Genomic DNA, 448,449 nt, shown 5'->3' with positions numbered 1-448,449 from the left:
TCGCCCAGAACCTCCGAAAGCTCGCAAAGCTGCGGCCTCAGTGCGCCAACTCGGAGGCCACAGCATGATCTAAGTGGCCAGATAGTCGCCGCGAGGCGGCACGGCGGACGATTGTCCGAACCAAGCGTCGAGACACAAGTCTAAGCGCAGCTCAAAATGCGTTCTCAGGCCGACTTTTTCAACAAAATCCGCCATTTTTCTACAGCTTCATTTGCTCAGGCTGCCTGCTGATTGGGCGATAAGACGGCATTCGTTATGCATCTGCACTTTTGGGTAAATGTAAAATTGGATGTTCGTGTGCCGCTTGAAGGAAAGTGAGAAAGTTTACAATTTATCCCAAAACTGCCGAGCGACGGGGCTCATTTGTCGATCGGGGGCGTGAATCTTAATAAGGTGCCGTTTCGCTTGATCGTTGGCGGGGCAAAGAAACATTAAATCTGGTTCTGTGATCATCGCACTTTTGGGGAGGATCGTCGCACCAATCCTATTTCTCACAAACGCCAAGAGAGCCGTCGTGTTCTTGGCTTCTAGGTTGCACTCGAGAAGTATTGCCTGAACTTCTGGTGCTTTTACGATCGAGCAAAGTGGGTTTGCGATGAAGAGTTCAAGCGCTAGAACGTCCCAGGTCTGCCGGCCTTCTGACCATGCTGCTGAGATGGCTGACTCTTTGTGGCAAACGATTCCTAATTCGTCCGTGAGGATTATTTCGCCGTCGTGACCTGTGTCTGTTTCTGACGAGATAATCCCAATGTCAGCTTCATCTAATTGAACTCGCCTCACGACCGAAGCGGTATCAACGTCACTGATTTCCAGTCTCACATCCGGTCTGTGTTTTCTAAACGAAGTCACTACGTTCGGTAAGAGCGTTACGGTGGCTGATGGCACCGCTGCGATCCGGATCAACCCTGCGGTTGACATTGCATGACGACGAATAGCTTCGGTGCTGCGCACAAACGCCTCGTTCGCTCTTCGGCTTTCCGCTAGGACCAGTGCGCCAAGTGGGGTGAGTTTGTTTTTTCGATCGGTTTCAAAGAGACGGTCGCCAATGTTGTCTTCGAGCTGCGACAGCATTATTGAAATCGCAGAGGGCGTTCGCCCCAGCTTTGCTGCGGCCAAAGAAAGTGACCCTTGTTCTGCGACAGTTTGAAAAACGCGCAGCATCTCTAGCTTCAGTGCCATCCAGTGTTCCTGAAAAAATATTCAAAACTTCAAGATTGATTGAAGTTAATCGTGCTGCCAATTCCAACGCAAGTGGAAATAGAGGGGTTCTTTCTGTGCTATGCCTACCCACTCTGGACCACCCGAAGCTAGAGTTTTCGAGCCTTGTGTTACGCCAACTGGTGCGGGTTTGGTTATCGCACGACGCGCACGGCTTTCATTTCTCGCTTGCGATGCATCACCATCCTCAGCGCAGCCCTTAGTTGGTCAGTTAACCATGGCAGCGCCGTCCACGATCATCATCGGGCAGCCGCGCGAGCAGGCTTCTATCCGTGCGTTCACCCCATAAAGGCGGCGGATCAGGACGGGTGTCAGCACCTCAAGCGTTTGGCCGGACGCGATGATGTCTCCGTCTGCCACGGCGACGGTCTGCGTGCAGCAACGCATCACTTGGTTCAGATCGTGCAGCGCGAGTATGGCGACTGCGCTAGTCTCGGTCACGTAGTCGCGCAGCCTGGCCAGAACCTCGTGCTGGCGGAATAGATCAAGTGCCGAGGTCGGTTCGTCCATCAAGAGCACCTTTGGTCGCGTCACAAGCGTTTGCGCGATCGACACCAGTTGCCGTTGACCGCCAGACAGGTCGGTTAAGCTCTTGCTGGCAAGGTCGGCAATCCGTAAACGGGTCAGCACTTCGTCAACAGCAAGCAATTCGGCGGCGGAAAGGCTCCAACCTCCTGTGCCCTGTTTTAGCGAGAGGATGATACTTTCATATACGGTGAGCGCTGCGTCCATTCCGGTCTCCTGCGGCATATATCGCAGGTCTCGCTGTTTTGCGCCTTCGATCTGAACGCTTCCTCTGCCGCGCAGTTGTCCTGCGATCCTTCGGAACAAGGTTGATTTGCCAGCGGCATTTGGGCCGACCAGCGCAGTGAGGGCGCCGCCCCGTATCACGGGCATATTCGCGCGGGCATAGATAACTTTTGATCCATAGCGGGCTTCGACGTCCTTAAGAGCAAGCGTTACCATGAGCGGCGTCCTTGGGTCAGGATGAGGGTGGCAAAGAAGGGCACGCCGACCAATGCCGTAATAATTCCGATGGGCAGCACTGCGCCGGGCAGGATGGCTTTGGAGAGCACTGACGTCGCCGATAAGATCAGCGCGCCCGATAGGATGGAGCCTGGCAGAAAGAACCGTTGATCTTCGCCTAACAAAAGCCGCGCGATGTGAGGGCCTACAATGCCAATAAATCCGATGGTGCCAACAAAGGATACAGGAACGGCTGCGAGCAGCGAGACAAGTAATAGCGTTTCCAGCCGGATGCGGCGGACGGGCACGCCCATGGCCGCTGCGCGGGTCTCGCCCAGCCGGATTGCCGTGAGCGACCAGGCACGTCGGGCGAAGAGAGGGGTGCAGATCAGCAGAATGCATGCGGTTGCTGCGACCTTGCCCCAAGTTGCTTTGGTCAGACTGCCCATCGTCCAGAATACGACGGCCGCAAGTGTTTGCTCGGAAGCAAAGTATTGCAGTAATGCGAGCGCTGCATTGAAGGTGAACACCAGAGCGATACCCAGAAGCACGATGGTTTCGACCGTGACGCCGCGCATGCTGGACAGGACGAAAATCGATAGCGCTGCGAGCATCGCCATGGCGAAGGCATTGATCGGGACCATGATGGAAAGCGCTGCCGGAACAAGTGCGACGCCCAGCACCATCGCTACCGCCGCGCCAAAACTGGCAGCGGCGGATAGTCCCAGTGTGAAGGGGCTGGCAAGGGGGTTCGCCAGAATGGTCTGCATCTGCGCTCCGGCAAGCGACAAACATGCTCCGACAGTGACCGCCAGCAGCGCCATCGGCATGCGGATATCCCAAATGACGACGCGGATCTGTATATCGGCCTGTGACGGGAACATGAGTGTTCGGATGACGTCAGCCAGCGGATAGCGCGCTGGTCCAATCGATACGTCAATCGCAACGGACAAGAGCAGCGCTGCGCACAGGATGGACAGCACGATAGTCCGTCGAGCCACCAGTTTGCGGTAGGAAAAGCCCGTGGCGGGCACTGTTGCGGTTAGATCGGTCATGACACCCCCTGTGGGCAAGGCAGGGCGCAAAGCGCCCCGCACCGTTTTAGTTCAAAGAAACCCAGTAGCCTTCGCGATATGGCACCGGTAGGAAGCGGTCGTGCAGTTCGCGCAGGGTCGCTTCGGGGTCCAGATCGGCAAACAGCTCGGGGTGGATCCACTTGGCCAGCCGCTGCACGGCAACAAAGCTGTAGGGGTTGTTGTAGAACTGGTGCCAGATTGCGTGGACGTTGCCGGTTTCGACGGCTTTGATGCCGGTAAAGGCCGGACGATCTGTCAGCGCGGCCAGCTTGGCGCGGGCTGCGTCCATATCAGCACCCGGCGCGACACCAACCCATGCACCGCCAGGAACATAGGCTTCCCAGTTGCCGCCAGTTACGACGACGATATCGGGGTTCGAGGCGATGATCTGTTCTGCGTTCACCGTGCCGAAAGTGCCAGGAATGAACGGAGTTGCCATGTTGGTGCCGCCGGCGATCTCGACCATCTCGCCGAAGTTCGCATTGCCAAAGGACATGCAGCAATCCTCTGCATAGCCGCCCGCGCGTTCAACGAAAACTAAAGGGCGCGCCAGATCTGGCTGTGCCGCAATTACGTCTGTGACACGCGCGACCTGCTCGTTGAAAAAGGCGTTGAATTCAGCGGCACGCTCTTCTTCACCATAGAGCGCACCGATGATTTCCATTGACTGAGTTGTGTGGGCAAAGGGATCTTCGCGGAAGTCCACATAGACGATTGGAATACCGACGGCGGCAAGTTTCTCCTCGTAACCTGCTTCGTCGGTCGCGGCCTTGGATTCGAGGTTAAGGATCATCACGTCCGGGTTCAGCGACACGGCCTGTTCGATGTCAAAGGTGCCCTCTTTGAAACCACCGAATGCGGGCAGATCTTTGATTTGCGGGAACTTTTCTGCATAGGCGGCAAAGCTGTCGGGATCAGCTTTGATGAAATCGTCGCGCCAGCCAACAACACGCTGGAACGGATTTTCCGCTTCCAGAACGGCAGTAAAGAATGACTGGCGGCCTTCGCCCAGGATTACGCGCTGGACCGGCGTTTCGATTTGCACTTCGCGGCCTGCGACATCGGTGATGGTGACTGTTTCGGCGAAGGCGGGCAGGGCGATTATGGTCATTGCGCCAAGGTAAAGCGGTTTCAAGAAGGTGTTCATTTTGTCCTCGTTGGTTGATTTGGAGCGTTTTCAACAAACCATACAAAAAGAGTCAAGATTAATTCTTGACTTTTTTAGTCGGAATAAGCGACTAGAGCCTGTGCCCAAATTGGAGAACGCCATGAATCAGATCAAAAACCGCGATATCCGCGACGAAATCCGCGACTATTGGTCGGCGCGCGCGGAAACCTTTGACAACGACCCGGGGCATAAAATCGCGGACGGAGATGAGCGTCGGGCATGGATGTCTTTATTTCTCAAGCACTTAGGCGACGCACGCGGGCGGCGTTTGCTTGATCTTGCCTCTGGGACAGGTGAGATTGCGATGCTTTGCCATGACATGGGGTTTCGCGTTACAGGGCTGGACTGGGCCGAACCGATGCTGGCACGCGCAAGGGCCAAGGCAAAGGCCGCGGGCGCAGACATTACTTTTCTCCAAGCCGATGCCGAGATCATCCCCGCCCCTTCGGGGTTGCAGGACGTAATCGTCACGCGCCATCTCGTCTGGACGCTGGTAGACCCGCTGGCGGCGTTCAAGGAATGGCGCAGGTTGCTTGCGCCTAATGGAATTCTGCTGATCGTTGATGGGGATTTCGTCAGCAAAAGCCTGTTTGCTCGAGTGCTGAGCCGCGTTCTGGGTCCCGTAAACCCCGATCATGCGCAAGCGCGAAACTGGCATCAAGAGATCCTGTCCCAAGTCTACTTCGCCAATGGCGCACGCGCCGAAGCAGTAGCGGACCTGTTGCGCCAAGCGGGCTTCTCAGACGTCCGGATCGACAGCCGCCTGTCCGCAGTTCACCGCGCACAGGCACGACAGTTGGGGTGGCGGAAATCGTTGATGCGCCGGAGTGAACACCGGTATGTCATCATGGCACGTCGTTAGGGCTCTCGGCCCATAGCTGCCGCTCGCCGGCGGCAAATGCCGCAGGGCAACATGCGTCGAAGCGGTCTCTCAGTCGTACCGCGGCGAAATCCTCGGCGAGATCACAGCGATGCCGACAAGCCACCGTATCGTCAGGTGCCCCTCTACATTGCTGAATTCAGATCATCATCGGGAAGGTGGGGATTCCCTGATCAGGCTTGTGCCAGGTTACCTAAGCAGCCTTAGGTCACAAAAGCGATCCGCCTTCTGACCGTATGGCAGGCGTATAGTCGACTAGGACGCGGCTAGATTGATCACGTCCTGAGAGGGGAAGATACCCGACGCTACGATGGCGGCATGAGCTTGCGCAGGATCATCCGCAAAAAACACGACACCCAGACCCTCGCCGGCTCTTGAACAGCAAACATAGAGAAGGCGACGGGTGCGCATAATCGTCGTTTCCTTGCCGTCTCGGATGTTCTGCTCATCCGTGTCGGAGAGAGGCGTTATGCCAAAATACTTTCCGTAATTGAACTGGTTATGGCGACCCTCTTCGTCATCGAGGATCGCGAGAACTCGGCTGAACTCCGCACCCTTTACCCCCTGATGCGTATCGAACGGCGACTGCTCCTCGATGTAGCGACGATAGCCCCATAGTTGCCGGATCGGCGTGTGAAGGAGTTTCACTAAGGCGGCATAGTCGCCGCTCTCGGCAGATGGAGCCTCAGCATCGTATTCGGCCATTGCCGCGAGGATACGATCATCCAACTTAAACATGCCTCCGTCCCGCAGGTGCTCGAACGCAGCGAATACAGGAGTTGCTGAAGCCTCACCGCAGATCTGCGCGAGGGCCTTCACCCGAGTGTCCATATCTTTCAAAATGCCAGGCACAGCGTTCGCCTGCATGTACTCGCGCTGCAAAAAAGGCGCCTGGCGACGCAGAAGTCTCATAACCTCAAATTGATCGTCATCGGCATTGGCCAGCATCAAAGGGGCCAGCAGCTTCAAAAAAGGGATGACTGACCAATGTGTGCCATCATCGAAACCGTCTTTGAGGCCGTCAGACGTTTTGTCGTGGAAGGCTTCGTAAAGGGAGCCGAAGCCAAGGCGGTTGGCTGCTATCCGGTGGGCAATCACCAAGACTTTTACGTCAGCGTCATCGTCATCACTGAGCCAAAGGGCGTCGTTGTTGTGATGGGCAAGCCACTGTCGCGCATCGGCAAGGCTCTGGGTGCGGTCGTCCTTAGACACCACGAGCAGCTTCGCAGATCCGTGGATCGGAACGCGTACTCCTCCGGCCTCTTTCGTTTTGCCGCCGGTTTGAACAAGACCGTCATCGCCCGTGCGGATCTGGTTGATCACATTGAGGACAGCGACGGGACAGCGAAAATTTTCAGGCTTCTCGATAGACTTCCAACCGTCGAGAGGAGTAATGACGCCGGCACCGGACATGTAGATTTTTTGCATCGGATCACCGATGAACCCGAGGCAGAACTTATTACCTAGCAAGGCTGAGATCCCCTTGAGTGCCGCAACGACATCCGGATCGGTGTCCTGACTCTCGTCAACAAAGATGAACGGGTACTTCTGCCCAATGACCTTGGCGATAACCGGCAGGTCGCGGATAAGCTCGGTTGAAAGCTTGATAACGTCGTCGTGCCCCAGAATGCCCTTCGGGTAGTCGCTCCCGACACCGTAGGTGAAGCGCTTCACATCACCGATCGTGAGCTTTTGGGCTCGATATCGCTCTAGGTCGGCATGTTTACGTTCGCGCGTTGGTGCCCGCGTCCTGTTAGTGAAGCCTGCAATCTCAGTTTCAGTGTCTGTGATTCTCCTGTCGAGCCGGCGCCCAACCCAGCTTGTAATGTCGCTCTGAAACGGCTTCACGGCCGCCCAGAGGAAGCTGTGGATCGTGGACACGTGGAACAACGGGTTGTTGCCTACATCACCCCAAATCTCGCCGACCGCGACGTCTGTGTAAGTAATGCAGGCGATCTTTTTTGACTGCGCTCGCAGAGCGCGCCCTCGTGTTTTGAGAAGATGATCGAGCGCTTTGACGATCGAGGTCGTTTTTCCCGACCCTGCACCTGAAACCATCACGAACCCGGTAGACGCGTCATCGTCTAGCAAGGCTCTTAGTTCGATATCAGCCGGCGTATCCGGCTTTCCTGCACGGCTGTTCATTGACCCGCCTGCAAGTCTTTAGGTTGCACAGGAACTTCGTCGGCACCGGCGACTTCAGCCGGTGCGTCCGTCTCCTCTTCTGCGATTGCGACGTGCTGCGTCAACCAGTCCAAGCCCTGCTGGATGTAAGTAGGAACGACCCACGACGTGTCGCTGCTAGCAAGAAGGCCCAAGGCGAAGTTGGTTTTCTTGAAATGCTGGCCTTTGACGCGCGTATGGATCCTCGAAGCGAGATCGGCCAGCTGCATCGTGCCCGCCTTGCTCCATCTCAGCTTCAAATCATGGTGCTCCTTCTTCTGGCACCACTCAAGGTTTTCGTAGGCGAATGCCTCTTCGAGGGTTCGGCTCTTCAGCTCAGCCGATTCCATTCCCCAAGTCACGGTTACAGGGCACTGATATGTTACCATCACATGTGCACCCGAGCCATTGTGCGGCGCCTGCAGCTTGCTTTCAGGCGTGGCGGCCAGAAGGTCTTCAATCAGTATCTTGCCGGGGAGCCATTGGCGCAGGGTCTGGTTTGCCGTCACGGCTCCTGCCGTTCCGGCAGGGCATTTTGAGCTTGGCTTCGGCTCGTCCCCTTCAGCCGCAACCTCATCGTCGAGATCATCGTCCTCCTCTTCGTCTTCAACAGCGTCGCTGTCGCCCTGGGCAGAGGCGTCCTCGTTGGCCTCCGGAGCAGCGTCAGCAGCCTTCTTAGGCTTGGGCGGGTACACGCTGTCGAGGTCCGTCACGATCAGGGTCGGCAACCCTAGAAACTCAATCAGCTTCTGGAAACGAAATGCGAAAGCACCGCCTACCTCAAGAATGCTGAGGTAGGCCGCATTCAGCTTCTCTGCGCCGTGAGCGATCATCAACGGAAGCACGAGACGCTCGACGTTGCCCTCAACAAGGATTGCGCCGTCAGCGAAGAATAGGTCGCAATGCGTTAGCTTCATATATCGCTGGAGGAAGTCCCGGTCGTCCTTGTTGCACTCGTAGAAGGCTGAGAGGTTGAAAACAGAGGAGTTTTGCTTGGAGCCTATTTCGGCCGAACGCCGGAAATAGCGGATCGGCTTGAAGCCCCGCTCGTACAGTATGTGCGGGGAATGCGTCGTGATCACGAACTGCGTGGCGTAACCGTCCGCCCCTGCGGGCGGGATGAGTTCGGTAAGCTTGCGAATGAAGGCCTGCTGGAGTTGCGCATGCATATGCGCCTCCGGTTCCTCGATAAACATCAGGTGGATTGGCTGGCGCTTTTCTTCCTCACCTTCCTCCGTTACCGACCACGCAGCATGGAGATCGAGGAGCTCGACGCCCATGTAGATGAGGTTTTTAAAACCCAACCCGTTATAGCTGTCGGGGAGAGACAGGGCTTCTGCGCCATTGGACGCCTCTTCAAGCAGGTAGTGAACCTTGGCCTGCTGATCGCTCATCAGGCGTTCCAGCCGCAGGGCGGCGCGGATCTCTAGGGAAGGGTTGGAAAGGCCAGGATAACCGAGCTTGCGCAGCGATTTAAACGTGTCCTTGAACACGTCCGAAAAATGCTTCGTCAGCTGATTTTCAGAGATCGCCAACGCGCGCAGAGCGTTGTGGTCTTCTTCGCGCTTGCTTTGGTTGCGAGCGTAGAAACGGCTGAGCCGCTTGGATAAATCCTCGGTTCGAGCTTGTGCGTTACCGTCGCTCAAGTGTCGCTGAGCGCTTAAGAAATCCACCTTGATCAGCGAATTGATGACGGAGTGTCCCGTTCGCTCAGCGTCTGCTAGGATCTCTTTAGGCGTGTACGTCTGGCCAGCGTTGGCGGGGTCGAGCGACGCTGCGTCGAGAATGAAATATCGCAGGCCATATTCATTCTTCAACTCGCGCGCGAGGTAGTCGCGCATGTTTCGGGGCCAAGGTTTGTAGTCTGCGCCATGCTCAGCCTTAATCTGGGCGAACTTCGCAGCCTCGGTCGCCATCTTCCGGTAGCTGGCAAGCGTTTGGGCGGCGTCCTTCACGTCAAACTGAATCCGGACACCGACGAGCGCACCTTCCCATGCAGCTCGGGGTAGGAGATCTACGACCCGGTAAAGATTGTCCGGGTCAACGCTGATCCACACATCAAGAGTTATGGCCGGGAATTCGAAGGCTTGCTCAGTCGCATCTTCCGCCGGGAAATTTTCAAAGGCTGGCCAGCAATCTGCGCTGAAATCATTGACAGTGAACTTTTCCTTAGAGCCGGACAAAAACAGGTCCACAGCGTGTGTCGCAGACGTTTTTCCGCTGTTGTTGGCTCCAACAAATATGGTTAGGTCATTCGCAAACTCGACGCGAGCATCTTTCAATCTCCGAAAATTCTTAAACGCCAGAGAGTGAAGATGCATTTAATTTTGATCCTGCTCGATTATGCAAAGTTAAATTTTCGATAACTGACTATCGCTTAAGTTGCGTAAGGGATTCAAGTTGGAACTGTGACGTTGAAGTAAAATTAGTGCATGGCATCGACGATGCATTCTCCATGTCCAATTCCTACCCGCATCTCGACCCCAAAGAACGACGCAAAATCGCGCGCTGACGCGAAGCAAAGGTCCCGGCGACTGAGACCGCGGCGCGCCTTGGCCACCCCCGCTCGACAATCTTCCGCGAACTCTACCGCAACCGTTATCGCCCGACCTAGATCGTGAGCCCCCATTTTCCCGCTGTGTGTTGCCTGAAGAACTGCTTCCGCAGCCATACCCTGATTAGCCTTGCCGCAGTGCGGCAGGCCGCTTCCCGCCCAAAGTTGCCATACGCTCTTTGGTGATCGAATAACGCAGCAACGTGTCGTTAGATGAAAGCCGCCGCATGTTTTGCTCTATTGTCGGTTGGTTTTGTTACGCGCCGAGAAACTTCAACACTTCAAAATTGTTGCGCGATGAAAGATTTGCGGCTCGAGTGCAGCTGAAACCTAGCAAGGAAGGCGATCGCAATTGGCTGGGGTGACCCGATACCCTCAGCGTTGCTGCGACCGCAGAGCGACTGATGCAACGCGTCGCCTTATGGCCACTTGGAGCGCTCACTAGATCATGGTCCATGATGCCAATCACGCTTCTCAGCTCACTCAGATAGTGCGCCATCCCAGTCGTAGACAACAATATCACGCGTCTCTCGTGCATTGAGCCGCCGATACAATCCACGCGCTTCGACGTTATCCTTCTCGGTTGCAAGCCAAATGCCCTGACATCCTCTGTCGCGCGCCACCTTCATGAGGAGGTTGCAGAGGGAAGTGGCGATACCGCGCCGCCGAAACTCCTCAGTCACGCCGACTTCATTTATGAAGAATGCAGGCTGTTTGTCAGGATGAAGCAGCACGGAGCCCGATGCCATTCCGACGACCCTGCTTCCAATCGCTGCGAAAACAAGCTCGTGACCCGGATCTGACAAAAATGCAGCTAGCTGTTTGGGGTCCACACTATGGTCGAAGACGTCGCTACCATGCAACTGATGTGCATTTTGGGGAGTTAGAACGTGGTAAGTGATCTCGTCCTTCATGGACTTAATGTTAAAATCACAATCTGCTTGGATCAATGGCTGCGTTAAGGGGGTAGGGTAGGTATATCCTCCGATCACATTCGAAGGATTTATGCCCGATTATGAAATGGCGACACCGGCTGACGACATCCGCATTTCCGCAACGTCCGCAGGTCCTGCTGCGAGAGTTCCGTGCTTTACGACGGTGACGTCATAGCCTCTCTTCTTGGCAGCGAGTGCCGTCTTTTGCACACAATAGTTTAGGTCCAGACCAACGAGACGCAGCTGGCCGACGTTAAGGCGCTCCAAAAGAGCATCAAGCTCGCCGGTTTCGAATGAATCCTGCACGCGCTTTACGATGACGTAATCAGGATATGATGAGAATAGACCAGCAAGTTCAGTCCCTTCACTGCCTTCTATCGCCTGTCCTTTCATCGTGAGCTTTGCCAGAACTTTTGTTGAAGGGATCGACCATTCCTGTCGGACTGCGATGACGGGTTGGTTCTGCGCCCGAGCCGCTGCGACCTCCGAATGAATGATGGCTGCAGCAGATTGCTTGGAAGCCTCCGAATAGGGGCCGCGTTCCCAGAATACTGACTGAAGATCAATGAGTAAGAGGGCAGATCCATCACGTGCCCCTATAGGTTTTCCGGCACTGACGGCACCAATGCGGCGTATGCCGTCACCTAGCCATAAAATGAGGAGAAGGGCCCCTGCGCCAATACTCAACCCAAATGTCATGTTCGCTCTCCGGCCCGTTTTTTCAAACTTTCCACCACAGCAAGGACAACATTGAGTGCGGTGGTAATATTTTCTTCGCTCAGGTCTTCACTCATCTGCTCCATGATCTGCATCTCTTTGGAAAGGATGTCTTCGATCAGTGTGCGGCCTTGATCGGTCAACGCTATGATGGGTGAACGCTTGTGGCGCGGATTGGGGCGTTGCTCAATGAAACCTGAAGCCAGCGTTTCGTTGCACATGATTTGAACGTATTGCCTTTGGATTTCGAGCCTTGCCGCAAGTTCCGGCACGGTCTGATCTCCGTATTTGTCCAATATCTCCAGAACAGCGCGCATACGCACTGTAAGGTTGGTTCCAGCCAGACCCGCTTCGACGCAGCTTTCGGCGGCTTGCATCAAAGGGCGCGACATCCAAATCAGTTGGTGTAGTTGTTCTGCTTTCATATTGACATTATACATGTCATTTTGACAAGTGCAATGTCAAATTGTGGCTGGGACCGACGACAGAACTTCAAGCCGTGTGGAATAACTCTGGCGCTAGGCTCTTGCATGGTGGCATGCGCTTGAGGAAATAAGTGCCGCCGAGAGGGCCCTTTTCCAAGCCCCTGCCTTCCTAGACATCCTGAACCAAGCGCGTGTCGGGTGTTTCCTTCGGCGAGTAGATGAGTTTCTCGCTTTTACCGATGGCTATGTCACGGACTGGTCTAAGAAAATCGATATGGTTCAGTGTCAGGGCGAGCTCTAGAGCCTGATCAAACAGTCTCGACGGGAAAAACCCTAGTCGGAATGCCGTTGGGGGGGCGCAGCGGGCCTAAGTTAAGATCAAAGGAAGGTCGACTTCGGTCAATGATTGGTTTTTTGAACCAATTGTCGCCACTGTCCTGGTGAAATCCCAAAAGCTGCTTTGAATTGCCGTGTCATATGTGCCTGATCGGAAAATCCTGCACGCAGCGCCGCTTTGATAAGGGGGACTCCAGCTGCAATGTCTCCACGGGCCTGATCCAGTCGGCGCATCGTCAGATACCGATACGGACTTGTGCCAAAGGCCTTTCGAAACTGGCGCGACAGCGCATACCTGTCCAAGCCAGTGATTTTTTCAAGCTCGTCCGAGGGAACAGTCTCGCTGAGGTTGCTCTCCAAGTAGTCTTTGGCACGTCGGATTGCTTTGTAATCGATCAAAGACCGGGTAGTTCGACGAGCGGATGTATCATTTGCAAGCAACCCATCCGCCAACAATACTGTCAGTTCATCCATCGCGACTGCTTCAAGAGACCTGTCCATAACCGTAAACGCGGCATGGATTGCTCTCATCAAAAGCGGATCGGTTAGAACCGCGTCATGCAAAAACGGAAGTGCGCTTGCGCTCTCCCCTAGGGCGTCACGCACCAAAGAAGGTTCGACATAGAGCATTCGATAGTGAAAACCAGCTTCTGTCCCAGCCTCGCCAGTATGAATTTCGTCGGGATGAAGAACAATCACTTGCCCAGCGACGCTGTCGATACGCGCACCGCGATAGTTAAAGCTTTGGACACCTTTGATTGTGTAGCCAATCGAATAGGTATCATGGCGATGAGGGGCGTAGGCTTCGCCAGAGAAATAAGCCTCGATCCTTTGAATGCCAGTTTGCCATGGCGCGGTCTTGACCCAATCAGTCGCGCACGATCGTTCAAGACCCGGTGTTAGGTCTTGTGGTTTTATCTCCTTGGATCGTTGTTTGTTATGGATGGGAAGTCCCTCCAACGGCTTCGAAAGTAGATTGGAACAGCACAAAGAAGGAAATCGTCAATGAAATCAATAAATCTCTCAGAGAAACTTTCACAATTTTCTACGCATTGGGATCCGCGTGTTGTCGCTGACTACAATGAAAACGAGGTCATGGTTGTAAAGCTCAAAGGTGAGTATCCATTCCACAAACACGACAACACCGATGACTTTTTCTACGTTCTGGAAGGTGAGATGCAAATGGATATCGAAGGGGAGCCTTCGCGCACGGTCAAGGCGGGTGAATTGTTCATTGTGCCCAAAGGCGTGGTTCATCGACCGAGGGCGGAATCCGAGGTGAAGGTTCTTCTGATTGAACCAAAGGGAGAACCCAATTCGGGTGATTCAGATCGCGAAGCTGCGCCAAAGACCCGTATCTAAGACTATGTGGCGCGATGGCCGACATTCGGTTGCGCCGCAACATCAAGCACGTTTGGTTCGGAGATGTCATGTGGCGCCATGGTGTGCCACCTGACTACCCTCAAGACGCAATATTGCGCCTTGGGCCCTCGCATGCTGGGAGGTATCGACTGGCCCAAAGCTGCCTTTATGTCTAACTCCTAGGTTCTATTCGGCTTCTTAAGGCCGGCCATTCCTGCATCTATCAGCGTTTGCGAGTGGAGAAGCTCTGACGAGCGCAGGAAACAGGCGCTAGGTTCGGCAATGTAGCAACCCAATCGGATGTGGTATCGTTCCTGTAGCAGAAGCGTTGTCATTGACTTATTCGAACGGCGATAATAGCCAATCTCCTATGATGTTTATGTCGATTTTCTTTCCCCTCTTCTGAGCGATCCTCGTCGCATGCGCTCCGGCGCCTTTTGAATAGTGACGGCGTCGCAGAGCGACTGCCGCTAAGGAGGACGTGAAATGTCCATTGCCCAAGACATTGCCCTGACCCCGCTTCAGGTCGAAACCTTCATAAACGACGGCTTTATTAAGATAGATAATGCCTTCAGCAGTGACCTTGCCCAAGATTGCCGAAACGAATTGTGGGCCGATTTGGGTCTCGCCCAAGACCGGCCCGAGACATGGACCGAACCGGTCGTTCGCATCGGTTGGAAGTCATCGCCATCTTTCGTGGCTGCTGCGAATACGCCGCGCTTGCATGCGGCCTATAACACTCTTGTTGGGGAAGGCCTATGGCTGGCCCCTCAAGGGCTCGGAACTTTCCCGATCCGCTTTCCATCGAGCAAGAGCGCAGGAGATGAGGGTTGGCATATCGACGTAAGCTTCGGCACCGAGAATCCTGACTTCATGGAATGGCGCGCAAATGTTTTAAGCAGCGGAAGGGCGCTGCTGATGCTTTTCCTTTTATCGGATGTCGGACCTGACGATGCCCCAACGCTGATACGCAAGGGCTCGCACGCCACCATTGCCCGTGAACTTTTACCTTATGGCAAGGCAGGTGCGACGCTCAGGGAACTCTCGGCCGAGGGCTACGCGTCGACAAAAGACTGCGAGATCGCTCTCGCGACCGGAGCGGCAGGGACGGTCTACCTGTGCCATCCGTTCTTGGTTCATTCAGCGCAGCCGCACCATGGGACCGAGCCTCGCTTCATGGCTCAACCACCGCTGATGCCAAGCATGGAGTTTGACCCCAAGCTTCCGCCTTCGCCTGTCCAGATCGCCATTCGGAAGGCTTGCGGTCTGACGATCTAATGAGGTGGTTCCGGGCCACTAGTTGGTTCCGGAACCACGACACCATCTCTTGAAACGGTGCGAAGCGGACGTGCGGCTAGGCGGCCGTCCTCATTGATGCGAAGCGATCATCGTGCTTGTCCGGCCCTAAGCGAGCGGTCAGCACTGCAATTGAATTCTTAAGCTAAAGCCCATATCGCCGATTTTCGCCGAGGTCTTGAATTGTAAAAAAAACGGGCTTCTCATGTGCAAAGGTGGCTTGCGTTCAATATGCACCCAACTGTGCATTTTCTGGCGCAGGGTTTGAGGCGTCATCCCGGTCCATTTGCGGAAAGCACGCTGGAACGCATTGGGATCACGATAGCCCACAAGGTGCGCGAACTGTTGGTTGTTCAAGTTACTTTTCAGCAAGTAGCGGATCGCAAGAATTTTTTGCATTTCATCTAGCACCGTCTGAAAGGTTACGCCTTCATCGACCAGACGCCGCAAAGCGGCCAAAATTCTAGCGGGCAGACCGAGATAGTGAGGCCTTGGACACTCTGCGGCGATGTGACCTTGTCGTGAACCGCGAGTTGGTGCTCACTGCGTTCACGTCCTACTTTCTCCGTTCAGGCCCAGTCTTGGTGCGCCAAACTTTGGCTCTCGGACGCAGTAGTCTTTCAGCGGGCGAAGGGGCTTGTCTGAATGGCACTAGATTGATCGTGATTAGACGTAAAACTAAAGGGACCGTCGATACCCTTGCCTTCGACGCATAGGCACTCTTCAAGAGACGAAAGTGCTTTTCGGAGGACGTGAAGGATCGCATGAACCCTCAGCCCGATACGAACTTGGCTCCCAAGCCTAGTGTCTAAGAGGCCTCGGCGACCAGAACGACGAAGTCCCTCCGAGATCCTAATCCTCTGTCGAGGGGCGCTAGTCGTCCTTGTGTTCCTTGGGTATCGTCGCGCAGAGAAAAAATTCTAGCTATGTTGTTTCTGATTATGCCCTTAAGCAGTGTCAGTGTGTCGATTGAGCTTGATACATAGCTTTCGAACCGTGCGGAAAAAAATATCGTTGAACCCGCGTATTGTGACGACGTCAGCGGTTGGCAAAAAATGACCAGAAGGGCGCGCTTCGGTCCACCTTTGAGCTAATCTAAAGCCACATCCTTTGTTCAACGAACCGTTCTGTCGCGATAGGTTTGCCTGCAATGTCTTTGCCCTCCCGATGCGGGCGAGCCAACCAGAATTCATATGCCGACAAAAGTTAGTGTGCTTGAGGGTGAATAGTGGCGTCAGCGACGTCTAGGAAAAACGACCTCTGGACCCACGACGCCCAAGTCCGCTGCCCTCAGAAAGTGCTGCACGCCACACGGCAGACCCCTTGCAACGTGAACATATGCGCTCACCAAATCCCTCGCTCAAGAAACGTGACCTGCACCTCAAACAGACGCGCTCGGCGGCAACATCGGCTGCCGCGCGCAAAATTTCGAGTTCCTCATACGCAAACTTGCTCGTCATTTCCGCTCCTCGCGTTTCCTCAGTCGTTCCATGTCGCCAAGGGCCTGATTGATAAGCTTCTGAAGGCCTTCATCCTGAGCCTCCGGGGTCGATGCATAGCAAACAAGAAGAAAGCGCCATTTCTTCAAAACTTCGACCCACGTTGGCGCAGGCCCTGCTTGCAACTGATCTTTGAGACCTCTGATGCCAAGTTGCGATAGGAGCGTAGAGGGTGGCTGGCTGTTCGCAGGGCGCCGACGTATTTCTGTTTCGCGCTGGTCGGTAAGGGATCTGTGCCCATCGAGATTGATAGGTTCATCAGTCATAACCCAGCTCCTTCGATCCATTTGAATGATGCAAAAGCATGGATCGCGACGCACCGGTTCGACATCGGGGTCATTCTCCCATGCCTGGACAAGAGCTTTTAGAGATTGTGCCGGAAGTTCGAGCATCCGTGCCATCCTGGATATCTCTCGGCTCAGATGGAGCCACTTGCCCTATCTGCTTTTTGTCTGCCTCTTGTGACCCGGGCCGGGAATAAAGATTTCGCAAATGCGCCTCTGAGACACCGTCCGCCTTCATAACGAGACGGATCATCGGGTCGGCAAGCATCTCCTCAACGAAAAAATCTGTCAGTTCCTTACCAGTCAGCTTGTCCCTCGCGCGCGCTTGGTCGAGGTCCACAAGGGAAACAGTGAGGAATCTTTCCAGTCCTGGGTGCGAGATGCGGGGATGAAGCCTTACAAAGACCGAAGCTTTCCAAGCTTCGGGGTCCACCTGATCCGGTGGAGACGAAAGTTCCGTTTCGATCTCGTATTCGCCCGCCGGAAGCATCTCGGTAAAGCCCGGAACGGTGAATGGACGGGAGAAAACCGCGATAGTCTTGCTCGTCAGTTCTTCCATGGGTGCATTCCTTTCGCTTGTTTCTATTGTTGCTTTGGGTGGTCTAGGTCCTTTTGGAATGTGAGGCGCTTGGTCTGTGGACTTCCCAAATGTTTTGGGTTCCGCTGGTATGCTCAAGCGCGCAGGCTTGGAAACGGTCTCCTTGGCAGGGTACAATGCGATATCCTCAAGCTTCGGATCCATTGCAGCCAAACCTCGGGCAGGGAGATCCTTGAAGGATATGTCATCAATCTTTCAATTGTCCGATGACAGCATCTCGTCCATGTCGGACTGGAACTCTTGGCGTCGGCATTACGTATATGGGATCTTGCGGTCGGACTTACTATGTCCAGTCGCAAAAGATACCAAGATCAGGTCAACTCTTCAGTCCATACGTTGAATTGCGTCAGTGTATTGGGCCCGAACGTCTGGGTCAGAGGCACATCGGCTGCATCCCGACCCCGTGCGATCAAGATCCTTCCTATGCGCGGGCGATTGTTTCTCGGATCGAAGACCCACCAGCGATCACTTAGAAAGACCTCTATCCAAGCTGCAAAATCGTCCAGTGGGTGAGGCTTTGGTTGACCTAACTCACTCAAGTAGCCTGCGCAGTAACGCGCTGGAATGTTCATGCATCGGCAAAACGCGATGGCGAGGTGGGCAAAATCTCGACAGACGCCCTGACGCTCGGCCAGCGTCGCGGAAGCTGTTCGGGTTGCGCTTGCTTGCATATAATCAAAGCGGACATGCGAGTTCACGAAATCGCAGATCGCTTGGACGCGTAACCAGCCAGGTGGGGTATTCTCGAAGCGTCGCCATGCCTCTGCAGACAGAAGATCAGTATCGCAGTAACGACTGCCAAGAAGGTAGGCCAAGGTTTCGAAGGGCAAATCCTGAACTGCGTGCTGCTCGGCTTTGGGCAGTGTCGGATCAGGCAGTCCGGTGTCGCGGAAGATCCCATCGGTCGACAGGGTCAAGTCCCCAGACGGAGCCATCATCCGCGTGCACCAGTTGCCGAACCCATCACGATAGGTTTCTAGCGGCACGCTCGGATGTGTCACTAGGTAGTCGGCACGTTCCATATCGCCGAACCGCGAATAGTGTACATTCAGCATTGCAATGACGAGCGTCGGCTGTGTCAGCCGGTAACGAAGGCGACAGCCAATCCGTATTCGCATGCCGGCCGTCTCGGCTGGGCGAGATCTGGAGGGATTATCGTCCAAGAACGCATACTCCTCCAGAAAGTTGAAAGTTCCGGTCGCAGTGCCAGCGGTTTCCGGATCGAGCCAGATGGGTGTTGGCGGGTAGCGTGATCGGCATACGGGTGTTGTCCACCGCCTCGAAACTCCATTCGCAACGCCAACCCGGACCATCGGAGGCATCGATCAAAACTGTGAAGCCACGATCGCAAGCCCAATGGGATCCGGACTCTTTTGTGAGATAACCATGTTCCGGAATGTCGATAGGCACGCAGGTTTCTCGATCTTGACGATATCCGCGATCACACTGCCAATCATATCCCGCTGTGCGCAAATGGGCGTTCTTGGGGACTCGGGTCGCCTCGCATGACGCACCACTGATTTCCTGATACCCGCGGCTACACGCCCAGCCCGAACCAAATTTCCGCCGAGTAGCATATGCGTTATCTGGGATGTAGAGGGCCAAGCATTCGGCACCATCCTCCCGAAAACCAAGATCGCAATCCCAGCCCCCACCATAGTGCCGTGCTTCTGCGTTGTCTGGAACCGGTCCAGTGCCGTCTTGAGCGAAAACTGGGAAGGCAATAGAAGCAATTATTCCGGCTACGACAATAAGGCCGAAGGTCAGTCGAGCCAGTGCATTTTTCTTCTTTTTGCGCAGTCTTGTCGGTTCTTCCTTTGCGGGTAAAGGCACGCAACTCGCCGTCTTGTCCCTCATCGAACCAGGGCTGAGCTTTCTCGCTCGTCGCCTTGAGGAGATGGAGCTCGATGTTGTTTCTCCGAAATCGGGTCTGGATGGCATGCCCTCGTTTTCTGCCGCTTGAAGCGGGAAGACGTTAGAGACTGCTGGGCGATCGCGGTTAGTCATCTTGGGATAATTTTATTAAAGCCGCTGCGGCAAGAGCATGTTCTTTCTGGTGGTAGTCCCCGCGGAATTTGCCATCTACTTCCACTTGCCAAATGCCGTTTCGTTCACGCACTTGAACTGAACCGTGCAACGGCGGTCTGTTTATGGAAGTTTCCTGTCCACCCTTGCTTTTCGCAGAAGCGGGTTGCCTGTCGGGAATGGCCGCCTCTTTCTCAAGGGGCATGCGCTCCTCTGCTAGAAGCATCACCGCGCGAATAAATTCCTCCGCATAGTGGTCTGTTTCACGATGATCGTGTTCACGCAGGGTTAATCTCATCGGTTCTACGAACCGTTCTCGCAGGTGGTCGACGAAACGCGGCTCGGTTCGGGCCATATAGGCAATCAGGGCCTGCAAAATCCGTTCATGTGCCAGCACGCGCCGTTCAAGATCGGTCGTCTCTGAGGCTGTCTTGGCAAGATGTTTGACTGAAGTCATAGCGTGTTGTCCTCCTTGCTGAGCGATCTGACGCCGGATATCACGTCCTCGAGCGTGGGGACGGCAGAACCTTGCATCATCGCGATCCAAGTCCAGCTATTCACTTACCAGCCAAACAGAAATCTCGTGCTGACTTAGATTAGGGGCACGGAAATTATGTGGTCGAACATTGCTCAGCAGCGGCACGCAGCCTTCCTTGATGGCCTGGGTGTCCAATTGAAAGCCTCAAATCATATTTGACACCCTGCTTCATGAAACTATCGGACTGCGTCGACCTCAGTCTGTGTGCTGATCGATGTCGTGGGGTTCAGCGTTGGCTCGGTCCGTGCGGTTGACGCCACGCCAAGTGGGCCCGCAACGCTGCTGGGTGTCAGGGAAGCGTCTGGCTCGCCATGCATGCCTCGCAGGAACCGGAACAGATCGCTGTCCGTCGTCAGGACAAGTGTTGTGTCTTCGGAGATCATGTCGCCATAGGCCTGCATTGTGCGGGTGAAATTGTAGAATTCGACTGAAACTGCATCGACATTGTAGGCGTTCGCATAGATTGCTGATGCTTCGGCATCGGCGGCCCCGCGGATTTCCTCGACGGCGCGATAGGCTTCGGATTGGATCTTGTTCAGATCCCGGACCCTATTGCCTTGTATGCGGGCTGCTTCACCGTTGCCTTCGGACAGAAATCTTTCGGCTATCTGTCGGCGCTCCGAGATCATGCGGTCATAGATATTGGGTCGCACGCTCTCATTGTAGTTTATGCGCTTGAAACGAATGTCGAGAAGCTCAATTCCAAAGACGCGCACCTTTTCCGCCGCCGCCTCGAAGATCTGCTGCTCAACCAGCGCACGTCCCTTTGTTATTGGAACTAGCGCACCAATGTCTTGTGCAAGCTCCTGGTCAGTCAGAAGAGTGTCCTGAAGCGGTGTCCGGCCCCGGGTCGTGCGCACAATTTCGATAAGTTCGTGCATGGCGACGGCGTTCCGTGTCTCGCTACCAAGGATATCATCGAGGCGCGATTGGGCGCTGCGCTCGTCTCGAAGTCGCAAAAAATATTGCAGAGGATCGGTGATCTTCCAGCGCGCGAAGAGATCGACCGAAATGTAGAGCTTGTCTTTGGTGGGCATGTCCGATGGCGAGCCGTCCCACTCCAGAACTCGGCTATCGATCCGGTTAACCTCATGAACAAAGGGGAGTTTTAACTTGAGGCCAGCCTCAGTAATCGGTGCACCGACAGGCTTGCCGAACTGGGTAATGATGGCCTGTTCGACCTCGCCGACGGTGTAGACGGCGGAAGACGCAGTAAAAAACCCCGCAAGAGCGATACCCGAGGCAAGAAGCGAAAGGGACTTCATCGTTGCTCTCCTGTTTGTCGATCTAGGTTCAAAAGTGGGAGAATGCTTGCCGTGGACCCGTCAACGATGATCTTGGAGCCGATTCCCGGCAGAACATCCTGAAGGGTTTCGATGTAGATCCGGCGCCGTGTAACTTCGGGCGCCAGCCGGTATTCCGTCAGTAGAGCCGTGAACCGTGCCGCATCGCCCTCCGCTTCATTGATCCTCCTTGAGCGATACCCATCGGCTTCGCGGATCCTCTGGTCCTTTTCGCCTTCGGCCAGAGGTATAATGCGGTTATAATCGCGGCGGGCTTCGTTGATGATCCGCTCCTTCTCTTGCTGCGCCTGATTGACCTCGTTGAAGGAGGCCTGGACGGGTTGGGGCGGATTGATATTCTTCAGCTGCACCTGATCGATGCTGATGCCCATCGCGTATTTGGTCGCGAGCGCTTGCATCTTCTGGAGGGCTTCGCTTTCGATTTCTTGGCGCCCGACGGTAATTACCTCGTCGACTGTGCGGTCTCCCACCACTTCGCGCATGACAGACTCTGAGACGTAACGCAAAGTTGCGCTCGGCTCACGCACCTCGAACAGAAATTTCCGAGGTTCGGAAATCCTGTACTGCACCACCCATTCCACGAGTGCGGCGTTTAGATCGCCAGTCACCATCTCGGTCTCGCGGCGACCGTCCGTCGGACTCTGATAGGGATCAGTTGCCCCCGGAGTTGTGAACCCGAACTCTTGTTTCAGTTGGCGCTTGACCGGGACCAACGTGGTCACGTCGATGCCGAACGGGATCTTGAAGTGCAGCCCGGGAGGGACCTCCGCTGCATATTTCCCGAACCGTTGAACAATCGTAACGGAGTCGCTCGGCACCGTATAGTAGGAGGTCCACGCCCCAAACGCGGCAAGTGCAATAGCAGCACCGATAACAAGACGCTTCACCGGTGGAGGACCATCCGGAAGGATACCGTGCAGCCGATCTCGGCCCCGCCTCAAAATTGCCTCAACCTCTGGGGGAACGCGGGTCTGCTTGTTTTTCCAAGGTCCACGATCTTCCGGTCCATTGTCATCAGAAGGCATCGCAAGCTCCTACCTCGGTTTTCGCACTCGGTGTGATGTGTGGTTCGCTCGTTTGACGGTGCGACCCGTTTCGCGCGATAACTTCGTCGACCCTGAACAGTATGACCTCATAGGTTCAGTTCCTGCAGGCAGGCTTGGGCAATGCCGCGGTCCGGTACATCGGTTCCCGGCATCGTCGCCCAGCCAGCGGCTATGAGAGCATCGCGCTTTTGGTAGGCCGAGGCGGCCCGGATCGTTTCAAGCTTTTCCATCCGTGCTGGGTCGGACCGTGCCATCTCAAGACAAACCGGCACCATGGAAGCGATGACATTGTCATGCGACATCGCCATCGCCCTGTCATTCGCGGTCCCGGAAGTCACCCAGCCGCCCCAGGTAAAACCTACTACGCCGACAAGAGCGGCGCCGATCACGGTGCCATAGAAGCCGGGTTTGAGCCATTTGGGAGTATTCATTTCAAGTCCTCCTGCGCAGAAAGCGCTGTTTTTCTATGATTGTTCGTCTCGTTTGTGCGGAAATCTCGGATCAGCGCATCTTGCAGGTCGCTGGCAGAAACCGCCCGTAACTCTGTTCGTCCCGAGCCTTTCTTTCCATGCACCGTCAGAAAAGTCGTCTTCAGGCGATAGGCCTCGAAGCTCAGCTCTTGAATGAGTTCTTCTTCGACGAGAAGAAAGTAGTCGCCCGCAGGCAAACTTTCTGGAAAGCCCGGTAAGGTAAACGGATTCAAGAAAGTAACCGTCGATCTAGTCCACCGCATCGTCATATTTGATCTCCGTAAACTTCGTAGCTTCGAACTGTCTAGGGAACCTTGGAGCCCTGGCCTGACCAGCTACACGATTTAGTGTCTTTTATCTTGGGATCGTCGGACCGGCGCTGACGTATGTTAGTCCTGAGTTCAGTGACGGTTATGATCTTTTCGCGGGCAGACGCGCGCACTGACCTGTGTAAGGGCTAGGAGGTCGAACCGCGCATATCCTTTAGAAAACAGGAATGATCTGCATTCCTGCAAACGCCGAAAGGATTTACGATGGCAGCCCCAAATGTTCTCAAACCACACCCGCAAGAGTTTGATCGCTTTCTTCATGCCTCCGTAGGTGAGGACCGGAACGGCTATGCTGTGACCGTTCTTTCCATGCTCGCGAGGCTCGGCCTTGATCCATGGAAAGAAACCGATGAACTGGTCATGCTGGGGCAGGACGCCGCGCAGGCACGCTTGGGCGCGCTATTTGCCCAATTTCTGGACGTACCCTCACTCGAAAGCGATCACAGCAGTGTCGCACGAGAGCTGAGCCAGTTGCTTCCCGCAGGTCGGGCGTCTGGGAGCTTGAAGCGCGCGGCCACTACAAGGACCGGGGACCGGCCCGGGACGAGCGGAGCGTTCTGGGCGGTGCTCGCTATTATCGCCCTTCTATTCCAGTTGATTATCATTAGTGGGGCGGGGGTAGGAGAATGACTGTATCATCCGCGGCCGACAGTAGACCGTCACATGAAGCGCACAGGTCTGGTACACTTACTCCAGGTGAACAGGGAATACTGTGGGAAATGGAGGAACACTTCTGGACCAGTGGCGCCCACAACGCGCGCGCAACAACAGCGACCAACGCCGTCATGGTTTTTCCTTATCCGCCCGGTATCCTCCAAGGCGACCAGATCTGGACTCACCTTCTTGAAAGGACTGGTTGGCGCTCCGTTATCATGACCGAGCGGCGCGTGATGAGATGTGGGGACATCGCCATTCTTACCTATCGCGTTTCAGCAGAGAAACCCGATGTGTCTATTTACAAAGCCCTCTGTGCCTCAACCTATCTAAACGACGACCACCTTTGGCTGAGGATTTCTCATCAGCAAACTGTGATCACTTGAGAAGCGCAGAGGCATACGACCAGCTAAAGGCGCAAGGGCTTACCTGCGTAAGTGCAGCGAAGCGCCGACGCGGGCTAAATGAGTCGTGCCGCCGAATAATCGGTTGTGCATTTTTCTGAGAACCCGAGAAGCGCGCGGAAATGCCAAGCCCAAGCAGGTTTGAGTGTCTGCACGCTTCTTATTCTCCGACCGTCCATGAAAGGACCACCCCAATGACACCCGGACAGAACAAGACTGCCGACAAGATGAAATCCGTCAAAGCCGCCTGGGACAAAGCGCCCTCCGGCCCGAAGAAAGACGCTGCTCTGAAGCATTACCAAGCAGCCGAGAAGGCAAACACTGCCAATAACGACGCCGAGACCAACAAGGAACTCGACGCTGCCACCCACGCCCTTTCTTAAACACCATCGTATGATGGTAATACTTGGGGCCGCCTTCAGAGCATCGGAAGGCGGCCCTTCTATTTGAGGAGCGGCCCGGTCTGGTCCAGATATGTCGGGTCGAACTCGGCGAGGTCCACCAGTCTACTATAGTCGTGAAACGCGACACGGCCGTCCCGGAAGGTTACCAGTCCATTCTCGCGAAGCTGGCGCAAGATGCGGTTCACATGGACCGCACTCAACCCCAGTGCATCGGCGAGGTGATACTGCGTTAGAGGGCAGTCGAATCCTTCTTTGCTACCTATTCCAAGGAGCGTAAGCCTCGATTTTAGTTCCAGCAGGAAATGCGCTATGCGGGTCTCCGCATCACGCCGGCCTATGCCGACGAGATGTTCAACGACCATAGCCTCGTCACGCGATGCCGCCCAAAGGATGGCGGTCGCGAGGCGCGGCGTCTGTTCGAACGCATCGAGAAGGTCGCTCTCCAGCACTTCAGCCGCCTCGATGTCGACGATGGGTTCGAAACTGTGGTCTGAAGTGCGCAGCAAGACGCTGCGCAATCCTAGAAAATCTCCCGGTAACTGGAAATCCACGATCTGACGGGTTCCGTCGGCTTGGAGCTTGTAAGAACAGACCCAACCTGACGACAGAATGTAGGCAGCATGAGCCGCTTGGCCCTGATGCACCAAATCACGTCCTGCGACGAATGAGCGGCGACGCTTGTGAAGTCCTTCAAGCACAGCGAGTTCGACGTCCGAGAGAGCGACGAAGGCCGAGAGCTTGCGGGTCAATGGGTTGCGTTGGGCTGATGTCATTGAAGTTCCTAACGTGTCACTACGCATCAGCGGAAATTGACCCGGATACTGCTTTGGATCTACTCAGTATAAAGCATTTCGAGCGAGAAGTACGTATGTATTTAAACCAAGAAGTGTAGCGGCCCAAAAAACTCAGGAAGAGGGCTAGGGGGTATAGCAATCCCTATAAGTGATATTGTCACGGCGAAACGCTAGAGCTTCGGGAAGCGGTTCAGGTCCAAGGTGACGTTGCATGCTCCAGGTCTTGTCCCGTTTGACCGGACACTCAGGCGGGGCGGTTTGAGCTGTGATGAACTCGCGTGGTAAGCGCATTTTCAGCCCTGAGTGTCGATGGTTGTCGTTGTAGCCTCGATCCGCGCGCCGATCAGTCCAAGATCAGTTTGAGCGGTCTCTGATGCCAATGGGCGTGACCCTGCGAAGTATGGTCTTCAGATGATCCTTCGTCGCGAGCCAAAGTGATGGCGAGGGGCCTAGGGAAGGCCTAGGCCAATTTAGCCGCCAAGGGCGAGCGAGGAAGTATCAAGCTAGTACCCTAGAAAATCATACATTTAGACGTTAAACTGAGTATGGCATTTAGCTTGTTCTAAGTGACACAAACTAGGGTCAGGATTCATAACCAGAACATGATGACAGCAGCCAAAGCGCATACTGACAGGAAGTTCTGTTGAAGCGTGTTGTGACGCAACGCCAGTCTTTTAGCTAGACGAAGCTGTTCTCGATCTTATGGCGCTTGCGGTATCGGGCTTCTTCATGCGGGATCGGAAACTTGCGGCTCTTTCGTGAAGGGATGCACGGCGTGATCCCCTTGCCTTCAAGGGCTACGCGATAACAGTCCGCATCGTATCCAAGGTCCACGAGCATGTGTTCAGCGGGAGGAAGGCCGTCCAGCAGTGCCCGCGCGCCGATTTAATCGCTCAGCTGGCCGGCAGTAAGAAACATCCGCAGCGGGCGGCCAGCCGCGTCGGTCACCGCGTGCAGTTTCGAGTTCATCCCGCCCTTGGTGCGCTCGATCAGGTGGCCACGCCCCCTTTTTTCAACCCCAGGCTTGAGGCGGTCCGGTGTGTCTTCAGATGCGTCGCATCGATCATCAGGATGTCAGTCCTACCGCCCTGATCGGCCAGCTCCCGAAGCATCCGGGCGAAGGTGCCTTTCTCGCTCCACCGCTTCCATCGGCTATAAAGGGTCTTGTGCCGTCTATACTCTGCAGGCGCATCACGTCACCGTAAGCCATTGCGGTTGATGAATATTATGCCGCTCAACACTCTCCTGTAGTCAACCCTGGGCTTACCATGGGACTTTGGGTAAAAGGGTTCCAGCTTGGACATCTGCGCATCACTCAGCCAGTAAAGGTCACTCATTTCACCGCTCCGTGTTCGGAGCCGTGAATCACGTGGCGCAGCCGAAATCAATGCATCCTGACCCTAGCCAACATCGCAGTCCGCAGCTTCGCAGCAAGGGCCGCTGGTATATCGCTTTGGATTTACGAAATCCAACTAGCATGAGAGCGATAGAAGCGGCCAAAGAGTTTCAACAATTCAAAGGCCGCTTTTATCCGCTTTAGGCGGCCGCTGTCGCTTCAATTTCGAAGAGGAGCCCGGGGATCGCGAGACGTGTCACACCGAGAAGCGTCATCGGTGGGGCCACTTGGTGCGGGCCAAACCGCATTCCCATCAAGTCGAAGTTCTTCAGAGCCTCGTCAACATCCGTGGCGTAGACCCCGAGCTTGACGACATTGCCGAGCGTCATGCCTGCGCCCTTTAGAACTGCCTCGAGGTTGTCGAGCGCCAGATTAATCTGTGCGCGCATGTCTCCGTGGTGCTGCGGGTTCCCTCGCTCATCAACAGCGGTCTGGCCCGCACAGATCACTTGCCGTGTGGCACCATCGATGACTTCCGCCTGATTGTAACCCAGCTTGATCGACCAATCCCAAGGGTTCACTGCAGTTCGTTCCATGTCGCAATCTCCTTTTGTTTTGTTGCTGAACTCCGTATAAATCAAAATGGTGCCAGAATTTGTCACCATTCTTGCTAGGCTCATCACATGAACCAAAAACTCAGACATGACGCCATTGTGCGCAGCCTTCGCCGCAACGGGACAACCACGGTTGATGCCCTTGCCGATGAGGTTGGCGCCTCACGCCGAACCGTGCTGCGCGATATCTCTGCCTTACGCGACGAGGGATTTGTCATCCATTCCGATGTCGGCCGCGGTGGCGGGCTCCAACTCGATCCGCAGTCAGTTCAAACCAAGGCGAGGCTGACGGTGCCGGAAGTCTTCGCGCTTTTGATCGGTGTCGCGGCGATGCGGGCCGCCGGGAACCTCCCGTTTTCCGAACTCGCTGATGCGGGGCTGTCTAAAATCGAAAAATCTCTGCCTTCTGACAAAGTGAAGGATCTGCGCAACTTTCTAGATTGCCTGCATGTCGGCAAGCTATCGCCGCTTCAGGATCTGACGGATTTGGGCAGAATGGACCCAGACTTGCTCCCTGCTTTTGAAAGGTCGTTTCTCAATCGGCATTTTATTCGGTTCACCTATCGCGATGCGAAAGGGCAGGAGACCCAACGCGAGGTCGAGCCGCAAGCCATGCTGATCCTGCCGCCCCTTTGGTATCTTGTGGCTTGGGACCCTGCGCGTGCTGACTTCCGACATTTCCGCATGGACCGGATAAGCCAGCCATGTGTGATGGAAGACACGCAGTTTCGTCGCCGGCACGTGCCCTTCGAAGCCGATGTCTGCCCCTATAGCGAGTTGCAGAATTCATCGCGATCTGACGCTCTTCTAGCTTTTGAGTGATAGCGAGATGCGCGGGTTCTTTTGATCAGGGTGACGCTTATGACTTCCGCGCGAGACGGGGCATTCGCATCATCACTTGGCGGCGTCTTACGAGCGTAAGACCGAAACCCAACCAGTCATGATCAGAGAACGGTTACAGCCGACCTCTCATGCCGTGATCGTCAGGACAATTCGACACCTGCATCGCAGTCTTCAATCAAGCTCAAAGCGTTTCGAAGTTGTGCCTCCCACAGCCATCTCATGTCTTTGAGCGAACTGGGATCGCTGCCCCATTCAATTGCAGTAAACGCAGCGATACAGGCGCAAGCCCTCCAGTCTTCTTCTAGGTCGCCCAAAGTATAAGCCTCGACGCCATTTGCCAAAAGCTCTTGGTGATAGTTCAGCAGCAGGGGCCTCTGAAGCGCTCTCCGATCTTCTACGCTCCAAAAGGGCACGGCAGCATAGACGAGGTCTGACGCGCCGAGCCAAAGTCGAAGAGACCATTCGAAAGGCTGCCGATCGATCAGGTAAAGGGGCAGGGGACCTATCGGTCGCGCTATAGGGGTAAGCACATTGGTGGGGTTTGGATCGCCATGGACAAGCGTAACTCCATTCACCGTCATCGCGCGCTGCAACATGCGGTCAGCGTCTGTATCGAAGACCTTTCGCAACCTGGCCCTCGAAGGAGCATCGAGCGTATCCCCGAGCGCATCAAGGATTGGGCCCAACCCTTTTGAAACATGCGCGAGAAACCTTTCAAAATCAGTTTCCAGATCATGCGGACCCTCAGGGTCGCCGAGCAATCCCCAATGATGGGCATGCAATTTTCCGAGCGCACGGCCGAGCGCCTCTGCGTGTGCTTCATCGGGTTTGATAGGCTTGTTGTCGACAAAGCCCCTGCCCAAGTCTTCCAGAAACAGGGCATATCCCTGACCGATACTCTCCGAAGTTGCCATGTCAGCACCAACCGCATGATAACAGCGAGGAATAGGAGCGTCGGCTAGATCAACATAATCGCGTCTATAGTAGTTCACCTCAGAAGCACCCAGAAACGCATGACCGGTTGGGCAAAGTTTGAGAATGCAGGTCTTGGGGATGATCGCCGTTGGTGGAACATCCGCGAAGATCAGACGGGCGATGCTGCTGTTGTTCGCCTCAATTGGCAGGAGATCGAATGAAGGCAACTCACCGCCAACATTCAGCACTTGCTCCAACCAAGTTTGGCTTACCTCGTTGAGACTGGGAGGTATGAGGCTCGGGATCAAAATACTGGCTCCTGGTCGCGCTATGGAAGGCTGAATAAGGGGTGATTTGGTCGTTTTTTAACTGTATTGATAATAAAAGCTCCTGCATTTTACAGCGTTGAGAAAATTCGGCTTGAGCCGCTCTTGTTGCCTTGAAGTAAGTTTTTTTTACGCGCCGCTTTAGTGTTGGCGCAAATCCCTGGTCTTGCCCCCGTTTGACTGGACACTCAGGCGGTTGCGGTTTGAGCTACAATGAACTCGCGTGGTGAGCGCATTTTCAGCCCTGAAGGTGGATGGTTGTCATTGAAGTCCTCAATCCAAGCGCCGATCAATCCAAGAACTGCATGGGCGTCCGCTAGTGGCGTCACCTGGACGTAATCGCGCTTCCATGTCTTGACGAATGCCTCCGAGATGCCGTTGCTCTGCGGGCTCCGGACGGGCGTGAAGCAGGGCTTCAGGCCCAGCTGGCGGGCGAATATCTGCGTGTCCTTAGCGATATAGGGCGAGCCGTTATCAGACGGCATTTTGATGACCGACGGCGCCCAGTGATTGCCAAATCGGCGCTCCACGGTCTCGAGTATAATGTCGCGGATGTCGGAGCCACTGGTCCCTGCGCTCACAACAGCGCGCCAAGCGATGAATTCACAGTCATGCGCATCGATGATAAAGGCGCCACGGACGATGTCTCCGTTCCAGCAAGTGAACACAAAGCCATCGCTTCACCAGCGCAGGTTTGAGCGGATGACGATGACTTTGCCGTCGTGAACATGCTCAGGACGCTCCTTGTATTTCCGTGCCAGAAGTAGGTTGAGCGCCTCCATGATGCGATAAGCCCTTTTAGGGTTGACGGTCGACAACCCTTCCGAGCGCAGCTGCCGGTTCAGACTTGCTGTAATCCGCCAGTAGCCATAGGTGGGTCGGGCAGCCACCAGCGTAGTGATCAGCGGCACCAAAGCTGCGTCTTGTGCTTTATAGTAGCCCCGCCGCGGCTGCGCCCTGTTGTTCAACCTGTCAATCAAGTTCGAGCGGGCCACACCAGCGTTTCGGCAACGACCTTCACTGGAAATCTCCCCTCAGAGGCGACCGCAAGTGCAAGATCTGTTTTTTTTGAGCGTGACTTGTCTAAACCTCGCGCAGGATCTCGGCCTTAAGCGTTTTGCGGCCGAGCTGGCGTGCCAGCTCATGGATGCGCTCTTCCATCTGTCTGACCACCTTGTTGCTTGTCACGACACGTCCTCTGACACGGCAACATTTCCTCCCTACAGCATAAGCCTGCGACAACGATACATCAAATTGGGGGCAACGCCTTTTCGGCGCGCGACAACAGCAATGCTGACCCAATCGTCCAATGTTTCTTCGACAATGCGCAGCTTCACGGCCGCATTCCAGCGAAGGCGACGACCGCCATACGTGATGATTTCTATATCAGACATAAGCACGTGCTCAGGCATATGCCTAAGCCTCCATGGTTATGCCCACGTGTCCAGTTGAAAAGGGGCCAGTTCACAACCAAACATAACACGTTTACGAAATAAGCTAGAGGTTTGGTTCATTGATTGTTGGTTTAATAGTAACGCTCCGAGCCGCACGCGCTCCGATTTTAATTAAATTAGCGTTTTTGATTGTCTATTGCGACTTGAAATGATTGTAGCTGAGATTAACGCCATTAATGGAAGTTGAGCTTGGTTTTCGAACCAAGCATTCACAGAAAGTCCAAGAGCAAGAGAAATCATCAGAAACTTCAATGAGCTATCGTTTCCACTTAGGCGCGGAGCAATGAATATTTCATAAATTAGTGGGATTGTTGCTGGAATACCTAAGCGATAAGCTACGTCGAAAATTGAATGGTGATTTGAGACGCGTTGCATTTCACTGACTTGATTAAGCAAGGGGTGGTCAGAGAGATACGAAAAATTTATTGGTCGATAAGCTGGGCCAAACCCAACACCTGTAAGTAAATTATCTTTAAGGGTGAACATTGCTCCTCGAATAAAATCAGCGCGAATATATGAATTGAAATCTATAATTGATAGTGTATTGAGTTGGGAGATATCCAAATCTAGGTAGATATAAATTGGCACAAAGATTATCGATAAAGACAATATCTTAATTATGGTGTCGTGTATGCTAAAAAATGAAAGTATGATGAGGAATGTAACCGTTAATGTAGGGCTGGAGCGTGGTGATAAAATGATAAAGCATAGGAACATTGTTCCGATGAATGTAGTTCTCAAGCTTCTCCCCCGTGGTCCAATGAACATAGCAATGAGAAAGAATATAAGATTGGGGGTGTATTCAGTAAAGTAGCCATTCTTACTATAGCTTACTATACACGATATAAGGGAACCAATGCCAAATATAAATATAATAACTTTAGATCTCAGGAAGTCATTAATAGGGTCATTGTATTGCATAAGCGCAGTGAGTCCGATTAAAAGAACAGAATATTGCCATAAATGGTTGGCGTGAGATATTATAATATAACTCGGGTATTCACTGTAGAAGCTAAAGATGGTGGTGAGAAGGATTGCTCCTAGGAAAAACCATAAGGTCCTTATCCGAGGTAAACCTACGTTGAAGCAGTTCAATATGCCAAATGAGGATAAGACAAGTAGTAACAACCCTGAATGCATAGCAGAGATTGCATTGTAAGGAAAAGCAATCGCCATAATTAATGCCCATCGGTTTGACTTCGTTAAAAATGAGTCATTGCCGTTCGGGATTCGTACTGGTGAGAAGGTGTTGGTCAACTAGATTTTCTCGAAAATTATATTCGCGTTTTATTTTTTAGCATCGCAAGTGATTCTCTGTAAGCATTTTCAATAGCATCGATCCATGAGCGCCTTGATAAGTATTCAGGGATATTTTTTTTGCGATTATTTATTTCGTCAGGGTTTCTGCAGATTCTCTGAATAGTTTCGGCAGTGTGATCTAAAATTTGATTTACACTGCGTTTATTGATGGGAATTAGCCATCCCACATCGTCTGAAAGTAAAGCCCCTGGACCTCCAAGGTCGAGACTGCAAACGGGCAAGCCGCGTGAAAGCGCCTCCATAATCACATTTCCTGAAGAGTCATGAAGACTCGTGAACAAAAGCACATCATGATCATCATAAATCCTTGTAAGTTCGCTTTTAGAAACCCACTCTTTCCAATTTATTTGCCGCTCGATGTTGTGCAACTTAGCGAGTGAACGGAGCTGATTTAGTTCGTCGCCTTTTCCAACAATTGTAAATTCAAAATTCGCACCAAGGTCCTTTGCTCGCTTTAATGCAGCTAGGGAAAAATTTACACCCTTCCAATGAACTAGGCGGCCAACGTATAAAAGCCTAAGTTTGTTTTTTTCACAAAGAGTGTCTGTCGTGCAATCTCGAATATTTTCTTGATCTATCCCTATTTCTATTTTTGTTATACTTTTGTGTCGATATTTTTGGGGAATGTATGAAAGCGTTTCTGCTGTCTTACACATAATTACGTCAGCATTTTTGAGCATCTGTTGTACTGTGGGGTCGAAACGGATGAAAGCATTGGAAGCATCTCGTGCTAATTCTTTCAAATGCCCAATTCTACTGTATCCAATTCTTAATCGCCAAGGTGCGGTTTCACCGCCACCAAGTGGACCTATAATAAAGGGTTTTTTTAATTTCCAAAGCCAACTGGCAAACCTTACTGTGCCAAATGTAATGTGATGGACAAGGTCAAAGTCATGAGTAGCTTCAAGCTTTTGCGCTTCGGGTAGAACTCTAAGCTGCCAGTGTATGAAATGAAACTGTTCAAACCGTTGATAAGGCATAGTGTTGCCATGGTTTGTGCCGAAATCGAAATAGTGAGGGTGCAACCTTGCTTCCAAATCTGGGCGAGAACTCAAAAAATTTTCGATCGCACGCCTCTTAGTTTGATCATCTCGTGTAATAATCCAAACTTCGTGACCAAGTTCTGCAAGGCCCACAGCCCATTGCCAGCCAACACCATCTTCCGACCCGCGGCCAGGATAGCATGCATATGCTGAAAGTAGTATCTTCATGAAAAATGAACCCGTTATGCTGCTTAGGTTATTGAGTTTTGATATTTCACCAATTGTAATTGTCTTCGTAGCCGAGTTCGATCAACAACTCACCAGCAATGGTTTTGAATGCAGTTATGTGTTCTGGTTTGAATGTATTGCGCCATCCACCAATCGAACCTTTATTTCCTTTTCGGAAAGTATGAGAGTTTTCTGGGTTCATGTTCATCGATTGATAAGGTTTCAAGTCTTCATCGCTTATTGTTGGGATGCCAAGTTTTTCAAGCACAGCCCTGACGTGTTTGAGGCGTTCCTTTTCTCTCCCCCCTCCACGCTCGCCTACCAAATCTTCGAATTTGACTGAGTAAGTATCTGTTTGGTCTAACCAGCCACGCCAACGTTTAAAATCTTCACCAATATTGGGTTGGCTGCTGTTGTTAAAGGTCGGGTTACCGAGTGGCAACCCTCTGATTGATGCCATTAAGCAATCATCAAAATTTTCGAACGACTTATAGATTTTGTGTAAAAAAATGCGTGGTTCATTAAGTACCCAACGGGCGTGGGAAACAGCAACGTCGCGTAGGTCACGGTATATGAAGAACTTCACTGCGCCATTCCTATCCAGAATATCGTTGATTATTGGGTCACAAAAAAGGTGACTGCGAACAATAGAATTGTTGGGAGCAGATCCAATTTTCCATTTTATGTGATTGCACGAGTTCATATTCCCAGAAAGCGATTGAACAGATACTATGTCATTCCAATAATTTACAGTATTCACGGATTGAATTATCTGTGAAAGCATATGTGTGCCTGATTTAGGAAATGAATTGCATAGGAAAATTTGGCGATTTTTTCCACTAACATTTCTTATGCTTTGTCCGTAGTAATAAAGATCCCTCAACCCAAGTCGCAGCCGTTCTTTGGAGTCATAAAACATTGTGCTATTCTCTCTTTGTAGTCTTATCTCAGTTGGGTTAAAGAATTTCGACTTCGGATTAACTGTGCCGGGTTGCCGCCAATTACAGAGTAAGCAGGGAAACTCTTGGTGACAATGCTGCCAGCACCGATAATTGAATGGTCGCCTATTGATACGCCGGGAAGTATAATGGATCGGGTTCCAATCCAAACATCATTACCAATCTTCACAGGACGTTCCTCCGCTTCTCCTTGTGCTATGATCGGAATGTCAGTTCGCGTATGGCCGTGACTGGTTGCCATTATGATAACGTCTGGACCCATCAATACGTTGCATCCAATTATTATGCGCCCATTAAGCCGGCTTCCTTGGCCTAATTGTGAGTTATCACCTATTGTGAGGCGCCTTCCATCACCAAAGTAGCTTCGTGACTTCACCACGACATTTTTTCCGGAATATTCAGCTAATTTGGATAGAGCCCAACGTCTTAGTATGTAGCCGAATGTGGAGCCTGGAAACGGCCGCATAGGAATGAATTGTAGGGCTGCATAATACACAATGAGAACGATATTTCGCATCAGTTGCTTTGCCTTGAAAATAATACTGAGAGAATGCAAAAATTTATTATGAATGAAATAAAAATTCCAGTTACAGCTCCAGGTAATCCAAATTTAATGATTAGTATGTAGCTAGAGCCAATTGAGATTGCAGCGCTTATTGCATTTGCTGCAAATACTAAATTGGGTTTACTTAGGGCGTTGAGGAAAATTTTTAGGCATACTGATATGCAATTCATTGAATAGCCTATTGCGAAAAATCGGAGAACGTAACTTTGCTCGACATAGCCTTCACCAAATACACTATTCATCATAAATTGGGGCGATATCATCATTGGGGTGGTTAGAATTAGTGTTCCCATAAGAGTTATTCCTGTGACCTGTTTGAACAGGTGAAGTGCAGCTGGAAGTCCATTCGTTGAAATCATCGCAGATAGTCGCGGTAGTAGATAGCTTTCGGTAACTTGGAAGAATATATGTGCAATTCCTACAAGGTTTTGTGCTGCTTTTAAACCACCTACGGCAATTGGTCCAAGAAGAGCGCCAGTCAAAAAGAAATAGAAATCGCCGCTTAGCCATTGTGTCAATGTGTTCGCAAACATCCACCGGGAGAAGGTTAAGAACTCTTTGCTCTGTGCTAATATTCTATTTCTATGCTGATATCTGATTTTTAGAACTGGTAATGCAGGAAGTGTTCCGATTGCGGCACTCAAGGTCAACACTGCTAGATAGCCGGAAACGCTGTTAAGCGTATCAGCTAATTGAAACATTGAGATGATCAGCACGCCAGCAATCTGAGGGATGTACCTCAGTATGTCCATGAACATCGCTGTCACGAGATCAAGGTTGGTTATGTAATAGCGTCGGCCGAACTCATGCAATTGGTAGAAAATCACCATCACAATTAGCATTGGGAAATGTTTACTATATGGATCGAGAGCTCGATGCGTTGCAGGTGTTATCCAGACTGCAAGTATTAGAAACACTATAGATAAAATAAAACTTACTTGTATAAAAAGAGTGAAAGATAAGAATTCAGGGCGATCTGCCTCAGATAGCTTTGGGGTGATGCTTGCGTAAGGGGTCCCGATTGATGCCCTCTGAATATTTTGCATCAATGCGGCAAATAGTGCAAGTATAGCAAAAATACCAAAACTCTCGATTCCTAGACTGCGCGCAACAAAAATACCTGTGAGGAAGGCGCTTCCACTCGCGAAGCTCTGCCCCACTAAGAGTGGTAGAACCTTTTTCATTTGTGATCACCTGGGAGAGATATTTGATCTTTGTCATTGGCCTTAGTCCGACACGGTCTGTAACCCCAGATGACTTTTGTTAGAAATTTTGGTGCTAGAATTAGATACCTGCGCCAAAGTCGCCCTGGTTCGCGAGAAAAACGATGTAGCCATTCAAGCCCACTTTTTTGCATCCAGAGCGGTGCGCGTTTGACCGCTCCCGAGTGAAAATCGAAAGCTGCCCCTACACCTATCATTGTTAAGGGTAGCTTCTCTAGGTGTTCTGCGATCCAAATATCTTGCTTTGGCGATGAAATGCCAACCCAAACTATATCAGCTTTGCTTTCTAGGACACATTGAGTAACGTCCCTATCTTCTTTTTCGGTCAATCTACGAAAGGGCGGGCAATAAATGCCAACCACGTTGGCGCCTTCATCTCGAAATCTTTGCGCTAGCTGTGCAGCGATACCTTCTTTGCCTCCGTAGAAGAAATGTCTTAGCTCTTGATAGGACTGATCAGTTAGCAACTTTTCCATCAGGTCTGGACCGCAGGTCCTTTCGACATCATGGCCGTGCATTCTACCGAGTAAAGCTATCGGCATACCGTCGGGTGTGTTCATCGAAGCTAGATTTGCAATTTTGAGAAGAGCAGGATCTTCTGCCATAGACATCAAGCTTGCAACATCTCGACATCCTACGTACCTAGCTTTCTTATCGACGGCCCAACTAAAAATTTGATCCGCAGCAGTTTGCAGATTTACTGCCGTTATTGGTACGCCTAATACTTGATAGGTAGCATGATTTAGATTTTCATCGGACATGGCGCTGTAAACCTTCATAGGTAGTGCACACGCCTTTCTTCAGCGGGCGGTTATTGTTCCAGCCACTGGTATTCAGATGGCTACTATCCAAAAGCTTCCGCGGTGTCCCATCGGGCTTGCTCGAATCCCAAACCAATTCCCCTTCGAAGCCGACGATATCTCTGATCATCTCAGCGAGCTCTTTGATGGAAACCTCTTCGCCCGATCCCACATTTATATGCTCATACCCTGAGTAGTTCTTCAGTAAGAACACCAGCGCATCCGCCAGGTCATCGCAGTGCATGAACTCGCGCAGGGGTGAGCCTGTGCCCCAGACCACAACTTCCTTATCACCGCGCTCTTTGGCTTCGTGGAACTTGCGCAGGAGGGCGGGGAGGACGTGGCTGTTTTCGAGGTCGTAGTTATCGCCGGGACCATAAAGATTGGTTGGCATGGCCGAAATCCAATCGCGGCCGTATTGCTTGCGGTAGGCTTGGATCAGCTTGATGCCGGCGATCTTGGCGATGGCATACCACTCATTTGTGGGTTCGAGTGGTCCAGTCAGGAGGCTATCCTCGCGGATCGGCTGTTCCGCAAATTTGGGGTAGATGCAGGACGAGCCGAGGAAGAGGACGCGCTCCACATCCGCCTCATGGGCGGCATGGATGATATTCGCCTCGATCATGAGGTTTTCGTAGAGGAAATCCACAGGGTAGGTGTTGTTGGCATGAATGCCGCCGACCTTCGCTGCAGCAAGGATGATCGCGTCGGGCTTGTTCGCGGCCATCCAGTCGTGAACCGCCTTTTGGTTCACCAGATCGACAACATCACGGCCTGCGGTGATGATCTCGCAGTCTTCCTGTTGGAGACGACGGACAACAGCGCCGCCAACCATGCCACGATGGCCAGCCACCCAGATGCGTTTACCTTTGAGGTCGTAGTGCATCCTTAACCCTCTAAGCTGACGGGGAGTTCGAGCCCGTGTTCTTTAAGGAGCTTGAGACGCCGTGCGGACTTATGGTCTTCTGCGACCATCTCGGCGCACATCTCCTGAGCGGTGATTTCAGGAACCCAGCCGAGCTTTTCCTTGGCTTTGGTGGGATCACCAAGAAGTGTATCCACTTCGGCGGGTCGGAAATAACGCGGGTCGACTTTGACAACGACATCACCCACTTTGACGTTCGGGGCAAGATCCCCCTCGATCGCGGTGACGGTCCCGATTTCATCGATGCCTTCGCCGCTGAACTCGATGGTTAGACCAAGTTCTTTGCCCGTCCACCGAATGAACTCGCGCACCGAATATTGAACGCCGGTGGCAATCACGAAATCCTCCGGCGCGTCTTGCTGGAGCATCATCCATTGCATGCGGACATAGTCCTTGGCATGGCCCCAGTCGCGTAGGCTGTCGATGTTGCCCATGTAGAGGCACTGCTCAAGTCCAAGCGCGATGTTCGCAAGACCGCGCGTGATCTTGCGCGTCACAAAGGTTTCACCACGGCGCGGCGACTCGTGATTGAAGAGGATGCCGTTACAGGCATACATGCCATAGCTTTCGCGATAGTTAACGGCGATCCAATAGGCATACATCTTCGCCACAGCATATGGAGAGCGGGGATAGAAGGGGGTCGTTTCCCGCTGCGGGATCTCCTGAACCAAGCCAAAGAGTTCCGAGGTCGAAGCCTGATAAAAACGGGTCTTCTTTTCGAGGCCGAGAAAGCGAACAGCTTCGAGGATACGAAGCGTGCCAATCGCATCAACGTCAGCGGTATATTCGGGCGCCTCGAACGACACGGCCACATGGCTCTGCGCGCCGAGATTATAAATCTCGTCCGGCTCGATATCGCGGATCAAGCGTGTGAGGTTCGAAGTGTCAGTTAGATCGCCATAATGCAGTTTGAAGCGAGCATTATCGGTATGCGGGTCCTCATAAATGTGATCAACGCGCTGCGTATTGAACATCGAAGCACGCCGCTTGATGCCATGAACCTCATAGCCTTTCTCAAGGAGGAATTCCGCTAGATAGGATCCGTCTTGGCCAGTGACGCCAGTAATCAGGGCGCGTTTCTTCATTTTATTGGCTTTCATATACTCGATTGTTCTTCAAGAAATTTTTGGTTTTGCCTGTTGGGGCACATTTTTCTGAAAGACAGGTAAAATAATCTACTCCGATCGCCTCGGCCTCATCGGGGTCGGTGAATAGGACGGGAACATCCTTTTTGACCGCGCCTTCAAGGAGGAGATCGGCAAACCGGTGGGCCTCTCCGCTCTGGTCGCCGACGATGATACGGCTGGGATGGAGGTTGTCGTAGAGCGCGCGGCCCTCGCGGAGGAACTCGGGCGAAAATATCACGCGATCTGTGTCAAGCCGCTCGCGGATACCGCTGACAAAGCCCACGGGAACAGTGGATTTGACGATGATCGTCGCGCGCGGATTGAACCGCAGCACAAACCCGATCACGCTCTCGACGCTGGAGGTGTCGAAGTAGTTCGTCTCGGGGTCATAGTTCGTGGGCGTCGCCACAATCACGAAATCGGCGGCGGAATAGGCGTCCTCGGGATCGGTCGTGGCCGCAAAGTTCAGGTCCTTGTGCGCGAGGAAATCCTCGAGCTCGGGATCGATGATCGGCGAGCGCCGCGCATTCACCGCATCCACCCGCGCCTGCGAGATATCCGTCGCGACGACCTGATGGTTTTGGGCGAGAAGGACAGCGTTCGAAAGTCCGACATACCCGAGGCCCGCTACGGCGATCTTCATCCCTTAGCCCCCTGACCGCGGGCATAGATGTCTTCGTAACGAATGATGTCATCCTCGCCGAGGTAGCTGCCGGTTTGGACTTCGATCAGAACCATTGGCATTTTGCCTGGGTTTTTCATGCGGTGTTTGGCGCCGAGGGGGATGAAGACGGATTGGTTTTCGCTCACGAGCTGGACCTTGCCGTCGATCTCGACCTCTGCGGTGCCCGAGACCACGATCCAGTGCTCGGCGCGGTGGTGGTGCGACTGGAGCGACAAGGCCGCGCCGGGGTGGACGTGGATGCGCTTGACCTGAAAGCGGTCGCCGATGACGAGGCTCTCGAACCAGCCCCATGGGCGGTGGTCTTTGGGGAAGGTTGTGGCCTGTGCCGCATTCTTGGCTTTGAGCGCGTCGACCGCCTTTTTCACGTCCTGCGCGCGGGACATATCGGCCACGAGGACTGCGTCGTTCATCGCGACGGCCATGATGTTCTTGAGACCGATGCCCACGACCTCGAGGCTCTCGCTATCGGAGCGAAGAAGCGTGTCTTCGCAGTCGATTGCGGTCGCGTCGCCTGAGGTCAGAACGCCGTTCTTACCCTTGGGGCTCTCGCGCCAGACTGCATCCCAACCACCAAGATCGGACCAGCCGCCGTCAAAGGGCACGACCGAGAGGTTTGCGGCTTTCTCCATGACGGCATAGTCGATGGAGATATCGTCCACTTTGCTCCAAGCCTCGGCGCCGAGACGGCAGAAGCCGAGATCGACAGCGCCTGTTTCAACGGCCTCTTGCACGGGAGCGAGGAGGGCGGGAGCATGCGCCTCGAAGGCGTTAATGATATCTTTAGCTTTGAAGAGGAAAATGCCGGCATTCCAGAGGAAGGAGCCGGATTTGACCATCTCTTCAGCACGCTCGGCATTGGGCTTTTCGACGAACCGCTTGAGCGCGACGGGACCATCCGTCGGAGCCGAGGTTAGTTCGAGATAGCCATAGGCGGTTTCGGCATGGGTCGGAGTGATCCCGAACGTCACGAGCTGACCGCTTTCCACAGCGGTCAAACCAGTTGCCACGGCCGCTTGGAAGGCCGCGGTGTCGGGAACGACGTGATCTGAGGGCGCGACCAGCATCACAGCTTCTGGGTCCGTCTTGGCCAGATATAGCGCGGCAGCAAGGACCGCGGGGGCGGTGTTGCGCCCCTCGGGCTCGATTAAGATCGCACCGGGATCGATGCCGATAGCTTGAAGCTGCTCTGTCACGATAAAGCGGAAATCGGAGTTGGTGATCACTACGGGCGCAGCAAACTGCGCACCCGTCATCCTACGGGCAGAACCTTGAAACAGCGTCTCCTCACCGACGAGGGGGACGAACTGTTTGGGGTAGCTCTTGCGCGAGAGGGGCCAAAGTCGGGTGCCCGAGCCGCCACAGAGAATGACTGGAGTGATCATGTATTACCCAATAGGTTAATCTTTACTCCTTTCGGATACATATTGAATGTAAAGCCCGCAAGACGTTCAGGTCTCAAAAACGGCCTTTGACGCATAAAATTGAGCGATTGATGAAACTATGAGCGATATGGGTTGTGCGTGGGGCGTTTAATTTGCGCTCTGGTTAGGGGCGGTGCTTGCCACGTCTTTCCGCAAGAGCAGAATCCCGCAGGAGGAATTTGCTTCATTAGTCGTGGAAAAGACCCCTGTCTTAGCAAGTCTGCGCGCGGTTTGGAGGCCACCGCTTTACATGGCTCAACCCGCGTGCTTGGCTCACTCTACTTTGAACTCAGGAATACACAGGAGCGCCTCATGGCCCAGATCACGCGCAAGCACAGCTCGAACCGGATGTCTCAAATCGTGATCCACGGAGATACGATTTACCTTGCGGGGCAGGTTGGAACTGCAGGGGCGAGTGTGACTCAGCAAACGCAGGACTGCCTTCGCGAAATCGACGCGCTTCTGGCAGAGGCCGGTTCGGATAAAACTCATATCCTCCAGGCCATCATCTGGCTCGATGATATGGCGCATTTCGAGGAAATGAACGCTGTCTGGGATGCTTGGGTGCCCGAGGGGCACGCGCCCGCACGTGCGACGGGCGAGGCGCGGCTTGCCAGCGATGAATATCAAGTCGAGATCATCATTACTGCCGCCCGAAAGACGGCTTGACGATAGAGCCACCGCACTTGGCTCGAACAAGTGCGGCGCAGAGCTTTCGGGGTTCTCTGTTCTGACCAGTTAAGCGCCGCCTTTGGCAAATTGCCGAAGGGGATGTGTCCATTCGGGTACCTTGCTACTAACCGACGAGTCAGTTAGTAGTGGAGTATGGACACAGCAGAACCAAACACCCCCAAATTTCGTCGCCGCGCCGAAGCGCGTCCAGACGAGGTGCTCGACGCGGCCCTTGATCTCTTTATCGAGCAGGGGTTTGCACAGACAAAAGTGGAGCAGATCGCCCGCAAAGCAGGGCTTTCGAAAGGGGCGGTCTATCTCTACTTTCCCTCCAAGATGGCGATATTAGAGGGGCTGGTTGCCCGCGCCATCGGACCGATCACAGGTCAGGTGTTTTCCGCATTGAGCGCCTACAAAGGCGATCCGCGTCCGATCATTGGTCAATTCATGCGTATGATGGCCAAGGCGATGACGGACCCAAAGACCCGCGCGGTCCCGCTTCTTGTTTTGCATGAGGCACCAGGGGCGCCTGAAATCGCGGCGATGTTCCGTCGGGCCGTTCTTGATCACTCGGTTCCCGCGCTCCGCGCCTTGATCGCTCAAGGGGTTGAGGGGGGGCATATTCGTGCCGTCGATCCGGACCTGACCATCCGCACAATCATGGGTCCCTTTCTCGGGCATCTTTTGATGTCGGATCTCTTCGGGATCGAACCCGAAGGCGGCATTGCTCTCGATCAATTGGTCGAGAACCATCTTTCGATTCTTTTTGCGGGGCTTGCCCCAGAAGGCGCATCATGAGCACCCTACCTGACTGGATTATCGGCGTATTGAGCATCGTCCTTCCGAACTTTGGCGAAACAGGGACCACCGTCTATAACGGCTATGTCGAGGGCGACTATGTCTATGTCGCGCCCGCCGCGGCCGGCCGGATCGCTGAACTTTCCGTTGAAGAAGGCGAGGTCATTGCGCAGGGGGTGACGCTCTTTCGTCTCGAGGACGCCGCACAAACGGCCGCGCTTAAGTCTGCCGAGGCCCAAGTTGCGGTTGCAAAGGCAAATCTCGAGAACCTCCAGACAGGAGGCCGCAGCGCCGAGATCGACGTCATCCGCGCCAATCTTGATCAGGCACGTGCGGATCAACATCTTGCTGAAACGACGCTCGAACGGACGCGGCAACTCTTTGCGACGGGCAATGTGTCGAAAGCCAGCGTCGATGCGAATGTCGCCAAACTCGAGAGCGCGAACGCTCGGATTGCGCAACTCGAAGCACAGCTTCAAGTCGCGGAGCTTCCCGCTCGCGACGCGCAGCGTATCGCCGCCGAAGCGAGTGTCGAGGCCGCTCTCGCGGTTCTTGATGGGGCGCAGACCGCGCTGGATGATCGCGCTATTGACGCGCCCTTAGCCGGTCTCGTCGACAAAGTTTTCTATGACATCGGCGAAGTCGCAGGGGCAGGCGCCCCTGTGGTTGCGATCCTGCCTCCCGACACGCTCAAAGCGCTCTTCTTCGTGCGCGAGGCAGATCGGATGAATGTCCAGATCGGGAGCCTTTTTGACGTGAGTTGTAACGGCTGCGCTCCAGACACCTATGCACGGGTGACGCGGCTTGCGTCCTCGCCGCAATTCACGCCGCCAATTCTTTACAGCAAAGACGAGGTCGCTCGGCTTGTCTTTCGTGCCGAGGCCGAGCTTGTGAATACGGATGGCATCCTTCCGGGTCAATCATTGACGCTGACGGCCCGCGAATGACCGAAGAGCTTGCCATCTCGGTCAAGGGGCTGACCAAAGTCTTTGGTGACCGCACCGTGGTCGATCATTTTGATATGGAAGTGCCAAAGGGCGCGATCTATGGCTTTCTGGGTCCAAACGGATCAGGCAAAACGACCACGATCCGCATGATGTGCGGGCTCTTGACGCCCGATGGCGGCACAGGCCAGTGCCTCGGTCTCGATATCCTGAGCCAGCAAGAGGCGATCAAGGAAAACGTCGGGTATATGACCCAAAAATTCTCGCTCTACGAGGATTTGACGATCCGAGAGAACCTTGATTTCATCGCGCGGATGTATCGCGTGCCCTCGCGGCGCGAGAGGGTGAAACACGCGCTTATTGATCTGGGCCTTGCGGATCGCGCCAATCAGCTTGCAGGGACCCTCTCAGGAGGATGGAAGCAGCGTCTCGCTCTTGCGGCCTGCATGATCCATGATCCGTCGCTCCTCCTTCTTGATGAACCGACCGCGGGCGTTGACCCCAAGGCGCGGCGCGACTTCTGGGATGAAATTCGTCGCCTCTCAGCCAAAGGCGTGACCGTTCTTGTCTCGACCCATTACATGGACGAAGCGGTGCAGTGCGATTTCATCGCCTATATCGCATACGGCAAAAAACTCATCGCAGGTCCGGCTCGGGATATTCCCAAAATGATCGGGCTCCACACATGGCAGGTCACCGGACCCGATATTGGAGACCTTGAAATGGCGCTGCGGAGCGAGCCTGACGTCGGTCAGGTGGCGCGCTTTGGTCAGGTGCTTCATGTCTCGGGCACAGATGAAAAGGCGCTCGAGGCAGTGGCAAACCGTTATAGGGCCACGCAATCGCACAAGTGGATGCTCAAAGAAGCCGAGTTGGAAGAAGCCTTCATTTATCTCATGGCCGGTGCCACGGATAACTTTCTGGGGGCTGCGAAATGAGCTGGCCGTTTTCCTTTGCCCGCTTCCTCGCGGTGCTGACCAAAGAGTTCATCCAGATGCGCCGCGACAAGGTCACCTTCGTGATGATGATCGGCGTGCCTATCATGCAGCTCTTGATCTTTGGCTATGCGATCAACTCCGATCCCCGCCATCTTCCGACGCTTGTCGAAATGGCAGACGAAGGTCCGATCAGCCGCGCGATCCTGGCTTCCATGGACACTTCGACATATTTCGATTTCGAAGGGATAGTGACAAGCCCCGAAGAGGGCGAGCGTGCGCTACGGGACGGAACCACAAGTTTCGTCGTGGTCATTCCCGATGGGTTCGAACGGGACGTTGTGCGCGGACTTCGGCCACAAATCCTCTTGGCAGCAGATGCGAGCGATCCGGCTGCCGCAGGCGGGGCGGTCGCAGCGCTCTCGGGGATCGTGGATACTGTTCTCTCCCAAACCATGACCGGCGCATTGGGCTATACCGCGCCTGCGCCGCCTCCCTTTGGTGTTGTGGTGCATAAATTCTACAATCCCGAGGGCAAGACTTCGGTCAACATCGTGCCGGGGCTTCTTGCGGTCATCCTCTCTCTTACCATGGTGATGATCACCGCTGTTGCCATCGTGCGAGAGCGCGAAAAGGGCACAATGGAGACGCTGATCGCGACGCCAGTGCGTCCCTTTGAGGTGATGACGGGCAAGATCATGCCCTATGTTCTCGTCGGCTATGTTCAGACGGGCGTTTTTCTGGTGGTCAGCCGTATTCTCTTTGGCGTTCCTTTCATCGGCTCGCCATTCGCCTTCTTTGTGGGCTTCAATCTCTATATCGTGGTGAACCTCGCGCTAGGCTTCTTGATCTCGACCGTTGCGAAAAGCCAGATGCAGGCGATGCAGGTCTCGTTCTTTACTCTGCTGCCGACGATCCTTCTTTCGGGGTTCATGTTCCCCTTTGCCGCGATGCCGAATTGGGCCCAGACCATCGGGTCGGTCATCCCCGCCACGCATTTCCTGCGTCTCATCCGCAAAGTGATGCTCAAGGGCGCGGACCTCATAGATATCGCGGGCGACCTGACCGCGATTACCTTGATCATGCTGGTGATCGTCGGGGTTGCCTTGAAGCGCTATCGTCAGACGCTTGATTGAGGCTGGCTTAAAGGCAGGGAAGGGCGCATGGCTTCGGAAACTGGGCGCACACATGGAAATAGGCTGATACAAAATCACGGAGGTGAAAACAGCTTTATTCTGTGTTAGGTCGAGCACCGAGCGCGATAATCGACCGAGCCTGAGGCGTGGCAATTGCGCCCCCAAAGTAGGAGTTCGACGTGTCCACAATCGGAGTGTTTTCCTCGTTTGGCATTTACGTCTTGGCGGCGGTGGCTGAAATCGCAGGATGCTTTGCGTTCTGGGCGTGGCTGCGTCTTGACCGATCTGTGCTTTGGCTCATGCCTGGCGGCATAGCGCTGGCGCTATTTGCCTATCTTCTGACGCGGGTCGACACGGATTTCGCGGGGCGGGCCTATGCAGCCTATGGGGGAATTTACATCGTTACATCTTTGGTTTGGCTATGGGCCGTCGAAGGGCAATTCCCGACCAGATGGGATGTGATCGGGGCCACGTTCTGCCTCGTCGGTGCGGCTATCATCCTCGCCGGCCCGCCGCTTCAAAGGTAAGGCGGCTAATGGGAGAGCCAAAGCAAACGCTCCTCCATTTTCGCGAATGAGCGCGTGGGCCATTGTCTGTCGGGGTGCGCCTGCCTAGATGCAGATCAATCGTAACGCCCAAGGCAATCGCCATCGGGGCAAACGGCTCCTATATCCCGCCGCTCCTGCGGCCCCATTCAGAGACACCAACGCAATGCGCCAAATTCTGTCCGCCAACGCCCTTCATCCCGCTATCCGTGACAAGGTTCTATCCTATCACTCCGATATCGTTGCCGAGGTTCAGGCGGAGATTGCCGCGAACCGCATCGTTGTTGTGGGGATGCGTTATAACGGCTCCGTCGGCCGCGCCCGCAAGAGTTTAGAGGCGGCAGGGCATGCGTTCAAATACCTCGAATACGGGAGCTATACCTCGGGCTGGCGCCGTAGGCTTGCTCTCAAGATGTGGACCGGTTGGCCGACTTTTCCGATGATCTTTGTCGATGGCGTTTTCGTCGGGGGTAATTCGGATTTGCAGAAGCTACTGGCCGCAAAAGCACTTTAAATCGCGCCGAAAGACGAGCCTTTTCGCGCAGTGAATCGCATCTCGAAAGGCCCGATCCAGAGTGGGTTGGGCCGCTTATCTGGTGTGATCTTCCGATGAAAGGTCCAAGGGTAGGGGAAGGGCAGCGCTTTTGGTGCCTGTTTCTGGAGGTGTGCGTATTCACCGTAAGAAGTGCAGGAATTAACTTAAGTATCTGATTTATATGTTATAAATCGACGCTTTGGTGCGTGATCCAGCATCGCCGCGCGTCTCACCAAGCCGCTTTCTCAAAAAACCGCGCAATTTTCTAACCAAAACAGCGAGAATCCGGTTGAAAATGGCTCCACTCTCTGCAACATGCGCGCAGCTTTAATTTTCTGAGAAGTAGCAATCAAATGGAAGTCAGCGTTCGCGACAATAACGTGGATCAGGCACTGCGCGTGCTCAAGAAGAAGCTCCAGCGCGAAGGTGTCTACCGTGAAATGCGTCTGAAAGAGTTCTTCGAAAAGCCCTCGATCAAGAAGGCCCGTGAGAAGAAAGAGGCCATCAGCCGTCAGCGCAAGCTTGCTCGCAAGAAGGCCCTGCGCGAAGGGTAATATCCCTTTGGCATAGCGCCGCTTGAAAGTTCAGACACTCCGTCCCGTGGAAACAGGGCGGAGTGTTTTCGTTTCGGAGGAGGGCGATCGGCAATCCCGTGTTGATCCAAGCGAAAGCTGGAAATTGGCCTGAGGCGCGCTACCTCGAGTGATAAGCGAAGGGTTCAGCGCAAGAGGCTTATCATGCTCCGATTTTTCCAAATGGTTTTGATCTCGCTCGTCTTGGCGGGGTGTGCGATCAAACCCTCGATCGATGATCCGAAACTGTCGGATCGAGAACTTGATCTCGTTGAATTCTTCGAAGGGCGCACCACCGCCCACGGTCAATTTCAGGACGTCCTCGGCAATGTCAGCCGCCGCTTTGAAGTTGACATAAAGGGAAGCTGGAACGGCTCCGAATTGGTTCTGGTCGAGGATTTCGTCTATTCCGACAATACGACCGAGCAGCGGATCTGGACCCTTACCCCCAAAGGGGATGGCGCATGGACGGGCACCGCGGCGGGCGTGATCGGAGAGGCGACAGGCCAGATCAAAGGGGATATGTTCTACTGGACCTACACGATCGACTTGCCTCTGCCTGATGGTCCGATGAGGGTGACCTTCGACGATTATATGTGGTCCCTGAGCGATAAGCGCGTGCTTAACATTGCCTATATGTCGAAATACGGGTTCCCGCTGGGGCAGGTGACGATTTTCTTCGAGAAAGAGTAACGAAGTTTCATTTTTTCAAGAGCTTGAAGAGTAATTCTTAAGTCCCGGAAGGGGCATTTGACACGACCCTGGGGTAAATATTGACATTAGGAAGAGCTGCTTATGCGTAGGCGGCTCTTTGATCGACGGGCGTTACTTTTCTGCAGGCGGAAAGGGCACACAGCCTCCGACGTAATCTGCGGCACCGGCCCCCCCATTGTGCTCGCTTCCGCATCAAGCCATATTTCAGCCAGAATACCGTCAGCCGATCCGTGCCGTCAGACCGTCAGATCTGCAGAATAGGCGCGAAGGATCCACTCCGGGAGGAGAGGCGCGGCTTGGATGAGGCGACCGGCGGCGAAGACCAACATCTGGCGTGGCGGCATGTTGAGCTGAGAGTTGTCGAAGACCATCCCGCGATCCGCTTGCAGGACCGCTTGCCGGATCAAAGGCTCACTCCGAACAAAACGCGCGCGGATCTTGTCTTCGGGCACATAGTGTCCCCCTTCAGAGCGCCGCTCGACAACCCGAGCCACTGAAAGGTCAGCGCTGTCGACACCAACATGCATAACGATAACAAGATAGCCGCGCTCTCGCGCCGCTTCTATCACCCCCAGCTTTGAGGGGTGCGAGAATACCGTCTCTGCGGCGAAACTCTGGCGCGCGTCCATCATCTCGAGCCTTCGCGCCGAAGCAATGCGTGCCGCTTCATAGGCAGCTTCCATCGACGGATCGCCCAACTCGTCGCGTTGGATGTTGTCAGCGTTAATGAAAGGACCGTCGAAGTTTGGTGCAACGCGGGTATAGTAAAGCGTGGACTTGCCGGAGCCGTTTGGTCCGGCAAGGAGGACGAGGCTTGGCCTCATGCCGCAGCGTCATCTCTTGCGTAAATAAGGTTGCCACCCGCATCGAGCCCAACGCCCCGCCCTAGTCTGCGGCGTTTGGCGTGGAAGGCTACTTCTTCTTCAGAGGCTTGCCCCATTTTCTCGGTGAATGACTCAAGCCAGGCGATCTCTTCCTCTTCTGTCAGCGCTGTGGTGTCTAACTTTCCCTCGAGCGCAGCCGTGATGCGTGCATGGTCATAAGAACCGGAATGTTCGATCGCGCGCCCAATCTTAAGCCAATGGGTAATCTGACCAGCCACTGAACGGCTGTGTAGCTCTGCTTCACACCGGACCAGGGCCATGATCTCATCGGCCAGTTTTACTGATTGCGCCATCGTCGCCTCCTTGATCTACATAGTAGGTAGCAAAATGCCACCCAAAAGTCAAGAATTTGCCCCCGGAGGTGCCATACTTGGCGATATTCCCTGCAGTCGACTTGTTTCTGCCAACATTTGCTGCGGGGGCAGGGCTTTCGGGCCCTTTTTTCTTTTGTGCGGTGCAGATTGTGCAGGGCGCCAAATTCCATACCTAAGAATTTGAATTGGCGTAGTTTTCAGGGCGCTGCCCGTTAGGCCAAACCCCGCTGGCCAATTCGCTCTCCAAAACTTGATAAATCAAACGGCTTGATTAATTGTGACATCGGTGTCATGACATCGGTGTCATGGATTCTACGCAAGACTGGGGAGGCAAGCGTTTGGCGACGATTTACGACGTAGCAAAGATAGCGGGGGTCTCGCCAAAGACTGTGAGCCGCGTCCTCAACGGGGATGCTCCGGTCGGTGAAAAGACCCGCGAGGCCGTTGAAAAGGCCATTCTCGAACTTGGCTATGTCCCGTCGAACGCTGCCCGTATGATGCGATCTTCGCGCTCAGGCCTCATCGGTTTGATCACAGGCGCCATCTCGACAACATCAGACGGCAACGAGCCTAAGGGTCTGCCTGATTTGCTCATCGTTCAGGGCATTCAGTCGGTCATGTCCGCCACCGGTATGACGCTGATGATCGCCGATACAGGCGGCAGCTCGTCCCGTGTGCCCGAACTTATCCGCACCTTTGTCGAGCACCGCGCCGAGGGCCTTATCTATGTGGCCGACTATCACCAGCGCGTCGAGCTTCCGCCTGCACCCAAGGGCACGCCCTTGGTGCTTGCCAACTGCTACGATGACCTTGGAACGCCGTCAGTGCTTCCTGATGACGAGCGGGGACAACATGATCTTGTTGCCCGTCTGATCCAAGCAGGGCACAGCCGCATCGGCTATCTGACGTTGCCCAAGGGGATGGATGCAACGCGCCTCCGTCTCGATGGATATAAGCGCGCTTTGGCAGAGGCGGGGATCGCATTCGACCCCGAGCTTGTCTCGACAGGTTTCATGCATGACAAGCTTCGCAATTCCGCTGTGCTATGGGATGCGATCGACCGCATTCTTTCGCTGCCCAATCCGCCGACCGTGCTGTGCTGCGGTAACGACGAGATGGCGATGCGCGTCTATGGTATCCTGCGCACGCGCGGCATCCGTATGCCCGAAGATATTTCGGTTGCCGGCTACGATAATTACCGCGTGATCGCGGAAACGCTTTTCCCGCCATTGACCACTGCCGAGCTGCCCTATGCAGCTATGGGCGCGCGCGCTGCCGATTGGCTGCTGTCGCTGATCAATGACGAGACCCACGAACAGATCAACCCGACGCTAGTGTCGGGTCCTGTGAATTGGCGGTCCTCTGTGACCGCTATTGCCCCGGCGGATGGCAACACGATCCGCTTTCCACTTTCGAACGGGAGGAACCCCCAATGAAACTGTTTAAACTTTCTGCAGGCGTCATGGCGCTGACCGCAGGTATGTCGGGCGCTGCCTTCGCTCAGACCGAACTCACCATGTGGTATCACGGTGCAGGCAACGAAGTCGAAAGCCAGATCATCAACCAGATCGTTGCTGACTTCAACGCAAGCCAGTCCGACTGGTCTGTCAGCCTCGAGTCGTTCCCGCAGGGTGCATATAACGACTCTGTCGTTGCAGGCGCACTTGCCGGCAACCTTCCGGACATACTCGACGTCGACGGCCCCGTTATGCCGAATTGGGCGTGGTCGGGCTACATGCAGCCGCTGCAAATCGACGAAGCCAAGATTGAAGCCTTCCTTCCTGGCCCCAAGGGCTACTGGGACGGTAAGCTCTATTCGATCGGTCTCTGGGATGCTGCCGTTGCTCTCGTGACCCGTCAGTCGTATCTCGATGAAATGGGCCTTCGGACTCCGACCCTCGAGCAGCCCTGGACCGGCGAAGAATTCCAAGCGGCTCTGGATGCTGCTAAGAATTCGGGCAAGTTCGATTATGCGCTCGATCTCGGCATGGCTTGGACCGGCGAATGGTATCCCTATGCCTTCTCGCCCTTCCTTCAGTCGTTTGGCGGTGACATCGTTGACCGCTCGACCTACAAAACTGCCGAAGGCGCTCTGAATGGCGAAGCTGCAGTTGCTTTCGGTAACTGGTGGCAGGGTCTGTTCACCGGCGGCTATGCCCAAGCAACTCAGGACGGCGCTGACCGCGACACCGGCTTTGCGAACGGCAAATACGCCTTTACCTGGAACGGTAACTGGGCGGCACTTGGTGCGCTCCAGAGCTTTGATGACACCGTCTTCCTTCCCGCACCCGATTTCGGCAATGGCCCGAAAATCGGTGCTGCCTCCTGGCAGTTCGGCGTTTCGGCAAGCTCCGAGCACCCCGAGGGCGCATCGGCCTTCATCGAGTTCGCGCTTCAGGACAAATACCTTGCCGACTTCTCGAACGGCATCGGCCTGATCCCGGCTACGGCCGCTGCGGCTGAGATGACCGAAAACTACAAGGCCGGTGGCCCGATGTCCGTGTTCTTCGGTCTGACCGAAGCACAGGCGCTCGTTCGTCCGGTAACCCCGGGCTACGTGGTTCAGGCAAAAGTATTCGAGAAGGCGCTGGCTGACATCGCCAACGGTGCCGACGTTGCCGACACCCTCGATGCTGCTGTCGACGAAATCGACGCCGACATCGAGAAGAACGGCGGCTACGGCCACTAATCCTCCCAAGCGGATGGTTCCTCCGGGCTTCGGCTCGGGGGGACTTCCTTCCAGACGTTTAAGGTCAGCATTATGGCGACTTCTTCCAAACTCACATCGTCGAACAAAGCAGGGTGGCTTTTCGCGCTCCCCGGTTTTGGGTTGATGGTTGTCTTCATCATCCTGCCCTTCTTTTTCGCGATCGGCCTGTCCTTTACCAACCAGCGACTGATCTCGCCCAACCCGACCGAGTTTGTCGGCTTGACGAACTACAAGTCGCTTCTTGGAGTGGGGATGATCACGCTCGAGCCTGAAAAGGACGAGAGCGGACAGATCCTGCGCGACGAAAGCGGCGCTCCGACCTATCCCAGACTGCGCAATTTCACACGCGGCAATCCCGATTACGCAAATCTTGACGGGATGCGCGAGCTGACAAGCTGGCAGTCGGGTGATAATCGCACCTATATCCTTGCCAAAGACGTCGTCTTTATGCGCGCTGTGCTGAACACTCTGATCTTTGTGATCGTGGTGGCTCCTGTGCAGGGCGGGCTTGCCTTGGGCCTTGCGCTCTTGATCAACCAGAGGCTTCGGGGGATCAACGTTTACCGCGCGATCTACTTTATGCCGGTTGTGGTTTCAATCGTCGTGGTCTCGCTCCTCTGGCGCTTCATTTACGACGGCAACAATGGCCTGTTGAACAATATCCTTTCCTCGCTCACCTTTGGCGCCTTCAACCCCATCGACTGGCTTGGCAACCCCGATACGGCCTTGGGTTCGATTATCGCGATGTCGATTTGGCAGGCCGTGGGCTTTCACATGGTGATCTGGCTCTCGGGTCTTCAGACCATTTCGCCGACGCTTTACGAGGCCGCGGAGATCGAAGGCTCCTCCAAGTGGCAGACCTTTCGCTATGTGACCTGGCCGGGGCTGCGCAACACGGCGGTGCTGGTGCTCATCGTGATCACCATGCAGGCCTTCGCGCTCTTTAGCCAGATCGACGTGATGACCAACGGCGGTCCGCTCGACAGCACGCAAACCATCGTCTTCCAAGCGGTCGAGCGTGGTTATGGCAAGCAGGACATTTCGGGCGGCTCGACCATCTCGGTGATCCTATTCGTGATCGTTCTGTCGATCTCTCTCATTCAACGCTGGCTCACAAGGGAGCGTCGCTGATGGCACTCGTATCTCCAGATAATCGCGGTCTGCGTCTTGTTACCCGCTACACGGTTCTTACGATCATCGCTTTGATCTTCTGTTTCCCGCTTGTCTTCATGGTGATGTCTTCGCTCAAGCCGAGCCAGCAGCTCTTGCTGGATACGGCGTCTTTGCGGGCCTTTTTGCCTGTAGGCGACATCAGCCTCGATAACTACACATCTGCGTTCAAACGTGCGCCTGTCGGGCTCTTCGTGTTCAACTCGATGCTCGTCACCGGTGTGACCGTGATCCTGTCACTTTTCATCTGCTCGATGGCGGCATTCTCGATCGTGTTCCTGAACTGGCGGGGCAGGGATATCGTGCTTTCGATCATCCTTGCGACCTTGATCGTGCCCTTTGAAACCATCGCAATTCCGATGCTGCTTCTGGCCTCCAAACTGCCTTGGATCGGGCTTGAGGGGTTCACCACGGGCTGGCTCAACACCTATCGTGTTCAGATCGTGCCCTTTATCGCCGATGGCCTGACGATCTATCTCTTCGTGCAGTATTTCAAAGACCTGCCGAGCGAATTGATAGAAGCTTCTCGCGTCGAGGGCGCAAGCTGGGGTCAGATTTATCGCCGCATCGTTATGCCGCTTGCAGGCCCCGTCCTTGCGACCGCTGCAATCCTCAAGTTTCTGGCCATGTATAACCAGTATCTCTGGCCGCTCATGGTCGTGCAGGAAGAGCAATACCGTCCCGTCATGGTCGGTCTGCAATACTTCTTCCAGCTCAATATCGTCTGGGGCGAAATCATGGCTTACCTCAGCCTGATCACAGTGCCCGTTCTCGCTTTCTATCTCTTCTTGCAACGTGCCTTCATCGCGTCGATCGCATCGACGGGTGTCAAAGGCTAACTAGGAACAAAATAATGGTTCTTGCACTCGAAAACCAATGGATCTGGGACAGCTGGTATGCCTTCGACGGCGAAAAGCATCACTGCTACTTCCTCAAGGCCGACAAATCGCTGGGCGATCCCGATCTGCGCCATTTCAACGTAACCCAAGGCCATGCGGTTTCGACCGACCTGACCAACTGGGAGCATCTTGGCACCTGCCTTACCCCGTGGCGCGATGGTCCCGCTTGGGACGACAAGACCACATGGACCGGCTCCGTGGTTCAGGACGATGATGGCCTTTGGCACCTGTTCTATACCGGCACCCGTCAGAGCGAGAAGGCTCTTTACCAGCGCGTCGGCCATGCGACCTCGACCGACATGCATTCTTGGGAGCGTGTGGGCGACGGGCAATGTCTCGACCTCACGGGCCCGAACGCCAAATACTATGAGTGTGAACATGCTATCGGCCATTGGCACGACCGCGCGATGCGCGACCCGTGGGTGATGCGTGATCCCGATGGCGACGGCTGGCTCATGTATTTCACCGCACGCGTGCCCGGCATTGAGGAGCCCAACGCAGGCGGAGCCATTGGCTTTGCCACGTCCAAGGACCTGATCCGCTGGGAGCTTCAGCCGCCCGTATTCCAAGGCGACTATGGCCAGCTCGAAGTGCCTCAGGTCTTCGAGATCAACGGTAAATGGTATTGCCTCTTCTGCACCGCAGACGAGCATTGGTCCAAGGATCGCATCGCCGCTGCAGGTGTTCCGCCTGTTACGGGCAATCATTACCTCATCGCCGACAATCCGCGCGGCCCGTGGAAAACCGCTCCCGGTTTCCTCGACGGCGCGGTGCCTTGCGAGCGCTACGCCGCCCGCATCGTGGAAAAAGACGGCGAGTATTTCATCCTCGGCTTTGCCGACTACGGCAAAGAGCAATTCGGCGGCTACATCCACGACCCGCAGCGTGTGTTGGTGGATGCCGAAGGTCTCTTGTATCTGGAGAAGGCGGACTGATCGATGGCAGATATTACACTCAATAAGATCAAAAAATCTTACGGTCCCGTTGACGTCATCAAAGGCGTCGACATCGAGATCAAGCACGGTGAGTTCGTCGTCTTCGTCGGCCCCTCGGGCTGCGGCAAATCTACCTTGCTGCGGATGATCGCAGGGCTCGAAGATATCACGGGCGGCGAGCTTTCGATTGACGGTAAGGTCGTCAACGAGCTCCAGCCCAAAGATCGTGGCGTAGCGATGGTCTTCCAATCCTATGCGATTTTCCCGCACATGACCGTGCGCGAGAACGTGGCTTTTGGCCTGACCATCTCGAAAACGCCGAAAGCGGATAAAGAAGCCAAGGTCGCTGAGGCTGCCCGCATCCTCCAGATGGAGCATCTCCTCGATCGTCGCCCGAGCCAACTTTCAGGTGGCCAGCGGCAGCGCGTTGCCATCGGCCGCGCGATCGTCCGAGATCCCAAAGTGTTCCTCTTTGACGAACCGCTCTCGAACCTTGATGCAGCGCTTCGCATGGATATGCGTATGGAAATCGGCAAGCTGCACAAGGATCTTGGCGCAACCATGATCTATGTGACCCATGATCAGGTCGAAGCGATGACGCTCGCCGACAAGATCGTTGTGCTGCGTGATGGCGAAGTTCAGCAGATCGGCGCGCCGATGGAGCTCTACCATAAGCCCGCCAACCTCTTTGTGGCCAAGTTTATCGGCAGCCCGTCGATGAACTTCCTCGAGGTCAAGGTCCAGTCGGCCGAGAACGGTAAATACGTTGTTTCGAACGCAGCCCTTGACCCTGTGGCGATTCCTTCTCAGATCGACGCCAAGGTCGGCGATACTCTCGTTCTTGGCGTGCGTCCGCAGTATCTCGAACCCGAGATCAAGGACGGCGCAGGCGTCCTTCATGGCACCGTCAATCTGACGGAACGATTGGGGAGCGAAACTGTCATGAACCTCGCGCTCGGTGATGGCAGCACCCTGATTGCAGCCCTTCCCAAGGACGCAATCTTCGAGCGCGGCACGGGTATCGAGCTGTGTTTCGATCCTGCCAAGGCGCATCTCTTCCACCCCGAGTAAGTTCGGGGTGAACGCTTCGGGGCGGCGCAATAGGGCTGGCCCAAAACAAAAAAGCGCTCGATAAAAGTCGTGCGCTTTTACTTTTTCCGACTGAAGAGAGGGTTATTCGCCGGTGCGGGCCAGAACCACTGCAAAGGTCTTGAGCACGATCAGAATGTCATTCTTGAGGCTGAGGGTGCGGGCGTAAGCATTGTCATAAACCACGCGGGTCACAAACTCAGAGCTTCCACGCGCTTTGATTTGCCAAAGACCTGTGAGACCTGGCTTGAGCTGATAATAAGCCGAGCCGCCAGCTTCCCGATAATACCGATCTTGATCGGGGGTAAAGGGGCGGGGGCCAATTATGCTCATATCGCCGAAGAGGACGTTATAGACCTGCGGCAGCTCGTCGATGCTGGTCTCCCGCATGAATTTACCGAAACGGATGATGCGCGGATCGTTCTTGAGCTTCTGGTTCTTGTGCCACTCGGCTGCAATCTCGGGGTTTTCGGCGCAAAGGGTCTTGAGACGCTCTTCAGCATCCACATGCATCGTGCGGAGTTTGTAGCATTTGAAGAGCTTGCCGTTCTTGCCCACGCGCAGTTGTGTGTAGAAGCCTGGACCGCCGTTCATGCGCACCAGAACATAGGCCGCACCGACGATAAGGCTAACCGGGATAATCGCCGACAACACGATAACGAGGTCAAGCAGGCGCTTACCAAAAAGGGTATAGACCGATTTGCGCACCATGCGGCGCGAACGCGGCGCCTCATAGCTTGCGGCATCAAACTCTAATGCACTGAAATCTTTCATCATTCCCTCCGGCAAGGGCTGAAACACACACATAGGTGCCACGATTCCACCAAGCGGCAAGTATCAAAGGCATATTCCTGCTAGCCGAATGGATACTTATTTTCAATCTAAGTTGTATGAATTTTTAGCGAATGTATGGATATTAATCATGATTTCCGCCGCTTGATTGATTTGGGGACACCGAAATGCAGGTTTTGGTGATTATTAAGGCGTAAAGTGCCTCAATCGTTGGGGCGCGAGTGCGGCTCAGAGAGCCTAAAATCCGACTCAAAACGCGCGCACTTCCGCACCGCGAATCCATGCTCCTTTAAGGTTTTACCCTCACCCTTGTCCTTGGGTTTGAGTGGTGAGGCCGATGATGGCGGTATGGCGTTTTCCCCCTGAGGTAGAGGGAGTCCTATTCTTTTCGGCTTTTGTTTGGTTCGCTTGGGGTCGGCTGACCGCTACCTTTGAAGGTGCTCTTGCACGGCTGAACCGACGGCTAGCCCTTCGCGGCCAAGATTTTCAAACCGCCATCTGGCACCAAAGTGGTGCTCACCAAGAGGCATACCTTCATTTCAAGGTGCTCTGCGCTGCGGTTCGTTTTCAAGCAGCTCCATGCCTCCACCTTCGAGCGAGATTTGAAAGTGAATGGCTATGAAGAACAAAATTTCCAAGGCGCTCGGCCTCTTTGTAATCCTGATGACTTTGAGTGCGACTGCCACGCAAGCCGCGCAAAGCGTCCGCGTCATCCGCAATGACTCCGGCGGGCAGCTTCAACAGTATCTCAACGCCCTCAGCATCGCTGCAATCGCTGGCGAGGTAATCAAAATTGACGGCTGGTGCGCCTCCGCCTGCACCGTCTATCTCGGCTCGCCCTTCACGTGCGTAACGCCCCAAGCAAAATTCGGCTTCCACGCTCCATTTGGCGGCACGGCCGAGCAAAATCGTTATGCTACTCAGGTGATGGCTTCGAACCTTCCTCCAGTTCTGGGGCGCTGGTTCCTTCAGAACGCTGCGCATTTGGGTGGACAGCAATATGTCGCTCTTTCCGGAGCCCAGATCGTTCAGATGGGTGCTTCCCGCTACTGCTGATTTCTCGCTCTGCTCGTTTTGCGCCCTTTCTCTGAGCGCATTGCGTGAAAAGAGGCACTTGAACCTCAAAAACAGTTGTTGAACCCGCGCCTAAGCCGTTGCCCTACCTCTTTGTGGTCGCTAAACGATACAAAAGGATATGGCGGATACTCTAAAGTTCGCCTGCGTTTTGAGGAACGGAGCCCGGCTTGCGGAGTTTCAGAGTTACATTAGTGGTGTTGGCGCTTGCCCTCTTAGGCTTTGTCGCCGCCGTCTTCCGTCCCGAATACAAAGTCACCTTCGATGATCAGGACGAAACGGTCGTCTTTCTCAATGCGCTTGCGGGGCAGGCGCGGTTCGAAGAGCCTTATTCCTATTTTGCCCAGACCCAAGAACTCGTCCGTTGCATCGACCTGATGGAGTCGAGCATCGGCGCATTGATGGGAAACTTTGCACAAGAGGCTGTCGCGACCGCCTGTCAGGATCTTGCGGATGCTGTGCTGACGACAGCGCCGAGTTTCAGCCTTGCGCATTTCGTCATGGCTTATGCGGATGCAAAGCTCGGCAATGTCGAAGAGGCTGGATCGGCCTTGGTTATGGCGGTCCAATTGGCGCCGAACGAAGGATGGCAAGCCGCGCGTCGGCTCAAGCTCGCCTTTGATCTTGGACCAGAGACGGTTGCCGAGGCCGCCCAGCAGGATGCGCTTCTCGTTGTGCAATCTTCGCGCTACCGCTTTGTACTTGCTGATATTTACACACAATACCCCGAGCACCGAGACTGGTTGACCGCTTCGCTCTCGGGCGCGGATGGGCGCGATCTTCGCGCCTTTCTCGGACAGATCCGCAATGCGGCGGGAAGCGGAATATTCTGATGATAGACTTCAACAGCCAGCGCCCTTCCAAGCTTCGTCGCGCAGGAGAGAAACTCCAGCCGCAAGGCAACACGCTCTTCGAGTTCGAAGAGGTCGAGATCGTCGAGCGGCGCCTAACGGAATCCCCCAAGGCGGCCAGCCGATTGAATGATCGTATGGCTTGGGCCATTGCGGTATTCGTTGCGCTCATCCCCGTGCCTTATGGCGCGAATAGACCGCTTGCGTGGTTTGTGGCCATTGCCGTCGTCGCGCTCCTGTGTCTGGTCTATTTCATCGGGATCATGATCGTGGACCGCAATCGTCCCTCGCAGCTCAAGAACTATTGGGTAATTGTGGCTTTGGGCGGTCTGGCGGTGGTTTTTGCCTCGCTCCAAGCTGCGGGCTTCGGGGTCGCGCCGAGCTTCTCGCAGAGCCATACAATGCTCGCTGTGCCTCGGATGCTCTCTTATGGGCTGATCTTTGTTCTGGTGAGCGAGGTCTGCACCAATCGGTTTCGCACCGAAAAGCTCATGCGCACGGTGTTCTACATCATCCTTTTTCATGCGGCATGGGCGCTCCTTTCGCTCTCGGTCTTCGGGGATACGCTCCTTTTGGCGGAAAAGACCGATTACCAAGGCGTTGCAACGGGCACCTTTATCAACCGGAACTCTTTCGCCACCTTCATGGGCTTCGGGGTCATCATCGGCGTGGCCATGATGGTCTTTGAAATGCGCTCGCCTGCGCATCGCTCTCCCAACCGCAAATCCAAGCGCAAGGGAATGACTGCGGATGTCGCCTTTGTCGGGGTTCTGGTGCTTGTGATCCTGGCTGCGCTCGTGGCCTCGGCCTCGCGTCTTGGTCTTTTGTCGACCCTCGTTGGGGCGTGGTTCACCATGGTCGCGCTGCTCTTGCGCACAGATGTCTCACCGGTCCGCGTCTTTGGTTTGACTTCCGCAGCGCTGTTGCTCGGCCTCGTCGGATTTGTCGCTGTCTCGGGCCAAGAGATGCTTAATCGACTGGTCTTTATCTTTGTCGACTCCGATACCCGCATCGAGCTTTTCAAGCAAAGCTGGGACATGGTGCTCTCTTACAAATGGATGGGCGTCGGGCTTGATTGCTATCAAATCGCCTTTGAGCAGTTCCACAGAGAAGGGCTGTCCTCTGATGTGGTTTGGGACAAGCCGCATAACACCTACCTCACGCTCTGGTCCGAGATGGGGCTCATTGCGGGGTCGCTGCCGATGCTGGCCGTTCTTGTTGCCTTTGTCATGCTGGTGCGCTCGGTCGCAACGCGTGAGCGCAGCTATTTCCCTGCCGCCGCCGCTGCGGGTGTGATCGTGCAGGGTGCAATCCACTCCATGGGCGATTTCAGCCTCGAGATTGCGGCCAACACCTATGTCTTCGTCATCATCGTCGCGCTCGGTCTTGCCCGCCGAAGCCGCGCTCGGGAGGTTTAGGATGCTCTTTGGTCGCAAGAAACCAGCCGAGGCGACGAATACTCGTCGGATACTGAAGCTCGCGACCTTTCCGGCCGCCATCTATGCGGTGGGCGACATCCACGGGTCTTTGCGTCTCTATAACGAGATCGAGCGCCAGATTGTCGAGGATGGAGCCTTTGTGCCTGGCCCCAAGTTGATCCTCTGCCTTGGTGACGTGGTCGACCGAGGGGCCGAAACTGCGGGGCTATTGGATCGCCTCATGGGACCAGCGCCAGTAGGATTTCAGCGGATGGTTCTGCGCGGCAACCATGAAGACATGATGCTCGAGTTTATCAAGACACCTGAGCGACATATGAACTGGGTGGAGTTCGGCGGCGAGGAGACCCTTGCCTCCTATGGTATTCGCCCAGATACCCCGCAAGGGTTCCGCGGCGAAAGCAGAACGCTCAAGCGCAAGCTCGATGCAGGTATTCCGGATACGCATATTTCGTTTCTCGAGAACCTTCCCATTGCGTTGGTTGTAGGAAAATATCGTTTCGCACACGCGGGCTACTCTCTCGGAAAAGTGGAAGATCAGCAGTCGTCCGAGCTGCTTCTGTGGGGGCCGCCCGAAGCCGCTGACAGTTATCAGGGCGACGAAATTCTCGTGCATGGTCATACGATTGTCGAAGATGTCGATGTAAGACCGAACCGAATTAATTTGGATATCGGTGCCTATAAGACTGGACGTTTGGCCGCGATGCGGTTTACCGGCACAACTATGGATAGACAGATTTTTATTGCAAACGGGCGAAGCGCCGCAACGAATGTAGTGTAGGAAGAGGTAGGAATGGAAAACGGGCAGGATTTTATTGATCTGAGAGATATCGTCTCGGTTCTTCGCCGGCAGATCAAACTCATCGCTGTGACGCTTGTTGTCATTCTCGCTGTGGCTTTTGTCTATTTGACGCGGGCGACGCCGCTTTATACTGCGACTGCGTTGGTCAAGATTGATCCGCAGGAAACGAACCTTCTTGATCCGACACAGGTTTCGGGGACGAACTCTTCGGTGGAAAGCACCCGCATCGAGACCGAGGTCGAAATCCTCAAGTCCGACAGCCTTGCCATCCAGACGATCCAGCTTCTCGATCTACAGAGCACGCCTGAATTCGGTCCTTCGCTCTCGATCACCGAGAAGTTCAAGGCGGCTTTTGGCTTCGAGCTTTCTGCTGCGCCTTCGGGAACCGAGCTGATGACCGGCACCATTCGGGCGTTCAAGGACTCGCTTTCGGTGCGTCGTCGCGGTCTGACCTATATCGTTGCGGTCGAGGTGACGACACCGAACCCCGATCAATCGGCCCTGATTGCCAACACCCATGCTCAGGCCTATATCCAAGACCAGATCACCAGCCGCAGCAGCACCTCGATGGCTTCGCGCGATGTGCTTCAAGGCCAGCTTGAAACCGCCCGTTTGCGTCTTGCCAACAGCAATGATGCGCTTCGCAACTACATCGAAGTGAACGTCATCCGTTTGGCCGAAGAAACGGGTAATATCGAGCTTGCCGATATCGGCCGTCAACTTCAGGATACCTCGGCCCAACTTGGCCAGTTTCAAACGCAACTGGACAGCGCGCGTCTCGCCTATACCGCCGCGGACTGGTCGAGCTTCGCCGACCAGATCGGCAACGAAGCCCTCGCATCGCTCGAACGTCAGCGCCAGACCCTCCAGCGCCGTCTTGCCGATGCGGGCGAAGGAACTGCTGAAGCCTTTGATCTTGCACAAGGTTTGGCGCGTCTGGAAGAGCAGCTTGCCGCAGAAGGCACGCTTGCTTTGGGCGCGCTCGAAACCCAAATGCTCGAGGTGCAGGACAATCGCATTGCTCTGATCGACGAGGCGCAGAACGCTGTTCTGGAAAGTGAACTTTCCGCCTCGACCCTCGCTGATATCTACAGCCTCCAGCAAGAAGCAGGGATTGCGCAGCGCCAGTATGACCAGCTTCTCGGCCGTATTCGCGACCTTGAAACGCAAGCGGTGCTTCAGGTCGCCAACAGCCGCGTTGTCTCCGAAGCTTTGGAGCCCTCCCGCCCGTCTTATCCCAACAAGAAGCTCGTGCTTGCTTTGGCGCTTGTTGCGGGGCTCGGCATCGGGGTCGGCCTTGCGCTCCTTAAAGAGTTCTACTTCGGGGGCGTAACGTCCTCCAATCAGCTCCAGAATATTCTGCCGATCCGTCTTGGCGGCGTCATTCCAAAGGTGAACTCGACCGAAGTCGGCGAGCCTTTGGCCGACCGCGTGGTCAATGATCCGATGTCACCCTTTGCCGAAAGCTATCGCAAGCTGCGTGCCAGCATCGACGAAGAGATCGGCGATGAAGGTAAGGGCAAGGTTATCCTCGTGACGTCCTCCATTCCCGCCGAAGGGAAGTCGACGACTGCTCTTGCGTTGGCCCGAACCTATGCGGCAGCCGGAAAAACCACGCTGTTGATCGATGCCGATTTGCGCAACCCGAGTATTCACGGCTTTCTTGCCGCCGAATCCGAGCTGGGCCTTCTCGAGTTCCTGCTTGAACGAATGAAACTCGCCTCGGCTGGTGGAAATGAGGCCGACCGCGGCATTCAGGACGCACCGGAAATCGAAAAGTTCTATGTTCTTGATCCTCTTACCAATGCTGGGATCATTCTAGGGCGTAAGAAGTCCAACGTTCCCACGGACGCCCCGCTTCAATCCAAGGCGTTCCTTGAACTGATCCGTGGTGCGCAGAACAGCTTTGACATTATCATCATCGATACCGCGCCACTAATCCCTGTGGTCGACACCCGATATGTCGCGCCTCACGTGGATGCGGCTTTGCTTTGTGTGCGCTTCGGTGAGGCGACTCAATCCGAAGTGCGCGGCGCTTTTGACCAACTTGCCAAGGCGACTCGCGGCAAAGCCAAGATGCTGAGCGTCCTGAGTTGCTCGGAAACAAGCAATCGCGGTTATCGATATGACGGATATTACGGCTGATTTGGGCGTAAATCGCCGTTCCAAGCTGAATTATGTGGCGCAACGACAAAGATACGACTTTCTTTTGCGATCATCCAATAGTTTAGCTTGGAAATTCTTTCGGGTAGTTGTATCCACCTAATCAGGTAAAGTTATCGCTCGATCAGAGGTTTGTTGTTCGGGCTTTTGATCAAAGAGGTTCAGGATGAAAAAGTTTCTCACAGTCGCTGCTATCGCTGCCGCATTGACCGCAGGTTCTGCAAGCGTTGTTTCCGCTCAAGCAGCTGGAAATTCTTTCGAAGCCCTGCTTCAGCAGTGTGCTGCTAACCCAGAGGCTTGCGCTTCCAACCCCGCGATCGTTCAGCGTCTCGTTGCCGCTGCACGACAGCAGGGTGGTAACGCCGCAGCTACTCAGGCTCTGATCGAGCGCGCAGTTGCGACCGTGACCGCTGCAAACGCTGCAGTCGTTCGCTCTGCTTGCGAAACCAACCCTGCTTCTTGCGCAGCTCGCACTCGTCAAGCTCTCCAAGCTGTTCGCACCGTCGCTCAATCGGCTGGCGTTTCGCCGACAGTTGTGAACAACGCGGTGGGCACCGTGGTAGCAACCGTTGTCGCCGTCGGTAACACTGGTAACAAGTCCGCAGCTGTTCTGCGTCAGATATCGCAGGCTGTTCAGCTTGCGGCTGACCCGCAAGTCGGCTTTGTGCCGAGCTCGAACGCTGCAGAGCAGGCAACCATCAATGCCCGCGTTCAGCAGGCTCTCGCCGTTCAGCAGTCGTTCAACAACGGCAACACAGTTTCGCAGCAAGTTCTTGCACAGCTTGGCAGCGCAAACTAATTTCAGCGAAGACCTTTTAAGACATGCCCCGCCTTTGTGCGGGGCATTTTTATTTTACGTGCTTCGGTTCTATTCCCGCCCATTCGTCAGTTGCCCTGATCGGTAAGGCCAAGTCCGACAAGCGGCTTGATTCCACGCCGCGCTTCCCAGGATGCATAGTTTCTGATCGCACTCAGTGGTTGTGAGTAAAATTTAATCAAGTGATTGAATATTCCCCATTTTGATAACGCCTTAAATTGTAGGCGGCGCGCAGAGGCTTCTAGATCGAACTATGGAAAAGCCGCAGATCTTCGATGAAATGAACGGCCTTGGGGGCGATGCGCTCCGCGCGCCCTATGCCGAATTCAGCACCTGGTTTGAGAGTGAAAACCCAAGCCGATTGCGCAAAAAACAAAGGGAGGCGGAGGATCTTTTCCGCCTCACTGGGATTACCTTCAACGTCTATGGACGTGCCGAAGCGTCCGAGCGTTTGATCCCTTTCGACATCGTGCCGCGTATCATATCGGGCCGTGAGTGGGCGCGGCTTTCTCGCGGGATCGAGCAGAGGGTGCGTGCGATCAATGCATTTCTCTTCGACATCTATCACCGTCAGGAAATCATCAAAGCAGGGCGTATCCCTGCGGAAATGATCGCCAAGAACGAAGCTTTCCTTCCTCAGATGATGGGCGTCAATCCTGCGGGAGGTGTCTATACCCATATCGTCGGCATCGACCTTGTGCGCACAGGACCAGACGAGTTCTTTGTGCTTGAGGACAACGCTCGAACACCCTCGGGCGTGAGCTATATGCTCGAAAACCGCGAGACGATGCTCCAGATGTTCCCGGAGCTCTTCGCCAAGACGCGGGTGATGCCGGTCTCCAACTATCCCAAGATGCTCCGTCGGTCGCTTGCGGCCTGTGCACCCGATATGGCAGGGGACAAGCCAACGGTCGCGGTCCTTACCCCCGGTATTCACAACTCGGCCTATTACGAGCACAGCTTTCTTGCCGACAAGATGGGGGTCGAACTTGTCGAAGGAAACGACCTTCGGGTGATCGACGGCCGCGTCGCGATGCGCACGACCCAAGGGTATAAGGCGATTGACGTGCTTTACCGCCGCGTCGACGACAACTTCCTTGATCCGCTGAACTTCAATCCCAACAGCCAGCTCGGTGTGCCTGGGATCATGGATGTCTACAAGGCGGGCGGGATCACCATCGCCAACGCTCCCGGAACAGGGATTGCGGACGACAAGGCGATTTATAGCTACATGCCCGATATCGTCGAGTTCTACACTGGTGAAAAGGCGATCCTTCAGAACGTGCCCACATGGCGGTGCAGCGAAGCGGACAGTCTAGCCTATGTGCTCGATAATCTCTCTGAACTCGTGGTCAAAGAGGTGCATGGATCGGGCGGTTACGGGATGCTTATCGGTCCCACCGCCACCAAGAAAGAGATCGAAGCTTTCCGCCGCAAGCTCAAGGCGCGGCCTGCGAACTATATCGCCCAGCCCACGCTGTCACTTTCGACGGTGCCGATCTTTACCAAAGCGGGTCTTGCTCCTCGACACGTCGATCTTCGCCCCTTTGTCCTTGTCAGCCCTGACCGTATCGACATCACACCGGGTGGTCTCACGCGGGTTGCGCTTAAAAAGGGCAGCCTTGTGGTCAACTCGTCTCAGGGCGGCGGGACCAAAGACACTTGGGTTCTGGAGGAGTAAGTCATGCTTGGAAAAACCGCAGGCGGTCTCTTCTGGATGTTCCGCTATCTTGAGCGATCCGAAAATACAGCGCGCTTGATCGAAGCGGGGCTTCGCATTGCCCTGACGCGGTCGGGATCGACCGACGAGGAATGGACCAGCATTCTGCAAACGACAGCCGTGCTTGAGGGCTATAACGCCGTCTATGACGGTGTTGTGACCCGCGAAACCGCGATCGACTGGATGCTGCGTGATCGGGCCAACCCGTCAAGCGTTCTCAATGCGATTGACGCGGCCCGCAGTAACGCCAAGACCGTGCGCACCGCTTTGACCCGAGAGGTCTGGGAGGCGGTCAATGATTGCTGGATGTCGCTCAAAGAGGCCCTGGCCCGCAAGGTGCAAGAGCGTGATCTTCCGCATGTCTTGCTTCTCATCCGTCAGAAGAGTGCCTTTGTGCGAGGGGCCTTGCATGGGACTATGCTGCGCAACGACATTTTCAACTTTGCACGGATCGGCACCTTTATGGAGCGAGCCGACAACACTGCGCGGATCCTCGATGTGAAGTATTACGTCCTTTTGCCCTCGGTCGCAGCGGTGGGCTCGTCTCTCGACAATGTGCAATGGCAAACGATCCTTCGGTCCGTATCAGGCGAGGGCGGTTTCCAGATGGCATATGGCCAAGAGCCGCGTGCCCGCGAGATCTGCCAGTTTCTTATCCTCGATAGCAGAATGCCGCGAAGCCTTGCATTCTGCGCGGCCAAGATTTGCTCGAACTTGGGTTATCTGGCCTCCGATTACGGGTTGCGCCATCCCTCGCACGAGATGTGCGATGCGATCACGCAAAAGGTCAACGGGCTGGGGATCGACGAGGTGCTCGACAAAGGACTTCACGAATTCATCCAAACCTTCCTCAAGGAAAATTCGGCACTCGGCCAACAAATCGAGGTCGATTATCGGTTCTATCAATGACACAGACACTCTCGATCAGACATCGGACCAGCTATCGCTATGACGCCCCTGTGCCCTATGCGCTTTTGCAACTTCGACTGAAACCCACGGACACTACGGGTCAGACGGTGCAGTCATGGAGCTTGGACATTGATGGCGGTCAGGTCGAGGCAGAATATGTCGATCATCACTGCAATCTTGTCACCTTGGTAAGCTTTGCCCCCGATGTGGCCGAGGTCACTCTTACGAGCGAGGGTGTCATCACGCTTCGCGAAACCCACGGCGTTCTTGGCCCCCATCAGGGTTTTGCGCCCATGTGGCTCTTTGAAAGGCAGACACCGCTCACCAAAGCGGGCGACGTCTGCCGCGCCTTGACGCAAGCGGCGACGGGCGCAGTGGGTAGCCTTGAGTGGCTCCATAGCCTTTCGTCCGTGATCCGCGCGGCGGTTGCCTATGAGACAGGCAAATCCGAGGTGCATTGGAGCGCGGAAGAGGCCGCCAAAGCAGGGCACGGCGTCTGTCAGGACCACACCCATATCTTTATTGCCTGCTGTCGTTTGGCACATGTGCCAGCGCGCTATATCTCGGGTTATCTTTTGATGGATGATCGCACGGAACAAGATGCCACACATGCTTGGGCCGAAGCCTTTATCGAAGGGCTTGGATGGGTGGGATTTGACGTTTCGAACGGAATTTCCCCCGATAAACGCTATGTTCGCATTGCATCGGGGCTGGACTATGCCGAGGCTGCACCTGTAACTGGAACCCGATTTGGCAATGCCGCCGAGATCATGGACGTCCAGCTCTCGGTGCAACAACAGTAGGCGTAAGAAATGACATATTGCGTTGGAATGCGGCTGAACCGTGGTTTGATCTTTATGTCGGACACTCGGACCAATGCCGGCGTCGATAATATCTCGACCTTCCGCAAGATGTTCACCTTCGAAAAGGAAGGCGAGCGCTGCATCACGCTGATGACGGCGGGCAACCTTGCCACCACGCAGGCGCTTATGTCTATCCTCGAGGAGCGGACCAAAGCCCCCGATGAACGGGCGCCATCCATCCTCGAAGTGCCATCGATGTTTCAGGTCGCGCGTCTGGTAGGTGATACGCTCCGCGAAGTGATCATGCGCAACGCTGATGTGGGGCAGAGAGCCGATGCCACCTTTAACGCCACGGTGATCGTCGGCGGGCAGATCAACGGCGGCGAGCCGCGTCTCTTCATGGTCTATCCCGAAGGCAACTTTATCGAAGCGAGCGTAGACACGCCCTTTATCCAGATCGGCGAGACCAAATACGGTCGGCCTATTCTCGTGCGGGCCTATGATCCCGACATGAGCTGGGAGCAAGCGGTCAAGCTCTTGCTTGTGAGCTTTGACTCGACGATCAAGGCCAATCTATCTGTTGGTTTGCCGCTTGATCTTCAGACCTACGAAACAGATATCCTGTCCACTGGTCTGCGCCGTAGGATCGGCGCAGATGACGCGTATTTCAAAACGATATCAGAAGGTTGGGGGCATGCCTTAAAGTCAGCCTTCGACAGCCTACCGGATATCGATTTGGGCTAAGACGCCTTAGTTACAGTCGGCCTCGTCCCACCAGCCGTCGCGGATTTTGCCCATGGTATTGTTGAGCACCATGCCCGCGATTGTGCCGAAGCCAAATTTTTCCTCATCCCCGACCACAAGGGCATATTTGCCCGAGTTCGAAGCGTTCGAAACTTTGATGTAATAGGTGCCCGCAGGATAGATACGGTCAGAGAGGAAATCCTTGCCGATTTCTGGGCCGACCCAATACCAGGTCTTGCCGTATTCCTCATACCACGCCCACCACTCGGCGCTGTTGCCTTTGCGTTCGTCGATCTTTTTGAGATCCTGATCCAGCACCTCAAGGTCAAAGGTTTCTTTGAGGCCGCAGCCCTCAAGTTTGGGCGCGGTCAGACCCGTATAAAACTTGAAGTCGACATCGGAGTCGATCCGATAGAACTGCGGCGCGCCGGTCAACTCGGAAAAGATGGCTTTGGAATGCTCGGGGTTTTCGACGACATAGGGGGCGTCGACTGTCATTGGCGCTTGGCCGTTGTTGATCACGGGCGCATGGGCCGAAGCGGTTGTTGCAAGGAGAATGGCGAGAGTGGCAGCGAGAAAGCGCATAATGCGGTCCTTTGTTCTTTCTCTCTTTACGCTGCGTCCTTGGTTCTGGATCACTTTGCGGATTCTCGCGGCTGGGGGAACAAGAGGCGATCGACGGCAATCTTTCCACCCCCAGTGACGCCGAGGACGATCAGCATCCAGACCCAAAGCAACCTTTGGTCCGCAATGACTTCATCCTGAAAGCGGTTGAAGAAGCTTCCAATCGTTTCAGCAGTCAGTCCGTGGCCATAGATATCGGTGAGCGTCATCACACCGATAAATCCGATCATTGCCAGTGAAGAAAGGCGAGTGAAGAGCCCGATCAAAATAAAGAGCGGAAGGACGAACTCGGCGATCGTGCCGAATGCGGCAATAAAGTGATAGGGCGCTGCAAGCTGGCTCGGATCATAGCCCAAAGCCTCCATCTTGCGCGGGAAAATCTGGGCATAGGCGTTGAGAGAAAGGCCGAAGCCGTCGATCTTGGTGAGCGCGGACGACCAGAAGAACCGCAAAAGCACCGAAGCAAAGACGAGGCGGGTTCCCAATCCAAGGAGACCCACGCCGCGCGGAAGTTCGGTCTCCTCGATACGGCGCAAAAGGCCAAAGACTTTTGTCAAAAGTGCTGGGTTCGGTTCATTCATGGTTCGAGGTCCTTTCGACAACTGCGCCTGATGAAAAGAGGGTGGCAAGTATGGACGGGGCGTCATCGATATCGCCCAGTGCCTCTCCAAGAGATCTGCCTTGCCCAAGGGCGCTGAGGGCGGCGATAGTGCCGCTTGGCGCTGCGTTCATAATCAGGGTCCAGTAGGGCCGCGTGATCAAAACCTCGCCCGCAGGGGCATCGATCAAATGTGCGGCCTGCGAATTGCGCGCCCAAATGGCCAAAGCGGGGTGCCGCGTTGTCACAAAGCGCACTGAGGGATGCAGACCGAAGCGCAATAGCGGCAGATCTTCGGGTGGGACCTCTGAGAGCCTCTCGATCGCAAAGGGTTGCGCGTCGGCTGCATGATAGGCTTCGCGCCGTGCCTGCTCGATCCTCGCGACCTCGCCCAGATAAGGGAGGGATGCCGCGGGGGGGAAACCCGCGATCCAATCGGGAAAGGCATCGCCATAGAAAGCCATGACAGGAGAGGCGGGGGGATGGTTCCTCACGAACTCGCGGGCCATGGCGGTAAAGAAGTTCTCGCCGACAAGTTTGGCAATGACGGGAAAGGCCTCTGTCAGGCTTTCAACCAGCGAGACGGTCACATTGTTGCGATAGACGTTGAACCGCGTGGCAACTGTCCGCTCGTCAGGCGCGGTGAGAGGGGTGGGCGTCTCGGCCTCGGGCCTTAGAACCGCCCTTGCAAAACTGGATTGAAGGCTCATGCGGCAACCCGTCTTTGCAAGATCGTATTCGCCCGCGCCGCTTCGCGCTCCAGCGTTGCGAAATCGGGCACGTCGTTGTCCCATTCGATCAGAGTTGGGCGCGGGCCGATCTTGGTGATGGTGCGCTCATACAGCGTCCAGACAGGATCGGCGACTTCGCTCCCGTGGCTGTCGATCAAAAGCGTGCCGCCCTCGATCTCTTGGGCATGATGACCAGCAAGATGTATCTCGCCCACATGTTCAATTGGATAGGCCTCGAGATAGGCTTCAGCCGAGAGGCGAAGATTGGTCGCGGAAACAAAGACATTGTTGATGTCGAGAAGCATCCCGCAGCCGGTGCGATGGGCCACTTCGCCCAGAAAATCGGTCTCGGAGAGCGTGCTTTCGGTGAACGAGAGATAACTTGAGGGGTTTTCAAGAAGCATACGCCGCCCCAAAACATCTTGAACCTCGCTGATATGCGCAGAGACGGTTTCAAGCGTGGCCTTGGTATAGGGAAGGGGCAGGAGGTCATTGAGATAGGCCCCGCCATGAGAGGACCACGCCAAATGCTCGGAAAACTGCGCGGGCTTCAGCCAGTCCATCAACGCCTTGAGCCGCTTGAGATGGTCGCGATCAAGCGGATCTTCACCGCCGATAGAGAGCCCGACGCCATGGGCGGATATCGCAAACCGTTCGGACAGCTCGGCCATCATCGCGCGGCGCGGGCCACCGTCGAGCATATAGTTCTCGGCATGCACCTCAAGCCATGTCACCGCGCCAGCCTCGGTCAGATCATCGTAATGGGCGGGTTTGAACCCGACCCCTGCGCTTTGGGGAAGCTGTGTGAAGGGCATGTGAACCTCCGGCTATTGGGTTCGCTGCGCAGGGGTATCCCCGCGCAGCAATTGCGGGATCAAGCCTGCGGGAGATCGCGGTCAAGCTCGGTGAGCGAGCCCATACGCGGGGAGCCATCCTGCATCGCGGGGAGTTCGATTTCAGCGCAGGTGCCTTCGGGGACCAGCGTCCATGCATTGCCTTGATAGTCGACTTTGGAGGTGCCTGCACAAGTGGTGCCCGGGCCTGCGGCGCAGCCATTCTCGCCCGCAAGAGCGACGCCAAAGCATTTTTCCTGACCTGCGGCATGGGCGGGAAGCGTCATTTGGGCAAGGCCCGCAGCGACAACAGCAGCAAGAGTGAGGGTTTTCTTATCAACGGTCATTCTTCAGTCTCCGGTTTTGAGGCAGATCTCATCGTCTGCATCAAGGCTTTCGCAAAGGGGGCGCGATTTGTTACGCCGCTCGCTTTAGTGTGAAAGCTCGGGCTGAAACTGAAATAATTCGAACCTTGTGTAACGCGGGCCTCCTTCCTCGCGTATAGAGAGGTATGACAACGCAAGATCACGAGATCGAAGATTTGATGCGCAAAGGGCTGGTGGGAGACCGCCGTGCCTATGCCCAATGTCTTTCGCTTCTCGCGCCTCGCATGCGTGCGATGGCGCGGCGGGACCTTGCCTTTGTTCATGCAAACCTTGTCGAGGATGTGGTGCAGGAAGCTTTGCTTTCCATCCACCTCAAACGCGGCAGCTGGGACCAGACCCGTCCTTTGCTCCCGTGGGTGCGGATCATCGTCAAGCACAAGGCGATCGATCTAGTGCGTATGGTGCGCAGTAGTGCGCCCCATGAGCCTATCGATGATCATGCAGACATCGGGGCGCAAACGAGCGACCCGCTTGCAGGCTTGCATCTGGAACAGGCCCTCGCGCGGCTTTCGGAGAAGGATGCCGCTTTGGTAAGGGGACATGCAGTCGAGGGGCTTGATGCCGAAACACTCTCGACCAAATTCGGTATGGCACCCGGAGCGATGCGCGTGGCTTTGCACCGCGCGCTCAGACGGCTGGCCGACATGGCACGAAAGGACGAAGAATGGAAACCGATGAGCTGATTGCAGCCCTTGCTGCCGATGCGACCCCTGCAAAGCGGCCTCGTTTGATCGCTCGTGCGGTGATTGGAGCGCTGTGCACGGTTGTTTTGGTGTTGGTTCTTTACGGGCTGCGCCCCGATTTGATCGATGCTTTGAAAGCAGGTCCCGTTCAGGCCAAACATTTCTTTACGTTGTTTGTCTTGGTGGGGCTTACGCGGCTTTTGACGCGTGCACCCGTCGGAGAGCGGGCAAATATGCGCCCCCTCTGGATTACGGGCACGGCGATTGCGGTCCTGTGGGGCGGCGCTGCTGCAATGGGCGGCGATCCGATGGGGCAGACGGCGCTCGCCTGTTTCGTTTCGATCCCGCTGCTTGCGCTCCCCGTTATCGGGCTGATGTTTGCAGGCCTTCGCCATCGCGTCGAACCCTTTGCCGCCGAGCGCGGCTTTCTCACTGGGCTCTTTGCAGGGGCGGTTTCGGCCTCGATCTATGCGGTGCACTGCGTTGAAGATGCACCTGCCTTTTATCTTCTTTGGTATACGGCCGGGATTGTGGTCAGCGGCGCTATTGGTCATTTGATCGGAAAGCGGGTGCTGAGCGTCTAGGCGCTCTGGCACCATGCTTTGCGCAGATCAGAAGTCCGACAGATAATCCGCTGCGACATAGCCCGTCACCTGCGGCGCATCAGCAAGCGAGACCTTGCACCAAAGCTGGCCGACTTCGGTGGTGCAGGTGCCTTTTTGAAGGCGCGTGCCATCTGGAAGCCCAAGCACGATCCGATACCCGAGACCGGGGCCCGCCCGCAGTTTCAGAAATTCACCTTCACCTGCGCGCTCGACAGAGACAGGATTGGTCAGAATGCTGTTGCCGCATCCCGCCAGAACGGCAAGGAAGGCGAAGAGCGAGAGAGTTTTTCTGTTCATCTTTGTGCTCCGGTTTTGCCTGTTCTTTGACTATGCGCACAGAACCTTGGGGTCATGCAACCCTGAGACGGCGACAAGAGGTATCCTGAGCCAAGGATTGCCATTCCGAACCGGAATTCATGATGGGCGGAAGCTGCCTCTTGAGAGTATCTCGATGGTGATCCGCGTTGCCGATTTCATCCAGTGCTGAAACTATGACGTCCAAGTCTCTGACATATTTTACAAAAGTGTCATCTAAACGTTAACCTTAGGTCATGAAATTTACTCAAGGTCCGCTCGCAAATTCCTTCTATCAGCGAGAGTAATAGATGACCTTCAAGTCCGTTTGTTTGACTTCGATCCTTGCGTTGGCCGCCGGTCAAGCGATGGCCGAGATGAACTTCAACCGTATTTCCTCTTTTGCGACCCCGCTCAACAATGCAGACCAAACGGCTCAATCCTCTGCCGAGATCATCGCGGCCTCGGATGATGGTATGACCCTTGTCTATACCGATAGCCCGCTTGGCGTCGTCGGCCTTATCAATATCACCGATCCCAAGGCGCCCAAGGCAAAAGGCAGTGTCGCTTTGGAGGGCGAGCCGACCTCTGTCACCGTGATCGGAAATACCGCCTTTGTGGGCGTCAATACTTCGGAATCCTATACCAACCCCTCGGGCAAGCTCGTTTCGGTCAATCTGGCTGATGGTTCGATCATGGGCGAATGCGATCTTGGTGGACAGCCTGACTCGACCGCACACACCGACGCGGGCGATACGGTCGTCGTCGCCATCGAGAACGAGCGCGACGAAGATTTCGGCAACGGCCGTGTCGGGCAACAGCCTGCTGGTTATATGGTCACCGTCGGCATCGCGAATGAGGCCATGGACTGCGCCACGCTCAAGAAAATCGACGTCACGGGTCTCACCGAGATTGCTCCTGAAGATCCCGAGCCCGAGTTTGTCGACGTGAATGCCAACGGCGAGATCGCCGTAACGCTTCAGGAAAACAATGCCATTATCGTTCTGAATGCTGACGGTTCCGTCCAGAGCCAGTTCTCGGCAGGCAGTGTCGATCTTGAAGGCATAGACGCTACGGACGAGCGTGGCGCCTTGGTCTTTACCGAAAGCCAGCCCGCACGTCTTCGTGAGCCCGATGGGCTTCAGTGGATCGACAACGACCAAGTGATGATCGCCAACGAAGGCGACATGGACGGCGGGTCGCGTTCGATCACTGTCTTCCACAAAGACGGCACGCTGGTTTGGGAGTCGGGCAATGCCTTTGAAACTCCGATCATTCAGGCAGGCCACTATCCCGACAAACGTTCGGACGCCAAAGGCGTAGAGCCTGAGGGCATGGAAATCGCCAAATTCGGAGAAGTGACCTATGCCTTCATCCTCTCTGAGCGCGCTTCAACCATTTCGGTTTACGATGTGACCGATGCTGCAAACCCAGTGTTTAAACAGGTGCTGCCTTCGGGAATTTCGCCCGAGGGTGCGATTGCCATTCCCAAGCGCGGGCTTCTGGCTACCGCGAACGAGGTTGATCTTGGCGAAGATGGGGGCGCGCGCGCCCATGTCATGATCTACGAGCTTCAGGATGCTCCCGCCGCCTATCCGCAACTGACCTCGGAAGGGGCAGACGAGCTCATCGGCTGGGGGGCGATCTCTGGCATGGTCGCCGATGAAAACGGTATGATCTATGCGGTTAACGATAGCTTCTACGGCTTCCAACCGCGTATCTTCACCATCGATCCGTCGCAAACGCCCGCCCGCATCATCGCGGCGACCGATGTCACCCGCGCAGGTCATGCGGCACAAAAACTCGATATGGAAGGCATCACCCTTGATGGCGAGGGCGGCTACTGGATCGCCTCCGAAGGCCGCACCGACCGCCTTGTCCCCCATGCACTCCTGCATGTGAATTCAAAAGGTGAGATCAAGGAAGAGATCGCGCTTCCCGCCGAGCTTCTGGCTGTCGAGACCCGTTTCGGCTTTGAGGGGATCACCAAAGTCGGCGACACCCTCTGGATGGCGGTTCAGCGCGAATGGGCAGATGACGCCGCAGGTTTCACCAAGCTCGTTGCCTATAACACCGATACGAAGGAATGGGGCGCTGTGCTCTATCCGCTCGACGCTGTTGAAGCGGGCTGGATCGGTCTGTCGGAAATTCAGGTGCACGGTGACTATGTTTACCTGATCGAGCGCGACAATCAGATCGGGGCTGCGGCCAAGATCAAGCAAGTGACTCGCGTTGCGCTCTCCGAGATGGTGCCTGCCACCCTTGGCGGCGAGCTACCCGTCGTGACCAAAGAGGTTGTTCATGACCTGATCCCCGATCTGGCGGCCCAAGGCGGCTATATCGTGGACAAGATCGAAGGCATGGCGATCATGGAGGACGGCACGATCTGGATGTCGACCGACAACGATGGCGTCGATGACAGCTCGGGCGAGACCTTCTTCTGGTCGATCGGCCAGTTCTGATCCGACTTCTACAGACAATATTTGAAAAGAGGCGCTTCGGCGCCTCTTTTGCATGGGGCGCATTTGATCCAAATCTAGGTGCTGAGCCGCAAAAGATGTTATGCTGAACCTATCGCTATGGATCACCTAGGAAAGGAGCCTGCGATGGACATCAGCACATTACTCGCGTTTTTCGGCTGGATGAGCGTTATCAACCTGGTGCTTTTTGCGGCGGGCATGCTCAAAGTTACAGTCTTGCGCAATTTGGCGGTGGGGATTGGGCGCGCCATTCTCGGAGATACGATCGACGACTGGATGGCCGATGCACCGAGGATCTTGATGAACTATTACATCCTGATCCTCGTGTTCAACGTCGTGCCCTATATCGCGCTGTGCTTGCTCTAAACGGGCGTTGCTGCGATTGGCGGCAGCTTTCTGCGGACGCGGCTTAGTGCGCTATAGGCGATCGCGACAAGCACGATAGAGCCGCCGAGAATGGTTCCGAAGCTGGCGACTTCACCAAGGATCAGCCAGACCCAGATCGGGGCGAGCAAGACTTCCGTATTCGACAAAAGCGTGAGTTCGGCAGAAGGCACCGTGCGGCTTCCCAATGTGTAGAGTATCTTCCCTCCGCTCAACGTGACGGTTCCCATCAGCACGCACCAAGCAAGGTCGGTATATGTGATCGCGAGCCCTTGATTGGTCACGATCGCGAATGCGCCGGCGATGATGACGGCAAGCACAGCGCCGATGAATGTGACGGGGAGGCTGTCTTCTGCCTTGCTCCAACGCAGCGTGACGCTGAAAAACGCAAATCCGAGGGCAGCAATAAGGCCTGCGACGTTTCCAACGAGCGCTCCCGATGAAAGTCCGTCTTTCACCATGACAAAGATCCCGAACATTGCCAGTGCGATGGCAATTTTAGTCTGGGTCGAAACTGCTTCTTTAAGGATCAGCCTGCCGATGATCGCCGCCAGGAAAGGCGACGCAGCAAGCAAAAAGGCCGCGTTCGCGACTGTGGTCGTTTGAAAGGCTACGATTGCACCGCCCATCGCGGCAACCAACCCAAGGCCGCCGAGAAAACCGATCCATCCAGAGGCGCGGAGGGCCTTGACCGGTGCGCCGTTCGATCGAAACGAGACAAGCACCCAAAGCACAGGCAGCATCGCAAGCGAGCGCCAAAAGAGGACGGTCCAGGCTTGGGCATCGTCTAGCTGGCGAATGATTGTCCCATGGAATGACCATAGAACACCCGATGCCAGCACGAAGAAGATTCCGGTTCGATAGTTCATGGCGCACTCCCTGATTTCCCGGTCATCTAACGACTGGACATCGATCCATTCAAACGAATAGATTTGATGAAAAGCATCAGGAAATCTGAACTATGTCAGACCCGCTAGATCTTGTGCTCCTCAAAAGCTTTGTGGCCGTTGTGGATTGCGGGAATATCCAGTTTGCGGCGGATCGTGTCGGACGGAGTCAATCGGCCGTCAGCATGCAGATAAAGCGCTTGGAGGAGACGGTCGGTCGCCCGCTGTTCCACAAAGAGGGACGCTCGCTGCGGCTCAATCCAGCCGGCGAGGAGCTTCTCCTTCATGCGCGGCGACTTTTGCGCCTCTCGAACGAGGCTCTGGCGAGCCTGCGCGGGGGAGAGGCGGTCGGAGCCGTGCGGCTTGGTATGCCCGAAGATTACGCCACATGGCTCCTCGCACCTGCTATTTCGCGGTTCGGGCAGGAGTATCCGCTTGTCGATGTAGAGCTCACCTTTGACAAATCCCCAAAGCTTTTGCGTCTCATTGACGAAGGCAAGCTCGACCTTGCCCTTGTGACCCGCGAGATGGGGCAAAGCTTTACGGTGTTCCGACGCGAGCGTTTCGTTTGGGCAGGGTCGCTCGAGCATAAGGCGTGGCTACGCGATCCGCTTCCCGTGGCGTTGTTCGATGCGGGCGACATCGCGCGGCGCATCGCGCTCGAGGCGCTCCAAACCGCAGATGTTTCCTATCGCGTTGTCACATCAACCCAGAGCCTGTTGGGGCTTGTGGCCGTAGCGCAAGCGGGGCTTGCCATCGTAGGCATGGTTGAATCTTCCATTACCGCTGGCCTTGTGCCCTTGGGCGAGGCCGAGGGGCTTCCACCGCTACCTGTCCTTGAACTTGCCTTGGTAACTGGACTTGGCGAGACAAGCGCGATCACCTCGCGGCTTTCCGACTATCTCGCCCGAGAGCTGCGGGGGGACGGGGCGATCCCACTTACCGTCTAGCGGCAAACTAGCGCTTGAACTCCTGCCGCGCCCGTTTACGCTCCGCTCAAATTAAGGGAGAGGCGAAATGGGTGGATCACAGTTTGTCATGCTGCTTGCTGGGATCGGCATCCCGATGCTTGCGGCTTTGAATGCCGCGCTTGGCCGCCATGTTGGATCGCCTGCAGCGGCGGCCACTGTGCTCTTTGTCGTGGCCCTCACGATTGCCTTTGTCACGGCCCTCATGACGGGCAGCGCAGGCTTCGCCAAGCTGGTGACAGCGCCCAAGCACCTCTTTCTCGGGGGCACATTCGTGGCATTCTACGTTCTTTCGGTCACATGGATTGCGCCTAAGATCGGGGTTGGGAATGCGGTTTTCTTCGTTCTAATCGGTCAGTTGATTTCGGCGGCGATCATCGACCACTTTGGTCTTTTTGGGGCGAACCAGACCCCGATCAGCCTGACCCGCGGCGTGGGTCTTGCCATCATGGCGCTGGGCGTCTTTGTCACGCAGAAGGTTTGAGCTTAGGCGGCAATTGCGTCGAGGAGCCAATCCCGAAACGCTCCTGCTGCTTTGACGTTTTCATCGATGGCTAAGAAATAGCCTTCGGGGTTCACAAGGATCGCATCCCCGATCTGGAAAAGCTCCCCTTTGGCTAGTGCGCCCGCAGCAAGAAGGGAGCTCGTCAATGCCACGCCTTGACCTTTGGATGCGAGTTCGAGCGCAAGGCCGAAGCTGTCGGTATAAAGGCTCGGCACGAGGGTTTGTTGCCTGCAATGCGCTGCGCTCCAGTTTTGCCAGGACATCGAGGTGCCGACCGTTTCGATCATTCTTTGTCCCTCAAGACCGTCCAGCGGTTCTTTGGAAATCGCGACAAGATAATCGGGACCAAGGCGCACGGCATTATGGCCGACCTGTTTTTCCGCACCGAAGCGGATCTCGACATCCGCAATCGAAGCTTTGAATTCGTCGGGCCAGACTGTGGACAGAAAGCGGACGCGAAGATCAGGGTGATTTGCTAGAAACGCGTCGATCCTCGGGGCAAGGATCCACTGGGCCACGCTGACCGAGGTTGCAATGGTCAAGAGCTGTTCCGTCGGGCCTGCATCAAAGGTTGAAGAGGCTGCACCTAGAATTTCAAGCGCTGCCCCGACCTGCGGCAAGAGCTTGCGGCCATCGTCCGTGATCGAAAGACCGCGCGCCTTGCGCTCGAAAAGCTGCACGCCGAAACGGGTTTCAAGCGACCGGACCTGTTGGCTGATCGCCGATTGCGTCAGGCCAAGTTCCGCCGCCGCAGCAGTGAAATTAAGGTGCCGCGCCGCCGCCTCGAACGAGCGGAACCAGTTGAGTGGAGGGAGTGATCGCGCCATGATGGAACCCAGCCATTAGTAACGCTAATGCCTTTGCCGCATTTTATCTCGTTTGTCAAAATCAGCGATGTGAGAGCAGATGGTCTTCCAACGTGGGAGGACCGTTTTGACCTTGGAAATTCGCAAGTTCGTCACCTATGACGAGGAAACCTTGATCGAGGGCTTTCGCCCTGCGCCGCGCCCCTGGCGCATGTTTGCCGTCGCCGCAGTGGTCAAGAACCCATGGGCAGGGCGCTATGTCGAGGACCTTGGCCCGTTGATCCGCGAGATTGCACCGCCCTTGGGCGAAGAGTTGACCCGCCGCATCATCGCCTTGGCTGGCTCGGGCGAGGCGATCGAGGCCTATGGCAAAGCCGCCGTCGTGGGGCTTGATGGCGAGGTGGAGCACGCCTCCGGCCTCATACACACCCTGCGGTTCGGGAACCATTTCCGCGAAGCCGTGCAAGCAAAGTCCTATCTCTCCTTCACAAATACGCGTGGTCCTGCGAATGCGCCCATCATGGTGCCGCTGATGGACAAGAACGATGCGGGGCGGCGGTCGCACTATCTTACTGTCCAATTCTCGATCCCCGACGCCCCATGCGCAGACGAGATCGTCGTCGTTCTTGGCGGTGCAACCACGGGCCGGCCGCATCACCGTATTGGCGACCGCTATCAGGATTTGAAAGACCTCGGGCATGATCTGGACAATCCGGCAGCGGTCTGACCTTGGGGCGCTGCGTGCGATCCGCCAAGGGCAGGGGCCGAAAATCGTGCTTTTGCATGGCGTCGGTCTTCGGGCCGAAGCGTGGGGCGCACAGATCGGCCCGCTTTCCCAAGGCTTCGAGGTGATCGCCCCCGATATGGCTGGGCACGGCGAAAGCGCGACGCTTGCGGGGGAAATCTCTCTTGGCCGCTATAGCGATCTTGTTGCCGAGGTGATTGAGGAGAGCGCTCTAGTCGTCGGACATTCGATGGGGGCGATGATCGCGCTCGATCTGGCGGCGCGCTATCCGCAAAAGGTGCGCGGCGTTGTGGCCCTCAATTCGATTTTCGAACGCAGTCCCGAGGCCGCGAAAGCCGTCCGCAAGAGGGCGGCGGGACTGAGCGAGAGCGCCGTAGGCGATCCGACTCCGACGTTGTTACGCTGGTTCGACGATCTGCAATCGCCCGAGGCACTGGCTTGCCGTGACTGGCTCATTGGTGCCGATCCCAAGGGTTACAAAGCAGCTTATGGCGTCTTTGCAACCTCTGACGGGCCTTCGCGCAGCGCATTGGCCGCGCTTGAGATGCCGGCGCTTTTCATGACGGGCGCGCTCGAGCCCAATTCCACCCCCGCGATGAGCCAAGCCATGGCCTCACTCGCCCCAAAGGGCCGCGCCGTGATCGTCGAAGGAGCCGCACATATGATGCCGATGACCCATGGAGACGAGGTGAACCGCGCCATTCTCGCGCTTGCTGCTGAGGTGCTGGGATGACCGCAATCGATCCTCGCGCCCTGCGCTCTGCTTTTGGGAGTTTTATGACGGGCGTTACAGTTGTCACCACGCGCGATGTAGCAGGCGAATGTTTCGGCTTTACGGCCAATTCCTTCACCTCGGTCTCGATGGACCCGCCCTTGCTTCTGGTTTGTCCAGGGCGGTTCCTCTCCAGCTTTGCCAAGTTCGAAAGCTGCACTCATTTTGCGGTCAGCGTTTTGGCCGAAGGGCAGGAAACCGTCTCCAACATCTTTGCCAGCTTCAAGGGCGACCGCTTTGCCCAAGTGCCGACCACACCTGATTGCCATGGCATCCCCGTGATGGAGGGCGCGGCGGCGACCTTTAGCTGCAAAACGCATCAGATCATCGATGCGGGCGATCATATCGTTCTTATGGGGCAGGTGGCCGTGTTCGAGCAGAGCGACAAGCGCGGTCTTGGATATGCGGGTGGCAAGTATTTCTCGCTCGGTCTCGAGCAAAAGGCGGCGCGTGCGCCTGCGCGGGGGCTTGCCAATATCGCCTCGGCCATTGTCGAGAGCGAGGGCAAGATCCTTTTGATCCCCGTCGAAGGCGGCTTTGCTCTTCCTCAAGTTGAGGTCGAGCGGCGCGGACTTTTGCGCGATGCGATGATCCAAAGGCTCACGGATATGGGGCTCAACGCGCGGCTCGGTCAGGTCTATTCGATCTATGACCACTCCGACAGCGCAGAGCACCACACCTGTTTTCGTGCGTCGATGATCGACGGTCAGACACCCCACGGCCAGTTCGTCCCAATCGACCAACTTGGCGCGCTCCGTTTTCCCGTGCCGGGTCAGGGCGCCACGCTGACCCGCTATGCCGGCGAATATCTGACGGGGCAGTTCGGCCTCTATGTCGGGGATGTCGACGGCGGTGATCTTCATTACAGCTAACGAAAAGGACGCCTTTTCATGGACTTCTCACTCTTTGCTCACATGGAGCGTCTGGACCCCTCGCAATCGCACGAGACGCTTTATTCCGAATTCATCGGGCTTTGCGAAATGGCCGACCAAGGCGGGATGCGGGCGATCTGGACGGGGGAACATCACGCGATGGAGTTCACCATCTCGCCCAATCCGTTCCTGTCGATCATGGACCTGTCCCATCGCACCAAAAACGTAAAGCTCGGAACCGGCACGGTTATTGCTCCCTTCTGGCATCCGATCAAACTAGCGGGTGAGGCTGCGGCGACCGACCTTATGACGGGCGGTCGGCTTGAGATCGGGATTGCGCGCGGCGCCTATAGCTATGAATACGAGCGCCTGATGCCTGGCCTTGATGCATGGGATGCAGGGCAGCGGATGCGCGAGACAGCGCCCCTGATCCGCAAGCTCTGGGAGGGGGACTGCGCCCATGAAGGCACCTATTATTCCTTCCCAGCCACCACCTCGTCGCCCAAGCCCGTGCAAAAAGACGGCCCGCCGATCTGGATCGCCGCGCGGGACCCCAATAGCCACGAATTTGCTGTCCAGAACGGCTTTAACGTTCAAGTTACGCCGCTTTGGCAGGGGATGGCCGAGGTCGAAACTCTCATGGGCCGTTTCAATGACGCTTGTGCGGCGGGGGGCAAACGGCCCAAGATCATGCTTCTTCACCATTGCTATGTCGGGGCAGACGAGGCTGATCTTGAGCAAGCTGCCAAGGATTTCAGCCGCTATTACAATTACTTCGGCGCATGGTTCCAGAATAAGCGCCCGATTTCGCAAGGTCTGATCGAAACGATCAGCCAGGAGGATATGGACGCCAACGCGATGATGGCCCCTGCGAACCTGCGCCGCGATCTGACAATGGGCACGGCGCAAGAGGTGATCGACCATATCAAACGCTACGAGGATTTGGGCTATGATGAATTCTCGTTCTGGGTGGATAGTGGCATGACAACCGAGCGCAAACGCGCCTCGCTTGCCCGCTTCATCGACGACGTCATGCCCGCATTCGGGTGAGGAGAGACTATGACCAAACAACCGCATTTTCAGCTCTTCATCGATGGCGCTTGGACCGAAGGCAGCAAAGGGCAGGTGATGGAAACCCAGAACCCTGCGACGGGGCAGACTTGGGCGACCTTTGCTTGTGCCAGCGCTGCAGACGTGGATCGTGCGGTTCGGGCCGCTGCCCGTGCGCTCGATGATCCGAAGTGGCGCGACATCACCCCCACGGCGCGGGGCAAGCTGCTCTATCGTCTTGCCGATCTGATCGAGGAACGTGCCGCCGAACTTGGGGCGATCGAAACGACGGACAGCGGCAAGCTTTTGGCCGAAACCTCAAGCCAGACGCGCTATGTCGGGGACTACTACCGTTATTTCGCAGGGCTGGCGGATAAGATCGAGGGCGCAGTCCTTCCCATCGACAAGCCCGACATGCATGTCTTTACCTCGCGCATGCCCATCGGGGTGGTCGCCGCCGTGGTGCCGTGGAATGCCCAGATGTTCCTTACTGCAACCAAACTTGGCCCAGCACTCGCAGCGGGCTGCACGGTCGTTCTCAAGGCCTCCGAGCAGGCGCCTGCGCCAATGCTTGAATTTGCAAAACTGATCGAAGAGGCGGGCTTCCCCGCTGGTGTTGTTTCGGTCATTACAGGTGACGCCCAGAACTGCGCGGCTCCTTTGACGCGGCATCCGATGGTGGACCGCATCGCCTTTACAGGCGGGCCGGAAACCGCGCGTCATGTGATCCGAAATTCGGCCGAGAACTTTGCGGTGACGACGCTGGAGCTTGGCGGCAAGTCCCCCATTCTGGTCTTCGACGATGCCGACCTCGACGGGGCGGCTAATGGGCTTATTGCTGGAAACTTTGGCGCTTCGGGGCAGTCTTGCGTGGCGGGAACCCGTGGTCTCGTGCAGCGGTCAATCCTGCCTGCACTCATCGAGAAGATCACAGAAAAGGCCAAGGGCATCGTGATCGGTGATCCACTGGACTCCACCACCCATGTCGGCCCCCTTTGCACCGAGGCGCAGGTGCGCAAGATCGAAGCGACCCTCGCCAAGGCGAAAGAGCAGGGGGCAACTGTGCATTTCGGCGGGGTAGCCGTGGAGCGGGCCGGCAATTTCGTGGCCCCGACACTGGTCGAATGCAACGGACCCGAGACTGAAACACTCCATGTCGAGATGTTCGGCCCCGTCATGTCGCTCCTTGCCTTCGATACCGAGGAAGAGGCAATCGCGCTGGCCAACAACAGCGTATATGGCCTTGGGTCTGGCATCTTTACCCAAAACCTTGCACGGGCGCATCGCGTATCCAAACGCATCCGCTCGGGGATTTGTTGGATCAACACCTATCGCGCGATTTCGCCCATCGCACCCTTTGGTGGGTTCAACGCATCGGGGTATGGACGCGAGGCAGGGCTTGAAAGCGTTCTCGACTATACCCGCACCAAGACCACCTGGATCAATACATCCGACGCACCGATGGCGAACCCCTTTGTGATGCGCTAGCGTGGGGGAACTTGCAAGAAAGGCCCGAGATGAGCGTATTTGACGAAGACCTGTTTCTTAAAGGACTAGAGCAGCGCAAAGCTACCCTTGGCGCGGACTATGTCGAAAAGAACCTTGCCGCTGCAGACGATTTTACGCGCCCCTTCCAAGAGGCGATGACGGCGTGGTGCTGGGGTTTTGGCTGGGGTGACGACGTGATCGACGCAAAGACCCGCTCGATGATGAACCTCTCGATGATCGGCGCGCTCGGCAAGATGCACGAATGGGAGCTGCATTGCCGCGGTGCGATCAACAACGGTGTAACCAAGGAAGAAATCCGCGCAATCATCCATGTGATCGGGATCTATTGCGGCGTGCCCCAAGCGCTCGAATGCTTCAGAGCCGCAAGGAAAGTGCTCGAAGAGCTGGAAGCCAAATGAAAAGGGCGCCTTGCGGCGCCCTTTGACTTATTAGAGGGGCTTGTCGTCCGGCCCGAAGAGGTGAAGATGACCTGGAAGCGGACGGAGCGAAACCGTTCCGCCAAGTCCGCGCACAAGCTTGCCGCTTTGGCGCACGACCACAGGTTCTTCTGAGCCGATGTCCACAAAGAGGAAGTGGTCCGAGCCGAGATCTTCGGCGTGAACGACTTTACCGGTCCAAGTGGCTTCGCTTTCGTCCACGATCTCGATGTGTTCTGCACGAATACCGAGCGTGGTGCAGTTGGCGGCCTCTGCGAACTTGCCTGTGAGGAAGTTCATCTTGGGCGAGCCGATGAAGCCCGCGACAAAGACCGAGTTCGGCTTTTCATAGAGCTCGGCAGGAGTGCCGACCTGCTCCACCAGACCATCGCGCAGCACGCAGATACGGTCGGCAAGGGTCATCGCTTCGACCTGATCGTGCGTCACATAGATCATCGTGACGTTGCTCATGTCGTGGTGCAGCTTGGCGATCTCGAGACGTGTTGCAACGCGCAGCGCAGCATCGAGGTTCGAGAGCGGTTCGTCAAAGAGGAACACACGCGGGTCGCGGACAATCGCACGGCCGATGGCCACACGCTGACGCTGACCGCCCGAAAGCTGACGGGGCAGACGGTCGAGAAGGTGGTCGATCTGGAGCATTTCGGCGGCCTTGCGGACGCGCTCTTCGATATCTGCCTTGGTGCTCTTAGAGAGCTTCAATCCGAACGCCATGTTCTCGTAGACGTTCATATGCGGGTAGAGCGCATAGCTCTGGAACACCATGGCGATGCCGCGCTCGGAGGGCACGACGTCGTTGACCTTTTCGTCGTCGAACAAAAGATCACCAGACGTGATTTCTTCGAGACCCGAGATCAAACGAAGGAGCGTGGATTTACCGCAGCCCGAGGGACCGACAAAGACCATGAACTCGCCTTTGCGAATTTCAAGATCGATGCCCTTGATGACTTCAATACCGCCAAAAGATTTGCGGACCGATTTGAGTGTGATGTTTGCCATTTGAAGCCTCTTATCAGCCTTTGACGCCACCAGCCGTGAGGCCAGCTACGATTTTGCGTTGGAAAATGAGCACGAGAACGATGAGCGGAATGGTCACGACCACACTCGCTGCCATAATCGGACCCCACGGGATTTCCTGCGTGCTTGCGCCCGAAAGAAGCGCGATCGCCACGGGAACGGTGCGTTGATCTGCCGAAATGGTAAAGGTCAGAGCAAAGAGGAATTCGTTCCATGCCCCGATGAAGGCCAGAAGACCGGTCGTCACAAGTGCGGGCCACAAAAGCGGCATAAACACACGGGTGATGATGATCCACGGGCTTGCACCATCCACGATCGCTGCTTCTTCGATTTCCATCGGAAGATCACGCATGAACGTGGTCAGAACCCAGACGGTGAAGGGCAGGGTGAAGATCGTATAGCTGAGCACCAGCGCCCAAGGCGTGTTGTAGAGCCCGAGGAGTTTGACCAGCTCATAAAGGCCCGACAGAACCGCGATTTGCGGGAACATCGAAACGCCGAGGATGGTCATGAGGAGCAGTCCGCGACCTTTGAAGCGGACACGCGCCAGCGCATAGGAGGCGGTGACTGCCAGAAGAAGCGCCGCGCCCACGGTGACGCCCGCAATCAGCACCGAGTTCAGGACCGAGCGGATAAAGCCCGAACGGCTGAAAATGGCCTTGTAGTTGTCCCACGAGAAGCTTTCGGGGAGAAAGTTCGGACGGAAGATCGCTGTGCCCGTCTCAAAGCTGGTCATGATCGCATAGTAGAACGGGAAAACCGCAATGATGACGATCAGAGCAACGCAAAAGTAAAAGGCGGTTGTTCTAAGTTTCGAGCGTTTCATTAGCGTGTCTCCCCACCGAGGTTCAAACGGCCCAGTTTGATATACAAGAGCACGAAGGTCGTGATGATCAGGAACAGGAGCGTCGACATTGCAGAGCCTTCACCATAGTCCCCGAACTGTTGGATCTCGCGGTAGCTGAGAACCGACATCGTCATGGTCGAGCCGGACTGCGGCGTGAGAAGATAGATCAGGTCAAAGATCCGGAGCGCGTCGAGCGCACGGAAGATCACCGCAACAAGGATCGCGGGCTTCAAGAGCGGGAGCGTAACCTTGAAGAAGACCTTGATCGGGTTGATCCCGTCGATCTTGGCCGCTTCATACATGTCGCGCGGGATCATTTGGAGACCGGCAAGGATGAGGAGCGCCATAAAGGGCGTCGTCTTCCACACATCGACGATCAGCACCGCAAGCATTGCCGTATCAGGCTGCGCGGTCCATGCAATCGGAGAGTCGATCAAACCGACGCTCAAGAGAATGTGGTTTATGATCCCGAATTGGTCATTGAGCATCCAGCCCCACATACGTGCCGACACAACGGTCGGGATCGCCCAAGGGATCAGGATCGCCGCACGCACAAGGCCGCGGCCTTTGAATTCGAGGTTGAGGACAAGAGCAACCAAAAGCCCGAGCAGCGTTTCAAGCGTGACCGAAACAATCGAGAAGCGGACGGTGTTCCATACAGCGTTCCACCAATCGGCATCGGCAAGCACACCGCGCCAGCGCACTTCGCCATTGGCGCGCACACGGCGCTCTAGGTAGTTTTCAAAGCCCACCCATTCCGACTGGCCATTGAAAATCGTGTTGGCGCTTGCGTCTGTGAAGGAAAAGCTAATCGAGCGGAAAAGGGGCCAAGCAGCGACGATCACAAGCATAATGATCATCGGCGCGAGAAAAACATAAGCCGAGCGAATGCGTTTTTGCTGAAGGTTTAGGTTCTTCCCTGAAGCGAGACCGGTAAATTTGGTGTTGGATTGAGTCATGGGGTTCCTCGTTGTCCACCATCAGGAGCAGTTCGGGGGCGCAGAGTAAACTGCGCCCCCGACCTCGTCTCTGTTTTAACTGAGTTTAACAGAGTTGGGAGGAATTACTTGTCCAGAAGGTCCTGGAGGTCGGCTTCGAGATCTGCAAGGGCGTCAGCTGCGTTGGCTTCTTTCGAAAGAACGCTGTGAACGGCCGAGAAGAACAAGGTCGAAACTTCGTTGTAGTCCTGACGGGTCGGTGCCGACGGACGCGGAACGGCTGCAAGGAAGACGTCCTTCCAACGCGGGATGATCGGCTGCTGAGCAGCGATATCTGCGTCATCATAAAGGCTCATGATGGTGGGAAGGTTCGACTCGTTGAGAGCGCGTGTTTTCTGGGCTTCGGCGCCAGCGAGGTAAACTGCGAGGCTGATCGCGGCTTCCTGATCGTCCGAATACTTCGAAACAGCTACGTTCCAGCCGCCGAGCGTTGCAGCCGATACGCCGTGGCCTTGGCCCGACGGAAGCGGAGCTACGTCGAAGAGACCGGCAACTGCCGAGTCTGCGCCGTTGCCGAGCGAGTAGGCATAGGGCCAGTTACGCATGAAGACAGCGTTACCGGTCTGCCATACGCCGCGGGCTTCTTCTTCCTGATAGGAAAGAACGCCTTCGGGCGAAATGGTGCCTGCCCACGAAGCAGCGAGCTCGAGAGCAGCTGCGGCGTTTGCGTTGTTGACCGAGATGGAGCCGTCGGCTTCAACGATCTGGCCGCCGCCCGAGGACTTGAGCCACTCGAGTGCGTTACAGGTCAGACCTTCGTAGGAGTTACCCTGCCATACGAAGCCGAAGATTTCCGAGTTGCCGGCAGCGCGCTCTGCGTCCTGAACCATCTGAGCGGTTGCGGTCAGCTCTTCCCAGGTGGTCGGAACCGAAGCGCCGTGCTTCTCGAGAAGGTCCTTGCGGTAGTAGAGTGCCGGTGCGTCGGTGAAGATCGGAAGAGCAACGAGCTTACCGTCTACGGTCTGGGATTCGATGATCGAGGGGAAGTGCTCGTTGACGAGGTCGCCAGCAGCTTCACGCAGATCAACGAAGTGCTCTGCAAGCTGCGGAGCCCAGATAACGTCGGTCTGGTAGAGGTCGATGTCACCGTTGCCGGCAGCGAGCCACAGACGATACTGGCCGAACTGGTCAGTGGTCGACGAAGGCATCGGAACGATGGTCACGGTGTGGCCGGTTGCTTCTTCCCATGGCTTAACAAGCGCAGCGAAGTTTTCGATAGCAGCGCCGGTTGCGCCCGAGACGTAGGTGATTTCAGCAGCCTGTGCCGATACACCAGCCACAGCAACGAACGCAGCAGCGGTGCCGCGAAGTGCAATGGTTTTCAGTGATTTTGCCATAGTGTTTCCTCCCAAAAAGTAATGGCAGACGCGATGTGCGTCCCAAACGGTCCGGAACTTCGAAAATTCACCGAAACGTTTCGGTTAGGTTAAGGTCCGCGCCCTTCATTTGTCAATTACTCAGATTGAAGGACGCAGTATTTTTATAAAAATGTTTTTGTATCAGTTAGATAGTCTTGATTGACCCAAGGTCAACAAAGGTGTGCGGCGCGATGGTTTGCACTTCGGAAAGCTCTGCTCCGTCCAAAAAACGGCTGAGATTCTCGGCCAGAGGTTCCCAACTGGCGCTCAGAGGTGAGGAGGTGCCCGAGACGGGGCGGGGCAAATCACCGTTCGAGTCGGCGGGAAGCTGATCGTCATGCGCCACCAGCGAAACATCGTCGGGCATAGAAAGCCCCATTGCAGAAAGAGCCATAAGAGCGCCGGTCGAGATTCGTGTATTGCCCGCAATAATCGCAGTCGGCTTTTCGCCTGAGCGTTGAAAAGCCCGAATGGTTTCAAGAAGCCCTGTCTCGGCGACCATGTTGCCGCGCACGACCATATCGGGATCGAACTTGATGCCAGCTTCTTTCAGAGCTTTTTGATAGCCTATCACACGGCGCTCCGCATAAGAGGCGGCCTGTGCGCCGTTGATAAACAAAATCCGTTTGTGCCCACGGTCGATCAGCATTTTGGTGAGGTCATACCCAACCGCGACGTTGTCGATATCGAAAAACGGATAATCCGGCGCATCCATCGTTTGCCCGTGAAGCACAAAGGGAATCTTCTTTTTTCTCAGAAAATTGACCCGTTTGTCATCAAAAGCGGGTTCGGTGACGACAAAACCGTCAATCGAGCGGGTGCGGACGAGGCGGTCATAGGCCTCGAGCTCGTCGGTGGTTTTGTCCGACATATGCAGCATGAATTGTCGATCGAATTTGGCGAAATTCTCGGAAAGCCCCGAAAGAAAGTTGGTGAAAAACGCGGATTCAGCCGAAGTCGGGATGCGTGGTTGGAGAAAGCCCACGATGCCCGAACGACCTGTCACAAGCCGCCGCGCCATAAGGTTAGGCTGGTAGTTGAGTTCGAAAGCGGCCTGACGCACGCGCTCTTTTGTGCCGTCGCTGACGTCGGAATGATCGTTGAGCGCACGACTAACTTGGGTGACCGAGAGTCCCAGATGGCGGCTGAGGTCTTTGAGTGTCGTCATCGTTTGTTCGCTTTCATAGGTCTTTGAGAAATATGCTTGCCATCCCGAAACGTTTCGGGCAACCCTCTTGATGATTCCGAAACGTTTCGGCTGCCCAAGGGAGGAAAGAATGGCTGCAACATCAGAGTGGTGGAGAGGGGCGACGATCTATCAGATCTATCCGCGCTCGTTCATGGACAGCAACGGCGACGGTATCGGCGATATTCCGGGAATTACCTCGCGTTTAGAAGCGATTGCAGATCTTGGTGTTGACGCGATTTGGCTTAGCCCGATCTTTACCTCGCCGATGCGCGACATGGGCTATGACGTCTCGGATTACCGCGACATCGACCCCACCTTCGGCACGCTTCAGGATTTCGACGATATGGTCGCCAAAGCGCATTCGCTTGGCATCAAGGTCCTGATCGATCAGGTGATTTCGCATTCCTCGAACGAGCATCCCTTCTTTCAGGAATCGCGTTCGAGCCGCACCAATCCCAAAGCTGATTGGTATGTCTGGGCCGATCCACGCCCCGATGGCACCGCCCCGAACAATTGGCAGGCGATCTTTGGCGGTATCGCATGGGAGTGGGAGCCGCGCCGCAAGCAGTATTACCTGCACAACTTCCTGCGAGAGCAACCTGACTTCAATTTCCACAATCCCGAAGTTCAGGAATATGCGCTCGATACGCTGCGGTTCTGGCTGGATCGCGGGGTCGACGGGTTCCGTCTCGATACCGTGAACTTCTACTTCCATGACAAGCTTTTGCGCGATGACGCAGCGGATTTCCGTCCCGAGGCTCGGACTGCGTGGAAGCCCTATGATATGCAGTATCACCTCTACTCCAAAAACCAGCCCGAGAACCTCGAGTTCCTCAAGAAGATGCGGGCTTTGATGGATGAATACGATGATCGCACGCTGGTTGGGGAAGTGGGCGAGACCCACCACATGACGGAAATGATGGGCCAATACACCAGCGATGGTCGTCTCCATATGGCCTATTCGTTTGAAATGCTTGGGTTTAAGTTCACGGCGGCGCATTTCCGCAAACAGATCGAAGAGTTCTTTGGCCTTGCTCCGAACGGTTGGCCCTGCTGGGCGTTCTCGAACCATGATGTGGTGCGTCACGCCACGCGCTGGATGCCTTATGCGGCAAGCCATGATGATCTTGCGAAACTTGCGGGCGGACTTTTGATGTCGCTTCAGGGCTCGATCTGCCTCTATCAGGGTGAGGAGCATGGCCAGCTTGAAACCGAGATGCTCTATGAAGAGCTGACCGATCCGCAGGGCATCATGTTCTGGCCCGAGGACAAGGGCCGTGACGGTTGCCGCACGCCGATGGTCTGGGATTCCCAGTCGGAATTCGGCGGCTTTTCAGAGGTGAAGCCGTGGCTCCCGATCAAAGCGCCCCAGTTCGAGCGCAGCTATTCAGCGCAGCAGGGCGAAGCTTCGGTTCGTGCGTTCTACAAGGACATGCTCGCCTATCGCAAAGGCAGCGAGGCGCTTAAATCGGGTGGCACCACCTTCTTTGACCTACCCGAGCCAGTGCTCGGCTTTGCGCGCGGGGGCGAGGTTTATTGCTACTTCAACCTCTCGAACGAGGCGCAGAGCGTTGCTCTGACCGATACACTGGCTGCCGATGTTTCGAACAACGCGACCGTTTCGGGCGCGACGCTTGAACTCGGACCGAACGGCGTATTTATCGGGCGCCGCGCCTAACTCGAAATGCCTCCCTAAGGCAGAACTGGCCTGCGTCTTGCGACGTGGGCCTTTTCATTTGTGAATGAGGGATCAGCTTTCGGTTTTACCTTCGAGCCGCCAGCCCGCAAAAAGCAATCCTGCACCCGCGAGTGAGAAAAACGCCAGAGCCGAGATGACGGCCGCGTAGTGCTCCTCTGTTGCGAGAAAAGCGATGAGACCTGCACTCACAAAACCAGCGATCAGCGTCATGACGTCCAAGAGAGAGGTCGAAAGACCGACGCGGCCTTTGATCGCTTCTTGGGTATAGCTGATGATCATGGTCAAAAGCCCCGAAATCGCCAAAGCGTTCAAAACCTGAAGCCAGAAAACTTGGACTACGGTCTGCGTTTGCCCGAGGGCAAAGAGATAGATCGCAAAGACAACCGCGTTTGCAACGATGATCCCTTCTTTACGCAGGCGCATTGCCGCATAGCCCCACGCGAGCATAAGCGGCACTTCGAGAAAGGCAGCAAGGCCCGAGGCAAGCCCCAGCTGTCCCAAGGTTCCGCCCGCGTCATTGACCATAAAGAGCGGAAAGACCGTCATGTGGCCAAGAACAGCGATCCGCGCACCCATAACGCCCATAAGTCCCAAAATCTTGGAGAGGGGGAGGGCGCGTTCCTTGGCGATCCCCGATGTTTGGGGTTGGGGTGCAGTCTTGGGGATAGCGCCTTCGGGGCGACCAAGAATAACGACATAGGTCAGCGCAGCCCCGATCTGGGCAATCGCCGCGATGAGGAAGATCAGGAAAACAGACTGGTTCGCGGCGATCCATCCTGCCGCGGGGGGCGCGATGATCCACGCCACAGAAAAGAGGGTCCGCAAGAGCGACATCATGAATTCGGCCTGAGGCCCGAGCGTATCGTTGAGATGGGCGCGGGCATAGGACAGGCTTTGCGACATGACCGCACCGCCAAAGGGCAGAAACACACAGACCGCGATGATGAACGAAAGCTGGGTCTGGACGAAGAAAATGAGCCCGTAAGCAATTGCCCCCGCTAGCGCTGCGCCGATGACCAGCTTGCGCCTGTCATTCACGCGATCCGACACATAGCCCATAATGACCGAGCCGATTGCAGCCGCGATGGAGCCGAAGGTCAGCACCAAGGCAAAGGTGTCGTTAGACATCCCCAGATTATCGATCGCAAGAATTCCGCGATATGGATTAACCGAGGCCGCTGTAATCCCGATCAGAAAGATCGCGACCCCGAGCAGCACCGTAATCGGTGTGAAAGAGAGCCTTCCGAGTTTGTTTTTCATCAAAGTGCGACCGTATCGTGTTCCATGAACTCGGCGACTTCGAGGAGCCATTTGTCCTGAACAAAGGTCACATGCAGCGGATGGACGTTATAGGCGTCATAGGCGCTTTGATCCGCGAAGCTCATCGACACCGCAAAGTCGAATGCATTCTTGGGGCTAATCTCGCGCGAGATGGCAAAGTCCAAAACACCCGGAATGTCGCTCAATGTGGCGAGCGCCTCGAGGAACCGTGTTTCCGCCTCAGACCCCTTGGGATGAGTCAGGCGGAACAGCGCAGCATGGCGTATCATGGGGCAAATCCAAAAAATTGATTTGCCGGACTATGCTGCCGTTGCTTGCGCTAACACAAGGGCGAAACGAGGCGGTTTTCCTGTTCTGTCCAAAAACGGGTCAGGATCTCTGCAATAACTTTTGCATGGGTATTCGCGACCATATGTCCTGCCTTTTCGATCACGGCGCTTTCGCTTTGGGGAAGGCGGCGCGCAAGGCTCTGCATGATCACCTTGATGATCTCTACCGTGCGATCTCCGTGGACGAGCAGGACTGGCATCGTCAAACGTCCCAGACGGGCGAGCGCCTCTTCATCCTTGGCACTGTTGTAGTCTCCGGGACGACAGGCGGTGATGACGGGGATTTGCGCCACAAGACCCGCACGAACGGGCTCGGGTATGTGCTCCCAACTTGCGCCGCCACCCCACATGCCGATGAACTCCTTCGCTGCGGTTTCGGTGTCTCCCGCCATCAGGCTTTCGAAATGCGGGAGCATATCGGCGAGATAGCTGTCGAGCACCTCGGGCGCATCATGTGCACAAGCAACTAGAAAGATCGGCTCGATGAGGGTCAGGCTCTTTACCAACTCGGGGCGCTCGGTCGCAAGGTGAAGCGCAACCAAAGCCCCGTAGCTGTGTCCGACAAGATCGACAGGCTCACCTCCGATGCACTCGGCCGCGATACTGATAGCTGTTTCAAGCATAAGGTCATTGCGGGTCCAAGGCACGCTTTTGCCATGGCTCGGCCAGTCGGGGGCGGTGATCGTTGCCTCCTCGAGATGACGGGACAGAGCGGACCATGTGGCGGCACGGCCGAGTGCACAATGAAGCGCCACCACACGCCGCGGCCCTGTGCCAAAGGTCTCGACATTGATGCCGTCCAGCGCTGTCATTCTGCTCTCCCACCCATTTGCTCGGGGCGCATAGCGCAGGAAAGGTCAGTCGCGCAATGTGTCACTCTGACCGCTGCCGCCCCAATTGATATTCGCGCCAGATGGTAAAGAGCCCCGAGACAATGATGATCGTCGTCCCAATGAGGGTGAGCGTATCTGGCGTTTGTCCGAAAATCAGATACCCGAGGATGCTGGTCCAGATGATCATGGTGTATTGCATCGGAGCAACCGCGACGGCGAGCGCGATTTCCAGCGCCTTGATTACCAGCAATTCTCCTACAGCAGCCAAGATACCGTAGATGACGAAAAGAAGGATATGTTCCGAAGCTATGGGCTTCCAGACAAAGATCTGCCCGATGCCAAGCACAACGGCACTCACCCCTGCGGTAAAGGCAACGGTCGAGACGGTGCTTTCGGTGGTGCTGAGATTGCGCGAAATCAGCTGGCGCGTTGCAAAAAGGAGCGCGGCGACGAGCACCAGAAGATAGGCAGGATGAAAGCCCTCGAACCCCGGTCGCATGACGATGAGCGTGCCCGTAAATCCCGCACCGACCGCGAACCAGCGGCGCGGTCCGATTGGTTCCTTTAGGAAGAGCGACCCAAGGATCGTTACGAAGAACGGAGCGACAAAGGCAATCGTGGTCGCATCGGCAAGCGGCACATAACGGAGTGCAAAGACAAAAAGAACCGCCGAGAGCGAAGCACAAAGCCCGCGGAAAATCTGGAGCTTGGGCTGCTGAGTTCTGAGATCCTTGGTCCCCTTGATCGCAATCCAGAGCAGCACCCCTGCCAAAAGCCCGAGCTGGCGCAAGCCGGCCACCTGAACCGGATGATAAGTATCGGCCATCAGCTTGGCGATGGCATCTGCGAGGGCGAAAAAGGCAAAGGATGTGCCGGCCAAAACAATGCCGAGCGTGTTCGATTGGCGGTATAATTGGGCAGTCATGGGAGCTTTCTTGAAAAGACGCAAAATGGGTGCAAACCCGTCGTCTTGGCCCACGTTACTCCCGCCGCCACCGATGGCAAGATTAGGTATACTTATAAGCGCGTTAAGCTTTGCTCTCGAAAGGTTCAAAGTAGGTCTTTGATCACTCACCTACCGCCTATTGCCGACTGCAAGAAAACATGCGTTTGGAGCAAGTTTACTGAAAAATCGCAGATGTTATGCTGTACTCGCCTTGATGCTCGGCCCGATGCCTTTGTCCTGCGGGAAAAGCGGGATCAGGCAGGCTTGGAGGGCATGATAGATGTCGGGTTTGCCTTTGAAGACCGTAGTGCGGGGGGCGCCGTTCTCGTCGACTTCGGGCCACCAGCCGCCTTTGGCGTGGTCGATGAAATCGGTTTCGAGAACTTGCCAGATTTTCGCTTCCCAGTCCTTAATCGTTTGGTCTTGGGTCAGGTTGGCAAGGACCGAAGCCGCCGCCGCGCCTTCACAGCAGGGCCACCAGAAACGGTTCCGCATCGCGGGCGTGCCGTCCCACTCAAGCGTGTAGTGAAACCCGCCGCGCGGCTCGGACCAGCCTTGGGTAACTGCGGTCTCGAAAAGAGCGAGGGCCGCTTCTTTCATCCAGTCGTGGGCGCGATCCGTCAGGTGCCAGAGCTGAACCAAAAGACGGGCCCATTCCAAGGCGTGTCCGGGTGTGGTGCCAGCAGGGCGGAACATCGGATCGCCCGCAAAATCGGGTTCGACGTTCCAGTTCTGGTCGAAATGCTCGGGCACGACCCAGCCGGCCTTGCGGGCGTTGGTGTTGATCACGCGCTCTGAGATACGGACCGCCATTTCAAGACAGCGCGCATCGCCCCAAGTTTCATAGGCGGCCATCAGCGCTTCGGTGCTATGCATATTGGAGTTCTGCCCGCGATAGTCGCTGAGCCTCTGCCAATCTGCGGTATATTCTTCGGTCATTGCGCCAGCGCTTTCGTCCCAGAAACGGGCGAGGATGACTGTCATAACATCCTCGTGGAGCGCTTTGGCTTCGGGGTGTCCCGCAAGGCCGGCGCTCGCGGCCGCCAAGAGCACAAAGGCATGGCCATAGGCTTGTTTGTCGCTGCGCAGGGGGCTGCTGTCGTCGACGCCCCAGAAATATCCGCCGTTCACAGTGTCGCGGTGGCCATGGAGAAGGAAGTCCATCGCGTGATCCATGATCTCGCGCGCGCCTTCGATCCCCATTAAGGTGCCGAGAGCATAGCAATGCGCCATGCGCGTGGTTTCATGAAGCTCGCGCAGCGTGCCGTTTTCGCCGCCTATGATCGGCGCTCCGTTCCCGTCGAGCTGATAGAAGCCGCCTTTGGGGTTCACCGAAGGTGCGCCGAAAAAGCGGAACAGGTCATGTGCGTGCGAAAGAAGTCGGTCAGCCGAGATGGTCATTTTGCGGTTCCAAGGATGCTTTGGCGGCATCTTCTAGCGCTAACACTCCAAAGTCCATGCGCAAAGTAAGAAACCGCATCCAAATCTTGGACACGGTTTCCTTGGGTGTGCAATCGGGACAGGCATCACCCGTTTGGGACGCTCTGCCGCCGTAGAGACAGAGAGGGGATAACGCCGACTATGTCGATCAAACCCGAGTTGCGTCAAATCGGCATCCGCACAGTTGAAGGTCCAAAGGACCCTGTCGGAAACCCGTCAATGGTGTCAAAAAACCGTCAATCCATCAGGCTCGACAGTCCGATCAGGCTAATCGCTTCGAGGATCGTTTTGGGGGCAGGCGGTCGCTTGGGCATCTGAAGATCGGATTTGATATGAATTTGCTTTTCGACCCGATGCAACTCGGCGAAAAGCCGATCCGTTTTGCTCTGGGTGGCGCTGTGATCATTCGATTGAAATGTCGTCATTGGTCTTCTCCCACATAATCCCGCAGGATTGCGGGCCACGGAACGACCTTAGGCCCCTGACGGATAAGAAGGCGTAAACAGATAGATTTTGATCTATTTTCAGGGAATTGATCCGCGTAACGATTGACAAGACCACAGCGAAAAGACCACCAAAAGCCATGGTAGAGCAAAGACCCCAAGACGCGCATATCCGTATATATCCGCTCGGCACGGATGGCTATGTGCTTCGCGTGTCCGACAGTCTGACCGAGGCCGCCAATGCAACGGCGATTGCGCTGGCCAAGGTGATCGCGCCGCTGGAGGGCGTGATCGAAGCTGCGCCGTCTTTGACTTCGGTCTTTGTGCGTTTTGATCCGGTTAAAGTGGCAAGGGCGGCCTTTGTCGCCTTGCTCGAGGAGAAGGTCCGTGACTTCAGGGCCGACGATGATCGCGCGCAGAGGCGTTGGACCATTCCCGTTTGCTTTGACGCCTCCGCTGCGCCGCAACTGACCGAAGTGGCGAATATGATAGGGCTTGGCCAAGAGGCCCTGATAGGGGAGCTTTGCGCAGCGCGCCTTTCGGTCTTGGCGCTTGGGTTCGCCCCCGGTCAGCCCTATCTTGGTATTTTGCCAGAGGCATGGGACATTCCCCGTCAAACCAGCCTTACCGAAGCTGTGCCTCAGGGCGCGATCACGGTCGCCGTGCGGCAGATCGTTCTTTTTGCCAATCGATCCGCAACGGGTTGGAGACAGATCGGGCAGACGGGTTTTCGTCCCTTTGATCTAGGACGCGCGGCACCTGTAGCACTGACCGCGGGGGACGAGGTGCGTTTTGTGCCCATCGGTCGGGGCGAGTTCGACGGGCTTTTGTCCGACCCCATGGGCGGCGCGAGGCTCGAAACCCTATGACCCAGATCATCATCCAATCGGGCGGCCCGCACCTTAGTCTTCAGGATTTCGGACGCTTGGGCCATTTTGCAAGCGGCATCTCGGTCGGTGGTGCGGCCGATCTTTTGGCACTCTGCGAAGCGGCGGCTCTGTTGGGTGGCGCTTGTGGGGCCTCGCTCGAAATGGCGGGGCATGGCGGGCGGTTCCGCTTTGATGAAATCTGCGATGTTGCCCTGACGGGCGCTCCGATGCGCGCAAGTGTCGACGGCAAGCCGCTTCTTTGGGGCGCGGTTCATCGCATCGAAAAGGGTGCAATGCTCGAGATCGGGGCGGCCGAACGGGGTGTCTATGGCTATCTCACCCCGCGCGGCGGTATCCTGAGCGACGAAATACTGGGGAGCCGTTCGGTCCAGAGCAGCGCGGGCATCGGCAGCGCCATCACAGGCGGCGAGAGCTTTCGCATCGGGGGCGGGACGGGCGCGCTCGTCAAACTCCGTCAACAGGATCGCTTTTCAGGCGGGCTCATCCGTTTTGTGAAAGGATCGCAATCGCATCTTTTCGACGGCGCTACTTTCGCGCGGTTCGAAGAAACCGGCTTTAAACGCGATCCTAGGGGCAATCGGCAGGGTGTCGCCTTGGCCTTTGACGGTATCGGCTTTGCCGCCGAAGGGCAGCTTAGCCGCGTGTCCGACTTTATCACGGTGGGCGATATCCAGATGACGGGTGATGGTCGGCCCTATGTGCTTTTGGCCGATTGCCAGACCATCGGGGGCTATCCGAGGATCGGGACGGTCATTCCCGCCGATCTTCCCAAAATCGCGCAGGCGGGTGTCGGGGCGCCCCTTCGGTTCGCTTCGATTTCGCTCGACGAGGCCGATAGGCTCCATGTCCCGTACGAAAAGGAAATACAGGCCATGAAGCGCACGATAGAGCCGCTCGTGCGCGATCCGCATGAAATCGCGGATCTTTTAGCCTATCAGCTAATCGACGGCATGATTACGGGGGACGAGGAATGGCTCTGAAAGTGGATCTGAATGCGGATATGGGCGAGGGCATCGGCAATGATGCAGCGCTTTTGTCGATTGTCACCTCGGCCAATGTCGCTTGCGGGTTTCATGCGGGCTCGCTGACCACTATGCGCGAGACGATGGCCGAGGCGCTGCGTTCGGGCGTCGGTCTTGGGGCGCATCCCGGATATGACGACAAGCCGAACTTCGGGCGCACGCGTATGCGCCTTTCGGCAGAGGAGCTTGGCGCGCTGACTGCCTATCAGCTTGGCGCGGCGATCGGTGTGGCGAAGTCTCTGGGCGGGCGCGTGCGGCATCTCAAACTGCATGGCGCTCTGGCCAATATGGCGAGCGAAGAGCCCGAGATTGCGCGGGCCTGTTACGAGGCCGCTCTCAAGGTCCAGCCCGATATCGTGCTGATGGTCATCGCGGCCACCGCTCAGGAGGCCGTCGCGCGTGACTTGGGCGCGGACTGGGCGGGCGAGATTTTCGCGGATCGTGCCTATAACGACGATGCGACACTCGTGGATCGCTCGCAAGAGGGCGCGGTCCTTCATGATCCCGCTCTGATCACCGAGCGCATTTTGCGGATGCTCGACGAGGGGGCCATCATCGCCCAAAGCGGCAAGCGCATTCCCTGCAAGATCGACACGATTTGCCTGCACGGAGATACAAAAGAGGCGGTCGAAATCGCCGCCTCTCTCAGGGTTGGTTTGACGGCGCAAGGCGTAAGCCTCGCTCGGCTTTGATCACTCGGCTGCTGTAGCCTTCATGGGCGTGAGCTTATGCATCGCGTCGAACTGCGAGAGGAACACTTCACCGCTCAGATCATGCAGCAGGTGCGAGCGCTTGAGGCGGTCCATGACGGGGCCTTTGACCTCGGACAGGTGAAGCATGATGTTCATGTCCTTGAGGCGCGAGTTGATTGCCTCAAGACTTTCGAGCGCCGAGAGGTCCACTTCGTTGACGGCCGAGAACATGAAGACCACGTTCTTGAGTTCGCAGTCCTTCTGGACGCGGTTGTAGACATAGTCCTCAAGGAAACGGGCATTGGCGAAGTAGAGGCTTTCGTCGATGCGGATGGTGAGAAGCGAGGGATGCGTTTCCACCGTGTGACGCTTGATGTTGCGGAAGTGCTGGGTGTTCGGAACAAGACCCACTTCAGCGATATGCGGACGCGAGGTTTTGAAGAGATAGAGCACGACCGAGAGACCGACGCCTGCCGAGACACCCGTCTCTACGCCAAGAAGCAGCGTGAGAAGGATGGTCGCGGCCACGGCGATGAAGTCGGGGCGTGAATAGCCCCAGCTGCGCTTGAGGATCGAGAGGTCGACGAGGCTTAGAACGGCAACGATGATGGTCGCGGCAAGCGTGGCTTTGGGAAGGAAGTAGACGAGCGGGGTGAGGGCAACAGCGGCGATGGCAAGACCGATCGCAGTGAATGCACCTGCCGCCGGCGTTTCTGCCCCTGCGTCAAAGTTCACGACCGAGCGGGCAAAGCCGCCGGTGACGGGATAGCCGCCTGTAAAGGCCGCACCGATGTTCGCAGCACCAAGGCCGATGAGTTCCTGATCGGGGTCGATGCGCTGACGCTTTTTTGCAGCAAGCGTCTGGGCAACCGAAATGGACTCAACAAAGCCGATGACGGTGATGAGAAGGGCAGGCACGAAGAGCTGACCGACGAGCGAGGGCGAGAGGTCGGGCATGGTCAGCGGGGGAAGGCTCTGGGGCACGTCGCCGACGACTTTGACGCCATGGTTTTCAAGGCCAAAGAGCCAAACGACAACGGTGGTGACCACAACGGCGGCAACGGGGCCTGCCTTGGTCAGAACATCGGCAAGACGCGGCGGCACGCCTTTGGATAGAAGAAGCGGCTTGAGCCCCTTGCGGACCCAGAAGAGAAAGGCCGTTGCGGCAATGCCGATGATGGCGGTGATCCAGTTCATGGTCGGAAGACCGACGACAAGGGACTCGATCATCTCGGGAAGCGTATGGCCCGTGGTTTTGACACCGAGAACATGACCGAGCTGGCTGGCCGCGATCAGGATACCCGAGGCGGTGATAAAGCCCGCGATCACAGGGTGCGAGAGGAAGTTTGCAATGAACCCGAGGCGGAAGACGCCCATCAGGAGCAGCATGACACCCGACAAAAGCGCGAGCGTCAAAGCCGCCATGGCATAGCCCATGGTGCCTGCTTCGGCGACCTGACCCACAGCGGCGGCGGTCATGAGAGAGACGACAGCCACGGGGCCCACGGCCAGAGCACGGCTCGTGCCGAAGATGGCATAGAAGATGATCGGAACGATCGAGGCATAGATACCCGCCTCGGGCGGCAGACCCGCGAGCAAAGCATAGGCGAGCGACTGGGGCACCAGCATGATCGTCACGATCACGGCGGCGATAAGGTCGTTCGAAAGAGCGTCGGAGTTATATTTCCGGCCCCATTCGAGGGCAGGAACATAGCGGGTCAGTTTGGAGAAGTTCATAAGTTGCAGCCTTGCATATCGGCACGGGGGAGGAGGCCGAGGGTGGCCCGCCCGCAAGGGCGAGCCGTTGGGGATCAGTTCGAGACGGTGACCTTTTCGGGTTTGACCATCCATTCACGGCCACGAAGCATGGCCTTCCAATAGATCGGCGGGAGCGCCGTTTCTTTCAGCCACCACGCCAGACGGGTCGGCTTGGTGCCGTCAAGCACCGCTTTGGGGAAGCTCGGGAGCAGCGCACCGCCATAGCCGAATTCGGCAAGAACGATCTTGCCGCGTTCGACGGTGAGCGGGCAGGAGCCGTAGCCGTTGTATTGGCGCGCGGCGGATTTGCCGTCGATGTCGGCGATGACGTTTTCGGCAACCACGGGGGCCTGAACACGCGCCGCCGCAGCGGTCTTGGCGTTCGGAGCGTTCATCACATCGCCCAAAGACCAGATGTTCTCGTAGGTCTTGTGACGAAGCGTTGCCTGATCGACGTCCACCCAGCCCGCCGCATCGGCGAGCGGCGAGACGCGGATAAAGTCGGGTGCGGTTTGCGGCGGCACGACGTGGAGCATATCGAACTCGACCGTGACGCGCGTTTTTTCGGTTTCGGGCTTGGCCACTTCGAAGGTCGCTGTCTTGGCCTGACCATCCACCGCCACAAGATTGTGGAAGAAGTTCAGCGTAGCATCGTATTTCTCGACGTATTTTTCGAGAGCGGGGACATATTCCTTGACCCCGAAGAGCACGCCGCCGGCGTTCATGAACTGGATATCGATGTCCTTGAGCGTGCCGTTGCGATACCAATGGTCGCCCGAAAGATAGAGCGCCTTTTGCGGCGCGCCTGCGCATTTGATTGGCATTGGAGGCTGCGAGAAGATCGCGCGGCCTTCCTTCATCTCTTGCACAAGCTTCCATGTGTAAGGCGCGAGATCATAACGATAATTCGACGTCACACCATTGCGACCAAGCGTCTCGACGAGGCCTTCGATGCGGTTCCAGTCAAGCTTGAGACCGGGGCAGACGATAAGACGCTTGTAACCCACGACGCGGCAGCCATCGAGGATGACGGCATTGTCTTTCGGCTCGAAGGCGGCAACAGCGGATTTGATCCAATGCACGCCCTTGGGGATAAGGCTTCCCATGGTCTTGGAGGTATCTTCGGGGTGGAAAACACCCGCCCCAACGAGGGTCCAGCCCGGTTGGTAATAGTGGATATCGGCCGGATCGATGATCGCGATGGTCTGATCTGTGCGACGCGCAAGGATCGAAGAGGCCACAGAGATGCCTGCCGCGCCACCGCCGACGATCACGATGTCATAGCTGGCATCGGTCGTGGTGGTGGGCGTCTTGCCGCCGTTGACGATACGGCGGACAACACCGCCCATATCATAGCCCGCAGCTTTGGCCGCTGCGAGAATGTCCGAGGTGCTCATCTTGCCCGCTTGGGACAATGCCCAGAGCGTGGTCGAGCGGGTGCCCGTGCGGCAATAGGCGAGCACAGGGCCGGGAAGGCTGTCGAGCGCTTCGCCAAAGGCAACAGCGTCTTCGTCCACAACCTTGCCCGAGATAACGGGAAGATACACCGCTTCGATGCCTGCAGCCTTGGCCGCCTTTTCCATTTCTTCAAAGGTCGGTTGGTCCGCACCCTCGCCGTCGGGACGGTTGCAGATAATCGAGCGGAAGCCGGCCTCGGCCAGTGCCTTCATATCTGCTGCCGCGATTTGCGGCGCCACCGACAGTTTCGGTGTGATCTTCTTGATATCCATTATCTTTGCTCCCCTATGGATCCGTTATTAGATGCCGTTGACCGGCACTTTGAGCATCGGGCGTCCGTCCTTGTCGGTCGGGATTTCGCCAGCGCGCATATTGACTTGCAGCGAGGGGATGATCAGGCGGGGCATATCCAGCTGGGCATCGCGCTCGGTGCGGAATTTGACGAAGTCTTCTTTGGTTTTGCCTTCGCCGACGTGGATGTTGTGCTTCTTCTCGTCGCCGACAGTGGTTTCCCACTCGATGTCGCGGCCGTTCGGGCCATAGTCGTGGCACATAAAGAGACGGGTCTCTTCCGGAAGAGCGAGCACTTTCTGGATCGAGTCAAAGAGAATACCAGCATCACCACCCGGGAAGTCGGCACGTGCCGAGCCGCCGTCAGGCATGAAAAGCGTGTCGCCCACGAAACCTGCGTTCCCGACGACATGGGTCATACAAGCGGGAGTGTGACCGGGGGTGTGCATCGCAAAAGCCTGCATATTGCCGATCATATAGGTGTCGCCATCTTCGAACAGGGCGTCGAATTGCGAGCCGTCACGCTGGAACTCGGTGCCTTCGTTAAAGACTTTGCCGAAAACGTCCTGAACGATGGTGATGTTCTTGCCGATGCCGATCTTGCCGCCCAGCTTGTTCTGGATGTAGGGCGCGGCCGAAAGGTGGTCGGCGTGCACGTGGGTTTCGATAAGCCACTCGAGCTTGAGCCCGTTGGTTTCGATATAGTTGATCAGCTCGTCGGCGTGTTCATAGGTGATACGGCCAGCGGCGTAATCGATGTCCATAACCGAGTCGATGATCGCACAAGAGGTGCTGCTCGGGTCCTTGACGATATAGCTGATCGTCCAGGTGGCGGGATCGAAGAAGGCTTTGACTTCGGGAATGAGGTCCATGTTGACGGGGTAGTTGGTCATGTCTGTCTCCTAGGTTCTCAACGAGGCCATCCATCGGGAATCGGCGTCGATACATTTTGAATTTGAAATGTATATGATGCCTATTATCGGCTCTGTCAACATCTCATATGCAAAGTTTGAAATGTGTAAACTGAAATGATGTCGCGGGCTTAACAAAACGAGCTTAACCCGATCCGCGCGGGGGCGGTGGTTTTTTTGCATGCTCTATCCGAAAGGGCGCGGGATGGGGAAAGTTCTGCAGAGCCCCTCGCGCCTTTTGCCACACCATGTTTCAACCTTGGGTTAGGTTAATGACCCGAATTTTGAGTTGCGGCGATGATTCCGGTTGGAGAACGGCGTTACCATCCTGAATTTAACCTGCGAAACTCTAATCGCCATAGGGGAGATTTGGACCAAAGAATGCGGCAATCTTCGTGCCGGTCTCTGCAAATCTTCGTTTTATATATGCGTTAGTTTGGGCTAAAATTATCGAAAGTATAGTTCATCACAAGGGCTGGACCCATGCGTAAAACGTCAATCAAAGCCTATGTAAAAAATACCGGCTTCCACTTCTTCCAGTTGCAATTGCGCAGCGCGATGAAGCCGACCATCCGCGTGATGAACTATGATATGCGTCCGAACACAGGAAAGCGTCCCTTTGAAGTCGGGCTCGTCGATGTTTCTGTGATCGCAGACGCGCTGGCCAATCCCAAGATCAGGTTTGGCGCGCGCGTCCGCTCAGAGCCCTACGCCGTCAAGTAATCACATTGGGGGCAGTGCGCCCCGTATGGGCCCGAATGCCCGCGATCTCTTCGGCTGCGGCGATGATCGGGGCAAGCGCTTCTTGGGCGTCCTGATCCATACGCGCCGGATCTGTTTCGAGCTCCTCCAGATAGACCCGCACGGTCGCGCCAACGGTTCCGGTTCCCGAAAGACGGAATACGACGCGCCCGCCCGAGCTAAAGCCGATCCTGATCCCTTGACCCGCCGAATGTGATCCGTCGACGGGATCGTCATAGGCGAATTCGTCTGCGCTGCTCACGGTCAGAGGGCCGAAGGTTTTACCCACCAGCGTTCCGAATTGGGCGCGAAGCCCGTCCATCATGGTTGCTGCGGCGCCTGCGTCCACGTCTTCATAGTCGTGACGGGAGTAGTAGTTGCGCCCGTATTCGGCCCAGTGATCGTTCATAAGCTCTTTGACCGACTTGCGTGTGACGGCAAGGATGTTGAGCCACAAAAGAACGGCCCAAAGCCCGTCTTTTTCCCGCACATGGTCCGAACCCGTGCCTGCGCTTTCTTCACCGCAGAGCGTGGCGCGGCCTGCATCCAGCAGATTGCCGAAGAATTTCCAGCCTGTGGGGGTTTCAAAGCATTCGATCCCTTTGGCTGCCGCCACGCGGTCCACCGCACCCGAGGTCGGCATAGAGCGGGCGACACCTGCAAGCCCCTTGGAATAGGCAGGGGCGAGATGGGCAAGGGCGGCCAGAACCGCAAGGCTATCCGAGGGGGTCACATATTGACTGCGCCCGACGATCATATTGCGGTCGCCGTCCCCGTCCGAGGCAGCGCCGAAATCGGGGGCGTCTTGGGCAAACATCGCGTCCATCAGGTCCTTGGCCCAGATCGGGTTGGGGTCGGGATGGCCGCCGCCGAAATCGGGGAGGGGCGTTCCGTTGACCACGGTGCCCTTGGCCGCGCCGAGTTTGCCCTCGAGGATCGCGGTTGCATAAGGCCCCGTCACCGCGTGCATGGCATCAAAGCGCATGCGAAAGCCCGAAGCAAAGAGCGCGCGGATGGCGTCAAAGTCGAAGAGTTGCTCCATCAGGTCGGCGTAATCCGCAACAGGATCGACGATCTCGACCGTCATTGCGCCGAGTGTGCTGGTGCCGATGGCGCCAAGGTCCACGTCCTGAGCATCAAGAATGTGATACTGATCGATGGTCTTGGTGCGGGCGAAAATCTTGTCCGTCACGCCTTCGTTCGCGGGGCCGCCGTTCGGACCGTTGTATTTGAGGCCGAAGTCCTCATCCTCGCCGCCCGGATTATGGCTCGCCGAAAGGATGAGCCCGCCATCGGTGCCGCGCTTGCGGATGAGATGCGACGCTGCAGGGGTCGAGAGGATACCGTTCTGGCCAACGATACAAGCCGCAGCACCGTTTGCTTCGGCCATGCGAAGAATGACCTGAATGGCGCGGTCGTTGAAGAACCGTCCATCGCCGCCGACGACCAGCGTCTTGCCCTCGACCCCGCCGATACCGTCAAAGATCGATTGGACATAGTTCTCGAGGTAATGCGCTCCCATGAACACACGGGTCTTCTTGCGCAAACCGCTTGTGCCGGGTTTCTGGCCATCAACGGGCTGGGTCTGAACGCTATGTCTGGTCATGATCAATACTCAACTTTCGGGTTTCAAGACGAAGGCGACAACGCTGTTGCCGTGAATAAGCCGCTCGGTCCCAGCGTCTTGGGGCGCAGCGGGTGAGGTATCAAAGCTTCGGCGCCAGATTTTGCCCTTGGGCGGAACGGGAAGGGCGACGCGGTCTTCCTCGCCTGCATTGAAGACCGCGATGATCGCCCCTTCGCGCGGCGCATATTCGGGTGTCCCCGAGGCCATACGCAATTCGGCCACAAGCAATCGGTGCTCGGGGTTGCTCCAATCTTCGGATTGCATCGGTTCACCGTCGGCGCGGCGCCAAAAGAGATCAGGCGCTCCGTCAATGAGCCGCGAGCGGGAATGGAGGAACCGCTTTTGCCGAAGGATCGGGTGGGCCTTGCGAAAGGCAATCGCCTGTTTGCAAAACTCCAGAAACTCGGTGTCGGGTTCGTCCCAATTGACCCAGCCGATTTCATTGTCCTGACAATAGGCGTTGTTGTTTCCGCCTTGGCTGTTGCCGATTTCGTCCCCCGCAAGGATCATCGGCGTGCCTTGGCTGAGCATCAGGGTCGCCATCATGTTCCGCCGCCGTTGGGCGCGGATCGCGTTGATCTTTGCGTCATCGGTCGGACCTTCGACACCGCAGTTGTCCGAGCAGTTGTTCGAATGGCCGTCGCGATTGTCCTCGCCGTTGGCTTCGTTGTGCTTTTCGTTGTAGCTCACCGTATCCATGAGCGTGAACCCGTCATGGGCGGTGATGAAATTCACCGAAGAGGTGGCGGGGCGTCCGTCATGGTCGAACCGGAGCGCAGAGCCCGCGATGCGGCTTGCCAACTTTGTGACCGTGCCTTCATCCCCGCGCCAATAGCGGCGCACCTGATCGCGGTATTTGTCGTTCCACTCGTAAAAGGGGGCGGGATAGGCACCGAGCTGATAGCCGCCTTCGCCGATATCCCAAGGTTCGGCATAGAGCTTGACCCTGTTCAGCACGGGGTCCTGACGCACAGCGCGGAAAAACGGCCCGTCACGGTCAAAGGCGCCGCGCGTGCGGCCCAAGGTCGAGCAAAGATCGAAACGGAACCCGTCCACATGCATGACCTCGACCCAATAGCGCAGGCTGTCCATCACAAGCCGAAGCGTGAAGGGATGATCGAGATTGAGAACGTTGCCGCAGCCTGAGTCGTTCGCGTAATAGCGCTTGTCGTCCATCAGGCGGTAATAGCTGGCGTTGTCGAGCCCGCGGAACGAAAGCGTCGGCCCCATCTGGTTGCCTTCGGCGGTGTGGTTGTAAACCACATCGAGGATCACCTCGATGCCTGCCGCATGGAAGCGCGCGACCATCTGCTGGAATTCTGCGATATCGTCATAGGCCAGATAACGCGGATCGGGGGCAAAGAACCCGTGGGACATGTATCCCCAATAGTTCGTCAGCCCCTTATCGGTCATGAACTTTTCATTGAGAAAGGCATGCACAGGCATCAACTCGATCGAGGTCACACCCAGATTGTTCAGGTGATCAAGGATCGGCTTAGAGGCCATCCCGAGGAACTTGCCCTTGTTCGGAACATCCTTGCGCCCCGCAGTGAGACCTTTGACATGGGCCTCGTAGAGAACGGTTTCGCTCGGGGGGATATGGAGCTGCGTGTCGCGGCCCCAGCTGAAAGCAGGATCGACCACAACGCAGCGCGGCATGAAAGGTGCGGAATTGCGGTCGTCGAAGCTCAGATCCGCGTCCGCATGACCTGCGATATAGCCGAAAACCTCGTCCGACAGGATAGGGTGCCCCGTGAGCCTCTTGGCATAGGGATCAAGGAGAAGTTTGTGCGGGTTGAAGCGATGCCCGTTCGCGGGATCATAGGGACCGCTGGCCCGATAGCCATAGCGCTGCCCCGGACGCATTCCGGGGAAATAGCCATGCCAGACATGGCCCGAACGCTCGGGAAGATCGATGTTGAGAACTTCGTTGTCGTCGTCATCGAAAAGACAAAGTGTCATCCGCGTGGCATTTTGCGAGAAGATCGCAAAGTTCACGCCATCGCCGTCAAAAGTCGCGCCGAGTTGATAAGGATGGCCTTCCGAGATCGGGATGTTACTGCTCATGACCTGCCTGCAAGTTCCTCGTAGAGCGCGGCGTAAGCCTTGGCCGAGGTTTCCCATCCAACCGCTTGCGCCATCGCGTTTTTCTGCATCTTCTGCCAGACAGGCTTGTCCGAATAAAGGGTGCAGAGCTTGGACAGCGCATTGCGCAGGCTCTCGGTTGTGATCGGGGCGAATTGGAGGCCAGTGGCCACGCCCTTGGACAGAGCCGCAGGCGAGGCGTTGATCACCGTATCGGCAAGCCCGCCCGTGAGGGCGACAACGGGGATCGTGCCGTAGCGCAGCCCGTAAAGCTGGGTCAGACCGCAAGGTTCAAACCGTGACGGCACGAGGATCGCATCCCCGCCCGCAATCAAGCGGTGCGAGAGCGCTTCGTCATAGCCGATGTGAACGGCGACATTCGGGTTCGAAGTGGCGGCGCGGAACGACGCTTCGAGCACGGCATCTCCCGCGCCCAGAACGATAAGCTGTCCCCCCTTGGCGGTCAGGGTGGGGATCGCGTTGAGCAAGAGGTCCAGCCCCTTTTGCTCGGTCAGTCGCGAGACCACAACGCAGAGCGGGCCCTCCGCATCGGGAAGGCCGAATTCCTCGCGTAGCGCCTTTTTGTTGGCGGCCTTGCCGCTCGGGGTTTTGAACGGTTTGATATTTGGATCGGTCGCAGGGTCCCAGACCCCAAGGTCGATCCCGTTCAAAATCCCCAAAAGCTCGTTGCGGCGGAACCGCATCACGCCGTCAAAGCCCATGCCGAAACTGTCGGTCATCAACTCCTCGGCATAGGTTTGCGAGACGGTCGTGAGACGGTCCGACCCCATAAGACCCGCCTTGAGCGCCGAAACGCGGCCCCAGAATTCATATCCGCCTTGGTCGAACCGCTTGGGATCAAGTCCGAGCGTCTTGATCGCCTCGGGCGGTGCGATGCCATGAAAGGCGATGTTATGGATCGTCAGCACGGTGCGCAGGTTGGGGTCGGCATTCAGAAGACGTAGGTATTCGGGAACAAAGCCCGCTTGCCAGTCATGCCCGTGAATGATCGCTGGGGACCAACCGCCGATCCCTTCGGCGCCGATTTTGGCGGCGACCCAAGAGAGCGCCGCAAAACGCTGCGGATTGTCGGGCCAGTCTTTGCCATCGGGGCCAAGGTAGATATTTCCGGGCCGATCAAAGAGATGCGGGGCATCTATCACATAAAGATCAAGCCCCGTCGCCTGGCCGAAAAGCACCCGCGCCGCGCCCCCGAAGAGATCCGCAATCTCAAGCTCGACCTTGGCCTTGCCAAGCGCCTTAAGCACTGCGGGATATCCCGGAAGCAGGGTGCGCATATCAACGCCCTCGGATCGGAGCGCGCCGGGAAGCGCGCCCGCAACATCAGCCAGCCCTCCCGTTTTCACGAGAGGCGCACATTCCGAAGTGACCGAGAGCACATTGATCATAGGCTTGCTGCCCTTCTGTCGAGCATGTCTTGGGTGATAAGCGTTGTGCCCTTGTCGGTGACACGGAACCACTTGGCGTCTTCGATCGGGTCCTCGCCGACGATGAGGCCTTCGGGGATGACGACGCCGCGGTCGATGACCACTTTGCGAAGACGCGCCGAGCGCTGGACCGTCACATAGGGCAGAACCACCGCGTGATCGAGGACGGCATAGGAATTGGTGTGCACCTCGGTAAAGAGGAGCGAGTTACGCACTTCGGTTCCCGAGATGATACAGCCCCCCGATACCATCGAGGAAATCGCCATCCCGCGGCGGTCCTTTTCATCGTGGATGAATTTGGCGGGCGGCACGCTCTCGGAATAGGTCCAGATCGGCCATTTGCTGTCCCAAAGGTTCAGTTCGGGCGTAAAGCTGGTGAGATCGATATTCGCCTCCCAAAAGGCATCGACGGTGCCGACATCTTTCCAATAGGCGGGAGCGCCTTCATCGCGCACGCAGCTTTCGTCGAAACGGTGCGCCATGGCTTTGCCGTTCTTGACGATCTCGGGGATGAGGTCATTGCCGAAGTCATGGCTCGAATTGGGGTCTTCGTTGTCCTTGAGAAGAAGCTCGCGCAGGAACTTCCAGTTGAAAACGTAGATGCCCATCGAGGCCAGCGCGAGGCTCGGGTCCTCGGGGGTTGCGGGCGGGTCTTTGGGTTTTTCAAGAAAGGACGTGATACGACCCGTTGCATCGGTGGCCATCACGCCGAAGGCGGTGGCATCCATGCGCGGCACGGTCAGGCATCCGATGGTCACATCGGCTTGGGTCTCGACGTGCTGACGGAGCATGATTTCATAGTCCATCTTGTAGATGTGGTCGCCCGCAAGGATGATCACATAGTCGACGTCATAGCTGTCGACGATGTCGATGTTCTGGGTGACGGCATCGGCGGTGCCGCGATACCAGCTGCTTTCGTCCATCCGCTGCGATGCAGGCAGGATGTCGAGGAATTCGTTGCGCTCGGCACGGAAAAAGTTCCAACCGCGCTGGCAGTGGCGGATAAGGCTGTGGGCCTTGTATTGGGTCGCAACCGCCATGCGGCGAATGCCCGAGTTCATCGCATTCGACAGGGCAAAGTCGATGATACGAGTCTTGCCGCCGAAATAGACGGCGGGTTTGACGCGGCGGTCGGTGAGTTCCTGAAGGCGGCTCCCTCTTCCGCCTGCAAGGACAAAGGCCATCGAGCGCTGTGTCAGTCTTCTGTTTTCAACCATTTCGTCTCTCCCCCCTTATGGACGCTTGACGCGGAAAATAACCGTCGCAAGCGGTGGAACTGTGATTTCGATAGAATAGGGATGCCCGTCACAGGGCACCTCTTGGGCTGTGACGCCGCCGTAGTTGCCACGGTTTCCTCCTCCGTAGCAGGCGGCATCGGTGTTGATGAGTTCTTCCCAGAGCCCGAGCGTCGGGACCCCGACGCGGTAGCTGCCGCGCTCGACAGGCGTAAAGTTGCAGACGGTCAGAACAGGCGCGTCCTTTTTGCCGCCAAAGCGCAAGAAACTGAGGGTCGAGGCTTCGGTATCGCCCCCGTTCACCCACGCAAAACCGTCATGCTCGCAGTCCTTGAGATAAAGCGCGGGCGTTCCGGCGTAGAGTTTGTTGAGATCGCGTATAAGGTCCTGCACGCCTTTGTGCGGCGCACGGTGCGAGGCGTCCCAATCGAGCTGGACGTTGTGGTTCCATTCTTCGGGCTGGCCGAACTCGCAGCCCATGAACAACAGCTTCTTGCCGGGGTGGGCCCACATGAACCCGTAATAGGCGCGAAGGTTGGCAAACTGCTCCCAGATATTGCCGGGCATCTTGTGGAGCATCGAGCCTTTGCCGTGCACCACTTCGTCATGGCTGATCGGAAGGATGAAATTCTCCGAAAACGCATAGCTGATGCCGTGGGTCATCTGGTGGTGATGGTGTTTGCGATAGATCGGATCACGCTCCATGTAGGAGAGCGTGTCGTTCATCCAGCCCATGTTCCATTTATAGCCGAAACCAAGACCGCCGTTGTGCACTGCGCCCGTGACCTGCGGGAAGGAGGTGCTTTCCTCGGCGACGGTCATGATCCCTTGGTGCGCGCCATAGCTCTCGACGTTCATCGCTTGAAGAAAGCCGATGGCCTCATAGTTCTCGCGTCCGCCGTCCTTGTTGGGGACCCATTCGCCTTCTTTGCGGGAATAGTCGCGATAGAGCATCGAGGCGACTGCATCCACGCGGATGCCATCCACATGATATTCTTCAAGCCAATAGAGCGCATTGGCCACGAGGTAGTTTTTGACCTCGGTGCGACCGTAGTTATAGATCAAGGTGTTCCAGTCCTGATGGAACCCTTCACGCGGGTCGGCATGTTCATAGAGCGCGGTTCCGTCAAAGCGGCCAAGCCCATGCGCATCGGCAGGGAAATGGCCCGGCACCCAATCCAGCAGAACCCCGAGGCCCGCATCATGGGCCGCATTCACCAGATCGCGGAACTCATGGGGAGGACCGAAGCGGGTGGTCGGCGCATACATCCCCACAGGCTGATAGCCCCAAGAGCCGTCAAAGGGGAATTCGGAGACGGGCAGAAACTCGATATGCGTAAAGCCGAGATCTTTGACATAGCCGACCAATTCGACGGCCAGCTCTTTATAGGAAAGCGGGCGTCCACCCTCGTCATAGCGGCGGCGCCATGAGCCCAGATGCACTTCGTAGATCGAAATCGGTTTATCGCGCCGGTTTGCGACCTCGCGGCGCTTCATCCATGCTTTGTCCGACCAGCCGTAGCCTTTGATGTCGCGCACGATGCTTGCCTGTTCGGGCGGATGCTGTGCGCCGAAACCGACGGGATCGGCTTTGAAATGCGCGGCCCCATCAGCGCCCAGAATGCGGTATTTATAGGCGTCGCCTTCGCCGACATCGGGGAGGAAAATTTCCCAAACGCCCGTGTGTCCGACACGGCGCATTTGCGCGCGGGCAGGGTGCCAGTTGTTGAAGGTCCCGACCACCGAGACGGCGCGGGCATTCGGCGCCCAGACCGCGAAATGCGTGCCCTTGGTTTTCTCGTGAGTGGTGACATGCGCGCCGAGCGCTTCCCAAAGCCGTTTATGCGTGCCTTCGCCGATGAGATAGGCGTCGACGTCCGTCAGAACCGGACCAAATCCATAAGGATCGACAAAGCTCCAACTATGACCCTCGGCCGTCTTCGCGGTCAAAGTCACTTTGCCCTTGGGAATTTCAGCACCAAAGACCGCACCCCCGAGACGCTCCAACTGTATCGTGCGTCTGCCCACCTTTGCCGACACCTCGGCAGCATCAGGAAGACAGAGTGTCAGCCAACGCGTGCCGTCTGCTTCGTGGCAGCCCAGAACGTCGAAGGGCGCATCATGTTCTCCCGAATTCAATCGGTCGATGTCGGAATGGCTCAGGTGCGGAGGCAAATTCACTTCGGTCATAATCCTTGATCTTACGTCGCGATTCCGCCTTCACAAGCGAATTGAGTGTTCTAGGGGCGGGGCGTTCCATCCAGAGTGATGTCACAAGGCAAAGCAGCCTCCAGAATGCGCTGGGCATTGGGGATGTCGTTGCCTTCGGCGCGGCGCACGGCGGCCGTCCGCGAGAGGTTGTGGTCGAGCCAGCGCTGGATAAGCCGCGCACGCAACTCGGGCAGGGGCACATCCCAGCGCACCGTAAGATCCCAAAGACCTGCAAGCTCGCGCCATGGGTCTTCGTCGAACATAAGGTAATTGCCTTCCGCGATGATCACTTCGGCATCTTGCGGAACGGCAATGGCTCCCGCGATCGAGAGGTCGCGATCACGGTCGAACTTGGGCGCATAGACGAGCTTGCCTTCGCGCACACGGCGGACGAGCTCGATATATCCTGGGGCGTCAAAGGTCTCGGGCGCACCTTTGCGGGCCAAAAGGCCCATCTCGGAAATCATCGCGTTGTCGAGATGGAACCCGTCCATCGGAAGAGGAAAGGCTTTGACCTTGTTGAGGTGAAGGCGGCGCACCAGTTCGGCGGTCAGTGTCGATTTTCCACTTGCGGGCGCACCGCATATCGCCACCACCACACGCGCACGCGTTGCACGAAGCTCATCGATCCTTTCGATGAGGTCATTCACCTGAGCCGTTAAATTGATCATCTGCACCTTGTCGGAATCGTTTGCGCTAACAGGAGCCTGTCCAACGGCTTATAAGGCAGTTTTTTCCTCCGTGAACTCTTTTTTTCGATGCATGGCGATCGCAATTCATGCACGATGCATTGCGATTGGGCCTTGTGTCACAAAGATGGTATATCCAAAGGTGTCGCCACCGCAGGGGCGAAAGACAACAGAAACAAGGAAATGAGCCGATATGATTGGTGAGGGCGTGGACACGAAAACTACGGACACTGGCGTTTTTCGGGGCTCCAACCAAAGTGGGCTGCGCGATTATAACGAACGCCTTGTTCTGTCCGTGATCCAGCGCTTCGGTGCGATGCCCGGGGTCGAGATTGCCCGCTTTCTCGGTATTTCGTCGCAAACGGTCTCTGTGATCTTGCGCGGGCTAGAGGCGGACGGTCTTCTCAAGCGCGGCGATCCCCAGCGCGGCAAGGTCGGTAAACCTTCGATCCCGATGGAAATCGATCCCGACGGCGTTTATTCCGTAGGGCTCAAGATCGGCAGGCGCTCGGCGGATCTTGTTCTGGTCGATTTGATCGGAACGGTCAGACAGCAGCTCCAGATCACCTATCGCTATCCGATGCCCAACACGCTTCTGGAATTCGTGCGCAATGGCCTTGATGCTTTTCGTGGCGAGATGACCGAGGACCAAGCAGCGCGGATTTCGGGTATCGGCGTGGCCAAGCCGTTCGAAATTTGGAACTGGTATGAGACAATCGGAGCGCCCGAAGCCGATCTCCAGATCTGGCGCACCTTTGATTTCGAAGCCGAGATTTCCGCCTTTTCGGGTCTTCCCGTTTTTGCCGAGAATGACGCCACCGCTGCGTGCCGCGCCGAGAATATCTATGGTCGCGGCCGCGAATATTGCGACTTTGCCTACTTTTACATCGGTGCCTTTGTCGGCGGCGGTGTTGTGCTCAACCATTCGGTCTTTGAAGGAACGCACGGGAACGCAGGGGCTTTCGGATCGCTGCCCGTTTTCGCCGCAAAGAGCGGGGGGGCGCAGCTCATCGATGCGGCCTCGCTCTATTTGCTTGAAAGCGACCTCGCGACGAGTGGGATTGATCCCTTGCGGATCTGGAATACGCCGCAGGACTGGTCCGAGTTCAGCGAGAACGTGGATCGCTGGGTCGACCAAGCCGCGCTCCATCTTGCGCGAGCGGCGCTTACCGTCTGCGCCGTCATCGATTTCGAAGCGGTGCTGATCGATGGGGCTTTCCCCGTCGATGTGCGCAATCGCCTTGTCGACAAAGTTGACGCGCTCCTGCCGACGCTCGATATGCGCGGGCTCGTTCGGCCCAAGATCGAAGCAGGCGTGATGGGGCGCAACGCGCGGGCCTTGGGAGCCGCATCGGCACCGGTTTTTGCACATTACCTGATCAACACCCACGGGGGAATGACATCGGTCTGATGCTGAACACTGCAAGAAATGTCTGGCGTGTCTTCAACAGAAGCGATTTCGACCTGATTGCCGCCTCTGTCGCCTTTTGGGGCGTGTTTTCGATCTTTCCCGCCGCCGCGGCCTTTATCGCGGTCTTCGGCCTGGTCGCGGACCCGACGGCGGTGAAGGCGCAGCTTGTCCTCCTTCAAGGGCTGATCCCCGAAGATGTCTATCTCCTCTTCGAAGCTCAGCTTGATCGGCTGCTGGGGACGGGACGTTCGGCGCTTGGATGGGCGACGGCTCTTTCGGTGCTCCTTGCGCTTTGGGCTTCCCGCTCGGGGGTTTCGGCCCTCCTGGTGGGGGTCAATGCGATTTACGACGCGCCCAAGCGGTCGGTCTTCGGTCAGCTCGCCATCGCACTCGGCATGACGGTTGCCTTGCTGGCGGTCGGGGTCGTCTCGCTTTTTAGCGTGGTGATCGCTCCTGTGATCCTTGCCTATGTGCCCGCAGTTCGCGAATGGGCGTGGCTTTTGGCGGGTCTGAGATGGGCGGCGGCGCTTTTCGTGATCTTTACGGCTGTGAGCCTTTTTTATCATTTCGGGCCGAATTTGCGCCGCTCCAAACGTCCCCCGTTCATCACGATCGGAGCGTTTGTCGCGATGACCTGCTGGTTCATCTCGTCCTATGGACTGTCCTATTACATCGCCAATTTCGGCAATTATAACCAGGTTTATGGCTCGATTGGTGCCTTTATAGCACTCATGCTCTGGCTCTATGTGTCGGCGTTTTTCATCATTTTGGGTGCCGCAATCAATAACGTGCTATATCTAGCGGGGCGCGGCGAGGATTTGTTGCGAACTAACCTTTAGTCTACATAATTGCCCGTTCGGATTAAAAAATGCTAGAAATCTGCCCACCCTTTGTCTAAAAAGGAAGCAATTACAGGCTAGAACCGCAAAGAACGGTCGGCCGGCATGAGGCGGAGTAGTGGTATGTCAGCGATTGAATTCGTTGTTCGCGATCTTGCGGGCAATATCCAGCGTGGCGCGGTGAGTGGACAGGTTGGATCTTCTGTTATTGTCGGTTCCGGCGATGATGTTTCCCTTAATCTCGATCCGAGTATGGTCTTGTCCTATGGTCGACAGGGGCAGGCGCTCGAGGTTGTTCTGATCGATGGTCGGATCGTCGTGGTCGAGGGGTTCTTCTCGCCCAATGGGGCCTCGGAGAACGAGCTTTTCCTCTCGTCCAATGGCGAGATGGTGCGCGCCGATCTCGTCGCGCTCGATAACGGTGTGCTTTATGCCGATTACGTGCCGCAGGACCCGTTTGGCAAATGGAGCCCCGATGACGCGCTCTTCTTCGTGGGAGAGCCCGAGGTCCAGCTTGCCGGCTATCAGGAAGTGGTCAGCACCGGTAATGACGTAGAAGCGGGCATGTTCGCGGCTCCCATTCTGGGCGGTATTGCGGGGCTTGGCGCGGGTGTCGGCGCAGGCGCGCTGGCCACCGGTGCGGCGGTCGTCGGTGGCGCGGTTGTCGTCGACAAGGTCACGGGCGGCGGTTCGACCACCACCACGGGCGGCGGCGGGGGCGGCGAGGCAACCGGCTCCAACCAGACCGTCAAGATCACCCAAGGCACCGAGTCCCAGAACCACGTTGTAAACGGCACCGATTATTCGGATGGCGTCACGATTTCCGGCACCGGCACGTCCGGTGCGACCATCGAAGTCACGGTCGGTGGCAAAACCGAAACCACCACCGTCGGCGGCGACGGGAAGTGGTCGGTTGTCTTTGATCCGAGCGATGTCCAGTCGGGCACCTATGAAACCGAAGTCAAAGTCACTTCGACCCTTAATGGCGAGACGATCATCACCACCGACACGCTTGTTGTCGATACGCAAACCAGCGTGTCGATCACGGGTCAAACGGGCGGTGCCGACGGGATCGTGAATGCTGTAGAGGCAGGCGGCGGTCTTACCCTGAGCGGTGCTGCCGAGGCGGGTTCGACGGTCATGGTGACGGTTGGCGGTATTGCGTATGAAGCCAATGTCAGCGGCTCGACCTGGACGCTGCATCTGCCTGCTACGGCTGTGCAAAGCGGCGAATACGATCTGGCGGTTTCTGTTCACTCCACAGATGCTTACGGCAACACGGCCGAGGCTTCTTCGGTTATTCATGTCGATACGACAACCTTTGTCACCGTGAGCACGAGCGGGATCGGCGGCAATGGCGTCCTTAACCACGATGAATGGCAGCAAGGCTTCAATGTCGGCGGCACGGCGCAAGCCTTTGCCACCGTCGACGTGTCCTTTGGCGGTGTGACCCATACGGTCACCGCGAATGGCTCGGGTGTTTGGTCTTCGCATTTCACCTCTGCCGAGATCCCGACAGGGAGCTATAACGGAACGGTTTCCGCCGTTGCCCGCGATGCTGCGGGGAATACTGCGACCGCGAGCGGCACCTTTGTGGTGGATACTGCCGTCGACAACTATGCCTTCCAGGCTGCGCCTGTCGCAGGGGATGGTGTGATTTCGGGCGGCGAGCTTTCGGGTGGCATGACCCTTACGGGAAGCGTGGAGCCGAACTCCACTGTCGTCATTACCTTCAACGGCCACACCCGCACCGTCATGGCGGACGGCAACGGCAACTGGACGGCCTCTTGGGCACAGAGCGAAATTCCGACGGGCGAGGGCACCCATGCCATCACCGCGATTGCGACCGATCCGAACGGCAACGTCGAAACGCTCAATTCTTCGGTCTATGTCGATACCTTTGTGAACCGTCTTACAGGGGCTGAAAGCGTGACCGCCGACGATACCGTCAACGCAAACGAGCTCGCAAACGGCGTCACCGTCACAGGCACCGTCGAGCCGGGGTCGCGCGTTTTCGTCAAGTATCTCGGCACCGAATATGAAGCGACCGTAAGCCCGAACGGCAACTGGTCGCTGCGGTTCCCGAACGGCACCTTTGCCTCTGGGGATTATACCGCGCAGCTCGATATTCGGGCGGTCGATGCCTATAATAACGTGCGCACCTCGCAGCAGTTCTTCGACGTCGATACAGTGGCGCCCGACGCCCCCTATATCGTCAGCGCGAACTTCTATCAGGGCGAGCTTGGCGACATCGGTATTCCCGACAACGATACCGCGATCCGCGTTTATGAACTCGACGGGCAGGGCGGTGTGGACCAGCTTGGTGTCACGGCTGTCGATGCACGCTTTGATACCGTTCAGCTCCAGCTTGACGAAATGATCCCCGATGGTCGCCAACTCGTCGTCACTACGCAGGATGACGCGGGCAACATGAACGCAACGCTTATGGTCTTTGACCAAGCAGACAGCGATCTTGTCGATATCGACGACAGCGGTCTTGACCAGTTCGAGATCAGCGCGATCGACCTTCAGTATGCCACGGGCAGCGAACTGACTCTGGATGAGGCCGACATCGACCGTCTTGCAGGCAACATCGGCAAGATCGTCGTCCACGGCGACGTCGATGACGAGGTCACTCTTGTTGATGCGACCAAGACAGGCACGACGCAGATCGATAACGAGAACTATGACATCTACACTGTCGGCGACGACGGCGTTCTGATCATCGACGAAGATATCCGCGTCACGTTCTAAAGTATGGTTTGCGCCGATCCTCGGCGCCAACCAAAAAGTGCCATCGTTTCGGAGCAATAGGTGAGACGTCAAAGCAAACACCTCAACACTAGCGTCGCCTTCGCGAGCTGTGTTCTGTTGTCTGCTTGCGTCTCGCTGGGCGGAAGCCCGTCCCGCATTGACGGGCAAAATGCATTTGGTTTCAGCTCTTTGGGCGCCGCGCCTCAGGCTTCGCTTCAAGATGAAAACGCGCTTGTTGCAGCGCAAGCGCTTGATGCCGACGCGCCTGTGTTCAATGATCTCTTGAACCGCAAATCCGTTCTTTCTTCGGGGCCGCTCGCCGATATTGCGGCCTCGGTTCTTGATGCCAACTCGCGCACCGCCGAAGCGGAATTGCGTGCGGCGCGTCTGCGCTCGGAGGCGGAACAGAAAAACTGGCTTCCGCGGATCGGGCCGAACATCTCGCTTTCCTCGCTCGGGGGCGCGGTGGCTGGCCTCGTGGTAGAGCAATCGCTCTTCGACAATAGCCGTAAAGCGGCCGAGCGTGATCTTGCCCGCGCCGACGTTCAGGTCGCCGCCGTCGCTCTGGCCGAGGACAGCAACGAACGCGTGCGCCAAGCGCTCGAACTCTATCTCAAGGCCGAGGCTGCCCGCGCCCGCGCCGAAGTGAATGCTGCTTCCATCTCGAAAATGGAGCACTTCGAATATGTGATGAACGAACGCGTGCGCGGCGGGGTGAGCAACCGCGCCGATCTCTTGCTCGTTCAACAAAAGCGCAACCAGATGGACAGCGATCTTGCCGCCGACCGCGAGGCTGCACGCACCGCCCGCGCCGAGCTTGATGCGATGTCTGCGGTTCCCACGTCGGGGATCACGGGGCTTTCGGCCGTGACCGCATCGGCCGCCAATGCGGTGCCGCTGTCCGTGTTACGCGCAGAGGCCGAGGCGGCGCGTTCCGTCGCCAATGCTAAGGCGCAGCGTGGCGGTATCCTTCCGGGGGTGAACCTCACAGCTTCGGTGACCAATCGCGGTAACGATGTCGGCGTCGGGAGCAGCTCGCAGGGGATCGGTTTCGGAACGGGCGCGTCCTTGGCCGCGCTCGATGCCAAGGCCGAGGCCGCGACAGCCAAGGTCGCTCAGGACCGCGAAGCCGCCAATCGCCGGATCGCATCGCTCGATGGTCAGATCTCCTCGATCCTGCGTCAGGCGGGCGAGGCCAAGGAAATCGCCGCGCAAGCTGCCCGCAATTATGACCTCTTTGCCGATCAGCTTGCGGCAGGGCAGCGTTCCGTTCCCGAAGTGGTGAGTGTGTTTGAAACCAAGGTCCGCGCCGAGCGAGAGGCGGTTAATCTCGTTTACGAGCTTGCGCGTCTTCAGATAGAGCGGGCTGCGCTTCTCGGGACGTTGGTCGATGGAGGCCGTATATGAGCGCACCTGTTGTCTCCTTTGACATCAATGCGGCACGCGGGGCGAAACCAGCGGCCCAGCCCGCAACGCCGCCGAAGGCACCGCGCGAGCCGACGCTGATCGAACGTCGCGCCGATATCGCCTCGACCTATGCGGGGCTCTTGGGTGTCGAGGTTCTGCGCTCCGATCTCGTTGAAAAGCTGAGCATGCTGACCAACGGCAATGTGACCCCCGGTGCCTTGGCCAAGGCGCTTGCGGGCTCCGGTCTTGTGTCCTCGGTGCAAACGGTTTCGGGTCCGACCAAGCGGCTTTGGCCCGCCTTGGCCGAGATGACATCGGGCCAAATCGTTCTGGTGCTCGAGCAAACGCGCGATGCGGTGTTCCTTTACGACACGACCCAGACCGACAACCGCGCCGAAGTGCCGCTCAAGGAATTCAAACCCTATTTCACGGGCCAGATCGTTCGTGCGGATGTCGAAGTGAGCGAGCTGACCCGCCGCCACGCTGCCAAGGGCAAAGCGCCGCATTGGTTCTGGGGCGAGGTTCTCAAATTCCGCCGTCACATTCTCGAAGTGGCCTTGGGTTCGTTCGTCGCCAACCTTCTGGCTGTCGGCGTCGCTCTCTTCTCGCTTCAGGTGTATGACCGCGTGATCCCGCACCAATCCGTTGCCACGCTCTGGGTGCTTGCCATCGGTGCAGGCCTTGCGATGCTCCTCGAAGCATTCCTCCGCATTGCGCGTGCGCGCCTCATGGACGGAGCAGGGCGGCAGATCGAACTTCGAGTGCAGAAGCTTCTGATCGACAAGATCCTTGGAATGCGCTCTGGCCTTCAGGGGCAGTCGCCTTCGACCGTTTTTGCTGCCGTGCGCGAATTCGGCTCGATCCGTGAATTCTTTACCGCCTCGACCATCGGCACATTGACCGACCTGCCGTTTATCGTGCTCTTTCTCGCGCTTGTGGCCTCGATCGGCCAGAACATCGTTTGGGTGCTCTTCGTGGGCGGGTTCCTCATGGTTGCACCGTCGTTCGTGATGCAGCGCAAGATGATCAAGCTCACACAGCAGACCCAAGGCGCGAATGCAAAATCCTCGCGGCTCCTGCACGAAGTGATTTACGAGGCCGACACGATAAAGGCGCATCGCGGCGAAGAGCGGTTCCGCCGTCTTTGGGGCGAACTTTCCTCGCTGTCTTCGCTGGCGACCTCCGAGCAGCGCAAGCTGGCCTCGGTTCTTACCTTCTGGAGCCAAGGCGTTCAGCAGGCGACCTATGTTTCGGCGGTTGTCGTCGGCACCTTTATGGTGTTCGCGGGCGATTTTACGGTGGGGTCCATCATTGCCGTCGGTATCCTTACCTCGCGCACCCTTGGGCCGCTCACGCAGCTTGCCGCGACAATGGCGCGTTGGTCCAACGTGAAAGCCGCGCTCGACGCGCTCGATAAAATCGCGGATGCGCCGCAAGACATGGTGGACGAGCGCACCTATCTGCGCCGCGAAACCATCGAAGGCCATTTCGAGCTTCGTGATCTGGTCTATAAATACGACCCCGAAGGCGACCGCGTGGTCGACATCAACCGTCTTGCCATTGAGCCGGGGCAGAGCATCGCGATCCTCGGAGCGAACGGGTCGGGTAAGTCCACGCTGCTCAAGATCCTTTCGGGGATTTACCAACCGACTTCTGGCCGCGTGATGATCGACGGTGTCGATATGACACAAGTCATGCCGCGCGATCTGCGCCGCGGGATCGGATACCTGAGCCAGGAAGTGCGCCTTTTCGCCGGCACTTTGCGGGACAATCTCAATCTCACGCTGCTCGAACGAGACGACAACCGTCTTTATGAAGCGCTCGATTTCGCAGGTCTCGGTCCGTTTGTGCGCAGCCACCCCAAGGGCCTCGATCTTCCGATTTCGGATGCGGGGGCAGGGCTTTCCATCGGCCAGCGCCAGTCGATCGGCTGGGCGCGGCTTTGGCTCCAGAACCCGTCTGTTTGTCTCTTGGACGAGCCGACCGCCGCGCTTGACCAGACGCTCGAGGCGACCCTTGTGTCCCGCCTGAGCCATTGGCTCCAAGGGCGCACGGCGATCATCGCGACGCACCGCGTCCCGATCCTCCAGCTGACCTCGCGCACGATCATCTTGCAAAACGGGCGTTTGGCAGTCGACGGCCCGCGCGATGAAGTCCTTGCCCATCTCAAGAACAAAAAGGCGAACGGCTGATGGCGACGGTGGATTACGAACTCGAGGATGAAGTCAAAGGATCGAGCCTGATCATCAAGCTGATCGGCGCTGCCGTGATCATCTTTATCATCTGGGCTAAATTCGCCTGGATCGACGAAATGGTGCGGGCAAACGGCGAGGTGATTTCCTCGGCCCGTCCCCAGATCATCCAGAACCTTGAAGGCGGCATTCTGTCCGAAATGCTCGTGAGCGAAGGGGATGTTGTCGAAAAGGGCCAAATCCTTGCCCGTCTCCGCGGCACCCAATTCGCGACATCTGCCGAAGACCTCGGTGACCGTATCATCGCCGCCGAAGTGCGCCGCGTGCGGCTCGAAGCGGAAATGGCGGGTGAAGCGGTCTTTGAAATCCGCGCCGACATCGAACAACACAGCCCCGAGATCGTAGCCTCCGAGCGCTCGCTCCTGATGGCGCGTCAGGCCGACTACAACAGCAAGCTCAACGGCGCGATGACGGTGATGCGCGAAACCGAGCGCGAGCTTGACTCGATGGAAGACCTCTACAAACGCGAGATCGTCTCGATGTTCGAGCTGACCGAAGCGCGCAAGGCCCATTCGGACGCCACCAACCGCTACAACGAGATTGTGACGGGTGCAGAGCTCGAACGTGCAAGCGAATATTCCGAGACTTTGGCCGAGCTTGCCTCTCTCAAGCAGGAATACAGGCTCGCTCAGGACCAGCTGAACCGCACGGTGATCACCTCGCCCATGCGCGGCGTGGTCAATAATCTCTCGGTCACGACCATCGGGGGCGTCGTGCGTCCCGGCGAAGAGATTTTCCAGATCATCCCGCTTGATGACGAGCTGTTTGTCGAAGCGCGCGTCAAACCCGAGAACATCGCCAATGTGGTGCGCGGGCAGGCGGCCACGATCAAACTCTCGGCCTATGACTACACGATCTATGGGTCCTTGATCGGCACCGTCGATTTCATTTCCGCCGATACGTTCAAGGACGATCGCAAGGCAGACGGCGATCCCCATTACCGCGTCACGGTGCGCGTCGATATGGAGAACCTCACCGACCGCCAGCGCTCGATCGAAATCCGTCCCGGTATGCAGGCCTCGGTCGAATTGCACACAGGTCAGAAGACCGTGCTGCAATATTTGACCAAACCGCTCTATCGCTCGCGCGAGGCGCTGCGAGAGCCATAAAAGCGGTGAATTCGGCCAATTGAGGCGATCTTTGCGACATATTAACGCTTTTGCCTGCAGTTTGCGGGCAATTTGCCGTTCAAGAGACCAACGACCAGATGTCCGCTAAATCACCAATTCGGCGCAGATACGTCCAACTGCCCTTGAACCCCCCTAAGCTCACCACTAAGAATCCTTTAGGAACATTTGAATGACAGACGCTCGCGTCCCCAATCGAGGCAGACCAGATGAGAGATCCGATCGAAACCTATAACAACCTCGTTCCGATGGTGGTCGAGCAGACCGCACGCGGCGAACGTGCGTATGACATTTTCTCGCGCCTCCTCAAGGAACGCATCGTCTTTGTGAACGGTCCGATCCATGACGGTATGAGCCAGCTCATCGTGGCCCAGCTTCTCCATCTCGAAGCCGAGAACCCGAAAAAAGAGATCAGCATGTATATCAACAGCCCCGGCGGCGTTGTGACGGCCGGTCTGTCGATCTATGACACGATGCAGTATATCCGTCCCAAGGTCTCGACCCTTGTGCTCGGTCAGGCTGCGTCGATGGGCTCTGTGCTTTCGATGGCAGGCGAGGCGGGTATGCGCTTTGCACTCCCCAATAGCCGCATCATGGTGCACCAGCCCTCTGGCGGATATCAGGGTCAGGCGACGGACATCATGATCCACGCCCGCGAAACCCAGAAGATCCGTGAGCAGCTTTACAAGCTTTATGTGCACCACACCGGCCAATCCTATGAAGAAGTCGAACGTGCGCTCGAGCGCGATAACTTCATGTCGCCCGAAGAGGCAAAGGCATGGGGCCATATCGACGAGATTCTCGCACGTCGTCCCGACGCTGCCGAGTAACGAACCGACACAGCGCTTACGTTTTGGCGTTGTGGACCTAGGCGGGCTGTCCTAGTCTAACTGAAAGGCACAGCCCGCAAACCGACCAAAGGCCAGCCGCCAAGGGGTATATAATGGCGAATTCGACATCCGGTGACAGCAAGAACACCCTCTATTGCAGCTTCTGCGGCAAGAGCCAGCACGAAGTGCGCAAACTCATTGCTGGACCGACCGTCTTTATCTGCGACGAATGTGTCGAGCTTTGCATGGATATCATCCGCGAAGAGACCAAGTCCTCCAGCCTCAAGACGAAAGAGGGCGTTCCGACGCCCCGCGACATCTGTCAGGTTCTCGACGACTATGTGATCGGTCAGGAACATGCCAAGCGCGTGCTCGCCGTTGCGGTGCACAACCACTACAAGCGTCTGCACCACTCGTCCAAGTCGGATATCGAGCTGGCAAAGTCCAACATCCTCCTGATCGGGCCTACTGGCTGTGGCAAGACGCTTCTTGCCCAGACCTTGGCGCGTATCCTCGATGTGCCCTTTACCATGGCCGATGCGACCACTTTGACCGAAGCGGGGTATGTGGGCGAGGACGTCGAGAACATCATTCTCAAGCTGCTTCAGGCGTCCGAATACAACGTCGAGAAAGCGCAGCGCGGGATCGTCTACATTGACGAAGTCGACAAGATCACCCGCAAGTCGGACAATCCCTCGATAACCCGTGACGTTTCGGGCGAGGGCGTTCAGCAGGCGCTTCTCAAGATCATGGAAGGAACGGTTGCTTCGGTTCCGCCGCAGGGCGGGCGCAAGCATCCGCAGCAGGAATTCCTTCAGGTCGACACCACGAACATCCTGTTCATTTGCGGCGGTGCTTTCGCAGGTCTGGACAAGATCATTGCGCAGCGCGGCAAAGGCTCGGGCATGGGCTTTGGTGCCGATGTGCGTTCCAACGACGAGCGCACCGTCGGTCAGATCTTCAAGGATCTGGAACCCGAGGATCTTCTCAAGTTCGGTCTGATCCCCGAATTCGTGGGCCGTTTGCCCGTGATCGCCACGCTGACCGACCTTGATGAAGATGCGCTGATCACCATCCTGACCCAGCCCAAGAACGCGCTGGTCAAGCAATACCAGCGTCTGTTCGAGATTGAAGGCACCGAGCTCAACTTTACCGACGATGCGCTCAAAGCCATTGCCAAGCGCGCCATCGAACGCAAGACGGGTGCACGCGGTCTTCGCTCGATTATGGAAGATATTCTTCTCGACACCATGTTCGAGCTTCCGGGCATGGAGAATGTGACCGAGGTTGTCGTAAACGAAGAGGCGGTCGGCCCCGATGCCAAACCTCTCATGATCTATGCCGACGCGCCCAAAGGCGAAAAAGCCAGCGCCAGCTAAGATACCAAAGGCCGCCCTCCGAGGCGGCCTTTTTCGTTGCCCAAGGTCCGCATGCGTTGATCCATCTTGCGCAGGAATTGCTTTGGTCGTAACGGAGCACAGACTCCAATCCGAGGATATTTTCCATGACTATGAAGCGTGTTTTCACCGGTAGCCCCTTTGAAGAAAAGATCGCCTATTGCCGTGCGATCGTTGCGGGTGGTTTTGTTCATGTAGCCGGCACCGTAGGGCAGGGCGACGACGTCGTAGAGCAGTGCAAAGCCGCTCTCACCACGATCTCCAACGCTCTCAAAGAAGCAGGCAGCGACATTTCCAAGACCGTGCGCGTGACCTATTATCTTCCCGATGCGGCCGAGTTCGAACCCTGCTGGCCGACCCTGCGCGAAACCTTCGGCGCGAACCCGCCCGTTGCAACCATGGTGGAATGCAACCTGATCGATCCGAAATACCGTATCGAAATCGAAGTCACCGCGCTTCTCTAAGGTAAACTTCGGCTGCGGCGCGCCAAAATGCGCCGCAAGCTGCACGTAGCTCTGGACCTCTGCCGCAAGGTAGGGCAAGAGAGAGACAAGCAAGGGAGCTGATTTATGGGCATTCTGAACACCGTTGTTCGCGCATTGACCTGGTGGCATGGTCAGACGTTTGGCACTCAACTCTTCACTTGGCGCAAAGGCGTCAAAGTGGGTGAGGACGATCAGGGTAACATCTATTACCGCACCAAGGACGACTCCAAGCGTTGGGTGATCTTCAACGGCGAAATCGAAGCCTCGCGGATCAATCCCGATTGGCACGGCTGGCTTCACCGCACTTGGGATCAGGCTCCGACTGAAAAGCCACTCGCCCATAAGTCGTGGGAAAAGCCGCATCAGGAAAACCTGACCGGCACCGCTCAGGCCTATGCGCCCGTCGGCTCGATCCGTCGTCCCGAGCCTGCACCGCGCGCCGACTACGAGGCATGGCAGCCTGAGTAAGGGCTGCTGTTTGCCGTGTTGATGCTCCGGTCTCTCACTCTGGCACTTTCACTTGCGGCGACGACCGTTGCCGCTCAGGAGGTCACTTCGGCCTCTGGCGGTATTGTCCGCGTGCTCGACAAGGTCACGGCGATTACGACCGATCTAGAGCTGTCAGAAGGGGCCACAGGCACCGTTGGCCATCTGACCGTTCAGCTCAATGAATGCCGCTATCCCACCGATAACCCGCTGAGCGACGCTTTCGGCGAATTGGTCATCCACTATCGCGACGAGCGCCAGCCCGTTTTCAATGGCTGGATGATTGCTTCGGCGCCCGCGCTCAACGCGATGGACCATCCGCGCTACGACGTCTGGATGCTGCGCTGTATCACGTCATAAGGGGTCGGGACCCGATCCCCCGCAGCATGAAAATCCGCCTCGAGCTCTAATGCGGCTTTGAGGCGTTTTTTATAGGTGGCCTTGGGAATTTCGATAGCGCCGAGCGAGGCGAGATGCGGCGTGATGAACTGCGTATCAAAGAGCGCAAAGCCCCCGATCCGCAGACGATCTATCAAATAGGCCAAAGCGATCTTGGAAGCATTGGTGCGCTTGGAAAACATGCTTTCGCCGAAAAACGCGCCTCCGATTGCGAGGCCGTAGACCCCGCCGACAAGTTCGCCTTGCTCCCAAATCTCGATGGAATGACCGAAGCCGAGTTCGAACAGCTCGGTATAAAGATCAAGTATGGTCTGGCTGATCCATGTTTCCGAGCGATCCGCGCATCCGATCATCACCTCACGAAAGGCGGCGTCAAAGCTGATCTGGAACGGCTCTTGGCGCATGTGTTTGGCAAGCGAACGCGAGATGTGGAAACCGTCCATTTCGAAGATCCCGCGCATGCGCGGCTCGACCCAAAAGACTTCGGTATCATGGCGCGTTTCGGCCATGGGAAAGACGCCCACTGAATAGGCGTGCAAAAGCAATTCAGGCGTCAAACTCGGAGCGTCTTTCATAGGCCCAACATAGTGAAGCCGCGCGATCATGGAAGGGCCGGAACGAAAAACGCCCGCGAGATTTTCGCGGGCGTTTCTTTGTTTGGTGGGGCCTTAGCCCTGAAGGTTCGTCGCGAGCCACTTTTCCAGCCAGTGGATGTTGTAGTTCCCCGTGTGAATGTCTTCTTCCTGCAAGAGCGCATGGAAGAGCGGCACGGTGGTGTCTACGCCATCAACGATCAATTCGCCCAAAGCACGGCTCAGACGGGCAAGCGCTTCGGGACGGTCGCGGCCATGCACGATCAGCTTGCCGATGAGGCTGTCGTAATAGGGTGGGATCGAATAGCCGTCATAAAGTGCCGAATCCATCCGAACGCCCAGACCGCCGGGGGCGTGATACTGGGTGATCTTGCCCGGGCAGGGTGAGAAGTTCGGCAGGCGCTCGGCGTTGATACGGACCTCGATGGCATGACCGTTGATCTTGAGATCGTCTTGGGTGAACGAGAGCGGCAGGCCAGAGGCCACGCGGATTTGCTCGCGCACGAGATCGACGCCAAAGATACCTTCGGTTACGGGATGTTCCACCTGAAGGCGGGTGTTCATTTCAATGAAATAGAACTCGCCGTCCTCGTAGAGGAATTCGATCGTGCCTGCGCCCGAATACCCCATCTTGCCGATGGCGTCGGCGCAGATCTTGCCGATGCGGGCGCGCTCTTCTTCGGTGATGCAGGGGCCGGGGGCCTCTTCGAACACTTTCTGGTGACGGCGCTGGAGCGAGCAATCCCGCTCGCCAAGGTGAACGCCGTTGCCCTGACCGTCGCCGAAGACCTGAATTTCGATGTGACGCGGCTTCTGGAGGTATTTCTCCATATAAACCTCGTCATTGCCGAAAGCGGCCTTGGCCTCTGAACGGGCGGTGCGGAAGGCGGTTTCGATTTCCTTTTCGGAAAGCGCAACCTTCATGCCGCGTCCACCGCCACCAGCGGTCGCCTTGATGATGACGGGATAGCCCATCTCGGCGGCGACTTTCTTGGCGGTTTCAAGGTCGGGAACGCCACCGTCAGAGCCGGGCACAACGGGGATACCGAGTGCTTTGGCGGTGTCTTTGGCGGTGATCTTGTCGCCCATCTGGCGGATGTGCTCGGCCGAGGGGCCGATAAAGGTCAGGCCGTGATCCTCGACGATCTGAACAAAGCTCGCGTTCTCGGAGAGAAAACCATAACCGGGGTGGATCGCTTGGGCGCCCGAAATTTCACAGGCCGAAATGATGGCCGGAAAGCTCAGGTAGCTGGCGCTCGAGGAGGGCGGGCCGATACAGACGGACTCGTCGGCCATGCGCACATGCATCGCATCGGCATCGGCAGTCGAATGGACCGCTACCGATTTGATGCCCATTTCGCGGCAGGCACGGACCACGCGGAGCGCGATCTCGCCGCGGTTCGCAATGAGGATTTTATCGAACATGGGCATGCCCTTATTCGATGATCAAAAGGGGAGCGCCGAACTCGACCGGCGCGCCGTCGTCGACCAGAATGCGCTTGACCGTGCCAGCTTTGGGGGCAGGGATCTGGTTCATGGTCTTCATGGCTTCGATGATGAGAACCGTGTCACCTTGGGCCACTTTGTCACCGACCTTGATGAAAGGTGCAGCGCCGGGCTCGGAGGCGAGATAGGCGGTGCCGACCATCGGCGAGGTCACAGCGCCGGGATGCGAGGCGGGATCATCGTTCGAAGCCGCTGCAGCAGCGGGTGCAGCCGAGGCTGCGGCAGGGGCGGCTGCAACCGGTGCTGCGGCTGCGGGCATGGAAACTTGGGTGACGACCTGTGTCTGACGGCTTACGCGGACGTTGAGGCTGTCGTTGTCGCCATACTCACGCTTGACCTGAAGCTCGGTCAGATCGTTTTCACGCAGAAGCTCGGCCAACGCCTTGATAAAGCTTACATCATTGTCGTGATTTTTGTTGCTCATGTGTTCCTCGGCCATTGCCTGTTACGCTTTGCTGCCCATTTGTGGAGCCAATCCAGGACAGATGTGTCCGCGCTTATACGCGAACAATATCTGGGTGAAAAGCATTGCGTGCACGCAAAATCACGCTTGGTCGAGCAAGATTCTTGCGCGGTGGGTGGCGGGTTGGCGGCGTGATCCAAAGGAAAAGGCCCGCCGAAGCGGGCCTTTGCGCTGTCTTGGCCCCCTTTGAAAGGGGGCCGAATTGGCGCCTAGCCCTTGGCGTGGAGCGAGTTGGCGATCAACTCGTCTACGACGGACGGGTCGGCGAGTGTTGATGTGTCGCCGAGGCTGCCTGTGTCGTTCTCGGCGATTTTGCGCAGGATGCGGCGCATGATTTTGCCGGAGCGGGTTTTGGGCAGGCCCGGGGCCCATTGGATGAAGTCGGGCTTGGCGATGGGGCCGATCTCGGTGCGGACCCATTTTTCAAGCTCGGCGCGCAGCGCGTCCGAAGGGTCTTCGCCGTTCATCAAGGTGACATAGGCGTAGATGCCCTGACCCTTGATGTCATGGGGGAAGCCCACGACGGCGGCTTCGGCGACCTTGGCGTGGGCGACGAGGGCGCTTTCAACCTCGGCGGTGCCCATGCGGTGGCCCGAGACGTTGATCACGTCATCGACGCGGCCGGTGATCCAGTAATAGCCGTCCGCATCGCGGCGGCAGCCGTCACCTGTGAAGTAATAGCCTTTGAAGTCGCTGAAGTAGGTCTGCATGAAGCGCTCGTGGTCGCCCCAGACGGTGCGCATCTGGCCGGGCCAGCTGTCCTTGATCGCCAGAACGCCCTCGGCTGCGGTCTCGGTGATTTCCTTGCCCGTGACGGGGTCGAGAAGCACGGGCTGCACGCCGAAGAAGGGCAGGGTGGCCGACCCCGGCTTGGTCGCGGTGGCGCCCGGAAGCGGGGTGAGCATATGGCCGCCCGTTTCGGTCTGCCACCAGGTGTCGACGATGGGGGCGCGGCCCTTGCCGACCACATCGTTATACCAGTTCCAGGCCTCGGGGTTGATCGGCTCGCCGACGGTGCCGAGCACCTTGATCGAGGAGAGATCGTATTTCTCGACCCATTCCTTGCCCTGACCCATGAGCGAGCGGATCGCGGTGGGGGCGGTGTAGAACTGGTTCACCTTGTGCTTTTCGCAGACGGCCCAGAAGCGGCCTGCGTCGGGATAGGTGGGCACGCCTTCGAACATGAGCGAGGTGCCGCCGTTGGCGAGCGGGCCGTAGACGATATAGGAGTGACCGGTGACCCAGCCCACATCGGCGGTGCACCAGTAGATGTCGCCCTCGTGGTAATCGAAGGTGTATTGATGGGTCATCGCCGCATACAGCAGATAGCCGCCCGAGGAATGGACGACGCCCTTGGGCTTGCCGGTGGAGCCCGAGGTGTAAAGGACGAAGAGCGGATCTTCGGCGTTCATCGGACGGGGCGGGCAGTCGGGCGCGGCGGTTTCCATCAGCGCCTTGACGTCGACATCGCGGCCGTCGATCCAGGTGGTCTGGTCGCCTGTGTGCTTGACCACGAGGCAGCGCACCTTGTCCGAGCAATGCAGCAATGCGGCATCGGTGTTGGCCTTGAGCGCGGTGCGGCGGCCGCCGCGCGGGGCGGTGTCGGCGGTGATGACGACCTTGGCTTCGGAATCGTTGATGCGGTTGGCCAGAGCATCGGGAGAGAAGCCTGCAAAGACGATCGAGTGGATCGCGCCGATGCGGGCACAGGCGAGCATGGCATAGGCGGCCTCGGGGATCATCGGAAGATAGATCACCACGCGGTCGCCGCGCATCACGCCTTGGGACAGAAGAACGTTGGCAAAGCGGTTCACCTTGTCCGAAAGCTCGTTGTAGGTGATGTATTGGGCGGGATCATCGGGGTTGTCGGGCTCGAAGATGATCGCCGTCTGCTCGCCGCGGGTCGCAAGATGGCGGTCGATGCAGTTGTAGGCAACGTTCAGAACGCCGTCCTCGAACCATTTGATGTCGACCTTGCCGTGCTCGAAGGTGGTGTTCTTGACCTTGGTATAGGGCTTGATCCAGTCCAGACGCTTGCCTTCGGCGCCCCAGAACCCTTCGGGATCGGACACGGAAGCCGCATACATCGCCTCATACTTCGCCTTATCGGCATGCGCCCCAGCAGAAAACGCCGCACTCGGCGCGTAGGTCTTGTCGGTCATCTTTGTCCCTTGTCTTTCCGTCACTTACTAAAGGGTCCGCCCTGACCTTGGGGGCAGGGCGGATAACTTGGCTTAGATGGCGAGATACTTGGCGCGTAAGGCCTCGTCTTCCAGCACATCCTTGGCGTCACCATCGAACACGACGGTTCCCGTATCAAGGATCACAGCGCGGTCTGCCAATTTCAAGGCCGCCACCGCGTTTTGTTCGACGATGATCGTGGTGATGCCCTGATCCCTGATGATGCCCAACGTCTTAGCAATTTCTTGCACGATAACGGGAGCGAGACCTTCGTAGGGTTCGTCAAGGAGAAGCACCTTGATATCGCGGGCCAAGGCGCGGGCGATGGCGAGCATCTGCTGTTCCCCGCCCGAAAGCGTCACGCCTTCTTGGCTGCGGCGTTCCTTGAGGCGCGGGAAGAGCTCGTAGATGCGCTCGAGCGACCAGCCGATGGGCGGGGCGATCTGGGCGAGCTTGAGGTTCTCTTCCACGGTCAGACCGGGGATGATGCGGCGATCTTCAGGCACGAGCGCGATCCCTGCCGCCGCTGCCTGATGCGACTTCATCAGGTGGAGCGGTTGGTGGTCGAGCCAGATCTCGCCATGCTTGAGCGCGGGATCATCGAGACGCGCAAGCGCGCGTAGGGTCGATGTTTTGCCCGCACCGTTGCGGCCCAGAAGGGCGAGGATCTCGCCCTCGTGGATGTCGAAGCTGACGCCCTGAACGATGTAGCTTTCGCCGTAATAGGCCTGAATATCCCAAACCGAGAGATATTTGGCGTGGGTTGCCGCGTTGTTCACGTTTCTATCAAACTTGCTCATCTGCAGCTTCCCTTAGACCTGAGCCTCGCCGAGATACGCTTCGCGCACCTTGGGATGGCCTTTGATGTTTTCCGGCGTTTCTTCAACCAGCGGTGTTCCCTGAGCGAGCACAGTGATGCGCTCGGCCAGAGAGAACACGACGTGCATGTCGTGTTCGATGATCGCCATGGTGATATCGCGCTTTTCCTTGATCTCCTTGAGAAGGTCGATCGTGTTGTTGGTATCGGCGCGCGCCATCCCTGCGGTCGGCTCGTCGAGGAGGAGCAGCTTGGGGTTCTGGACAAGGCACATGGCCATTTCCAGACGGCGTTTGTCACCACGCGACATCGAGGCCGCGTGCATGTTGCGCTTGTCGAGCATGTTGACATCGGCAAGCATCATTTCCGCCTGTTCCACGATGTCCTTTTCCTGCGCCACGGTTTCGAAGGCATGCATGCGGAATGCGCCATCACGTTTGGCAAAGCAGGGGATCATCACGTTTTCGATGACCGAAAGGTCGCCGAAAATTTCAGGGGTCTGGAACACGCGGCTGATGCCCATCTGGTTGATCTCGTGGGGTTTGCGCCCCAGCACCGACTGGCCATCGAACATGACCGAGCCGCTGTCGGGGATCAGCTTGCCCACGAGACAGTTGAGAAGCGTGGATTTGCCGGCCCCGTTCGGCCCGATGATGGCGTGCACCGTGTTCTCTTTGATCGAGAGGTTCACGTCACCCAAGGCCTGCAGACCGCCGAAGCGCTTGTTGACGCCTTTGACTTCAAGGATTCCCATTGATGTTCTCCTTATTCGGCGGGCTGTTTGGTGGCTTTGTCTTCCGACTTGCCACGGTTGCGATACCACGCTGCGATGCGCTGCCCCCCTTCGACGAGACCGCCGGGAAGGAAGATCACGATGAGCATGAACAAGACGCCAAGGGTGAGGTGCCAGCCTTCGCCGACAAAGCGGGCGAAGAACCAAACCACAACGGATTCAAGGCTATCGGGAAGGAAGCTGAACCAATCGTGAAGGATGTTCTCGTTGATCTTGGAGAAGATGTTCTCGCAGTATTTGATGAAGCCTGCGCCGATGATCGGACCGAAGAGGGTGCCGACACCGCCGAGGATGGTCATCAGAACGACTTCGCCCGATGCGGTCCACTGCATACGCTCGGCGCCTGCAAGAGGGTCCATCGCAGCCAGAAGACCACCCGCAAGACCTGCATACATGCCCGAGATCACAAAAGCGGCAAGGGTGTAGGGACGGGTGTTGAGACCGGTGTAGTTCATGCGGTTCTGGTTCGACTTGACCGCACGCAGCATCATGCCGAAAGGCGAGCGGAAGATGCGCAGCGACATGTAGAAGCCAAGAACTGCAATCACCGCACAGAAGTAGTAGCCGGCGTTGAGATCGAAGCTCCACGCGCCGAGGTCCACGGTGTAGGTCGAGTTCATCTTGAGACCGAAGAGACCCGGAACGGGGAGAGCGCCATTCATAGCAGCCCCGTCGAGCACGCGCGGATCGTCAAGCTTGATTTGAAGACCCGTCTCGCCGTTGGTGATCGGAGTGAACACCGAATAGGCCAGACGATAGGACATTTCGGCAAAGGCGAGCGTCAGGATCGAGAAGTAGATCCCCGAGCGGCGCAGAGAGATATACCCGATGACGAGAGCGAAGAGACCCGCCACGACGGTGGCAAGGATGATCGCGGGGATCACGTTCATGCTCAGAAGCTTGAACATCCAGACCGCAGCATAGGACCCCACACCTAGGAACGCGGCGTGACCGAACGACAGATACCCCGTGAGGCCAAAGAGGATGTTGAAGCCGATGGCCATCAGACCATAGATCGCAAAGCGCTGCATCAGCGCGGGATAGCCTGCGTTGAACTGGGCAAGGCCGCTATCGGTCGGGAAGGGGTTGAGGAGGAACGGTGTGAGCATCGTCAAAGCGATGACGATCCACAGGAATTTGGTATCTTTTTTGTCGAGACCGAACATGGATTAGTCCTCCATCACGCCCTTGCGACCCATAAGGCCACGCGGACGGGTAAGTAGAATGACGATGGCGACGAGGTAGATGATGATCTGGTCGATGCCGGGGATGATCGCCTTGATTTCGTTCATCGAGGCAAAGGACTGCAGAACGCCGAGCAAGAAGCCCGCAAGCACTGCGCCCGGAAGCGAGCCCATACCGCCGACGACCACCACCACGAAGGACAGCACAAGGAAGTCCATGCCCATGTGATAGTTCGGAGACAGGATCGGCGTATACATCACACCCGCAAGACCCGCGACCGCAGCCGCGATGCCGAACATGAGGGTAAAGCGCTTGTCGATGTCGATGCCGAGAAGACCCACGGTTTCGCGGTCGGCCATACCTGCACGCACAACCATCCCGAAGGTGGTGAACTGGAGGAAGGCGAAGACGGCGCCGATGATGATGAGCGAGAAGAGGAAGTAAACAAGACGCCAGTAGGGATAGATGATCACATTGGGATCAAAGCCCAGCATCACGCCGAAATCGAGCGAGCCCACATAGGCCGAAGGGGCAGGGGTCGGGATCGGGTTGGCGCCGAAGAAATACTTGATGACTTCCTGAAGCACGATCGCAAGACCGAAGGTCACGAGGATCTGGTCGGCGTGCGGACGCTTGTAGAAGTGCTTGATGAGGCCGCGCTCCATCGCATAACCGACGAACAACATGACCGGAATGGTCAGGAAGATCGCCAGTGGCACTGCCCAATCGATGATGGCCGAGCCCATTTCGGGGCCGAACCAGCTCTCGACATATGCGGTTTCAACCTTCAGCGGTTTGCCGAGGAAGTCCTTTTGGGTCTCATCGATGGTGGTGTAGCTGAGTTGCAGCAAACGCGAGAGCGATACGGCGCAAAAGGCACCGATCATGAACAACGCGCCGTGCGCAAAGTTCACCACGCCGAGCGTGCCGAAAATCAGAGTGAGGCCAAGAGCGATCAACGCGTAAGCGGATCCTTTGTCGAGGCCGTTGAGAATTTGCAGAATGATAGCGTCCATTGTCCCGCCCTGTTCTGGGAATGGCTAAACCTCCCGCAGCGCAGGAGGTGGTCGGCCGCAGATGAATGCGGCCGACGATGTAAGGTGCGATTATGCGCCCGGGTTACATGCACCCAGTTCGCCACCGGCAAACATCGGGTGGTCATCCGGATACTCGACCTGAGCACGCGGAGTGACTTCCACGATCTCGAGGGTGTCGTATTCGTTGGTCGGGTTGTCAGCGCCCTTCATGATGAGAACATCCTTGAAGCACTGGTGGTCCGAACCGCGATAGAGCGTGTTGCCGATACCCATGCCGTCGAACTCGAAGTCTTCGAGAGCTTCGACAACGCCGCAGGGGTTGAAGGTGCCTGCGCGGGTTACAGCATCTGCATAAAGGATGGTCTGGACATAGGCGGTGTGAGCCGAACCTGACGGCGGACGGCCATACTTTTCGCCGAACGACTTCACGAAGGCCTGAGTGCCGGCATCCTGAAGCTGCCAGTTCCAGTTCATCGAGCCGTAAACGCCCTGAATGTTCGAGCCAGCACCTGCTGCCATGAGTTCCGAATAGAGCGGAACGATGACTTCGAACTGCTTGCCGTTCACCATCTTGTCGCGAAGACCGAACTGAACTGCTTGGGTCAGCGAGTTCACCATGTCCCCGCCGTAGTGGTTCAGGATGAGGGTATCTGCGCCCGAGTTCAGAACAGGAGCGATATAGGACGAGAAGTCACCTGCACCAACGGGGGTGCGGACCGTCTGGACCGTTTCCCAGCCGAGAGCTTCGGTCGAAGCTTTGATCGACTCTTCCTGAGTCCAACCCCAAGTGTAGTCGGCAGTCAGGTGATAGGCGCGGCGCTCGTTGCCGTAAACGCTCGACAGAACCGGAGCCAGAGCGGCGCCCGACATGTAAGCGTTGAAGAAGTAACGGAAGCCGTTACGCTTGCGGTCCTTACCGGTCGTGTCGTTCGAGTGGGTCAGAGCGGCCATGAAGATCACGCCGGCTTCCTGACAGAGCGACTGAACAGCCACAGCCACGCCGGACGAGGAGCCGCCGGTGACCATAACAACGCCGTCTTTCTGGATCATCGACTGGGCCGAAGCACGTGCAACGTCAGACTTGGTCTGGGTGTCGCCGGTCACATATTCGACTTTCTTGCCGAGAATACCGGTGCCGTCCAGAACCTTGGACGAGAAGGTGTTCAGCATGCCGCCGTCACCGCCACCGTTGAGGTGTTCTACGGCGAGATAGTATGCGTCGAGTTCGTCGAGACCTTCCTGAGCATAGGGGCCGGTCTGGGGAACGTTGAAGCCGAGTTTCACTGTCGAGCCGGTCGGCGCGTTGGTGAATCCGGCATGGGCGTCTGCGCGAAGATAGGTCGGCAGAGTGAGGCCGGCGCCGGCAATGGCACCCGTCTTCAACACGCCGCGACGCGAGAAGTTCATTTTGGACATAAATATCCTCCCTTTGGTGAAATTCGCGCCGGATCTCCTCCATCCAGAGCGAAACGCATTTTTGCAATGCTGTAATCAGTAAGCGTCGCGACAGAAAACTTCGCAACAAAACGCTTTTACGAAACAATTTTTTTGTAAAGATTTGCACAATGCCATAGTATACATTGTAAATTGCTTTTCTTGCGCGCGCAGAAAGCCACTGGAATCACAAGGTGTTTACCGATGCCCCAAAGACAATTGACAGGCACGAGGATCAGAGAACGGCGGCTTGATCTGGGGCTTCGGCAGGCCGATCTTGCATCCAAGGCAGGAATCTCTGCCTCTTACCTCAACCTGATCGAACATAATCGGCGCAGAATCGGCGGCAAAATCCTTAATGATTTGGCGCGGGCGCTGAATGTGGACGCCTCGATGCTTTCCGAAGGCACCGAAAAAGTCGTTTTGGATCAACTTCGTTCCGCAGCGGTCGAGCAAAACGAGATCGAAGTCGAGATCGACCGCACCGAAGAATTCGCCGGACGCACCCCCGGTTGGGCGGCTCTGGTCCTTGCGCAGGCCCGCCGCATCGAAAGGCTCGAGGGGCGGGTTCAGGCCTTGACCGACCGTTTGGCCCACGATCCGCAGCTTGCGGCCTCGCTGCATGACGTGATTACGGCGGTGACGTCGATCCGCTCTACCTCGTCGATCCTTGTCGGAGAGGAGGTCATCGACCGCGATTGGCAAACGCGTTTCCATCGCAACATCTATGAAGACAGCCAACGCTTGGCCGAAAGCAGCCGCGCTTTGGTGCAATATCTCGACGCTCCGACCGAGGACGGCGGCGCGCCTCTTTCGCCGAACGAAGAGGTCGAGGCCGAGATCGAGAAGAACCCCGACCTCCTTTACACGCTTGTCTCGGGGGACAGACCCGAACTTCCACATCTGCGCAGCCGCGCGGCGCAATCCATGATGGACGGGATTTTCGATCGCTTCGCCGCGGATGTGATCAAGCTGCCGCAAGGGCTCTTTGAAAAGACCGCTCGCGAGATGGCTTATGATCCTGAAAAGCTCGCGCGGCACTTCGATGTTCAGATCGATGTCGTGCTCCGCCGTCTTGCGCTCTTGCGGGTCGAGGATGGTCATCCCGAAACCGCTTTGGCGATCTGTGACAGGGCGGGGGCCTTGACCTTTTTGCGCAATGGCGCGGCCTTCGGTCTGTCCCGCACGGGCTTTCCCTGTCCGCTTTGGCCGATCTACGAGGCGTTGACCCATCCGCTGCGCCCGCTGCGTCAGGTGGTGATGTTTCAGGGCAACGATGGACAGGAACTCCTGTGCTATGCCGTCGCAGTCCCGACCAGCCCGCCAAGTTTCGAAGCGCCTCAATTGATCGAAGGGGTGATGCTCGTCATACCGCGAAACCCCAGCGCCAAAAGGACCGAGCTGCTTGTCGGGCCGGGGTGCCGCGTCTGTCAAAGGTCGGGATGCTCGGCGCGGCGCGAGCCTTCAATTCTCTCCGAGATCGAAGAACTGCATCAGACTTTTTGACAGAGGCAATCTTCTCGGCAATAGTCGAAAAAAAGAATGCAAAGGTGTCTTGGGAGGGGCGGCCTTATGGCGAAACGGGTTCTCGTTATCGAGGATGAACCGAACATAACGGAGGCCATTAGTTTCATCCTGTCGCGTGACGGATGGACCGTGCACACGCACTCCGACGGGGAAACCGCGAACGAGCGGATCAAGGCCACGCCACCCGATCTCATTATTCTTGACGTGATGCTTCCGGGGAAAAGCGGTTTCGACATCCTGCGCGATCTTAGGGCAGAAGAGGGGACCTCCGATCTTCCGGTCCTCATGCTCACGGCACGGGGGCAGGCGCGGGACCGCGAGCTTGCCGAAAAGCTCGGTGTGACCCAGTTCATGACGAAACCCTTCTCGAACGCAGAAGTGCTTGAAAGCGTGCGCGCGCTCGCGCGGGACTGAGCCATGGCGCTCAAGCTCAAGCCGCTTCAATTTCTGGCGCGTTCAAGCTATCGCCAACGCCGCCTTCGGGATGTGGCGGGCATGTTGCCGATTATCGGGATATTGCTGCTTCAGGTGCCGCTACTCTGGCCCCGCGCCGAAGGGCAGAGCCTGACCACCTCCGCAATGATCTATGTCTTCGGCATCTGGATATTGCTCATCGCTCTGGCGCTCTATCTCTCCAAGGCGATCCGCCATGATGCGCCCGAGCTGGGTGAGGGCCAAGAGGACGTCGACTGATGTTGACCTATAACGTCCTCATCGCGGTTGCGCTTCTTTATGTGGTTTTTCTCTTCGGGATCGCCTTTTTCGCCGAAAAGCGGGCGCGGGCGGGACGTTCGGGTTGGGTCAGTAGCCCTTGGATCTATACGCTTTCCCTGTCGATCTATTGCACCGCTTGGACGTTCTATGGCGCGGTCGGCTATGCGGCGCGCTCGGGGCTGGAATATCTCACGGTCTATCTTGGGCCGACGATCGTTATGCTTGGCTGGTGGTGGATCGTGCGCAAGCTGGTCCGCATCGGCCGCAGCCAGCGCATCACCTCGATTGCCGACCTGATTTCCTCGCGTTTCGGAAAGTCGACCTCGCTGGGGGTGATCGTCACGCTGATCGCTGTGGTCGCGGCAACGCCCTATCTTGCGCTGCAACTCCAGTCGGTGACGCTGTCCTTTGCAGTTTTTGCCGAAGCGGGCGGCACCCATTGGACCCAAGCCGACCTGTCTCGGGCGGCGCTCTGGGTCGCCATCGGGCTTGTGGTCTTTACCATCGTCTTCGGCACCCGCAATCTTGATGCGAACGAGCGCCACCACGGCGTGGTCATCGCCATCGCGGTCGAAGCGGTCGTCAAGCTTTGCGCACTGATCGCCGTCGGCGTCTTTGTGGTTTGGGGCGTGGCGGGCGGTTTGGGCGAAACGCTCCAGATGATCGACGCCTCGGCCATTTCCAAATGGGAGCAACCCGCAGGGCGTTGGGTCGGGCTGACCTTTTTGGCGGGGGCGGCCTTTTTGTGCCTGCCGCGCATGTTTCAGGTGCTGGTCGTTGAAAACGTCAACGAAAACCACCTCTCGACCGCAAGTTGGGCCTTTCCGCTCTATGTGATGCTCATGAGCCTATTTGTGGTCCCGATCGCGGTGGTGGGGCTCAACCTCATGCCGAGCGGGTCCAACCCCGATCTTTTCGTCCTCACGCTGCCTCTTGCCGAAGGTTGGAATGTCCTTGCGATCTTTTCCTTCCTCGGTGGTTTCAGCTCTGCCACTTCGATGGTGATCGTGGCGACGATTGCGCTTGCGACCATGGTCTCCAACCATATCGTGGTCCCGCTCTGGCTCAGCTCGCGCGGGGCGGGGGCGGTGGTTGCGGGCGATATCCGTCTGGTCGTTCTTTTGTCGCGCCGTATCTCGATCGCGGCCGTGGTGCTTGGCGGCTATATCTATTTCCGCCTGTCGGGCGGCGGCGCTGCGCTTGCGGCCATCGGTCTGATCTCGTTTGTGGGTGTGGTGCAGGTGCTCCCCTCGCTCGTCGGCGGACTATACTGGCGCGGCGCCACCCGCTGGGGTGCTATTGCAGGGCTCGTCGTCGGCTTTTCGGTCTGGGCGTGGTGCCTTTTCCTGCCTTCCTTCGGGCAAGGCGCGATCATTCCAGTTTCCGTCTTTGAAAACGGCCCCTATGGCATCCATTGGCTGCGCCCCGAGGCGCTCTTCGGGATCGAGAAGATCGATCCGCTGCTCCATGCGCTCTTGTGGTCGATGCTGCTTAATGCTGTTGCCTTCTTTGTCGGCTCTGTCGTGACCTTCCCCGCACCCATCGAGCGGTTGCAGGGCGCGCAATTCGTGAACGTCTTCGAGCATTCGACAGGCGCACGGGCATGGACGCAAAGCGCAGCCGAGGCCGAAGACCTTCTCATCATGTCCCAGCGCATACTCGGTCCCACCGAAGCCCAACAGATCTTTGCCCGCGAGGCTACGCGGCAAGGCAAGGCAGGGTATCTGCCCGATGTGACGCCCGATTTCATCCAGACGCTGGAACGCAATCTTGCAGGCTCTGTGGGTGCGGCAACGGCGCATGCGATGATTGGACAATTCACCCAAGGCTCCAGTATTTCGGTCGAAGACCTGATCGCCGTGGCGGATGAGGCGGTCCAGATCATGGAATATTCGAACAGGCTGGAGGCAAAATCCGCCGAGCAGGAACGCACCGCGCGCCAGCTTCGCGATGCCAACGAAAAGCTGACCGCTCTTTCGATCCAGAAAGACGCCTTTCTCAGCCAGATCAGCCATGAATTGCGCACCCCTATGACCTCGATCCGCTCGTTCTCGGAAATTCTGCGCGATGGGGATGCGGACCCCGCCACAGTCGAGCGCTATTCGGGGATCATCCATGACGAGGCGCTGCGTTTGACGCGCTTGCTCGATGATCTGCTTGATCTCTCGGTGCTCGAAAACGGTCAGGTGACGCTCAACATCCAAGAAGGCTCGCTCAAGACCTTGCTCGACCGCGCAATTTCCGCGACCGAGGCGAGTGGAAGGCGGCTGTCGATCCGCCGGATCGTCGCCAACGAGAACCATCTTTTGAATACCGACCTTGATCGATTGACGCAGGTGTTCATCAACCTCATTTCGAATGCCGAGAAATACTGTGACGCCGAGGTGCCCGAGTTGAAGATCACGCTCCGCCGCATCGGGGGACGGCATGTCGTCGACTTTATCGACAACGGCAGCGGTATCGGCAAAGCAAGCCAGCGCGTCATCTTTGAGAAATTCTCGCGCTTGTCCGATCATCGCAAGGCAGGCGGCGCGGGTCTCGGACTTGCCATTTGCCGCGAGATCATGGCGCGACTGGGCGGAGAGATCGTCTATCTTCCGGGGCAGGGCGGCGCGGCATTTCGTGTCACGCTCCCCTGACATTTACCGCTGGGTAAGGGTTCGGCGCTAAGACTCGGCGCATGACCCAACTTTCCGTCAAAGAACGTATGATCAAGCGCCCTGTGCACGCTGTGCCGAAACCCGCAGGGGTATCGCCCGAACGGGCCATCCGCCTTGGGGTTTCACGCGCTTTCGAGGAAGAGTTAGGTTGGCGTATCGGCGTGATCGGGGTCGGTCTTACCATCACACCTTTCGAAGAGACCCTTGCGCAATTTGCCCCCGACTTTCTCACATATGAGCTGCGTTCCGAGGGTATTGCCGGCTTTGTCGCGATTGATGCGGATACGCGTTCGGCCATTATCGAAGTGTTGACCTGCCACAGTGCGATGGCCCGCCGCGCTTTGCCGCGCGATCTGACGGCAGTGGATGCCGCTCTTGTGCGCCCGACCTTGGAGCGGCTTCTCGGCAACCTCGCCGAACATGCTCTCGGGACGGAAATCGAAGGTTGGGTGGGGGATGTCTCGCTCGGCAGCCAGATATTGCACGAGGGGCAGCTCGAAGCGCGGCTCGCCGTTCAGGACTATCGCGTGGCGCAAGTCAGCCTTGATTTCGGGGTGGGCGAGAGGCAGGGACAGCTTGTGCTCGCCATTGCTCTGCCGCCCAAGGTGGACGCCAAGGAGCCTGACGCCGCACCGAGCGGGATCGGTGATCTACTGGCCAAGCGCCTTCGTCAGGAACCTGTCATGATCGAGGCTGTCTTGCACCGCTTTACGATGACGAATGCCGATATTTCCGCTTGGGTTGAGGGGTATGAGATTGCGCTTGATGGCGCGGACCTCGGGCGGGTGGCGATTATGGCTAAGGGGGCGGAGCGTCTTCTCGGCAATGCGCGGCTCGGCCAGATCCACGGAATGAAAGCCATTCGGCTCGAGCCTGCTGCGGCGCCTGTCCTCGGACCGCTCGGTATCGACCCCCGCAAAAGCGAAGGGCCACCGCAGGGGGTGGCCCGAACACAGAGCGAAGAGCAAGGTGATGTGATCAGCTTGCCGCAAGATCCGTAATGCGCTGGCGCAGACCCTGAAGATCATAGCCTGCACGGGCGGTTGCCTCGATGATTGCATCGACGGGCATCGACTTGGCAGAACCAAGCGACCAGACGATCGACGAGCGCGTGCCCGAAGCACAATAGGCAAGGACTGGACCGCTTGATTGCTCGATCGTGCTCATCTGCACTTTGACCATCTCGGCGTTCAGCGACTGGTGGGTCACCGGATTGAACACAAAGCGAAGTCCTGCCGCTTCAACCTCCTTGCGCATGGCGTCCGAGCCGATGTCCGAAGGCACTTCTTCGTCGGGACGGTTGCAGAGCACGGTGGTAAAGCCTGCTGCCTTGATCGCTGCAACGTCGGTCGGCAGGATCTGTGGCGAGACAGAGTAGTTCGAAGCAATATTACGAATGTCCATTTGGTCCTCAGGTCGCTGGAAGCGCGTTATCTAGCTGGTCGCGCAGGATCGGTGCAAACCACATACCTGCAAACATCGCCAAGAGGAACACTGTTCCACCGATTCCTCCATAAGAGAGTGAGGCAATCGACGGGCCCGGGCACAGACCGGCCAAGCCCCAGCCCATACCGAAGAGCGTCGAGCCGATCACGAGGTTGCGACCGATCTTGGCTTCGGGGCGGGGCGGAAAGAGACCGCCGAGCGCGGGGTTGCGCCCGATGGTAAAGCGCCAAGCGATGGCCATCGGGATGATCGCGCCGCCCATAACAAAGGCAAGCGTCGGGTCCCACTGACCGAAAACGTCGAGCCAGCCTTGCACCTTGGAGGTGTCGGTCATGCCCGAAATGAGGAGTCCGGTGCCGAAAAGCGAACCGGCGATGAAAGCAAAAAGACGACGCATCAGATCCACCCCAATGTGTGCTTGAAGACGATGACGGACAGACCGCCTGCCATGATATAGAACACCGTTGCGACAATGCCGCGCAGGCTCAGACGCGAGATACCGCAGACCCCGTGACCCGAGGTGCAGCCGTTGGCAAAGCGCGTGCCGACACCCACCAGAAGACCTGCGGCGACGATGGCCCAGAGGTTGCTGGTCAGATGTGTTTCAGGGGCGCCGAATACGATCGCGATGATCGCAGGCACCACAAATAGTCCGATGAGGAAGAAGAGGCGTTCGCTGGCCTGATCACCCTTGGCCGAGCCGTCGATCAGCCCGCCGATGATGCCGGAGGCACCCATGATGCGGCCGTTGATCAAAAGATAAACCGCACCAGCAAGTCCAATTATACCGCCTCCGATAAGGCCGTAGATCCATTCAGTCTGCATTTCAGTCTGTTCCGTTCGTTCCGTGGCGAGAAGAGGGCAGAGCCCCCGAAGTTCAAAAAGTTCTGTTTCCAGAACGGTTGCAGCCCGTTTCCTCGAACCTTTGAACGTTCACTTCAAAACCCGCTCGGCACCGCATCGGTTTTCGATGCTGGCCTTCGGCGCGTGTTTGCGTTATCCGTCGTGCAGCATAAGTGACGGAACTTGAAGTCGTATCCAAAGGTTTGATTCCTCGGTCGTCTTCTAAAATAGGCAGTGAATGAATCATTGCAAGAACGAAATATAATATTATCTTTATGCATTAAGGTAGTATCATGCACGATTTGAACGAGACAGCTAACGCTATGGATAAAGCAGCAGACGAGGCCGCAGAGGTTCTCAAAGTGCTTTCCAACCCTGCAAGGCTTAGAATTCTTTGCGCCTTGCTCCCTGGAGAGCGATGTGTAGGGGATCTCGAAGAGATGCTCGGCGCGAGCCAATCCTATGTATCGGGCCAGTTGGCACGGATGCGGTCCGAAGGGCTTGTCGCTTGCGACCGTGATGGCCGCACGATCAATTACAAGATCGCAGACCCGCGCATCGGTCCGATCCTCGAACGTCTTTACGAAGTATTTTGTCCCGACATCAAACTCGATTGACCTAGGTCATAACGTCGGGTCACTTGGCCTGTCATACTTGCACCAACCAAGAGGATTGGAAGGTGTGAGATGAAAAAGAGCCTGATTTACCACGAGTTGTTCGAGCTTCTCTCCGCGATCGAGGATGAACCCCTCAATCGTGCCCAGTTTCGGCCTGATGTCACGGATATGATCGGCAAGATGAAGTCCGAAGGCTATAACGTGCCGCTCAAACTCGGCGCCCTTGAAGAGACGCTGCGCTCTGAAGAGGAAGACTGTCTCTTCGAAAATATGCCCGTATAAGCACATATTGATCGGTTTCGACCCTATTTCACTGCTAAAGGGTTGCCCTTGGGCCCGTTAAGCGGCCAAATGCCTGAAAAGCGTTCAATTCAGGGCCGTAAGGCGCGTCAAGGCAGTGGGCATGGGTCAGCCGGTTAGTTTCAAAGTCTCTGGGCATGTTGCGGAAATCGTGCTCGATGCACCCCCCGCGAATGCGCTCAAACCTCCTGTGCGCATCGCCTTGCTCGAGGCGATCGAGCGGGTGGAGCAGGACCGCTCGCTACGGGCGCTCGTTCTGCGGGCCGAGGGCAAGATGTTCTCGGCGGGCGGTGATATCCGCGAAGCCGAGGCCGAAGCCGAACCCACTCTGCGCCAGATTTGCACGCGTTTGGAAAACCTCTCTGTGCCTGTGATCGCGGGCATTCAGGGCACTGCCCTCGGGGGCGGGGCCGAGCTTGCTCTCGCGGCGCATTTCCGGCTTTTCTCCGAAACCGCGCAGATCGGCTTTCCCGATGTGACATTGGGCCTTGTGCCTTCGGCTGGGGCGAGCCAGCGGCTCCCGCGCATCGTCGGGGCCGAGGCGAGCCTCAAGCTTCTCCTTGAAGCGCGCACCATCTCGGCGGAAACCGCACGAGAGATCAAACTCGCCAACGGGATCGTCAAAGGCGCGATGCATCAGGCCTGTATGCATCTGGCCAATATGCTGATCGAGAAAGAAGTCACAGCCATTCCCGCCAAAGATCGGCGCGAGATGATGACCGACGGCATCGGGTTCCTGAATGCGGTGAAAACCAAACGGGCCGCGGTTGAGCGCAGCCCGCTCCTTGCGCCCAAGCGGATCATCGACTGTATCGAAGCCGCGATCCTTATGCCGTTTGAGATTGCAAACGAGGTTGAGGAGGCGGCCCGAGAGGAGACCGCCAAGAGCGACCAGTCCCGTGCGCTGCGTCATATGTTCATCGCAGAGCGCCGCATCTCGCCGATGCTGTTGGGGCGCGGTGAAAACGGACGGCGTCTTCCCGGTCTTGAAGCGGGAACCGAGGTCGTAGACCGTCTGCGCCATGTTTTGCGCGCCTCGATCAATCATGCTGCGGCCCAAGGCGTGGCCTATGCCAAAATCGACGGAGCGCTCCTTAGTCTCGGATTTGCCAAAGGGCCTTTCGAGGTGGAAAAGCCTGTTCTTGCAGGCAAGGAAGTCGAAATTCTCCGCCGCAGGTTTCTGGCGGCATTGATGGCCGAAGGCGCGCGGATGGTAGAGGCGGGGCTTGTCGCGCGGGCCTCGGACATCGATGCGCTCGCGGTGCACGGCATGGGGTTCCCGCGCTGGCGCGGCGGCCCGATGAAGGCCGCGCATCTTGTGGGGCTTGTTTCCCTGCGCAACGATATGCGCAAATGGAAAGAGGAAAGCCGCATTTGGGACGTGCCGCAAATGCTTGATGAAGCAGTGAAATATTCAGGCGGCTTTGACGCGCTCTTGCGGATCGACGCCGACGCTTAGGCGAGGATCACGCCTACGATCACCATCGCAAGACCGATCATCGAGAGCATGAGCGAGCCGATGTTGACGGGCAGGATTTTGTTCAGACGCAGGCGCAGCGCTTCGTCGCCGAGGTTTTGGCGCTTGGCCTTGAGCACCATGAAAACGCTTGCGATGACGCCGACAAGCCCCAGCACCGTCACGCCCGAGCCGATCCAGACCAGATATTCCATATGTGTCCCTTTCCCTCACGTTGGCGTTGCCCTAGCGCGGCAGGGTCTCGCTTGCAATAGGCTGAGGACTTGCGGCACCCATTGCCAGTCGTTAGGGATGCAGGCAAACCCGAATTGAAGTCCTTTGTGGAGAGCAGAATGAACGACGTCACCGATACCGCAAATTCCGTCGCAGGTCAGGAACTCCGCCAGTTCATCGAGCGCTATGAGCGTCTCGAGGCCGAGAAGAAAGACATTGCCGATGCGCAAAAGGAAGTCATGGCAGAGGCCAAGGGCCGCGGCTATGACACCAAGGTGATGCGCAAGGTCATCGCGCTTCGCAAGCGCGACGCCGATGATATCGCCGAAGAAGAGGCGATTATGGACATGTATAAGGCCGCACTCGGCATGTAATCCCGCTTCGGCGTGGCCTTTACGGGCTGATGAAGGTCACGCCGGGCATTCTCTCGATACGAAAGACGTCTTCTTCGTATTGCTCGGTCAGATGGTTGACGACCTCTTCTGTCCAACCCTCAAGGTCCATTTCCTCGACAATTTCGTCTTCGATGGCATAGCGCTCCAGAAAAGCAGCAATGATGCGGCGTTTCTGGACCTCGGTCTGGGGCGGATGCGTTTTGAGGTAAGCGCCGAGCCGCGCCATCCCGTCTTCGGTCATGATGGTGGCCAAAAGGTCGAAACCGCCGCTGATCTTGGTCAGCGGGTCCACACCCGAAATCTCGCGCACGAGCTGGGCCCAGATGAGCGGGGTGTCCTCGTTGCACCAAACGGTAAGACTGGCCTGCGGGAGCACGGCGCGGATGCGCTCGACCACATGTGACCAGACAAGCTGTTCGATCTGGATACCCGACAGGAATTCGACAAAGTTTTTCGTCTTTCCCTGTTCGAAAGCCGCAGGCACAAAGGTTGCCGGATTGCGAAGCCCTAGGAACAGCTCGATATCGTCATTGGCAAAGATTTGGCCGAATGCCCCGAGTTTGGCCTCGAGTTGATCATAGAAGACGCCGTTCTCGAAAATACGGTTGGGCACACAGATAAAGGCCGAATTGCTCATCACCAGACGATTGGCGGATTCGTCGTCCAAAATCGCATCGACCAGCACGTCCCGCGTCATCGCAGAAGGGGGCGCACCGTTGAGGTTCTGGATCGTTTCGCGGATCAGTCGGCGGTATTTGCCGGGGCCGGGGATCTTGATGCCTTCGGCAGCAAAATTCTCGGTATTCTTCAGGAGCGTTTTGAGAAGACGATCCTCGTCTGTGCAGGCCGCGCCGATGTGAAGGGCAATTTGCATGTCGTCGTCCGAAATTCTTTCGTTCCTATATAAGGGCTTTTCTGGACAGGGAAACCGCTTTCGGGTATCGCACGGATTATGTCCGAGCAAAGTGGTCAGATATTCCGCCCGAGCCAACGCGCCATTCGCATCGACCCATGGTCGATGGGGGCGCTTTTCATCGCGGTTTTGGTGCTTTTACCGATCATCGCGGTGATCTGGTTTGCACTGACCCCGACCGAAAACGTCTGGGGGCATCTGATTTCGACGACTTTGCCGCGCTATCTCGCCAATACGGGTATCTTGATGTTCTCGGTCGGGCTCTTGACCTCGATGGTGGGCACGGGTGCGGCTTGGCTGATGGTGATGTATCGCTTCAAGGGACGCCGCTGGCTCCAGTGGGCGCTTTTGATGCCGCTTGCGGTGCCGGCCTATGTCGGGGCCTATGCTCTGGTCGATTTCCTTGAATACGCAGGGCCCGTGCAAACCACGCTGCGCGAGATGTTCGGCTGGGAGAATTCCCGCGATTACTGGTTCCCCGCGATCCGCAGCCATTGGGCCGCGATCCTTGTGCTCTCGGCGTCGCTTTATCCTTACGTCTATATCCTCGCACGCGCGGCTTTCCGCGAGCAAAGCGGGGCAGGGTATGAGGTCGCGCGCGCCTTGGGTGTCGGTCCGTTTGGCCGCTTTATCCGCGTCGGGCTTCCGCTCGCCCGTCCCGCAATCGCGGCAGGTGCGGCGGTCGTGATGATGGAAACCGTCAACGATTTCGGCACCGTCGATTTCTTTGCCGTCCAGACCCTGACCACAGGGATTTTCACCGTCTGGCTTCAGGGGGGCAACCTCGGCGGCGCGGCCCAGATCGCGACGCTGGTTCTGACGCTCATCGTGCTGCTTGTGACTCTTGAGAAGCTCTCGCGCCGGAGAAGTCGTTTCTATGGCTCGGCCCGTGGCGCACGGCCCGTGGTTCCGACCGAATTGAAGGGGCTGCAAAGCTGGCTTGCGGGGGCCTTGTGTTTCGTGCCGTTCTTCATGGGCTTCGTGCTGCCTGTTGCGGTGCTCTTGACCCATGCGATGGATGCGGCCGAATGGGTGGCCCCCGGTTTGCTCAAGGCGCTGTGGCATACGCTCGCCACAGGCGGGGCGGCGGCAGTCCTCACCGTGCTCGGGGGCGTGCTCATGGTTTACGGGGTGCGTTTGTCGGGCAAGGCGCTGCCGCGGCTTTTGATGCCGATCACCGCGATCGGTTATGCCTCTCCCGGCGCAGTGCTCGGGCTTGGTATCCTCATCCCGCTTGCAGCCCTTGATAACCGTATCGCCGACGGGATTCTGGCTTTGACGGGCTGGGACCCGGGCCTGATGCTGACGGGAACGGCCTTTGCCCTTGTTCTGGCCTATTGCGTGCGTTTCTTCGCCATCGCGCAAAGCTCTGCCGATGCCGCCTTTGGCCGTGTCTCGCCCAGTCTGCAAGCCGCAGCGCGCTCCTTGGGGCAGTCCGCAGGCGGCGCACTCCGCACGGTTTACGCACCCTTGATGCGGGCGTCGCTCGGCTCGACCTTGCTGCTGGTCTTTGTCGATTGCGTCAAAGAGCTTCCTGCCACGCTTTTGCTCAGACCCTTTAACTACAATACCTTGGCGACCCGAGTTCATGAGAAAGCCTCGCTCGAAAAGATCGCCGAGGCCGCGCCCGCCGCGCTTATGATCACGCTCGTGGGGCTGATTGCGGTCGCACTTCTGGCCAGAGCAAATAAGTAACTCAAAACGACTTGCAGAGCGCTCGGCTGCACGTTAAATGGCTCCCGAGTGCCCCTATAGCTCAGCTGGTAGAGCAACTGATTTGTAATCAGTGGGTCGGGAGTTCGAGTCTCTCTGGGGGCACCACTTTTCCTCCCAAGCCGATGAATGCATTGTGCCAAGACATTGTTTTGGTTCTGATCTTCCGCGTCTAACTGACTCGCCGAACCCGATCAGATGCGGTCCGTGATGGCCGTAGAGCGGCTTGCGAGCCTGAAGAAGAAGATCAGCAAAAGCATCAGGAAAAACTGGCCTGCGACATCTCCGAACAAATACCCTGCAAAGGTCAGGGGCTCGAAGGTCGAGTTGTAGAGCCAGGTCAAGCCTGTGGAATTGAGGAGCGATCCGATCGTGCCTGCGGCAAGGAGTTGTTTCCAGTTGAAGCCCAAGCCACCCTGTTTGCCATTGGTCTGGAACAGGCGTTTGCAGATCTCGACCCCGAAATGACAAGCAAAGAGCGATATGAAGATCCCGATCGAAAGGTATCCGTCATTGCTCTGACCATAGACTTCGAGCGCCCACATCACCCAGACCACAGGCGCAAGGTAGAGATAGCCCCAAAGCCCGAAGAAATAGAAGGTAAGGACGCGCACTCCGTGCGGGATGAACATCAAGCTCACATTCGAAGGGATGTTGGGGGCAAGGATATTCTCGAGCGGTGTGAAAAACCCGTTCGTCATCGAATAGGTCGCAACATAGGCAACCGTAACCGTGAGCCAGGTTGCGCCCGAGAATCCTGTCTTATGATCCCGCATCGCTGGCTTTCGTCGAAAACTTTCCGCGCAAGACGCCCTTTGGTCTGAAAAGACGTCCCGCCTCTTCAAGTGCCACCAACGCGCGGAAATAGGTCGGGCGGGGCAGGTCCTTGACGAGAGGATGCTGGCGCAGTTCAGAGCTGGAGAGGAGGCCTTGGGAGTCCTGAAGATCGACAGCCGCGAGATAAGACAGTTTCTGCGGCTCCGACAGGTCGGCAATCCCCAAATCCCGCTCCATTTCCGTGGTGAGCTTCCTCATTGCGACGAGCGCTTTCATTGCGTCGGTCATATACTCGGCCTCTTCGTCTCTTGTTTTGGGTTCGCGTTCGACACGCCTCGCGATCCCGCCCCTTATTCTTTCCCTGTGGTCGTATTGAGCGCCATGGCGATCATCAAGAACGCACGCACCAAGACCATAGCCCCCAGAACACCCATAATGTCGCCGAACAAATAGGCCCAGAAACTCAGCGTATCAAGCTGCTGCGCGTATAGGAATGTAAGGCAAAGGGAGTTGAGACAGGAGGCGAAAAGCCCTGCTGCGACAATTGGTTTCCAAGGCAGGAAACCTGCCGTTCCATTCCCGTTTCTGTCCATGAGTGCGCGGGCAATGCCGACGCCCGCATGGGTGCTTGCCAATGATACAAATCCGGTCAGGAGCAGGTAGAAATCGTTGCCGTTGCCGAAGACTTCCAGAACCCACATCAAAAAGGCGGGAGGGGTGAGATAGGCATAGCCCCAAGCGCCATAGCGATAGAACACGATCACCCTGATCCCGTGAGGAATGAAAAGAAGACTGATGTTCGGGGGGATATTCGGCGCCAGAATGGAGCGGATGGGATCGAAAAGACCTGTCGTGAACGAATGCGCGACGAGATAGGCGATTGAGATCAAAACCAGCTTTTGAAAGCTGAACGTAGTGACGTTGTTCATTCGGGTGCCATAAGTGCGGGGCGAGAGTGGATTTGGTTCAAGCGGGGCGCGCGGCTCTTTCGAAATATCTGCGCGTGGATCGTATCGTTTGCGTTTGTCGTCTTTGTGTCGGATGAGCCTATTTGCACAACGATTTCAGATAAATCAATTCTTTAGAATAACAGGCGGGATCAGATTGATATGTCTTATAAGTCCAAGACTATCCCTGGGTCCGTGGGGCACGGGGGGTGAATCGCGGAACGACTTTTTCGTTGAGGGTAAAGCCATTTATCGGCTTTACGTTGGCGCTTAAACATTATACAAATGGAATGTATTAAGGGATTTTACCATGTCAAAGAACAAACTCGACCTCGGTTCCAAGCAAATGATCATTCTGGCCATCACCACGGTCTTGATGGTGTTCGGCTTTTTGGGGATCGCGGTGAATGTCCGCACGATCATGGCGATGGAGCACCCCGGCATCGCAATCGCCATTGCCCAAATTCCCGCAGCCCTCGGGGGCCTCTGGCTTGGCCTCGAACTGATGTGGGCGGGCCGCAAAGAAGGTCTCAACAAAGACTGATCCAGAGCGCATCGCGCTCCGGACCTGTGATCTTCGGCGTGTCGGCGTAGACGGTTCCCTTTGGACTAGCGTCTGACCAACTCTCGCGCGCGACCGCTGATTGCGTCCTTGGCGAAATAGTGGCTGGGCGGGACGCCGAACTTTTCCTTGAAGCGGCGCGAGAAATTGTGGACCGAGTTGAAGCCCGACATGATTGCAACCTCGATCAAGGGCTTGTTCGTCGTGCTGAGCAGAACGCGCGCATGGTCAAGGCGTAGCTCGCGATAAAAGCTATAGGGCGAAAGCCCGAGGTTTTCCTTGAACACCCGTTCGATATGGCGGCGGGAATATCCCGTCAGATCGACCAGTTGATCGATTGTCAGAAGGTCTTCGAGATTGTCCTGCATGTATTTCACGACCTGAAGAAGAAGGATCGGATGGCGCGAGCCGAGCACATTCGACAGCGAACTGCGTTGATCATCCGAGGCGGCCTGTGATGGCTGCCGCAGGCACATCTCCGCGACCGAAAAGGCAAAGGCCTTGCCGTAGTGGCTTGAGATCAACTCGACCATCATATCGATCGAAGCAGCCCCGCCGCCACAGGTCATGACGCGGCGATCAATTTCGAAACGATGCCGCGTCGGGGCGAGGTTTTCGAAATTGCATTTGAACTCGGATTGGTTCTCCCAGTGCAGCGTAAAATTGCGGCCCGTCAGGATACCCGCCTTGGCAAGGGCAAAGGCGCCCGTGCAGATGCCGCCCACAGTCCCGCCGTGCCGATAGTGGCGGTTGACCAAAGCGACATGCGCGGGTGTGATATTGCGCGATGCCGAATTGCCGGCGCAGATCAAGACGGTTGCATGAGAGGGGATGTTCGAACAATCCCCGTCGACCGCAATCGACAGTCCCGCCGAACTTGTCACGGGCTCACCGTCGGCCGAGCGGACCTCCCAGCGATAGAGCGGTTTTTGCGCGAGCTGGTTGGCAATCCGCAGCGGCTCGATGGCAGAGCTGAAAGCCAGAAGGGTGAAATTGGAGGCAAGGCAAAAGACCAAGTCCTGAGTTTCCCGTTTTTCAAGAACAGGCACATATTCGACGCCGAAGGGGATGATGGAGCGGATCTCGTTCATGGGAAAATTATGCTTTACGCTTCAGGGATATATTCATCGCTGAGGGGGGTGACGGAGGAGGGGCCGTGAACAGGGATCTGGTCGAGGCGGCGCATAACCTGCGCTGTGGTCGTTTGCGCACCGTGCTTCAGGTGATCGTGCCCTCGGCCCGCGTCGGCATTGTGATTGCGGCTCTTTTTGCCTTTATCCTCTCGTTCGGTGACTTCGTGAGCCCGCTCTATCTTGGCGGCGGCAACCCACCGACGCTTTCCATCATGGTCACCGACATCACCAAATCGGGCCAGCAGTGGCCGCGTGCCTCCGTCGTGGCGCTGATGATGATCTCGACCCTGCTTGTGATCGCTTTTGCGGCCATCAAATTTGCCTATCGGGAGCGCGGAAAATGAAAACGAACAAGAACCCACTGATCGAGACGTCGCTGCGGCTCCGTCTCTTCGCCTGCATCGCCTTTATCTTTCTTCCGATCCTCGGCGCTTTGCTTTCTCTCTCAATTCCGATCGCTTCCCGTCGATCCCGCTCGGGGCCTTTTCGACCGAATGGTATCGTCTGATTTGGGAGGACCCCTTTGTCTGGGTCGGCTTTTTCAACACGGTCAAAGTCGGGCTCGTCGTTGCGCTTATCGCGACGATCCTCGGGTTCGGCGGGGCCTATACCGACTACCGCTTCCGCTTTTTCGGCAAGAACGTCTATCTCGCGCTTGCGCTGTTGCCGCCCACGATTCCCGTGGTGATCATGGGGCTTGCGATGCTTGCCTTTCTCTCGCGCGTCAATCTTTCGGGCCATGCGGTGTCGGTCATCATCGCCCATGGCGTGATGTGCAGCCCCTTTGCCATGGCGATCATCCGGCTACGTCTGTCGCAGATGGACCCCGATCTCGAGGCCGCCTCCTGGAACCTCGGGGGGAGCGAATGGGCGACCCTGCGGCATGTGATCATTCCCTTTTGCCGCCCCGCGCTTCTTGCTGCGCTCTTCATCACGATGGCCGTCTCGTTCGATGAATTCGCCGTGGCGTGGTTTGTCTCGGGGCTCAATGAAACGCTGCCCGTCAAGATTTTGGGCTTCCTGCAAGGACAGGTCAGCCCGCGGATCAATGCCATCGGCTCGCTCGCGTTCCTGAGCTCCATCATCCTCATTATTTTTGCGCAAATGCTGATGCGTAATCCGACAAGGACTTCGAAATGATCATGACAAGCACAATCACATCAGACACGATCGTCAAATTTGACTGCGTTATCAAAAAGTTCGGAGCCTTTGTTGCCGTCGAGGAGACCAGTTTCGACATCCGCCGCGGAGAGTTCCTTGCGATCATGGGATCTTCGAGATGCGGAAAAACGACCATGCTGCGCATGCTGGCGGGGCTAGAGGACCCGACCGAAGGCAACATCTATCTCGATGGAGAGCGCGTCAACGGCAAGGCCACATGGGACCGCGATACCCCGATGGTCTGGCAGAGCCTTGCGCTCTTTCCGTTTCTCACCGTTCAAGAGAACGTCGAATTCAGTCTCAAGATGCGCGGCGTCGGCAAGAAAGAGAGGGCGGAGCGGGCGCGCACATGGCTCGAAAAGATGCAGATCCTCGAATTCGCCGACCGCAACGTCTCGCAGCTTTCGGGCGGTCAGAGACAGCGTGTGGCCTTGGCCCGCGCGCTTGTGACCGAGCCGAAAATCCTCCTCCTTGACGAGCCGCTATCGGCGCTTGATGCCCATCTCAAGGTGCGGATGCAGGCGGTTCTGTCCAATCTCCAGAAAGACCTCGGCATCACTTTCGTCTACGTGACCCATTCCATGTCCGAGGCTTTTTCGATGGCCGACCGTGTGATCATCATGAGCCGCGGCAAGGTCGAACAGATCGGCACGCCGCAGGAAATCTATCACAAGCCCAAGAACACATTCGTGGCCGAGTTCCTCGGCTCTGCGAATATCTTCAACGGCCGCCTGAGCGATATTGCGGGCAACAATTGGACCGTCGACACCGATTACGGAAGCTACATCGTTCATCCCGAAGGCGACGATGCCAAGAAAACGGGTGATGCGCTGTCCTTTATCGTCAGCGCGGAAAACATTCGGATCGGCGATGCGTCATCGAGCACGGGCGGGATCATTGCCCGCGCCATCGGCGAAGAATTCGTCGGTGCCAGTGCGACGGTCTATTTCGAAACCGCCAACGGCCAAGAGATCAAAGTGCAAAAGAGCCATCACGAGCTTGCCGCTTTGAACTTTGCCACGGGCAAAGACTATGCTCTCACATGGGACAGCGCGGCCTGTTACGTTCTGCCCCAGAGTTGAGTTGCCAAATGCAAAGAGCGCCATTTACCCGCGCTTTTTGCACTAGTCGGCACAGATCGCAAAGAGACCCGCACGCGAGGTGATGCCGAGCTTGGCATAGGCGCGCTTGCGATAGGTCACGACGCTTGAGGGCGCAACGCCGAGATCGGCGGCAATCACTTCGGCTTTATGTCCCGACAGGATCCCGAGGCAGACCGCTTTTTCCCGCTCGCTCAGCACATTGAGCGGGGCGGGCGTTGCGCTTGCGTGCGCCGTTTCGAAATGCAGAAGCGCAAGCCGCGACGCGAGTTTCGCCAGACGGGGATCACAGGGGGTGGCCGTGCCCTCTGATGCGTAGAAGCTGACAAAAAGGCGATGGCGGGTCCCGACCGCGATCACGGTCGTTTTTGCCCGAAGACCCGGGCTTTCAAAGAATTTGGCGCGATAGGCCTCGTCCATTTCTGCGCCGTCAACTTCGACCACATTAAGTGTCTGGGGCAGGGCTTTCTCGAGAAGCGGCAAAAGCGGATCACGCAGATACCAGCCATCGAGATATTCGCTTGCCAAGGTGCCTGCGAGGACGGCGTTCGAATAATGATAGGACAACAGACAGCGCATCCTGTCCGATCCGAGATCGAACACCATGAGCTGGTCCACTCCGGGCGCTGCGCTGAAATCGACAAAGCGTTGGGCGAACCCATCGGTGCCAAGCGCGGCGAGGCACGCGTCGATCTTTTCCATCTGTTCCGTCATTCGCAGAAGCTAGCATGTCCCCCCTCAAAGAGGACAGACCCAGGTCGCCGATCTTTGCTATCAAAACCCAAATCAGAGGGAGGTATGGCATGAGACCGGCAGGACGCAGCGAGACGGACTCGCTCTATTTCACCTATCCGCATTTCGAGCCGCCGCAAGAGCGTGCCCATCTTGGGGATCGCGCACCTGTAGCAATTGTCGGGGCGGGCCCCATCGGGATGACCGCCGCGCTTACACTGGCCCGTCACGGCGTGGCCTCGGTTGTTTTTGAAAGCAAAGCGACCTTCAACGACGGCAGTCGTGCGATCTGCATCGCCCGTCCGAGTTTCCATATTCTCGAACGGATCGGCGCGGTCGATCCGTTTCTGGACAAGGCGCTCGGCTGGACCACGGGGCGGAGTTTCTATCGCGGCACTCAAATTCTCGAATTCGAGATGCCCGACAGCGCCGACGAAAAATACCGTCCGATGTATAATCTCCAACAGCAGTTCATCGAACAGTTCCTCTGGCAGGCCATCGCCGCCGAGCCCCTGATCGAATTGCGCTGGCACAGCACGGTGACGGGCATCGAGGATATTGCGGGCGGCATCATGCTCGAAGTGCAGGATCCGTGCGGTGCCTATACTATGCCCGCCGAATATGTCCTTGCCGCCGATGGGGCGCGCAGCCCGCTTCGCAAGATGCGGGGGCAGAGGCTCCACGGCGAAAACTACGAGGGCAAATATGTGATCGCGGACGTGCAAATGCCCCATGATTATCCCACGATCCGCCGCGCGCTCTTCGACCCGGAGTGCCGTCGGGGCGGCACGGTTCTGGTGCACAAACAGCCCGATGACATCTGGCGGATCGACTATCAGCTTGCCGATGATGAATCCGAGGCCGAGGCGACCACCGAAGAGAACGTTCGTGCCTCGGTCGCCGCTGTTCTGGCCGATCTCGACTATCACGGGCCATGGGAGCTTGAGTGGTGGAGCATCTACTCCGCCAATACGCTGGCACTCGATGACTATCGCGACGGGCGGCTCTTCTTCATCGGAGACAGCGCCCACATCGTGCCGATATTCGGGGTGCGCGGGTTGAACAACGGTTTGGCGGATGCGGAAAACATCGGTTGGAAACTTGGCCATGTGCTGACGGGGCGGGCGGAGCCAGTGCTTCTCGACAGCTATTCGCCCGAGCGGCGCGGCGCGACTTTGGACGTTTTTGCCAATGCGTCGAAGTCGGCGCGCTTCATGACCCCGCCGACACGGGGGTGGCGCTTGATGCGGGACGCGGCCTTGAACCTTGCCCTAAGCCATAGTTTCGCAGGGGCCTTGGCCAATCCGCGCCAGATGACGCCCTATACCTATGCCGACAGCCCCATCGTCGCCGCCGATGACCAAACCTTTGGCCAAGGAAGCCCCGTTGCGGGTGCTGCGCTTCCGAATGCAAGGCTGGGTGAGGGGTTTCTGTCCGATCAACTGGGGCAGGGGTATACGCTCATGACATTTGATGCGGCGTTGCGTGTCGATCTGCCCGATCTTGTGACGCTTCATCTTGCGCTGGATACCCCTGCGGCAAGGATGCTCTGCGCTGGACCCAAGACCGCCTATCTCGTGCGGCCCGATGGCCATATCGCTGCGCGCTGGCATGACGCCGCGCCCGATCAGGTTCTGGCCGCTTACCACAATTCCCAAGGGAGACCCGCGTAATGACACCGCAAGACGTCGAAGCCATTTATGAAGCTCTCGCCCGCAAGATAGACGCAATCGCTCCCGACCAGACCGAGCCGTTCCTCGCCAAACTGGCGCTCCTGCTGGCCTATGACTGCGCGGATGTTGCGCGGGTTCAAAGGCGCATCGACGAAGCCGCGCTCAACCTCGATCATCCCTAGGCTGTCGGCCCTTGCATCAGTCGGGATGGAAACATGCCGCCTGATGCGTGTCGCCGCTCAGAACAGGAAGATCCTGCCCGCATCGCTCGGAGACTTTCCAGCAGCGGGGCGCAAAGGCACAGCCTTTCGGAACGTTGAGCGGTGAGGGCAACTCGCCCGAAAGTTTGATCCGTTCTTTGACCGCCTTGGGGTCTGCGATGGGCGTCGCGGAAAGGAGCGCCTTGGTATAGGGATGGCGCGGGTTTGCGAAAACCTCGGTCTTGCTGCCCCGTTCCACAGCGCGTCCCAGATAGATCACCATCACCTCGTCGGCGACATGTTTCACCACGCTCAGGTCGTGCGAAATAAAGAGATAGGCAAGCCCGAGCCGTTCTTGCAGGTCGATAAAGAGGTTCAGGATCGACGACTGGATCGACAAATCGAGCGCCGAGACAGGCTCGTCGAGAACCAGAACCTTGGGGTCGAGCATAAGGGCGCGGGCAATCGCGATCCGCTGCCGCTGGCCGCCCGAGAACATATGCGGGTAGCGGTCGAAATGCTCGGGGCGTAGTCCGACGAGCGAGAGCATGTTGCGCGCTTTGGCTTCTTTTTCGGCGCGGCTCATTGCAGGGCGGTTGATCGTAAGAGGCTCCATCAGGATCTGGCCGATTCGCTGGCGCGGATTCAGCGATCCATAGGGGTCCTGAAAAACGATCTGCACGGATTGCCGAAGCGATGCCCAATTCGAAGGCTCTACCTTTTGCCCGTCAAGCGTCAGGGTTCCGCCCGTCGGCTCTTCGATCATCGTGACGAGACGGGCGAGGGTGGATTTGCCACAGCCCGATTCCCCGACAACGGCAAGAGTGCGGCCTGCATGAAGCTCGAAGTCGATGTCCTGCACCGCGCGCACCACGGCGGGTTTGCTGAATAGCCCGCCGCGCACGTCGTAGTGGCGGGCGAGATGCTCTGCGGTCAAAACGGGAGGCTGGGATGTCATGCGATCTTCCTGTCCGTGTTGAGGGGTTTGTGACAGCGGGCAAGCACGTTGCCGTCGCGGATTGGCGATGGTGATACCCTTCGGCAATGATCATCGGCGAAACTGCACCGCGGGCTGAAAAGACACCCCTCGGGACGGTCGAATTGCCCCGGAACAACGCCCGGAATGGTCGGGAGCCGCCGCTCGGTGGCGCGTTCGGGCAAAGCGCTGAGAAGTGCACTGGAATAGGGGTGGTGCGGGGTCCGAAAGAGATCGGTGACGGTCCGCTCTTCGATCTTTTGACCTGCGTATTGCACACTTACGCGGCGGGCCGTTTCCGCGACGACCCCCATGTCGTGCGTGATAAGAACTAGGCCCATGCCTGTTTCTTCACGCAACTGCGTCAACAGATCGAGGATCTGCGCCTGAATGGTTACATCGAGCGCGGTGGTCGGCTCGTCCGCGATGAGAAGTTTGGGACGACAGGCAATCGCCATCGCAATCATGACCCGCTGGCTCATCCCGCCAGAAAGCTGGTGGGGAAAGGCCGAAAGCCGTCGTTCGGGATCGGGAATGCCGACCTGTTCAAAGAGTTCGATGGCGCGCTTGTGCCGTTCGGCCCGTCCAAGTCCGAGATGGCGCCGCAGGGATTCCTTGATCTGCCAGCCAGCGGTAAAACAGGGATTGAGCGAGGACATCGGCTCTTGGAAGATCATCGCAAGATCCTTGCCGATGATCTTGCGCCGTTCTGCGGCACTGATCGTCAGAAGGTCGTGACCGTCAAAGCTCATCTCGTCGGCACTGACCTTGGCCGTCCACGGCAAAAGCCCCATCAGAGCGAGCATGGACACGGATTTGCCCGACCCCGACTCTCCCACGATGGCAAGGATATCACCGTGATCGACATCCTGATCCACGCCGTCCACGGCGCGAAAGCGGCCCGTCGAGGTCTGGAAATCGACGCTGAGATTGCGAATGCGCAAAAGGCTCATGGCTCAGCTCCTCTTCAGCTTGGGATCGAGAGCGTCACGAAGACCGTCGCCCATGAGGTTGATGGCAAGTACGGTGACGAGAATGGCAATGCCGGGGAAGGTCACGACCCACCACGCGCGCTGGATGAACTCGCGCGATTCCGCCAGCATGGTGCCCCACTCGGGGGTCGGGGGCTGCGCGCCCATGTTGAGAAAGCCCAAAGCCGCCGCATCAAGGATCGCTGTCGAAAACGAGAGCGCCGCCTGAACAATGATCGGCGCCATACAGTTCGGAAGCACCGTCACGAACATCAAACGAAGCGTTCCCGCGCCCGCAACACGCGCCGATGTGACATAATCCTTTTGTCTTTCGGCCAGAACCGAGGCACGGGTCAGGCGCACGTAATGCGGCTGGAGCACGATCGCGATGGCGATCATCGCATTCACGAGCGACGGGCCGAGCACGGCCACCAGCACAAGCGCAAGAAGAAGCGACGGAAAGGCGAGGATGATATCCATCAAACGCATGATGATGGTATCGAGCCAGCGCGGCATGAAGCCCGACAACAGGCCGATGATGATGCCGCCCGTCGACGCGACGGCAACCACCACGATCCCGACAAAGAACGAGAACCGCGCGCCGACCATCAGGCGCGAGAGCATATCGCGGCCGACGGGATCGGTGCCGAGCGGAAAGGTCCATGATCCTCCGTCCTGCCACACAGGGGGCTGAAGGATATGCTCGCGATACTGCATGGTCGGATCATGCGGCGCGATCCAAGGGGCCAGAAGCGCGATGAGCAAAAAGGCTCCGAACACCCAAAGACCGATCACGGCTCCGCGGTTTTCACGGAAATAGAACCAGAATTCGGCAAGTGCACTCGGACGGGCGGGGGATTGGGTCAGATCTGTCATCAGCGTTTCCGGATCTTTGGGTTGATGACACCATAGAGGATATCGACGATGAAATTGACGATCATCACCATGACCGCAGTGAGAAGAAGTCCGCCCTGAACAACGGGATAGTCACGACGGAAAATGCTATCGACCATCCATTTGCCGATCCCGGGCCAGCTGAAGATCGTTTCGGTCAAAATGGCCCCCGCAAGGAGCGTTCCCACCGAAAGGCCGATCACGGTGATCACGGGGATCATCGCATTGCGCAGGGCGTGGATACCGTTGACGCGGGCAGGGGGGAGACCCTTGGCGCGGGCCGTGCGGATATAGTCTTCGCCCAGCACTTCGAGCATGGCCGAGCGGGTTTGACGGGCAATGACCGCAAGCGGAATGGTCCCCAGAACGATCGTCGGCAGGATGAGATGGCGCAGTGCAGACCACAGCGCACCGTCCTGACCCGAGGCGATGGCATCATAGATCATAAAGCCCGTTGGGTTCGGGAAGTAATAGATGAGATCGATGCGGCCCGAAACGGGCGTCCAATGGAGCTGACCCGAAAAGACGATGATCAAGAGAAGCGCCCACCAGAAAATCGGCATCGAATATCCGATCAGCGCGGTCGACATCAGGGCACGGTCAAAGAGTTTCCCGCGGTTCACGGCGGCGATGACGCCTGCAGGAAGACCGAGCACGATGGCAAAAATCATCGCACACAGCGACAATTCAAGCGTGGCGGGAAAGAGCGCGAAGAATTCGTCCCACACGGGTTTCTTTGTGACGAAAGAGGTTCCAAGATCGCCCTGAAGCACGCCCTTGAGATAGTCCCAGAACTGGACCGTGAGCGGCTTGTCGAAGCCGAATTGGGCCACAAGCTCGGCATATCGTTCTTCGCTGATACCGCGTTCGCCCGCCATCACGATGATCGGATCACCGGGAAGCGCGCGGATGAAACCGAAGGAAATAAGCGTCACCCCGATAAACGTGGGCAAGAACGTCAAAAGGCGCGTCAGGACATATTTCAGCATGGCAGGACCCTCAGATCGGTCGGGAAGGTTGTCAGCGACTCCGATCCCGTTTCCGTCACCAGCACGTCATCTTCGATCCGAACGCCGAGACGTCCCTCGAGATAAAGGCCGGGTTCGTTGGTATAGACGGTGCCTGCAGGCAGAACCATGTGGTTTCCGCGCATGACATAGGGGGCTTCGTGCACCTCGCGGCCAAGACCATGCCCCGTTTTGGTGCGGATGAATTCTGCAAAGGGCGAGGCTTCGAGAACGCCGATGACCGCATCGTCGATCTCGTGCGCGGTGATCCCTGCGCGGGTCACTTCGTGGCCCTTGCGGTTGGCGCGAAGCACGGTCTCATAAATCTCGGCATCCTCGTCGCTCACGTGGCCGACGAAAAACGTGCGCGTTATATCGGCGCAAAATCCGCCCTTGCGTGCGCCGAAGTCGATCAGAAGCGCATCACCGCGCTGGAGCGGGACTTTGCGGGCTTTGGCATGGGGACGGGCCGCATTCTCGGCCGCGGCAACAATCGGGCGAAAGGCGTGATCTTCCGCGCCTTCGGCAAATAGGTTCAGGATCAGGGCCTGTTCGATGTCTTTTTCAGTCTGCCCGAGGGTGAAGCCCGCAAGCGTTCGCTCGAGAGCACTTTCCGAGATGCGGATCGCCTCTCGCATGGCTTCGATCTCGTTCGGTGTCTTGATCATGCGGGGCGCGGAAATTTCGCGTTCGGCGTCGACAATCCTAAGCGACGGCTGCGCGGCCAGAAGCGCGTGGTGGACAAAGACCCGCATGACCTGACCTTCGACCGCAACGCTTTCAATCCCGAGATAGCCGAGGAAATCGGAAAAGGCTTCGGCATAGCCGGTCTGGTCGCGCCAATCAAAAACGGGACCCTCAAAGCCCACAAGTCCCCAGCTTTGCAGTTCAAGGTTCGGCACGATCGCAGCCGTGCGGCCATCGGCGCAAATCGCCATCAGGTGCGGGCGTTCGTGGCTCATGAAGGGGTGGCTGACGACGCGGGTGAAATTGGGTCCCGGCACAAGGACCACGGCGTCAACACCAAGAGTTTTGGCAATGGCGACATAGTCACCAAGTCTGTCGTTCAAGCCTGTGGCCATCGGGGCACCCATGAAATTCCGAGAAAGGGAGAACCGGCGCCGCAAAGCGCCGGTTCGGGGTTAGGCTTACTTCAAGCCGACCTGATTGAAGATGTGACCGCCCAAGGGGTGGACGATATAGCCATCGACTTCGGGACGGGTGACCATGAAGACGACCGAATGCGCGATCGTGGCCCAGGGTGCCTGTTCCTTGAAGATCTCTTGCGCCTTTTCATAAAGCGCAGTGCGCTCCGCAGGATCGCTCACGACCTTGGCGGCTTGCACCACTTCGTCGAAGGGCTCATGGCACCATTGTGCACGGTTCGAGCCGCCTACAGCGTCACAGCCGAGCAAAACGGCAAGGAAGTTGTCCGGATCGCCGTTGTCGCCGGTCCATCCGAGCAGCACCGCACCGTCACGATCAACCGCTTTCGAGCGCTCGAGGTATTCACCCCATTCGTAGGACACGATCTCGACGTTGACACCGATCTTGGCAAAGTCGGCCTGCATCAGCTCCGCCATACGGCGTGCGTTCGGGTTATAGGGACGCTGCACCGGCATTGCCCAGATTTTGAGGTCTAGGTTCTCGACGCCTGCGGCTGCAAGAGCGGCTTTGGCGGCTTCGGGATCATAGACATCGTCGACGATGGCATCGTTATAGGACCACATGGTCGGCGGGATCGGGTTCTTGGCGATCTGACCCGACCCTTGGAAAACGACGTCGATGATCGACTGCTTGTCGATGGCCATGTTCAGAGCGCGGCGCACTTCGGGGTTATCAAAGGGCGCGACTTGGGTGTTGTAGGCCAGATAGCCGACATTGAGACCTTCTTGCTCGAGAACGACCGCATTCGAATCCGCTTTCATCGCTTCGATGTCGGCGGGGTTCGGATAGGCCATAACGTGGCATTCACCGGCTTGAAGCTTCTGGTAACGCACCGAGGCATCGGGCGTGATCGCAAAGATCAGCGCTTCGACCTTGGCCTTGTCGCCCCAATAGTCTTCGTTGCGCAGGTAACGGATCACGGCGTCTTTCTGGTAGGCTTGGAAGGTGAACGGACCCGTGCCGATCGGCTCTTGGTTCAGCATTTCAGGGGTGCCTGCCGCCAGCATGGCGTCTGCGTATTCCTTGGACACGATCGAAGCGAAATCCATAGCCATGTTGGCGATGAAGGGTGCTTCGGGGCGGGTCAGGTGGAACACGACGGTATAATCGTCGACCTTTTCGATGCTCTTGACGAGATCGGGCATCGACATGGCGCCGTAGTATTCCCAAGTGCCGCCCGAAACCTGATTATAGGGGTTCTCGGGGTTGCCCTGACGGTCGAACGAGAAGATCACGTCGTCGGCATTGAAGTCGCGGGTCGGGGTGAAGTTCGCATTCGAGTGGAACTTGACGCCTTTGCGCAGGTTGAAGGTCACCATGAGGCTGTCGTCCGAAACTTCATAGCTTTCGGCAAGACCGGGGATCACTTCGGTGGTGCCGACCTTGAATTCGACCAGCTGGTTATAGATCGGATGGCTCGAGGCATCAAAGGTGGTGCCGGCGGTATAGAGCGCCGGATCAAAGCCTTCGGGCGATCCTTCCGAGCAATAGACGAGTGCTTGGGCATGCGCCGCACCCGCCGTAAGGGCAAAGGCAGCTGCCATGCCGAGCAGTTTGGTTTTAAGTGACATTGAACAATCTCCATGTTGGGATGTCGGTTCCGTGGCCGGTGTCTTCGCACCGTTATTTTCGCTGTGAGCGAAACGTTGACCCTCGCCCGAGGGGAGGGAATTAGAGTTCGGCCTCCTTCGAGATGGGGGGAAGCCGCGTGCTTTGACTGGGGGTCAGGACACTCAAGGTGCCTGTCCATAAAATCCGAGCGGGTGATCCGGAACGATTGGCCCACGAATGGGGCAGCTCGCCGCTATAGTGAAGGCTGTCGCCCGTCCGCATCGTAAAGACCTGACCGTCAAGGGTCTGCTCTATCTCGCCTTCGAGAATGTAGATGATCTCTTCACCTTGGTGCGACACCAGTTCGGATTCGTATCCGACGGGGACATGCATGATGTAGGATGACATCTCCGAGCCGGGATAGTCGTTGCTTAGGGCTTCGTAAGAGATCGAAGACCCTGCAATGGAAAAACGCGCTCTGGCGCCTGCGCGGGTAATGGCGTCTTTGGGTTTATGGCTCTTGATGAAATATTCGAGTTCGACATCAAGTCCCGCTGCAATCTGCGCCAGAGTGCCCAAGCTCGGCAGAGCAAGATCACGTTCGATCTGGCTCACATAGCCTGTCGAAACGCCTGTTGAGTCGCTCAGACCCTGAAGCGTCAATCCAAGCTGTTTGCGCCGCTTGCGGACAAGCGCGCCGAGTTTGGGTTGCGAAGGTTTTTCTGACGAATGTGCGAGCATGGGCGCATTTTTTTGACCAATCAATCAAAAGATCAACAAGAATTTACCTCAAAGTAAAAAAATTTTACTTGCCGTCACGTCACCTTAACAGCCTGAAACGGCATGATTTCCTTGCGATTCCCTTGGGTTGGCTTGGGATTTCCCGTCTTGCGGCGTAGGGGCTTTGCGTTTCGCTTCGTTGGCAAACGGATCGCAGTTCGATTGCCTGCCCGTGAGCGGTCGGTTAGGTAAATCGGGTCGATTTATCGGTGTTCGGGACATCACAATGTATTGCCAAGGGTTTTGCTTTATCGGGATCATCCCATGAGCTGTTGCGGTTCAGAAGGGCAGCGAGCCGGTGCCGCTGGGCAAGGGGCGAAGGCGCTTCCCGAAGGGCTTGGCGCGATTGCAAGCGCGGTGGGCGCCGAGCGAATCCGCTTCAAAGGCGGCCGAAGCCACACGGGCACAAAGAGACCTGAACTCCCTCAGGACGGCGAGGGTATCCTGCGCGAGCATCGGCTCAAGCCCTTCGAGGTCGAAGCGGTTCCCGTGACCAATGCCCGCTTTGCGGCCTTTGTCCTTGCAACGGGCTATCGCACCTTGGCCGAGCGCTTCGGCTGGAGCACGGTGTTTCGTGGGCTCCTTGCGGACCCGTCGTCGGCGCCATCAGGGGGCGGCACGACGTGGTGGAGCGCGATCGACGGCGCCTGTTGGTATGCGCCCGAAGGGGCGGGGTCGGACATATCCGCGCGCGCCGATCACCCTGTCACCCATATCGCTTGGGAGGATGCTGCCGCGTTTTGCGCTTGGGCGGGGGGGCGATTGCCGACCGAAGCGGAATGGGAACATGCGGCACGCGGCGGTCTTGCCGATCCGCGCTTTCCTTGGGGTGATCAAGAGCCCGACGACACAGCGTTTTTCCCCTGTAACATTTTTCAGGGCCGTTTCCCCGAAGAGAACACCGCCGCCGACGGATGGGTCGGCACCTCGCCCGTGGGGAGCTATGCGGCCAACGGGGCGGGGATCTTCGATATGGCGGGGAACGTCTGGGAATGGACTTCGGAGCCGTTCCGTATCCGCTCCGCCTCGCGCAATGCTGCCGCGCGCAACGAGATTGCCCAGCGGGAAAAGCAAAAGCTGATGAAGGGCGGGAGTTTCCTCTGCCACATCAGCTATTGCTATCGGTATCGCATCGCGTCCCGTCTTGCCTTGGCGGCGGACAGCGGCGGCTGCAATGCGGGGTTTCGGGTTTTCTACGACGTCTAGGTTCTAGGATTTTGCCACAAAATCAATGATTTCCGAGACGCCGCTGTGTCCTTTGCCTTCGGACAGCTCGGCGATGTATTCCTCGCAAACGAGGATCTCCATATCCGAATACACCTCGCGAAGAAGCTCGGCAGTATACATATGAGCAGGATCACCGGGGCCGCCCGTGCCGCGCCCGACCTGACCGGGGGTATAGCCATGAAGGATAAGAGTGCCGCCGGGCTTCAAGGCGGTCCGAAGGCCCCGAAGCACGCCGCGAAGCGCGCTCGGCGGCACGAACTGGATAAAGACCGCGACCACATTGTCGTATTGCCGCGCAGCCCAATCGGTTTCGAAGATGTCTTCCAGACGGTGTTCGAGCGTGACGCCGCGCGACGCGGCAAGCGCTTTGGCCTTGCGAATGCCGTTTTCCGCGTAATCGGTCGCAATCACCTTATATCCTTGCTCGGCAAGAAAGGTCGAATTGCGTCCTTCGCCATCGGCAACGACAAGGGTTTCGCCCTCTGGCACCAAATAGTGCTCGAGTTTGACCAAGGCCTGAGCGGGCTCGGTGCCGAACACATATTCTTCTCCTGCGAAACGTTGGTCCCAGTGCATATTTGTAAACCTTTATGTTTTCCCTTTCGCACTAGCTAAGGCGCAGAACGGCTTCTGACCAGTCTCGGTGCTGGTATTTCCCCAAAAACCTGAGAAAGTCGGGCCTAACATGCTGATTCCGTTCAGCCCTAGCCTATGGATCAGAAAGGGGAGCCGCGATGAAAGCGCTCGTGCTCGAGAAAAAGGACGTTCTCGCACTTCGGGAGTTTCCCGAGATTTCCCGCGCCGAAGAGGTGCTCGGGCCGCGTGATGTGCGGATCAAACTGCACACCGTGGGGATTTGCGGCTCCGACGTGCATTACTACACCCACGGGCGCATCGCCGATTTTGTCGTGAAAGAGCCGATGATCCTCGGCCACGAGGCCGCAGGCACCGTCATCGAGTGCGGCTCCGAAGTCACGCATCTAGCGGTAGGCGATCGCGTTTGTATGGAACCCGGCATCCCCGATCCGACCTCCAAAGCGGCGCGTCTGGGGATGTATAACATAGATCCCGCCGTGCGGTTCTGGGCGACACCGCCCGTGCACGGCATCTTGCGCCCGACTTGCGTTCATCCCGCCGATTTCACCTTCAAGCTCCCCGATCATCTCAGCTTTGCCGAAGGCGCGATGGTCGAACCGCTGGCAGTCGGGGTCCATGCCGCCACCAAGGCGCGGATATCCCCCGGTGATATCGCCGTTGTCTTCGGGGCGGGGCCGATCGGGCTTGTCACCGCGCTGGCCGCGATTGCCTCAGGCTGCGCGCGCGTCTTTGTCACCGATATCGCCGAGGCCAAGCTCGAGATTGCGGGAGCGCTCCATGCGGCAATCTCCCCCGTGAACGTGCGCGCCCAAGGCATTGCCGATGTGGTCAAAAAGGCGACCGATGGTTGGGGCGCGAATGTGGTGTTCGAGGCGACAGGATCGCCCATCGCTGCCGCGCAGGTGTTCGAGCCCCTTGCCCCAGGCGGCTGTGTCGTGATGATCGGCGGCCAGTCCGAACCGATCAAATACGATGCAGGCGCGGCCATGGTGCGCGAAGCACGGGTCGAGAACATCTTTCGCTATGCCCATGTTTTCCCGCGCTGCGTGGCAATGTTGGCCGCAGGGACCATCGACGTCAAACCCTTGATTACGCGGACCTTTGACTTTGACCAGAGTGTCGAGGCGTTCGATATCGCGGCCTCTGCGCCGCCCAAGGATGTCAAAATGCAGATCGTTTTGCCCGATTGACCCTGCATTTGCCATGGCCGAGGCGGAAGGCATTCGCTACTTATGGATGTAAGGCCGCGCGGCGGCGCTCAGAAACGTCGAGAGGGTAGTATGGCAAAGCTCGAACAGCGGATCGCCCAAGGGCGCGGAGACGAAATCGCGGACAAGGTGCTGCGCGGGGGCAGGGTGTTTGACGTTGTGACGGGCGATCTGATCGACGGGGACGTTGCCATCTGTGGTGAGGTGATCGTCGGGATCGGCGCTGAATATGAAGCCCGCGAGGTGATCGACGTTTCGGGCAAGATCCTCGTTCCGGGGTTCATCGACACGCATCTGCACATCGAAAGCAGCCTTGTGACGCCTTACGAGTTCGACCGCTGCGTGGCACCGCGCGGGGTGACGACCGCCATTTGCGACCCGCACGAGATCGCCAATGTCATCGGTCTTGCCGGCATTCGTTATTTCCAAGAGGCAAGCCAGCACACCGTGATGGACATCAAGGTGCAGCTCTCCTCCTGTGTGCCGTCCTCGCATATGGAAACCGCGGGCGCGACGCTTCTTGCCAAGGACATTGCCGAGGTGATGGGCCACCCGTCCAACATCGGTTTGGCCGAGTTCATGAATTATCCCGGCGTTATCTTCCGCGACCAAGGCTGCATGGACAAGCTGCGCCTTTTCGAGGGAGCGCATATCGACGGGCATTGTCCGCAGCTTTCGGGCAAGGACCTTAACGCCTATATCTCGGCAGGGATCAGAACCGAGCATGAAGCGACCACCGCCGAGGAGGCGCGCGAGAAGCTTCGTAAAGGCATGCGCGTCCTGATCCGAGAGGGGTCGGTGTCCAAGGACCTGATTGCGCTGCAACCCGTTCTGACGGACGTGACCTCGGCCTATATGTGTCTGTGCACCGATGACCGCAATCCGCTTGATATCGGCGAGCACGGGCATCTGGATTACATGATCCGCACGCTGATTGCGCGGGGCACATCGCCGCTTGCCGCCTATCGGGCGGCCTCGCTCTCTGCCGCTGAAGCCTTCGGCCTCAAGGATCGCGGCCAGATCGCACCGGGGAAACGGGCGGATATTGTGGCAATCGACAGCCTTGAGGGATGTCATGCCGCGCTTGTTCTGTGTGCAGGTGTCGTGGTGGGTGACGCCGCCTTTGCCGCGCGCCGAGTGATTGCGCCCGTTGGCCGCAATTCGGTCAAGGCCCCAAAGGTAGGGGCCGAGACCTTCCGACATGGCGGTAACAATCCCGAAACGCCTGTGATCGGGATCATCGAAGGCAAGATCATCACCGAATATCTGCGCGAGGATATCCCCTCGACCGACGGGGACAAGCGCCCCGATCCCGCCCGTGATCTGATCCGTATCGCGGTGGTCGAACGTCATGGGATCAACGGCAACACCGCGACAGGCTTTGTCAAAGGCTTCGGGCTCAAGGCGGGGGCGATTGCTTCGACCGTTTGCCATGATCACCATAACATCGCAGCGGTGGGTGTGGATTATGACGATATGGCGCTGGCCTCGAACCGTCTGGGCGAAATCGAGGGCGGTTTCGTCGTCGTGCGGGACGGCAAGGTTCTGGCCGAGCTACCGCTGCCTGTGGCGGGTCTCATGAGCCTTGAGAGCTTTGAGCATGTGCGTGACAGATTGGTCGAGCTGCGCGAGGCGGCGCGGTCCCTTGGTGTCACCCTTGAGGAACCCTTCCTGCAACTGGCGTTCCTTGCACTGCCCGTTATTCCCGCGCTCAAGATCACCGATCGCGGGATGGTCGATGTGCACAAGTTCGAGCTGATCTCGTGAGCCTTCTCTTCGTCACGGCCATGCGGAACGAGGCGATCCACCTGACGGAATGGATCGCCCATCATCGCGCCTTGGGGGTGGATCATTTCCTGATCTACACCAATGACTGTGATGATCTGACCACCGATATTCTTGACCGCTACGCTGCCGAGGGGATCGTCACCCGCGTTCCGACCCCGAAGGGGGAAAAGACCGTCCAATGGCGCGCGCTTCATGCCGCCTCGAGCCATCCTTTGGTGAAAGACGCCGAATGGGTCGCCTTTGTCGATTGTGACGAATTCTTCTCGCTGGCGCAGCCCTATGGCTCGTTGGCCGAGCTGCTCTCCAAGACCCGAGAGGTCGAGGGGATCGCCGTGGCTTGGCGGCTCTTCGGCTCATCGGGGATCGAAAACTGGGACGAGGGCCTTACGATTGAACGATTTACCCGCGCAGCGCCGCTCGATATCGCGCTTCCGTCCGCGTGGTTCTTCAAATCCATCGTCAAACCCTCGGTTTTCGGACGATTGGGGGTGCACCGCCCGCAGCAGAAAAAGGGTGATGCGCCGCGTTGGATCAACGGCGCGGGACAGGCGCTCCCCGAAGGCTTTAGCCAGAACCCCAAGCGGATCAATCTTTTCGGTTTGCAAACCAAACCGCCCTTGGTGCAGCTCAACCATTATTCGCTTCGCTCCGCCGAAGAGTTTCTCCTCAAACGCCAAAGGGGACTGCCGAACCGCAGCACGCGGGCGCTTGATCTGGCCTATTGGGTCGAGCGGAACTGGAACAGCGTCGAAGACCACGGCATGACGCGCCACCAAGAGGCCACCCGCGCCGAGATTGCACGGCTTGGCGCCATCGCGCCCGACCTATTGGCCCGCGCCAAGGACGAAGCCCGCGCGCGGATCGCGACGCTTCGCCGTGATCCCGAAGTCGAGCATTTTCTCTGGATGCTCAAGCTCGCAGGGGACAGCCGCCCCCCGCGGATCGAGGACACAAGGGCGCATCTTGCGCGATTGACGGCGATCCAGAGCGACTAGCGCTTGTGGATCACCGCGACCTGACCACGCTTGTTGATGTTGTATCCGGCGTGGAACACGAAACAGCCCGAAATATCGACGATATGCTTGTTGAACTCGGCCTCGATGCGCGGGTCCGAATGCTTGAAACGCCGTGAGGTCTGAAACCCGTAGAAGAGATCGCGGGTTTTGGTGATCCCGTCATGCTCCATATTCGGGGGCTGCCAGCGCATGTCCTCGATGATATAGAGCCCGCCCGATTTGAGACGCGGGAAGAGTTCGAGGAATGCGTTCTGTTGGTGGTGCGAGGCATGGGAGGCATCATCGATGATGATGTCCATGTCGGGCATGTCCTTGGACGCCTCTTGGATGTTCTCGCGGGTGTCCATATCGCAGCGGAAGAACTTGAAGCGTTCGTGCTCGAACCAAGAGAAGTCCGAAATATCCAGCCCGTGGATCAGCGCACTCGGGAAATACTCGAGCCACATGCGGATAGACGGACAGTCGTTTGTGACGCGGTCCTTGTCGATCCCGTGCTCGGGTCCACCGATCAAAAGGCCCATTTCGAGAAAGTTGATCTTGCGGTTCCGATAGGGGAGGAACAGCATCTGGTAAAGCTCGGTATAGCGGTGCTTGGTCGAGCCTTTGTCCGAGCCGAACCGATCCGCCAGATCGGTAAGGTTCAAATGCCCGCGCGTGCGGTCGATCGGCTCGATGGGGTTGCCGCTTGCCGCAACGGGAACAGGTTCGGGTTTAAAGGGGGCGGGGACGGCCGCCACTTTCACCGTCTTGGTTTTGGCCTTTGGCTCGTCCGTGTCCTTGCCCTTGGCGAAGGTGGTTTTCGGCGGGGGCAGGGGCGCGGCATGGGGGTCGATCCCGTGCTTGGCGATCAAACGCCCCAAGAGGCTATCCGGATGCGGCACGCCGCCTTCGCGCTCGACGATCCGCGCCCGCATACGCCGACCATAGAGATGCACGGAAAAGGTGTTCTGCGTGATATGGGTCGACGTGTCTTCGCCGGGCTTGAGCATCATGCGCCGCTCTTTGAAGGTATAAGGATAGAGACCCTCTTGCGGCAGCGCATATTTCGCTTCACCCGTTTTGTGCAGGAAATGCGTCACCGCGTGGGGACCCCAAACACCCCAAGGCTGTTCGCTGGCATGAACGGGGTTGCCGCTGTCGCGCGCATCCTCAAGTTCGCGCATATATTCCTCGCCATACCACTCGGGGATCGCGAATTCGTCCTTGGTGTATTCGATCAACTCGAAAAGCGTGTCGCTATCTTTGGGGAGGCCGAGAACCCCGCCGTTGATATGCTTGTCCGACTCCCAGCCATAGAAATGGCCGTTCGGCGTGGTGAACGGCTTCATGCAATAGGCGTCGGTATCGGCCCAGATCGTGCGGTCGCTTTTGGCAAGCATCCGGTAACGGAAAAGATCGGAGTGGAGCGCAGGGCTTCCTGTGCGCTCGTGGGTGAGGAACCCCTTTTGCGGGAGGATGTCATTGGCATCGGCAAGCTCGATCCCCTCGGGGACGTTCTGGAGCGGTCCGTAGTGATAAAGCTTCACATGATGGCCCGCATCGACAAAGGACTTGAGGCAAAGCTGTTCAAGATAGCTGAGCGGCCCCTCCATCCAGAGGGCAGCAATCTGGTATTCGGGCGCCGTCATATCGGGGAAAAGGTTCATGCTCTCCGTCTTTCTTTGGTCGGGGGCGAGGTTCGTGCCGCGCGCTCTCCTTGGTGTTGAAGCGACACTAGCGGGTGAACCCTTACCTTGTCCATAACGGGAACAATCAGCGCGGGATTAGTGCGTTGTTTCCGTTCTCTCAACGGTAAAGAAGAAATCCTGGGGCGGGTCCTTGTGGACCGCTTCGTCCGGAACCGAGTCCGGCCCCGCCAGAAAGACATTCTGGCCGAAGTGGCGGTGCATGCGGGCAAGGGTCTGCATCCGGTCCGAGGTGATTTCCTGATAGAATTTGGTATAGTTCTCGGTTTCCAGCAGCTCTGCGATCTTGGCCTTGTGGGCGGCGACGCAGCCCTCGTGCGCGGCGCGAATGTCGGGGTCTTCGAGCATACGGTCCATCTCGGCACGCACCCGCGGCAAAAGCCGCATGATCGACGTTTCCTGAACTGCGTTGTTGTTCATGCGGAACCAATAGGAAAGCCCCTGATCGCGGTCCACATGGTTCACCCGTCCACGGTCGCGTTTGACAAGAAAACTTTCGGCAGAGCGGACGGCATAATGGTTGAGCTGCACCATATCATAGCCATAGGTGCTCTGGGACGAGCGCCAGCCGTTTCGGTAGTAGTTGAGCGGCATCCGCTTGCCCGAACCGTTATACCAACGCACATCGTCCCAAAGCTGCGGATTAAGCCCGTTGGGGCGGTGCACACCGATTTTCTTGAACAGCCCGATATTGCGAAAGAGCGTTTTGAACCCCCAAGCCTGATGCGGCTTGGGCGTGACCTCTTCGGCGCAGCGGTCAAAGATCGAGATGATCGGCACATCCTCGTATTCGTGCACGTCAGCATTGCCGAAAAGCCGCCACGTGCAGGAAATCAGGTTTGCATCGGGCAAGCGGGCATAAAGATCGCCCAAGGTGCCGTCACCCACCTTGACGTTGATATATTCGTCGACGTCCATACAGATCAGCCAATCGGCCTTGGTATAAAGCTCTTCGCTCTCCGAGGCCTGAAGCGCGGCGTGCTGCGGTTTGAGATCGGTGCCCTTGAAGGGGTTGTCCCGATGCTGGCAGTAGCCTTTCTGCTGCAAGAGTTCGAGGAATGTATCCGTCCCGTCGTTGCAGTCGTTGGTATAGACAAGAAAACCCTCGACCCCGATCACTCGGTGATAGGCGAGCCATTCAAGGATGAATGGGCCCTCGTTCTTCATCGTGGTGACGATGGTGGTAAAGTTGCTTGTGTAATTGACCTGCGGCTTTTCAAGATCGGGAACCCTCTGGGGGGTATGGCCAAAGGCCTTTTCCATCAATTCCAAAAGCTGCGGTGCTTCGACGAGCGAGGATTTGGGGACGATCTGGCTGATTTTGTCGTTCGCATGCCGCACGCCCATACAGCGCAGGAAGGGAAAAGGCGGCATCGCGGCTTCGGCGTTGGCGATCCGCGTGAACTTCCAAAAAGCGTCGGATGCAAGCTTGGCGGGGGCGACGCACCAGCGCGAGCGCACTTTGGGGGTGTCGAACTGCACACAGATGTGGTCGCCGAATTCGGGGCGTTCGCCCTTTTTGACCGCCCAAGGGTAGCAGTGGCGCCCGTGCATCGCGATGACACCGCTCTCGGCGCGCTGGGCGGCATCAAAGACGGTGCCGCGCCCGCCCACGGGGAACAAGAGATCATGCAGATCGAGATTGGCAACCGCACGCGCACGGGCCAGAAACCTCTGACGCGCGATCTCGAAGATCAGCGGCTCGCCCATGGGCGCAGTCCATGGGTCCGGCTCGGGAAGCTCCATCCGGTCCTTGCCCGGAGACTCGGCCACGTTGAAAGGGTGCTGTTCGGGCGGAAGCCCCGATTTGCCCAAGGGCACTGCACAGCGGACATAGACGACGCGGGTGTCGATTTTTTCGGCAACGAGCGCCTCGCGGAGCGTCGCTGCGAAACCGTCGTCCTCTTTGGCCCGCTCAAAAATCACCGCGCCATTCATACCGAAGAACCGCCTGTGATACCGTAGCCAGTCCATCACCGCGCCAAGGTGCTCTCCGTTGCGAAAAGCCAAGGCCACATTCCGCCCTGCGAGAAGATCAAGATCATGGGGCAGCGGGGTGAGCTTTTGCGTTTCCGTCCCGATCCTGACCGCCAAAGAGCCTATCCCCTCAAGCCTGAGCATCGTGGCTCCGCCAAGGCTCACTTCGCTCTTGCGCGGGAGGGTCGTTGCAATCGCCTCAGGCGCAAGACCGCCCGAGGTGAAAAGAACCGTTTCGCCTCCCTCTGCCTCGATCGCATCGAGGATCGCCCCGCTTTGAAACGGGAGCGCGGCCAGATGCCGGACAAAAACGGGGCTTTCGGTGTCAATCATAGCGCGAGATTTACCGTGATTTTTCTGGCAGTCCAATGGGATGTTGCGACATGCCCCCTAAGGCGTTGCGAAATGGACTCGCTTCTTCGGTGTGTCGGTTTCTTATCAAGATTGTTGTGCGAGGCGCTGGAAAACCGATTGCGCCTGACTTATTGTTTCAAAAAGCGGACCAATACGCCGTTAAGTCTTCGAAGAAAGACAAAGGGTATTTTGGTGAAAGGCGACGGGCGGACAACAGGAATGGCAGATCTCGGCGAGACCCTTGATAAGGACGAATGGCGACGCGAGCTGATCAAGCTCGGCGACGAGCGCGGCTTTTTCAAAGAGCTCGGGGACAAACACACCGCGCTCCATGTCCGCGAGGGCTCCACACTGGTCGTGACCTTTGAAAACCTTGACCATGTGTTCGAACACGGGGGCACGCGGTTGCCTTGGGGGTTCGATTTCATCAAGAGCCACGGCTGGTCGATCCTCGGGCTGATGGCACATGATTGGACGTGGTATCGCGACGACGCAGTGCATGATTTCTTTGACACATTGCGCGATGACGGTTTTTTCGACACCTTTGATCGGGTGGTGTTTTACGGCGCTTCGATGGGCGGATATGCGGCTGCGGCGTTTTCTGCGGCCTGTCCCGGAGCCACGGTGATCACCATCAGCCCCCAAGCCACCCTCGACCGTGAAGTCACGCCGTGGGAGACGCGCTATAGCAAGGCGTGGGACCGCAATTACCGCGACCGCTATGGTTTCGCGCCCGATATGCTTGCCTCGGCGGACAAGGTTTACCTTTTGTGGGACCCGCTCGCGCCCTTGGATGCGGCCCATGCGGCACTCTTTACAGGCCAGAACATCAAGAGACTTCATTGTCGACTGATGGGGCATCGGATCGCCTCGGCGATGCAGGGGATGGGCATCCTCAAACCCGTGATCCTGCGCGCGATTGCGGGAACGCTCACGGAGCTTGAGTTCTATCAGGCCCTGCGCGCGCGGCGCGGCTTTACCCGCTATATGAAAGAGATGCTCGCCAAGGTGGACGAACGCGGGAACCCTTGGCTCACGGCGCTCTTTTGCGAACATTACCTATCGACGCGGCGCGGCCCTGCATTCCGCAAGGTGCTCAACAAGGCCATTGCCGATTGCAAAAAGCGCGGGATCACACCGCCGCCGTCGGTCAACAAACGGGGGGCTGCATAATGGGACGTCGAGCAAGGCAACTTGACAGCGAAGGGGATACCGTTTCGCGCCGCGAACATATCCAGCTCTTGCGGGTAGCGGATGTCGGCAACCATTTCCCGGGCCGATTGCCCGAAGAATGGAAAACCCCCTATACCGTTCGGGACGAGGATTGGCCCGATGCGCGGCGCAAGCCCCAGTCGAAATATCTCAGCCGTATCAAGAATATGCGGCGTGCTTTTAACCGTATACAGCTCTATTTCCCCGAGCTGTTGACGCTCCCGCCACAGGATGTCTTCGAGCTTTCGACCGCGCATGGCGCGATGCTCGATATCCTGCGGGACTATGGGCACCGTGTGGTCGGCAACGACTATGTCAACATGGTCGGCGCGTCCGAAGGCGAAGAGGCGCGCGCACTCTTTCGCAAGGCCAACGACGACAGCTTTACCCGCAAGACCGATGACTACGGTCTTCCGATCCCCGAAGACGGCAAGATCGAGGACTGGCCCTATCGCCCGATCATCGACTCTCTCGGGCTCGATATGGCGCTCTTTGATGCGGGGCGCATGCCGTATCCCTTTGACGACAAAAGCTTCGACTATGTGATGAGTTTTCAGGCGATCGAGCATTACTGCCATCCGAACGACTGGCATCAGGTCGTGGACGAGATGTGCCGTATCTCTCGCAAATGCGTCTTTGTGATGCTCAACCCGATGCTGCCCAACCTTGCCGCCGACAAAGACTATGCCACCGCCTTCGAGGCATTCCGAGAGTCGATGCGTGGATACGACCGCAACGGCTTCACCTGTATCGGCGTGCATCTGCATTGGGGGCAGGCGCTGGGTTTCAAGCTGATGGCTTTCTGAAGGGGCGGACGGGGTGCTTATTCTCCATATCGGATCACCAAAGACCGGAACCACCGCGTTGCAGCAATTCCTGCATTCGAACGCGGATGCCCTTCGCAAAGCGGGCGTGAATTACATGACCGCAGCGCGCACCCATATCGCGCACAACCCATTGGCCCAAGCCGTCCCGCAAGGCAAAGCCGCCGAGCTTGTCGCGCAGATCGTCAAGGAATACGACGCAAATCCCGACATGACCCATGTGGTGTCCTCGGAAATCATGTTCCGTGTCGTGGTGGCGAACGGGCTCAAGGGGTTGTTCACCGATCACATCGCCCGAAACACCAAAGTGATCTGTTATCTGCGCAGGCAGGACCGCTATGCCGAGGTGCTCTATAAGCAACTGGCCAAGAATGCACTTGTTCCCAATGACCGGACATCGTTCCTTGCGGGGCAGATCAAGAAGCTCGCCTTTACCAATTTCCTCGATGTCTACGCCGAGATGTTCGGGACCGAGAATATCCGCATCAAACCCTTTGACCGCAAGGCGTTCAAGGACGGCGATATCGTGGCCGACTTTGCCGAGGATATGCTCGGGCTGTCGGATCTGAGTGCCTTTGACCGCCCCACGCGCGAGGCCAACAAAAGCATGTCGGTAGAGCTGAGCGAAATGCTCGGCGCCATTTCCTTTGATAAGACCGCCAATGTGCGCCAGTTGATCCGCGTGCTTTCGACCTATGACGACCCGCTGCTCTTTTCCAAGAACGATACCTTCTCGCTCGAAAACCGCGTGACCTTGATGAACGAGCTGGCGCAGGACAACGAAAAGCTCCGTGCCACCTATGCGCCGCACTTGCCGCAGCTTTTCGATATGAGCGATCTCGACAGCGGGGTCGAAGATGTGGAGCTCGAGCCGCGCAACGTTAGGGCGCGGGCCTTGGCGGGGTCGCGTGCTTTGGGACGCGCCATTCTCGAAGTGACCAAGATGCAGGCACAGGCCGCCATCGCCAAAGCGGTGCAGGGGGCGGCACTTGCCCAGCCCAAACCCGCAGAGAGTGAAGACGATGACGACGGTATGGTCACGGTGTCGAGCGATGACATGCCGCCCGCATGGTTCGTCGATATCGCCCCGCCCAAACCCGCAACAGGGTTTTATCGCAAGCTCAACCACCATGGCGCGGCCTTTGTGGATCGGGGGCGCAAACAGCTTCTCGTGACCTTCGATAACCTGCACAACGTCGGCGATCCGCGCATCAATCGCACGCTTTGGGCCGAGAAATTCGCTGCCGATCAGGGGTGGTCGTTCCTTGGGGTCTTTGCACAGGCGCCTGTGTGGTATCGCGACCCCGAATTGATCGAGATGTTCGAAGACCTTCGGGAAAACGGGTTCTTTGCCTCATTCGACAATGTCGCCTTTGCGGGCACCTCGATGGGGGCCTTTGCAGCATTGAGCTTTTCAAGCTGTGCGCCGGGGTCCACGGTGCTTGCCTTTAGCCCGCAATCCACTCTTGATGAAACGCTGGTCCCTTGGGAGACCCGTTTTGCCAAGGGGCGCGCTGCAGACTGGAGCCTTGCCTTCAGCGATGCCGCCAAAGAGATCGCCACCGCCCGCGATGTCCAGCTCTATTACGATCCGTTTTTCGAACCCGACCGCAAACAGGTCGAGCGTCTCCAAGGCGAGAATGTTCGCCATTTCAAATGCTTCGGCTTCGGACACAAGTCCGCTCTTGTCCTCAACCGCATGGGGCATCTCAAGACTGTGATGAAGGCAGGTATCGAAGGCTCGCTTGCCGCTTCGGATTTCTATCCGATGATCCGCGACCGTCGGAACATCCGGCTTTACCTCACCGAAATGCAGGCACATCTCGAGGCAAAGGGCATGACCGAACGCTCGGAACGGCTCAAGGCCGCCTTTCGCAAGCGCCAGAGACAAAGCGGCGACTAGCGATTTTCTTTTGCTCAAGACTTAGGCAAATAGCCTGAAATTGCGGCGCATTGCACCGGATTGATGCCGAGTGACGCAAATTTAAGCGCGCCGCATTGATGATCCTGCCCCCGTTGTTTCTGATCCCAACAGGAATAGGGGAAGCCATGCCGGACGGGACTCAGATCGCTGCGATGCAACGTGCTCGGGGACGGGTTGCTCTGCGCTTTGCGGGAGAGCGGCACCGCCTTGTCGATCTGCACCAGTCGGGATGTCTCAAGGCGATGATGCCGCGCAATCACGCCGCCGAGCCTGATGTGGTTTTGATCAATACGGCGGGCGGGCTGACGGGCGGCGATCACCTTGATATCTCGGCGAGCGTCGAGACGGGCGCACGGCTCAATATCGCGACCCAGACCGCCGAGCGGGTCTATAAATCGACGGGCCCGATGGGGCGCGTCTCGGTTGATCTGACGATCGGGGCGGGCGGCGCGATCCACTGGATGCCGCAAGAGACGATCCTGTTCGACCGCTCCGCGCTCGGGCGTTCGATCACGGTCGATATGCAGGACACCTCCGAGTTGCTGATCGTCGAGCCTTTGATCTTCGGGCGCCGCGCCATGGGGGAAAGCCTTTCTCATTTCTCGATCTCAGATCAATGGCGTATTCGTCGTTCTTCACGTTTGGTGCATGCCGAGGCAACCCGTTTCGAAGGCGGTCTTGACGATCTTTCAGGGTCGGCCGCACTTGGGGATTGCCGCGCAATCGCGACCATCCTTTTCGTCAAGGATGGAGCGGAGACCCGTCTTGATGAGGCGCGAGCGATCCTCCCCGATGCTGCATTTTCCGCCACCAAGGACCGTTTGATCGGGCGTCTGGCGGCCTCTGATCCACGCCTCCTTCGGGGGCGCCTGATCCATTTTCTCACCCGTTTCCGCTCTGCGCCGATGCCGCGCGTCTGGACTATGTAAGGAGCCGTCATGAACCTCACGCCGCGTGAAAAAGACAAATTGCTGATCTCGATGGCGGCAATAGTCGCCCGCAACCGTCTAGCCCGAGGGGTCAAGCTCAACCATCCCGAGGCCATCGCCCTGATTACCGATTATGTGGTCGAAGGCGCGCGCGACGGGCGCTCGGTTGCCGATCTGATGGAGGCGGGGGCGCATGTGATCTCGCGCGAAGACTGTATGGAAGGCATCGCCGAGATGATCCACGACGTTCAGGTCGAGGCGACCTTTCCCGACGGCACCAAGCTCGTCACCGTTCACCACCCCATTCGCTAGGAGGCACAGATGATCCCCGGAGAGCTCATGCCCAAAGCGGGCGAGATTACGTTGAACCAAGGCGCCGAGGCGATCACGCTTCTGGTCGCCAATACCGGCGATCGTCCCGTTCAGGTCGGAAGCCATTACCACTTTGCCGAAACCAACCCCGCGCTCCGTTTCGACCGTGAGACCGCGCGCGGTATGCGGCTCGATATCGCTTCGGGCACGGCGGTCCGTTTCGAGCCGGGACAAGAGCGTGAGGTTCAGCTCATTCCCATCGGCGGCGACCGCGTTGTTTTCGGCTTTAACCAACATGTCATGGGAGCGCTCTGATGCCGGCTCAAATCTCACGCGCGACCTATGCGGATATGTTCGGTCCCACCACGGGGGACCGTGTGCGGCTTGCCGATACCGACCTGATCATCGAGGTGGAAAAGGACTTCACCACCTATGGCGAAGAAGTGAAATTCGGCGGCGGCAAGGTGATCCGCGACGGCATGGGCCAGTCCCAGCGCACCCGCGCCGAAGGGGCGGTGGATACGGTCATCACCAATGCGCTGATCGTGGATCATACGGGTATCTATAAGGCGGACGTCGGTCTCAAGGACGGGCGCATCGCAGGCATCGGCAAGGCGGGCAACCCCGACACCCAAAGCGGCGTGACGATCATCATCGGCCCCGCCACCGAAGCCATTGCGGGCGAGGGCTGTATCCTTACCGCAGGGGCCATCGACAGCCATATCCACTATATCGCGCCGCAGCAGTTCGACGATGCGCTCCATTCAGGCGTCACGACGATGATCGGCGGCGGCTCGGGGCCTGCGCATGGCACGCTGGCGACGACCTGCACGGGCACATGGCACATCGGGCGGATGCTCGGGGCCTTTGACGGGCTTCAGATGAATACGGCCATTGCAGGCAAGGGCAACGCCTCGCTCCCTGCGCCCCTGCGCGAGATGGTGAGTGCGGGGGCGTCCTGCCTCAAGCTGCACGAGGATTGGGGCACAACCCCTGCGGCTATCGACTGTTGTCTTTCGGTGGCCGACGAGATGGACGTTCAGGTGATGATCCACACCGATACGCTCAATGAATCGGGCTTCGTCGAGAACACCGTCGCGGCGATGAAGGGTCGCACGATCCACGCCTTCCACACCGAAGGCGCAGGCGGCGGCCATGCCCCCGACATCATCAAAGTCTGTGGCCATCCGAACGTTATCCCGTCGTCGACCAACCCGACGCGGCCCTATACGGTGAACACGCTCGAAGAGCATCTCGATATGCTCATGGTCTGTCACCATCTCGATCAGTCGATCCCAGAGGATGTCGCCTTTGCCGAAAGCCGCATCCGCAAGGAAACCATCGCGGCCGAGGATATCCTTCACGATATGGGCGCCTTTTCGATCATCGCCTCCGACAGTCAGGCCATGGGCCGTGTGGGCGAAGTGATCATCCGCACATGGCAGACCGCCGACAAAATGCGCAAGCAGCGTGGGCGGCTCGCAGATGAGACGGGCGAGAACGACAATGCCCGCGTGCGCCGCTATATCGCGAAATACACGATCAACCCCGCGATTGCGCATGGCATGTCGCGCCATATCGGCTCGGTCGAGGTGGGCAAGCGCGCGGATCTCGTTCTCTGGAAGCCTGCGTTCTTCGGGGTGAAGCCTGAAATGGTGCTCCTTGGCGGCACGATTGCCGTGGCGCAGATGGGCGATACCAATGCCTCGATCCCGACGCCCCAGCCCGTTTATTCCCGCGCCATGTTCGGCGGCTATGGTCAGGGGCTGGCCAAGGGCAGCGTGACCTTTGTCTCGCGCGCGGCCTATGAGGCGGGCATCGGCGAGGGGCTTGGCAAAGAGGTGCTTCCCGTCGAGAATTGCCGAAACATCGGCAAAGCTGACATGGTGCTCAACAATCTCATGCCCGACATCGACGTGAACCCCGAAACTTATGAAGTCCGCGCCAACGGTGAACTTCTGACCTGTGAACCAGCCAAGGAGCTTCCGATGGCGCAGCGGTATTTCCTCTTCTGATGGCGGTCTCGGCGGATCATCTTCGCGCCTTGGCCATGGCGCAGCGCGGCACAGAGGAGCGGCAAGAGGGCGGCATGGCTCTCTTTGTTGCAGGCGACCGCATTTTTGCAGCTCTCGTGTCCGAGACCTCGGCGATCCTGAACCTTCGAGAGGATCAGCGCGACTGGCTCATGGGCCAAAGCGATGCCTTCGGCAATGCTGATGGTCGGACCTCGGTCGATCTGGCGCGGGTGGAGCTTGAACTTCTGGCTGATTTCGTCGTCGCCGCCCATGCCAATGTGACCAAAAACGGGCTCGCGGCGCTAGGTGCATTGATGAAAGGAGTGGCGAATGGTTGACCTCGGACTTGCCCCGATCCCCGCGCGAGAGGTGCGCCCCGCGCCGAACCCGCCTGCGGCTCTGACCATCCGTCTGACCTATGAGGACCGCTTCATCCGCCGCAAACGGCTTGTCACCGATCAGGGCGAGGCGATCCTTCTCGATCTTCCCGAGACGCGCTCGCTCGATCACGGGGACCAGCTGGTGCTTGCCGATGGGCGCGCCGTGCAGGTCATTGCCGCCCCCGAGGAATTGCTTGCCGTTCGGGGCGAGAACCTGACGCGGCTGGCGTGGCACATCGGGAACCGTCACACTCCCTGCCAAATCGGGGCGGGGCGCTTGCTCATCAAACGCGATCACGTGCTGGCCGATATGCTCATGCGTCTTGGAGCGAACCTTGAGAATGTGGTCGAGCCCTTTACCCCCGAGGGTGGCGCCTATGGTCACGGAAGAACCCATGGCCACGCGCATTGATCCTTCCGCACTCCTGCGCCTGAGCCAGTGGTTCTCGGCAAATTACCCTGTCGGCGGCTATGCCTATTCGCACGGGCTGGAATGGTTCATCACCGAGGGCAAGGTGCATAACGGGCCGAGTTTCGAGGCATGGCTCGTCGATATCCTCCGTTATGGCGCGCCGCGAAACGACATAATCCTCTTGGCCGCGGCCCATCGGGGCGGCGATTGTGCCGAGCTGTCCGATCTTGCCATGGCGCTTGGGGCAGGGGCCGAGCGCGCGCAAGAAAGCAAGCTCCAAGGCGCGGCCTTTGCGCAAGTCACCGGAGCCGTCGCTGCGCCTTATCCCGTTGCCATCGGGGCGGCCGCGCGGGCCGAGGCGCTCCCCTTGGCCGAAACGGCTCTGTTTTACGTCCAGAGCTTTGCTGCAAACCTTGTCACCATTGCCTGCCGCGCGATCCCGCTCGGGGCCAGCGAAGCGCAGGCGATTCTCAAGCGTCTTTCCCCCCTGATTGCCGAAACGGCGCAGGAAGGGGTCGAGGCCACGCTCGACGATCTGGGCGGGTTTGCACCGCTCGGGGATATCGGCTCGATCCATCATGAAACCCAAGATATCAGGATATATCGGACATGACCTCTCCTAATGGACCCCTTCGTGTCGGGATCGGCGGACCTGTGGGTGCGGGTAAAACGACCCTTACCGCGCAGCTGTGCCGCGCTCTTTCGAGCCGTCTTTCCATGGCGGTCATCACCAATGACATCTATACCCGCGAAGATGCAGAGGCGCTCATGCGTCAACAGGTGCTTCCCCTCGACCGTATCCGCGGTGTCGAAACGGGGGGCTGTCCCCATACGGCTATTCGCGAGGATGCTTCGATCAACCTTGCCGCCGTGGCCGAGTTGAACGAGGCCTTTCCCGACCTTGATCTGATCCTGATCGAGAGCGGCGGCGACAATCTTTCGGCGACCTTCTCGCCCGAACTTGCCGATCTCACGCTCTATGTGATCGACACGGCGGCTGGGGATGACATCCCGCGCAAAGGCGGGCCGGCACTGACGAAATCCGACCTTCTTATCATCAACAAGCGCGATCTTGCGCCCTATGTCGGGGCCGATACCGCACGTATGGAGCGGGACGCGACCGAGCACCGCAAGGGACGCCCCTTTGTTTTCGGCGAAATGCGTAACGGTGTCGGTGTTGATCAGGTCGTCGATTTCATCGTCGAGGCAGGCGGGCTGACGCTTCGCGCCCCCGCTGCTTAGGGTCGGGCGCGGCTCAAACGACTGAAATTGCTGAAAGGTTGCTCTTTTTGCTTGTGCCTTGTCCTTGGTTGTTCAAACTGAGGTCAAGTCACCCAAGAGGCGCACATGTCGGACGCTCTGAGAACCCAGCTTACCCATCTTTTCCAAGTCGGGGTTGCCGCTGCCGATCCCTATGAGGCTGTTCGCACTGCGCTTGCAGAGGACCCTTTCGAGCCTGCGCTGATTGTCTCGGTCGGCAAAGCGGCCATGCGCATGGCCGAAGCCGCGCTCGACACGCTGGGTCGGGGTGCGCGCTGTCTCGTCATCACCAATTACGAAAACGCCCGCGATCTCGACGGGGCCGAGGTCTTTGCGTCGGGGCACCCGATTCCCGATGAAAACGGGGCCAAGGCGTCGCAGGCTGTTCTTGACGCTCTCGAAGCTGGGGCGGGACCCGTGCTCGCGCTCATTTCGGGCGGTGGCTCAGCGCTTTTGCCTGCGCCGGCCAAGGGTATTTCGCTTGAGGAAAAGGCCGAGGTGAACCGTCTTTTGCTCGCCAGCGGGGCCGACATCCGCCAGATGAACCTTGTCCGCCAGCAGCTTTCGCGGCTCAAGGGCGGCGGTTTCATCGTTTCGGCCGAGCCGCATCCCGTGCGGGCGCTGATCCTCTCGGATGTGGTGGGCGATGATCTTTCGACGATTGCCAGCGGTCCGACCGCGCCTTCGCTCGGCACGGCGGGGGATGCCATCCAGATGCTCAAACGCTTCGGGCTTTGGGATTACATCTCGGACAGCGTGCGTGATCACCTTGCCGCCGTCGGGCGCATTCGTCGTCTCAAGAGCGGCGACAATAGGCTAATCGGTTCCAACACCCAGAGCCTTCGGGCGATTGCCGGAGAGATCGAGGGGGTGACGCTTCTTGCCGATCCTGTCGAGGGCGATGTCGCCGAAGCCGCGCGTCTGATCTGTGATCAGGCGGCCAAACGCGGCTTTACCCTTTGGGGCGGGGAAACGACGGTCCAGATCAAGGGCAAAGGCAAAGGGGGCCGCAATCAGGAACTTGCGCTCAGGATCGCGGTTGAGGCCGGTAAACGCGGCTGGGGCGAATGGATGTGCCTTCAGGCCGGAACAGATGGCCGCGACGGTCCGACCGATGCCGCAGGGGCCATCGTCGATCAGGGCACCCTTGGACGCATTGCCGCCAAGGGCGGGGACATCGGCATGTATCTCGCCAACAACGACAGCTACACCGCGCTTTCACTCTCGGGCGATTTGCTTGTAACGGGGGCAACCGGAACGAATGTTGCCGATGTCGGAATTTTGTTCCGAAAGTGATGGAAAAAGGGGACTTGTTGTCACAAGACCCCTTTCAAATGTTCGAAAAGTGAAACTTTTCTACCCTTGGTAGCCCAGCAATCTCGGCAAAAAGAGCACCATGTCGGGGAACAGGATCATCGCCAGAAGCGCAAGAACCAGCGCGACAAGGAAGGCCCAGATTTCCTTGATGATCTCGGCAAGCGGAATGCCCGTCACAGCGTTGATCACAAAGAGCAGGATGCCATAGGGCGGCGTGATCAGGCCGATCATACAGTTCACCACCGCAACGACGCCGAAATGCACAAGGTCGATCCCCAATTCGCGGCATGTCGGAATAAAGAGCGGGATGATCACAAGGATGATCGTTGATGCGTCCAGAAGGCAGCCGAGCGCCAGAATGATCAGGTTGACCATCAAGAGGAACACCAGCGGCGAGACGTCGAGACCGACCATCGCGCGGGCCACCATTTCCGGTATTTTCTGGTCCGACACGATGTAATTGAGGATGAGCGCCCCACCGATCACGATCCCGACCGAGGCAGAGGAGCGCGCCGCATCCGCAAAGACCGCATAGAGCGACCGCCAAGTCAGTTCGCGATAGATGAATGCCGCCACGACAAGAGCATAAAGCGCGGCGACTGCAGCGGCCTCTGTCGGGGTGGTGTAGCCGAGATAGATGCCCGACAAGAGGATCACAGGCATCATGAGGGCAGGGAAGGCACGGGCTGTGGTGCGCGGCATATCCCGCAGCGGCACGGGCGCTTCCGTCGCATAACCGCGCTTGTGGCTGATATAGACGTTCATCGCCATGAGGACGACGCCCATCAACAGACCGGGCACGATACCTGCGAAAAAAAGATAGCCGATCGAAGTGTTCGAGACGAGCGCATAGAGCACCATCGGAATGGACGGCGGGATGATCGGCCCGATGGTGGCCGAGGCCGCTGTGATCGCCGCTGCATAGCCGCGCCCGAAACGTCCGTCCTTGGTCATCATCTCGATGATGATCTTGCCGATCCCCGCAGCATCGGCCACGGCCGAGCCCGACATGCCCGAAAAAATAAGCGATGCAACTACGTTGACATGGCCCATACCGCCTTTGAAACGGCCCACCAGCGCGATGCAGAACTTGAGAAGACGGTCGGCGATGGAGCCCGCGTTCATGATATTGGCCGCGACGATAAAGAGCGGCACGGCAAGAAGGACAAAGCTCTGGTAAAGCCCGTCCATCAGGAGTTTCCCCGCAAGTCCGACCCCGCGCCCCGAAAGTTCGAGGTAGAGCAGCGCCGCGCACAGGATGGCATAGGCGATAGGCAAACCCATACCCGCCAGCCCGAAGAGGGCCAGCAGCATCATACCGAGTTCAAAGCTCATTGGATGGTCTCCTCCGGGAGGCCTTTGCGGGCGACGACATAGGCGCGCCACGCGTAACGGATCGGCACAACGACGAGAAAGAGGAAGTAGATCGAGTAGATGGGCAACATCTTGACGGGGAGTGTCGCGCTCGATTTCAGGCGCAGGATCTTCATCTTGGCGTAGGTCGGCTCGATCGAATAGAGCATCGCTCCGATGACGACCAAAGCGCCGACAAAGGCAAAGATGCGCTGCACCTTGGGCGAGACGAGGAAGAAAAGAATGTCGAAGCGCACATGGTCCGTCTCTCTCACGACAAAAGAATTGCCCCAAAAGACGATCCAGACCCAAAGCGCGAGGCAGAACTCAAGCGTCCAGCCGAAATAACTGGGGTCCAGCGAATGCCCCAAAAGCGCGGTGAACCATTCGGCCCCCACGACATAGCGCACGATGATCTGGATGATGAAAGTGGCGAACATGGCGGCCATCATGAGGGCCGCCACGCTTTCCGTCACGCGGGAGAAAAGGTTCGATATCGTTTTCATATCGGCTCAAGCCTCCCGCGTTGTGGTGCTTAGTTGCCCAGAGCGTTGATCTGCTCGAGAACGCCTTCGGGCCAGCTCGCGGCGAAGTCGGACGAGAGATAAGCCGACTGGACCGCCTCGCGGAAGGCAGCAACATCGGGCTCGTAAACGGCAAGGCCCTGCTCTTCGAGGAAGGCGACGAGGTCGGCTTCTTTCTGGAGCTGGTTGTCGCGGCCAAACTCGGCAGCAGCGTCAGCCGCAGCCTGAACGGCAGCCTGTTGGTCGGCATCAAGACCGTCCCAAACAGCCTTGGAGATCGCAAGGTAGTTGAGGTCGACAAGGTGCGAGGTCAGAACGATCTGTTTGGTGACTTCATAGAACTTGGCGTCCACAACGGTCGGGAGCGGGTTGTCCTGACCGTCGACAGCGCCCGTCTGAAGGGCGGTGTAAACCTCGGTAAAGGCAAGCGGGGTCGGGGCCGCGCCAAGCGCCGAGCCGAGGAACTGCCATGCGTCGGTGCCGGGCATACGCAGGTTCACACCGGCCAGATCGGCGGGGGTGGTGACCGTCAGCTCGTCCTTGGACTGACGCAGGTTCACCTGACGGCGGCCCAGATACATGACCGAAAGAAGCTTTACGCCAAGCTCTTCCTCTGCCTTTGCCTTGAAGGGGTCCATCAGAGGATCGTTGAACACGGCTACCTGATGCGCGGCGTCCTGATGGACGTAGCCAGCGGTGAAGATCGAGAACTCGGGGAAGAACGTTGCAAGTTCCTGAGCCGAGGTGATCGACATTTCAAGGTCGCCCGAGGCGATGGCTTCAAGCTCGGTGCCCTGCGCGAAGAGCGAGGCGTTCCAGTGGGGCTCGAAGCTGGCGAAATCGGCGACAGCGGGGCCGAACTTTTCGATCAGGGCGACGGCGCGCTGGTCGGTTTCAGAGGCGGGCGAGCTCAGCCGAAGCTGGATTTTGTCGCCATGCGCTTCCGCGAAAGCGGTGCCGGCAATGGTGGAAACTGCAAGAGCAGCAGCAGACGCCAAAAGGGTGCGGCGTGCAAAAGTCATAGGCATGGTGTTCCTCCCGAAAATGAACATGGCACTGACGAAAATAGGTCAGTTCTCCGATGCAGAAGCAAGCATGGATTTTGACATAGATCAACATAGGTTTTGATCTATGGATGATTTATTTGGTTTCGTATGATCTTATGATTTAAAATCGATTATTTGTTAGTATATTGAATTTATTCACGTTTCAGTGAGATAGCGCGCCTTGCTGAGCGGAAATTCAACGGCTGGGCAGAACATTGGGATTGTTGAGACAGTGACGAACGCCTCCCTCGATGTGGGACCTGAGAATCGTTTTCGCTCTTTCACTGTCGCGATCCATCGCAGCATCGAGCATCTCTCGGTGCTCGCGCGCGGCCTTGTCGCCTCTGAACGTCAACGACCGCATCTGGTAGCGCAGATATTTGTCGAACACGCTGCCGTGCAGGCTCAGGAGCGAGGCGCTGTCGCACGCCGAGATAAGCGCCTGATGGAATTCCCAGTCGTATTGCTTCCAGCTTTCGCGGACCGAGACATCATTGGCCGCCATGCGTTGTTCCATGCGGTGGAGCTTATGGTGCGCCGAAACGATCCGCCCCTCCCATTCGGTGTCCCCATTCGCAAAGGAGAGGGTAAGCGCATGACATTCCAGTAAAATCCGAAGATCCGCAATTTCGACGAGATCCTTGGCCGTCATAGGAGCGACAAAGAAACCGCGCTGCCCCTCGGCAAGAACAAGCTCTTCGGTCGTGAGCCGGTTGAGCGCCTCGCGGATGGTCGAGACCGATGCGCCGTAGGTGTCGCGCAAATCATCGAGCTTGAGCTTGGAGGCAGGTGCAAGCCGCCCGAAGATGATGTCGGTGCGCAGGGTCTCATAGGTGCTTTGGCCGACGCCTGCGTCTTCGCTCGGAAGGATCATGTTCAATTGCCCATATTACTTGGCTTAATATTGGCGGATAATATCGTCTTAGTCCAACTTAATTGAGGCGCTTGCGTATAATCGATTATTGCGTCACAAATCGTGGGCACGAATATAGGTTCTTTCATGCTGCTTCACGAAGAAAAAGAGACACCCCGCAAATCGACCCGAGCGAGCCTTGTGGCGTCGTCGCTGCTCAAGTCGATCCTGCGCGGCGAGTTGGCGCCGGGAAGCAAGCTCAACATCGACTACCTGCGCGAGGTTTATCAGGTGTCGCTCTCACCGATGCGCGAGGCGATTTCGCGGCTCGTCTCCACAGGACTTGTCGAGTTCGAGGACCAGCGCGGCTATCGTGTCGCGCCCGTTTCGCTCCAGCTTTTGGCCGAGGTGACGCGCCTGCGCTCCGATCTGGAGAGCCTTGCGCTCAGATATTCCATCGAGCGCGCCGATCTGGAGTGGGAGAGCAACGTTCTGGGCGCTCTGCACAGGCTCGGGCGGACTGAGCGCGATGTTTCCTCGCCCGAGGCAATGGAAGTTTGGGAAGCGGCGCATTGGGCCTTTCACAAGACATTGATCGAAGGCTGCGGCATGGAGATGCTGGTCGAATTTTGCCAGAACCTTCAGAACCAGAGCGACCGGTATCGCCGCATTTTCCTCAAACAGCCCGCAGGGGCGGCCGATATTCAGGACGAACACAACGCGATTGCAAACGCCGCCGTGGATCGCAACGCCGATCTCGCCGCGCGGCTCTTGCGCGCCCACATCGAACGCACGGGCAATGATCTTGCCCGACAAATCAGCGGGGCACTCCCCCAGGACTAACGGCGCGGATATGCGCAAATCACAGGATCCACGATGAGCAAGACCGTCTATATTCTCAACGGCCCCAACCTCAACCTTCTGGGCAAGCGACAGCCCGAAATTTATGGCTATGACACGCTTGAGGACGTGGCCGCAAACTGCGCCAAGGTGGCCGAAGAGTTCGGGATCACCTCCAAGCTCATGCAGTCCAACCACGAGGGCCAGATCATCGACTGGATCCACGAGGCACGGGAAAAGGCCCAAGGGATCATCATCAACCCCGGTGCCTTTACCCATACTTCGGTTGCGATCCTCGATGCGCTCAATGCCTACGAAGGTGTGGTCTTCGAGGTGCATATCTCCAACGTGCACAAGCGCGAAAGCTTCCGTCACCATTCCTATGTCTCGCTCCGCGCCGAAGGCGTGATGGCGGGCTTCGGTGTGGAAGGTTATGCGCTTGCGATGCGCCGTATGGGATCTTTGCTCAAGTAAACCGCACCGCATTCGGAACAAGGCACCGCGCAGACGATCCTGCGTGGTGCTTTTTCTTTTGAAAGCACTTGGCATCGGCGCGAAGCTCGTCCAGTCTCTGCGCAACGCTAAGGGAGACTTTCACATGAGCGAAAATCAATACGGTTTCGATACACTTGCCATCCACGCAGGCACCGCGCCCGATCCTGCAACAGGCGCGCGTCAGGTGCCGATCTATCAGACGACGGCCTATGTGTTCCGCGATGCCGAACATGCCGCAAAACTCTTCAACCTTGAAGAAGTGGGCTATATCTATTCGCGTCTGACCAACCCGACGGTTGCGGCTCTGGCCAATCGCGTTGCCGCTCTCGAAGGCGCGGCGGGCGGGATCGCCTGTTCTTCGGGTCACGCCGCGCAGATCATGGCGCTTTTCCCGCTGATGCAGCCCGGCTGCAATATCGTGGCCTCCTCGCGTCTTTACGGCGGCACGATCACCCAGTTCAGCCAGACGATCAAACGCTTCGGCTGGTCGGCCAAATTCGTCGATACCGAAGACCTTGCCGCTGTCGAGGCTGCCATCGACGAAAACACCCGCGCCGTGTTCTGCGAGACCATCGCGAACCCCGGCGGCTATATCAGTGACCTCGACGCTCTCGCCAAGATCGCGGATGCGGCGGGCGTTCCGCTCATCGTCGACAACACCACGGCCACGCCATATCTCTGCCGCCCGATCGAGCATGGCGCGACCCTTGTCGTGCATTCGGCCACCAAATACCTCACGGGCAACGGCACGGTGACGGGCGGTATCGTCGTCGACTCGGGCAAGTTCGACTGGTCCGCAAGCGACAAATTCCCCTCGCTCTCGCAGCCCGAGCCTGCTTATCACGGTCTGACCTTCCATGCCGCACTCGGCGCGATGGCCTTTACCTTCCACTCGATCGCTGTCGGTCTTCGTGACCTCGGTATGACCATGAACCCGCAGGGCGCGCATTACACCCTTATGGGGATCGAAACGCTTGCGCTTCGGATGGAGCGCCACGTTGCGAACGCCAAAGCCGTCGCCGAGTGGCTTGAAAAAGACCCGCGGATCGAAGGCGTCACCTATGCAGGTCTCGAAAGCTCGCCCTGGAACGAGCGTGCGGGCCGTATCGTGCCCAAAGGGGCAGGGGCTCTCTTCACCGTCGCAGTCAAGGGCGGTTATGACGCTTGCGTCAAGCTGGTCGACAACCTCAAGCTCTTTAGCCATGTAGCCAACCTCGGTGACGCGCGCAGCTTGATCATCCACCCTGCCTCGACCACCCACCGCCAGCTCGAGCCCGAGCAGCAGGTCAAAGCAGGCGCCGCACCGAATGTGGTCCGCGTTTCTATCGGCATCGAAGATGTGAAAGACATCATCGCCGACCTCGATCAGGCACTTGCCAAGGCAACCGCCTAAAGACTTTGGGGTGCGCAGGGAAAACCTTGCGCACCCTTAATCCGACGGGGCTGGAAAAACATCTCCTTTGCCCCTAAGAAAGCGCTTTGATCCCACTTGGACAGGACGCTGCTGCGGATGCTCGACACACCCCCGATCCAGAACCCCCAGAGCCCCGCAACGACGCGGGCGGCGCGGCTTTCGGTTGCGCCGATGATGGATTGGACGGATCGCCATTGTCGGTATTTCCACCGCTTGATGAGCCGCGAGACGCTACTTTACACCGAAATGGTGACAGCGCCCGCGATTGTGCGGGGGGAACACGAACGTCTGCTCGCCTATAGCCCCGAAGAGCACCCCGTCGCGCTTCAGATCGGAGGGTCTGACCCCAAAGAGTTGGCCGAGGCGACGCGGATTTCCTGCGGGTATGGCTATGACGAGGTGAACCTCAATGTCGGCTGCCCCTCTGACCGCGTGCAGTCGGGGGCCTTTGGCGCGGTTCTGATGAAGTCGCCCGACCTTGTGGCCGAGTGTGTCGCCGCGATGATCGGGGCCTCCAACGTCGAAGTGACCGTCAAATGCCGTATTGGTGTGGACGAGCAGAACCCCGAAGAGGTGCTTCCCGATTTTCTCGAAAAGGTGAGCGCGGCAGGTGTGCGGCGCTTTACGATCCACGCCCGAAAAGCATGGCTCGAAGGGCTCAGCCCCAAGGAAAACAGGGATATTCCGCCGCTAGATTACGACCTCGTCAAACGCATGAAGGCCGCTTACCCAAATCTTCATATCTCGATCAACGGCGGGATCGCGACCCTTGATCACGCGGTCGAACTTCTTGCTTCGGGGCTGGACGGGGTGATGATCGGGCGGGCCGCCTATCATCAGCCTGCGGATATCCTGTGCGACGCCGATGCGCGCATTTACGGCGGCTCTGAGGGGCCGACCGCAGAAGAGGCCGTGCGCCAGATGCTTCCTTATATCGAAGCGCACCTTGTCAACGGTGGGCGGTTGAACCAGATCACCCGACATATGCTTGGGGCTTTTGCAGGCCGCAGCGGGGCGCGGGGCTGGCGACGCATCCTCTCGCAAGAGGCGCACAAGGATGGAGCAGGGCCGGAAACGGTGCTCAAGGCCCTGTCCTCGGTCACGGATGCACTCTGATCGCTTGCAGCCGCGCGCCTAAGCCGTCACAAAAGCGCAACTGCGCGAAAGGGAGGCCGTAATGGGCGATATGGGATTGTTGTTTGCGATGGCGGCGGTGCTCGTCGTGATCGGTGCTTTTGCAGGCGTTCTTGCGGGTTTGCTCGGGGTCGGCGGCGGGATCGTGCTCGTTCCTGCGTTCTTTTACGCCTTTACGACCTTGGGCTATGGCGGGGCCGATCTGATGCAGGTCTGTCTTGCGACCTCGCTTGCGACCATCATCGTCACCTCGATCCGCTCGGTGCTTTCGCACAACAAAAAGGGCGCCGTGGATTGGGAAATTCTCAAGGGCTGGGCGCCGGGGATCGCGATCGGTGCCGTGATCGGGATGTTGACGGCGGCTTCGCTACGCTCGCAACAACTCCAGATGATCTTCGGCGTGCTTGCCGTGGTCATCGGCCTCTACATGACCTTCGGCAAATCCGAATGGCGTCTCGGCAATGCGATGCCGCGCGGGGCCAAGGCGCTTGCCGGCTCGCCCGTCATCGGGTTCCTGTCGGTTCTGATGGGGATCGGTGGCGGCTCCTTCGGGGTGCCGACCATGACGCTCTTCAACGTGCCGATCCATCGCGCGGTTGCGACTGCAGCAGGCTTTGGCGTGATCATCGCCGTGCCCTCCGTTGCGGGGTTCTTGCTGACCGATGTCGATCCCGCCTCCAAGCCGCCCTTTACCATCGGGGCGGTCAACCTCGTGGCCTTTGGGCTTGTCATCGCCATGACGCTCATCACAGCGCCGATGGGCGCGACCCTCGCCCACAAGACCGATGCAAAGCGACTCAAGCGGGTGTTCGGTCTGTTCCTGATCCTAGTGGCGCTCAATATGCTTCGGAAAGCTTTGGGTTATTGATCCCGTTCAAGCCGAGCGGCGCGGCCTCCGCGCCGTTTGGCGACGCGTCCTTTGCGAGAGGGAAGCTCTGCCATCACGGCTTTGCGCGCTTCGGGTGTCATACGGGACCAGCCGCCGATCTCGTCAAGCGTGCGCAGACAGCCGATGCAGATGCGCTCTTCGGGATGGACAACGCAGACCTTGACGCAGGGGCTTTCAATCTCGGCCCGCTTCCAGATGTTGTCGGTGTTTTCAGGTGCGCTCATTCCGCCCGTCCCATGAATGCCAGTCTGTCCAGCAGCCCCTGAAGGATAAACCCTGCCGCCACATGGTCGATCACCTCATCGCGACGCTTTCGAGACGTATCCGCCTCCAGTAGCGCCCGTTCCGCTGCCACGGTAGAGAGACGTTCGTCCCAATAGGTGATCGGCACATCGGTGAGTTTGGTCAGGTTGCGCGCAAAGGCGCGGGTGGATTGGGCGCGGGGGCCTTCGCTGCCGTCCATATTCTTGGGCAGGCCAAGGACGATCCCCGCCAGCTCGCGCTTTTTGATGATGGCAAGAAGCGCTTCGGCATCGGTGGTGAATTTCTTGCGTTTGATGGTTTCAAGCGGGCTCGCGACATTTCGGAAATTGTCCGAAACCGCCACGCCGATGGTGACGGTCCCGAGATCGAGACCGCAAATCGCGCGCATCGGTTTCAGGCTGGCCGCAAATTCGGCGGTGTCTTCGAGGATCACTGTGCCACCCCTGCGGATTGCGCGGCGGCGCGGATTTGGGTGAGCGCTTCGGTGTTGCCCGCAAAGACGCCTTGGGCCTCGGTCCAGATCGCGAGCGCGCGATCGGTGTCGCCAATAACCCCCAAAGCATTGATCAGACGGGCCCATTCCTCGGGCGTGCCGCCTTCATTCGCCAGACGGTCCATGAGGCGGCCGACCATGCCTTGGATCATGTTGCCCTGATCTTCGGCGGACATATTGGCTGCATCCTCGATCTGGTCGGCCGTGGGTCCGGGGAGGGCGGCGGTGCGGGGCAGCTCGTATTCAACGCCTGCACGCCATGCGGCATCCTCGATCTGGCCTTTGGCAAGTTCGACGTGGATTTGCTCGGGAGTTCCGTTGTCGATGACCTGTTTCCAAAGGCGGAAGGCCACGTCGGGGCGGTCGGTTTGCGCATAAAGCAGCCCGAGGTAATAGCGCGCGGCGATATTGTCGGTATCGCGTTCGAGAATTTGGCGCGAGACCGCTTCGGCTTCGGGTGTGACAAGTCCCGCCGTTGCCGCAACCATATAATCGGCAAGCCGCTCGAGATCGGTGATCTGGACCTGTGCGCCGACAAGATCGACAAGATGGGCCTGCGCCGCTGCAGCCGCCGCGTAATTGGTCAAAGCCGCTTCGTGACGGGCAAGAAGCCTCCAGCCTGCCTGATCATCGGGGCGGGTCGGGACGATATCGCGGAGCTGCTGGACCATCTCGAGATAATCCGCAGGGGCGTCGATTTCGGGGCGCGGCATGGCTTGGGCAAGCTCTTCTGCTTCTGCCTGGCTCATACGGTTCGCGCGGATGTCATCCCCCGCAGCGATGCGCGCCTTGAGCGGCAGGTCCTGTGCCCCCGGAGCACCGACATAGAGATAAAGACCGGCAGAAAGTGCAACAACAACAACGCCGAAGAGGGCAGAGGTCATGCGGCTTGCAAGGAGCGGCGCATCCCCTGTCTGTTGGGAGCCTGCCTTGTCGGCGGCCAGAAGACGGCGCGCGATTTCCGTGCGGGTGCGCTCGGCCTCTGCGGTGTCGAGAACGCCGCGTTCCAGGTCGCGTTCCACTTCGGCAAGTTGCTCGCGATAGATGTCCACCTCGCTCACGGCATCTTCGGTCGCGGCGGTCCTTGTGTTGCGGAACAGGGGCAACAGCAACGACACCGTCGCAATGACGGCCAAAGACATCGAGATAATCCAGAAAAACATATCGCCTCCCGCGTTTCGCTTGGGCCTAAGTAACGATCAAAGTGCCCATGGGAAAGTCCTTGGTGGTCGGGTGGCTCTCAAACCTCTGTGTTTGCGCAAAAACGCCGCATGCGACATGTCGTGTTTTTACACAATTGTGGCGCTGGTAGCCCCCTTTGTTAACGCACAAAAGTCCAGTTAGGAGAGGAGCAAGTCCGGAACACTGAACTAGAGGGATTCGGGGACAATGAGACGCTATTCCGTTTTCGCGATTGCCCGTGAGGCTCTTCGCTATCACACAGGGTGGGAGCGCGCTTGGCGTGCGCCCCAGCCCAAGAAGAAATATGATGCCATCATCGTCGGGGCAGGCGGCCACGGTCTCGCGACCGCCTATTACCTCGGCAAGAATTTCGGCATCACCAATGTCGCCATCATCGAAAAAGGATGGCTCGGCGGCGGCAACACGGGTCGTAACACGACGATCATCCGTTCGAACTATCTTCAGGACCCGTCGGCCGCGATCTACGAAAAGGCACGTAGCCTTTACGAGACGATGTCGCAGGACCTGAACTACAACGTGATGTTCAGCCCGCGTGGCCTTATCATGTTGGCGCAGACCGAGCACGAAGTGCGCGGCTACCAGCGCACCGCCCACGCCAACGCGCTTCAGGGCGTGGCGACCGAATTCATCAGCCCCCAGCAGGTCAAGGAACTCGTTCCGATCATCAACCTCGATGGTCCGCGCTATCCCGTTCTGGGCGGTCTGTTGCAGAAACGCGGCGGCACGGCCCGTCACGATGCGGTGGCTTGGGGCTATGCCCGTGCTTGCTCCGACATGGGCATGGACGTGATCCAGAAATGCGAAGTCACGGGCGTGCGCACCGAAGGCGGCAAGGTCGTCGGCGTCTCCACGACCAAGGGCGACATCGATTGTGACAAGCTCGGCATCGTCGTTGCAGGTCACACTTCGGTTCTGGCCGAAATGGCGGGCTTCCGTCTCCCGATCGAATCCGTCGCGCTTCAGGCGCTTGTGTCCGAGCCGATCAAGCCTTGCATGGATGTGGTCGTCATGGCGAACACCGTGCACGGCTATATGTCCCAGTCCGACAAGGGCGAAATGGTCATCGGCGGCGGCACCGACGCTTTCAACAACTACACCCAGCGCGGCTCGTTCCACCACATCGAGGAAACCGTCCGCGCGCTCAACGAAACCTTCCCGATCATCAGCCGTCTCAAGATGTTGCGTCAGTGGGGCGGGATCGTTGACATGACCGGCGACCGCTCGCCCATCATCTCCAAAACCCCCGTCGACGGTATCTTCGTCAACTGCGGTTGGGGCACGGGCGGCTTCAAGGCGATCCCCGGCTCGGGCTGGGCGATGGCCGAGCTCATGGCCAAAGGGCATTCGCCGCTGGCCGAAGAATTCCACATGTATCGCTTCCGCGAAGGCAAATTCATCGATGAATCTGTCGCTGCGGGCGTGGCTCACTAAGGAGAACACGAGATGCTGACCCTTCAATGCCCATATTGCGGCGTCGATGCCGAAGAGACCGAACTTCAGGGGGGCGGAGAAGCCCACCTCAAGCGCTTCGGTCCCGGATCGAACGACGACGACTTCGAAGGCTATCTCTTCTTGCGCGAAAACCAGAAGGGTATCCATTTCGAGCGCTGGCGCCATGCCTATGGCTGCGGCAAGTGGTTCCTTGCTGCACGCCACACCAACACGCTCGAAGTCTTCGGCACCTATCCCGCGCAGAGCACTGAGCCTCCGCAACACATCAAAGACGCGATTTCCGCCAAACTGCCCGGCTGGAAATGGGGGAACTTTTCATGAGCACTCGTCTTGCAAAAGGCGGCCGTCTGATCGACAGCACCAAGCCGCTCGACTTCACCTTTAACGGTAAGCGCCTCAAGGGCTACGAGGGCGACAGCCTCGCCTCGGCTCTTCTGGCCAACGACCAGATGATGGTCGGCCGTTCGTTCAAATACCACCGTCCGCGCGGCATCGTCGCTTCGGGTGCAGAAGAGCCGAACGCTCTTGTGAACCTCGGCACGGGCGGCAAGTTCGAACCGAACCAGCGCGTCACCACGCAAGAGTTGTTCGACGGTCTGACCGCCACCAGCCAGAACCACTGGCCGAGCCTTGAATTCGACATCGGCGCCGTGAACCAGCTTTTCGCACGGTTCCTGCCTGCTGGTTTCTACTACAAGATGTTCATTCATCCGCGTCCGTTCTGGAAGCATATCTATGAACCCTTCATCCGCCAGTCCGCAGGTCTCGGCAAAGCGCCGACCGAAAAGGATGCGGATACCTACGAGCACTTCTACTTCTATTGCGACGTTGCCGTGATCGGCGGCGGGATCGCGGGTCTTGCCGCCGCTCTCGAAGCGGGTCGTTCGGGCGCTCGCGTTCTTGTCATGGAGCAAGAGGCTCATTGGGGCGGCCGCGCCGTTGTCGACGGTGTCATGATCGACGGCGAGCCCGCCGAGCAGTGGATCGACAACACGCTTGCCGAGCTTGACGCGATGGAAAACGTCACCCTGCGCGAGCGGATGATGGGCGCAGGCGTCTATGACCACGGCTATGTCCTTGGTTACGAACGTCTGACGGACCACGACCCCAAGCTTGCGGGCCCGCGTCACCGTCTGTGGCGTATCCGCACCAAGCAGATCGTGACCGCAACGGGTGCCATCGAACGTCCTCTCTCCTTTGCGGGCAACGACATCCCCGGCGTCATGCTGGCGGCTGCGATGCGCGACTATCTGGTGAACTATGGCGTATCGGTCGGTGACCGCACCGTTGTCGTCACCAACAACGACGATGCCTATCGCACCGCGCTTGCGCTGGTCGATGCGGGTCTGGTTGTTCCCGCCATCATCGACGCCCGTCCGCAAGGTGGCGGCGAGCTGATGGAAGAGGCGATTGCCCGCGGTATCCGCGTTGAAAAAGGCCGCGGCATCGCCAAGGTCAAAGGCCGCGCCCGTGTCACCGGCGTTGCCATCTGTGCCCAAGAGGGCGAGGGCGCCGTTCTGGCCGAGATCGACTGTGATGCGGTCGCCATGTCAGGCGGCTGGTCTCCTGTCGTGCACCTCTGGTCGCATTGCGGCGGCAAGCTGAACTGGGACGCCGATCAGGCGATGTTCCGTCCCGACGCAACCCGTGCACCGACGGGCGCAGACGGTGAGGCATTCGTCACCACCGCAGGCACCGCCAACGGCCATCTCTTCAGCGCCGAAGTTCTGGTTGATGGTTACACCGCAGGCCGCAGCGCAGCACAGGTCGCCGGGTTCACGCCCGCCGCGACCGAAGCTGCCGTGGGCGAGGACGCGACCCAAGCGCCGCTTCTTCCGATCTGGCTCATGCCCCAGGGCGCTGGTCATGCGCTGAAGTCCAAAGCATGGCTCGACTTCCAGAACGACGTAAAGGTCTCGGATATCCAGCTTGCTGCCCGTGAAGGCTATGAGAGCGTCGAACACGCCAAGCGCTATACCACGATCGGCATGGCAACAGATCAGGGTAAGTTGAGCAACATCAACGGCTTGGCGATCCTTTCTCAGGCTCTGGATGAGGCGATCCCCAACGTCGGCACCACCACGTTCCGTCCGCCCTATACCCCCATTTCGATGGGCTCCATCGGCGGCGCGGCGCGTGACGAGCTGTTCCAGCCGATCCGCAAGACCCCGATCCAAGGGTGGCATGACGAAAACGGCGCGGTCTATGAACCCGTCGGCCAGTGGCGTCGTCCCTACACCTTTACCCGTGGCGGCGAGAGCAAGCATGACGCGGTGAAGCGCGAGATCCTGAACACCCGCAACAACGTGGGTCTTCTCGATGCATCGACGCTCGGCAAGATCATCGTCAAGGGCCCCGACGCGGGCAAGTTCCTCGACATGCTCTACACCAATATGATGAGCAATCTTCCCGTCGGCAAATGCCGCTATGGCCTGATGTGTTCGGAAAACGGTTTCCTTATGGATGACGGCGTTGTTGCCCGCATCGACGAAGAGACCTGGCTCTGCCACACCACCACAGGCGGCGCTGACCGTATCCACGGCTGGATGGAAGACTGGCTCCAGTGCGAATGGTGGGACTGGAAGGTCTATACCGCCAACGTGACCGAGCAATACGCCCAGATCGCCGTTGTCGGCCCCAAAGGTCGCCAGCTCCTCGAAAAGCTCGGCGGAATGGACGTCTCCAAGGAAACGCTGCCCTTCATGCAGTGGGCGGACGGTGTTCTTGGCGGCTTCAATGCCCGCGTTTACCGCATCTCTTTCTCGGGCGAGCTGTCCTATGAAATCGCGGTGCCTGCCTCGCAGGGTCGTGCCTTCTGGGATGCGCTCTGGAGCGCGGGTCAGGAGTTCGGCGTGATGCCCTACGGCACCGAAGGTCTCCACGTCATGCGCGCCGAAAAAGGCTTCATCATGATCGGCGACGAAACCGACGGCACGGTGATCCCGCAGGATCTCAACCTCGGTTGGGCGATCTCCAAGAAGAAAGAGGACTACCTCGGCAAACGGGCGCAGGAGCGGAGCCACATGGCCGATCCGAACCGCTGGAAGCTGGTGGGCCTTGAAACGCTCGATGGCTCGGTGCTTCCCGATGGGTCCTATGCGATTGCCCAAGGCAAGAACGCCAACGGCCAGCGCAACACCCAAGGCCGCGTGACCTCGACCTATTACTCGCCGACCCTCGGGCGCGGCATTGCGATGGGACTTGTGCACAACGGACCCGACCGCATGGGCGAGGTGATCGAGTTCAACACCACGAACGGCGGAACCATCAAGGCCAAGATCGTTGATCCTGTCTTCTATGACAAAGAGGGGGCAAAGCAGAATGTCTAATGCAGTCACTCCACTTGGCGGTGCCAAGACGAACATCGGCGGCCTCACGCTCGAGGATATGGGTCTCCAAGGGATGATCAGCCTGCGCGGCGACCTCTCCTCCAAGGCTCTGGCCAAGGCGGTCAAGGCCGTCACAGGGCAGGGCGTGCCCGAGCTTCGCACCGCGAATGTTGCGGGCGGTAAGGGTGCGGCGTGGATGTCGCCGGACGAGCTTTTGCTCTTTGTGCCCTATGCCGAAGCCGAGAGCGCTGTGGCGACGATCTCCGAGACGATGAAGGCCGAGCATCACCTTGCCGTCAACGTATCGGATGCGCGCGGGTTCATGCGTCTGTCGGGTGCAGGCGCTCACGAGGTCATGTCCAAGAACGCGCCCGTGGATTTCCACAAGGATGTGTTCACCGCAGGCATGTTCCGCCGCTCGCGCCTTGGCCAAGTTGCTGCGGCCTTCTGGCTTGATGCCGAAGGCGGGTTCAATGTGGTCTGCTTCCGTTCTGTTGCTGACTATGTCTATCGCCTTCTTGAGGTTTCGGCCGAGGCGGGCGCAGTCGACGCGCTCTGAGCCAGAGCACCTTTAAAGATCAAACGGCGTCCCAACGGGGCGCCGTTTGCGTGACAGGCCTTCCAATTCGCTTGGAACCTTCCAAGATGCCATGTGTTTTACGATAAGACCTTGACGCCGCGCTCATGTGCGCTTTGTTACGGCACAGCAATGCAACTTCAAAACAGGGGACTTTGAAAATGTCTTTCTCGCTGCCCGATCTTCCTTATGCTCACGACGCTCTTGCCTCCAAGGGCATGTCGGCTGAAACGCTCGAGTTTCACCACGATCTTCACCACAACGCCTATGTGACCAACGGGAACGCCGCAATCGCTGGCACCGAGTGGGAAGGCAAGACCCTCGAAGAGATCATCGTCGGCACCTATAACCCGACCGCAGTTGCCCAGAACGGCATCTTCAACAACATCTCGCAGCTTTGGAACCACAACCAGTTCTGGGAAATGATGGGACCGGGCGAGTCGAAAATGCCGGGCGATCTGGAAAAGGCTCTGGTCGAGTCGTTCGGTTCGGTCGACGAATTCAAAAAGCAGTTCTCCGCTGCCGGTGCTGGTCAGTTCGGCTCGGGCTGGGCTTGGCTGGTCAAGGATAAGGACGGCGCGCTCAAGGTCACCAAGACCGAGAACGGCGTCAACCCGCTCTGCTTCGGCCAAACCACGCTTCTTGGCTGTGACGTCTGGGAGCATTCCTACTACATCGACTTCCGCAACAAGCGTCCCGCTTATCTCACCAACTTCCTCGACAATCTGGTGAACTGGGAAAACGTGGCCTCGCGCCTCTGATTTTCAGTCGGAACCACAAAGAAAAGGCCGGACAGATGTCCGGCCTTTTTTATTTTTGTTCCATATCGTTATCCGATTAAATTTCATCGACGAATTGTCGTTCTAGTCCTTCGGTAATCGTGACCAATCGGTCCCCCAAAGGAAGAACATCCCGATGCATGCCCAACTTCGCAAGCTTGTCCTGAATATCTCTGTTCTGGGCGCCTATGCTCTTATCGGTGGGGTGTCGCTCCTGCTCGCGCTTGCCTTTGCGATTTCGCTCGGGATGGACAGGTTTGCGGTCACGCGCGAAGCGGACCGCCTTGCTGAGGTTGTCGAACTCTCGCAATTGGGCGGAGCGCTGGCACACGAGCTTCAGAAAGAACGCGGCATGTCGGCCGTTTTCATCGCCTCCAAAGGGGCCAACTTCGGCGCCGAGCTTGAGAACCAGCGCCGCGAGACAGATGCCAAACTTTCGGGGTTCGTCGAAAGCGCCGCCCAGATCGAGGCGGGCAGTGCATTACACAAAACCGCTTGGTTCGTTCTCGAGGACCTCGAAACGCTCGCGCCGCTTCGCAAGGATGTCCAGTCTTTGTCGATCGACGCCGATGCACTTCTCGGGCGCTATTCGGCAATCGTGGAAGAGCTGATCACGCTTTATGACGTCGACGTCTCCCTCGACCTCGTGACCGAACTGAGCAATGTCGGAACATTTTTGAGGGCCAAAGAGGCGGGGGGACTTGAACGCGCGTTGGGCGCACGTGCTTTGAATTCGGGTGGTTTCGGGACGCAGGGCTTGGTGGGCTATGTCAATCAGGTCGCTGCCCAAGACATTTATCTTGCACGGTTCGAACGGACCTCGGGCCCCATCGGCCAAAACATCCTGTCGCGGCTTTTCGGCTCGGCAGAGAACCAATCGCTCGAAACGATGCGCACTGCGCTTCTCGCGCAATCCTTTGATCGTTTTACCGGCTCCGCGTTCTTTGCCGCCTCGACCGCTCGGCTCGAGCTTCTCTACGGGTTCGAGCAAGAACTGGTCGCCGCGCTTTCCGCCCGTCTTGACGAGATTTCGACCACGGCGAAACGCGATCTGTATCTCACGTTTCTTGTCTGCGCTACGGCCATCGTGATCGTCGGCGGCACGATGATCGCCTTTGCCGGTATCCAGAGCAGCGTGATGCGCGAGGTCGTCGAAGCCTCCAAGAAGATGATTTCGGGGGATCTCGATGCCAAACTGCCCAAGGCAGGGCAGAACGATCTGAGCCAGATCATCCGCACGCTTGCCATGTTCCGCGATGAAACACGCGCGATCCGCGAAGACCAAAAAGCGAAAATGGAGCAGGAAAAGGCCGCGCTCCAGAGCCTTCGCGAACGGGCGCTCGAAGCCAATAAGCGTGCACAACGGATCGCGGAAGACCTTGAACATACTGCTGCCTCGACCGAGGAGCTTGCGGCGTCGGTGTCGTCATCGGCGACAAGCACCTCTCAGGCCGACAGTCACGCCAAACATATGCTTGCGCGTGCCAGAGAGGGACGCGCCGTCGTCGAGAGCGCGGTTGATGCAATGACGCGGATCAGCGCGGTTGCGGGCCAGATCAAATCCATTGTGGCGATCATCGACGAAATCGCCTTTCAAACCAACCTTCTGGCGCTCAATGCGCGGGTAGAAGCAGCACGCGCAGGTGTGGCGGGTCGGGGCTTTGCCGTCGTGGCAAGCGAAGTCCAGCAGCTTGCCTCGCGGTCCGCAAAAGCCGCCGCCGATGTCAGCACGCTCATCGCGGAGTCGGGTATCGAGATCGAAAACGGCGTCGAGATTGTCCAGAACAGCGGCGAAATGCTCAGCGGAATTGCCCAAAGTGCGGTCGAAATGGCTGAAATCATTCGCTATCTGACCGACATCAGCGCCCAGCAAAACCAAGCAGTTGCAACGATCAACTCGGCCACCTCGCGGCTTGATCAGGAGATGCAGAGCCTTGCGTCTATGGCGGCCTGAGAAGACCCCCCGCCCAAGGTTCGGGAGGGGGCTATTACGGGCTCAGGCAGCCAACGCCTTTGCAAGCGCCTCTTCCAGACTTTGAACATCCGAGACTTCGGTCACAAAACCGAGGATGTTTTCGCCTGCAAAGCCTTCGCTGACGATCTGGTTCATCATTTGCTTGAGGAGATCCCAGTAGCCATCTGTATTCAAAAGGAAAATAGGCTTGCTGTGAAGTCCGAGCTGCCGCCATGTCAGCGCTTCGAAGAATTCATCGAGCGAGCCGCCACCACCTGGAAGCATCACGACCGCATCGGCATTCATCAGCATGACCTTTTTGCGTTCATGCATGGTTTCGGTGACGACAAAGGTATCAAGATCGCGCTTGCCCACCTCCCACTTCATGAGGTGATCGGGGATCACGCCAAAGGTTTTGCCGCCCGCCGCCTGACAGCTGCGCGCAACACGCCCCATAAGGCCGACATCCCCCGCGCCATAAACAAGCCGCCAATTCCGTTTTGCCAGCATCGCGCCCGTCTGCTCCGCTGCCTGTGCATAGCTTTCGCGAAGGCCATCGCGCGACCCACAGTAAACGCAAACGGATTTTTGAACGACGGACATGCAAACCTCTTTTCATGGACAGTGCGAGTTATCTTTGACCACGGATTGTGGCGTTGTTATTGTCCGCTGACAATACGGGGCCTTTTGCCTCGGGCACATGACAGAAGGATAACCGCGTGACAACAAATGCGGGTTGGGGAAAGGGCCAGATCGCGGCAGGTGCTGCGGTCGTTGCCGTGACCGGAGCAGTCGCTCTCTATTTCATCAACGAACGGATCAAGGCCTCGGCGCCCCAAGCGCCAGTCGAAACCGTTCAGACAGCCTCTCAAGCGTCGCCCGAAGCTGCGCCGCAAAAGGCGGCCGAGACCACGCCGCGGTTCGATAACGTCAGGATCGAGCTTGACGGGCTTTCCGTCATTACGGGGCGCGCTGTTGCAGGGTGGGACGTCGATGTCCTTCTCGACGGTTTCGCGATTGCCCGCGTCACGGCGGATGCAGACGGGGCTTTTGCCGCTTTGGTCGAGATCACGCCGTCGGACAAGCCGCGCACGCTCTCGCTTCTCGCGGACCCCGAGGGCGAGAAAGTCGCCTCGGAAGTCACCTTCTTTGTGGCTCCGACCATGGCCGAGCAGGTGGCAAGCGCCGAGACCGAAGCCGAAACGGTCGAGCCTGCGTCCGAGTCGCCGAGCGCCGAGCCTCAAACAACCGAAGCGGCGACAGACGCTGCGACGGAAACGGTGGTAGCAGAAGTTACGACCGAGACGGCTGCGACGACCGAGGCCACCGAGGCCGCTCCCACCACCGAGCCAGAAGCGGAACAGACAGCACAAGCGCCTGCGCAGGGCGAGGAAACCACTGTTGCCGAAGCGGCAAGTCCGAGCGCAGAGCCAGCGACCGCCGTTGCCGCCGAGGTTGCTGCCGCTCCCGCTGCGCAAGAGAGCACCGCCCAAGAGCAGACATCCCAAGAGAGCACTGCGCCGACCATCATCGCAGCCGATGAAAGCGGTGTGCGAGTGGTCCAGTCCCAGAGCGATGATGCTGTGACGGTCGCAAATGTGACGCTCGACACAATTTCCTATGATCCGAGCGGCGCGGTGATCCTGAGCGGCCGTGCAGGCGGCGAGGGGCTCGTCCAGATTTACCTCAACAACACCTCTATCGCCTCGGCCGATATTGCCGAAGGCCGTTGGAGCGCGACGCTCCCGAATGTGGCGGCGGGTGTCTATACGCTCCGGGTCGATCACATCGGCCCCGACGGCAAGGTCGTCTCGCGTGTCGAGTCGCCCTTCAAGCGGGAAGCGCCCGAGCGCATTGCCGAAGCGCTGAGCGAAGAGACATCAAACCCCGATTTCAAAGTGGCGATGAAGACCGTGCAACAGGGCCATACGCTCTGGGCCATTGCAAAAGAGCGCTATGGCGACGGTATCCTTTACGTCGAAGTCTTTGACGCGAACCGTGATAAGATCCGCGATCCCGATCTTATCTATCCGGGTCAGATTTTCGTCCTACCCGTGCTCGATGGCGAGCAATCGCGCTAGCGGGTCTGGTCAATCGGCATATGGGGGCATAGGTTCTGGACAACCAGAGGAGCCCCCATGCGCCGACTTCCGAAAACCGATGCCAATCTGAACAATGACCGCGTCCAAGGGGCCAAGGTCATCAAGCGGGTTGCGCCCTATCTTTGGCCCGAGGGCGAGCGCTGGATCCATCGCCGCGTGATCGCCTCGCTTTCGGTTCTCTTTCTGGCCAAGTTGATCGCGGTGGGCACGCCGCTTCTCTATCAACAGGCGGTGGACTCGCTCGGGGTCGACGGGCCGCTCGGCGTGCTTGGCCTCGGGGCTGTCGGGCTGACCGTCGCTTACGGCCTTGCGCGGCTTATGAACGTCGGCTTTCAACAGCTTCGCGATGTGATTTTCACCCGTGTCGGGCAACGCGCCCTGCGCCAGCTTGCGCTTGAAACCTTCGAGCATATCCATCGGCTTTCGATGCGGTATCACATCACGCGCAAAACGGGCGGACTGAGCCGGATCATCGAACGCGGGGTCAAGGGCGTCGATTTCCTTTTGCGGTTCCTTCTCTTTTCGATGGGGCCGCTGCTGCTTGAACTCATCATGATTTCGGCCGTGCTCTTTTTCATTTTCGATGTCTGGTATCTGGCGGTGGTTGTCGGCACCATTGCGGCCTATGTGGTGTTTACGTTCCGCGTCACCGAATGGCGGGTCAAAATCCGCAAGAAGATGAACGAGCAGGACACCGACGCCAACCAAAAGGCGATCGACAGTCTCCTCAACTTTGAAACGGTCAAATATTTCGGCGCCGAGAAATGGGAGTCCTCGCGCTATGATCGGGCGATGGAGCTTTATGCGGAAGCGGCGGTCAAAACCAACTATTCGTTGGCTTTTCTCAATTTCGGTCAGTCGTTTCTGATTACCTCGGGGCTTGTCGCGGTGATGGTTATGGCGGCCATGGGCGTGCAGGACGGCTCTTTGAGCGTGGGCGAGTTCGTCATGGTCAACGCCTATATGATCCAGATCACCATGCCGCTCAATTTCCTTGGAACGGTCTATCGCGAGATCCGTCAGGCGCTCATCGATATGGGCGATATGTTCGAGCTTCTCGATCAGCCCGCCGAAGTCGTCGACAGCCCTGATGCAAAGCCGCTTGCGGTCGAAAAAGGGCGGATCGAATTGCGTCAGGTCTCCTTTGCCTATGAGGCAGAGCGCCCGATCTTGCATGATGTTTCGCTCGATGTGGCGGGTGGGCAGACGGTGGCGATCGTCGGCTCTTCGGGGTCGGGCAAGTCCACCATCGGGCGGCTCTTGTTCCGCTTTTACGACGTGACGGGCGGGGCTTTGTTGATCGACGGGCAGGATGTGCGGGACGTCACACAAGAGAGCCTTCATGCGCAGATCGGTGTCGTGCCTCAGGACACGGTGCTCTTCAACGATACGATCCGCTATAACATCGCCTATGGGCGTCCATCGGCCGGTTTCGACGAGATCGTGGCTGCCGCAAAATCCGCCAAAATCCATGATTTCATCCTGTCGCTACCGCAGGGATACGAGACGACGGTCGGCGAGCGGGGGCTCAAGCTTTCGGGGGGCGAGAAGCAGCGGGTCGGCATTGCCCGCACGCTCTTGAAGAACCCGCCGATCCTTTTGCTCGATGAAGCCACCTCGGCGCTCGATACGGGCACCGAGCGGGAGATTCAAGCCGAACTCAAGGCCATGGGCAAGGGGCGCACGGTGATCACCATCGCACACCGTTTGTCGACCATTGCCGATGCGGACAAGATCGTGGTGCTCGAGAACGGGATCATCATCGAAGACGGCACCCATGAGGCGCTCCTTGCACAAGGTGGGCGCTATGCACAGTTGTGGCAGCGTCAGGAAAGCGAGGACGAGGCCGCCTGAGACCTGCGTTTTTGGGGGTTCTGCCCCCGCCGCGGTGCGGCTCCCCCGGTATATTTCAGTCACAAAGGCAAGCATTTGCTCTTTGGGTCGCGCGGGACTTGGCAATCCTTGCCGCTTCACGGTATGAAGTGCGCAACAACTCTTTGGAAGGCCGTGGGCAGGGGATAAGATGAGCAACAACGAAAGCTTTATCGACGAGGTGACCGAAGAGGTCCGCCGTGATCAGCTCTTTGCCTATTTCAGGAAATATGGCTGGATCGCGGGTCTTGTCGTCGCCGGAATCGTCGGCGGTGCGGCTTGGACCGAATACCAGAAGGCGAGCCGCGAAGCGGCTGCGCAGGCCAAGGGCGACGCCGTTCTTGCGGCGATGGAAGTGAACGAGCCCGAGGGCCGTGCCGCAGCTCTGGCGGCGCTTGAACCCCATGTGGTCAGCGCGCTTCTTGAAGCGGCGAGTTTTGTCGATCTGGGCGAGAGGGACAAAGCACGCGAGGCCTTTGCCGCCGTGGCGGGGGACGACAGCGCGCCGCAGATTTACCGCGATGTTGCGGGCTTCAAGATGGTGCTTCTGGAGGCCGATGGCCTTGCGCCTGCCGATCTCGAGCTGGCGCTAGGGCTCTACCTCAATCCCGGTCATCCTTATCGGCTCTTGGCGCAAGAGCAGGTGGCTTTGGCCTATGTGAAGGCGGGGGACATCGAGACCGCGCGCGGCAAGTTCCAGGCTATTCTGGAGGACGCCGAGGTTGCGAGGGGCTTGAGCCAGCGCGTGGAAGGGGCCATGGTTGCCTTGGGCGCGGCCGAGACCGCGTCGAATTGATCCGGAGGGACCACACGTGAGCGTTAAGAGACTCTTTGCCGGCACTGCAGCGCTTGCGTTTCTGGTCGCGTGTAGCGAGCCCGATCTTATTCTTCCGGGCGAACGGCTCGATTATCGGGACGGGATGGCGGGCGCCGAAGAGGCGCAAGTGAATTCCGAGCGCAAGATCGCGCTTCCCAAGGCGCGGGCCAATGCCGATTGGGAAACCATCGGCGGGATTGCGACGCATAACCTTGGTCAAGTGGCGCTGAGCGCTGCGCCGCAACTGGCCTTTGCCGTCGATCTGGGCGAGGGCGAAAGCCGGCGCGCGCGGATCACCGCATCCCCCGTTGTTTCGGGCGGGGTGGTTGTGGCGATGGATGCGCGTGCGCGTGTTACCGCCATGACGACCGCAGGCGAAGTGCTCTGGGCCAAAACGGTCGGGCCGCGCAACGGCGACGATCTGAATTCCGCTTCGGGCGGATTGCTTGCGGCCTCGGGCGGCAAGGTTTACGTGGCGACGCCTTATGGCGCGCTTGTGGCGCTTGATCGCAACACGGGCGCCGAGATTTGGACCCAAGACCTTGGGGCACCCGCAAGCGCGGCGCCGACAGTGGACGGCAATCTTCTTTATGTGGTGGGCGGAGACGGCCGCGGCTGGGCCATCGAGGCCGAGACGGGCCGCGTGCGCTGGAACGTGATCGGCACGCCCCCTGCGCTCAATTCCGCCTCGGGCTCGGCTGTCGCCATCGCGGACGGTCTTGCGATTTTCCCGATGCCGTCCGGCGATCTGATCGCGGCCTTCAAGTCGGGCGGGCTTCAGCGCTGGTCTTCGGTGATTGCGGGCGCACGCCTTGGCAACGCGGCGGCTTCGCGGATTTCGGATATTCCGGGTGGACCCGTTGTGAACGGTGACACGCTTTATGTCGGGAACGTCTCGGGCCGCGTTGCGGCTTTGGCGCTTGCCACGGGCGAGCGTCTTTGGACCGCGCGCGAGGGCGCGGAGAGTGCGCTTTGGTATGCGGGCGGATCGCTCTTTTTCGTCAATGACCTCAACCAGCTTGTGCGGATGGATGCCGCGAACGGCGAGGTGATCTGGCGTCAGGCGCTTCCCGGCTTTATCGAGCCGCGCTTCGGGCTCCCGAACACGCGCCATGCGAGCTATGGTCCTGTTCTGGCGGGGGGGCGACTAATCGTTGCCTCTTCGGACGGCGCCTTGCGGCAATTCGAGCCCGTCTCGGGCGCTCTTGTCGGACAGGTCGAACTTCCCGGCGGCGCGGCGAGCGAGCCGATCGTGGCAGGGGGCGTCCTCTACGTCGTTTCGAAGACGGGTCAATTGCTGGCTTTCCGTTGACGCAAAGATGGTGTATCGCCCCGATCTGATCTGAAAGGGCTCGGAATGACCTTTACTCTTGCTATCGTCGGGCGCCCCAATGTGGGGAAATCGACGCTCTTTAACCGACTTGTCGGAAAAAAGCTTGCGCTGGTGGATGACCAACCCGGCGTGACCCGTGACCTGCGCGAAGGTGATGCCCGTCTGGGACCGCTCCGCTTTACGGTGATCGACTCGGCGGGTCTCGAAGAAGCGACCGACGACAGTCTTCAGGGGCGCATGCGCCGCCTGACCGAACGTGCCGTAGAAATGGCCGATGTGTGTCTGTTTCTCATCGACGCACGGGCAGGGGTGACGCCCTCGGATCAGGTATTTGCCGATATCCTTCGCAAGAAGAACGCCAATGTGATCCTCGCCGCCAACAAGGCCGAGGGGCGCGCGGGCGAAGCAGGGTTCTACGAGGCCTATTCGCTGGGTCTGGGCGAGCCTTTGCAAATCTCGGCCGAGCACGGCGAGGGGATGGTCGATCTTCTGGAAGTGCTGCAACCTATTGCCGAAGGCTTTGCGGAACGCGCTGAACAAGATGCGCCGATCATGGACGTCGAGGTCGGTGAAGAGGACGACGAGGCCGAAGAATACCAGCTTCCCAGCTTTGACAAACCGCTCCAGATCGCGGTCGTCGGGCGTCCGAATGCGGGCAAATCGACCCTGATCAACAAGATCATCGGCGAAGAGCGTCTTTTGACGGGACCCGAAGCAGGGATCACCCGTGACGCGATTTCGGTCAAGACCGTCTGGGACGATATTCCGATGCGGATTTTCGACACGGCGGGGATGCGCAAAAAGGCCAAGGTTCAGGACAAGCTTGAAAAGCTGTCCGTTTCGGACGGTCTACGCGCGGTGAAATTCGCCGAAGTCGTTGTGGTTCTTCTCGATGTGGAAATTCCCTTTGAACAGCAGGACCTTCGGATTGCCGACCTTGCCGAGCGCGAAGGTCGCGCCGTGGTGGTTGCGGCGAACAAATGGGACGCCGAAGAGAACAAGCAGGAAAAGCTCAACGAATTGCGCGAAGCCTTTGAACGACTGCTTCCGCAGCTGCGCGGTGCGCCGCTTGTCACCGTGTCGGCCAAGACGGGCAAAGGGCTTGATCGTCTTCATGCCGCGATCATGCGGGCGCATTTGACGTGGAACCGCCGCGTCTCGACCTCGCAGCTCAACCGCTGGCTCACGGGGATGCTGGAACAGCACCCGCCACCCGCGCCGCAGGGCAAGCGGATCAAGATGCGGTATATGACCCAAGTCAAGACGCGTCCGCCCCAGTTCGTCGTGATGACGAGCCATCCCGATAAGGTGCCCGAGAGCTATGAGCGCTATCTTATCAACGGCTTGCGTACCGACTTTGAGATGCCCGGAACGCCGATCCGTCTCTATCTGCGCGATCAGGGTGACAAGAACCCGTTCAAGGATCGCAAGAAGAAACAGCCCTCCAAGCTGTCGAAGCACCTCAAGTAACAAAAAAGGCCCTCCGATGCGGAGGGCCTTTTGCTTTGTGAGTTGGGCTGGAGTTAGTCCAGTTTGCCTTCGGCGGTGATGGTTGTCTTGCCGCCGAGATAGGGGTGGAGCGCCGCAGGGAGAACGACCGAGCCGTCCTCTTGCTGGCCGTTTTCCAAGACAGCGATGAGGCAGCGACCGACCGCAAGTCCCGAGCCGTTCAGCGTGTGCACGAATTGCGGCTTGCCCCCGTCAGCGGGTTTGAAGCGGGCGTTCATGCGGCGCGCCTGAAAGTCGCCACAGGTCGATACCGAAGAAATCTCGCGATAGGTGTTCTGCCCCGGAAGCCAGACTTCGATGTCGTGGGTGCGGCGTGCGCCGAAGCCCATATCGCCCGTGCACAGCACCACGGTGCGATAAGGCAGCTCGAGCGCCTCCAGCACGGCTTGGGCGCATTCGGTCATCCGCTTGTGTTCGGCGTCCGATTGGTCGGGGCGGGTGATCGAGACCATCTCGACCTTTTCGAACTGGTGCTGGCGCAGCATGCCTGCGGTGTCGCGCCCCGCGCTGCCCGCTTCGCTGCGGAAGCATTGGGTATGGGCGACATAGCGGTGGGGCAGGCTGTCCTCAGTCACGGTCTCGCCATTGACGAAGTTGGTCAGCGTCACTTCGGCGGTGGGGATCAGCCACCAGCCGTTCGTGGTCTGATAGCTGTCCTCGCCGAATTTCGGCAGCTGGCCCGTGCCGAGCATCATGTCCTCTTTGACGAGAACAGGCGTGATCGCTTCGCGCAGCCCGTGCTGGTCGACGTGAAGGTCGATCATGAACTGGGCGAGTGCGCGGTGGAGGCGAGCGACGGCGCCCGAAAGCACCACAAAGCGGCTCCCCGAGAGTTTGGCTGCGGTGCCGAAGTCCATGCCCGATTGGACAGCGGCGAGGTCGTAGTGTTCTTTGGGCGCAAAGTTGAAGTCGCGCGGCGTGCCCCATTTGCGGATTTCAACGTTGTCGTTTTCATCCGCCCCGTCGGGGGCATCCGCGGCAGGAATGTTCGGAATGGTAAGCAGCATCGCGTCAAGACGGGCGCTCTCGGCCTTGGCCGCTTCGGTCATGGCTGCGACTTCGGCCTTCTTGTCGGCCACGAGGGCGCGCAGACGCTTGAATTCCGCCTCATTGCCCGAGGCTTTGGCGGCGCCCACGTCTTTGGAGGCTTTGTTCTGTTCGGCCTGCGCGGTTTCGGCAGCGAGGATCTTGGCGCGGCGCGCTTCGTCGATGGCCAGAAGCTCTGAGGACAGGGGGGCAGCTCCACGGCGCGCGAGGGCAGCATCGAATGCTGCGGGGTTTTCGCGGATGGTGCGGATATCATGCATGGGTCCGGTCCTTGGCTTGGAGTGAAATTGCAAAAGGGCTTATGCCATCCAAGTGCGCGAAGGGGAAGCGGGGAAAAAGCGGGAAATGCGGCAGGGGGCTCTGCCCCCGTCTGCGCGGGGCGCAGACTCCCCCGGGATATTTGGAGCACAAAGGCGGGAGGCGGCCTTGTGGGAACGCAATGGCTGCTTATTTTGAGGCATGGCTGTGGTTGCCATTCCATGAGGGGGGCAGTAACGTGCCGCGACTTTTGGGGGAGTCTATCAGGCTTTTCCGTTCCGACTTATAAAAAGGGTAAAAGCCAATGCAGGGCATCCAATCCGTCATTCCGTTGATCCTCGTCTTCGGGATCATGTATTTTCTTTTGATCCGTCCGCAGCAGAAGAAAGTGAAAGAGCACCAGAACATGGTTGCTGCTCTGCGTCGCGGGGATCAGGTGGTCACGCAGGGCGGGATCATCGGGAAAGTCTCGAAGGTCAAGGACGACAACGAGATCGAAGTCGAGATTGCCTCGGGCGTTGTGATCCGCGTTGTGCGCGCCACCATCGCGCAGGTCGTCAGCAAGACCGAACCGGCCAAAGCCGAATAATCCAAGCGAAGAAGACCGACCATGCTCCAGATATCGATGTTCAAGCAGGCGCTGATTGTGCTGACCTGCGTGGTCGGTCTGTTGCTGGCCATGCCGAATCTTTTCTATTCGCGTGTGGAACAGCACAATGACGCCGTGACTGCTCTTGAAGCGGGGTCGAATGATCCCGCGCTCGAGGCGGCTGCGGGACAGTGGCCTTCGTTTCTACCTTCGTCCATCGTGAACCTCGGCCTCGATTTGCGCGGCGGTGCGCATCTTCTGGCGGAAGTTCAGGTGGCCGATGTCTATGCCGCAACGCTTGATGGCATGTGGCCGCAGGTGCGTGACGTTCTCGTGAGCGAGCGCGATACCATCGGCTTCGTGACCCGCGAGGAGAGCGACGACGGTCTGCTCAGGGTCAAGATTTCGAACCCTGAAGCGATGGACCGCGCGCTTGAACTCGTGCGCGGGCTTGCCCAGCCGGTGGTGACACTGACGGGCGCAGGCCAGAGCAATATCGTGGTCAGCGGCTCGGGCGATATGATCACCATCGATCTGTCCGAGGCCGAGAAGATCGCCAGCGACGAGCGGACGGTTCTGCAATCGCTTGAGATCATCCGTCGCCGTATCGACGCGGCAGGCACGCGCGAGCCGAGCATCCAGCGTCAGGGCGAGGATCGTATCCTGATCCAGGTGCCCGGTGCGAAATCGGCACAGGAACTCAAGGGATGGATCGGAACCACAGCGCAGCTGACGTTCCAGCCCGTTGTGGGTCGCACGAGCAATCCCGACGAGAACCCGGGTGCGGGCAACGAGATCCTTCCCGATGCGGAGCAGGAGGGCGTTTACTATGTCCTTGAGCGCACCCCCGTCGTGACGGGCGAGACACTCACCAATGCGCAGCCTGCCTTTGACCAGAACGGCCGCCCTGCGGTGTCGTTCCAGTTCAACCCGACAGGCGCCCGCGCCTTTGGCGATTACACGGCCGAAAACATCGGTGCACCCTTTGCGATCGTTCTGGATGACGAGGTGCTTTCGGCGCCGACCATTCAGGCGCATATCGCGGGCGGCTCGGGGATTATCACGGGCAACTTCACAGTTGAAAGCTCGACCAACCTTGCGGTTCTTTTGCGTGCCGGCGCTCTGCCGACCGAGTTGACCTTCCTGGAAGAGCGGACCATCGGCCCCGAACTGGGACAGGATTCTGTCGATGCGGGCAAGATCGCCGCGCTCGTCGGGATGGGCGGCGTCGTTGTCTTTATGGTTCTGAGCTATGGGATCTTCGGCGTCTTTGCCAATATCGCGCTGATGATCAACGTGGCGCTGATTTTCGGTGCTCTCTCGGTGCTTGGGGCGACGCTCACACTTCCGGGTATTGCGGGGATCGTTCTGACCATCGGTATGGCGGTGGATGCCAACGTTCTGGTGTTCGAGCGTATCCGCGAGGAACTCAAAGTGGCAAAAGGGCCCGCGCGGGCGATCGAACTTGGCTATGAGCGTGCGCTTTCGGCCATTCTGGATGCCAACGTTACGACCTTTATCACGGCTGCGATCCTGTGGCTTGTGGGTTCGGGACCTGTGCGCGGGTTTGCGACCACGCTCGGGCTCGGTATCGTGACGTCCGTCTTCACCGCGATCTTTGTGACGCGTCTTCTTATTGTCTGGTGGTTCCAACGCCGCCGTCCGAAATCCATCGAGGTTTGATCTGATGCGCCTGAGACTTGTTCCGGACAATACCAACTTCAATTTCTTCCGCGTGGCGCGTGCCACCTTCGGGGCCTCTGTGGTTGCGGTGATCGCCTCCGTGATCCTCTTTATCACGATGGGTTTGAACTTCGGGATCGATTTCCGCGGCGGCACCACGATCCGCACGGATTCGACGGCTGCGGTCGATGTCGCGGCCTATCGCGCCGCCATCGAGCCTTTGGGCCTTGGGGATGTGACCATCACCGAAGTTTTCGATCCGACCTTCCGCGACGATCAACATGTAGCCATGGTGCGTATTCAGGCACAGGACGGACAGGAAAGCGTGTCGGCCGATCTGATCGCAGATGTCGAGGCCGCGCTCCAGTCGGTCGATCCGTCGATCACTTTTCCGTCGGTCGAGAGCGTCGGTCCCAAGGTGTCGGGGGAGCTGATCCAGACTGCGGTGTATGCCGTCATAGGTTCGCTCATTGCGATCGTGCTCTATATCTGGGTGCGCTTCGAATGGCAGTTCGCCATCGGTGCCGTGCTGGCTCTTGTGCATGACGTTGCCTTGACCATCGGGCTTTGGTCGCTGTTCCAAATCAAGTTCGATCTGGCCATCGTTGCGGCGCTTCTGACCATCGTGGGCTATTCGATCAACGATACCGTTGTGGTGTTCGACCGCGCCCGCGAGAACCTCATCAAGTTCAAGCAAAAGCCGCTCATCGAGGTCCTGAACCTGTCGGCAAACGAAACACTGAGCCGCACGTTGATGACCTCGGGCACAACGCTTCTTGCGCTCATTGCGCTTTTGGTGCTGGGCGGTGATGTGATCCGCGGCTTTGTCTTTGCGATCACTTGGGGCATCGTGGTCGGCACCTATTCGTCGATCTATGTCGCGAAAAACATTGTGCTTATGCTCGGCGTAAAGCGCGACTGGTCCAAGGAAAAGAAACCGACCGGCAATCAGTTTATGGATATTGATGCCTAAGGACACAGAGGCCTTGCCCATGGGCGGGGCCTTTTCGCTTTTGAGGAAGGGTGCAAGATGCGACTGAATGAAGTTGTCTATACTGACGCAGTTCCCGTCGAAGGCTATGGCCCGGGATTTTTCCGTCTGGGCGGCAAAGTTTACGAGGGCGCAATCGCCGTGCTTCCGCAAGGGGTCGCGCCTTGGGGCGGATACGAGGACCCACAGACGTTGATTGAGGCAGCGGCGGACCTTGACGTGGTCTTTGTCGGCACCGGCGCCGAGATCGCGCATTTGCCTTCCGCGTTCCGTGAGGCTCTTGAAGCGGCGGGGCTCGGCGTCGAGAGCATGGCATCGCCCGCCGCCTGTCGCACCTATAACGTTCTTTTGTCCGAGGGACGGCGCGTCGCTTTGGCGCTGTTGCCCGTCTGATCTTTTCTCGGAGCGCGGGGTAGGCTAAGCCGATGGGCATGGAACTCGTTGTGACCGATCTTGGCTGTGCCCGTGGTGGCGTTCCGCTCCTGCAGGGCGTCAATTTCCATTTGCAAGAAGGCGAGGCGCTTGTCCTGCGCGGGGCCAACGGCATCGGGAAAACGACGCTGCTTCGCACCCTTGCAGGGCTTCAGCCACCGCTTGGCGGCACGATCGACTGTCCCGAGGATCAAAGCGCCTATGCCAGTCACGCCGACGGCATCAAAGCGCAACTGACCGTGCGCGAGAATTTGGACTTCTGGGCTTCGGTTCACGGGACCGAGGTGAAGGACAACGTGTTCGAGGCCTTCGACCTCGTGGAGCTGCGCGACCGTTTTGCAGGCACGCTCTCGGCAGGGCAAAAGCGCCGCCTCGGGCTGGCCCGTCTTGGTGTCATCGGGCGCAAAATCCTGTTTCTCGACGAGCCGACCGTTTCGCTTGACCGCTTTTCGGTCAAACTCTTTGCCGATTTTCTCAAAAATCAACACCTTGCCAAAGGCGGTATCGCGGTGATTGCGACCCATATCGACCTTGGGCTCGAGGCCCCCGAGATCGACCTTGAACCTTTCCGCGCGGCCTATGACGCTGGCGGATCGAGTGACGAGGCGTTTCTGTGATCGCGCTTCTCCTACGCGACCTGAGGCTTGCCGTGCGGGCAGGGGGCGGGTTTGGTCTCGGCCTTGCGTTCTTTTTGATCGTCGTCGTTCTGGTGCCCTTTGGCGTTGGACCCGAGGCGGAAATCCTGTCGCGGATTGCCCCCGGTATCCTTTGGGTCGCCTCGCTTCTTGCGGCGCTGCTCTCGCTCGACCGGATTTTCGCGCTGGATTACGAGGACGGGGCGCTGGCGCTCATCGCCACATCGCCCCTGCCACTCGAAGGGGCGGCCTTCGTCAAAGCCTTGGCCCATTGGATCACCACGGGTTTGCCGCTCACGCTTGCCGCGCCTGCGCTCGGGTTCCTGTTGAACCTCAAGCCAGAGGCCTATTGGTTCCTCTTCATCTCGCTCGCGCTCGGCACGCCTGCGCTGTCGATGATCGGAACCTTCGGGGCGGCACTGACTGTGGGATTACGTCGCGGCGGACTTTTGATGTCGCTCCTTGTCCTGCCGCTTTACGTGCCTACTCTTATCTTCGGAGCAGAGACGGTTCGTCGCGGGGCAGAGGGGCTGACAACCACGACGCCGCTCGTCATGGTGGCGGGCATCACGGCAGGGGTCTTTGCCTTTTTGCCATTCGCAACGGCGGCAGCGCTTCGCATCAATTTGCGCTAGGGAGAGGGAAAACCTGATGTCACTCTGGGAATACGCAAACCCGAAGAAATTCATGAGCTTTACAGCTCCGATCCTGCCGGTGGTGACGGTTGCGGCTCTGGTCTGTCTGGTTTCGGGGCTTGTCTGGGGGTTCTTCTTTACCCCCGAAGATTACCGCCAAGGCTCGACGGTCAAAATCTTCTATATCCATGTGCCCTCGGCTCTCATGGCGATCAACGCATGGTTCATGATGCTGGTCGCTTCGCTCATCTGGCTAATCCGCCGTCACCATGTTTCGGCACTGGCGGCCAAGGCTGCAGCGCCCGTGGGCATCGTCATGACGCTGATCGCGCTCATCACGGGTGCAATCTGGGGCCAGCCGATGTGGGGAACATGGTGGGCATGGGACCCGCGTCTGACCTCGTTCCTGATCCTCTTCCTCTTCTATCTCGGCTATGTTGCGCTTTGGGCGGCGATTGACGATCCCGATACGGCGGCAGACCTTACCTCGGTTCTGTGCATCGTTGGGTCGGTGTTCGCCGTGCTCAGCCGCTATGCGGTCAACTTCTGGAATCAAGGTCTGCACCAAGGCGCCTCGCTTTCGATGGATGCCGAAGAGAACGTTGCCGATATCTTCTGGTATCCCGCGCTTGTCGCTATTGCGGGCTTTGTCCTTCTTTTTATCGCGCTGGTGCTCCTGCGCACCCGCACTGAAATCCGTTTGCGCCGTATTCGTGCGCTCGAAACCCGTGCTCGGAGGTCTTAATGCCTGAACTCGGTAAATATGCCGTCCATGTGCTCAGCTCCTACGGTCTGAGCCTTGCTTTGCTCGTCGGAATCGTCGCGGTGAGCCTTGTGCGTTCGCGCAGCGTCAAAGCCCGTCTCGAAGCGTTGGAGAAGCAAGATGGCTAAGGTTTCGCCTCTGGTCTTTATTCCGCCGATTGCCTTTGTTGCCGTAGCGGGGCTTTTCTTCGGGGGTATGTTCTTCGGGGCCGAGGATGATCTTCCCTCGACGCTGATCGGACGCGAAGCGCCTGCGCTTCCTGCCGAGGCTCTTGCCGATCTGGACCAACTGACCGATGCGGATTTGCGCGCGGGCGAAATTACCTTGGTCAACTATTGGGCAAGCTGGTGCCCGCCGTGCCGCGCCGAGCATCCCACGCTCAAGGATCTTGCCGCGCAGGGCTACCGTGTTGCTGGTGTTAATTTCCGCGACGACGAGGCAAACGCGCTCAAATACCTCGAAGAAGAGGGCAACCCGTTCTTCAAGAGCGCCTTTGATCCAAGGGGCCGCACGTCGATCGACTGGGGTGTGACTGCGCCGCCTGAAACCTTTATCGTCGATGGCGACGGTAAGGTGCTGTTCCGCTTTGCGGGACCTCTGATCGGATCGGATTACGAGAACCGCTTTCTGCCCGCTCTCAAAGAAGCGACCGGCGAATAATCAGCAGGCGACGGCGGCGCGAAGGCCGCTGTTGCCGAGCGCCATCATTCCCGCGCGCGACAGTTCCATCGAATATATCGGCTCACCGATTTCAAGAACGATGACAAGCTCGATACCCTCAAGCTCGCTGTCCTGAATACCGCGGGCTGCGGCTTCGAACACATCGTCGATCATTGCGGATTGATGGCACCAGACTTCCAGAGGGGGGAGCGCGTCGCTCCGCTCTTCGGTGATCTGCGAGAGCACATAGCCCTGTTCGATCGTATCCGCCCAGTCGTCCGCACCGCGTCCATAGACGCAGGCCATGACACAGTCCCCGACGGCAAGCGTTTCGGCAATCGCGGCCTGCCATTGGCGTTCGCTGTCCTCATGCGCAACGAGGACCGCCACATAGGGGCGACCTTCGGGCAGTCGGGGCAGGATCTGTCCGGCATCAAGCCGAATGTGGGTATACTGGATCATGCCCCAATCATCCCGCTGCCCCGTGGATTCGTCAAAGTGACTCCCGTGGATAAGCTGTGGATAAACCTAGGGAAAACCCGTGTATCTTCGATTTTGATCGGGGAAGATGGGCGCAAGCGCGCGGCGCATAAAAAAATCGCGCCCCGAAAGGGGCGCGATCTGTTTCGCAGTCAAAGCTTCGGATTAGGAGGCTTTGGCAAGGTTGCGCAGCACATAGTGCAGAACGCCACCGTTTTCGATGTATTCGATTTCGGGTGCGGTATCGATACGGCACTTGATGTCGATGGTCTTGGTCGAACCGTCGGCATAGGTGATGTCCGCCTGAACGATTTCGAGCGGCTTGACGGTGTCGAGACCACGGATCGAAACCGTTTCATCGCCGGTGATGCCGAGCGATTTGCGGTTCTGGCCGCCGGTGAACTCGAAGGGGATCACGCCCATGCCAACGAGGTTGGAGCGGTGGATACGCTCGAACGACTCGGCGATCACGGCCTTGACGCCCAGAAGAGCGGTGCCCTTGGCAGCCCAGTCACGCGACGAACCTGCACCGTATTCGATACCTGCGAAGATAACGAGCGGGGTGCCCTGTTCCTGATAGGCCATCGACGCATCGAAGATCGAGGTCTGTGCGCCATCCGGTCCTTTGGTGTAGCCGCCTTCAACGCCGTCCAGCATCTCGTTCTTGATGCGGATGTTGGCGAAGGTGCCACGCATCATGACTTCGTGGTTGCCGCGACGTGCGCCGTAAGAGTTGAACTCACGCGGGGAAACCTGACGTTCGGTCAGATACTTACCTGCGGGGGTCGTCTCTTTGAACGAACCTGCGGGCGAGATGTGGTCGGTGGTGATCATATCGCCGAGGATGGCCAGAACCTTGGCACCCTCGATGTTCTTGATCTCGCCCTTTTCCATGCCCATGCCCTGGAAATAGGGCGGGTTGGCGATGTAGGTCGAGGACGCCGGCCAGTCGTAGGTTTCTGCTTCCGAGGTCTCGACCGACTGCCATTTGGCGTCGCCCTTGAACACGTCGGCATATTTCTTGACGAAGGCTTCGCGGGTAACGACTTCGTCGACCAGCTTGGCGATCTCGTCGTTGGTCGGCCAGATGTCCTTGAGGTAGACGTCCTGACCGTCCTTGCCCTTGCCGAGCGGCTCGGTGGTGAGGTCGATGTTCATGTCGCCTGCAAGAGCATAGGCCACAACGAGCGGCGGCGAAGCGAGGTAGTTCGCGCGAACGTCGGGCGAAATACGGCCTTCGAAGTTACGGTTGCCCGAAAGAACTGCGGTTGCAACCAGATCGCCTTCGTTGATCGCCTTGGAGATTTCCGGCTGGAGCGGACCCGAGTTGCCGATACAGGTGGTGCAGCCATAACCGACAAGGTTGAAGCCCACGGCATCGAGGTCTTCCTGAAGGCCAGCGGCTTCAAGATATTCGGTCACAACCTGGGAACCCGGTGCGAGCGAGGTCTTGACCCAAGGCTTGCGGTTGAGGCCGAGAGCGCGCGCTTTGCGGGCAACGAGACCTGCGCCGATGAGCACATAGGGGTTCGAGGTGTTGGTGCAGGAGGTGATCGAGGCGATCACGACCTTGCCCGAGGACATGGTGTAGTCTTCGCCATCAACGGGGACTTCTTTGCCCTGTTCGCGCTTGAACGAGGTTTCCATCTCCTTGGCGAAAGCAGCCTTGGCACCCGTCAGCGGCAGATAGTCCTGCGGACGCTTCGGACCCGAAATTGCGGGAACGATGGTGCCCATGTCGAGTTCGAGCGTCGAGGAGTAGATCGGCGCATAATCCGCACCGCGCCAGAAGCCGTTTTCTTTGGCATAGGCTTCGACGAGCGCAACGCGGTCTTCGTCACGGCCCGTCTGGCGGAGGTAACGCAGGGTTTCGTCGTCGATCGGGAAGAAGCCGCAGGTCGCGCCGTATTCGGGCGCCATGTTCGCAATGGTCGAACGCTGGGCGAGCGGAAGCTTGTCGAGACCTTCGCCGTAGAATTCGACGAACTTGCCGACAACGCCGTGCTTGCGGAGCATTTCAACGACTTTGAGAACAAGGTCGGTGCCCGTGGTGCCTTCGACCATTTCGCCGGTGAGCTTGAAGCCTACGACTTCGGGGATCAGCATCGAGATCGGCTGGCCGAGCATTGCCGCTTCGGCTTCGATACCGCCGACGCCCCAACCCAGAACGGCAAGACCGTTCACCATGGTGGTGTGCGAGTCGGTGCCGACGAGGGTGTCGGGATAGGCAACGGTTTCACCGTTCTGGTCGGTATCGGTCCAGACGGTCTGGGCGAGATATTCGACGTTCACCTGGTGACAGATGCCGGTGCCCGGGGGAACAACGCGGAAGTTGTTGAACGCGCCCTGACCCCACTTGAGGAACTGGTAGCGCTCCATGTTGCGCTCGTATTCGCGGTCGACGTTCATCTGGAACGCGCGCGGGTTGCCGAATTCGTCGATCATGACCGAGTGGTCGATCACGAGATCGACGGGAACCAGCGGGTTGATCTTTTTCGCGTCTCCACCAAGCGCCTTGATGCCGTCACGCATCGCAGCAAGGTCGACCACCGCGGGAACGCCGGTGAAGTCCTGCATCAGAACGCGGGCAGGGCGATAGGCGATCTCGCGCGCGCTGTTGCCACCGTTCTTGGCCCAATCGCCGAACGCTTTGATGTCTTCGACCGAAACCGAGAAACCGTTGTCTTCGAAGCGAAGCAGGTTTTCGAGAACCACCTTGAGCGAAGCGGGCAGCTTGGAGAAATCACCAAGTCCGGCTTCCTGCGCGGCGGGAATGGAGTAGTAGGCAACCGACGTGCCACCGGCTTTGAGCGTGCGGCGGGTCTTGGCGGTATCTTGGCCGACCTGAATGGGCATTGGATATGTCCTTTTGTTGGCGTTGGCGTGGGGTCTGCGTGCTTTTGCCCTAGGCAGCGCGTGCAATCAAGGGCTCAGATGGCGCGTTGTATACCATTGCACACAATTAATGCCAAGGGGTGGAATGAGACTTTGTTGATCCCCTTTTGACGCAGGGGCAACAGGCGAATTGACACATTTGGTGACAAAAATTCGCGATAGCTTGATTGGCACCCGTCGTCTTGTTCGGTTACACGGTAAGACAGCTGCCACTATTGCGGAAATTTTGATGCGCACTTTGATCTTGTCTGTGCTGTTCGGGCTTGGAATGTCGACGCCGACTTGGGCGCAGGACGCACGGCAAGTGCCTGTTGTGGTTGAGCTTTTCACCTCGCAAGGGTGTTCGTCATGCCCGCCCGCGGATGAAATGCTCACCCAGCTCGCCCAAAGCGACGAAGTGCTCGCCTTGGCTTTGCACGTGGATTACTGGGATTACCTCGGCTGGACCGATGAATTCGCCAACCCCAAATTCACCCGTCGCCAAAAGATTTATGCCCATAACGCGGGCGAGCGCACCGTCTACACGCCGCAATTCGTCGTCGCAGGTCAAACGGCCGTTGTCGGTGCACAGCCCGTCGCCCTCATGGATGCGATGCGTGTCTCGCTCGGCGTCGGTGGACGGGTCGAGCTTTCGTCTTCGCGCTCGGGAGACGTTCTCTCGATCAGCGCGCGCTCCGTCGGTCCGCTCCATCACCCCGTTGTGGTCCAGATTGTGCGCTTCAGCCCTTCGGAGCAGGTTGCCATCGAGCATGGCGAAAATGAAGGCAAGATCATCGATTACGCCAATGTGGTGCGGGATTGGCAGATTGCAGGCGAGTGGAGCGGTGCACAGCCGCTCGAGGTCGAAATCCCCGTGCAGGGTGCGCTTCCGATTGCAGTGATTTTACAAGAGGCAGGGCAGGGCGCCATCCTCGCGGCCAATCGAATCGACTAGCTTTTCCAACGGCGATGCACCCAGAACCATTGGTCTGGGTTTTCTCGCACGCGAGCTTCAAGCCGCGCAGTGATTGCCTTGGTCATCGGGATCGGCTCCTCGATTGGCACGGGCGCTTCGAGCACGCAGCGGAACCCGAGCCCGTCGGGCTTTCGTATGCCGAAAAACGGAATCACGACCGCATTGCAGCGTTTGGCCAGACGCGCAGCCGAAACGGGCGTGTCGCACTCTACCCCCAAAAACGGGAGCTTCTCGCCGTCGGGATCGTGCACGTCGATGAACAAAATTCCGATACCGCCGTTCAGGAGATAGCGGTGGAACGCGAATGTTCCCTCGCGCCCCTGTCGGAACACCTGACCGCCGAGGATCTCGAGCGTTTGTTCGTAATGGGCATCAAAATGGCGGTTCGACATCGGGCGATAGATGCCGCCGATGGTATAGCCCAGATCCGTAAGAAGATGGCGCGGCGCTTCATGATTGCCGAAATGGCCAGCGACCATGAGAACGGGGCGGCCTTCTGCCTTGGCCTGCGCGAGCGCGGCAAGACCTTCGCCTTCGAGAACGGTGCCTTGATCCCTTAGAAACTTGCCGAAGTCTTTGCCGAAAAAATTCTCGCACAGGGTCCGGCCGAAATTGTCGAGCATTCTGTCGGCAAAAGCGTCCTTGTCCGCGGCGGACATCTCGGGGTGGATCAGATCGAGGTTCTGAAGGATGCGGCGCTTGTATCCCGCGATGGGGCCTAGAAATTTCGCCGAGAAGCGACCGAACCAAGCCACACGCGCATCATAGGGTTTGCGTCCGACATACCCGAGCACAGCCTGAAAAATTTTGTAACTGACCCAGTCTTCGATCAGTTTAAGTCGGCTGCGCTGTTCGGCCATTCCCGCTCCTTTTCGTTTCCCCTTATTAGGGGGGGAGCGGGAGTGCGGCAAGTCCTAGCCGTTTTGCTTTTGTCGCAAGGTGATGTCGCCGCTGGCCTCGAGTGATTTGATGGCGGTGACAAGCGCCTTGTGCGCATCTTCGCCGTCCTTGGCAGACACGGTGCCGCGCTCCGCGATCTCTTCGCAAAGCGCGGTGGAGAGGCGTTTCGAGATATTGGCGAGGATGAATTCGGCGATGGCCTCGGTCTTGCTGCCTTGGGACATGGCAAAGGCCAGCCCGCTGACGAGCAGGTCTTGGGGAATGCCGCGCAGGATGCTTGGCATATCCTTGGGTTCGATCCGTTCGGCGATATCGGCAAAGGTAAAGATCGACTCGCGCACGGCGCTTGCAAATTCCGGCGTATCCTCTTCGAGCGCGCCGAGAATGGCGTCGCGCGTGGCGCTGTCGGCCGAGTTCAGGATATCGGCCACCCGTTTGCCCGAAGGCGTGTCAAATCCCTTTGGCCGTTCGATACAATGGGCGTCGGCCAAGGCATGGCCGATGGCGAGGATCACTTGGGGCGGGGTGACTTCGACGCGGGACATGGTTTGGGCGATGCGTCTGGCGGTCGGCCCGCTCAGCGCCCGCAAAAGGTCGGCAGCCTCGGTCACGGGAAGTTTGGAGAGCCAGATCGCCCCCACTTCGGGCGCTTCGACTGATGCGACGCGCGCCCGCGTTTCGGGATCGAGTGCGGCAAGCCGCGTCCATGGATCAAGCGAGGGCGCGCCAAGGGTTTCGGCGCGGAGCCGATTTTGGGCCGCACTGCTCAGATAGGGAGATAGGCTTTCCGCCGCCGCCCGAAGCCCATTGCCCGAGGGCAGCGCAAGAGCCTCGAGCTCGGCATTGAATTCGGCGACGATACGCGAGAGCGTGTCCTGATCCACATCGGGCAAATCGCCAAGCTCTTTGGTCAGCGAGACCTGAACATCCTCGGGCAGGGCATCGAGCGGCAGCGGGCTGCCCTTGTCGATGAGGTAGCGAAGGATGATTGCGGCTTTGCGCCGTTTGTTCACGGATTGCGCCATAGGGCCATCGAGCATGGTTGCACCTCCTACCGAAAGCATTGGCGCAAATAGCTGAACAAATCCTTACCCGAGGGCGATGTCAGATCCCGACCGACACTTGCGAAGCAAAAAACCGCAGCTGTTCACGGGCGCTTGGATCGATGGCTTCAAACTGACCGATCTGCTGGTCCAGCGTCTCGAAGAGGTCATGCGTCTCGCTGCATTCGGCATCCGTGAATTCGCGATCCGCACGCGAGAAACCGCCGAAGCTTTTGGCGCCATGCCGTTCGGTCGAACAGGCGACGCCATAGACAAGCCCATAGGTCGCAGCGTCATGGAAAATTGTTTGATCTCCGGACGTAAGGTCACTCCAGCGCGCGACGCCGCTGTTGTTTAGACCCCAGATCACGACCGGATCGTCGAACATGTAACCCTTGGCGGAATAGTGTTTCGACCACTCGGGCGAAAAGGTCTGGAATAGATAGGTCGGAGTGGTAAAGTTGATCCGCATGGCAAGTGCAAAACCAGAAGGCGCAATGTGCTTCAGAGCCTCCAAGGTTTTCGCGATGTCGGAAATCGATGTCATTGTGGAACCTTTGGCCGAGTTGTGGGTTCATCGTATATATTTTTAACGGACACAAGTATAACGTGTGCGACTAAGGTCGCAGTCTCATTTATCGACGAGGTGGAAGAGTGACGCTTCCAATGAAAGTCATCAGCAAGCTCACGCAAGCGCAGCTCCAAGAGCTTGCGCCCTGCGGGCATTATATCGCCTTGCGGATCGGGTTTGCCTTTCCCAAAGAAGAAGTAAACGCGCTGCCTGACGCTTGGGTCAAGCTTTACACCGAAGAACGGCTTGTTCTTGCGGACCCAGTGCTCAGATGGGCTTACCGTGTCGGCGGCGCCATCCGTTGGAGTGATCCCGCCTTTTCGCAATATGCCGAATTCTTCCAGAAAGCGGCGCGCTTCGGGCTGCGCTACGGGGCGAGTTTCACGTCCAGTGACAAGGGCAAGGGCGGGCAAATCTCGGTTGCGCATTTCGTGCGTGAGGATCGCGATTTTACCGATGAGGAAATGGTCCTGTTGCGCGGTCATCTCGAGGCGCTCCACCGCGAAAGTGCACCGCCCACCAATCTCACCGATGCCGAGATCGAAACGCTTTCACTTGTCAAAGAGGGAATGCGGCTCAAACAGGCGGCCCATGTTCTCGGGATCAGCGAGGGGGCGGTCAAACTTCGCCTTCGCAATGCCAAAGCCAAGCTTGGCGCGGCCACGAGCACTCAGGCCGCCACGATGGCGAGCGCGCACGGTCTTATATAGCTGTGCCAAAAGAAAAGGGGCCGCGAGGGCCCCTTTTTGTTATGCGCCGAACACGCGGCGGAAGATCGTATCTACATGTTTGGTGTGGTATTCCATGTCGAACTTTTCGTTGATGCCGTCCACGCCGAGTGCTTTGACGACCTCTTCGTCGGCAAGCAGTAGTTCACGGAAATCAAGTCGCTCTTCCCAGACCTTGAGCGCGTTGCGCTGGACCATGGAATAGGCGTCCTCACGCGACACACCCGCTTGGGTCAGGGCGAGAAGCACGCGCTGCGACATCACAAGACCAGGGAATTTGTTCATATTGTCGAGCATGTTCTGCGGGAACACGAGCATCTTGTCGATCACACCGGTGAGACGGTTCAGTGCGAAATCGAGCGTGATGGTCGCATCCGGCCCGATGCCGCGCTCGACCGAAGAGTGCGAAATATCGCGCTCGTGCCAGAGAGCAACGTTCTCCATTGCGGGGATAACGGTCATACGCACAAGACGGGCAAGACCCGTCAGGTTCTCGGTCAGAACGGGGTTCTTCTTGTGCGGCATCGCGGACGAGCCTTTTTGACCCATCGAGAAGAACTCCGCACCTTCGAGAACTTCGGTGCGCTGCATATGGCGGATTTCGATCGCGACGTTCTCGATCGACGAGGCGATCACACCAAGGGTCGCAAAGAACATGGCGTGACGGTCACGCGGGATCACTTGGGTCGAAATCGGTTCGGGCTTGAGGCCGAGCTTCTCGCAGACGTGCTCTTCGACGCGCGGGTCGATATTGGCAAAGGTGCCGACAGCGCCCGAGATGGCACCCGTCGCGACTTCTTCGCGGGCAAGCTTGAGACGGGCAAGGTTGCGGTCCATTTCGGCATAGAAACGGGCAAAGGTCAGACCCATGGTGGTGGGTTCTGCGTGGATACCGTGGCTACGGCCGACGCGGACGGTGTTCTTGTGCTCCATCGCGCGCTTTTTCAGCGCAGCAAGAAGCGCCTCCATATCCTTGATCAGGATGTCGGATGCGCGGACGAGCTGCACGTTGAAACAGGTGTCCAGAACGTCGGACGAGGTCATACCCTGATGGACAAAGCGCGCCTCTTCCGAGCCGACGTGTTCGGCAAGGTGGGTGAGGAATGCAATCACGTCGTGCTTGGTGACGGCTTCGATCTCGTCGATGCGCTCCACGTTGAATTCGACGTCCTTGGCTTTCCAGACGGCTTCGGCGTTCTCGCGCGGGATCACGCCCAGATCGGCCTGTGCGTCACAGGCATGCGCCTCGATCTCGTACCAGATCTTGAACTTGGTTTCAGGCGACCAGATGGCAACCATATCGGGGCGGGCATAACGGGGGATCATAGCGAGCAGCCTCTTTGTCATAAGGATTGGCTGCCTCTTAATGCCAAGGGGGGCTGGCGGCAAGGGCGATGGGGACAATCCTTGCGTGCAAGGTATCCAAATGCATCGGCAGGTTCGCGCTTGAACCGGTCTTCTGCGATTGTCAAAGCGGAAAACTTTGGTCAGGTTCTGGCAAAAGCTTGAAGTGAGCAGATGTCGACGTTCTTGAAAACACTTGCGGTTTTGGTCCTGATCGGAGTTGGCTTTTCCCATTTGGGAGGCTGGATCGCCTTTGCCGACTCTTTGGCGGTGGTGCGGCCGCTGTTGCTTTTTGCGGGTTATATCCTTGCCTTTGCGCTTTTGTTCCTGCGCGCGCGGCTGCTCGCGGCCTTTGTCCTGTTCGGTTTTGTGGCCTCGACCGTCGATACGGTTTGGGCGCTCCATGGCGGGCAGGGCGAGGCTGGAACCCTTTCGCTCTATCAAAAGAACATGCTTTGGAACGGAACCGACCGTCAGTCGCTCCTTGATGATATTCTGCGCGCAGATGCCGATTTCGTCACGCTGCAAGAGACGTCGAACGACAATATGGGCATTCTCAAAGGGCTCGAAGGAGTCTATCCGCACCGACTTGCCTGCACGACACCCGGGAATGGGGGGATCGCGATCTATTCCAAGTTTCCGCTGATCCAGCCCGAAGCGAAATGCGAATTCGGCGATGGCGTCGTGCTTGCTCAGGCCCAGATGCCCGACGGTGGGGCGATCTGGGTGGCCTCCGTTCACTTGAACCGCCCGTTCCCCTATACCCAAGCCAACCAGGTGCCCGGGATCGTGCGCGGCCTTGGCGATCTCGACGGCCCGATCCTGATCGGCGGGGATTTCAACATGGTGCCTTGGGGCTCTGCGGTGCGCCAGATCGAACGCGCTGCCAAGGTCGATCGCTTGGGCGGGTATCTCACTACGTTTCCGTCCTTTGGCTGGAAGCTGATCCTGCCGATCGACCATATCCTGATCCCGAACACGGGCGAAGGCTTTGTCGAAGTGCGGCCCTTGCTCGGATCGGACCATCTCGGGCTCTTGGCGCGCTTCTCGATTTAGGAAAGGATCGGGTATGACAGTCATTCTCCAAGACCATATGCCCGAAGACCAGCGGCTGGCGGCCGCGTTTCCCTTGCCCAAGATGCAGCCCGTGACGGGTCCGCTTTTGCGCGTGGACGAGGCCTATGGCGCTCAGATCGCGGAGAAGCTTCGTCTGATCGCGGCCAATAGAGACGCCCATATCGCGGTCACCACAGGGGCCGAGGCGGCTGTCTTGGAGCTGTATGACTTCATTCTGGCCGAGGTCGAGACACTGGACGGTTTCGAGCGGAGCAGAAACGGGATGATCTGCCCCGATGGGCGCTGCGTCGTCCTTGACCGCTCGCGTCCATTCGAAACCCTTTCCGCTCTGGTGCAAGAGGATCTCTGTATCCTGCAAAAGCGGGGGGACGAGCATGTCCTGACCGCCGCGCTCTTGGGGTTTCCTGCGGCTTGGACACTCGGGGAAAAGATCGGCCATCCGCTCACCCGCATTCACATGCCTGTGCACCATTATGACGCGTCCATCGCGGCGCGGGTCCAGAGGTTCTTTGACGGGGTGCAGGTCGGGCGACCGCTCTGGCGGGCGAATTTGCTCCGCTATCAGAACCCCGAGCTCTATCAGGCGCATAGCGAAGCGAACCCGCGTCCCGTGGGAACCGTCGACAGTCCTTATATCCGAAGCGAAAGGCAGTCCGTCTTTCGGCTTCCCGAGACGGATGCCGTGGTCTTTTCGATCAAAACGGTGGTGATCAAAGCCTAGCGCTTGATAAGACTGCGCAACCGTTCGAGCCGACTTGGTGATTTTTCCATGTCTTCGCAAATTTGCGGATGGATGTTTTTCGGCTGGCTGCCATTCAAACGGCCCTGACGCACCAATTGCGCCTTCCAGCGCTTTTCAATCGCTGCAATGCGTTCTGCGGCGGAGAGGTCCTCAAAGGACAGGGGTGTTTTTTGATCGAGAGCCATAACGCGCCTGAAAACTAACGAAACAAAGATGCCTATATGCATCCCTGCGTTTCCTGTTACGGCTCGATTGGGGCGGGATTTAGCCCTCTTGGTGCGAATATTCTGACTTTTGTCGTCAATTTTAACGGCATGACCTGTTGAATCCCCAAAGAAAAAGGGCACCCGAAGGTGCCCTTTCCCGAAGATCGCAACAGCGCGATTAGCAGCTGTAATACATCTGGTATTCGATCGGGTGCGGCGTGTGCTCGTAGGCGTAAACTTCTTCCCACTTGAGGTCCATGTAGGCCTGAAGCTGCTCTTTGGTGAACACGTCACCAGCGAGGAGGAAGTCCATGTCTGCTTCGAGAGCTTCGAGAGCTTCGCGGAGCGAACCACAAACGGTCGGGATTGCTGCCAGTTCTTCCGGCGGCAGATCGTAAAGGTCCTTGTCCGACGACGGGCCCGGATCGATCTTGTTCTTGATGCCGTCAAGGCCAGCCATGAGCAGAGCCGAGAATGCGAGGTAGGGGTTCGCAGCCGGATCGGGGAAGCGGGCTTCGACGCGCTTGGCCTTCGGCGACTCCGACCACGGAATACGGACGCAACCCGAACGGTTACGAGCCGAATACGCACGCAGAACCGGAGCTTCGAAGCCCGGGATCAGACGCTTGTAGGAGTTGGTCGAGGGGTTGGTCAGCGCGTTCAGAGCCTTGGCGTGCTTGAGGATACCACCGATGAAGTAGAGAGCTTCCTGCGAAAGATCTGCATACTTGTCGCCGGCGAAGAGAGGCTTGCCGTCTTTCCAGATCGACATGTTCACGTGCATACCCGAACCGTTGTCGCCTTTCATCGGCTTCGGCATGAAAGTTGCCGACTTGCCGTAGGACTGCGCTACGTTGTGGATGATGTACTTGTACTTCTGGATGTTGTCGGCCTGCTGGACAAGACCACCGAATATCATGCCAAGCTCGTGCTGACAGGTCGCCACTTCGTGGTGGTGCTTGTCGACTTTGATGCCGATACGCTTCATGGTCGAGAGCATCTCGCCGCGGATGTCCTGGGCTTCGTCGATCGGGTTGACCGGGAAGTAGCCGCCCTTGTGACCAGCACGGTGAGCGAGGTTGCCCATTTCCATTTCTGCGTCGGTGTTCCAAGCAGCTGCTTCAGCGTCGATCTGATATGCAACCTTGGCCGGAGTGACCGAGTAACGCACGTTGTCGAAGAGGAAGAATTCAGCTTCGGGGCCGAAGTAAGAGGTGTCGCCGATACCCGAAGACTTGAGGTAAGCTTCGGCTTTCTTGGCGATCTGGCGCGGGCAACGGTCGTAGGCTTCGCCGGTGTCGGGCTCGACCACGTCGCAGTGGATGGCAAGGGTCGATTCTGCGTAGAACGGATCCATGTAGGCCGACGAGGTGTCGGGCATGAGTTTCATGTCGGACTGGTCGATCGACTTCCAGCCTGCGATGGACGAGCCATCGAACATGAAGCCTTCTTCGAGGAAGTCTTCGTCTACGAGATCGGATACAACAGTTACGTGCTGCAGCTTACCCTTGGGGTCGGTGAAACGGATGTCGACATATTGAATGTCTTCATCCTTGATGAGTGCTAGAACTTCCTTGGTGTTCATCCCTAGTTTCCTCTTGGACTGAATTCTTAAGGGGCGGATTAGAGGGCGTCGTCGCCCACTTCACCGGTGCGGATGCGGATTGCCTGTTCGACCGGAGAGACGAAAATCTTTCCGTCGCCGATCTTGTCGGTTTTGGCAGCGCCGATGATGGCTTCGATGGCGCTTTCGACTTGATCGTCGGCAAGAACCAGTTCGATTTTTACTTTGGGCAGGAAGTCGACAACGTATTCTGCACCACGATAAAGTTCAGTGTGACCCTTCTGGCGACCGAAGCCTTTGACTTCGACAACAGAAAGACCCTGAACGCCCGCTTCTTGCAGCGCTTCTTTGACTTCATCAAGCTTGAACGGCTTGATAATCGCCTCGATCTTTTTCATGGACGCGACTCCCTCCAGGTATGCTTCAATGGGCGTCAGATCATTTCTGGCTGACATGCACAATCGAGCGGCGCAGGACTCGCGCCTTCGGATCGGCAATTCCCTACCTGTTGCTTAAAAAATGTGCAATATGATTGATGAAGGGGCAGTTTGAAAACTTTGACTGCACATTTGAGTGCCTCTTGACCCCGAAGCGCCTATTTCCCGATCAAACCCGAGCCAGAGACTTGCGCGGCGTCCGTCACTGGAAGAGCTTTGGCAAAAGGCGGGAGCACTCTTATGCATGATCTTATCACGGCTGCACAGATGAGGGCGGCTGAAAAGGCGGAAATCGACGGCGGACGCGCCAGCGGGCTTGATCTGATGGAGCGGGCAGGGCGCGGAGTGGTCGAGGCGCTTTTGAAGGCGCGTCCCGACTTTGCCTATGCGCCGCAATCGGTTGCGGTGCTTTGCGGGCCGGGAAACAACGGCGGGGACGGCTATGTGATCGCGCGGCTTTTGGCCGAAAGGGGTTGGAAGGTCGAGGTTTTTGCCTTTGGCGATCCGGACCATTTGCCGCCCGATGCACGCCTCTCTTTCGAACGATGGAGCAAAGTCGGGACAGTTTCCCCGCTCGAGGCGTTCCGAGGCGGGCAAACAGTGGGCATCGACGCTCTGTTCGGAACGGGGCTTTCGCGTGCCATCCCCGAGGCGTGCGGTGCGGCGCTCGGTCTCCTGCGCGATATGTATGTGGTCGCGGTCGATTGTCCTTCGGGTCTTGATGTCGATACGGGGCGGTGGCTTGGACCCGAGCATCTCCCCGATCTTTGCGTGACGTTCCACAAGGCAAAGATCGGCCATTACCTGACCGAGGTGAGCAAGCTCGCCCCAGTGATTGTGGACATCGGTTTGACCCGCGACGAATCGCGGGGCGTTGACCTGATCTCTCCCGACAAGGCTTGGCTTGATCGGGTCGCTTTCGGATATGCACTCGGGGCGCATAAATACGATCGTGGTCATGCGCTTGTGCTTGGTGGCGGTATCGCGCGGGGCGGAGCGGGGCGTCTCGCTGCAAGGGCTGCGCTTCGGGCCGGAGCGGGGCTTGTCACGCTTGCGGTGCCCAACGCGGCGCTGGCGGAAAATGCAGCGCGTCTGGATGCTGTGATGCTCAAGCCCATGGACAGCGCCTCGGAGCTCGCCGCGATTTTGCAGGATGCGCGGTTCGCGTCGATCTGCCTCGGCCCCGGTCTTGGGGTTGGCGACGAGACGCGGGCGCTGGTCGAGGTCGCTTTGACCGATCCCAAGCGCCGCGTTGTGCTTGATGCTGATGCCTTGACCAGTTTTGCACACGATCCCGAGGCGCTCTTTGCGCTTGCTAAGGGGCAAGTGGTGATCACCCCGCATGAAGGCGAGTTTGCACGGCTCTTTCCCGATCTCGCCGAACGGGAGCGCAGGATCTCCAAGATCGAGGCGGCACGCATGGCGGCGCAGCGTTCTGGAATGACCGTTCTGTTGAAAGGGGCGGCAACCGTGATCGCTTCGCCCAACGGGCGCACGTCGCTTTCTGCGGCGCTCTATGATCGGCGGGCGCCTTGGCTTGGCACTGCGGGTGCGGGTGATGTGCTTGCGGGGATGATCACGGGGCTTGTCGCGGGCGACAGTGCGCAAGCGCAGTTTCACGACAGAATCGCGGCGGCCGCTTGGCTTCATGCCGAGGCGGCGCGTGACTTCGGGCCCGCGCTTATTGCCGAAGATATCGCCGATCAGATTCCGGCTGTGCTTCGGACTTTGGGGTATTGAAAAAGGGAACGCCGCCCAAGGGGCGGCGTCGGAGGTCCAGTCTTGGGGTTGGACGCTTAAACTTCTGTCGTCGCAACCTCTACGCCATCGGCATAGATGATGTGTTGACGATCGAATTTGAGATCGAAAATCTTGACCTGCGCTTTTGCGGCTTGCGAAATGAATTCGCCATCAACCAGGCGACGGGCAGGGACCAAAGCGGGGGATTTTCCGAAGAGAGCCTGTGCACGCCAGTCACGGATGTGGATCAGCGTATCGGGCGAGGTCAGCATTTCCGCTTCGGGGCGGTTGTGGCCGAGCGAGCCGGCTTTGATCTTGATCGGTGTCATGGTGACTTCGGTTGCGGCGATACCCTTGAGCACGGCCATGCCTGCGTCGCGGGTGATGATGCGGTCACCGATCTGGAGATCCTCGACCTTCATCTCGCCATTGAGCGTGAGGACCGTGGTTCCAGCCACAAGGCCGGTGCGCTTGGTGAGCGCCACGTTGAACGTCTGGCCGGTTTTCTCGATTGTGGTCTGCATAGTCATCTCCGCCTTGTAAGCTTGGATCTAATCTACGGATAGATTGTGTCCGAATTTAGTTCTCAAACGGATAATTTTGCGAACAAACGGAAATTTAGGTCTCGCAACCCCTGAAAACCTTTGCTAGATGCAGCCGCAGTGCGGGTGTGGCGAAATTGGTAGACGCACCAGATTTAGGTTCTGGCGCCGCAAGGCGTGGGGGTTCAAGTCCCTCCACCCGCACCAACTCCTTGATATTCCAGAAGAATTACACTTCGTGATTTCGGCGCGAAGCTCACCCTTTGCGGGAGTGCCGTTTGCCGCGTTCAAAGTGGAATGGCTGTTCCCCATGGTGCCGCGCGGGATTGCGGCGGAGCGGGTGACTCGGATTTTAACGATATTTCGAGCGCGAATGAGGCGCAAAGAGTGGCGAAATTCTCGAAAGGATAGATTCGCGGCGCCGTTTTTCGGCCTGATCCGAGGTCAATTCCGCTGCCTCTCATGTTGCAGCAAAAGAAATGGCTTTGCGGGACGGTTGAAATGGAGGGTTTCGCCCTTTTCGCCTTGCTTTGGGGCAAGACCGCCAATAGAAGGGCGTCTGATTTAAAGGCTTGGCCGCAAGGGCGGCCTGACAGAGACGTAGAAGGACGCAAACCATGCAGGTCACCGAGACCCTCAACGAAGGCCTCAAGCGCGGCTACACCATCACCGTAACCGCTGCTGAACTCGAAGCCAAAGTAAACGAGAAGCTGATTGAAGCTCAGCCCGAGATCGAGATGAAAGGCTTCCGTAAGGGCAAAGTGCCGATGGCCATGCTCAAGAAGCAGTTCGGTCAGCGCGTGATGGGCGAAGCCATGCAGGAAGCCATCGACGGTGCGATGAACGAGCACCTCGAAACCTCGGGCGACCGTCCCGCGGCTCAGCCCTCGATGAAAATGGCCAACGAGAACTGGAAAGAGGGCGACGACGTTGTTGTCGAAGTAGCCTACGAGCGTCTTCCCGATGTTCCCGCTGTCGACTTCTCGGGCATCAAGCTCGAGCGTATGGTCGTCAAGGCCGACGACGCTTCGGTGACCGAAGCTCTCGAGAACCTTGCCAAGACCGCCAAGCAGTTCGAAGCCCGTCGCAAGGGTTCGAAGGCCAAGGACGGTGATCAGGTCATCATCGACTTCGTTGGTAAGGTTGACGGCGTAGAGTTCGACGGCGGCAAAGCCGAAGACTATCCGCTCGTTCTCGGCTCCAACTCCTTCATCCCCGGTTTCGAAGCCGGCGTAGAGGGCATGAAAGCCGAAGAGACCAAGGACGTCGAAGTCAAGTTCCCCGAGAACTATGGCGCCGAGAACCTTGCCGGTAAGGACGCTGTCTTCACCGTCACCGTCAAGGAAGTCAAAGGTCCGAAGGACGCCGAGATTGATGACGAGCTGGCCAAGAACTTTGGTGCAGAGAGCCTCGAAGCTCTCAAGGGCCAGATCGCCGAGCGTCTTGAAGCAGAATACACCGGTGCGTCGCGCGCTGTTGTGAAGCGTGCGCTTCTCGATGCGCTCGACAAAGCCGTTTCCTTCGACCTTCCGCCGAGCCTTGTCGAAGCAGAAGCCAACCAGATCGCTCACCAGCTCTGGCACGAAGAGAACCCCGAAGTTCACGATCACAACCACGCTGCGATCGACCCGACCGACGAGCACAAGGCTCTGGCCGAGCGTCGCGTCAAGCTTGGTCTTCTCCTTGCCGACGTAGGCCAGAAGGCAGACGTCAAGGTTTCGGACGCCGAGCTGACCCAGGCTGTTATGAACCAGGCACGTCAGTATCCGGGCCAAGAGCGTCAGTTCTTCGAGTTCGTTCAGCAGAACGCCCAGTTCCGCCAGCAGCTTCAGGCCCCGATCTTCGAAGACAAGGTCGTTGACCACATTCTCGAAAACGCCACCGTGACCGAGAAAGAAGTGTCCAAGGACGATCTTCAGAAGGCCATCGAGGCTCTCGACGAAGAATAAGTACGGCTCAAATGTCGTTCCAAGGAAAAGCGCCCAATCGGGCGCTTTTTCGTTTTTAAGATTGTTTAATTCATATGGTTCGATATCTTCTGGTTGAATAAGACTGGAGACTCTTATCGTTGGAGTTAGGGCAAGACATTTGGCTCTTTGACGGCACAACGCTGGATCTGGCGGGATTCAAATATCCGACCAGAATGGCTGTTATCCGTCTCGAAAATGGTGAACTGGTTGTCTGGTCACCCATCGAAGCATCGGACGCGCTTTTGGAGACCGTGGGCTCTTTGGGCAAAGTGGCGCATTTCATCGCCCCCAATGCCTATCATCATCTGTTCTTGCGGGAATGGATTCGCGCGTTTCCTGCAGCCAAGCTTTATGCGCCGGCTTCGTTCTCGAAGCGGCACCTTAACGTCTATGTGGACGAGGTGCTTGAGAACTTTGACTTCAATGGCGAAATTCTCATGTTCTGTTATCCTACGGTGCATTGGGACGAGGCCGTCATCTATCACGCCAAAAGCCGAACAATGATTTTTGCGGATGTTCTCCAGTGTCTACCGCGGTCGAATTTCGATGGTTGGCGTAGGTGGGTTGCCATATTGAATTTGATCACGGGCGAATTGCCCGCCGTGCCGCGAAAAACCCGATTTTTTACCGAGCGAAAGAAGGCGCGGAAGACGGTCAAAGCGATGCTGGCACTTCCGACCGAGAATGTTGTGATCGCCCACGGGTCTTGCGTCTTTGGTCAGGGCAAAGACGTCTTGGTCAAAGCCTTTGAATGGTTGAGCCCCTCAGCGGGTTGAGAAGGCGATCCAGACGGCAATCGCCGCAAGGGCGAGGGAAAAGCCAAGCCGCACGCTCGCTTTGCTGCGCCATTCATCAAAGAGATTGCCGATCGTGCTTCCCAATACAACGATCAGGGTATGGACAAACGCGGCAATCAAAAGGTGGATCCCGCCGAGTGCAAGGATCTGGAGCCAGATGGCACCTTGCTCGGGGGCGGTGAATTGGCCGACCACAACCATATAGAAGACGAGCGCCTTGGGATTGAGAAGGTTCGACACCAGCCCGCGTCGGAACGAAGCGTTCAAATCGCTTGATGCGGGGGCATTCTCGGCGGTTTCGACCCAAGCCCGCCAAGCAAGATAGAGCATGAAGCCAACGCCCGACCAGCGCAGCGCCTGAAACACGATGTCCGATTGCCCCGCGATGGCGGCGAGCCCTGTTGCGGCGGCGACCACCTGAACGGCAAGACCGAGCGTAATTCCCAGAACCGCGATGAGCCCTGTCTTGCGACCTTGCTGCGCCGAGAGTGCGGCGAGCCAGCCCATATTCGGACCGGGCGTGAGTTCGATCATGATCATTGCGATCATGAAAGACGTCCAACTGACCTGAGAGAGAAAATCGAGCATGGCGCCTCCTTGCCTTATCGACGCTAGGGGCAAAACGGGCGAGGGGCCAGAGGGTGACGCAAAAGAAAAGGCCGTGCACGAGGCACGGCCTTTGACTTGTCGCGAAACTGCGGGACGATTACTCGTCTGCGCCGTCTTCGTCCGAAGCAGCACCACCGATATCGTCGAACAGGTTCGACATTTCGAAATCGGCAGCAGCTTCTTCTTCAGCTGCGAGTTCCTGGATCGACTTGCCCGAAGCCTGAATTTCGGCTTCTTCGGTCGAACGAGCAACGTTGATCGTGATCTGGGCAGTGACTTCGGGGTGAAGCACAACGTTAACGGTGTGCAGGCCGAGGTCCTTGATACCGGCGAGCAGAACAACCTGCTTGCGGTCGACCGAGAAACCACCAGCGGTCGCAACATCGGCGATGTCACGCGGAGTGACCGAACCGTAGAGCGAACCACCGTCGGAAGCCGAACGAATCACGATGAACTGCTGGCCGTTCAGGCGATCAGCAAGTGCTTCTGCTTCTTTTTTGGTTTCGAGGTTGCGGGCTTCGAGCTGAGCTTTGTCGGCTTCGAAGCGGGCTTTGTTGGCCTCGTTTGCACGAAGGGCTTTGCCCTGCGGCAGGAGGAAGTTACGTGCGTAGCCGTCCTTTACGGAAACGACATCGCCCATCTGGCCAAGCTTGGCCACGCGTTCAAGAAGGATAACGTCCATTGGAGTAGCTCCTCTTACTTAACGGCGTAGGGCAGCAGGGCCAAGAAACGGGCGCGCTTGATTGCCTGAGCAAGTTTACGCTGGTTCTTGGCGCCTACGGCGGTGATACGGGCGGGAACGATTTTACCGCGCTCGGAGATGTAGCGCTGGAGAAGACGGGTGTCTTTGTAATCGATCACCGGTGCGCCTTCGCCCTCAAAGGGGTCCGACTTGCGACGGCGGAAAAACGGTTTAGCTGCCATGACTTAGTGTCCTTTCGTGATCAACTTAGCGGCGTTCGCGGCGCGGTTCGCGCTCGTCACGCTTCTGCATCTGGACCGAGGGGCCATCTTCGTGGCTTTCGACCTTGATGGTCAGAACGCGCATGACGTCGTCATGCAGACCCATCAGACGCTCCATTTCCTGAACGGCAGCCGACGGTGCGTCGGTGCGCAGGTAGGCGTAGTGGCCCTTGCGGTTCTTGTTGATCTTGTAGGCCATCGTCTTGACACCCCAGTATTCGGTGCCAACTACCTTGCCGCCGTTGTCGGAGATAACGGTCGAGAAGTGTTCGATAAGACCTTCAGCCTGCGTGTTGGACAAGTCCTGACGCGAGATAAAGACATGCTCGTAAAGCGGCATGTTCGCTCCTGTCATTGCGGCGCATTTCAAAGGGAGGGGGAATGAAACCTTCCGCACCCCACCCACGAGAGACTGCGCAGTTCATATATAACCGCGGAAGGATGGGGCCTTATACATGCGGCGCCCCCGAACACAAGGGCTTTCAGGTGCGGCCCCGCGAGTTTTTCAGGGTCAGAACAATACCTTTGGAATGCCTTGGCTCTGACTGAGGTCTGCCGCTTTTCAGCCCTAATTGAAAGGTCTCTTGGGATCAACCAAACAAGGAGCGATCCAATGAGCCTTATGCCTGCAACAGACGAATTCCGCACCGGTTTCGACACGCCCGCCATCGACATGTCCCATGCCAGCATGGCGCTCGACGAAACCTATTGGGGCTATATCATCCGCGATATGCGCCGCAGCGACAGCATTCTGGTTGCGATGCAGCTGGCTGCAGGGGCGATGGCCGCAGCGTTTGCGGTTGCGACGATGGGGCTTTGGGCGATGCCTTCGATGGCCTTCACGGGCGCTGCGATCATGTCCAAGGCGATCCTCTCGGCGTTCTTCCTTGGGATGGCCGGTGTTCTGGCGTGGTATGCGACACGCGGCTCCCGCTCGGAATTGCAGGTCGACCTTCGTCTTGGCGAAGTGCGCGAAGTTGTGCGCAACCGTGCAGGCCGCGCCACTCTGATCGGCCGTTACGGCTTTGACTCGATCGGTGGGGCTTTTCTCGACAACGCAAAATCGGCCAAAGGCACGGCGACTTTGAAAATCCGCTACCGCAATACGACCCAGACCATCGAGGTCGCTCGCGGTCCTCTGGCTCGGATCGAAGCACTGCGTGATCGTCTGGGCCGTGATCTCTTGGCCGATCCGATGAACACCCGCAAGCGCGAGCCGCTGCCGGAGCCGAAATTCGCGTTTTGAGCCCGCGACACAGATTGTTTGGTAAGAAGGGTGGCCCAAGTGCCGCCCTTTTTGTTGCGTGATGCTCGCTTTTCTTGTGAAGATGCTCTCCACACGGTAGAGGACAGAAAAACCGATACCAAGGAAGGGACACATGCGGGCATTCGTATTTCCGGGGCAGGGCGCTCAGACCATTGGAATGGGTAAGGCATTGGCCGACGCCTATCCGAGCGCCAAGGCGATTTTCGACGAAGTAGACGAGGCGCTGGGGGAAAAGCTTTCCACGCTGATCTGGGAAGGCGAGATCGAGACGCTGACCCTTACGCAGAACGCACAGCCGGCGCTGATGGCCACCTCGCTTGCCGCGATGCGCGCGCTCGAGGCCGAAGGGATCGAGATCACGGCCGCCGATTTCGTCGCCGGTCACTCGCTTGGGGAATATTCCGCTCTGGCTGCTGCCGGCGCGATCAGCGTTTCGGACACCGCGCGTTTGCTTCGCATTCGCGGTCTTGCCATGCAAGAAGCCGTGCCCGTCGGTGTCGGCGCAATGGCGGCTCTCCTCGGGCTTGATTTCGAAGGTGCACGCGCCGTTGCCGAAGAAGCTGCCCAAGGTCAGGTCTGTCAGGCGGCAAACGACAACGACCCGTCTCAGGTCGTCGTTTCGGGCCACAAAGAGGCTGTTGAACGCGCCTTGGTGATTGCCAAGGAAAAGGGTGCCAAGCGCGCTCTTTTGCTCCCCGTGTCTGCTCCGTTCCATTGCGAGCTGATGGCGCCCGCTGCGGCGCGTATGGCCGAAGCCCTCGACGATGTGACGATCAACGCGCCGCGTGTGCCTGTGGTCGCCAACGTGCGCGCCTCTGCGGTGAGCGATCCCGAAGTGATCCGTTCGCTTCTTGTGGAACAGGTGACGGGCTCGGTCCGCTGGCGCGAAAGCGTGCTTTGGATGGGCGAACAGGGCGTGACCAGCGCTTGGGAGATCGGCGCGGGCAAAGCGCTTTCCGGTATGATCAAGCGGATCAACAAAGAAATCGAAACCAACGCAGTGGGCACCCCCGAGGATGTCGCTGCGGCAAAAGCCGCATTGGTTTGACTTTAAAAGGAAGAATTAGATGTTTGATCTAACAGGTAAAAATGCACTCGTGACAGGTGCATCGGGTGGTATCGGCGGCGAGATCGCCAAAGCGCTCCATGCAGCAGGTGCAACGGTCGGGCTTTCGGGGACGCGGGTTGAACCGCTCGAGGCTCTTGCGGCCGAGCTTGGCGAGCGTGTGCATGTTCTGCCCTGTAACCTGAGCGATGCGGCTGCGGTCGATGCTCTGCCCAAACAGGCTGCAGAGGCGATGGGATCGGTCGATATTCTCGTCAACAACGCAGGGATTACCCGCGATAACCTCTTTATGCGGATGTCGGACGATGAATGGGAAAGCGTGCTGAACGTGAACCTCACCTCGACCATGCGTCTTTGCAAAGGCGTGATCCGCGGAATGATGAAGGCCCGTTGGGGGCGCATCGTCAATATCTCGTCCATCGTCGGTGCCACAGGCAACCCCGGTCAGGCCAACTATGCCGCCTCCAAAGCGGGGATGATCGGCATGTCCAAATCCATTGCCTATGAAGTGGCAAGCCGCGGGATCACGGTGAACTGTGTGGCTCCCGGCTTTATCGCGACTGCGATGACCGACAAGCTGACGGATGACCAGAAAGAAAAGATCAACGTCCAGATCCCCGCAGCACGCATGGGCACGCCCGAAGAGATCGCTGCAGCGGTGCTCTATCTGGCATCCAATGAGGCAGGTTACACCACGGGCGCCACGATTCACGTCAACGGCGGCATGGCGATGCTCTAAGCGTTCCGGCTCTGCTCCATCGGGGCAGGGCCATTTTTTCAAGAGTTCTTTGGTCCCTTTTCATTCAGATTCGCGCTTTTTATTTCAAGGCGAGGGAAAAAGATGGGTCGAAAGCCCGAATTTACGGACGAGCATGTCTTTGGCTGGCTCGCGCATCATCTGACCAAAGAGCCGTCGGCAACGGTCCAACAGGTGAGCCAAGGCACGGGCGTTTCTGTGGGCTCGATCTACCACCGTTACGGGTCGATGGATAATCTTCTGGCCGAGGCATGGCTTTGGGCAGTCCAAGCCTATCACGAGAGAAGTCTCTGGATTTTCAAACGCGCAGGCCAAAGGCCGGCGGTGCGGGCGGCTTTGCAGGTGGTCGGAATGGCCACAGATGAGCCGGATAAGGCCATGATTCTATTCTGCATTCCCAAGCGGGTCATGGTTCGGGCGGGGGTATCTGATGCGCTGCTTGCGCAGATCGAAACGCTTGAAACAGAATGGGAAACCGCCGTCGCGGAGTTCGCCGAGCGGTCGGGGTTCCAGAAGGATCGGCTCCGACTTGCGGTGCGGGACGTGCCTCAGGCCATGGTGTGCCGCCATTTCCCGCATGAGGCGATTCCCGAAGAAACGGGTCCTCTGGTCCGTGAATGCGCTGTTGCGCTGCTTGGGGCTGTTGCGAACGAACAAGAAGACTAGATTTGCCTGTCCGAACCGCTTCGAAAGCGTTTGCGTCAGGTAAATTCTCTGCTATAGGCCCATTAGATTTGCCGGAGGGCGCGCAAGCGCAGGTCGGTTATCGCCCTATCAAGGGCCTAGGAGCCGCCCTTCGGGGCAAGCAAAGAACGGGCAAAGGCCCAAGACACTGTGAGGAATTGACATGAGCGACGTCGCAGACCGCGTTCGTAAGATCGTAGTAGAGCACCTTGGTGTGGAAGAAGACAAAGTCACCGAGAACGCTTCGTTCATCGACGATCTTGGCGCTGACAGCCTTGACACCGTTGAGCTCGTGATGGCTTTCGAAGAAGAATTCGGCATCGAGATCCCCGATGACGCAGCCGAAACCATCCAGTCGTTCGGCGACGCTGTTAAGTTCATCGAAGGCGCTCAGTAAGCCCTTTTTCCGGTGAACCGGTATTCAAACGGCCTCCTTCGGGGGGCCGTTTTTCTTTTGGTGCGCGAAAATATGCGCGTAAGCTTTGCTACACATAGGGGTAAAGCGGTCTTTTGCCACTAGAACAGCGCTTGCGCCCTTGCTCCTTGGATAGGGGCTGCGCTATCAGTATCCGACAATATTCTAAAAGGTGAGGGCAGAATATGCGCCGTGTCGTTGTAACCGGATTGGGTCTTGTAACGCCGTTGGCTGATGGCGTCGAAGAGACCTGGAGCCGTCTTCTCGATGGTCAGTCGGGCGCAGGTCCGATCACGCAGTTCGATGCCAGCGATCTGGCAACCACCTATGCCTGCGAAGTCAAGCGCGGCGATGGCACGAACGGCACCTTCAACGCCGATAAATACCTTGCGCCCAAAGAACAGCGCAAGATCGACCAGTTCATCATCTTCGGTCTTGCCGCCGCGATTCAGGCGGTCGAGGACTCGGGCTGGGTTGCCGAAACCGATGATCAGAAGAACCGCACAGGCGTTCTCATCGGCTCGGGCATCGGCGGTCTCGGCACGATTGCGGACACCGCGCTTCTCATCAAGGAAAAGGGTGCACGCCGCGTATCGCCGTTCTTTATTCCTGGTGCTCTGATCAACCTCATCTCGGGTCAGGTGTCGATCAAATACGGCTTCAAGGGTCCGAACCATTCGGTCGTGACGGCCTGCTCGACGGGTGCTCATGCGATCGGCGACGCGGCCCGTCTTATCAAATACGGCGCGGCCGACGTGATGGTTGCAGGCGGCGCAGAGGCTGCGATCTGTGAAATCGGCATCGCGGGCTTCAACGCCTGCAAAGCGCTCTCGACCAAACGTGCCGATGACCCCAAGGCGGCCAGCCGTCCCTATGACAGCGACCGCGATGGTTTCGTGATGGGCGAGGGGTCGGGCATCGTTGTTCTCGAGGAATACGAGCACGCCGTTGCACGCGGCGCCAAGATTTACGCCGAAGTGCTCGGCTATGGCATGTCGGGTGACGCCTATCACATCACCGCTCCCTCCGAGGATGGTGAAGGCGCAGAGCGCTGCATGCGTGCCGCTCTCAAGGACGCAGGTCTCGAGCCCAAGGACATCGACTATATCAACGCCCACGGCACATCGACCATGGCCGACACCATCGAGCTTGGCTCTGTCGAGCGGATGATGGGGGATGCGGCGTCCAAGGTCACGATGTCGTCGACCAAGTCGATGACAGGCCACCTTTTGGGTGCGGCAGGTGCGATTGAAGCGATTTTCTCGATCCTTGCGATCCGCGATCAGGTCGCTCCGCCGACGATCAACCTTGATAACCCTGCGGTCGAAACCAAGGTCGACCTTGCGCCCAACAAAAAGCGCGAGCGCGAAATCAATATCGCACTGTCGAACTCCTTTGGCTTTGGCGGCACCAACGCATCGGTGATCTTCGGGAAAGTGAGCTGATGTGGCGACATATTGCTGCTAATGCGCTGACGTTTCTGATTGTCGGCCTCTTCCTGCTCGGAGGGGTCGTGCTTTGGGGCGCAAAGCAATATTCCAGCGCGGGTCCCTTGGATCAGGGCATCTGTCTTCAGGTGCGCTCGGGTTCCAACATGCGTGTTGTGAGCAAGGATCTCGAAGAACAGGGTGCTTTGTCCTCGGCTTCTATCTTTCGCATCGGGGCAGATTATTCGGGCAAGGCTCCGAGCCTCAAGGCAGGCAGCTTTCTGATCCCTGCGGGCGCGTCGATGGAAGAGATTGTCGATATCGTGACCCGCGGCGGGCAGAACACTTGCGGCACCGAAGTGGTTTACCGCGTGGGCGTGACCCGCAATCAGGTTGAAATCCGCGAGCTTGATCCGGCGTCGAACCGTTTTGTCGAGGTTGCCAAATACAATCCCGACGAAGAGGAAACCCCCGAGGCCTATGGCCGCGTCAAAGAGGACCCCGACACCCAATACAGCGTTGTCGTGGCCGAAGGCGTCACCAGCTGGCAGGTGCTGACCTCTCTGTCCAAGATCGACGGGCTTGAAGCGGATGTGACCGAAGTGCCTGCCGAAGGTATCCTTGCACCCGACGCCTATGAGTTCCGTCCCGGCACCAAAGTCTCTGAAATCCTTGGAAAAATGGAAGCCTCGCAGCGCCAGATCCTTTCCGAGGCTTGGTCGACACGCGCGGATGACCTTCCTTTCGATACGTTGGAAGAGGCGCTGATCCTTGCATCGATCATCGAAAAAGAAACGGGCGTTCCCGAAGAGCGCGGTCAGGTCGCAAGCGTCTTTATCAACCGTTTGCGTCAGGGCATGCGGCTTCAGACGGACCCGACGGTCATTTACGGGATCACCAAGGGCGAAGGCGTCTTGGGTCGCGGTCTGCGCCAGAGCGAGCTGCGTGGCGAGACACCCTATAACACCTATGTCATCGACGGGCTTCCGCCGACGCCGATCGCCAATCCCGGACGCGCCAGCATCGAGGCGGCGCTCAATCCCGAGGAAACCGACTTTATCTTCTTTGTGGCGGATGGGTCGGGAGGTCATGCCTTTGCGGTCACGCTCGACGAGCATAACCGCAACGTCGCCAAGTGGCGCGAGATCGAAAGCCAGCAAGGCAGCAACTGATAAAAGGGGCCGGTCGAAAGATCGGCCCTTTTGCTTTGCGGTGGGGTGAGGGTTTTTTAACGCGCGCAGACTATAACCATTCGGCAAGCTGGAAAACGAAAGGAAGCGACCTTGGGCCTCGGCCCTGTTGGTCGCTTTTTACGTTTCGAACGGACGGGTCCACAAAGAGGGCAAATCCGCATGACACAAGAACGGAGCCATCAGGCCGAGGCGAGCCTCGAGAGGCGCAAGCTCGACGAGGTGATCGAGATGTTCGACAGCGTGACCGAAACGCTGGCCGAACTCGTCCACGATATGCAGAGCGGCAAACCCGTGCCGCCCCGTCAGATAAGGGCGCAAATCGCCGATCTGCAATCTGCATATTTCAGCATCAAAAAGGCCGAGGAGGCTTTCCATGACAAAACAGGCAATGTCCAACGCGAAGGTGACATCGACTTTGAAGCCATCCGCAGCGAGATCGGGCGCAGGCTGGATAAGCTCCGCGCCGCCCGAGATGCAGAAAGGCTTTCTTGAGGGCATTGCAGAAACCTCGCTACAGGGGCTGCTCTATCTCTTTGAATTCTGGGCGCTGCCGCATCAGCTTCCGCCCGATGGGGATTGGTCTACTTGGGTGATCCTTGGCGGGCGCGGTGCGGGTAAAACGCGGGCTGGGGCCGAGTGGGTTCGCTCGATGGTCGAGGGACCGCGTCCACGCGACAGGGGGCGTGCCTCTCGCTTGGCATTGGTCGGGGAAACCCACGAGCAGGTGCGCGAGGTGATGATCTTTGGTGACAGCGGGATCATGACCTGTTCGCCACCAGATCGCCGCCCCGAGTGGATCGCGGGACGGCGCATGCTTGTCTGGCCCAATGGCGCAACCGCGATGGCGGTCTCCGCGCATGATCCCGAGGTGCTTCGCGGGCCGCAGTTCGATGGGGCTTGGGTGGATGAGCTTGCCAAATGGAAAAAGGGGCAGGAGGCTTGGGATATGCTCCAGTTCTGTCTGCGTCTTGGGGAGCATCCTCGGGCATGTGTGACCACCACGCCGCGCAATGTGCCGGTGCTGCGCGATCTTCTGGATCGCAAGAGCACCGTTGTGACCCATGCGCCGACTTCGGCCAACCGCGCCAACCTTGCCGTGAGTTTCCTTGAAGAGGTCGAAGCGCGATTTGGCGGCACACATCTGGGGCGACAGGAGCTTGATGGGGTTCTGATGGCCGAGATCGAGGGGGCTTTGTGGCCCTCGGCAACGCTGGCCCGTGCTCAGGTTTCCGACGCGCCCGCGCTGGACCGCATCGTGGTGGCGGTTGATCCTCCTGTGACGGGCAAAGCCTCCTCTGACGATTGCGGGATCGTGGTTGTCGGGGCCGTGACCCAAGGGCCGCCTCAGGACTGGCGGGCCTATGTGCTTGAGGATGCGACCGTCTCGGCGGCCTCGCCTCAGGAATGGGCCTTGGCTGCGGTCGACGCCCTGAGGCGGCACGCTGGGGATCGGCTTGTGGCCGAAGTCAATCAGGGCGGCGCTCTGGTCGAAAGCGTCGTGCGCCAGATTGACCCTCTCGCCCCTTACAAGGCCGTGCGGGCGACACGTGGCAAGGTGGCCCGCGCCGAACCTGTGGCGCAGCTTTATGAGCAGGGGCGCGTGTTCCATCTTCGGGGACTTGTCGATCTCGAAGAACAGATGGGCCTTATGACCACGCGCGGGTTTCAGGGGGCCAAGTCGCCCGACCGAGTGGATGCGCTTGTCTGGGCTTTGACCGAACTGTTGGTCGAGCCCGCGAGCCATTGGCGCAGACCGCAAGTGCGGCTCCTCTAGGGGTGTTGCGGGGGCACCGTGCGGTGCCCTCAGCACTTCTTCAGACATGACTGTCACATTGGCTTCATCAGATCGGACGAGGGCATGTGCCTCGGCAGGGTCAAGGAGACAAGAATGTTTGATTTTCTGAAACGGCAAGCGGCAGAACCCGACGCGATCGAGGTCAAGGCCTCGGCTGCGGGTCGGGTTGTGGCGCTTGCGACGGGACGCGTGGCATGGAGTCCGCGCGATGTGGTCTCGCTCACCAAACAGGGCTTTGCGGGCAATCCTGTCGGCTTTCGTGTGGTCAAGATGATTGCAGAGGCTGCCGCATCCTTGCCGTTGGTTCTTCAAGACCGCGAGCGCCGCTATGAAACCCATCCGGTGCAAGAGCTGATTGCGCGTCCAAACGCAGCGCAGGGACGTGCGGCTTTCCTCGAGGCGCTTTACGGCCAGCTTTTGCTCACGGGGAACGCCTATGTCGAGGCTGTTGGCGCGGGCGAGTTGCCGGTCGAGCTTCATGTGCTGCGCTCGGATCGCATGAGCCTTGTTCCCGGCGAAGACGGTTGGCCCGTGGCCTATGACTATGCCGTCGGCGGGCGCAAGCATCGCTATGCGGTCGGGGTTGGCGCTTCGCCCATCTGCCATATTCGCAATTTCCATCCGCAAGACGATCACTATGGTCTCTCGGCGCTTCAGGCGGCGGCCACCGCGATTGACGTTCACAATTCGGCATCACGCTGGTCCAAGGCTTTGCTCGACAATGCGGCACGTCCCAGCGGCGCGATCATTTATCATGGCGCGGACGGGGCTTCGACGCTGTCGCAGGATCAATACGACCGTCTTTTGCATGAGATGGAAACCCAGCACCAAGGTGCGCGCAACGCAGGGCGTCCGATGCTGCTAGAGGGCGGGCTCGACTGGAAGCCGATGGGGTTCAGTCCTTCGGACATGGAGTTCCAGAAGACCAAGGAAGCCGCCGCGCGCGAAATCGCGATTGCCTTTGGAGTTCCGCCCATGCTGCTCGGTATCCCCGGAGATGCGACCTATGCCAATTACCAAGAAGCGAACCGAGCCTTCTATCGTTTGACGGTGCTCCCGCTTGCGGCGCGCGTGACCTCGGCACTGGCCGATTGGCTTTCGGATTTCACCGATCTGCGGCTGGACCTGCGTCCCGATCTTGACCAGATCCCCGCTCTTGCGGGCGAGCGCGAGGCGCAATGGCGCCGTGTGGGCGAAGCCACCTTCCTTACCGATGCGGAAAAGCGCCGTCTCCTCGGGCTTCCTGCCTTGGAGGTCGGCGATGAAGGGTGAGGTCGTGGACATGGAAACCCGCCGCGAGCTGCGCGGCCCCGTGAGTGATTTCTGGCTCGCCCAAGTCGAAATGCGTCTCGACAAGATCGACTATGTCGTCTCGCGGCTTGAGCGCCAGCTTTGGGTGATCGGGTGCTCGGCGGCGGTGCTTGCGTTGCTGCAAGCGGCAATTCTTCTGACGAAATGAGGGGGAGAAGATGACTTTGGAGCATAAATTCCAGAAACTCGGAGCAGATGTGAAGCTCGTCGACGGCCATGTGATCGAGGGCTATGCCTCGAAATTCGGACTGGTGGATCAGGGCGGCGATGTGGTCGAAAAGGGCGCTTATGCCGCTTCGATCAAACGGCTGAGAGACAAGGGCGGTCTTGTCAAAATGCTTTGGCAACATGACCCCGCCCAACCCATCGGCATTTGGGACGAAGTCGTCGAGGATGCCGTCGGGCTTCGCGTCAAGGGTCGTATTCTGACCAATGTGGTGCGGGGGCGCGAGGCGATCGCGCTTCTCGAAGCGGGGGCCATCGACGGGCTGTCCATCGGCTATCGCACGGTCAAGTCGCATAAGTCCGACAAGGGGCAGCGCATCCTGAGCGAGCTTGATCTCTGGGAGGTGTCGCTCGTGACTTTTCCGATGCTGCCCGACGCCCGAGTGGACGCCCGTGTCGATGCGAAATTCGACACGCCCGAGGCGCGCGTTCTCGTCGATATTGCGACGGCCTTTCGCGAAATGGGCCGCGTGATCGCAGGGCGCGGCTGACTTTTCTCCAACCGAAAAAGGACGAAACATGACCACCCTAGACGCAAAGTCCGGGGCCGGAGGCACTGTGTCTCCGACCGAGGACCTGAGTGCTGCTGTGTCGCAATTTGTGAGCGATTTCAGCGAGTTTACCTCGAAACTTAATCAAAAACTTGAAAAGCAGGATGAGCGTATGAACAAGCTTGATCGTAAGACACTTCTGGCCGCACGCCCGGCACTTTCGGCCGGTGCGACCCAAGAGGCGCCCCATCAAAAGGCCTTCGAGGCCTATGTCCGCAGCGGTGAAGACGATGGTCTTCGCGGGCTGACGCTCGAGGGCAAATCGCTCTCGACTTCGGTGGCGGCGGACGGCGGCTATCTTGTCGATCCGCAAACCTCCGAGACCATCAAGAGCGCGCTGTCCAATTCGGCGTCGATCCGTTCGATCGCCTCTGTGGTGGCGGTGGATTCGACCTCTTATGAGGTGCTGGTCGACCATACCGAAATGGGCGCTGGATGGGCGTCCGAGACGGGCTCCATGTCCGAAACCGATACGCCGCAGATCGACCGAATCTCGATCCCGCTGCATGAGCTTTCGGCGATGCCCAAAGCCTCGCAGCGCTTGCTTGACGACAGCGCTTTCGACATCGAAGGCTGGCTCGCGGGCCGTATCGCGGACAAGTTCGCGCGCTCGGAAGCGGCGGCCTTTGTGGGCGGTGACGGCAACGACAAACCGCGCGGCTTCCTCTCCTATCCCAAGTTGGAGAATGAAATCTGGGAATGGGGCAATCTCGGCTATGTGGTGACGGGGATCGACACGATCGACGTGGACGGCGACGCGATCATCGAGCTGGTCTATGCGCTTGGTGCCCAATACCGTGCTGGTGCCTGTTTCGTGCTCAACTCCAAGACCGCAGGCGCCGTGCGCAAGCTCAAGGATGCAGACGGGCGTTTCCTTTGGACCGATGGACTTGCGGCGGGCGAGCCTGCGCGTCTGATGGGCTATCCCGTTCTCATTGCCGAGGATATGCCAGACATTGCCGTGGGCGCGACCCCGATCGCATTCGGTGATTTCTCTATCGGTTATACCATTGCCGAACGTCCCGATCTGCGCGTCTTGCGCGACCCGTTCTCGGCCAAGCCGCATGTGCTCTTCTATGCAACCAAACGTGTGGGCGGCGCTGTGACCGACTTTGACGCGATCAAGCTTCTGAAATTCGGCGCGGCCTAAGGGCCACCCGAACGGGCGCGGGAACGGGGCGGTGTCCAGCTGCTTCCTTTCCGTCCGAGCACCTCTTTGTTCCCGCGCATCCCCAAGAGTTTGACCTAGTCGGAGTGAGATTATGATGCTCGTCGAAAAGACCACTGTCGCGGCTTCAAGCCTTCCGGTGGCACAATTTAGAGAACACCTGCGGCTCGGGTCCGGCTTTTCCGACGATGGTCTTCAGGATGGTATTCTTGAGATTTACCTGCGTGCTGCGATGGCTGCGATCGAAGCCCGCACCCAGAAGGTTCTGCTCGAGCGCGAGCTTGTCTGGACCGTTCGCGATTGGCGAGACGGGGTGGAAGAGGCGCTTCCTGTCGCGCCCGTCAGCGCGATTGCCCAAATCACCCGCGTGACGCGCCAGAGCGAGGAACAGGTGCCGCCCAGCGGGGAATGGCAGCTTATCCCCGATCTGCATCGCCCCCTCATCGTCGGCACGCTGCCGCGTATTCCTCAAGGGGGTTCGCTCAGGATTTCGGTCCTCGCGGGCTATGGTCCCGAATGGAGCGACGTGCCGCCCGATCTGGCGCAGGCGGTGCTGCTCCTTGCGGCCCATTACTATGAGTTCCGCCACGATATGGCGGCAAGCGGCGGGGCAATGCCGCATGGCGTGCAGGCGCTCATCGAGCGTTATCGCACGGTCCGTTTGTTCCTCGGGAGGGCGCGGGCATGAAAAGGGTTTCGCTCAACCGCGCCTTGGTTCTTGAACAGCCTGAACGCGTCGCCGACGGCGCAGGCGGGTTCGGGACGGTCTGGCAGAGCTTGGGAACGCTTTGGGCCGATGTTCAGGAAGGTTCGGGTCGAGAAGCCCGCGGGCCTGCAGGGGCAGTATCCCGTCTTGCGCTTCGGATCACGGTGCGCGGGGCGGCTTTTGACAGCCCAAAACGTCCCCGCGCAGGTCAACGGTTCCGCGAAGGGCCGCGCGTTTTTTCCGTCGATGCCGTGGCCGAGGCAGGCATGTTCCTTGTCTGTCATGCGCATGAGGAGGTGGCCCAATGAGCTATGGCGTCTCTCATGCGCTCCAGACCGCGGTGTTTCAGGCTCTGGCCGCCGATGCGGCTTTGGCCGCTCTCGTCGGCACAGCGATCTATGACGCGCCCTTGCCGGGCGGTTTGCCATCGCTCTATGTGGTCATCGGTCCCGAAAAGGCCAAGGACGCCTCGGACCAAACGGGACGCGGCGCCGAGCATGACTTCAGCATCGAAGTGATTTCCGACGCCGCAGGGTTTTCGACAGCCAAAGCGGCTGCGGGTGCGGTGTCCGATGCCTTGATCGATGCGGATCTGGCGCTCTCGCGCGGGCGGCTCGTGTCGCTCGGCTTTGTCAGAGCGGTTGCGGAACGCACCAATGGCGATCTGCGCCAGATCACTCTCACCTTTCGGGCGCGGGTCGAAGACACCCCCGTCTAACCAACAGATAACAGGAGATTCCAATGGGTGCGCAAAATGGCAAAGACCTTCTTCTCAAGATCGACATGACGGGCGACGGCCAATTCGAAACCGTGGCGGGGCTGCGGGCCACGCGGCTCAATTTCAATGCCGAAACGGTCGATGTAACCTCGCTCGAAAGTGCGGGCGGCTGGCGCGAGCTTTTGGGCGGTGCAGGTGTGCGCTCGGCCTCTCTCTCGGGATCGGGCGTGTTCAAGGATGCTTCGACCGACGCGCGCGCACGGCAGATTTTCTTTGACGGGATCACGCCCGATTTTCAGGTGATCATCCCGGATTTCGGCACGATCGAGGGGCCGTTCCAGATCACCTCACTCGAATATGCAGGCAGCTATAACGGCGAGGCGACCTATGAGCTTTCGCTGGCCTCTGCGGGTGCACTCGGCTTCTCGGCGGCGGTCTGATGGCGAACGCTTGGGCAGGCGAGGTCACGGTCACGCTCGACGGCGTGCCGCATCTTTGCAAATTGACCTTGGGCGCCTTGGCCGAGCTCGAGACCGAGCTTGGCGAAGGCTCGCTCGTCGCTCTGGTGGAACGGTTCGAAAGCGGTGCGTTCTCGGGGCGCGATGTTCTCGCGCTTCTGGTTGCGGGTCTGCGCGGCGGCGGCTGGCGCGGCACGGCTGCCGATCTTTTGACCACCGACATCGAGGACGGGCCGATCAAGTCCGCCCAAGCGGCGGCGCGGCTCCTTGCGCTCGCCTTCGGCGCCGAGGCCTAGGCGATGGACTGGGGCGCTTTGCGGCGGATCGGTCTTTGCCAGCTCGGGCTGAGACCTGCGGACTTTTGGGCGCTGACCCCGATCGAGCTTTTGCTCATGTTGGGCGTCGATCCAGGTCTTTCCCCGATGGGGCGCAGCCGCTTGGCCGAACTTGAACGGCTTTATCCCGACCAATCAAAGGAAACCTAGATGAGCACAAGAGACGACATTGAAGCGCTCGAGGACCGTGTGTCCGATCTGAGCAAAACGCTGGATACGGCCACGGGCATGACCTCGGCCTTTAGCGAGGAACTGACCCGTGTGCAGGGCTCGCTCGGTTCTGTGACGCGCGATCTGGGCAAACTGGAGCGCGGGTTCTCGAGCGGTCTTAAACGCGCGGTCGACGGGCTTGTGATTGACGGGCGCTCGCTGGGTGATGTGCTCACAGGGCTGGGCCAGACCATGGCCAAGACCGCCTATGATGCCGCGATGAAGCCCGTTACCGATCATTTCGGCGGGCTTTTGGCGTCGGGTCTCAATGCTGCTGTCTCGGGACTCATGCCCTTTGCCAAGGGCGGGAGCTTTTCGCAGGGGCGCGTGATGCCCTTTGCCAAAGGCGGTGTCGTCAGCTCCCCAGTGAGCTTTCCCCTGCGCGGCGCGACGGGGCTTATGGGCGAAGCAGGGCCGGAAGCGATCATGCCGCTCAGGCGCGGCCCCGACGGCAGTCTTGGCGTTGCGGCCCAGACGGGCGCTGCCCCGCAGATCACCATCAACATCGCCACGCCCGATGTGGCGGGGTTCCAACGCTCCAAGTCCCAGATTGCCGCGCAAATGGCGCGCGCGCTCGGGCAGGGCACCAAGAACCGATAGGAGGACGCCATGGCGTTTCATGATATACGCTTTCCCGTCGCGCTCAGCTTCGGATCGCTCGGCGGTCCTGAGCGGCGCACCGATGTGGTCACGCTTGCGAGCGGCTTTGAAGAGCGCAACACCCCGTGGGAACATTCCCGCCGCCGCTATGACGCGGGGGTGGGGCTTCGCTCGCTCGAGGATGTCGAGGCCGTCGTTGCGTTTTTCGAGGCGCGGCGCGGGCGGTTGCACGGGTTTCGCTGGAAGGATTGGTCGGACTATCGCTCGGCCCGTCATGGCCGCGACACCACCGCCGAGGATCAGGAAATCGGGCGCGGTGACGATGTCCAGAGGGTGTTCCAACTGGTGAAATCCTATCGCTCGGGGGATGCTGTCTATACCCGCCCGATCCGCAAACCCGTGGCCGGAACGGTGCGCGTGGCCCTGAGCGGCATCGAGCTTGTCGAAGGGGTGGAGTTCACGGTCGATCATGGCGCGGGACTCGTCAGCTTTGTGAATGCACCCGACAGCGGCGCGGTCATCACGGCCGGCTTTGATTTCGATGTGCCCGTCCGTTTTGACACCGATATTATCCAGGTCTCGGTCGCGAGTTTCAACGCAGGCCAGATCCCCGATATTCCGGTGATCGAGGTGCGGGTATGAGCGCGGCGACCACCTATTGCCGTGCATGGCAAATCACCCGCAAGGACGGGATCGCCCTTGGGTTTACCGACCACGATCTGCCTCTGGCCTTTGACGATGTCATCTTTCGCCCCGACCGCGGATTGACGGCGTCCGCGCTCCAGTCGGCCACGGGTCTTTCGGTCGACAACACCGAGGCAGAGGGCGTGCTTGGTGATCCTGATCTCGGGCAAGAGATCGTGGATGCGGGGCTTCTTGATGGGGCCGAGGTCCTTTGTTTTCGGGTGGATTGGCAAAATCCGTCCGACCGCAAGATCCTCTTTCGTGGCGAGATCGGGGACCTGACGCTCAAGGGCAATCGCTTTACCGCAGAGCTGCGCAGCATGAGTGAAAAGCTCAACGTCCCGACGGGGCGGCTTTATCACAGGGAATGCGCTGCGGTGCTCGGGGACGCTATGTGCAAAGTCGATACCCGTGATGCGGCCTTTTCGACCGAGGTCGTGGTGCTCGCCCTCCATTCGGGCGGGGCCGTAACGTTCGATGGTTTGGGCGGATACGCTAGCGGGTGGTTCGCACAGGGCCGCGCCGAGGTGCTCGAAGGAGCGCGACAGGGTGCGCGCTCGGTGATCAAGGCCGATCACGGCACGGGGCAGGACAGGCTTGTCTCGCTTTGGGATGACCTCGGGCTGGTCGTCGGGGATCGGGTGCGGTTGATCGCGGGGTGCGACCGCATGGCGCGAACCTGCCGCACAAAGTTCGCGAACTTTCTCAACTTTCGCGGCTTTCCCGATATTCCGGGCGAGGACTGGCTCATGCAGGTGCCGCAGCGCAGCCGCTTTGTCGATGGCGGGAGCCTTCGGTGAACGCCGTGGTGCGCGAGGCGCGCGACTGGATCGGAACGCCTTTCGTCCATCAGGGGCGCAGCAAAGGCGCGGGGTGCGATTGTCTCGGACTGGTGCTCGGGGTTCTGGAGCGGTGCGGCCACAGCTTTGCCGTTCCCACCTATCCCGAGGATTGGCAGTGTGCAGACGATATATTTCTTTACAATGGCTTGCTGGTCAATCTTGAACAAGTATCTCAAGATTTGAGCGCGGGCCAGTTGCTCGGGTTCGCCCTGCGTCCGAGGGGGCCGCTTCAGCATATCGGCATCCTGTCCCAAACTGCGCCCATCCCGCGCTTTGTCCATGCTTACGGCACGCACGGCGTGGTCGAGAGTGCACTGACCGACGCGTGGCAACGACGGATCGTTGCCCGATTTGAACTTCCAACTGGAGACTGAACAATGGCGACGATAGCTCTTTCGGCACTTGGCATGGCAATCGGCGGCTCGGTCGGGGGATCGGTGCTTGGCCTTTCCATGGCGGCCATCGGTCGGGCCGTCGGGGCGAGTGTCGGCCAGATGATCGACCACAAACTCATGGGCCTTGGGGCCGAGCCGGTGGAAAGCGGACGTCTGGACCGCCTGCGCTTGACGGGTGCGAGCGAAGGGTCGAGCATTGCGCGGCTTTATGGTCAGACGCGCATCGCGGGTCAGGTAATCTGGGCTTCGCGGTTTCAGGAACATTCGGACACGCGGACTTCGGGAAAGTTCGGCCCCGAGGTCACGCAATACGGCTATTCGATCAGCCTCGCCATCGCCCTCTGCGAGGGGGTCATTTCGGGGATCGGTCGCATCTGGGCCGATGGCACCGAGATTGCTCCGTCCTCGCTCACCCTGCGACTTTACCGCGGGGACGAGGACCAGCTCCCCGATCCGAGGATCGAGGCGGTCGAGGGCCAAGGCACCGTGCCCGCCTATCGCGGGATCGCCTATGTGGTGATCGAGGATTTGCCCTTGGGGGCGTTCGGTAATCGGGTCCCGCAGTTCACCTTTGAAGTCACCCGTCCCGGTCCCGAGGATGCCCCGCTCGAGACGCGGGATATTGCGCATATGGTGCGCGGGGTCGCCTTGATGCCCGGCACGGGCGAATATGCGCTTTCGACGGGTAAGGCACTGATTGAAAAGGGGTTCGGGGATTACCTAGCGGTCAATGAAAACTCGGCGTCTGGCGAAAGCGATCTTGAAACATCGCTGGGTGCGCTCGAAGTTGCGCTTCCTGCGGCCAAGTCGGTCTCGCTCATCGTGTCGTGGTTCGGGGATGATCTGCGCTGCGGCGCATGCACCCTGCGCCCCAAGGTCGAGCAGAACACGCGCGATGCCATAGACATGCCGTGGAGAGTCTCGGGACTTGAGCGCGAGACCGCGGGGATCGTCCCGATTGAAAACGGCCGTCCCGTCTATGGCGGCACCCCCACGGATCAATCGGTGCTCGAAGCTCTTGCTGCGCTCAAGGCGCGGGGGATGAGGGCGATGTTCTATCCCTTTATCCTCATGGAGCAGATGGCGGGCAATACGCTTGTCGATCCATGGAGCGGCGAGGCGGGGCAACCACATCTTCCGTGGCGCGGACGGATCACGACCAGCCTTGCGCCGAGCCTTGACGGAACGCCAGACGGAACGACGACCGCCGAGCAAGAGGTCGCGGCGTTTTTCGGCATGGCAAGCGCTGCGGATTTCGCCGTGATCGACGGCAAAGTGATTTATGACGGGCCCGAGGAATGGTCCTATCGCAGGTTCATTTTGCACTATGCGCATCTGTGCAAGATTGCGGGCGGCGTCGAGAGCTTTTGCATCGGGTCGGAAATGCGCAGTCTGACACAGGTGCGCGGCGCGGGAGGACGCTTTCCGGCGGTCGAGGCTCTGATCGGGCTGGCCCAAGAGGTCAGGGCCATCCTCGGTCCCTCGACCAAGATCGGTTATGCCGCCGACTGGAGCGAGTATCACGGCTATCAACCGCATGGGACGGCGGACAAGATCTTTCATCTCGACCCGCTCTGGGCTTCGGAAGCGATCGATTTCATCGGTATCGACAACTATATGCCGCTCTCGGACTGGCGCGATGGCGAAGCGCATCTCGATGCGGGTTATGGCTCTGTCTACAACCTCGACTATTTGCGCGCCAATGTTGCGGGCGGCGAGGGGTTCGACTGGTTCTATCATTCGCCCGAAGCACGTGCCGCCCAGATCAGAACGCCGATCACCGATGCCCATAACGAGCCTTGGGTCTGGCGGTATAAGGATCTTGTCGGTTGGTGGTCGCATCCGCATCACAACCGCATCAACGGAGCACGCGCGGCAGATGCTACGCCTTGGGTGCCGCGCTCCAAACCCATTGTCTTTACCGAGCTTGGTTGCGCGGCGATCCATCGCGGCACCAACCAGCCCAATAAATTCGTCGATCCGAAATCCTCGGAATCGCAAGTGCCTTATCATTCGAACGGTCAGCGCGATGATGTGATCCAGCTCCAGTATTTGCGGGCCATGCATCTGCATTTTGCCCAAAGCGCGAACAATCCCGTCTCGGATGTCTATGGAGGCGCGATGGTGGATATGGAGCGGGCGCATGTCTGGGCTTGGGATGCACGGCCGTTTCCGTTTTTCCCCGCCCACGAGGCGCTATGGTCCGATGGGCCGAACTACGAGCTTGGCCATTGGCTGAACGGGCGTGCAAGCGCGCGGAGCCTTGCCTCTGTGGTAGCCGAGATTTGTGCCGAAGCAGGTGTGGCTCCGATTGATGTCTCGCGGCTCTATGGGGTTGTGCGCGGTTATGCGGTGGACCGCACCCAGAGTTATCGTGCTTTGCTCCAGCCCTTGATGCTGGCCTATGGGTTCGACGCCTTTGAACGGGACGGGATATTGCATTTCGTCTCGCGCGGGCACGGGGTTGCGCTTGCGCTTGATCCGCAAACTCTGGTTGCGCGGGACGGGGGCGAGGCCCCGATCGAGCGCACCCGCACGCGAGAGGCTGAGATTTCGGGCCGCGTGCGTGTCGCCTATCTCGAAGGCGGGGGGGATTACGCTGTGCGAGCAAGCGAGGCCGCCTTTGCCGACGAGGAGGGCACCAGCCTTTCGGAAACCGAATTGCCGCTTGTGCTCACGCCTGCCGAGGCGCGTCGTATGGCCGAGCGCTGGCTGTCCGAGGCGCGGCGTGCGCGCGAAACGGTGCAGTTCGCGCTTCCACTGTCGAGGATCGACATCGGGGCGGGCGATGTGGTGCGGCTTGAAGCGCGAGAGTATCGCGTTGATCGGGTCGAGCTGACGCAGTATCTCGAGATTGTGGCAACCGAGGTCGCCCGAACGGACGCCATCGCGCCGCAGATCGAGGCGGACCCCGCCAAGGTCGCGCTGCCTGCCGCGCCTTTGCCTGTGGTTGGGGCCTTGATCGACCTTCCGCAAACGCCTTTTGGCGAGGGGCCGCATTTCGCCGCGAGTTCGGCGCAATGGTCCGAAGGCGTCGCTCTTTATCGGTCGGGCGATGGGGCCAGCTATCAGCTTTGGCAAAGCCTGTCGCAACGGTCGGTGATCGGGCGGTTTGGCGCTCCGCTTGCAGCGGGGCGGGCGGACCTGTGGGATCGCAGCAGGGGCACAACGGTCGAGCTTGTGTCGGGCACACTCGCCTCGGTGGGCGAGGCGGCCGTCCTTGGGGGGGCGAATTATGCCGCGATCGGAGACGGGCATCCCGATACTTGGGAAATCGTGCAATTCGCCTTTGCCGAGGTGATCGCCCCCAAAACCTATCGCATTGCGCGGCTTCTACGCGGACGGTTCGGCACGGCGGTGCGATCGCATGGGCCGAATGCTTTGTTCGTGCTCTTGCCGAATGGGGTCACGCTGCTCCCTTGGTCATCCTCGCTGCGCGATACGCTTGTGCATCTGAGCTATGGACCAAGTGGGGCGGTGCGCGGCGGGCCGACCTATCGCAATGACGCCGTGATTTTGCGGGACGTGAGGCAGCGGCCTTTCCGTGTCTGCCATATCAAAGCAAAACGGCGTGGGGGTGTTCTTGATCTAGCGTGGGTGCGCCAGACCAGAAGCGACGGTGAGAGCTGGACCGCGCTCGAAGTGCCTTTGGGCGAAGAGCGTGAACTTTATCAGGTCAAACTCTTTGCGGGCGGCGCTTTGGTGCGCGATGTCACGTGCGAAACGCCAAGCCTGAGCCTGTCGCTCGAAGGGCTCGCCACGGGACCCGCAACAGTTCAGGTTATGCAGCTGTCGCAAAGCTTTGGTCCGGGTCTGCCCCTTGATCTCGGGGTGGTGCTCTGATGCGGCCGCTTCTGGTGGGGGACATCGACTTTGCGCATCGGGCTGTTCTGGCGCAGCCCGAAGAGGAGTGGCGGGCATTCCTGAAACATTTGATCACAGCGGCGGACGAGGCCGAGGCCTATCGCAAACACAACGATGCCCCGCATCCCGACTATGGCACAGGGAGCCTTATGGCGGTTGCGCTTCGTCACAAACAGGACGGCAGTTCAATGGTTTATACCGAAAAAACATGTCGCGCTATGATCACGGTTCTCGAGGTCCTGATCGAGATGCAAAAGACCCGCGACCCTTGATTTTCGCCTATCGGAGGAATACCTCAGACGCTCACACCTTTGTTCTTGGCGCAATCGCGCTATCTGGGGTAAACTGAGATATAACGAAAGGGTCCGCCATGGCTAATCCGAAGACGAATGTTGCTCCCGTCGATCCCGTTTGGGACCGCATCTGTCTTGAAGCAGAGGAAGCCGTGCGCGCCGAACCCCTTATGGGTGCTTTGCTCCATCAGGGCATCTTGCACCACTCCTCGTTCGAACGGGCGCTGGCCTATCGCATGTCGATGAAGCTTGCTTCGTCCGACATGTCCGAGCAGATTTTGCGCGAAATCGCGGATGAGGCCTATACCGCCGATCCGTCGATCACTGCTGCGGCAAGGGCCGATCTTGCCGCAGTGTTCGAGCGTGATCCCGCGTGCCATCGCTATATCCAGCCGCTTCTTTACTTCAAAGGCTATCAGGCGGTTCAGGCCTATCGTCTGGGCCACTGGCTCTGGACCGAAGGACGCCATGATCTTGCGTATTTCCTCCAGATGCGCGTGTCCGAAGCCTTTGGCGTCGATATTCACCCCGCCGCCCGTATCGGCAAGGGGATCATGATCGATCACGCGCATTCCATCGTTGTCGGTGAAACCGCTGTGGTCGGGGATAACGTGTCTATGCTCCATTCGGTGACACTCGGCGGAACCGGCAAAGAAGAGGAAGACCGTCATCCCAAGATCGGCAACGGCGTCCTGATCGGCGCCGGTGCCAAGGTTCTTGGCAATATCAAGGTCGGGGATCGCAGCCGTATCGCGGCCGGTTCCGTGGTGCTCGAAGATGTGCCGTGCTGCAAAACCGTTGCGGGCGTGCCTGCGCGGATCGTCGGCGAGGCGGGCTGCGACCAGCCCTCCATCGCCATGGATCAGACGCTTCGTCGTTGCAAAGGCGATCAGGCCGAGAGCTGATCGAAGGCTTCGAGCGCCTTCATACCATACATATAGGCGGGACCACCGCCCATCATGACGCAGAGGCCGATGGTCTCTGCGACCTCTTCGCGCGACGCACCCGCTTTGATCGCACCGCGCATGTGAAAGCCGATGCAATCGGCGCAGTGGGTCATGATGCCGACGACCACGGCCTGAAGCTCTTTGTGCTTGGTGCTGAGGGCGCCGTCCGAAAGCGCGGCCTTGTGCATCTGGGTAAAGGCCGCCCCTGCATCGGGGTGCAAGGCGCGAAAGCTCTTGGTCAGTTCGGTGGTGTGGGCGAGTTCTGCTTTCCAGTCCATAATAGGCTCCGTCGTTGAATTGGCTTCTTCCTAGCCTTCGGGACGGTGGCGGACTTTGCGATAGATCAATTATTCCACATGTTTTGCAAAAGAAAAACGCCCCCGAAAACCGGAGGCGTTTCAATGCGTTGCAAGCCGTTCTTAGGCGAGCATACCGATCGGGTTCTCAAGGTTCGACTTGATCGCCTCGAGAAGCTGCGCGCCCAAGGCCCCATCGATGACACGGTGATCGACCGAAAGCGTGACCGACATGACGGTTGCGACCTTGATCTGGTCATCCGCGCCGACAACCGGCTTCTTCACACCTGCACCGACGGCAAGGATACCCGAATGCGGCGGGTTGATGATGGCGTCGAAGTTGTCGATGCCGAACATCCCGAGGTTCGAGATCGCGAAGGAGCCGCCCTGATATTCATGGGGGGCGAGCTTGCGGTCACGGGCACGCTTGGCAAGGTCCTTCATCTCGGCCGAGAGGGCGGAAAGGGTCTTGCTGTCCGAGTTCTTGAGCACGGGCGTGAAGAGACCGCCTTCGATGGCGACGGCCACAGCCACGTCCGATTTCTTGAACTTGAGCACGCGGTCACCCGCCCAGACGGCGTTCGCCTCGGGGACTTGCTGGAGCGCGAGCGCACAGGCCTTGATGATGAAGTCATTTACCGAAAGCTTGACGCCGCGGTCTCCGAGCTTGGCATTGAGCTGTGCACGGAAGGCGAGAAGCTCGTCGAGCTCGATGTCGCGGCGCAGATAGAAGTGCGGGACCGACTGCTTGGCCTCGGTGAGGCGGGCAGCGATGGTCTTGCGCATTCCGTCGAGTTTGACCTCTTCGAACTCGGTGCCTGCATACATCTTGAGGACCGTGTCGGTGGAGGGACCTTGCGCCACTGCGGCGGCAGCGGGTGCAGCGGCGGCAGGCGCAGAAGCGGCGGGGGCAGCGGAAGCCTTGGGCGCAGCGGTCGCGCCTTCGACGTCGGCCTTGACGATGCGGCCATGCGGACCTGTGCCCGAGATCGCCGTCAGGTCAAGACCCCTTTGCGAGGCAATGCGGCGCGCCAGCGGCGAGGCAAAGACACGATTGCCGTCCTTGGCAGGTGCAGCAGGCGCAGGGGCAGCGGCGGGAGCCGAAGCCTCTGCCGCCGCAGGGGCGGCCTCGGCTTTGGCTGCGGCAGGCGCCGCGGTTGCGCCAGCGGCAGGAACCTCTTCGCCTTCCTCAATGAGGATGGCGATCAGCTGGTTCACTTTGACGCCTTCGGTGCCTTCGGCCACGACGATCTTGCCGATGATGCCTTCGTCAACGGCTTCGAACTCCATCGTGGCTTTGTCGGTTTCGATCTCGGCGATGACGTCACCCGATTTTACGGTGTCGCCTTCTTTGACGTTCCATTTCGCAAGCGTGCCTTCCTCCATCGTGGGGGAGAGGGCGGGCATGAGAATTTCAGTAGCCATGATCCGGTCTCCTTAGCGGTAGGTCACTTTTTTCACCGCTTCGATCACCTCGGCGGTGGTCACAAGCGCGTGCTTTTCAAGGTTGGCGGCATAGGGCATGGGCACGTCTTTGCCCGTGCAGTTCAGGACAGGCGCATCGAGGTAATCGAACGCGTTTTCCATCACATAGGCCGAGAGGTGGTTGCCGATCGAGCCGACGGGCCAGCCTTCTTCGACGGTGATCATGCGGTTGGTCTTCATGACCGATGCAATCACGGTGTCGTAGTCGAGCGGGCGCAGGGTGCGCAGGTCGATCACCTCGGCGTCGATGCCTTCCTCGGCAAGCTTTGCCGCGGCTTCCAGAGCATAGGTCATGCCGATGCCGAAGGAGACGATGGTCACATCGTTACCAGCGCGGGCGATTTTGGCCTTGCCGAAGGGAATGGTGAAATCGTCGAGCACCGGAACCTCGAAGGACTTGCCGTAGAGGATTTCGTTCTCGAGGAAGATCACGGGGTTCGGATCGCGGATCGCGGTTTTCATCAGGCCTTTGTAGTCGGATGCCGAATAGGGCATGACGACCTTGAGACCCGGGATTTGCGCATACCAAGCGGCGTAGTCCTGAGAGTGCTGTGCGCCGACGCGGGCAGCAGCACCGTTCGGACCACGGAACACCATCGGAGCCCCCATCTGGCCGCCCGACATATAGAGCGTCTTGGCCGCAGAGTTGATCAGGTGGTCGATGGCCTGCATGGCGAAGTTGAAGGTCATGAATTCAACGATGGGCTTGAGGCCGCCAAAGGCAGCGCCCGTGGCGATCCCCGCAAAACCGTGCTCGGTGATCGGAGTGTCGATCACGCGCTTGGGGCCGAATTCGTCGAGCATCCCTTGGGAGATTTTGTAGGCGCCTTGGTATTCGCCGACTTCTTCGCCCATGAGGAAAACGTTCTCGTCGCGGCGCATCTCTTCGGCCATGGCGTCACGGAGCGCTTCGCGGACGGTCTGGGTCTTGGTCTCGGTGCCTTCGGGCCAATCGGGGGTCTGATCGACCTTTGGGGCGGCAGGGGCTGCGGCTTTGGCAGGAGCCGAAGCCTCGACCGCCGCAGGGGCGGCTTCGGTTTCGGCTGCGGCAGGCGCCGCGGTTGCGCCGGCGGCAGGGACCTCTTCGCCGTCTTCGACGAAGATCGCGATGGGGGTGTTGACCTTGACGCCTTCGGTGCCGGCCTCGATCAGAAGCTTGCCGACGATGCCTTCGTCGACGGCCTCGAATTCCATCGTGGCTTTGTCGGTTTCGATCTCGGCGATGATGTCGCCCGATTTGACGGCGTCACCCTCTTTGACCAGCCATTTGGCCAGAGTGCCTTCTTCCATGGTCGGAGAGAGAGCGGGCATGAGAATTTCGGTTGCCATTGTATGTCCTCCCTCGACCTTAGGCGTAAATATCGGTCCAGAGCTCGGAAAGCTCGGGCTCGGGGCTGTTTTTCGCGAATTCGGCGGATTCGTTCACGATGTCTTTGATATCCTTGTCGATCTTTTTCAGATCGTCCTCGGAGGCGTGGCCGCCCGTGAGCAGGATCGAACGGACTTGCTCGATCGGGTCACGCTCTTCGCGCATCTTTTGCACTTCTTCGCGGGTCCGGTATTTTGCGGGGTCCGACATCGAGTGGCCGCGGTAACGGTAGGTTTTCACTTCGAGAATGTAGGGGCCTTTGCCCGCGCGGCAGTGGGCAACGGCGCGCTCGCCTGCCTCTTTTACTGCAAGCACCGACATGCCGTCCACTTCTTCGCCCGCGATGCCGTAGGCTTCGCCGCGCTTCCACAGGGCAGGGGATTTGGTCGAGCGGGCGACCGAGGTGCCCATCGCATATTGGTTGTTCTCGATCACGAAGATCACGGGAAGGTCCCAGAGCTGGGCCATGTTGTAGGTCTCGTAGACCTGACCCTGGTTGGCCGCACCGTCCCCGAAATAGGCGAAGGTGACGTTGTCGTTGCCCTTGTATTTGTCCGAGAAGGCAAGACCCGCGCCAAGCGGCACCTGAGCGCCGACGATGCCGTGGCCGCCGTAGAAGTGTTTTTCCTTGGAGAACATGTGCATCGAGCCGCCCTTACCTTTGGAATAGCCACCTTCGCGGCCGGTAAGTTCTGCCATCACGCCGTTCGCTTCCATGCCGCAAGCGAGCATGTGCCCGTGGTCGCGGTAAGAGGTGACGCGCTTGTCACCCTCTTTGGTGCAGGCTTCGAGGCCGACGACGACCGCTTCCTGGCCGATGTAGAGGTGACAGAAGCCGCCGATCAGACCCATGCCGTAGAGCTGGCCTGCCTTTTCTTCGAAGCGGCGGATGAGAAGCATTTCACGGTAATATCCAAGAAGTTCTTCTGCGGATACGTTTGCCTGTGCGGCTGGCTTTTTCGCGGCCATAGGTCCTCCGTCCTGAGATGGCGAAATAGTTTAGCGTTAAACTATCTCTTAAACCATTTGGCGCCGGAAAGCGAGTATCAATATCGGGTGCGCGCACATAGGAGGTTTGCGTCAGGCGCAAACCAGTCCAAGAGCCACGTTTTATTGGGTGGAGGAGGGAGGGGCGCTGCCCCTCTGCGCCTTTGGCGCATTCACCCCGGGATATTTGGGGCACAAAGGCAAGGCTCAGCGGATGACGATTTCGTCGGCGCGGATCATGCCCAGAACGTCGCGCGCGCGTTCATCGAGAAGGTCGAGGTCGAGATAGGTGTCCGAGAGGCGATGGGTCAGATTTTCCATTCGCGCGACCTGTGCGTTGATGGCGTCGAGGTCCTGCTGAAGCTTTTTGCCTTCGGCGGTGACTTCGGCGCGTTTGAACACCCCGTAATCCCCCTGCACGGCGGCAAAGGTAAAATAGAGGCCCAGAAGGATGGCACCCAAGAAATAGATGAGGGACCCGAGAGAAGGTCTGCTGTGACGGTTCATTTTCTGCCTCTTTTTCCGCGTCTTACGCGCGGTAGGGCTAGAATCGCACATCTGATTCGTTTTGTGAATCCCCTAATTCGTATATTTTCAAGAAAAAATGGCCTCCGCAGCGGGAGGCCATTCGAGCAGGGGATCGGCGCGGATCAGGCTTTGCCGCGGTAGATATGAACAAGCTTTTGCAGCATGTGCAGGGCTTCGCCGCGCTCGCGCTGGAAAGAGTTGCGCCCGATGATCGAGCCGTTGCCGCCGCCGTCGCGGATTGCGCGGGCATCGTCATAGACGCTGTTGGCGCCTTTCTTTGCGCCGCCCGAGAAGACGACGATGCGGCGGCCGCCAAAGGAGGCGTCCATGCAGTGACGCACGCGGGCGGCTTGGGTTGCGATGTCGATCTTCTGGTCCTCGTAGACTTTCTTTGCCTCGGGGAGCATCAGGTGATCGGTCGAGAGTTTGATCTTGATGATATGGGCCCCAATGAGGGCGGCAATCTGGGCGGCATAGGCTGCGACGTCGATCGCGGTTTCGCCGTCTTTGGTGATGGCTTCGCCGCGCGGATAGGACCAGATCACGGTGGCCACGCCTTTGGCAGCGGCTTCTTTGCGCATCTCGACGATTTCTTCATACATGTCGAGCTGGGCGTCCGAGCCGGGATAGATAGTGAAGCCGATGGCCGAACAGCCCAGACGCAGCGCGTCATCGACCGAGGCGGTCACGGCCTGATTCTTGCCGCAGGTGTCGGACATGAGCGAGTTGGCGGAGTTGACCTTGAGGATCGTCGGGATCTGGCCTGCGAATGTGTCGGCGCCTGCCTCGATCATCCCGAGGGGTGCGGCATAGGCGTTGAGACCTGCGTCGATCGCAAGCTGGTAGTGGTAGTGGGGGTCATATCCGCCGGGGTTGGGGGCAAAGGTGCGGGCGGGGCCGTGCTCGAACCCCTGATCGACGGGAAGGATGATCATCTTGCCGGTGCCGCCCAGTTTGCCGGTCATCAGCATGCGGGCGAGGTTGGCTTTGACGCCCGGCGTCTCGCCTTCGTAGTTTGCGAGGATTTTCTGGACGATCTTGGTGGTCTTCATGGTCAGAGCCCTTTGGGTTGCGGTGGCCGTTCTAGGGCTGGCGTAGGGGGCGCTTTGCGGTTGTGCAAGATTGTTAGCGCAACCGTCCAAATTGTTAGCGCAACCAAGCGACTTGAGCGCTAACATATTGGGAATAATCAGGAAAATTTATAAAAGAATGATGTTTTTTGACACAAAAAAGCCCGCGCGAAGGCGGGCTTTGATGGGTTTGCGTCAAAGGGTGGAATCAGGCTTCGAGAGCCGCAACACCGGGGAGGGTTTTGCCTTCCATCCATTCGAGGAAGGCGCCGCCTGCCGTCGAGATATAGGTGAAGTCCTCTGCTGCGCCCGCTTGGTTGAGGGCTGCGACCGTGTCACCGCCACCTGCGACCGAAATCAGCTTGCCCGCTTTGGAGAGCGTTGCGGCCTTGGCGGCGGCGGCGTTGGTGGCGGCGTCAAACGGGGTAATCTCGAACGCGCCGAGCGGGCCGTTCCAGACCAGCGTTTTGGCCTTGTCCAGCACGTCCGAGATATAGGCCACGGTTGCGGGGCCTGCATCGAGGATCATGGCGTCTGCGGGGCAGGCATCGGGCGCGACGGTTTCATTGGCCGCACCTGCCTTGAATTCACGGGCGACGACGACATCGCGGGGCAGGATGATTTCGCAGCCTGCAGCCTTGGCCTTGTCGAGGATATCGAGAGCGGTCTGGGCGAGGTCATGCTCGCAGAGCGATTTGCCGACATTCACGCCTTGGGCCGCGAGGAAGGTATTGGCCATGCCGCCACCGATGACAAGATGGTCCACCTTGCCGACGAGGTTGCCAAGGAGATCGAGCTTGGTCGACACTTTGGCGCCGCCGACGACAGCGACCACGGGGCGCGCGGGGGTGCCGAGCGCTTTGTCCAGAGCGCCAAGCTCTTCGGCCATCAGGCGGCCAGCGCAGGAGGGAAGGAGATGGGCCACGCCTTCGGTCGAGGCATGAGCGCGGTGCGCGGCGGAAAAGGCGTCGTTGACGTAGACATCACCCAGCGAGGCAAGGAATTTTGCCATCATCGGGTCGTTCTTTTCTTCCATCGGGGAAAAGCGGGTGTTTTCCACAAGAACCACAGTGCCCTTGGGAAGCGCGGCAAGTTCGTCGCCCGAGGGTTTTTCGACGAAGGTGACAGAGGTGCCGAGCGCCGCCTCGAGCGCGGGCAGGGTGACGCGCAGGCTCATTTCGGGGACGGGCTGACCCTTGGGGCGGCCGAAATGCGCCAGCAGGATCGGCGTGCCGCCCATGGCGACGATATCCTTGATGGTGGGCACGATACGGTCGATGCGGCTTGTGTCGGTGACGCGGCCTTCTTCGACGGGCACGTTGATATCCACGCGCACCAGAACGCGTTTGCCGTCAAGATCCATGTCGTCAAGAGTTTTCCAAGCCATCCGAACCTCCGTAGTTTAGCGATAGCGCTTTGTTCGTAACCGTCCTCACGCCAAGGTCAAGCACCATCCCTTGGCAAGGACGCGAAATAGCCTTATGTCACTGGCGAATGTTTTCCAAAGGAGTGCCCCGTGGCCGAGATCAAAGACCCTGAAAACACCGTCATCATCGAATTGAAAGACGGTAAAGTCGTTATCGAGCTTCTTGCTGACGTTGCACCGCTGCACACAGCCCGTATGAAAGAGCTCGCTCGTGCGGGCGAATACGACAACGTTTGCTTTCACCGCGTGATCGACGGCTTTATGGCCCAGACGGGCGACGTGGCCAACGGCGACATGGAAGACAACTTCAACCTGCGTGCGGCCGGAACGGGCGGGTCGGATCTTCCCGATCTTCCTGCCGAATTCTCGCGTCTTCCGCATGATCGCGGCACCCTCGGTGCGGCGCGTTCGATGAACCCGAACTCCGCCAACTCGCAGTTCTTTATCAACTTCAAGGACAACCATTTCCTCAACGGTCAATACACGGTCTATGGCCGCGTGATCGAAGGGATGGAATTCGTCGACAACATCACCCGTGGCGAGCCGCCTGCGAACCCCGACCGTATGATCTCGGTCAAGGTTGCGGCAGATGTTTAAGCTCGCAGCAGCCTTTACTCTGGTTGCCTCTTCGGCCTTTGCCAGCGGTCTCGAGATCATGGTCGACGGCGAAGCTCAGGGCACCATCAAGATCGACCTTCTCGAAGAGCTTGCGCCCAAGCACGTCGAACAGATCAAGGCGATTGCCGCCGAGGGTCTTTATGACGGGGTGGTCTTCCACCGCGTGATCGACGGCTTTATGGCCCAGACCGGTGACGTCCAGTTCGGGCGCATCGGTATGGACATGCGCATGGCCGGCATGGGCGGGTCCGAGTTCGGCGATATCGAAGCCGAATTCAGCGAAGAGCCCTTTGCCCGCGGTATCGTCGGCATGGCGCGCTCCTCCGATCCGAACTCGGCCAATTCGCAGTTCTTTATCATGTTCGAGCAGGGCGATTTCCTGAACGGTCAATACACCGTTGTGGGCCGCGTGACCGAAGGTATGGATGTCGTCGACGCGATCAAGCGCGGCGAGGGTCCGAACGGCGCAATCATCGGCCGTCCCGACGTGATGATCAAAGTGACCGTAACCGAGTAATCGAGCGGACATTCCGGAATTGAGAAGGGCGGGAGATGATCCCGCCCTTTTTCATGTGCCGCAAAAGGTGCGCGTGACGCGCTCGGACGGGGCAGGCGGCTTTGCATAGGCCGAACGAAGCTCGTCAAGCGCCGCAAAGGGCGCCGTTACAACGCCGAGCATTTCGTGGAACGGCGCAAAGTCGCCCTGAACCCCCGATTGGATCACCGCTTCGATTTTGTGCAGACGCGGGATGATCTTCGGGTTCATCCGCTCCATGAGCGCGGTGTCGGGGGCAAAAGACTTCCAATCCTCGTGCCAGAGATCGAACGCCGCGCGGTCGGTGAACTGATCGCGCGCTTGACCGTTCTGGAGAGCCGCAAAAGTGTTGGTGAAATCCGAGCCGCTGTCCATCATCAGCTTGAGCAGGCGATTGACGAGAGAAAAGCTCTGCTCTGTGTCGGCAAGTCCGATTTTTGCCGCCATGAGCCGCCGCCATTCGGCCTGATAGAGATCGGCAAAGCTGTTTACGATCTCGGTGAATTCTTCGATTGCGGCGTCCTGATCGGGCATCAGGGGAACAAGAGCGGTGGCAAGCTGGGCAATGTTCCAGACCGCGATTTGCGGCTGGTTGCCATAGGCATAGCGTCCTTGGGTGTCGATCGAGCTGAACACCGTCGACGGGTGGTATTCGTCCATAAAGGCACAGGGGCCATAGTCGATGGTCTCGCCCGAGACGGTCATGTTGTCGGTGTTCATGACGCCGTGAATGAAACCGATGGAAATCCATTTCGCGATAAGATCTGCTTGGGCCTTGGTGACGGCGCGCAAGAGATCGCTTGGACCCTTTGCATCGGGGTAATGCCGCTCGATCACATGGGAAACGAGCGCTTCGAGCGCGGGCAGATCGCGCCGCGCGGCAAAGAGTTGGAAGGTGCCGACGCGGATGTGGCTTGCCGCGATGCGGGTCAGGATCGCGCCTGGGAAATAGCCTTCGCGAATGACGGTCTCGCCCGTGGCGACCGCAGCAAGGGCACGCGTGGTCGGAACGCCGAGGGCATGCATCGCCTCGCTCATGATGTATTCGCGCAAAACGGGCCCGAGCCACGCGCGCCCGTCACCGCGCCGCGAATAGGGCGTCGGACCCGAACCTTTGAGCTGGATGTCCCGCCGCTGCCCGTTTTGGTCTACCACCTCGCCCAAAAGGATCGCGCGGCCATCACCGAGACCGGGGTTCCAATTTCCGAATTGGTGGCCCGCATAGGCTTGGGCGATGGGCTCGGAGCCTGCGGCGATGGCGTTGCCGGCAAGGACCTCGAGCCCGATCGGGCCGCCGAGAGCCTCGGGGTCTATGCCAAGCTCGTGCGCCAATGGCGCGTTCACCGCAATGAGAGAGGGCGCACCGACAGGCGTCGGGTCAACGCGCGAAAACATCCGGTCCGGAAGCCGCGCGTAGGAATTGTCAAATGGGATCACGAGGGTCATGGGCAATACATGGGGTTCGGGGGCGAAACGCCAAGGGCTAGAGTCGATCCGTCATCACAAGAATGCCGTCGCGCGGCTCGAAGCCGACGCGCTTGCAAAAGCGCTGTGCGTCCAGATCATCATGGGCCAGCCGCGCATGGAGCGCACGCACACCGCCCGCCGTCAAGGACACGGCAATGGCATGGAGGACTTCGGTCCCGATCCCGCGATTGCGGACCGAGGGGCGGATATAGGCCTCGTCCACCCAGCCTTCGGTGCCGCCGAAAGCAACCGACCAGCCGAAGGTCACGAGCACATAGCCAAGCGGGGCCCGTGTCGGGCCGATCAGCCAGACCGCGCCATGCGGGCTTCCGTCCAAGAGCGGCATCACCGCGCGGCGGCGAAGCCCATCGTCCGAGACGATCCCGCGCTCTTCGTGGAACCGCTCCATAAGCGACAGGACGCGGTCGATATCCTCGGTCTTGCCGAGGGTGATGTTGGTGGTCATAGACGCGCGATCCTCTCGCTCAAGAGATCAAAGAGCCCATCGCGGTGCACGGAATTGAGAAAGAGCGCATTCGGTTTGCGGTCGGTCACGCGCCACCAGTCCGCAACGGTCATGCCGAGCGTCAGATCCGATTTCGTCTCGATCTCGACGTTGATGAAGCGCCCGTCAAAAAGCTTTGGGTCGATGAGATAGGCAATCACGCAAGGATCATGCAGCGGTGCGCCCGTCGAGCCGTATTTTGCCACATCGAACCGTTCGAAAAAGTCGGTCCAACCTGCAACCATATGTCCCGCAAGCGTGCCGAGGCTTTCCATTTTCTCGATCCATGTGCGATCGGTAAGCGCCTTGTGGGTCACGTCGAGCGGGCACATGACGATGCTGACACCCGAGCGGAACACCACTTCGGCGGCTTCGGGATCGACATAGATGTTGAATTCGGCCGAAGGGGTGATGTTCCCGCCCTCGAAAAACCCACCGCCCATCAGAACGATCTGGTGCACGCGCTCGACAATGTCGGGGGCTTTCTGGAAGGCTGTGGCGATATTGGTCAGAGGCCCGAGCGGGCAAAGCGTAATCGTGTCGCTCGGCTGGGCGCGCAACGTTTCGATGATGAAGTCGACGGCATGCTGGTCCTGAAGCGGCATTGTCGGATCTGGGCGCGCGGGGCCATCAAGACCTGTCTTGCCGTGCACATGCTCTGCGGTGACCAAGGGGCGAACGAGCGGGGCATCGCAGCCTGCAAAGACCTTGACGTCGGGACGTCCCGCAACCTCGCAAACGATACGCGCGTTCTTTTCGGTCAGCGGCAAAGGCACGTTGCCCGCAACCGCCGTGATCCCGAGGACTTCGACATCTTCGGGGCTCGCGAGGGCGAGAAGAATGGCAACAGCGTCGTCCTGACCGGGGTCAGTATCGATGATGATCTTGCGGGGGGACATGGGCGCTCCTCTTCACTTGGGCATACAGTGGAGCCTTGTGCAGCAAGGTGCAAGGTGAAAGCGGACCACGCGCGATGTCCTGCCGATCAATTCCCGAAGATCAGAAGATCCTTTCGCCCTTTGTGTCGAAGAGGAACATCTTTTGCGGATCGAAGCGCGCCGAAACCGTTGATCCCGGACGGGTCGAGCGGTCCCCTTGCATGGCGATGGTCAGCATCTCGGCGTTGCCCTGCCGCGCATAAGCATAGGTTTCATTGCCGAGGTTCTCGACGATTTCGACGGTGAGTTCGAGAGCGGCCTGACCGTCTTTGGTGAAATGCTCGGGACGAATGCCGATCATGACCTCTGTGCCGTCGAGCGGTGCGGTTTCGAGCAGGGGGAGCGGGAGCGATTGCCCCGCATATCCCACAAGCGAGAGCCGTCCGCCTTGGATCTTGGCGGGGAGGAAGTTCATCTTTGGAGAGCCGATGAACCCCGCAACAAACTGGTTCTTGGGATTGTCATAGAGATCGAGTGGGCTTCCTACCTGTTCGATGCGGCCATCGCGTAGGACGACGATCTTGTCCGCCAGCGTCATCGCTTCGACCTGATCGTGGGTCACATAGATGATGGTGGTGCCAAGCTCTTTGTGGAGCCGCGCGATTTCGATCCGCATCTGGACGCGCAATTCGGCATCAAGGTTCGAGAGCGGTTCATCAAAGAGGAAAACCTCGGGGTGACGCACGATGGCGCGGCCGATGGCGACGCGCTGGCGCTGACCACCCGAAAGATCCTTGGGGCGACGGGACAACAGTGCTTCAAGCCCCAGTATCCGCGCAGCTTCCGCCACTTGGCGTTTGATCGTCTCTTTGCTTTCGCCCGCATATTTGAGCGCAAAGCCCATGTTCTCTTCGACGGTCATATGTGGATAGAGCGCATAGGATTGAAACACCATCGCGATGCCGCGCTTTGACGCGTCCACATCGTTGACCATGCGATCACCGATGAAAAGCTCGCCCCCCGAGATGTCCTCGAGACCTGCAATCATCCGCAGGATCGTGGATTTGCCGCAGCCCGAAGGCCCGACAAAGACCACGAATTCCTTGGGTTCGATTTCAAGATCGACGCCGCGAATGACTTCAAAGCCGCCATAGGCTTTGCGCAGTCCTTTGAGTTTCAATCCGCTCATGTGATCGCGCTCCTTAGATTGCCTGAAGGGTGACGGTGGTCTGCCCGAGGATCGGGTGGGTCACAGTAAGGTCGACTTTGCCCTTGCCTGTCATGCGAAGCCAAAGCCCCGTAGAGCCTGCGCGCAGCGGCACCAGATCGGGGCCGAAGAGGTGGGCAGGGCCGCTGACCTCGAAACAGATCGGGTCCGTTGCATGGCGGAGCTTGTTGCCCGCTTGATCCAAGAGACGCACCATAACGCGGACGGTTTCGCCTGTTTCGACTTCGGTTGCGTCGGGAACGACGGCCAGTGTCGTCGGAAGCGGATCCGAGACGAACCTGCGCCGCGCAACCTCTTTGCCGTCCTTGAACCCGACGATTTCACCGTGCTCCCACGTCATGCCCCAAACACCCAATCCGCCGTCACCGAAATGCTCGGGGCGAACGATCACGGGCGCATGCGGAAGGTGGGGGTAAGCGTCGCGGTCGGGCTGAACACGCACGGGCGGGAAGTCGCCGTAACGGACTTCGATTTCATCCACGTTGGTCAAGACGATCAGCGGAAGGATCCCATGGATGTTGCGCTCGCCGCGGGCGTAAAAGGTCACGGGTTCCATCACCACACCTTCGCTTGCATCCCGCTGGGATTGATAGGCGAAGGCCGCGAATTTGGGTTCGCGGAACATGTCCATCACCCCGTGATAGCAGATGCGGTCGCCCGATCCGAAATCCTTGTGGGTGTTGTAGTCGAAGGCACACCAGCCGATGGCGCCGGCGGTTCCATTCGCGCCGTAGGCGGCGTTGAGCACGTCCAGATGGCGCGTGACATGTTCGGCCTGACGCTGTTCCTGATCGTGGGATTTGGTCGGGAACATGTGGCCATTATATTCGGTGATCAGATAGGGCACGTCATGGTCGAGGCCCGTCACCTCGCGCTGGGGGCGCAGCGCGGTGCGGGGACGATTGCCGCCCATCTCGAACTCGCCCATGATGAAGTCGTTCATCGTATAGACGTCTTCGAGAAGCTCGCTGTCGGTGATATAGCGCACGCCGCCCGTTTGCCGCGTGGTGTCAAGTTCATGCGCTACGCGGTTGGTTTCCAAATAGAAATCGTGGTTGTCCTGACTTTCGTTGATCCGCACACCCCAAAGGATGATGGAAGGATGGTTCCAGTCGCGGCGGATCATGCGGCGCACGTTCTCGATGCTTTCGGCCTGCCATGCCTTGTCGCCGATATGCTGCCATCCGGGGATTTCTTCGAACACGAGAAGGCCGATTTCATCGCAGCGATCAAGAAAATGGCGCGACTGCGGATAATGCGAGGTGCGTCCGAGGTTGAGGCCCAGATCGTATTTGAGGATATCGGCGTCCTTGCGCTGAGCGGCTTTGCCCAGAGCATAGCCTACATAGGGGAAGGATTGGTGACGGTTGAGCCCGCGGATTTTGACGAGCCGTCCGTTGAGATGGAAGCCTTCGGTCGTGAACTCGGCATGACGGAACCCGAAACGGGTGTCGAGCGTGTCGCTGCCGTGGGCGGTTTCGAGGGTAAGGCGCAGCGTATAAAGCTGCGGGTCCTCGATGTCCCAAAGCGCGATGTCCTTAAGGTCCGAGAGGCGCACTTCGGCGCATTCGCCTTGGACCTCGATCGTGGTTTCGGCAATGCTCTTGCCGTCCTTGAGAAGCACTGCGGTCAAGGACCCGCTGACGCCGTGCCCCTGCGGGTCGGCCAAGACCACTTTGGCCAAAACGGATTTCACATCGGCCAGCACGTCGGGCGTTTCAACTTTGACTGAGGCGATAGAGACAGGAGCGGTGAGTTTGATCCACACCTCGCGATAGATCCCTGCATAGGTGAGATAGTCGATCTGGCCGCCAAAGGGCGGGATGGCAGGGTTCTCGCTGCCGTCTATTTCAACTGTGAGGACGTTTTCTCCGTCCTTCATGCGGCCCGTCAGTCGGGCTTCGAAAGGCGTATACCCGTCCTTGTGCGCAGCTATTTCTTCGCCGTTGAGGCGCACGCGCGCATCGGCCATCGCGCCTTCGAAGTGAACCGTTACCTCTCGGCCGTTCCACTCGGGTGCGGGGGTGAAGCGCTTTTCATAGGTAAAACCGCGTTGATAGGACCGCTCGTCGAAATAGTGGAACGGAAGTTCCACAGCCGTATGGGGCAGGGTCACGATATCGTTGCCCTCGAATAGCCAGTCGGAATTGAAAGAGATCAGGTCGCGCATTCTTGGTCCTTATTTCACCGAGCCCAGCATGCCTTGGACAAAGAGACGCTGGAGTAGGAAGAAGATGATGAGGGTGGGCAGAGTTGTGAGAATGGTGGCGACCATCACAACTCCGAAATCGGGGGTATAGGCGGAGGCGAGCGAAGAAATGGTGAGCACCATGGTCTTCATCTCGTTGGTCTGGAGCACGATGAGCGGCCAGAGATAGTTGTTCCAGTTGAGCATAAAGACGATGATCGTCGCCGCCGCATAGGTCGAGCGCATCACGGGGAAATAGACGCGGGCAAAGATTTGCCATTCCTTGAGACCGTCGATCTTGGCCGCATCGCGAAGCTCGTGCGGGAAAGCTTTGGTCGCCTGACGGAAGTAGAAAATCACAAAGATATTCGCCACGGACGGCGCGATGATCGCGGAATAGGTGTTAATCAGCCCCGCATTGGCGAACATGATGAAAAGCGGCACCATGAGCGCGGCAAAGGGGATCGAGAGCATCAAAAGAAGCCCGCCAAAGAGCCTCTCGCGCGCTTTGGAGCGGAAAATCTCGAACCCGTAGCCTGCGGCCGAAGCGACGACGAGCGTCAGGAGCGTGCTGATGATCGCGATGTAGAACGAATTGAACAGAACGCGGGGCAGGTCTACTTGGGCATTGAGATTGACGATGTTCGTCCAAAGGTTGGAGCCGAAGGTCGCCTTGCCCTTGATGATGTCGGCGCTGGTGTTTGTGGCACCGACCACCATCCAGAAGAAGGGAAAGACCGACAGGAACGCCGCGACCGACAAAACGCCGTATTGGAAAAAGGACAGGAGCGAGCGGTTGGTCATTTGCGGTCCCTCGCGACATAGAACTGGACAAAGGACAGGATCGCAACAAGGACCACGATCACATAAGAGACCGTCGCCGCATAGCCAAAGGACGGCATGAAGCGGAAGGTCAGGTTGTAGATATACTGCGAAAGCGTGAGCGTCGCATTTGCAGGCCCGCCGAGCGTGATGTTCTGGACCTCGTCAAAGAGTTGAAGCGTGCCGATGGTCGACATGATCGTGGTAAAGAGGATCACGGGCTTGAGCATCGGAACGGTGATCTTGAAGAACTGCGCATGGGCAGGGATGCCGTCGATGCGGGCGGCTTCATAAATGGATTTGTCGATGTTCTGGAGCGCGGCAAGGTAGAAGATCATGTTATAGCCGGTCCAGCGCCATGTGATCGCGGTGATGATCACGATCTTGGCATAGAAAGGATCGCCCATCCAATTCACCCCTCGGTCCGAAAGTCCCAAGGCAATGAGCGACGCGTTTACGAATCCGTCGGTCGAAAAGAGCGATTTGAACAGGATCGAATAGGCAACGAGAGAGGTGACGGCAGGCAAGAAGATTGCGGTGCGGAAAAGCCCGCGAAAGCGCAGGCGCGGCGAGTTCAGCATCACCGCAAAGACGAGCGCCATCATGATCATGATAGGCACTTGGATCGCAAGGAAAGTAAGCGTGTTGCCCAAGGCCTTTAGAAAGATCGGGTCTTCGGTCAGGCGGATGATGTTGCTCAGGCCGCCGAAGGACATGTTCATCCCGCGGCCTGTCTGGAACGACATCCAGAGCGACCACAAGATCGGCCAGATCATGAAAATGCCGAGCAATACCATGGCAGGCGCGATAAAGGCCCAACCGCTGATATTCTCGTTCCGCCCCAAGCGAGTTTGCGCCACGAGCTTTCCTCCCCCCTTATGCGAACGGCCCTCGGGTTCCCCCAAGGGCCGCACTTGTCTTATTGCGTCAGAACGCGGGCTTCGGCTTCGATCTTTTCGATGGCTTCATCAAGATCGGCGCCATCTGCAAGAGCGGGAAGCTGGGTCGCGATCGCCGAGCGGACTTCATAGGTGAAGATGCCGTAATCGACGCCCGGAATCTGGCCGAGCCAGTTCGAGAAGTCCTGCCAGACGGCCTGACCGCCGAAATAGTCGTCGGTCGACTGATAGGCGGCACCTTCGCGCGAGGCGAGGAGCGAGCCGACAGCGCCTTGGCCGACAAGGATGTCCTGATAGAAGTCGATATTCGACGCCCAGACGTCATTGAAGAAGGCCTTGGCTTCGTCTTTGTTCTGCGAGGACGAAAGCAGATACCAGCTCGACCCCCCAAGGTTCGACGCGTTGGTTGCGCCCTCGACGCCGTCCACACGCGGGATCGGCGCAACGGCCCATTGACCCGGCATATCGGCGGCCTTGATGGTGCCTGTGATCCAGACGCCCGTCAGCGCAGCGGCCACATCACCGCCCGTAAAGGCACCGGTGTATTCCGCCCAGCCCGAAACGGGTTTGTAGATTTCCTTGGCCTGAAGGATTTCGGTATAGTCGGCCAGTGCCGCCTTGAAGGCTTCGTTGCCGACGATGTCCAGCTCGCCGTTTTCGTCAAAGAACCAATGGCCCGTCGATTGGAGCAGGATCACGAACATGCCCGGATCGTTGATGTCGAGCGACAGCATCGGCTTGCCGGTCTTGGCGGCGACGTCCTTGGCGATCTCGATGAAGCGGTCCCACGTGATGTTCTCGAGGTCAGCCGCGCTGTAGCCTGCTTCGCCAAGGATATCAGAGCGATAGAACCAGCCCGTCACGCCCGAGTCGAAAGGCACCGAGTAGGTTTCCGATCCGACGGTGGCGAGGGCGACTTTGTAATCGGCGAACTGCGAATAGTCGAAAGCATCCGTCAGCGGTTCGAACGCGCCGGGGAAGGACAAAAGGAATTTCTGCGCAGAGTAATCTTCGATCAGGACGATGTCGGGAAGCCCGTCGATCGTGCCCGAGGCGAGCTGTGTCTGGAGCTTTTGCTCCACTTCTTCACGCGAGAAGGCGTTGAAGGTGAGATTGAATTCGGGGTGGTCGGCTTTGTAGATTTCGGCGGCTTTGTTTATCGCAGCGCCGTTGAAATTCGGGTCCCATGCCCAAACGTTCAAATCGCCGGCGAAAGCCGAAGTCATAGCGAGCAAACTTGCGCCGAGGCCAAGCGTGGTCGCCCGCTTCAAAAGAGCGGTGTTCGTCATTGAATTTCCTCCCATAGATGTGTCGGCCCAGTCTCCGACATGCGCATATCTAGCCCAAGATTTTCATCCTTAGCAAGAAATTTAGTAAAATTTTACCAAATGACGTTGGAGGAGGTTTTTGAAAGAGCGGGGCTTTGGGGCTACGCTTGGGGCGGTTTGCGGCAGCTCTCGCGCCAGACGATCTTGCTCTCAAGGTTGATTTGCTTGGCTAATTTGCGTCCTGAGAGCCGCTCGATCAAAAGATCGACAGCGTTCTCTCCGATCCGCTCGGCGGGGAGGCGGACGGTGGTCAAGGGAGGGTTCAAAAAGCGGGCGGCCGAGATGTCGTTGAAGCTCGCGATTGCGATATCCTCGGGGATCTTGAGTCCCGATTCCAGAATCGCACGATAGGCTCCGACCGCCATATTGTCGTTTGCGGTGACGATCACATCGGGACGGCCAGGTGCCTCAAGGAGTTCAAGCGTGAGGTCATGCCCGCTTTGTTCGGTATTGGCACCAAGCGCGGTCAGCGTCGGGTCAAAGCGATCCCGGCTCTCCATCCAGTTGCGGTAAGCGATAAAGCGCGCCTCGGGTGACGGGGGCGCATTGCCGCGATTGCGGTCCTGCCAACCAATGAAGCCGATCCTCTGGTATCCAAGACCATCTATGGATTTCAATAGTTTATGCGTCGCAGCTTTGAGATTGCAAAGCACCGCGTCGATGTCGTCCTCGAGCGGCATATGGTCCGCGATGACGATATGTTTGGACTTTTGACGGATTTCGTCGATCTCGGCCTCGGTGTGGCGCCCGATAATGATGCAGCCCGCGACACGTTCAAGCATATCGGGGTCAGGCATCGGCGCGCCCGAGTAAATCTTGATCTGTTCAAGCCCGAGCGCCACGCAGCGGCTTTCGATCCCGATCCTGAGCGCCACATAATAGGGGTCGCTCAATTCTTGTTCGGGGCGGAGGAAATGGATCAAGGCGATCTTGCGCTGGTCAGCCTCAAGCAAGAGTTTCTTGCGACGGCGCGGCGGTTCGTAGTTCAGAGCCTCGGCCGTTTCGATGATCTTTTGGCGGGTTTCGTCGCCGACAGACAGGCTCCCGTCAAAGTTCAGCACGCGCGAAACAAGCGAAACAGACACGCCCGTTCGATTGGCGATCTGCTTCAACGTAGCGCCTGTTTTCTTCACTCTGGGTCTTTTTGCGTTCTCTGACATTGGGGCATTTTGCATGGTCAAACAATTTGCGCAATGCGTTGGATGGCGTGGAGTGTGCATACCCTCGGTGTAATTTGGTAAAAATTTACTAAATCTGTTGACGGCTCTCATCCAAGTTGTAACTGTCGGGCCAAATCGCGGCAGGAGGAACGCAGATGGCGAGCGTCAAATGGGGTATTATCGGTCCGGGACGGATCGCTTGGAATTTCGCCAAGGGGCTGTCGGAAAGTGAGCACGGCACACTGTTTGCCATTGCGAGCCGTTCACCCGAACGGGGCGCTGCCTTTGCTGCCGAATTCGGTGTCGCGGCGGACAAGGTCTATTCGAACTATCAAGCGATATTCGACGATCCCGAGGTGGATGCGATCCATATCGCGACGCCGCATCCGTTCCATGCCGAACAAGCGTTGATGGCGATCCGTGCGGGCAAACATGTCTCTGTCGAGAAGCCTGCGGGGCTTAATGCGGCCGAGGTCGCTGCCTTGACCGAGGCTGCGGCGCAGGAGGGGGTCTTTTTCATGGAGGCCTATATGTATCTCCACCATCCGCAAATCGCGCGGGCGGTCGAGATCCTCAAGAGCGGCGAGCTTGGCGCCGTGCAGCATGTGCGGGCGCTCTTCGGGTTCGCGGCGGGTTTTGATCCCCAAAGCCGTCTCTACGATCCCTCAATGGCGGGCGGTGGAATTCTTGACGTGGGCGGTTATGCTGTTTCGGCGGCGCGGCTCTTTGCGGGCGTTGCCGAGGGTCGATGGCTTGATCCCGTCTCCTTGAAAGGGAGCGGCGTCATCGGGCAAAGCGGCATCGATGAAGTGGCCTATGGTCTTGCCAAATTCGGGAATGGTGTCACGGCCGAGATCGCCTCTGCCGTTGCCCGCAATATGCCCCAAGTCATTGAAGTAACAAGTGAAAAAGGCATGCTGCGGCTTGAAAACCCGTGGATTCCGGGACGGCAGCAAGGCCCGGCCGACACGCGGATCGAAATCACGGGCGAGGTCGCGCGTATCGAAGAGATCGCCGCGCCCAAGATGCTCTTTGCCTACGAGGCCGAAGCGGCGAGTGTCGCCATTCTCAGCGGTCAACTGGGCTGTTCTTACCCTGCAATGACGCCCGAAGCCTCGCTCGGCAATGCGCATGTGCTTGATACATGGCGGCGCGAACTCGGCTATAAGGTGGTCGGCGAAACACCTGCTACGATCCGCAGGCTCTCGGGTGTTCTGCCCAAGGGTCTGACCCCGATGAAAACGCTCAAGGTCGATGGGGTGCAGAACCCCGTTTCGCAATTGATCCTCGGTTGCGATAATCGCGATACCATCGCCGAAGGCGCTGTAGTCTGGGACGCTTGGCTCGAAGCGGGAGGCAACACATTCGACACCGGATTTGTCTATGGTGGCGGTCTTCACGAAGCGATTTTGGGCGAATGGATCACTGCGCGCGGCGTGGCCGATCAGATCAACGTGATCGTCAAGGGGGCGCATACGCCTTATTGCGTGCCCGACGCCATTGGAGCGCAGCTCGACATTTCCCTGACCCGACTTCAAACGAACCGTGCCGCGATCTACATCATGCACCGCGACAACCCCGAGGTTCCCGTCGGCGAGTTTGTCGAGGCCATCGCCCGTGAACGCGACAAGGGGCGGATCGGTATCTGGGGCGGGTCGAACTGGACGGTCGAGCGTTTTGACGAAGCGGTTGCCTATGCCAAGGCCAAGGGGCTCGAGCCGCCGCGTATTCTCAACAACAACCTTTCGCTTGCAGTGATGGAGAAACCCGTCTGGGCGGGCTGTGTGACCTCGAACACGCCCAAAACGCTTGAATGGCTGCGCCGCACGGGCACCATGCACATGAGCTGGTCCTCTCAGGCACGGGGCTTTTTCCTTGATGCCGCGCTTCGTGGACGCTTGCCCGAGGATACCGCACCCGACACGTGCTATGGCTCGGCCGCCAATGACGAGCGCCGCAAACGGGCAGGGGAGCTTGCCGCCAAATACGGCGTGTCGCGTCACAATATCGCGGCGGCGTGGGTGCTGGGTCAGTCGTTTCCGTCCTTTGCCCTTATCGGGCCGAGAAGCGCGGGCGAGATCGTCTCGACCTTGCCCGCTTTCGAGGTGACGCTGACGCCTGAAGAGCTTGCTTGGCTCAATCTCGAAGACTGATTTGACAACGAAAAAGGGCGAAGGGTGATCACTTCGCCCAAAGTCCACGCGCTGTCGGCGTGTTTATTTCGCGCCGCGCGCCAAGGCCGCAACGCCCGTGCGGGCAATCTCGACAAGCCCGAGCGGACGCATCAGATCGGCAAATGCGTCGATCTTCTCGGGCGTGCCGGTGATCTCGAACACAAAGCTTTCCAGCGTCGAATCTACCACATTGGCGCGGAAAATATCGGCCAGACGCAATGCCTCGACCCGCTTTTCACCTGCGCCCGCCACTTTGAGAAGGCCAAGCTCGCGCTCGACGCTCGGGCCTTCGGCGGTGAGGTCGTGGACCTCGAGCACGGGCACGATACGGCCAAGCTGGGCCTTGATCTGGGCGATGACCTGCGGTGTTCCCGAGGTCACGATGGTGATCCGCGAACGATGCCCTTCGTGGTCGATCTCGGCAACGGTAAGGCTCTCGATGTTATAGCCGCGACCCGAGAAAAGCCCGATCACACGCGCCAGAACACCAGGTTCGTTGACGACGGTGACGGCCAGCGTGTGACGCTCGATCTCGTCGCCGAAATTGGAGCGTAGGTCATAGGCCGAGTGGCTCGACGAGCCTTTTTTGATGCGGAGTGCAGACATGTCGGTTCTCCTTAGACCAGCGCAGCGCCGCTGGCGAAGGCGTCGGCATCCGCAGCGAGTAGCATTTCATTGTGAGGCTTGCCCGAGGGGATCATCGGGAAGCAGTTCTCGTGCTTTTCAACGAGACAGTCGAAAATCACGGGGCCATCGTAGTTGATCATCTCCATGATCGCGTCATCGAGATCTTTGGGGTCGGAGCAGAGAATGCCCTTGGCGCCAAAGGCTTCGGCGAGCTTCACGAAGTCGGGGAGCGCCTCGGACCAAGAGGAGCTGTAACGCTCGCCATGGAGGAGCTGCTGCCACTGACGCACCATGCCGAGACGTTCGTTGTTGAGAATGAACTGCTTGACGGGGAGCTTGTATTGGATCGCGGTCCCCATTTCCTGCATATTCATCAGCCACGAAGCTTCGCCCGCGACGTTCACGACAAGAGCATCGGGGTGGGCAAGTTGCACGCCGATCGACGCGGGGAAGCCATAGCCCATGGTGCCGAGACCGCCCGAAGTCATCCAACGGTTCGGGTCCTCGAAGCCGAGGAACTGCGCCGCCCACATCTGGTGCTGGCCCACTTCGGTCGTGATGTAGCGGTCCATACCCTTGGTCAGCGCTTCGAGACGTTCGAGCGCATACTGCGGTTTGATGGTCGTTTCGCTGTTCTTATAGGCAAGGCAACGCACGGCGCGCCATTCGTTGATCTGCTTCCACCACTTGTCGAGCCCTTCTTTTTCGGTCACGCGGCCGCGCGACTTCCAGACCTTGAGCATGTCTTCGAGAACATGTGCCACATCACCGACAATCGGGATATCGACATGGATGATCTTGTTGATCGAAGAGGCGTCGATGTCGATATGCGCCTTTTTCGACTTGGGCGAAAAGGCATCGACACGGCCCGTGATACGGTCGTCGAAACGGGCACCGATGTTGATCATCAGATCACAGTCGTGCATCGCCATGTTCGCCTCATAAAGGCCGTGCATGCCGAGCATCCCGAGCCACGCTTTGCCCGAAGCGGGATAAGCGCCAAGACCCATGAGGGTCGAGGTGATCGGAAAGCCCGTTGCTTCGACGAGTTCGCGCAAGAGCTGGCTTGCTGCGGGACCCGAGTTGATGACGCCGCCGCCCGTGTAGAAAATCGGGCGCTTGGCCTTTTCCATAAGCTTTACGAGATCATTGATCCCCTCGATCGCACCTTTGACCTGCGGCTGGTATTTCGACTTGAGCTTGGTCTTTTCGGTGTAGTTGCCCGTTGCGAACTGCACGTCCTTGGGGATGTCGATCAGAACGGGACCGGGACGGCCCGAGGTCGCTACGTGGAATGCTTCGTGGATCGTCGCCGAGAGGGTCTCGGTGTCTTTGACGAGCCAGTTGTGCTTGGTGCAGGGACGGGTGATGCCGACGGTGTCCGCCTCCTGAAAGGCGTCCGAGCCGATCATAAAGGTCGGAACCTGACCCGAGAAGACGATCAGCGGGATCGAATCCATCAAGGCATCGGTCAAACCCGTGACGGCGTTGGTTGCACCCGGACCCGAGGTCACAAGCGCAACGCCCGGCTTGCCGGTCGAGCGGGCATAGCCTTCGGCAGCGTGGATCGCAGCCTGTTCATGGCGAACTAGGATGTGCTGGATCTCGTTTTGCTGAAAGATTTCGTCATAGATCGGTAGCACAGCGCCACCGGGGTATCCGAATATCGTATCCACACCCTGATCCTTCAGGGCTTGGACCACCATTTTCGCTCCGGTCATCTGACGAGACATGTTCGAGTTCCTTATCCTATCGTCGTCTTTGCATTTGATACGAAAAAGCCCCCGGTTTTTGTCCGGGGGCGCATGGGAGACCATTATGGTTTTACCGTTACCGGCCCACGCGCCATTTCCCCACTAGTTCCACGACGAGATCCATTCCCGAGGCCCTTTCGTTTCGTTCGCACGTTATGCCTCTGCAGAAAAAGGAGGTCAACACGAGAAACGCATCGAAAGTGGAGAAAATAACTTTTTCACCCCGTTTCGCGCAACTTTGTTTCAAAACCGGTTTTTCGACTGTCACGGAAACTTTGCGAGATCGTCACATAATCTTTGCTTCCATGCGGAAATTTGCGCGCAGTTTTAACGCTGCACTGGAGCAAGATATGAAAGACGCCGATCATCGTAACCTGAGCTGGGACGAATGGGACGAGATGCGCTCGCCGCGCCCCGAGGTAACGGATTTTGACGTTGTCGTAGAAAAGGCGCTGTCGCGTCGCGGATTCCTTTCGGGCGTGCTCGCTTTCGGATCGGGCGCTGCTGTGATGGGCACGGGGCTTCTGTCGGGCACTTCGGCCGAGGCCCAAGCCGCGGCGATGAGCCGTTTCGGCTTTACCCCGATCGACATCCAAACCGATCTTTCGGTTCATGTGCCCGAAGGCTATTCATGGAATATCCTGACGAGCTGGGGCGAGCCGCTCTTCTCTGACGCGCCCGAGTTCGACCATGCAACGGGCGGCACCGCAGCGTCGCAGGCGCGCGCCGTGGGTGAAAATACCGACGGGATGGAACTGTTCAATGTGGGCGGCCGCGAAGTGATCGCTGTGAACCACGAATACGCCAATCCCGAAACCAACCTTCCGCTCACCGCAGGCGACGTGCTGAGCGCCGAGGACGCGCTCAAGCTCAAGAACGCCCAAGGTGTGGCCGTCTTTGAAGTCGCGCGCGGCGACAACGGCTATGCCGTGGTCAAGGACAGCCCGTTCAACCGCCGTATCACCCACGACACCCCGATGACGCTCGAAGGTCCTGCGGCGGGTCATGATCTCCTCAAGACCTCTGCCGATCCCGAGGGGCGCACCGTGCTGGGCACGCTCAACAACTGCGGGGCAGGCAAGACGCCTTGGGGCACCTATCTGACCTGTGAAGAGAACTTCAACGGCTACTTCGGTTCGCTGGAAGAGGGTGCCGACGTGCCCGCCGAATTCGGTCGTTACGGAATTCTCGCGGGTCCGAGCCGCTATGCCTACGAAAAATTCGACGAGCGTTTTGACGTGACCAAAGAGCCGAACGAGCCCAACCGCTTCGGCTACATCGTCGAGATCGACCCCGCAGATCCCGAAAGCACCCCCGTCAAACGCACTGCGCTTGGTCGTTTCAAGCACGAGAACGCGGCCTGCGTTCTGGCTCCCGATGGCCGCGTGGTGGTCTATATGGGCGACGATGAGCGCGGCGAGTTCCTCTACAAGTTCGTCTCGAACGGCGTCTATCAGGCAGGCGGTGACACTTCCGGTCTCCTCAACGAGGGCACGCTCTATGTGGCAAAGTTCTACGAAGAGGGGCGCGGTGAATGGCTGGCGCTCACCGAAGAGTCGACGGGCATGAGCGCGGCAGAAATCGCGATCTTTACCCGTCAGGCAGCGTCCAAACTCGGAGCCACCACGATGGACCGTCCCGAGTGGGTTGCAGTGAACCCACACGCCTGTCAGGCTTATTGCGCGCTCACCAACAACAAGAACCGTGGCGTCAAACCGAACGCCGGTGGTGACGCCACCCCCGCCGAAGGTCCGAACCCACGCGAGGCCAACGAATACGGTCAGATCGTGCGTTGGTTCCCCGAGAACGAAGACCATGCGGCCATCGACTTTGTCTGGGATCTCTATGTCATGGCGGGCAATCCCGATGTGCATAGCGACGCCTATGCAGGCTCCCCGAATGTCACCTCCGGCAACATGTTCAACTCGCCCGATGGCATGATGTTCGATAGCCGTGGTTTGCTCTGGATCCAGACCGATGGTGATGACAGCAACGAGGGCGACTTTGCAGGGCAGGGCAACAACCAGATGCTGGTCGGCGACCCTGTCACGGGCGAGATTGCGCGTTTCCTTACGGGTCCGAACGGATCGGAAGTCACGGGCCTCACCTGGTCGTCGGACAAGCGAACGATGTTCGTCGGCATCCAGCACCCCGGCGGGAGCTTTCCTTCGGAAACGGGTTTGCCGCGCTCGTCCATCGTAGCGGTCTGGCGCAATGACGGCGCGATGATCGGCTAAACGCTGCGCTGATCGAAAATCAGGAGCCCCGACCGCCCTTGGTCGGGGCTCTTTCTTTTCCGGATGCGAAAAACGGGGTTGCTCTGAACCCTGCCTCGGAGCACGATCTGGTCACGTTTCATCCGAGGATTACAATGACCGAACCTGTCAAAGGCCCTGCCTCTTATTTTCCGTCAATCGAAAAGAAATACGGTCAGCCTATCGACCATTGGCTCGGGATTGCAGAGGCCAAATTCGGCGAAGGGCTCAAGCATATGGAGGTCGTCGCCCACCTTAAGGAAGCCCATGCGATGGGTCACGGGCACGCCAATGCCGTTGTCGCTTTTGTCAAAGCCAAGCTCTAGGTGTTGACGCCCGTGCCCTGAACGACACCGTGTTCAAGGGCATAGCGGGTAAGGCCCGCGGTCGAGCTGATCCCCAACTTGCGTTTGATGTTCTTGCGGTGGGTTTCGACCGTGCGCACCGAAATATTGAGCTCTGCCGCCACATCCTTGTTCGATTTACCTGTCGCAAGCTGCAAAAGGATCGTCTGTTCGCGGCTGGTCAGAGGCTCGCGCCCGTCGGTGATGCGCGGCTTGAGTGACCCTTTGGCGCCTGTGCAAAGGTAATCCTGTCCCGACATCACGGTCTGGATCGCGGTAAAGATTTCCTCGGTCGGCACATCCTTGAGAAGATAGCCGCGCGCACCATGGTTCAGCGCCGTCGAGATGTATTCGGGTGTGTCGTGCATCGATAGAATGACGATCTTGGTTTCGGGGCGCTTTTCAAGAATGAGTTCGGTCGCCGATAGTCCGCCCAACCCCGGCATGTTGAGATCAAGCAGGATCACATCGGGGTTCAGCTCGTCGACGCGGTCCACCGCCTCTTGGCCGGAAGAAAGAGCCGCAACTACAGTCAGTTCGTCATAGGTTTCGAGAAGTGCCTCGATCCCTTCTGCGACCATCGGGTGGTCATCCACGATTACGACACGGATCGTCATGCCTTGTCCTTTGCTGTGTTTTCGGGCGCGAGCATATGGCTCAAGGGGACGAGCGCTTCAATGGTCGTCCCGCCGCCCGGTTCACTTTTGACCTTGAGCGTGCCGCCGAGTTGTTCGAGCCGCTCTTGCATGTTGCGCATCCCGAGCCCGCCTGTGGCCTTGGCGGGTTGGGGCCAATCCATGCCCTTGCCGTTGTCCGAGATCCGCATCAACGCCCCGTTGCGCGTGCCGCGAAGAGTAATATTGATTGCCGTGGCTTCGGAATGGCGGTCGATATTGGTGAGCGCTTCCTGAGCAATGCGGTAGAGTGCGATACGGCCCTCGCGGTCGAGACGTCCGCGGAACACCACCGTTTCAAAGTCCGATTTGATACCCGTTCGGCTTTCGAATTCTTCGATCAGCGCCTGGATTGCAGGACCAAGCCCGAGGTCATCGAGAACGCCGGGGCGCAGGTCGCGGCTGATCCGGCGGACCTCCTGGATGGCACTGCCAAGGCTCGAGATACCCTTATCAAGGCTCTCGCTGGCGCGTTCATCCCCCAAGGACAGGCGGCGGCGCGCCAATTCCAAGGCATAGCGCACGCCCACCAGCATTTGCGAAATGGAATCGTGCAACTCACGCGCCACGCGGCCGCGTTCCTCTTCTTGTGTGTCGACGATCCGCTGGGTGAGCTGTTTGAGCTTGGCGTCCGTCACCCGTCTTTCGCGCAGGTTCAGGAACAAGCCCGACCCGAAGACCGCAAGGAGCGCGGCGGTGGCGATCGTAAGAATATAGAACGATGTTCGGGTGATGCGCCCCGCGATTTCGGCTTCGGCGCTGGCGATCTGGGTTTTGATGTCGTTCAGAAAGACCCCCGTGCCCACGACCCAGCCCCATTCCTGAAGCCCGTTGACATAGACCACCATCTCGCCCGCTTCGCCTGTGACGGGGCGGGGCCATTTGAAGGAATGGTATCCGCCGCCGTTCTGCGCGATTTCGATGAGCTTTTGCGTGATCTCCGGCGCTTCGTCGGAGCGAAAGCCCAGCCGGTTGCGACCCATGAGCCCGCTGGTGCGAGAGGCTACAAGGTTCTGGCCGTCATAATCGAACACAAAGAAGTAACTGTCCTGATCCACAAGCATCGCGGCAAGAAGTCGCGTCACCTCAAGCTTGGCGCGGCTGTCGCTTGTGGCCTTGCGGGCATAGAAGTTCTCGAAGGCCGAGCGCGCGATCGAGACATAGTTGGATAGCTCGTCACGCTTGGCATTGAGGATCTGCGCTTCGAGCGCACGGACCTCGCGCGCGGCGAGGATATTCGACTGGTTGGCAACGACACCCGCGATCACCGCAACCGCGATGATCAAGGGCAATACGGCCAACAGTGTGAACTGTTGGGCAAAGGGCACGCCATAGCGGAGTCGCAAGTGTGAGAGGCGGGAAAACATGCCGATTCGATAGGGGGATTCGGGGCTTTGTCATAGGGAAACCAGCAAGGATCACAAAATTACTTCGAATTTTGCTCCTTTCAAATCAACGTTTTTGGTTAGTTTTCCTGACAAATGTGGGTCCCTACGTAGTAATAGGTATTTTCAGATCGCGAAGTGAACGGCTAGCGTGGGGCACTAGTTCGAAGCGTCTCTACGTAAAGTAGGGATCAATCCAAATGGGAGGAAACCATGGATCGTCGTTCTTTTCTGAGAACATCTGCACTCGGCGGCACCGCTGCCGCTGCTACCGGCCTTGCCGCTCCGGCAATCGCTCAGGGCACCCGCACGCTCACGCTCGTGACTTCGGTTCCGGATGGCTTTGCCGTTTTTGATGACGCTGCAGTAAAATTCGTTGAACTCGTCAATGCGATGGCCGACGGCGAGATCGTGATCGAGAAAAAGGCCGCAGGCCAGCTCGTCGGCGCCTTCGAAGTGTTCGACGCCGTAAGCTCGGGTCAGGCCGACATGTATCACTCGGCAGACTACTACTTCGGTGGTCAGCATCCCGGCTACTACTACTTCACCGCTGTGCCCTTCGGTGCAACCGGCGGCGAGATGATTTCCTGGTATCAGCACGGCGGCGGCAAAGAGCTGCATGACGAGCTTGGCCAGATCTTCGGTCTCAAGTCGTTCCTGTGCGGCAACACCGGCCACCAGCCCGGCGGTTGGTTCCGCAAGGAAATCAACTCGGCAGCCGACCTTCAGGGTCTCAAGTTCCGTATGCCCGGCATCGGCGGTCTCGCGCTCGGTCGCACCGGCGCTTCGGTCCAGAACGTTCCGGGTGGTGAAATCTATCAGGCGCTCGCTTCGGGCGCGATCGACGGCGCAGAATGGATCGGTCCGTTCGCCGACGAACGTCTCGGCTTCCAGGAAGTCTGTGAATTCTACTACACCGGCGGCTTCCACGAGCCGGGTTCGGCACTTGCTTGTGCTGTGAACCGCGATGTCTTTGAATCGCTGACCCCCTCGCAGCAGAAGATCATCGAAACCGCCGCTATGGCAACGCACCACTGGTCGCTGTCGCAGTCGGACGCCAACAACGGTGCCGCTCTCGAGCGTCTTCGTCAGTCGGGCGTCAAGATCATGGAATTCCCCGATGACGTTTGGGATGCCTTCGGCAAGGCCTCCAAAGAAGCGCTCGACGAATTCATGGGTGACGAGCTCTTTGCACGCATCCGTGCGTCCTTCGAAGCATCGGTCGCATCGACCTATGACTGGACCAGCATCTCGGACGGCGTGTTCCAGCGCCAGCGCGCCCGCGTCAACGCAGGCTAATCCGCAGACACTCTCGTCAAAATGGGCCCTTCCGGTTATCCGGAGGGGCCTGACCTGCAATAGGGAGCGCCTTTCGCGCTCCGTCCGTTATTGGGGTGAGGATAACAATGGACGAAACGACCCAGTGCAGCGGCTTTTTCGCCGCGAGCGAAGAGGGGGGCGTCAGCTGTCTCGACCAATTCGAGGCCTCGGGTGCTCTTCAGTGGTTCTTCGGTAATCTTCTCGAAGCTTTCTACAATCTGTTCTACGCGTTTACGCATGTCTCGAGCTGGCTCGATTGGGTCACGTGGGAAAACACCACCGAAGACAAGCAATCCTTGTTGCGTTTCGTCTATTACGGTGCCTCCGAAGAGTTCTTTTTCGTGATGCTGGTGCTTTTGCTGATCGTCTCTGTGATCGGCTTCTTGCACAACGGTTTCATGTGGGGCGTCGTGCGCGGGCTCGAGACCTTTGCCAATTCGGTCGGCCGCACCATGGCTTGGGCCGGTCTTGCGATGGTGCTCATCCAGATCATGATCATCTTCCTTCAGCGCGTTTTTGCCGTGAGCCAGATCACCATCGGGTTCGGCATGGCCTTTACCTTCGATGTGAGCTGGTGGTCGGAAAGTCTCAAGTTCTACAATGCGTTGATCGTCGCTCTTTGTGCGACCTACACCTTTGTTCAGGGCGGACACGTGCGCGTCGATCTTGTCTATTCGTCGGTCAAATACCGCACGAAGAAGACCATCGACATGATGGGAAGCCTTGTGTTCATGCTGCCTTCGGCGCTGATCGTCTGGATCTATGCATGGTTCTTCTTCTGGCGCCACATGATGGTGCCCAATATCTCGGCCTCCGACACGCTTGAAAAGGTGATCCGCAAGGCACCCGCTGTCCGCTGGAACATCGAAACCATCGGGTTCAGCCCGAACGGCTTCAACGCCTATTTCCTCTTCAAGCTTTTGATGCTGACTTACACGGCCATGGTTATGCTGCACGCCTTCGCGTTCTTCTATCGCTCGTATCTCGAGCGCAAAGAGGGCGAGGCCGCAGAAGGCAAATTCCATGACAAAGACGTTCTTGGCGATGAACAAGCCGAGCTCGTGGCCGAAATCCACTAAGGGGAAAGCAAGATGTTTCTAGGACTTGATGGCGTCGAAATCGGTATCATTATCGTATTTCTGACGCTCTTTGGTGCGATCCTGTCCGGCTTCCCCGTCGCTTTTGCGATCGGTGGTGCGGCTGTGATCTCTTTTGCGGCGATTGCCGCGCTCGATAGCGCGGGATTGCTGATCCATCAGGCCATCGACACCTCGTCCGAGGCCTATCGGGCCTTGACGAGCACGGGGGTCAAACCAGACGCGATCTCGGTCTTCACCTATCCTGATCTGCCAAGGGTCGGCAAAGCCGTCTTTGAACAGGGCTGGGAAGTGGCGATGGACCGCAACGTGTCGTTCATCGTCAACCGCATGAACGAGCGCGTCTTTGCGGGCCAGTCGATCGAGACCCTGCTTGCCGTGATCATGTTTGTGATGATGGGCATTATGCTCGAGCGTTCGCGCATTGCGGACGAGCTTCTGACCAAGATGGCGAACGTCTTCGGTCCGCTTCCGGGCGGTCTTGCCGTGTCCATCGTGGTTGTGGGTGCGTTCCTTGCCGCATCGACGGGGATCGTGGGCGCTACTGTTGTGACCATGGGTCTTCTGGCACTGCCGACCATGCTCAAGAACAACTATTCGCCTGAACTGGCGACAGGTGTGATTGCGGCTTCGGGCACGCTCGGCCAGATTATTCCGCCGTCGATCGTGATCGTTCTCTTGGGCACTCTGGCAGGCGATCTCTACTCCGCCGCTCAGGAAGACCGCGCCGTTCTTGCGGGCTGCACCGATGCTCTGACCTATCTGGGCGAGCCCGCGGTGGTCTCGGTCGGCACCCTGTTCCAGGCGGCGCTGCTTCCGGGCATTTTGCTGGCGGTGCTCTATGCGGTCTATGCCTTCGGCTTCGCACTTCTCAACCCGTCCAAGGCGCCTGCGGTGCAGTTGGCCGCAAGCGGCAAAGTTCTGCGCACCCGTAACGAGGCTCTGACTTGGTTCCTCGGGGTTCCCGCGGCTCTCGTGCTTGCCGTCGTTGTTGCAGGGCAGCTGAACATCGTTGGATCGCAGACCATCATCGTCGACACCTATTCGGATGCCTCTGAAGCCGCGAGCCTTCGCACCAATGTTTCGCCCGAATGTCAGGCTTCGATGATCGATCTTCATGGTCAGGAGGCTTGGGACGAGGCGGTTGCACAGCAACAGGCCATCGAGGCCAATGGCGGCGCTCAGGAAGCCCGACTTCTCACCGAAGAAGAGCGCGCTGCCGAATTCGAGCGTCAGCTTGGCGTTGCGCCGATCATCGGCACGGGTCTTGCGATACTCATGCTTGCAGCAAGCCTTGCTCTGGCGGTTGCTCGCGGCGTGAACCCCGGTCTCGATGCGCGTCCTTTGGTGATCGGTGCGATCGGTGTTGGTCTCATCGCGGTGATCGACATTGCCTTTATCAGCCCTGTCACCACCGCAGGACAAACCGTCCTCTGGATCGCGCTTCCGCTTTTCCTCGTCTATATCGGCGTAAAAGAGGCGGCCTTCCGCATGAGCCAGAACGATATCATCAAGGTGGTCTTCCCGCCTCTCGTTCTGATCGTTGCGGTTCTCGGTTCGATCCTTGGCGGTGTGACCAACCCGACGCCCGCTGCGGCGCTCGGTGCGGGCGGCGCGATCCTTCTTGCTGCGGGCCGCGTGCTCATCAACAATGGTCGTTCTGCCAAGATGGTCATCTATACGGCCATTGCCATCGGCCTGATGCTGATTGTCGGGATCAACTTCGACATGCGCTTTGCCGAAGGCGGGATGAGCTTCGAGAACCTGATCGCGTTCATCGTTGCCTTTGGCGCGTTCCTGTTCGCGATGTTCGGCTTCTTCTGGAGCTGCTACGTGCTGTTCAAATATGGTGTCCTGTCGCCTGTGGTTCGTGAAACGGCCAAAGTGACCTCGATGGTCTTCACCATCCTGATCGGCTCGCAGCTTTTGAACCTCGTGCTGATCTCGTTCGGTGGTGAGCATTATATCCAGGACTTCCTGCGCAGCTTCTCGAATGAATGGACCGCGTTCCTCATCGTGATGCTGGTGCTCTTTATCCTCGGGTTCGTGCTCGACTTCCTCGAGATCATCTACATCGTGATCCCGATCGTCGGTCCCGTCATCTATGGCGGCTCGTTCGATCCCAAGTGGGTGACGATCATGGTCGCGGTGAACCTTCAGACCTCGTTCCTGACGCCGCCTTTCGGCTTTGCGCTCTTCTATCTGCGCGGCGTGGCCCCCAAAGAGGTCACGACAGGTCACATCTATCGTGGGATCATTCCGTTTGTGTTGATCCAGATGGGCGGGCTTTTGCTTCTGGCGCTTGCACCTTCCATCGTGACCATTGTGCCGTCTCTCCTGAACTAGAAGAGCGGTGCACCTGAAAACAAACGGCGCCCCAAGGGGCGCCGTTTTGCGTTGGAGGAGGGCCGTTTCAAAGCCGCGTGTCGGGGATGGAGAGCCGCGCGACCTGTTCTGCGATGGGCTGCACGAGCAAAGGATCGGTCGTAACCGCATAAGCCTCGGGATCTTCCATCGGCTCCCATGCGCCGTTGACGAAAACCTCGAGCGCATTGAACTTGGACTTGTAGCCCATCTTGGGACTATTGGGCACCCAATAGCCCAGATAGATATAGGGAAGTCCGAGATCCACGGGCGAGTTCGATATGCGCCATAATGATGTAGGTTCCCAAGGAATGTTTGGTCATATCGGGATCGAAGAACGAATAGACCATGCTCAAACCGTCATCGAGAACATCTGTCAGGCAGACCGCCTTGAGCATTTCGGTCTCGCGCTCTGCTTGGGGATCGGTAAACTCGATCAAACGGGTTTTGATCGGGGTTTCTTCGACCATGGCCGCGAATTCGAAAATATCCATTTCGGCCATCCCGCCGGTCGCGTGCCGACTGTCGAGATAGCGCCGGAAGAGAGCGAATTGTTCTTCGGTCGCCCACGGCGAGGTCGAGCGATGCTTGAGATGCGCGTTGCGCTTGAGGACCCGCTTCTGGCTCTTGCTCGGGGTGAAATCCGCAACGCGGATACGGGCCGACAGACAAGCGCAGCAGTCCGTACAGGACGGTCGATAGAGCACGTTCTGGGACCGGCGAAAGCCTTGTTTCGAGAGCGCATTGTTTAGAAGCTCGGCGTTCTCGCCCTGAAGCGCCGTAAAAAGCTTGCGCTCTTTTCGGTCGTCCAGATAGGGGCAGTCCTGCGGCGCAGTGACGTAGAACTGGGGCGTGAGCGGGAGCGAGTGACGCATTTCAGTAGGGATATGACTTCAAAACAAGAAAACGAATATGCGCGAGACTACCAAGCCTGCGCATACTCGCCAATACCCTTATCTAAACGGGTCAGAGAGGGCGGTTTATAGCCGCTGTTCCCATAAAATGGTCCGTAAGACCTTGTTTGCGCTCGGTCAGGAGCATCAACACGATGGAAACGAGCTGAAGCGGTGCGACCATGACCGAAACGGTATAGCCCAGCGTGTGCATCAGCGCCTCTTGGGAGGAGAGCTTTTCACCATGGCCGTTGCGGATTTCTATCGAAAAGAGGCGCATGCCCCAAGTCGCCGAACCGCTTGCCAGAGTGAACCAGCGGTAAAGAAACCCCACGACCATTGCGAAAAAGGCAAAGAAGAACACCGCCGTAAAAGCTGTGAGCGGGACGAGGATCACGGCAAGAATACCGATCAAAGCAAAGTCGACGCACCAAGCCAAGGCCCGCTTGAGCACAACCGAGCGATAGAACTCGGGGTGGGTGCGCGGGTCGGGAAGGGTGTGATAGGCGGACATGGTCGTGAGGTCTCCGTGTTCAAGGTGGCCCTGTGGGGAGGACACAGGGCCGGGGGTTGGGATCAGGCGTCCTGATGGACGTCTTTGGATGCTTTCTTTGCGCGCTCGTCCATGAACTGGTCGAATTCCGATTTGTCCTTGGCTTCGCGAAGACGCTCGAGGAAGGCTTCGAAGTTGTTCTGCTCTTCTTCGAGGCGGCGCAGCGTTTCTGCTTTGTAGGCGTCAAAGGCGCTGTTGCCCGACGAACGGAAGGTGCTCATGGCGGCGCGGCGGGAGTGTTTCATAGACTTGCAGGATGTGCTGAACATGCGTTTGCTCCAGATCATATAAAAGAGAAGGGCGAGGCCGACGGGCCAGACAAAGATAAAGCCAAGAACCATCGCGGCGATCCATGCGCCACGGCCCTTGCTGTCAAGCCAGGCCTCGGACCGTTGAAACCAACCCATAACGGGCTGGGTGCGGGCGGGGGTGAATGCGGTGCTGTCGCTCATTTTGTGCTCCTTTCGGGGTTATGTGAATGCCTTTTACATTACCCAATATCGGAGGCACGCCCCTTCGCTTCAAGACCTTATGTGAAAGATTTTAACATTTTTCCGTATGAGGCGAGTAACACGTTTGTTTTTCTTGGAAAAAATTTCGCCTTACTCGGTGAAATCGGCCCGTTTTGCGCCTGAAATCCGCTCCAGATCGACTGCGTTTATGGGGAAAATATGTCTCGGCGTGCCTGCCGCCGCCCAAATGACGTCGAAATCGAAGAGGTGCGGATCGAGAAAGGCGCGGATCGGATTCAGATGGCCGATGGGTGCGACGCCCCCGATGGCAAAGCCCGTCTGATTGCGGATCAGGGTCGCATCGGCCTTGCCCAAGGGCTCGCCCGCGACCTTGGAGGCTTTGACGGGGTCCACCTGATTGTTGCCCGCCGTGACAAAGAGGATCGCTTCGCCGCTGGTTTCGCCTTGGAAGATGATCGACTTGGCGATCTGGTCCACGAGACAGCCCGCAGCCTCGGCCGCCTGAAGCGCTGTGCGGGTTTCCGCACCCATTTCGACGGGCACGGCGTCGATCCCCGCGTCTAGGAGGGCGTTGGTCACGCGTTTGAGACTTTTGCTCATGATCTTCCCCGAAATTTCGATGGCTTGGCCCCAGTGGTGCCAATTGACCCGCCTAAATTCAAGGCGCAATCTCCGCACATGAGCTTCGAATCCCGCATCACCCGCATTCCCCGTCCCTATGAACCCGAGCGCGCTGCAGATGCGGCCGCTTTGTTTACGGGGCTTTCCGACAACACAGCTCGACTTGTTGCGGGGACAGGGGGATCGAGCCCCTATCTTCTCGGGTTGATGCAAAAAGAGGCGGATTGGCTTGCGGGCGCCTTCCACGACCCCGAAGCTGCATTGGATGCAGCCTTGGCCGTCGTGCGGGCGCTCGAGGCCGACGCTTTGGCCGTTGAGCTTCGCCGCGCAAAACGGCGGATCGCCGCCTTGACCGCGCTTGCCGATCTTGGCGGTGTCTGGCCGCTTGAAAAGGTGACGGGCGCGTTGTCGGATTTCGCAGCGGCGGCGGTCGATGTCTGTCTGCGCCGTCTTGTGGCGGCAGAGATCAATCGCGGCAAAATCCCCAGTCTCGGGATCGAGGATGCAGAGGTCGCAGGCGGTATGATCGCGCTTGCCATGGGCAAGATGGGGGCGGGCGAGCTCAACTATTCGTCGGACATCGACCTTATCATGCTCTTTGACGAGAGCCGCTTTGACGAGGATAGCTATTTCGACGCGCGCGCGGCCTTTATCCGCGTCACGCGCAAGATGACTTCGATCCTCTCGGATGTGACCGCCGATGGCTATGTGTTCCGCACCGATCTTCGGCTGCGTCCCGATGCGAGTGTGACGCCTGTGTGCCTCTCGACCCTTGCTGCCGAGCATTATTACGAAAGCGTGGGCCGCACGTGGGAGCGCGCGGCCTATATCAAGGCGAACCCCTGCGCGGGCGATATCAAAGCGGGCGCTGCTTTCCTTGAAACACTGCGTCCCTTTGTCTGGCGCAAGCATCTCGATTTTGCGGCCATTCAGGATGCCCACGACATGCGGCTTAAGATCCGCGATCACAAGGGGCTGCATGGGCCGCTGGTTCTTGAAGGCCATAATATGAAGCTTGGTCGTGGCGGTATTCGCGAGATCGAGTTCTTTACCCAAACCCGCCAGCTCATCGCGGGGGGGCGCAACCCTGCGCTTCGCGTGCGACAAACCCGCGAGGGGCTGCAAGAACTGGCGCGGGCCGAGTGGATCCCGCAAGAGGTCGCCGATACGCTTTATGACCACTACGTGTTCCATCGAACGGTGGAACACCGCGTCCAGATGATCAACGATCAACAAACCCATGCGCTCCCCACAACGCCTGAGGGGTTCGATCGGTTGGCGGCGCTCATGGGCTACGAGACAGCGGCGCTTCGGGCCGAGCTGGTCCAGCGCATCGAAGAGGTCCACACCCTCACCGAAGGGTTCTTTGCTCCGGGAGAGGCCAAGCCACTCGATGATTTCGGTGCAGAGATCGTGCAGCGCTGGATGGACTATCCCGCGTTTCGCTCGGATCGCGCAGTCGAGATTTTCAAGCGGCTTCGGCCTGAAATCCTCTCGCGACTGAAAGAGGCGGCAAAGCCCGACGAGGCGCTCTTGCAGTTCGACGCCTTTCTCAAGGGGCTTCCTGCGGGGGTGCAGCTCTTTTCGCTTTTCGAGGCGAACCCGCAACTGAACCAATTGATCGTGGATATTTGCGCGACGGCGCCGGCGCTTGCGCAGTATCTGTCGCGGAACGCCGATGTGTTCGACATGGTCATCTCGGGGGGGTTCTTTAGCGAATGGCCGGGGGCCGAAAAGCTTACCAAACGGCTTGAACGGGCGATGCGCGAGGCGCGCGATTACGAAGACAAGCTGAACATGGCGCGCCGCTTTATGAAGGAATGGCACTTCCGCGTCGGGGTCCATCATTTGCGCGGCCTGATCACCGCGGTCGAGGCGGGACGCGAATATGCTGATCTGGCCGAGGCGGTGATTGCAGGTCTTTGGCCGCTCGTGCTCGAGGATTTCAGCGCCAAACACGGCAACCCGCCGGGGCGGGGCGCGGTCGTGCTCGGGATGGGATCGCTCGGAGCGGCGCGGCTGAATTCCGCCTCTGATCTTGATCTGATCATGATCTATGACGCGGAAGGGGTCGAAGCTTCGGAGGGACGTCGTCCGTTGGCGACGCGTGCCTATTATGCTCGGCTGACGCAAGCTTTGGTGACCGCTGTGACCGTGCCCATGTCGGACGGGCGGCTTTACGAGGTGGATATGCGTCTGCGTCCCTCTGGGCGGCAGGGGCCTGTCGCCACGTCTTTCACCGCGTTTCAGGATTACCAACGGAACGAGGCATGGACATGGGAGCATCTCGCGCTCACCCGTGCGCGGCCTGTGGCGGGGAACATGGAGCTTGGTGCCGAGGTCGAGGCATTCCGCCGCGTGCTTTTGGCCGAGAAGTCCAAAGGCGGATCGGTCCTTGCCGACGTGAGTGAAATGCGCAGCCGGATTGCCGCCGCCAAAGCCCCCCAAGGGGACTGGGACGCGAAAATCGGGGCAGGGCGCTTGCAGGATGTAGAACTCATCGCCCAGACCGCAGCGCTTTGTGCGGGCAGCGATGCACGGCTTGTGTCCGAGCAAATCGCAGCCGGTGTCGCGTCCGGTTGGTTCAATGCCGCAGATGAAGCGGCGCTTTGTCGTGCGGCGGCGCTCTTCTGGCAACTGCAGGCGTCGGCGCGATTGCTGACGGGCGGCGTTTTAAAGCCCGAAGACCTTGGCGAAGGCGGACGGCGGTTTATCTTGCGTGAGACAGGTTATGAAAACATCGAAGCGCTCAGGCAGGCAATGGCCGAGGCAGCACAAGAGGCGGACGCGGTGGTCACGCGTCTGCTTGGATAAAGGATTTTTGATCATGGCTCAGCCAAAAGACCCGAACGATCCCAAGGGCCTCATTCGAGAGTCCTTTCGCATCGAGGGGATCACCATCGAAGAGTGCCGCACGATCTTTCTTGATTGGGCGCTTTCGGTGCCAACGTCGGACACCACGCCCGTGATCCGTGCGCTTCTGGAGCGGTACGAGGGGGAGCCAGCCGATCACCCGATGAAGTCGGTGCTCAATGCGGCACTCGAGGGTCCACTTGCCCCCAAGCGTCGCGGAGGACGTGCGGCGCGGATGAACGGTTAGGCCGTCGCGCCGTCTGCGGCCCGCTGAAGGGTTGCGATGTCGAATTTGACCATCTGCAAAAAGGCTGCTCCCACGGCGGGGGCGGTCTTGGGATCTGACATCCATTGCGAGAGCGCTTTGGGCAGGATTTGCCAGCTCAACCCGAAGCGATCGGCAAGCCAGCCGCAGCGCATTTCCTCGCCGCCTTCGCCCAAGGCCGTCCAGAGCCTGTCGATTTCTTCTTGGGTTTCGACATAGACTTGGATCGAGACAGCAGGGGATAGCTTGTAACGCGGGCCGCCGTTCATCATCGTGTAACGCTGACCCAAAAGCTCCATTTCCACGATAAAGGCTTTGTCGCCGCCCACTTGGCGCGTGATGTTCAGGATGCGGGCATCCTCGAACAAAGAGGTATAGAGCATCGCCGCCTCTTCGGCGGTGTCGTCATACCAAAGGCAGGTGGTTGCGGTCGGAGCAGTCATCTCGGTCCCCCTAGTGGAATGGCGCGAGTGTCGGACTGCTCCGTTTCAATTGCAAGCTTTATCGCTTGAGTGCAGCGGCTTCGCGGGCAAGCGCTTCGATCCCGTCCCAGTCGCCCGCATCGACGAGGTCCGAGGGGGCAACCCAAGAGCCGCCGCAGCATAGAACGTTCGAGAGCGAGAGATAATCATTCACGTTCTTGATCGAAATACCGCCCGTCGGGCAGAATTTGACCTGCGGCAACGGCGCGCCGATGGCCTTGAGCGCGGGAGCGCCGCCATTGGCTTCTGCGGGAAAGAATTTCTGAACGTTATAGCCGCGCTCAAGAAGGCGCATCACTTCGGACGAGGTCGCAGCCCCCGGAAGAAGCGGCAGATCGTTTGCCTCGCAAGCATCCAGAAGACGGTCCGTCGCACCCGGAGAAACACCGAAAGTTGCGCCCGCTTTCTTGGCGTTTTCGACGTCCTGCGTGGTCAAAAGCGTGCCTGCGCCGACAGCGCCGCCCGCGACTTTCGCCATTTCCGAAATGGCTTCGAGCGCGCAGGGCGTGCGCAGCGTGACTTCGAGAGCAGGAAGACCGCCCTTGACCAATGCACGCGCCAGACCTTCGGCCTGAGCGGCGTCTTTGATCACCAAGACGGGGACGACCGGCGCAAGATCACAGATTTTACGCGCGAGTTCGGAGGCGTGTTCAGGGGTCATTTCATATCCTTTGGTGGGTGTGTCAGAGACAGGTTTCGTCTCTGACAAAGGTATTTATGGCGTTTCCGGCGCGAAGTTCAAACCACGACGGCCGCGCCGTCCGAAGACAGTCCGACATTCTGGCGGAACACTTCGAACAGTTCGCGACCTACGCCGTTGCCGTTGCCGCTCATATCGGCAACCGCTGCGGTGCGGGTCGAAAGATCGACACCGATCACGTCGATCGTGCCCTTGGTCGCATCGAGACGGATCACGTCACCGTCCTGAATAAAGGAGAGCGGACCGCCGTTTGCAGCCTCGGGCGAGACGTGGATCGCGGCGGGCACTTTGCCCGAAGCGCCCGACATACGGCCATCAGTCACGAGAGCGACCTTGAGGCCGCGATCCTGAAGAACCGCAAGGGTCGGGGTCAGCGAGTGCAACTCGGGCATCCCGTTGGCCTTTGGTCCTTGGAAACGGACGACGACGACGGTGTCTTCAGTGAATTCACCGCGCTGGAAGGCGGCTTTGACCGAATGCTGGTCGTTGAACACGCGGGCTTTGGCTTCGACGATGTGGCGCTCTTCGGCAACTGCGGAGGTTTTGATCACGCCGACGCCGAGGTTGCCCTTGAGACGGGTCAAACCGCCGTGTTTGTTGAACGGGTTCGTGGCAGGGCGCAGGATTTTGTCGTTGAGCGACGTCTTCGTGCCCTCGACATAGGAGACGCGGCCATCCTTGAGCTGCGGCTCTTGGGTATAGCGCTCGAGGCCGTCACCTGCGACCGTGCTGACGTCATCGTGCAAAAGGCCCGCGTTGAGCAGCTCGCCGATCATATAACCCAGACCGCCCGCTGCGTGGAAATGGTTCACATCGGCAAGACCGTTGGGATAGACCTTGGCCATGAGCGGGACGGCTTCCGAAAGGTTATGGAAGTCTTCGAGATCGAGGATCACACCCGCAGCACGCGCCATGGCGGGCAAATGCAGCACGAGGTTGGTCGAGCCACCCGTCGCCATGAGCCCGACAATCCCGTTCACAAAGGCGCGCTCGTCGAGAATCTCGCTCACTGGACGATAATCGTTGCCGAGCGCGGTGATCGCGGCGGCGCGTTCCACACCTGCGACGGTCAGAGCGTCCCGCAGAGGCGTGTTGGGGTTCACGAACGATGCCCCCGGAAGATGGAGCCCCATGAACTCCATGAGCATCTGGTTGGTGTTTGCGGTGCCGTAGAATGTACAGGTGCCCGGCCCGTGATAAGAGGCCATTTCCGCCTTCATCAGCTCTTCACGACCGACCTCGCCCGTGGCGAACTGTTGGCGCACCTTGGCCTTTTGGTCGTTCGGGATGCCCGAGGTCATCGGACCGGCAGGAAGGAAAATGCCGGGGATATAGCCGAAAGTGGCCGCAGCAATGATCAGACCGGGAACGATCTTGTCGCAAACCCCGAGATAGATCGCGCTGTCATAGACATTGTGCGAGAGCGAGACGCCTGCAGCAAGCGCGATGACATCACGCGAAAAGAGCGAAAGCTCCATGCCCGTCTGGCCTTGGGTCACGCCGTCGCACATTGCGGGCACGCCGCCAGCGACCTGCGCCGTTGCACCGAGCTTGCGTGCGGTTTCGCGGATGAGTTCGGGATAGCGCTCATAGGGCTGGTGGGCCGAGAGCATGTCGTTATAGGCGGTCACGATCCCGATATTGGGGGCGCGCTCTGCGATCAGAGCGTCTTTGTCCTGACCCATGGCTGCATAGGCGTGAGCCTGGTTTCCACAGGTGAGATGCGCACGGCGCGGACCTTCGGCTGCCGAGCGCGACATCAGGTCCAGATAACGACCCCGCGATTGCTCACTGCGCGCGCGGATGCGGTCGGTGACGGCTGCGATGATCGGGTTGAGGGCCATTTTCGTCTCCTTGTTCGAGTCGCGCACTCGTAACATGGATAGTTAGCGCTAACAACGGATACTTTTGTATGCCGAATGGAAATATCAAGCATTAACGGGCGCAATTTGTCGCGGGCCAAGAAAGTTACCAAATCCTTAAAAGAGCACGTCCTCGACATATTCTCGCCCAAAAGGAGAGGGAAATTCGGATCAATCCAAAGAAACAAGGGACGGGGTTCCCCCGACATTAAGATGAACATTATTCGGCTTATTCTTGTGCTTTGCGTAACGAGTTTTTCCGCTGCCTGCTCGATGGACGGCGGTGTTGCTTCGCGGAACGAACCGTTGGAAACCGGTTTTGCAAAGGCAGGTGCTTTTGTCCGCGACTACAAAGTGACCGACATCAGGGTTTCGGTTCCCGAAGAACTGAGCGTTTCCGAGGCCAACTCCTACTTCCCGCGCGCCGATATTGTCTGGCGCGGGGATGCATTCGGCAACCGTCACCAGCAGCTTAGTGCTTTGTTCGAACAGGCTGCGGCACGTGGTGCCGAGCGAATGAACGGCGCGGTGCCTGTCGTTGTGGACGTCGAACTTGCCCGTTTCCATGGGGTGACGGAAAAGACCCGTTTCTCGATCGGCGGCGACTATGACATCCACTATGTGATGACCGTGCGCAACGCTGTGACGGGCGAAGTGATCGAGCCGTCAAAGATGGTGAAATACAGACTCGACGCCCCCGGTGGGGATGCCGCGATGGCGCTCGAACATGCGGGCCAGACCGAAAAAGTCCGCGTTCTCGACTTTATGACCCAGAAATTTATCCAAGACCTGAGCTCTCCCGCACTTGGTGCCTAAGGCTCGCAAAAGTTCTTTCAGACATTTTAGAAACCAGCTAGGAGGAGGGCATGATGTCCTCCTCTTATTCTGTTGTCCGTCTCTCGCCCAAAGCCGATGCCCGTGCCATCCGTCACGGCTTTCCTTGGGTATATTCCAATGAATTGGTGCTGGATCGCCGAACCAAGGCGCTTGCCTCGGGCGCGCTTGCGGTTCTTGAGGATGCCGAACGGCGTCCGATGGGGATCGTTGCGGTCAATTCCGCCTCCAAGATCACCTGCCGCATGCTCGACCGCGATCCCGAAGCGGTGATCGATCAGGCGTGGTTTGCAGCAAGATTGCGTATCGCTCTGGCGCATCGCGCGCGGCTCTTCGAGCATCCGTTCTATCGGCTTGTCCATGCCGAGGCCGACGGGCTCCCCGGAGTGGTGATCGACCGTTTCGGTGATCTGGCCGTGGTGCAGCCGAATGCTGCTTGGGCCGATGCCTTGCTTGCGCCGATGGTCGCCGCCTTGGCCGAAGTGACGGGCGTGACCACCGTCATCATGAACGGGTCGGGCCGTGCACGTGCGCTCGAGGGGCTTGAGGAAAAGACCGAAGTCGTTTTGGGCGCAGCGCCCGCAGCACCGATCGAAGTGCCGATGAACGGCGCGATTTATATGGCCGATGTCATGGGCGGACAAAAGACGGGGCTCTTTTACGACCAGCGTCCGAACCACGCCTTTGCCGCGCGACTCTCGCGCGGCGCAAAGGTTCTTGACGTCTTTTCGCATGTGGGCGGCTTTTCCCTTGCTGCTTTGGCGGGGGGTGCCGCATCTGCCATGGCGGTTGACGGATCTGCCGCCGCGCTCGAGCTTGCCGAAGCGGGCGCCAAGGCGATGGGCAAGGGCGATGCCTTTACCACCCGCAAGGGCGATGCCTTCGACGTGCTCACCGCGCTTGCCGAAGAGGGCGAGACCTTTGATGTGGTGATCTGTGATCCGCCCGCTTTTGCGCCCTCTAAACAATCCCTCGAAGCAGGTCTTCGGGCCTATGAGCGGGTTGCAAAGCTTGCCGCGCCTCTGGTGCGCGAGGGGGGGTATCTCGGGCTGTGCTCCTGTTCCCATGCCGCCGATTTGACCAAATTCCGCAACGCTTCGGCCCGCGGGATCGGCAAGGGCGGTCGGCGCGGGCAGATCGTTTACACAGGCTTTGCGGGAGCGGACCATCCGCTCATGCCGCATCTGGCCGAAAGCGGATACCTCAAGGCGGTGTTCTTCCGCCTATGACCAAGCGGCGCATGCTCCTTGACGCTTGCGTCCTTTTTCCGACCGTCATGCGCGAAGTGCTCCTCGCGGTCGCGGACGAGGGGCTCTACGAGCCCAGATGGAGCCCGCGTATCCTTGAAGAATGGGCGCGGGCGACGGTCAAGCTCGGCGATGGGGCCGAAGCCATTGCCCGCGGCGAGATCGTGCAGCTTGGGCTGCGCTTTCCTGTCGCCAGTATCCGTATCCGCGAAGGGATCGAAGGACGGCTCTGGCTTCCCGATCCTGCCGATGTGCATGTGCTCGCTGCCGCAATTTCAGGCTCTTGCGATGCGATCGTCACGATGAACGTGTCGGATTTTCCGCTCAATCTCTTGCGGGACGAGGGGATCGAGCGGGTGGACCCCGATGGGTTTCTCTATGGCCTCTGGCTTGATGCGCCAGAGGCGGTGGAACGGGCCTGCGCCCGCGTGTCTGCAGAAGCAGAGCGGCTTTCGGGGATGCCTTGGGAGATGCGCAAGCTTATGAAAAAAGCGCGGCTTCCCAGATTGGGCAAGGCATTGGCCTAACCCTGCCACTTTTCGGAATTGCGCTCGATGGCGTGAATGCGGGCTTGGGTTTTGGGATGGCTGAGAAGCCAAGCGGGGCTATTTCCACCCGCGCCCCCCGTCAGGCGATCGAGTTTGCGAAAGAGCGAGATTTGCGGCTCGGTCCCGATCCCCGCCTTGATCAAAAGGGCGCTGGCATAGGCGTCCGCCTCGTATTCGTCGCCGCGCGAAAGCCGCGCCATCAGAAGCGACATCGCGGCATTCGCCAGAAACGGCCCGATTCCGGGAAGAATACGTCCGAGAAACATCGCCAGCGCGGTGCGCAAGGCGTTCTGGGACGAAAAGTCGATCAGGCGCCTGCGGGTATGGCCCAAGGCGACATGCCCCATTTCATGGGCGATCACACTGGCCAGTTCTGTGTCGCTGATCTCGCCGCTGCGGTATTTGTCGAGAAAACCGCGCGTGAGGTAAATCTTGCCGTCGGGCGCGGCGAGCCCGTTCACTTGCGGGACGTTATAGACAAAGACCCTGATGCGGGGCAGATCAAGCGCCTTGGCAAGTCTTTGAAGGATCGGAAGCAGCGAAGGATCGGCAAGCTCGACCGACTGTTCCGCCAGATGCTTTTTCGTGCGATGGGCTGAAAAAAGATAGAGGCCGACCCCGTAAAGGAGCGCAAGAAGGATGGGTGTATAACGGAGCATATCCTAGGCCCTCCGACGTTTCGCGTGACGATGCATGGCGTGGATCAGGTAAAGCCCGATGCCGACCGTTATGGCACTTGCAGCAATAAGCCCGCTGGTATCGGCGGCGATCTGTGCCACTAGGTCGATGTTTGCGGCAAAGATATATCCAAGGCTGGTGTAAATGACGACCCAGACGAGTTCACCCGAGACGCCCCAGAGGGTGAAGCGGTGCCACTGGTAATGGGTCGCGCCGCTTACGAAATTCGCATATGGCCCAAGCGGGCTGACGAGCCAGCGGGAGAGGAATATCCCCGGCCCGCCATAGCGCTCGGTCAGACGCTTTGCCCGCGAGATCAGTTTGGCACGTCCGCGGTGACGCAGCATATAGGGCGACAGTCGGCCCGATCCCATGCGCGCCAGAATGAACCCTGTCTGGTCGCCGAGCACCGCGCCCCCCAAGGCCGAGCCTGCGGTGGCCCAAAGAATAAGATCGCCCGAAGCCGCAAAGGCCCCCGCCGTCATCATTGCCAAAGACGCAGGAACGGGCAGGGCGAGGCAGCTCAGAAAGGTTGTCAGAAACAACAGCGAGTAGCCATAGGTCGTCAGATTGAGAAGGAGCCAATCCGTCATGTGGGTTATCGCTTCTCGCGGGTCGAGGATGCGGCCAGAAATTCCTGGACTTCGAGAATGACCTGCGCAACGGGAACGCCGCGCTCTTTTGCGATGTCTTCGAGGGTCGTGCGTTTCCTGGGTCTTTCGGTGATGCCGATGGCCGCGCCAAGCTCTTTGGGGTCCACCTTCCAGCTGTGTGCGATATACATCGGCGTCATCCAGACCTGTGGATCGACATTGCGCGATTGCGGGTCTTTCCAGTTCCGTGCATCGCTGAGCACGTCAAAGGCGAAGAACATGGTCGCGCTGAGCGCCACAACAAAGGCGAGCGACATGTATTTGTGATGCCGGATGAAAGAAATGAGATGGCGCATGTCTCTTAGATTGTTCCCATGGGTCCGCCCGTCAATAGCGGGCTTTGCCGATTTCACCGCGCAAGGAGTTTGAAGCCGCGTTCGAGCCCCTCGAGTGTCATCGGCACCATGCGGTCCGCACCGAAGATCGTGCGGATCATGCCGATCGAGTGGGTGTATTTCCAGTGCTCTTCCTGAACGGGGTTGATCCAGAGCGTTTGCGGCCAGTGTTCGATCGCGCGGCGGAGCCAGACCTCGCCGGATTCTTCGTTCCAATGTTCGTTCGCACCACCCTGATAGGCGATTTCATAGGGCGACATAGAGGCGTCACCGACAAAAATGCATTTGTAGTCGGGGCCATAAGTGCGCAGCACTTCCCACGTCGGGGTCTGTGCGTTCCAGCGGCGCGCATTGTCGCGCCACACGCCTTCGTAGAGGCAGTTGTGGAAGTAGAAGTGTTCAAGGTGCTTGAACTCGGCTTTTGCGGCGGAAAAAAGCTCTTCCAGAACGCGGATATGCGGGTCCATCGAGCCGCCGACATCAAAGAACAAAAGAACTTTGACCGCGTTGCGTCTCTCGGGGCGGGTCTGGACGTCAAGATAGCCGTGCTTGGCGGTGGACGAGATCGTCTGATCCAGGTCCAGTTCTTCGGCAGCACCCGTGCGCGCCCATTTACGCAAACGCTTGAGAGCAACCTTGATATTCCGCGTGCCAAGTTCGCGCGTGTCGTCCAGATTTCGGAATTCTCTTTTATCCCAGACTTTTACAGCGCGTTGATGACGTGATTTGTCTTGGCCGATACGCACGCCTTCGGGATTGTAACCATAGGCACCAAAGGGTGATGTGCCTGCGGTGCCGATCCATTTGTTGCCGCCCTGATGGCGCTTTTGCTGTTCCTTCAAACGTTCGCGCAGGGTTTCCATGAGCTTGTCGAAGCCGCCCAGCGCCTCGATCTTGGACTTTTCTTCGTCCGAAAGGGTCTTTTCGGCGAGCTTTTCGAGCCAGTCCCGCGGAAGATCCATTGCTTCTATCATCGCTTCGGGCGAGATCGTATCAAGGCCGGAAAAGCTCTTGGAAAAGGCACGGTCGAAACGATCAAGATGACGCTCGTCCTTGACGAGGATCGTGCGGGCCAAAAGGTAGAACCCTTCGGTGTCATAGATCACAAGGTTTTGAGCGAGACCCTCGAGAAAGGTGAGGAACTCGCGCAGCGAAACAGGAACGCCTTCGTCTCTCAGGGTCGAGAAGAAGGGGAGGAACATACCTTAGACCAGATAGCTGCGATCGATAAAGATCATGACGAACAGCCCGATGATCGCAAAAAGCATCCCGTAGACAGCCGCCCATTGCAAAAGATCAAAGGTCTTGCCGCCACGCCGTTTTGCGCGAAAAGCTCCGAAAATCAGTCCGATAAGAAGGCCTGCAAGGGGGAAAATCATGGTCTGATCCTTTTGCCCCTAGCGCGGGCTCAGGGACGAGACCTCTGCCAGACGGGCACTTACTTTCTGTTCTGAACCAAATCCGTAACGCGCCCAAGCCAGACTGTCCAGACGCACCGTCTGCGCCTCGGCGTCGCGGCCAAGCAGTCGTAGTGCTTCGGACTTGAACATCAAAAGCGTGGCGAGAAGAGCCGCGTTTTCATTCTCGGCAGCAATTGGGATCGCCTCGTCCACGATGGAGAGTGTTCCATAGCCGTCCCCCGAAGACAGGCTAAAGGCGGCAAGCTGCACGGCGACATGTGCCGTCTGGAGACGCGTTTCGGGCGACTCGCGATAGGCACGGTCGGCGGCGCGGAAGGCGCCAAGTGCTAGCGTCGGGTCAGAGCCGACGTTCAGGCGACCATAGGCAAAAAGAGCAAAGCCTTCGCGGGTGCCTGACCAGCCAAAGGCGCGGCCGAGGTTCATGGCGGTTTCGGCAGCGGCGCGGCGGCGAAGCGGGGTGCTCCCCGATGACAAAGCCGCTTCCATCGCTTCGATCCAGTCGCGCGTGGTGTCGTTTTGCGGGCGGGCGGGTTTATTTTCACCCGACGGGTTGATCCGTGCGAGGATCGACGGGATACGGGTGGCGACTTCGCCTCGGGTCATTCCGTTGCGAAGGGCGGGGTCGTAATAGGCCCTGAGCACGAGCATATCAAAGCCCGTAAGCACCGCATGCATGTTGTCGTCGTTGAAAACGGAATCAGGCAGGCGGTAAAGATCGTTCAAAGGCCCTAGCGCCTGAGCGAGCTCCTCATGAAGGCAATCGCGGATTTCTTGTGGAGCAACATCGGAAGGCACGAAGACCGCCGCACGGTCCCGACGTTCAAGTGTGGTCCAATCGACCACGGGTGTATTGCGGCTCGCTTTGAATTCTTCCCAGCTTGAAACGCGGGGCACCACGAAACAGGCGGCTTTGGGGACTGCGCGGCTGAGTTCGTCGCGGGGCACGGCGACAACGGAAATATTCGCCTGTTCTGCGCCAGTCAGGAAAATATCAAGCCCTGCTTCTGCGCGAAAACGCGATAAAAGCGTACGGAGGTCGGGCACGAGGCTCGGCGGCACCATGCCGTCGACGCGCACGCTGATCGGACCTTCGAAGCGGGTGAGTCGCGGGATTGCACGGCCGCTTTCCATTTGGAACGACAGGTCGAGAAAATCGCGCGCGATTTCGGCGTTGGGCCGCGTCGAGGGGCTGACCCGCGTGCCCAAAAAGCTCTTCATCGGAGGAAGAGAGTCCGGGTTGACCGCCGCGCGACCGGGTGGGTCCTGTGGTGTCGGAGTGCAAGCGGAGAGCGCCGTAATGGCGGCAAGAGCAAGCTTTCTCATATGCAACCCCTGAACAAACCGAGCGAAGGCAAGGGCGCATGTACTGCTAAAGCAGCACAAGGGGAGATGTTCAATGCGCCAAACGAACGGGCCTGTCCCGTGGGTTTGACATTGCTTTCGGTCCGCAACGCGTTCTTCGCCCCCGCAAGCGAGGGAGACGAGGCGCCCATTTCGACCGGCATTTTTGCCTTGGCCAAAGTGCTCTCCTGAATTTTCACACTCCGAACCTGCCCGCAGAGTGCGGCCACCGTTGGATCGAATTGTGAAAATTTAGAGACAATTCGCCGATGACGAGTTCATTAGTGCGCAAAGACGAACCCAAAGCACTCGGGAATCGCGAGGGTGCATCAAATTCAGCGAATAGTGGCGCGAAGGTCGCAGGTTTCTAGTAAGCGATGTGTCTTGCGCCACTAAATATTGTTTTCTCAGCGACGACGATTGAGGAAGGCCAGTTTTTCAAAAAGCTGAACGTCTTGTTCGTTCTTCAAAAGCGCCCCGTGCAAACGTGGCAAGAGTGAGCTCGGATCGGCTTTGAGGTCCTCGGGCGTGAGGTCTTCGGCCAGAAGCAATTTGAGCCAATCGAGCACTTCGGAGGTCGATGGTTTTTTCTTGAGCCCGTTCGTTTCGCGAATTTCGTAAAACTGGGTCAACGCGGCTTCGAGCAGGCGCGGTTTGATGCCGGGGTGATGCACCTCGACGATTTTGGCGAGCGTGTCGGGATCGGGAAAACGGATGTAGTGGAAAAAACATCGCCGCAAAAAGGCATCGGGAAGATCCTTTTCGTTGTTCGATGTGATGATAACGATGGGGCGGATCTTGGCCTTGATCGTCTCGCCCGTTTCGTAAACGTGGAACTCCATTTTATCGAGTTCCTGCAACAGATCATTGGGAAATTCGATATCAGCTTTGTCGATCTCGTCGATGAGAAGCACGACGCGACTCTCGGTTTCGAACGCCTGCCAGAGTTTGCCTTTGCGGATGTAGTTCTTGACGTCATGCACCCGCTCATCGCCCAACTGGCTATCGCGAAGTCGGCTGACGGCATCATACTCATAGAGACCCTGTTGCGCCTTGGTCGTCGATTTGATGTTCCACTCGATCATCGAAAGATCGAGCGCATTTGCCACCTGGCGCGCCAGCTCGGTTTTACCCGTTCCCGGCTCGCCTTTGACGAGAAGCGGGCGCTCGAGTGTGATCGCGGCGTTGACTGCAACCTTAAGGTCTTGTGTTGCAACGTATGATTTTGTTCCGGTGAAATGCATAGGCTCTCTCTGGGGTCGGATTCTCGCCACATTACCACCTCGGGAGGGGGTCGCAACTTGTGAACAAAAATTGGTATTTCGGGGGGTGACTTCCCCTCAGGAGAGGGGTAAACGGTCCAAAAGGTTTGGGAGAGGCTGATGGCCGCAGATATTGAGACTCCGGTCGTTGGCGAGACTAAGGGTGGTGGTATGAAAGCGGAGAACTTTCTTCCTGAGGATTATCGTCCGGCTGAGGACGAACCTTTCATGAACGAGCGTCAGCTCGAGTATTTTCGTCGTAAGCTTTTGGCGTGGAAGGCGGAAATCCTCGAGGATAGCCGCGATACCATCGAAGGGATGAAAGACTCGACTCGCAATATTCCCGATATCGCCGATCGTGCCTCGGAAGAGACGGATCGCGCTTTGGAATTGCGGACTCGGGATCGCGAGCGCAAGCTGGTGTCCAAGATCGACGCGGCCTTGCGCCGTATCGAGAACGGTGAATTCGGCTATTGCGAAGTAACGGGCGAACCGATCAGCCTCAAGCGGCTTGATGCGCGTCCGATCGCCACGATGACGCTCGAAGCGCAAGAGCGCCACGAGCGCCGCGAAAAAGTGCATCGTGACGACTGATCTTTGATCGCGAATGACAAACGATAAACACCAAGATCAGGCCCGCTCGCTCGCGGGCCTTTCTGTTGCTGTTCTCGGCGGCGGGGTCGGTGGGCTTGCTTCGGCTTTGGCCTTTGCCAGACGGGGCGCCTCGGTCCGCGTCTTTGAACAGGCGGCCGAACTGCGCGAGGTCGGGGCAGGGCTCCAGATCACGCCCAACGGAGCCGCCGTTCTACGCGCGTTGGGATTGTCGGATGCGGCCGATCACCGGTCGATCCAGGCCGCTGCGGTCATGCCGATGGACGCACTCACGGGGCGCGCAGTGACGCGGTTCGATCTGGGGCAACTGGGGGGCGAGCCTTACCGCTTTTTCCATCGGGCAGATCTTCTCGATCTTCTTGCCGAAGGCTGTGCCGAGGCGGGCGTCGAAATCGTTCTCGATGCGAAAGCGGTTGAAGTCACACAAAGCGGCGTGGTCGGGTTCGAGAACGGGCAGACCATCGAAGCCGATCTGGTGGTCGGCGCCGACGGTCTCCATTCGGTTACGCGCAAACGCCTCAATGGAGAGGATGCGCCGTTCTTCACGGGGCAGGTTGCATGGCGTTCGGTCGTCAAAGTCAAAGACGAAGACCCGATTGCCCGCATCTGGATGGCGCCGCACCGTCATGTTGTCACCTATCCGCTGATCGGGGGTCGTCTGAACGTTGTTGCCGTGCAGGAACGCAAAGAATGGGCCGCCGAAGGGTGGAACTTTTTTGATGAGCCGCATGCGCTCCAAGCCGCCTTTGCCGATTGTAGCGCGGCGCTCCGTTCGGTTTTGTCCGAGGTGCAGACTGTGCGGCTTTGGGGGTTGTTCCGCCATCCCGTGGCCGAAGTCTGGCACAGCGGCAAAGTCGCACTCGTCGGGGACGCTGCTCATCCGACCCTTCCGTTTCTGGCGCAAGGGGCAAATCTTGCGTTCGAGGATGCCTATGTTCTTGCGCGCGCGGTTGCCGAAAACGGGGTCGAGGCGGGGCTTGGACTGTATCAGGCCAAGCGTCGTGCGCGGGTGATCCGCGCGATCGAGGCGGCGAATGCCAATGCGACGAACTATCATCTGTCGGGCGTTAAACGCTTTGTCGCCCACAAGGGACTTAAAACCCTAGGACTTGTTGCGCCGCGTGCGTTTCTGGACCGCATGGATTGGCTCTATGGCCATGATGTGACGGCCTAGGCTGCGAGATCCACCCAAACAGGCACGTGGTCCGACGGCTTTTCACGTCCGCGCACGTCTTTTTCGATCCAGCACTCATTCAGAAGATCGGCGCATTGCGGCGTCAGGAGGAAGTGGTCGATGCGGATGCCGTCGTTCCGGTCCCATGCGCCCGCTTGATAATCCCAAAAGGAATAGTGACCCGCTGCGCTTGTTTGGGTTCTGAAGGCCTCGGTGAAGCCGAGGTTCAGGATGCGGCGAAATGCTTCGCGGCTTTCGAGTCGGAAGAGCGCGTCCTCGCGCCAGGCGTCGGGGCGAGCGGCATCTTCGGCTTGGGGGATGATGTTATAGTCGCCGACCATGAGCGCGGGCATTTCATCGGCCAAAAGCGCCTCTGCCCGCGTTCTCAGACGCTCCATCCATGCGAGTTTGTAGTCATACTTGGGACCCGGCACGGGATTGCCGTTGGGAAGATAAAGCCCGCAGATCCGAACGGCTTTGTCACCGACAACGGTCGCTTCGATCCAGCGGGCCTGTTCGTCGGTCTCGTCACCGGGAAGGCCGCGCACCACATCCTCGAGCGGGAATTTCGACAATAGAGCGACACCGTTGAAGCCTTTTTGGCCGTGGGTTTCGACGTTATAGCCCATATCCTCGAAAATCTCGCGGGGGAAACCTTCGTCGACGGATTTGATCTCTTGGAGGATCGCAACATCGGGTTTGCTCTCGGTCAGCCAGTCCGTCAAAGCGGTGATACGGGCTTTGACACCGTTGATGTTGAATGTTGCGATTTTCATGTCAGCTCCTTGGTTGCGGCGATTTTGGCCTCCCTCGGGGGTGGGCGCAAGGAGATTAACGCGCAAATGTTTCCCAAGCGGCCCTTGACCTCGGGCATCGACGGAACACATCGTCCACAAACAAAGAAAGCCAAAGGCCGTTATGAGCGAAAAACCCCCCATTCTCATGTGGTTCCGCCGAGATCTTCGGCTTTCCGATCACGAGGCATTGACTGCTGCCTGTCAGTCGGGGCGGCCTGTGATCCCGGTATTTCTGCATGACGAGTTGACCCGTTCGCATGGTGCAGCGCCTCTGATGCGGCTTGGCCAATCGGTGGAAAGCCTTCAGCGCGCGCTTGAGGAAAACGGCTCTCGGTTGATCCTGCGCAAAGGTCCCGCGCTCGAAACGCTCCTCCAGCTTATCGAGGAGACGGGGGCAGGTTCGGTTTATTGGTCACGCATGTATGACCCCGTGACCCGCAAGCGCGATGAAACCGTCAAGGCTGCGCTCAAAGAACGCGGGATCGATGCCAAGAGTTTCGCGGGGCAAGTGCTCTTTGAGCCTTGGACGGTGCAGACGGGCACTGGAGGGTTCTATCGCGTTTACACGCCGATGTGGAAAACCGTAAAGGATCGTGCGGTTCCCGATGCCATTGCAAAACCCACGGCAATCCCAGCGCCCGAGACTTGGCCTCAGAGCGATACCTTGGAGAGCTGGGCGCTTGCCGCAGCGATGCGGCGCGGCGCATCGATTGTCGCGGCGTGGCAATGTGTCGGTGAGGGCGCTGCACGCAAGCGACTTGACGATTTTTTCGATGCAAAGGTCGAAGCCTATAAGGAGCGGCGCGATTTTCCCGCCGAAGAGGCAACATCGCAGCTTTCCGAGAACCTCGCCTATGGTGAAATTTCACCGCGCGTGATCTGGCATGCGGGCTGGCGTGCGCATCACGAGGGAGCAAAAGGGGCCGAGCATTTCGTCAAAGAGTTGGTCTGGCGCGAATTCTCCTATCATCTCGCCTATCATACCCCCGAGATCGTCGAGCGGAACTGGCGCCCTGAGTGGGACGAATTTCCGTGGAACGAGGACGAAAGCCACCCCAATGTGATCGCATGGAAACAGGGGCGCACGGGCGAACCTTTTGTCGATGCCGCCATGCGCGAGATGTATGTTACAGGTAAAATGCACAATCGCGCGCGGATGATTGTTGCGTCATATCTTTGCAAGCATCTGATGTCCCATTGGAAAATCGGCCAACGCTGGTTCGAGGAGTGTTTGACCGATTGGGACCCCGCGGCAAATGCGATGGGGTGGCAGTGGACGGCGGGGTCGGGGCCCGATGCGGCGCCTTATTTCCGCATTTTCAATCCCGCGACCCAGCTCGAGAAATTCGATGCCAAGGACGCCTATCGCCGTCGCTGGATCGCGGAAGGCTCGGCGCGCCCGAGTGAAACCGCGCTGAGTTACTTTGATGCAGTGCCGCTGAGTTGGGGGCTTGATCCCAAGGCTTCCTATCCCGAACGCATCGTGACTTTGGCCGAGGGACGGGACCGCGCCTTGGCCGCTTACGAGGCGCGTTAAAGAAAAGCCGTGACTTGTGCCACTCTTCGACTACCATTTCAACACGCCGCGCATTGCGGGACTACCTACTGAGGGATTTCATGATCCAGAACGATATCAAGTCCGAAACGAACCTACCGCGTTATTTCACGCAGGTGTCATCAATGCTCTCGAAGATGGAGAGAGGTCGGCTTGATGTGACGCTCCCCGACGGGCGGCGCTTCCAGTTTCAGGGCAAGGCTCCGGGTTACGTTGCGGAAGTCACCATTCACAATCCCGATCTCTTCGCGCGGCTGATCCGCGAGGGTGATCTTGGATTTTGCGAGGCCTATCTCGACGGATGGTGGAGCACGCCCGATCTGATGACTTTCATGGACTTCATCCATGACACCTCGGAAGAAATGTATGACAGCTTCCCGGGCCAGGCATTGCTCCGTCTTTACGAGCAGATGCGGTTCTGGATGCAGCGCAATTCCAAACGTCAGGCGAAAAAGAACATCAGTGCGCATTACGATCTCGGCAATGATTTCTATGCGCTCTGGCTGGACGAGACGATGACCTATTCCTCGGCTCTGTTCAAAACGGGTCAGGAAAGTCTCGAGACCGCGCAGACACAGAAATACGCGTCGATTGTCGATCTTATGGGCGTGAAAGAGGGCGATCATGTCCTTGAGATCGGCTGTGGCTGGGGCGGGTTTGCCGAATACGCCGCCAAAGAGCGCGGGCTCAAGGTGACGTGCCTTACGATCAGTAAAGAGCAGTATAAGTATGCTGTGGAACGCATTGAAAAAGCCGGTCTTTCGGATCGCGTGACCTTCAAGCTTCAGGACTATCGCGACGAACGTGGCACCTATGACGGTATCGCCAGCATCGAGATGTTCGAAGCAGTCGGACGCCAGTATTGGCCCGCCTATTTCGAAACCGTGCGCGAACGGTTGAAACCCGGGAAAAAGGCGACCCTCCAGATCATCACGATCAAGGACTCGCGTTGGGCGGTCTATAACAGCGGTGTCGACTTCATCCAGAAGTACATCTTTCCCGGCGGTATGCTTCCCAGCCCGTCGATCTTGCGCGAAGAGGTGCGCAAATCGGGGCTCAAGGTGGATGGCTCGATCGAATTCGGCGAAAGCTACAGCCAGACGCTGCGCCGCTGGTACGAGACGTTCAACGCGCGTTGGGACGAGGTCAAAGCCTTTGGTTTCGATGATCGTTTCAAAAGAATGTGGAACTTTTATCTTGCGTCTTGCGCCGGAACCTTTCACGTCGGAAATTGTGACGTAACTCAAATCACGATTTCGCGGCCCATGTGATCCAAGCGGGGCCGCCCACTTAGTTCAAGGGGGCGCCCCATGCCAACGATGAGCCGACTGCTCGGTGCAGTCTTTTTCGCCGCTATTTTCGGATATGCTTCGGTGCTCGCGCTTGCGGATTATCCAAGACCTGTTCCGCCGTCTTTCTTTCTTGAAATCAATATTGCGGTGGCGAGTGCGATGGGGTGGCATCTTGTGGGACGTGTGCCCGGCGATAGGATTGCGGTTGGCTTTGCCAACGGCATCACGGGGTCTGTCGTGATCTCGTTCCTTGCGATGGGGGTGCATGGGGCCATCCAGATGTTCAAATTCACCCGAGACCTTCGCTATGACGGTATCATGGATGCCTTGGTCGGAGTGCTCGAGGCGGCTTTGGAACTCGCCAAGTCGATCCAAAGCCCTGAATTGACTGCTGTCGTCTTCGGCGGTGGTGCCGTCGCGGGTATTTTGCTTCAAATTCTCAACAAGCGATTTGGCTGATGAATTTTTTCCTCTACGGGACGCTCAAGGACCGCGATCTTTTGGCAATCGTGAGTGGCGAGGCGGGGCTTGAACCGCTTGATGCCATGCTTTCCGATCATGCGGTGGAATGTGAGAAAGACGGGATTCTGCCTGTTTTGGTGGGGTGCGATGGCGCGATAGCACATGGGCTGCTGCTTTGTGATGTGACCGATGCGGTGGCCGCCCGATTTGACGCCTATGAGGCGCCCTTTGGCTATGTGCGGCGTTCGGTTCAAGTGCGCGCAGGGGATCGGATGATCGACGCCGAAGTCTATGATCCGCCCGTCGGGTGCCAGTCGCAAGGTGTTTGGTCACTTGAAGAATGGGCTGCAAAAGACCGTGAAATAACACTTTTGACTGCGCAAGAATTCGCTTTTTTCCCACCCGATACACCGCATGACGAGATCGCGCGGCAGTGGGGAATGATGCGCGGCAGAGCAAGTGCAACACTTCGCGCCGCTTCGCTTCCGACCACGCATCGCTTGCGCTCCGCACCGCGCCGCGCCCGCTTTTTACGAGAGGTATCGCGGGCGGGCGGGTTCTTCCGTTTTGCGCAAAAGGTTGTGGAATACGAAACCTTTGCGGGCAAATCTTCGGGTGAATTGCCGCGAGAAGTGTTCATCGGTCCGGATGCTGCGCTTGTTCTGGCCTATGATCCGAAATCCGACAATGTGCTCTTGGTCGAACAGGTTCGGATGGGGCCGCTGGCGCACGGAAATCCCAACCCTTGGTGTCTTGAACCCATTGCAGGGATGGTGGATGGCGGCGAAACGCCGGAGCAAGCCGCGCACCGCGAGGGAATGGAAGAAGCGGGACTGCGCTTTTCCGCTTTGATCCCGATGTTCAGCCAATATGCCTCTCCGGGGAATGCCACGGATTATTTCTATTGTTTTCTGGGGATTACGGATTTGCCCGAGGTGCACAGCTATGCGGGCGGTCTGGAAGAAGAGGCAGAAGACCTCAAGCTCCATATCGTGCCCTTCGATCAGGCCTTGGGTTTGATCGACACCGGCGAAATCAACGTCGGGCCTGCCATTGCCATGCTGCTTTGGCTAGACCGAAAACGCCCCGAATTACGCGCATCTGCTTGAGTTCCAATGCCGTGGCGCTTACTAAGAAGACAACACAACGATAAGGCCCGAAAATGCAGTTCAAATCTGATCTCGCCGCAGCAATCGGCAATACGCCCCTCATCAAGCTCAAGGCCGCTTCCGAGGCGACGGGCTGCACCATTCTGGGCAAAGCAGAATTCATGAACCCGGGTCAGTCGGTCAAGGACCGCGCCGCGCTTTACATCATCAAGGACGCGATTGCCCGCGGTGACCTCAAGCCGGGTGGCACCATTGTAGAAGGGACCGCAGGCAATACGGGCATCGGGCTTGCGCTCGTGGGCGCCTCTATGGGGTTCAAGACCGTGATCGTGATCCCCGAAACCCAGTCTCAAGAGAAAAAGGACATGCTCCGCCTTGCAGGGGCCGAGCTTGTTCAGGTGCCCGCTGCACCCTATCGCAATCCCAACAACTATGTGCGTTATTCGGGTCGTCTGGCCCAAGAGCTTGCCAAAACGACCCCCGAAGGTGTGATCTGGGCGAACCAGTTCGACAACACCGCGAACCGTCAGGCACATATCGAAACCACGGGCCCCGAGATCTGGGAACAGACAGGCGGGAAGGTCGACGGTTTCATTTGTGCGGTGGGGTCGGGCGGCACGCTTGCAGGCGTCGGCATGGCGCTTCAGCCCAAGGGTGTAAAAATCGGTCTGGCCGATCCTGATGGTGCGGCGCTCCATAGTTTCTATACGACGGGCGAGCTGAAGAGTGCGGGCGACTCGATCACCGAGGGCATCGGTCAGGGGCGCATCACCGCCAACCTCGAAGGGTTCACGCCCGACATGAGCTTCAATATTCCTGACGCAGAGGCGCTCCCGATTGTGTTCGATTTGCTCGAGAACGAGGGGCTTTGCCTTGGCGGCTCTTCGGGTGTGAATGTGGCAGGTGCCATCCGCATGGCCAAGGAAATGGGGCCGGGTCATACCATCGTCACCATCCTTTGCGACTATGGCACGCGCTATCAGTCCAAGCTCTTCAATCCCGAATTCCTCAAGGGCAAGGGACTCCCTGTTCCCGGTTGGCTCGCGACGGGTCCGTCCTCCATCCCAGGTGTGTTCGAGGACGTATGATCCAAGCACGGTCGGGCATTTTCGCTGTTTTTCTGGCGCTGACCCTTTCGGGGGTGGGCGCCGCTTCGGCTCAGTCCGACCCGACCGCGGCCCCTGCCGACAGCGTTGTCGAGGCGCTCGACGAAATGGTCGAGGCCGAGAACGAGATCGCAGGTCTTGCCGCTTTTGTTGCGGATTATGATCTTTGGGAAGGCATCGCTGCCCGCGCCGAGCAATCGGTCGGACCGTCGGCCGGGACCAATTTCGCGCTCACCAAACTGCGCAGCGAACTCGTCGAATGGCGTCAGCGCTTTTCCGAAGTAGAGGGATTGAATGCGGATCGCATCGACACGGTGCGTCGTCAGCTTGCGGCCCTCGGCACCGCGCCCGAAGAGGGCGAAGCGAGCGCCATCGCCGCGCGTCGTGACATGCTCGGCGCGCAACTCGACGAGTTGAGCGCGCCACTTATTCTCGCGGCCGAAGCCTATGCCCGCGCCGATGGACTTATCGGTGAGATCGACGCGATCATCCGGAGCAGGCAGGCCGCGGCTCTGACCTCCAGAGGGTCGTCGCCGCTTGTGCCCGAAAACTGGGGTGCGGCCACGATTGCATTGACCGATGGGATCAGCGCGCTTGCGGTCGAGACGACCTCTATAATCTCCGCTAGATCCTTGAGCGGTCATCTCTCTCTGGGGCTTCCCGGAGCTTTGTTTTTGGTCGTGGTCGGCTTTGTGCTCTTGCTGCGCGGGCGGATCTGGGTCGAAAGTTTCTGGAAACGCCGCACGATTGAAGCGGGGCCATGGGAGGCGTTTCTTCATGCTGTCGTAACGGGCGCTGCGCTTGTTCTGCCGCTCATGGGGCTCGGTTTGCTGGCGCGCGGGCTTGATGCGTCGAACCTTTTCGGATTTCGCGGGATTCAGGTGATCCAGAACATCCCGCTCGCAGGGGCCTATGTTCTCGTCGGGCGCTGGCTTTCGATCCAGTTTTTCACCAAGGGACGCTTTGAAGCGCCTGTGCATTTCTCGGACAGCGAACGTCATCGGGCCCGCCGTCTCGTCGGCGGTCTGGGCTGGGTCATGGCGCTTGGCTCCATGGTCTTTGTTCTGATCGGCAGCGTCGATGCGACAGGCACGGTCGGCTCGGTCTTGATCTTTCCCATCGTGATCGCACTTGGCTGGGTGCTCTTCGGCTTCGGCAACCTGCTTTACCAACACCGAACGCAAAAAACGAGCGACTCCGGCACGCTGCGCACCTTTCTGGGGCTGGTCGGGCGGCTGACCATGATGGTCGCTGTTCTGGGGCCTGCCTTTGCCGCTATCGGCTATTCTGCGGCTTACCGCGCGCTTCTTGTGCCGACGACCAAAAGCCTTGCCGTGATGGGTGTTCTGCTCATCGCCAACGGTTTGATGGTCGAGCTTTACGAGACCTATCGCAATCGAGCGCGCGAAGAGGGGGAGGAGCCCGAAAGCGAAGGTCTGAGCGCCGTGATCATCGCAACCCTGTTGATCCTTTTGTCGTTGCCGTTCCTTGCGCTGATCTGGGGCGCAAGCGTTGATGATCTCGTCGAGATATGGACCCGCTTCCGCGAAGGCTTCTCGATCGGAGATACCAAGATCTCGCCGACCGATTTGCTGACCTTTGTTCTGGTCTTCGGGATCGGGTATTCGGCCACGCGGCTGATCCAGAACATGCTGCGCCACACAATTCTACCCAAGACCAAGCTCGACATCGGGGGGCGCAATGCGATTGTGTCGGGCGTCGGGTATCTCGGGATTTTCCTGGCTGCCCTGATTGCCATCACCTCTGCGGGGATCGACCTTTCGTCCCTTGCGATTGTGGCGGGGGCGCTCTCGGTCGGGATCGGTTTCGGTCTCCAGAATATCGTTTCGAATTTTGTTTCGGGGATCATCCTTTTGATCGAACGCCCGATTTCCGAGGGTGATCTGATCGAGGTGGGGAACCAAGCAGGTTTCGTGCGTTCGATTTCGGTGCGCTCGACGCGGATCGAAACCTTTGACCGCACCGATGTGATCGTGCCCAATGCCGATCTAGTCTCGACCCAAGTCACCAACTGGACACGCGGAAATTCCGTAGGCCGCGTCGTGGTGCCCGTCGGCGTGGCCTATGGCACCGATCTCGACAAGGTGGCGACCATCCTCAAAGAGATCGCGGATTCCCATCCGCTTGTTGTTTTCGATCCCGAACCTCAGGTGATGCTGATCGGCTTCGGCGCCGACAGCGTGGACTTTGAAATTCGGGCGATTATTCGGGACGTGCGTTTCAAACTGCACACCAAGTCCGACATGAACCACCAGATTGCCAAGCGGTTTGCCGAAGCGGGGATCGAAATTCCGTTTGCCCAGCGCGATATCTGGATCAAGAACGCCGAAGCCTTATATCCGCCGCAGCCGCCCCAAACAGGAGCCGACAGCGCATGACCGAGCTTGTCTTTCGTGAGGATGCCTATCTTCGGGACCTGTCCGCGCGGGTCACCTCGATCACGGACGAAGGCGGCATCGTGCTGGACCGCACGATTTTCTATCCCACAGGAGGGGGCCAACCCGGAGATTCAGGCCATCTCGAATGGGACAACGGCCGGATCGAGATCGCAACGGCGATCAAGGGGCAGGGGGAAGATGTGATCCTTGTGCCTGCCGAACCCTCGCGGCTTCCTGCCGTCGGGACCACGCTGCGCCAGTTCATCACATGGGAACGGCGTCACCGCCACATGCGCGTGCATACGGCGCTTCATCTTTTGTCCGTCGTTATTCCGCTTCCCGTCACGGGCGGGCAGATCGGCGCGGACAAGGGCCGGCTTGATTTCCTCATGCCCGAGCCGCCCGAGAACAAGGACGAGCTGGAAGAGACGCTCAACAAGCTCATCGCCTGTGATTTCATGGTGAGCGAAGAGTGGATCACCGAGGACGAGCTTGATACCAAGCCCGATCTTGTGAAAACGATGTCGGTGAAACCGCCCAGAGGCGCGGGGCGCATCCGCCTTGTGCGTATCGGACAGGGCGAGAATACCGCCGACCTTCAGCCCTGTGGCGGCACTCATGTCGCTTGGACGAGCGAGATCGGCCGCGTGCAAATCGGCAAGATCGAGAGCAAAGGCAAGCAGAACCGCCGCGTGAACCTGATCCTGCTGGATTAAAGGTCGTTCGCGATCAAATCGCTTTCATCATCGGGTAGACCCTGTCTCGACAAGAGCACGGCAATCGGGCGCAGCATGGGCACATGGCTACAGACGACCATGAGCATCACCATGATCGGCACCGAGAGGAACATCCCCGGAATGCCCCAGACAGCGCCCCAGAAGGCAAGGCTGATGATGATCCCGAAGGAAGACACACGCAGCGCGTGCCCCATCATCATCGGGTCTAGAATGCTGCCGTTGACGAATTGGATCGCGCCCGTAATCACAAAGATCGCCCCCGTTGACGTGGGATCGCCCGTTTGGACAAAAGCGACAAGAGCCACCATGACGGTCGCAATGATAGAGCCGACATTCGGAATATAATTCAGCACGAAGGTCAGCACGCCAAGCGCCGAGGCCAGGTCGAGCTTGAACGCCTTGGCGACCGCAAAGACCATGCCGCCCGTCACCACACTCACCACCGTTTTCACCAGAAGGTAATAGTTCACGCGGCGGATGATCGAGGTGATGATGCGGCGGATCTTGTCGGCCTGGACAGGGTCGCCGACGAGGTTGTTGAGCTTGGTGTCGAACCAGACCCGTTCTGCGAACAGAAAACCGACAAAGAGGATCACCAGAACGGTGAACGAGCTGATCCCACTGGCAAGGTTTCCGGCCTGACCTGCGAATGTGCGCACATAGCTTGAAATATTGATCGAGCTGAGCGAGTTGAGGATCGTCTGTTCGGCTTCGGGACTGATCCATTTGAAGAGTGTCGCAACGGCTTGGGGGGCACGTTCGAGATAGGAAATCGTCGTGCTGAGCACCGTGTTGACCTGGGTCAGAAAGATCGTGGACAGGACGATCAGCGCAAGGGAAATCAGGAGAAGTGCGCCGAGGCTGGCCAACCAATTGGGCACATGCACCCGCCCGATCTTTTGCCGCGCGATAAAGTTGATCACATCCGAGGTCAGCGCGAAAATGATGATCGCCGTGGCCAGCGCGATGAGCATGAAGCGCGCCTGAACGAGCAAGAAAAGAACAACGGCAAAGGCAATGATGACAAGCGCTATCGTCTGGATTCTGCCATAGTCCATGCCATGCGGTTCACGGTTCGGTTCGGGTGAGTGGCCTTTGGGTGTCATGATCTTCGCAAGCTGTGGAGTTGCCTTCGAATATGGCCATTCTCGAACAAAGTTACAACGTGCCGCTTTTCTCGTTTTCGCCCCTTGCAATTCTCCTGCACATGCGGATAAACCCCGCGTCACGGACAGTTGGCCGAGTGGTCGAAGGCGCACGCCTGGAAAGTGTGTAGGCGGGGAACCGTCTCGAGGGTTCGAATCCCTCACTGTCCGCCATTTCTCTTCTTTTGCTGCGATGTGAACCTTTTGGTTCTGTATCCCTTCGAGCCGGTCTGATGACGTCGATCACGGACGAGTGTTCGGATTTTGCAATCTGCCCGATTTAGAGTCATTCCGCCTAGAAGTGCAGACCTTGGCCCTCCTTATTCACTGAGACAGTATTCGCTTTTTTTTGATAATTGTGGGGATTGTTTCGGATTAGCATATCCGCACGCGCGAAGGGAAAATCTCTTCGCCGAGTGAACAGCTGGCGTCAGTCCAGTGACAGAACAGGGATAAACAGAATGGCCGATGAAACACTCGGGACGCCGGAGCAGCTCCGCGATCCCAATTATACGCCCCCCTTAGGCAAAGCGATCCCGCTGGGGATCCAGCACGTGCTTGCCATGTTCGTTTCGAACGTGACACCTGCAATCGTTTTGGCTGGTGCGGCCGGCTTCGGATTCGGGTCGAACTCGCCCGACTTCCCCGAACTTCTCTACATGATCCAGATGTCGATGCTCTTTGCGGGTATTGCCACGCTTTTCCAGACCATCACCTTTGGGCCCGTCGGCGCTGCACTCCCGATTGTTCAGGGCACTTCGTTCGCCTTTATTCCGATCATGATCCCGCTTGTTGTGGGAAAGGGTGTTGACGGCCTTGCTGCGCTATATGGCGGCGTGCTCATCGGCGGTATTTTCCACGCTGCCCTCGGGACCGTCATCGGCAAGATCCGCTTTGCGCTTCCGCCGTTGGTGACGGGCCTTGTTGTGACGCTCATCGGTCTTGCACTGGTCAAGGTCGGGATCGAATACGCAGCAGGTGGCGTTCCGGCCAAGGCTGCAGGCGCCGAAAGCTATGGCAGCTTCAAGAGCTGGTCGGCTGCATTGGTCGTGATCTTTGTGACCCTCGGTCTCAAGTTCTATGCCCGCGGCATGTTGGCGGTGTCCGCCGTGCTGATCGGGATCGTTGTCGGTTATTTCTACTCGATGGCGATCGGACTTCTCTCGTTCGAAGCGGTTGCGAACAGCTGGACCCGTTCGGCGATCTTTTCGCTTCCCGTTCCGTTCAAATACGGCTTTGAATTCTCGATGGCCGCTGTCATCGGGTTCTGTCTGATGGCCTTTGTCTCGGCGGTTGAAACCGTTGGCGACGTTTCGGGTATCTGCAAAGGCGGCGCTGGCCGCGAAGCCACCGACAAGGAAATCGCAGGGGCAACCTATGCAGACGGTCTGGGCACCGCGGTTGCGGGCGTCTTCGGTGCATTGCCGAACACCTCGTTCAGCCAGAACGTTGGTCTGATCGCGATGACGGGCGTCATGAGCCGCCACGTTGTCACCATCGGCGCAATCTTCCTGATCATTTGCGGCCTGATCCCCAAAGTGGGCGGCGTCATCCGCACCGTTCCTATCGAAGTTCTCGGCGGCGGCGTTGTCGTGATGTTCGGCATGGTTGTTGCGTCGGGTGTGTCGATGCTTTCGGACGTGGTCTGGAACCGCCGCAACATGGTGATCTTTGCGGTTGCCCTTTCGGTTGGTCTTGGTCTTCAGCTCGAAGTTATGAACCTTGCACCTGGTTCGGCGAATGCGCTTCAGCACTTGCCGTCGAGCCTCCAGATCCTTGGCGCTTCGGGCATTCTACCCGCCGCTTTGATCGCGATCGTTCTGAACCTCATCCTTCCAGCCGAACTCGCGGATGAAGCGACCGAGGAAATGTCGGGCGGCATGGCCGGTTCGAAGAAATAACCACGAAAGGGCCGGCTCGACCGGCCCTTTTCTTTGGTGTTACGGGGCGAGAATCCGCTCTGTCGCCATGCCGCCGATCCAGAAGGCAAAGAGCGCGACCCAAGCCGTTCCGGCGAAAATTGAACCGCCCGTCACGCCTGCACCGATCGCGCATCCCCCCGCGAGCATTCCCCCAAAGCCCATGAGCGCGGCTCCCGTAAGGGCGCGGCGCATGTTGGCTTCGTTCTCGAAGCCCTGAAACTGGAATTCGCGCGACAGGATCGACGCGACGAAGGCGCCGATAAACACTCCCGGAACCAGACCGATATCGAATTCGAGAAGCGGGTTTTCCTCTAGAAAAACATGAGCATATTGGCCGAAGGGCCTGTGAATGTTGCGCTTTCTATCGCCATCGGCTCAAAGGAAATCCGCGCAAGCGCTGTGGTCAGTCCCCAGCCCAACGCCACGGCAAATCCTACGCCCGCACCAAAGACAAGCCGCGCGGCTCCGATCTTGTTGCGCCGTGAAATCTCGAGTGCGAGAAGCGCGAAGACCACCCCGATGGCAAGGCCCGACCAGTCGGGCAAATGGAGCGCCGAGAGAAGATCAAGGTTCCGTCCACCCGTGGTCGTCCAAAGCGATGCGAGGGTGTCGCGCAGTGGTTTCAAAGCGCCGCCGAGCGTCATCTGGGCCACCACGGCAAAGACAAGTCCCGAAACCACCGAGCGCAGGTTTCCCGTTGCAGCCAGAACCAACAGACGGCCAGAGCATCCCCGCGCAAGGACCATGCCCACCCCGAACAACAGCCCGCCGATGATGGCGCCCGACCAGCTCCCTGTGACGGACATCATCCGTGCCTCGGGAATGGAGATTAGCCCCAGTAGCGAGGCACCCTGAACCCAGACGACGGCGGTTGAAAAGGTCAAAAGCCAAACCGCAACCTTGTCATCGAGCCGTCCGTGAGCAAAAGAGATCGTCGCCGCCCGCAAACAAAACCGCGAGCGCTGTGCTGCGACACCAAAGGTCAGGCCAGTCAGCAATCCGAAGAGCGCCGCAACGGGGGCGTCTCCAAGTCGTTCGGTCAGGTCGATCAACGTCATGATAGGTCCTATTGCGGTTAAACATCATGGCAATTGCATGCGTGAATGTGTCCCGTCCTTGATATAAATCAGACAGGTGACAGGCGCCCCCGATTGCGGCAGGGTCGGGACCAAGCCAAGGAGGAATTGCCCATGTCACACCCTGTAAGCCGTTTTGACGTTCCCGAGCTCGACGATCTCCCTCAGGATATTCGCGAGCGGATCGAAACGGTTCAGGAAAAGTCGGGGTTCGTTCCCAACGTCTTTTTGGTGATGGCGCGCCGTCCCGACGAGTTTCGCGCCTTTATGGCCTATCATGATGCTTTGATGGACAAGCCTGGCGGGTTGTCCAAGGCCGAGCGCGAAATGATCGTCGTCGCTACATCGGCGCTCAATCAATGCCAGTATTGCGTGATTGCACATGGCGCGATCCTGCGGATCAGGGCCAAGGACGCGCTGATTGCCGATCAGCTTGCCACCAACTATCGCAAGGCCGATATCACAGCGCGGCAAATGGCCATGCTCGACTTTGCGGTCAAGGTGTCGCAACAGGCCCATGTCTTGGGCGAGCCCGATTTCGAGGCACTTGCAGCGCATGGGTTCAGTCAGGAGGATGCCTGGGACATCGCCTCGATTGCGGCGTTTTTCGGAATGTCGAACCGTATGGCCAATGTCACCAGTATGCGTGCGAACGCAGAATTCTATACGATGGGCCGTTAGGGCCCATCGCATTTATTTTAGAACGAGGCCTCGAGCATCGCGCGATAATCCTCGGCGCTCGCGGTCTTCGGGTTGGTCTTGTGGCAGTGGTCCTTGAGCGCCCCTTCGATCACACGCTCGAAGAGGTCCTCTTTGACACCCATCGCCGAGAGCGTTTCAGGAAGTCCGAGACGTTTGGTCATGTCCCGAAGGGCTGGCACGACCTCGGCCCCCGACGAAAGACCCATGGCTGCCGCGAGGCGGTCGAATTTCTTCAAAGCGACGACCGAAGGCTCGTCCGCGTTGAATTCGAGCACGGCGGGCATAAAGACTGCGTTCAGCATTCCGTGGTGAAGTCTGGGGTCTGCGCCGCCGAGCGCGTGGCTCAGGCTGTGAACACATCCGAGCCCCTTTTGAAACGCCATCGCGCCCATGGTCGCCGCAATCGCCATATTTGCGCGCGCTTGGTCGTTCTGCCCGTCGTGGGTGGCGGTTTCAATGCTGTCCCAAGCAAGGCGCAACCCTTCGAGCGCGATACCGTCAGCGGGCGGGTTGACCGCCGAAGCAAGGAAGGTTTCGATGCAATGGCTGATGGCGTCCATCCCCGTGGCGGCGGTCAAATGCGGCGGCAGAGAGGTTGTCAGGTCCGGATCGACGATCGCCGCTTTGGGTATGATAAAGGGCGACAAGAGGCCGACCTTGCGCCCGTCGTCGAGGATGATGATCGCGCCGCGCCCGACTTCAGAGCCTGTTCCCGAAGTGGTCGGAATGGCGATGGTCGGAAAGGTGCGGCTCGTTATCTTTTCAAGCCCGCCTTCGATCACCGCATAGGTTTTCATCTCGCCGCCGTGGGCGGCAAGGATGGCGACCGCCTTGGCCAGATCAAGCGCCGAGCCGCCGCCGATGGCGATGATCCCGTCGGCCTCTGCCGCGAGAAAGGCGTCGGTCGCGGCGCGCACAGCGGCTTCGGTCGGGTTGCTCGGCGTGTCGTCAAAAACCGTAACAGGCGTTTGGCCGAGGGCGGTTTCGACGCGCGCGAGATAGCCAAGCGCACTGACACCTTTGTCGGTGACGATCATCGGTCTCTTGATGCCGGCAAGCGCGGCTTCGTCCTTGAGTGTCGAGAGGGCGCCGCTCGCAAACTGGATGCGCGTGACATAGTTGATCAGCCCCATGGGGTCCTCCGAAATGGTATACCGAACCGAGGGTAGAGAACTGGGGCGCACTGTAAATAGCCAATCGCTTTGGGTCTGTCGGAAATGCGATCGTGCTTATATGCTCGAGCCGAAAGAGGAGGCGGTTATGCGGATCAACATCATCGGTGCGGGCAAGGTCGGGCAAACCCTGATGCGATTGATCGCGGGGCATGATGGATATGACGTGGGATCCGTCTCGGCGCGCCGTTTCGAGACAAGCGCAGATGCGGTGAACGTCATCGGTGCGGGGAAGGCGGCAGCGTCCGTTTCGGACATGGAGGCGGCAGACCTGTGGTTTCTCACGGTGCCCGACGACATGATTTCCACGGTTGCCGAAGCCTTGTCCGACGCGGGTGCCGCACCGTCGATGGCTGTGCATTGCAGCGGTTTTTCATCCTCTTCCGTCTTGGCTCCTCTGGCCGAAAAGGGCTGGCGGACGGCGTCCTTCCATCCCGTCAAGAGCTTTGCCGATCCCGAAGTGGCGGCGGGGTCGTTCATCGGGACCCATTGCGCGATCGAAGGCGAAGAGGAGGCGGTCGCCACGCTCTGGACGTTTTGCGAAGCACTCGGTGCGATCCCGTTCCACGTCGATCCGACGAAAAAGGCGCTCTATCATGCGGCTGCCGTTTTTTCGAACAACTTTTCCACTTTGCTCCAAGGCATCGCTCTGGAGGCCTATGCCGCTTCGGGCGTTCCTCATGACATTGCAGAGGCCCTATGCCGAACCCTTCTCGAGGGGGCTGCCGTGAATGTGGCAAGGCTTGGTCCACAAGCGGCACTCACCGGTCCTGCGGCGCGGGGGGACCACGCGGTTCTTGCTGCGCAAGGGGCCGAGGTGGCAGCATGGAGCAAGGATGCGGGCGAGCTTTACGAGGTGGCGAGCCGTATGGCGCTGCGGCTCAAATCTGATGGGCGGGCGAGCTAGCTCATCCCGAGGAGGACAACACCGATCAGCAAAAGAGCGGACCCTGCAAGTCGCCATGTCCCGACAGGTTCGCGCAGGATGACAAGCGCGAGCACGGCGCCGATCATCATCGACATTTCCCGCATCGGTGCCACGAGACTGAGCGGGGCATCCATCGAAAGGGCCATCAGCACGAGGATATAGGAGAGCGGGGACAAAATCCCGACGATCAGGGCCGTCGTCCAATGCCCCTTCATCCGCAAGGCCGCTGCGCGTGGATTGCGAAGCACGATCGGCGCAAGCAAGAAAGAGCGCAGGAGATTGTTGAACCAGTCGAGCACCACAGGCGCCACGCCCAAGGCTTTGACAGCATATGCATCGATCACCGTATAGGAGGCGATGAGCCCGCCCGTTGCCATGCCCCAGCGGACGCCGGCCTGACCCTTGCGGTCGAGAAAGGCGCGCAGTCGGCCTTGGGTTGCGATCATCACGATGCCGCCGATCACCAGGAAAAGCCCGATGATGCCCGTGATAACGGGTGTCTCTCCCAGAACGACGAAGGCCCCCAAGGTCGAGAGCATCGGCCCTGTGCCGCGTGCAACGGGATAGACCACCGAAAGATCCGCGACCTGATAGCCGCGTTGCAGGCAAAGATTATAGGCGAGATGCACCGCGCTGCTCAGGATCAGAACCCCGAGGATCACCGGCGAGAGGCCAAGGTCTCCCTGAAAAACGAGATAGAGCACCCATGGCAGATAGAGCACCGAGGCGACCACACTATAGGCGAGCACAAAGACGGGTCCCGCAGAGGCCGAAGTCTTGGCCAAGAGGTTCCAGATCGCATGGATCAGGGCGGCAAGGATGACGAGAGTGAGCGAAGTGTAGGTCACGGGGCGTTCCTTTGCGCTGCTTTGTTCTTTCTCTAGTGAAAGTCGCGGCTGGGAAAGAGCTTTTTGGCCTGTTCGCGCGGATGGCGGGCGCTGGTCTGGGCGCGGCGCGGACGGGGGGCATCGTCGGCCTGTGGCTGCGTGATGCCCACCGCTTCATCCATCGGGTGGCCAAGCTCGGACAGGCGTGGCGAGAGATCCTCGACATGTTCGGCGATGACGTGAACAACGATGCCTTCGCGCTGAAGATGTCCCGTGACACGCACCAAACGCCCGCCCATCACCTCGCGGCGGAAACGCTCATAGACCTTGGGCCAGACGACCACGTTCGAGACGCCCGTTTCATCCTCGAGCGTGAGAAAGATGACCCCGGATGCGGTTCCCGGACGCTGGCGCGTGATGACAAGCCCGCAGACGCTGATCCGTCCCATCGGCACATGGGGGAGCTGGTCATGCGGGGTCAGCCCCGTGATCTTGGGGCGCAACAGCTCCATCGGATGGGCGCGCAGCGTGAGGCGCATCGAGACGTAATCCTCGACCACCTCTTCGCCCAGATGCATGGTGGGAAGAAGCACTTCGGGTTCGCGGATGCCTTCGCCGTCCAGCGGATCGTTAAAGAGCGGGAGCGGCGCGGGCGCGCGGATGGCGCGCACCTCCCAGAGGGCGGCGCGGCGGGTCATGCCAAGCCCGAGGAAAGCGTCCGCCTCGGCCAGCCTTTCGAGTGCGGCAGGCGACAGCCCCGCCCGAAGCCAGAGCGCCTCGGGGTCGGAATAGCCGTTGCCGCGTGCCGCCACGATCCAGTCCGCGTCCTGCTGGCGAAAGCCCTTGATCTGGCGAAAGCCGAGCCGCAGGGCAAGGCCGCCATCGGCGCGGCGCTCCAGCGTGCAGTCCCATGCGCTCTGGTTCACACAGATGGGCCGCACCTCGATCCCGTGTTCGCGGGCGTCGCGCACGATCTGGGCGGGGGCATAGAACCCCATGGGCTGGGAATTGAGCAACGCACAGGCAAAGATCGCGGGGTGATGGCATTTGAGCCAAGAGGACACATAGGTCAGCATGGCAAAGGCGGCGGCATGGCTCTCGGGAAACCCGTATTCGGCAAAGCCTTCGATCTGGGAAAAGCATTGCGCTGCGAACTCGGGCGTATAGCCGTTCGACAGCATCCCTGCGACGAATTGGTCCCGAAAACCGCCGATGGTGCCCATCTTGCGGAAGGTGGCGAGCGAGCGACGGAGGCGGTCGGCATCTTCGGGGGTGAAATTGGCGGCGACCACGGCGATCTGCATCGCCTGTTCCTGAAAGAGCGGCACCCCGAGTGTTTTGCCCAAGACGCCTTCGAGCGCTTTGGAGGGAAAGCTCACCGCCTCGAGCCCCTGACGGCGTTTGACATAGGGTTTCACCATCCCGCCCTGGATCGGACCGGGCCGGACGATGGCAACCTCGATCACCAGATCGTAAAAGGTGCGGGGCCGCATCCGCGGCAGGAAATTCATCTGGGCGCGGCTCTCGACCTGAAACACGCCCACGGCGTCGGCTTTGCAGAGCATGTCATAGGTGGCGGGGTCCTCTTGCGGCACGGTGCCGAGCGTGAGCCGCGTCTTGTCGTGCTCTTCCAGAAGATCAAAGGCCTTGCGGATACAGGTGAGCATTCCGAGGCTCAGGATATCCACCTTGAGAATACCGAGCGTGTCGATGTCGTCCTTATCCCATTCGATGACCGTGCGATCCTCCATCGCAGCGTTCTCGATGGGGCAGAGCGCATCAAGCCGCCCCTTGGTGATGATAAAGCCGCCGACATGCTGGCTGAGATGGCGGGGAAAGCCGATGATCTCGCGGATAAGCTCGATGGTTTGGGACAGCCGCCGGTCGCCGGGATCAAGCCCCAGCTCGCGGATGCGTTCAGGGTCCGCCCCTTTGTTCGACTGGCCCCAGATCTGGCTCGACAGGCTGGCCGTCACATCTTGGGAAAGTCCCATGACCTTGCCCACCTCGCGGATGGCGGCGCGGGTGCGGAAATGGATCACGGTGGCGCAAAGCCCTGCGCGGTCGCGGCCATAGGTTTCATAGATGTGCTGGATCACCTCTTCGCGGCGCTCGTGCTCGAAGTCCACGTCGATGTCGGGCGGCTCGCCCCGGTATTTCGAGACGAAGCGCTCGAAGACCATGCTGATCTGATCGGGGGACACATCGGTGACGCCCAAGGCCCAACAGAGGATCGAGTTCGCCGCAGAGCCGCGTCCTTGGCACAGGATGCCGATAGAGCGGGCATAGTGCACGATGTCATGCACGGTCAGGAAATAGGCCGCGAACCCAAGCTCCGACACCATGCGAAGTTCCTTGTCCGCAAGCGCCTGGTACCGCTCGGGGATGCCGTTCGGACAGCGGCGGCGCAGCCCTTCTGCCGTGAGCCGTTCAAGCCGCTCTTGCGGCGCTTCGGTAACGGAAGCCTCGTCGGGATATTCATAACTCAGTTCGCCGAGGTCAAAGCTGCACCGCGCTGCAATCTCGCAGCTGCGTCTGAGTGCGGCGGGATGATGGCGGAAGATATGCGCCATCTCGGCCCCGCCTTTGAGCCTTCGTTCGGCATTGGGAAGCGCGCGGGTGCCGATGGTGTCGATGGTGCATCCCTCGCGCAGGCAGGTGAGCACATCGGCAAGCTGCCGCCTTGCCGCTCGGTGCATGAGCACATCACCCACCGCGACCATCGGGGCGGCCATCCGAAGCGCCATTTCGGCGCAGTCTTTGAAATAGGCCTGATCGGTGCCGTCATAGCGCGGCGCAGCCCCGAGAAAGACATGGGCGGGATAGCGGCGCTGGAGCTTCTGGATCGCGGCGCGGGCGCTGCGCAGCGGACCTTGGGGAAGGGCGATGAGGATCATCCCCTTGGCGCTTTGGGCAAGGTCGTCGAGGTCAAGGTGGCACTCGCCCTTTTCCGCGCGGCGTTTGCCAAGGGTGAGAAGCTGCGAGAGCCGTTCATAGGCGGCGCGATCCGTGGGCAGCGCGATCCATTCGACCGTGCAATCCCGCAAGACAAGCCGCGCACCTACGATCAGCTTGGGCAGCTTGGTGCCGCGCGGTATCGGAAGTGGCGCGTCTTTGCCGACCACCTGCCGCGAGGAAGGATCGACGCGGATGTGCGAGCGGACCCGAAGCGCATCCTCGGCCTCGCGCCTGAGTTCCTTGAGCGCGGCAAAGGCCCGCACCACCCCCGCAAGAGAGTTACGATCCGTGATGGCAATCGCCTCAAGCCCGAGTTCTGCGGCGCGCGCGACAAGCTCTTCGGGATGCGAGGCCCCGCGCAGAAAGGTGAAATTGCTGGTGACGGCAAGTTCGGCGTAGCTGGTCACGGGAATTCCCCCTGAACAAACCAACCGGGGTTTTGCGGCGTGTGGAACATCCAGAGCCGCCGCCCTTGGGCCGTTTCGATCCGCCAGTAATCCCTGATGCCTGTGCTCCACGCCTCGTCCGCCATCCACCATTCAGGCGCGATCCTCTCGGGGCCGATGGCGTGCAGCGTCCGAAGCGGCATGCGCCGCCAGCGGAAATGGCGGGGCGGGGTGCGCTCGGCAGGGGCGTGGACCAACTCGGGCGGGAACATCCGCAAGGGGCGCGGACGGGCGAGCGCGGGGAAAGGCTCGGGGCGGCTATAGGCGGCGGGGGCGGTGATGAACCCGCGTTCGGGGATATGGCTGTCGGCGGGGAGAAACCGCAGGATATTCTCGAGCCCGATGCGGTTGCCGATCCGCGTGATGAGATCATCGAGCGCCTCTTTGCGGTCGCTGCTTCTCTGGCCGATCTGTTGCACAGGGAGCGGTTCGACCCGCACCGCTTCGAGCCGCATCTGGTCGATGCCGAAGCCCGCGTCCACCTCAGCCACGCCCCGCGCAAAGAGCGGCAGGATACGGCCCGCGTCCCGCATCGCGCTGGCCAGCCGCAACTCTACCTGTTGGCTGCCCTGATCGACGCGGCGCAGGGTCAGCGCCAGCACCCGCGCGCCCATCTCTTGGGCTTTGAGCTTGTCGCAGAGTTGGCGCAAGAGCCGCTCGGTTGCGGCCATCACATCATCGGTGAGGCCGATGGGGTCGGGCATGGTCATACGCACGCCGTAATGGGGCGGCTCGGCCTCGGGCGAGATTTGCTCGGGATAGTGGCCAAGCGCCTGATCGAGCCGCAAGAGCACCTCGGGGCCAAAGCGCCGCGTCAGGGGCGCGCGCGGCGAGGCGGCCAGATCGCGGATCTTGCGCAGGCCAAGCCGCTCAAGGCCGACAACGGTGGCATCGGGCAGGCGGAGCGCGGCGACGGGCAGTTCTCCGATTCCGTCGAGCATTCGGCCTGCTTGGGCCACGCCCTCGTCGAAATGGGCCAGTGCAAAGGCCGCCCCGCGGGTGTCGGCAAGCCCGATGCGCACCGAGATACCCGCACGCACAAGCCGCATCCGCATATCGGAGAGCATTGCCATTTCTCCACCCATAAGATGCGTCGCCCCCGTCACGTCGAGCACAAGGCCGTCTTCGCCTTCGTGCCCGACCCAAGGACAATAGCGCGTGGCCCAGCGGCGCAGGGTGCTCAGGAACCGAAGATCGTTCGAAAGCTCGGCAGGGCGGGTGATGAGGTCGGGGCAGAACACCCGCGCGTCGGCAAGCGACATGCCCCGCGACAGACCCAAGCGCTCGGCGGCATGATTAAGGCAATGGAGGCGGTCGGAATTGCTCTGGCGCAGCGTGACGGCAAAGGGGCCGGACACAGGGCGTGCGCGCAGAATGCGGTCACTCGCGAGACGCGGAAACCACAGCGAGACGACCCGTCGTGTGCTGCCATCGAACATCCCAGGCTCCTAGTGTTCCCTGTTTGTTCTTTTTAAGCTCCCACCGCATCAGAGTCGAGTCCGCCAATGGGGTAGGGTCCGCTTTCGGGATGCAGTGCCAGCGGGTTTCTGCCGCATTGCTGCCCATCCCTTCGGGGATCAGACACAGACCCGTGGTGCGCCCCGTTTCGGCAGCAAGTTGCAGCCTGCGCCCCGCCGTGAGTCCCAAAGTCTGGGTGATTTCCATCACCACCATAGGCGCAGCACCATCGCGCAAGGCCTCTTCGCCCACCGCAAGCACATCGTCAGGCCCCTGTGCCTCGGCCACCAAAAGACGCGAGGGATCGGCAAAAGCACCAAATCCGACGGGGTAGAGCCTCTCGCTCTTCCAGCCTTCGGTGATCCAGATCACGGGGCCTTGCAGCCCTGCACAGACCACAGCGGCAAAGCCCGTGGCTCCGGCGCCATAGGCTTCGTGCACGCGTTTGCGGCGCAGAGGAAAGGCAGGAAGCTCCATCAGTCGCGCCGCGCAGCATCCCAGACTTTGAACTCGATCTCGCGTTTGCGGCGCAGCTTGTCCTCGATCTTATCGGAAAGCGGCGTTTCCAGAACAGGCGAGATGTTCAGGCGGGGAAGCTCGATCTTGGTGTTCAGACGGTCTTCCAGGAAGGCGACCAGCTTGTCCTGCTGTTCGTATTGGAACAGATGATCGACAACGATCTCGTCCTCGTTGCCGCAGACGAACTTGGCCTGAGAGCCGACGCCCGCATAGGGGGCCGGCTTGCCCTTGCAGTATTCCTCGACAAAATCGTCAAAGCTGATGTCCCGCGTGCTGTTGGGATGGCCCACGAGATCATCACGGTGACGGTAGCGATACCAGCTCGACAGCCAGTCCACGGGATTGCGGATCACAGCCAGAGTTTCAAGCTTGTCGTCACCCGCCACGCCGAAATAGGGCTCGATAAAGCGGCGATAGCGATAGATGGGCGAATGTTTGAGAATCGGCGGATCGCGCATCACCATTGCGGCTTTGGGGGCCAGAGCGCCCTCGAGCGAGGTCGTGCCCGTCTTGGGAACTGCAAGGAAAACAAGCTTTTCTTTCCAGAAAACAAGCATATGGGCCGAACTCCTTCTATCTCTTGGGTTGTAAACTACTCTTTAACCAACCGTGGAGAAAGGTAGCTTAGAAAGATTTATCTTGAAATGTTCTCCTTTTGGTCTCATGTTGCATGAGAACAAGAGGCGAACACAAGCAGGAATTGCCGCCCTCGACAGGGTGTGGAATAAGGATGTCAAACAATGGCAATGGCAGAACTTCTCAGCATGAACGACAAAAAAACAGCCGATAAGCAAAAGGCACTGGAATCCGCGCTCGCACAGATCGAACGACAGTTCGGCAAGGGCTCGATCATGAGGCTCGGTGCGGACAATCCCGTCGCAGAAATCGAGTCGACCTCGACGGGTTCGCTCGGTCTTGATATCGCGCTCGGCATCGGCGGTCTGCCCAAGGGTCGTATCATCGAAATCTATGGGCCTGAATCCTCGGGGAAAACCACTCTGACCCTGCACGCAGTTGCGGAAGAGCAGAAAAAGGGCGGCGTTTGCGCCTTTGTCGACGCAGAACATGCGCTTGATCCGCTCTATGCGAAAAAGCTTGGAGTGAACCTTGACGAGCTTCTGATCTCGCAGCCCGATACCGGCGAACAGGCGCTCGAGATCGTCGATACGCTCGTGCGTTCGGGGGCTGTGAACCTCGTCGTTGTCGACTCGGTTGCCGCTCTGACACCCAAGTCCGAACTCGAAGGCGATATGGGCGACAGCAGCGTCGGCGTTCATGCCCGACTGATGTCGCAGGCGATGCGGAAGCTGACGGGTTCGATTGCCCGTTCGAACTGTATGGTTATCTTTATCAACCAGATCCGTATGAAGATCGGCGTGATGTTCGGCTCGCCCGAGACCACAACGGGCGGTAACGCATTGAAATTCTATGCATCTGTCCGTCTTGATATCCGTCGCATCGGTGCGATCAAGGACAAGGACGAGGTGGTTGGCAACACCACCCGCGTCAAGGTCGTCAAGAACAAGGTGGCACCGCCCTTCAAGCAGGTGGAATTCGACATCATGTATGGCGAAGGCATCTCCAAAACGGGCGAGCTTCTCGATCTTGGTGTCAAAGCGGGTGTGGTCGAGAAATCGGGTGCGTGGTTCTCTTATGGGGACGAGCGTATCGGTCAGGGACGCGAGAACTCGAAACAGTTCCTCAAGGACAATCCCCAGATCGCCTATGAGATCGAGGATAAAATCCGCGCCGCCCACGGTCTCGATTTCCACATGTCCGACGGAGATGGTTCGGAAGACGATCTCGTGGATATGGAATGACGCCGACGCGCGAGACACTGGATCGCGCCTGGCCGCATATTCTGGCCGCCCCAAAGGATGGGGCGGCTATTTCGCATTTGTGCATTCGCCCCGAGCGTAATGCCCGCCGCTTCGTCGACGCGCTTGAACTCAGCGCGTCTTCGGGGATCAAGGGCGATCCGCGTTGGCTTAATGAACCTTGGCTCAAGACCGAAGACGGCAAGGGTCATCCCGGAATTCAGGTCTGCGTGCTTGCAAAACGCGTGCTCGACCTTGTCTGGAAGGACGATGTGATCTTTCCGGGGGACAGTTTTATTGCCGATATGGACCTGTCGATGGAGAACCTTCCGACAGGGACCCGTCTTGCCATCGGCACGGCTGTGATCGAGGTCTCGGACGTCTTCAACGAAGGCTGTGTCAAATGGAAGGCACGCTACGGCGTTGATGCCTATGACTGGGCGCGCGACCCCGCCAACCGTCACCTTCGACCCCGTGGAATCCTGTGCTCCATCGTGCAAGATGGCCTCATTCGGACAGGGGATCGGCTATTCAAGCAGCAATAGGCTTTGTTGGCATGGACAGCGCCCCCGTTGGTCTGTAAACCAACGCAAAATCCTGCCTGCATGAGATATTCCGCCAATGACGAGCCTTGCCGACATCCGTTCTACTTTCCTGAACTTTTTCGAGCGTAACGGTCACACCGTTGTGCCGTCTTCCTCGCTCGTTCCGCGGAACGATCCGACGCTGATGTTCACCAACTCGGGGATGGTGCAGTTCAAGAACTGCTTTACCGGCGTCGAGCGCCGCGACTATGTCCGCGCCACGACCGCGCAGAAATGTGTGCGTGCAGGCGGCAAGCACAACGACCTTGACAACGTGGGCTATACCGCCCGCCACCACACGTTCTTTGAAATGCTCGGAAACTTCTCCTTTGGCGATTATTTCAAGGAACAGGCGATCACCTTTGCTTGGGAACTCCTGACCAAGGATTTCGACATTCCCAAGGACAAGCTCCTCGTCACCGTCTACCACACCGATGATGAAGCGGCCGAAATCTGGAAAAAGGTTGCAGGCCTTGAGGATCACCGCATCATTCGCATCCCGACCAAGGACAACTTCTGGCAGATGGGTCCGACGGGTCCTTGCGGTCCTTGCACCGAGATTTTCTTCGACCACGGCGAACATATTGCTGGGGGCCCTCCCGGTTCGCCCGACGAGGACGGTGACCGCTTCATCGAGATCTGGAACAACGTCTTCATGCAGAACGAACAGTTTGAAGACGGCTCGATGATCGACCTCGAAATGCAGTCGATCGACACGGGCATGGGGCTCGAGCGGATCGGCGCGCTTTTGCAGGGCAAGCACGACAACTACGACACCGATCTGATGCGTGCTTTGATCGAAGCATCGGCACATGCCACTTCGACCGATCCCGACGGCAAGGTCAATGTGCACCACCGTGTGATCGCGGATCACCTGCGCTCGACGTCGTTCCTGATTGCAGATGGCGTCATGCCCTCGAACGAAGGTCGCGGCTATGTTCTGCGCCGCATCATGCGCCGCGCCATGCGACATGCGCATCTTCTGGGCGCAAAGGACCCGCTGATGTTCCGTCTCGTGCCCGAACTGGTCAAGCAGATGGGCGCGGCCTATCCCGAACTTGGTCAGGCTCAGGCCCTGATCACCGAAACGCTCAAAGCTGAAGAAACCCGCTTCAAAACCACTCTCGATCGTGGTCTCAAGCTACTCGATGACGAGCTTTCTGGCCTGGACGATGGGGCCGATCTCCCCGGTGCAACCGCGTTCAAGCTCTACGACACATACGGCTTCCCCCTCGATCTCACGCAGGACGCGCTCCGTGAAAAGGGCCGCGCCGTCGAACTCGACGGCTTTGACGCCGCAATCGCCGAGCAAAAGGCCAAGGCCCGCGCCGCATGGTCGGGCTCTGGCGAAGCGGCAGATGCTTCTGTCTGGTTCGATCTTGCCGACAAATCGGGCGTGACCGAATTTCTCGGCTATGACACTGAAACCGCAGAGGGCCAGATCGTCGCGGTCGTCAAAGGCTCCGAAATTGCGACGGAGGCCACCAAAGGCGAGGCGGTCCAGATCGTTGTCAACCAGACCCCGTTCTATGCGGAATCGGGCGGTCAGGTCGGTGATGCGGGCGTGATCAAGACTGAAAGCGGCGTGATCACCGTCACCGACACCAAAAAGGCGGCAGGGATTTTCATCCACATCGGTGAAGTCACCGAAGGCAGCGTGAGCAAAGGGCAGGCGGCCCGTCTCGACGTGGACCGCGCGCGCCGGACCGATATCCGTGCCAACCACTCGGCCACGCACCTCTTGAACGAGGCGCTTCGCGAGGTGCTCGGCGATCACATTGCGCAGCGCGGCTCGCTCAATGCGCCCGACCGTCTGCGCTTTGATTTCAGCCACGGCAAGGGACTGTCCTCCGACGAGATCACCCGCGTCGAGAACGAGGTCAACGCAATGATCCGTCAGAACACCAAGGTGGAAACGCGGATCATGACCCCTGATGAGGCGCGCGGCCTCGGTGCCCAAGCGCTCTTTGGCGAAAAATACGGCGATGAAGTGCGTGTCGTCTCGATGGGCCGCAAGGATGGCTCGGGTAAGGGCACCACAGGTGATGTCTACTCGCTTGAACTTTGCGGCGGCACCCATGTGCGCCAACTCGGCGAGATCGGGGCGTTTGTCGTGCTCTCGGACAGCGCTTCCTCCGCTGGCGTCCGCCGTGTCGAGGCTCTGACAGGTCAGGTCGCGATCGACTACCTCAAGGAACAGGGCGAGCGTCTCAACGCTGTCGCCGCCATCCTCAAGGCACCTGCCTCCGAGGCTGCCGAACGCGTCAAGGCGCTGGCCGATGAACGCAAGGCACTCGCCAACGAAGTGGCGCAGCTGCGCCGTGAACTGGCAATGGCAGGGGGTACCAAGTCCGAAGCAGAAGCCAAAGATATCAATGGTATCGCCTTCAAAGCTCAAGTTCTTTCCGGTGTCACTGGCAAAGATCTTCCCGCTCTCATCGACGAGATGAAGGCCGCCATGGGCTCGGGCGCTGTGCTGCTGATTGCAGATACGGGCGACAAAGCCGCCGTTGCGGTCGGCGTGACCGCCGACCTGACGGATCGTCTCTCTGCCGTCGATATTCTACGCGCCGTCACGCCCGAGCTGGGCGGCAAGGGCGGCGGTGGACGTCCCGATATGGCCCAAGGGGGCGGTGCCTCTGCCGCCAACGCAGAAGCCGCCGTTAAAGCCGCAGAAGCGGTCATCGCAGGTCTGTAAGATGCCTGTTGCCTTCTGGATTGCCCATGTGAAAGTCACGGACGAGGCCGCTTATGCCGAATACGCAAAGCGCGCCCCGGCCGCGATCGAAGCCCATGGGGGCAAGTTTCTCGCCCGTGGGGGTAAATATGAGATCCTCGAAGGTGCCGACCGCGCCCGACACGTCGTCGCGCAGTTCCCCAGCCTTCAGGCTGCTCATGACTGCTACCATTCGACTGCCTACCAAGAGGCATTGAGCTTTGCGAAAACCGCCGCAGAACGCGATCTGATCATCGTCGAAGCGCTCGAGTAAACGCCGCTCATAGAGCAAAAAAGGCGCGCGAGGGGGATCCCTTCGCGCGCCTTTTGCTTGCCTTTGTGCCGAAAATATCCCGGGGGAGCCGCATCGCGGCGGGGGCGGAGCCCCCAATCTCTTCCAAAGAAAACGGGCCCCGAAGGGCCCGCCTTAGCCTAAACTCAGGAGGCTTTTGCCATCCGCTTGCGTTCGTGCGGGTCAAGGAAACGCTTGCGCAGACGGATCGCGTTTGGCGTCACTTCAACGAGCTCGTCATCGTCGATATAGGCGATGGCCTGCTCGAGCGACATCACGACAGGCGGTGTCAGACGCACGGCTTCGTCGGTGCCCGAGGCGCGCACGTTGGTGAGCTTCTTGCCCTTGAGCGGGTTTACTTCAAGATCGTTGTCACGGCTGTGCTCGCCGATGATCATTCCCTCATAGACATCTGCCTGCGGGTTGATGAACATCTTGCCGCGCTCTTCGAGGTTCCAGAGCGCATAGGCCACGGCCTGACCGTTTTCCATCGAGATCAGAACGCCCTGACGGCGGCCCTGAATCGGGCCTTTGTAGGGGGCCCAGCTGTGGAAGATGCGGTTGAGAACGCCCGAACCGCGCGTGTCGGTGAGGAATTCACCGTGATAGCCGATGAGCCCGCGCGAGGGCACGTGCATCACGATACGGGTCTTGCCCGCACCGGCGGGACGCATCTCGACGAGATCGCCTTTGCGCGGACCTGTGAGCTTTTCAACCACAACGCCGGTGTATTCGTCATCGACGTCGATAGTGGCTTCTTCGATCGGCTCCATACGCTGGCCGTCCACATCGCGGAAGATCACCTGCGGACGCGAAATCGACAGCTCGAACCCTTCGCGGCGCATGTTCTCGATCAGAACGCCCATCTGGAGTTCGCCGCGACCCGACACGATAAAGGCTTCACCGCCGGGCGTGTCTTCGATCTTGATCGCTACGTTGGTTTCCGCCTCTTTCATGAGACGGTCACGGATCACGCGCGACTGGACCTTTTTGCCGTCACGACCCGCAAGAGGCGAATCGTTGATGCCGAACAGCACCGAGATAGTCGGCGGATCGATCGGCTGGGCGTCGATCGGCTCTTCGACCGAAACATCACAGAGCGTATCGGCCACAGTGGCCTTGGTCATGCCCGCAACGGTGACGATATCGCCGGCTTCGGCCACATCGATCGGCGCTTGGGCGAGACCGCGGAACGCGAGGATCTTGGTCACGCGGAAGTTCTCGATCTTGTCGCCCTTGCGCGAAAGCGCCTTGAGGCTGTCGCCCGTGCGCAGCGTGCCGCTCTCGACGCGGCCCGTCAGAATACGGCCGATAAAGGGGTCGGCGGATAGCGTTGTGGCGAGCATGCGGAAGGGCTCGTTCTTGGCTGCGATCTGCTTGGGGGCTTCGACGTGCTTGACGACGAGCTCGAACAAAGCGTCGAGGTTCTTGCGCGGCCCGTCAAGCTCGGCATCACACCAGCCCGAACGACCGGATGCATATAGATGAGGGAAATCAAGTTGTTCGTCGTTGGCGTCGAGGCTTGCGAATAGATCGAAGCACTCGTCCAGAGCACGATCGGGCTCGGCGTCGGGCTTGTCGACCTTGTTCAGAACGACGATCGGCTTGAGACCGAGTGCCAGCGCCTTGGAGGTCACGAATTTGGTCTGGGGCATCGGGCCTTCGGCCGCGTCCACGAGAAGAACAACGCCGTCCACCATCGAGAGGATGCGCTCGACTTCACCGCCGAAGTCGGCGTGGCCGGGGGTGTCGACGATGTTGATACGGGTGCCTTTCCATTCCACGCTAGTGCATTTTGCGAGAATGGTGATGCCACGTTCACGTTCGATGTCGTTGCTATCCATGGCGCGTTCGGCCACGGCTTGGTTTTCGCGGAATGCGCCGGATTGCTTGAGAAGTTCGTCCACCAGCGTAGTTTTGCCGTGGTCGACGTGCGCGATAATCGCGATATTACGGATATCCATAGGTCAGCCTTTTTTCGGGATTGGCCGCGCCATACCGTGCAATCGCAGCAAAATCCAGACCTAATGCCGACTTGGGGGCTTTTAGTGTCCCGTCGTGTTCGAAAAGATATTGATCACGAGAATCCCCGCAAGGATAAGCCCAAGGCCGATGACGGCGGGAAGGTCCAGTTTCTGTCCGAAGACAACGAACGCGATGACGGCGACAAGCACGATCCCAAGGCCGGACCAAATGGCGTAGACGATGCCCACAGGCATGAAGCGCACGGCATAGGCCAAGAGCCAGAACGATGCCGCATAGCCGAAGATCACAATGAGGGTCGGCGTCAGCTTGGTGAATTGGTCACTGGCCTTGAGCGCCGAGGTCGCGATGGTCTCGAAGACGATTGCAATCAAAAGAGCGGCAATGTGGAGTTTCATAAAGCCTCACGTAGCAATATAGCGGTCGCGCCGATGGTTTACGGCGATGACGATGTTGACGACGAAAGCGCCGATAAAACTGTAGAAGACAATCAGTGGTTCGCGCAGGAAAAGCGCTGCGATGAAAAGCACTGCATCAAAAAGGAGCTGCGTATAGCCCGCTTTGAAGCCTGTTTTGTCCTGAAGATAGATCGCGACAATTCCGATCCCTCCGAGTGACGCACCGTGCCTGATCAACGCAAGAAGTCCTGTGCCGACAAGCGCGCCGAACAGAAGCGCGCCAAAGATGGGGTCCAGATGCTCAAAGCTGATCCAGCGCGGCATAAAGGTGCTCAAGACTGAGAGGATCGACACCGCAGCAAGGGTCTTGATCGTAAAGACTTTGCCCAAGCGTTTGTAGCCGAGGTAGTAGAACGGAAGATTCACAACAAAGAACACGGGGCCAAAGGACCAACCTGTCGCATAGGAAATCAGAACTGCGAGCCCTGCTGTCTGGCCCGTCACAAGGCCAAGATGGGTCAGGATGATGATCCCGAAGGATGCCATGGTCGTGCCGAAGAGGATACCGAGGGCGTCTTCCTGAAGGGTGTGTTTGGTCGAAGTCGGTGTCATCTTACAATTACGTCTGAATAGCCCCCAATACGGGATGGGGAGCATTTGATCAAATTTTCAGGGACACTTGTCGCTTGCCGCCGTCAAATGCGCAAGACCAATGTTACAGTTGCGCCGCAAACCATGGAAAAATGCGGATGCGCGCGTCGAGATGACGCCAAATCAAGGGCGCTCCGTTCGCCATTTTTTGCCCGACGCGGGCGACGAGTTGGTCGTATGTAACATTGTAATCGACCCAAGTGCCGCCCCCGTTCGCAAGATTGGCGCAAATCGGTGGCACCCGATCAAGAGACTTGGCGAATTGGGCTTCGGGCGTGGTATTGGCTTCGAATTCGGTCCAGAGCGCCCCGAGTTCTGCGCCCTGCGCGGCGGGCAAAAGGCCGAAAATCCGATCCGCAGCGGCCTGTTCCTTTTCCGCCTGTGCCTGTGGATCGCCTGCACCGTGGATCGGGGTGTCACCTGCGTCGATCTCTACGATGTCATGCACCAAGAGCATGCGGACGACATGGAACACATCGACGGGCTCTTTGGCGAAATCTTCGAGCAAAAGCGCATGGAGTGCCACATGAAAGCTGTGTTCAGCCGTGTTTTCATGCCGACTGTCATCATGCAGTCGGGTGGCGCGAAAGACGTCTTTGAGTTTGTCGCATTCGGCGAGAAAATCGCTCTGCTCGATGCTCGCAAGACCGTAATCGGCGTGATCGCGCTTTGCGCCATGGCGGTCGAGATAGACCGACAGCAAGGTCGATCCGAGCGATATGGACTGCGGCGTCAAAACCGGATCAAGCCGAGCGCGACAGCGGGCAGGGAGTTTGCTCTGCCATAGCCCGTCATACCCGAGCCCAAGCAAAATAAAGAGGATCGCACCGTCGACCGTAGCTTTGTCCGCGAGGCGGGGGCCGAGAACGAGCGCGGTGAGCGCACTGTGCCAACGCTGGTCGGCATGGCTTTCAAGGGCGAAAGACCCGAGCCGATGGCTTTGTGCAGGGGTGGATTTGAGCGCGTCTACGTCATCGAGATACTGTAAACTTTCCGCAAGCGCGCTCTGATCCGTCATTCTTTTTTCGCCTGCGCGACTTTGTGCGCTTGCAACCTTTCGGCCAAAAGCGCCTTGGCGCGCTTTTCGGCCCGTCTGACGCGGATGGCGGTCAGATAGGCCTCTTGCAGGGTTTGCGAGGAGGATCCGAGTATTTCGCCGATCTGGGCGACGATTTTGTCGTCGCCCGAGCGCAGTTCGTCCGCAAGCGCGGCCACCGCGATTTCATCGGCCATGTCGTCGAGAAGTCCCATGGTTAGCGCGTATTCTCCGTCAGGCGGCGTTTGACATAGGATTGGACCGTATCGACCATCGTTTCCATATGCGGGTCTTCAAAGAAGTGACCTGCACCTTCGACGACCTCATGGGTGATGGTGATGCCTTTTTGCTCGTGGAGTTTGTTCACGAGGCTTACCGTGTCCGCGGGCGGCGCAACGCGGTCCGCGCTGCCGTTGATGATAAGACCCGAGGACGGGCAGGGCGCAAGGAAGCTGAAGTCATACATATTGGCGGGCGGAGCCACCGAGATGAAGCCCGTAATTTCGGGGCGGCGCATCAAGAGCTGCATGCCGATCCATGCGCCGAACGAGAAACCCGCCACCCAGCAATGCTTGGAGCCGGTGTTCATCGACTGGAGATAATCGAGTGCCGATGCAGCGTCCGAAAGCTCGCCGATGCCCTGATCGTATTCACCTTGGCTTCGACCGACGCCGCGGAAGTTGAAGCGCAGAACCGTGAAGCCCATTTTGTGGAACGCATAGTGCAGGTTGTAGACCACGCGGTTGTTCATGGTGCCGCCGAACTGCGGGTGAGGGTGCAGAACGATCGCAATCGGAGCATCACGGTCTTTTTGCGGATGGTAGCGACCTTCGAGACGGCCCTCGGGGCCAGGGAAAATGACTTCGGGCATAGGTGTCCCTGTTTGTTGTTGGCCATCGAATTCTTGACGAAAATTCTCAGGCACCTTAGAAGTGTTCTAAATCCGCGACGGAAGGCCGTGGACTCGTCGGTTTGAAGTAATGACGCCGAGGCGCGGCGTCAATCTAAATGGGCCTTGTTTTGGCTTTGAATGAAGGGTTTGGACATGAAACTGAGCACGAAAGGCCGTTATGCGATGGTGGCGCTTGCCGATCTGGCATTGCAGCCTCCCGGTTCGCTCGTGACATTGAACGAGGTTTCCAAACGTCAGGATATATCGCTTCCCTATCTGGAACAGCTTTTCGTCAAGCTGCGCCGTGAAGGATTGGTCGAGTCTGTGCGCGGTCCAGGCGGGGGATACAAGCTTGCCAAGCCGCCGTCGGAAATCCGCGTCTCAGAGGTTCTGGGCGCCGTCGATGAAACGGTCAGCGCCATGCACAAAGGGGCAGGCGCTTCGGGCGCGACATCGGGTAGCCGTGCGCAATCCCTCACCAACCGTTTGTGGGAGGGGCTGTCGGCCCATGTCTATGTGTTCCTGCATCAGGCGCGCTTGTCCGATGTCATCGGCAATACGCTCGCGCCTTGTCCTGCGGTGCCTGCACTCTTCGAGGTCGTGGACGAGTAAATGAGCCGATCCTACCTTGACCACAATGCGACAACTCCTCTTCGCGCCGAAGTGCGCGAGGCGATGCTTGCCGCGATGGACATCGTAGGAAATCCGTCGTCGGTGCATACAGAGGGGCGTGCCGCCAAGGCACTCATGGAAAAGGCACGCGGCCAAATCGCCGAAGCGCTTGGCGCCGCTAATGCGGATATCGTTTTCACCTCGGGATCGACAGAGGCGGCGGCTTTGGCGCTATCGGGTCGCGGACTGCATTGCGCAGGCGTGGAACATGACGCCGTGACCAGTTGGTGCGCGGTTGACATCGCGGTGGATGAAAACGGGATCGCAACAGTCGATGCCCCCGAGCACACCGCGCTCCAGCTTGCCAATTCCGAAACGGGCGTTCTTCAAACCCTTCCGCAAGGGCTCGCGGTTTCGGATCTGACCCAGGGTTTCGGCAAAGTGCCTTTTGCCTTCGAGTGGTCGGGCGTCGGCATGGGCTTTGTCTCGGCCCATAAATTCGGCGGACCGCGCGGGATCGGCGCTTTGGTCTTTCCGCAAGGCACCGATGTTGCGGCGCAGCTCAAAGGCGGCGGTCAAGAGCGCGGCTGGCGGGCAGGGACCGAAAACCTTGTCGGTATCGCGGGTTTTGCGGCTGCTGCGGTCGCTGCGCAACAAGATTTGACAAATGGCGTATGGGAACGGGTTGCCGAACTTAGAAATATTCTAGAAAAGGCCATTGAGAACTCCGCACCCGAAACTATTTTTGTCGGGAAAGGGGCTGCGCGGCTCCCGAACACCTCCTGCATGATTACGCGGGGATGGAAGGGAGAGACGCAGGTGATGGTCATGGATCTTGCCGGTTTCGCGATTTCTGCGGGGTCGGCCTGTTCCAGCGGCAAAGTGAAATCCTCGCGCGTGCTGCGCGCAATGGGGTTCGATGAAGAGGCGGCGGGATGCGCGATCCGCGTGTCGCTTGGTCGAGACACAACACAGGACGAAGTTCTGCGGTTCGCAGAGGCTTGGTCCGACAGATATCGAAAGATGCGCGCGCGTGCCGCGTGAAAAGGGGTAGATGATGGCTGCATTGGATAAAATGGACGTAAAAGAAGGTGTTGATCAGGAAACGGTCGACGCGGTCTCCAAACTGTCCGGCACCTACAAATACGGTTGGAACACCGATATCGAGATGGAATACGCGCCCAAGGGCGTGAACGCCGATATCGTCCGCTTGATCAGCGAAAAGAACGAAGAGCCCGAGTGGATGACCGAATGGCGTCTTCAGGCGCTCGAACGCTGGCAAGGCATGGAAGAGCCCAAATGGGCCATGGTCAACTATCCTGAAATCGATTTTCAGGATCAGTATTACTATGCCCGCCCCAAGAGCATGATTGAAAAGCCCAAGTCGCTTGACGACGTGGACCCCAAGCTGCTGGCCACCTATGAGAAGCTCGGTATTCCGCTCAAGGAACAGATGATCCTTGCGGGCGTCGAAGGCGCAGAAGAGGTTCAGGGCGAGCGCAAGGTTGCGGTCGATGCGGTCTTTGACTCGGTGTCGGTCGGCACGACTTTCAAGAAAGAGCTTGAGAAAGCGGGCGTGATCTTCTGCTCGATCTCGGAAGCGATCCGCGAGCACCCCGAACTGGTCAAGAAATACCTCGGTTCGGTCGTGCCCGCGTCCGACAACTTCTACGCCACGCTCAACAGCGCCGTGTTCTCGGACGGATCGTTCGTTTACATCCCGCCGAACACCCGCTGCCCGATGGAACTTTCGACCTATTTCCGGATCAATGCGGAAAACACGGGCCAGTTCGAGCGCACGCTGATCATCGCGGACAAGGGCTCTTATGTGTCCTACCTCGAAGGCTGCACCGCGCCCAAGCGTGACACTGCGCAGCTTCACGCTGCCGTGGTCGAGATCATCCTCGAAGAAGACGCCGAAGTGAAATACTCGACCGTCCAGAACTGGTTCCCCGGTGACGAGAACGGCAAGGGCGGGATCTATAACTTTGTGACCAAGCGCGCCGATTGCCGCGGGGATCGGTCCAAGGTGATGTGGACCCAAGTCGAGACGGGCTCTGCGGTGACGTGGAAATACCCGTCCTGCATCCTTCGTGGCGACGACAGCCAAGGCGAATTCTACTCGATCGCCATTGCCAACAACATGCAACAGGCCGACACGGGCACCAAGATGGTGCATCTTGGAAAGAACACCAAGAGCCGCATCGTCTCCAAGGGTATTTCGGCCGGCAAGGCCCAGAACACCTATCGCGGTCTTGTGTCGATGCACCCCAAGGCCAAGAACAGCCGCAACTATACCCAGTGTGACAGCCTTCTGATCGGCGATAAATGTGGGGCGCACACCGTTCCCTATATCGAGGTCAAGAACAACTCGTCCCGCGTCGAGCACGAGGCCACCACCTCCAAGGTGGATGACGATCAGCTCTTCTATTGCCGTTCGCGCGGCATGGACGAGGAAGAGGCCGTCGCTCTTGTCGTCAACGGTTTCTGCAAAGAGGTGCTTCAGGCGCTCCCGATGGAATTCGCCATGGAAGCGCAACAGCTCGTTGCAATCTCGCTCGAGGGTTCGGTGGGCTGATGCCCCTGCGCCCAGTCATAGGAACCGGCCAAGATGCCTTATGTCGCTCCGATAGCGCTCTTGCTCCTCTCGAACGTCTTTATGACGTTCGCCTGGTATGGGCATCTCAAGTTCAAGGCAGCGCCGTTGCTTGTCGTCATTCTGGCAAGCTGGGGCATTGCGCTGTTCGAGTATTTCCTCGCCGTGCCCGCCAACCGTATCGGCCATCAGGTCTATTCGGCGGCGCAGCTCAAGACCATTCAAGAAGTCATCACGCTGATCATCTTTGTGGGATTTTCGGTGTTTTATCTCAAGGAAAGCGTCAGCTGGATGACGATGGCCGGTTTCGGCTTTATCGCAATCGGCGCGGCGCTCGTATTCAGAGGGTAAGACCATGATCGTAACGACTACTCCGACCGTCGAAGGCTATCAGATCGCCGAATACAAGGGCATCGTCACGGGTGAGGCGATCCTTGGTGCGAACGTGTTCCGCGATATTTTCGCAGGCATCACCGACATCATCGGCGGCCGCTCGGGCGCTTATGAAAAGAGCCTTGCCGAAGCGCGCGAAACCGCGCTCAAGGAAATGGAAGAACGCGCAGCCGATCGCGGTGCGACGGCTGTGGTCGGTGTCGATCTCGATTACGAGGTCATCAACAACATGCTCATGGTGTCCGCATCGGGCACCGCAGTGGTGCTCGGCTAGTCCCGCCACCTGACTTAGGGGCGGCTGCACGCCCATTCAATCAACGGTCGCAGGGGCGATCAACGGAGAAGAATAATGCTGGAAATCAAGAACCTGCACGTCAAACTTGAAGAAGAGGGCAAGGAAATCCTCAAGGGTGTGAACCTGACCATCGGGGCGGGCGAAGTCCATGCGATCATGGGCCCGAACGGATCGGGTAAATCCACCACTTCCTATGTGCTTGCAGGCCGCGAAGGCTATGAGGTGACTGAAGGCTCCGCGACGCTTGATGGCGTCGATATCCTTGCAATGGAGCCCGAAGAGCGCGCGGCGGCGGGTCTGTTCCTTGCGTTCCAGTATCCGGTTGAAATCCCCGGTGTCGGCAACATGACCTTTCTGCGCACCGCAGTGAATGCACAGCGCAAAGCCCGCGGCGAAGAAGAGCTGTCGGCAGCCGATTTCCTCAAGGAAGTGCGCGCAAAGGCCAAAACGCTCAACATCGACGCGGATATGCTCAAGCGCCCCGTTAACGTCGGTTTTTCGGGCGGCGAAAAGAAGCGCAACGAAATCCTCCAGATGGCGATGCTGGAACCCAAGATGTGCATCCTTGACGAGACGGACTCGGGTCTTGACGTCGATGCGATGAAGCTCGTCTCCGAAGGCGTTAATGCGCTGCGCTCCGAAGGTCGTTCGTTCCTTGTCATCACGCACTACCAGCGTCTTCTCGATCACATAAAACCCGATGTCGTGCATATCCTCGCCAATGGCCGTATCGTCAAATCGGGCGGCCCCGAGCTTGCTCTCGAAGTTGAAAACAACGGGTATGCCGATATTCTGGCGGAGGTCGAATAATGGCTCTGCCCAAGATCAAAGCCGACGCGACCGAAGCGCGTCTGTCGGCTCTGACCCTTCCTTCTGGGGCAGAGTGGGCGATCAAAGCACGCAAAGAGGCCTTGGCCCGCGTGGCCGCCATGGGCATTCCTGCGCGCCGCGATGAATATTGGCGCTTTACCAATCCTGCCGATCTGACTGCGCCGAGCGCTCCCAAAGCGGCGGTCTTCGAGAGCGGCGAAGCCCCGACGTTTTCGGGTGTCGAGGCGCTCAAGGTCGTGTTTGTCGACGGCGTTTTCGATGCCGAAGCCTCGGACGATCTGTCGATGGAAGGCGTCGAGATCAGCCGTCTCGCCAGCGCGACGCAACAGGATATCCACTGGGCCAAAGACGTTTATGGCGTTCTTGAGAGCCGTGGCCAGACACCTGTCGAGCGTCCGCTTTCGGCGCTGAACACCGCTTTTGCAACCGACGGTCTTGTGATCCGTGTGACGGGCCAAGCGCCGCGTCCCGTCGCGATCACCTATCTGCACAAGGAAGAAACCTCGGACGCCAATCTCCACCATGTGATCAAGCTTGAAGAGGGGGCGGATTTCACCCTCCTCGAAGCGGGTCCCGCGGCGGCACGTTTCAACAAAGTGACCGAAGTCGAGATTGCGGATAAGGCGTCCTTCCACCACGTGCGCACCCAAGGCCGCGACCACGAGCGCCGCGCGGTAACGGGGCTTTTCGCCCGTCTGGGAACCGAGTCCAAGTTCAAGTCGTTCACGCTCACCGCCAATGGTGTTCTGACCCGCAACGAAGTGGTTCTGGAACTCACCGGCGATGATGCGATTGCCCATGTGGCGGGCGCTTGCGTTGGGGACGGTAAGGACTTCCATCACGACGACACCGTGTTCATCACCCATGATGCCGTAAACTGCGAAAGCCGTCAGGTGTTCAAGAAGGTGCTGCGCAACGGTGCGGTCGGCGTGTTCCAAGGCAAGATCCTTGTCAAAGCGGGGGCACAGAAAACCGATGGCTACCAGATCAGCCAAGGCCTTCTCCTTGACGATGACAGCCAGTTCCTCGCCAAGCCCGAGCTCGAGATTTATGCCGATGACGTCGCCTGTTCGCACGGTTCGACGGTGGGCGCGATCGACGACACGGCGCTCTTCTATCTGCGTTCGCGCGGGGTGCCCGAAAAGGCCGCCAAGAACCTGTTGACGCTCGCCTTCCTTGCCGAAGCGGTTCAGGAAATCGAGGACGAAGGGCTTGCCGAAGAGGTGCTTGCCCGCATGTCCGAATGGCTTGATCGGCACAACTGATGGCCGTCAGCCGCGATATGTTCCGCACATGGCGGCACCCGCGTCTTGTGATGCGGGAGCTGTTGGCGATGGGGCGCCGCGAGGATCGCGCGCTTGCCTTTCTCATGGCGGGCTGCGCGATCACCTTTGTAGCCCAGTGGCCGCGTCTCCAGCGCGAAGCGTTCATGACGGGCGAGGATTTCACCCAGCTCATGTCCTATGATCTGCTTGCGTGGATCTTCATGTGGCCTCTCGTGCTCTATGGGATTGCGGCAATTGCGCATTTGGTTGCCAAACTGTTTCGCGGCAAAGGCACGTTCTACAGTGCGCGGCTTTCGCTGTTCTGGACGCTGCTGTCGACGACCCCGATCATGCTCTTTTACGGTCTGCTGACGGGGCTGAACGGGAATGTAGCCGCGACCCAGATCGTGGGCGCGCTCTGGCTTGTTGCCTTTGTCGTAATCTGGATCGCAACTCTTATCGAAGCCGAGAAGGATGGCGCCGATGTATGATGTCAACGAAATCCGAAAGGACTTTCCGATCCTGTCGCGGCAGGTGAACGGCAAGCCGCTTGTCTATCTCGACAACGGTGCGTCGGCGCAAAAGCCCAAAGTGGTGATCGACGCAGTGACCAAGGCCTATTCCGAGGAATATGCCAACGTGCACCGCGGGTTGCATTTCCTGTCCAACCTTGCGACCGAAAAATACGAGAGCGTGCGCGGCATCGTTGCCAAGTTCCTCAATGCGGCCGATGAGGACGAGATCATTTTCAACTCGGGCACGACCGAGGGCATCAATATGGTCGCTTATGCCTGGGCCGCGCCGCGCCTTCAGGCTGGGGACGAGATCGTTTTGTCGGTCATGGAGCACCACGCGAATATCGTGCCGTGGCATTTCCTGCGCGAACGTCAGGGTGTTGTCCTGAAATGGGTCGATGTGGATGCCAACGGAGACCTTGATCCGCAAGCGGTGATCGATGCGATCGGCCCGAAAACCAAGCTCGTTGCGGTGACACAGTGCTCGAACGTGCTCGGGACCATTGTCGATGTGAAAACCATCTGCCACGCGGCCCGCGCCAAGGGTGTTCCCGTTCTTGTAGACGGAAGCCAAGGCGCGGTTCACATGCCCGTCGATGTTCAGGATATCGGCTGTGACTTCTATCCTATTACGGGTCACAAGCTTTATGGCCCCTCGGGATCGGGTGCGATCTATGTCCGCAAAGAGCGTCAAGCCGAAATGCGCCCGTTCTTTGGTGGCGGGGATATGATCCGCGATGTGACCAAGGACGAGGTGACCTATAACGACGCGCCCCTCAAGTTCGAGGCCGGCACCCCCGGTATCGTCCAGACCATCGGGCTTGGTGTCGCGCTCGACTACCTTATGGCGCTCGGCATGGAGAATGTCGCGGCGCACGAGGCCAAGCTGTGCGCCTATGCTCGCGAGAAATTCGCAGGTCTCAACTGGATGAACATTCAAGGGAATTCGGCCAACAAGGCGGCGATCTTCTCGTTCACGCTTCAGGGTATGGCCCATGCGCATGACATTTCGACCGTGCTCGACAAAAAGGGCGTTGCGGTTCGGGCAGGGACGCATTGCGCAATGCCATTGATGGAGCATATGGGCGTAGGCGCGACCTGTCGCGCGTCTTTCGGGCTCTACAACACCTTGGAAGAGGTGGACAAATTGGTCGAGGCGCTCGAGCTTTGTAACGAGCTCTTTGCCTGAATTTCCGTGTCGCAATGCGTTATTTCGCGTTGCGGCGCGTCTGTGGCAGGGCTATAGAGTCCTCAACACGCACCCATAGCTCAGCTGGATAGAGCGTTGCCCTCCGAAGGCAAAGGCCAGTGGTTCGAATCCACTTGGGTGCGCCATTTCCGTCAATACACCGAGATCAAGGTTTGGGCGCTGCAAAGGCCCAGTATTTCGATGCGACGAACACAACCGCCGCGCCGACACTGATCCCAATCAGAATATAGAACAGATGCTCTGCGCCGAAATAACGGATCAGCGCATAGACCGTGAGCGTATTTGCGGAAAACCCGCTGCCTGCGGTGACGGCATATTTGGGAATGGCGGACCTGTGCGGACGGTCCGAGCGAAAGCTGAACCTGCGATGACCGAAATAGGAAATCACGAAAGACGACGTAAAGCCGAGGCAATTGGCGAGGATCAGACCAAGCCCGAGCGTTTCATGCAGGAACGCCGCGATCAAAAAATGTGACCCCGACGCCACGAGACCGACGATGGTGAACATCGTCGTCGTTCTGGCCATGGATTGCTTGGGGTGGGTGGTCATAGGTCCGTCTCGATGATGCCCGCCCGAAATATCAGACTCCGCCACAGGTGCAATCATCGTTTGGCCAAAGAAAAACACCGCAGCGGGGGCTGCGGCGTTTCTTGTGATGTCGTTCGGCTTAGGCCGGAGCGTGCTCTTCTGCAATGGCAGTGACCATGCGGCACAGCGTTTCTTTGACTTCCTCGCTCTTGAGACGCGAGAGCGCAAAGAAAATACGCTGGGTCTGGTTGTCGAGCGGTGCAACTTCGCCGCCTTCATAGCCTTCGAAGAAATGCGCAACAGGAAGCCCGAGCGCAATCGCTATGTCATGCAGACGGCTTGCAGAGACGCGGTTCTGGCCTGTTTCGTATTTTTGAAGCTGTTGGAACGAACAGCCGATGTGTTTGGCAAGAGCGGATTGGGTCATTCCGCGCATCACGCGAGCATTGCGAATTTGGTTCGCAACATGAAGATCGACCGGATGGGACATAAAGTGCCTCATAAGCTACATTTCCCCTTATTGTGGAAATTTTGCCTTCTTTAACAATTGATTAACGATAATTTGTTCGGTCAAACGGATCATCTGTTAAGGGGTGATTTATCACTCGTCAGGATAGTATGGGATACGTGCGGATAACTTGTTTTGGCCTTGGGAATTTGGGAAAATCCTAACATCCGCTGGAGTTAGATTTTGACAGTTCACCAACCACCAAACCTTTTGTTCGAGATGTTGCGCTCGTTTGTCGAGCTTGCAAACGCGCTCAATCTGTCGCGCGCGACCGAGTTGACGGGGTTGACGCGGCAAACGCTCAAGCGTCACATCAGCAACCTAGAGGAGTTACGCGGCGCTCCGCTCTTCGAGCTTGTCGATCGGCGCTATGTGCTCACCAGCGAGGGTGAGGCCGCTTTGCCCGAAGCCAAGGCGCTCCTCGAAAGAAGCGTGGCTTGGGTCAGAGCCGAGGATCCTTGGGTAGACGGCCTCCAGAAAGTCGAGAGCGCGGATGGTCATTATTCCTCTCGCCAGCTTCCTTTGCGGGCGCTGTGGGAAAACGAAGGCAGCTGCACCGAAGCCTATGATGCGTGGAGCGCGGCGCGTGGTGTTCTTGGCCACAAGGCGCTTGATCGCTTCCGCTCACGTCTTGTCGTGTTCCGTCCGCTCGGAGAGGATTGGGTCTGTGTCTGGCTCGGCGCGCAAAGCGTGCTTGCGGGTCTGATCGGCGAAGTAAGGGCCGCGTCTTCGGTCGGTATGACCTTGGGTCAGATCCTTGATGGCTGCGCCGACGGCGATTTTGTCGAGGACCTGTTTGCAAGCGTGAACAGCGCCAGCGATGTGCGTCTCGACCGTGTTCGGCTGCGCGTGAAATCCAGCGGCGAAAGCGTGGAGTTCATGCGTCTTGCGATGCTGATCCGTTTTCCCGATGGGTCGACGGGTGTCGGCACCTTTTCCGAAGTCCACCAATAAAAAAGCGCCCGATCGGGCGCTCTTTGCGTTCGGATGTGATGGGGATCAGGACCCCCAGGTCCTCACATCGCCGCAGTCCATATGCACAAAGTTGGAACCCGAGTATTTGCCGACGCCGCCCGCAGCGCAGGCTGCAGCGGCGCGCGCCATCTGGCTTACCGAACGGCTTGCCAAACGAAGGTCTGCCGCCTGACCACGCATATGGAGCGAATTGCGGGCCACACCTGAAGATTGGCTGCGCAGCATCGCGTTGGTCTCGGGCGAGCGATAGCCGGACAGGAGCATATAGGGCTCGCTCACATCAAGAAGCGCGTGCGAAGCAGCCATGATGTCGATGGTGCGGGTGTCGATGTTGACGGTTTTGTTGTTCCGCCAGTCCCGCATGAAATGGTTGATCTCTTTGACCGCTTCACCGATGTATTCGCCTTCGATCCAGTAGATCATGTCGATCTTTTCACCGGTGCGGCCCGAATACATTTGAATGCGGCGGATATCGCCAGCGTTGCGCAAGAAGCCAAAAGCATTTGCATAAGTCGGGGCAGCTACAACCGCGGTGGCGGCAAACGCGCCGAGAAGTCCGCGCCGAGTAATGCCCGAAGAGCTGGTTTTGGTCATGATTGCGTCTGTCCCGTCGCTATTATGATCGCCACTCGTAAACGGTGGCTGGTTACCATCTCCCCAGATGTGCGATTTTTATGGCATAGGGTGATTCACGAACCAACCCTTTTTTCTTAAGGTTCTGGTAACCTAGGCAAAAATCGGCGGGTTTTTGCGCAAAGGGTCGCAAGGCGGCCAAGTGAATATGGCGCAGCGGCCCAGAATTTGGGCCTTAGGTGCAACAAAACCACAACAAAAGCGTTTGGAACTCAATTGTGAGTGGACAGGCTGACTCTGGCCGATGGATGTTGGTAAAAACTTGGAAAGATTGGTTTTTGGGGGATTTATGGTGAGTAAGTCTGTGTTCGGGCTACGCGCTTCGGTTGTCGGGCTGTGTTTTTCGATGGCCCTGATCGCAACGGCACCTTCGGCTCAGGCTCAGGTGACCGCGTTCAAGCAGGCTGTCGCCGAGACGGCGTCGAGTGATGCCGATCTTGCCGAGGTCTATCGCGCCCGCGTCTTCGAAGGGATCTGGACCGGCTCCAGCCAAGAGGCACAGACCCGCCGCAACGCCTTGCTCACTGCTTTGGCAGATGCGCATCTGCACGGGCTTCCGCGTGAGCGCTTTTCGCCCGATGCTTTGGTGGCCCGCATCCAGAATGCCAAGACCGCTGCCGAGCTTGGCGCGATGGACGTCGAATTGTCGCGCGCCTTTCTCGATTATGCCCGCGCGATCAACACCGGTCTTTTGAACCCCGGTGATGTTGTGTCCGAAATCAAGCGCGAAGTGCCCGTGCATGACCGCAAGTCTCTCCTTGCCGAGTTTCTTGCCGCACCGTCTCCGACCGGATACCTCCGTGATCTTGCGCCCAAATCCCACGAATACGCCCGATTGCTGCGCCAAAAGTTCGAGCTCGAGAATGTCGTGCTGAATGATGCATGGGGCGGGCCTGTTCCAGTGCGCACCCTGCGTCCGGGCGATCAGGGCGAGGCCGTGATCGCGCTTCGCAACCGTCTGGTGGCAATGGGGTATCTGGAACGCTCGGTGTCGGGGCGCTATGATCCCGCGATGCAATCGGCGGTCCAGCGTGCGCAGGAAGATTTCGGCCTTCCTGCCGACGGCGTTGCAGGAGAGGAGACGATCCGTGCGCTCAACACAACTGCGACCGAGCGGCTCAAGTCGGTTCTTGTGGCGCTCGAGCGCGAGCGCTGGACCAATTTCGAACGGGGCGAGCGTCATATCTGGGTCAATCTGACCGACTTTACCGCGCGGATCGTCGATCATGATATCGTGACCTTTGAAACCGTGGCTGTGATCGGCGCGACATCGGATGACCGTCAAAGCCCCGAGTTTTCGGACGAGATGGAGCATATGGTCATCAACCCGAGCTGGTTCGTGCCGCGCTCGATCATCGTCAACGAATATTTGCCGCAGCTTCGCGCCAATCCGGGCGCAGTGAGCCACCTTCAGGTGGTGGCCTCGAACGGTGCCGTTGTGAGTCGCGATCGTGATTTCTCGGGATACTCCGCGTCCAGCTTCCCGTTTTCGATGCGCCAGCTTCCGGGTCCGGGCAATGCATTGGGAACCGTCAAGTTCCTCTTCCCCAACAAATACAACATTTACCTGCACGACACGCCCGCAAAGTCCCTGTTCCAGCGTCAGGTCAGAGCCTTTAGCCACGGCTGTATCCGTCTGGCCCAGCCGCATGAATTCGCATATGCGCTGCTTGCGGTGCAAACCTCTGATCCTGTGGACTTTTTCCAGTCTCGCCTTCGTACAGGCGCCGAGACCCGCGTCGATCTCGAAAAGCATGTTCCAGTGCACATCGTCTATCGCACGGCCTTTACCAGTGTGACGGGCGAGATGCAGTATCGACCCGACATTTACGGTCGCGACGCACGGATCTGGGAGGCTCTGGCACGCGAAGGGGTGGCGATCGGCGCGGTTCAGGGCTAAATCGTCCCCAAAGACGAAAGGGCCACCATGTCACACAGCGTTCAGGAAATCGCACAGGCTCTTGGGGCCGAATGCTTTGGGGATGTGTCCCTCCGCGTGAGCGGCGCATCAGAGCCTTCGACAGCAGGCAGTTCCGACCTCGCTCTTGCGATGGCACCTGCATACGGCGACCAGCTCAAGCTTGGTCAGGCGCGGGCGGCGGTGGTTTGGCCCGGTGCCGATTGGGAAGCCTTGGGTCTCAAGGCTGCAATCATCGCGCCGCGGGCGCGTCTCGCCATGGCGCGATTGACGCAAATGCTCGACAGCGATGAAGAGATTGCCAAGGGCATCCATTCCACGGCGCTAATCGGTCAAGGCGCGCAGATCGGCGAGGGCGTCGACATCGGTCCCTTTGCCGTGATCGGTGAAGGGGCAGTGATCGGGAAGGGCACCCGCATCGGAGCGCATGTGGTCGTCTCTGGCTCTGCCGTCATCGGCGAGGGGTGTCTCATCCTCGAAGGCGCCAAGATCCGCCGCCGTGTCGTGATGGGGGATCGCTGTATCGTGCACCCCAATGCCGTGATCGGGGGCGACGGGTTCTCCTTCGTCACTGAACAAGAGGCGAATGTAGAGCGGGCGCGATCCTCTATGGGCGAGGAGGGGATCGAAACGCCGAGCGACGGCACATGGCACCGCATCCATTCTCTGGGCGGCGTGGTGATCGGCAATGACTGCGAGATCGGTTGCAACACCACGATCGACGCAGGCACGATCCGTCCGACCCGTATCGGCAATGGCTGCAAGATCGATAACCTTGTTCAGGTCGGGCATAATGTCGTCTTGGGCAACGACTGTCTCTTGGCAGGCAAATCGGGCGTTGCGGGTTCGACCGTTGTGGGCGACCGCGTTGTGGTCGGGGGCGGGGCTCTCATTGCCGACAATCTCAAGGTGGGTTCTGATGTCGTCATTACAGGCAACAGCGGCGTTTCCTCGAATGTGCCTGAAAAACGTGTTATGATGGGCTATCCTGCGGTGCCGATCCAGACGCATGTGGACATGTACAAAGCGCTTCGCCGTTTACCGCGTTTCATGAAGGATTTCACAAATCGTCAAAAAACGGTTTCAAACTCGGACGAGACTTCCTAGATGGCAGGCATGAGCTGCTACGCAACCAAAGTGGGGCACGATATGAGCATTCAGGATAAAGTCATCGCCATCATCGCTGAACAGGCGTTTCTCGAGCCAAGCGATGTGAAACTTGAAAACTCTCTTGAAGAGCTTGGCATCGACAGCATGGGACTTGTCGAATGCATTTTCGCAATCGAAGAAGCCTTTGATATTTCCGTCCCTTTCAATGCCAATGAACCCTCAGCCAGTGACTTCGACATTTCCTCGGTTGCCGCCATTGTGCAGGCAATCGAAGAGCTGATGAAAGAGCAGGTCTGAGCGCCCGATGAAGCGCGTTGTCATTACAGGCGCGGGCACAATCAATCCGCTCGGCGGCACTGTGGCCGCAACCTTCGAGGCAATGCGCGAGGGACGTTCGGGGATCGGACCGCTTGATATTCGCGATGTTGATCGCCTGATGGTCCAGATCGGCGGGCAGGTGCGCGGCTATGACGAGGCAGAGCATTTCAATCGCCAGCAAATCTCGCTCTATGACCGTTTCACCCAATTCACGCTGATTGCTGCCAAAGAAGCCATTGCGCAGGCAGGCATCGATCTTCACGGGGACGAGGCGGACCGCTCGGGCGTGATCCTCGGCACCTCTGGCGGCGGGCTTAATACCCAGGACGAGAATTACCGTGCCGTTTACGAAGAGGGAAAAAACCGAGTTCACCCCTTTATCGTGCCCAAGTTGATGAACAACGCCGCCGCGAGCCATGTCTCGATGGCCTATAACCTCCGCGGTCCCTCGTTCACCGTGGCGACAGCTTGTGCGTCGTCGAACCATGCCATGGGACTTGCCTTTCAGATGGTTCGCTCGGGCGCTGCGCCGATCATGCTTACGGGCGGGTCAGAGGCGATGCTTTGCTTCGGTGGGATCAAGGCGTGGGAAGGGCTGCGCGTCATGTCGCGCGACGCCTGCCGACCGTTTTCGGCCAATCGCAACGGCATGGTTCAGTCCGAAGGCGCAGGGGTCTATGTCTTCGAGGATTATGACCGCGCCCGTGCGCGCGGCGCGAACATCCTCGCGGAAGTCATTGGTTTTGCTATGTCTTCCGATTCGTCCGATATCGTCATGCCCTCCAAGGCGGGCGCGGCGCGAGCGATCTCGGGCGCGCTCAAGGACGCAAAGATCGACAGGAATGCTGTTGGCTATATCAATGCCCACGGCACCGGTACGGCTGCAAATGACAAGACCGAATGCGCAGCGGTGGCCGATGTGTTCGGACCCCATGCGGATCGGTTGATGATCTCCTCGACCAAATCCATGCACGGGCATCTGATCGGCGGTACGGGCGCGGTCGAACTTCTTGCCTGCATCATGGCGCTCAAGGATGGGGTGATTGCCCCGACGATCAATTACGAAGAGCCCGATCCCGAATGTGCGCTTGATGTGGTGCCCAATGTCGCCCGCGAGGCCAAGGTCGAAGTGGTTTTGTCCAATACCTTTGCCTTTGGCGGGTTGAATGCGGTGATTGCGCTTCGCAAAGCGCCCTGAACGCACAAGGCCGCCCCGAGGGACGGCCTTGTGGATCGGTCGGCAGGTGCCGATTACTGTGCGCTCGAAGTCACGACTTTTTCGTAAGCAGCAGTGAAGCCCGAAAGCGACAACGTGAGAACCACAGGCTCGCCCGTCTCGGAGCCCGCAGGAACGAGTTTCACGGTCGCCTTTGCGCCTTTTTGCATCAGGCTGATGTCTTCAGCGGTTACTCCCATGCGCGAAACACAACCCTGAACGTTGCAGAAGGTAAAGTCATAACGGCGCTCTTCACCGCCATCGATCGTCATCGCGATGCCGGCAGGAAGATAGGTTTCAAGCGGCGTGACCATCGTGGCGCCTGCAACAGCTGGTCCCTCTTCGTTGAGGGGGAGCATGGTGAATTCGGCTACGGCGTTTCCGGCGTCATTGAGAAGAAGCTGATAGATCTGGCAGGGATCGGTTCCTTCTTCCGTCTTCAGACAGCGCACGTCCCAATCGCCCGAGGTTTCGCTCACATAAGTTTCACCGACCTGAGGCTCGGCGGTGGCGGCTGCGTCTTGCTCGGCGGTTTGCTCTTGCGCGACGGCCGCGCCCGAGAGGGCGAGCAAAGAGACAACGGAAATGGTTTTAAACATAGAGAACATCAGGCGATCCTGTTGAAGAAAAGTTAGCTGTCCTTAGCACGGTCGAAACCTAATGTCAGTCCCGCTCGGATCACCTTTGCGCGGGAGTTTGCCGAGCACCAGTCAAAAGTAAAACACTGATGCTGAATGAAAAAGGGACCGCAAAGCGATCCCCTTTCCATTTTCTCCCTGTCGGACTTGGCCGACTATTTGACGTGACGCTAAGTGATGGAAAATCCGCCGTCAACCGGAAAAATCGACGGACCGAAAAAAGGCCGCGCCCAAAGACGCGGCCAGTCGGACAGGGAGGAAATGCCGCGTGCCTTTGGGGCAATTTGGCGAGTATCAGGCTTACATGTAAGCGTTAAGATTGTATGATGGTCCCGTTCTCTATCCGAGGTAAGGTATGCAAGATCACATTTTCATCGGCGGCGGCGGCGAAGGCTATGCTGAAGCACAAAAGCTTTTGCTGAATTACACCAACCGTCATGGCCTGATTGCAGGTGCCACGGGCACAGGTAAAACCGTCACCCTCCAGATTCTGGCCGAAGGTCTCTCTGCGGCGGGGGTTCCTGTGTTTCTTTCGGATGTCAAAGGCGACCTTTCGGGACTTGCCGCTTCGGGACGCGAGGATTTCAAGCTCCACGAGGCCTTTACTAAGCGTGCCGCAACCATTGGACTTGACCTTCAATACGACAAATTCCCCGTAACTTTCTGGGACCTTTACGGCGAGCAAGGGCATCCTGTGCGCACCACGGTCTCCGAGATGGGGCCGCTTTTGCTGTCGCGCCTTCTCGAGCTTACCGATGTGCAAGAGGGTGTTCTGAACGTTGCGTTCCGCGTTGCCGACGAAGAAGGCCTTCCGCTTCTCGATCTCAAGGACCTTCAGGCGCTCCTTTTGTTCGTCGGCGAAAACGCAAAAGATCTGTCCTTGCGTTACGGCAATGTCGCTGTGTCCTCTGTCGGTGCGATCCAGCGCCAGCTTCTGGTTCTGGAAAACCAGGGCGGCAACGAATTGTTCGGAGAACCTGCGCTCGAGCTGTCGGATATGATCCGCTGCGAGGCCGACGGGCGCGGAGTTGTTAACCTCTTGGCGGCCGACAAGTTGATGAACAGCCCACGGCTCTATGCAACATTCCTGTTGTGGCTTTTGTCCGAGCTATTCGAAGAGCTTCCCGAGGTTGGAAATCCCGAAAAGCCCAAGCTCGTCTTCTTCTTCGACGAAGCGCATCTTTTGTTTGACGATGCGCCCAAAGCACTTGTCGACAAGGTCGAACAGGTGGCGCGACTTATCCGCTCCAAAGGGGTCGGGGTGTTCTTCATCACCCAGAACCCCGCAGACGTTCCCGATGACGTTCTTGGTCAGCTCGGCAACCGTGTGCAGCACGCGCTGCGCGCCTTTACCGCGCGCGATCAAAAAGACCTGCAAAAAGCGGCCGAGACCTATCGTCCGAACCCGCGCTTCGACACCGCCGAAGCCATCCGCGAGGTCGGAACGGGCGAAGCCGTCACCTCGATGCTCGATCACAAGGGTATTCCGATGATCGTCGAGCGCACGCTGATCCGTCCGCCATCCTCGCAGCTTGGCCCGATCACCCCGCAGGAACGTGCCGCGATCATGGCGATGTCCCCGATGTCGGGCAAATACGACAAGCGTCTTGACCGTGACAGTGCCTTTGAAATGCTGGCCCGCCGTGCCGATGCCGCCGCAAAAGAAGCCGAAGAGGCCGAAGCCCGCGCGGCACGCGAAGAAGAAGCCGAGCGCGAATTCAAACAGGCGCGCCGCTATGACGGGGGGCGTGCCCCGAGCGCGACGACCCGTTCGCGGCGCACCAAAGAGCCCGAAAGCCTTGGCGGTGCGCTTGCCGACGCTTTTGTCAAAGAGATGAAAGGCACAACGGGACGCCGCATCATCCGCGGCATCTTCGGCACGATTTTCAAGTCGCGTTGAGCCTAGCTCTGTTCTGTATCAAGGGGCCGGATTTTCAACATGGAAATCCGGTTTTCCTGTTTTTCGAGCACTTCGAAACGGAAGCCGTGGAAGCTGAACACCTGACCCACCGTCGGGATCATCTGGGCTTCGTGGATCACAAGGCCGGCAATGGTGTTCGCTTCGTCATCGGGAAGCGACCAATCATGCGCACGGTTGAGGTCGCGGATCGTCGAGGCCCCGTCGATGATATAGGCACCATCAGAGGTTAGAGCGAGCGTGTCGTCCTCGTCGACGTCGAACTCGTCCGCAATCTCGCCCACGATCTCTTCGAGAATGTCTTCGAGCGTGATGAGCCCCTGAATCCCGCCGTATTCGTCCACAACCAGCGCAAAGTGCGTCTTGCGTTTGAGGAAGTTGCGCATCTGGTCGTCAAGCGTCGTCGTCTCGGGGATGAAATAAGGCTTCATCGCCACGTCGAGCACGTTGAACCGCTTGAGCTCTTCGGGGTCGATCTGACCATCCGAGAGCATCTTGTGCATTGCACGAAGGAGGTCCTTGGCATGCAGGACCCCGACGATATTCTCGGGGTCATCGCGATAGAGCGGCAGACGCGTGTAAGAGCTTGCCAGACATTGCGCCATGATCTCGGTTGCGGGCAGGTTCATGTCGATCATCTCGATGCCCGAGCGGTGGAGCATGATTTCCTCTACCGTGCGATCCGCAAGGTCGAGCGCCCCAAGGATACGGTCGCGGTCTTCCTTTTCGACGATGCCTTCCGAATGGCCGAGCTGAAGCGCGCCTGCGATTTCCTCGCGCACGGCAAGCACGTTGCTGTCGGGGTCGGTTCGCACGCCGAAGAGAGCCAGAACACCGCGCACAAGGATTTGCACCGCGCTTACGATGGGCGAGAAAATCAGGATCACGTAGCTGATGGGACGCGCCACTTTGGAGGCGACGGTCTCGGGGTTGGTGATCGCATAGGTTTTGGGAAGCACTTCGGAAAACACGAGGACGAGAGCCGTCATGGCAAGCGTTGCCAAGGCCACACCGTTCTGCCCGAAGATCTTGGTGAGCACAGCCGTCGCAAGCGAGGTCGCAAGGATATTGACGACGTTGTTGCCCAGAAGGATCGAGCCGATCAGCCGTTCCGAGTCTTCGGTGACCTGAAGTGCGCGTTCGGCCCCGACCGACCCCTTGTCCGCATTGGCACGCAATTTACCGCGCGACGCGGCGGTCAGCGCGGTTTCCGAACCCGAGAAAAAGCCGGAGAGAACGAGAAGCACAAGAATCGCGAGAGACGTGATCCAGAATGCGCCATCCAAAAGAGAAGCTGTGTCTGTCATGGGCAAGTTATGGGGGTGGAACGGGTGTCGTTCAAGGGGGAGTTACGCTTTGTCCGCAAGAGGATGGTGCTCGAGCACGAGCGCCTTGAGCCTTTCGTCAAGAACATGGGTGTAAATCTCGGTCGTGGCCACATCCGCATGGCCGAGCATCGTCTGGATGGCCCGCAAATCTGCGCCACCCGCAAGAAGATGGGTGGCAAAGGCATGGCGCAGAGTATGCGGCGTCACCGTCGTCGGATCGATTCCCGCAACAACGGCCAATTCGCGGATCAGGACAAAGAACCGCTGACGCGTCAGGTGCCCGTCTTTGCCGCGCGACGGAAAGAGAAACTTCGACGCGGGTTTGCCGTTCTTTTTGGCGAGGTCCTCATCACGGTCGCGCTGTGCCAGCCAATCCCCGAGCGCGAGACGTGCACGGCCCGAGAGTGGCACAAGCCTCTCCTTGCCGCCTTTGCCTCGCACAAGAAGCATACGCGGATCCCCTCGCGCCGCACTGACAGGAAGGCTCACTAGCTCGGTGACGCGCATCCCCGTCGCATAAAGAAGCTCGACCAATGCGCCATTGCGCAAGGTTTCACGGCCATGGGTGTGCGCCGCCTCGATCAGTCGGTCCACATCCTCTGTCGAGAGCGTCTTGGGTAGGCGCTTGGACTTGCCCGGTCCTTTGATGCGCAGGGCGGGGTTGTCGCTGCGCCAGCCTTCTTCAAAGGCAAAGCGGAACAGTTGTTTGATCGCTGAAAGCCGTCTCGCGCGCGTCGCCACCGCCAAGCCTTCGGCTTCGCAGGAAATGAGATAGGCTTCGACATCCGATTGCCCACAGCTTGCAAAGTGCAGTCCGCGCCGCGCAAGCCAATCGGCAAAGTCGCTCAGATCCCGCGCATAGGCAAGCTGGGTATTTGTGGCGGCGTCCAACTCTGCGGCTTGGGCTTCAAGAAAAGCCTGAACCCAATGGGGCATCGGTTGCGCAGAGGCACTCACGAAGGATGGTCCAGAATAAGATACTGGAGCGCGGCGCGGCGTGCGGTATCTTCGAGCCCGAGCCTGCGGAACACGACCAGAGCCTCGCCGATGGTGCTGGGATCGCCCGACAGCCCTTCGGAAAAGAGCGCGATGGCACGAAGCAATGTTTCGCCGATTTTGCCGTCGGCAAGCAGCTGTTCAAAGCCGATCGGCACAGTGTCACTGCTAAAGCCGTTGACGACCGCTTGTTCGGCGATGGTGAGGTTCTCTTGCGCGGTGACGGTGCCGCGCGCAATGCCGACGAGCAAAGGATCGAGCGCATCTGCATGGGCAATGGCCGCAGCTTCGTAATCGCGCGACAAAAGCCGAACCTTGAGCGCGATGTCTTTTGCAGGACCCGAAAGTTCGACCTCAGCCAGACGCGCTCCGAACTCATCGGCAAAGGCGACTTCAACGCCTGCTTGCTGCGCGGCGGCCCAAGCCATTTCCAATGTGCCTTCGATCAGGGCGCTCTTGCCTGTTCCAAGGGCGCGGCCGAAGTCCTGCATCGCCTCGGCACGGCTCCAGATCCCGCCGGAAGCGGCAGGGGTTTTCGCATTGTAAAGCGACCAAAGCACCGTATGGGTCAGTGCACCATCGCGCACAAGGCGTTCGGCCGCTTCCATCTGGTTGCGCCATCCTGCGGTATCTCGAAGATCGGCATGGGCAAAGGCACGCGGAAGGCTCGAAGTCGGGATCGGCTCGCCGATGGCTTCGTGCATCCGGAAAATCAACGGGCTGACACGTGCGGGCTGCGGCAGGTTCGGCTCGCCCTCGTAAAGGTCGGGATCGAGGAAGCGCGACAAAAGCGCATCCATTTCAGGATCGATATCGCCCAGAGCGCGCCCCGTGTTGAGGATAAGCGCCGCCGCGTTCCAATCGCCCGCCCGTGCAATACAGAAGATGCGGGCAGGGTAGGTCGGCGCAACATCAGGGCGCTCTTCCATCACGCGGCAGGCATCTGCCTCGGTGCCCGTCAAAAGGGCCACGTCGAACCAGCGGCGGAAGGCATCAGGCAGCGAAGGATCGCCCGCTTCGATCAGCGCTTGTGCCTGTTCGATTGCGCCGATGTCGAGAAGTTTGTCCGCACGGGCCAAGAGGAACTCGCCCTCGGGACCCGACCCGATGGGGGCGGCACCCTCGGCAAGCATGAGGGTGATCAGGAGTTCGTAGATCGCGGGCAAGGTTTCGAGCCGTTCGGCCTGAACCAGGGCAACAACATCCGAGACCTGACTTGCAGACCAGAGGTTGACGGGAAGCCCCGTAACCGAAAGCGGCAAAAGCCCGATCCCGTCCGGCGTCGGACGATCCAGCGGCGTCACACTCACCTGCGGCGTGGCCGCTCCGTTCAGGCTTGGCGCGGTCCCGGAAGGCGCAAGCACAACAGGGGCTTCGACGCTTCGAGAGAGCCAGTCGATGGCGTTGAGAGGTTCCGCATCCTGTGCAAAGGCCTGGCCCCCGACGAGCATCGCGAGCAGGGCAAAAAGGGAGATACCTGTCCTTGATGATCCTGCCATGCGCCGCCTCATTGGGCGTTCAGCGTAACGGGCTGAACGATCTCGGTCGTGGGGGCCGCAAAATCGTTCGGGAAAAAGAGAGGACCGACATAGGCATATGCGACAAGCCCCAAACCCGCGAGGATCGCCAAAATGAAGAGCGCTTTGAACAGTTTCCAGAGCATTATGTGCCTTTGCCTCTTATCCAGTGGTCCCGTTTGCGGGAATTTTGTCCCTTTATAGCTGGCCTTTTCAGCAATATCACGCCATTGAGTGGAGAAAATATCAATTCGGCAAAGCTCAGCCGACAGGGAATGACGCGAAAGTGATGGCACAAAGGGCCTCTACACCGAAAAACAAATCCGGTTCCGAGTTCGATCTACACCGCACCGTTGTGCTTGTCGGCATGATGGGGTCGGGAAAAACCGCCATCGGCAAGGCGCTTTCGGCGCGACTGAATGTCCCGTTTCTTGATTCTGATGCCGAGATCGAAGCGGCGGCCAATGCCACAATCGCCGAGATTTTCGAACGCGATGGCGAGGAATTCTTCCGCCGCCGCGAATCCGAGGTGATCAACAGACTTTTGAGCGGCGCGCCTTGTATTCTTTCGACGGGTGGGGGCGCGTTTCTGGCCGAGCGCAATCGGACCGTCATTTCCGAAAAAGGGGTCTCTCTCTGGCTTAATGCAGGGCTCGAGACCTTGTGGGAGCGGGTGCGCCACAAGACGACGCGCCCCTTGCTGCGGACCGCCAATCCCAAACAGACCCTGACCGATTTGCTGAACGCGCGGCTTCCGATCTATCAACAGGCCAACCTTGTGGTCGATGTCGACGGTGGGTTCAGCATCGAAGAAACCACCGAGGCCGCGATTGCCGTTCTCTTGGGGCGGCCCGATGTTTTGGAGAAGAACAATGCGCTTTGAAACCGTTTCCGTCGCGCTTCCGGGGCGTGAATATGACGTGCTGATCGGACCCGGACTTGTAGACATCGCGGGCGAGAAGATCGCGCCGCTCTTGCGCCGCAAGCGCGTTGCCATCCTGACCGATGAAACCGTGGCCAAGCACCATCTTGCACGGCTTGAGGCGTCGCTCGAAGCGGTCGGGATCGCGCATAGCTCTCTGGCGCTGCCTTCGGGCGAAAGCACCAAGGGCTGGCCGCAATTCACCCGTGCGGTGGAATGGCTCCTGTCGGAAAAGATAGAGCGCTCCGATATCGTCATCGCCTTTGGCGGCGGGGTGATCGGTGATCTTGCGGGATTTGCCTCGGCGGTTGTGCGCCGTGGTCTGCGCTTTGTGCAGATCCCGACGACGCTTCTGGCTCAGGTCGATAGCTCTGTCGGTGGCAAAACGGGCATCAACACCTCGCACGGCAAGAACCTTGTTGGGGCCTTCCATCAACCTGTTCTGGTGCTTGCGGATACGGGGCTCTTGTCGACCTTGCCGCGCCGCGATTTCCTCGCCGGTTACGGCGAAGTTGTGAAATACGGGCTTTTGGGTGATGCGGTCTTTTTCGACTGGCTGGAAGTCAATGCGCCGAAACTGTCCGAGGATATGGACGCGCTGGTCTATGCGGTAAAGCGCTCGGTCGAAATGAAGGCCGAGATTGTCATGCGGGACGAGACGGAGCAGGGGGATCGGGCGCTTCTCAACCTTGGCCATACGTTCTGTCACGCCTTCGAGGCGGCGACGGGCTATTCGGATCGGCTGTTGCACGGAGAGGGCGTCGCGATCGGTTGCGGTTTGGCCTTCGAGCTTTCGGCGCGTCTTGGTCTATGTGCACAAGAGGCCCCGAGCCGCGTGCGTGCCCATCTGCGCGATATGGGGATGATGGTCGATCCGACCGACATTGCAGGAGAGTTGCCACCCGCCGAAGAGCTTCTCGAGTTGATGGCGCAGGACAAAAAGGTGCTCGACGGCAAGCTGCGGTTCATTCTGGCGCGGGCCATCGGTGAAAGTTTCGTGACCTCGGATGTGCCGCGTGACGCGGTGCTTGGTCTTTTGAACGACCGTTTGTCGGCGTGACCTAAAGGAAAAGCCCGCGACATCGCGGGCTTTGCTGTTTTACTTGGAATTGGCGCCCGATCAGAACGGGATCTCGTCGTCCATACCGCCGCCGGCACCACCGCCCGAGGGGCCATTGTCATAGCCGCGGCCATAGCCGCCATTGCCGCCGCGATCCTCATACCCACCGCGGTCGTCATAACCGCCGCCACCGGCGCCGCCGCCGTTGCCGCCTTCACCGCGTCCGCCCAGAAGCGTCAGTTCGCCGCGATAGGGACGGATCACGATTTCGGTGGTGTAACGGTCCTGACCCGATTGGTCCTGCCATTTGCGGGTTTCGAGTTGGCCTTCGATATAGACGGTCGAGCCTTTGCGAAGATATTGCTCGGCGATGCGCCCCACGGGTTCGGAGAAAATCGCCACCGAATGCCATTCGGTCCGTTCACGACGCTCGCCCGTGTTGCGGTCTTTCCAGGTTTCAGAGGTAGCAATGCGAAGGTTCACAACTTTGCCGCCGTTCTGGAAATTGCGAACTTCGGGATCGCGACCCAGATTGCCGACGATAATGACTTTGTTGACTGAACCGGCCATGCGGGTCCCCCTTCGAATCTTGGTTTTGTTCGGGTGACTTTACACCACTGCATATTGGTGAAGGAAAGCCTAATCGCCGCGCGGCGCGGAGTTGTGCACAGGTTTCTTGCGGATTCTTGCCGTAAATGCGGTTGTCCTGACGTCTTGTGCTCTTATCTCTTGACCAAAGGTTTGGTGTGTTTTTGTTAATCACTCCAACCTAGAACTGCGACATCTCAAGGTCACAAGGACGACGGATGAAAGCGATCAAACTTGGACTTGTTTTTCTGCTCGGGGTCTGTGCTGCGCCGGTCATGGCGGAGTCCGTTTCGACAAGCTCGCGCGGATCCCTGTTCAAGAGCCAGCTCAAAGTGCTCGATAGCCGCGCCTCGGAGCAATATTCCTTTTCCTCACGCCTGACCCCGAACGCCGGCTCAGCGCTCGTCGGGGCGCAGGTCCCGCGCTTTAGCGGAAATTATAGCGGCCCCTATCTTGCGATGGCCCGTGCTGCGGCCCGCAAACACAATATCCCCGAGGATCTGTTCTTGCGCCTTGTGCAACAAGAAAGCGGCTGGAACGCGGGCGCGGTTTCGAGTGCGGGGGCCATCGGTCTTGCACAGCTCATGCCCGAAACGGCGGCACTTCTGGGTGTGAACCCGACCGATCCCGCGCAAAACCTCGAGGGTGGTGCGCGGTATCTCGCGATGCAATATCGCACCTTCGGAAGCTGGAGGCTGGCGCTTGCGGCCTATAACGCAGGCCCGCAAGCCGTTGAAAAGCACGGAGGTATTCCGCCCTATCGCGAGACTCAGAATTACGTGCGCGTGATTTTAGGGAGCTAGTGCTGCCCTGTGCGGCGGAATTTGGTCGGGGTCATGCCCGTCTGGTTCTGGAAGGCCCGCGTAAAATAGGCAGGCGAGGTAAAGCCCAGACGCGTCGCGATGTCCTGAACAGGCGTGCGTGTGTCGCGCAGCAAGAGACGCGCCTCGTAGAGCACCCGATCCGAAAGAAGAGCGTGCGCCGAGCGGCCGCAGGTCTGATTGCAACAGCGCGTAAGGTGTGTGGGCGTTACGCCGAGCGCGGCGGCGTAATCGGCAACACCTTTGTCCGAGCGGAAATCTCGTTCGATCAGATCGGTATAGGCAGCAACCAGACGTGCCGATGAGCTTTCTGTGCGGCGCGCTGTCGGGTCGGCGGGCTGGTCCTGTAGCTGGCGCTCGAAGAACACACCCAGAATACCGACAAGATAATGCGCGGCGCGGGTGTGCGCGGTTTTCGACGATTTCAACTCGCGTTCGAGATTGTCGAAATGGGTGAAAAGCTCTTTTTGGGCGTGCACGTCGCGGATGCGAAGGTGGACCGGCTCTTCGGGCCATTCGCTCGCCATGGCGCGCGGGATCGACAACATCTGGCCAAAGACGGTGGTGCCGACTTCAAAGCCGTACATTGTGTTCGCGGGTATGAAGATGAGGTTATTGGGACCATAGCCGCTTGTCAGTCCGGCGATGGTGATCCGCCCCTGACCCTTGGAGATATAGAGCAAGCGCGGCGCGGCATGTGAACGCATCGCCTCTGTCCGCCAACGCCCCGTGTCGGGATTCTGGCCGATCGGCACCAAGGAAAGCCGGTTCGCCACATCCGCTTCTACCACAGGCGTGAGAGCTGATTTTACCGTATGCGCCATCTTTGGTCCCGCAATCATGTTCGATTTTGGAAAGAATGTGGGGCAAGACCTCGCAAAACAAGGTAAAAAGTTAGAACTTCGTTAATCAGCTGTTCATGATTCTGTGGATAAAATGGGGATAACCTCCCACGATTTCATCCGTGCGCGAAACCAGGTGCGTTGTCGTTTCGCGTATTGCCGCGTTGCGATGACCGCGCTCTCTATCGCCGCGTCCAACATCATTTCACCCTTGAGATGTGCGATCAATTCAGGGGCGCCAATGGCTTTGGAAGATAGAAGCTTGGGATTCCAGCGTTTTAGCATGGCCTCGGCCTCTGAAAGTGCGCCTTGAGCGACCATCTGGCCGAAGCGGGTCTCGATGCGCTGGTTCAGCCATTGCTTGTCCGGCATGAGGCAGATCGCTTTGGTGCGGTCCAAAGGTAAAAGCGGCGGCGGCGTCTCGTCCTGCCATTGCGAGAGTGGACGGCCCGTTGCGCGCCACACTTCCCACGCACGTTGAACGCGGGCGCGGTTGTTTATGTCTATGCGGGAGATTGTTTCCGCATCGAGATCAATAAGAAGATCGGCGAGGGGAATCAGATCAGCCTCGGCGCGCACTTCGGGCGGGGTCGCGGGGATCTCGGCGAGCCCTTCGGTGAGGGCAGTAAAGTAAAGCCCCGTGCCACCGACGATGATCGGACGCTCTGCGCCCGTCAGCAAAGGTTTCACATCGCGCAGCCAATGCCCGACGGAATAGTCGGCATCAAAAGGCACATGTCCATAGAGTGCATGCTGGGCCAGTGCCGTTTCTTCCTCGGAGGGGCGGGCGGTCAGAATGCGCCAACCGTCAAAGACCTGAAGCGCATCTGCATTGACGATCACTCCGCCGCTTTCGCGCGCAATCCTGAGCGCAAGCGCCGATTTCCCCGAAGCCGTCGGGCCTGCAATGAGCACCGGCAAATCGCTCGGAATGTTTCGGGTGTCGATCAAAGGCGCGGTCCTGATGATTTTCTCGGTCGGAGAAGTGCTTATTTCGTATTCACAGCATTGAACATTTCGACCTTTTCCGACATTTTGGCGCGCGATGAAAGCACCCATTCAGGAGTTAGGGCCATGAGCGAGACCAACGACATCAAATTCAAGAGGGTCATGCTCAAGATTTCGGGTGAAGCCCTGATGGGCGACACTCAATTCGGTCTCCATCCGCCGACCGTCGAACGCATCGCCCGCGAGGTCAAATCCGTTCACGATCTCGGCGTCGAGATTTGCATGGTGATCGGCGGCGGCAACATCTTCCGCGGGCTCCAAGGCTCGGCACAGGGGATGGAGCGCACGACGGCCGATTATATGGGTATGCTTGCGACCGTGATGAACGCGCTTGCGATGCAGTCCGCACTCGAAAGCCTCGGAGTGTTTACGCGCGTGATCTCGGCCATTCCGATGGATCAGGTCTGCGAGCCCTATATCCGCCGCCGCGCAGTGCGCCACCTCGAGAAAAAGCGCGTCTGCATTTTCGCTGCGGGCACGGGCAACCCATATTTTACCACCGATACCGCTGCCACGCTGCGCGCCAATGAGATGTCCTGTGAGGCGATCTTCAAAGGCACCAAGGTGGACGGCGTTTACGACAAGGACCCCAAGAAGCACGCCGATGCCAAGCGCTTCGAGCGTGTGTCCTATGACGAGGTTCTGGCGCAGCACTTGGGCGTTATGGACGCATCTGCCATTGCGCTTGCGCGTGACAACGATCTTCCGATTATCGTCTTCAGCCTTGATGAACCCGGTGGCTTCCGTGGTATCCTTGCGGGCGAAGGCACCTATACAACCGTGCACTCTTAACGGTATAGCACTCTAAATCACGACTAACCCGTCAGGGGAGCAGACTACACATGTCCGACGAATTTGAACTTGATACCGACGATCTCAAGCGCCGTATGGATGGCGCGATTGCAGCGCTTCGTACCGAATTCGCGTCGCTGCGCACGGGCCGCGGCTCGGCCTCGATGCTTGATCCGATCCAGGTCGAAGCTTATGGCCAGATGACCCCGCTCAATCAGGTCGGCACCGTCAACGTGCCCGAGCCGCGCATGGTCACGATCAACGTCTGGGACAAGGGCCTTGTCGGCAAGGTCGAAAAAGCCATCCGCGAAAGCGGGCTGGGGATTAATCCCCAGTTGAACGGCACAATCATTATGTTGCCTATCCCCGAACTCAACGAAGAACGTCGTCGCGAACTGTCCAAAGTCGCCGCGTCCTATGCCGAGAGCGCGCGCGTTGCCGTGCGCAACCTGCGCCGTGATGGTATGGACAAAGTGAAGAAGGCCAAGGCCGACGGTCTCTCCGAGGACGATCAGAAGTTCTGGGAAGGCGAAGTCCAGGCCATGACCGATCAATACGTCAAACAGGTGGACGATCTTCTCGACACCAAACAAAAAGAGATCATGCAGGTCTGATCTTGCGCTGAAGGAGCCCGTAATGGCTGTTGAAACGGATGACAAAGCCCAATCGGGCCCCAAACACGTCGCAGTCATTATGGATGGCAACGGGCGTTGGGCGCAAATGCGCCATCGTCCGCGGCTCTTCGGGCACCATGCGGGCGCCAAGCGCATCCGCGAAATCGTCGAGGTTTGCCCCGATGTCGGTGTGAAATACCTCACGATTTTTGCTTTCTCGACCGAAAACTGGAAGCGCACCCAGACCGAAGTGTCCGGCCTTATGGCGCTTTTCCGCAAATACATCGAAAAAGAAGCCAAGGACCTGATCAAGGACGGTGTGCGCGTCCGCTTTATCGGCGATCGTATCAAGCTTGATGAAAAGCTTGTGACGCTGATGGACGAGCTGGAGCTTCTGACCTCTCACAATGACAAGGTGCACCTGACCATCGCGCTCAACTATGGTGGCCGCGATGAAGTGACCCGTGCGGCCAAGCGGCTTGCCTATGATATCGAGAAGGGCAAGCTCACCCACAAGGATGTGACCGCCGAAACGCTTGCCAGCTATCTTGATACCCATGTGCTGCCCGATCCCGATCTGGTGATCCGCACATCCGGCGAGGCGCGGATTTCCAACTTCCTTTTGTGGCAGTCGGCCTATTCGGAATACGAATTCATCGACACGCTCTGGCCAGACTTCACGGCGCAAGAGTTCTGCGAGGTCGTAGGACGCTACGGTGCGCGGGACAGACGTTTCGGCGCGGTCAAGGCCTAAGATGGCAGCCAGTTTGCGCTCTGGAAATTGGGGAGACCTGCTTCCCAGACTGCTCTCCGCCATGGTGATGATTGCTGTCGGCGTCTTTACCATCGGCAAAGGCGGGCTCTGGTTCCAAGGGCTTGCAGTGGTCGTCACGGGGCTGATGTTCTGGGAACTCACCCGCATGATCGACCCTACCAAGGAATTGAGGGCCGTCATCTTTGGCGCTTTGGCGGCGCTTGCGCAATGCGCGGCGATTTATGGCGGCGCGGGTCCGTTTTTAGGCCTTTTCTTTATTCTGGCAGTCGCAGCGGCATCGGTTGCAAGCCGTGATAAATGGATCGTCGCACTCTACGGCGTCTTTGTTCTTTTTGCGCCCTGGGGCTTCGTTTATTTCCGCGAAGAAGGCAGCGTCCATCAACTTGCTTGGGTCGTCGTCGTGATCGTTGTCACCGATATCTTGGGCTATTTTGCGGGGCGCTTTCTGGGTGGCCCCAAGTTCTGGCCCAAGGTCAGCCCCAAGAAAACGTGGAGCGGAACACTTGCCGGTTGGATCGGCGCGGCTCTGGTCGGCTTTGGCTATAGCGTTTATTTCGATGTTTCGCCTGTCTTCATCCTTTTTTCCGTTCTTTTGTCCTTTGCAGGGCAAATGGGCGATATCGCCGAAAGCGCGATCAAGCGTAGGGCAGGGATCAAGGACAGTTCCAACATCATTCCCGGTCATGGCGGGCTTCTTGATCGGTTCGACGCGATGATTGCGGCCTCCTCGGTTCTCTTGATCCTTCTTTGGGCACAGTCCTCCTTTTCGGCATGACACAAGTTCGACGCGTTTCAGTCTTTGGCGCAACAGGCAGCATCGGGCAGAATACGCTCGATCTCATCGCGCGTGATCCCCAAGGGTTCGAAGTGGTGGCATTGACGGGCGGGCGCAACGTCGCGCGTTTGGCTCACGATGCCATCCGTCTCAAGGCACAAATCGCCGTCACCTGTTTCGACGAGTGCAGAGCCGAACTTGAAGAGCGTCTCAAGGGCACGGGTATCGAAGTCGCAAGTGGCGACGCAGCCGTGGTCGAAGCGGCCAGCCGTCCCGCCGATTGGGTGATGAGTGCAATCGTCGGTGCAGCAGGGCTACGGCCCGGACTAGAAGCGTTGAAGCACGGCACGACGCTTGCCCTTGCCAACAAAGAGTCGCTTGTCACCGCCGGCCCGCTTTTGTTGTCCGAAGCAAAGGCCCATGGCGCAACCGTTCTGCCTGTCGACTCCGAGCATTCTGCCATTTTCCAGGCGTTGATCGGCGAAGACCAGTCGGCGGTCGAACGGGTGATCATAACCGCGTCGGGCGGCGCATTTCGCGATTGGCCGATGGAAAAGCTGGCAACCGCGACAGTGGCCGAGGCATCCTCCCATCCCAATTGGGACATGGGGCAAAGGATCACGATAGACAGCGCCTCTATGTTCAATAAGGCGATGGAAGTTATTGAGACAAAAGAATTCTTTGGCTTTACTCCTGACCAGATCGAAGTGATCGTCCACCCCGAAAGCATGATCCATGCGCTCGTCGGCTTTAACGACGGGGCCTTGATGGCTCATGTTGGACCTGCGGATATGCGTCACGCCATCGGGTTTGCGCTCAACTGGCCGGATCGCAAGACCCTTCCCGTCGAGCGGCTTGATCTGGCGAAGATCGGGGCCTTCACCTTTCGCGAAGCCTGCGCCGACCGTTACCCCGCTCTTGGTCTTGCACGCCGCGTGATGGAAGAGGGCGGTTTGATGGGGGCCGTTTTCAACGCCGCAAAAGAAGCCGCTCTCGATCATTTTATCGCCGAAGAGATCGGCTTTTTGCAGATGTCCGAGATGGTCGAACGGACCATGGACCGACTTTCGCCACGTGCGGGACTGCAAAATGACGTGATGAGCCTAGATAGTATTCTGGACATTGACCGCGAGGCACGTTTGATTGCCCGCGAAACCATAAAGACTTTGGGATAATCCAGCCAATGAGCCAGTTCCTGCCCTATTTCGGCAACGCCTCTTTTACGATCATCGCGTTTATCGTCGCTCTACTGGTGATCGTCGCGATCCATGAATTCGGTCATTACATCGTCGGGCGGTGGTGCGGGATCGGTGCGGATGTGTTCTCGCTCGGCTTCGGGCCTGTGCTCTGGTCGCGGGTCGACAAACGCGGCACCCGTTGGCAGATCGCTGCTTTTCCGCTCGGCGGCTATGTGAAGTTCAAGGGCGATGCCAATGCCGCAAGCGTCGGTGGCTCGGACGAGGTCGAGGGCGTTGCTTCTCGCGAAACCATGCTCGGGGCTCCTGTATGGGCGCGCTCCTTGACGGTTGCGGCAGGACCTGTCGCGAATTTCATCCTTGCCGTTGTTGTTTTTACAGGGCTGTCGCTTGTCGCAGGCAAGGCGGTCGATCCTTTGACGCTTCTTTCGGTGCCGCAGATGCCCCCGATCTATGAGCTTGAACTAAAGGCGGGTGACCAGATTTTGGCCGTCGACAATATGGATGCGCGTTCCATCGCCGCCTTTGGTGTCGCGATGAAGAGCGTGCCGCTCCAGCCTTCGGTTGACTATACCATCATCCGCGATGGCGTCGAAATGGTGGTCAAGGGACCCTATCCCGAAACGACCTATGCCGTGGGTGTGAATTTCGACGGTGCCGCTGCGGCCGCTGGGGTCAAGCAGGGCGATTTCGTCACAGCGGTCAACGGCGAAGAGGTGTTCGCCTTTTCCCAGCTTATCGAGAAGATTTCGGCCTCTGAAGGCCAGCCTGTCGAACTGACGATCTGGCGCGAGGGCGAGGTTCTTACGCTCGAAATGACCCCCAAGAGCACCGATTTGCCGCTTGCGGACGGAGGTTTCGAAACGCGCTATCTGATCGGGGTGACGGGCGGTATTTTCTTTGACCCGCTGACCCAGCGCACCGGCTTGGTCGAGGCGGTGGGGAATGCGTTTTCTTCGCTTTGGTATATTCTCAAGATCTCGCTTTCGGGCATGTGGCACATGATCACCGGCGCGATTTCCTCGTGCAACCTTTCGAGTCCTGTCGGAATTGCGCAGGCGTCAGGGGCCATGGCGTCGTCCGGTCTGCTCGATTACATCAGCTTTATCGGCTATCTTTCTGCTGCGATTGGTCTTTTGAACCTCTTGCCGATCCCGATCCTTGATGGCGGGCACCTTGTGTTCCACGCTTATGAGGCTGCGACAGGCAAGAAACCGTCGGACAAGGTGCTTCGCGTTCTCATCGCGGCGGGTCTTTCGATCATCCTGACGATGATGCTCATCGGTCTGGCCAACGATCTTTTCCTCTGCTGAACCCGAAAAGCGATCGGGGCGTCATGATTTCGCCCCAATCGTGTTCTAGTCTGCGCTTTATCAACCAAAGAGGTCGGAGATGCAGACGATCAACACGAGCTATCGGAGCCTTTCGTTCCTGTTCGATTTGAACTGGGACCGTCTTTTGTTTGCGGGCGCGCTTGTCGGCTCGCTTTGGCTTGGTTCTGTTGTGGGCAGTCTGTGACACAATATCTAGGCATTTGAACGCCTAAGAGCCCTTCAATCTTTTGACAACTCGGCGCGTTCGGGATACTCCCTTGGTCATACTGGGATGTCTGATTGGGCTGGGACTATGATCGCTCGAAATTCTGTGCGTGGGCCGCGCATTTCTGCTTTGTTGAAAACCACTTTTCTTGTTTCAACACTTGCACTTGCTACCGTAACTTCGAGCGCTGCCATTGCTCAGAATGTTTCCGGAATTACCGTAAAGGGGAACCAGCGGATCGAAACCGCAACGATTCTGAGCTATCTCTCCTCGGCGCAGGGCGGTTCTGCCTCGGACATCAACGCAGCGGTTCAGGCGCTTCGGGCCACCGGCCTTTTCGAAACCGTGGACGCGACAGTGAGCGGTTCGAGCCTTGTCGTTACGGTGCAGGAATATCCGACGATCAACCTCATCAACTTCGAGGGCAACGACAAACTAAGTGATGCAGACCTTTCGGCTGTGATCCAATCGACGTCGCGCCGTGTCTATAACCCCGCGACCGTAGAAAGCGATGTGGCCACACTTGCCGATTTCTATGCGACCAAGGGGCGGATCAACGCCACCATCACGCCGAAGATCATCCGCAGAAGCGATAACCGCGTCGATCTCGTCTACGAGGTTTTCGAAGGCGGCGTAACCGAGATCGAGAGCATCGGCTTTGTCGGCAACCGCACGTTCAGTGACCGCCGTCTGCGCAGCGTTCTATCGACCAAGCAGGCCGGTCTTTTGCGAGTGCTCATCACTCGTGACACCTATGATCCGGCGCGTGTCGATTTCGACAAACAGGTCCTGACCGACTTCTACACTTCTCGTGGTTTCGTGGACTTCCGCGTCGAGAACGTCGATATCGAGCTGACCCGCGAGCGCGATGCCTATCTGGTGACGTTCAACGTCGAGGAAGGCCAGCGTTATCGCCTTGGAAACATCAATATCGTCAGCGAAATCAATGGCGTGGACGTCGAGCTTTTCCGCCGCGAGATCAAGGTGGACGAGGGCGATTACTATTCACCCGTCGCCATCGAGAACGATATCGCCCGCATGGAAAGCCTTGCTTTGCGTCAGGGCGTCGACTTCCTGCGTGTCGATCCGCAGATCACCCGCAATGATGCGGGCCAGATCCTTGACGTGACCTATGTGCTGGTCCGTGGCGAGCGTATTTTTGTCGAGCGCATCGACATCGAAGGCAACAACACCACGCTTGACCGCGTTGTGCGCGACCAGTTCCGCGTCGTTGAGGGTGACCCCTTTAACCCGCGCACGATCCGCGAAAGCGCTGAACGCATCCGCGCGCTCGGCTATTTCTCGAATGCCGATGTGAATGCCCGCCAAGGGTCGGGAGCCGATCAGGTCGTCATCGACGTGAACGTCGAAGAAATGCCGACGGGTTCCTTCTCATTCGGTGCGAACTATAACACCGACACAGGCACCAGCCTTGTTGCGACCTTCAAGGAACAGAACTTCCTTGGGCGCGGCCAGCAGATTTTCCTGAATATGAACCTCGGCAAGACGAACCGCCAGTTCACCTTCGATTTCACCGAACCCTATCTTCTTGGGCGTGATCTCTCGGCAAGCCTTGGCCTGTCTTATGTGACGACCAACAACGAAGGCGCGAAATACGACACCAAGACGTTCCGCTTCTCGCCGTCGATCGGTTTTCCGTTGACCGAGCAGGCCCGCGTTTCGACCTTCTACTCGCTGGAATACAGCGCAATGCAGGACGTCGATGCGGCAGCAAGCACATTCATCAAGGCCGATGCGGCCAAGGGCGGTATCTGGGCGAACTCGGTCGGCTATACGCTCAGCTGGGACAACCGCCGCAAGGGGGTCGAACCCGATGTCGTGCTCGTGGCGCGCGGCGGTCAGGAATTCGGCTTCGGCAAGTCGACCTATGTCAAGAACACCGTCCTTGCAGGGGCCGAGACCAATGTTCTGAGCGACCAGCTCACTGTGCGCAGCACCTTTGAAGGCGGCTATGCCAAATATTTCAAAGGCAGCAGCCGTGTGATCGACCGCTTTACGCTCGGCTCGGATGTCATGCGCGGCTTCCAGCTTGGCGGTATCGGTCCGCGTGACAATGCGACCGATGACGCCTTGGGCGGCAATGCCTATGCCGTTGTGCGTCTCGAAGCCGAGTTCCCGCTCGGACTTCCCGAAGAATACGGCATCACGGGCGGTGCCTTTGTGGATTACGGCTCGCTTTGGGATACGGGCTTTGATTGCACCGGCACGACCGTTGATTATTGCGGCTTCACTCCGCGCAGCGTTGCAGGTTTGTCGGTTTTCTGGACCACGCCGCTCGGCCCGCTGCGGTTCAACTTCACCAAACCTCTCAAAGTGCAGACGGGCGACAACACCCGTTCGTTCGATCTGACCATCTCGACAAGCTTCTGAGGCGTCTATGACCCTGAGACCGTTATTCGTGACCTTGGCGCTCCTCTTTGCAGGAGCGGGCCATGCGCAGACGACGGTTTCGGGGGATGTTTCTGCGGCCCAATCCAGTGTGCTGACCGTCGATGTCGAAGCGCTCTTTGGCGGCTCGCTTTTCAGCGCGACCTTTGATGCGCAATACCAGCAAAAGGCCGAGGCGCTGCTTGCCGAGAACCTCAAGATCGAAACCGCGCTGACCGAAGAGGAAAAATCGCTGACAGCACGGCGTCCCACTATGACGCCCGAAGCGTTTCGCGCCGAGGCAGAGGCCTTTTCGACCAAAGTGGACGCCATTCGTGCCGCTCAGGACACCAAAGAGGCAGAGCTTCGTGCCAGCGTGTCCGAAGCGGAACAGCGCTTTATCGAAGCGGTGAGCCCGATCCTCGGGCAGATGATGGCCGAACGCGGCGCTGTGGTCATCCTCGACAGGCGGACTGTTTTCCTGACCCGTTCGGTTGCCGATATCACGCAAGAAGCCATCGAGCGCATCAATGCCGAGCTTGGCGATGGTGCTGCCTTGCTCGACCCTGCGCAATAGTCACAACGCTTGCCCAGAGTGCACTGGCTTGCTAGGGATTTGGCAAGCAAACGCTTTGCATTGGCAAAGACCAAGAAAGGACCCCCGATGAGCGAGCCCGTCACCACCGCAGATATCATGCTGATCCAAAAGATCCTGCCACATCGCTATCCGTTCCTTTTGGTGGATCGTGTGGTCGACATCAACGGGACGACTTCGGCGACAGGTATCAAGAACGTCACGATGAACGAGCCGCATTTTCAGGGGCACTTTCCCGGAAATCCCATCATGCCGGGTGTGACAATTGTCGAGGCGATGGCTCAGACGGCCGCTGTCATGGTCGGAGCGACCATGGGGCTGACCGATAACAATCTGCTGGTCTATTTCATGGCGATCGACGGTTGCAAATTCCGCCGCAAAGTCGTCCCCGGTGACGTTCTCAAAATGAACGTGGAGACCACGCGCGGCAAGCCCGGCGCAAAGGTCTGGAAGTTCAAAGGTGTCGCAACCGTAGACGGCGAAATGGCAGCAGAAGCCGAATTCACCGCTATGATGGACCTGCCTGCGTAATGAGCGCCAGCATACATCCTTCTGCGATCATCGAAGAGGGCGCTGTGATCGGCGCGGGCTGCGAGATCGGCCCGTTCTGCGTCATAGGCCCCGAGGTCGTTCTTGGGCAGAATGTCGTTCTCAAGTCCCATGTGGTGATCACCGGCAATACGCATATTGGTGACGACTCGGTCGTGTTCTCTTTCTCGGTGATTGGAGAGATCCCGCAGGATCTCAAGTTCGGCGGCGAAAAGACCTCGCTCCGGATCGGCGCAAGAAACCGCATTCGCGAGCATGTGACGATCAACACGGGCACCGCGGGTGGCGGCGGCGTGACTAGAATCGGGGACGATTGTCTCTTGATGGCGGGTTGCCATATCGCCCATGATGCCCATCTCGGGAACCGCGTTATTATCGTGAACAGCACGGCGATTGCGGGCCATTGCATCATCGAAGACGACGTCATCGTCGGCGGTCTGTGCGGCGTGCATCAATTCGTCAGGATCGGGCGGGGTGCAATCATCGGCGCCTTGACGATGGTGACCAATGACGTGATCCCCCACGCGCTTGTGCAGGCCCCGCGCGGCAAGCTCGACGGTCTTAACCTTGTCGGGCTCAAGCGGCGCGGCGTGGACCGCTCGGATATTACCGCGCTTCGGGCTGCGTTCCAGATGCTCAAGGACGGTGAAGGCACCTTCCTTGAACGGGCCGAGCGGCTCAAGCATGAAAGCGAAAGCACCTATGTTCAGGAGATGGTCGAGTTCATTCTCGGGCATTCCGACCGAAGCTTTCTCACACCGAGCTGACGCCTATGCTTGCTCTCATCGCAGGCCGAGGACGATTGCCGCGTATTCTCTTTGACCGCTCGGGCGGCAAAGATGTCGTGGTCGCTGCCTTGGAAGGGTGCGAACCCGATGGACTTGATGTCGGGCTATCGTTTCGGATCGAGCGGCTTGGGAGCTTTCTCAAGGAACTCGGCAAACTCGGCGTGACGGATGTGTGTTTCGCGGGCGGAATCGACCGTCCGCAGCTCAATCCGACCAAGATCGACGCCGCGACTTTGCCCTTGGTGCCGCGCATGCTCAAAGCCTTGGGGCAGGGCGATGATGCCGCCCTTCGGATCGTGCTCGCCACCTTCGAGGAAAAGGGATTCCGTATCCGCGCGGCGCACGAGCTCGCGCCTGATCTGATCCCGCCTCTCGGGGTTCTGGGCCGTCACAAGAGGCCCAAGCACAGCACTGAGGACATCGACAAGGCCCGAGAGATCGCCGCGCTTCTCGGCTCTGCCGATATCGGGCAAGCCTGTATTGTGCGGCGCCGTCAGGCGCTCGCTCTCGAGGCGATGCCAGGGACGGCACATATGCTCGCTAGCGTGGTCGGCCTTGGAACGGGCGGTATTCTGTTCAAAGCGCCGAAGCCATCGCAGGACCGCCGCATCGACCTTCCTGCCGTCGGTCCCGATACCTTGGAGCAAGCGGCGCGCGCAGGGCTCGAAGGGGTCGTTCTTGCAGAAGGCGGCGTCATGATCATCGACCGCGCCGCAACGATCGAGGCGGCGGATCGGCTCGGGCTCTTTCTTGAAGTGGTGCCGTCATGAAGGCCTTTGTGATTGCGGGCGAGCCTTCGGGTGACAAGCTTGGCGGCGCCTTGATGGAAGGTCTAAGACTCCGCGTGCCCGACATAACCTTCGAAGGCGTTGGTGGGGCCGAGATGTCGAGCCACGGTTTGACCAGTTTTTTTCCGATGGACGAATTGTCGATCATGGGCATTGCCGAGGTGCTTCCGAAGTATTTCCATCTCAAGCGCCGCATTCGTCAGACAGCCGAGGCCGTGCTCGCCTCTCGGCCGGACGTGCTGATCACCATCGACAGCCCAGATTTTTGTTTGCGGGTCGCCAAATTGGTGAAAATCATGCGACCCGATTTGCGCTGCGTGCATTATGTGGCGCCCACGGTCTGGGCCTGGAGACCGGGCCGCGCGGACAAAATGGCCAAGGTGATCGACCACGTTCTTGCGCTCTTTCCGTTCGAGCCGCCCTTTATGCAGGCGGCCGGAATGGATTGCGATTTCGTCGGACACCCCGTTGCAACCGAAGAGATCGCAACCCAAGACGAGGCCGACGCCTTTCGCGCTCGGATCGGGGGAACGGGACCTTTGCTTCTAGCACTCCCCGGATCGCGTCGGGGCGAAGTCACCCGACTTGCCGAAAGGTTCGGCGAAACCGTTGGGATTGTGGCCAAACAGCACCCTGATCTCAAGGTGGTGCTGCCCTGTGCCGCGCCTGTTGCGCCGCTGGTGCGCGAACTCACAACGAACTGGCCCGTGACGCCGATGCTGATCGATCCCATCACCGACCCCGACGCACGAGAGACCAAGAAAGCCGCCTTCCGCGCGGCCGATGTCGCGCTTGCCGCCAGCGGCACGGTGAGCCTTGAACTGGCGGCCTCAGGCACGCCGATGGTCATTGCCTATGACATGAACAAGGTGACGCGGTTCATGGTCAAACGCTTGTTGCGCGTCGACACGGTGACGCTCGTCAATCTTGTTGCCGAGAACCGAACCGTGCCGGAATTCCTTGGTGAAAATTGCATTCCCGAGGGGATTGCCGCCGCGCTGGAAAAGGTTCTGCTTGCGCCCGAAGCCCAACGCGATGCGATGCAGCTGACGATGGAGCGGCTGGGGGCAGGCGGTCCGCCACCGGGACAACGGGCGGCTGATGCGATTTTGGCTCGGCTGTGATCTGAAACGCCCGCTCTGGCTCGATCTGCATTTCGGGCATCACGCTCATCAATCGCCTAAAATTTGCGCAACGCATTGCATCGCCCGTTTTCATGGGTGCGGCCACTCTTGTCATAGGGCGACGTCGGAGGCACTCCTTCGGTGAAACGCCGATTCAGCTACAAGGTGGTAGCGGGCAATCGGCCAATGCGGCAACGGCGCTGCGATCCTCAAAAACACAAGCTGGATCATCCAGCGAAGTTGGAGCGCACACATGTCCAAACAACGCCTCGTCATCATCGGAAATGGAATGGCCCCAGGCCGTATGCTCGAAAACCTCTTCGGGTTGACCGATGCATATGACGTCACGATTTTCAACGCCGAGCCGCGCGTGAACTATGACCGCATCATGCTTTCACCTGTTCTGTCAGGGGAAAAGTCATATGCTGACATCATCATCCATGACGAAGCTTGGTATTCCGCCCACGGGATTACCCTCTACAAAGGGGAAAAGGTCGTCTCGATCGACCGCGATGCCCGCACGGTGACGTCGGACAGGGGCGCAAGTGCCGCCTATGACAAGCTGGTGATCGCGACGGGGTCCTCCCCCTTTATCATTCCCGTGCCGGGCAAAGATCTTGATGGTGTTCTGGCCTATCGTGATCTTGATGATACCGAAGCCATGGTGGCTGCCGCGCAAAAGGGCGGCCGCGCGGTGGTGATCGGCGGCGGTCTTCTGGGCCTCGAAGCCGCAGCGGGACTTCGGCTTCGGGGGATGGAGGTGACGGTTATCCATCTTATGCCGACCCTGATGGAGCGTCAGCTCGACACTGCTGCAGGGTTTCTTCTGCGGCGCGAGCTTGAGAGCCGCGGCATCGAAGTCATTTGTGAGGCGAATACCAAGCAAATCCTCGGCAAAGAGCGCGTCGAAGGGGTCGAGCTTGCCGATGGGCGGATCATCGACGCTTCGCTTGTGGTTATGGCGGTGGGCATTCGTCCGAATGTGCAACTGGCCAAGGACGCTGGGCTAGAGGTCAATCGCGGGATTGTGACGGATGCGATTATGCGCACCTCTGATCCCGATATCTTTGCGCTTGGCGAATGCGCCGAAGTCGGCGGGATGGTCTATGGCCTCGTGGCACCGCTCTACCGCATGGCCAAAGCGGTGGCAGAGGAACTCGCGGGACAGGCAAGCACGGGCTTTATCCACGCCGAGACACCGACCAAGCTCAAGGTCACGGGCGTCAACCTCTATTCGGTCGGGGATTTCGCAGAAGGACCTGACCGCGAGGATATCGTTCTGCGCGATGCAGTGCGTGGCACCTATAAGCGGATAATTCTAAAGGATAACAAAGTGATCGGCGCTGTTCTTTATGGCGATGTCGCCGATGGCGCATGGTATAATGAACTCCTTAAATCGGGCGAAAGCATCGCCGAGCGCCGTGACACCCTGATCTTTGGCCAAGCCTATCAGGGCGGCGGCGCGACCGATCCATTTGCAGCGGTTGCGGAACTTGGGGATGATGCCGAGATTTGCGGCTGCAACGGGATCAGCAAGGGGATGATCGTCGCCGCGATCAAGGACAAGGGACTTTCTTCGCTTGCCGATGTGCGCGCGCATACCAAGGCTTCGGCCTCTTGCGGGACATGCACGGGGCTGGTCGAAACCCTTATGGGGCTCACTCTGGGGGATAGCTTTGTCGTGCCCGAGGCCCAAGGCATGTGTCCCTGCACGACCCATAGCCACGCCCATGTGCGCCGCTTGATCAAGGCCAAAGAACTCAAATCCATTCCCGAGGTCATGCAGGAGCTGGAATGGTCCACGCCAGAGGGCTGCGCCAAGTGCCGTCCCGCGCTGAACTATTACCTCGTTGCGGATTGGCCAGGGGAATACCAAGACGACCAGCAATCGCGTTTTATCAACGAGCGGGTTCATGCCAACATTCAAAAGGACGGAACTTATTCTGTGGTGCCGCGCATGTTCGGCGGTCTCACCACACCTGACGAGCTTCGCGCAATTGCGGATGTGGCTGACAAGTTCAACATCCCGACGGTCAAAGTGACGGGCGGTCAGCGGATCGATTTGCTCGGGGTCAAGAAAGAGGACCTGATCCCCGTTTGGGCCGATTTGAACAAGGCGGGGATGATCTCGGGCGCAGCCTATGCCAAGGGGCTTCGGACGGTAAAAACCTGTGTCGGAACCGAATGGTGCCGCTTCGGAACGCAGGATTCGACAGGTCTCGGGGTAAAGCTTGAGAAGTTCCTCTGGGGGTCATGGTCCCCTGCAAAGCTCAAGCTTGCCGTCACGGGTTGCCCGCGTAACTGCGCCGAGGCGACTTGCAAGGACATCGGGGTGATCTGTGTCGATAGCGGGTTCGAGGTCGTCTATGGCGGGGCCGCGGGGCTTCATATCCAAGGCACCACGCCTTTGGGCAAGGTGGCGACCGAAGAGGAATGCATCGAAGTGATCGGTGCGCTAACGCAGATGTATCGCGAACAGGGCTTCTATCTTGAGCGGATCTATAAATGGGCCGACCGTGTGGGCTATGACCACATCAGAGAGGTGATCATGACCGACCTTGAAGCGCGCAGAGCCTATTACGACCGCTTTGTCTATTCCCAGCAATTTGCTCAGGTCGACCCATGGGCCGAATTCGTCGAGGGCAAAGACGCTCATGAATTCGCGCCGCTCGCAAACATCCAACTGGAGGCCGCAGAATGAACGCCATCGCCAAGACATGGATCGCGATCGGGTCGATCAACGACATTCCCCGCCAAGGCGCGCGCTGTGTCAAGAACGGGGAAATGACGATTGCGGTCTTTCGCACCTCGGATGATCGGGTCTTTGCGCTCGAAGACCGCTGCCCGCATAAAAACGGGCCTTTGAGCCAAGGCATCGTGCATGATGGTTGCGTGACCTGTCCGCTCCATAACTGGGTGATCTCGCTGGAAACAGGTGAGGCCCAAGGCGCGGACAGCGGTCAAACGAAAAGCTTCCCCGTCAAGATCGAAGGAACGAGTGTCCTGATCGGGCTTTGATCAACAATCGGGCGGCAAAAGCCCGAGACCACGCAAATAGACCCCGATCCCCGTCTCGAGAAGATCCTCGGGCGGGAAGGGGCTCTTGGTGCCCGGAGAGCCACGCGCAAAGAGTTCGACGACGCCGTGGCTCATCGCCCAGATATGGGCCGAAAACATCTGGGGCGGTGGTCGCTTCTCGGGCGGGATATGCTGGCTCAGATCCGAGGCTGCCATTTCCATGACGCCGAGGGCACGGCGGGCAACCGTGTTCAGCTCGGGCGTCCGCTGGATCGAGATACCGCTTTCGAACATCGCCACATAATGCCCAGGAAAGCGCCGCGCAAAGGCAAGATAGGCGCGTCCCGTTGCCTCGAAACTGGCGAGCGCCGAGGGTTGCCCCTTGGCATAGGCATGTTCCATGAGATCGGCGAAAATCTCGTAACCCTGACGCGCAGCTTCGGCAATAAGATCCTCGCGGCCTTCGAAATGGCGATACACGGCGGCAGGCGTGACGCCCGCCTCGCGCGCTGCCTCGGAAAGGGTGAAGCCCGTCGGGCCCTTTTCCTCAATCAGCTTGAGACAGGCCCCGACCAATGCTTCTCGCAGGTTGCCGTGATGATAGCCGCGCTTAACCATGCCAGAGATTGGGACCTCCTGCGATCTGGGGGTCGACCTGACCAAGTGCGGCGGTGTCTTTCCTGTCATAGGGGATTTGCGAGAGAACGGAGCGGATCGCATTGAGCCGCGCGCGCCGCTTATCGTCCGAGCGAATGACGGTCCAAGGGGCATGCGCCGTATGGGTCAACGCAAGGGTTTCCTGAATGGCGACGGTATAGGCATCCCATTTCTTGAGACCTTCGACGTCGATCCAGCTGAGTTTCCATTGCTTGAGCGGGTCGCTCTCGCGGTCGAGGAACCGTTGAAGCTGTGTTGCTCGTCCGACATTGAGCCAGACTTTGAACAGACGGATGCCTTCGTCGACCAGCATCTTTTCGAAGGGCACGACCTGATCGAACCATTTTGTACGCTGCTCGTCGGTGCAAAAGCCGAAGACTTTTTCGACAACGCCGCGGTTATACCAGCTTCTGTCGAAGAACACGATTTCGCCAGAAGTCGGAAGTTCGTCGATATAGCGCTGGAAATACCATTGGCCCGCTTCGGTTTCCGAAGGTTTGGAAAGAGCGACCGTGCGCGCACCGCGTGGATTGAGGTTTTCGCGAAACCTTTCGATGGTGCCTCCTTTGCCCGCAGCGTCGCGCCCCTCGAAGACGACGACGATCCGTTCGCCTTGCTCTTTGGCCCAATGCTGCAAACGGACAAGCTCGATTTGGAGAGCGGCCATTTCGGGGTCGTAGACAGAACGCTTCATGCGCTCGGCATAAGGGAAATCATCGTCGTGAATATCGTTCTTGCCAGCACTGGCAATGGCGGCACGGATGTCTTCGGGCGCCTCGTTCTTGTGAAACGCCGAAATTGCGCCATCGAATGGTAAATCCATGTGCTGCTCCTAAAATATTATGAATCTAATATGGGATGGATCGGAGCCTAGCGCAATCCGGCGGCGCGTGCCGTGCGGTCGATTGCCTGAATAATACTCTGCGGATGGGTGTGGTGGATCATATGGCTACCGCCTTCGATCTCGGTCAGCCGGATATGCGGGAGCCGCTCGGCCAGCGGACGAGAATGGATCTGGATCGGCACGGTATCATCTGCGGTACCGTGGATGATCTCGATCGGAAGCCCGGCAAGACGATCATAGTCTTTGGACATCTCGACGATATGGGGACGCAGCGAGTTCACCTGACGGGCATTGGCGCGGAAGGTATCGGTCCGCAGTGTGAGAGGTGCCCCCACGGCATCGGCATACCCTTGAGGAGGCGTTTCCGGCTCGAAAAGCCCGTTGATTGCGGACTTGACCACGCTTTGCGGCGTCAACGCGCTGATCAAAGGCACGACAAGTGCCCCGCCGAGTGCCGATCCGTTGATCTGATAGAGCGGACCAAGAGTCCCTGGCCAAGGCAGTGCAACCCCCGCAACATCGACAAGTCCGGCAATGTTTTCGGGATGATAGGTCGCCCAGGCCAGAGCAACCGCACCGCCGTAAGAATGCCCCAATACGATCGGTCGATCCGCGCCCAACATCTTTGCGGCTTTGACGAGAACCTCGGCCTGTTCTTGCGGGCTCTCTGCTTTGCTGGTGAAGGCGGCCTCATAGGCAGGATCGGTGCGCCCACTGTAGCCAAGCCCCGGACGGTCGAACAGAATGACCCGATACCGATCCTTCAACAAGGGAAGAAGCGTAAACGCCATGTCCCGCGTGCTTCCCGACGCGCCGTGGATCAGCACAAGATCGGGGCCGTTGCCTTCGACCCGTGCATGGATGCGCACACCGTCGACATCGAGGATCTGGCCCGTGGGCGGGAATTCGCGCTCTGCCTCCTTGGCACGTTGACCCGCACCGCAAGAAGCGAGAAAGGCCAACGACAAAGTCGCGACAGCGATATAAATCAGGGGTTTAAGCGTTTCCAATGTCATCAAGGCTATATGGTGTTGTCTGGTAAATTTCATTTATCCAGTTACCATATAGAAGGTGCGCGTGACTTCTCCAGCGGTTTAGCGGCGCTTTCGTCGGGTCATTGTCGGGATAATAGTTTTCGGGCACGTTGATCGGCTTGCCTGCCGCAACGTCACGATCGTATTCTTCCTTGAGTGTCCCGCTGTCATATTCGAAGTGGTTGAAGATATAGATCGCGCGGTTCGCGGCATCCTCGACAAGGGCAGGGCCAGTTTCCTTGCTGTTGAGCAGAATTTTAAGACCGTCGACAGCTTCGATCTCTTCGCGCCGCATTTCGGTCCAACGGCTGACGGGCATCACCAGATCATCGGAAAACCCGCGCAAAAGCGGCGAGGCGGGCGCGCAGTTGCTGTGACGCACACAGCCAAAGGCCTTGTGGTCGAGAATATGCTTTTGGACCCCATGAAGATGGTAAATCATCGCCATACCGCCCCAGCAGACGCCGAATGTGGAATGGACATGGGTTTTGCACCAGTCGAAAACCTCGGTCAGCTCGGTCCAATAGGTCACTTCGTCAAAGGGCAGATGTTCGATCGGCGCCCCCGTGATGATCAGCCCGTCGAACTTTTCGCCCGAGGCTTTCACTTCGTTGAAGGGGCGATAGAACTCGGCCATATGCTCGGCGGCGGTGTTCTTGGTCTCGTGCTCGCTCATGCGGATCAAGGAAAACTCGATCTGGAGCGGGGTCGCACCGACCAGACGCGCGAACTGGTTCTCGGTCTGGATTTTTTTCGGCATCAGGTTCAACAGCCCGATGCGAAGTGTGCGGATGTCCTGACGCGAGGCACGATCATCCGACATGACCATCACACCTTCGCGCGAAAGCACGTCAAAGGCAGGAAGGTTTTCGGGAAGTTTGATCGGCATTGGTTCAGTCCACTTATGATGCGAGAGCGGTTAACTAGTGCGTTTAGGCCTTGGCCTCAAGGGTGCGGGCAATAAGGTCTTCGAAGTCCTGAGCGGTTTTGACGGCATAGACCTCTTCGGCCTTGACCGTGATCCCCCATTGCTCGGCCATTTTGGCATAGCGCGGCTGACGGTGATCAAGCGCCTGACGATAGGTCCAGCGGATGAAGTCGTCGGGATTAACTTCATTCGGTTCTATATTGTTTTTGCTCAGATATTCACTCCAAGCCCGATCAAGGAACTCGGGCTGGTAAGACATCGGTTTCGGGGCCTTGTCAAAACGCCGCACCAGCTCGTCGATATGGGCCTCCGACCCTTCGATCCAGACGATGAGACAGTCTTTGGCCAGCGCCGTCATCACGTCGTCGTCGGGATTGTCGGGATCGACCCATTCGCAAATCGAGCCGCCCGTATCGCAGATGAAATGCGGATACCCATAGAGCTCTTTGGCACGGCGGATGAAATGCCCCGTGTCGAGAAGCGCTTCAATCTCGGCCTTGCGGAACTGGGACTGACGGCGGCGGAATTCCTCGATTTCGATCCCCCCCAAGTCGGGGTTGCCGGGTTTGCCGAGATAGGTCGATACGGGAGAGAGGTTCTCGAAGGTGATATTCGAGCCGATGTAGATCGAGTCCGACAACAACAGCTCACGCAGGAACGGAACCTTCATCGCCTCGCGCTTGGCGTTATCGGCGATATACTCGCCCATGTAGCGCGTGCCGATGCGGTAATCGACGGAATAGTGGAACCAATCGCCCTGATCGCGCAGGATGTTGGACAGATGCGTTTTGCCCAGTCCGGACATGCCGAACAAGAGAACGTGCTTTTCAGTTTCGGCGCGCCAGTCCGCCGCTGATTGGTATTTCATGTCAAAGCCGATACAAGAGCCAAGTGTTACCGAGGCTTTTTGCGCGTCCCGAGCCGCCCGTCAATGATCAAGAGACCCAAGGCCAGCAAAGCAAAGCCCAAAAAGGCATTTGCCGCCAAAGTTTCCCCATAGACCACAGCCCCGAGCACGATAGCCACAGGCGCCACAAGAAGCGTCACGAGGCTCAGATTACCCGCACCCGCAAGGTTGAGGACCACGTAGTAGAGCATATAGGCAAAGGCCGAGGAAATGACCGCGAGATAGGCCAGAGCCCCGAAGGTTGCAGCGTGATAGGCGAACGTCGGAACACCTTCGAGCCAGATCGCCATCGGCACCATAAAGAGCGCAGCGCTGGTCAGCATCCCCGCAGCCGACACTTCGGGGCGAATACCCTTGAGATACACGCGGCCGATTGCAGCCGAGATCGCATAGGAGAGTGACGAGCCCATCAAGGCAAGCTGCGAGACGGAGCGCAGATCGAGCTTGGTCAGGTTCTCGATCCCGATGGCGGTAATTACTCCTGCAAATCCCAAGGTGACGCCCACGGCTTTGTGCTTGGTTAGACGTTCGTCGCTAAAGATCAAGGCCACCAGCAAAACCGTAAAAATCGCGGTCGAAGCATTGAGAATGGCGGCAAGACCCGAGGCGATGTGCTGTTGCCCCCAGACGATCAGCGTGAAGGGCACCGCATTATTAAGGAGCCCCAGCACCAGAAACGTGCCAATGGAGCGCGGCGTCAGAGGCACGCGCAATCCGCGCAGGATGACATAGGCCCAGAGTACCACCGATGCGCCCGCAACCCGAAAGGCAACGGTGGTAAAGACTCCCACTTCTTCGAGCGCGATACGATTGGCAAGGAATGACCCGCCCCACATAAAGGCCAGAAGAAACAAAAGAGCCCAAGCGAGGGGCGGAATGGTGCGCTGAACGATCATGGGCCGACTAAGAATTGATTATCGGGGGGACTTCAATCCGTTCCTTGCGCATTGCAAAAAATAAACCCGCCCAAATGAATGGGCGGGCTTGGACTTTTGGGCTTTCTTAGAACGACGACGAGAACTTGATCCCGAAACCGATCGCGCTGTTGCCTGTGAACGACGCGTTGTTGGCGGTGGTCGCATCCCCGAGCTTCACGTATTTCGCACCGAGCGTGATCTTGCTCGTATCGGTGGCGGCATAGGTCGCACCGAGACCGAAGCTGAAGAAGCCGTCCGTCGGTCCAAGATCAGAGACCTTGCCGCCTTCGGCCTTTTCGTAGCCGAACGTTACAGCGCCCGACCATTTGTCGTTGATACGGCGACCGACACCCGCTTCATAGGTGATCGCGTTCTGGGCATAGCTCAACAAAGCCGCGCCTGCGTTCCCAGCGGCAAACCCTGCGGGCTTGAGCGAGAAGTTCTTCCAATCCACCCAGCGGATCGAGCCGAAGACCAAGGTATCCGCCGCAACACCCGTCTGGAAGTCGAGGTTGACCGACTTGGGCGTGTTGACCGTCGTCGTGGTGTTCAGCACGTTGTTTTCGGTCGTCGCGATGTCATGCTTGATCGAGCTGTTGTAGGTCAGCGCCACACGCAATGCGATTTCGGGCTTTTCATACATGGCGCCAACGAGATAACCCGTGCCGCTCGACGAGGCAAAACTGGCCGAATAGCCTTTTGCGGGGATCGCAACGCTACCGCTTAGCGTCTGCTGGCGGGCACCTGCAAAGACCGCCATGTTGTTGCCGAGGTCATAACGGGCGATGGCGGTGATGGCGCTCGTATCGACTGTGCCGGTCGTGCCGCGCAGCGGATAGGTCGTGGTGGCAGGATAGGACAGGTTCGCGCCATAGGGCTGGTCGAACACAAGACCGAGCGACAGTTTGTCGTTCACTTGGGTTTTCAGACCGAAGCCCACTTGGGAATAGGATGCGCTCACATTGCCGCTGTCCTGACCGCCCAACGTGCCTGTCACGGTCGGGCTAACCGAACCGAAAGACAACTCGATCGCGTTGCCGCTTTCATACATGATGTCGATACCTTGACCCGAGCGGTCAAGTCCCGCGGCGAGTGCGCCGCTGCTCAAAAGCGCAAGCGCTGCCGAGGTCGTCAGAATTCTTTTCATTATATCCTCCCTGAGCCGTTTCCTCTGCGGCTTCTGGGGCAAGAGTAGTGACCCGTTCAAATTTGCGTCAATTGATGACGCAACGTCGCGCGACCTGATGTGACTTTACGTCAACCCTAGGTGCGGACCTTGGTGGAAGAGGAAATATTAAGCCAATTGGCCGCAAAAATGAGGGCCGCACCGACAAACACCCATATGTCCAGCGCCTCTCCATAAAGGAACATAGCGACCACGGCGATGATGGGTAGGCGCGTGAAGTCGATCGGAATCACGATTGTGGCAGGCGCAATCGAAAGCGCCGTCGTCAAACAGAAATGAGCCAAAAGCCCCGCGCATCCGATCAAAACGAGCCAAGGAAGACCGTTTAGCGTGGGTAGTGCGAAATCGAGATCATACCCCGCACAGACCGCACCGAAAATCGCCTGAAGCGTGGTGAGATAGAAGAGGATGCGCAAGATCGGCTCTGTGCGGGTGAGCTTGCGGGTAAAGATCGCTGAAAAGGCAAAGGCAATAGCCGCAAGCGCTGCCGCGAGAACACCGAGATTGAGCGTCTCGGGCGTGGGCCGCGCCACGATTAGAACGCCGACAAAGCCGAGAGCGGCGCAAAGAACACCGATCTTGCGGAAGGGCTCGCCCAGAAACAGCGGCGAAAGGATCATCACCCAGATGGGCGCCGTGAATTCGAGAGAGAACACCTGCGCCAAGGGAATGACGGTGATCGCATAGAACCAGAGGTTCTGCCCTGTGAAATGGGCCACATTGCGAATGGTATGAAGGCCCAGTCGGTCGGTCTTCATATCGCCCATTTTGCCGCGCACCAGTGCAATGGATACGATGATCAGGATACCTGTCAGGCTGCGGTAGAACATGATTTCGAAGGTGTCGAAATCGAGCGCTGCGGCGCGGCCCGCAATCGCCATCAAGGTAAACGAGGTGATGGCACCCGACATCCACAACACTGCGCGCAGCACATCCGACATTTTCCGCTCCCTCGTCTTTGGCGCAAGAGGGAGCCTAAATCGTGTCGCTGTCAAGCAAAACGCCCGCAAGGTCGACCTGCGGGCGTTCTAGTAATTCTATTCGAGTTCGATGGTTCCCGGCGGCTTCGAGGTCACATCATAGAAGACGCGGTTCACGCCTTTGACCTCGTTGATGATGCGGGTCATCGTTTCGCCGAGGAATTCATGGGTGAACGGATAGGTATCCGCCGTCATCCCGTCGACCGACGTTACCGCGCGGAGCGAGACCGCATAGTCATAGGTCCGACCGTCGCCCATCACGCCCACGGTGCGCATCGGGAGGATCGCGGCAAAGGCCTGCCAGATTTCATCATAAAGGCCATGCTTGCGGATCTGGTCGATGTAGACAGCGTCCGCCTTTTTGAGGATCTCGAGCTTTTCGCGGGTGATCTCGCCGGGACAGCGGATCGCAAGACCCGGACCGGGGAAAGGGTGGCGACCGATAAAGCTGTCGGGAAGACCAAGCTCGCGGCCCAGCGCGCGCACTTCGTCCTTGAACAGTTCGCGCAGCGGCTCGACCAGTTTGAGGCCCATCTTTTCAGGGAGACCGCCCACATTGTGGTGCGACTTGATCGTCACCGAAGGACCGCCCGTAAAGGAAACCGACTCGATCACATCAGGATAGAGCGTGCCTTGGGCAAGGAATTCTGCGCCTTCGATTCCGTCGGCGTATTTCTGAAACACGTCGATGAAAAGCTTGCCGATCGTCTTGCGCTTGACCTCGGGGTCCGAAACGCCTTCGAGCGCACCGAGGAAAAGCTCGGTTTCGTCGGCGTGGATCAGATTGAGGTTATAGTTGTCGCGGAACATCGCGACGACCTGTTCGGCCTCGTTCAGACGCAGCAAACCGTGATCCACGAAAACGCAAGTGAGCTGATCACCAATCGCCTCGTGCAGAAGGATGCCCGTCACCGAAGAGTCGACACCGCCCGAGAGCGCGCAGATCACCTGTTTGTCGCCGACCTGTTCGCGGATACGCGCAATCGCTTCTTCGCGATAAGAGGACATGGTCCAATCGCCGGTAAAACCGCACATCTTGATAAAGTTTTCGAGCATCTTCGCGCCGTTCGGCGTGTGATGCACTTCAGGGTGGAACTGGACAGCGTAGAAACGGCGCTCTTCATCGGCCACCATCGCCAGTGGCGCGTTCGGCGAAACGCCGATGGCCTCGAACCCGGGCGCGAGCTTGGTGACGCGGTCGCCATGGCTCATCCAAACCTGTTCGCGGCCCGCCTCGAACAGCCCCTTGAAGATACCGTCGCCCTTGTGGCCTTCGGCAGGCGTCACATAGGCGCGACCATATTCGGCGTGATGGCCTGCTTCGACCTTGCCGCCGAGCTGTTCCATCATGACCTGCTGGCCATAGCAAATACCAAAGATCGGAAGGCCCATCTCGAAAAGGGCCTGCGGCGCGCGAGGAGAACCTTCGCGCGTCACGCTGTCAGGGCCGCCCGAAAGGATCACGCCCAAAGGCGCCATCTCGCGGATGACGTCTTCGGTGACGGTCTGGTAGGGGCGGATTTCGCAATAGACTTTGAGTTCCCGAAGACGGCGCGCAATCAGCTGCGTCACCTGAGAGCCGAAGTCGATGATAAGGAGGCGTTCATGCTGGGTCATGTGCGGGGAATAGGGCGGGCAAGCTCGACTCGCAAGGCCGTAGTGGCGTCGAAATGGAGCCCAAGGTCGGTTTTTGCACCGCTCCGGAGCCAAATGTCGCTTTTTGCGCAGACCCGCCGTAATTTCATCATCGTGTTTTTGGTGCTGGCGGTATCGAATGACCAAACACTCATCGGAGGATTCCTTATGTCGGATGTCGCAGAAGCCCGTCGTGGCGGTCGCAGAGGTGGCGGTGGTGCCGCACGCCGCGCAGAACGCACGGCAGTCAGCATCGAGACCGCAAAGTATATCGAGCGTAACATTCCCAACTTCGAAATTCTCAACGAAGAGGCGCTCCAGATCATCGAAGCCAACGCCGAGACGATCCTTGCGGAAGTCGGTGTGAACTTTGTCGAAAACCCCAAGGCTCTCGAACTTTGGCGTCAGGCCGGCGCGGATGTCGACGGCGAGCGCGTGCGCATTCCCCGCGGACTTGCGCGCGAGCTGTGCAAGACCGCTCCGTCGCAGTTCACCCAGCATGCCCGCAACCCCGAGCGCAACGTCGTCATCGGCGGCAAGAACCTTGTGCTTGCGCCCGTCTACGGTCCGCCCTTCGTACGTGACATGAACGGTGGCCGTCGTTACGCGACCATCGCCGATTTCCAGAAGTTCGTGAAACTGGCCTATATGTCCAAGTGGCTCCACCACTCGGGCGGCACCGTGTGCGAACCGACCGACGTGCCTGTGAACAAGCGTCACCTCGACATGCTGCTGGCGCATATGACGCTCTCGGACAAACCCTTTATGGGTTCTGTGACCGAACCGAGCCGCGCACAGGATTCGGTGGATATGTGCGGCGTTCTTTTCGGTGAGGACTTTGTCCAGAACAACACCGTGATGACCTCGCTCATCAACATCAACTCGCCGCTTACTTTCGACAGCATCATGATGGGCGCGCTCGAAGTCTTTGCCGCCAACAATCAGGCTGCGATCATTTCGCCCTTTATCGTGGGCGGCGCGATGGCTCCGGTGTCGGTTGCCGGCACTCTGACGCAGGTTCTGGCCGAAGTTCTTGCGGGCGTGGCCTACAGCCAGCTCATCCGCAAAGGTGCGCCGGTGATCTTCGGGGCCTTTGTGACCTCGATCGACATGAACTCTGGCGCTCCGACCTTCGGCACGCCCGAAGCTGCGCATATCACCTATGGTGCGGGTCAGCTTGCCCGCCGTCTGAACCTGCCGTTCCGTTCCTCGGGCAGCTTCTGTGGTTCCAAGCTTCCTGACGCTCAGGCCGCATACGAGACCGCAAACTCGCTCAACATGGGCCTGATGTCGGGTGTCAACTTCATGCTTCACGCATGCGGCTGGCTCGAAGGCGGTCTTGTGGCCGACTTTGAAAAGTTCGTCATGGACGCAGACCAGCTCGGCACGCTCCACCACCTTGCCCGCGGCATCGACATGAGCCCCAACGGTCAGGCAATGGACGCCATCCGTGAAGTCGGTCCCGGTGGTCACTTCCTCGGCTGTGCCCACACCCAAGCGAACTTCAAGGACTCGTTCTGGCGCTCGAACCTTTTCGATTACAAGCCCTTCGAGACATGGGACGAAGAGGGTGCACGCGACACCCGCACGCTCGCAAGCCTGCGTGTCGAAAAGCTTCTCAATGACTATCAAAAGCCCGAAATCGATCCCGCGATCGAAGCCGCGCTCCACGAGTTCGTTGCCAAGAAAAAGGCCTCGATGCCCGATAGCTTCATGTAAGCCGCTCTTGGGTGGATGCCGCGCGGTAAAGTGCGGCTTCCCCCACGATGGCGATCCATGTTTCGACGTGGGCCGCCACATCATATACCGCCGCTCGGCCCACCCGAGCCGCGTTTTGGTCCGCTTCGATCTCCATCAGGCGTATCAGAGCCTCTCCCGAACGGGGGAGGCTTTCTGTATTCAGGATCTTCTTGAGCAAACGTTCGCGCCGATAGTGCGCGGCCCCCGCGTGCGCAGCATGTGCAAGTAGTGCAGGGCGCTTCAATTGGCCGACCATACCCATGATATTTAACATCTTTTTAACTCCTTCGTTGGGGCGAGAGGAGAAGCGTTGCATAGGTTTGGCGGGTGTTGCGCAAACGGGCCGAACAGCGTTCGGCGCGGTTATCAAACATTATCCAAATCGAACAATTCTGGTCCTGCCTCGGGTGCATTAACCCTTGGGTAACAAGTGCAACCCTAGGTTGCAATTTGGTTAATGGAGAAGGGGCTGCGGTCCTCACGCCGCGTCACCTTGCAGGAATGGGAGATGTGCGATGGAACAGCACGGAATTGTCGGAGATTATCCAGCTTGGGTTCCCGACGCGGCGCGGCATTATTTGGCGCATACGGAAAAGGGAACCTCCATTCGCGCCTTGGCGCGTGCAGCCGACTGCCATGCCTCGACCATTTTGCGGCAAGTTCGGCGGTTCGAGGGGCGGCGCGACGATCCGCTTGTCGACGATGCTCTCAAAGCGCTTGCCGTGCGCCACGCCGCCAAAACACGAAAGTCACGAGAGGAACAGAGCATCATGTCCCAGCCCGAACCGACCGCACGTGCCGCAAATGAAATCGACGCCGAAGCGCTTCGGGTGCTGCGCCGTCTTTGCGAAGGGGGAGCCGTGCTTGCCGTGGCGCGGGAAATGGAGATGGCCGTGGTCGTGCGCGATGGACAGGACGGCACCACGACCCGGACCGCTGTTGCGCCCCGAGAGGTGGCACAGGCGATGGCGCTGCGCGACTGGATCGCCTGTGCCGATCCTTCGGCGCGGATCATGCGCTATCACATCACCACGACGGGCCGCACCGCGCTCAAACAGCTGATCGCCGACGCCGAGAACCGCGCCTTGGGGATCGCCTTTGCGCCATCTCGGCTGTTGGGCGACGAGGATCAGGCACGGGCGCGCTATGGATTGGGGGAAAGCCCGCTCACGGGACTTGCGCGCCGCCGTGACCGTGACGGTCGACCGTTTCTAAGCCGTGATCTTGTCGCGGCGGGCGAGCGCTTGCGCGAGGATTTCGAACTGGCTTCTATGGAGGGGGCAGGAGCCGTCGATTGGTCCAAATGGATCGGGAGCTCGCCGCACGTCCTTGTGCCGAATTCAGGACCGCAAGAGCGTGTCATCGCAGCCTTGTCCGATCTCGGACCGGGGCTTGGGGATGTGGTGCTTCGGTGCTGCTGTTTTCTCGAAGGTCTCGAAACAGCGGAAAAGAGCATGGGCTGGGCTGCGCGCTCGGGCAAGATCGTGTTGCGGATCGCTCTTCAGCGGCTAAAGCGACACTATATGGAACAGGGGCAATTCGCGCCCAAGATCGGCTGATGCGCGGGGTCATACTCTTCCCGATGCATAGCTGCCATTCGTTGTCATTTCGGAAAAAGGCGCTTAATGATCGTGCAACTGTATCGACGGAGGAGGCCGTCTTATGCGTGATCTCAAGATTCCAAGCCAGCGCCACCCCGAAAAGGCGCATCGCCCCGACAACGCCCAGCCCAAAAAGCCGGAGTGGATTCGCGTAAAGGCCCCGACCTCTGCGGGATATAAAGAGACGCGCGACATCATGCGCGAGCATAAATTGACGACCGTCTGCGAAGAGGCGGGCTGTCCCAACGTCGGCGAATGCTGGAGCCAAGGTCACGCCACCATGATGATCATGGGCGAGGTTTGCACCCGCGGGTGCACCTTTTGCAATATCGCAACTGGCAAACCGCCCGAAGCGCTCGACGTCTTTGAACCGGGGCGCGTGGCCGATGCGGTCAAGAAGCTCGGTCTCAAGCATGTTGTGATCACCTCGGTCGATCGCGACGACGTCGAGGACGGTGGCGCCGAGCATTTCGCGCAAACGATCCGTGCGGTGCGGCATCGCTCTCCCGAGACGACGATCGAGATCCTCACGCCCGATTTTCTCCATGCCGACCCCGATGTCCTCCGCGTGGTCGTCGATGCCAAACCGGATGTGTTCAACCACAATCTCGAAACGGTGCCCGGTCTTTATCCCGAAGTGCGACCCGGTGCGCGTTATTTCCATTCGCTGCGCTTGCTCCAGCGCGTGAAAGAACTTGATCCGACGATCTTCACTAAATCGGGGATTATGGTCGGACTAGGCGAAAACCGCCAGTCGGTCATGCAGGTCATGGATGACATGCGCGCAGCCGACATCGATTTCCTGACCATAGGTCAGTATCTCCAGCCTACGCCAAAGCACCACGTCGTGGACCGTTTCGTCACACCCGAGGAATTCGCGGGCTATGAAAAAGCGGCGTACGGCAAGGGATTCTTGATGGTGTCGGCCACGCCTCTGACGCGCTCGTCCTATCACGCCGGTGACGATTTTGCCCGTCTGCGCGATGCGCGGCTCAAGAAACTCGGACGATAAAAAATTCTGTCACCTCACTGGGTGACAGGAGGCACCGCTTTGAGATAGGCGGCGATCGCATTGCGGTCGCTTTGCGGAAGTTTGGCCATGTTGCGCACAACATGCACCATTTCCCCGCCTGCGGTGTCAAAGCTCGGAGTGAACCCGCTTTCAAGATAGATCGCGATATCCTCGGCCGACCAATCCAGTTTACCGCTTGTGATGTTGGGAATTGTGCCATCCCCCGACGGGTTCGCCGCGCCGCCCAGCCAGGCAGAGGTTTTGCTCCCCCCAAGGATATTGCGCGGCGTGTGGCATTCGCCGCAATGTGCCAGACCTTCGACCAATTCGCGGCCACGGATTTCTTGCGCGTCAAGCTCTGTCTCAACGATCCAGTCTTCGTTGAGGAAGAGCAGTTTCCACCCGCCCAGCGAGCGCCTGATATTGAACGGAAAGCCGACCTCGTGGTCGAGGCTGGGCGTTGTAACGGCGGGAAGCGTGCGAAGATAGGCCGCAAGATCGACGATATCGGCCACATCAGCGCGGATATAGGACGAGTAAGGGAACGCAGGATAATAATGCGCCCCTTCGGGCGACACGCCGCGCATCACGGCGTTCACGATCTCGAGGTCGGACCAGTTGCCGATCCCGTGGACAGGATCGCTCGAGATATTCGGCGCGATAAAGGTGCCGAACTGGGTTTCGAACCGACGACCACCGCCGAGATGGGAGGCGGTTTGATCGTCGGCCTCGGGTGCGGCGTGACAAGACGCGCACCCGCCCGCGGCAAACACGAGGGCGCCGCGTTCGGGGTCACCGATTAACCCGTCGAGAGAAGAGGCGGGCAGGGGATCAGGCTCGGTGAGCACCCATGCAGTGCCAAGCCCGACCAGAGCAAGTGCCCCGAGGGACGTGAGGAGTTTGCCCATTGCCCGCCGCCCCTTTACTTGGGTTTACGGTAGGTTTCGTGGCACGACCCACAGCTTCCGCCCAGAGCGCCCATGGCCCCCTGAACAGCCTCGAGGCCCTGACCAGCCGCCGATTGCATTCCGGTCGCAGCAACGGCAAAGGCTTCGGCTTTTGCGGTGAAATCGTCAAAGTTGGTCCAGATCGCAGGAAGGGCTCGCGAGGTTGCAATGCTGTCGCTGTCCGATCCTTCGGGGAACTTCGCCATATCTGCGATCATGGCGTTCTCGACAAGCGCATCAGCCGCTGCCTGTGCAGCCGCTGCGTCATAGTCCATTTTGCCCTGTGCCATGCCGCCCAAAACGCCCATGTTCTGGCCGAGAAGCTTCATGTGGGTTTGACGCGCGGCAACGGCGTCTTCGGGAGACATCGCTGCGTGGCTTTCGGCAAATACCGCGCCTGACGCGGCAAGAAGAGCGGTCGAGATCGCTAGGGTCTTGAAAAATTTGGTCACCGGGAACCTCCAGAGGTTGAATCGCACTATGGCCAAAATCTAGCTGTGTGGTAAAGGTTAGCCATTCTGTAAATGTGATCATGGGGTGCACATTTATGCACAAGGACAATTGGGACGATCTGCGCTTTGTGCTTGCTGTCGCAGACGAAGGTTCGGTCAGCGGCGCGGCGCGGGTGCTGGGTGTGAACCATGCCACGGTCATTCGGCGCATTGCCGCTTTCGAGGAACGGCACGGCTCAGAGATTTTCGAAAGAACGCCGCTCGGGTATCAAATTCCCCAATCTCGTCAGATGGTTATCAGTGCGATACGAGAGGTATTCGGCGCTATCGAAGCGGTCGAACGCACTCTTGCCGGTGCTGATGCTCAGGTCTCGGGGGTGATCCGATTGACCTCGACCGATAGCCTTGCTGTGACGGTTTTACCCGAGGTGATCGCGGGTCTGGTTGCGCAATCCCCGGGTCTCGGGTTCGAGCTGCATAGCAGCAATGCCCACCTCGATCTTTCAAGACTTCACGCAGATATTACCATCCGCCCCGCCTTGCGCCTCTCGGACGAGCTGATCGGGACGCGCGCGGGCACGCTCTGGGTTTCGGTCTATGCGCCCAAAGGGTGGCCCGATGCGCCGCAATTGTCGCTGCGCGGAAATCTGGCGCGGACCCAATCGGGGGAGTGGAACGAAACCCTGATCAAGGAAAACGAGCAAGCGAACGGGTCGGACAGCTTTGTGGTGCTGCGCGAAATGGTGGCCCAGAGACTGGGACGCGCCGTGCTCCCCGATGTGCTCGGGCAAAACGATCCACGACTGGAAAAGATCGATCTCGCGCCGCCCCATACCGAGATCCCGCTCTGGGTCGCTTCGCATGCGGATTTCGGCGATTCCCCACGGCTACGCAAAGTGCGCGAGATGCTGGCGGCCGCGCTTCAGGCGCACCCGCTTCTTAGATAAAGCGGACTTTGCCGATATAGGGAAGGTTGCGGTTGCGCTGCGCAAAGTCGATCCCGTAACCGACAACGAATTCATCAGGAATTTCAAAGCCGATCCAGTCCGCTTTGAAGTCGACCTCGCGCCGCGCGGGTTTGTCGAGAAGAGCGATGGTCTTGAGTTTGCGCGGATGGCGCGTGCCCAGATAATCGGTCACATGGGCAAGGGTGTGACCCGTGTCCACGATGTCTTCAACCACAAGAACATCACGGTCCGCGATCTGGCCGCGCAAATCCTTGAGGATGCGCACCTCGCGCGAGGATTCCATCCCATCGCCATAGGACGAGGCTTCGAGGAAATCGACTTCGACGACCATATCAAGTTCGCGCACAAGATCGGCGATGAACACGAAAGAGCCGCGTAGTAGACCGATGACGACAAGTTTGTCCGTGTCGGCAAATTCCTGTTTGATCTCGCGGGCCAGTGTCTCGATCCGCGCGGCAATCGCTTTGGCCGAAATCATTTCATCAATAACATGTGGACGGTGGGGCATGTCGGTCTCCTCAGGCTCACACACATGTAACGCGGGCTTTGGTTCATGTCATCACGTCCAAACGGGTGTGGTGTCGCAGGTCGAAAACTCGGACTTGCACGCGGAGCGAAGCGGCGTAAGTAGAAGGGAGACGAAAGAAAGACGCGATCCATGCCGAAACACTCCGAGACCAGAGTTCTCCCCTATACCGCCGAGCAGATGTATGCGCTCGTCGGGGATGTTGCGAGTTACCCGAAATTTCTCCCTTGGACGGCGGGCGCGCGTATCCGCTCGGTGACCGAGCACGGGGACCACAGCGTCATGCTGGCCGATCTCGTCATCTCGTTCAAAGTGTTTCGCGAAAGCTTCGGGAGCCGCGTGACCCTTTGGCCCGAGAAGAAGCAGATCGACACTTCATACATCGACGGCCCGTTCAAACATCTCGACAGCATATGGCGGTTTCGCGATGTCGAGGGCGGCTGCGAGGTCAGCTTCGAGGTAGACTTCGAGTTCAAGAACAAACTCTTGCAGGGCGCTGCCGGGATGTTCTTCAACGAAGCGATGCAGCGCGTCGTGCGTGCCTTTGAAGATCGCGCGTCCAAGCTCTACGTCTAATATCTTGGCAAAGAAAAACGCGCCCAAGGTTTGCCTCGGGCGCGTTTTCTATTTCTAGCGCTGACTTACGAGTTCAGTTCGTAAGCGCGTTCGCCATGCACCGCGAGGTCAAGACCGTTGGTTTCGGTTTCTGCATCGACGCGGATGCCGAAGATTGCTTTGACCACAAAAATGATCGCAAGCGTCACAACGATGGTGAAGACACCGACGATGGCGAGCGAGCCGAGCTGGGCCGCCCAAGTGCCGGCGCCAAAGACCGCGATCATGATGGTGCCGAAGATACCGCCGACACCGTGCACGGCAAAGACGTCCAGCGTATCGTCGATCTTGAGACGGTCACGCATCAGGTTCACGGCCTCTTGGCACATGATACCGGCGATACCACCGATGATCACCGCTTCGATCGGGCCGACAAAGCCAGACGCGGGTGTGATCGACGCAAGACCCGCAATGGTGCCTGTGACGATACCGACAAGAGAGGCACGGCCGAACTTGATCTTTTCCCAAAGCGCCCAAGTGAGCGAGGCGGTCGCCGCAGAAATATGCGTGACGGTCAGGGCCATGGCCGCGCCGCCGTCTGCAGCAAGCTGCGAGCCGCCGTTGAAGCCGAACCAACCGACCCAGAGCATGGCCGCACCGATCATCACCATACCGGGATTATGCGGCGGGGTGTGACGGTTCTTGCGCGGGCCGAGAACAATGGCGATCAGAACGGCTGCGATACCTGCGGTTTCATGCACAACGATGCCGCCCGCAAAATCCCTTACGCCTGTTTCGCCAAAGATGCCGCCATCGGCAAGGAAACCGCCGCCCCAGATCCAATGGGTCACAGGCGCATAGCACAAAAGCATCCAGAGCGCCGAGAACGTCAGCACGAAGCCAAAGTTGATCCGCTCGACATAGGCACCGACGATCAGAGCAGGTGTGATGATTGCAAAGGTCATCTGGAACGCAAAAAACAGCACCTCGGGGAGGGTGCCCGACAGGCTCTCCGCATCGACGCCGTTCAAAAAGGCTTTGCCAAGACCGCCCCAAACGGCGTTTCCGTCTCCAAAGGCGATCGAGTAACCGCCTGCGAGCCAAAGGATGCTCATCAGGCAGGCAATCGCATAACAATGCATGAACACACTGAGCACGTTGCGCGCCCGCACGAGGCCGCCGTAAAACAGCGCAAGGCCAGGTAGTGTCATGAACAGCACAAGGGCCGTCGCTACAATGATCCAGGCGGTATCCGCTCCGTTCATCTGTCTCTCCTTCCAGTTTCCCGCAGTGCGTTGGTCGCACCTGTTGTCGGTTCGGCGACTCTGCGCCGACCGAGATGGCCGCATCAAAGGGCCAAAGCCGAGAAAAAGAAGAGCAAACCGCCTTTGTTCATGGTGAAAACATGGGCAGTTCGGAAAGTGCCTAAATATTAGGCGCTCGAACGGAGGAAATGCCGTTTCTTAGGCATTTGCAAAAAGCTGCGAAATTGATCGTCCTGCCGCGAAAGCGGGCCCCGCACGATTGATCAGTGGTCGCCGACACCGTTTTCGATCGACCGCAACAAGAGTCGTATCGCGTGATCGACAGCAGCCTTGCGCACATTGGCCCGCCCGATCGCGCCGAATTCCACCGTCTCGGTAAAGATCGTCTCGCCGTCCGAGATGCCAAAACATACACGGCCCTCGGGTTTGAAATCCGAGGCGCCCGGACCTGCGATCCCTGTTGTCGCGACCGCGAGGGTTGCACCCGAATGGCGCAGCGCTCCGAGCGCCATTTCGGCGGCGACTTCTTCCGAAACGGCACCATGTGCGAGCAGCAACTTTTCCGAGACACCTAGAATTTCGACCTTGGCCGAATTGGTATAGGTGACAAAGCCGCGGTCAAAGATTTCGGAGCTTCCTGCAGTGTCGGTAATCGCGGCCGAAATCATCCCGCCCGTGCAACTTTCGGCGGTTGCGATAATGGCGCCGTGACGGCGCGCGGCCTCGAGCAATTCAAGACTCACATCAATACTCCATGAGCGATGCCTGCAAGAAGCATGGTGCCGATTCCGGCGAAAATACCAGCCCAAATATCGTCAAGCATCACCCCGACGGGATCGTGGCGACGATCTGCGCGGCCGACGAGCCAAGGCTTCCAGATATCGAAGAGGCGGAACAGCAGGAACGCGCCGACCCAACCCGGATAGGGAAAGTTCCAGGTGTCGAGCCCCATCATCCAAAAGCCGAACGAGGGCGCAAGAAGCGCGATCCACTGACCCGCCACTTCGTCGATGACGATCTCCGAAGGGTCCTCGGTCGGGCGATCGGCAAGCTCTTTGCCCACGGCCCAAAACCCGAGCCACGTCACGAGTGCGGTTGCGACAAGCAGGAGCGGAAAGCTCCCCAACCCGTGGAGCACAAGCCCAAGCACGACAGCCGCAGCCGAACCCCAGGTGCCGGGGGCAGGGCGCAAAAGCCCTACATAGAAAAAGGTTGTGATCATGCGGGTCATAGTTTCACCAAAGTCGCCGTCGCAATCGCGGCAATCCCTTCTTCGCGGCCTGTAAAGCCGAGTTGTTCGGACGTGGTTGCCTTGACGCTCATCCGCGAAACGTCGATCCCCATGATCTCGGCCATAGCTTCGCGCATAGCGACGGCATGCGGGCCGACTTTTGGGCGTTCACAGATCAGCGTGCAATCCGCATGGGTGATGGTAAAGCCGTTTGCGCGGGCCAAGTCACAGGCATGACGGAGGAAAATATGGCTGGCGGCCCCTTTCCATTGCGGGTCCGAGGGCGGGAAATGCTGGCCGATGTCGCCCATACCGAGCGCACCGTAAATCGCATCCGTCACCGCATGCATACCGACATCCGCGTCCGAATGGCCCTTGAGCGCCTTGGTGTGCGGAATCTTCACGCCGCAAAGCCAGACGTGATCGCCGTCCTCGAATGCATGCACGTCGAATCCGTTGCCTGTCCTGATATCCATCTGACCTCTCAATTTGGCTTCAGCGCGTAGAAAGTCCTCGGGCGCTGTGATCTTTATATTCTCTTCGTCGCCCTTCGTAATTGCGACAGAAACGCCGAACGCGCGCGCGACCTCGACATCATCGAGAGGCGCACCGCGATAGGCGCGATGAGCGCCCAGAATGGTGGCAAAGGCAAAGCCTTGGGGCGTTTGCGCCCGAAAGAGCCCCGCGCGGTCCTGGGTGCCGACGACTTCCGCATCTTCGCCCCGCCAAAGGGCATCAGTCACCGCCACGGCAGGAGCGGCAGCTTTGTAGGTCGCTAGAGCGTCGAGCACACCGTCGATCACCTCGGCCGATACCAGAGGTCGCGCGGCGTCATGAATGAGCACAAGATCGGGGGGATTGCCTGCAAGCGCCTCGAGCCCATTGCGCACGGATTGGTCACGGCTTGCACCGCCAAGAACACAAAGCGCATCAGCAAATTCGTCCGCACGGTGCATATCGTCCGCCCCGAGCACCATGACGATGCGGTCGATTGTGGGATGGGTGCGGAACCTGTCGAGCGTGTGATCGATAACCCGCTTGCCTGCAAGTGCGCGCCATTGTTTGGGCAATCCGCCCCCTGCGCGGAGACCGCGACCTGCTGCAACGATTATGACTGCAGTGCTCATCGGCGCTCCGCTTGATTGACTTGTGCTTTTACTATGCCTTGCGGCGCGCCTGCGCAAATGCTGACTTTCAGTCGATATACATGCACAAAATTTAAGCACATCAGTTTTTCTGTTCAAAAAATATACGCAATATCGTTGTGACTTGGGGTTCATATGTCTAGATCAGGAGCGGAAGCCTATTTTTAAAGCAAGAAGAGCTGTGACCCGACTCGCCCCGATCCACCTTGATGATGTGACGCTTGCGCCACCCGTTGCGCTCGCGCCGCTGGCGGGGATTACCGATTTGCCGTTTCGCCAATTGGTCAGCCGCTTTGGTGCGGGCTGGGTCGTCTCCGAGATGGTCGCCAGTCAGGAAATGATTCAGGCCAAACCGGGCGTGCGAGAAAAGGCCGAGCTTGGGTTTGACCAAGCGAACACTGCGGTGCAACTTGCGGGGCGCGAGGCGCATTGGATGGCCGAGGCCGCGCGGGTTGTCGAAGGCAACGGCGCCAAGATCATCGACATCAACATGGGGTGCCCGGCGAAAAAGGTGACGAACGGCTATTCGGGTTCGGCGCTTCTCAAGGATCTTGATCATGCTTTGACCTTGATCGAAGCCGTTGTCGCAGCGGTCAGCATTCCCGTCACGCTCAAGACGCGACTTGGTTGGGACGATGCGCTTCTCAATGCGCCCGAGCTTGCGCGTCGGGCAGAGGCCGCGGGTATTCGGCTCTTGACCATTCATGGGCGCACCCGCTGCCAGTTCTACAAAGGTCGGGCCGATTGGGCCGCAATTGCCGAGGTAAAAAAGGCAGTCTCGATCCCCGTGATTGCCAATGGCGATATCGTGGACGCAGCGACCGCCAATGAGGCTCTGACCGCATCGGGCGCGGACGGGGTGATGATCGGACGCGGCGCCCAAGGCAAACCTTGGATCCTGTCGCAGGTGTCGGCAGAGCTATCTGGGCAGCCCGTGCCCCCTGCGCCTGAGCGGTCCGAATTCATCGACATGGTCTGCGGTCATTACGAGGCCATGCTCGGATTTTACGGCGAAGACCTCGGCGGTCGCGTGGCACGCAAACATTTGGGTTGGTATATGGATGAAGCGATGACCGAAAGCGATCTTCGCAAGCGGGTTCTCACCGAAAAGAGCACGGCAAAGGTGTTAGGTCTTTTGCCCGACGCCCTCGCATCCTGGGAAAGGCTTGCCGCATGACCATTGATCCCAATCTGTGGAACTCGATCCCTGTCCCTGCGCTTCTTCTGACGGCTGACGATATCATCGTCGACAGCAATCCCGCCGCCGAGAGCTTTCTGAACCTTTCGTCCCGCGCGCTCACAGGTGCGCCCGTCTGGGACAAGGTGATGATCGACGCCGAGATCGAAGCGGCCTATGCCCGTGCGCGGCTCAACAATTCGTCGCTCTTTGTGAATGACGTGGATGTGGGCTCGGGCGAGCGTGCGCCGCTGCAATGCAATATCCAGTTCGCGCCGCTTACGGGGGCCGAGGGCATGATGCTGATGATGATCTCGCCGCGCGAGATTGCAAGCAGGGTCACGGTCAATACCTCGTCGAGCAAAGCCGCGAAATCCGCCATCGGGATGGCCGAAATGCTGGCCCACGAGATCAAGAACCCGCTTGCGGGGATCACGGGGGCGGCGCAGCTCTTGGCGATGAACCTTTCTGCCGAGGATCAGGAGCTTACCGATCTGATCGTCGATGAATGCCGCCGCATCGTGAAGCTTCTCGAACAGGTCGAACAGTTCGGGAACCTGCGCCCGCCGATGCTCAAGGCGGTCAATCTCCACGACGTTCTTGATCGTGCGCGGCAATCGGCTTCGATCGGCTTTGGCGCGCATATGCTCTTTATCGAGGATTACGACCCTTCGCTTCCTCAGACGATGGTGGACCCCGACCAGCTCCTTCAGGTGTTTCTCAACCTTTTGAAAAACGCCTCGGAAGCCAGCAAAAGCGGGGGAACCATCCGGTTGCATACCTTTTATGATGCCGCGCTTCGGGTGCGCAAACCCGACGGGACCCACGCCAGATTGCCGCTTCAGGTCGAGGTGATCGACGATGGCCCCGGCCTCCCGCCCGACATTGCGGCAGATGTCTTCGAACCCTTTGTATCGGGACGCGAAAACGGCACAGGCCTTGGCCTTGCGCTCGTGTCCAAATTGATTGCCGACGTCGGCGGCTGGATCTCGGTCGATTCAGTTCCCGGTCGCACTGTTTTCAGAATTTCACTTCCGCTCGCCCCGAAAGAGCCCCAAATATCAAACGGAGATAACTGATGGATGGAACCGTTCTAGTCGCAGATGACGACCGCACTATCCGCACCGTTCTGACGCAGGCGCTGACCCGTGCGGGATGTAAGGTTCACGCCACATCCTCGCTCGTCACGCTGATGCGCTGGGTCGAAGAGGGCAAGGGCGATCTGGTGATTTCCGATGTCGTCATGCCCGATGGCAACGGGCTTGACCAACTGCCCAAGATTTCCGCCGCGCGTCCCGGTCTCCCAGTGATCGTGATTTCGGCGCAAAACACCATCATGACCGCCATTCAGGCCGCCGAAAAAGAGGCCTATGACTATCTTCCCAAACCGTTCGATCTTCCTGATCTGATGAAGCGCGCCTCGCGGGCGCTCGAAGTCAAACGGCGCACGCCCGCACCGCGCAGCGAGGCTGCGGATCAGTCGAACGATCTTCCACTGGTGGGCAGAACCCCCGCGATGCAGGCGCTTTATCGTCTTGTTGCGCGGGTAATGAACACGGCGCTTCCCGTTCTGATCACAGGGGAAAGCGGGACGGGCAAGTCGTTGATCGCACGCGCCATCCATGATTTCTCGGATCGTCGCAGCCTTCCGTTCGTCGTAGTGGCTCCTTCCGATCTCGAAGGTATGGACGGCCCCTCGACCGTCTTGTCGCGGGCCAAGGGCGGCTCGCTCCTCTTTGACGAAGTCGGCGACCTCAGCCCCGAAGCCCAAGCCCGCATCGTGCGCATGCTCGACACTTTGGGCGAGAATGCGCCACGTATTATGGCGACCTCACAGGTTGATCTTATGAATCGCATGGAGGCAGGCGAGTTCCGCGAGGATCTCTTTTATCGTCTCGGCGGCGTGACGCTCACCGTGCCGTCCCTGCGCGAACGGGTGGACGACATTGCGCTCTTGGCGGAACACTTCCTCCTTCGGGCCGAGCGCGACGGGCTTCCCACGCGCAGGCTGTCGCAAGGGGCGCTTGATATGGCGCGCACCTATAGCTGGCCCGGAAACGTGCGCCAGCTCGAAAACGCAATGCGCCGCCTCCTCGTAACTTCTGCCGAAGAAGAGATTTCACGCGGCGAGATGGAAATGATCCTTGCCAACCAGCCCGCGATGGAGCCGCTGCGCGGTGCGGGCGAGGGCGACAAACTCATGGCATCAGTGGCAAAGCACCTGCGCCGCTATTTCGATCTCCACGGGGGCGTTCTTCCTCCTCCCGGACTTTACCAGCGTATCCTGCGCGAGGTTGAGACACCATTGATCGAAATTGCGCTCGATGCCACCGCCGGCAATCAAGCAAAATGTGCCGATCTTCTCGGGATCAACCGCAATACTTTGCGTAAAAAGATCACCGAGCTTGATATCCGCGTGACACGCCGCCGCAAATTGATGTAAAACCGCAACATAACCGTGGCCCCAGAGTCGCACTCTGGCAAGGACCACATAATCGGCGGTTGGGCCTAGCGCCCGCAGAAACAGGGCAGTTCGTTGCAGCGGTCCCTCTTGGGTTTGAGATTGAACCGGTTTACCCGGTGGTCCCGTCAGCGACGGGTCCAGAACTTTGCGACCTTGGGTCTTGTGCTCTTGGGGCCCGTGCTTGCTTTGCTCACATTTGTGGTGCTCGGCCCGCTCGATCTCGGTGTGGCGGAGCCTTCGCTTCGTGTCGTTCTTCTTGCCGATCTGGTTTACGTGCTCGTCGTTGCGGCGCTCGTGCTTCAGCGGGTCGCACAGATGGTTTCGGCACGACGCAACAAATCGGCGGGCTCTCAGCTTCACCTAAGGCTGACGGGGGTCTTCGCGCTTTTGGCGCTTATTCCCACCATTCTGGTCGCGGTCTTTGCGGTGCTCTCGATCAATGTCGGTCTGGAAGGCTGGTTCTCGGATCGTGTGCGCAATGTGGTTTCTTCGTCTCTGTCTGCGGCGCAAGCCTATGAGAACGAACACAAAAGCGAACTGCGCCGCGATGCCGAAGCGCTTGCCGCCTATCTCGATACGCAACGCCAGCAGATTTTCTTCATGTCGGACGGAGAGATCCGCCAAGCGCTCGCCGCAGTCAGCGGGCAAATCGACCGAAGCCTGACCGAAGCTTTTGTCATCGACGGCGGGGGCGAACTCAAGGCACGCGGTGTCGGCTCTTATGAATTCGACTATGAGCCCCCGACGATCGAGCAAATCGCGCAATCCGTGACCGAGATGGTCATCTTAGAAGACTGGCCGAACAATGAATTCCGCGCGCTCATCGCGCTCCCGAGTTTTGCCGACCGCTATCTCTATGTGAGCCGCGAAGTTGACGGTGCGATCCTTTCCCTGCTGGATGAAACCAAGGAAACCGTCGGACTTTACGAGCAACTCGAGAGCGAACGAGGGCGTATGCTGTTCGAGTTCGGTCTTCTCTATCTCGGGTTTGCGGTGATCCTTATCCTTGCTGCGATCTGGCTTGGTCTGTGGTTTGCCGAGCGGCTTTCGCGCCCGATCGGCCGTCTTGTGATCGCCTCGGAGCGGGTCGGTCGCGGTGATTTCGATGTGCGCGTGGTCGAAGAGGATGGTGACGACGAAATCTCCCAAATCGGTCGCCATTTCAACGAGATGACAGAGAGACTTCATGTCCAGCGTGAAGAGCTTTTGAACAACACCGCCCAGATTGATCGCCGCAGGCGCCTGTTTGACTCGGTTCTGACCTCGATCACATCGGGCGTTGTCGGCCTCGACTCCGAAGGACGCGTGACCTTTGTGAACCGATCGGGCCAACGTCTTCTGGATGTGGCCGAAGGCTATGAGGAAACCGCACTCAAAGTGGCGGTTCCCGAGTTCGGCCCACTCTTTGATGCCCTTATCGAAGGCAAAGAAGTGGTGCAGGAACAGGTGAACCTTGTGCGCGGCGGCAAGCAAGAAGCGCTCTTGGTGCGCATGGCGACGCGTCGCAATGAAGCGGGCGTGCTCGAAGGCTTTGTGGTGGCCTTTGACGATGTGACCGACCTTGTGAGCGCGCAGCGGACCGCCGCTTGGGGTGACGTTGCGCGGCGCATTGCCCACGAGATCAAGAACCCGCTGACGCCGATCCAGCTTTCGGCCGAGCGCATCCAGCGCAAATTCGCCTCCAAAGTCGGTGAGGACAGCGAAGCACTGGAACAGATGACAAACGTGATCGTGCGCCAGACCAATGACTTGCGCCGCATCGTGGACGAATTTTCAAAATTCGCACGCATGCCCGAGCCGCAAAAGCTACATCATGATATTGCGGCTTTGGTCAAAGATGCCGTTGCCTTGCAACAGGCGGGCCAACCCGACGTGACCATCTCGCTCCATATCGAGGACGGGTCGTTTTCGGCTGACCTTGACGCAACGATGATCGGTCAGGCTTTGACCAATTTGATCAAGAATGCGGGTGAAGCCACTGAAACCTATCGGGAAAAACATCCCGAGGATAAAACCTACAACGGTGCGATCAAGGTCGCTCTTATCAGGGACGGCGCATTTGCGCGTCTGACCGTTTCGGACAATGGCATCGGGCTTCCCGAAGATCGGGCGCGGCTCTTTGAACCCTATGTCACGACACGCGACAAAGGCACGGGCCTTGGCCTCCCGATTGTCAAGAAAATCATTGAAGAACATAGCGGTAGTCTGCGTCTTGAAGACGCGGATCCGTTTGAGGCCGGCGCCCACAAGGGGGCAATGGCCGTCGTAGAACTCCCGCTGCTTGGTTCGGCTGCGGACAAGGATGCTGTATGAGGATGTTATGGGCGATATTCTGATTACCGATGACGAGCGCGACATTCGCGAGCTGATTTCGGATATCCTTCAGGATGAAGGGTTTGCCACGCGGCTTGCGGGCAATGCCGACGAGTGTATGGCGGCGATCGAGAGCGAGGTTCCCGCTCTGATGATCCTCGATATCTGGCTGAAAGACAGCCATATGGACGGGATCGACATTCTCAAGAAGGTCAAGCGCGAGCATCCCGAAGTGCCGATCGTAATCATCTCGGGTCACGGAAATATCGAGATTGCCGTCGCAGCGATCAAGCAGGGGGCCTACGACTTTATCGAAAAGCCCTTCAACATCGACCAGCTTTTGGTGGTAATCCGCCGCGCGATGGAAACCTCTCGCCTGCGCCGCGAAAACCAAGAGCTGAAGAAAAGCGATGTGGGTGTCTCCGAAATGATCGGCGACAGCGCGGCTTTCCGCAATCTCAAGTCCCAATTGGACAAGGTTACGAAAACCAACGGGCGCGTGATGCTCACAGGTTCCCCGGGGTGCGGCAAGGAAATCGCCGCGCGTTACGTGCACGCCAACTCGAACCGCGCCTCTGCGCCATTCGTGCTTGTGTCTTCGGCATCGGTAGAACCCGACCGCATGGAAGAGGTTTTGTTCGGGCGCGAAAGCCGCGAGAACGGCGTTGAGAAGGGTCTCCTTGAAGAAGCGAACGGCGGAGTGATCTATTTTGAAGAGATCGCCGATATGCCGCTTGGCACCCAGTCGAAAATCCTTCGGGTATTGGTGGACCAAAAGTTCACCCGTGTCGGCGGGAATGATAAAATTCAGGTTGATCTTCGCGTTATTTCCAGCACGAACAAAGACTTGGAGAGCGAGATTGAAGCAGGCAACTTCCGTCAGGAGCTCTATCATCGTTTGAATGTTGTCCCGATTGCTGTTCCAAGCCTTGAAGAGCGCCGCGAGGATATTCCGCTTCTTGCCGAACATTTCATCGCCTCCTTCAACAAGACCCAAGGTCTTCCGCTGCGCGAGTTGGCAGAGGATGCCCGCGCCTTGCTCCAGACGATGATCTGGCCGGGGAATGTGCGTCAGCTCAAGAATGTGATCGAGCGGGTGCTCATCCTTGGGGACGGCACAGGGCCGATAGCCGCCAAAGAGCTTCCGCAGAACGAAGAAAAGGCGAGCGACGACGGACGCATTGTTTTGTCCAATGCGCTGGCGACGCTTCCGCTGCGCGAGGCGCGCGAACTCTTTGAACGCGAGTATCTTCTGACACAGATCAACCGCTTTGGTGGCAATATCAGCCGCACGGCGTCCTTTGTGGGGATGGAGCGCTCTGCCTTGCATCGCAAACTCAAGTCGCTCGGGGTGGTGACCACCAACAAAGCGGGCGGCAGAGTGGCCTATATCGAAGAGGAATGAGGGCGGCGGCGATTGACGCCCCCCTCAACCCGTGCAAGACATCATACAAAGCAGGTTACGAGGACCCGAAATGAAGGTCATCATTTGCGGCGCAGGTCAGGTCGGCTGGCAAATCGCGCGACATCTTTCCAGCGAGCGGAACGACGTGACGGTTGTGGACAACAACCCCGAACTCATTCTTCGCGCGACCGAAACGCTCGATGTCAACGGCATCACGGGGCACGCCTCTTACCCAGAGGTGCTTGATCGGGCAGGGGCGCGGGACGCCGATATGATCATCGCCGCCACCCATTCGGACGAGGTGAACATGGTCACATGCCAAGTCGCCCATTCGGTCTTTTCGATCCAGCGCAAGATCGCGCGACTGAGGTCCCAAGCCTATCTCGACTCCTCTTATTCCGATCTCTATCGCCGCGATCACATGCCGATCGACGTCAAAATTTCGCCCGAGCGCGAAGTTGCCGAAGCGGCGCTCCAGCGGATCAAATCGCCCTCGGCCTTTGATACCGAAAGCTTCCTCGACGGGCGCGGGCATCTTTTGGGGATCAAAATCGACGAAAACTGTCCCGTGGTGAATACGCCGCTCAGACAGCTTACCGATCTGTTCTCGACGCTTCAGGCGATCGTGGTCGGCATCCGCCGTGACGGGACGCTCTTTGCTCCCGCTCCGGGGGATCAGATTTTTGTCGGGGATGATTGTTACGTCTTTGCCAAGACCGAAGACATCAACCGCACGATGGAGATTTTCGGCAAGGAAACCCGCCGTCTTGAACGGGTCGTCATCATCGGGGGCGGCAATGTCGGTCTCTTTGTGGCAAAAGCACTCGAAAGCCAGCCCGAGCGGGTGCGCGTCAAAGTCATCGAACGCGACCGCAAGCGCGCCGAAGTTGCAGCCGATGCGCTCGAGCGGACAATCGTTCTTCACGGGGACGGGCTTAGCGCTTCGCTCCTTGACGAAGCCAATGTCGCGAGCGCCGATGTGGTTCTGGCGCTGACGGACGACGACAAGACGAACATGCTCGTCTCGGTGCGTGCCAAGCAGATGGGCGCCAAGATGAGCATTTGCCTGACCAACGATCCGACCCTCACGCCCTTGATGGGACCGCTCGACATCGACGCCTATCTCAACCCGCGCGCCACAACGGTTTCGTCGATCCTACGCCATATCCGCCACGGCAAAGTGCGCGGGGTCTATTCCATCGGTGACGCCGAAGCGGAAATGATCGAAGCGCAGGTTCTGGGCACCTCGCCGATTGCAGGCGAGCGCATCCGCGACATTCCCTTTCCCGAAGGCGTGCTTGTGGGCGGCGTGATGAAAGACGGCCAGCTTATCAAACCCGACGGCTCGACCCGTATCGAAGAAAACGACATTCTCGTGCTCTTTTGCATGTCTGCCGATGTGCCCGAAGTCGAACGATTGCTCCAAGTTTCCATCGATTTCTTCTGATGTTCGCACGTATCACAAAGCAGCCGCTCTTTGTGCTCTTGATGGGGCTGGCCTCGCTTTTGATGCTTTTGCCGTCGCTCCATGCGCTGTCTTTGGGGAATTTCCGCGTCAGTCGGCCGTTTTTCTATAGCGCTGTGGCCTTCTTTTTCGTGACCGCCATGATCGCGATAGCGATGGACGGGCGCGGTTTCGGGCGCCATCAGGCCCGCAACCAGTTGCTGACGCTTGTCGCCACCTTTGCAGCGCTGCCCCTCATGCTCGCCTTTCCGTTCTATGAGGCCCACGGGCGGATCAGTTTTCTCGATGCCTGGATCGAGATGGTGTCTTGCCTGACGACCACAGGGGCGACGCTGTTCGATAACCCGTGGCGGCTGAATGTATCGCTGCATCTTTGGCGGTCGATCGTTGGGTGGATGGGCGGTTATTTCATGTGGGTCGCCGCCTTTGCGATCCTTGCGCCGATGAACCTCGGCGGGTTCGAAGTGCGTTCGTCGGGCGTCGCGGGCACGGGGCGCAACCTGAGCCAGATTTCACGGATTGCGGACCCATCCGAGCGGTTCACGCGCTTTGCGCTCAAACTCGGTCCGATCTATCTCGGGATCACGCTTGCGCTCTGGGTCGGGCTTTTGATCGCGGGGGATCGGAGCTTTGTGGCCCTGACCCACGCCATGGCAACAGTTTCGACATCGGGGATTTCCCCCATCGGTGGCCTTTACTGGTCGCGGGGCGGGTTCATCGGCGAGGTATTCATCTTTGTCGTCTTTGCCTTTGCCATTTCGCGCCTGACTTTCAGTCGCGGTCTGATCGGAGAAGAGCGCAGTCCCTTGCTTCGCGATCCCGAAGTCAAAATGGCCGTGGCTCTGATCTCGATGGTCGCGGGCGGTTTGTTCTTGCGTCACTTCATCGGTGTCTTCGAGGGCCGAGGCGAGGAGTCCTCGTTCATCGCTGCGATCCATGCGCTATGGGGCGGGATTTTCACCTCTTTGTCTTTCCTGACGACTACGGGGTTTGAATCGCGCTATTGGACGGAAACGTCGAGCTGGTCCCATTTGAACACGCCCGGTCTTGCGTTGATCGGGCTTGCTTTGATCGGGGGCGGCATCGCAACGACGGCAGGGGGTGTGAAGCTTCTGCGCGTCTATGCTCTTTTCCGTCACTCCGAGCGGGAACTTGAAATGCTGGTCCACCCGTCCTCGCTTGGCGGTGCAGGGAGCGAGGCGCGGCAGATCCGAAGATCGGGCGCGTTTGTCGCTTGGATCTTTTTCATGATTTTTGCACTCTCCATCATCGGTGTTGTGACCGCGCTGGCCCTCACGGGGGTGCAGTTCGAAAACTCGCTTGTGATTGCGGTGTCGGCCCTGTCCACCACGGGCCCCATTCTTGATATCGCAGCCGAGGACCCGATTTCACTCTCGGGATTGCGGGACATTTCGAAGTTTATCGTGGCCTCGGCCATGGTTCTTGGACGGCTCGAGGCGCTTGCGATCATCGCGCTTCTCAATCCCGATTTCTGGAGAAATTGAGCCCGAGGTTCAACAGCCGACGCATAGGTTTATTTTGGGGCTGGAAACTCTTGGATTCGTTCTACATACTCCACGTGTAATCACATTGACCGGATTATCGGTCACAATAACAAAAGGGGCATAAGCCATGGCGGCTGACAAACAGAACCTTCAGGACGCGTTTCTCAACCACGTCCGTAAAACCAAGGTTCCGGTCACGATCTTTCTGGTCAACGGGGTGAAACTTCAGGGTGTTATCACCTGGTTCGATAGTTTCTGCGTTCTGCTGCGCCGCGACGGTCAATCCCAGCTTGTCTACAAGAGCGCGATCTCGACGATCATGCCGGCCCAGCCGATCAACCTTTATGATGGCGAAGAGTAATCATGGAAACTGACAGGCCCGCAACGCGGGCCTGGGTGCTCCACCCGGACATCAAAGCCGACCGCAACCGCAGAGCCGCCGGTCCTGCGCTCGAAGAGGCTGTGTCTTTGTCCGCGGCGCTCCCGGAACTCGAGGTGATCGGGTCCGAAATCGTCCCGCTTCCCAAGGTTCAGCCGGGGCATCTCTTTGGATCGGGCAAGATCGAAGAGCTCAAGGCCCGTTTCAAAGAAAACGAAATCGAGCTTGTGTTGGTCGATGGCCATGTCTCGCCCGTTCAACAGCGCAACCTCGAAAAAGACTGGGACGTCAAACTTCTCGATCGCACGGGGCTGATCCTCGAGATTTTCTCGGATCGGGCCCGCACGCGCGAAGGTGTGCTTCAGGTCGAGATGGCGGCGCTTTCCTATCAGCGCACGCGCCTTGTCCGCGCTTGGACCCACCTTGAACGCCAAAGAGGCGGTCTTGGCTTTGTCGGCGGCCCTGGGGAAACCCAGATCGAAGCCGACCGCCGCGCCATCGACGACCAGCTCGTCCGTCTGCGCCGCCAACTTGATAAGGTGGTGCGCACCCGCACACTCCACCGCGCCGCTCGTGCCAAGGTGCCTTTTCCTATCGTTGCGCTTGTCGGCTATACCAACGCGGGCAAATCGACGCTTTTCAACCGTCTGACGGGCGCGGATGTCTTTGCCAAGGACATGCTTTTCGCTACGCTTGATCCGACCATGCGGCGCATCCAGTTGCCCCAAGGCGAAGAAATCATTCTCTCGGACACTGTGGGCTTTATCTCGGATCTTCCGACCGAGCTTGTGGCTGCTTTCCGTGCGACGCTCGAAGAAGTGCTTGATGCCGATCTGATCCTGCATGTGCGGGACATCAGCCACGGCCAAACCGAAGAGCAGGCCAAGGATGTGATGGAAATCCTGAGCAAGATCGGCGTCTCGGATACCGCGCCCATTCTTGAAGTCTGGAACAAGATCGACCGAATGGACGACATGGCGCGCGATGCGATGCTGGTTCAGGCAGGTCGGACCGAAGGGCTCCACGCCATCTCTGCGATCACGGGCGAAGGGATCGAGGATCTTTTGGCCGCTGTGACGGCCAAGCTGCGTCCTGATCGGGTCACTGAAACGATCATCGTGCCCTATAGCGACGGCAAACGGCGCGCTTGGCTTTTCAAAGAGGGCGTGATCGAAACCGAAGAGCAAAAGGAAGACGGGTTCCACATCCGCCTGACTTGGAGCCTCGTGCAAAAGGCCAAGTTCCAAAGCCTTTGAACCCATGCCGTTTCAATGAAAAGCCCCGCTCGATGGCGGGGCTTTTTGTTATTCGGGAAGAAGATGCGTGATACCCACCGCCGCCGCTCGCGCCAGAGCGGGATCAAGCGACATCGGGATATATTCGCCGCGTCGCCACAACTCGCCCTGATCGTCATAATACCGCGAGAGCGGGTGCCCCGATTGCCCAGTCGAGATGATAAAGACCGAACTGTCGGGATCGGCAAAATCATAGACCCCGCGATAGCCCGCAGCATGCACGTTCTGGAAGGGCTGTGCGCCTGTGCCTTTGGTGCGGCCACGCATCATCGTATTGTCGCCCCCCGACGTTGATTGGCGGATGTTCACGAACCAGTTCAAGACGCGTGTCGTCCCGAGAACCGTATGATCCTGGGTCGCCATATGCGCATCGCCCCAGCGCAGGGATTGAAGGTCGGGGCCATAGGTCTCGGATATCCAGACAATCGCATCATCCAATGCGGCACGCGCAATATCGGTGCAGGTTTCCTGCGGTGCCGATTGCACCACATCACACCATGCACTCGCCCCACTGATGTCGCGATAGACACGCTCGATGAAAAGCGGCTCGACATGGGTGAACTCGTCCGCAAGCGGTCCGAGATCGTCACGGATCAAACGGTCCTGCAGCTCGCGCACCCATGCCGCATAGATGAGCGGTTCGGGCTGGTGCTCGTTCATTTCGCCGTTCCATTCGGCAAGCAGCTCCAAAGCGTCCTGACGTTTGCGCTCGATGCTGCCTTCGGCCGCGGCTTCGCCCGTAAACCACAGATCGGCCCCGATCAGTGGAAGGAGAGCACGCGCGGTAAATGAGACGGTATCAAGCTGCGCCTCGATAAAGCTTTCGCGGGTGTGAACCTCGCGGCTTTGCATGAGGCGGCGCCAACGGTTGATGCGCTGGGTGTCGCCCCAGTCATAGGTCACGTGATAGGGAAATTCGCGGTCGATTGTCTTGTTGTTGGTGTTGCCGATGATCCCGCCTTCGGGGTCGAGGTATCGCGGATTGATGTCATAAGGGAAGACACCCTTCCAGCGGTTCTCGGCCAGATATCCATAAGTGGGCAAGCGGCCCTTGCTTTGATGGTTCACGTCGCGCTCGGGCAGGGCGCCCATGGTCTGCATTGCAATCGAATTGCGGTCGGCCAGCATCAGGTTCATCGCTGGGGCGACATAATCCTCTGCCGCCGTGATCGCGCCTTGGACATTGCGCGCTTTCATAATCCCGTAGGCAGCGCTCAGCGATGTGTCGGCGGGATCAAGTGCGGTCCAGTTGACCGAAGTCACATGCAAAGCAGGGCGGATCGTGCCGAGATCGTATTGATCGGGAGGGAGCACAGGCCCGTTTTCCGTCCAAAGAAGGTCGATGGTCAGGGCAGGTGCATCCTTGATGGCGACAATGCTTTCACGCCGCTCGAAATCCTTCCAGCCGCTCGGCGTACGGTATTGGTTGGGGTTATCGGGGTTCAATTCCTCGAGATAGACATCGAGATCATCGACATAGGCCGACGTGATGCCCCAGCCGACGTTGCTGCTCCGTCCCGAAAGGATGAACGGCACACCCGGGATCGTCGCCCCGATCACGCCGCCAGTTTCGATCTCGAGCCGCGCCAGATACCAGACCGACGGCGCGGTGAGCTTGAGATGCGGGTCATTGGCGAGGATCGTCGATCCCGTGGCGGAGCGGGTCGGTCCGGCGACAAACGCATTCGATGCCCCAGCAAGCGCAAAGCTCGACACAGGCGACAGAGGATCGTCGGGCTGCCGTGTGTTTGCAGCATATTTTGGGACATCGCGCACAAGTTCGGCATATTGGGGCAGCGCGGCGATCCCTTCACCCGGCGCATCGGGGAGAATGTCCTGAACGCGGTCCGCAGGCAGCATGAGCGACGTGCGCGCGCGCAGCACTTCGGCCGAGATTTGCCCGTTGAGGTCAAGCGCCATGAGCTTGATGATCGCGATAGAGTCGGCTGGTTGCCACGGCGCAATCGGATGATTGAAGAGCCACATTTCAGGCGCACCGCGACCCAATGCGCCCTTGTTCACTTCGCCCAGCCACGCATTGACGCCAGCGGCATAAGCTTCGAGTGCGGCGCGTGTTTCTGCGTCCTGTGCGTCAACCGAAGACACGGCAAGGTTATAAAGATCGAACCGACGTAGAAGTGTGTCGATCTTGACCGTCCGCTCGCCAAAAAGTTCGGACAGACGCCCTTGGACCGTGCGCCGCAAAAGCGTCATCTGCCAAAGCCTGTCCTGTGCATGGGCATATCCCATGCCGAAAAAGACGTCGGCGTCGGTATCGCCGAAAATATGCGGAACGTTGGAGTTGTCGCGCACGATCTCGACAGGTGCGGAAATGCCCGCCACCGTGGTTTCGGCGTTGAATTCCGGAAGAGACCGCGAGGCAAAATAATAAGCCAGTAGAAACAGTGCGACCGCAAGAAGGACAAGTGCAGAGCTTATCCGCATGAGCCAGCGAAAGATAAATGCCATCTGTTAAAGTATCTCCCAAGGACTACTTTACCCTCTAAGCGGGTCTGGTTACGACTGGCTAAACGATAGTTAAAAAGAAAGCGAGGGGGGAACCCATGGCAAAAGTAGCGTTTCTGGGTCTTGGAGTGATGGGATACCCGATGGCAGGCCACTTGGCGGCCAAAGGGCACGAGGTGACGGTCTATAATCGCACCACTTCCAAAGCAGAGGCATGGGCCAAGCAGCACGGCGGCGCATTTGCGGCGACTCCGTCAGAGGCCGCCAAAGGGGCCGAGATCGTCTTTTCCTGTGTCGGAAACGATGATGATCTTCGCTCGGTCTGTCTTGGCAAGGAGGGTGCCTTTGCGACGATGGCCAAAGGCACGATCTTTGTCGATCACACCACCGTTTCTGCGAAAGTCACCCGCGAGCTTTTCGAAGCTGCGGCAGAACAAGGTGTTGCCTTTGTCGACGCACCGATCTCGGGCGGTCAGGCGGGGGCCGAGAACGGCGTCCTCTCGGTGATGTGCGGCGGCGAGCAAGAGGCATTCGACCGCGCTGCACCTGTAATCGACGCCTATGCCAAAATCTGCCGTCTCCAAGGTCCGAGCGGCGCGGGTCAGCTTACCAAGATGTGCAACCAGATCGCCATTGCGGGTCTGGTTCAGGGCCTCGCCGAAGCGCTGCATTTCGCGGACAAGGCGGGACTTGACGGCGAAAAGGTGATCGAAGTGATCAGTCAGGGCGCGGCAGGAAGCTGGCAGATGTCGAACCGCTACAAGACGATGCTTGCCGATCATTACACCCACGGCTTTGCGGTGGACTGGATGCGCAAGGATCTCGGGATTTGTCTCGATGCCGCCGATGAAACGGGGGCAAGCCTTCCCGTCACGGCTTTGGTGGACCAGTTCTACAAAGACGTGCAAAAACTGGGCGGCGGGCGCTGGGATACCTCGTCGCTCCTCAAGCGGCTCCAATCGCTGGGCTGACTCCTCCAAGAGCTCCAATAAAAAAGGCGGCCTCTCGGGCCGCCTTTTCTTTATTTCTCGGGGATAAGGCCCCTTGGGCTGAACCGCAGCACCAGAAGCAAGACGACGCCCATCGTCAAAAGCCGCATATGCGCCGCCGTTTCCAAAAGATGCGCCTTGAGCGGCGAGCCGTCTTCCATGCCCATGGTGATCACGCCAAGCGCCCATTGGCCAATCGGCTCCACCTGAACCCAGAGCCACCAGATGAGGAACCCACCGAGGATCGCACCGAAGTTGTTGCCCGAGCCGCCGACGATCACCATCACCCAGATGAGGAAGGTAAAACGCAGCGGACTATAGGTGGTCGGCGTAAGTTGACCATCAAGCGTGGTCATCATCGCACCGCCAATCCCGATGATAGCAGCCCCCAGAACGAAAATCTGGAGATGGCGACGGGTGACGTCCTTGCCCATGGCTTCTGCTGCGGTTTCATTGTCGCGGATCGCCCGCATCATACGGCCCCAAGGGCTGTTGAGCGAAAGCTGCATCATGACGAGCACGATGATCAAAACCACCGTGAACATGAGCGAATAGCCGAGCTTTACATACAGCGACGAGGCGGTTACCGGATCAAGCCCGAAGCCCGCCGCGCTCTCTACGAACGACGCCGACTGCTGAAGGTCGATCTCATTGGGCATGGGACGAGGAAGGCCAATGACGTTCTTGACGCCGCGGGCCAGCCAGTCTTCGTTTTTCATGACGGCAAGGATGATCTCGGCGATGCCGAGCGTCGCAATGGCAAGGTAATCCGATCGCAAACCTAGAGCCGTTTTGCCGATGACCCACGCCGCACCCGCAGCAAGCAGGCCGCCCACGGGCCAAGCCAGAAGCACAGGAAGACCAAGTCCGCCCAAGTGACCCGCAAGCGCCGAGTTGATCGCCTCGACACGGCCGACCGCAGGATCAAGAACCGCGCGGAACACCACAAAGCCGATCACCAGAATGGCGGCGATGACGATGCTGCGCGTGCGCGAAGGCTTGAACCGTTTGAAGGCAAGGATCGCCGCGACAATCGTCGCAGCCCCAAGAACCAGCGCAAGGATGATCCCCATGCCGCCGGCCTTCCAGCCTTCGGTTTCGGGCGCGGTCGCGGTCAGAACAACCGCAAGGCCGCCAAGCGCAACGAAACCCATGACGCCGACGTTAAAGAGACCCGCAAAGCCCCATTGAAGGTTCACGCCAAGCGCCATCACCGCGCTGATCAGCGCATAGTTCAAAATGGTGAGCGAGTTGGTCCAGCTTCCTGAAAAGATCCAGAAATCCGTCGCGCCTTCCAACAGGAAGAGAAGCGCGACAGCAGCAAAGAGAAGAGGGGTTCGAATGGACTGGCTCATACCGATTGTCCCTTGAACAGGCCGGTGGGCTTGAAGATCAGCACAAGAACAAGGATCCCGAAGCTCACGGCGAATTTGTAATCAGTGGAGAGAAGCTGGGCGAGCCCATCGGGCTGAAGCGCCTCGGGGAGCACATAGCCTGCCACTTTTTTCCATGCATAGGTCACGACCACTTCCGAAAACGCGATCAGGAACCCGCCCGCAATCGCGCCGAGCGGATTGCCGAGACCGCCGACGATGGCCGCAGCAAAGATCGGGAGCAGAAGCTGGAAATAGGTGAACGGACGGAAGGCTTTGTCGAGACCATAGAGCACGCCCGCAATGGTCGCGAGACCCGCAACGATGATCCATGTGACCATGACGACGCGCTGCGGATCAATGCCCGAAAGAAGCGCAAGATCTTCGTTGTCGGAAAAGGCCCGCATGGATTTGCCCGTGCGCGTCTTGTTCAGGAACCAGAAAAGCGCAGCCACGACGATGATCGCCACAACAATGGTGAGCGCTTGGGTCGTGCGCAGAGCAAGCCCCTCGGCAAGTCCGGTCCAGTCCTTGAAGTCTTTGGCCGAGATCAGGAACCGCTGACCGTCGTCGAACTGTTGGTCGCCGACACCGATGATGAAACGCACAAGGCCGTTCATCACGAGCATGACGCCGAGCGAAACCATGGCAAGCACGGTCGGAACCGCCTTTTTCTCACGGTAGAATTTGAACACAACGCGGTCGGTGCCAAGGAGCAGGAGCGCGGTGAACGCAATCCCGAGCGGCAAAGCGAGGAGGGCGGTCGGCAGCGGCCCAAGGCTGATGCCCCAGCTTTGAAAGAGCCACGTAAAGAGAATGGTGACCATGGTCCCAAAGGCCATCGTGTCCCCATGTGCAAAGTTGGAAAAGCGCAGGATGCCGTAGACGAGCGTCACCCCGAGCGCGCCGATGGCAAGCTGTGCGCCATAAGCGGCACCCGGGATCAGAACGTAGTTGGCGAGCGCAACGATGGCGTTAAGAATGTCCATCTCTTACCCTCCGAGGAAGCTGCGGCGCACTTCGGGATCGGCCAGCAACTCTTTGCCCGTGCCGGTATGGGCATTCGCCCCCTGCACAAGAACATAGGCGCGGTCCGCAATCTCGAGGGCCTGTTTTGCGTTTTGTTCGACCATAAGGATCGGAATGCCGGTGCGGCTCACTTCGATGATCCGGTCGAAAAGCTCGTCCATCACCACAGGCGAAACGCCCGCTGTCGGCTCGTCGAGCATGAGAACCTTGGGTTTGGTCATCAAGGCGCGGCCCACGGCCACCTGTTGGCGCTGACCGCCGGAAAGCTCGCCCGCCGCCTGATATCGCTTGTCACGCAGGATCGGGAAAAGATCATAGACCTGTTCCATCGTCTCGCGGAAATCGTCCGTGCGGATAAAGGCGCCCATCTCGAGGTTCTCTTCCACAGTCATCGACGGGAAGATGTTGCGCACCTGAGGCACGAACCCCATGCCCTTGAGCACGCGCTCTTGCGGCGAAAGAGCGGTGATATCCTCGCCATCGAGACGCACAGCGCCGCTGCGCACGTTGAGCATGCCGAAGATGGCTTTCATCGCGGTGGATTTGCCTGCGCCGTTGGGGCCGACAATGACCGCAATCTCACCGGGGTTCACTGCAATCGTGCAGCCATGGAGAATATCCGGACCGCGGCCATAGCCGCCCGTCATGACGTCTCCGATCAGGAAGGGTTCGCTCATCCGCCCACCTTTTCTTTGTTCTTGAGGCCCGTGCCGAGATAGGCTTCGATAACCTGCTCGTTGGCTTTGATTTCGGCCAATGTGCCTTCGGCGAGTTTCTTGCCCTCGGCCATACAGATCACAGGGCCACAGATTTTACCGATAAAATCCATGTCGTGTTCGATCACGACAAAGGTATAGCCGCGCTCTTTGTTGAGCTGGAGGATCGCGTCGCCGATGGTCATCAGAAGGGTGCGGTTCACACCTGCACCCACTTCGTCGAGGAACACGATCTTGGCGTCCACCATCATCGTGCGACCAAGCTCGAGGAGCTTTTTCTGACCGCCGGAGAGATTGCCCGCCCGTTCATCAGCAAGATGGGTAATAGTCAGGAATTCGAGCACTTCGTCAGCCTTGGCCCGTAGTGCGCGTTCCTCGTCGGCGATCCGCTTGCGGCCGAACCATGTGTTCCAGAGCGTCTCGCCCGATTGTCCTGCGGGAACCATCATGAGGTTCTCGCGGCAGGTCATCGAGCTGAACTCATGCGCGATCTGGAAGGTCCGAAGAAGACCCTTGCCGAACAGTTCATGCGGCGGAAGCCCTGTAATATCCTCGCCATCCATGAGAACGCGGCCCGAAGTCGGTTTAAGAACACCGGCGATCACATTGAAAAGCGTTGTTTTTCCAGCACCGTTAGGGCCAATCAAACCTGTGATCGAACCTTTTTCGATCTCGAGGCTGGCCCCATCGACGGCGCGAAAGCCGCCAAAGTGTTTATGAAGGTCTTCTACGACGATCATCTTGTCATCCCCATACGCGGTTGATCCGCGCTTTTAAAAAGAACGGCGCGGGAATAACCCGCGCCGTCCATCAGATCAGCGGAAATCCGATTAACGGTATTCCACAGTTTCCATGTTGCCTTCTTTGAAGGTCACGACGCGGTAGGAACCGGCAGCTTCGCCGCCGTTCACAAGCTCTACACCGGTTGCGCCGACGAGGTCGACATCACCGCCAGAAGCGAGGATTTCCAGAGCCTTGCCAAGTTCGCCCGGCATGATCGGTTCACCCGGAGCGTTTGCAACGCCTTCGATGAAGTCCTTGTAGACAGCCGGATCAGAGGTGCCGGCAGCCTGCATCGCAAGAAGGATCAGAGCAGCAGCGTCATAGGATTCAGCGGCATAGGTGCCCTGACCGTTGAACGCATCGCCAGCCAGCTCGACAAAGGTCGCATAGCCGGGGTTGTCCGAACCCGGAGCCTGACCGAACGAGCCGTCGATTTCAGCGCCGAAGGTTGCGGGAAGCGCGTCGCCGATCATACCATCGGGGAAGTGGAAGGTGTCGAATGCGCCTGCGTCGATCGCAGCGCGAACGATATCGCCGCCGCCCTGATCAACGTAGCCGGCAACGACAAGACGCTCGCCGCCTGCCGAAGCAAGAGCTGCGACTTCTGCCGAGTAGTCACCTTTGCCGACTTCGTGAGCGGCCGAGATGGTCACAGTGCCGCCGATGGCTTCGAAAGCTGCCTGGAAGCTGTCGGCAAGACCCTTGCCGTAGTCCGAGTTGATGTAGGAAATCGCAACCGAACCAACGCCCTGTTCCTTGAGCAGGTCAGCCATCACAACGCCCTGACGCGCATCCGACGGTGCTGTGCGGAAGAAGAGACCGTTGTCTTCGGCGGTCGAAAGACCCGGCGAAGTGGCCGAAGGCGAAACCATCACCACGCCGTTCGGAAGAGCAGCGTTTGCAAGGATCGCACCGGTTACGCCCGAACAGTCGGCGCCCATGATGCCCTTGACGCCTTCACCGGTGATGAGGCGCTCGGCAGCGGTGGTCGCAGCAGCAGCGTCGACACAGGTCGAGTCGGCACGGATCGGGGTTACGGTCGAACCATCCAGCAGTTTGCCCGAAGCCGAAACTTCTGCCATGGCGAGTTCAGCGCCTGCAGCCATATCGGGGGTCAGCGATTCAATCGGACCCGTGAAGCCGAGGATGACACCGATCTTGATGTCTTCGGCAGTCGCTGCGCCTGCCATGAGGGCGGTCGCTGCGGTCGCGAGAAGTAGTTTCTTCATTTGTATTTCTCCCAGTCGGATGAAGATATCCGCGACGAAGTTAGTGCGCGGTTTGGTGAAAGAAAAGATTGAACTCTCTTTTGCGCCAGTCGATTTGCCTGATTTTTCATATTTTGCAGGCGAAATGATCAGCTTAACGTTACGGCACAGTCAGAGGTTTCGTGCCGCCGCGGCTTTGGCGGCACGATATCCGCTTATTCCTCGAACTCGTCGTCCTTGCTCGCGTGGCTTCCGCGCTCGCGATAAGGCGTCGTGTTGTAATGCGCGCGATAGCATTTGGAGAAATGCGACGGTGACGCGAAACCGCAGGCGAGGGCGACGTTGATCACGCTCATATCGGTCTGCATCAAGAGGTTCCGCGCTTTTTGCAAGCGAAGCTCCATGTAATAGCGCTTGGGGCTGCGGATGAGGTATTTGCGGAACAAACGCTCGAGCTGGCGTGTCGACATGCCCACGTCTTTGGCAAGAATCGCAGGGCTTATCGGCTCTTCGATGTTCTTTTCCATCATCTGGATGACACGGCTGAGCTTGGGGTGGCGCACACCGATACGGGTCGGGATCGAAAGCCGCTGGGTGTCTTGGTCGGTTCTGATTGACGAATAGATCAGCTGGTCCGCCACCGCATTGGCAAGATCTTCACCATGTTCATCGGCGATCAATTTGATGAAGAGGTCGATAGACGAGGTGCCGCCCGCAGTCGTCAGACGGTTTCCGTCCACCACGAATACCGATTTGGTCAGGTTAACGTCCTCGAATTCCTCGATAAAGCTGTCCTGATTCTCCCAGTGGATCGTGGCCTTCTTTCCGTCGAGAAGCCCCGCTTTGGCCAAGCTGTAGGACGCGGTGCAAAGCCCGCCGATCTTGCCGCCCTTGCGCGCTTCGCGGCGCAGCCAACCGACAAGCTTTTTGGTGGTGGCAGTCTGAACGTCGATCCCGCCGCAGATCACAATGACATCCTCGCGCTGGACTTCGGGAAGCTCACCGTCCAGACGGAATTCGGCCCCGTTGGAACAGGTAACGTGCCCTGCAGTTTCGCCGCAAAGCTTCCAGTCATAGAGCTTCTTGCCGGACATGCGGTTGGCGATCCGAAGACATTCGACGGCGCAGGAAAACGACAACATCGTAAATCGGTCGAGCAAGATGAAGTAAAAGCGTTTCGCTTTGGCGGGCGCTTTGACCTCGACTATCTGCGGTTCGATTTCCATGCACGAGACTCACTTGAAAAACTGGATGCGCAAAGAGCGAAACACTGTTTGCACGCAAACGGCAAGGGGTGTCGTTTTCGGGCTATTCTTAATTTTTTCGGGAATACAATTAACCAAACTGAACATTGGTCTTCAAATTAAACCCGTTTTATAGGATCAAACGGTGCCGCGATAGCGGTATCACTTTATGTTTTTATGATGACGGAGCAAGACAATGACCGAGTGGCAAAAATCTGACTGGCGCGCCAAGCCCCGGGTTCAGATGCCCGAGTATACGGACGAGGCAAAGCTGAACGCTGTAGAAGCGAAGCTTGCAAGCTATCCGCCCTTGGTCTTTGCAGGCGAGGCGCGTAACCTCAAATCCAAGCTGGCCGCCGTTTCGCGCGGCGAGGCCTTCCTTCTTCAGGGGGGCGACTGCGCCGAGAGCTTTGCCGAATTCAGTGCCGACAATATCCGTGACACCTTCAAGGTGATGCTCCAGATGGCCATGGTTCTGACCTATGGCGCAAAGGTGCCCGTCGTCAAAGTCGGCCGCATGGCAGGCCAGATGGCCAAGCCGCGCTCGGCCCCGACCGAAGTGATCGACGGCGTCGAGCTTCCCAGCTATCGCGGTGATATCGTCAACGGCTTCGACTTCACCCCCGAGGCCCGCATCCCCGATGCCGACCGTATGCTTCAGGCCTATACCCAAGCCGCAGCGACGCTGAACCTTCTTCGCGCCTTCTCGACCGGCGGCTATGCCGATCTGCACAAGGTGCACTCGTGGACGCTCGGCTTTACTGCGTCCCCTGAGGCAGAGAAATATCGCGAGCTGGCAAACCGCATCAGCGACACGCTCGACTTTATGGAGGCCGCTGGCATCCGCGCCGAAGCTGCACACGCGATGCAGACTGTGGACTTCTTCACCAGCCACGAAGCGCTCCTTCTTGAATACGAAGAGGCGCTGTGCCGTCTCGACTCGACTTCGGGCAACTGGCTTGCAGGGTCGGGGCACATGATCTGGATCGGCGACCGCACCCGTCAGCCCGACGGCGCACATGTCGAATTCTGCAAAGGCGTCCAGAACCCCATCGGTCTCAAGTGCGGACCGTCGATGACCTCGGGACACCTCAAGTCGCTTATGGCATCGCTCAACCCCAAGAACGAAGCGGGTCGTCTCACGCTGATCGCGCGTTTCGGCGCTGGTAATGTGGGCGAGCATCTGCCGCGCCTCATCAAAGCCGTTCAGGAAGAGGGCGCCAACGTTGTCTGGACCTGCGATCCGATGCACGGCAACACGATCAAGTCCTCGACGGGTTACAAAACCCGTCCGTTCGACAGCGTGCTGCGCGAAGTGCGCGAATTCTTTGCCGTTCACAACGCCGAAGGCTCGATCCCCGGCGGCGTTCACTTCGAAATGACGGGTAAGGACGTGACCGAATGCACAGGCGGCGTGCGCGCTGTGACGGATGAAGATCTGAGCGATCGTTACCACACCGCTTGCGATCCGCGTCTCAACGCATCGCAGTCGCTGGAGCTTGCCTTCCTTGTGGCAGAGGAGCTGTCCGCGCGCCGTTCCAGCATGATGGCCGCCGCTTCCGCCTAAGCGTTGTTCACAACCAATCGAAGGGCCGGCCTCTGGGTCGGCCTTTTGTTTTGCAGGGCCTCGTCGACAGGAACGATGCGCAAGGGTTGCTCGGGATCAAAGGCCAGCAGTCCGTCGGCTGTTCCGAAGGACACACCGCACAGGGCCCGCGTCGGGGCCCCGAAGCGATCTTCAAGCGGCAAAAGAAGCAACTCGCCCCCCATGGTAAGCGGAGCCGACACCAAGGCAGGTCGTGCAAAGGCCTCGGCGGTCAGCTCTTGGAGCCTCGGCGCCGCCTCGGGCGCAAAGAGAGCGCCGAGCGTCATTCCGCGCGTGTCGAAGTCAAAACGGCTCGCAACCTTTTGTCCTGCAACACGAATCCTCGCTATGCCCGAACAGACCTCTTCAAGGATCATCGAGTAGGGAAGCGCTTGGTCGATGTCGCGGGGATCGACTTGAGTGCGCGCAGGAAGCCGCCGCGAGACCGCAAGCGCTCTCCAATAGGTTTCAAGCGTCATAAGGACTTTGGCGTCCTGAATGTCCTCGGTCGGATGGGGTGTCATCGGCATGGCGCAATCCCTTAACTCTTTCTTCACACTTAAATCGCGTCCTGCATCGATACGACTAATAAAGTGTTAAGGGGTTAACGTATGGCAACCCGGGTTGCCCAAACACGGCGTTTGCGGCTAGGTGGGCATGACGAAAAAAGTGGAGCGGCCGCATGCACTCGATGACAGGATTTTCAAGCATTTCAGGCGCTTTGGGACGCACCTCGTGGGTCTGGGAGATCCGCAGCGTCAACGGGCGCGGGCTGGATCTTCGTTTGCGTCTTCCCGACAGCATCGACGGACTGGAAATTCTGGTGCGCAAAAGGCTGAGCGAAACCCTGTCGCGCGGGAATCTCTCGGTGAACCTGCGTCTAAGCCAAGGCGAGGGCGATGCGGGCTTTCGGGTCGACGAAACCGCGATGATCGCCGTTTTGAAAGCGCTTGATCAAGTGCAGGAACGGGCCTTTGAAATGGGCGTCACCTTGGCCCAGCCGACCGCTGCTGATGTCCTCTCGCAGCGCGGCGTCCTTGTCATGGCAGCGGAACAAGAGGAACCCGAAGCGCTCAAAGCCGCTGTGCTGGCCGATTTCGAAACCGCGCTTGCGGCCTTTGTCGAGATGCGCGCCGCCGAAGGCAAACAGCTTGCGAGCGTTATTCTCGGCCAGCTTTCGCAGATCGAGACATGTGTTCAGGCCGCAAGTGACGAGCTTGCGGCGCGTTCTGCCGAACATATCGCCGCGCTTCGCAAATCGCTTGCCTCTGTGCGAGAGGCCCTTGGGGATGTGGACGAGACGCGCGTCGCCCAAGAAATCGCTCTGCTGGCCGTAAAGGCGGATGTGACGGAAGAGCTCGACCGATTGCGCGCCCATATCAATGCGGCGCGTGATCTTGTGGCAAGCAATGCCGCTTCGGGACGCAAGCTTGACTTTCTCGCGCAGGAATTCAACCGCGAGGCAAATACGCTCTGCTCCAAGTCACAGGCCAAGGGTCTGACCGCGATCGGGCTTGACCTCAAGGCGGTCATCGACCAGATGCGCGAGCAAATCCAGAATGTGGAGTAAATGATGTCCCAAGTGCAGAACCGTCGCGGCCTTTTGATTATCGTCTCGTCGCCCTCGGGCGCAGGGAAATCGACCCTGACCACGCGTCTGAGAAAATGGGACCCCTCGATCCGTTTTTCCGTCTCGGCGACCACGCGCGCGCCGCGTCCGGGGGAAGAGGACGGTCGCGAGTACTATTTCCGCACCCGAGAGGCTTTTGAAGAGATGGTGTCGAAAGGCGAGATGCTGGAACACGCCGAAGTCTTCGGCAATTTCTACGGCACCCCGCGCGGCCCCGTAGAAGCCGCGATGCTTGCGGGCAACGACACGCTCTTCGACATCGACTGGCAGGGCGGCCAACAGATCAGAAACTCCAGCCTCGGCAAAGACGTCATCTCGATCTTTATCCTGCCGCCTTCGATGGTCGAGCTGGAGCACCGTCTGCGCTCGCGCGGGCAGGACAGCGACGAGGTGATCAACGGGCGCATGTCCAAGAGCCTTGCCGAAGTGAGCCATTGGGCCGAATATGACTATGTGCTTGTCAACGACGACCTTGACCGCTGCGAAGAGGAACTGCGCACCATCCTGAGCGCCGAGCGGCTCCGCCGCGAGCGCCAGCCGCATCTGACCGACTTCGTGCGCCGTCTGAACAAAGAATACGAGGGGAAATGATGCTTTACGAATTCGAAGGCCATCGCCCAGAGATCGCCGAGGACGCATGGGTTGCCCCTGGTGCGCATCTCATCGGCAAGGTGACGCTCGCGTCCAAAGCCTCGGTCTGGTTCGGCTGCACCCTGCGCGGCGACAATGAAATGCTGACCATCGGTGAAGGCAGCAACGTGCAGGAAAACTGCGTCTTTCACACGGACATGGGCTTTCCCTTGACCATCGGGCGCAATGTCACCATCGGGCACAAAGCCATGCTCCATGGCTGCACCATTGGCGACAATTCCCTGATCGGCATGGGCGCCATGGTGATGAACGGCGCTGTGGTCGGTAAGAACTGTCTGATCGGGGCAGGGGCCATGATCACCGAAGGCAAAGTGATCCCCGACGGTTTTCTCGTCATGGGGGCACCGGGCAAAGTGGTGCGCGCCCTTGACGCGGAAACCATCGCCAAGCTCGAGAAATCGGCCCTGAGCTATCAAAGGAACGCCGAGCGTTTCCGCAACGGGCTTATTCCGCTCGAATAGAAACTGTCACATTTCCATAACTTAGCCTTGCCATAAAGGCGGGAAACCTTGGGCGCTTGCCGTCCAAGGGTTTGTCGTTCTATGAAAGGATCGGTTTATGGAACTCGAGCTCGCCCGCATGATCATTCACGGTATTCCCCACGCTGCGATCCTGATCGAGCGCCCGCATCGGGTCACAGCCGCCAATGCCGCAGCGCTCGAACTCTTGGGGCAGAATGTGGTGGGGAGCCATTTCTACACTGCATTGCGCCAGCCTTCGGTCATCGAAGCCGTCGATAATTCGCTCAAAGACGGTGAACCGCGCGAGGCACATTACGTGGTGCGCGGGCAGGGGTCGGATCACAACTATCTCATTTATGTGCGGGGAATCGGTGAAAAGGCCGCGGACGGTGTCCTTTTGACGTTCGAGGATCTTTCCCCGCTTGCCAGCGCAGGTGAAATGCGTCGCCAGTTTGTCGCCAACCTGAGCCACGAGCTGCGCACACCTCTGACCGCAATGGTCGGCTTTATCGAAACGCTGCGCGGTCCGGCCAAGGATGATGCAAAAGCGCGGGACCGCTTTCTCGGGATCATGGAGCGAGAGGCAGGCCGTATGACCAAGCTCGTCGACGATCTTCTGTCACTGTCGCGCGTCGAGGAAAACGAGCGCAGACGCCCCAAGGAACCCGTCGATCTGGTCGCCCTTGTGCGTTCCGTTGCGCAAAACCTCTCTCCCATGGCCGAGCGGGCCGATGTCGAATTGCGGCTCCATCTTCCGAACGACGAGCGCATTGTTCCTGCGGATGCAGATCAGCTCAGACAAGTTCTGAGCAATCTGATCGAGAACGCGATCAAATACGGCGGCAATGCAAAACCCGTAGATATCCGACTCGACGGCCCTGCGATTCATCCATTGTTACAAACAGAGGGAATCGTCCTCTCGGTGCAGGATTATGGCGAGGGGATCGAAGGCCACCATATCCCGAGATTGACCGAAAGGTTCTATCGTGTGGATTCCCACCGCTCGCGCGAGGTTGGGGGCACGGGACTTGGACTTGCCATTGTAAAACATATCGTTAGCCGTCATCGCGGCCGCTTCAGGATCACCAGTGAGGTCGGCAAGGGGTCGATCTTCAAAGTGATTTTGCCGAGCGCTTAACGAAAAAAGTGCGGTGTCATAAAACTCTTACATAACTGTCACAAAAGGTTCCTCAACGCGGCCTAAACGGGCCACATCGAAGGACGCGAGAGGCGCCTTCGCAAGTTGATAGACAGGAGTTTTACATGTCGCTCTTCAAACTGACCGCATCGTCGCTGGCGATCGCTGCCGTTACCGCCACTGCTGCCGCTGCCCGTGACAACGTTCAGGTTGCTGGTTCTTCCACCGTTCTTCCTTATGCTTCGATCGTTGCAGAAGCGTTCGGCGAAAACTTCGACTTCGCTACTCCGGTTGTTGAATCGGGTGGTTCCTCGGCAGGTCTCAAGCGCTTTTGTGAAGGCGTAGGCGAGAACACCATCGATATCGCCAATGCATCGCGCAAAATCAAAGACTCCGAAATTGCTGCTTGTGCCGAAGCTGGCGTCACCGACATCGTCGAAGTGCGCATCGGCTATGACGGTATCGTTTTCGCATCCGACATCAACGGCAACTCGTTCGCCTTTACCCCTGCCGATTGGTACAACGCGCTTGCAGCCGAGCTCCCCGTCGATGGCGCAATGGTTGCTAACCCGAACACCAACTGGTCGCAGGTCAACGCAAACCTCGCCGATCAGCCGATCATGGCCTTTATCCCCGGCACCAAGCACGGCACCCGTGAAGTGTTCGAAGAAAAAGTGATCCTTCAGGGCTGTGAAGACTCGGGCGCAATGGAAGCCATCCTCCAGATCAACGGCGGCGACGAAGATGCAGCCGAAGGCGCTTGCATGGCGATCCGCACCGATGGTCTCTCGGTCGACATCGACGGCGATTACACCGAAACCCTTGCCCGCATCGAAGCCGACAACAACGGCATCGGCGTGTTCGGTCTGTCCTTCTACGAGAACAACACCGACAAGCTTCAGGTTGCGACCATCAACGACGTTGTGCCTTCGGTCGAAAGCATCTCGACGGGGGATTACCCTGTCTCGCGTCCGCTCTACTTCTACATCAAAGCGGCACACCTTGACGTCATCCCCGGTCTTCAGGAATTCGCCGACTTCTTCGTCTCGGACGATATGGCCGGCCCCGATGGCCCGCTTGCCGAATACGGCCTTGTTTCGGACCCCGAACTTGCCGCGACCCAAGAAGCTGTCGCAAACCGCGCAGTTATGGGTCAATAAGACCGACGAATCTGGTAGAGAGGGATTGTCCCTCTCTGCCAACTCACGCCACGAGGATTTCGCGTGCTGCCTTTAACACCGACACTTATCGCAACCCTGTTCCTCACCGGCGCGGGGTATTTTGTTGCCAAGGGCAAGGCCAACCGCTTGACGGGACGGCTTGCATCTCTGCCGCATCAATATGGTCTCAATGCCGCGCTTTCGGCTCTTTTGCCGGGCTTCGGTCTTATGGTCCTGTGGCTTCTCGCGGATCGGATCGCGGCGCGCTTTGACAGCGCTCTGTTCCAACCCCAGAACGCGAACCTTTTCCCGATTGCCGTTTCGGTCGTCGCAGGTCTTTTCGTCGGTGTTGCGATCAACAACGTGAAACCCGACTACAATGCCCGCACCGCCTCCGAACGCTGGATCCGTGGCGCTTTGATCACCGCGTCAAGTATCGCTATTCTGACCACGGTCGGGATCGTCTTTTCGATGCTGCGCGAAAGCTTTGCCTTCTTCGGGCAGTATGACGCGACCAAGTTCTTTTTCTCTGCAGAATGGTCCCCGAACTTCCGCGGCGACTCTGCTTTGGGTATTCTCCCGCTCCTTTGGGGCACGCTTTATATCTCTTTCATCGCATTGGTCTTTTCCGTGCCGATCGGGCTCTTTGCCGCGATCTATCTTTCGGAATACGCAGGCCCCAAGGCCCGCGCCATCGTGAAACCCGCGATCGAGGTTCTCGCCGGTATTCCGACCATCGTTTATGGTCTTTTTGCTCTGATCACAGTGGGCCCGCTGTTGCGCGATGCAATTGCCTCGCCGCTTGGATTTGGCGACAGCGCCTCCTCTGTCATGACCGCGGGCCTTGTCATGGGCATCATGCTCATTCCCTTTGTCAGCTCGCTTTCGGATGACATCATCACAGCCGTGCCCCAGTCGCTCCGCGACGGCTCGCTCGGGCTTGGTGCGACCAAATCCGAAACGATCCGTCAAGTGGTGCTTCCTGCCGCGCTTCCCGGTGTGGTCGGTGCGATCCTTCTTGCCGCGTCACGCGCCATCGGCGAAACGATGATCGTTGTGCTCGGGGCAGGGGCGGCCGCCCGCCTTTCGATGAACCCCTTCGAAGCCATGACGACCGTGACCGTGAAAATCGTAAGCCAGCTGACGGGTGACACCGATTTCAATAGCCCCGAAACGCTGGTCGCCTTTGCGCTCGGCATGACGCTCTTTGTTCTCACGCTCGGGCTTAACGTCTTTGCGCTCTTTATCGTGCGCAAATATCAGGAGCAGTACGAATGACCGACCAGACCCAAAACCTCGGCCGCTCGCTGCTCGAGACCGATGCCCGCACCCGCAAGCGCAACGCCGCCGAAGCCCGCTTCAAGGCCTATGGCGTGGCCGCTATCGCCGTGGCTTTGCTTGCCCTTGTGGTGCTCCTCACCTCGGTGATCTTCAATGGTTCCAGTGCCTTCAAGCAGACCTATTTCGAACTCGACATCGAATTGCCCGAAGCCAAACTCGACAAATCGGGAACCCGCGATCTCGAGGTCATGAAAAAGGTCACGACCATCGGGTATGCTCCCGTTCTGACCGCAGCACTCGAGAGCGCGATCGAAAAGGCAGGGATCGAGACCACACTCGACAAAAAGGCCATCGGAGGTCTTATTTCCAAAGAAGCCGCCGCAACGGTCCGCAATGCCGTTCTCGCCAACCCCGAGATCGTCGGCACCACCCAGTCTTTCAGTATCCTCGCCGAAGGGCGCATCGACGGCTATTTCAAAGGGCGGGTCACCCTTGAAAGTGCCGCCCTCGACGGCAACACTTCGCCCGAGGCGCTTATGCTCGCACAGGCTCTGGCGGACGCGGGCTATGCGGAAACCAAGTTCAACTGGGCCTTTCTCACCGCGCCCGATGCCTCCGACCAACGCCCCGAAGCCGCTGGCCTTGGCGTCGCGATCCTCGGCTCGGCCTATATGATGATCGTTGTTCTGGTGCTTGCGCTTCCCATCGGGGTTGCCGCTTCCGTCTATCTCGAAGAATTCGCGCCGAAAAACCGCTGGACCGACCTCATCGAAGTGAACATCTCGAACCTTGCCGCCGTGCCTTCTATCGTGTTCGGGATCCTCGGCCTTGCGATCTTCATCAACTTTGCCCAGCTCAACCAATCCTCGCCGCTTGTTGGGGGGCTTGTACTGACGCTGATGACGCTGCCGACGATCATCATCTCGACCCGTGCCGCGCTCAAGGCGGTGCCGCCCTCGATCCGTGATGCCGCGCTTGGGGTAGGGGCCTCGAAGATGCAGTCGGTGTTCCACCATGTGCTTCCCTTGGCCGCTCCGGGCATTCTCACGGGCACGATCATCGGTCTGGCCCAAGCGCTTGGTGAAACCGCGCCGCTCCTTCTCATCGGGATGGTTGCCTTTGTGCGCGATTACCCAGCCGCCTATACGCCCGAAGCAGGTCTCTTTGGCGAGGCATCGACCGCACTGCCTGTGCAGGTCTTTAACTGGACCCAGCGCGCCGACCCCGGTTTTGTGGAACGCGCCTCGGGTGCTATCATAACGCTCCTTGTGTTCCTTCTGATCATGAACACCATCGCGATTTATCTACGCCGCCGTTTCGAGCGTCGTTGGTAAGGAGGACACGGAAATGAACGACATGCGACTAATGGAAAGAGCCGTCGATATGAACGAAACGAAAATCGCAGCCAAAGGCGTGCAGGTCTATTACGGCGCCACCCATGCCATCAAGGACGTGTCGATCGACCTTCCTGCGCGCACCGTCACCGCCTTTATCGGCCCTTCGGGATGCGGCAAGTCGACGTTCCTGCGCTGTCTCAACCGGATGAACGACACAATCGACATCTGCCGCGTCGAGGGTGACATCCGTCTCGACGGCGAAGACATCTACGACAAGCGCGTTGATCCTGTGCAGCTCCGCGCCAAGGTGGGGATGGTGTTCCAGAAGCCGAACCCGTTCCCCAAATCGATCTATGACAACGTGGCCTATGGTCCGCGCATCCACGGTCTTGCCAAATCCAAGTCCGATCTCGACGAGATCGTCGAACGCGCCCTGCGCCGTGGTGCGATCTGGGACGAGGTCAAGGATCGCCTTCACGCTCCCGGCACAGGTCTCTCTGGCGGACAGCAACAGCGTCTGTGCATCGCCCGCGCGGTGGCCACAGAGCCCGAAGTGCTCTTGATGGACGAGCCGTGCTCGGCGCTTGACCCGATTGCGACCGCTCAGGTCGAAGAACTGATCGACGAGCTACGCGCGCAATACTCGGTCGTCATCGTGACCCACTCCATGCAGCAAGCCGCCCGCGTGAGCCAGAAAACCGCGTTTTTCCATCTCGGCCATCTCGTCGAATTCGGCGAAACGGGCCAGATTTTCACCAATCCCCGCGATCCGCGCACCGAGAGCTATATCTCGGGCCGCATCGGTTAAGGTTAAGGACTTATTATGATCGACCAACACATCGCATCAGCTTTCGACCGCGACCTTGAGGCCATTCAGGCGCTTCTGATCAAAATGGGGGGGCTTGTTGAAGAGGCGATCCTTCTCGGTGCACAATCGCTTGAAACCCGCGATACCGAACTTGCCGACAAAGTGCGGGCAGGGGACAAGGCCATCGATGCACTGGAACTCCAGATCAACGAGGAAGCGGCACGCACCATTGCGCTGCGGGCGCCTGTTTCCAAGGACCTGCGCACGATCCTGACTGTGCTTCGGGTGAGCGCCAGCCTTGAACGCATTGGAGACTATGCAAAAAACATGGCCAAGCGGACCCATGTTCTTGCCGAACAGCGTCAGATCAACGGGCCGGATGCCGCCTTGCGCCGCATGGCACGCGAGGTTCAGGAAATGCTGCGCGATACCCTTGATGCATTCGTCCGCCGCGACGTGGCCTTGGCCGAAGACGTGCGCCAACGCGATCACGACATCGACCAAATGTATAATGCGCTGTTCCGCGAATTCCTGACCTTCATGATGGAAGACCCGCGTAACATCACGGCCTGTATGCACCTGCATTTCATTGCAAAGAATGTGGAACGCATGGGCGATCTTGTGACCAATATGTCCGAACAGATCATCTATCTCGTGACAGGGGAATTGCCCGAAGAACCCCGTCAAAAAGGTGATCAGACCGCCATCTTCGGAGACGGTGCATGAGCCCGAAGCCGCATATTCTTGTGATCGAGGACGAAGCGCCGCAGCGTGAGGTTCTCGTCTATAACCTTGAATCCCAAGGGTTTCGTGTTTCGGAGGCCGCAACCGGGGATGAGGGTCTACTGCTTTTGTCCGAGGACAAGCCCGATGTGCTTGTGCTCGATTGGATGCTTCCCAATGTGTCGGGGATCGAAATCTGCCGCCAAATCAAGACCAAACCCGAGACACGCGATTTGCCTGTAATCATGCTGTCGGCGCGCTCGGAAGAGGTCGACCGCGTGCGTGGACTTGAAACCGGTGCCGACGACTATGTTGTCAAACCGTATTCGGTTTCCGAGCTTATGGCGCGTGTCAAAACACAATTGCGCCGCGCAAGGCCGACCTTGGCGGGACAAGTGCTGGCTTTTGAAGACATCGAGCTTGATGCCGAAACGCATCGCGTCACGCGCGGCGGTGAACAGCTCAAACTCGGGCCAACCGAATTCCGGCTCTTGTCGACATTGATCGAGAAGCCTGGTCGGGTGTGGTCGCGTGATCAGTTGCTCGATCGTGTGTGGGGGCGTGACATCTATGTGGACACACGGACCGTCGACGTGCACGTCGGACGACTTCGCAAAGCGTTGACGCAGTTTGGTGGAGAAGATCCCGTGAGAACAGTCCGCGGCGCAGGGTATTCTTTGGGCTGACGCTGCTCAATCCGTATTACGTATAATATGTATTATGTAACTAAATGCGTTCTGATAACCGATCAAAAACGCAAGAACGTCGCTTTATCCGATGATTTCTAAACCAAAAATCAAATGTGCCGTTCCCCTGACAAGATACATGGATGTCTTTTAGACGACACGTTCACGAGTTCGTGACGCCCCTTAGCGAAGAGCGTCAATATAGTCACTAGCCTAGTCATAACGTCTATGCCTTTACGCCGTCGTTCATGTGTTGGACACGACAACCGCGCAATGACGCTTTTGTCGGAACGATCCACCTCAACCCATCTTGAGGTTTTTAACGAGTGCGCGGCGTGGTGATCTCATCACGCCGCTTTTCGTTTACCCAAAAGAAAACGGCCCGCGCAAAGATGCACGGGCCGTTCCCAATTCAAAGGACCAGCGATTAGGCCTGGTTCATGCGAGCGACTTCAGCTGCGAAATCGTCTGCTTCTTTTTCGATGCCTTCGCCGACTTCAAGACGGACGAAACCGGTGATGGTTGCGCCTGCTTCTTTTGCAGCGGCTTCAACGGTCAGATCGGGGTTCACAACGAAAGCCTGACCAAGGAGCGTCGATTCAGCAACGAACTTGGCCATACGACCGACGATCATCTTTTCGATCACGGCTTCGGGCTTGCCCGATTCACGTGCGATGTCCATCTGGACCTGCTTTTCCTTTTCAACAACTGCCGGATCAAGGTCAGCTTCGGAAAGCGATGCAGGGTTTGCAGCAGCAATGTGCATTGCAACCTGACGGCCGAAGGCTTCGTCGCCGCCGTTCATGGCAACGAGAACACCGATTTTGCCCATGCCGTCGGCGGCTGCGTTGTGGACATAGGTCACAACGGTTTCGCCTTCGAGACGTGCCATACGGCGCAGAGTCATGTTTTCACCGATCTTGGCGATCGCGTTGGTGAGAACGGTTTCAACAGCGGTGCCGTTGATTTCAGCGGCTTTGAGCGCGTCGACGTCAGCAACGTTGACAGCAGCGCCAGCGATCGAAGCAACCATCGACTGGAATTCGCCGTTCTTCGCAACGAAGTCGGTTTCCGAGTTGATTTCGACAGCAACGCCGACGCCGCCGTTTACAGCAACGGCAACGAGGCCTTCTGCTGCGGTGCGGCCCGACTTCTTGGCTGCTTTAGCGAGACCTTTGGTGCGGAGCCAGTCAACTGCTGCTTCCATATCGCCATCGGTTTCAGTCAGAGCCTTCTTGGCGTCCATCATGCCGGCGCCGGTCGACTCGCGGAGTTCTTTCACCATAGCTGCGGTGATAGCCATCTTGCGTCTCCTTAAAATGAGGGTGCCGGGCAGTGCTTACCCCTGCCCGGTATCAGATTTGCGAAAAAGCGCGCCTTAGTTGGCAGCAGCAGCTTCTTCGGCGAGAACTTCTTCAGCCAGTTCTTCAACTGCGCCGAGATCGACACCTGCTTTGGAAAGCTGGTCCGACATACCGTCGAGAGCCGCACGAGCAACGAGGTCGCAGTAGAGCGACAGAGCACGCGATGCGTCGTCGTTGCCGGGGATGACATAGTCAACGCCGTCGGGCGAGCAGTTGGTATCGACAACTGCAACAACCGGAATGCCGAGCTTTTTGGCTTCGAGGATGGCGAGGTCTTCCTTGTTCACGTCGATGACGAAGAGAAGATCCGGAACGCCGCCCATCTCGCGGATGCCGCCGAGCGATGCCTGAAGCTTGCCCTGCTCACGCTCCATGCCGAGACGCTCTTTCTTGGTGAGACCTTCAAAGCCACGCTCTGCAGCTTCGTCGATGGCCTTAAGACGGTTGATCGACTGCGAAACGGTCTGCCAGTTGGTGAGCGTGCCGCCGAGCCAACGGTGGTTCATGTAATACTGTGCGCACTTCTCTGCGGCTTCGGCGATCGGCTTCTGGGCCTGACGCTTGGTGCCGACGAAGAGAACGCGGCCGCCTTTTGCAACGGTGTCACGAACAACCTGCAGAGCCTGGTCCAGCATGGGAACAGTCTGGGTCAAGTCCATGATGTGGATGCCGTTGCGCGAGCCGTAGATGTACTGCTGCATCTTCGGGTTCCAGCGCTGGGTCTGGTGGCCGAAGTGAACGCCAGCTTCAAGGAGCTGACGCATGGAGAACTCGGGAAGAGCCATGTCTTTATTCCTTTCCGGTTTAGCCTCGGCGGGGGATCAGGCGTTTGCCCAACCGGTGGATGATATGGGATTTCTCCCCATAGCACCCGCCCCCGCTTGCGGAGTTAAGTGGCGCTGCATTACTTGCACTTGCGGGCCTTGGCAAGCCGTCAGATCAGTAAAAAGCGCCACTTTGAAAAGAAAGTCGCGGTTTTCCTAGAGAATGGTCCGCTCGAGGAACCAGAACCCGCCGACAAAGGCTATTCCGACTGATGCGGGAATGGAAATCACCCGGCGATACCAGTCCTTACGGCCGAACCACAGACCGACAGCTAGGAAGGCCACAAGGATCACCGCAAGCTGTCCAAACTCGACGCCGACGTTAAACCCGATGAGTGCCGGAACAAAGTTGCCGCTCGGGAGGCCGTATTCGCCCAGCACGCTCGCAAACCCGAGACCATGCAACAGACCAAACACAAAGACGACGAAGGGCCGCCATTTGCTGAGACCTTTGGTAAAGATGTTCTCGACCGCGACAAAGACGATGGACGCGGCAATCAAGGGCTCAACGATCGAGCCGGGCGCGGTCACATACCCCAAAGCCGCAAGCGCAAGCGTCACCGTATGCGCAAGGGTAAAGGCCGAAACCTGCCACAACAGCGGCTTGAGCCGTGTGCTTAGGAAAAACAGCCCCAGCACAAACAGAATATGATCAAGCCCCAAGGGAATGATATGCTCGAACCCGACGGGCACGTAGAACATGAACGCCTCAAGCGCGCCCATCTGGTCGCCGCCCCCAAGCTGGATCGGCTGGGTCATTTCACCGGGCGCAAGATAGGCGTCATAAGGCTCTTCAACACCCATCTGACGGATGACAATCGCGCCAAGTTCTTCGGCCCATTGGAAATCTACCGTCTCGGCACTCGTGGGGAGCGCGGCGGAAAACACGAATTTGGAGCTTCGCAGGAGATCGACGTCACCGACCTCGGGCACCGAGACGCCTTCAAGGGTCACGGGGAGTGTCGCCCCCCCTGCCCTGATGTTGATCTTTTGCGCGATTTCGTCCCAGCTTTGCTCGAAGGCCGCGGCAAGCGCCTCGGGCTCAAGCGCCCGAAGTTGGTCGTAGTCTTCGGCCTGTGGTGCCTCGTTCGTATCCGTCACATCGCCAAGGTGCACGCCCGCAACAATCCCTTCCAGATTGGCTTCGACCGAAAAGACCAGCTTGTCGCCCTGCGCCTCCATATCGGCAATAGCGGGCATGACTTCATGGGCCGCGACTGCAAAAGGCAGAAGCATCACAAAGACGAGAGTTGACACCAGCGACTTGAGTGCCACCCTGCCACTGAAACCAAAGGAATTCTTCATGCGCTTTCTCGTCCTCTATTCATTTGTTCTAATGCCGTTTTCAGCGCTTGCGCATGAACTCTGGATCGAACCTGTTGATTATCAAATTGAAGATGAGACTAAGGCGCAGGCCCGCCTTGTCAATGGAGAGGGCTTCAAAGGCGTGGAGCTTGCCTTCTTCCCCAACAGGATCGAAGAATTCAATGTTTACAATGGAGAAGAGGTCATTGCTGTCGACACCCGCCTCGGCAACAAACCCGCGCTCGACGCCCCGAGCCTGCCGGAGGGGCTCAATATTCTGGTCTATCAGTCAAAGCCGTCCGAGCTGACCTATAAGGAGCCTGAAAAGTTCGAAAGGTTCCTGAAACACAAGGCCCTCGGCATCACGCTCGAAGACCATCTCGCGCGTGGATTGTCAGCTGACAATATCACCGAAGTCTATACGCGTTACTCCAAATCGCTTGTCTCCGTGGGGGACGGCACGGGCGAGGATCGCCTCATCGGACTTGAAACCGAGCTGGTGGCACTGACCAATCCCTACGACCTTGACGGGCCGATGCAGGTGCAGCTTTTCTATCAAAACGCGCCCCGCGCGAACGAACAGATCGAAGTGTTCGAGCGCGCCGAAGACGAAAGCGTCAGCATTTCAACCGTTCTCACCGACGACCAAGGCATCGCGACGATCCCCATAAAGCCGAACCACGAGTATATGCTCGACGCCGTGGTGCTTCGGATCCCCTCGGACGAGGTGGCAACGGAATATAGCGCGATGTGGGAAACGCTCTGGGCGAACCTGACGTTCTTTGTGCCTGAATGATCTAGCCCCTTGCAGCAGGTCCTCAGGCTTGTCATGACACGCACATGAAAAGCTTCGACATCCTCTGTATCGGGTCCGTCCTGTGGGACATCATCGGGCGTACGCGGCGCGACATGCATTATGGCGCGGATATGCCGGGCATTATCCGGCGCATTCCGGGCGGTGTGGCGATGAATATCGCGATGACCTTTCGCAGGTTCGACATCACGCCTGCCATTCTGACCCACATCGGCTCCGACCGCGAGGGGGACGAACTTTTGACCGCATGCCGCGATCTCGGGATCGTCACCGATCACGTCTATCGCACCCAAGACCTTGCCACCGACAGCTATATGGCGATCGAGGACCCGAACGGGCTTGTCGCCGCGATAGCGGATGCGCACTCGCTCGAGCGCGTGGGCAATGCCATCCTCGCACCTTTGGCGAACGGCGAGATCGGATCGGCAGGCACGCCCTTTGAGGGGATCATCGCGCTTGACGGCAACCTGACCACCGAGCTTCTGAGCGAAATCGCGGCTTCGCCTCTTTTTGCGCGATCCGATCTACGGGTCGCCCCCGCAAGTCCGGGCAAGGCCGAGCGGCTCAAGGCACTCTATCGGCATCCGAATGTCACGCTCTACGTGAACCTCGAAGAAGCGGGGCTGATTTGCGATACGACTTTCGGCAGTTCCGCCGAAGCGGCAGCGGGCCTCATTGCGCATGGTGCGGGACGCGTTCTTGTCACCGACGGGCCGCGCAGCGCCTCGGAAGCGACAGGTCCCGATGTGCTCACCGCAACGCCCCCATCCGTCAAAAGCCAGCGTGTCACGGGCGCAGGGGATACGTTCCTTGCCGCCCATGTCGCCGCCGAACGCGACGGCGCATCGCGCTCCGACGCCCTGAACTTCGCCCTGCATGCAGCGGCCAAATATGTCTCTGGAGAAAGCCCACAATGATCCCGATGTCCTTTTCCCCCGAAGTGACCCAAGCTCTCAAGAACGGTGACGCGCTGGTCGCTCTGGAAAGCACGATCATCACGCATGGTATGCCTTGGCCCCAAAACGTCGAAACCGCACGCCGCGTGGAGCAAACCGTGCGCGACAACGGCGCGGTGCCCGCGACGATGGCGGTCATGAACGGCACACTCCATGTCGGATTGACAAGCGAAGAGCTTGACGCGCTTGGTCAGGCCAAGAACGTGGCCAAACTCTCTCGCGCCGATTTCGCGGCCTGTCTTGCCTCGGGCGGCACAGGCGCCACAACGGTGGCCGCCACGATGATCGCAGCCCAGATCGCGGGGATCGGCGTTTTTGCAACGGGCGGTATCGGCGGGGTCCATCGCGGCGCGGAACTTTCTTTCGACATTTCCGCAGACCTTCAAGAGCTTGCCCAGACACCCGTCACCGTTGTTGCGGCGGGCGCAAAGGCGATCCTCGATCTTCCCAAAACCTTCGAGGTTCTCGAAACGCTCGGCGTTCCGGTCATCGCCTATGGTCAGGACATGATCCCCGCCTTCTGGTCCCGCAATTCGGGGCTCAGGGCACCGATCCGCATGGACAGCGCCGAAGAGATCGCACGCGCACAACTGATGCGCGGCGAGCTTGATATTCCAGGCGGGCAACTCGTCGCCAACCCGATCCCCGCAGAGGCGGAAATCCCCGCAGAAGAGCTTGCGCCCGTGATCGAACAAGCTCTGCAAGAAGCCGAAGCACAGAAGGTCAGTGCCAAGGCGGTGACGCCCTTCCTCCTCCAGCGGATTTTCGAACTGACCCAAGGCAAATCCTTGGTGGCCAATATTGCGCTCGTGATGAACAACGCGAAACTGGCGGCGGAAATTGCGGTTGCGATGAAAAATCAAGGTTGACCATTGCGGTTGGTCCGGCCGCTTCTTAGGTTGAACGCGAAACGAGTTGAGCGGGTGACAAGGTGAACAATCCGATACCGATCGAGAAACCCTCTCGCGGCATTCTTGCGAAAATCCGAAACAACTTTCTCGCCGGACTCGTGGTGGTGGCGCCCATCGGGATCACGGTCTGGCTGTTCTGGAGCATTACGGGCTGGATCGACAGCTTCGTCTGGCCCTTTGTGCCGCGTGTCTATCACCCCGATATTCTCATCAACCGTTGGTTCGGCGATGTGAACCCCGCCTCGCCCGATCATCTCAATATCGACGTGCGCGGCGTCGGCGTGATCATCTTTCTGGTGTTCACGCTTATCGTCGGAAGTATCGCCAAAGGCGTGCTGGGTCGTTCCTTGATCAAATGGGGCGAAGGGATCGTTGCGCGTATGCCTGTGGTCCGTTCGGTCTATAACGGTGCCAAACAGCTTGCCGAGACGGTCTTTGCCCAGTCCGAAAGCAGCTTTGACCGCGCCTGTCTTGTGCAATACCCGCGTCCGGGGCTTTATGCGATCGCCTTTGTCTCGACCAAAGCCAAAGGCGAGATCGCGGAAAAAGTGCCGACAGGTGAAAACATCATCACGGTCTTTCTTCCGACCACGCCGAACCCTACGTCGGGCTTTCTTCTGTTTCTGCCCGAAGAAGAAATCATCCCGCTCGATATGACGGTCGAGGATGCGGCCAAACTCGTGATTTCGGCAGGCCTCGTCTATCCCCAGCCCAAGGCCAAAATCGACAAGGCCCTTGCCAAAGCGGCCAAGGCCTAGCCGAACATCTCTTCGAGATCGACGGTGCCGCGCTTGCCGAGATCGTCTTTGTGATGCGCAAGAAAGCGGTCCATCGCCTCGCGCCCTGCCTCGAAAAGCCGTGCAAGCGTGATCGGGGTCGGAATAAGTTTGGAGGCGACCGAAAGCTCGTTCATCAGATCGTTGTCCCCGACCATATGAAGGTTCACATCCTTCATCGAGCCTTTGGGCACCGACCCGCCGTGCAG

Annotated in this window: 443 protein-coding genes, 4 tRNA genes and 7 pseudogenes (2 of these 454 cut by a window edge); 248 read left to right on the top strand and 206 right to left on the bottom strand. The window is 58.4% G+C overall.

Annotation, left to right across the window (positions count from 1 at the left end; translation table 11 throughout):
• Positions 1–68, top strand: the final stretch of a protein-coding gene (locus QQG91_RS08810; RefSeq protein WP_285769856.1) for an IS1182 family transposase. 1,318 nt of this gene lie to the left of the window's left edge; the window shows 68 of its 1,386 coding nt (coding positions 1,319–1,386); the start codon falls outside the window, past its left edge; its stop codon occupies positions 66–68.
• 256 nt (positions 69–324) lie between these two features.
• On the opposite strand, the gene QQG91_RS08805 is transcribed toward QQG91_RS08810, so the two are convergent.
• From QQG91_RS08805 to QQG91_RS08790, 4 genes are all read right to left on the bottom strand, one after another.
• Positions 325–1,179 (bottom strand): LysR family transcriptional regulator, encoded by an 855-nt coding sequence (locus tag QQG91_RS08805; protein WP_285769855.1) that lies wholly within the window; start codon positions 1,177–1,179, stop codon positions 325–327.
• Between the two features lie 246 nt (positions 1,180–1,425).
• A complete protein-coding gene (locus QQG91_RS08800) occupies positions 1,426–2,184 on the bottom strand; it encodes an ABC transporter ATP-binding protein (protein ID WP_285769854.1) in 759 nt (252 codons plus the stop codon).
• Positions 2,178–3,239 (bottom strand): FecCD family ABC transporter permease, encoded by a 1,062-nt coding sequence (locus QQG91_RS08795; RefSeq protein ID WP_285769853.1) that lies wholly within the window; start codon positions 3,237–3,239, stop codon positions 2,178–2,180. The genes QQG91_RS08800 and QQG91_RS08795 overlap by 7 nt, the downstream gene beginning before the upstream one ends.
• A 46-nt stretch (positions 3,240–3,285) precedes the next feature.
• Positions 3,286–4,407 (bottom strand): ABC transporter substrate-binding protein, encoded by a 1,122-nt coding sequence (locus QQG91_RS08790; protein ID WP_285769852.1) that lies wholly within the window; start codon positions 4,405–4,407, stop codon positions 3,286–3,288.
• A gap of 121 nt (positions 4,408–4,528) precedes the next feature.
• Here QQG91_RS08790 and QQG91_RS08785 point away from each other — a divergent pair, with 121 nt between their 5' ends.
• Positions 4,529–5,290 carry a class I SAM-dependent methyltransferase gene (locus QQG91_RS08785; protein WP_285769851.1) on the top strand — a complete coding sequence of 254 codons (762 nt, stop codon included), beginning with the start codon at positions 4,529–4,531 and terminating at the stop codon, positions 5,288–5,290.
• A gap of 273 nt (positions 5,291–5,563) precedes the next feature.
• On the opposite strand, the gene QQG91_RS08780 is transcribed toward QQG91_RS08785, so the two are convergent.
• The 6 genes from QQG91_RS08780 to QQG91_RS08755 form a co-directional block, all read right to left on the bottom strand.
• Positions 5,564–7,453: a UvrD-helicase domain-containing protein gene (locus tag QQG91_RS08780; RefSeq protein ID WP_285769850.1), complete on the bottom strand. Its 1,890-nt coding sequence runs from the start codon at positions 7,451–7,453 to the stop codon at positions 5,564–5,566.
• Entirely contained in the window at positions 7,450–9,792 is a 2,343-nt protein-coding gene (locus QQG91_RS08775) for an ATP-dependent nuclease (RefSeq protein ID WP_285769849.1), read from the bottom strand. The genes QQG91_RS08780 and QQG91_RS08775 overlap by 4 nt, the downstream gene beginning before the upstream one ends.
• A gap of 712 nt (positions 9,793–10,504) precedes the next feature.
• The gene (locus tag QQG91_RS08770; RefSeq protein ID WP_285769848.1) at positions 10,505–10,975 is read right to left on the bottom strand and encodes a GNAT family N-acetyltransferase; all 471 of its coding nucleotides are present in this window, start codon (positions 10,973–10,975) and stop codon (positions 10,505–10,507) included.
• A gap of 63 nt (positions 10,976–11,038) precedes the next feature.
• The gene (locus tag QQG91_RS08765; protein ID WP_285769847.1) at positions 11,039–11,659 is read right to left on the bottom strand and encodes a cysteine hydrolase family protein; all 621 of its coding nucleotides are present in this window, start codon (positions 11,657–11,659) and stop codon (positions 11,039–11,041) included.
• Complete coding sequence (locus QQG91_RS08760; RefSeq protein ID WP_285769846.1) at positions 11,656–12,117, bottom strand: MarR family winged helix-turn-helix transcriptional regulator; 462 nt, start codon at positions 12,115–12,117, stop codon at positions 11,656–11,658. Before QQG91_RS08760 ends, QQG91_RS08765 begins: the two co-directional genes overlap by 4 nt.
• A gap of 384 nt (positions 12,118–12,501) precedes the next feature.
• On the bottom strand, positions 12,502–13,398 hold the full coding sequence (locus tag QQG91_RS08755) for an AraC family transcriptional regulator (RefSeq protein WP_285769845.1): 897 nt from the start codon (positions 13,396–13,398) through the stop codon (positions 12,502–12,504).
• Between the two features lie 45 nt (positions 13,399–13,443).
• On the opposite strand from QQG91_RS08755, the gene QQG91_RS08750 reads away from it, so the two are divergent.
• Together QQG91_RS08750 and QQG91_RS08745 are read left to right on the top strand one after the other, a co-directional pair.
• The gene (locus QQG91_RS08750; protein ID WP_285769844.1) at positions 13,444–13,800 is read left to right on the top strand and encodes a cupin domain-containing protein; all 357 of its coding nucleotides are present in this window, start codon (positions 13,444–13,446) and stop codon (positions 13,798–13,800) included.
• 486 nt (positions 13,801–14,286) lie between these two features.
• A complete protein-coding gene (locus QQG91_RS08745; RefSeq protein WP_285769843.1) occupies positions 14,287–15,078 on the top strand; it encodes a phytanoyl-CoA dioxygenase family protein in 792 nt (263 codons plus the stop codon).
• Between the two features lie 138 nt (positions 15,079–15,216).
• On the opposite strand, the gene QQG91_RS08740 is transcribed toward QQG91_RS08745, so the two are convergent.
• From QQG91_RS08740 to QQG91_RS08700, 9 genes are all read right to left on the bottom strand, one after another.
• Positions 15,217–15,546: a helix-turn-helix domain-containing protein gene (locus tag QQG91_RS08740; RefSeq protein ID WP_285769842.1), complete on the bottom strand. Its 330-nt coding sequence runs from the start codon at positions 15,544–15,546 to the stop codon at positions 15,217–15,219.
• Positions 15,547–16,931: 1,385 nt separating this feature from the next.
• On the bottom strand, positions 16,932–17,438 hold the full coding sequence (locus tag QQG91_RS08735) for a hypothetical protein (RefSeq protein WP_285769841.1): 507 nt from the start codon (positions 17,436–17,438) through the stop codon (positions 16,932–16,934).
• Between the two features lie 350 nt (positions 17,439–17,788).
• Entirely contained in the window at positions 17,789–18,595 is an 807-nt protein-coding gene (locus QQG91_RS08730; RefSeq protein ID WP_285772335.1) for a transglutaminase-like domain-containing protein, read from the bottom strand.
• Between the two features lie 34 nt (positions 18,596–18,629).
• On the bottom strand, positions 18,630–19,484 hold the full coding sequence (locus QQG91_RS08725) for a hypothetical protein (RefSeq protein ID WP_285769840.1): 855 nt from the start codon (positions 19,482–19,484) through the stop codon (positions 18,630–18,632).
• Positions 19,477–19,959: a hypothetical protein gene (locus QQG91_RS08720; RefSeq protein ID WP_285769839.1), complete on the bottom strand. Its 483-nt coding sequence runs from the start codon at positions 19,957–19,959 to the stop codon at positions 19,477–19,479. The genes QQG91_RS08725 and QQG91_RS08720 overlap by 8 nt, the downstream gene beginning before the upstream one ends.
• 257 nt (positions 19,960–20,216) lie before the next feature.
• A complete protein-coding gene (gene hflC, locus QQG91_RS08715; RefSeq protein WP_285769838.1) occupies positions 20,217–21,305 on the bottom strand; it encodes a protease modulator HflC in 1,089 nt (362 codons plus the stop codon).
• Positions 21,302–22,369, bottom strand: a complete 1,068-nt coding sequence (gene hflK, locus QQG91_RS08710) for an FtsH protease activity modulator HflK (RefSeq protein WP_285769837.1) — start codon at positions 22,367–22,369, stop codon at positions 21,302–21,304. Before hflK ends, hflC begins: the two co-directional genes overlap by 4 nt.
• 107 nt (positions 22,370–22,476) lie before the next feature.
• The gene (locus tag QQG91_RS08705; RefSeq protein ID WP_285769836.1) at positions 22,477–22,821 is read right to left on the bottom strand and encodes a hypothetical protein; all 345 of its coding nucleotides are present in this window, start codon (positions 22,819–22,821) and stop codon (positions 22,477–22,479) included.
• A complete protein-coding gene (locus QQG91_RS08700; protein WP_285769835.1) occupies positions 22,818–23,129 on the bottom strand; it encodes a hypothetical protein in 312 nt (103 codons plus the stop codon). The genes QQG91_RS08705 and QQG91_RS08700 overlap by 4 nt, the downstream gene beginning before the upstream one ends.
• Positions 23,130–23,393: 264 nt before the next feature.
• Here QQG91_RS08700 and QQG91_RS08695 point away from each other — a divergent pair, with 264 nt between their 5' ends.
• The 3 genes from QQG91_RS08695 (at position 23,394) to QQG91_RS08685 (ending at position 24,630) form a co-directional block, all read left to right on the top strand.
• The gene (locus tag QQG91_RS08695; protein ID WP_285769834.1) at positions 23,394–23,819 is read left to right on the top strand and encodes a hypothetical protein; all 426 of its coding nucleotides are present in this window, start codon (positions 23,394–23,396) and stop codon (positions 23,817–23,819) included.
• 89 nt (positions 23,820–23,908) lie between these two features.
• Complete coding sequence (locus tag QQG91_RS08690; protein ID WP_285769833.1) at positions 23,909–24,229, top strand: hypothetical protein; 321 nt, start codon at positions 23,909–23,911, stop codon at positions 24,227–24,229.
• A 212-nt stretch (positions 24,230–24,441) separates the two neighbouring features.
• A complete protein-coding gene (locus QQG91_RS08685) occupies positions 24,442–24,630 on the top strand; it encodes a hypothetical protein (RefSeq protein WP_285769832.1) in 189 nt (62 codons plus the stop codon).
• Positions 24,631–24,689: 59 nt separating this feature from the next.
• On the opposite strand, the gene QQG91_RS08680 is transcribed toward QQG91_RS08685, so the two are convergent.
• The 3 genes and pseudogenes from QQG91_RS08680 to QQG91_RS08670 form a co-directional block, all read right to left on the bottom strand.
• A complete protein-coding gene (locus QQG91_RS08680; RefSeq protein WP_285769831.1) occupies positions 24,690–25,424 on the bottom strand; it encodes a Crp/Fnr family transcriptional regulator in 735 nt (244 codons plus the stop codon).
• A 610-nt stretch (positions 25,425–26,034) separates the two neighbouring features.
• Positions 26,035–26,782: pseudogene (locus tag QQG91_RS08675) on the bottom strand (IS5 family transposase).
• 199 nt (positions 26,783–26,981) lie between these two features.
• A complete protein-coding gene (locus QQG91_RS08670; protein WP_285769830.1) occupies positions 26,982–27,377 on the bottom strand; it encodes a RidA family protein in 396 nt (131 codons plus the stop codon).
• An 87-nt stretch (positions 27,378–27,464) separates the two neighbouring features.
• On the opposite strand from QQG91_RS08670, the gene QQG91_RS08665 reads away from it, so the two are divergent.
• On the top strand, positions 27,465–28,217 hold the full coding sequence (locus tag QQG91_RS08665) for a helix-turn-helix transcriptional regulator (RefSeq protein ID WP_285769829.1): 753 nt from the start codon (positions 27,465–27,467) through the stop codon (positions 28,215–28,217).
• A gap of 161 nt (positions 28,218–28,378) precedes the next feature.
• Here QQG91_RS08665 and QQG91_RS08660 read toward each other — a convergent pair whose 3' ends face one another.
• The 12 genes and pseudogenes from QQG91_RS08660 to QQG91_RS08610 form a co-directional block, all read right to left on the bottom strand.
• Positions 28,379–29,461 carry a phosphotransferase gene (locus QQG91_RS08660; protein ID WP_285769828.1) on the bottom strand — a complete coding sequence of 361 codons (1,083 nt, stop codon included), beginning with the start codon at positions 29,459–29,461 and terminating at the stop codon, positions 28,379–28,381.
• A 206-nt stretch (positions 29,462–29,667) separates the two neighbouring features.
• Positions 29,668–30,891: pseudogene (locus QQG91_RS08655) on the bottom strand (IS3 family transposase).
• A 153-nt stretch (positions 30,892–31,044) separates the two neighbouring features.
• Complete coding sequence (locus QQG91_RS08650) at positions 31,045–31,521, bottom strand: hypothetical protein (RefSeq protein ID WP_285769827.1); 477 nt, start codon at positions 31,519–31,521, stop codon at positions 31,045–31,047.
• A gap of 686 nt (positions 31,522–32,207) precedes the next feature.
• Positions 32,208–33,464, bottom strand: coding sequence for a glycosyltransferase family 4 protein (locus tag QQG91_RS08645; RefSeq protein ID WP_285769826.1), 1,257 nt, complete (start codon positions 33,462–33,464; stop codon positions 32,208–32,210).
• 46 nt (positions 33,465–33,510) lie between these two features.
• The gene (locus QQG91_RS08640) at positions 33,511–34,383 is read right to left on the bottom strand and encodes a sulfotransferase domain-containing protein (protein WP_285769825.1); all 873 of its coding nucleotides are present in this window, start codon (positions 34,381–34,383) and stop codon (positions 33,511–33,513) included.
• Between the two features lie 23 nt (positions 34,384–34,406).
• Entirely contained in the window at positions 34,407–34,664 is a 258-nt protein-coding gene (locus tag QQG91_RS15550; RefSeq protein WP_352232128.1) for a DapH/DapD/GlmU-related protein, read from the bottom strand.
• 275 nt (positions 34,665–34,939) lie between these two features.
• The gene (locus QQG91_RS08635) at positions 34,940–36,172 is read right to left on the bottom strand and encodes a lipopolysaccharide biosynthesis protein (protein WP_285769824.1); all 1,233 of its coding nucleotides are present in this window, start codon (positions 36,170–36,172) and stop codon (positions 34,940–34,942) included.
• Positions 36,169–36,972 (bottom strand): WecB/TagA/CpsF family glycosyltransferase, encoded by an 804-nt coding sequence (locus QQG91_RS08630; protein WP_285769823.1) that lies wholly within the window; start codon positions 36,970–36,972, stop codon positions 36,169–36,171. The genes QQG91_RS08635 and QQG91_RS08630 overlap by 4 nt, the downstream gene beginning before the upstream one ends.
• Entirely contained in the window at positions 36,962–37,897 is a 936-nt protein-coding gene (fcl, locus tag QQG91_RS08625; RefSeq protein WP_285769822.1) for a GDP-L-fucose synthase, read from the bottom strand. The genes QQG91_RS08630 and fcl overlap by 11 nt, the downstream gene beginning before the upstream one ends.
• 2 nt (positions 37,898–37,899) lie before the next feature.
• Complete coding sequence (gmd, locus tag QQG91_RS08620; protein ID WP_285769821.1) at positions 37,900–39,021, bottom strand: GDP-mannose 4,6-dehydratase; 1,122 nt, start codon at positions 39,019–39,021, stop codon at positions 37,900–37,902.
• A 58-nt stretch (positions 39,022–39,079) separates the two neighbouring features.
• Positions 39,080–39,706 (bottom strand): annotated as a pseudogene (locus QQG91_RS08615) (UDP-glucose 6-dehydrogenase family protein); the annotation flags it as partial.
• Positions 39,703–41,130, bottom strand: coding sequence for a mannose-1-phosphate guanylyltransferase/mannose-6-phosphate isomerase (locus QQG91_RS08610; RefSeq protein ID WP_285769820.1), 1,428 nt, complete (start codon positions 41,128–41,130; stop codon positions 39,703–39,705). The pseudogene QQG91_RS08615 and the gene QQG91_RS08610, both read right to left, overlap by 4 nt.
• A 351-nt stretch (positions 41,131–41,481) precedes the next feature.
• Between QQG91_RS08610 and QQG91_RS08605 the strand changes: the two genes are divergently transcribed.
• The 9 genes from QQG91_RS08605 to QQG91_RS08565 all read left to right on the top strand — a co-directional run bounded on the left by QQG91_RS08605 (position 41,482) and on the right by QQG91_RS08565 (position 47,999).
• Positions 41,482–41,838, top strand: coding sequence for a RidA family protein (locus QQG91_RS08605; RefSeq protein ID WP_285769819.1), 357 nt, complete (start codon positions 41,482–41,484; stop codon positions 41,836–41,838).
• A 156-nt stretch (positions 41,839–41,994) separates the two neighbouring features.
• Complete coding sequence (locus tag QQG91_RS08600) at positions 41,995–42,639, top strand: TetR/AcrR family transcriptional regulator (protein WP_285769818.1); 645 nt, start codon at positions 41,995–41,997, stop codon at positions 42,637–42,639.
• Positions 42,636–43,586 (top strand): HlyD family secretion protein, encoded by a 951-nt coding sequence (locus tag QQG91_RS08595; RefSeq protein WP_285769817.1) that lies wholly within the window; start codon positions 42,636–42,638, stop codon positions 43,584–43,586. The genes QQG91_RS08600 and QQG91_RS08595 overlap by 4 nt, the downstream gene beginning before the upstream one ends.
• Positions 43,583–44,521 (top strand): ABC transporter ATP-binding protein, encoded by a 939-nt coding sequence (locus QQG91_RS08590; protein WP_285769816.1) that lies wholly within the window; start codon positions 43,583–43,585, stop codon positions 44,519–44,521. Before QQG91_RS08595 ends, QQG91_RS08590 begins: the two co-directional genes overlap by 4 nt.
• On the top strand, positions 44,518–45,654 hold the full coding sequence (locus tag QQG91_RS08585; protein WP_285769815.1) for an ABC transporter permease: 1,137 nt from the start codon (positions 44,518–44,520) through the stop codon (positions 45,652–45,654). Before QQG91_RS08590 ends, QQG91_RS08585 begins: the two co-directional genes overlap by 4 nt.
• A 179-nt stretch (positions 45,655–45,833) precedes the next feature.
• On the top strand, positions 45,834–46,181 hold the full coding sequence (locus tag QQG91_RS08580) for a YnfA family protein (RefSeq protein ID WP_502881570.1): 348 nt from the start codon (positions 45,834–45,836) through the stop codon (positions 46,179–46,181).
• A gap of 88 nt (positions 46,182–46,269) precedes the next feature.
• Positions 46,270–46,713, top strand: a complete 444-nt coding sequence (locus QQG91_RS08575) for a glutaredoxin family protein (protein WP_285769814.1) — start codon at positions 46,270–46,272, stop codon at positions 46,711–46,713.
• A 374-nt stretch (positions 46,714–47,087) separates the two neighbouring features.
• On the top strand, positions 47,088–47,288 hold the full coding sequence (gene rpsU / locus QQG91_RS08570) for a 30S ribosomal protein S21 (protein WP_285769813.1): 201 nt from the start codon (positions 47,088–47,090) through the stop codon (positions 47,286–47,288).
• Between the two features lie 183 nt (positions 47,289–47,471).
• Positions 47,472–47,999: a DUF3833 domain-containing protein gene (locus QQG91_RS08565; protein WP_285769812.1), complete on the top strand. Its 528-nt coding sequence runs from the start codon at positions 47,472–47,474 to the stop codon at positions 47,997–47,999.
• Between the two features lie 257 nt (positions 48,000–48,256).
• Here the strand turns inward: QQG91_RS08565 and QQG91_RS08560 are convergent, their stop codons facing one another.
• Positions 48,257–48,844, bottom strand: a complete 588-nt coding sequence (locus tag QQG91_RS08560) for an ATPase (RefSeq protein ID WP_285769811.1) — start codon at positions 48,842–48,844, stop codon at positions 48,257–48,259.
• Positions 48,841–49,197 (bottom strand): TA system antitoxin ParD family protein, encoded by a 357-nt coding sequence (locus QQG91_RS08555; protein WP_285769810.1) that lies wholly within the window; start codon positions 49,195–49,197, stop codon positions 48,841–48,843. Before QQG91_RS08555 ends, QQG91_RS08560 begins: the two co-directional genes overlap by 4 nt.
• A 326-nt stretch (positions 49,198–49,523) precedes the next feature.
• Between QQG91_RS08555 and QQG91_RS08550 the strand changes: the two genes are divergently transcribed.
• The 6 genes from QQG91_RS08550 to QQG91_RS08525 all read left to right on the top strand — a co-directional run bounded on the left by QQG91_RS08550 (position 49,524) and on the right by QQG91_RS08525 (position 56,003).
• Positions 49,524–50,654, top strand: coding sequence for a LacI family DNA-binding transcriptional regulator (locus tag QQG91_RS08550; RefSeq protein WP_285769809.1), 1,131 nt, complete (start codon positions 49,524–49,526; stop codon positions 50,652–50,654).
• A complete protein-coding gene (locus tag QQG91_RS08545; RefSeq protein WP_285769808.1) occupies positions 50,651–51,907 on the top strand; it encodes an extracellular solute-binding protein in 1,257 nt (418 codons plus the stop codon). The genes QQG91_RS08550 and QQG91_RS08545 overlap by 4 nt, the downstream gene beginning before the upstream one ends.
• A gap of 72 nt (positions 51,908–51,979) precedes the next feature.
• Entirely contained in the window at positions 51,980–53,059 is a 1,080-nt protein-coding gene (locus tag QQG91_RS08540) for a carbohydrate ABC transporter permease (protein WP_285769807.1), read from the top strand.
• Complete coding sequence (locus QQG91_RS08535; protein WP_285769806.1) at positions 53,059–53,937, top strand: carbohydrate ABC transporter permease; 879 nt, start codon at positions 53,059–53,061, stop codon at positions 53,935–53,937. Before QQG91_RS08540 ends, QQG91_RS08535 begins: the two co-directional genes overlap by 1 nt.
• Before the next feature lie 14 nt (positions 53,938–53,951).
• Positions 53,952–54,932, top strand: a complete 981-nt coding sequence (locus QQG91_RS08530; RefSeq protein ID WP_285769805.1) for a glycoside hydrolase family protein — start codon at positions 53,952–53,954, stop codon at positions 54,930–54,932.
• Between the two features lie 3 nt (positions 54,933–54,935).
• Entirely contained in the window at positions 54,936–56,003 is a 1,068-nt protein-coding gene (locus QQG91_RS08525) for an ABC transporter ATP-binding protein (RefSeq protein WP_285769804.1), read from the top strand.
• Between the two features lie 102 nt (positions 56,004–56,105).
• Here QQG91_RS08525 and QQG91_RS08520 read toward each other — a convergent pair whose 3' ends face one another.
• Complete coding sequence (locus QQG91_RS08520; protein ID WP_285769803.1) at positions 56,106–56,795, bottom strand: sugar transferase; 690 nt, start codon at positions 56,793–56,795, stop codon at positions 56,106–56,108.
• A 630-nt stretch (positions 56,796–57,425) separates the two neighbouring features.
• Here QQG91_RS08520 and QQG91_RS08515 point away from each other — a divergent pair.
• The 10 genes from QQG91_RS08515 (at position 57,426) to QQG91_RS08470 (ending at position 68,132) form a co-directional block, all read left to right on the top strand.
• Entirely contained in the window at positions 57,426–57,869 is a 444-nt protein-coding gene (locus tag QQG91_RS08515; RefSeq protein ID WP_285769802.1) for a hypothetical protein, read from the top strand.
• Between the two features lie 188 nt (positions 57,870–58,057).
• Positions 58,058–58,720 carry a hypothetical protein gene (locus tag QQG91_RS08510; protein WP_285769801.1) on the top strand — a complete coding sequence of 221 codons (663 nt, stop codon included), beginning with the start codon at positions 58,058–58,060 and terminating at the stop codon, positions 58,718–58,720.
• On the top strand, positions 58,720–60,156 hold the full coding sequence (locus QQG91_RS08505) for an O-antigen ligase family protein (RefSeq protein WP_285769800.1): 1,437 nt from the start codon (positions 58,720–58,722) through the stop codon (positions 60,154–60,156). Before QQG91_RS08510 ends, QQG91_RS08505 begins: the two co-directional genes overlap by 1 nt.
• A gap of 1 nt (position 60,157) precedes the next feature.
• Positions 60,158–60,955, top strand: coding sequence for a metallophosphoesterase (locus tag QQG91_RS08500; RefSeq protein WP_285769799.1), 798 nt, complete (start codon positions 60,158–60,160; stop codon positions 60,953–60,955).
• Positions 60,956–60,967: 12 nt separating this feature from the next.
• Positions 60,968–63,121, top strand: coding sequence for a GumC family protein (locus tag QQG91_RS08495; RefSeq protein WP_285769798.1), 2,154 nt, complete (start codon positions 60,968–60,970; stop codon positions 63,119–63,121).
• Positions 63,122–63,305: 184 nt separating this feature from the next.
• Positions 63,306–63,938 (top strand): hypothetical protein, encoded by a 633-nt coding sequence (locus tag QQG91_RS08490; RefSeq protein WP_285769797.1) that lies wholly within the window; start codon positions 63,306–63,308, stop codon positions 63,936–63,938.
• Between the two features lie 271 nt (positions 63,939–64,209).
• A complete protein-coding gene (locus QQG91_RS08485; protein WP_285769796.1) occupies positions 64,210–65,637 on the top strand; it encodes a circularly permuted type 2 ATP-grasp protein in 1,428 nt (475 codons plus the stop codon).
• A 3-nt stretch (positions 65,638–65,640) separates the two neighbouring features.
• Complete coding sequence (locus QQG91_RS08480; protein ID WP_285769795.1) at positions 65,641–66,585, top strand: alpha-E domain-containing protein; 945 nt, start codon at positions 65,641–65,643, stop codon at positions 66,583–66,585.
• A complete protein-coding gene (locus QQG91_RS08475) occupies positions 66,582–67,388 on the top strand; it encodes a transglutaminase family protein (RefSeq protein ID WP_285769794.1) in 807 nt (268 codons plus the stop codon). Before QQG91_RS08480 ends, QQG91_RS08475 begins: the two co-directional genes overlap by 4 nt.
• A 9-nt stretch (positions 67,389–67,397) precedes the next feature.
• Positions 67,398–68,132 (top strand): proteasome-type protease, encoded by a 735-nt coding sequence (locus tag QQG91_RS08470; protein WP_285769793.1) that lies wholly within the window; start codon positions 67,398–67,400, stop codon positions 68,130–68,132.
• 6 nt (positions 68,133–68,138) lie between these two features.
• On the opposite strand, the gene QQG91_RS08465 is transcribed toward QQG91_RS08470, so the two are convergent.
• Genes QQG91_RS08465 through QQG91_RS08445 form a run of 5 tightly spaced genes read right to left on the bottom strand, consistent with a single transcriptional unit; the run spans position 68,139 to position 71,265 of the window.
• Positions 68,139–68,717, bottom strand: coding sequence for a hypothetical protein (locus tag QQG91_RS08465; RefSeq protein WP_285769792.1), 579 nt, complete (start codon positions 68,715–68,717; stop codon positions 68,139–68,141).
• Between the two features lie 50 nt (positions 68,718–68,767).
• On the bottom strand, positions 68,768–69,337 hold the full coding sequence (locus tag QQG91_RS08460; RefSeq protein ID WP_285769791.1) for a DoxX family protein: 570 nt from the start codon (positions 69,335–69,337) through the stop codon (positions 68,768–68,770).
• Positions 69,330–70,064: an HvfC/BufC N-terminal domain-containing protein gene (locus QQG91_RS08455; protein WP_285769790.1), complete on the bottom strand. Its 735-nt coding sequence runs from the start codon at positions 70,062–70,064 to the stop codon at positions 69,330–69,332. The genes QQG91_RS08460 and QQG91_RS08455 overlap by 8 nt, the downstream gene beginning before the upstream one ends.
• Positions 70,061–70,900, bottom strand: a complete 840-nt coding sequence (gene bufB, locus QQG91_RS08450) for an MNIO family bufferin maturase (protein ID WP_285769789.1) — start codon at positions 70,898–70,900, stop codon at positions 70,061–70,063. Before bufB ends, QQG91_RS08455 begins: the two co-directional genes overlap by 4 nt.
• 59 nt (positions 70,901–70,959) lie before the next feature.
• On the bottom strand, positions 70,960–71,265 hold the full coding sequence (locus QQG91_RS08445) for a BufA1 family periplasmic bufferin-type metallophore (RefSeq protein ID WP_285769788.1): 306 nt from the start codon (positions 71,263–71,265) through the stop codon (positions 70,960–70,962).
• A gap of 164 nt (positions 71,266–71,429) precedes the next feature.
• Between QQG91_RS08445 and QQG91_RS08440 the strand changes: the two genes are divergently transcribed.
• Entirely contained in the window at positions 71,430–71,987 is a 558-nt protein-coding gene (locus QQG91_RS08440; RefSeq protein WP_285769787.1) for a sigma factor-like helix-turn-helix DNA-binding protein, read from the top strand.
• A complete protein-coding gene (locus QQG91_RS08435) occupies positions 71,969–72,571 on the top strand; it encodes an NrsF family protein (protein ID WP_285769786.1) in 603 nt (200 codons plus the stop codon). The genes QQG91_RS08440 and QQG91_RS08435 overlap by 19 nt, the downstream gene beginning before the upstream one ends.
• Before the next feature lie 27 nt (positions 72,572–72,598).
• Here the strand turns inward: QQG91_RS08435 and QQG91_RS08430 are convergent, their stop codons facing one another.
• Positions 72,599–72,889, bottom strand: a complete 291-nt coding sequence (locus QQG91_RS08430) for an SH3 domain-containing protein (protein ID WP_285769785.1) — start codon at positions 72,887–72,889, stop codon at positions 72,599–72,601.
• A 308-nt stretch (positions 72,890–73,197) separates the two neighbouring features.
• On the opposite strand from QQG91_RS08430, the gene QQG91_RS08425 reads away from it, so the two are divergent.
• Together QQG91_RS08425 and QQG91_RS08420 are read left to right on the top strand one after the other, a co-directional pair.
• Positions 73,198–75,348 carry an esterase-like activity of phytase family protein gene (locus tag QQG91_RS08425; protein ID WP_285769784.1) on the top strand — a complete coding sequence of 717 codons (2,151 nt, stop codon included), beginning with the start codon at positions 73,198–73,200 and terminating at the stop codon, positions 75,346–75,348.
• 144 nt (positions 75,349–75,492) lie between these two features.
• Positions 75,493–75,732, top strand: a complete 240-nt coding sequence (locus QQG91_RS08420) for a hypothetical protein (protein ID WP_285769783.1) — start codon at positions 75,493–75,495, stop codon at positions 75,730–75,732.
• Here the strand turns inward: QQG91_RS08420 and QQG91_RS08415 are convergent.
• Positions 75,729–76,619, bottom strand: a complete 891-nt coding sequence (locus tag QQG91_RS08415; RefSeq protein WP_285769782.1) for a DMT family transporter — start codon at positions 76,617–76,619, stop codon at positions 75,729–75,731. The genes QQG91_RS08420 and QQG91_RS08415 overlap by 4 nt on opposite strands.
• Positions 76,620–76,711: 92 nt before the next feature.
• Here QQG91_RS08415 and QQG91_RS08410 point away from each other — a divergent pair, with 92 nt between their 5' ends.
• Both QQG91_RS08410 and QQG91_RS08405 read left to right on the top strand, forming a co-directional pair.
• Positions 76,712–77,587, top strand: coding sequence for a LysR substrate-binding domain-containing protein (locus tag QQG91_RS08410; protein ID WP_285769781.1), 876 nt, complete (start codon positions 76,712–76,714; stop codon positions 77,585–77,587).
• 67 nt (positions 77,588–77,654) lie between these two features.
• Complete coding sequence (locus QQG91_RS08405) at positions 77,655–78,089, top strand: DMT family transporter (RefSeq protein WP_285769780.1); 435 nt, start codon at positions 77,655–77,657, stop codon at positions 78,087–78,089.
• A gap of 2 nt (positions 78,090–78,091) precedes the next feature.
• On the opposite strand, the gene QQG91_RS08400 is transcribed toward QQG91_RS08405, so the two are convergent.
• Positions 78,092–78,937: a LysR family transcriptional regulator gene (locus QQG91_RS08400; protein WP_285769779.1), complete on the bottom strand. Its 846-nt coding sequence runs from the start codon at positions 78,935–78,937 to the stop codon at positions 78,092–78,094.
• Positions 78,938–79,043: 106 nt separating this feature from the next.
• On the opposite strand from QQG91_RS08400, the gene QQG91_RS08395 reads away from it, so the two are divergent.
• The 6 genes from QQG91_RS08395 to QQG91_RS08370 are packed head-to-tail and all read left to right on the top strand — an operon-like array spanning position 79,044 to position 84,262.
• Positions 79,044–79,643, top strand: coding sequence for an amino acid synthesis family protein (locus QQG91_RS08395; protein WP_285769778.1), 600 nt, complete (start codon positions 79,044–79,046; stop codon positions 79,641–79,643).
• Positions 79,615–80,394 carry an alpha/beta fold hydrolase gene (locus QQG91_RS08390; RefSeq protein ID WP_285769777.1) on the top strand — a complete coding sequence of 260 codons (780 nt, stop codon included), beginning with the start codon at positions 79,615–79,617 and terminating at the stop codon, positions 80,392–80,394. Before QQG91_RS08395 ends, QQG91_RS08390 begins: the two co-directional genes overlap by 29 nt.
• 44 nt (positions 80,395–80,438) lie before the next feature.
• Positions 80,439–81,305, top strand: coding sequence for a flavin reductase family protein (locus QQG91_RS08385; RefSeq protein ID WP_285769776.1), 867 nt, complete (start codon positions 80,439–80,441; stop codon positions 81,303–81,305).
• Positions 81,306–81,323: 18 nt separating this feature from the next.
• Positions 81,324–82,355, top strand: a complete 1,032-nt coding sequence (locus QQG91_RS08380; protein WP_285769775.1) for an LLM class flavin-dependent oxidoreductase — start codon at positions 81,324–81,326, stop codon at positions 82,353–82,355.
• 9 nt (positions 82,356–82,364) lie between these two features.
• Positions 82,365–83,843, top strand: coding sequence for an aldehyde dehydrogenase (locus tag QQG91_RS08375; RefSeq protein ID WP_285769774.1), 1,479 nt, complete (start codon positions 82,365–82,367; stop codon positions 83,841–83,843).
• A gap of 29 nt (positions 83,844–83,872) precedes the next feature.
• The gene (locus tag QQG91_RS08370; protein WP_285769773.1) at positions 83,873–84,262 is read left to right on the top strand and encodes a carboxymuconolactone decarboxylase family protein; all 390 of its coding nucleotides are present in this window, start codon (positions 83,873–83,875) and stop codon (positions 84,260–84,262) included.
• 30 nt (positions 84,263–84,292) lie between these two features.
• Here QQG91_RS08370 and QQG91_RS08365 read toward each other — a convergent pair whose 3' ends face one another.
• The 5 genes from QQG91_RS08365 to QQG91_RS08345 all read right to left on the bottom strand — a co-directional run bounded on the left by QQG91_RS08365 (position 84,293) and on the right by QQG91_RS08345 (position 89,686).
• Entirely contained in the window at positions 84,293–85,297 is a 1,005-nt protein-coding gene (locus tag QQG91_RS08365) for an ABC transporter ATP-binding protein (protein ID WP_285769772.1), read from the bottom strand.
• Between the two features lie 13 nt (positions 85,298–85,310).
• A complete protein-coding gene (locus QQG91_RS08360) occupies positions 85,311–86,141 on the bottom strand; it encodes a carbohydrate ABC transporter permease (RefSeq protein ID WP_285769771.1) in 831 nt (276 codons plus the stop codon).
• Positions 86,141–87,121, bottom strand: a complete 981-nt coding sequence (locus tag QQG91_RS08355) for a carbohydrate ABC transporter permease (protein ID WP_285769770.1) — start codon at positions 87,119–87,121, stop codon at positions 86,141–86,143. The genes QQG91_RS08360 and QQG91_RS08355 overlap by 1 nt, the downstream gene beginning before the upstream one ends.
• A gap of 104 nt (positions 87,122–87,225) precedes the next feature.
• Positions 87,226–88,497, bottom strand: coding sequence for an ABC transporter substrate-binding protein (locus QQG91_RS08350; RefSeq protein WP_285769769.1), 1,272 nt, complete (start codon positions 88,495–88,497; stop codon positions 87,226–87,228).
• A 166-nt stretch (positions 88,498–88,663) separates the two neighbouring features.
• Entirely contained in the window at positions 88,664–89,686 is a 1,023-nt protein-coding gene (locus tag QQG91_RS08345) for a LacI family DNA-binding transcriptional regulator (RefSeq protein ID WP_285769768.1), read from the bottom strand.
• Positions 89,687–89,795: 109 nt separating this feature from the next.
• Between QQG91_RS08345 and QQG91_RS08340 the strand changes: the two genes are divergently transcribed.
• The gene (locus QQG91_RS08340) at positions 89,796–91,385 is read left to right on the top strand and encodes an alpha-amylase family glycosyl hydrolase (RefSeq protein ID WP_285769767.1); all 1,590 of its coding nucleotides are present in this window, start codon (positions 89,796–89,798) and stop codon (positions 91,383–91,385) included.
• A gap of 72 nt (positions 91,386–91,457) precedes the next feature.
• Here the strand turns inward: QQG91_RS08340 and QQG91_RS08335 are convergent, their stop codons facing one another.
• The 6 genes from QQG91_RS08335 to QQG91_RS08310 all read right to left on the bottom strand — a co-directional run bounded on the left by QQG91_RS08335 (position 91,458) and on the right by QQG91_RS08310 (position 96,660).
• Complete coding sequence (locus QQG91_RS08335) at positions 91,458–92,666, bottom strand: MFS transporter (protein WP_285769766.1); 1,209 nt, start codon at positions 92,664–92,666, stop codon at positions 91,458–91,460.
• On the bottom strand, positions 92,666–92,956 hold the full coding sequence (locus tag QQG91_RS08330; protein ID WP_285769765.1) for a Dabb family protein: 291 nt from the start codon (positions 92,954–92,956) through the stop codon (positions 92,666–92,668). The genes QQG91_RS08335 and QQG91_RS08330 overlap by 1 nt, the downstream gene beginning before the upstream one ends.
• A gap of 50 nt (positions 92,957–93,006) precedes the next feature.
• A complete protein-coding gene (locus tag QQG91_RS08325; RefSeq protein WP_285769764.1) occupies positions 93,007–93,828 on the bottom strand; it encodes an alpha/beta fold hydrolase in 822 nt (273 codons plus the stop codon).
• A gap of 61 nt (positions 93,829–93,889) precedes the next feature.
• Positions 93,890–94,774 (bottom strand): DMT family transporter, encoded by an 885-nt coding sequence (locus tag QQG91_RS08320; RefSeq protein ID WP_285769763.1) that lies wholly within the window; start codon positions 94,772–94,774, stop codon positions 93,890–93,892.
• Positions 94,775–94,990: 216 nt separating this feature from the next.
• The gene (locus tag QQG91_RS08315) at positions 94,991–96,196 is read right to left on the bottom strand and encodes an AGE family epimerase/isomerase (protein WP_285769762.1); all 1,206 of its coding nucleotides are present in this window, start codon (positions 96,194–96,196) and stop codon (positions 94,991–94,993) included.
• A gap of 275 nt (positions 96,197–96,471) precedes the next feature.
• Positions 96,472–96,660, bottom strand: coding sequence for a hypothetical protein (locus tag QQG91_RS08310; protein ID WP_285769761.1), 189 nt, complete (start codon positions 96,658–96,660; stop codon positions 96,472–96,474).
• Between the two features lie 158 nt (positions 96,661–96,818).
• Here QQG91_RS08310 and QQG91_RS08305 point away from each other — a divergent pair, with 158 nt between their 5' ends.
• Genes QQG91_RS08305 through QQG91_RS08295 form a run of 3 tightly spaced genes read left to right on the top strand, consistent with a single transcriptional unit; the run spans position 96,819 to position 99,282 of the window.
• Positions 96,819–97,547: a 5-oxoprolinase subunit B family protein gene (locus tag QQG91_RS08305; protein ID WP_285769760.1), complete on the top strand. Its 729-nt coding sequence runs from the start codon at positions 96,819–96,821 to the stop codon at positions 97,545–97,547.
• Complete coding sequence (locus QQG91_RS08300; protein ID WP_285769759.1) at positions 97,544–98,548, top strand: 5-oxoprolinase subunit C family protein; 1,005 nt, start codon at positions 97,544–97,546, stop codon at positions 98,546–98,548. Before QQG91_RS08305 ends, QQG91_RS08300 begins: the two co-directional genes overlap by 4 nt.
• Positions 98,539–99,282 carry a LamB/YcsF family protein gene (locus QQG91_RS08295; RefSeq protein ID WP_285769758.1) on the top strand — a complete coding sequence of 248 codons (744 nt, stop codon included), beginning with the start codon at positions 98,539–98,541 and terminating at the stop codon, positions 99,280–99,282. The genes QQG91_RS08300 and QQG91_RS08295 overlap by 10 nt, the downstream gene beginning before the upstream one ends.
• Here QQG91_RS08295 and QQG91_RS08290 read toward each other — a convergent pair whose 3' ends face one another.
• The 3 genes from QQG91_RS08290 to QQG91_RS08280 form a co-directional block, all read right to left on the bottom strand.
• Positions 99,283–101,019 (bottom strand): SulP family inorganic anion transporter, encoded by a 1,737-nt coding sequence (locus QQG91_RS08290; RefSeq protein WP_285769757.1) that lies wholly within the window; start codon positions 101,017–101,019, stop codon positions 99,283–99,285.
• Positions 101,020–101,093: 74 nt separating this feature from the next.
• Entirely contained in the window at positions 101,094–102,770 is a 1,677-nt protein-coding gene (locus QQG91_RS08285) for a bifunctional protein tyrosine phosphatase family protein/NAD(P)/FAD-dependent oxidoreductase (RefSeq protein WP_285769756.1), read from the bottom strand.
• Between the two features lie 27 nt (positions 102,771–102,797).
• Positions 102,798–103,682 (bottom strand): MBL fold metallo-hydrolase, encoded by an 885-nt coding sequence (locus QQG91_RS08280; RefSeq protein ID WP_285769755.1) that lies wholly within the window; start codon positions 103,680–103,682, stop codon positions 102,798–102,800.
• Between the two features lie 501 nt (positions 103,683–104,183).
• Between QQG91_RS08280 and QQG91_RS08275 the strand changes: the two genes are divergently transcribed.
• Positions 104,184–104,423: a hypothetical protein gene (locus QQG91_RS08275; RefSeq protein ID WP_285769754.1), complete on the top strand. Its 240-nt coding sequence runs from the start codon at positions 104,184–104,186 to the stop codon at positions 104,421–104,423.
• On the opposite strand, the gene QQG91_RS08270 is transcribed toward QQG91_RS08275, so the two are convergent.
• From QQG91_RS08270 to QQG91_RS08245, 6 genes are read right to left on the bottom strand one after another with little or no spacing between them, the layout of a single operon-like run.
• Complete coding sequence (locus QQG91_RS08270) at positions 104,416–106,047, bottom strand: alpha-D-glucose phosphate-specific phosphoglucomutase (RefSeq protein WP_285769753.1); 1,632 nt, start codon at positions 106,045–106,047, stop codon at positions 104,416–104,418. The two genes, QQG91_RS08275 and QQG91_RS08270, sit on opposite strands and share 8 nt — an antisense overlap.
• Before the next feature lie 9 nt (positions 106,048–106,056).
• Complete coding sequence (glgX, locus tag QQG91_RS08265) at positions 106,057–108,135, bottom strand: glycogen debranching protein GlgX (protein ID WP_285769752.1); 2,079 nt, start codon at positions 108,133–108,135, stop codon at positions 106,057–106,059.
• A complete protein-coding gene (gene glgA, locus QQG91_RS08260; protein ID WP_285769751.1) occupies positions 108,132–109,562 on the bottom strand; it encodes a glycogen synthase GlgA in 1,431 nt (476 codons plus the stop codon). Before glgA ends, glgX begins: the two co-directional genes overlap by 4 nt.
• On the bottom strand, positions 109,559–110,818 hold the full coding sequence (gene glgC / locus QQG91_RS08255; RefSeq protein WP_285769750.1) for a glucose-1-phosphate adenylyltransferase: 1,260 nt from the start codon (positions 110,816–110,818) through the stop codon (positions 109,559–109,561). Before glgC ends, glgA begins: the two co-directional genes overlap by 4 nt.
• A gap of 15 nt (positions 110,819–110,833) precedes the next feature.
• On the bottom strand, positions 110,834–113,026 hold the full coding sequence (gene glgB, locus QQG91_RS08250) for a 1,4-alpha-glucan branching protein GlgB (RefSeq protein WP_285769749.1): 2,193 nt from the start codon (positions 113,024–113,026) through the stop codon (positions 110,834–110,836).
• Positions 113,027–113,076: 50 nt separating this feature from the next.
• Positions 113,077–113,718 carry a nucleoside/nucleotide kinase family protein gene (locus QQG91_RS08245; protein WP_285769748.1) on the bottom strand — a complete coding sequence of 214 codons (642 nt, stop codon included), beginning with the start codon at positions 113,716–113,718 and terminating at the stop codon, positions 113,077–113,079.
• A gap of 226 nt (positions 113,719–113,944) precedes the next feature.
• Here QQG91_RS08245 and QQG91_RS08240 point away from each other — a divergent pair, with 226 nt between their 5' ends.
• The 11 genes from QQG91_RS08240 to QQG91_RS08190 all read left to right on the top strand — a co-directional run bounded on the left by QQG91_RS08240 (position 113,945) and on the right by QQG91_RS08190 (position 127,084).
• Positions 113,945–115,147, top strand: a complete 1,203-nt coding sequence (locus tag QQG91_RS08240) for an ROK family transcriptional regulator (RefSeq protein WP_285769747.1) — start codon at positions 113,945–113,947, stop codon at positions 115,145–115,147.
• Positions 115,147–115,986, top strand: coding sequence for a YihY/virulence factor BrkB family protein (locus QQG91_RS08235; protein WP_285769746.1), 840 nt, complete (start codon positions 115,147–115,149; stop codon positions 115,984–115,986). The genes QQG91_RS08240 and QQG91_RS08235 overlap by 1 nt, the downstream gene beginning before the upstream one ends.
• 123 nt (positions 115,987–116,109) lie before the next feature.
• Complete coding sequence (locus tag QQG91_RS08230) at positions 116,110–118,740, top strand: hypothetical protein (RefSeq protein ID WP_285769745.1); 2,631 nt, start codon at positions 116,110–116,112, stop codon at positions 118,738–118,740.
• Positions 118,741–118,800: 60 nt separating this feature from the next.
• Positions 118,801–120,147 carry a TolC family protein gene (locus QQG91_RS08225; protein ID WP_285769744.1) on the top strand — a complete coding sequence of 449 codons (1,347 nt, stop codon included), beginning with the start codon at positions 118,801–118,803 and terminating at the stop codon, positions 120,145–120,147.
• Complete coding sequence (locus tag QQG91_RS08220) at positions 120,144–122,339, top strand: ATP-binding cassette domain-containing protein (protein WP_285769743.1); 2,196 nt, start codon at positions 120,144–120,146, stop codon at positions 122,337–122,339. The genes QQG91_RS08225 and QQG91_RS08220 overlap by 4 nt, the downstream gene beginning before the upstream one ends.
• Positions 122,339–123,508, top strand: coding sequence for an HlyD family type I secretion periplasmic adaptor subunit (locus tag QQG91_RS08215; RefSeq protein WP_285769742.1), 1,170 nt, complete (start codon positions 122,339–122,341; stop codon positions 123,506–123,508). The genes QQG91_RS08220 and QQG91_RS08215 overlap by 1 nt, the downstream gene beginning before the upstream one ends.
• 227 nt (positions 123,509–123,735) lie before the next feature.
• Positions 123,736–124,356: an ATP-dependent Clp protease proteolytic subunit gene (locus QQG91_RS08210; RefSeq protein WP_285769741.1), complete on the top strand. Its 621-nt coding sequence runs from the start codon at positions 123,736–123,738 to the stop codon at positions 124,354–124,356.
• 113 nt (positions 124,357–124,469) lie between these two features.
• Positions 124,470–125,735, top strand: a complete 1,266-nt coding sequence (gene clpX, locus QQG91_RS08205) for an ATP-dependent Clp protease ATP-binding subunit ClpX (RefSeq protein ID WP_285769740.1) — start codon at positions 124,470–124,472, stop codon at positions 125,733–125,735.
• A gap of 125 nt (positions 125,736–125,860) precedes the next feature.
• Entirely contained in the window at positions 125,861–126,217 is a 357-nt protein-coding gene (locus QQG91_RS08200) for a RidA family protein (protein WP_285769739.1), read from the top strand.
• A gap of 105 nt (positions 126,218–126,322) precedes the next feature.
• Positions 126,323–126,706, top strand: coding sequence for an NADH:ubiquinone oxidoreductase subunit NDUFA12 (locus QQG91_RS08195; protein ID WP_285769738.1), 384 nt, complete (start codon positions 126,323–126,325; stop codon positions 126,704–126,706).
• Between the two features lie 21 nt (positions 126,707–126,727).
• A complete protein-coding gene (locus tag QQG91_RS08190; RefSeq protein WP_285769737.1) occupies positions 126,728–127,084 on the top strand; it encodes a DUF2155 domain-containing protein in 357 nt (118 codons plus the stop codon).
• Here QQG91_RS08190 and aat read toward each other — a convergent pair.
• From aat to QQG91_RS08145, 9 genes are all read right to left on the bottom strand, one after another.
• The gene (aat, locus tag QQG91_RS08185) at positions 127,048–127,698 is read right to left on the bottom strand and encodes a leucyl/phenylalanyl-tRNA--protein transferase (protein ID WP_285769736.1); all 651 of its coding nucleotides are present in this window, start codon (positions 127,696–127,698) and stop codon (positions 127,048–127,050) included. The genes QQG91_RS08190 and aat overlap by 37 nt on opposite strands.
• A gap of 93 nt (positions 127,699–127,791) precedes the next feature.
• Positions 127,792–129,141 carry an acetyl-CoA carboxylase biotin carboxylase subunit gene (gene accC / locus QQG91_RS08180; protein ID WP_285769735.1) on the bottom strand — a complete coding sequence of 450 codons (1,350 nt, stop codon included), beginning with the start codon at positions 129,139–129,141 and terminating at the stop codon, positions 127,792–127,794.
• 10 nt (positions 129,142–129,151) lie between these two features.
• Positions 129,152–129,646, bottom strand: a complete 495-nt coding sequence (gene accB / locus QQG91_RS08175; protein WP_285769734.1) for an acetyl-CoA carboxylase biotin carboxyl carrier protein — start codon at positions 129,644–129,646, stop codon at positions 129,152–129,154.
• Positions 129,647–129,894: 248 nt separating this feature from the next.
• A complete protein-coding gene (acs, locus tag QQG91_RS08170) occupies positions 129,895–131,847 on the bottom strand; it encodes an acetate--CoA ligase (protein ID WP_285769733.1) in 1,953 nt (650 codons plus the stop codon).
• Between the two features lie 72 nt (positions 131,848–131,919).
• Positions 131,920–132,666: an ABC transporter ATP-binding protein gene (locus tag QQG91_RS08165; RefSeq protein ID WP_285769732.1), complete on the bottom strand. Its 747-nt coding sequence runs from the start codon at positions 132,664–132,666 to the stop codon at positions 131,920–131,922.
• A gap of 12 nt (positions 132,667–132,678) precedes the next feature.
• Positions 132,679–133,437, bottom strand: coding sequence for an ABC transporter ATP-binding protein (locus tag QQG91_RS08160; RefSeq protein ID WP_285769731.1), 759 nt, complete (start codon positions 133,435–133,437; stop codon positions 132,679–132,681).
• Positions 133,438–133,448: 11 nt separating this feature from the next.
• Positions 133,449–134,642 carry a branched-chain amino acid ABC transporter permease gene (locus tag QQG91_RS08155; protein ID WP_285769730.1) on the bottom strand — a complete coding sequence of 398 codons (1,194 nt, stop codon included), beginning with the start codon at positions 134,640–134,642 and terminating at the stop codon, positions 133,449–133,451.
• A gap of 3 nt (positions 134,643–134,645) precedes the next feature.
• Positions 134,646–135,677 carry a branched-chain amino acid ABC transporter permease gene (locus QQG91_RS08150; RefSeq protein WP_285769729.1) on the bottom strand — a complete coding sequence of 344 codons (1,032 nt, stop codon included), beginning with the start codon at positions 135,675–135,677 and terminating at the stop codon, positions 134,646–134,648.
• A 90-nt stretch (positions 135,678–135,767) separates the two neighbouring features.
• The gene (locus QQG91_RS08145; RefSeq protein WP_285769728.1) at positions 135,768–137,114 is read right to left on the bottom strand and encodes a substrate-binding protein; all 1,347 of its coding nucleotides are present in this window, start codon (positions 137,112–137,114) and stop codon (positions 135,768–135,770) included.
• 222 nt (positions 137,115–137,336) lie between these two features.
• Between QQG91_RS08145 and QQG91_RS08140 the strand changes: the two genes are divergently transcribed.
• The 5 genes from QQG91_RS08140 to QQG91_RS08120 all read left to right on the top strand — a co-directional run bounded on the left by QQG91_RS08140 (position 137,337) and on the right by QQG91_RS08120 (position 143,034).
• Complete coding sequence (locus QQG91_RS08140) at positions 137,337–138,638, top strand: helix-turn-helix transcriptional regulator (protein ID WP_285769727.1); 1,302 nt, start codon at positions 137,337–137,339, stop codon at positions 138,636–138,638.
• A 66-nt stretch (positions 138,639–138,704) separates the two neighbouring features.
• Entirely contained in the window at positions 138,705–139,073 is a 369-nt protein-coding gene (locus QQG91_RS08135; protein WP_285769726.1) for a response regulator transcription factor, read from the top strand.
• A gap of 3 nt (positions 139,074–139,076) precedes the next feature.
• Positions 139,077–139,352 carry a hypothetical protein gene (locus QQG91_RS08130; protein ID WP_285769725.1) on the top strand — a complete coding sequence of 92 codons (276 nt, stop codon included), beginning with the start codon at positions 139,077–139,079 and terminating at the stop codon, positions 139,350–139,352.
• Positions 139,352–142,012: a sensor histidine kinase gene (locus tag QQG91_RS08125; protein ID WP_285769724.1), complete on the top strand. Its 2,661-nt coding sequence runs from the start codon at positions 139,352–139,354 to the stop codon at positions 142,010–142,012. The genes QQG91_RS08130 and QQG91_RS08125 overlap by 1 nt, the downstream gene beginning before the upstream one ends.
• Before the next feature lie 41 nt (positions 142,013–142,053).
• A complete protein-coding gene (locus QQG91_RS08120; protein WP_285769723.1) occupies positions 142,054–143,034 on the top strand; it encodes a flagellar motor switch protein FliM in 981 nt (326 codons plus the stop codon).
• Here the strand turns inward: QQG91_RS08120 and QQG91_RS08115 are convergent.
• From QQG91_RS08115 to QQG91_RS08105, 3 genes are read right to left on the bottom strand one after another with little or no spacing between them, the layout of a single operon-like run.
• A complete protein-coding gene (locus QQG91_RS08115) occupies positions 143,012–143,437 on the bottom strand; it encodes a protein tyrosine phosphatase family protein (RefSeq protein ID WP_285769722.1) in 426 nt (141 codons plus the stop codon). The genes QQG91_RS08120 and QQG91_RS08115 overlap by 23 nt on opposite strands.
• A gap of 7 nt (positions 143,438–143,444) precedes the next feature.
• On the bottom strand, positions 143,445–143,876 hold the full coding sequence (locus tag QQG91_RS08110; protein ID WP_285769721.1) for a DUF6691 family protein: 432 nt from the start codon (positions 143,874–143,876) through the stop codon (positions 143,445–143,447).
• Positions 143,876–144,304, bottom strand: a complete 429-nt coding sequence (locus QQG91_RS08105; protein WP_285769720.1) for a YeeE/YedE family protein — start codon at positions 144,302–144,304, stop codon at positions 143,876–143,878. The genes QQG91_RS08110 and QQG91_RS08105 overlap by 1 nt, the downstream gene beginning before the upstream one ends.
• Before the next feature lie 341 nt (positions 144,305–144,645).
• On the opposite strand from QQG91_RS08105, the gene QQG91_RS08100 reads away from it, so the two are divergent.
• From QQG91_RS08100 to QQG91_RS08090, 3 genes are all read left to right on the top strand, one after another.
• The gene (locus tag QQG91_RS08100) at positions 144,646–144,939 is read left to right on the top strand and encodes an ArsR/SmtB family transcription factor (RefSeq protein WP_285769719.1); all 294 of its coding nucleotides are present in this window, start codon (positions 144,646–144,648) and stop codon (positions 144,937–144,939) included.
• Positions 144,940–145,008: 69 nt separating this feature from the next.
• Positions 145,009–145,221, top strand: a complete 213-nt coding sequence (locus tag QQG91_RS08095; RefSeq protein WP_285769718.1) for a hypothetical protein — start codon at positions 145,009–145,011, stop codon at positions 145,219–145,221.
• 121 nt (positions 145,222–145,342) lie between these two features.
• Positions 145,343–146,698, top strand: coding sequence for an enoyl-CoA hydratase-related protein (locus QQG91_RS08090; RefSeq protein WP_285769717.1), 1,356 nt, complete (start codon positions 145,343–145,345; stop codon positions 146,696–146,698).
• On the opposite strand, the gene QQG91_RS08085 is transcribed toward QQG91_RS08090, so the two are convergent.
• The gene (locus QQG91_RS08085; protein ID WP_285769716.1) at positions 146,695–146,910 is read right to left on the bottom strand and encodes a hypothetical protein; all 216 of its coding nucleotides are present in this window, start codon (positions 146,908–146,910) and stop codon (positions 146,695–146,697) included. The genes QQG91_RS08090 and QQG91_RS08085 overlap by 4 nt on opposite strands.
• 138 nt (positions 146,911–147,048) lie before the next feature.
• Between QQG91_RS08085 and QQG91_RS08080 the strand changes: the two genes are divergently transcribed.
• Positions 147,049–147,303 carry a DUF2312 domain-containing protein gene (locus QQG91_RS08080; protein WP_285769715.1) on the top strand — a complete coding sequence of 85 codons (255 nt, stop codon included), beginning with the start codon at positions 147,049–147,051 and terminating at the stop codon, positions 147,301–147,303.
• 19 nt (positions 147,304–147,322) lie between these two features.
• On the opposite strand, the gene QQG91_RS08075 is transcribed toward QQG91_RS08080, so the two are convergent.
• Positions 147,323–148,198 carry a hypothetical protein gene (locus QQG91_RS08075; protein ID WP_285769714.1) on the bottom strand — a complete coding sequence of 292 codons (876 nt, stop codon included), beginning with the start codon at positions 148,196–148,198 and terminating at the stop codon, positions 147,323–147,325.
• Between the two features lie 78 nt (positions 148,199–148,276).
• Between QQG91_RS08075 and QQG91_RS08070 the strand changes: the two genes are divergently transcribed.
• Positions 148,277–149,932, top strand: a complete 1,656-nt coding sequence (locus QQG91_RS08070; protein ID WP_285769713.1) for an ABC transporter permease — start codon at positions 148,277–148,279, stop codon at positions 149,930–149,932.
• Positions 149,933–149,982: 50 nt separating this feature from the next.
• Positions 149,983–150,058: transfer RNA gene (locus QQG91_RS08065), tRNA-Thr, on the top strand.
• 86 nt (positions 150,059–150,144) lie between these two features.
• On the opposite strand, the gene QQG91_RS08060 is transcribed toward QQG91_RS08065, so the two are convergent.
• The 3 genes from QQG91_RS08060 to QQG91_RS08050 all read right to left on the bottom strand — a co-directional run bounded on the left by QQG91_RS08060 (position 150,145) and on the right by QQG91_RS08050 (position 151,656).
• Positions 150,145–150,726 (bottom strand): hypothetical protein, encoded by a 582-nt coding sequence (locus QQG91_RS08060; RefSeq protein WP_285769712.1) that lies wholly within the window; start codon positions 150,724–150,726, stop codon positions 150,145–150,147.
• Positions 150,713–151,015: a hypothetical protein gene (locus QQG91_RS08055; RefSeq protein ID WP_285769711.1), complete on the bottom strand. Its 303-nt coding sequence runs from the start codon at positions 151,013–151,015 to the stop codon at positions 150,713–150,715. Before QQG91_RS08055 ends, QQG91_RS08060 begins: the two co-directional genes overlap by 14 nt.
• A gap of 62 nt (positions 151,016–151,077) precedes the next feature.
• On the bottom strand, positions 151,078–151,656 hold the full coding sequence (locus QQG91_RS08050; RefSeq protein WP_285769710.1) for a hypothetical protein: 579 nt from the start codon (positions 151,654–151,656) through the stop codon (positions 151,078–151,080).
• A 328-nt stretch (positions 151,657–151,984) separates the two neighbouring features.
• On the opposite strand from QQG91_RS08050, the gene QQG91_RS08045 reads away from it, so the two are divergent.
• On the top strand, positions 151,985–152,218 hold the full coding sequence (locus tag QQG91_RS08045) for a hypothetical protein (protein ID WP_285769709.1): 234 nt from the start codon (positions 151,985–151,987) through the stop codon (positions 152,216–152,218).
• 65 nt (positions 152,219–152,283) lie between these two features.
• Here QQG91_RS08045 and QQG91_RS08040 read toward each other — a convergent pair whose 3' ends face one another.
• On the bottom strand, positions 152,284–153,327 hold the full coding sequence (locus tag QQG91_RS08040; protein WP_285769708.1) for a GlxA family transcriptional regulator: 1,044 nt from the start codon (positions 153,325–153,327) through the stop codon (positions 152,284–152,286).
• Positions 153,328–153,392: 65 nt separating this feature from the next.
• Here QQG91_RS08040 and QQG91_RS08035 point away from each other — a divergent pair.
• The 3 genes and pseudogenes from QQG91_RS08035 to QQG91_RS08025 form a co-directional block, all read left to right on the top strand.
• Positions 153,393–153,713 (top strand): annotated as a pseudogene (locus QQG91_RS08035) (ABC transporter permease subunit); the annotation flags it as partial.
• A pseudogene (locus QQG91_RS08030) lies at positions 153,710–154,509 on the top strand (ABC transporter permease). The pseudogenes QQG91_RS08035 and QQG91_RS08030, both read left to right, overlap by 4 nt.
• Entirely contained in the window at positions 154,506–155,612 is a 1,107-nt protein-coding gene (locus QQG91_RS08025) for an ABC transporter ATP-binding protein (RefSeq protein ID WP_285769707.1), read from the top strand. The pseudogene QQG91_RS08030 and the gene QQG91_RS08025 overlap by 4 nt, the downstream one beginning before the upstream one ends.
• 42 nt (positions 155,613–155,654) lie before the next feature.
• Here the strand turns inward: QQG91_RS08025 and QQG91_RS08020 are convergent, their stop codons facing one another.
• Entirely contained in the window at positions 155,655–156,332 is a 678-nt protein-coding gene (locus QQG91_RS08020) for a helix-turn-helix transcriptional regulator (protein ID WP_285769706.1), read from the bottom strand.
• 101 nt (positions 156,333–156,433) lie between these two features.
• Between QQG91_RS08020 and QQG91_RS08015 the strand changes: the two genes are divergently transcribed.
• Positions 156,434–158,035, top strand: a complete 1,602-nt coding sequence (locus QQG91_RS08015; RefSeq protein WP_285769705.1) for an FAD-dependent monooxygenase — start codon at positions 156,434–156,436, stop codon at positions 158,033–158,035.
• On the top strand, positions 158,035–158,217 hold the full coding sequence (locus tag QQG91_RS08010) for a hypothetical protein (protein ID WP_285769704.1): 183 nt from the start codon (positions 158,035–158,037) through the stop codon (positions 158,215–158,217). Before QQG91_RS08015 ends, QQG91_RS08010 begins: the two co-directional genes overlap by 1 nt.
• A gap of 16 nt (positions 158,218–158,233) precedes the next feature.
• Here QQG91_RS08010 and QQG91_RS08005 read toward each other — a convergent pair whose 3' ends face one another.
• The 7 genes from QQG91_RS08005 to QQG91_RS07975 form a co-directional block, all read right to left on the bottom strand.
• On the bottom strand, positions 158,234–159,193 hold the full coding sequence (locus tag QQG91_RS08005; protein ID WP_285769703.1) for a dipeptide ABC transporter ATP-binding protein: 960 nt from the start codon (positions 159,191–159,193) through the stop codon (positions 158,234–158,236).
• Positions 159,190–160,164 (bottom strand): ABC transporter ATP-binding protein, encoded by a 975-nt coding sequence (locus QQG91_RS08000; protein WP_285769702.1) that lies wholly within the window; start codon positions 160,162–160,164, stop codon positions 159,190–159,192. Before QQG91_RS08000 ends, QQG91_RS08005 begins: the two co-directional genes overlap by 4 nt.
• A 3-nt stretch (positions 160,165–160,167) precedes the next feature.
• Positions 160,168–161,058 (bottom strand): ABC transporter permease subunit, encoded by an 891-nt coding sequence (locus QQG91_RS07995; protein WP_285769701.1) that lies wholly within the window; start codon positions 161,056–161,058, stop codon positions 160,168–160,170.
• Positions 161,058–162,065 carry an ABC transporter permease subunit gene (locus tag QQG91_RS07990; RefSeq protein ID WP_285769700.1) on the bottom strand — a complete coding sequence of 336 codons (1,008 nt, stop codon included), beginning with the start codon at positions 162,063–162,065 and terminating at the stop codon, positions 161,058–161,060. Before QQG91_RS07990 ends, QQG91_RS07995 begins: the two co-directional genes overlap by 1 nt.
• On the bottom strand, positions 162,059–163,165 hold the full coding sequence (locus QQG91_RS07985; RefSeq protein WP_285772333.1) for a M24 family metallopeptidase: 1,107 nt from the start codon (positions 163,163–163,165) through the stop codon (positions 162,059–162,061). Before QQG91_RS07985 ends, QQG91_RS07990 begins: the two co-directional genes overlap by 7 nt.
• 66 nt (positions 163,166–163,231) lie before the next feature.
• A complete protein-coding gene (locus QQG91_RS07980; protein WP_285769699.1) occupies positions 163,232–164,821 on the bottom strand; it encodes an ABC transporter substrate-binding protein in 1,590 nt (529 codons plus the stop codon).
• A 100-nt stretch (positions 164,822–164,921) separates the two neighbouring features.
• Positions 164,922–165,542 (bottom strand): helix-turn-helix domain-containing protein, encoded by a 621-nt coding sequence (locus QQG91_RS07975; protein ID WP_285769698.1) that lies wholly within the window; start codon positions 165,540–165,542, stop codon positions 164,922–164,924.
• Between the two features lie 303 nt (positions 165,543–165,845).
• Here QQG91_RS07975 and QQG91_RS07970 point away from each other — a divergent pair, with 303 nt between their 5' ends.
• Complete coding sequence (locus QQG91_RS07970) at positions 165,846–166,787, top strand: formylglycine-generating enzyme family protein (protein ID WP_285769697.1); 942 nt, start codon at positions 165,846–165,848, stop codon at positions 166,785–166,787.
• Between the two features lie 3 nt (positions 166,788–166,790).
• Here the strand turns inward: QQG91_RS07970 and QQG91_RS07965 are convergent, their stop codons facing one another.
• A complete protein-coding gene (locus tag QQG91_RS07965) occupies positions 166,791–167,384 on the bottom strand; it encodes a class I SAM-dependent methyltransferase (protein ID WP_285769696.1) in 594 nt (197 codons plus the stop codon).
• A gap of 158 nt (positions 167,385–167,542) precedes the next feature.
• On the opposite strand from QQG91_RS07965, the gene QQG91_RS07960 reads away from it, so the two are divergent.
• The 3 genes from QQG91_RS07960 to QQG91_RS07950 all read left to right on the top strand — a co-directional run bounded on the left by QQG91_RS07960 (position 167,543) and on the right by QQG91_RS07950 (position 171,396).
• A complete protein-coding gene (locus tag QQG91_RS07960; protein WP_285769695.1) occupies positions 167,543–168,595 on the top strand; it encodes an NAD(P)-dependent alcohol dehydrogenase in 1,053 nt (350 codons plus the stop codon).
• A 90-nt stretch (positions 168,596–168,685) separates the two neighbouring features.
• Positions 168,686–170,380, top strand: coding sequence for an adenine deaminase (gene ade / locus QQG91_RS07955; RefSeq protein WP_285769694.1), 1,695 nt, complete (start codon positions 168,686–168,688; stop codon positions 170,378–170,380).
• Positions 170,377–171,396 (top strand): glycosyltransferase family 2 protein, encoded by a 1,020-nt coding sequence (locus tag QQG91_RS07950; protein WP_285769693.1) that lies wholly within the window; start codon positions 170,377–170,379, stop codon positions 171,394–171,396. The genes ade and QQG91_RS07950 overlap by 4 nt, the downstream gene beginning before the upstream one ends.
• On the opposite strand, the gene QQG91_RS07945 is transcribed toward QQG91_RS07950, so the two are convergent.
• Both QQG91_RS07945 and QQG91_RS07940 read right to left on the bottom strand, forming a co-directional pair.
• A complete protein-coding gene (locus tag QQG91_RS07945) occupies positions 171,393–173,063 on the bottom strand; it encodes a hypothetical protein (RefSeq protein WP_285769692.1) in 1,671 nt (556 codons plus the stop codon). The two genes, QQG91_RS07950 and QQG91_RS07945, sit on opposite strands and share 4 nt — an antisense overlap.
• A gap of 117 nt (positions 173,064–173,180) precedes the next feature.
• Complete coding sequence (locus tag QQG91_RS07940) at positions 173,181–175,412, bottom strand: glycosyltransferase family 2 protein (RefSeq protein WP_285769691.1); 2,232 nt, start codon at positions 175,410–175,412, stop codon at positions 173,181–173,183.
• Positions 175,413–175,652: 240 nt separating this feature from the next.
• Between QQG91_RS07940 and QQG91_RS07935 the strand changes: the two genes are divergently transcribed.
• From QQG91_RS07935 to QQG91_RS07880, 12 genes are all read left to right on the top strand, one after another.
• Positions 175,653–176,606, top strand: coding sequence for a phosphoadenosine phosphosulfate reductase (locus QQG91_RS07935; RefSeq protein WP_285769690.1), 954 nt, complete (start codon positions 175,653–175,655; stop codon positions 176,604–176,606).
• Entirely contained in the window at positions 176,606–177,451 is an 846-nt protein-coding gene (locus QQG91_RS07930; protein WP_285769689.1) for a class I SAM-dependent methyltransferase, read from the top strand. Before QQG91_RS07935 ends, QQG91_RS07930 begins: the two co-directional genes overlap by 1 nt.
• 13 nt (positions 177,452–177,464) lie before the next feature.
• Positions 177,465–179,372, top strand: a complete 1,908-nt coding sequence (locus tag QQG91_RS07925) for a hypothetical protein (RefSeq protein WP_285769688.1) — start codon at positions 177,465–177,467, stop codon at positions 179,370–179,372.
• A gap of 146 nt (positions 179,373–179,518) precedes the next feature.
• A complete protein-coding gene (locus QQG91_RS07920) occupies positions 179,519–180,322 on the top strand; it encodes an urease accessory protein UreD (protein WP_285769687.1) in 804 nt (267 codons plus the stop codon).
• Between the two features lie 9 nt (positions 180,323–180,331).
• Positions 180,332–180,634 (top strand): urease subunit gamma, encoded by a 303-nt coding sequence (locus QQG91_RS07915; RefSeq protein ID WP_285769686.1) that lies wholly within the window; start codon positions 180,332–180,334, stop codon positions 180,632–180,634.
• A 9-nt stretch (positions 180,635–180,643) separates the two neighbouring features.
• Positions 180,644–180,949 carry an urease subunit beta gene (locus QQG91_RS07910; protein WP_285769685.1) on the top strand — a complete coding sequence of 102 codons (306 nt, stop codon included), beginning with the start codon at positions 180,644–180,646 and terminating at the stop codon, positions 180,947–180,949.
• Positions 180,949–182,649 (top strand): urease subunit alpha, encoded by a 1,701-nt coding sequence (gene ureC / locus QQG91_RS07905; protein WP_285769684.1) that lies wholly within the window; start codon positions 180,949–180,951, stop codon positions 182,647–182,649. The genes QQG91_RS07910 and ureC overlap by 1 nt, the downstream gene beginning before the upstream one ends.
• Positions 182,649–182,987, top strand: coding sequence for a hypothetical protein (locus QQG91_RS07900; protein ID WP_285769683.1), 339 nt, complete (start codon positions 182,649–182,651; stop codon positions 182,985–182,987). The genes ureC and QQG91_RS07900 overlap by 1 nt, the downstream gene beginning before the upstream one ends.
• Positions 182,980–183,441 (top strand): urease accessory protein UreE, encoded by a 462-nt coding sequence (locus QQG91_RS07895; protein ID WP_285769682.1) that lies wholly within the window; start codon positions 182,980–182,982, stop codon positions 183,439–183,441. The genes QQG91_RS07900 and QQG91_RS07895 overlap by 8 nt, the downstream gene beginning before the upstream one ends.
• Positions 183,425–184,054 carry an urease accessory protein UreF gene (locus QQG91_RS07890; RefSeq protein WP_285769681.1) on the top strand — a complete coding sequence of 210 codons (630 nt, stop codon included), beginning with the start codon at positions 183,425–183,427 and terminating at the stop codon, positions 184,052–184,054. The genes QQG91_RS07895 and QQG91_RS07890 overlap by 17 nt, the downstream gene beginning before the upstream one ends.
• Positions 184,051–184,683: an urease accessory protein UreG gene (ureG, locus tag QQG91_RS07885; RefSeq protein WP_285769680.1), complete on the top strand. Its 633-nt coding sequence runs from the start codon at positions 184,051–184,053 to the stop codon at positions 184,681–184,683. The genes QQG91_RS07890 and ureG overlap by 4 nt, the downstream gene beginning before the upstream one ends.
• Before the next feature lie 105 nt (positions 184,684–184,788).
• Positions 184,789–185,997: a glycerate kinase type-2 family protein gene (locus tag QQG91_RS07880; RefSeq protein ID WP_285769679.1), complete on the top strand. Its 1,209-nt coding sequence runs from the start codon at positions 184,789–184,791 to the stop codon at positions 185,995–185,997.
• A gap of 60 nt (positions 185,998–186,057) precedes the next feature.
• On the opposite strand, the gene QQG91_RS07875 is transcribed toward QQG91_RS07880, so the two are convergent.
• The 4 genes from QQG91_RS07875 to QQG91_RS07860 all read right to left on the bottom strand — a co-directional run bounded on the left by QQG91_RS07875 (position 186,058) and on the right by QQG91_RS07860 (position 189,815).
• Entirely contained in the window at positions 186,058–187,353 is a 1,296-nt protein-coding gene (locus tag QQG91_RS07875; RefSeq protein WP_285769678.1) for a TRAP transporter large permease, read from the bottom strand.
• On the bottom strand, positions 187,350–187,877 hold the full coding sequence (locus tag QQG91_RS07870) for a TRAP transporter small permease (RefSeq protein WP_285769677.1): 528 nt from the start codon (positions 187,875–187,877) through the stop codon (positions 187,350–187,352). Before QQG91_RS07870 ends, QQG91_RS07875 begins: the two co-directional genes overlap by 4 nt.
• A gap of 29 nt (positions 187,878–187,906) precedes the next feature.
• Positions 187,907–188,923 carry a TRAP transporter substrate-binding protein DctP gene (dctP, locus tag QQG91_RS07865; RefSeq protein WP_285769676.1) on the bottom strand — a complete coding sequence of 339 codons (1,017 nt, stop codon included), beginning with the start codon at positions 188,921–188,923 and terminating at the stop codon, positions 187,907–187,909.
• Between the two features lie 214 nt (positions 188,924–189,137).
• Entirely contained in the window at positions 189,138–189,815 is a 678-nt protein-coding gene (locus QQG91_RS07860) for a GntR family transcriptional regulator (RefSeq protein WP_285769675.1), read from the bottom strand.
• Positions 189,816–189,941: 126 nt separating this feature from the next.
• Between QQG91_RS07860 and QQG91_RS07855 the strand changes: the two genes are divergently transcribed.
• The 5 genes from QQG91_RS07855 (at position 189,942) to QQG91_RS07835 (ending at position 194,545) form a co-directional block, all read left to right on the top strand.
• The gene (locus QQG91_RS07855; RefSeq protein WP_285769674.1) at positions 189,942–190,637 is read left to right on the top strand and encodes a GntR family transcriptional regulator; all 696 of its coding nucleotides are present in this window, start codon (positions 189,942–189,944) and stop codon (positions 190,635–190,637) included.
• A gap of 33 nt (positions 190,638–190,670) precedes the next feature.
• A complete protein-coding gene (gene aroQ, locus QQG91_RS07850; RefSeq protein ID WP_285769673.1) occupies positions 190,671–191,108 on the top strand; it encodes a type II 3-dehydroquinate dehydratase in 438 nt (145 codons plus the stop codon).
• A 124-nt stretch (positions 191,109–191,232) separates the two neighbouring features.
• Positions 191,233–192,522, top strand: coding sequence for an O-acetylhomoserine aminocarboxypropyltransferase/cysteine synthase family protein (locus QQG91_RS07845; protein WP_285769672.1), 1,290 nt, complete (start codon positions 191,233–191,235; stop codon positions 192,520–192,522).
• Positions 192,523–192,639: 117 nt separating this feature from the next.
• Complete coding sequence (gene dusA / locus QQG91_RS07840) at positions 192,640–193,659, top strand: tRNA dihydrouridine(20/20a) synthase DusA (protein WP_285769671.1); 1,020 nt, start codon at positions 192,640–192,642, stop codon at positions 193,657–193,659.
• 61 nt (positions 193,660–193,720) lie between these two features.
• Positions 193,721–194,545, top strand: a complete 825-nt coding sequence (locus QQG91_RS07835; protein ID WP_285769670.1) for a sulfite exporter TauE/SafE family protein — start codon at positions 193,721–193,723, stop codon at positions 194,543–194,545.
• Here QQG91_RS07835 and QQG91_RS07830 read toward each other — a convergent pair.
• From QQG91_RS07830 to ccmI, 3 genes are read right to left on the bottom strand one after another with little or no spacing between them, the layout of a single operon-like run.
• Positions 194,539–194,790, bottom strand: coding sequence for a DUF1289 domain-containing protein (locus QQG91_RS07830; protein ID WP_285769669.1), 252 nt, complete (start codon positions 194,788–194,790; stop codon positions 194,539–194,541). The genes QQG91_RS07835 and QQG91_RS07830 overlap by 7 nt on opposite strands.
• Positions 194,787–195,263 carry a Holliday junction resolvase RuvX gene (ruvX, locus tag QQG91_RS07825; protein ID WP_285769668.1) on the bottom strand — a complete coding sequence of 159 codons (477 nt, stop codon included), beginning with the start codon at positions 195,261–195,263 and terminating at the stop codon, positions 194,787–194,789. The genes QQG91_RS07830 and ruvX overlap by 4 nt, the downstream gene beginning before the upstream one ends.
• Positions 195,260–196,486 (bottom strand): c-type cytochrome biogenesis protein CcmI, encoded by a 1,227-nt coding sequence (ccmI, locus tag QQG91_RS07820; RefSeq protein ID WP_285769667.1) that lies wholly within the window; start codon positions 196,484–196,486, stop codon positions 195,260–195,262. Before ccmI ends, ruvX begins: the two co-directional genes overlap by 4 nt.
• Before the next feature lie 226 nt (positions 196,487–196,712).
• Between ccmI and QQG91_RS07815 the strand changes: the two genes are divergently transcribed.
• From QQG91_RS07815 to QQG91_RS07790, 6 genes are all read left to right on the top strand, one after another.
• A complete protein-coding gene (locus QQG91_RS07815; protein WP_285769666.1) occupies positions 196,713–197,957 on the top strand; it encodes a sarcosine oxidase subunit beta family protein in 1,245 nt (414 codons plus the stop codon).
• A 12-nt stretch (positions 197,958–197,969) separates the two neighbouring features.
• Positions 197,970–198,299 (top strand): sarcosine oxidase subunit delta, encoded by a 330-nt coding sequence (locus QQG91_RS07810; RefSeq protein WP_285769665.1) that lies wholly within the window; start codon positions 197,970–197,972, stop codon positions 198,297–198,299.
• Entirely contained in the window at positions 198,296–201,307 is a 3,012-nt protein-coding gene (locus QQG91_RS07805; protein WP_285769664.1) for a sarcosine oxidase subunit alpha family protein, read from the top strand. The genes QQG91_RS07810 and QQG91_RS07805 overlap by 4 nt, the downstream gene beginning before the upstream one ends.
• Positions 201,300–201,866 carry a sarcosine oxidase subunit gamma gene (locus QQG91_RS07800; RefSeq protein WP_285769663.1) on the top strand — a complete coding sequence of 189 codons (567 nt, stop codon included), beginning with the start codon at positions 201,300–201,302 and terminating at the stop codon, positions 201,864–201,866. The genes QQG91_RS07805 and QQG91_RS07800 overlap by 8 nt, the downstream gene beginning before the upstream one ends.
• Before the next feature lie 179 nt (positions 201,867–202,045).
• On the top strand, positions 202,046–202,645 hold the full coding sequence (locus QQG91_RS07795) for a superoxide dismutase (RefSeq protein WP_285769662.1): 600 nt from the start codon (positions 202,046–202,048) through the stop codon (positions 202,643–202,645).
• A 154-nt stretch (positions 202,646–202,799) separates the two neighbouring features.
• Positions 202,800–204,617, top strand: a complete 1,818-nt coding sequence (locus QQG91_RS07790) for a methyl-accepting chemotaxis protein (RefSeq protein WP_285769661.1) — start codon at positions 202,800–202,802, stop codon at positions 204,615–204,617.
• 42 nt (positions 204,618–204,659) lie between these two features.
• On the opposite strand, the gene QQG91_RS07785 is transcribed toward QQG91_RS07790, so the two are convergent.
• Positions 204,660–205,220, bottom strand: coding sequence for an LOG family protein (locus tag QQG91_RS07785; protein WP_285769660.1), 561 nt, complete (start codon positions 205,218–205,220; stop codon positions 204,660–204,662).
• A gap of 116 nt (positions 205,221–205,336) precedes the next feature.
• On the opposite strand from QQG91_RS07785, the gene QQG91_RS07780 reads away from it, so the two are divergent.
• The 5 genes from QQG91_RS07780 to der all read left to right on the top strand — a co-directional run bounded on the left by QQG91_RS07780 (position 205,337) and on the right by der (position 212,211).
• Positions 205,337–206,698 carry a LysM peptidoglycan-binding domain-containing protein gene (locus QQG91_RS07780; protein ID WP_285769659.1) on the top strand — a complete coding sequence of 454 codons (1,362 nt, stop codon included), beginning with the start codon at positions 205,337–205,339 and terminating at the stop codon, positions 206,696–206,698.
• A gap of 57 nt (positions 206,699–206,755) precedes the next feature.
• Positions 206,756–208,573, top strand: a complete 1,818-nt coding sequence (locus QQG91_RS07775; RefSeq protein ID WP_285769658.1) for an ABCB family ABC transporter ATP-binding protein/permease — start codon at positions 206,756–206,758, stop codon at positions 208,571–208,573.
• A gap of 169 nt (positions 208,574–208,742) precedes the next feature.
• Entirely contained in the window at positions 208,743–209,387 is a 645-nt protein-coding gene (locus QQG91_RS07770; protein ID WP_285769657.1) for a tetratricopeptide repeat protein, read from the top strand.
• A 16-nt stretch (positions 209,388–209,403) separates the two neighbouring features.
• Positions 209,404–210,720 carry an outer membrane protein assembly factor BamB family protein gene (locus tag QQG91_RS07765; protein ID WP_285769656.1) on the top strand — a complete coding sequence of 439 codons (1,317 nt, stop codon included), beginning with the start codon at positions 209,404–209,406 and terminating at the stop codon, positions 210,718–210,720.
• Between the two features lie 45 nt (positions 210,721–210,765).
• Positions 210,766–212,211 (top strand): ribosome biogenesis GTPase Der, encoded by a 1,446-nt coding sequence (der, locus tag QQG91_RS07760; RefSeq protein ID WP_285769655.1) that lies wholly within the window; start codon positions 210,766–210,768, stop codon positions 212,209–212,211.
• Positions 212,212–212,264: 53 nt separating this feature from the next.
• Here der and serS read toward each other — a convergent pair whose 3' ends face one another.
• A complete protein-coding gene (serS, locus tag QQG91_RS07755; RefSeq protein ID WP_285769654.1) occupies positions 212,265–213,557 on the bottom strand; it encodes a serine--tRNA ligase in 1,293 nt (430 codons plus the stop codon).
• A gap of 302 nt (positions 213,558–213,859) precedes the next feature.
• On the opposite strand from serS, the gene yajC reads away from it, so the two are divergent.
• The 9 genes from yajC to QQG91_RS07710 are packed head-to-tail and all read left to right on the top strand — an operon-like array spanning position 213,860 to position 219,943.
• Positions 213,860–214,144, top strand: coding sequence for a preprotein translocase subunit YajC (gene yajC, locus QQG91_RS07750; protein WP_285769653.1), 285 nt, complete (start codon positions 213,860–213,862; stop codon positions 214,142–214,144).
• 21 nt (positions 214,145–214,165) lie between these two features.
• Positions 214,166–215,827 carry a protein translocase subunit SecD gene (gene secD, locus QQG91_RS07745; RefSeq protein ID WP_285769652.1) on the top strand — a complete coding sequence of 554 codons (1,662 nt, stop codon included), beginning with the start codon at positions 214,166–214,168 and terminating at the stop codon, positions 215,825–215,827.
• Between the two features lie 4 nt (positions 215,828–215,831).
• A complete protein-coding gene (secF, locus tag QQG91_RS07740; protein ID WP_285769651.1) occupies positions 215,832–216,800 on the top strand; it encodes a protein translocase subunit SecF in 969 nt (322 codons plus the stop codon).
• Between the two features lie 57 nt (positions 216,801–216,857).
• Positions 216,858–217,211 (top strand): Mth938-like domain-containing protein, encoded by a 354-nt coding sequence (locus QQG91_RS07735; RefSeq protein WP_285769650.1) that lies wholly within the window; start codon positions 216,858–216,860, stop codon positions 217,209–217,211.
• A gap of 38 nt (positions 217,212–217,249) precedes the next feature.
• Positions 217,250–217,867, top strand: coding sequence for a heme ABC exporter ATP-binding protein CcmA (gene ccmA / locus QQG91_RS07730; RefSeq protein WP_285772332.1), 618 nt, complete (start codon positions 217,250–217,252; stop codon positions 217,865–217,867).
• Entirely contained in the window at positions 217,864–218,520 is a 657-nt protein-coding gene (gene ccmB, locus QQG91_RS07725) for a heme exporter protein CcmB (RefSeq protein ID WP_285769649.1), read from the top strand. The genes ccmA and ccmB overlap by 4 nt, the downstream gene beginning before the upstream one ends.
• A 16-nt stretch (positions 218,521–218,536) precedes the next feature.
• The gene (locus QQG91_RS07720; protein WP_285769648.1) at positions 218,537–219,265 is read left to right on the top strand and encodes a heme ABC transporter permease; all 729 of its coding nucleotides are present in this window, start codon (positions 218,537–218,539) and stop codon (positions 219,263–219,265) included.
• Positions 219,265–219,411: a heme exporter protein CcmD gene (gene ccmD, locus QQG91_RS07715; protein ID WP_285769647.1), complete on the top strand. Its 147-nt coding sequence runs from the start codon at positions 219,265–219,267 to the stop codon at positions 219,409–219,411. Before QQG91_RS07720 ends, ccmD begins: the two co-directional genes overlap by 1 nt.
• Complete coding sequence (locus tag QQG91_RS07710; RefSeq protein ID WP_285769646.1) at positions 219,404–219,943, top strand: DsbE family thiol:disulfide interchange protein; 540 nt, start codon at positions 219,404–219,406, stop codon at positions 219,941–219,943. Before ccmD ends, QQG91_RS07710 begins: the two co-directional genes overlap by 8 nt.
• On the opposite strand, the gene QQG91_RS07705 is transcribed toward QQG91_RS07710, so the two are convergent.
• Both QQG91_RS07705 and acnA read right to left on the bottom strand, forming a co-directional pair.
• Entirely contained in the window at positions 219,944–220,405 is a 462-nt protein-coding gene (locus QQG91_RS07705; protein WP_285769645.1) for a DUF7684 family protein, read from the bottom strand.
• Positions 220,406–220,588: 183 nt separating this feature from the next.
• Complete coding sequence (acnA, locus tag QQG91_RS07700; protein ID WP_285769644.1) at positions 220,589–223,279, bottom strand: aconitate hydratase AcnA; 2,691 nt, start codon at positions 223,277–223,279, stop codon at positions 220,589–220,591.
• Between the two features lie 268 nt (positions 223,280–223,547).
• Here acnA and QQG91_RS07695 point away from each other — a divergent pair, with 268 nt between their 5' ends.
• Positions 223,548–224,252, top strand: coding sequence for a DUF1223 domain-containing protein (locus QQG91_RS07695; RefSeq protein ID WP_285769643.1), 705 nt, complete (start codon positions 223,548–223,550; stop codon positions 224,250–224,252).
• Here QQG91_RS07695 and QQG91_RS07690 read toward each other — a convergent pair.
• From QQG91_RS07690 to QQG91_RS07680, 3 genes are all read right to left on the bottom strand, one after another.
• Complete coding sequence (locus QQG91_RS07690; RefSeq protein ID WP_285769642.1) at positions 224,249–225,133, bottom strand: lysophospholipid acyltransferase family protein; 885 nt, start codon at positions 225,131–225,133, stop codon at positions 224,249–224,251. The two genes, QQG91_RS07695 and QQG91_RS07690, sit on opposite strands and share 4 nt — an antisense overlap.
• Positions 225,134–225,187: 54 nt before the next feature.
• Positions 225,188–226,213, bottom strand: coding sequence for a FliG C-terminal domain-containing protein (locus QQG91_RS07685; protein ID WP_285769641.1), 1,026 nt, complete (start codon positions 226,211–226,213; stop codon positions 225,188–225,190).
• A 64-nt stretch (positions 226,214–226,277) separates the two neighbouring features.
• Positions 226,278–226,763, bottom strand: a complete 486-nt coding sequence (locus QQG91_RS07680; protein ID WP_285769640.1) for an autoinducer binding domain-containing protein — start codon at positions 226,761–226,763, stop codon at positions 226,278–226,280.
• Between the two features lie 107 nt (positions 226,764–226,870).
• Between QQG91_RS07680 and QQG91_RS07675 the strand changes: the two genes are divergently transcribed.
• Entirely contained in the window at positions 226,871–227,497 is a 627-nt protein-coding gene (locus tag QQG91_RS07675; protein ID WP_285769639.1) for an autoinducer binding domain-containing protein, read from the top strand.
• 39 nt (positions 227,498–227,536) lie between these two features.
• Here QQG91_RS07675 and purB read toward each other — a convergent pair whose 3' ends face one another.
• Complete coding sequence (purB, locus tag QQG91_RS07670) at positions 227,537–228,841, bottom strand: adenylosuccinate lyase (protein ID WP_285769638.1); 1,305 nt, start codon at positions 228,839–228,841, stop codon at positions 227,537–227,539.
• 192 nt (positions 228,842–229,033) lie between these two features.
• Here purB and QQG91_RS07665 point away from each other — a divergent pair, with 192 nt between their 5' ends.
• Together QQG91_RS07665 and QQG91_RS07660 are read left to right on the top strand one after the other, a co-directional pair.
• The gene (locus QQG91_RS07665) at positions 229,034–229,915 is read left to right on the top strand and encodes an endonuclease/exonuclease/phosphatase family protein (RefSeq protein ID WP_285769637.1); all 882 of its coding nucleotides are present in this window, start codon (positions 229,034–229,036) and stop codon (positions 229,913–229,915) included.
• Between the two features lie 13 nt (positions 229,916–229,928).
• On the top strand, positions 229,929–230,657 hold the full coding sequence (locus QQG91_RS07660; RefSeq protein ID WP_285769636.1) for a heme-dependent oxidative N-demethylase family protein: 729 nt from the start codon (positions 229,929–229,931) through the stop codon (positions 230,655–230,657).
• On the opposite strand, the gene QQG91_RS07655 is transcribed toward QQG91_RS07660, so the two are convergent.
• From QQG91_RS07655 to QQG91_RS07645, 3 genes are all read right to left on the bottom strand, one after another.
• Positions 230,654–230,863: a hypothetical protein gene (locus tag QQG91_RS07655; protein ID WP_285769635.1), complete on the bottom strand. Its 210-nt coding sequence runs from the start codon at positions 230,861–230,863 to the stop codon at positions 230,654–230,656. The genes QQG91_RS07660 and QQG91_RS07655 overlap by 4 nt on opposite strands.
• Before the next feature lie 199 nt (positions 230,864–231,062).
• Positions 231,063–232,469, bottom strand: a complete 1,407-nt coding sequence (glnA, locus tag QQG91_RS07650; RefSeq protein WP_285769634.1) for a type I glutamate--ammonia ligase — start codon at positions 232,467–232,469, stop codon at positions 231,063–231,065.
• Between the two features lie 38 nt (positions 232,470–232,507).
• The gene (locus tag QQG91_RS07645) at positions 232,508–232,846 is read right to left on the bottom strand and encodes a P-II family nitrogen regulator (RefSeq protein WP_285769633.1); all 339 of its coding nucleotides are present in this window, start codon (positions 232,844–232,846) and stop codon (positions 232,508–232,510) included.
• Between the two features lie 279 nt (positions 232,847–233,125).
• On the opposite strand from QQG91_RS07645, the gene QQG91_RS07640 reads away from it, so the two are divergent.
• Positions 233,126–234,625: an NAD(P)H-hydrate dehydratase gene (locus QQG91_RS07640; RefSeq protein WP_285769632.1), complete on the top strand. Its 1,500-nt coding sequence runs from the start codon at positions 233,126–233,128 to the stop codon at positions 234,623–234,625.
• Between the two features lie 56 nt (positions 234,626–234,681).
• On the opposite strand, the gene QQG91_RS07635 is transcribed toward QQG91_RS07640, so the two are convergent.
• Positions 234,682–235,149 carry a Hint domain-containing protein gene (locus QQG91_RS07635; RefSeq protein ID WP_285769631.1) on the bottom strand — a complete coding sequence of 156 codons (468 nt, stop codon included), beginning with the start codon at positions 235,147–235,149 and terminating at the stop codon, positions 234,682–234,684.
• Positions 235,150–235,289: 140 nt separating this feature from the next.
• On the opposite strand from QQG91_RS07635, the gene QQG91_RS07630 reads away from it, so the two are divergent.
• The 3 genes from QQG91_RS07630 (at position 235,290) to QQG91_RS07620 (ending at position 237,913) form a co-directional block, all read left to right on the top strand.
• Positions 235,290–235,374 (top strand) — tRNA-Leu (locus tag QQG91_RS07630).
• Positions 235,375–235,784: 410 nt separating this feature from the next.
• On the top strand, positions 235,785–237,116 hold the full coding sequence (tig, locus tag QQG91_RS07625) for a trigger factor (RefSeq protein ID WP_285769630.1): 1,332 nt from the start codon (positions 235,785–235,787) through the stop codon (positions 237,114–237,116).
• A gap of 119 nt (positions 237,117–237,235) precedes the next feature.
• On the top strand, positions 237,236–237,913 hold the full coding sequence (locus QQG91_RS07620; RefSeq protein ID WP_285769629.1) for a DUF4336 domain-containing protein: 678 nt from the start codon (positions 237,236–237,238) through the stop codon (positions 237,911–237,913).
• On the opposite strand, the gene QQG91_RS07615 is transcribed toward QQG91_RS07620, so the two are convergent.
• The 4 genes from QQG91_RS07615 to rpsF all read right to left on the bottom strand — a co-directional run bounded on the left by QQG91_RS07615 (position 237,902) and on the right by rpsF (position 239,846).
• Positions 237,902–238,522 carry a LysE family translocator gene (locus QQG91_RS07615; protein WP_285769628.1) on the bottom strand — a complete coding sequence of 207 codons (621 nt, stop codon included), beginning with the start codon at positions 238,520–238,522 and terminating at the stop codon, positions 237,902–237,904. The genes QQG91_RS07620 and QQG91_RS07615 overlap by 12 nt on opposite strands.
• Positions 238,523–238,640: 118 nt before the next feature.
• On the bottom strand, positions 238,641–239,225 hold the full coding sequence (rplI, locus tag QQG91_RS07610) for a 50S ribosomal protein L9 (RefSeq protein WP_285769627.1): 585 nt from the start codon (positions 239,223–239,225) through the stop codon (positions 238,641–238,643).
• Positions 239,226–239,239: 14 nt separating this feature from the next.
• Positions 239,240–239,467, bottom strand: a complete 228-nt coding sequence (gene rpsR, locus QQG91_RS07605) for a 30S ribosomal protein S18 (protein WP_285769626.1) — start codon at positions 239,465–239,467, stop codon at positions 239,240–239,242.
• A gap of 25 nt (positions 239,468–239,492) precedes the next feature.
• Entirely contained in the window at positions 239,493–239,846 is a 354-nt protein-coding gene (gene rpsF / locus QQG91_RS07600) for a 30S ribosomal protein S6 (protein ID WP_285772331.1), read from the bottom strand.
• Between the two features lie 273 nt (positions 239,847–240,119).
• Between rpsF and QQG91_RS07595 the strand changes: the two genes are divergently transcribed.
• From QQG91_RS07595 to cysE, 26 genes are all read left to right on the top strand, one after another.
• Positions 240,120–240,752: a hypothetical protein gene (locus QQG91_RS07595; protein WP_285769625.1), complete on the top strand. Its 633-nt coding sequence runs from the start codon at positions 240,120–240,122 to the stop codon at positions 240,750–240,752.
• A gap of 133 nt (positions 240,753–240,885) precedes the next feature.
• A complete protein-coding gene (gene fabD / locus QQG91_RS07590) occupies positions 240,886–241,821 on the top strand; it encodes an ACP S-malonyltransferase (protein ID WP_285769624.1) in 936 nt (311 codons plus the stop codon).
• 19 nt (positions 241,822–241,840) lie between these two features.
• On the top strand, positions 241,841–242,578 hold the full coding sequence (gene fabG, locus QQG91_RS07585) for a 3-oxoacyl-[acyl-carrier-protein] reductase (RefSeq protein ID WP_285769623.1): 738 nt from the start codon (positions 241,841–241,843) through the stop codon (positions 242,576–242,578).
• A 102-nt stretch (positions 242,579–242,680) separates the two neighbouring features.
• Entirely contained in the window at positions 242,681–243,262 is a 582-nt protein-coding gene (locus tag QQG91_RS07580; RefSeq protein ID WP_285769622.1) for a TetR/AcrR family transcriptional regulator, read from the top strand.
• A gap of 181 nt (positions 243,263–243,443) precedes the next feature.
• Positions 243,444–243,677, top strand: coding sequence for an acyl carrier protein (locus QQG91_RS07575; RefSeq protein WP_285769621.1), 234 nt, complete (start codon positions 243,444–243,446; stop codon positions 243,675–243,677).
• Positions 243,678–243,880: 203 nt separating this feature from the next.
• Entirely contained in the window at positions 243,881–245,140 is a 1,260-nt protein-coding gene (fabF, locus tag QQG91_RS07570; protein ID WP_285769620.1) for a beta-ketoacyl-ACP synthase II, read from the top strand.
• On the top strand, positions 245,140–246,294 hold the full coding sequence (mltG, locus tag QQG91_RS07565; RefSeq protein WP_285769619.1) for an endolytic transglycosylase MltG: 1,155 nt from the start codon (positions 245,140–245,142) through the stop codon (positions 246,292–246,294). The genes fabF and mltG overlap by 1 nt, the downstream gene beginning before the upstream one ends.
• A 180-nt stretch (positions 246,295–246,474) precedes the next feature.
• Positions 246,475–246,807 carry a hypothetical protein gene (locus tag QQG91_RS07560; protein ID WP_285769618.1) on the top strand — a complete coding sequence of 111 codons (333 nt, stop codon included), beginning with the start codon at positions 246,475–246,477 and terminating at the stop codon, positions 246,805–246,807.
• The gene (locus QQG91_RS07555; protein WP_285769617.1) at positions 246,788–248,089 is read left to right on the top strand and encodes a DNA-packaging protein; all 1,302 of its coding nucleotides are present in this window, start codon (positions 246,788–246,790) and stop codon (positions 248,087–248,089) included. The genes QQG91_RS07560 and QQG91_RS07555 overlap by 20 nt, the downstream gene beginning before the upstream one ends.
• 114 nt (positions 248,090–248,203) lie before the next feature.
• Positions 248,204–249,382, top strand: coding sequence for a phage portal protein (locus tag QQG91_RS07550; RefSeq protein ID WP_285769616.1), 1,179 nt, complete (start codon positions 248,204–248,206; stop codon positions 249,380–249,382).
• Positions 249,372–249,569 carry a hypothetical protein gene (locus QQG91_RS07545; RefSeq protein ID WP_285769615.1) on the top strand — a complete coding sequence of 66 codons (198 nt, stop codon included), beginning with the start codon at positions 249,372–249,374 and terminating at the stop codon, positions 249,567–249,569. Before QQG91_RS07550 ends, QQG91_RS07545 begins: the two co-directional genes overlap by 11 nt.
• A gap of 10 nt (positions 249,570–249,579) precedes the next feature.
• The gene (locus QQG91_RS07540) at positions 249,580–250,137 is read left to right on the top strand and encodes an HK97 family phage prohead protease (RefSeq protein ID WP_285769614.1); all 558 of its coding nucleotides are present in this window, start codon (positions 249,580–249,582) and stop codon (positions 250,135–250,137) included.
• 28 nt (positions 250,138–250,165) lie between these two features.
• Positions 250,166–251,347, top strand: a complete 1,182-nt coding sequence (locus QQG91_RS07535) for a phage major capsid protein (RefSeq protein WP_285769613.1) — start codon at positions 250,166–250,168, stop codon at positions 251,345–251,347.
• 112 nt (positions 251,348–251,459) lie between these two features.
• Positions 251,460–252,053 (top strand): head-tail connector protein, encoded by a 594-nt coding sequence (locus QQG91_RS07530; RefSeq protein ID WP_285769612.1) that lies wholly within the window; start codon positions 251,460–251,462, stop codon positions 252,051–252,053.
• On the top strand, positions 252,050–252,379 hold the full coding sequence (locus tag QQG91_RS07525) for a head-tail adaptor protein (protein WP_285769611.1): 330 nt from the start codon (positions 252,050–252,052) through the stop codon (positions 252,377–252,379). The genes QQG91_RS07530 and QQG91_RS07525 overlap by 4 nt, the downstream gene beginning before the upstream one ends.
• Positions 252,376–252,789 carry a DUF3168 domain-containing protein gene (locus QQG91_RS07520; RefSeq protein ID WP_285769610.1) on the top strand — a complete coding sequence of 138 codons (414 nt, stop codon included), beginning with the start codon at positions 252,376–252,378 and terminating at the stop codon, positions 252,787–252,789. Before QQG91_RS07525 ends, QQG91_RS07520 begins: the two co-directional genes overlap by 4 nt.
• 23 nt (positions 252,790–252,812) lie before the next feature.
• On the top strand, positions 252,813–253,229 hold the full coding sequence (locus tag QQG91_RS07515; RefSeq protein WP_285769609.1) for a phage major tail protein, TP901-1 family: 417 nt from the start codon (positions 252,813–252,815) through the stop codon (positions 253,227–253,229).
• Positions 253,229–253,543: a gene transfer agent family protein gene (locus QQG91_RS07510; protein ID WP_285769608.1), complete on the top strand. Its 315-nt coding sequence runs from the start codon at positions 253,229–253,231 to the stop codon at positions 253,541–253,543. Before QQG91_RS07515 ends, QQG91_RS07510 begins: the two co-directional genes overlap by 1 nt.
• A 3-nt stretch (positions 253,544–253,546) precedes the next feature.
• Positions 253,547–253,732 carry a phage tail assembly chaperone gene (locus QQG91_RS07505; RefSeq protein ID WP_285769607.1) on the top strand — a complete coding sequence of 62 codons (186 nt, stop codon included), beginning with the start codon at positions 253,547–253,549 and terminating at the stop codon, positions 253,730–253,732.
• On the top strand, positions 253,733–254,392 hold the full coding sequence (locus QQG91_RS07500; RefSeq protein WP_285769606.1) for an RcGTA-type gene transfer agent tail tape measure protein: 660 nt from the start codon (positions 253,733–253,735) through the stop codon (positions 254,390–254,392).
• A gap of 9 nt (positions 254,393–254,401) precedes the next feature.
• Positions 254,402–255,034, top strand: a complete 633-nt coding sequence (locus QQG91_RS07495; RefSeq protein ID WP_285769605.1) for a DUF2460 domain-containing protein — start codon at positions 254,402–254,404, stop codon at positions 255,032–255,034.
• Positions 255,031–255,876, top strand: coding sequence for a phage/gene transfer agent baseplate hub protein (locus QQG91_RS07490; protein WP_285769604.1), 846 nt, complete (start codon positions 255,031–255,033; stop codon positions 255,874–255,876). Before QQG91_RS07495 ends, QQG91_RS07490 begins: the two co-directional genes overlap by 4 nt.
• The gene (locus QQG91_RS07485) at positions 255,873–256,292 is read left to right on the top strand and encodes an NlpC/P60 family protein (protein ID WP_285769603.1); all 420 of its coding nucleotides are present in this window, start codon (positions 255,873–255,875) and stop codon (positions 256,290–256,292) included. Before QQG91_RS07490 ends, QQG91_RS07485 begins: the two co-directional genes overlap by 4 nt.
• A 3-nt stretch (positions 256,293–256,295) precedes the next feature.
• Positions 256,296–260,156 (top strand): baseplate multidomain protein megatron, encoded by a 3,861-nt coding sequence (locus QQG91_RS07480; RefSeq protein ID WP_285769602.1) that lies wholly within the window; start codon positions 256,296–256,298, stop codon positions 260,154–260,156.
• Positions 260,156–260,449: a DUF7742 family protein gene (locus QQG91_RS07475; protein WP_285769601.1), complete on the top strand. Its 294-nt coding sequence runs from the start codon at positions 260,156–260,158 to the stop codon at positions 260,447–260,449. The genes QQG91_RS07480 and QQG91_RS07475 overlap by 1 nt, the downstream gene beginning before the upstream one ends.
• A 98-nt stretch (positions 260,450–260,547) precedes the next feature.
• Positions 260,548–261,375, top strand: coding sequence for a serine O-acetyltransferase (gene cysE / locus QQG91_RS07470; RefSeq protein ID WP_285769600.1), 828 nt, complete (start codon positions 260,548–260,550; stop codon positions 261,373–261,375).
• Here cysE and QQG91_RS07465 read toward each other — a convergent pair.
• From QQG91_RS07465 to QQG91_RS07435, 7 genes are all read right to left on the bottom strand, one after another.
• Positions 261,360–261,695, bottom strand: a complete 336-nt coding sequence (locus QQG91_RS07465) for a carboxymuconolactone decarboxylase family protein (protein WP_285769599.1) — start codon at positions 261,693–261,695, stop codon at positions 261,360–261,362. The genes cysE and QQG91_RS07465 overlap by 16 nt on opposite strands.
• 141 nt (positions 261,696–261,836) lie before the next feature.
• Positions 261,837–263,138, bottom strand: a complete 1,302-nt coding sequence (locus QQG91_RS07460) for a pyruvate dehydrogenase complex dihydrolipoamide acetyltransferase (protein ID WP_285769598.1) — start codon at positions 263,136–263,138, stop codon at positions 261,837–261,839.
• A 12-nt stretch (positions 263,139–263,150) separates the two neighbouring features.
• Positions 263,151–264,527: a pyruvate dehydrogenase complex E1 component subunit beta gene (locus tag QQG91_RS07455; protein ID WP_285769597.1), complete on the bottom strand. Its 1,377-nt coding sequence runs from the start codon at positions 264,525–264,527 to the stop codon at positions 263,151–263,153.
• 19 nt (positions 264,528–264,546) lie between these two features.
• Positions 264,547–265,536 carry a pyruvate dehydrogenase (acetyl-transferring) E1 component subunit alpha gene (gene pdhA / locus QQG91_RS07450; protein WP_285769596.1) on the bottom strand — a complete coding sequence of 330 codons (990 nt, stop codon included), beginning with the start codon at positions 265,534–265,536 and terminating at the stop codon, positions 264,547–264,549.
• A 225-nt stretch (positions 265,537–265,761) separates the two neighbouring features.
• Positions 265,762–266,061, bottom strand: a complete 300-nt coding sequence (locus QQG91_RS07445) for an FtsB family cell division protein (RefSeq protein WP_285769595.1) — start codon at positions 266,059–266,061, stop codon at positions 265,762–265,764.
• A 143-nt stretch (positions 266,062–266,204) separates the two neighbouring features.
• Positions 266,205–267,134, bottom strand: coding sequence for a class I fructose-bisphosphate aldolase (locus tag QQG91_RS07440; RefSeq protein WP_285769594.1), 930 nt, complete (start codon positions 267,132–267,134; stop codon positions 266,205–266,207).
• Positions 267,135–267,360: 226 nt separating this feature from the next.
• On the bottom strand, positions 267,361–268,539 hold the full coding sequence (locus QQG91_RS07435; protein ID WP_285769593.1) for a phosphoglycerate kinase: 1,179 nt from the start codon (positions 268,537–268,539) through the stop codon (positions 267,361–267,363).
• Between the two features lie 129 nt (positions 268,540–268,668).
• Here QQG91_RS07435 and QQG91_RS07430 point away from each other — a divergent pair, with 129 nt between their 5' ends.
• On the top strand, positions 268,669–269,175 hold the full coding sequence (locus QQG91_RS07430; protein WP_285769592.1) for a peptidylprolyl isomerase: 507 nt from the start codon (positions 268,669–268,671) through the stop codon (positions 269,173–269,175).
• Positions 269,168–269,713 carry a peptidylprolyl isomerase gene (locus tag QQG91_RS07425; protein WP_285769591.1) on the top strand — a complete coding sequence of 182 codons (546 nt, stop codon included), beginning with the start codon at positions 269,168–269,170 and terminating at the stop codon, positions 269,711–269,713. Before QQG91_RS07430 ends, QQG91_RS07425 begins: the two co-directional genes overlap by 8 nt.
• A 51-nt stretch (positions 269,714–269,764) precedes the next feature.
• Here QQG91_RS07425 and QQG91_RS07420 read toward each other — a convergent pair whose 3' ends face one another.
• From QQG91_RS07420 to QQG91_RS07380, 9 genes are all read right to left on the bottom strand, one after another.
• Positions 269,765–271,177: a protein adenylyltransferase SelO gene (locus tag QQG91_RS07420; protein WP_285769590.1), complete on the bottom strand. Its 1,413-nt coding sequence runs from the start codon at positions 271,175–271,177 to the stop codon at positions 269,765–269,767.
• A gap of 37 nt (positions 271,178–271,214) precedes the next feature.
• Positions 271,215–271,664 (bottom strand): GNAT family N-acetyltransferase, encoded by a 450-nt coding sequence (locus QQG91_RS07415; RefSeq protein ID WP_285769589.1) that lies wholly within the window; start codon positions 271,662–271,664, stop codon positions 271,215–271,217.
• Positions 271,661–272,602, bottom strand: coding sequence for a nucleoside hydrolase (locus QQG91_RS07410; protein WP_285769588.1), 942 nt, complete (start codon positions 272,600–272,602; stop codon positions 271,661–271,663). The genes QQG91_RS07415 and QQG91_RS07410 overlap by 4 nt, the downstream gene beginning before the upstream one ends.
• 100 nt (positions 272,603–272,702) lie before the next feature.
• Entirely contained in the window at positions 272,703–273,770 is a 1,068-nt protein-coding gene (locus tag QQG91_RS07405; RefSeq protein WP_285769587.1) for an ABC transporter ATP-binding protein, read from the bottom strand.
• 13 nt (positions 273,771–273,783) lie between these two features.
• The gene (locus tag QQG91_RS07400) at positions 273,784–275,979 is read right to left on the bottom strand and encodes a glycoside hydrolase family 2 protein (protein ID WP_285769586.1); all 2,196 of its coding nucleotides are present in this window, start codon (positions 275,977–275,979) and stop codon (positions 273,784–273,786) included.
• Between the two features lie 9 nt (positions 275,980–275,988).
• A complete protein-coding gene (locus QQG91_RS07395) occupies positions 275,989–276,801 on the bottom strand; it encodes a carbohydrate ABC transporter permease (RefSeq protein WP_285769585.1) in 813 nt (270 codons plus the stop codon).
• The gene (locus QQG91_RS07390; RefSeq protein ID WP_285769584.1) at positions 276,798–277,679 is read right to left on the bottom strand and encodes a carbohydrate ABC transporter permease; all 882 of its coding nucleotides are present in this window, start codon (positions 277,677–277,679) and stop codon (positions 276,798–276,800) included. Before QQG91_RS07390 ends, QQG91_RS07395 begins: the two co-directional genes overlap by 4 nt.
• A 59-nt stretch (positions 277,680–277,738) precedes the next feature.
• On the bottom strand, positions 277,739–279,007 hold the full coding sequence (locus QQG91_RS07385) for an ABC transporter substrate-binding protein (protein ID WP_285769583.1): 1,269 nt from the start codon (positions 279,005–279,007) through the stop codon (positions 277,739–277,741).
• Between the two features lie 140 nt (positions 279,008–279,147).
• Positions 279,148–280,179, bottom strand: a complete 1,032-nt coding sequence (locus QQG91_RS07380) for a LacI family DNA-binding transcriptional regulator (RefSeq protein WP_285769582.1) — start codon at positions 280,177–280,179, stop codon at positions 279,148–279,150.
• A gap of 182 nt (positions 280,180–280,361) precedes the next feature.
• Here QQG91_RS07380 and QQG91_RS07375 point away from each other — a divergent pair, with 182 nt between their 5' ends.
• Positions 280,362–282,359 (top strand): aldo/keto reductase, encoded by a 1,998-nt coding sequence (locus tag QQG91_RS07375; protein WP_285769581.1) that lies wholly within the window; start codon positions 280,362–280,364, stop codon positions 282,357–282,359.
• Between the two features lie 63 nt (positions 282,360–282,422).
• On the opposite strand, the gene ilvN is transcribed toward QQG91_RS07375, so the two are convergent.
• Both ilvN and QQG91_RS07365 read right to left on the bottom strand, forming a co-directional pair.
• Positions 282,423–282,986: an acetolactate synthase small subunit gene (ilvN, locus tag QQG91_RS07370; protein WP_285769580.1), complete on the bottom strand. Its 564-nt coding sequence runs from the start codon at positions 282,984–282,986 to the stop codon at positions 282,423–282,425.
• An 11-nt stretch (positions 282,987–282,997) separates the two neighbouring features.
• Positions 282,998–284,740, bottom strand: a complete 1,743-nt coding sequence (locus QQG91_RS07365) for an acetolactate synthase 3 large subunit (protein WP_285769579.1) — start codon at positions 284,738–284,740, stop codon at positions 282,998–283,000.
• Between the two features lie 371 nt (positions 284,741–285,111).
• On the opposite strand from QQG91_RS07365, the gene QQG91_RS07360 reads away from it, so the two are divergent.
• Together QQG91_RS07360 and QQG91_RS07355 are read left to right on the top strand one after the other, a co-directional pair.
• The gene (locus QQG91_RS07360) at positions 285,112–286,998 is read left to right on the top strand and encodes a PhoX family protein (protein ID WP_285769578.1); all 1,887 of its coding nucleotides are present in this window, start codon (positions 285,112–285,114) and stop codon (positions 286,996–286,998) included.
• 134 nt (positions 286,999–287,132) lie between these two features.
• Entirely contained in the window at positions 287,133–287,342 is a 210-nt protein-coding gene (locus tag QQG91_RS07355; protein ID WP_285769577.1) for a DUF4287 domain-containing protein, read from the top strand.
• Here the strand turns inward: QQG91_RS07355 and QQG91_RS07350 are convergent.
• Positions 287,339–287,977: a response regulator transcription factor gene (locus tag QQG91_RS07350; RefSeq protein ID WP_285769576.1), complete on the bottom strand. Its 639-nt coding sequence runs from the start codon at positions 287,975–287,977 to the stop codon at positions 287,339–287,341. The genes QQG91_RS07355 and QQG91_RS07350 overlap by 4 nt on opposite strands.
• On the bottom strand, positions 287,974–289,380 hold the full coding sequence (locus QQG91_RS07345) for a cache domain-containing protein (protein ID WP_352232085.1): 1,407 nt from the start codon (positions 289,378–289,380) through the stop codon (positions 287,974–287,976). The genes QQG91_RS07350 and QQG91_RS07345 overlap by 4 nt, the downstream gene beginning before the upstream one ends.
• Before the next feature lie 252 nt (positions 289,381–289,632).
• Between QQG91_RS07345 and QQG91_RS07340 the strand changes: the two genes are divergently transcribed.
• From QQG91_RS07340 to QQG91_RS07330, 3 genes are all read left to right on the top strand, one after another.
• Positions 289,633–290,718 (top strand): TRAP transporter substrate-binding protein, encoded by a 1,086-nt coding sequence (locus QQG91_RS07340; RefSeq protein WP_285769574.1) that lies wholly within the window; start codon positions 289,633–289,635, stop codon positions 290,716–290,718.
• A gap of 107 nt (positions 290,719–290,825) precedes the next feature.
• Positions 290,826–291,818, top strand: a complete 993-nt coding sequence (locus QQG91_RS07335) for a TRAP transporter small permease subunit (protein ID WP_285769573.1) — start codon at positions 290,826–290,828, stop codon at positions 291,816–291,818.
• Between the two features lie 12 nt (positions 291,819–291,830).
• Complete coding sequence (locus QQG91_RS07330) at positions 291,831–294,182, top strand: TRAP transporter large permease (RefSeq protein WP_285769572.1); 2,352 nt, start codon at positions 291,831–291,833, stop codon at positions 294,180–294,182.
• A 67-nt stretch (positions 294,183–294,249) separates the two neighbouring features.
• Here QQG91_RS07330 and QQG91_RS07325 read toward each other — a convergent pair.
• The 4 genes and pseudogenes from QQG91_RS07325 to QQG91_RS07310 all read right to left on the bottom strand — a co-directional run bounded on the left by QQG91_RS07325 (position 294,250) and on the right by QQG91_RS07310 (position 296,719).
• Positions 294,250–295,075 (bottom strand): annotated as a pseudogene (locus QQG91_RS07325) (arginyltransferase).
• 91 nt (positions 295,076–295,166) lie between these two features.
• Complete coding sequence (locus QQG91_RS07320; RefSeq protein ID WP_285769571.1) at positions 295,167–295,607, bottom strand: RDD family protein; 441 nt, start codon at positions 295,605–295,607, stop codon at positions 295,167–295,169.
• 62 nt (positions 295,608–295,669) lie between these two features.
• Positions 295,670–296,098: a DUF2852 domain-containing protein gene (locus QQG91_RS07315; protein WP_285769570.1), complete on the bottom strand. Its 429-nt coding sequence runs from the start codon at positions 296,096–296,098 to the stop codon at positions 295,670–295,672.
• 150 nt (positions 296,099–296,248) lie between these two features.
• Entirely contained in the window at positions 296,249–296,719 is a 471-nt protein-coding gene (locus tag QQG91_RS07310) for a YbaK/EbsC family protein (protein WP_285769569.1), read from the bottom strand.
• Between the two features lie 78 nt (positions 296,720–296,797).
• On the opposite strand from QQG91_RS07310, the gene QQG91_RS07305 reads away from it, so the two are divergent.
• Together QQG91_RS07305 and QQG91_RS07300 are read left to right on the top strand one after the other, a co-directional pair.
• Positions 296,798–299,554, top strand: coding sequence for a [protein-PII] uridylyltransferase family protein (locus QQG91_RS07305; RefSeq protein WP_285769568.1), 2,757 nt, complete (start codon positions 296,798–296,800; stop codon positions 299,552–299,554).
• A gap of 13 nt (positions 299,555–299,567) precedes the next feature.
• Positions 299,568–299,840: a hypothetical protein gene (locus QQG91_RS07300; RefSeq protein WP_285769567.1), complete on the top strand. Its 273-nt coding sequence runs from the start codon at positions 299,568–299,570 to the stop codon at positions 299,838–299,840.
• On the opposite strand, the gene QQG91_RS07295 is transcribed toward QQG91_RS07300, so the two are convergent.
• The 3 genes from QQG91_RS07295 to edd all read right to left on the bottom strand — a co-directional run bounded on the left by QQG91_RS07295 (position 299,837) and on the right by edd (position 302,884).
• Positions 299,837–300,301, bottom strand: coding sequence for a VOC family protein (locus QQG91_RS07295; RefSeq protein ID WP_285769566.1), 465 nt, complete (start codon positions 300,299–300,301; stop codon positions 299,837–299,839). The two genes, QQG91_RS07300 and QQG91_RS07295, sit on opposite strands and share 4 nt — an antisense overlap.
• 58 nt (positions 300,302–300,359) lie before the next feature.
• The gene (eda, locus tag QQG91_RS07290; RefSeq protein WP_285769565.1) at positions 300,360–301,001 is read right to left on the bottom strand and encodes a bifunctional 4-hydroxy-2-oxoglutarate aldolase/2-dehydro-3-deoxy-phosphogluconate aldolase; all 642 of its coding nucleotides are present in this window, start codon (positions 300,999–301,001) and stop codon (positions 300,360–300,362) included.
• 77 nt (positions 301,002–301,078) lie between these two features.
• Positions 301,079–302,884, bottom strand: coding sequence for a phosphogluconate dehydratase (edd, locus tag QQG91_RS07285; protein WP_285769564.1), 1,806 nt, complete (start codon positions 302,882–302,884; stop codon positions 301,079–301,081).
• Between the two features lie 231 nt (positions 302,885–303,115).
• On the opposite strand from edd, the gene QQG91_RS07280 reads away from it, so the two are divergent.
• Genes QQG91_RS07280 through QQG91_RS07270 form a run of 3 tightly spaced genes read left to right on the top strand, consistent with a single transcriptional unit; the run spans position 303,116 to position 305,510 of the window.
• Positions 303,116–303,718, top strand: a complete 603-nt coding sequence (locus tag QQG91_RS07280; protein ID WP_285769563.1) for a DUF6778 family protein — start codon at positions 303,116–303,118, stop codon at positions 303,716–303,718.
• 50 nt (positions 303,719–303,768) lie between these two features.
• Positions 303,769–304,965 (top strand): RSP_2647 family RNA methyltransferase, encoded by a 1,197-nt coding sequence (locus tag QQG91_RS07275; protein ID WP_285769562.1) that lies wholly within the window; start codon positions 303,769–303,771, stop codon positions 304,963–304,965.
• Entirely contained in the window at positions 304,962–305,510 is a 549-nt protein-coding gene (locus QQG91_RS07270; RefSeq protein ID WP_285769561.1) for an RSP_2648 family PIN domain-containing protein, read from the top strand. The genes QQG91_RS07275 and QQG91_RS07270 overlap by 4 nt, the downstream gene beginning before the upstream one ends.
• Here QQG91_RS07270 and QQG91_RS07265 read toward each other — a convergent pair.
• Genes QQG91_RS07265 through QQG91_RS07240 form a run of 6 tightly spaced genes read right to left on the bottom strand, consistent with a single transcriptional unit; the run spans position 305,507 to position 309,941 of the window.
• Positions 305,507–306,190 (bottom strand): M48 family metallopeptidase, encoded by a 684-nt coding sequence (locus QQG91_RS07265; RefSeq protein ID WP_285769560.1) that lies wholly within the window; start codon positions 306,188–306,190, stop codon positions 305,507–305,509. The two genes, QQG91_RS07270 and QQG91_RS07265, sit on opposite strands and share 4 nt — an antisense overlap.
• Positions 306,191–306,193: 3 nt before the next feature.
• The gene (locus QQG91_RS07260) at positions 306,194–306,802 is read right to left on the bottom strand and encodes a DedA family protein (RefSeq protein ID WP_285769559.1); all 609 of its coding nucleotides are present in this window, start codon (positions 306,800–306,802) and stop codon (positions 306,194–306,196) included.
• Between the two features lie 5 nt (positions 306,803–306,807).
• Complete coding sequence (locus tag QQG91_RS07255) at positions 306,808–307,158, bottom strand: hypothetical protein (RefSeq protein WP_285769558.1); 351 nt, start codon at positions 307,156–307,158, stop codon at positions 306,808–306,810.
• A gap of 53 nt (positions 307,159–307,211) precedes the next feature.
• Entirely contained in the window at positions 307,212–308,399 is a 1,188-nt protein-coding gene (locus tag QQG91_RS07250) for a vWA domain-containing protein (protein WP_285772295.1), read from the bottom strand.
• 3 nt (positions 308,400–308,402) lie between these two features.
• Positions 308,403–308,576, bottom strand: coding sequence for a hypothetical protein (locus QQG91_RS07245; RefSeq protein ID WP_285772294.1), 174 nt, complete (start codon positions 308,574–308,576; stop codon positions 308,403–308,405).
• An 18-nt stretch (positions 308,577–308,594) separates the two neighbouring features.
• Complete coding sequence (locus QQG91_RS07240) at positions 308,595–309,941, bottom strand: DUF2927 domain-containing protein (RefSeq protein ID WP_285772293.1); 1,347 nt, start codon at positions 309,939–309,941, stop codon at positions 308,595–308,597.
• A 66-nt stretch (positions 309,942–310,007) separates the two neighbouring features.
• Here QQG91_RS07240 and QQG91_RS07235 point away from each other — a divergent pair, with 66 nt between their 5' ends.
• Positions 310,008–310,151 (top strand): hypothetical protein, encoded by a 144-nt coding sequence (locus QQG91_RS07235; protein WP_285772292.1) that lies wholly within the window; start codon positions 310,008–310,010, stop codon positions 310,149–310,151.
• A 215-nt stretch (positions 310,152–310,366) separates the two neighbouring features.
• Here the strand turns inward: QQG91_RS07235 and QQG91_RS07230 are convergent, their stop codons facing one another.
• Positions 310,367–311,203, bottom strand: coding sequence for an AAA family ATPase (locus QQG91_RS07230; protein ID WP_285772291.1), 837 nt, complete (start codon positions 311,201–311,203; stop codon positions 310,367–310,369).
• A 189-nt stretch (positions 311,204–311,392) separates the two neighbouring features.
• Between QQG91_RS07230 and dksA the strand changes: the two genes are divergently transcribed.
• Together dksA and QQG91_RS07220 are read left to right on the top strand one after the other, a co-directional pair.
• Positions 311,393–311,815, top strand: a complete 423-nt coding sequence (gene dksA, locus QQG91_RS07225) for an RNA polymerase-binding protein DksA (protein WP_285772330.1) — start codon at positions 311,393–311,395, stop codon at positions 311,813–311,815.
• A 13-nt stretch (positions 311,816–311,828) separates the two neighbouring features.
• Positions 311,829–313,007 carry an FAD-dependent monooxygenase gene (locus QQG91_RS07220; RefSeq protein WP_285772290.1) on the top strand — a complete coding sequence of 393 codons (1,179 nt, stop codon included), beginning with the start codon at positions 311,829–311,831 and terminating at the stop codon, positions 313,005–313,007.
• Here the strand turns inward: QQG91_RS07220 and xth are convergent.
• On the bottom strand, positions 313,004–313,783 hold the full coding sequence (gene xth, locus QQG91_RS07215; RefSeq protein WP_285772289.1) for an exodeoxyribonuclease III: 780 nt from the start codon (positions 313,781–313,783) through the stop codon (positions 313,004–313,006). The genes QQG91_RS07220 and xth overlap by 4 nt on opposite strands.
• A gap of 142 nt (positions 313,784–313,925) precedes the next feature.
• Between xth and QQG91_RS07210 the strand changes: the two genes are divergently transcribed.
• From QQG91_RS07210 to QQG91_RS07180, 7 genes are all read left to right on the top strand, one after another.
• Positions 313,926–315,341 carry a cryptochrome/photolyase family protein gene (locus QQG91_RS07210; RefSeq protein WP_285772288.1) on the top strand — a complete coding sequence of 472 codons (1,416 nt, stop codon included), beginning with the start codon at positions 313,926–313,928 and terminating at the stop codon, positions 315,339–315,341.
• An 80-nt stretch (positions 315,342–315,421) separates the two neighbouring features.
• Complete coding sequence (locus QQG91_RS07205) at positions 315,422–316,630, top strand: SAM-dependent methyltransferase (RefSeq protein WP_285772287.1); 1,209 nt, start codon at positions 315,422–315,424, stop codon at positions 316,628–316,630.
• A gap of 39 nt (positions 316,631–316,669) precedes the next feature.
• A complete protein-coding gene (locus tag QQG91_RS07200) occupies positions 316,670–317,110 on the top strand; it encodes a TrgA family protein (protein WP_285772286.1) in 441 nt (146 codons plus the stop codon).
• Positions 317,110–318,222, top strand: coding sequence for an NUDIX domain-containing protein (locus QQG91_RS07195; RefSeq protein ID WP_285772285.1), 1,113 nt, complete (start codon positions 317,110–317,112; stop codon positions 318,220–318,222). Before QQG91_RS07200 ends, QQG91_RS07195 begins: the two co-directional genes overlap by 1 nt.
• Positions 318,223–318,275: 53 nt before the next feature.
• Positions 318,276–319,310 carry a cysteine synthase A gene (locus QQG91_RS07190; protein WP_285772284.1) on the top strand — a complete coding sequence of 345 codons (1,035 nt, stop codon included), beginning with the start codon at positions 318,276–318,278 and terminating at the stop codon, positions 319,308–319,310.
• Positions 319,307–321,727 carry a DUF3772 domain-containing protein gene (locus tag QQG91_RS07185; protein ID WP_285772283.1) on the top strand — a complete coding sequence of 807 codons (2,421 nt, stop codon included), beginning with the start codon at positions 319,307–319,309 and terminating at the stop codon, positions 321,725–321,727. The genes QQG91_RS07190 and QQG91_RS07185 overlap by 4 nt, the downstream gene beginning before the upstream one ends.
• On the top strand, positions 321,724–322,443 hold the full coding sequence (locus tag QQG91_RS07180) for an alanyl-tRNA editing protein (protein WP_285772282.1): 720 nt from the start codon (positions 321,724–321,726) through the stop codon (positions 322,441–322,443). Before QQG91_RS07185 ends, QQG91_RS07180 begins: the two co-directional genes overlap by 4 nt.
• Here QQG91_RS07180 and QQG91_RS07175 read toward each other — a convergent pair.
• On the bottom strand, positions 322,440–323,522 hold the full coding sequence (locus tag QQG91_RS07175; protein ID WP_285772281.1) for an AI-2E family transporter: 1,083 nt from the start codon (positions 323,520–323,522) through the stop codon (positions 322,440–322,442). The two genes, QQG91_RS07180 and QQG91_RS07175, sit on opposite strands and share 4 nt — an antisense overlap.
• A 171-nt stretch (positions 323,523–323,693) precedes the next feature.
• Here QQG91_RS07175 and QQG91_RS07170 point away from each other — a divergent pair.
• Positions 323,694–323,783, top strand: a tRNA-Ser gene (locus tag QQG91_RS07170).
• A 287-nt stretch (positions 323,784–324,070) separates the two neighbouring features.
• Positions 324,071–325,510, top strand: a complete 1,440-nt coding sequence (locus QQG91_RS07165) for a uracil-xanthine permease family protein (protein ID WP_285772280.1) — start codon at positions 324,071–324,073, stop codon at positions 325,508–325,510.
• 39 nt (positions 325,511–325,549) lie between these two features.
• Here QQG91_RS07165 and QQG91_RS07160 read toward each other — a convergent pair.
• Positions 325,550–326,589, bottom strand: a pseudogene (locus tag QQG91_RS07160) (YeeE/YedE family protein).
• A gap of 132 nt (positions 326,590–326,721) precedes the next feature.
• Between QQG91_RS07160 and QQG91_RS07155 the strand changes: the two are divergent.
• The gene (locus QQG91_RS07155; protein WP_285772279.1) at positions 326,722–327,288 is read left to right on the top strand and encodes a peroxidase-related enzyme; all 567 of its coding nucleotides are present in this window, start codon (positions 326,722–326,724) and stop codon (positions 327,286–327,288) included.
• A 17-nt stretch (positions 327,289–327,305) separates the two neighbouring features.
• Here QQG91_RS07155 and gbd read toward each other — a convergent pair whose 3' ends face one another.
• Positions 327,306–328,442: a 4-hydroxybutyrate dehydrogenase gene (gbd, locus tag QQG91_RS07150; RefSeq protein ID WP_285772278.1), complete on the bottom strand. Its 1,137-nt coding sequence runs from the start codon at positions 328,440–328,442 to the stop codon at positions 327,306–327,308.
• Positions 328,443–328,569: 127 nt separating this feature from the next.
• Between gbd and QQG91_RS07145 the strand changes: the two genes are divergently transcribed.
• Positions 328,570–329,388, top strand: a complete 819-nt coding sequence (locus QQG91_RS07145; protein ID WP_285772277.1) for a Rossmann-like and DUF2520 domain-containing protein — start codon at positions 328,570–328,572, stop codon at positions 329,386–329,388.
• Here QQG91_RS07145 and QQG91_RS07140 read toward each other — a convergent pair.
• The 5 genes from QQG91_RS07140 to QQG91_RS07120 are packed head-to-tail and all read right to left on the bottom strand — an operon-like array spanning position 329,385 to position 336,174.
• A complete protein-coding gene (locus QQG91_RS07140; RefSeq protein WP_285772276.1) occupies positions 329,385–330,257 on the bottom strand; it encodes a DMT family transporter in 873 nt (290 codons plus the stop codon). The two genes, QQG91_RS07145 and QQG91_RS07140, sit on opposite strands and share 4 nt — an antisense overlap.
• Positions 330,258–330,289: 32 nt before the next feature.
• Positions 330,290–333,601, bottom strand: a complete 3,312-nt coding sequence (locus tag QQG91_RS07135) for an error-prone DNA polymerase (protein ID WP_285772275.1) — start codon at positions 333,599–333,601, stop codon at positions 330,290–330,292.
• Entirely contained in the window at positions 333,598–335,079 is a 1,482-nt protein-coding gene (locus QQG91_RS07130) for a Y-family DNA polymerase (RefSeq protein ID WP_285772274.1), read from the bottom strand. Before QQG91_RS07130 ends, QQG91_RS07135 begins: the two co-directional genes overlap by 4 nt.
• The gene (locus QQG91_RS07125) at positions 335,021–335,575 is read right to left on the bottom strand and encodes an ImuA family protein (RefSeq protein ID WP_285772273.1); all 555 of its coding nucleotides are present in this window, start codon (positions 335,573–335,575) and stop codon (positions 335,021–335,023) included. The genes QQG91_RS07130 and QQG91_RS07125 overlap by 59 nt, the downstream gene beginning before the upstream one ends.
• Positions 335,575–336,174, bottom strand: coding sequence for a sulfotransferase family protein (locus QQG91_RS07120; RefSeq protein WP_285772272.1), 600 nt, complete (start codon positions 336,172–336,174; stop codon positions 335,575–335,577). Before QQG91_RS07120 ends, QQG91_RS07125 begins: the two co-directional genes overlap by 1 nt.
• Before the next feature lie 183 nt (positions 336,175–336,357).
• Between QQG91_RS07120 and recA the strand changes: the two genes are divergently transcribed.
• The 4 genes from recA to QQG91_RS07100 all read left to right on the top strand — a co-directional run bounded on the left by recA (position 336,358) and on the right by QQG91_RS07100 (position 341,008).
• Positions 336,358–337,437, top strand: a complete 1,080-nt coding sequence (gene recA / locus QQG91_RS07115) for a recombinase RecA (RefSeq protein ID WP_285772271.1) — start codon at positions 336,358–336,360, stop codon at positions 337,435–337,437.
• On the top strand, positions 337,434–337,979 hold the full coding sequence (locus QQG91_RS07110; protein ID WP_285772270.1) for an MOSC domain-containing protein: 546 nt from the start codon (positions 337,434–337,436) through the stop codon (positions 337,977–337,979). The genes recA and QQG91_RS07110 overlap by 4 nt, the downstream gene beginning before the upstream one ends.
• A 76-nt stretch (positions 337,980–338,055) precedes the next feature.
• The gene (alaS, locus tag QQG91_RS07105) at positions 338,056–340,716 is read left to right on the top strand and encodes an alanine--tRNA ligase (RefSeq protein WP_285772269.1); all 2,661 of its coding nucleotides are present in this window, start codon (positions 338,056–338,058) and stop codon (positions 340,714–340,716) included.
• 1 nt (position 340,717) lies between these two features.
• Positions 340,718–341,008: a DUF1330 domain-containing protein gene (locus QQG91_RS07100; RefSeq protein ID WP_285772268.1), complete on the top strand. Its 291-nt coding sequence runs from the start codon at positions 340,718–340,720 to the stop codon at positions 341,006–341,008.
• A 164-nt stretch (positions 341,009–341,172) separates the two neighbouring features.
• On the opposite strand, the gene typA is transcribed toward QQG91_RS07100, so the two are convergent.
• From typA to QQG91_RS07070, 6 genes are all read right to left on the bottom strand, one after another.
• On the bottom strand, positions 341,173–342,990 hold the full coding sequence (gene typA / locus QQG91_RS07095) for a translational GTPase TypA (protein WP_285772267.1): 1,818 nt from the start codon (positions 342,988–342,990) through the stop codon (positions 341,173–341,175).
• Positions 342,991–343,071: 81 nt separating this feature from the next.
• Positions 343,072–343,407, bottom strand: coding sequence for a DMT family transporter (locus QQG91_RS07090; RefSeq protein WP_285772266.1), 336 nt, complete (start codon positions 343,405–343,407; stop codon positions 343,072–343,074).
• A gap of 6 nt (positions 343,408–343,413) precedes the next feature.
• A complete protein-coding gene (locus tag QQG91_RS07085) occupies positions 343,414–344,019 on the bottom strand; it encodes a YitT family protein (protein WP_285772265.1) in 606 nt (201 codons plus the stop codon).
• A gap of 103 nt (positions 344,020–344,122) precedes the next feature.
• Positions 344,123–345,076 (bottom strand): HD domain-containing protein, encoded by a 954-nt coding sequence (locus QQG91_RS07080; protein ID WP_285772264.1) that lies wholly within the window; start codon positions 345,074–345,076, stop codon positions 344,123–344,125.
• Positions 345,073–345,309, bottom strand: coding sequence for a hypothetical protein (locus tag QQG91_RS07075; RefSeq protein ID WP_285772263.1), 237 nt, complete (start codon positions 345,307–345,309; stop codon positions 345,073–345,075). The genes QQG91_RS07080 and QQG91_RS07075 overlap by 4 nt, the downstream gene beginning before the upstream one ends.
• 2 nt (positions 345,310–345,311) lie before the next feature.
• Entirely contained in the window at positions 345,312–345,965 is a 654-nt protein-coding gene (locus QQG91_RS07070) for an alpha/beta hydrolase (protein ID WP_285772262.1), read from the bottom strand.
• A 174-nt stretch (positions 345,966–346,139) separates the two neighbouring features.
• On the opposite strand from QQG91_RS07070, the gene iscR reads away from it, so the two are divergent.
• From iscR to QQG91_RS07020, 10 genes are all read left to right on the top strand, one after another.
• Positions 346,140–346,598 carry a Fe-S cluster assembly transcriptional regulator IscR gene (gene iscR / locus QQG91_RS07065; protein ID WP_285772261.1) on the top strand — a complete coding sequence of 153 codons (459 nt, stop codon included), beginning with the start codon at positions 346,140–346,142 and terminating at the stop codon, positions 346,596–346,598.
• Positions 346,599–347,642, top strand: a complete 1,044-nt coding sequence (locus QQG91_RS07060) for a cysteine desulfurase family protein (protein WP_285772260.1) — start codon at positions 346,599–346,601, stop codon at positions 347,640–347,642.
• 13 nt (positions 347,643–347,655) lie between these two features.
• The gene (gene sufB, locus QQG91_RS07055) at positions 347,656–349,176 is read left to right on the top strand and encodes a Fe-S cluster assembly protein SufB (protein ID WP_285772259.1); all 1,521 of its coding nucleotides are present in this window, start codon (positions 347,656–347,658) and stop codon (positions 349,174–349,176) included.
• A 33-nt stretch (positions 349,177–349,209) separates the two neighbouring features.
• Complete coding sequence (locus QQG91_RS07050; protein ID WP_285772258.1) at positions 349,210–349,545, top strand: DMT family protein; 336 nt, start codon at positions 349,210–349,212, stop codon at positions 349,543–349,545.
• 4 nt (positions 349,546–349,549) lie between these two features.
• Positions 349,550–349,861 carry a heavy metal-binding domain-containing protein gene (locus QQG91_RS07045; protein ID WP_285772257.1) on the top strand — a complete coding sequence of 104 codons (312 nt, stop codon included), beginning with the start codon at positions 349,550–349,552 and terminating at the stop codon, positions 349,859–349,861.
• A 75-nt stretch (positions 349,862–349,936) separates the two neighbouring features.
• Positions 349,937–350,692 carry a Fe-S cluster assembly ATPase SufC gene (gene sufC, locus QQG91_RS07040; RefSeq protein ID WP_285772256.1) on the top strand — a complete coding sequence of 252 codons (756 nt, stop codon included), beginning with the start codon at positions 349,937–349,939 and terminating at the stop codon, positions 350,690–350,692.
• Positions 350,692–351,978, top strand: coding sequence for a SufB/SufD family protein (locus tag QQG91_RS07035; RefSeq protein ID WP_285772255.1), 1,287 nt, complete (start codon positions 350,692–350,694; stop codon positions 351,976–351,978). Before sufC ends, QQG91_RS07035 begins: the two co-directional genes overlap by 1 nt.
• Complete coding sequence (locus QQG91_RS07030; protein WP_285772254.1) at positions 351,978–352,469, top strand: hypothetical protein; 492 nt, start codon at positions 351,978–351,980, stop codon at positions 352,467–352,469. Before QQG91_RS07035 ends, QQG91_RS07030 begins: the two co-directional genes overlap by 1 nt.
• Positions 352,462–353,682 (top strand): cysteine desulfurase, encoded by a 1,221-nt coding sequence (locus QQG91_RS07025; RefSeq protein WP_285772253.1) that lies wholly within the window; start codon positions 352,462–352,464, stop codon positions 353,680–353,682. Before QQG91_RS07030 ends, QQG91_RS07025 begins: the two co-directional genes overlap by 8 nt.
• Before the next feature lie 69 nt (positions 353,683–353,751).
• Positions 353,752–353,828: transfer RNA gene (locus tag QQG91_RS07020), tRNA-Arg, on the top strand.
• A gap of 20 nt (positions 353,829–353,848) precedes the next feature.
• Here QQG91_RS07020 and QQG91_RS07015 read toward each other — a convergent pair.
• Complete coding sequence (locus QQG91_RS07015) at positions 353,849–354,253, bottom strand: GtrA family protein (protein WP_285772252.1); 405 nt, start codon at positions 354,251–354,253, stop codon at positions 353,849–353,851.
• Between the two features lie 118 nt (positions 354,254–354,371).
• Positions 354,372–354,722 carry a helix-turn-helix domain-containing protein gene (locus QQG91_RS07010; protein WP_285772251.1) on the bottom strand — a complete coding sequence of 117 codons (351 nt, stop codon included), beginning with the start codon at positions 354,720–354,722 and terminating at the stop codon, positions 354,372–354,374.
• 201 nt (positions 354,723–354,923) lie between these two features.
• On the opposite strand from QQG91_RS07010, the gene QQG91_RS07005 reads away from it, so the two are divergent.
• Positions 354,924–355,694, top strand: coding sequence for a helix-turn-helix domain-containing protein (locus QQG91_RS07005; RefSeq protein ID WP_285772250.1), 771 nt, complete (start codon positions 354,924–354,926; stop codon positions 355,692–355,694).
• Between the two features lie 45 nt (positions 355,695–355,739).
• Here QQG91_RS07005 and mepK read toward each other — a convergent pair whose 3' ends face one another.
• Complete coding sequence (mepK, locus tag QQG91_RS07000) at positions 355,740–356,309, bottom strand: peptidoglycan L,D-endopeptidase MepK (protein ID WP_285772249.1); 570 nt, start codon at positions 356,307–356,309, stop codon at positions 355,740–355,742.
• A 328-nt stretch (positions 356,310–356,637) separates the two neighbouring features.
• Here mepK and QQG91_RS06995 point away from each other — a divergent pair, with 328 nt between their 5' ends.
• The 4 genes from QQG91_RS06995 to QQG91_RS06980 are packed head-to-tail and all read left to right on the top strand — an operon-like array spanning position 356,638 to position 360,892.
• On the top strand, positions 356,638–358,248 hold the full coding sequence (locus QQG91_RS06995; RefSeq protein ID WP_502881593.1) for a L,D-transpeptidase family protein: 1,611 nt from the start codon (positions 356,638–356,640) through the stop codon (positions 358,246–358,248).
• 27 nt (positions 358,249–358,275) lie between these two features.
• Positions 358,276–359,373 (top strand): UDP-3-O-(3-hydroxymyristoyl)glucosamine N-acyltransferase, encoded by a 1,098-nt coding sequence (locus QQG91_RS06990; protein WP_285772247.1) that lies wholly within the window; start codon positions 358,276–358,278, stop codon positions 359,371–359,373.
• Between the two features lie 42 nt (positions 359,374–359,415).
• Complete coding sequence (locus tag QQG91_RS06985) at positions 359,416–359,673, top strand: acyl carrier protein (protein WP_285772329.1); 258 nt, start codon at positions 359,416–359,418, stop codon at positions 359,671–359,673.
• A 7-nt stretch (positions 359,674–359,680) separates the two neighbouring features.
• Positions 359,681–360,892, top strand: a complete 1,212-nt coding sequence (locus QQG91_RS06980; protein WP_285772246.1) for a beta-ketoacyl-[acyl-carrier-protein] synthase family protein — start codon at positions 359,681–359,683, stop codon at positions 360,890–360,892.
• 53 nt (positions 360,893–360,945) lie between these two features.
• Here the strand turns inward: QQG91_RS06980 and QQG91_RS06975 are convergent, their stop codons facing one another.
• The gene (locus tag QQG91_RS06975; RefSeq protein WP_285772245.1) at positions 360,946–361,518 is read right to left on the bottom strand and encodes an invasion associated locus B family protein; all 573 of its coding nucleotides are present in this window, start codon (positions 361,516–361,518) and stop codon (positions 360,946–360,948) included.
• A 385-nt stretch (positions 361,519–361,903) separates the two neighbouring features.
• On the opposite strand from QQG91_RS06975, the gene QQG91_RS06970 reads away from it, so the two are divergent.
• Positions 361,904–363,448: a helicase HerA-like domain-containing protein gene (locus QQG91_RS06970; protein WP_285772244.1), complete on the top strand. Its 1,545-nt coding sequence runs from the start codon at positions 361,904–361,906 to the stop codon at positions 363,446–363,448.
• A gap of 2 nt (positions 363,449–363,450) precedes the next feature.
• Here the strand turns inward: QQG91_RS06970 and QQG91_RS06965 are convergent, their stop codons facing one another.
• Genes QQG91_RS06965 through QQG91_RS06950 form a run of 4 tightly spaced genes read right to left on the bottom strand, consistent with a single transcriptional unit; the run spans position 363,451 to position 367,453 of the window.
• On the bottom strand, positions 363,451–364,773 hold the full coding sequence (locus QQG91_RS06965; RefSeq protein WP_285772243.1) for an HlyC/CorC family transporter: 1,323 nt from the start codon (positions 364,771–364,773) through the stop codon (positions 363,451–363,453).
• A gap of 42 nt (positions 364,774–364,815) precedes the next feature.
• Positions 364,816–365,730: a site-specific tyrosine recombinase XerD gene (locus QQG91_RS06960; RefSeq protein WP_502881599.1), complete on the bottom strand. Its 915-nt coding sequence runs from the start codon at positions 365,728–365,730 to the stop codon at positions 364,816–364,818.
• 17 nt (positions 365,731–365,747) lie between these two features.
• On the bottom strand, positions 365,748–367,289 hold the full coding sequence (locus QQG91_RS06955; protein ID WP_285772241.1) for a hypothetical protein: 1,542 nt from the start codon (positions 367,287–367,289) through the stop codon (positions 365,748–365,750).
• Between the two features lie 8 nt (positions 367,290–367,297).
• Positions 367,298–367,453, bottom strand: coding sequence for a hypothetical protein (locus QQG91_RS06950; protein ID WP_285772240.1), 156 nt, complete (start codon positions 367,451–367,453; stop codon positions 367,298–367,300).
• A 143-nt stretch (positions 367,454–367,596) separates the two neighbouring features.
• Between QQG91_RS06950 and QQG91_RS06945 the strand changes: the two genes are divergently transcribed.
• Together QQG91_RS06945 and aroB are read left to right on the top strand one after the other, a co-directional pair.
• Positions 367,597–368,190 (top strand): shikimate kinase, encoded by a 594-nt coding sequence (locus tag QQG91_RS06945; RefSeq protein WP_285772239.1) that lies wholly within the window; start codon positions 367,597–367,599, stop codon positions 368,188–368,190.
• A complete protein-coding gene (gene aroB / locus QQG91_RS06940; RefSeq protein ID WP_285772238.1) occupies positions 368,180–369,289 on the top strand; it encodes a 3-dehydroquinate synthase in 1,110 nt (369 codons plus the stop codon). Before QQG91_RS06945 ends, aroB begins: the two co-directional genes overlap by 11 nt.
• A gap of 60 nt (positions 369,290–369,349) precedes the next feature.
• On the opposite strand, the gene ssb is transcribed toward aroB, so the two are convergent.
• The gene (gene ssb / locus QQG91_RS06935; protein ID WP_285772237.1) at positions 369,350–369,859 is read right to left on the bottom strand and encodes a single-stranded DNA-binding protein; all 510 of its coding nucleotides are present in this window, start codon (positions 369,857–369,859) and stop codon (positions 369,350–369,352) included.
• Between the two features lie 236 nt (positions 369,860–370,095).
• Between ssb and QQG91_RS06930 the strand changes: the two genes are divergently transcribed.
• Positions 370,096–370,680 carry a lytic transglycosylase domain-containing protein gene (locus tag QQG91_RS06930; RefSeq protein WP_285772236.1) on the top strand — a complete coding sequence of 195 codons (585 nt, stop codon included), beginning with the start codon at positions 370,096–370,098 and terminating at the stop codon, positions 370,678–370,680.
• Here QQG91_RS06930 and QQG91_RS06925 read toward each other — a convergent pair.
• Together QQG91_RS06925 and miaA are read right to left on the bottom strand one after the other, a co-directional pair.
• Positions 370,677–371,540, bottom strand: a complete 864-nt coding sequence (locus QQG91_RS06925) for a helix-turn-helix domain-containing protein (protein WP_285772235.1) — start codon at positions 371,538–371,540, stop codon at positions 370,677–370,679. The genes QQG91_RS06930 and QQG91_RS06925 overlap by 4 nt on opposite strands.
• A 75-nt stretch (positions 371,541–371,615) precedes the next feature.
• Positions 371,616–372,599: a tRNA (adenosine(37)-N6)-dimethylallyltransferase MiaA gene (gene miaA / locus QQG91_RS06920; RefSeq protein WP_502881592.1), complete on the bottom strand. Its 984-nt coding sequence runs from the start codon at positions 372,597–372,599 to the stop codon at positions 371,616–371,618.
• A gap of 15 nt (positions 372,600–372,614) precedes the next feature.
• On the opposite strand from miaA, the gene pyrH reads away from it, so the two are divergent.
• The 15 genes from pyrH (at position 372,615) to nirD (ending at position 387,489) form a co-directional block, all read left to right on the top strand.
• On the top strand, positions 372,615–373,340 hold the full coding sequence (gene pyrH, locus QQG91_RS06915; RefSeq protein ID WP_285772233.1) for a UMP kinase: 726 nt from the start codon (positions 372,615–372,617) through the stop codon (positions 373,338–373,340).
• 50 nt (positions 373,341–373,390) lie between these two features.
• A complete protein-coding gene (frr, locus tag QQG91_RS06910; RefSeq protein ID WP_285772232.1) occupies positions 373,391–373,954 on the top strand; it encodes a ribosome recycling factor in 564 nt (187 codons plus the stop codon).
• A gap of 22 nt (positions 373,955–373,976) precedes the next feature.
• The gene (gene uppS / locus QQG91_RS06905; protein ID WP_285772231.1) at positions 373,977–374,708 is read left to right on the top strand and encodes an undecaprenyl pyrophosphate synthase; all 732 of its coding nucleotides are present in this window, start codon (positions 373,977–373,979) and stop codon (positions 374,706–374,708) included.
• 1 nt (position 374,709) lies between these two features.
• Positions 374,710–375,504: a phosphatidate cytidylyltransferase gene (locus QQG91_RS06900; RefSeq protein ID WP_285772230.1), complete on the top strand. Its 795-nt coding sequence runs from the start codon at positions 374,710–374,712 to the stop codon at positions 375,502–375,504.
• Positions 375,501–376,679 (top strand): 1-deoxy-D-xylulose-5-phosphate reductoisomerase, encoded by a 1,179-nt coding sequence (gene dxr / locus QQG91_RS06895; RefSeq protein WP_285772229.1) that lies wholly within the window; start codon positions 375,501–375,503, stop codon positions 376,677–376,679. The genes QQG91_RS06900 and dxr overlap by 4 nt, the downstream gene beginning before the upstream one ends.
• A gap of 8 nt (positions 376,680–376,687) precedes the next feature.
• Positions 376,688–378,013 (top strand): RIP metalloprotease RseP, encoded by a 1,326-nt coding sequence (rseP, locus tag QQG91_RS06890; protein ID WP_285772228.1) that lies wholly within the window; start codon positions 376,688–376,690, stop codon positions 378,011–378,013.
• A gap of 79 nt (positions 378,014–378,092) precedes the next feature.
• On the top strand, positions 378,093–378,218 hold the full coding sequence (locus QQG91_RS06885) for a hypothetical protein (protein WP_285772227.1): 126 nt from the start codon (positions 378,093–378,095) through the stop codon (positions 378,216–378,218).
• Positions 378,219–378,326: 108 nt separating this feature from the next.
• Positions 378,327–380,630 (top strand): outer membrane protein assembly factor BamA, encoded by a 2,304-nt coding sequence (gene bamA, locus QQG91_RS06880; protein ID WP_285772226.1) that lies wholly within the window; start codon positions 378,327–378,329, stop codon positions 380,628–380,630.
• A 7-nt stretch (positions 380,631–380,637) separates the two neighbouring features.
• On the top strand, positions 380,638–381,204 hold the full coding sequence (locus QQG91_RS06875) for an OmpH/Skp family outer membrane protein (RefSeq protein ID WP_285772225.1): 567 nt from the start codon (positions 380,638–380,640) through the stop codon (positions 381,202–381,204).
• 87 nt (positions 381,205–381,291) lie between these two features.
• A complete protein-coding gene (gene fabZ / locus QQG91_RS06870) occupies positions 381,292–381,753 on the top strand; it encodes a 3-hydroxyacyl-ACP dehydratase FabZ (protein WP_285772224.1) in 462 nt (153 codons plus the stop codon).
• Entirely contained in the window at positions 381,753–382,538 is a 786-nt protein-coding gene (gene lpxA, locus QQG91_RS06865) for an acyl-ACP--UDP-N-acetylglucosamine O-acyltransferase (protein ID WP_285772223.1), read from the top strand. Before fabZ ends, lpxA begins: the two co-directional genes overlap by 1 nt.
• 5 nt (positions 382,539–382,543) lie before the next feature.
• Positions 382,544–383,329: an LpxI family protein gene (locus QQG91_RS06860; protein WP_285772222.1), complete on the top strand. Its 786-nt coding sequence runs from the start codon at positions 382,544–382,546 to the stop codon at positions 383,327–383,329.
• Positions 383,326–384,471, top strand: coding sequence for a lipid-A-disaccharide synthase (gene lpxB, locus QQG91_RS06855; RefSeq protein WP_285772221.1), 1,146 nt, complete (start codon positions 383,326–383,328; stop codon positions 384,469–384,471). Before QQG91_RS06860 ends, lpxB begins: the two co-directional genes overlap by 4 nt.
• Positions 384,472–384,724: 253 nt before the next feature.
• Positions 384,725–387,172 carry a nitrite reductase large subunit NirB gene (gene nirB / locus QQG91_RS06850; protein ID WP_285772220.1) on the top strand — a complete coding sequence of 816 codons (2,448 nt, stop codon included), beginning with the start codon at positions 384,725–384,727 and terminating at the stop codon, positions 387,170–387,172.
• Entirely contained in the window at positions 387,169–387,489 is a 321-nt protein-coding gene (gene nirD, locus QQG91_RS06845) for a nitrite reductase small subunit NirD (protein WP_285772219.1), read from the top strand. The genes nirB and nirD overlap by 4 nt, the downstream gene beginning before the upstream one ends.
• Here the strand turns inward: nirD and QQG91_RS06840 are convergent, their stop codons facing one another.
• The 9 genes from QQG91_RS06840 to guaA all read right to left on the bottom strand — a co-directional run bounded on the left by QQG91_RS06840 (position 387,490) and on the right by guaA (position 396,559).
• Positions 387,490–388,107, bottom strand: a complete 618-nt coding sequence (locus QQG91_RS06840; RefSeq protein WP_285772218.1) for a TetR/AcrR family transcriptional regulator — start codon at positions 388,105–388,107, stop codon at positions 387,490–387,492. It lies immediately after the preceding gene.
• On the bottom strand, positions 388,100–388,969 hold the full coding sequence (ppk2, locus tag QQG91_RS06835; RefSeq protein WP_285772217.1) for a polyphosphate kinase 2: 870 nt from the start codon (positions 388,967–388,969) through the stop codon (positions 388,100–388,102). Before ppk2 ends, QQG91_RS06840 begins: the two co-directional genes overlap by 8 nt.
• Positions 388,970–389,016: 47 nt before the next feature.
• A complete protein-coding gene (locus QQG91_RS06830; RefSeq protein WP_285772216.1) occupies positions 389,017–390,006 on the bottom strand; it encodes an alpha/beta fold hydrolase in 990 nt (329 codons plus the stop codon).
• Positions 389,987–390,913 carry a homoserine O-acetyltransferase MetA gene (gene metA / locus QQG91_RS06825; RefSeq protein ID WP_285772215.1) on the bottom strand — a complete coding sequence of 309 codons (927 nt, stop codon included), beginning with the start codon at positions 390,911–390,913 and terminating at the stop codon, positions 389,987–389,989. The genes QQG91_RS06830 and metA overlap by 20 nt, the downstream gene beginning before the upstream one ends.
• Before the next feature lie 43 nt (positions 390,914–390,956).
• Positions 390,957–391,820, bottom strand: a complete 864-nt coding sequence (locus QQG91_RS06820; RefSeq protein WP_285772214.1) for an ATPase — start codon at positions 391,818–391,820, stop codon at positions 390,957–390,959.
• A 26-nt stretch (positions 391,821–391,846) separates the two neighbouring features.
• The gene (locus QQG91_RS06815; RefSeq protein WP_285772213.1) at positions 391,847–392,755 is read right to left on the bottom strand and encodes a DMT family transporter; all 909 of its coding nucleotides are present in this window, start codon (positions 392,753–392,755) and stop codon (positions 391,847–391,849) included.
• Between the two features lie 106 nt (positions 392,756–392,861).
• Positions 392,862–393,923, bottom strand: coding sequence for an outer membrane protein transport protein (locus tag QQG91_RS06810; protein WP_285772212.1), 1,062 nt, complete (start codon positions 393,921–393,923; stop codon positions 392,862–392,864).
• Positions 393,924–394,039: 116 nt separating this feature from the next.
• The gene (locus tag QQG91_RS06805; protein ID WP_285772211.1) at positions 394,040–394,903 is read right to left on the bottom strand and encodes a DMT family transporter; all 864 of its coding nucleotides are present in this window, start codon (positions 394,901–394,903) and stop codon (positions 394,040–394,042) included.
• 96 nt (positions 394,904–394,999) lie between these two features.
• Positions 395,000–396,559 (bottom strand): glutamine-hydrolyzing GMP synthase, encoded by a 1,560-nt coding sequence (gene guaA / locus QQG91_RS06800; RefSeq protein WP_285772210.1) that lies wholly within the window; start codon positions 396,557–396,559, stop codon positions 395,000–395,002.
• 186 nt (positions 396,560–396,745) lie between these two features.
• Between guaA and QQG91_RS06795 the strand changes: the two genes are divergently transcribed.
• Positions 396,746–398,296 carry a trimethylamine methyltransferase family protein gene (locus QQG91_RS06795; RefSeq protein ID WP_285772328.1) on the top strand — a complete coding sequence of 517 codons (1,551 nt, stop codon included), beginning with the start codon at positions 396,746–396,748 and terminating at the stop codon, positions 398,294–398,296.
• Here the strand turns inward: QQG91_RS06795 and QQG91_RS06790 are convergent.
• Positions 398,289–398,591 carry a DUF6477 family protein gene (locus QQG91_RS06790; protein ID WP_285772209.1) on the bottom strand — a complete coding sequence of 101 codons (303 nt, stop codon included), beginning with the start codon at positions 398,589–398,591 and terminating at the stop codon, positions 398,289–398,291. The genes QQG91_RS06795 and QQG91_RS06790 overlap by 8 nt on opposite strands.
• A 241-nt stretch (positions 398,592–398,832) precedes the next feature.
• Here QQG91_RS06790 and QQG91_RS06785 point away from each other — a divergent pair, with 241 nt between their 5' ends.
• Together QQG91_RS06785 and lipA are read left to right on the top strand one after the other, a co-directional pair.
• Positions 398,833–399,876, top strand: a complete 1,044-nt coding sequence (locus QQG91_RS06785) for a DUF6456 domain-containing protein (RefSeq protein ID WP_285772208.1) — start codon at positions 398,833–398,835, stop codon at positions 399,874–399,876.
• 103 nt (positions 399,877–399,979) lie between these two features.
• Positions 399,980–400,930 (top strand): lipoyl synthase, encoded by a 951-nt coding sequence (gene lipA / locus QQG91_RS06780; protein WP_285772207.1) that lies wholly within the window; start codon positions 399,980–399,982, stop codon positions 400,928–400,930.
• Between the two features lie 14 nt (positions 400,931–400,944).
• Here lipA and QQG91_RS06775 read toward each other — a convergent pair whose 3' ends face one another.
• Positions 400,945–401,838, bottom strand: coding sequence for a cytochrome c (locus tag QQG91_RS06775; RefSeq protein WP_285772206.1), 894 nt, complete (start codon positions 401,836–401,838; stop codon positions 400,945–400,947).
• Between the two features lie 14 nt (positions 401,839–401,852).
• A complete protein-coding gene (locus tag QQG91_RS06770) occupies positions 401,853–402,329 on the bottom strand; it encodes a c-type cytochrome (RefSeq protein WP_285772205.1) in 477 nt (158 codons plus the stop codon).
• A gap of 95 nt (positions 402,330–402,424) precedes the next feature.
• On the opposite strand from QQG91_RS06770, the gene QQG91_RS06765 reads away from it, so the two are divergent.
• Complete coding sequence (locus tag QQG91_RS06765) at positions 402,425–403,276, top strand: LysR family transcriptional regulator (protein WP_285772204.1); 852 nt, start codon at positions 402,425–402,427, stop codon at positions 403,274–403,276.
• On the opposite strand, the gene hpt is transcribed toward QQG91_RS06765, so the two are convergent.
• Positions 403,269–403,805 carry a hypoxanthine phosphoribosyltransferase gene (gene hpt, locus QQG91_RS06760; RefSeq protein ID WP_285772203.1) on the bottom strand — a complete coding sequence of 179 codons (537 nt, stop codon included), beginning with the start codon at positions 403,803–403,805 and terminating at the stop codon, positions 403,269–403,271. The genes QQG91_RS06765 and hpt overlap by 8 nt on opposite strands.
• Before the next feature lie 150 nt (positions 403,806–403,955).
• Between hpt and QQG91_RS06755 the strand changes: the two genes are divergently transcribed.
• Positions 403,956–404,399, top strand: coding sequence for a type II toxin-antitoxin system RatA family toxin (locus QQG91_RS06755; RefSeq protein ID WP_285772202.1), 444 nt, complete (start codon positions 403,956–403,958; stop codon positions 404,397–404,399).
• A 65-nt stretch (positions 404,400–404,464) separates the two neighbouring features.
• Here the strand turns inward: QQG91_RS06755 and QQG91_RS06750 are convergent, their stop codons facing one another.
• From QQG91_RS06750 to QQG91_RS06735, 4 genes are all read right to left on the bottom strand, one after another.
• Positions 404,465–405,643: an ammonium transporter gene (locus QQG91_RS06750; protein ID WP_285772201.1), complete on the bottom strand. Its 1,179-nt coding sequence runs from the start codon at positions 405,641–405,643 to the stop codon at positions 404,465–404,467.
• A 263-nt stretch (positions 405,644–405,906) separates the two neighbouring features.
• Positions 405,907–406,386 carry a CinA family protein gene (locus QQG91_RS06745; protein ID WP_502881591.1) on the bottom strand — a complete coding sequence of 160 codons (480 nt, stop codon included), beginning with the start codon at positions 406,384–406,386 and terminating at the stop codon, positions 405,907–405,909.
• Positions 406,383–406,874, bottom strand: a complete 492-nt coding sequence (locus tag QQG91_RS06740) for a phosphatidylglycerophosphatase A family protein (RefSeq protein ID WP_285772200.1) — start codon at positions 406,872–406,874, stop codon at positions 406,383–406,385. The genes QQG91_RS06745 and QQG91_RS06740 overlap by 4 nt, the downstream gene beginning before the upstream one ends.
• Complete coding sequence (locus QQG91_RS06735; protein WP_285772199.1) at positions 406,871–408,001, bottom strand: bifunctional 2-C-methyl-D-erythritol 4-phosphate cytidylyltransferase/2-C-methyl-D-erythritol 2,4-cyclodiphosphate synthase; 1,131 nt, start codon at positions 407,999–408,001, stop codon at positions 406,871–406,873. The genes QQG91_RS06740 and QQG91_RS06735 overlap by 4 nt, the downstream gene beginning before the upstream one ends.
• A gap of 199 nt (positions 408,002–408,200) precedes the next feature.
• On the opposite strand from QQG91_RS06735, the gene dusB reads away from it, so the two are divergent.
• The 9 genes from dusB to hflX all read left to right on the top strand — a co-directional run bounded on the left by dusB (position 408,201) and on the right by hflX (position 419,983).
• The gene (gene dusB, locus QQG91_RS06730) at positions 408,201–409,196 is read left to right on the top strand and encodes a tRNA dihydrouridine synthase DusB (RefSeq protein ID WP_285772198.1); all 996 of its coding nucleotides are present in this window, start codon (positions 408,201–408,203) and stop codon (positions 409,194–409,196) included.
• Complete coding sequence (locus QQG91_RS06725; RefSeq protein WP_285772197.1) at positions 409,193–410,275, top strand: two-component system sensor histidine kinase NtrB; 1,083 nt, start codon at positions 409,193–409,195, stop codon at positions 410,273–410,275. The genes dusB and QQG91_RS06725 overlap by 4 nt, the downstream gene beginning before the upstream one ends.
• On the top strand, positions 410,275–411,639 hold the full coding sequence (locus QQG91_RS06720) for a response regulator (protein ID WP_285772196.1): 1,365 nt from the start codon (positions 410,275–410,277) through the stop codon (positions 411,637–411,639). The genes QQG91_RS06725 and QQG91_RS06720 overlap by 1 nt, the downstream gene beginning before the upstream one ends.
• A gap of 114 nt (positions 411,640–411,753) precedes the next feature.
• Positions 411,754–413,973, top strand: coding sequence for a sensor histidine kinase NtrY-like (locus QQG91_RS06715; protein WP_502881590.1), 2,220 nt, complete (start codon positions 411,754–411,756; stop codon positions 413,971–413,973).
• Positions 413,974–413,980: 7 nt separating this feature from the next.
• A complete protein-coding gene (gene ntrX, locus QQG91_RS06710; protein WP_285772194.1) occupies positions 413,981–415,378 on the top strand; it encodes a nitrogen assimilation response regulator NtrX in 1,398 nt (465 codons plus the stop codon).
• A gap of 70 nt (positions 415,379–415,448) precedes the next feature.
• Entirely contained in the window at positions 415,449–416,825 is a 1,377-nt protein-coding gene (trkA, locus tag QQG91_RS06705) for a Trk system potassium transporter TrkA (RefSeq protein WP_285772193.1), read from the top strand.
• Positions 416,825–418,348 carry a TrkH family potassium uptake protein gene (locus QQG91_RS06700; protein ID WP_285772192.1) on the top strand — a complete coding sequence of 508 codons (1,524 nt, stop codon included), beginning with the start codon at positions 416,825–416,827 and terminating at the stop codon, positions 418,346–418,348. Before trkA ends, QQG91_RS06700 begins: the two co-directional genes overlap by 1 nt.
• Before the next feature lie 127 nt (positions 418,349–418,475).
• A complete protein-coding gene (gene hfq, locus QQG91_RS06695; RefSeq protein ID WP_129681028.1) occupies positions 418,476–418,709 on the top strand; it encodes an RNA chaperone Hfq in 234 nt (77 codons plus the stop codon).
• A gap of 2 nt (positions 418,710–418,711) precedes the next feature.
• Positions 418,712–419,983 carry a GTPase HflX gene (gene hflX, locus QQG91_RS06690; protein WP_285772191.1) on the top strand — a complete coding sequence of 424 codons (1,272 nt, stop codon included), beginning with the start codon at positions 418,712–418,714 and terminating at the stop codon, positions 419,981–419,983.
• A gap of 48 nt (positions 419,984–420,031) precedes the next feature.
• On the opposite strand, the gene QQG91_RS06685 is transcribed toward hflX, so the two are convergent.
• Positions 420,032–422,491, bottom strand: coding sequence for a penicillin acylase family protein (locus QQG91_RS06685; RefSeq protein ID WP_285772190.1), 2,460 nt, complete (start codon positions 422,489–422,491; stop codon positions 420,032–420,034).
• Positions 422,492–422,556: 65 nt separating this feature from the next.
• Between QQG91_RS06685 and QQG91_RS06680 the strand changes: the two genes are divergently transcribed.
• Positions 422,557–423,459, top strand: coding sequence for an NAD(P)-dependent oxidoreductase (locus tag QQG91_RS06680; protein WP_285772326.1), 903 nt, complete (start codon positions 422,557–422,559; stop codon positions 423,457–423,459).
• 50 nt (positions 423,460–423,509) lie between these two features.
• Here QQG91_RS06680 and QQG91_RS06675 read toward each other — a convergent pair whose 3' ends face one another.
• The 6 genes from QQG91_RS06675 to QQG91_RS06650 form a co-directional block, all read right to left on the bottom strand.
• Positions 423,510–424,832: a branched-chain amino acid ABC transporter permease gene (locus tag QQG91_RS06675; protein ID WP_285772189.1), complete on the bottom strand. Its 1,323-nt coding sequence runs from the start codon at positions 424,830–424,832 to the stop codon at positions 423,510–423,512.
• Entirely contained in the window at positions 424,829–425,839 is a 1,011-nt protein-coding gene (locus tag QQG91_RS06670) for a branched-chain amino acid ABC transporter permease (protein WP_285772188.1), read from the bottom strand. Before QQG91_RS06670 ends, QQG91_RS06675 begins: the two co-directional genes overlap by 4 nt.
• A 3-nt stretch (positions 425,840–425,842) precedes the next feature.
• A complete protein-coding gene (locus QQG91_RS06665; protein WP_285772187.1) occupies positions 425,843–426,556 on the bottom strand; it encodes an ABC transporter ATP-binding protein in 714 nt (237 codons plus the stop codon).
• Positions 426,553–427,335 carry an ABC transporter ATP-binding protein gene (locus QQG91_RS06660; RefSeq protein ID WP_285772186.1) on the bottom strand — a complete coding sequence of 261 codons (783 nt, stop codon included), beginning with the start codon at positions 427,333–427,335 and terminating at the stop codon, positions 426,553–426,555. Before QQG91_RS06660 ends, QQG91_RS06665 begins: the two co-directional genes overlap by 4 nt.
• A 90-nt stretch (positions 427,336–427,425) precedes the next feature.
• Positions 427,426–428,607 (bottom strand): ABC transporter substrate-binding protein, encoded by a 1,182-nt coding sequence (locus QQG91_RS06655; RefSeq protein WP_285772185.1) that lies wholly within the window; start codon positions 428,605–428,607, stop codon positions 427,426–427,428.
• Positions 428,608–428,801: 194 nt separating this feature from the next.
• Positions 428,802–429,812 (bottom strand): GlxA family transcriptional regulator, encoded by a 1,011-nt coding sequence (locus QQG91_RS06650; protein ID WP_285772184.1) that lies wholly within the window; start codon positions 429,810–429,812, stop codon positions 428,802–428,804.
• A 214-nt stretch (positions 429,813–430,026) separates the two neighbouring features.
• Here QQG91_RS06650 and QQG91_RS06645 point away from each other — a divergent pair, with 214 nt between their 5' ends.
• Positions 430,027–431,397, top strand: coding sequence for a class II 3-deoxy-7-phosphoheptulonate synthase (locus tag QQG91_RS06645; protein WP_285772183.1), 1,371 nt, complete (start codon positions 430,027–430,029; stop codon positions 431,395–431,397).
• Here QQG91_RS06645 and QQG91_RS06640 read toward each other — a convergent pair.
• Positions 431,394–431,945: a PAS domain-containing protein gene (locus QQG91_RS06640; protein WP_285772182.1), complete on the bottom strand. Its 552-nt coding sequence runs from the start codon at positions 431,943–431,945 to the stop codon at positions 431,394–431,396. The two genes, QQG91_RS06645 and QQG91_RS06640, sit on opposite strands and share 4 nt — an antisense overlap.
• A 161-nt stretch (positions 431,946–432,106) precedes the next feature.
• Between QQG91_RS06640 and QQG91_RS06635 the strand changes: the two genes are divergently transcribed.
• From QQG91_RS06635 to phoB, 10 genes are all read left to right on the top strand, one after another.
• Positions 432,107–432,985, top strand: a complete 879-nt coding sequence (locus QQG91_RS06635; protein ID WP_285772181.1) for a YicC/YloC family endoribonuclease — start codon at positions 432,107–432,109, stop codon at positions 432,983–432,985.
• Positions 432,986–433,636 carry a guanylate kinase gene (gene gmk, locus QQG91_RS06630; RefSeq protein WP_285772180.1) on the top strand — a complete coding sequence of 217 codons (651 nt, stop codon included), beginning with the start codon at positions 432,986–432,988 and terminating at the stop codon, positions 433,634–433,636.
• Positions 433,633–434,157, top strand: a complete 525-nt coding sequence (locus QQG91_RS06625) for a gamma carbonic anhydrase family protein (RefSeq protein WP_285772179.1) — start codon at positions 433,633–433,635, stop codon at positions 434,155–434,157. The genes gmk and QQG91_RS06625 overlap by 4 nt, the downstream gene beginning before the upstream one ends.
• A gap of 97 nt (positions 434,158–434,254) precedes the next feature.
• On the top strand, positions 434,255–435,295 hold the full coding sequence (locus tag QQG91_RS06620) for a sensor histidine kinase (protein WP_285772178.1): 1,041 nt from the start codon (positions 434,255–434,257) through the stop codon (positions 435,293–435,295).
• A gap of 125 nt (positions 435,296–435,420) precedes the next feature.
• Entirely contained in the window at positions 435,421–436,455 is a 1,035-nt protein-coding gene (locus tag QQG91_RS06615) for a substrate-binding domain-containing protein (RefSeq protein ID WP_285772177.1), read from the top strand.
• Between the two features lie 66 nt (positions 436,456–436,521).
• Positions 436,522–437,733: a phosphate ABC transporter permease subunit PstC gene (pstC, locus tag QQG91_RS06610; protein ID WP_502881598.1), complete on the top strand. Its 1,212-nt coding sequence runs from the start codon at positions 436,522–436,524 to the stop codon at positions 437,731–437,733.
• Positions 437,730–439,070: a phosphate ABC transporter permease PstA gene (gene pstA / locus QQG91_RS06605; RefSeq protein WP_285772176.1), complete on the top strand. Its 1,341-nt coding sequence runs from the start codon at positions 437,730–437,732 to the stop codon at positions 439,068–439,070. The genes pstC and pstA overlap by 4 nt, the downstream gene beginning before the upstream one ends.
• 13 nt (positions 439,071–439,083) lie before the next feature.
• Positions 439,084–439,881 carry a phosphate ABC transporter ATP-binding protein PstB gene (gene pstB, locus QQG91_RS06600; RefSeq protein WP_285772175.1) on the top strand — a complete coding sequence of 266 codons (798 nt, stop codon included), beginning with the start codon at positions 439,084–439,086 and terminating at the stop codon, positions 439,879–439,881.
• Positions 439,882–439,896: 15 nt separating this feature from the next.
• Entirely contained in the window at positions 439,897–440,607 is a 711-nt protein-coding gene (gene phoU / locus QQG91_RS06595; protein ID WP_285772174.1) for a phosphate signaling complex protein PhoU, read from the top strand.
• Positions 440,604–441,290 (top strand): phosphate regulon transcriptional regulator PhoB, encoded by a 687-nt coding sequence (gene phoB / locus QQG91_RS06590; RefSeq protein ID WP_285772173.1) that lies wholly within the window; start codon positions 440,604–440,606, stop codon positions 441,288–441,290. The genes phoU and phoB overlap by 4 nt, the downstream gene beginning before the upstream one ends.
• 427 nt (positions 441,291–441,717) lie before the next feature.
• Here phoB and tsf read toward each other — a convergent pair whose 3' ends face one another.
• The 3 genes from tsf to QQG91_RS06575 form a co-directional block, all read right to left on the bottom strand.
• Positions 441,718–442,593: a translation elongation factor Ts gene (gene tsf / locus QQG91_RS06585; protein WP_285772172.1), complete on the bottom strand. Its 876-nt coding sequence runs from the start codon at positions 442,591–442,593 to the stop codon at positions 441,718–441,720.
• A 75-nt stretch (positions 442,594–442,668) separates the two neighbouring features.
• A complete protein-coding gene (rpsB, locus tag QQG91_RS06580) occupies positions 442,669–443,439 on the bottom strand; it encodes a 30S ribosomal protein S2 (RefSeq protein WP_285772171.1) in 771 nt (256 codons plus the stop codon).
• Positions 443,440–443,634: 195 nt separating this feature from the next.
• Positions 443,635–444,783 carry a HupE/UreJ family protein gene (locus QQG91_RS06575; RefSeq protein ID WP_285772170.1) on the bottom strand — a complete coding sequence of 383 codons (1,149 nt, stop codon included), beginning with the start codon at positions 444,781–444,783 and terminating at the stop codon, positions 443,635–443,637.
• On the opposite strand from QQG91_RS06575, the gene QQG91_RS06570 reads away from it, so the two are divergent.
• The 4 genes from QQG91_RS06570 to QQG91_RS06555 all read left to right on the top strand — a co-directional run bounded on the left by QQG91_RS06570 (position 444,782) and on the right by QQG91_RS06555 (position 448,222).
• The gene (locus tag QQG91_RS06570; protein WP_285772169.1) at positions 444,782–445,579 is read left to right on the top strand and encodes a DUF4198 domain-containing protein; all 798 of its coding nucleotides are present in this window, start codon (positions 444,782–444,784) and stop codon (positions 445,577–445,579) included. The two genes, QQG91_RS06575 and QQG91_RS06570, sit on opposite strands and share 2 nt — an antisense overlap.
• A 44-nt stretch (positions 445,580–445,623) precedes the next feature.
• On the top strand, positions 445,624–446,514 hold the full coding sequence (locus tag QQG91_RS06565; RefSeq protein WP_285772168.1) for a PfkB family carbohydrate kinase: 891 nt from the start codon (positions 445,624–445,626) through the stop codon (positions 446,512–446,514).
• Positions 446,511–447,422, top strand: coding sequence for a pseudouridine-5'-phosphate glycosidase (locus QQG91_RS06560; protein WP_285772167.1), 912 nt, complete (start codon positions 446,511–446,513; stop codon positions 447,420–447,422). The genes QQG91_RS06565 and QQG91_RS06560 overlap by 4 nt, the downstream gene beginning before the upstream one ends.
• A 62-nt stretch (positions 447,423–447,484) precedes the next feature.
• Entirely contained in the window at positions 447,485–448,222 is a 738-nt protein-coding gene (locus QQG91_RS06555; RefSeq protein ID WP_285772166.1) for a DUF502 domain-containing protein, read from the top strand.
• Here QQG91_RS06555 and QQG91_RS06550 read toward each other — a convergent pair.
• On the bottom strand, positions 448,219–448,449 hold the 3' end of the coding sequence (locus QQG91_RS06550) for a patatin-like phospholipase family protein (protein ID WP_285772165.1). It continues 801 nt past the right edge of the window; only the last 231 of its 1,032 coding nucleotides appear in the window; its start codon lies off the right edge, out of view — the gene reads right to left on this strand; the stop codon is at positions 448,219–448,221. The two genes, QQG91_RS06555 and QQG91_RS06550, sit on opposite strands and share 4 nt — an antisense overlap.

Source organism: Marivivens sp. LCG002 (assembly GCF_030264275.1).
In the GTDB taxonomy this organism is placed as follows: Bacteria; Pseudomonadota; Alphaproteobacteria; order Rhodobacterales; family Rhodobacteraceae; genus Marivivens.
This window is presented reverse-complemented; position numbering and strand designations above follow the sequence as displayed.

Bases quoted from the DNA above. Each gene is read 5' to 3' on its own strand.
- mltG (WP_285769619.1), top strand. From the start codon at position 245,140: ATGTGGCGACATATTGCTGCTAATGCGCTGACGTTTCTGATTGTCGGC.
- QQG91_RS08575 (WP_285769814.1), top strand. From the start codon at position 46,270: ATGCAGATCAATCGTAACGCCCAAGGCAATCGCCATCGGGGCAAACGG.
- recA (WP_285772271.1), top strand. From the start codon at position 336,358: ATGGCAATGGCAGAACTTCTCAGCATGAACGACAAAAAAACAGCCGAT.
- glgB (WP_285769749.1), bottom strand. From the start codon at position 113,026: ATGACCGAAGTGAATTTGCCTCCGCACCTGAGCCATTCCGACATCGAC.
- QQG91_RS07195 (WP_285772285.1), top strand. From the start codon at position 317,110: ATGAATTTTTTCCTCTACGGGACGCTCAAGGACCGCGATCTTTTGGCA.
- dusA (WP_285769671.1), top strand. From the start codon at position 192,640: ATGCTCGACACACCCCCGATCCAGAACCCCCAGAGCCCCGCAACGACG.
- clpX (WP_285769740.1), top strand. From the start codon at position 124,470: ATGGCGAATTCGACATCCGGTGACAGCAAGAACACCCTCTATTGCAGC.
- QQG91_RS08085 (WP_285769716.1), bottom strand. From the start codon at position 146,910: ATGGAATATCTGGTCTGGATCGGCTCGGGCGTGACGGTGCTGGGGCTT.
- QQG91_RS06685 (WP_285772190.1), bottom strand. From the start codon at position 422,491: ATGGCATTTATCTTTCGCTGGCTCATGCGGATAAGCTCTGCACTTGTC.
- metA (WP_285772215.1), bottom strand. From the start codon at position 390,913: ATGCCGATCAAACTTCCCGAAAACCTTCCTGCCTTTGACGTGCTTTCG.
- bufB (WP_285769789.1), bottom strand. From the start codon at position 70,900: ATGCCCTTCACACAGCTTCCCCAAAGCGCAGGGGTCGGGTTCAAACCC.
- QQG91_RS08055 (WP_285769711.1), bottom strand. From the start codon at position 151,015: ATGACCGACGCAATGAAAGCGCTCGTCGCAATGAGGAAGCTCACCACG.
- gmd (WP_285769821.1), bottom strand. From the start codon at position 39,021: ATGAAGAAACGCGCCCTGATTACTGGCGTCACTGGCCAAGACGGATCC.
- QQG91_RS07870 (WP_285769677.1), bottom strand. From the start codon at position 187,877: ATGAAAACGATATCGAACCTTTTCTCCCGCGTGACGGAAAGCGTGGCG.
- QQG91_RS08040 (WP_285769708.1), bottom strand. From the start codon at position 153,327: ATGAACGAGATCCGCTCCATCATCCCCTTCGGCGTCGAATATGTGCCT.
- QQG91_RS07265 (WP_285769560.1), bottom strand. From the start codon at position 306,190: ATGCTCCGTTATACACCCATCCTTCTTGCGCTCCTTTACGGGGTCGGC.
- yajC (WP_285769653.1), top strand. From the start codon at position 213,860: ATGCAGGGCATCCAATCCGTCATTCCGTTGATCCTCGTCTTCGGGATC.
- QQG91_RS07990 (WP_285769700.1), bottom strand. From the start codon at position 162,065: ATGCTGAAATATGTCCTGACGCGCCTTTTGACGTTCTTGCCCACGTTT.
- QQG91_RS07145 (WP_285772277.1), top strand. From the start codon at position 328,570: ATGCGGATCAACATCATCGGTGCGGGCAAGGTCGGGCAAACCCTGATG.
- QQG91_RS08760 (WP_285769846.1), bottom strand. From the start codon at position 12,117: ATGTATAATGTCAATATGAAAGCAGAACAACTACACCAACTGATTTGG.
- secF (WP_285769651.1), top strand. From the start codon at position 215,832: ATGCGCCTGAGACTTGTTCCGGACAATACCAACTTCAATTTCTTCCGC.
- QQG91_RS07880 (WP_285769679.1), top strand. From the start codon at position 184,789: ATGTCGGACGCTCTGAGAACCCAGCTTACCCATCTTTTCCAAGTCGGG.
- QQG91_RS06785 (WP_285772208.1), top strand. From the start codon at position 398,833: ATGGAACAGCACGGAATTGTCGGAGATTATCCAGCTTGGGTTCCCGAC.
- QQG91_RS07165 (WP_285772280.1), top strand. From the start codon at position 324,071: ATGGCCGATGAAACACTCGGGACGCCGGAGCAGCTCCGCGATCCCAAT.
- QQG91_RS07555 (WP_285769617.1), top strand. From the start codon at position 246,788: ATGCAGAAAGGCTTTCTTGAGGGCATTGCAGAAACCTCGCTACAGGGG.
- QQG91_RS08385 (WP_285769776.1), top strand. From the start codon at position 80,439: ATGACGGGCGTTACAGTTGTCACCACGCGCGATGTAGCAGGCGAATGT.
- QQG91_RS07945 (WP_285769692.1), bottom strand. From the start codon at position 173,063: ATGAACCTTTTCCCCGATATGACGGCGCCCGAATACCAGATTGCTGCC.
- ureC (WP_285769684.1), top strand. From the start codon at position 180,949: ATGCCGGCTCAAATCTCACGCGCGACCTATGCGGATATGTTCGGTCCC.
- QQG91_RS08220 (WP_285769743.1), top strand. From the start codon at position 120,144: ATGAGCGCACCTGTTGTCTCCTTTGACATCAATGCGGCACGCGGGGCG.
- QQG91_RS07400 (WP_285769586.1), bottom strand. From the start codon at position 275,979: ATGCGCGACCTGATCTCTTTCAATTCCGACTGGCTATTCGAGGGCAAC.
- QQG91_RS08315 (WP_285769762.1), bottom strand. From the start codon at position 96,196: ATGACCATCTCGGCTGACCGACTTCTTTCGCACGCACATGACCTGTTC.
- QQG91_RS07375 (WP_285769581.1), top strand. From the start codon at position 280,362: ATGGCGAGCGTCAAATGGGGTATTATCGGTCCGGGACGGATCGCTTGG.
- fabZ (WP_285772224.1), top strand. From the start codon at position 381,292: ATGAGCGAGCCCGTCACCACCGCAGATATCATGCTGATCCAAAAGATC.
- ureG (WP_285769680.1), top strand. From the start codon at position 184,051: ATGACCTCTCCTAATGGACCCCTTCGTGTCGGGATCGGCGGACCTGTG.
- QQG91_RS08280 (WP_285769755.1), bottom strand. From the start codon at position 103,682: ATGACCAACTACCCCGTCAACATGGACCTCATTCCCGAAGTCAAAGCC.
- QQG91_RS08080 (WP_285769715.1), top strand. From the start codon at position 147,049: ATGAACGACGTCACCGATACCGCAAATTCCGTCGCAGGTCAGGAACTC.
- QQG91_RS07935 (WP_285769690.1), top strand. From the start codon at position 175,653: ATGGCAGATCTCGGCGAGACCCTTGATAAGGACGAATGGCGACGCGAG.
- QQG91_RS08610 (WP_285769820.1), bottom strand. From the start codon at position 41,130: ATGATCACTCCAGTCATTCTCTGTGGCGGCTCGGGCACCCGACTTTGG.
- QQG91_RS07205 (WP_285772287.1), top strand. From the start codon at position 315,422: ATGATCCAGAACGATATCAAGTCCGAAACGAACCTACCGCGTTATTTC.
- glgA (WP_285769751.1), bottom strand. From the start codon at position 109,562: ATGATCAATGTGCTCTCGGTCACTTCGGAATGTGCGCCTCTCGTGAAA.
- QQG91_RS07240 (WP_285772293.1), bottom strand. From the start codon at position 309,941: ATGAGAAAGCTTGCTCTTGCCGCCATTACGGCGCTCTCCGCTTGCACT.
- mepK (WP_285772249.1), bottom strand. From the start codon at position 356,309: ATGACCAAAACCAGCTCTTCGGGCATTACTCGGCGCGGACTTCTCGGC.
- QQG91_RS07360 (WP_285769578.1), top strand. From the start codon at position 285,112: ATGAAAGACGCCGATCATCGTAACCTGAGCTGGGACGAATGGGACGAG.
- QQG91_RS07340 (WP_285769574.1), top strand. From the start codon at position 289,633: ATGGATCGTCGTTCTTTTCTGAGAACATCTGCACTCGGCGGCACCGCT.
- QQG91_RS06560 (WP_285772167.1), top strand. From the start codon at position 446,511: ATGATCCCGATGTCCTTTTCCCCCGAAGTGACCCAAGCTCTCAAGAAC.
- QQG91_RS06975 (WP_285772245.1), bottom strand. From the start codon at position 361,518: ATGTTCTCTATGTTTAAAACCATTTCCGTTGTCTCTTTGCTCGCCCTC.
- tig (WP_285769630.1), top strand. From the start codon at position 235,785: ATGCAGGTCACCGAGACCCTCAACGAAGGCCTCAAGCGCGGCTACACC.
- QQG91_RS07800 (WP_285769663.1), top strand. From the start codon at position 201,300: ATGTCTAATGCAGTCACTCCACTTGGCGGTGCCAAGACGAACATCGGC.
- QQG91_RS07445 (WP_285769595.1), bottom strand. From the start codon at position 266,061: ATGAACCGTCACAGCAGACCTTCTCTCGGGTCCCTCATCTATTTCTTG.
- QQG91_RS08310 (WP_285769761.1), bottom strand. From the start codon at position 96,660: ATGACGACATTTCAATCGAATGATCACAGCGCCACCCAGAGCAAAACG.
- QQG91_RS07835 (WP_285769670.1), top strand. From the start codon at position 193,721: ATGGGCGATATGGGATTGTTGTTTGCGATGGCGGCGGTGCTCGTCGTG.
- lipA (WP_285772207.1), top strand. From the start codon at position 399,980: ATGCGTGATCTCAAGATTCCAAGCCAGCGCCACCCCGAAAAGGCGCAT.
- QQG91_RS08285 (WP_285769756.1), bottom strand. From the start codon at position 102,770: ATGGATATCAAGAAGATCACACCGAAACTGTCGGTGGCGCCGCAAATC.
- QQG91_RS07475 (WP_285769601.1), top strand. From the start codon at position 260,156: ATGCGGCCGCTTCTGGTGGGGGACATCGACTTTGCGCATCGGGCTGTT.
- rseP (WP_285772228.1), top strand. From the start codon at position 376,688: ATGAGCCAGTTCCTGCCCTATTTCGGCAACGCCTCTTTTACGATCATC.
- QQG91_RS07320 (WP_285769571.1), bottom strand. From the start codon at position 295,607: ATGTCCGCCTATCACACCCTTCCCGACCCGCGCACCCACCCCGAGTTC.
- QQG91_RS08190 (WP_285769737.1), top strand. From the start codon at position 126,728: ATGCTCCGGTCTCTCACTCTGGCACTTTCACTTGCGGCGACGACCGTT.
- der (WP_285769655.1), top strand. From the start codon at position 210,766: ATGACCTTTACTCTTGCTATCGTCGGGCGCCCCAATGTGGGGAAATCG.
- QQG91_RS07255 (WP_285769558.1), bottom strand. From the start codon at position 307,158: ATGCGCCATCTCATTTCTTTCATCCGGCATCACAAATACATGTCGCTC.
- QQG91_RS07595 (WP_285769625.1), top strand. From the start codon at position 240,120: ATGAGCCTTATGCCTGCAACAGACGAATTCCGCACCGGTTTCGACACG.
- fabF (WP_285769620.1), top strand. From the start codon at position 243,881: ATGCGCCGTGTCGTTGTAACCGGATTGGGTCTTGTAACGCCGTTGGCT.
- lpxB (WP_285772221.1), top strand. From the start codon at position 383,326: ATGAAGGCCTTTGTGATTGCGGGCGAGCCTTCGGGTGACAAGCTTGGC.
- QQG91_RS06960 (WP_502881599.1), bottom strand. From the start codon at position 365,730: ATGCCCCATTGGGTTCAGGCTTTTCTTGAAGCCCAAGCCGCAGAGTTG.
- QQG91_RS08590 (WP_285769816.1), top strand. From the start codon at position 43,583: ATGACCGAAGAGCTTGCCATCTCGGTCAAGGGGCTGACCAAAGTCTTT.
- QQG91_RS08290 (WP_285769757.1), bottom strand. From the start codon at position 101,019: ATGAACTTCTCCAAACTGACCCGCTATGTTCCTGCCCTCGAATGGGGC.
- QQG91_RS06660 (WP_285772186.1), bottom strand. From the start codon at position 427,335: ATGATCGTCGTAGAAGACCTTCATAAACACTTTGGCGGCTTTCGCGCC.
- QQG91_RS08800 (WP_285769854.1), bottom strand. From the start codon at position 2,184: ATGGTAACGCTTGCTCTTAAGGACGTCGAAGCCCGCTATGGATCAAAA.
- QQG91_RS07235 (WP_285772292.1), top strand. From the start codon at position 310,008: ATGTTCAATGCGCCAAACGAACGGGCCTGTCCCGTGGGTTTGACATTG.
- bamA (WP_285772226.1), top strand. From the start codon at position 378,327: ATGATCGCTCGAAATTCTGTGCGTGGGCCGCGCATTTCTGCTTTGTTG.
- QQG91_RS08695 (WP_285769834.1), top strand. From the start codon at position 23,394: ATGGCAGCCCCAAATGTTCTCAAACCACACCCGCAAGAGTTTGATCGC.
- QQG91_RS07270 (WP_285769561.1), top strand. From the start codon at position 304,962: ATGACCAAGCGGCGCATGCTCCTTGACGCTTGCGTCCTTTTTCCGACC.
- QQG91_RS06985 (WP_285772329.1), top strand. From the start codon at position 359,416: ATGAGCATTCAGGATAAAGTCATCGCCATCATCGCTGAACAGGCGTTT.
- typA (WP_285772267.1), bottom strand. From the start codon at position 342,990: ATGGATATCCGTAATATCGCGATTATCGCGCACGTCGACCACGGCAAA.
- eda (WP_285769565.1), bottom strand. From the start codon at position 301,001: ATGACCCCTGAACACGCCTCCGAACTCGCGCGTAAAATCTGTGATCTT.
- QQG91_RS08560 (WP_285769811.1), bottom strand. From the start codon at position 48,844: ATGAGGCCAAGCCTCGTCCTCCTTGCCGGACCAAACGGCTCCGGCAAG.
- QQG91_RS07410 (WP_285769588.1), bottom strand. From the start codon at position 272,602: ATGTCCCCCCGCAAGATCATCATCGATACTGACCCCGGTCAGGACGAC.
- QQG91_RS06700 (WP_285772192.1), top strand. From the start codon at position 416,825: ATGTTCGCACGTATCACAAAGCAGCCGCTCTTTGTGCTCTTGATGGGG.
- QQG91_RS08360 (WP_285769771.1), bottom strand. From the start codon at position 86,141: ATGAAACGCTCGAAACTTAGAACAACCGCCTTTTACTTTTGCGTTGCT.
- QQG91_RS07335 (WP_285769573.1), top strand. From the start codon at position 290,826: ATGGACGAAACGACCCAGTGCAGCGGCTTTTTCGCCGCGAGCGAAGAG.
- QQG91_RS06570 (WP_285772169.1), top strand. From the start codon at position 444,782: ATGCGCTTTCTCGTCCTCTATTCATTTGTTCTAATGCCGTTTTCAGCG.
- QQG91_RS07660 (WP_285769636.1), top strand. From the start codon at position 229,929: ATGACAGTCATTCTCCAAGACCATATGCCCGAAGACCAGCGGCTGGCG.
- sufC (WP_285772256.1), top strand. From the start codon at position 349,937: ATGCTGGAAATCAAGAACCTGCACGTCAAACTTGAAGAAGAGGGCAAG.
- gmk (WP_285772180.1), top strand. From the start codon at position 432,986: ATGATGTCCCAAGTGCAGAACCGTCGCGGCCTTTTGATTATCGTCTCG.
- nirD (WP_285772219.1), top strand. From the start codon at position 387,169: ATGAACGCCATCGCCAAGACATGGATCGCGATCGGGTCGATCAACGAC.
- iscR (WP_285772261.1), top strand. From the start codon at position 346,140: ATGAAACTGAGCACGAAAGGCCGTTATGCGATGGTGGCGCTTGCCGAT.
- ssb (WP_285772237.1), bottom strand. From the start codon at position 369,859: ATGGCCGGTTCAGTCAACAAAGTCATTATCGTCGGCAATCTGGGTCGC.
- QQG91_RS07110 (WP_285772270.1), top strand. From the start codon at position 337,434: ATGACGCCGACGCGCGAGACACTGGATCGCGCCTGGCCGCATATTCTG.
- QQG91_RS08295 (WP_285769758.1), top strand. From the start codon at position 98,539: ATGGCTCTGAAAGTGGATCTGAATGCGGATATGGGCGAGGGCATCGGC.
- QQG91_RS08555 (WP_285769810.1), bottom strand. From the start codon at position 49,197: ATGGCGCAATCAGTAAAACTGGCCGATGAGATCATGGCCCTGGTCCGG.
- QQG91_RS06900 (WP_285772230.1), top strand. From the start codon at position 374,710: ATGGCAGCCAGTTTGCGCTCTGGAAATTGGGGAGACCTGCTTCCCAGA.
- QQG91_RS08680 (WP_285769831.1), bottom strand. From the start codon at position 25,424: ATGACATCAGCCCAACGCAACCCATTGACCCGCAAGCTCTCGGCCTTC.
- QQG91_RS07035 (WP_285772255.1), top strand. From the start codon at position 350,692: ATGGCTCTGCCCAAGATCAAAGCCGACGCGACCGAAGCGCGTCTGTCG.
- QQG91_RS08345 (WP_285769768.1), bottom strand. From the start codon at position 89,686: ATGACGACACTCAAAGACCTCAGCCGCCATCTGGGACTCTCGGTCACC.
- QQG91_RS07640 (WP_285769632.1), top strand. From the start codon at position 233,126: ATGCATGATCTTATCACGGCTGCACAGATGAGGGCGGCTGAAAAGGCG.
- QQG91_RS06775 (WP_285772206.1), bottom strand. From the start codon at position 401,838: ATGGGCAAACTCCTCACGTCCCTCGGGGCACTTGCTCTGGTCGGGCTT.
- QQG91_RS08690 (WP_285769833.1), top strand. From the start codon at position 23,909: ATGGAGGAACACTTCTGGACCAGTGGCGCCCACAACGCGCGCGCAACA.
- QQG91_RS07355 (WP_285769577.1), top strand. From the start codon at position 287,133: ATGACCGAACCTGTCAAAGGCCCTGCCTCTTATTTTCCGTCAATCGAA.
- QQG91_RS07985 (WP_285772333.1), bottom strand. From the start codon at position 163,165: ATGGCCACAGGCTTGAACGACAGACTTGGTGACTATGTCGCCATTGCC.
- QQG91_RS07770 (WP_285769657.1), top strand. From the start codon at position 208,743: ATGAGCAACAACGAAAGCTTTATCGACGAGGTGACCGAAGAGGTCCGC.
- QQG91_RS08140 (WP_285769727.1), top strand. From the start codon at position 137,337: ATGCCCCAAAGACAATTGACAGGCACGAGGATCAGAGAACGGCGGCTT.
- QQG91_RS06675 (WP_285772189.1), bottom strand. From the start codon at position 424,832: ATGAGCCAGTCCATTCGAACCCCTCTTCTCTTTGCTGCTGTCGCGCTT.
- cysE (WP_285769600.1), top strand. From the start codon at position 260,548: ATGGCTAATCCGAAGACGAATGTTGCTCCCGTCGATCCCGTTTGGGAC.
- QQG91_RS07090 (WP_285772266.1), bottom strand. From the start codon at position 343,407: ATGAAACTCCACATTGCCGCTCTTTTGATTGCAATCGTCTTCGAGACC.
- QQG91_RS08500 (WP_285769799.1), top strand. From the start codon at position 60,158: ATGCTCTTTGGTCGCAAGAAACCAGCCGAGGCGACGAATACTCGTCGG.
- QQG91_RS08350 (WP_285769769.1), bottom strand. From the start codon at position 88,497: ATGGCAAAATCACTGAAAACCATTGCACTTCGCGGCACCGCTGCTGCG.
- QQG91_RS07190 (WP_285772284.1), top strand. From the start codon at position 318,276: ATGCAGTTCAAATCTGATCTCGCCGCAGCAATCGGCAATACGCCCCTC.
- fabD (WP_285769624.1), top strand. From the start codon at position 240,886: ATGCGGGCATTCGTATTTCCGGGGCAGGGCGCTCAGACCATTGGAATG.
- QQG91_RS07080 (WP_285772264.1), bottom strand. From the start codon at position 345,076: ATGACGGATCAGAGCGCGCTTGCGGAAAGTTTACAGTATCTCGATGAC.
- QQG91_RS08195 (WP_285769738.1), top strand. From the start codon at position 126,323: ATGGGCATTCTGAACACCGTTGTTCGCGCATTGACCTGGTGGCATGGT.
- QQG91_RS08340 (WP_285769767.1), top strand. From the start codon at position 89,796: ATGGCTGCAACATCAGAGTGGTGGAGAGGGGCGACGATCTATCAGATC.
- QQG91_RS06925 (WP_285772235.1), bottom strand. From the start codon at position 371,540: ATGATTGCGGGACCAAAGATGGCGCATACGGTAAAATCAGCTCTCACG.
- dksA (WP_285772330.1), top strand. From the start codon at position 311,393: ATGAAAGCGGAGAACTTTCTTCCTGAGGATTATCGTCCGGCTGAGGAC.
- QQG91_RS06840 (WP_285772218.1), bottom strand. From the start codon at position 388,107: ATGGTTAAGCGCGGCTATCATCACGGCAACCTGCGAGAAGCATTGGTC.
- QQG91_RS08520 (WP_285769803.1), bottom strand. From the start codon at position 56,795: ATGAAAGATTTCAGTGCATTAGAGTTTGATGCCGCAAGCTATGAGGCG.
- QQG91_RS07855 (WP_285769674.1), top strand. From the start codon at position 189,942: ATGCTGCTTCACGAAGAAAAAGAGACACCCCGCAAATCGACCCGAGCG.
- QQG91_RS06885 (WP_285772227.1), top strand. From the start codon at position 378,093: ATGCAGACGATCAACACGAGCTATCGGAGCCTTTCGTTCCTGTTCGAT.
- QQG91_RS08425 (WP_285769784.1), top strand. From the start codon at position 73,198: ATGACCTTCAAGTCCGTTTGTTTGACTTCGATCCTTGCGTTGGCCGCC.
- QQG91_RS07030 (WP_285772254.1), top strand. From the start codon at position 351,978: ATGGCCGTCAGCCGCGATATGTTCCGCACATGGCGGCACCCGCGTCTT.
- QQG91_RS07100 (WP_285772268.1), top strand. From the start codon at position 340,718: ATGCCTGTTGCCTTCTGGATTGCCCATGTGAAAGTCACGGACGAGGCC.
- QQG91_RS06945 (WP_285772239.1), top strand. From the start codon at position 367,597: ATGGCACAAAGGGCCTCTACACCGAAAAACAAATCCGGTTCCGAGTTC.
- QQG91_RS06620 (WP_285772178.1), top strand. From the start codon at position 434,255: ATGGAACTCGAGCTCGCCCGCATGATCATTCACGGTATTCCCCACGCT.
- QQG91_RS08775 (WP_285769849.1), bottom strand. From the start codon at position 9,792: ATGCATCTTCACTCTCTGGCGTTTAAGAATTTTCGGAGATTGAAAGAT.
- QQG91_RS08095 (WP_285769718.1), top strand. From the start codon at position 145,009: ATGAAAAAGAGCCTGATTTACCACGAGTTGTTCGAGCTTCTCTCCGCG.
- QQG91_RS08635 (WP_285769824.1), bottom strand. From the start codon at position 36,172: ATGAAAAAGGTTCTACCACTCTTAGTGGGGCAGAGCTTCGCGAGTGGA.
- aroB (WP_285772238.1), top strand. From the start codon at position 368,180: ATGCGCTTTGAAACCGTTTCCGTCGCGCTTCCGGGGCGTGAATATGAC.
- QQG91_RS07785 (WP_285769660.1), bottom strand. From the start codon at position 205,220: ATGTCCGTCGTTCAAAAATCCGTTTGCGTTTACTGTGGGTCGCGCGAT.
- QQG91_RS08120 (WP_285769723.1), top strand. From the start codon at position 142,054: ATGACCCAACTTTCCGTCAAAGAACGTATGATCAAGCGCCCTGTGCAC.
- QQG91_RS08445 (WP_285769788.1), bottom strand. From the start codon at position 71,265: ATGACCGTTGATAAGAAAACCCTCACTCTTGCTGCTGTTGTCGCTGCG.
- QQG91_RS08750 (WP_285769844.1), top strand. From the start codon at position 13,444: ATGAAATCAATAAATCTCTCAGAGAAACTTTCACAATTTTCTACGCAT.
- ade (WP_285769694.1), top strand. From the start codon at position 168,686: ATGGCAAAGCTCGAACAGCGGATCGCCCAAGGGCGCGGAGACGAAATC.
- QQG91_RS07965 (WP_285769696.1), bottom strand. From the start codon at position 167,384: ATGCACTGGGACCAACGTTTCGCAGGAGAAGAATATGTGTTCGGCACC.
- QQG91_RS07085 (WP_285772265.1), bottom strand. From the start codon at position 344,019: ATGACACCGACTTCGACCAAACACACCCTTCAGGAAGACGCCCTCGGT.
- QQG91_RS07395 (WP_285769585.1), bottom strand. From the start codon at position 276,801: ATGACCAACCGCTCGCTCCTGTCCTTTTTCCAATACGGCGTTTTGTCG.
- QQG91_RS07060 (WP_285772260.1), top strand. From the start codon at position 346,599: ATGAGCCGATCCTACCTTGACCACAATGCGACAACTCCTCTTCGCGCC.
- QQG91_RS08115 (WP_285769722.1), bottom strand. From the start codon at position 143,437: ATGGACATTCGTAATATTGCTTCGAACTACTCTGTCTCGCCACAGATC.
- ccmA (WP_285772332.1), top strand. From the start codon at position 217,250: ATGGAACTCGTTGTGACCGATCTTGGCTGTGCCCGTGGTGGCGTTCCG.
- QQG91_RS08415 (WP_285769782.1), bottom strand. From the start codon at position 76,619: ATGAACTATCGAACCGGAATCTTCTTCGTGCTGGCATCGGGTGTTCTA.
- QQG91_RS07075 (WP_285772263.1), bottom strand. From the start codon at position 345,309: ATGGGACTTCTCGACGACATGGCCGATGAAATCGCGGTGGCCGCGCTT.
- QQG91_RS08060 (WP_285769712.1), bottom strand. From the start codon at position 150,726: ATGCGGGATCATAAGACAGGATTCTCGGGCGCAACCTGGCTCACGGTT.
- QQG91_RS06995 (WP_502881593.1), top strand. From the start codon at position 356,638: ATGGTGAGTAAGTCTGTGTTCGGGCTACGCGCTTCGGTTGTCGGGCTG.
- QQG91_RS08370 (WP_285769773.1), top strand. From the start codon at position 83,873: ATGAGCGTATTTGACGAAGACCTGTTTCTTAAAGGACTAGAGCAGCGC.
- QQG91_RS06645 (WP_285772183.1), top strand. From the start codon at position 430,027: ATGACCGAGTGGCAAAAATCTGACTGGCGCGCCAAGCCCCGGGTTCAG.
- QQG91_RS07975 (WP_285769698.1), bottom strand. From the start codon at position 165,542: ATGCTCGCACATTCGTCAGAAAAACCTTCGCAACCCAAACTCGGCGCG.
- QQG91_RS08470 (WP_285769793.1), top strand. From the start codon at position 67,398: ATGACATATTGCGTTGGAATGCGGCTGAACCGTGGTTTGATCTTTATG.
- QQG91_RS07805 (WP_285769664.1), top strand. From the start codon at position 198,296: ATGAGCACTCGTCTTGCAAAAGGCGGCCGTCTGATCGACAGCACCAAG.
- QQG91_RS07480 (WP_285769602.1), top strand. From the start codon at position 256,296: ATGGCGACGATAGCTCTTTCGGCACTTGGCATGGCAATCGGCGGCTCG.
- QQG91_RS08330 (WP_285769765.1), bottom strand. From the start codon at position 92,956: ATGATACGCCATGCTGCGCTGTTCCGCCTGACTCATCCCAAGGGGTCT.
- QQG91_RS06735 (WP_285772199.1), bottom strand. From the start codon at position 408,001: ATGAGCACTGCAGTCATAATCGTTGCAGCAGGTCGCGGTCTCCGCGCA.
- QQG91_RS08530 (WP_285769805.1), top strand. From the start codon at position 53,952: ATGGTTCTTGCACTCGAAAACCAATGGATCTGGGACAGCTGGTATGCC.
- phoB (WP_285772173.1), top strand. From the start codon at position 440,604: ATGAGCCCGAAGCCGCATATTCTTGTGATCGAGGACGAAGCGCCGCAG.
- QQG91_RS07915 (WP_285769686.1), top strand. From the start codon at position 180,332: ATGAACCTCACGCCGCGTGAAAAAGACAAATTGCTGATCTCGATGGCG.
- QQG91_RS06650 (WP_285772184.1), bottom strand. From the start codon at position 429,812: ATGGAAATCGAACCGCAGATAGTCGAGGTCAAAGCGCCCGCCAAAGCG.
- QQG91_RS07420 (WP_285769590.1), bottom strand. From the start codon at position 271,177: ATGACCCTCGTGATCCCATTTGACAATTCCTACGCGCGGCTTCCGGAC.
- QQG91_RS07405 (WP_285769587.1), bottom strand. From the start codon at position 273,770: ATGAGCGGATTGAAACTCAAAGGACTGCGCAAAGCCTATGGCGGCTTT.
- QQG91_RS07980 (WP_285769699.1), bottom strand. From the start codon at position 164,821: ATGTCACTTAAAACCAAACTGCTCGGCATGGCAGCTGCCTTTGCCCTT.
- QQG91_RS08355 (WP_285769770.1), bottom strand. From the start codon at position 87,121: ATGACTCAATCCAACACCAAATTTACCGGTCTCGCTTCAGGGAAGAAC.
- pstB (WP_285772175.1), top strand. From the start codon at position 439,084: ATGAACGACATGCGACTAATGGAAAGAGCCGTCGATATGAACGAAACG.
- QQG91_RS07995 (WP_285769701.1), bottom strand. From the start codon at position 161,058: ATGACAGATCTGACCCAATCCCCCGCCCGTCCGAGTGCACTTGCCGAA.
- QQG91_RS07860 (WP_285769675.1), bottom strand. From the start codon at position 189,815: ATGATCCTTCCGAGCGAAGACGCAGGCGTCGGCCAAAGCACCTATGAG.
- QQG91_RS08235 (WP_285769746.1), top strand. From the start codon at position 115,147: ATGCTGAACACTGCAAGAAATGTCTGGCGTGTCTTCAACAGAAGCGAT.
- QQG91_RS08585 (WP_285769815.1), top strand. From the start codon at position 44,518: ATGAGCTGGCCGTTTTCCTTTGCCCGCTTCCTCGCGGTGCTGACCAAA.
- QQG91_RS07575 (WP_285769621.1), top strand. From the start codon at position 243,444: ATGAGCGACGTCGCAGACCGCGTTCGTAAGATCGTAGTAGAGCACCTT.
- QQG91_RS07015 (WP_285772252.1), bottom strand. From the start codon at position 354,253: ATGACCACCCACCCCAAGCAATCCATGGCCAGAACGACGACGATGTTC.
- edd (WP_285769564.1), bottom strand. From the start codon at position 302,884: ATGGCCCTCAACCCGATCATCGCAGCCGTCACCGACCGCATCCGCGCG.
- QQG91_RS06565 (WP_285772168.1), top strand. From the start codon at position 445,624: ATGAAAAGCTTCGACATCCTCTGTATCGGGTCCGTCCTGTGGGACATC.
- QQG91_RS07535 (WP_285769613.1), top strand. From the start codon at position 250,166: ATGACCACCCTAGACGCAAAGTCCGGGGCCGGAGGCACTGTGTCTCCG.
- QQG91_RS07210 (WP_285772288.1), top strand. From the start codon at position 313,926: ATGAGCGAAAAACCCCCCATTCTCATGTGGTTCCGCCGAGATCTTCGG.
- QQG91_RS07810 (WP_285769665.1), top strand. From the start codon at position 197,970: ATGCTGACCCTTCAATGCCCATATTGCGGCGTCGATGCCGAAGAGACC.
- QQG91_RS07875 (WP_285769678.1), bottom strand. From the start codon at position 187,353: ATGAGCTTTGAACTCGGTATGATGCTGCTGGCCCTCTTCGGGCTGGCG.
- QQG91_RS07130 (WP_285772274.1), bottom strand. From the start codon at position 335,079: ATGTTCGATGGCAGCACACGACGGGTCGTCTCGCTGTGGTTTCCGCGT.
- dxr (WP_285772229.1), top strand. From the start codon at position 375,501: ATGACACAAGTTCGACGCGTTTCAGTCTTTGGCGCAACAGGCAGCATC.
- ppk2 (WP_285772217.1), bottom strand. From the start codon at position 388,969: ATGGATTTACCATTCGATGGCGCAATTTCGGCGTTTCACAAGAACGAG.
- ccmD (WP_285769647.1), top strand. From the start codon at position 219,265: ATGCCTGAACTCGGTAAATATGCCGTCCATGTGCTCAGCTCCTACGGT.
- QQG91_RS07790 (WP_285769661.1), top strand. From the start codon at position 202,800: ATGCATGCCCAACTTCGCAAGCTTGTCCTGAATATCTCTGTTCTGGGC.
- fcl (WP_285769822.1), bottom strand. From the start codon at position 37,897: ATGCACTACGACCTCAAAGGTAAACGCATCTGGGTGGCTGGCCATCGT.
- QQG91_RS07250 (WP_285772295.1), bottom strand. From the start codon at position 308,399: ATGTTCCTCCCCTTCTTCTCGACCCTGAGAGACGAAGGCGTTCCTGTT.
- QQG91_RS08780 (WP_285769850.1), bottom strand. From the start codon at position 7,453: ATGAACAGCCGTGCAGGAAAGCCGGATACGCCGGCTGATATCGAACTA.
- QQG91_RS07720 (WP_285769648.1), top strand. From the start codon at position 218,537: ATGTCACTCTGGGAATACGCAAACCCGAAGAAATTCATGAGCTTTACA.
- QQG91_RS06795 (WP_285772328.1), top strand. From the start codon at position 396,746: ATGTCGGATGTCGCAGAAGCCCGTCGTGGCGGTCGCAGAGGTGGCGGT.
- rpsF (WP_285772331.1), bottom strand. From the start codon at position 239,846: ATGCCGCTTTACGAGCATGTCTTTATCTCGCGTCAGGACTTGTCCAAC.
- QQG91_RS07260 (WP_285769559.1), bottom strand. From the start codon at position 306,802: ATGACGGATTGGCTCCTTCTCAATCTGACGACCTATGGCTACTCGCTG.
- QQG91_RS06765 (WP_285772204.1), top strand. From the start codon at position 402,425: ATGCACAAGGACAATTGGGACGATCTGCGCTTTGTGCTTGCTGTCGCA.
- QQG91_RS06740 (WP_285772200.1), bottom strand. From the start codon at position 406,874: ATGACCCGCATGATCACAACCTTTTTCTATGTAGGGCTTTTGCGCCCT.
- rplI (WP_285769627.1), bottom strand. From the start codon at position 239,225: ATGGACGTTATCCTTCTTGAACGCGTGGCCAAGCTTGGCCAGATGGGC.
- QQG91_RS07230 (WP_285772291.1), bottom strand. From the start codon at position 311,203: ATGCATTTCACCGGAACAAAATCATACGTTGCAACACAAGACCTTAAG.
- QQG91_RS08645 (WP_285769826.1), bottom strand. From the start codon at position 33,464: ATGAAGATACTACTTTCAGCATATGCATGCTATCCTGGCCGCGGGTCG.
- QQG91_RS07495 (WP_285769605.1), top strand. From the start codon at position 254,402: ATGGCGTTTCATGATATACGCTTTCCCGTCGCGCTCAGCTTCGGATCG.
- QQG91_RS07970 (WP_285769697.1), top strand. From the start codon at position 165,846: ATGAGCTGTTGCGGTTCAGAAGGGCAGCGAGCCGGTGCCGCTGGGCAA.
- QQG91_RS07280 (WP_285769563.1), top strand. From the start codon at position 303,116: ATGAACATTATTCGGCTTATTCTTGTGCTTTGCGTAACGAGTTTTTCC.
- QQG91_RS06805 (WP_285772211.1), bottom strand. From the start codon at position 394,903: ATGTCGGATGTGCTGCGCGCAGTGTTGTGGATGTCGGGTGCCATCACC.
- phoU (WP_285772174.1), top strand. From the start codon at position 439,897: ATGATCGACCAACACATCGCATCAGCTTTCGACCGCGACCTTGAGGCC.
- guaA (WP_285772210.1), bottom strand. From the start codon at position 396,559: ATGACCCAGCATGAACGCCTCCTTATCATCGACTTCGGCTCTCAGGTG.
- QQG91_RS08670 (WP_285769830.1), bottom strand. From the start codon at position 27,377: ATGGAACGAACTGCAGTGAACCCTTGGGATTGGTCGATCAAGCTGGGT.
- QQG91_RS07275 (WP_285769562.1), top strand. From the start codon at position 303,769: ATGATGTCCTCCTCTTATTCTGTTGTCCGTCTCTCGCCCAAAGCCGAT.
- QQG91_RS08305 (WP_285769760.1), top strand. From the start codon at position 96,819: ATGGTAGAGCAAAGACCCCAAGACGCGCATATCCGTATATATCCGCTC.
- QQG91_RS07930 (WP_285769689.1), top strand. From the start codon at position 176,606: ATGGGACGTCGAGCAAGGCAACTTGACAGCGAAGGGGATACCGTTTCG.
- QQG91_RS08640 (WP_285769825.1), bottom strand. From the start codon at position 34,383: ATGTTTTATGACTCCAAAGAACGGCTGCGACTTGGGTTGAGGGATCTT.
- QQG91_RS08410 (WP_285769781.1), top strand. From the start codon at position 76,712: ATGTCAGACCCGCTAGATCTTGTGCTCCTCAAAAGCTTTGTGGCCGTT.
- QQG91_RS08600 (WP_285769818.1), top strand. From the start codon at position 41,995: ATGGACACAGCAGAACCAAACACCCCCAAATTTCGTCGCCGCGCCGAA.
- QQG91_RS07645 (WP_285769633.1), bottom strand. From the start codon at position 232,846: ATGAAAAAGATCGAGGCGATTATCAAGCCGTTCAAGCTTGATGAAGTC.
- QQG91_RS07550 (WP_285769616.1), top strand. From the start codon at position 248,204: ATGTTTGATTTTCTGAAACGGCAAGCGGCAGAACCCGACGCGATCGAG.
- QQG91_RS08485 (WP_285769796.1), top strand. From the start codon at position 64,210: ATGGAAAAGCCGCAGATCTTCGATGAAATGAACGGCCTTGGGGGCGAT.
- QQG91_RS06815 (WP_285772213.1), bottom strand. From the start codon at position 392,755: ATGATCGTTCAGCGCACCATTCCGCCCCTCGCTTGGGCTCTTTTGTTT.
- QQG91_RS07185 (WP_285772283.1), top strand. From the start codon at position 319,307: ATGATCCAAGCACGGTCGGGCATTTTCGCTGTTTTTCTGGCGCTGACC.
- QQG91_RS08010 (WP_285769704.1), top strand. From the start codon at position 158,035: ATGACACCGCAAGACGTCGAAGCCATTTATGAAGCTCTCGCCCGCAAG.
- QQG91_RS08165 (WP_285769732.1), bottom strand. From the start codon at position 132,666: ATGAGCAAGTTTGATAGAAACGTGAACAACGCGGCAACCCACGCCAAA.
- QQG91_RS08320 (WP_285769763.1), bottom strand. From the start codon at position 94,774: ATGACTGCCCAATTATACCGCCAATCGAACACGCTCGGCATTGTTTTG.
- QQG91_RS06625 (WP_285772179.1), top strand. From the start codon at position 433,633: ATGATGCTTTACGAATTCGAAGGCCATCGCCCAGAGATCGCCGAGGAC.
- QQG91_RS08405 (WP_285769780.1), top strand. From the start codon at position 77,655: ATGGGTGGATCACAGTTTGTCATGCTGCTTGCTGGGATCGGCATCCCG.
- QQG91_RS08145 (WP_285769728.1), bottom strand. From the start codon at position 137,114: ATGTCCAAAATGAACTTCTCGCGTCGCGGCGTGTTGAAGACGGGTGCC.
- QQG91_RS07895 (WP_285769682.1), top strand. From the start codon at position 182,980: ATGGTTGACCTCGGACTTGCCCCGATCCCCGCGCGAGAGGTGCGCCCC.
- QQG91_RS08000 (WP_285769702.1), bottom strand. From the start codon at position 160,164: ATGAGCCTTTTGCGCATTCGCAATCTCAGCGTCGATTTCCAGACCTCG.
- pdhA (WP_285769596.1), bottom strand. From the start codon at position 265,536: ATGGCCGCGAAAAAGCCAGCCGCACAGGCAAACGTATCCGCAGAAGAA.
- QQG91_RS08070 (WP_285769713.1), top strand. From the start codon at position 148,277: ATGTCCGAGCAAAGTGGTCAGATATTCCGCCCGAGCCAACGCGCCATT.
- QQG91_RS07120 (WP_285772272.1), bottom strand. From the start codon at position 336,174: ATGCTTGTTTTCTGGAAAGAAAAGCTTGTTTTCCTTGCAGTTCCCAAG.
- aat (WP_285769736.1), bottom strand. From the start codon at position 127,698: ATGAAAGACGCTCCGAGTTTGACGCCTGAATTGCTTTTGCACGCCTAT.
- QQG91_RS08275 (WP_285769754.1), top strand. From the start codon at position 104,184: ATGCGTAAAACGTCAATCAAAGCCTATGTAAAAAATACCGGCTTCCAC.
- QQG91_RS06575 (WP_285772170.1), bottom strand. From the start codon at position 444,783: ATGAAGAATTCCTTTGGTTTCAGTGGCAGGGTGGCACTCAAGTCGCTG.
- QQG91_RS07295 (WP_285769566.1), bottom strand. From the start codon at position 300,301: ATGACTGCTCCGACCGCAACCACCTGCCTTTGGTATGACGACACCGCC.
- QQG91_RS07505 (WP_285769607.1), top strand. From the start codon at position 253,547: ATGGACTGGGGCGCTTTGCGGCGGATCGGTCTTTGCCAGCTCGGGCTG.
- pyrH (WP_285772233.1), top strand. From the start codon at position 372,615: ATGAGCGAGACCAACGACATCAAATTCAAGAGGGTCATGCTCAAGATT.
- QQG91_RS07560 (WP_285769618.1), top strand. From the start codon at position 246,475: ATGACACAAGAACGGAGCCATCAGGCCGAGGCGAGCCTCGAGAGGCGC.
- pstA (WP_285772176.1), top strand. From the start codon at position 437,730: ATGACCGACCAGACCCAAAACCTCGGCCGCTCGCTGCTCGAGACCGAT.
- QQG91_RS08785 (WP_285769851.1), top strand. From the start codon at position 4,529: ATGAATCAGATCAAAAACCGCGATATCCGCGACGAAATCCGCGACTAT.
- QQG91_RS08245 (WP_285769748.1), bottom strand. From the start codon at position 113,718: ATGATCAATTTAACGGCTCAGGTGAATGACCTCATCGAAAGGATCGAT.
- QQG91_RS07500 (WP_285769606.1), top strand. From the start codon at position 253,733: ATGAGCACAAGAGACGACATTGAAGCGCTCGAGGACCGTGTGTCCGAT.
- lpxA (WP_285772223.1), top strand. From the start codon at position 381,753: ATGAGCGCCAGCATACATCCTTCTGCGATCATCGAAGAGGGCGCTGTG.
- QQG91_RS06755 (WP_285772202.1), top strand. From the start codon at position 403,956: ATGCCGAAACACTCCGAGACCAGAGTTCTCCCCTATACCGCCGAGCAG.
- QQG91_RS07455 (WP_285769597.1), bottom strand. From the start codon at position 264,527: ATGGCAACCGAAATTCTCATGCCCGCTCTCTCTCCGACCATGGAAGAA.
- QQG91_RS08460 (WP_285769791.1), bottom strand. From the start codon at position 69,337: ATGAATGAACCGAACCCAGCACTTTTGACAAAAGTCTTTGGCCTTTTG.
- QQG91_RS07685 (WP_285769641.1), bottom strand. From the start codon at position 226,213: ATGCTCGATGGCCCTATGGCGCAATCCGTGAACAAACGGCGCAAAGCC.
- QQG91_RS07310 (WP_285769569.1), bottom strand. From the start codon at position 296,719: ATGAGCAAAAGTCTCAAACGCGTGACCAACGCCCTCCTAGACGCGGGG.
- QQG91_RS08105 (WP_285769720.1), bottom strand. From the start codon at position 144,304: ATGCAGACTGAATGGATCTACGGCCTTATCGGAGGCGGTATAATTGGA.
- hflX (WP_285772191.1), top strand. From the start codon at position 418,712: ATGGAAACTGACAGGCCCGCAACGCGGGCCTGGGTGCTCCACCCGGAC.
- QQG91_RS07830 (WP_285769669.1), bottom strand. From the start codon at position 194,790: ATGAGCGCACCTGAAAACACCGACAACATCTGGAAGCGGGCCGAGATT.
- QQG91_RS08605 (WP_285769819.1), top strand. From the start codon at position 41,482: ATGGCCCAGATCACGCGCAAGCACAGCTCGAACCGGATGTCTCAAATC.
- QQG91_RS07845 (WP_285769672.1), top strand. From the start codon at position 191,233: ATGAGCGAAAATCAATACGGTTTCGATACACTTGCCATCCACGCAGGC.
- QQG91_RS08215 (WP_285769742.1), top strand. From the start codon at position 122,339: ATGGCGACGGTGGATTACGAACTCGAGGATGAAGTCAAAGGATCGAGC.
- QQG91_RS07655 (WP_285769635.1), bottom strand. From the start codon at position 230,863: ATGGCTCTCGATCAAAAAACACCCCTGTCCTTTGAGGACCTCTCCGCC.
- hflK (WP_285769837.1), bottom strand. From the start codon at position 22,369: ATGCCTTCTGATGACAATGGACCGGAAGATCGTGGACCTTGGAAAAAC.
- alaS (WP_285772269.1), top strand. From the start codon at position 338,056: ATGACGAGCCTTGCCGACATCCGTTCTACTTTCCTGAACTTTTTCGAG.
- QQG91_RS08495 (WP_285769798.1), top strand. From the start codon at position 60,968: ATGGAAAACGGGCAGGATTTTATTGATCTGAGAGATATCGTCTCGGTT.
- QQG91_RS07940 (WP_285769691.1), bottom strand. From the start codon at position 175,412: ATGATTGACACCGAAAGCCCCGTTTTTGTCCGGCATCTGGCCGCGCTC.
- glnA (WP_285769634.1), bottom strand. From the start codon at position 232,469: ATGAACACCAAGGAAGTTCTAGCACTCATCAAGGATGAAGACATTCAA.
- QQG91_RS08685 (WP_285769832.1), top strand. From the start codon at position 24,442: ATGACACCCGGACAGAACAAGACTGCCGACAAGATGAAATCCGTCAAA.
- QQG91_RS07425 (WP_285769591.1), top strand. From the start codon at position 269,168: ATGTTTAAGCTCGCAGCAGCCTTTACTCTGGTTGCCTCTTCGGCCTTT.
- QQG91_RS07910 (WP_285769685.1), top strand. From the start codon at position 180,644: ATGATCCCCGGAGAGCTCATGCCCAAAGCGGGCGAGATTACGTTGAAC.
- nirB (WP_285772220.1), top strand. From the start codon at position 384,725: ATGTCCAAACAACGCCTCGTCATCATCGGAAATGGAATGGCCCCAGGC.
- QQG91_RS07530 (WP_285769612.1), top strand. From the start codon at position 251,460: ATGATGCTCGTCGAAAAGACCACTGTCGCGGCTTCAAGCCTTCCGGTG.
- QQG91_RS07890 (WP_285769681.1), top strand. From the start codon at position 183,425: ATGGCCACGCGCATTGATCCTTCCGCACTCCTGCGCCTGAGCCAGTGG.
- ilvN (WP_285769580.1), bottom strand. From the start codon at position 282,986: ATGTCTGCACTCCGCATCAAAAAAGGCTCGTCGAGCCACTCGGCCTAT.
- QQG91_RS07070 (WP_285772262.1), bottom strand. From the start codon at position 345,965: ATGCCCGAAGTCATTTTCCCTGGCCCCGAGGGCCGTCTCGAAGGTCGC.
- QQG91_RS07615 (WP_285769628.1), bottom strand. From the start codon at position 238,522: ATGCTCGATTTTCTCTCTCAGGTCAGTTGGACGTCTTTCATGATCGCA.
- QQG91_RS08735 (WP_285769841.1), bottom strand. From the start codon at position 17,438: ATGGAAGAACTGACGAGCAAGACTATCGCGGTTTTCTCCCGTCCATTC.
- QQG91_RS08270 (WP_285769753.1), bottom strand. From the start codon at position 106,047: ATGACCAGACATAGCGTTCAGACCCAGCCCGTTGATGGCCAGAAACCC.
- QQG91_RS08490 (WP_285769797.1), top strand. From the start codon at position 63,306: ATGAAAAAGTTTCTCACAGTCGCTGCTATCGCTGCCGCATTGACCGCA.
- QQG91_RS07125 (WP_285772273.1), bottom strand. From the start codon at position 335,575: ATGGAGCTTCCTGCCTTTCCTCTGCGCCGCAAACGCGTGCACGAAGCC.
- QQG91_RS07155 (WP_285772279.1), top strand. From the start codon at position 326,722: ATGTCACACCCTGTAAGCCGTTTTGACGTTCCCGAGCTCGACGATCTC.
- accC (WP_285769735.1), bottom strand. From the start codon at position 129,141: ATGTTCGATAAAATCCTCATTGCGAACCGCGGCGAGATCGCGCTCCGC.
- uppS (WP_285772231.1), top strand. From the start codon at position 373,977: ATGGCTGTTGAAACGGATGACAAAGCCCAATCGGGCCCCAAACACGTC.
- QQG91_RS06970 (WP_285772244.1), top strand. From the start codon at position 361,904: ATGCAAGATCACATTTTCATCGGCGGCGGCGGCGAAGGCTATGCTGAA.
- QQG91_RS06665 (WP_285772187.1), bottom strand. From the start codon at position 426,556: ATGAGCGAACCCTTCCTGATCGGAGACGTCATGACGGGCGGCTATGGC.
- QQG91_RS08045 (WP_285769709.1), top strand. From the start codon at position 151,985: ATGTCAAAGAACAAACTCGACCTCGGTTCCAAGCAAATGATCATTCTG.
- glgX (WP_285769752.1), bottom strand. From the start codon at position 108,135: ATGAGCAGTAACATCCCGATCTCGGAAGGCCATCCTTATCAACTCGGC.
- QQG91_RS06635 (WP_285772181.1), top strand. From the start codon at position 432,107: ATGACAGGATTTTCAAGCATTTCAGGCGCTTTGGGACGCACCTCGTGG.
- QQG91_RS07010 (WP_285772251.1), bottom strand. From the start codon at position 354,722: ATGTCCCATCCGGTCGATCTTCATGTTGCGAACCAAATTCGCAATGCT.
- rpsB (WP_285772171.1), bottom strand. From the start codon at position 443,439: ATGGCTCTTCCCGAGTTCTCCATGCGTCAGCTCCTTGAAGCTGGCGTT.
- rpsU (WP_285769813.1), top strand. From the start codon at position 47,088: ATGGAAGTCAGCGTTCGCGACAATAACGTGGATCAGGCACTGCGCGTG.
- QQG91_RS08090 (WP_285769717.1), top strand. From the start codon at position 145,343: ATGGGTCAGCCGGTTAGTTTCAAAGTCTCTGGGCATGTTGCGGAAATC.
- QQG91_RS08075 (WP_285769714.1), bottom strand. From the start codon at position 148,198: ATGCAAATTGCCCTTCACATCGGCGCGGCCTGCACAGACGAGGATCGT.
- QQG91_RS07545 (WP_285769615.1), top strand. From the start codon at position 249,372: ATGAAGGGTGAGGTCGTGGACATGGAAACCCGCCGCGAGCTGCGCGGC.
- QQG91_RS06875 (WP_285772225.1), top strand. From the start codon at position 380,638: ATGACCCTGAGACCGTTATTCGTGACCTTGGCGCTCCTCTTTGCAGGA.
- QQG91_RS07045 (WP_285772257.1), top strand. From the start codon at position 349,550: ATGATCGTAACGACTACTCCGACCGTCGAAGGCTATCAGATCGCCGAA.
- QQG91_RS08475 (WP_285769794.1), top strand. From the start codon at position 66,582: ATGACACAGACACTCTCGATCAGACATCGGACCAGCTATCGCTATGAC.
- miaA (WP_502881592.1), bottom strand. From the start codon at position 372,599: ATGGGTGCTTTCATCGCGCGCCAAAATGTCGGAAAAGGTCGAAATGTT.
- QQG91_RS07305 (WP_285769568.1), top strand. From the start codon at position 296,798: ATGAGCTTCGAATCCCGCATCACCCGCATTCCCCGTCCCTATGAACCC.
- QQG91_RS07735 (WP_285769650.1), top strand. From the start codon at position 216,858: ATGCGACTGAATGAAGTTGTCTATACTGACGCAGTTCCCGTCGAAGGC.
- QQG91_RS07200 (WP_285772286.1), top strand. From the start codon at position 316,670: ATGCCAACGATGAGCCGACTGCTCGGTGCAGTCTTTTTCGCCGCTATT.
- QQG91_RS07695 (WP_285769643.1), top strand. From the start codon at position 223,548: ATGCGCACTTTGATCTTGTCTGTGCTGTTCGGGCTTGGAATGTCGACG.
- QQG91_RS08005 (WP_285769703.1), bottom strand. From the start codon at position 159,193: ATGACATCCCAGCCTCCCGTTTTGACCGCAGAGCATCTCGCCCGCCAC.
- QQG91_RS07510 (WP_285769608.1), top strand. From the start codon at position 253,229: ATGGCGAACGCTTGGGCAGGCGAGGTCACGGTCACGCTCGACGGCGTG.
- QQG91_RS08200 (WP_285769739.1), top strand. From the start codon at position 125,861: ATGACTATGAAGCGTGTTTTCACCGGTAGCCCCTTTGAAGAAAAGATC.
- QQG91_RS06750 (WP_285772201.1), bottom strand. From the start codon at position 405,643: ATGAACGGAGCGGATACCGCCTGGATCATTGTAGCGACGGCCCTTGTG.
- QQG91_RS08700 (WP_285769835.1), bottom strand. From the start codon at position 23,129: ATGACGATGCGGTGGACTAGATCGACGGTTACTTTCTTGAATCCGTTT.
- QQG91_RS07580 (WP_285769622.1), top strand. From the start codon at position 242,681: ATGGGTCGAAAGCCCGAATTTACGGACGAGCATGTCTTTGGCTGGCTC.
- QQG91_RS08505 (WP_285769800.1), top strand. From the start codon at position 58,720: ATGATAGACTTCAACAGCCAGCGCCCTTCCAAGCTTCGTCGCGCAGGA.
- QQG91_RS06980 (WP_285772246.1), top strand. From the start codon at position 359,681: ATGAAGCGCGTTGTCATTACAGGCGCGGGCACAATCAATCCGCTCGGC.
- accB (WP_285769734.1), bottom strand. From the start codon at position 129,646: ATGAGCAACAAAAATCACGACAATGATGTAAGCTTTATCAAGGCGTTG.
- QQG91_RS08325 (WP_285769764.1), bottom strand. From the start codon at position 93,828: ATGACAGCGCTGGACGGCATCAATGTCGAGACCTTTGGCACAGGGCCG.
- QQG91_RS07710 (WP_285769646.1), top strand. From the start codon at position 219,404: ATGGCTAAGGTTTCGCCTCTGGTCTTTATTCCGCCGATTGCCTTTGTT.
- QQG91_RS08020 (WP_285769706.1), bottom strand. From the start codon at position 156,332: ATGGAAAAGATCGACGCGTGCCTCGCCGCGCTTGGCACCGATGGGTTC.
- QQG91_RS07180 (WP_285772282.1), top strand. From the start codon at position 321,724: ATGACCGAGCTTGTCTTTCGTGAGGATGCCTATCTTCGGGACCTGTCC.
- acs (WP_285769733.1), bottom strand. From the start codon at position 131,847: ATGACCGACAAGACCTACGCGCCGAGTGCGGCGTTTTCTGCTGGGGCG.
- QQG91_RS08595 (WP_285769817.1), top strand. From the start codon at position 42,636: ATGAGCACCCTACCTGACTGGATTATCGGCGTATTGAGCATCGTCCTT.
- QQG91_RS07385 (WP_285769583.1), bottom strand. From the start codon at position 279,007: ATGACGAACACCGCTCTTTTGAAGCGGGCGACCACGCTTGGCCTCGGC.
- acnA (WP_285769644.1), bottom strand. From the start codon at position 223,279: ATGCCCATTCAGGTCGGCCAAGATACCGCCAAGACCCGCCGCACGCTC.
- QQG91_RS08050 (WP_285769710.1), bottom strand. From the start codon at position 151,656: ATGAACAACGTCACTACGTTCAGCTTTCAAAAGCTGGTTTTGATCTCA.
- QQG91_RS07705 (WP_285769645.1), bottom strand. From the start codon at position 220,405: ATGATCCAGTATACCCACATTCGGCTTGATGCCGGACAGATCCTGCCC.
- QQG91_RS07815 (WP_285769666.1), top strand. From the start codon at position 196,713: ATGAGACGCTATTCCGTTTTCGCGATTGCCCGTGAGGCTCTTCGCTAT.
- QQG91_RS07680 (WP_285769640.1), bottom strand. From the start codon at position 226,763: ATGACATCGATTTCCGACATCGCGAAAACCTTGGAGGCTCTGAAGCAC.
- QQG91_RS08545 (WP_285769808.1), top strand. From the start codon at position 50,651: ATGAAACTGTTTAAACTTTCTGCAGGCGTCATGGCGCTGACCGCAGGT.
- hpt (WP_285772203.1), bottom strand. From the start codon at position 403,805: ATGCCCCACCGTCCACATGTTATTGATGAAATGATTTCGGCCAAAGCG.
- QQG91_RS07300 (WP_285769567.1), top strand. From the start codon at position 299,568: ATGGCTCAGCCAAAAGACCCGAACGATCCCAAGGGCCTCATTCGAGAG.
- QQG91_RS06615 (WP_285772177.1), top strand. From the start codon at position 435,421: ATGTCGCTCTTCAAACTGACCGCATCGTCGCTGGCGATCGCTGCCGTT.
- QQG91_RS08515 (WP_285769802.1), top strand. From the start codon at position 57,426: ATGGCTATGAAGAACAAAATTTCCAAGGCGCTCGGCCTCTTTGTAATC.
- QQG91_RS07220 (WP_285772290.1), top strand. From the start codon at position 311,829: ATGACAAACGATAAACACCAAGATCAGGCCCGCTCGCTCGCGGGCCTT.
- QQG91_RS06950 (WP_285772240.1), bottom strand. From the start codon at position 367,453: ATGCTCTGGAAACTGTTCAAAGCGCTCTTCATTTTGGCGATCCTCGCG.
- QQG91_RS06670 (WP_285772188.1), bottom strand. From the start codon at position 425,839: ATGGACATTCTTAACGCCATCGTTGCGCTCGCCAACTACGTTCTGATC.
- QQG91_RS08790 (WP_285769852.1), bottom strand. From the start codon at position 4,407: ATGAACACCTTCTTGAAACCGCTTTACCTTGGCGCAATGACCATAATC.
- QQG91_RS06725 (WP_285772197.1), top strand. From the start codon at position 409,193: ATGACCATTGATCCCAATCTGTGGAACTCGATCCCTGTCCCTGCGCTT.
- QQG91_RS06810 (WP_285772212.1), bottom strand. From the start codon at position 393,923: ATGAAAAGAATTCTGACGACCTCGGCAGCGCTTGCGCTTTTGAGCAGC.
- aroQ (WP_285769673.1), top strand. From the start codon at position 190,671: ATGAGCAAGACCGTCTATATTCTCAACGGCCCCAACCTCAACCTTCTG.
- QQG91_RS08135 (WP_285769726.1), top strand. From the start codon at position 138,705: ATGGCGAAACGGGTTCTCGTTATCGAGGATGAACCGAACATAACGGAG.
- QQG91_RS08805 (WP_285769855.1), bottom strand. From the start codon at position 1,179: ATGGCACTGAAGCTAGAGATGCTGCGCGTTTTTCAAACTGTCGCAGAA.
- QQG91_RS07540 (WP_285769614.1), top strand. From the start codon at position 249,580: ATGACTTTGGAGCATAAATTCCAGAAACTCGGAGCAGATGTGAAGCTC.
- QQG91_RS08150 (WP_285769729.1), bottom strand. From the start codon at position 135,677: ATGGACGCTATCATTCTGCAAATTCTCAACGGCCTCGACAAAGGATCC.
- gbd (WP_285772278.1), bottom strand. From the start codon at position 328,442: ATGGGGCTGATCAACTATGTCACGCGCATCCAGTTTGCGAGCGGCGCC.
- QQG91_RS08400 (WP_285769779.1), bottom strand. From the start codon at position 78,937: ATGGCGCGATCACTCCCTCCACTCAACTGGTTCCGCTCGTTCGAGGCG.
- glgC (WP_285769750.1), bottom strand. From the start codon at position 110,818: ATGGTTGAAAACAGAAGACTGACACAGCGCTCGATGGCCTTTGTCCTT.
- ntrX (WP_285772194.1), top strand. From the start codon at position 413,981: ATGGGCGATATTCTGATTACCGATGACGAGCGCGACATTCGCGAGCTG.
- QQG91_RS08430 (WP_285769785.1), bottom strand. From the start codon at position 72,889: ATGAACAGAAAAACTCTCTCGCTCTTCGCCTTCCTTGCCGTTCTGGCG.
- QQG91_RS08745 (WP_285769843.1), top strand. From the start codon at position 14,287: ATGTCCATTGCCCAAGACATTGCCCTGACCCCGCTTCAGGTCGAAACC.
- hflC (WP_285769838.1), bottom strand. From the start codon at position 21,305: ATGAAGTCCCTTTCGCTTCTTGCCTCGGGTATCGCTCTTGCGGGGTTT.
- tsf (WP_285772172.1), bottom strand. From the start codon at position 442,593: ATGGCTATCACCGCAGCTATGGTGAAAGAACTCCGCGAGTCGACCGGC.
- ccmI (WP_285769667.1), bottom strand. From the start codon at position 196,486: ATGTTTTTCTGGATTATCTCGATGTCTTTGGCCGTCATTGCGACGGTG.
- QQG91_RS08665 (WP_285769829.1), top strand. From the start codon at position 27,465: ATGAACCAAAAACTCAGACATGACGCCATTGTGCGCAGCCTTCGCCGC.
- QQG91_RS08110 (WP_285769721.1), bottom strand. From the start codon at position 143,876: ATGCGTCGTCTTTTTGCTTTCATCGCCGGTTCGCTTTTCGGCACCGGA.
- QQG91_RS07490 (WP_285769604.1), top strand. From the start codon at position 255,031: ATGAGCGCGGCGACCACCTATTGCCGTGCATGGCAAATCACCCGCAAG.
- fabG (WP_285769623.1), top strand. From the start codon at position 241,841: ATGTTTGATCTAACAGGTAAAAATGCACTCGTGACAGGTGCATCGGGT.
- QQG91_RS08380 (WP_285769775.1), top strand. From the start codon at position 81,324: ATGGACTTCTCACTCTTTGCTCACATGGAGCGTCTGGACCCCTCGCAA.
- QQG91_RS06965 (WP_285772243.1), bottom strand. From the start codon at position 364,773: ATGACAGACACAGCTTCTCTTTTGGATGGCGCATTCTGGATCACGTCT.
- QQG91_RS08435 (WP_285769786.1), top strand. From the start codon at position 71,969: ATGGAAACCGATGAGCTGATTGCAGCCCTTGCTGCCGATGCGACCCCT.
- QQG91_RS07025 (WP_285772253.1), top strand. From the start codon at position 352,462: ATGTATGATGTCAACGAAATCCGAAAGGACTTTCCGATCCTGTCGCGG.
- QQG91_RS08705 (WP_285769836.1), bottom strand. From the start codon at position 22,821: ATGAATACTCCCAAATGGCTCAAACCCGGCTTCTATGGCACCGTGATC.
- QQG91_RS07175 (WP_285772281.1), bottom strand. From the start codon at position 323,522: ATGGACTATGGCAGAATCCAGACGATAGCGCTTGTCATCATTGCCTTT.
- frr (WP_285772232.1), top strand. From the start codon at position 373,391: ATGTCCGACGAATTTGAACTTGATACCGACGATCTCAAGCGCCGTATG.
- QQG91_RS07350 (WP_285769576.1), bottom strand. From the start codon at position 287,977: ATGACGATCCGTGTCGTAATCGTGGATGACCACCCGATGGTCGCAGAA.
- QQG91_RS07465 (WP_285769599.1), bottom strand. From the start codon at position 261,695: ATGGACTGGAAAGCAGAACTCGCCCACACCACCGAACTGACCAAGAGC.
- QQG91_RS07920 (WP_285769687.1), top strand. From the start codon at position 179,519: ATGCCGGACGGGACTCAGATCGCTGCGATGCAACGTGCTCGGGGACGG.
- purB (WP_285769638.1), bottom strand. From the start codon at position 228,841: ATGATCCCCCGTTATGCCCGCCCCGATATGGTTGCCATCTGGTCGCCT.
- QQG91_RS07330 (WP_285769572.1), top strand. From the start codon at position 291,831: ATGTTTCTAGGACTTGATGGCGTCGAAATCGGTATCATTATCGTATTT.
- QQG91_RS08300 (WP_285769759.1), top strand. From the start codon at position 97,544: ATGACCCAGATCATCATCCAATCGGGCGGCCCGCACCTTAGTCTTCAG.
- QQG91_RS08160 (WP_285769731.1), bottom strand. From the start codon at position 133,437: ATGGGAATCCTTGAAGTCAAAGGCGTCAACAAGCGCTTCGGCGGTCTG.
- QQG91_RS15550 (WP_352232128.1), bottom strand. From the start codon at position 34,664: ATGGCAACCAGTCACGGCCATACGCGAACTGACATTCCGATCATAGCA.
- hfq (WP_129681028.1), top strand. From the start codon at position 418,476: ATGGCGGCTGACAAACAGAACCTTCAGGACGCGTTTCTCAACCACGTC.
- QQG91_RS08440 (WP_285769787.1), top strand. From the start codon at position 71,430: ATGACAACGCAAGATCACGAGATCGAAGATTTGATGCGCAAAGGGCTG.
- rpsR (WP_285769626.1), bottom strand. From the start codon at position 239,467: ATGGCAGCTAAACCGTTTTTCCGCCGTCGCAAGTCGGACCCCTTTGAG.
- QQG91_RS08630 (WP_285769823.1), bottom strand. From the start codon at position 36,972: ATGTCCGATGAAAATCTAAATCATGCTACCTATCAAGTATTAGGCGTA.
- QQG91_RS07690 (WP_285769642.1), bottom strand. From the start codon at position 225,133: ATGGCCGAACAGCGCAGCCGACTTAAACTGATCGAAGACTGGGTCAGT.
- QQG91_RS07795 (WP_285769662.1), top strand. From the start codon at position 202,046: ATGTCTTTCTCGCTGCCCGATCTTCCTTATGCTCACGACGCTCTTGCC.
- QQG91_RS07415 (WP_285769589.1), bottom strand. From the start codon at position 271,664: ATGACCACCAACATCACCCTCGGCAAGACCGAGGATATCGACCGCGTC.
- xth (WP_285772289.1), bottom strand. From the start codon at position 313,783: ATGAAAATCGCAACATTCAACATCAACGGTGTCAAAGCCCGTATCACC.
- QQG91_RS08480 (WP_285769795.1), top strand. From the start codon at position 65,641: ATGCTTGGAAAAACCGCAGGCGGTCTCTTCTGGATGTTCCGCTATCTT.
- QQG91_RS08230 (WP_285769745.1), top strand. From the start codon at position 116,110: ATGTCAGCGATTGAATTCGTTGTTCGCGATCTTGCGGGCAATATCCAG.
- QQG91_RS07960 (WP_285769695.1), top strand. From the start codon at position 167,543: ATGAAAGCGCTCGTGCTCGAGAAAAAGGACGTTCTCGCACTTCGGGAG.
- QQG91_RS06990 (WP_285772247.1), top strand. From the start codon at position 358,276: ATGTCACACAGCGTTCAGGAAATCGCACAGGCTCTTGGGGCCGAATGC.
- QQG91_RS07665 (WP_285769637.1), top strand. From the start codon at position 229,034: ATGTCGACGTTCTTGAAAACACTTGCGGTTTTGGTCCTGATCGGAGTT.
- QQG91_RS08765 (WP_285769847.1), bottom strand. From the start codon at position 11,659: ATGACATTTGGGTTGAGTATTGGCGCAGGGGCCCTTCTCCTCATTTTA.
- QQG91_RS06640 (WP_285772182.1), bottom strand. From the start codon at position 431,945: ATGCCGATGACACCCCATCCGACCGAGGACATTCAGGACGCCAAAGTC.
- QQG91_RS08375 (WP_285769774.1), top strand. From the start codon at position 82,365: ATGACCAAACAACCGCATTTTCAGCTCTTCATCGATGGCGCTTGGACC.
- QQG91_RS08565 (WP_285769812.1), top strand. From the start codon at position 47,472: ATGCTCCGATTTTTCCAAATGGTTTTGATCTCGCTCGTCTTGGCGGGG.
- QQG91_RS08730 (WP_285772335.1), bottom strand. From the start codon at position 18,595: ATGCGAATACGGATTGGCTGTCGCCTTCGTTACCGGCTGACACAGCCG.
- QQG91_RS08390 (WP_285769777.1), top strand. From the start codon at position 79,615: ATGATCTGGACAATCCGGCAGCGGTCTGACCTTGGGGCGCTGCGTGCG.
- QQG91_RS06930 (WP_285772236.1), top strand. From the start codon at position 370,096: ATGAAAGCGATCAAACTTGGACTTGTTTTTCTGCTCGGGGTCTGTGCT.
- QQG91_RS07315 (WP_285769570.1), bottom strand. From the start codon at position 296,098: ATGAGCGACAGCACCGCATTCACCCCCGCCCGCACCCAGCCCGTTATG.
- QQG91_RS08365 (WP_285769772.1), bottom strand. From the start codon at position 85,297: ATGGCAAACATCACACTCAAATCGGTCCGCAAATCTTTTGGCGGTATT.
- QQG91_RS07440 (WP_285769594.1), bottom strand. From the start codon at position 267,134: ATGAAGACCACCAAGATCGTCCAGAAAATCCTCGCAAACTACGAAGGC.
- QQG91_RS06720 (WP_285772196.1), top strand. From the start codon at position 410,275: ATGGATGGAACCGTTCTAGTCGCAGATGACGACCGCACTATCCGCACC.
- QQG91_RS08335 (WP_285769766.1), bottom strand. From the start codon at position 92,666: ATGAAAAACAAACTCGGAAGGCTCTCTTTCACACCGATTACGGTGCTG.
- QQG91_RS08025 (WP_285769707.1), top strand. From the start codon at position 154,506: ATGATCATGACAAGCACAATCACATCAGACACGATCGTCAAATTTGAC.
- QQG91_RS07525 (WP_285769611.1), top strand. From the start codon at position 252,050: ATGAAAAGGGTTTCGCTCAACCGCGCCTTGGTTCTTGAACAGCCTGAA.
- QQG91_RS06655 (WP_285772185.1), bottom strand. From the start codon at position 428,607: ATGAAGAAACTACTTCTCGCGACCGCAGCGACCGCCCTCATGGCAGGC.
- QQG91_RS06830 (WP_285772216.1), bottom strand. From the start codon at position 390,006: ATGACATTGGAAACGCTTAAACCCCTGATTTATATCGCTGTCGCGACT.
- sufB (WP_285772259.1), top strand. From the start codon at position 347,656: ATGGCTGCATTGGATAAAATGGACGTAAAAGAAGGTGTTGATCAGGAA.
- QQG91_RS08155 (WP_285769730.1), bottom strand. From the start codon at position 134,642: ATGTTCGGTCTCGACAAAAAAGATACCAAATTCCTGTGGATCGTCATC.
- QQG91_RS08550 (WP_285769809.1), top strand. From the start codon at position 49,524: ATGGATTCTACGCAAGACTGGGGAGGCAAGCGTTTGGCGACGATTTAC.
- QQG91_RS06790 (WP_285772209.1), bottom strand. From the start codon at position 398,591: ATGTTAAATATCATGGGTATGGTCGGCCAATTGAAGCGCCCTGCACTA.
- serS (WP_285769654.1), bottom strand. From the start codon at position 213,557: ATGCATGATATCCGCACCATCCGCGAAAACCCCGCAGCATTCGATGCT.
- QQG91_RS08535 (WP_285769806.1), top strand. From the start codon at position 53,059: ATGGCACTCGTATCTCCAGATAATCGCGGTCTGCGTCTTGTTACCCGC.
- QQG91_RS08125 (WP_285769724.1), top strand. From the start codon at position 139,352: ATGTTGACCTATAACGTCCTCATCGCGGTTGCGCTTCTTTATGTGGTT.
- QQG91_RS08525 (WP_285769804.1), top strand. From the start codon at position 54,936: ATGGCAGATATTACACTCAATAAGATCAAAAAATCTTACGGTCCCGTT.
- QQG91_RS08130 (WP_285769725.1), top strand. From the start codon at position 139,077: ATGGCGCTCAAGCTCAAGCCGCTTCAATTTCTGGCGCGTTCAAGCTAT.
- QQG91_RS06955 (WP_285772241.1), bottom strand. From the start codon at position 367,289: ATGGCAGGATCATCAAGGACAGGTATCTCCCTTTTTGCCCTGCTCGCG.
- QQG91_RS08100 (WP_285769719.1), top strand. From the start codon at position 144,646: ATGGATAAAGCAGCAGACGAGGCCGCAGAGGTTCTCAAAGTGCTTTCC.
- QQG91_RS07520 (WP_285769610.1), top strand. From the start codon at position 252,376: ATGAGCTATGGCGTCTCTCATGCGCTCCAGACCGCGGTGTTTCAGGCT.
- QQG91_RS06820 (WP_285772214.1), bottom strand. From the start codon at position 391,820: ATGAAATACCAATCAGCGGCGGACTGGCGCGCCGAAACTGAAAAGCAC.
- QQG91_RS08720 (WP_285769839.1), bottom strand. From the start codon at position 19,959: ATGACTTCAGTCAAACATCTTGCCAAGACAGCCTCAGAGACGACCGAT.
- QQG91_RS08210 (WP_285769741.1), top strand. From the start codon at position 123,736: ATGAGAGATCCGATCGAAACCTATAACAACCTCGTTCCGATGGTGGTC.
- QQG91_RS07365 (WP_285769579.1), bottom strand. From the start codon at position 284,740: ATGTCTCGTCAGATGACCGGAGCGAAAATGGTGGTCCAAGCCCTGAAG.
- secD (WP_285769652.1), top strand. From the start codon at position 214,166: ATGCTCCAGATATCGATGTTCAAGCAGGCGCTGATTGTGCTGACCTGC.
- QQG91_RS07635 (WP_285769631.1), bottom strand. From the start codon at position 235,149: ATGCAGACCACAATCGAGAAAACCGGCCAGACGTTCAACGTGGCGCTC.
- QQG91_RS08015 (WP_285769705.1), top strand. From the start codon at position 156,434: ATGAGACCGGCAGGACGCAGCGAGACGGACTCGCTCTATTTCACCTAT.
- QQG91_RS07050 (WP_285772258.1), top strand. From the start codon at position 349,210: ATGCCTTATGTCGCTCCGATAGCGCTCTTGCTCCTCTCGAACGTCTTT.
- QQG91_RS08420 (WP_285769783.1), top strand. From the start codon at position 75,493: ATGGACATCAGCACATTACTCGCGTTTTTCGGCTGGATGAGCGTTATC.
- QQG91_RS07900 (WP_285769683.1), top strand. From the start codon at position 182,649: ATGGCGGTCTCGGCGGATCATCTTCGCGCCTTGGCCATGGCGCAGCGC.
- QQG91_RS07515 (WP_285769609.1), top strand. From the start codon at position 252,813: ATGGGTGCGCAAAATGGCAAAGACCTTCTTCTCAAGATCGACATGACG.
- QQG91_RS07435 (WP_285769593.1), bottom strand. From the start codon at position 268,539: ATGGCTTGGAAAACTCTTGACGACATGGATCTTGACGGCAAACGCGTT.
- QQG91_RS08455 (WP_285769790.1), bottom strand. From the start codon at position 70,064: ATGAGCCTTCAATCCAGTTTTGCAAGGGCGGTTCTAAGGCCCGAGGCC.
- dctP (WP_285769676.1), bottom strand. From the start codon at position 188,923: ATGCCTATGACTTTTGCACGCCGCACCCTTTTGGCGTCTGCTGCTGCT.
- QQG91_RS08465 (WP_285769792.1), bottom strand. From the start codon at position 68,717: ATGCGCTTTCTCGCTGCCACTCTCGCCATTCTCCTTGCAACAACCGCT.
- trkA (WP_285772193.1), top strand. From the start codon at position 415,449: ATGAAGGTCATCATTTGCGGCGCAGGTCAGGTCGGCTGGCAAATCGCG.
- QQG91_RS07245 (WP_285772294.1), bottom strand. From the start codon at position 308,576: ATGATTTTCCCCCTTGCAGGCCTTCTTATCGGACTGATTTTCGGAGCT.
- QQG91_RS07460 (WP_285769598.1), bottom strand. From the start codon at position 263,138: ATGGCTACTGAAATTCTCATGCCCGCCCTCTCCCCCACGATGGAGGAA.
- QQG91_RS08540 (WP_285769807.1), top strand. From the start codon at position 51,980: ATGGCGACTTCTTCCAAACTCACATCGTCGAACAAAGCAGGGTGGCTT.
- QQG91_RS07775 (WP_285769658.1), top strand. From the start codon at position 206,756: ATGCGCCGACTTCCGAAAACCGATGCCAATCTGAACAATGACCGCGTC.
- QQG91_RS06860 (WP_285772222.1), top strand. From the start codon at position 382,544: ATGCTTGCTCTCATCGCAGGCCGAGGACGATTGCCGCGTATTCTCTTT.
- QQG91_RS08725 (WP_285769840.1), bottom strand. From the start codon at position 19,484: ATGACTAACCGCGATCGCCCAGCAGTCTCTAACGTCTTCCCGCTTCAA.
- QQG91_RS08795 (WP_285769853.1), bottom strand. From the start codon at position 3,239: ATGACCGATCTAACCGCAACAGTGCCCGCCACGGGCTTTTCCTACCGC.